The sequence below is a fragment of the Enterococcus sp. DIV1368f genome (assembly GCF_051712245.1).
Lineage (GTDB): Bacteria > Bacillota > Bacilli > Lactobacillales > Enterococcaceae > Enterococcus > Enterococcus faecalis.
In genome coordinates this window covers 428,015-889,387 of sequence record NZ_JBIOON010000001.1, presented here as the reverse complement: position 1 = coordinate 889,387, position 461,373 = coordinate 428,015, and the positions used below count along the sequence as shown (strand labels likewise).

469 protein-coding genes, 6 tRNA genes, 3 pseudogenes, 2 riboswitches and 5 other annotated features (2 of these 485 only partly in view) are annotated in these 461,373 nt (G+C 37.1%); of the genes and pseudogenes, 103 read left to right on the top strand and 375 right to left on the bottom strand.

Annotated features, from left to right (window positions below):
* The 20 genes from IGL07_RS04590 to IGL07_RS04495 all read right to left on the bottom strand — a co-directional run.
* Positions 1-366, bottom strand: partial view of a phage tail spike protein gene (locus tag IGL07_RS04590; protein ID WP_438747263.1) — the beginning only. 2,442 nt of this gene lie to the left of the window's left edge; only the first 366 of its 2,808 coding nucleotides appear in the window; the start codon lies at positions 364-366; its stop codon lies beyond the left edge, outside the window.
* Positions 348-1,082, bottom strand: a complete 735-nt coding sequence (locus IGL07_RS04585) for a tail protein (protein WP_002372015.1) — start codon at positions 1,080-1,082, stop codon at positions 348-350. The genes IGL07_RS04590 and IGL07_RS04585 overlap by 19 nt, the downstream gene beginning before the upstream one ends.
* Positions 1,072-3,969, bottom strand: a complete 2,898-nt coding sequence (locus tag IGL07_RS04580) for a tape measure protein (RefSeq protein ID WP_438747458.1) — start codon at positions 3,967-3,969, stop codon at positions 1,072-1,074. Before IGL07_RS04580 ends, IGL07_RS04585 begins: the two co-directional genes overlap by 11 nt.
* Positions 3,970-4,217: 248 nt before the next feature.
* Positions 4,218-4,571, bottom strand: coding sequence for a phage tail assembly chaperone G (gene gpG / locus IGL07_RS04575; protein WP_002364485.1), 354 nt, complete (start codon positions 4,569-4,571; stop codon positions 4,218-4,220).
* A gap of 52 nt (positions 4,572-4,623) precedes the next feature.
* A complete protein-coding gene (locus IGL07_RS04570; protein WP_202578087.1) occupies positions 4,624-5,466 on the bottom strand; it encodes a major tail protein in 843 nt (280 codons plus the stop codon).
* Positions 5,467-5,820: a phage tail terminator family protein gene (locus IGL07_RS04565; protein ID WP_333558529.1), complete on the bottom strand. Its 354-nt coding sequence runs from the start codon at positions 5,818-5,820 to the stop codon at positions 5,467-5,469. It lies immediately after the preceding gene.
* Between the two features lie 25 nt (positions 5,821-5,845).
* The gene (locus IGL07_RS04560; protein ID WP_002402415.1) at positions 5,846-6,244 is read right to left on the bottom strand and encodes an HK97 gp10 family phage protein; all 399 of its coding nucleotides are present in this window, start codon (positions 6,242-6,244) and stop codon (positions 5,846-5,848) included.
* On the bottom strand, positions 6,237-6,614 hold the full coding sequence (locus IGL07_RS04555; protein WP_202578086.1) for a hypothetical protein: 378 nt from the start codon (positions 6,612-6,614) through the stop codon (positions 6,237-6,239). Before IGL07_RS04555 ends, IGL07_RS04560 begins: the two co-directional genes overlap by 8 nt.
* The gene (locus IGL07_RS04550) at positions 6,611-6,955 is read right to left on the bottom strand and encodes a hypothetical protein (protein ID WP_113825998.1); all 345 of its coding nucleotides are present in this window, start codon (positions 6,953-6,955) and stop codon (positions 6,611-6,613) included. The genes IGL07_RS04555 and IGL07_RS04550 overlap by 4 nt, the downstream gene beginning before the upstream one ends.
* A gap of 8 nt (positions 6,956-6,963) precedes the next feature.
* The gene (locus IGL07_RS04545; RefSeq protein WP_002402418.1) at positions 6,964-7,200 is read right to left on the bottom strand and encodes a hypothetical protein; all 237 of its coding nucleotides are present in this window, start codon (positions 7,198-7,200) and stop codon (positions 6,964-6,966) included.
* A gap of 23 nt (positions 7,201-7,223) precedes the next feature.
* Positions 7,224-8,126, bottom strand: coding sequence for an SU10 major capsid protein (locus IGL07_RS04540; protein WP_217953941.1), 903 nt, complete (start codon positions 8,124-8,126; stop codon positions 7,224-7,226).
* 13 nt (positions 8,127-8,139) lie between these two features.
* Positions 8,140-8,766 (bottom strand): capsid assembly scaffolding protein Gp46 family protein, encoded by a 627-nt coding sequence (locus IGL07_RS04535; protein WP_104681296.1) that lies wholly within the window; start codon positions 8,764-8,766, stop codon positions 8,140-8,142.
* Positions 8,767-8,984: 218 nt separating this feature from the next.
* On the bottom strand, positions 8,985-9,305 hold the full coding sequence (locus IGL07_RS04530) for a hypothetical protein (RefSeq protein ID WP_010823182.1): 321 nt from the start codon (positions 9,303-9,305) through the stop codon (positions 8,985-8,987).
* Positions 9,306-9,362: 57 nt separating this feature from the next.
* A complete protein-coding gene (locus tag IGL07_RS04525) occupies positions 9,363-9,593 on the bottom strand; it encodes a hypothetical protein (RefSeq protein ID WP_002380437.1) in 231 nt (76 codons plus the stop codon).
* The gene (locus tag IGL07_RS04520; protein ID WP_438747262.1) at positions 9,594-11,498 is read right to left on the bottom strand and encodes a head protein; all 1,905 of its coding nucleotides are present in this window, start codon (positions 11,496-11,498) and stop codon (positions 9,594-9,596) included.
* Positions 11,473-12,948 (bottom strand): phage portal protein, encoded by a 1,476-nt coding sequence (locus tag IGL07_RS04515; protein ID WP_105194786.1) that lies wholly within the window; start codon positions 12,946-12,948, stop codon positions 11,473-11,475. Before IGL07_RS04515 ends, IGL07_RS04520 begins: the two co-directional genes overlap by 26 nt.
* A 12-nt stretch (positions 12,949-12,960) precedes the next feature.
* Positions 12,961-14,250, bottom strand: a complete 1,290-nt coding sequence (locus IGL07_RS04510; RefSeq protein WP_438747261.1) for a PBSX family phage terminase large subunit — start codon at positions 14,248-14,250, stop codon at positions 12,961-12,963.
* On the bottom strand, positions 14,222-15,016 hold the full coding sequence (gene terS / locus IGL07_RS04505) for a phage terminase small subunit (RefSeq protein WP_002406140.1): 795 nt from the start codon (positions 15,014-15,016) through the stop codon (positions 14,222-14,224). Before terS (IGL07_RS04505) ends, IGL07_RS04510 begins: the two co-directional genes overlap by 29 nt.
* Before the next feature lie 52 nt (positions 15,017-15,068).
* Positions 15,069-15,293: a hypothetical protein gene (locus IGL07_RS04500; RefSeq protein ID WP_002404955.1), complete on the bottom strand. Its 225-nt coding sequence runs from the start codon at positions 15,291-15,293 to the stop codon at positions 15,069-15,071.
* Between the two features lie 905 nt (positions 15,294-16,198).
* Positions 16,199-16,271: transfer RNA gene (locus IGL07_RS04495), tRNA-Asn, on the bottom strand.
* Between the two features lie 66 nt (positions 16,272-16,337).
* Here IGL07_RS04495 and IGL07_RS04490 point away from each other — a divergent pair.
* Positions 16,338-16,475: a zinc ribbon-containing protein gene (locus IGL07_RS04490; protein ID WP_010773976.1), complete on the top strand. Its 138-nt coding sequence runs from the start codon at positions 16,338-16,340 to the stop codon at positions 16,473-16,475.
* Between the two features lie 35 nt (positions 16,476-16,510).
* On the opposite strand, the gene IGL07_RS04485 is transcribed toward IGL07_RS04490, so the two are convergent.
* From IGL07_RS04485 to IGL07_RS04380, 22 genes are all read right to left on the bottom strand, one after another.
* Positions 16,511-16,774, bottom strand: a complete 264-nt coding sequence (locus IGL07_RS04485) for a hypothetical protein (RefSeq protein WP_174084463.1) — start codon at positions 16,772-16,774, stop codon at positions 16,511-16,513.
* Between the two features lie 352 nt (positions 16,775-17,126).
* Positions 17,127-17,594, bottom strand: coding sequence for an ArpU family phage packaging/lysis transcriptional regulator (locus IGL07_RS04480; RefSeq protein ID WP_002380819.1), 468 nt, complete (start codon positions 17,592-17,594; stop codon positions 17,127-17,129).
* Between the two features lie 184 nt (positions 17,595-17,778).
* Entirely contained in the window at positions 17,779-18,006 is a 228-nt protein-coding gene (locus IGL07_RS04475) for a hypothetical protein (protein ID WP_438747260.1), read from the bottom strand.
* Between the two features lie 3 nt (positions 18,007-18,009).
* Entirely contained in the window at positions 18,010-18,210 is a 201-nt protein-coding gene (locus IGL07_RS04470) for a hypothetical protein (protein ID WP_174081545.1), read from the bottom strand.
* Entirely contained in the window at positions 18,211-18,390 is a 180-nt protein-coding gene (locus IGL07_RS04465; RefSeq protein WP_174081546.1) for a hypothetical protein, read from the bottom strand.
* The gene (locus tag IGL07_RS04460; RefSeq protein ID WP_174081547.1) at positions 18,391-18,954 is read right to left on the bottom strand and encodes a DUF1642 domain-containing protein; all 564 of its coding nucleotides are present in this window, start codon (positions 18,952-18,954) and stop codon (positions 18,391-18,393) included.
* Positions 18,947-19,207 carry a hypothetical protein gene (locus tag IGL07_RS04455; protein ID WP_085443012.1) on the bottom strand — a complete coding sequence of 87 codons (261 nt, stop codon included), beginning with the start codon at positions 19,205-19,207 and terminating at the stop codon, positions 18,947-18,949. The genes IGL07_RS04460 and IGL07_RS04455 overlap by 8 nt, the downstream gene beginning before the upstream one ends.
* A gap of 110 nt (positions 19,208-19,317) precedes the next feature.
* The gene (locus IGL07_RS04450; RefSeq protein ID WP_104844326.1) at positions 19,318-19,524 is read right to left on the bottom strand and encodes a hypothetical protein; all 207 of its coding nucleotides are present in this window, start codon (positions 19,522-19,524) and stop codon (positions 19,318-19,320) included.
* Between the two features lie 11 nt (positions 19,525-19,535).
* Positions 19,536-19,880 (bottom strand): hypothetical protein, encoded by a 345-nt coding sequence (locus IGL07_RS04445; RefSeq protein ID WP_202228969.1) that lies wholly within the window; start codon positions 19,878-19,880, stop codon positions 19,536-19,538.
* A gap of 11 nt (positions 19,881-19,891) precedes the next feature.
* Complete coding sequence (gene ssb, locus IGL07_RS04440; protein WP_375856349.1) at positions 19,892-20,419, bottom strand: single-stranded DNA-binding protein; 528 nt, start codon at positions 20,417-20,419, stop codon at positions 19,892-19,894.
* Entirely contained in the window at positions 20,409-20,717 is a 309-nt protein-coding gene (locus IGL07_RS04435) for a MazG-like family protein (RefSeq protein ID WP_002381633.1), read from the bottom strand. The genes ssb and IGL07_RS04435 overlap by 11 nt, the downstream gene beginning before the upstream one ends.
* On the bottom strand, positions 20,717-21,577 hold the full coding sequence (locus IGL07_RS04430) for a helix-turn-helix domain-containing protein (RefSeq protein ID WP_142954865.1): 861 nt from the start codon (positions 21,575-21,577) through the stop codon (positions 20,717-20,719). Before IGL07_RS04430 ends, IGL07_RS04435 begins: the two co-directional genes overlap by 1 nt.
* 3 nt (positions 21,578-21,580) lie before the next feature.
* On the bottom strand, positions 21,581-22,222 hold the full coding sequence (locus IGL07_RS04425; RefSeq protein ID WP_438747225.1) for a putative HNHc nuclease: 642 nt from the start codon (positions 22,220-22,222) through the stop codon (positions 21,581-21,583).
* A 4-nt stretch (positions 22,223-22,226) separates the two neighbouring features.
* A complete protein-coding gene (locus tag IGL07_RS04420; RefSeq protein WP_128437528.1) occupies positions 22,227-22,913 on the bottom strand; it encodes a DUF1071 domain-containing protein in 687 nt (228 codons plus the stop codon).
* The gene (locus tag IGL07_RS04415) at positions 22,906-23,229 is read right to left on the bottom strand and encodes a hypothetical protein (protein ID WP_033600921.1); all 324 of its coding nucleotides are present in this window, start codon (positions 23,227-23,229) and stop codon (positions 22,906-22,908) included. The genes IGL07_RS04420 and IGL07_RS04415 overlap by 8 nt, the downstream gene beginning before the upstream one ends.
* Positions 23,230-23,428: 199 nt before the next feature.
* Positions 23,429-23,602, bottom strand: a complete 174-nt coding sequence (locus tag IGL07_RS04410; RefSeq protein ID WP_002381626.1) for a hypothetical protein — start codon at positions 23,600-23,602, stop codon at positions 23,429-23,431.
* A gap of 11 nt (positions 23,603-23,613) precedes the next feature.
* Positions 23,614-23,799, bottom strand: a complete 186-nt coding sequence (locus IGL07_RS04405; protein ID WP_002411350.1) for a hypothetical protein — start codon at positions 23,797-23,799, stop codon at positions 23,614-23,616.
* Between the two features lie 10 nt (positions 23,800-23,809).
* Complete coding sequence (locus tag IGL07_RS04400) at positions 23,810-24,520, bottom strand: Rha family transcriptional regulator (RefSeq protein WP_438747259.1); 711 nt, start codon at positions 24,518-24,520, stop codon at positions 23,810-23,812.
* A gap of 399 nt (positions 24,521-24,919) precedes the next feature.
* On the bottom strand, positions 24,920-25,201 hold the full coding sequence (locus IGL07_RS04395) for a hypothetical protein (RefSeq protein WP_438747258.1): 282 nt from the start codon (positions 25,199-25,201) through the stop codon (positions 24,920-24,922).
* A 57-nt stretch (positions 25,202-25,258) separates the two neighbouring features.
* Positions 25,259-25,588: a DUF771 domain-containing protein gene (locus IGL07_RS04390; protein WP_128437533.1), complete on the bottom strand. Its 330-nt coding sequence runs from the start codon at positions 25,586-25,588 to the stop codon at positions 25,259-25,261.
* Positions 25,589-25,603: 15 nt separating this feature from the next.
* Positions 25,604-25,807: a helix-turn-helix domain-containing protein gene (locus IGL07_RS04385; RefSeq protein WP_002296611.1), complete on the bottom strand. Its 204-nt coding sequence runs from the start codon at positions 25,805-25,807 to the stop codon at positions 25,604-25,606.
* A gap of 14 nt (positions 25,808-25,821) precedes the next feature.
* Positions 25,822-26,598: a phage antirepressor KilAC domain-containing protein gene (locus tag IGL07_RS04380; RefSeq protein ID WP_438747257.1), complete on the bottom strand. Its 777-nt coding sequence runs from the start codon at positions 26,596-26,598 to the stop codon at positions 25,822-25,824.
* A gap of 298 nt (positions 26,599-26,896) precedes the next feature.
* Between IGL07_RS04380 and IGL07_RS04375 the strand changes: the two genes are divergently transcribed.
* The 4 genes from IGL07_RS04375 (at position 26,897) to IGL07_RS04360 (ending at position 29,588) form a co-directional block, all read left to right on the top strand.
* Complete coding sequence (locus IGL07_RS04375; protein ID WP_270281997.1) at positions 26,897-27,217, top strand: helix-turn-helix domain-containing protein; 321 nt, start codon at positions 26,897-26,899, stop codon at positions 27,215-27,217.
* Between the two features lie 17 nt (positions 27,218-27,234).
* The gene (locus tag IGL07_RS04370; protein ID WP_270282036.1) at positions 27,235-27,660 is read left to right on the top strand and encodes an ImmA/IrrE family metallo-endopeptidase; all 426 of its coding nucleotides are present in this window, start codon (positions 27,235-27,237) and stop codon (positions 27,658-27,660) included.
* A gap of 81 nt (positions 27,661-27,741) precedes the next feature.
* On the top strand, positions 27,742-28,326 hold the full coding sequence (locus tag IGL07_RS04365; protein ID WP_002401949.1) for a DUF4352 domain-containing protein: 585 nt from the start codon (positions 27,742-27,744) through the stop codon (positions 28,324-28,326).
* Between the two features lie 125 nt (positions 28,327-28,451).
* Positions 28,452-29,588, top strand: a complete 1,137-nt coding sequence (locus IGL07_RS04360; RefSeq protein ID WP_002401948.1) for a site-specific integrase — start codon at positions 28,452-28,454, stop codon at positions 29,586-29,588.
* 70 nt (positions 29,589-29,658) lie between these two features.
* Here IGL07_RS04360 and IGL07_RS04355 read toward each other — a convergent pair.
* The 15 genes from IGL07_RS04355 to sfsA all read right to left on the bottom strand — a co-directional run bounded on the left by IGL07_RS04355 (position 29,659) and on the right by sfsA (position 44,020).
* Positions 29,659-29,732, bottom strand: a tRNA-Arg gene (locus IGL07_RS04355).
* Positions 29,733-30,052: 320 nt separating this feature from the next.
* On the bottom strand, positions 30,053-31,246 hold the full coding sequence (locus tag IGL07_RS04350) for a GNAT family N-acetyltransferase (RefSeq protein WP_010817134.1): 1,194 nt from the start codon (positions 31,244-31,246) through the stop codon (positions 30,053-30,055).
* A 57-nt stretch (positions 31,247-31,303) separates the two neighbouring features.
* On the bottom strand, positions 31,304-32,698 hold the full coding sequence (locus IGL07_RS04345; RefSeq protein ID WP_002376200.1) for a glycoside hydrolase family 1 protein: 1,395 nt from the start codon (positions 32,696-32,698) through the stop codon (positions 31,304-31,306).
* An 83-nt stretch (positions 32,699-32,781) separates the two neighbouring features.
* Positions 32,782-34,059 (bottom strand): PTS sugar transporter subunit IIC, encoded by a 1,278-nt coding sequence (locus IGL07_RS04340; protein ID WP_002355920.1) that lies wholly within the window; start codon positions 34,057-34,059, stop codon positions 32,782-32,784.
* A 65-nt stretch (positions 34,060-34,124) separates the two neighbouring features.
* On the bottom strand, positions 34,125-34,445 hold the full coding sequence (locus IGL07_RS04335) for a PTS lactose/cellobiose transporter subunit IIA (RefSeq protein ID WP_002355919.1): 321 nt from the start codon (positions 34,443-34,445) through the stop codon (positions 34,125-34,127).
* Positions 34,446-34,467: 22 nt separating this feature from the next.
* Complete coding sequence (locus tag IGL07_RS04330; RefSeq protein WP_002355918.1) at positions 34,468-34,794, bottom strand: PTS sugar transporter subunit IIB; 327 nt, start codon at positions 34,792-34,794, stop codon at positions 34,468-34,470.
* A 275-nt stretch (positions 34,795-35,069) separates the two neighbouring features.
* Positions 35,070-35,480, bottom strand: a complete 411-nt coding sequence (locus IGL07_RS04325; protein WP_002355917.1) for a DUF3284 domain-containing protein — start codon at positions 35,478-35,480, stop codon at positions 35,070-35,072.
* Positions 35,480-35,680 carry a DUF3188 domain-containing protein gene (locus IGL07_RS04320; RefSeq protein ID WP_002355916.1) on the bottom strand — a complete coding sequence of 67 codons (201 nt, stop codon included), beginning with the start codon at positions 35,678-35,680 and terminating at the stop codon, positions 35,480-35,482. Before IGL07_RS04320 ends, IGL07_RS04325 begins: the two co-directional genes overlap by 1 nt.
* Before the next feature lie 13 nt (positions 35,681-35,693).
* Positions 35,694-35,912: a hypothetical protein gene (locus IGL07_RS04315; protein WP_002355915.1), complete on the bottom strand. Its 219-nt coding sequence runs from the start codon at positions 35,910-35,912 to the stop codon at positions 35,694-35,696.
* A gap of 43 nt (positions 35,913-35,955) precedes the next feature.
* A complete protein-coding gene (locus IGL07_RS04310; RefSeq protein ID WP_010712192.1) occupies positions 35,956-37,419 on the bottom strand; it encodes a PTS sugar transporter subunit IIC in 1,464 nt (487 codons plus the stop codon).
* A gap of 141 nt (positions 37,420-37,560) precedes the next feature.
* Entirely contained in the window at positions 37,561-37,878 is a 318-nt protein-coding gene (locus IGL07_RS04305) for a PTS sugar transporter subunit IIB (RefSeq protein WP_002355913.1), read from the bottom strand.
* Between the two features lie 228 nt (positions 37,879-38,106).
* Entirely contained in the window at positions 38,107-40,812 is a 2,706-nt protein-coding gene (locus IGL07_RS04300) for a sigma 54-interacting transcriptional regulator (RefSeq protein ID WP_195526195.1), read from the bottom strand.
* A 44-nt stretch (positions 40,813-40,856) separates the two neighbouring features.
* Positions 40,857-42,158, bottom strand: coding sequence for a DEAD/DEAH box helicase (locus IGL07_RS04295; protein ID WP_002366395.1), 1,302 nt, complete (start codon positions 42,156-42,158; stop codon positions 40,857-40,859).
* A 26-nt stretch (positions 42,159-42,184) separates the two neighbouring features.
* Positions 42,185-43,183, bottom strand: a complete 999-nt coding sequence (locus IGL07_RS04290; RefSeq protein WP_010817133.1) for a Gfo/Idh/MocA family protein — start codon at positions 43,181-43,183, stop codon at positions 42,185-42,187.
* Positions 43,184-43,288: 105 nt separating this feature from the next.
* Complete coding sequence (sfsA, locus tag IGL07_RS04285) at positions 43,289-44,020, bottom strand: DNA/RNA nuclease SfsA (RefSeq protein ID WP_010712190.1); 732 nt, start codon at positions 44,018-44,020, stop codon at positions 43,289-43,291.
* A gap of 198 nt (positions 44,021-44,218) precedes the next feature.
* On the opposite strand from sfsA, the gene IGL07_RS04280 reads away from it, so the two are divergent.
* From IGL07_RS04280 to zwf, 3 genes are all read left to right on the top strand, one after another.
* Positions 44,219-44,590 carry a DUF4828 domain-containing protein gene (locus IGL07_RS04280; RefSeq protein WP_438747256.1) on the top strand — a complete coding sequence of 124 codons (372 nt, stop codon included), beginning with the start codon at positions 44,219-44,221 and terminating at the stop codon, positions 44,588-44,590.
* A gap of 171 nt (positions 44,591-44,761) precedes the next feature.
* The gene (locus tag IGL07_RS04275; RefSeq protein WP_002376182.1) at positions 44,762-45,430 is read left to right on the top strand and encodes a metal-dependent transcriptional regulator; all 669 of its coding nucleotides are present in this window, start codon (positions 44,762-44,764) and stop codon (positions 45,428-45,430) included.
* Positions 45,430-46,953 carry a glucose-6-phosphate dehydrogenase gene (zwf, locus tag IGL07_RS04270; protein ID WP_002355906.1) on the top strand — a complete coding sequence of 508 codons (1,524 nt, stop codon included), beginning with the start codon at positions 45,430-45,432 and terminating at the stop codon, positions 46,951-46,953. Before IGL07_RS04275 ends, zwf begins: the two co-directional genes overlap by 1 nt.
* Positions 46,954-47,004: 51 nt before the next feature.
* On the opposite strand, the gene ileS is transcribed toward zwf, so the two are convergent.
* From ileS to IGL07_RS04185, 17 genes are all read right to left on the bottom strand, one after another.
* Entirely contained in the window at positions 47,005-49,785 is a 2,781-nt protein-coding gene (gene ileS / locus IGL07_RS04265) for an isoleucine--tRNA ligase (protein ID WP_010713806.1), read from the bottom strand.
* Positions 49,786-50,095: 310 nt separating this feature from the next.
* A complete protein-coding gene (gene divIVA / locus IGL07_RS04260; RefSeq protein WP_002355904.1) occupies positions 50,096-50,797 on the bottom strand; it encodes a cell division protein DivIVA in 702 nt (233 codons plus the stop codon).
* A gap of 151 nt (positions 50,798-50,948) precedes the next feature.
* Complete coding sequence (locus tag IGL07_RS04255; protein ID WP_002355903.1) at positions 50,949-51,731, bottom strand: RNA-binding protein; 783 nt, start codon at positions 51,729-51,731, stop codon at positions 50,949-50,951.
* Between the two features lie 26 nt (positions 51,732-51,757).
* On the bottom strand, positions 51,758-52,015 hold the full coding sequence (locus IGL07_RS04250) for a YggT family protein (RefSeq protein ID WP_002355902.1): 258 nt from the start codon (positions 52,013-52,015) through the stop codon (positions 51,758-51,760).
* 28 nt (positions 52,016-52,043) lie between these two features.
* A complete protein-coding gene (locus IGL07_RS04245) occupies positions 52,044-52,688 on the bottom strand; it encodes a cell division protein SepF (protein ID WP_002355901.1) in 645 nt (214 codons plus the stop codon).
* Between the two features lie 13 nt (positions 52,689-52,701).
* On the bottom strand, positions 52,702-53,379 hold the full coding sequence (locus tag IGL07_RS04240; RefSeq protein ID WP_002358890.1) for a YggS family pyridoxal phosphate-dependent enzyme: 678 nt from the start codon (positions 53,377-53,379) through the stop codon (positions 52,702-52,704).
* A 16-nt stretch (positions 53,380-53,395) separates the two neighbouring features.
* A complete protein-coding gene (gene ftsZ, locus IGL07_RS04235; protein WP_002355899.1) occupies positions 53,396-54,628 on the bottom strand; it encodes a cell division protein FtsZ in 1,233 nt (410 codons plus the stop codon).
* A 26-nt stretch (positions 54,629-54,654) separates the two neighbouring features.
* A complete protein-coding gene (gene ftsA / locus IGL07_RS04230) occupies positions 54,655-55,977 on the bottom strand; it encodes a cell division protein FtsA (RefSeq protein ID WP_002355898.1) in 1,323 nt (440 codons plus the stop codon).
* A gap of 173 nt (positions 55,978-56,150) precedes the next feature.
* Positions 56,151-57,275: a cell division protein FtsQ/DivIB gene (locus tag IGL07_RS04225; RefSeq protein WP_002368241.1), complete on the bottom strand. Its 1,125-nt coding sequence runs from the start codon at positions 57,273-57,275 to the stop codon at positions 56,151-56,153.
* An 8-nt stretch (positions 57,276-57,283) separates the two neighbouring features.
* The gene (murG, locus tag IGL07_RS04220) at positions 57,284-58,375 is read right to left on the bottom strand and encodes an undecaprenyldiphospho-muramoylpentapeptide beta-N-acetylglucosaminyltransferase (protein WP_010817132.1); all 1,092 of its coding nucleotides are present in this window, start codon (positions 58,373-58,375) and stop codon (positions 57,284-57,286) included.
* Between the two features lie 4 nt (positions 58,376-58,379).
* Entirely contained in the window at positions 58,380-59,750 is a 1,371-nt protein-coding gene (gene murD / locus IGL07_RS04215; RefSeq protein WP_002373622.1) for a UDP-N-acetylmuramoyl-L-alanine--D-glutamate ligase, read from the bottom strand.
* Positions 59,751-59,772: 22 nt separating this feature from the next.
* The gene (gene mraY, locus IGL07_RS04210; RefSeq protein ID WP_002355894.1) at positions 59,773-60,738 is read right to left on the bottom strand and encodes a phospho-N-acetylmuramoyl-pentapeptide-transferase; all 966 of its coding nucleotides are present in this window, start codon (positions 60,736-60,738) and stop codon (positions 59,773-59,775) included.
* A 27-nt stretch (positions 60,739-60,765) separates the two neighbouring features.
* Positions 60,766-62,994, bottom strand: coding sequence for a penicillin-binding protein (locus IGL07_RS04205; RefSeq protein WP_010713809.1), 2,229 nt, complete (start codon positions 62,992-62,994; stop codon positions 60,766-60,768).
* Complete coding sequence (ftsL, locus tag IGL07_RS04200; RefSeq protein WP_002358883.1) at positions 62,994-63,401, bottom strand: cell division protein FtsL; 408 nt, start codon at positions 63,399-63,401, stop codon at positions 62,994-62,996. The genes IGL07_RS04205 and ftsL overlap by 1 nt, the downstream gene beginning before the upstream one ends.
* Before the next feature lie 16 nt (positions 63,402-63,417).
* Positions 63,418-64,374 (bottom strand): 16S rRNA (cytosine(1402)-N(4))-methyltransferase RsmH, encoded by a 957-nt coding sequence (rsmH, locus tag IGL07_RS04195; protein ID WP_002355891.1) that lies wholly within the window; start codon positions 64,372-64,374, stop codon positions 63,418-63,420.
* A 14-nt stretch (positions 64,375-64,388) separates the two neighbouring features.
* Positions 64,389-64,874 carry a division/cell wall cluster transcriptional repressor MraZ gene (gene mraZ / locus IGL07_RS04190; protein ID WP_002383402.1) on the bottom strand — a complete coding sequence of 162 codons (486 nt, stop codon included), beginning with the start codon at positions 64,872-64,874 and terminating at the stop codon, positions 64,389-64,391.
* A gap of 233 nt (positions 64,875-65,107) precedes the next feature.
* The gene (locus IGL07_RS04185; protein ID WP_002383401.1) at positions 65,108-65,500 is read right to left on the bottom strand and encodes a DUF3397 domain-containing protein; all 393 of its coding nucleotides are present in this window, start codon (positions 65,498-65,500) and stop codon (positions 65,108-65,110) included.
* Between the two features lie 244 nt (positions 65,501-65,744).
* Between IGL07_RS04185 and IGL07_RS04180 the strand changes: the two genes are divergently transcribed.
* A complete protein-coding gene (locus IGL07_RS04180) occupies positions 65,745-66,710 on the top strand; it encodes a magnesium transporter CorA family protein (RefSeq protein ID WP_002383400.1) in 966 nt (321 codons plus the stop codon).
* A gap of 67 nt (positions 66,711-66,777) precedes the next feature.
* A complete protein-coding gene (locus IGL07_RS04175; protein WP_002383399.1) occupies positions 66,778-66,888 on the top strand; it encodes a DUF4044 domain-containing protein in 111 nt (36 codons plus the stop codon).
* Positions 66,889-66,978: 90 nt separating this feature from the next.
* On the opposite strand, the gene recN is transcribed toward IGL07_RS04175, so the two are convergent.
* From recN to IGL07_RS04110, 13 genes are all read right to left on the bottom strand, one after another.
* Positions 66,979-68,652, bottom strand: coding sequence for a DNA repair protein RecN (gene recN / locus IGL07_RS04170; protein WP_010817131.1), 1,674 nt, complete (start codon positions 68,650-68,652; stop codon positions 66,979-66,981).
* A 17-nt stretch (positions 68,653-68,669) separates the two neighbouring features.
* On the bottom strand, positions 68,670-69,119 hold the full coding sequence (locus IGL07_RS04165) for an arginine repressor (protein WP_002358881.1): 450 nt from the start codon (positions 69,117-69,119) through the stop codon (positions 68,670-68,672).
* A gap of 131 nt (positions 69,120-69,250) precedes the next feature.
* Positions 69,251-70,111: a hypothetical protein gene (locus tag IGL07_RS04160; RefSeq protein WP_010712183.1), complete on the bottom strand. Its 861-nt coding sequence runs from the start codon at positions 70,109-70,111 to the stop codon at positions 69,251-69,253.
* Between the two features lie 4 nt (positions 70,112-70,115).
* Positions 70,116-70,625 (bottom strand): matrixin family metalloprotease, encoded by a 510-nt coding sequence (locus tag IGL07_RS04155; protein WP_438747255.1) that lies wholly within the window; start codon positions 70,623-70,625, stop codon positions 70,116-70,118.
* 413 nt (positions 70,626-71,038) lie between these two features.
* A complete protein-coding gene (locus IGL07_RS04150; RefSeq protein ID WP_010817129.1) occupies positions 71,039-71,854 on the bottom strand; it encodes a TlyA family RNA methyltransferase in 816 nt (271 codons plus the stop codon).
* A 13-nt stretch (positions 71,855-71,867) separates the two neighbouring features.
* Positions 71,868-72,749, bottom strand: coding sequence for a polyprenyl synthetase family protein (locus IGL07_RS04145; RefSeq protein ID WP_010817128.1), 882 nt, complete (start codon positions 72,747-72,749; stop codon positions 71,868-71,870).
* A complete protein-coding gene (locus tag IGL07_RS04140) occupies positions 72,749-72,979 on the bottom strand; it encodes an exodeoxyribonuclease VII small subunit (RefSeq protein WP_002355878.1) in 231 nt (76 codons plus the stop codon). Before IGL07_RS04140 ends, IGL07_RS04145 begins: the two co-directional genes overlap by 1 nt.
* A 1-nt stretch (position 72,980) precedes the next feature.
* Positions 72,981-74,327 (bottom strand): exodeoxyribonuclease VII large subunit, encoded by a 1,347-nt coding sequence (gene xseA, locus IGL07_RS04135; RefSeq protein ID WP_002355877.1) that lies wholly within the window; start codon positions 74,325-74,327, stop codon positions 72,981-72,983.
* Positions 74,328-74,336: 9 nt separating this feature from the next.
* Positions 74,337-75,182 carry a bifunctional methylenetetrahydrofolate dehydrogenase/methenyltetrahydrofolate cyclohydrolase gene (locus IGL07_RS04130; protein ID WP_002355876.1) on the bottom strand — a complete coding sequence of 282 codons (846 nt, stop codon included), beginning with the start codon at positions 75,180-75,182 and terminating at the stop codon, positions 74,337-74,339.
* A gap of 103 nt (positions 75,183-75,285) precedes the next feature.
* Positions 75,286-75,738: a transcription antitermination factor NusB gene (nusB, locus tag IGL07_RS04125; RefSeq protein WP_002355875.1), complete on the bottom strand. Its 453-nt coding sequence runs from the start codon at positions 75,736-75,738 to the stop codon at positions 75,286-75,288.
* Entirely contained in the window at positions 75,731-76,162 is a 432-nt protein-coding gene (locus IGL07_RS04120) for an Asp23/Gls24 family envelope stress response protein (RefSeq protein WP_002355874.1), read from the bottom strand. Before IGL07_RS04120 ends, nusB begins: the two co-directional genes overlap by 8 nt.
* A 332-nt stretch (positions 76,163-76,494) precedes the next feature.
* On the bottom strand, positions 76,495-76,815 hold the full coding sequence (locus IGL07_RS04115) for a MazG nucleotide pyrophosphohydrolase domain-containing protein (RefSeq protein WP_002355872.1): 321 nt from the start codon (positions 76,813-76,815) through the stop codon (positions 76,495-76,497).
* Between the two features lie 13 nt (positions 76,816-76,828).
* Positions 76,829-77,893: a M24 family metallopeptidase gene (locus tag IGL07_RS04110; protein WP_010817127.1), complete on the bottom strand. Its 1,065-nt coding sequence runs from the start codon at positions 77,891-77,893 to the stop codon at positions 76,829-76,831.
* 171 nt (positions 77,894-78,064) lie between these two features.
* On the opposite strand from IGL07_RS04110, the gene IGL07_RS04105 reads away from it, so the two are divergent.
* Positions 78,065-78,880 (top strand): metallophosphoesterase, encoded by an 816-nt coding sequence (locus IGL07_RS04105; protein ID WP_010817126.1) that lies wholly within the window; start codon positions 78,065-78,067, stop codon positions 78,878-78,880.
* A 70-nt stretch (positions 78,881-78,950) separates the two neighbouring features.
* Here IGL07_RS04105 and psiE read toward each other — a convergent pair whose 3' ends face one another.
* Complete coding sequence (gene psiE, locus IGL07_RS04100) at positions 78,951-79,403, bottom strand: phosphate-starvation-inducible protein PsiE (protein ID WP_002355869.1); 453 nt, start codon at positions 79,401-79,403, stop codon at positions 78,951-78,953.
* A gap of 421 nt (positions 79,404-79,824) precedes the next feature.
* On the opposite strand from psiE, the gene IGL07_RS04095 reads away from it, so the two are divergent.
* Positions 79,825-80,076 carry a hypothetical protein gene (locus tag IGL07_RS04095; RefSeq protein WP_002363390.1) on the top strand — a complete coding sequence of 84 codons (252 nt, stop codon included), beginning with the start codon at positions 79,825-79,827 and terminating at the stop codon, positions 80,074-80,076.
* Positions 80,077-80,096: 20 nt separating this feature from the next.
* On the opposite strand, the gene IGL07_RS04090 is transcribed toward IGL07_RS04095, so the two are convergent.
* The 43 genes from IGL07_RS04090 to IGL07_RS03880 all read right to left on the bottom strand — a co-directional run bounded on the left by IGL07_RS04090 (position 80,097) and on the right by IGL07_RS03880 (position 110,602).
* Positions 80,097-80,348, bottom strand: coding sequence for a hypothetical protein (locus IGL07_RS04090; RefSeq protein ID WP_002403783.1), 252 nt, complete (start codon positions 80,346-80,348; stop codon positions 80,097-80,099).
* A gap of 74 nt (positions 80,349-80,422) precedes the next feature.
* Positions 80,423-80,496 (bottom strand) — tRNA-Ile (locus tag IGL07_RS04085).
* A gap of 430 nt (positions 80,497-80,926) precedes the next feature.
* Complete coding sequence (locus IGL07_RS04080; RefSeq protein ID WP_016617618.1) at positions 80,927-81,760, bottom strand: peptidoglycan recognition protein family protein; 834 nt, start codon at positions 81,758-81,760, stop codon at positions 80,927-80,929.
* Positions 81,744-82,148, bottom strand: a complete 405-nt coding sequence (locus IGL07_RS04075; RefSeq protein ID WP_010710709.1) for a phage holin family protein — start codon at positions 82,146-82,148, stop codon at positions 81,744-81,746. The genes IGL07_RS04080 and IGL07_RS04075 overlap by 17 nt, the downstream gene beginning before the upstream one ends.
* Positions 82,149-82,177: 29 nt before the next feature.
* The gene (locus tag IGL07_RS04070) at positions 82,178-82,315 is read right to left on the bottom strand and encodes an XkdX family protein (RefSeq protein WP_002363386.1); all 138 of its coding nucleotides are present in this window, start codon (positions 82,313-82,315) and stop codon (positions 82,178-82,180) included.
* 1 nt (position 82,316) lies between these two features.
* Positions 82,317-82,712: a hypothetical protein gene (locus IGL07_RS04065; RefSeq protein ID WP_002363385.1), complete on the bottom strand. Its 396-nt coding sequence runs from the start codon at positions 82,710-82,712 to the stop codon at positions 82,317-82,319.
* 18 nt (positions 82,713-82,730) lie between these two features.
* Positions 82,731-83,183, bottom strand: coding sequence for a hypothetical protein (locus tag IGL07_RS04060; RefSeq protein ID WP_002363384.1), 453 nt, complete (start codon positions 83,181-83,183; stop codon positions 82,731-82,733).
* A 16-nt stretch (positions 83,184-83,199) separates the two neighbouring features.
* On the bottom strand, positions 83,200-83,940 hold the full coding sequence (locus IGL07_RS04055; protein WP_002363383.1) for a hypothetical protein: 741 nt from the start codon (positions 83,938-83,940) through the stop codon (positions 83,200-83,202).
* A 5-nt stretch (positions 83,941-83,945) separates the two neighbouring features.
* On the bottom strand, positions 83,946-85,391 hold the full coding sequence (locus IGL07_RS04050; protein WP_002363382.1) for a phage tail spike protein: 1,446 nt from the start codon (positions 85,389-85,391) through the stop codon (positions 83,946-83,948).
* On the bottom strand, positions 85,391-86,113 hold the full coding sequence (locus tag IGL07_RS04045) for a hypothetical protein (RefSeq protein WP_002363380.1): 723 nt from the start codon (positions 86,111-86,113) through the stop codon (positions 85,391-85,393). Before IGL07_RS04045 ends, IGL07_RS04050 begins: the two co-directional genes overlap by 1 nt.
* A complete protein-coding gene (locus IGL07_RS04040) occupies positions 86,110-90,564 on the bottom strand; it encodes a phage tail tape measure protein (protein WP_101710971.1) in 4,455 nt (1,484 codons plus the stop codon). Before IGL07_RS04040 ends, IGL07_RS04045 begins: the two co-directional genes overlap by 4 nt.
* Positions 90,551-90,856 carry a hypothetical protein gene (locus tag IGL07_RS04035; protein WP_002363378.1) on the bottom strand — a complete coding sequence of 102 codons (306 nt, stop codon included), beginning with the start codon at positions 90,854-90,856 and terminating at the stop codon, positions 90,551-90,553. The genes IGL07_RS04040 and IGL07_RS04035 overlap by 14 nt, the downstream gene beginning before the upstream one ends.
* 68 nt (positions 90,857-90,924) lie before the next feature.
* Complete coding sequence (locus IGL07_RS04030; protein ID WP_002363376.1) at positions 90,925-91,323, bottom strand: tail assembly chaperone; 399 nt, start codon at positions 91,321-91,323, stop codon at positions 90,925-90,927.
* A 62-nt stretch (positions 91,324-91,385) separates the two neighbouring features.
* Positions 91,386-91,694 carry a hypothetical protein gene (locus IGL07_RS04025; protein ID WP_002381737.1) on the bottom strand — a complete coding sequence of 103 codons (309 nt, stop codon included), beginning with the start codon at positions 91,692-91,694 and terminating at the stop codon, positions 91,386-91,388.
* Between the two features lie 2 nt (positions 91,695-91,696).
* On the bottom strand, positions 91,697-92,302 hold the full coding sequence (locus tag IGL07_RS04020) for a phage major tail protein, TP901-1 family (RefSeq protein WP_002363374.1): 606 nt from the start codon (positions 92,300-92,302) through the stop codon (positions 91,697-91,699).
* Positions 92,303-92,320: 18 nt separating this feature from the next.
* A complete protein-coding gene (gene gp17, locus IGL07_RS04015) occupies positions 92,321-92,713 on the bottom strand; it encodes a tail completion protein gp17 (RefSeq protein WP_002363373.1) in 393 nt (130 codons plus the stop codon).
* On the bottom strand, positions 92,710-93,048 hold the full coding sequence (locus IGL07_RS04010) for an HK97-gp10 family putative phage morphogenesis protein (RefSeq protein WP_002363372.1): 339 nt from the start codon (positions 93,046-93,048) through the stop codon (positions 92,710-92,712). The genes gp17 and IGL07_RS04010 overlap by 4 nt, the downstream gene beginning before the upstream one ends.
* On the bottom strand, positions 93,045-93,320 hold the full coding sequence (locus IGL07_RS04005) for a hypothetical protein (RefSeq protein WP_002363371.1): 276 nt from the start codon (positions 93,318-93,320) through the stop codon (positions 93,045-93,047). Before IGL07_RS04005 ends, IGL07_RS04010 begins: the two co-directional genes overlap by 4 nt.
* On the bottom strand, positions 93,317-93,649 hold the full coding sequence (locus IGL07_RS04000) for a phage head-tail connector protein (protein WP_002363369.1): 333 nt from the start codon (positions 93,647-93,649) through the stop codon (positions 93,317-93,319). Before IGL07_RS04000 ends, IGL07_RS04005 begins: the two co-directional genes overlap by 4 nt.
* Positions 93,650-93,719: 70 nt before the next feature.
* On the bottom strand, positions 93,720-94,616 hold the full coding sequence (locus IGL07_RS03995; RefSeq protein WP_002363368.1) for a hypothetical protein: 897 nt from the start codon (positions 94,614-94,616) through the stop codon (positions 93,720-93,722).
* A gap of 12 nt (positions 94,617-94,628) precedes the next feature.
* Positions 94,629-95,264 (bottom strand): DUF4355 domain-containing protein, encoded by a 636-nt coding sequence (locus tag IGL07_RS03990; RefSeq protein WP_010784606.1) that lies wholly within the window; start codon positions 95,262-95,264, stop codon positions 94,629-94,631.
* A 122-nt stretch (positions 95,265-95,386) separates the two neighbouring features.
* Positions 95,387-96,313, bottom strand: coding sequence for a minor capsid protein (locus IGL07_RS03985; RefSeq protein WP_002363365.1), 927 nt, complete (start codon positions 96,311-96,313; stop codon positions 95,387-95,389).
* A complete protein-coding gene (locus tag IGL07_RS03980) occupies positions 96,306-97,790 on the bottom strand; it encodes a phage portal protein (RefSeq protein WP_002363364.1) in 1,485 nt (494 codons plus the stop codon). The genes IGL07_RS03985 and IGL07_RS03980 overlap by 8 nt, the downstream gene beginning before the upstream one ends.
* Positions 97,790-99,082, bottom strand: coding sequence for a PBSX family phage terminase large subunit (locus IGL07_RS03975; RefSeq protein ID WP_101710969.1), 1,293 nt, complete (start codon positions 99,080-99,082; stop codon positions 97,790-97,792). The genes IGL07_RS03980 and IGL07_RS03975 overlap by 1 nt, the downstream gene beginning before the upstream one ends.
* Positions 99,060-99,917 (bottom strand): phage terminase small subunit, encoded by an 858-nt coding sequence (terS, locus tag IGL07_RS03970; RefSeq protein ID WP_002363362.1) that lies wholly within the window; start codon positions 99,915-99,917, stop codon positions 99,060-99,062. Before terS (IGL07_RS03970) ends, IGL07_RS03975 begins: the two co-directional genes overlap by 23 nt.
* Positions 99,918-99,974: 57 nt before the next feature.
* Positions 99,975-100,163, bottom strand: coding sequence for a hypothetical protein (locus tag IGL07_RS03965; RefSeq protein WP_010784730.1), 189 nt, complete (start codon positions 100,161-100,163; stop codon positions 99,975-99,977).
* Positions 100,164-100,299: 136 nt separating this feature from the next.
* Positions 100,300-100,491 (bottom strand): hypothetical protein, encoded by a 192-nt coding sequence (locus tag IGL07_RS03960; RefSeq protein WP_002363360.1) that lies wholly within the window; start codon positions 100,489-100,491, stop codon positions 100,300-100,302.
* A gap of 37 nt (positions 100,492-100,528) precedes the next feature.
* On the bottom strand, positions 100,529-101,863 hold the full coding sequence (locus IGL07_RS03955) for a DNA methyltransferase (RefSeq protein WP_002363359.1): 1,335 nt from the start codon (positions 101,861-101,863) through the stop codon (positions 100,529-100,531).
* A 2-nt stretch (positions 101,864-101,865) separates the two neighbouring features.
* A complete protein-coding gene (locus IGL07_RS03950) occupies positions 101,866-102,099 on the bottom strand; it encodes a hypothetical protein (RefSeq protein WP_002363358.1) in 234 nt (77 codons plus the stop codon).
* Positions 102,100-102,465: 366 nt separating this feature from the next.
* Positions 102,466-102,537, bottom strand: a tRNA-Trp gene (locus IGL07_RS03945).
* Positions 102,538-102,913: 376 nt separating this feature from the next.
* Positions 102,914-103,435, bottom strand: a complete 522-nt coding sequence (locus IGL07_RS03940) for an ArpU family phage packaging/lysis transcriptional regulator (protein ID WP_002410117.1) — start codon at positions 103,433-103,435, stop codon at positions 102,914-102,916.
* Positions 103,436-104,051: 616 nt separating this feature from the next.
* Positions 104,052-104,555 (bottom strand): DUF1642 domain-containing protein, encoded by a 504-nt coding sequence (locus tag IGL07_RS03935; protein WP_016617451.1) that lies wholly within the window; start codon positions 104,553-104,555, stop codon positions 104,052-104,054.
* 11 nt (positions 104,556-104,566) lie between these two features.
* The gene (locus IGL07_RS03930) at positions 104,567-105,025 is read right to left on the bottom strand and encodes a hypothetical protein (RefSeq protein ID WP_002366348.1); all 459 of its coding nucleotides are present in this window, start codon (positions 105,023-105,025) and stop codon (positions 104,567-104,569) included.
* A gap of 52 nt (positions 105,026-105,077) precedes the next feature.
* Positions 105,078-105,302, bottom strand: coding sequence for a hypothetical protein (locus IGL07_RS03925; protein WP_002366347.1), 225 nt, complete (start codon positions 105,300-105,302; stop codon positions 105,078-105,080).
* Between the two features lie 12 nt (positions 105,303-105,314).
* Positions 105,315-105,509 carry a hypothetical protein gene (locus tag IGL07_RS03920; RefSeq protein ID WP_002366346.1) on the bottom strand — a complete coding sequence of 65 codons (195 nt, stop codon included), beginning with the start codon at positions 105,507-105,509 and terminating at the stop codon, positions 105,315-105,317.
* A 3-nt stretch (positions 105,510-105,512) separates the two neighbouring features.
* Positions 105,513-105,719: a hypothetical protein gene (locus IGL07_RS03915; protein ID WP_002366345.1), complete on the bottom strand. Its 207-nt coding sequence runs from the start codon at positions 105,717-105,719 to the stop codon at positions 105,513-105,515.
* A gap of 435 nt (positions 105,720-106,154) precedes the next feature.
* A complete protein-coding gene (locus IGL07_RS03910; RefSeq protein WP_002382585.1) occupies positions 106,155-106,298 on the bottom strand; it encodes a hypothetical protein in 144 nt (47 codons plus the stop codon).
* Positions 106,291-107,052, bottom strand: coding sequence for a hypothetical protein (locus IGL07_RS03905; RefSeq protein WP_002366340.1), 762 nt, complete (start codon positions 107,050-107,052; stop codon positions 106,291-106,293). The genes IGL07_RS03910 and IGL07_RS03905 overlap by 8 nt, the downstream gene beginning before the upstream one ends.
* On the bottom strand, positions 107,049-107,483 hold the full coding sequence (locus IGL07_RS03900; protein WP_002366339.1) for a RusA family crossover junction endodeoxyribonuclease: 435 nt from the start codon (positions 107,481-107,483) through the stop codon (positions 107,049-107,051). Before IGL07_RS03900 ends, IGL07_RS03905 begins: the two co-directional genes overlap by 4 nt.
* An 8-nt stretch (positions 107,484-107,491) precedes the next feature.
* Positions 107,492-107,791 (bottom strand): MazG-like family protein, encoded by a 300-nt coding sequence (locus IGL07_RS03895; protein ID WP_002366338.1) that lies wholly within the window; start codon positions 107,789-107,791, stop codon positions 107,492-107,494.
* Between the two features lie 3 nt (positions 107,792-107,794).
* The gene (locus IGL07_RS03890) at positions 107,795-108,754 is read right to left on the bottom strand and encodes a Lin1244/Lin1753 domain-containing protein (RefSeq protein ID WP_002366337.1); all 960 of its coding nucleotides are present in this window, start codon (positions 108,752-108,754) and stop codon (positions 107,795-107,797) included.
* 13 nt (positions 108,755-108,767) lie between these two features.
* A complete protein-coding gene (locus IGL07_RS03885; RefSeq protein ID WP_002366336.1) occupies positions 108,768-109,658 on the bottom strand; it encodes a recombinase RecT in 891 nt (296 codons plus the stop codon).
* 2 nt (positions 109,659-109,660) lie between these two features.
* A complete protein-coding gene (locus tag IGL07_RS03880) occupies positions 109,661-110,602 on the bottom strand; it encodes a YqaJ viral recombinase family protein (protein ID WP_002366335.1) in 942 nt (313 codons plus the stop codon).
* Between the two features lie 72 nt (positions 110,603-110,674).
* On the opposite strand from IGL07_RS03880, the gene IGL07_RS03875 reads away from it, so the two are divergent.
* Positions 110,675-111,052, top strand: a complete 378-nt coding sequence (locus IGL07_RS03875; RefSeq protein WP_002366333.1) for a hypothetical protein — start codon at positions 110,675-110,677, stop codon at positions 111,050-111,052.
* On the opposite strand, the gene IGL07_RS03870 is transcribed toward IGL07_RS03875, so the two are convergent.
* From IGL07_RS03870 to IGL07_RS03835, 8 genes and pseudogenes are all read right to left on the bottom strand, one after another.
* On the bottom strand, positions 111,014-111,289 hold the full coding sequence (locus IGL07_RS03870; protein WP_002366332.1) for a hypothetical protein: 276 nt from the start codon (positions 111,287-111,289) through the stop codon (positions 111,014-111,016). The two genes, IGL07_RS03875 and IGL07_RS03870, sit on opposite strands and share 39 nt — an antisense overlap.
* Positions 111,290-111,383: 94 nt before the next feature.
* Complete coding sequence (locus IGL07_RS03865; protein WP_002405008.1) at positions 111,384-111,611, bottom strand: hypothetical protein; 228 nt, start codon at positions 111,609-111,611, stop codon at positions 111,384-111,386.
* Positions 111,611-111,934 (bottom strand): hypothetical protein, encoded by a 324-nt coding sequence (locus tag IGL07_RS03860; RefSeq protein WP_002366329.1) that lies wholly within the window; start codon positions 111,932-111,934, stop codon positions 111,611-111,613. The genes IGL07_RS03865 and IGL07_RS03860 overlap by 1 nt, the downstream gene beginning before the upstream one ends.
* Positions 111,935-111,990: 56 nt before the next feature.
* Positions 111,991-112,164, bottom strand: a complete 174-nt coding sequence (locus tag IGL07_RS03855) for a hypothetical protein (protein WP_002366328.1) — start codon at positions 112,162-112,164, stop codon at positions 111,991-111,993.
* Between the two features lie 6 nt (positions 112,165-112,170).
* Positions 112,171-112,347: a hypothetical protein gene (locus tag IGL07_RS03850; protein ID WP_002405007.1), complete on the bottom strand. Its 177-nt coding sequence runs from the start codon at positions 112,345-112,347 to the stop codon at positions 112,171-112,173.
* Positions 112,348-112,527: 180 nt separating this feature from the next.
* Positions 112,528-113,249, bottom strand: a pseudogene (locus IGL07_RS03845) (ORF6C domain-containing protein).
* A gap of 14 nt (positions 113,250-113,263) precedes the next feature.
* Entirely contained in the window at positions 113,264-113,548 is a 285-nt protein-coding gene (locus tag IGL07_RS03840; RefSeq protein WP_002363334.1) for a hypothetical protein, read from the bottom strand.
* Positions 113,549-113,560: 12 nt separating this feature from the next.
* Positions 113,561-113,761: a helix-turn-helix domain-containing protein gene (locus IGL07_RS03835; RefSeq protein WP_002363333.1), complete on the bottom strand. Its 201-nt coding sequence runs from the start codon at positions 113,759-113,761 to the stop codon at positions 113,561-113,563.
* A 234-nt stretch (positions 113,762-113,995) separates the two neighbouring features.
* On the opposite strand from IGL07_RS03835, the gene IGL07_RS03830 reads away from it, so the two are divergent.
* The 4 genes from IGL07_RS03830 (at position 113,996) to IGL07_RS03815 (ending at position 116,641) form a co-directional block, all read left to right on the top strand.
* On the top strand, positions 113,996-114,421 hold the full coding sequence (locus tag IGL07_RS03830) for a helix-turn-helix domain-containing protein (RefSeq protein WP_002363332.1): 426 nt from the start codon (positions 113,996-113,998) through the stop codon (positions 114,419-114,421).
* A 35-nt stretch (positions 114,422-114,456) separates the two neighbouring features.
* The gene (locus IGL07_RS03825; protein ID WP_002370669.1) at positions 114,457-114,912 is read left to right on the top strand and encodes an ImmA/IrrE family metallo-endopeptidase; all 456 of its coding nucleotides are present in this window, start codon (positions 114,457-114,459) and stop codon (positions 114,910-114,912) included.
* Positions 114,913-114,953: 41 nt separating this feature from the next.
* Positions 114,954-115,421, top strand: coding sequence for a hypothetical protein (locus IGL07_RS03820; protein WP_002363329.1), 468 nt, complete (start codon positions 114,954-114,956; stop codon positions 115,419-115,421).
* A gap of 65 nt (positions 115,422-115,486) precedes the next feature.
* Positions 115,487-116,641 (top strand): site-specific integrase, encoded by a 1,155-nt coding sequence (locus tag IGL07_RS03815; RefSeq protein WP_002390381.1) that lies wholly within the window; start codon positions 115,487-115,489, stop codon positions 116,639-116,641.
* Between the two features lie 87 nt (positions 116,642-116,728).
* Here IGL07_RS03815 and rpmA read toward each other — a convergent pair whose 3' ends face one another.
* The 3 genes from rpmA to rplU are packed head-to-tail and all read right to left on the bottom strand — an operon-like array spanning position 116,729 to position 117,714.
* Positions 116,729-117,016: a 50S ribosomal protein L27 gene (rpmA, locus tag IGL07_RS03810; RefSeq protein WP_002355868.1), complete on the bottom strand. Its 288-nt coding sequence runs from the start codon at positions 117,014-117,016 to the stop codon at positions 116,729-116,731.
* 12 nt (positions 117,017-117,028) lie between these two features.
* Positions 117,029-117,373, bottom strand: a complete 345-nt coding sequence (locus IGL07_RS03805) for a ribosomal-processing cysteine protease Prp (protein WP_002355867.1) — start codon at positions 117,371-117,373, stop codon at positions 117,029-117,031.
* A 32-nt stretch (positions 117,374-117,405) separates the two neighbouring features.
* The gene (gene rplU / locus IGL07_RS03800) at positions 117,406-117,714 is read right to left on the bottom strand and encodes a 50S ribosomal protein L21 (protein WP_002355866.1); all 309 of its coding nucleotides are present in this window, start codon (positions 117,712-117,714) and stop codon (positions 117,406-117,408) included.
* Positions 117,715-117,733: 19 nt separating this feature from the next.
* Positions 117,734-117,809, bottom strand: a sequence feature (ribosomal protein L21 leader region).
* Positions 117,810-117,981: 172 nt separating this feature from the next.
* Here rplU and IGL07_RS03795 point away from each other — a divergent pair.
* Positions 117,982-118,055: transfer RNA gene (locus tag IGL07_RS03795), tRNA-Arg, on the top strand.
* 87 nt (positions 118,056-118,142) lie between these two features.
* On the opposite strand, the gene IGL07_RS03790 is transcribed toward IGL07_RS03795, so the two are convergent.
* The 6 genes from IGL07_RS03790 to IGL07_RS03765 all read right to left on the bottom strand — a co-directional run bounded on the left by IGL07_RS03790 (position 118,143) and on the right by IGL07_RS03765 (position 122,879).
* The gene (locus IGL07_RS03790) at positions 118,143-120,017 is read right to left on the bottom strand and encodes a TPM domain-containing protein (protein WP_010817125.1); all 1,875 of its coding nucleotides are present in this window, start codon (positions 120,015-120,017) and stop codon (positions 118,143-118,145) included.
* 241 nt (positions 120,018-120,258) lie between these two features.
* Complete coding sequence (locus IGL07_RS03785; RefSeq protein WP_002366322.1) at positions 120,259-120,690, bottom strand: VOC family protein; 432 nt, start codon at positions 120,688-120,690, stop codon at positions 120,259-120,261.
* 144 nt (positions 120,691-120,834) lie between these two features.
* The gene (locus IGL07_RS03780) at positions 120,835-121,035 is read right to left on the bottom strand and encodes a MerR family transcriptional regulator (protein ID WP_229085698.1); all 201 of its coding nucleotides are present in this window, start codon (positions 121,033-121,035) and stop codon (positions 120,835-120,837) included.
* 267 nt (positions 121,036-121,302) lie between these two features.
* Positions 121,303-121,644 carry a nucleotide pyrophosphohydrolase gene (locus IGL07_RS03775; RefSeq protein ID WP_025189498.1) on the bottom strand — a complete coding sequence of 114 codons (342 nt, stop codon included), beginning with the start codon at positions 121,642-121,644 and terminating at the stop codon, positions 121,303-121,305.
* Positions 121,637-121,936: a hypothetical protein gene (locus tag IGL07_RS03770; protein ID WP_010817122.1), complete on the bottom strand. Its 300-nt coding sequence runs from the start codon at positions 121,934-121,936 to the stop codon at positions 121,637-121,639. Before IGL07_RS03770 ends, IGL07_RS03775 begins: the two co-directional genes overlap by 8 nt.
* The gene (locus IGL07_RS03765; RefSeq protein WP_010817121.1) at positions 121,917-122,879 is read right to left on the bottom strand and encodes a helix-turn-helix domain-containing protein; all 963 of its coding nucleotides are present in this window, start codon (positions 122,877-122,879) and stop codon (positions 121,917-121,919) included. Before IGL07_RS03765 ends, IGL07_RS03770 begins: the two co-directional genes overlap by 20 nt.
* 126 nt (positions 122,880-123,005) lie before the next feature.
* Between IGL07_RS03765 and proC the strand changes: the two genes are divergently transcribed.
* Positions 123,006-123,821, top strand: coding sequence for a pyrroline-5-carboxylate reductase (proC, locus tag IGL07_RS03760; protein WP_002363318.1), 816 nt, complete (start codon positions 123,006-123,008; stop codon positions 123,819-123,821).
* A 59-nt stretch (positions 123,822-123,880) separates the two neighbouring features.
* Here the strand turns inward: proC and mapP are convergent, their stop codons facing one another.
* Both mapP and IGL07_RS03750 read right to left on the bottom strand, forming a co-directional pair.
* Positions 123,881-124,705 (bottom strand): maltose 6'-phosphate phosphatase, encoded by an 825-nt coding sequence (gene mapP / locus IGL07_RS03755; protein ID WP_002361388.1) that lies wholly within the window; start codon positions 124,703-124,705, stop codon positions 123,881-123,883.
* Positions 124,706-124,919: 214 nt separating this feature from the next.
* Complete coding sequence (locus IGL07_RS03750) at positions 124,920-127,088, bottom strand: PTS transporter subunit IIBC (protein WP_010817120.1); 2,169 nt, start codon at positions 127,086-127,088, stop codon at positions 124,920-124,922.
* A 280-nt stretch (positions 127,089-127,368) separates the two neighbouring features.
* On the opposite strand from IGL07_RS03750, the gene IGL07_RS03745 reads away from it, so the two are divergent.
* From IGL07_RS03745 to bopD, 4 genes are read left to right on the top strand one after another with little or no spacing between them, the layout of a single operon-like run.
* Positions 127,369-129,663, top strand: a complete 2,295-nt coding sequence (locus IGL07_RS03745; protein ID WP_010817119.1) for a glycoside hydrolase family 65 protein — start codon at positions 127,369-127,371, stop codon at positions 129,661-129,663.
* Positions 129,656-130,324: a beta-phosphoglucomutase gene (gene pgmB / locus IGL07_RS03740; RefSeq protein WP_002388917.1), complete on the top strand. Its 669-nt coding sequence runs from the start codon at positions 129,656-129,658 to the stop codon at positions 130,322-130,324. Before IGL07_RS03745 ends, pgmB begins: the two co-directional genes overlap by 8 nt.
* Positions 130,314-131,321 (top strand): aldose epimerase family protein, encoded by a 1,008-nt coding sequence (locus tag IGL07_RS03735; protein ID WP_010817118.1) that lies wholly within the window; start codon positions 130,314-130,316, stop codon positions 131,319-131,321. Before pgmB ends, IGL07_RS03735 begins: the two co-directional genes overlap by 11 nt.
* A gap of 23 nt (positions 131,322-131,344) precedes the next feature.
* On the top strand, positions 131,345-132,355 hold the full coding sequence (gene bopD, locus IGL07_RS03730; RefSeq protein WP_002358859.1) for a LacI family transcriptional regulator BopD: 1,011 nt from the start codon (positions 131,345-131,347) through the stop codon (positions 132,353-132,355).
* 73 nt (positions 132,356-132,428) lie between these two features.
* On the opposite strand, the gene IGL07_RS03725 is transcribed toward bopD, so the two are convergent.
* The 5 genes from IGL07_RS03725 to IGL07_RS03705 all read right to left on the bottom strand — a co-directional run bounded on the left by IGL07_RS03725 (position 132,429) and on the right by IGL07_RS03705 (position 135,778).
* Positions 132,429-132,638, bottom strand: coding sequence for a hypothetical protein (locus IGL07_RS03725; RefSeq protein ID WP_002355840.1), 210 nt, complete (start codon positions 132,636-132,638; stop codon positions 132,429-132,431).
* 169 nt (positions 132,639-132,807) lie between these two features.
* Positions 132,808-133,329 carry a GNAT family N-acetyltransferase gene (locus IGL07_RS03720; RefSeq protein ID WP_010817117.1) on the bottom strand — a complete coding sequence of 174 codons (522 nt, stop codon included), beginning with the start codon at positions 133,327-133,329 and terminating at the stop codon, positions 132,808-132,810.
* Complete coding sequence (gene tsaE, locus IGL07_RS03715; protein ID WP_010817116.1) at positions 133,322-133,801, bottom strand: tRNA (adenosine(37)-N6)-threonylcarbamoyltransferase complex ATPase subunit type 1 TsaE; 480 nt, start codon at positions 133,799-133,801, stop codon at positions 133,322-133,324. Before tsaE ends, IGL07_RS03720 begins: the two co-directional genes overlap by 8 nt.
* A 157-nt stretch (positions 133,802-133,958) precedes the next feature.
* Entirely contained in the window at positions 133,959-134,942 is a 984-nt protein-coding gene (gene pta, locus IGL07_RS03710; protein WP_002355836.1) for a phosphate acetyltransferase, read from the bottom strand.
* 155 nt (positions 134,943-135,097) lie between these two features.
* Entirely contained in the window at positions 135,098-135,778 is a 681-nt protein-coding gene (locus tag IGL07_RS03705) for a uracil-DNA glycosylase (RefSeq protein WP_010712100.1), read from the bottom strand.
* Between the two features lie 133 nt (positions 135,779-135,911).
* On the opposite strand from IGL07_RS03705, the gene IGL07_RS03700 reads away from it, so the two are divergent.
* Together IGL07_RS03700 and IGL07_RS03695 are read left to right on the top strand one after the other, a co-directional pair.
* Positions 135,912-136,781: a Cof-type HAD-IIB family hydrolase gene (locus tag IGL07_RS03700; RefSeq protein WP_438747250.1), complete on the top strand. Its 870-nt coding sequence runs from the start codon at positions 135,912-135,914 to the stop codon at positions 136,779-136,781.
* A gap of 51 nt (positions 136,782-136,832) precedes the next feature.
* Complete coding sequence (locus IGL07_RS03695) at positions 136,833-137,357, top strand: LURP-one-related/scramblase family protein (RefSeq protein WP_002355833.1); 525 nt, start codon at positions 136,833-136,835, stop codon at positions 137,355-137,357.
* Positions 137,358-137,402: 45 nt separating this feature from the next.
* On the opposite strand, the gene IGL07_RS03690 is transcribed toward IGL07_RS03695, so the two are convergent.
* The 3 genes from IGL07_RS03690 to IGL07_RS03680 all read right to left on the bottom strand — a co-directional run bounded on the left by IGL07_RS03690 (position 137,403) and on the right by IGL07_RS03680 (position 140,299).
* Positions 137,403-137,966 (bottom strand): GNAT family N-acetyltransferase, encoded by a 564-nt coding sequence (locus IGL07_RS03690; RefSeq protein ID WP_002355832.1) that lies wholly within the window; start codon positions 137,964-137,966, stop codon positions 137,403-137,405.
* Positions 137,967-138,062: 96 nt separating this feature from the next.
* The gene (locus IGL07_RS03685) at positions 138,063-139,283 is read right to left on the bottom strand and encodes a 3D domain-containing protein (protein WP_438747249.1); all 1,221 of its coding nucleotides are present in this window, start codon (positions 139,281-139,283) and stop codon (positions 138,063-138,065) included.
* A gap of 248 nt (positions 139,284-139,531) precedes the next feature.
* Entirely contained in the window at positions 139,532-140,299 is a 768-nt protein-coding gene (locus tag IGL07_RS03680) for a putative ABC transporter permease (protein WP_002387023.1), read from the bottom strand.
* A gap of 125 nt (positions 140,300-140,424) precedes the next feature.
* Here IGL07_RS03680 and IGL07_RS03675 point away from each other — a divergent pair, with 125 nt between their 5' ends.
* Positions 140,425-142,149 (top strand): ABC transporter ATP-binding protein, encoded by a 1,725-nt coding sequence (locus tag IGL07_RS03675; protein ID WP_010817113.1) that lies wholly within the window; start codon positions 140,425-140,427, stop codon positions 142,147-142,149.
* Complete coding sequence (locus IGL07_RS03670) at positions 142,139-143,905, top strand: ABC transporter ATP-binding protein (RefSeq protein ID WP_002358850.1); 1,767 nt, start codon at positions 142,139-142,141, stop codon at positions 143,903-143,905. Before IGL07_RS03675 ends, IGL07_RS03670 begins: the two co-directional genes overlap by 11 nt.
* A 51-nt stretch (positions 143,906-143,956) precedes the next feature.
* Here IGL07_RS03670 and IGL07_RS03665 read toward each other — a convergent pair whose 3' ends face one another.
* Together IGL07_RS03665 and mgsA are read right to left on the bottom strand one after the other, a co-directional pair.
* On the bottom strand, positions 143,957-144,505 hold the full coding sequence (locus tag IGL07_RS03665; protein ID WP_002385065.1) for a folate family ECF transporter S component: 549 nt from the start codon (positions 144,503-144,505) through the stop codon (positions 143,957-143,959).
* A 30-nt stretch (positions 144,506-144,535) separates the two neighbouring features.
* Positions 144,536-144,703: riboswitch (THF riboswitch) on the bottom strand.
* A 66-nt stretch (positions 144,704-144,769) separates the two neighbouring features.
* Positions 144,770-145,192: a methylglyoxal synthase gene (gene mgsA, locus IGL07_RS03660; RefSeq protein ID WP_002355823.1), complete on the bottom strand. Its 423-nt coding sequence runs from the start codon at positions 145,190-145,192 to the stop codon at positions 144,770-144,772.
* Between the two features lie 185 nt (positions 145,193-145,377).
* Here mgsA and IGL07_RS03655 point away from each other — a divergent pair, with 185 nt between their 5' ends.
* Positions 145,378-146,481: an ABC transporter ATP-binding protein gene (locus IGL07_RS03655; protein WP_002355822.1), complete on the top strand. Its 1,104-nt coding sequence runs from the start codon at positions 145,378-145,380 to the stop codon at positions 146,479-146,481.
* A gap of 50 nt (positions 146,482-146,531) precedes the next feature.
* On the opposite strand, the gene IGL07_RS03650 is transcribed toward IGL07_RS03655, so the two are convergent.
* The 4 genes from IGL07_RS03650 to IGL07_RS03635 all read right to left on the bottom strand — a co-directional run bounded on the left by IGL07_RS03650 (position 146,532) and on the right by IGL07_RS03635 (position 149,534).
* Complete coding sequence (locus tag IGL07_RS03650; RefSeq protein WP_002355821.1) at positions 146,532-147,149, bottom strand: hypothetical protein; 618 nt, start codon at positions 147,147-147,149, stop codon at positions 146,532-146,534.
* Positions 147,150-147,276: 127 nt separating this feature from the next.
* On the bottom strand, positions 147,277-148,164 hold the full coding sequence (gene rsmA, locus IGL07_RS03645; protein WP_002358849.1) for a 16S rRNA (adenine(1518)-N(6)/adenine(1519)-N(6))-dimethyltransferase RsmA: 888 nt from the start codon (positions 148,162-148,164) through the stop codon (positions 147,277-147,279).
* An 18-nt stretch (positions 148,165-148,182) separates the two neighbouring features.
* Positions 148,183-148,767 (bottom strand): ribonuclease M5, encoded by a 585-nt coding sequence (rnmV, locus tag IGL07_RS03640; RefSeq protein ID WP_010817112.1) that lies wholly within the window; start codon positions 148,765-148,767, stop codon positions 148,183-148,185.
* On the bottom strand, positions 148,764-149,534 hold the full coding sequence (locus IGL07_RS03635) for a TatD family hydrolase (RefSeq protein ID WP_010712094.1): 771 nt from the start codon (positions 149,532-149,534) through the stop codon (positions 148,764-148,766). The genes rnmV and IGL07_RS03635 overlap by 4 nt, the downstream gene beginning before the upstream one ends.
* Positions 149,535-149,668: 134 nt before the next feature.
* Between IGL07_RS03635 and IGL07_RS03630 the strand changes: the two genes are divergently transcribed.
* Positions 149,669-151,891 (top strand): HelD family protein, encoded by a 2,223-nt coding sequence (locus IGL07_RS03630; RefSeq protein WP_025189496.1) that lies wholly within the window; start codon positions 149,669-149,671, stop codon positions 151,889-151,891.
* Positions 151,892-152,011: 120 nt separating this feature from the next.
* Positions 152,012-152,617, top strand: coding sequence for a hypothetical protein (locus tag IGL07_RS03625; RefSeq protein ID WP_002383359.1), 606 nt, complete (start codon positions 152,012-152,014; stop codon positions 152,615-152,617).
* 58 nt (positions 152,618-152,675) lie between these two features.
* Here IGL07_RS03625 and IGL07_RS03620 read toward each other — a convergent pair whose 3' ends face one another.
* From IGL07_RS03620 to IGL07_RS03580, 9 genes are all read right to left on the bottom strand, one after another.
* On the bottom strand, positions 152,676-152,951 hold the full coding sequence (locus IGL07_RS03620; protein WP_002361374.1) for a hypothetical protein: 276 nt from the start codon (positions 152,949-152,951) through the stop codon (positions 152,676-152,678).
* Between the two features lie 99 nt (positions 152,952-153,050).
* Complete coding sequence (gene metG / locus IGL07_RS03615; protein ID WP_002355813.1) at positions 153,051-155,060, bottom strand: methionine--tRNA ligase; 2,010 nt, start codon at positions 155,058-155,060, stop codon at positions 153,051-153,053.
* Positions 155,061-155,247: 187 nt separating this feature from the next.
* Positions 155,248-156,639, bottom strand: coding sequence for an amino acid permease (locus IGL07_RS03610; RefSeq protein ID WP_002361373.1), 1,392 nt, complete (start codon positions 156,637-156,639; stop codon positions 155,248-155,250).
* A 40-nt stretch (positions 156,640-156,679) separates the two neighbouring features.
* A complete protein-coding gene (locus IGL07_RS03605) occupies positions 156,680-157,543 on the bottom strand; it encodes a GRP family sugar transporter (RefSeq protein ID WP_002355811.1) in 864 nt (287 codons plus the stop codon).
* A gap of 147 nt (positions 157,544-157,690) precedes the next feature.
* Complete coding sequence (gene sapS / locus IGL07_RS03600; protein ID WP_002355810.1) at positions 157,691-158,716, bottom strand: two-component system sensor histidine kinase SapS; 1,026 nt, start codon at positions 158,714-158,716, stop codon at positions 157,691-157,693.
* Positions 158,717-158,729: 13 nt separating this feature from the next.
* Positions 158,730-159,404 carry a two-component system response regulator SapR gene (gene sapR / locus IGL07_RS03595; protein WP_002355809.1) on the bottom strand — a complete coding sequence of 225 codons (675 nt, stop codon included), beginning with the start codon at positions 159,402-159,404 and terminating at the stop codon, positions 158,730-158,732.
* A gap of 88 nt (positions 159,405-159,492) precedes the next feature.
* Entirely contained in the window at positions 159,493-159,717 is a 225-nt protein-coding gene (locus IGL07_RS03590; RefSeq protein WP_002355808.1) for a hypothetical protein, read from the bottom strand.
* A 273-nt stretch (positions 159,718-159,990) separates the two neighbouring features.
* Complete coding sequence (locus tag IGL07_RS03585) at positions 159,991-160,863, bottom strand: VOC family protein (RefSeq protein WP_002366300.1); 873 nt, start codon at positions 160,861-160,863, stop codon at positions 159,991-159,993.
* Positions 160,864-160,927: 64 nt separating this feature from the next.
* Positions 160,928-161,758, bottom strand: a complete 831-nt coding sequence (locus IGL07_RS03580; RefSeq protein ID WP_010817110.1) for a LysR family transcriptional regulator — start codon at positions 161,756-161,758, stop codon at positions 160,928-160,930.
* Between the two features lie 112 nt (positions 161,759-161,870).
* Here IGL07_RS03580 and IGL07_RS03575 point away from each other — a divergent pair, with 112 nt between their 5' ends.
* Positions 161,871-162,899, top strand: coding sequence for a YeiH family protein (locus IGL07_RS03575; RefSeq protein ID WP_002355805.1), 1,029 nt, complete (start codon positions 161,871-161,873; stop codon positions 162,897-162,899).
* Between the two features lie 93 nt (positions 162,900-162,992).
* On the top strand, positions 162,993-164,168 hold the full coding sequence (locus tag IGL07_RS03570; RefSeq protein WP_002380126.1) for a SulP family inorganic anion transporter: 1,176 nt from the start codon (positions 162,993-162,995) through the stop codon (positions 164,166-164,168).
* Between the two features lie 15 nt (positions 164,169-164,183).
* Here IGL07_RS03570 and IGL07_RS03565 read toward each other — a convergent pair whose 3' ends face one another.
* The 3 genes from IGL07_RS03565 to IGL07_RS03555 form a co-directional block, all read right to left on the bottom strand.
* A complete protein-coding gene (locus IGL07_RS03565) occupies positions 164,184-164,699 on the bottom strand; it encodes a GrpB family protein (protein WP_002361365.1) in 516 nt (171 codons plus the stop codon).
* 17 nt (positions 164,700-164,716) lie between these two features.
* Complete coding sequence (locus tag IGL07_RS03560; protein WP_002397943.1) at positions 164,717-165,211, bottom strand: GNAT family N-acetyltransferase; 495 nt, start codon at positions 165,209-165,211, stop codon at positions 164,717-164,719.
* A gap of 67 nt (positions 165,212-165,278) precedes the next feature.
* Positions 165,279-165,638, bottom strand: a complete 360-nt coding sequence (locus IGL07_RS03555) for a DUF1304 domain-containing protein (RefSeq protein ID WP_002370721.1) — start codon at positions 165,636-165,638, stop codon at positions 165,279-165,281.
* 67 nt (positions 165,639-165,705) lie between these two features.
* On the opposite strand from IGL07_RS03555, the gene IGL07_RS03550 reads away from it, so the two are divergent.
* Positions 165,706-166,086 carry an MmcQ/YjbR family DNA-binding protein gene (locus IGL07_RS03550; protein WP_025189495.1) on the top strand — a complete coding sequence of 127 codons (381 nt, stop codon included), beginning with the start codon at positions 165,706-165,708 and terminating at the stop codon, positions 166,084-166,086.
* A 197-nt stretch (positions 166,087-166,283) separates the two neighbouring features.
* Here the strand turns inward: IGL07_RS03550 and rplT are convergent, their stop codons facing one another.
* The 8 genes from rplT to opp1B all read right to left on the bottom strand — a co-directional run bounded on the left by rplT (position 166,284) and on the right by opp1B (position 173,069).
* Positions 166,284-166,643 carry a 50S ribosomal protein L20 gene (gene rplT / locus IGL07_RS03545; protein ID WP_002355799.1) on the bottom strand — a complete coding sequence of 120 codons (360 nt, stop codon included), beginning with the start codon at positions 166,641-166,643 and terminating at the stop codon, positions 166,284-166,286.
* A 60-nt stretch (positions 166,644-166,703) separates the two neighbouring features.
* Positions 166,704-166,904, bottom strand: coding sequence for a 50S ribosomal protein L35 (gene rpmI, locus IGL07_RS03540; protein WP_002355798.1), 201 nt, complete (start codon positions 166,902-166,904; stop codon positions 166,704-166,706).
* A 113-nt stretch (positions 166,905-167,017) separates the two neighbouring features.
* A complete protein-coding gene (gene infC / locus IGL07_RS03535) occupies positions 167,018-167,539 on the bottom strand; it encodes a translation initiation factor IF-3 (RefSeq protein WP_002355797.1) in 522 nt (173 codons plus the stop codon).
* Positions 167,540-167,593: 54 nt separating this feature from the next.
* Positions 167,594-167,724, bottom strand: a sequence feature (ribosomal protein L20 leader region).
* 216 nt (positions 167,725-167,940) lie between these two features.
* Entirely contained in the window at positions 167,941-169,011 is a 1,071-nt protein-coding gene (locus IGL07_RS03530) for an RNA-guided endonuclease TnpB family protein (protein WP_002368159.1), read from the bottom strand.
* 40 nt (positions 169,012-169,051) lie between these two features.
* Positions 169,052-170,008: an oligopeptide ABC transporter ATP-binding protein Opp1F gene (opp1F, locus tag IGL07_RS03525; protein ID WP_002355795.1), complete on the bottom strand. Its 957-nt coding sequence runs from the start codon at positions 170,006-170,008 to the stop codon at positions 169,052-169,054.
* Positions 170,008-171,066, bottom strand: a complete 1,059-nt coding sequence (gene opp1D, locus IGL07_RS03520) for an oligopeptide ABC transporter ATP-binding protein Opp1D (protein ID WP_002355794.1) — start codon at positions 171,064-171,066, stop codon at positions 170,008-170,010. The genes opp1F and opp1D overlap by 1 nt, the downstream gene beginning before the upstream one ends.
* 9 nt (positions 171,067-171,075) lie before the next feature.
* Positions 171,076-172,128: an oligopeptide ABC transporter permease Opp1C gene (gene opp1C / locus IGL07_RS03515; protein WP_002355787.1), complete on the bottom strand. Its 1,053-nt coding sequence runs from the start codon at positions 172,126-172,128 to the stop codon at positions 171,076-171,078.
* Positions 172,128-173,069 carry an oligopeptide ABC transporter permease Opp1B gene (gene opp1B / locus IGL07_RS03510; protein WP_002381304.1) on the bottom strand — a complete coding sequence of 314 codons (942 nt, stop codon included), beginning with the start codon at positions 173,067-173,069 and terminating at the stop codon, positions 172,128-172,130. The genes opp1C and opp1B overlap by 1 nt, the downstream gene beginning before the upstream one ends.
* Before the next feature lie 90 nt (positions 173,070-173,159).
* Between opp1B and IGL07_RS03505 the strand changes: the two genes are divergently transcribed.
* Positions 173,160-173,510 carry a DUF3899 domain-containing protein gene (locus tag IGL07_RS03505; RefSeq protein WP_002355784.1) on the top strand — a complete coding sequence of 117 codons (351 nt, stop codon included), beginning with the start codon at positions 173,160-173,162 and terminating at the stop codon, positions 173,508-173,510.
* Between the two features lie 78 nt (positions 173,511-173,588).
* Here the strand turns inward: IGL07_RS03505 and opp1A are convergent, their stop codons facing one another.
* Complete coding sequence (gene opp1A, locus IGL07_RS03500) at positions 173,589-175,259, bottom strand: oligopeptide ABC transporter substrate-binding protein Opp1A (protein ID WP_002390393.1); 1,671 nt, start codon at positions 175,257-175,259, stop codon at positions 173,589-173,591.
* Between the two features lie 243 nt (positions 175,260-175,502).
* Between opp1A and IGL07_RS03495 the strand changes: the two genes are divergently transcribed.
* From IGL07_RS03495 to fni, 6 genes are all read left to right on the top strand, one after another.
* Positions 175,503-176,576 (top strand): FUSC family protein, encoded by a 1,074-nt coding sequence (locus tag IGL07_RS03495; protein WP_002355782.1) that lies wholly within the window; start codon positions 175,503-175,505, stop codon positions 176,574-176,576.
* Positions 176,573-177,208: a pentapeptide repeat-containing protein gene (locus IGL07_RS03490; protein WP_002355781.1), complete on the top strand. Its 636-nt coding sequence runs from the start codon at positions 176,573-176,575 to the stop codon at positions 177,206-177,208. The genes IGL07_RS03495 and IGL07_RS03490 overlap by 4 nt, the downstream gene beginning before the upstream one ends.
* A 269-nt stretch (positions 177,209-177,477) precedes the next feature.
* Complete coding sequence (gene mvk, locus IGL07_RS03485; RefSeq protein WP_002368154.1) at positions 177,478-178,422, top strand: mevalonate kinase; 945 nt, start codon at positions 177,478-177,480, stop codon at positions 178,420-178,422.
* Positions 178,422-179,417 (top strand): diphosphomevalonate decarboxylase, encoded by a 996-nt coding sequence (gene mvaD / locus IGL07_RS03480; RefSeq protein ID WP_002355778.1) that lies wholly within the window; start codon positions 178,422-178,424, stop codon positions 179,415-179,417. The genes mvk and mvaD overlap by 1 nt, the downstream gene beginning before the upstream one ends.
* A 2-nt stretch (positions 179,418-179,419) precedes the next feature.
* A complete protein-coding gene (locus IGL07_RS03475) occupies positions 179,420-180,526 on the top strand; it encodes a phosphomevalonate kinase (RefSeq protein WP_002355777.1) in 1,107 nt (368 codons plus the stop codon).
* The gene (gene fni, locus IGL07_RS03470) at positions 180,510-181,553 is read left to right on the top strand and encodes a type 2 isopentenyl-diphosphate Delta-isomerase (protein WP_002381302.1); all 1,044 of its coding nucleotides are present in this window, start codon (positions 180,510-180,512) and stop codon (positions 181,551-181,553) included. Before IGL07_RS03475 ends, fni begins: the two co-directional genes overlap by 17 nt.
* 44 nt (positions 181,554-181,597) lie before the next feature.
* On the opposite strand, the gene adhE is transcribed toward fni, so the two are convergent.
* The 5 genes from adhE to IGL07_RS03445 form a co-directional block, all read right to left on the bottom strand.
* Entirely contained in the window at positions 181,598-184,195 is a 2,598-nt protein-coding gene (gene adhE / locus IGL07_RS03465) for a bifunctional acetaldehyde-CoA/alcohol dehydrogenase (RefSeq protein ID WP_002388933.1), read from the bottom strand.
* A 157-nt stretch (positions 184,196-184,352) separates the two neighbouring features.
* Positions 184,353-184,658, bottom strand: coding sequence for a post-transcriptional regulator (locus tag IGL07_RS03460; RefSeq protein ID WP_002364719.1), 306 nt, complete (start codon positions 184,656-184,658; stop codon positions 184,353-184,355).
* A gap of 261 nt (positions 184,659-184,919) precedes the next feature.
* Positions 184,920-185,318, bottom strand: a complete 399-nt coding sequence (yajC, locus tag IGL07_RS03455; protein WP_025189494.1) for a preprotein translocase subunit YajC — start codon at positions 185,316-185,318, stop codon at positions 184,920-184,922.
* 60 nt (positions 185,319-185,378) lie between these two features.
* Entirely contained in the window at positions 185,379-186,524 is a 1,146-nt protein-coding gene (gene tgt, locus IGL07_RS03450; protein WP_002355772.1) for a tRNA guanosine(34) transglycosylase Tgt, read from the bottom strand.
* Between the two features lie 158 nt (positions 186,525-186,682).
* Positions 186,683-187,789, bottom strand: a complete 1,107-nt coding sequence (locus tag IGL07_RS03445; protein ID WP_002376081.1) for an iron-containing alcohol dehydrogenase family protein — start codon at positions 187,787-187,789, stop codon at positions 186,683-186,685.
* Between the two features lie 170 nt (positions 187,790-187,959).
* Here IGL07_RS03445 and IGL07_RS03440 point away from each other — a divergent pair, with 170 nt between their 5' ends.
* Genes IGL07_RS03440 through IGL07_RS03430 form a run of 3 tightly spaced genes read left to right on the top strand, consistent with a single transcriptional unit; the run spans position 187,960 to position 191,308 of the window.
* Entirely contained in the window at positions 187,960-189,423 is a 1,464-nt protein-coding gene (locus IGL07_RS03440; RefSeq protein ID WP_002355770.1) for an ABC transporter substrate-binding protein/permease, read from the top strand.
* Complete coding sequence (locus IGL07_RS03435; protein WP_002355769.1) at positions 189,416-190,138, top strand: amino acid ABC transporter ATP-binding protein; 723 nt, start codon at positions 189,416-189,418, stop codon at positions 190,136-190,138. The genes IGL07_RS03440 and IGL07_RS03435 overlap by 8 nt, the downstream gene beginning before the upstream one ends.
* A gap of 15 nt (positions 190,139-190,153) precedes the next feature.
* A complete protein-coding gene (locus IGL07_RS03430) occupies positions 190,154-191,308 on the top strand; it encodes a pyridoxal phosphate-dependent aminotransferase (protein ID WP_010817108.1) in 1,155 nt (384 codons plus the stop codon).
* Between the two features lie 46 nt (positions 191,309-191,354).
* On the opposite strand, the gene IGL07_RS03425 is transcribed toward IGL07_RS03430, so the two are convergent.
* The 16 genes from IGL07_RS03425 to IGL07_RS03350 all read right to left on the bottom strand — a co-directional run bounded on the left by IGL07_RS03425 (position 191,355) and on the right by IGL07_RS03350 (position 212,330).
* Entirely contained in the window at positions 191,355-191,666 is a 312-nt protein-coding gene (locus IGL07_RS03425) for a hypothetical protein (RefSeq protein WP_002366283.1), read from the bottom strand.
* A gap of 15 nt (positions 191,667-191,681) precedes the next feature.
* Positions 191,682-192,542, bottom strand: a complete 861-nt coding sequence (locus IGL07_RS03420; RefSeq protein WP_025187183.1) for a hypothetical protein — start codon at positions 192,540-192,542, stop codon at positions 191,682-191,684.
* The gene (locus IGL07_RS03415) at positions 192,532-194,598 is read right to left on the bottom strand and encodes a cellulose biosynthesis cyclic di-GMP-binding regulatory protein BcsB (RefSeq protein ID WP_010817107.1); all 2,067 of its coding nucleotides are present in this window, start codon (positions 194,596-194,598) and stop codon (positions 192,532-192,534) included. Before IGL07_RS03415 ends, IGL07_RS03420 begins: the two co-directional genes overlap by 11 nt.
* A gap of 14 nt (positions 194,599-194,612) precedes the next feature.
* The gene (locus tag IGL07_RS03410; protein ID WP_002355764.1) at positions 194,613-195,875 is read right to left on the bottom strand and encodes a glycosyltransferase; all 1,263 of its coding nucleotides are present in this window, start codon (positions 195,873-195,875) and stop codon (positions 194,613-194,615) included.
* The gene (locus tag IGL07_RS03405) at positions 195,872-197,455 is read right to left on the bottom strand and encodes a hypothetical protein (RefSeq protein WP_010817106.1); all 1,584 of its coding nucleotides are present in this window, start codon (positions 197,453-197,455) and stop codon (positions 195,872-195,874) included. Before IGL07_RS03405 ends, IGL07_RS03410 begins: the two co-directional genes overlap by 4 nt.
* Positions 197,445-198,965: a glycan biosynthesis hexose transferase WsfD gene (gene wsfD, locus IGL07_RS03400; RefSeq protein WP_010817105.1), complete on the bottom strand. Its 1,521-nt coding sequence runs from the start codon at positions 198,963-198,965 to the stop codon at positions 197,445-197,447. Before wsfD ends, IGL07_RS03405 begins: the two co-directional genes overlap by 11 nt.
* Positions 198,966-198,978: 13 nt before the next feature.
* The gene (locus IGL07_RS03395) at positions 198,979-200,187 is read right to left on the bottom strand and encodes a hypothetical protein (protein WP_025189493.1); all 1,209 of its coding nucleotides are present in this window, start codon (positions 200,185-200,187) and stop codon (positions 198,979-198,981) included.
* A gap of 81 nt (positions 200,188-200,268) precedes the next feature.
* A complete protein-coding gene (gene dnaI / locus IGL07_RS03390) occupies positions 200,269-201,198 on the bottom strand; it encodes a primosomal protein DnaI (protein ID WP_002355760.1) in 930 nt (309 codons plus the stop codon).
* Complete coding sequence (locus tag IGL07_RS03385) at positions 201,198-202,607, bottom strand: replication initiation and membrane attachment family protein (protein WP_002358810.1); 1,410 nt, start codon at positions 202,605-202,607, stop codon at positions 201,198-201,200. The genes dnaI and IGL07_RS03385 overlap by 1 nt, the downstream gene beginning before the upstream one ends.
* A 15-nt stretch (positions 202,608-202,622) precedes the next feature.
* The gene (gene nrdR, locus IGL07_RS03380) at positions 202,623-203,105 is read right to left on the bottom strand and encodes a transcriptional regulator NrdR (RefSeq protein WP_002381296.1); all 483 of its coding nucleotides are present in this window, start codon (positions 203,103-203,105) and stop codon (positions 202,623-202,625) included.
* 178 nt (positions 203,106-203,283) lie between these two features.
* The gene (coaE, locus tag IGL07_RS03375) at positions 203,284-203,883 is read right to left on the bottom strand and encodes a dephospho-CoA kinase (protein ID WP_002358808.1); all 600 of its coding nucleotides are present in this window, start codon (positions 203,881-203,883) and stop codon (positions 203,284-203,286) included.
* Entirely contained in the window at positions 203,880-204,722 is an 843-nt protein-coding gene (gene mutM, locus IGL07_RS03370; protein WP_002388831.1) for a DNA-formamidopyrimidine glycosylase, read from the bottom strand. The genes coaE and mutM overlap by 4 nt, the downstream gene beginning before the upstream one ends.
* Before the next feature lie 99 nt (positions 204,723-204,821).
* Positions 204,822-207,470 (bottom strand): DNA polymerase I, encoded by a 2,649-nt coding sequence (gene polA / locus IGL07_RS03365; protein ID WP_002355755.1) that lies wholly within the window; start codon positions 207,468-207,470, stop codon positions 204,822-204,824.
* Positions 207,471-207,657: 187 nt separating this feature from the next.
* Positions 207,658-208,569: an aldo/keto reductase gene (locus IGL07_RS03360; RefSeq protein WP_002355754.1), complete on the bottom strand. Its 912-nt coding sequence runs from the start codon at positions 208,567-208,569 to the stop codon at positions 207,658-207,660.
* A 68-nt stretch (positions 208,570-208,637) separates the two neighbouring features.
* Positions 208,638-210,062 carry a helix-turn-helix domain-containing protein gene (locus tag IGL07_RS03355; protein ID WP_010817103.1) on the bottom strand — a complete coding sequence of 475 codons (1,425 nt, stop codon included), beginning with the start codon at positions 210,060-210,062 and terminating at the stop codon, positions 208,638-208,640.
* A 123-nt stretch (positions 210,063-210,185) separates the two neighbouring features.
* Complete coding sequence (locus IGL07_RS03350) at positions 210,186-212,330, bottom strand: heavy metal translocating P-type ATPase (protein ID WP_025189492.1); 2,145 nt, start codon at positions 212,328-212,330, stop codon at positions 210,186-210,188.
* A 125-nt stretch (positions 212,331-212,455) separates the two neighbouring features.
* On the opposite strand from IGL07_RS03350, the gene IGL07_RS03345 reads away from it, so the two are divergent.
* A complete protein-coding gene (locus IGL07_RS03345; protein ID WP_002396538.1) occupies positions 212,456-213,154 on the top strand; it encodes a helix-turn-helix domain-containing protein in 699 nt (232 codons plus the stop codon).
* A gap of 69 nt (positions 213,155-213,223) precedes the next feature.
* On the opposite strand, the gene IGL07_RS03340 is transcribed toward IGL07_RS03345, so the two are convergent.
* Together IGL07_RS03340 and IGL07_RS03335 are read right to left on the bottom strand one after the other, a co-directional pair.
* Complete coding sequence (locus IGL07_RS03340) at positions 213,224-215,230, bottom strand: KUP/HAK/KT family potassium transporter (protein ID WP_002381294.1); 2,007 nt, start codon at positions 215,228-215,230, stop codon at positions 213,224-213,226.
* 416 nt (positions 215,231-215,646) lie between these two features.
* The gene (locus IGL07_RS03335) at positions 215,647-218,292 is read right to left on the bottom strand and encodes a calcium-translocating P-type ATPase, PMCA-type (RefSeq protein WP_002358801.1); all 2,646 of its coding nucleotides are present in this window, start codon (positions 218,290-218,292) and stop codon (positions 215,647-215,649) included.
* Between the two features lie 823 nt (positions 218,293-219,115).
* Between IGL07_RS03335 and IGL07_RS03330 the strand changes: the two genes are divergently transcribed.
* Positions 219,116-219,421: a helix-turn-helix transcriptional regulator gene (locus IGL07_RS03330; protein ID WP_002355748.1), complete on the top strand. Its 306-nt coding sequence runs from the start codon at positions 219,116-219,118 to the stop codon at positions 219,419-219,421.
* Positions 219,422-219,764: 343 nt separating this feature from the next.
* Here IGL07_RS03330 and queA read toward each other — a convergent pair whose 3' ends face one another.
* Positions 219,765-220,796 carry a tRNA preQ1(34) S-adenosylmethionine ribosyltransferase-isomerase QueA gene (gene queA / locus IGL07_RS03325; protein WP_010817101.1) on the bottom strand — a complete coding sequence of 344 codons (1,032 nt, stop codon included), beginning with the start codon at positions 220,794-220,796 and terminating at the stop codon, positions 219,765-219,767.
* Between the two features lie 165 nt (positions 220,797-220,961).
* On the opposite strand from queA, the gene IGL07_RS03320 reads away from it, so the two are divergent.
* From IGL07_RS03320 to IGL07_RS03295, 6 genes are all read left to right on the top strand, one after another.
* Positions 220,962-221,852 carry a ring-cleaving dioxygenase gene (locus tag IGL07_RS03320; protein WP_002355746.1) on the top strand — a complete coding sequence of 297 codons (891 nt, stop codon included), beginning with the start codon at positions 220,962-220,964 and terminating at the stop codon, positions 221,850-221,852.
* A 626-nt stretch (positions 221,853-222,478) separates the two neighbouring features.
* On the top strand, positions 222,479-223,672 hold the full coding sequence (locus IGL07_RS03315) for a betaine/proline/choline family ABC transporter ATP-binding protein (RefSeq protein ID WP_002355745.1): 1,194 nt from the start codon (positions 222,479-222,481) through the stop codon (positions 223,670-223,672).
* Positions 223,673-223,675: 3 nt separating this feature from the next.
* Positions 223,676-224,311 (top strand): ABC transporter permease, encoded by a 636-nt coding sequence (locus tag IGL07_RS03310; RefSeq protein ID WP_002355744.1) that lies wholly within the window; start codon positions 223,676-223,678, stop codon positions 224,309-224,311.
* A gap of 2 nt (positions 224,312-224,313) precedes the next feature.
* Entirely contained in the window at positions 224,314-225,234 is a 921-nt protein-coding gene (locus tag IGL07_RS03305) for an osmoprotectant ABC transporter substrate-binding protein (RefSeq protein ID WP_002355743.1), read from the top strand.
* 3 nt (positions 225,235-225,237) lie between these two features.
* Positions 225,238-225,900 carry an ABC transporter permease gene (locus IGL07_RS03300; protein ID WP_002363261.1) on the top strand — a complete coding sequence of 221 codons (663 nt, stop codon included), beginning with the start codon at positions 225,238-225,240 and terminating at the stop codon, positions 225,898-225,900.
* 71 nt (positions 225,901-225,971) lie between these two features.
* Positions 225,972-226,436 carry a GNAT family N-acetyltransferase gene (locus tag IGL07_RS03295; protein WP_010817100.1) on the top strand — a complete coding sequence of 155 codons (465 nt, stop codon included), beginning with the start codon at positions 225,972-225,974 and terminating at the stop codon, positions 226,434-226,436.
* A gap of 36 nt (positions 226,437-226,472) precedes the next feature.
* On the opposite strand, the gene IGL07_RS03290 is transcribed toward IGL07_RS03295, so the two are convergent.
* The 5 genes from IGL07_RS03290 to IGL07_RS03270 all read right to left on the bottom strand — a co-directional run bounded on the left by IGL07_RS03290 (position 226,473) and on the right by IGL07_RS03270 (position 233,871).
* On the bottom strand, positions 226,473-228,296 hold the full coding sequence (locus IGL07_RS03290) for an APC family permease (RefSeq protein ID WP_010817099.1): 1,824 nt from the start codon (positions 228,294-228,296) through the stop codon (positions 226,473-226,475).
* Between the two features lie 297 nt (positions 228,297-228,593).
* Complete coding sequence (locus tag IGL07_RS03285) at positions 228,594-229,763, bottom strand: cation diffusion facilitator family transporter (RefSeq protein WP_002391646.1); 1,170 nt, start codon at positions 229,761-229,763, stop codon at positions 228,594-228,596.
* A 220-nt stretch (positions 229,764-229,983) separates the two neighbouring features.
* Entirely contained in the window at positions 229,984-232,689 is a 2,706-nt protein-coding gene (locus IGL07_RS03280) for a YhgE/Pip domain-containing protein (RefSeq protein ID WP_010817098.1), read from the bottom strand.
* A 120-nt stretch (positions 232,690-232,809) separates the two neighbouring features.
* Entirely contained in the window at positions 232,810-233,040 is a 231-nt protein-coding gene (locus tag IGL07_RS03275; protein WP_002355737.1) for a hypothetical protein, read from the bottom strand.
* Positions 233,041-233,118: 78 nt separating this feature from the next.
* Positions 233,119-233,871 (bottom strand): tyrosine-protein phosphatase, encoded by a 753-nt coding sequence (locus IGL07_RS03270; protein ID WP_002366263.1) that lies wholly within the window; start codon positions 233,869-233,871, stop codon positions 233,119-233,121.
* Between the two features lie 173 nt (positions 233,872-234,044).
* Here IGL07_RS03270 and IGL07_RS03265 point away from each other — a divergent pair, with 173 nt between their 5' ends.
* Positions 234,045-235,523, top strand: a complete 1,479-nt coding sequence (locus IGL07_RS03265) for a helix-turn-helix domain-containing protein (protein ID WP_075575555.1) — start codon at positions 234,045-234,047, stop codon at positions 235,521-235,523.
* A 52-nt stretch (positions 235,524-235,575) separates the two neighbouring features.
* On the opposite strand, the gene lepB is transcribed toward IGL07_RS03265, so the two are convergent.
* The 7 genes from lepB to acpS all read right to left on the bottom strand — a co-directional run bounded on the left by lepB (position 235,576) and on the right by acpS (position 240,919).
* On the bottom strand, positions 235,576-236,325 hold the full coding sequence (lepB, locus tag IGL07_RS03260; protein ID WP_025189490.1) for a signal peptidase I: 750 nt from the start codon (positions 236,323-236,325) through the stop codon (positions 235,576-235,578).
* 58 nt (positions 236,326-236,383) lie between these two features.
* Positions 236,384-236,710, bottom strand: a complete 327-nt coding sequence (locus IGL07_RS03255; RefSeq protein ID WP_025189489.1) for a hypothetical protein — start codon at positions 236,708-236,710, stop codon at positions 236,384-236,386.
* On the bottom strand, positions 236,691-237,986 hold the full coding sequence (locus tag IGL07_RS03250; protein ID WP_010817094.1) for a hypothetical protein: 1,296 nt from the start codon (positions 237,984-237,986) through the stop codon (positions 236,691-236,693). The genes IGL07_RS03255 and IGL07_RS03250 overlap by 20 nt, the downstream gene beginning before the upstream one ends.
* 24 nt (positions 237,987-238,010) lie before the next feature.
* Positions 238,011-238,706, bottom strand: a complete 696-nt coding sequence (locus tag IGL07_RS03245) for a hypothetical protein (RefSeq protein ID WP_104879630.1) — start codon at positions 238,704-238,706, stop codon at positions 238,011-238,013.
* A 321-nt stretch (positions 238,707-239,027) separates the two neighbouring features.
* The gene (locus IGL07_RS03240; protein ID WP_002355729.1) at positions 239,028-239,405 is read right to left on the bottom strand and encodes a type II toxin-antitoxin system PemK/MazF family toxin; all 378 of its coding nucleotides are present in this window, start codon (positions 239,403-239,405) and stop codon (positions 239,028-239,030) included.
* Between the two features lie 15 nt (positions 239,406-239,420).
* The gene (gene alr / locus IGL07_RS03235; RefSeq protein ID WP_010817092.1) at positions 239,421-240,536 is read right to left on the bottom strand and encodes an alanine racemase; all 1,116 of its coding nucleotides are present in this window, start codon (positions 240,534-240,536) and stop codon (positions 239,421-239,423) included.
* Between the two features lie 29 nt (positions 240,537-240,565).
* Positions 240,566-240,919 (bottom strand): holo-ACP synthase, encoded by a 354-nt coding sequence (gene acpS / locus IGL07_RS03230; RefSeq protein ID WP_002355727.1) that lies wholly within the window; start codon positions 240,917-240,919, stop codon positions 240,566-240,568.
* Between the two features lie 304 nt (positions 240,920-241,223).
* On the opposite strand from acpS, the gene IGL07_RS03225 reads away from it, so the two are divergent.
* Positions 241,224-241,490: a hypothetical protein gene (locus IGL07_RS03225; RefSeq protein ID WP_025189488.1), complete on the top strand. Its 267-nt coding sequence runs from the start codon at positions 241,224-241,226 to the stop codon at positions 241,488-241,490.
* Between the two features lie 60 nt (positions 241,491-241,550).
* On the opposite strand, the gene cshA is transcribed toward IGL07_RS03225, so the two are convergent.
* The 21 genes from cshA to udk all read right to left on the bottom strand — a co-directional run bounded on the left by cshA (position 241,551) and on the right by udk (position 261,530).
* A complete protein-coding gene (cshA, locus tag IGL07_RS03220; protein ID WP_002355724.1) occupies positions 241,551-243,098 on the bottom strand; it encodes a degradosome RNA helicase CshA in 1,548 nt (515 codons plus the stop codon).
* A gap of 302 nt (positions 243,099-243,400) precedes the next feature.
* Positions 243,401-244,774 carry a UDP-N-acetylmuramoyl-tripeptide--D-alanyl-D-alanine ligase gene (locus tag IGL07_RS03215; protein ID WP_010817091.1) on the bottom strand — a complete coding sequence of 458 codons (1,374 nt, stop codon included), beginning with the start codon at positions 244,772-244,774 and terminating at the stop codon, positions 243,401-243,403.
* Between the two features lie 78 nt (positions 244,775-244,852).
* A complete protein-coding gene (locus IGL07_RS03210; protein WP_002355721.1) occupies positions 244,853-245,923 on the bottom strand; it encodes a D-alanine--D-alanine ligase in 1,071 nt (356 codons plus the stop codon).
* 140 nt (positions 245,924-246,063) lie between these two features.
* On the bottom strand, positions 246,064-246,510 hold the full coding sequence (locus IGL07_RS03205; protein WP_002376042.1) for a YaiI/YqxD family protein: 447 nt from the start codon (positions 246,508-246,510) through the stop codon (positions 246,064-246,066).
* Entirely contained in the window at positions 246,507-247,535 is a 1,029-nt protein-coding gene (locus IGL07_RS03200) for a hypothetical protein (RefSeq protein ID WP_002363239.1), read from the bottom strand. Before IGL07_RS03200 ends, IGL07_RS03205 begins: the two co-directional genes overlap by 4 nt.
* A 93-nt stretch (positions 247,536-247,628) precedes the next feature.
* Positions 247,629-248,639, bottom strand: a complete 1,011-nt coding sequence (locus IGL07_RS03195; protein WP_002358787.1) for a sugar kinase — start codon at positions 248,637-248,639, stop codon at positions 247,629-247,631.
* A 9-nt stretch (positions 248,640-248,648) separates the two neighbouring features.
* On the bottom strand, positions 248,649-249,392 hold the full coding sequence (gene dagF / locus IGL07_RS03190; protein WP_002378063.1) for a 2-dehydro-3-deoxy-phosphogluconate aldolase: 744 nt from the start codon (positions 249,390-249,392) through the stop codon (positions 248,649-248,651).
* Positions 249,393-249,395: 3 nt separating this feature from the next.
* Entirely contained in the window at positions 249,396-250,502 is a 1,107-nt protein-coding gene (locus IGL07_RS03185) for a DgaE family pyridoxal phosphate-dependent ammonia lyase (protein ID WP_010817090.1), read from the bottom strand.
* Positions 250,492-251,601, bottom strand: a complete 1,110-nt coding sequence (locus IGL07_RS03180; RefSeq protein ID WP_010817089.1) for an amidohydrolase/deacetylase family metallohydrolase — start codon at positions 251,599-251,601, stop codon at positions 250,492-250,494. Before IGL07_RS03180 ends, IGL07_RS03185 begins: the two co-directional genes overlap by 11 nt.
* Before the next feature lie 8 nt (positions 251,602-251,609).
* The gene (locus IGL07_RS03175) at positions 251,610-252,698 is read right to left on the bottom strand and encodes a DUF871 domain-containing protein (RefSeq protein ID WP_010817088.1); all 1,089 of its coding nucleotides are present in this window, start codon (positions 252,696-252,698) and stop codon (positions 251,610-251,612) included.
* A gap of 8 nt (positions 252,699-252,706) precedes the next feature.
* The gene (locus tag IGL07_RS03170) at positions 252,707-253,006 is read right to left on the bottom strand and encodes a hypothetical protein (protein WP_002363233.1); all 300 of its coding nucleotides are present in this window, start codon (positions 253,004-253,006) and stop codon (positions 252,707-252,709) included.
* 25 nt (positions 253,007-253,031) lie between these two features.
* Positions 253,032-254,345 (bottom strand): PTS sugar transporter subunit IIC, encoded by a 1,314-nt coding sequence (locus IGL07_RS03165; RefSeq protein WP_002358780.1) that lies wholly within the window; start codon positions 254,343-254,345, stop codon positions 253,032-253,034.
* 130 nt (positions 254,346-254,475) lie between these two features.
* Positions 254,476-255,171, bottom strand: coding sequence for a DUF4310 family protein (locus IGL07_RS03160; RefSeq protein ID WP_002361314.1), 696 nt, complete (start codon positions 255,169-255,171; stop codon positions 254,476-254,478).
* A gap of 19 nt (positions 255,172-255,190) precedes the next feature.
* Positions 255,191-255,970: a DUF4311 domain-containing protein gene (locus IGL07_RS03155; RefSeq protein ID WP_002355709.1), complete on the bottom strand. Its 780-nt coding sequence runs from the start codon at positions 255,968-255,970 to the stop codon at positions 255,191-255,193.
* A gap of 15 nt (positions 255,971-255,985) precedes the next feature.
* Positions 255,986-256,342 (bottom strand): DUF4312 family protein, encoded by a 357-nt coding sequence (locus IGL07_RS03150; protein WP_002355708.1) that lies wholly within the window; start codon positions 256,340-256,342, stop codon positions 255,986-255,988.
* A gap of 30 nt (positions 256,343-256,372) precedes the next feature.
* Complete coding sequence (locus IGL07_RS03145; protein ID WP_002355707.1) at positions 256,373-256,729, bottom strand: glycine-rich SFCGS family protein; 357 nt, start codon at positions 256,727-256,729, stop codon at positions 256,373-256,375.
* Positions 256,730-256,743: 14 nt separating this feature from the next.
* Complete coding sequence (locus tag IGL07_RS03140; RefSeq protein WP_002386165.1) at positions 256,744-257,067, bottom strand: PRD domain-containing protein; 324 nt, start codon at positions 257,065-257,067, stop codon at positions 256,744-256,746.
* Positions 257,033-258,952, bottom strand: a complete 1,920-nt coding sequence (locus IGL07_RS03135; RefSeq protein ID WP_010817087.1) for a BglG family transcription antiterminator — start codon at positions 258,950-258,952, stop codon at positions 257,033-257,035. The genes IGL07_RS03140 and IGL07_RS03135 overlap by 35 nt, the downstream gene beginning before the upstream one ends.
* Before the next feature lie 369 nt (positions 258,953-259,321).
* Positions 259,322-260,287, bottom strand: coding sequence for a Gfo/Idh/MocA family protein (locus tag IGL07_RS03130; protein ID WP_010817086.1), 966 nt, complete (start codon positions 260,285-260,287; stop codon positions 259,322-259,324).
* Positions 260,288-260,389: 102 nt separating this feature from the next.
* On the bottom strand, positions 260,390-260,731 hold the full coding sequence (locus tag IGL07_RS03125; RefSeq protein WP_002355703.1) for a type II toxin-antitoxin system PemK/MazF family toxin: 342 nt from the start codon (positions 260,729-260,731) through the stop codon (positions 260,390-260,392).
* 169 nt (positions 260,732-260,900) lie between these two features.
* On the bottom strand, positions 260,901-261,530 hold the full coding sequence (gene udk, locus IGL07_RS03120; RefSeq protein WP_002355702.1) for a uridine kinase: 630 nt from the start codon (positions 261,528-261,530) through the stop codon (positions 260,901-260,903).
* 174 nt (positions 261,531-261,704) lie between these two features.
* Between udk and IGL07_RS03115 the strand changes: the two genes are divergently transcribed.
* A complete protein-coding gene (locus IGL07_RS03115) occupies positions 261,705-262,160 on the top strand; it encodes a GNAT family N-acetyltransferase (RefSeq protein WP_010817085.1) in 456 nt (151 codons plus the stop codon).
* A gap of 35 nt (positions 262,161-262,195) precedes the next feature.
* On the opposite strand, the gene IGL07_RS03110 is transcribed toward IGL07_RS03115, so the two are convergent.
* Together IGL07_RS03110 and IGL07_RS03105 are read right to left on the bottom strand one after the other, a co-directional pair.
* Positions 262,196-262,876 (bottom strand): YjjG family noncanonical pyrimidine nucleotidase, encoded by a 681-nt coding sequence (locus IGL07_RS03110; RefSeq protein WP_010817084.1) that lies wholly within the window; start codon positions 262,874-262,876, stop codon positions 262,196-262,198.
* Positions 262,873-263,655 carry a pseudouridine synthase gene (locus IGL07_RS03105; RefSeq protein ID WP_010817083.1) on the bottom strand — a complete coding sequence of 261 codons (783 nt, stop codon included), beginning with the start codon at positions 263,653-263,655 and terminating at the stop codon, positions 262,873-262,875. Before IGL07_RS03105 ends, IGL07_RS03110 begins: the two co-directional genes overlap by 4 nt.
* Before the next feature lie 330 nt (positions 263,656-263,985).
* On the opposite strand from IGL07_RS03105, the gene IGL07_RS03100 reads away from it, so the two are divergent.
* A complete protein-coding gene (locus tag IGL07_RS03100) occupies positions 263,986-264,594 on the top strand; it encodes a 50S ribosomal protein L25/general stress protein Ctc (protein ID WP_002358773.1) in 609 nt (202 codons plus the stop codon).
* A gap of 251 nt (positions 264,595-264,845) precedes the next feature.
* Positions 264,846-265,169 (top strand): DUF960 domain-containing protein, encoded by a 324-nt coding sequence (locus IGL07_RS03095; protein WP_002355697.1) that lies wholly within the window; start codon positions 264,846-264,848, stop codon positions 265,167-265,169.
* A gap of 69 nt (positions 265,170-265,238) precedes the next feature.
* Here the strand turns inward: IGL07_RS03095 and IGL07_RS03090 are convergent, their stop codons facing one another.
* The 4 genes from IGL07_RS03090 to IGL07_RS03075 all read right to left on the bottom strand — a co-directional run bounded on the left by IGL07_RS03090 (position 265,239) and on the right by IGL07_RS03075 (position 270,894).
* On the bottom strand, positions 265,239-268,253 hold the full coding sequence (locus IGL07_RS03090; protein WP_010817082.1) for a polysaccharide lyase 8 family protein: 3,015 nt from the start codon (positions 268,251-268,253) through the stop codon (positions 265,239-265,241).
* Between the two features lie 114 nt (positions 268,254-268,367).
* Positions 268,368-269,168 (bottom strand): PTS system mannose/fructose/sorbose family transporter subunit IID, encoded by an 801-nt coding sequence (locus IGL07_RS03085; protein ID WP_002383066.1) that lies wholly within the window; start codon positions 269,166-269,168, stop codon positions 268,368-268,370.
* The gene (locus IGL07_RS03080) at positions 269,161-269,952 is read right to left on the bottom strand and encodes a PTS mannose/fructose/sorbose/N-acetylgalactosamine transporter subunit IIC (protein WP_002358771.1); all 792 of its coding nucleotides are present in this window, start codon (positions 269,950-269,952) and stop codon (positions 269,161-269,163) included. Before IGL07_RS03080 ends, IGL07_RS03085 begins: the two co-directional genes overlap by 8 nt.
* 48 nt (positions 269,953-270,000) lie before the next feature.
* The gene (locus IGL07_RS03075) at positions 270,001-270,894 is read right to left on the bottom strand and encodes a PTS mannose/fructose/sorbose transporter subunit IIAB (RefSeq protein ID WP_002383065.1); all 894 of its coding nucleotides are present in this window, start codon (positions 270,892-270,894) and stop codon (positions 270,001-270,003) included.
* Positions 270,895-271,154: 260 nt separating this feature from the next.
* On the opposite strand from IGL07_RS03075, the gene IGL07_RS03070 reads away from it, so the two are divergent.
* Complete coding sequence (locus IGL07_RS03070; protein ID WP_002366233.1) at positions 271,155-271,862, top strand: GntR family transcriptional regulator; 708 nt, start codon at positions 271,155-271,157, stop codon at positions 271,860-271,862.
* Positions 271,863-271,886: 24 nt separating this feature from the next.
* On the opposite strand, the gene IGL07_RS03065 is transcribed toward IGL07_RS03070, so the two are convergent.
* The 6 genes from IGL07_RS03065 to IGL07_RS03040 all read right to left on the bottom strand — a co-directional run bounded on the left by IGL07_RS03065 (position 271,887) and on the right by IGL07_RS03040 (position 280,158).
* Positions 271,887-273,665 (bottom strand): glycoside hydrolase family 35 protein, encoded by a 1,779-nt coding sequence (locus IGL07_RS03065; RefSeq protein ID WP_033623995.1) that lies wholly within the window; start codon positions 273,663-273,665, stop codon positions 271,887-271,889.
* A 12-nt stretch (positions 273,666-273,677) separates the two neighbouring features.
* Positions 273,678-274,841 carry a glycoside hydrolase family 88 protein gene (locus tag IGL07_RS03060; RefSeq protein ID WP_010817080.1) on the bottom strand — a complete coding sequence of 388 codons (1,164 nt, stop codon included), beginning with the start codon at positions 274,839-274,841 and terminating at the stop codon, positions 273,678-273,680.
* Positions 274,842-275,223: 382 nt separating this feature from the next.
* Complete coding sequence (locus IGL07_RS03055) at positions 275,224-276,051, bottom strand: hypothetical protein (RefSeq protein WP_010817079.1); 828 nt, start codon at positions 276,049-276,051, stop codon at positions 275,224-275,226.
* Between the two features lie 3 nt (positions 276,052-276,054).
* Positions 276,055-277,794, bottom strand: coding sequence for a DUF2264 domain-containing protein (locus IGL07_RS03050; RefSeq protein WP_025189485.1), 1,740 nt, complete (start codon positions 277,792-277,794; stop codon positions 276,055-276,057).
* 377 nt (positions 277,795-278,171) lie between these two features.
* On the bottom strand, positions 278,172-278,420 hold the full coding sequence (locus IGL07_RS03045) for a GlsB/YeaQ/YmgE family stress response membrane protein (protein ID WP_002355684.1): 249 nt from the start codon (positions 278,418-278,420) through the stop codon (positions 278,172-278,174).
* A gap of 106 nt (positions 278,421-278,526) precedes the next feature.
* Positions 278,527-280,158 (bottom strand): peptide ABC transporter substrate-binding protein, encoded by a 1,632-nt coding sequence (locus tag IGL07_RS03040; protein ID WP_010817077.1) that lies wholly within the window; start codon positions 280,156-280,158, stop codon positions 278,527-278,529.
* Positions 280,159-280,305: 147 nt separating this feature from the next.
* Positions 280,306-280,538: a binding site (T-box leader), on the top strand.
* Between the two features lie 156 nt (positions 280,539-280,694).
* Positions 280,695-280,937 (top strand) — a binding site (T-box leader).
* A gap of 53 nt (positions 280,938-280,990) precedes the next feature.
* Between IGL07_RS03040 and IGL07_RS03035 the strand changes: the two genes are divergently transcribed.
* The 3 genes from IGL07_RS03035 to IGL07_RS03025 are packed head-to-tail and all read left to right on the top strand — an operon-like array spanning position 280,991 to position 283,115.
* Complete coding sequence (locus IGL07_RS03035; protein ID WP_002383057.1) at positions 280,991-281,635, top strand: amino acid ABC transporter permease; 645 nt, start codon at positions 280,991-280,993, stop codon at positions 281,633-281,635.
* Positions 281,636-281,647: 12 nt separating this feature from the next.
* Positions 281,648-282,283 carry an amino acid ABC transporter ATP-binding protein gene (locus IGL07_RS03030; protein WP_002355681.1) on the top strand — a complete coding sequence of 212 codons (636 nt, stop codon included), beginning with the start codon at positions 281,648-281,650 and terminating at the stop codon, positions 282,281-282,283.
* Between the two features lie 10 nt (positions 282,284-282,293).
* Positions 282,294-283,115 (top strand): amino acid ABC transporter substrate-binding protein, encoded by an 822-nt coding sequence (locus tag IGL07_RS03025; RefSeq protein ID WP_002368082.1) that lies wholly within the window; start codon positions 282,294-282,296, stop codon positions 283,113-283,115.
* A gap of 55 nt (positions 283,116-283,170) precedes the next feature.
* On the opposite strand, the gene IGL07_RS03020 is transcribed toward IGL07_RS03025, so the two are convergent.
* Positions 283,171-284,391: a Fic family protein gene (locus IGL07_RS03020; RefSeq protein WP_143103639.1), complete on the bottom strand. Its 1,221-nt coding sequence runs from the start codon at positions 284,389-284,391 to the stop codon at positions 283,171-283,173.
* Between the two features lie 248 nt (positions 284,392-284,639).
* Here IGL07_RS03020 and IGL07_RS03015 point away from each other — a divergent pair, with 248 nt between their 5' ends.
* Positions 284,640-285,083: a hypothetical protein gene (locus tag IGL07_RS03015; protein WP_002355676.1), complete on the top strand. Its 444-nt coding sequence runs from the start codon at positions 284,640-284,642 to the stop codon at positions 285,081-285,083.
* 606 nt (positions 285,084-285,689) lie between these two features.
* Here IGL07_RS03015 and IGL07_RS03010 read toward each other — a convergent pair.
* From IGL07_RS03010 to IGL07_RS02995, 4 genes are all read right to left on the bottom strand, one after another.
* Positions 285,690-286,628 (bottom strand): glycosyltransferase family 2 protein, encoded by a 939-nt coding sequence (locus IGL07_RS03010; RefSeq protein WP_002376017.1) that lies wholly within the window; start codon positions 286,626-286,628, stop codon positions 285,690-285,692.
* The gene (locus IGL07_RS03005; protein ID WP_010817073.1) at positions 286,594-288,174 is read right to left on the bottom strand and encodes a hypothetical protein; all 1,581 of its coding nucleotides are present in this window, start codon (positions 288,172-288,174) and stop codon (positions 286,594-286,596) included. The genes IGL07_RS03010 and IGL07_RS03005 overlap by 35 nt, the downstream gene beginning before the upstream one ends.
* Positions 288,175-288,386: 212 nt before the next feature.
* The gene (leuS, locus tag IGL07_RS03000) at positions 288,387-290,801 is read right to left on the bottom strand and encodes a leucine--tRNA ligase (protein ID WP_002364766.1); all 2,415 of its coding nucleotides are present in this window, start codon (positions 290,799-290,801) and stop codon (positions 288,387-288,389) included.
* Positions 290,802-290,921: 120 nt separating this feature from the next.
* Positions 290,922-291,154, bottom strand: a binding site (T-box leader).
* 50 nt (positions 291,155-291,204) lie between these two features.
* A complete protein-coding gene (locus tag IGL07_RS02995) occupies positions 291,205-293,418 on the bottom strand; it encodes an autolysin (protein ID WP_010817072.1) in 2,214 nt (737 codons plus the stop codon).
* A gap of 317 nt (positions 293,419-293,735) precedes the next feature.
* Between IGL07_RS02995 and IGL07_RS02990 the strand changes: the two genes are divergently transcribed.
* From IGL07_RS02990 to IGL07_RS02970, 5 genes are all read left to right on the top strand, one after another.
* Complete coding sequence (locus tag IGL07_RS02990) at positions 293,736-294,395, top strand: DUF1700 domain-containing protein (protein WP_002381265.1); 660 nt, start codon at positions 293,736-293,738, stop codon at positions 294,393-294,395.
* Positions 294,395-295,420: a DUF4097 family beta strand repeat-containing protein gene (locus IGL07_RS02985; RefSeq protein WP_010817071.1), complete on the top strand. Its 1,026-nt coding sequence runs from the start codon at positions 294,395-294,397 to the stop codon at positions 295,418-295,420. The genes IGL07_RS02990 and IGL07_RS02985 overlap by 1 nt, the downstream gene beginning before the upstream one ends.
* 166 nt (positions 295,421-295,586) lie before the next feature.
* Positions 295,587-296,237 carry a phosphatase PAP2 family protein gene (locus IGL07_RS02980; protein WP_010817070.1) on the top strand — a complete coding sequence of 217 codons (651 nt, stop codon included), beginning with the start codon at positions 295,587-295,589 and terminating at the stop codon, positions 296,235-296,237.
* A 15-nt stretch (positions 296,238-296,252) separates the two neighbouring features.
* Positions 296,253-297,221 carry a TIGR01212 family radical SAM protein gene (locus tag IGL07_RS02975; RefSeq protein ID WP_002355668.1) on the top strand — a complete coding sequence of 323 codons (969 nt, stop codon included), beginning with the start codon at positions 296,253-296,255 and terminating at the stop codon, positions 297,219-297,221.
* Positions 297,221-297,784: a class I SAM-dependent methyltransferase gene (locus IGL07_RS02970; RefSeq protein ID WP_010817069.1), complete on the top strand. Its 564-nt coding sequence runs from the start codon at positions 297,221-297,223 to the stop codon at positions 297,782-297,784. Before IGL07_RS02975 ends, IGL07_RS02970 begins: the two co-directional genes overlap by 1 nt.
* A gap of 57 nt (positions 297,785-297,841) precedes the next feature.
* On the opposite strand, the gene IGL07_RS02965 is transcribed toward IGL07_RS02970, so the two are convergent.
* The 5 genes from IGL07_RS02965 to erfC form a co-directional block, all read right to left on the bottom strand.
* Positions 297,842-298,510, bottom strand: coding sequence for an ABC transporter ATP-binding protein (locus IGL07_RS02965; RefSeq protein WP_002363221.1), 669 nt, complete (start codon positions 298,508-298,510; stop codon positions 297,842-297,844).
* A gap of 4 nt (positions 298,511-298,514) precedes the next feature.
* Positions 298,515-299,594, bottom strand: coding sequence for an ABC transporter permease (locus IGL07_RS02960; protein WP_002373458.1), 1,080 nt, complete (start codon positions 299,592-299,594; stop codon positions 298,515-298,517).
* Between the two features lie 138 nt (positions 299,595-299,732).
* Positions 299,733-300,338 (bottom strand): TetR/AcrR family transcriptional regulator, encoded by a 606-nt coding sequence (locus tag IGL07_RS02955; protein ID WP_002355664.1) that lies wholly within the window; start codon positions 300,336-300,338, stop codon positions 299,733-299,735.
* Positions 300,339-300,746: 408 nt separating this feature from the next.
* Positions 300,747-302,516: a multidrug ABC transporter ATP-binding protein/permease ErfD gene (erfD, locus tag IGL07_RS02950; protein WP_002358756.1), complete on the bottom strand. Its 1,770-nt coding sequence runs from the start codon at positions 302,514-302,516 to the stop codon at positions 300,747-300,749.
* A complete protein-coding gene (erfC, locus tag IGL07_RS02945; protein WP_002355662.1) occupies positions 302,516-304,231 on the bottom strand; it encodes a multidrug ABC transporter ATP-binding protein/permease ErfC in 1,716 nt (571 codons plus the stop codon). The genes erfD and erfC overlap by 1 nt, the downstream gene beginning before the upstream one ends.
* Before the next feature lie 253 nt (positions 304,232-304,484).
* On the opposite strand from erfC, the gene IGL07_RS02940 reads away from it, so the two are divergent.
* Entirely contained in the window at positions 304,485-305,147 is a 663-nt protein-coding gene (locus IGL07_RS02940; RefSeq protein WP_002376007.1) for a TetR/AcrR family transcriptional regulator, read from the top strand.
* An 80-nt stretch (positions 305,148-305,227) separates the two neighbouring features.
* On the opposite strand, the gene IGL07_RS02935 is transcribed toward IGL07_RS02940, so the two are convergent.
* From IGL07_RS02935 to rpoN, 7 genes are all read right to left on the bottom strand, one after another.
* A complete protein-coding gene (locus IGL07_RS02935) occupies positions 305,228-306,019 on the bottom strand; it encodes an alpha/beta hydrolase (protein ID WP_010712037.1) in 792 nt (263 codons plus the stop codon).
* A gap of 38 nt (positions 306,020-306,057) precedes the next feature.
* Positions 306,058-307,524: an MDR family MFS transporter gene (locus IGL07_RS02930; protein ID WP_010817068.1), complete on the bottom strand. Its 1,467-nt coding sequence runs from the start codon at positions 307,522-307,524 to the stop codon at positions 306,058-306,060.
* 167 nt (positions 307,525-307,691) lie between these two features.
* Positions 307,692-308,876: a methionine adenosyltransferase gene (metK, locus tag IGL07_RS02925; protein ID WP_010712036.1), complete on the bottom strand. Its 1,185-nt coding sequence runs from the start codon at positions 308,874-308,876 to the stop codon at positions 307,692-307,694.
* A riboswitch (SMK box riboswitch) is annotated at positions 308,874-308,969 on the bottom strand. Its footprint overlaps the gene before it by 3 nt.
* Positions 308,970-309,044: 75 nt before the next feature.
* Positions 309,045-309,737, bottom strand: coding sequence for a hypothetical protein (locus tag IGL07_RS02920; RefSeq protein ID WP_010817067.1), 693 nt, complete (start codon positions 309,735-309,737; stop codon positions 309,045-309,047).
* Entirely contained in the window at positions 309,730-310,425 is a 696-nt protein-coding gene (locus IGL07_RS02915) for an ABC transporter ATP-binding protein (RefSeq protein ID WP_010817066.1), read from the bottom strand. Before IGL07_RS02915 ends, IGL07_RS02920 begins: the two co-directional genes overlap by 8 nt.
* A 125-nt stretch (positions 310,426-310,550) precedes the next feature.
* Positions 310,551-312,428, bottom strand: a complete 1,878-nt coding sequence (locus IGL07_RS02910) for an acyltransferase family protein (RefSeq protein WP_010817065.1) — start codon at positions 312,426-312,428, stop codon at positions 310,551-310,553.
* A 200-nt stretch (positions 312,429-312,628) separates the two neighbouring features.
* A complete protein-coding gene (gene rpoN / locus IGL07_RS02905) occupies positions 312,629-313,960 on the bottom strand; it encodes an RNA polymerase factor sigma-54 (RefSeq protein WP_002361288.1) in 1,332 nt (443 codons plus the stop codon).
* A gap of 58 nt (positions 313,961-314,018) precedes the next feature.
* Between rpoN and IGL07_RS02900 the strand changes: the two genes are divergently transcribed.
* Positions 314,019-314,090: transfer RNA gene (locus IGL07_RS02900), tRNA-Arg, on the top strand.
* Between the two features lie 655 nt (positions 314,091-314,745).
* Here the strand turns inward: IGL07_RS02900 and IGL07_RS02895 are convergent.
* The 6 genes and pseudogenes from IGL07_RS02895 to IGL07_RS02870 form a co-directional block, all read right to left on the bottom strand.
* Complete coding sequence (locus tag IGL07_RS02895; protein WP_010817064.1) at positions 314,746-314,946, bottom strand: cold-shock protein; 201 nt, start codon at positions 314,944-314,946, stop codon at positions 314,746-314,748.
* Positions 314,947-315,179: 233 nt separating this feature from the next.
* Positions 315,180-315,587 carry an NUDIX hydrolase gene (locus IGL07_RS02890; RefSeq protein ID WP_002363212.1) on the bottom strand — a complete coding sequence of 136 codons (408 nt, stop codon included), beginning with the start codon at positions 315,585-315,587 and terminating at the stop codon, positions 315,180-315,182.
* A 25-nt stretch (positions 315,588-315,612) separates the two neighbouring features.
* Positions 315,613-317,400, bottom strand: a complete 1,788-nt coding sequence (locus tag IGL07_RS02885) for a glycerophosphoryl diester phosphodiesterase membrane domain-containing protein (RefSeq protein WP_010817063.1) — start codon at positions 317,398-317,400, stop codon at positions 315,613-315,615.
* A gap of 29 nt (positions 317,401-317,429) precedes the next feature.
* A pseudogene (locus IGL07_RS02880) lies at positions 317,430-317,944 on the bottom strand (SA1002 family membrane protein).
* Positions 317,945-318,111: 167 nt separating this feature from the next.
* Entirely contained in the window at positions 318,112-318,495 is a 384-nt protein-coding gene (locus tag IGL07_RS02875; protein WP_002358745.1) for a bacteriocin, read from the bottom strand.
* A 24-nt stretch (positions 318,496-318,519) separates the two neighbouring features.
* Positions 318,520-321,420, bottom strand: coding sequence for an isopeptide-forming domain-containing fimbrial protein (locus IGL07_RS02870; protein WP_010817060.1), 2,901 nt, complete (start codon positions 321,418-321,420; stop codon positions 318,520-318,522).
* A gap of 464 nt (positions 321,421-321,884) precedes the next feature.
* Here IGL07_RS02870 and IGL07_RS02865 point away from each other — a divergent pair, with 464 nt between their 5' ends.
* Positions 321,885-322,289, top strand: a complete 405-nt coding sequence (locus IGL07_RS02865) for a DUF1622 domain-containing protein (RefSeq protein ID WP_010817059.1) — start codon at positions 321,885-321,887, stop codon at positions 322,287-322,289.
* 20 nt (positions 322,290-322,309) lie between these two features.
* Here the strand turns inward: IGL07_RS02865 and IGL07_RS02860 are convergent, their stop codons facing one another.
* Positions 322,310-322,828, bottom strand: a complete 519-nt coding sequence (locus IGL07_RS02860) for a hypothetical protein (protein WP_002355635.1) — start codon at positions 322,826-322,828, stop codon at positions 322,310-322,312.
* Between the two features lie 195 nt (positions 322,829-323,023).
* Here IGL07_RS02860 and clpP point away from each other — a divergent pair, with 195 nt between their 5' ends.
* Positions 323,024-323,617, top strand: coding sequence for an ATP-dependent Clp endopeptidase proteolytic subunit ClpP (gene clpP / locus IGL07_RS02855; protein ID WP_002355633.1), 594 nt, complete (start codon positions 323,024-323,026; stop codon positions 323,615-323,617).
* Positions 323,618-323,659: 42 nt separating this feature from the next.
* Here the strand turns inward: clpP and IGL07_RS02850 are convergent, their stop codons facing one another.
* The 8 genes from IGL07_RS02850 to uvrB all read right to left on the bottom strand — a co-directional run bounded on the left by IGL07_RS02850 (position 323,660) and on the right by uvrB (position 334,365).
* Positions 323,660-324,178 carry a DsbA family protein gene (locus IGL07_RS02850; RefSeq protein WP_010712027.1) on the bottom strand — a complete coding sequence of 173 codons (519 nt, stop codon included), beginning with the start codon at positions 324,176-324,178 and terminating at the stop codon, positions 323,660-323,662.
* Positions 324,179-324,290: 112 nt separating this feature from the next.
* Positions 324,291-325,214 carry a DUF7916 family protein gene (locus IGL07_RS02845; RefSeq protein WP_002358737.1) on the bottom strand — a complete coding sequence of 308 codons (924 nt, stop codon included), beginning with the start codon at positions 325,212-325,214 and terminating at the stop codon, positions 324,291-324,293.
* A gap of 233 nt (positions 325,215-325,447) precedes the next feature.
* Positions 325,448-326,383, bottom strand: a complete 936-nt coding sequence (gene whiA, locus IGL07_RS02840) for a DNA-binding protein WhiA (protein WP_002358736.1) — start codon at positions 326,381-326,383, stop codon at positions 325,448-325,450.
* Positions 326,384-326,416: 33 nt separating this feature from the next.
* The gene (locus IGL07_RS02835; protein WP_002355627.1) at positions 326,417-327,412 is read right to left on the bottom strand and encodes a gluconeogenesis factor YvcK family protein; all 996 of its coding nucleotides are present in this window, start codon (positions 327,410-327,412) and stop codon (positions 326,417-326,419) included.
* On the bottom strand, positions 327,412-328,299 hold the full coding sequence (gene rapZ, locus IGL07_RS02830) for an RNase adapter RapZ (RefSeq protein ID WP_002355625.1): 888 nt from the start codon (positions 328,297-328,299) through the stop codon (positions 327,412-327,414). Before rapZ ends, IGL07_RS02835 begins: the two co-directional genes overlap by 1 nt.
* Before the next feature lie 165 nt (positions 328,300-328,464).
* Positions 328,465-329,259 carry a YusW family protein gene (locus IGL07_RS02825; RefSeq protein WP_002366200.1) on the bottom strand — a complete coding sequence of 265 codons (795 nt, stop codon included), beginning with the start codon at positions 329,257-329,259 and terminating at the stop codon, positions 328,465-328,467.
* 171 nt (positions 329,260-329,430) lie between these two features.
* Entirely contained in the window at positions 329,431-332,250 is a 2,820-nt protein-coding gene (gene uvrA / locus IGL07_RS02820) for an excinuclease ABC subunit UvrA (RefSeq protein ID WP_010817058.1), read from the bottom strand.
* Positions 332,251-332,367: 117 nt separating this feature from the next.
* The gene (gene uvrB, locus IGL07_RS02815) at positions 332,368-334,365 is read right to left on the bottom strand and encodes an excinuclease ABC subunit UvrB (RefSeq protein ID WP_002355618.1); all 1,998 of its coding nucleotides are present in this window, start codon (positions 334,363-334,365) and stop codon (positions 332,368-332,370) included.
* 278 nt (positions 334,366-334,643) lie between these two features.
* Here uvrB and IGL07_RS02810 point away from each other — a divergent pair, with 278 nt between their 5' ends.
* Positions 334,644-336,812 (top strand): amino acid ABC transporter substrate-binding protein/permease, encoded by a 2,169-nt coding sequence (locus IGL07_RS02810; protein ID WP_002361277.1) that lies wholly within the window; start codon positions 334,644-334,646, stop codon positions 336,810-336,812.
* A gap of 1 nt (position 336,813) precedes the next feature.
* Entirely contained in the window at positions 336,814-337,551 is a 738-nt protein-coding gene (locus IGL07_RS02805) for an amino acid ABC transporter ATP-binding protein (protein WP_002355616.1), read from the top strand.
* A gap of 47 nt (positions 337,552-337,598) precedes the next feature.
* Here the strand turns inward: IGL07_RS02805 and IGL07_RS02800 are convergent, their stop codons facing one another.
* The 15 genes from IGL07_RS02800 to IGL07_RS02730 form a co-directional block, all read right to left on the bottom strand.
* On the bottom strand, positions 337,599-338,318 hold the full coding sequence (locus IGL07_RS02800) for an MgtC/SapB family protein (protein ID WP_010712025.1): 720 nt from the start codon (positions 338,316-338,318) through the stop codon (positions 337,599-337,601).
* A gap of 35 nt (positions 338,319-338,353) precedes the next feature.
* A complete protein-coding gene (locus tag IGL07_RS02795) occupies positions 338,354-340,258 on the bottom strand; it encodes a heavy metal translocating P-type ATPase (protein ID WP_002391769.1) in 1,905 nt (634 codons plus the stop codon).
* Between the two features lie 109 nt (positions 340,259-340,367).
* The gene (locus IGL07_RS02790) at positions 340,368-341,816 is read right to left on the bottom strand and encodes a helix-turn-helix domain-containing protein (protein WP_002375978.1); all 1,449 of its coding nucleotides are present in this window, start codon (positions 341,814-341,816) and stop codon (positions 340,368-340,370) included.
* A 3-nt stretch (positions 341,817-341,819) separates the two neighbouring features.
* Positions 341,820-342,269: a hypothetical protein gene (locus IGL07_RS02785; protein WP_010817057.1), complete on the bottom strand. Its 450-nt coding sequence runs from the start codon at positions 342,267-342,269 to the stop codon at positions 341,820-341,822.
* 194 nt (positions 342,270-342,463) lie between these two features.
* Positions 342,464-343,564 carry a DUF916 and DUF3324 domain-containing protein gene (locus IGL07_RS02780; RefSeq protein WP_010817056.1) on the bottom strand — a complete coding sequence of 367 codons (1,101 nt, stop codon included), beginning with the start codon at positions 343,562-343,564 and terminating at the stop codon, positions 342,464-342,466.
* A 74-nt stretch (positions 343,565-343,638) separates the two neighbouring features.
* Positions 343,639-344,379: a WxL domain-containing protein gene (locus tag IGL07_RS02775; protein ID WP_010817055.1), complete on the bottom strand. Its 741-nt coding sequence runs from the start codon at positions 344,377-344,379 to the stop codon at positions 343,639-343,641.
* A gap of 22 nt (positions 344,380-344,401) precedes the next feature.
* Complete coding sequence (locus IGL07_RS02770; RefSeq protein WP_010817054.1) at positions 344,402-346,501, bottom strand: lectin-like domain-containing protein; 2,100 nt, start codon at positions 346,499-346,501, stop codon at positions 344,402-344,404.
* Between the two features lie 19 nt (positions 346,502-346,520).
* The gene (locus tag IGL07_RS02765; RefSeq protein WP_002355607.1) at positions 346,521-347,300 is read right to left on the bottom strand and encodes a WxL domain-containing protein; all 780 of its coding nucleotides are present in this window, start codon (positions 347,298-347,300) and stop codon (positions 346,521-346,523) included.
* Positions 347,301-347,316: 16 nt separating this feature from the next.
* A complete protein-coding gene (locus IGL07_RS02760; protein ID WP_002361269.1) occupies positions 347,317-348,048 on the bottom strand; it encodes a WxL domain-containing protein in 732 nt (243 codons plus the stop codon).
* Positions 348,048-348,431: an LPXTG cell wall anchor domain-containing protein gene (locus IGL07_RS02755; RefSeq protein WP_025189309.1), complete on the bottom strand. Its 384-nt coding sequence runs from the start codon at positions 348,429-348,431 to the stop codon at positions 348,048-348,050. The genes IGL07_RS02760 and IGL07_RS02755 overlap by 1 nt, the downstream gene beginning before the upstream one ends.
* Positions 348,432-348,609: 178 nt before the next feature.
* The gene (trhO, locus tag IGL07_RS02750; protein WP_002366190.1) at positions 348,610-349,560 is read right to left on the bottom strand and encodes an oxygen-dependent tRNA uridine(34) hydroxylase TrhO; all 951 of its coding nucleotides are present in this window, start codon (positions 349,558-349,560) and stop codon (positions 348,610-348,612) included.
* A gap of 153 nt (positions 349,561-349,713) precedes the next feature.
* Positions 349,714-350,424, bottom strand: a complete 711-nt coding sequence (locus tag IGL07_RS02745; RefSeq protein ID WP_002386953.1) for a DUF1003 domain-containing protein — start codon at positions 350,422-350,424, stop codon at positions 349,714-349,716.
* Positions 350,425-350,523: 99 nt separating this feature from the next.
* The gene (locus IGL07_RS02740) at positions 350,524-351,690 is read right to left on the bottom strand and encodes a serine hydrolase domain-containing protein (protein WP_010817053.1); all 1,167 of its coding nucleotides are present in this window, start codon (positions 351,688-351,690) and stop codon (positions 350,524-350,526) included.
* A gap of 152 nt (positions 351,691-351,842) precedes the next feature.
* The gene (locus IGL07_RS02735; protein ID WP_002363195.1) at positions 351,843-352,223 is read right to left on the bottom strand and encodes a VOC family protein; all 381 of its coding nucleotides are present in this window, start codon (positions 352,221-352,223) and stop codon (positions 351,843-351,845) included.
* Between the two features lie 132 nt (positions 352,224-352,355).
* Positions 352,356-353,747 (bottom strand): L-cystine transporter, encoded by a 1,392-nt coding sequence (locus IGL07_RS02730; protein WP_002355598.1) that lies wholly within the window; start codon positions 353,745-353,747, stop codon positions 352,356-352,358.
* A 297-nt stretch (positions 353,748-354,044) separates the two neighbouring features.
* Between IGL07_RS02730 and IGL07_RS02725 the strand changes: the two genes are divergently transcribed.
* Positions 354,045-354,380, top strand: a complete 336-nt coding sequence (locus IGL07_RS02725; protein WP_002358719.1) for a hypothetical protein — start codon at positions 354,045-354,047, stop codon at positions 354,378-354,380.
* Positions 354,381-354,426: 46 nt separating this feature from the next.
* On the opposite strand, the gene IGL07_RS02720 is transcribed toward IGL07_RS02725, so the two are convergent.
* The 4 genes from IGL07_RS02720 to pnuC all read right to left on the bottom strand — a co-directional run bounded on the left by IGL07_RS02720 (position 354,427) and on the right by pnuC (position 357,058).
* The gene (locus IGL07_RS02720; RefSeq protein WP_002358717.1) at positions 354,427-354,813 is read right to left on the bottom strand and encodes a DUF1149 family protein; all 387 of its coding nucleotides are present in this window, start codon (positions 354,811-354,813) and stop codon (positions 354,427-354,429) included.
* A 112-nt stretch (positions 354,814-354,925) separates the two neighbouring features.
* Positions 354,926-355,357 carry a hypothetical protein gene (locus IGL07_RS02715; RefSeq protein WP_010817052.1) on the bottom strand — a complete coding sequence of 144 codons (432 nt, stop codon included), beginning with the start codon at positions 355,355-355,357 and terminating at the stop codon, positions 354,926-354,928.
* 349 nt (positions 355,358-355,706) lie between these two features.
* The gene (locus tag IGL07_RS02710) at positions 355,707-356,351 is read right to left on the bottom strand and encodes a deoxynucleoside kinase (RefSeq protein WP_002355594.1); all 645 of its coding nucleotides are present in this window, start codon (positions 356,349-356,351) and stop codon (positions 355,707-355,709) included.
* 8 nt (positions 356,352-356,359) lie between these two features.
* On the bottom strand, positions 356,360-357,058 hold the full coding sequence (gene pnuC, locus IGL07_RS02705) for a nicotinamide riboside transporter PnuC (protein WP_002355593.1): 699 nt from the start codon (positions 357,056-357,058) through the stop codon (positions 356,360-356,362).
* Positions 357,059-357,278: 220 nt separating this feature from the next.
* Here pnuC and IGL07_RS02700 point away from each other — a divergent pair, with 220 nt between their 5' ends.
* Positions 357,279-357,422 carry a hypothetical protein gene (locus IGL07_RS02700; RefSeq protein ID WP_024041607.1) on the top strand — a complete coding sequence of 48 codons (144 nt, stop codon included), beginning with the start codon at positions 357,279-357,281 and terminating at the stop codon, positions 357,420-357,422.
* A 192-nt stretch (positions 357,423-357,614) separates the two neighbouring features.
* Here the strand turns inward: IGL07_RS02700 and IGL07_RS02695 are convergent, their stop codons facing one another.
* From IGL07_RS02695 to ptcA, 5 genes are all read right to left on the bottom strand, one after another.
* Positions 357,615-359,201 carry an amidase family protein gene (locus IGL07_RS02695; RefSeq protein WP_010817051.1) on the bottom strand — a complete coding sequence of 529 codons (1,587 nt, stop codon included), beginning with the start codon at positions 359,199-359,201 and terminating at the stop codon, positions 357,615-357,617.
* A gap of 196 nt (positions 359,202-359,397) precedes the next feature.
* On the bottom strand, positions 359,398-360,327 hold the full coding sequence (arcC, locus tag IGL07_RS02690; protein ID WP_002366182.1) for a carbamate kinase: 930 nt from the start codon (positions 360,325-360,327) through the stop codon (positions 359,398-359,400).
* A gap of 11 nt (positions 360,328-360,338) precedes the next feature.
* Complete coding sequence (gene aguA, locus IGL07_RS02685) at positions 360,339-361,436, bottom strand: agmatine deiminase (protein WP_002364800.1); 1,098 nt, start codon at positions 361,434-361,436, stop codon at positions 360,339-360,341.
* Positions 361,429-362,805 carry an APC family permease gene (locus IGL07_RS02680; RefSeq protein ID WP_010774515.1) on the bottom strand — a complete coding sequence of 459 codons (1,377 nt, stop codon included), beginning with the start codon at positions 362,803-362,805 and terminating at the stop codon, positions 361,429-361,431. Before IGL07_RS02680 ends, aguA begins: the two co-directional genes overlap by 8 nt.
* A 66-nt stretch (positions 362,806-362,871) precedes the next feature.
* The gene (ptcA, locus tag IGL07_RS02675) at positions 362,872-363,891 is read right to left on the bottom strand and encodes a putrescine carbamoyltransferase (RefSeq protein ID WP_002355587.1); all 1,020 of its coding nucleotides are present in this window, start codon (positions 363,889-363,891) and stop codon (positions 362,872-362,874) included.
* A 398-nt stretch (positions 363,892-364,289) separates the two neighbouring features.
* Here ptcA and IGL07_RS02670 point away from each other — a divergent pair, with 398 nt between their 5' ends.
* The gene (locus tag IGL07_RS02670) at positions 364,290-365,135 is read left to right on the top strand and encodes a helix-turn-helix domain-containing protein (protein ID WP_025189483.1); all 846 of its coding nucleotides are present in this window, start codon (positions 364,290-364,292) and stop codon (positions 365,133-365,135) included.
* Positions 365,136-365,175: 40 nt separating this feature from the next.
* On the opposite strand, the gene IGL07_RS02665 is transcribed toward IGL07_RS02670, so the two are convergent.
* From IGL07_RS02665 to IGL07_RS02630, 8 genes are all read right to left on the bottom strand, one after another.
* The gene (locus tag IGL07_RS02665; RefSeq protein WP_002355583.1) at positions 365,176-365,493 is read right to left on the bottom strand and encodes a thioredoxin family protein; all 318 of its coding nucleotides are present in this window, start codon (positions 365,491-365,493) and stop codon (positions 365,176-365,178) included.
* A 139-nt stretch (positions 365,494-365,632) separates the two neighbouring features.
* Positions 365,633-365,761 carry a hypothetical protein gene (locus IGL07_RS02660; RefSeq protein WP_002355577.1) on the bottom strand — a complete coding sequence of 43 codons (129 nt, stop codon included), beginning with the start codon at positions 365,759-365,761 and terminating at the stop codon, positions 365,633-365,635.
* Entirely contained in the window at positions 365,762-367,135 is a 1,374-nt protein-coding gene (gene rlmD / locus IGL07_RS02655; RefSeq protein ID WP_010712012.1) for a 23S rRNA (uracil(1939)-C(5))-methyltransferase RlmD, read from the bottom strand.
* Positions 367,136-367,334: 199 nt separating this feature from the next.
* Complete coding sequence (locus tag IGL07_RS02650) at positions 367,335-368,423, bottom strand: diacylglycerol kinase (RefSeq protein WP_002355572.1); 1,089 nt, start codon at positions 368,421-368,423, stop codon at positions 367,335-367,337.
* 18 nt (positions 368,424-368,441) lie between these two features.
* Positions 368,442-369,872: an Asp-tRNA(Asn)/Glu-tRNA(Gln) amidotransferase subunit GatB gene (gene gatB, locus IGL07_RS02645; RefSeq protein ID WP_002358703.1), complete on the bottom strand. Its 1,431-nt coding sequence runs from the start codon at positions 369,870-369,872 to the stop codon at positions 368,442-368,444.
* On the bottom strand, positions 369,872-371,341 hold the full coding sequence (gene gatA, locus IGL07_RS02640; RefSeq protein ID WP_010817049.1) for an Asp-tRNA(Asn)/Glu-tRNA(Gln) amidotransferase subunit GatA: 1,470 nt from the start codon (positions 371,339-371,341) through the stop codon (positions 369,872-369,874). Before gatA ends, gatB begins: the two co-directional genes overlap by 1 nt.
* Positions 371,341-371,646, bottom strand: coding sequence for an Asp-tRNA(Asn)/Glu-tRNA(Gln) amidotransferase subunit GatC (gene gatC, locus IGL07_RS02635; RefSeq protein WP_002355569.1), 306 nt, complete (start codon positions 371,644-371,646; stop codon positions 371,341-371,343). Before gatC ends, gatA begins: the two co-directional genes overlap by 1 nt.
* A 317-nt stretch (positions 371,647-371,963) precedes the next feature.
* Complete coding sequence (locus IGL07_RS02630) at positions 371,964-372,050, bottom strand: hypothetical protein (RefSeq protein WP_306173767.1); 87 nt, start codon at positions 372,048-372,050, stop codon at positions 371,964-371,966.
* Here IGL07_RS02630 and IGL07_RS02625 point away from each other — a divergent pair.
* Positions 372,016-372,231, top strand: coding sequence for a hypothetical protein (locus tag IGL07_RS02625; RefSeq protein WP_002398121.1), 216 nt, complete (start codon positions 372,016-372,018; stop codon positions 372,229-372,231). The genes IGL07_RS02630 and IGL07_RS02625 overlap by 35 nt on opposite strands.
* Here the strand turns inward: IGL07_RS02625 and ligA are convergent.
* Positions 372,228-374,258: an NAD-dependent DNA ligase LigA gene (gene ligA / locus IGL07_RS02620; protein ID WP_010817048.1), complete on the bottom strand. Its 2,031-nt coding sequence runs from the start codon at positions 374,256-374,258 to the stop codon at positions 372,228-372,230. The genes IGL07_RS02625 and ligA overlap by 4 nt on opposite strands.
* A 125-nt stretch (positions 374,259-374,383) precedes the next feature.
* The gene (pcrA, locus tag IGL07_RS02615; protein ID WP_002363179.1) at positions 374,384-376,642 is read right to left on the bottom strand and encodes a DNA helicase PcrA; all 2,259 of its coding nucleotides are present in this window, start codon (positions 376,640-376,642) and stop codon (positions 374,384-374,386) included.
* 164 nt (positions 376,643-376,806) lie between these two features.
* Here pcrA and IGL07_RS02610 point away from each other — a divergent pair, with 164 nt between their 5' ends.
* The 4 genes from IGL07_RS02610 to IGL07_RS02595 all read left to right on the top strand — a co-directional run bounded on the left by IGL07_RS02610 (position 376,807) and on the right by IGL07_RS02595 (position 382,117).
* Entirely contained in the window at positions 376,807-378,366 is a 1,560-nt protein-coding gene (locus IGL07_RS02610) for a ClC family H(+)/Cl(-) exchange transporter (RefSeq protein ID WP_002368023.1), read from the top strand.
* A gap of 138 nt (positions 378,367-378,504) precedes the next feature.
* The gene (locus tag IGL07_RS02605) at positions 378,505-379,257 is read left to right on the top strand and encodes a DeoR/GlpR family DNA-binding transcription regulator (protein ID WP_002381250.1); all 753 of its coding nucleotides are present in this window, start codon (positions 378,505-378,507) and stop codon (positions 379,255-379,257) included.
* A complete protein-coding gene (gene pfkB / locus IGL07_RS02600) occupies positions 379,254-380,171 on the top strand; it encodes a 1-phosphofructokinase (protein ID WP_002363177.1) in 918 nt (305 codons plus the stop codon). Before IGL07_RS02605 ends, pfkB (IGL07_RS02600) begins: the two co-directional genes overlap by 4 nt.
* Before the next feature lie 23 nt (positions 380,172-380,194).
* Positions 380,195-382,117: a PTS fructose transporter subunit IIABC gene (locus IGL07_RS02595; RefSeq protein ID WP_002382993.1), complete on the top strand. Its 1,923-nt coding sequence runs from the start codon at positions 380,195-380,197 to the stop codon at positions 382,115-382,117.
* Positions 382,118-382,168: 51 nt separating this feature from the next.
* Here the strand turns inward: IGL07_RS02595 and IGL07_RS02590 are convergent, their stop codons facing one another.
* Positions 382,169-382,831 carry a hypothetical protein gene (locus IGL07_RS02590; RefSeq protein WP_002375943.1) on the bottom strand — a complete coding sequence of 221 codons (663 nt, stop codon included), beginning with the start codon at positions 382,829-382,831 and terminating at the stop codon, positions 382,169-382,171.
* A 111-nt stretch (positions 382,832-382,942) separates the two neighbouring features.
* On the bottom strand, positions 382,943-384,226 hold the full coding sequence (tig, locus tag IGL07_RS02585) for a trigger factor (RefSeq protein ID WP_002355556.1): 1,284 nt from the start codon (positions 384,224-384,226) through the stop codon (positions 382,943-382,945).
* A gap of 263 nt (positions 384,227-384,489) precedes the next feature.
* Between tig and IGL07_RS02580 the strand changes: the two genes are divergently transcribed.
* From IGL07_RS02580 to IGL07_RS02570, 3 genes are read left to right on the top strand one after another with little or no spacing between them, the layout of a single operon-like run.
* A complete protein-coding gene (locus tag IGL07_RS02580) occupies positions 384,490-386,865 on the top strand; it encodes a hypothetical protein (protein WP_025189482.1) in 2,376 nt (791 codons plus the stop codon).
* Between the two features lie 54 nt (positions 386,866-386,919).
* Positions 386,920-387,657, top strand: a complete 738-nt coding sequence (locus IGL07_RS02575) for a WxL domain-containing protein (protein WP_010817045.1) — start codon at positions 386,920-386,922, stop codon at positions 387,655-387,657.
* Between the two features lie 35 nt (positions 387,658-387,692).
* Complete coding sequence (locus tag IGL07_RS02570; protein ID WP_002394640.1) at positions 387,693-388,772, top strand: DUF916 and DUF3324 domain-containing protein; 1,080 nt, start codon at positions 387,693-387,695, stop codon at positions 388,770-388,772.
* A 44-nt stretch (positions 388,773-388,816) separates the two neighbouring features.
* Here the strand turns inward: IGL07_RS02570 and ptsP are convergent, their stop codons facing one another.
* The 3 genes from ptsP to IGL07_RS02555 all read right to left on the bottom strand — a co-directional run bounded on the left by ptsP (position 388,817) and on the right by IGL07_RS02555 (position 391,172).
* Positions 388,817-390,544 carry a phosphoenolpyruvate--protein phosphotransferase gene (ptsP, locus tag IGL07_RS02565; RefSeq protein ID WP_010712008.1) on the bottom strand — a complete coding sequence of 576 codons (1,728 nt, stop codon included), beginning with the start codon at positions 390,542-390,544 and terminating at the stop codon, positions 388,817-388,819.
* Positions 390,544-390,810, bottom strand: a complete 267-nt coding sequence (locus IGL07_RS02560; protein WP_002355551.1) for a phosphocarrier protein HPr — start codon at positions 390,808-390,810, stop codon at positions 390,544-390,546. The genes ptsP and IGL07_RS02560 overlap by 1 nt, the downstream gene beginning before the upstream one ends.
* A 170-nt stretch (positions 390,811-390,980) precedes the next feature.
* On the bottom strand, positions 390,981-391,172 hold the full coding sequence (locus IGL07_RS02555) for a hypothetical protein (protein ID WP_002366170.1): 192 nt from the start codon (positions 391,170-391,172) through the stop codon (positions 390,981-390,983).
* 301 nt (positions 391,173-391,473) lie between these two features.
* On the opposite strand from IGL07_RS02555, the gene IGL07_RS02550 reads away from it, so the two are divergent.
* Positions 391,474-393,714, top strand: a complete 2,241-nt coding sequence (locus IGL07_RS02550; protein WP_010817044.1) for an ATP-dependent Clp protease ATP-binding subunit — start codon at positions 391,474-391,476, stop codon at positions 393,712-393,714.
* Positions 393,715-393,908: 194 nt separating this feature from the next.
* Positions 393,909-394,223 (top strand): DUF1827 family protein, encoded by a 315-nt coding sequence (locus tag IGL07_RS02545; protein WP_002355547.1) that lies wholly within the window; start codon positions 393,909-393,911, stop codon positions 394,221-394,223.
* 40 nt (positions 394,224-394,263) lie between these two features.
* Here the strand turns inward: IGL07_RS02545 and IGL07_RS02540 are convergent, their stop codons facing one another.
* The 6 genes from IGL07_RS02540 to IGL07_RS02515 form a co-directional block, all read right to left on the bottom strand.
* A complete protein-coding gene (locus IGL07_RS02540; RefSeq protein ID WP_010817043.1) occupies positions 394,264-395,334 on the bottom strand; it encodes a hypothetical protein in 1,071 nt (356 codons plus the stop codon).
* Between the two features lie 66 nt (positions 395,335-395,400).
* The gene (locus tag IGL07_RS02535; protein WP_002368017.1) at positions 395,401-396,048 is read right to left on the bottom strand and encodes a DUF421 domain-containing protein; all 648 of its coding nucleotides are present in this window, start codon (positions 396,046-396,048) and stop codon (positions 395,401-395,403) included.
* 15 nt (positions 396,049-396,063) lie between these two features.
* A complete protein-coding gene (locus IGL07_RS02530; protein ID WP_002355544.1) occupies positions 396,064-396,507 on the bottom strand; it encodes a DUF3290 domain-containing protein in 444 nt (147 codons plus the stop codon).
* A 174-nt stretch (positions 396,508-396,681) separates the two neighbouring features.
* Positions 396,682-398,256 (bottom strand): peptide chain release factor 3, encoded by a 1,575-nt coding sequence (locus IGL07_RS02525; protein WP_002355543.1) that lies wholly within the window; start codon positions 398,254-398,256, stop codon positions 396,682-396,684.
* Positions 398,257-398,429: 173 nt separating this feature from the next.
* On the bottom strand, positions 398,430-399,809 hold the full coding sequence (locus IGL07_RS02520; protein ID WP_438747239.1) for a hemolysin family protein: 1,380 nt from the start codon (positions 399,807-399,809) through the stop codon (positions 398,430-398,432).
* A gap of 174 nt (positions 399,810-399,983) precedes the next feature.
* Positions 399,984-401,198, bottom strand: a complete 1,215-nt coding sequence (locus tag IGL07_RS02515; protein WP_002384914.1) for an AI-2E family transporter — start codon at positions 401,196-401,198, stop codon at positions 399,984-399,986.
* A 75-nt stretch (positions 401,199-401,273) separates the two neighbouring features.
* Between IGL07_RS02515 and IGL07_RS02510 the strand changes: the two genes are divergently transcribed.
* A complete protein-coding gene (locus IGL07_RS02510; protein WP_002355539.1) occupies positions 401,274-401,705 on the top strand; it encodes a GNAT family N-acetyltransferase in 432 nt (143 codons plus the stop codon).
* An 87-nt stretch (positions 401,706-401,792) separates the two neighbouring features.
* Here the strand turns inward: IGL07_RS02510 and bph are convergent, their stop codons facing one another.
* The 5 genes from bph to pfkB (IGL07_RS02485) form a co-directional block, all read right to left on the bottom strand.
* Complete coding sequence (gene bph, locus IGL07_RS02505; RefSeq protein WP_002355538.1) at positions 401,793-402,326, bottom strand: biofilm phosphatase Bph; 534 nt, start codon at positions 402,324-402,326, stop codon at positions 401,793-401,795.
* 188 nt (positions 402,327-402,514) lie between these two features.
* On the bottom strand, positions 402,515-403,492 hold the full coding sequence (gene lacD / locus IGL07_RS02500; protein ID WP_010774505.1) for a tagatose-bisphosphate aldolase: 978 nt from the start codon (positions 403,490-403,492) through the stop codon (positions 402,515-402,517).
* Positions 403,489-403,950, bottom strand: a complete 462-nt coding sequence (locus tag IGL07_RS02495; protein WP_002358680.1) for a fructose PTS transporter subunit IIA — start codon at positions 403,948-403,950, stop codon at positions 403,489-403,491. The genes lacD and IGL07_RS02495 overlap by 4 nt, the downstream gene beginning before the upstream one ends.
* Before the next feature lie 26 nt (positions 403,951-403,976).
* Positions 403,977-405,395 carry a PTS fructose transporter subunit IIC gene (locus IGL07_RS02490; protein ID WP_010817042.1) on the bottom strand — a complete coding sequence of 473 codons (1,419 nt, stop codon included), beginning with the start codon at positions 405,393-405,395 and terminating at the stop codon, positions 403,977-403,979.
* Between the two features lie 4 nt (positions 405,396-405,399).
* Positions 405,400-406,326: a 1-phosphofructokinase gene (pfkB, locus tag IGL07_RS02485; protein ID WP_002361246.1), complete on the bottom strand. Its 927-nt coding sequence runs from the start codon at positions 406,324-406,326 to the stop codon at positions 405,400-405,402.
* 178 nt (positions 406,327-406,504) lie between these two features.
* Here pfkB (IGL07_RS02485) and IGL07_RS02480 point away from each other — a divergent pair, with 178 nt between their 5' ends.
* A complete protein-coding gene (locus IGL07_RS02480; protein WP_195526182.1) occupies positions 406,505-407,251 on the top strand; it encodes a MurR/RpiR family transcriptional regulator in 747 nt (248 codons plus the stop codon).
* Between the two features lie 59 nt (positions 407,252-407,310).
* Here IGL07_RS02480 and trmB read toward each other — a convergent pair whose 3' ends face one another.
* From trmB to IGL07_RS02460, 4 genes are all read right to left on the bottom strand, one after another.
* Positions 407,311-407,955: a tRNA (guanosine(46)-N7)-methyltransferase TrmB gene (trmB, locus tag IGL07_RS02475; protein WP_002355532.1), complete on the bottom strand. Its 645-nt coding sequence runs from the start codon at positions 407,953-407,955 to the stop codon at positions 407,311-407,313.
* 72 nt (positions 407,956-408,027) lie between these two features.
* Positions 408,028-408,807: a phosphotransferase family protein gene (locus IGL07_RS02470; protein WP_002355531.1), complete on the bottom strand. Its 780-nt coding sequence runs from the start codon at positions 408,805-408,807 to the stop codon at positions 408,028-408,030.
* A 128-nt stretch (positions 408,808-408,935) separates the two neighbouring features.
* Entirely contained in the window at positions 408,936-410,147 is a 1,212-nt protein-coding gene (locus tag IGL07_RS02465; protein WP_010817041.1) for an ABC transporter permease, read from the bottom strand.
* A 1-nt stretch (position 410,148) separates the two neighbouring features.
* Positions 410,149-410,886 carry an ABC transporter ATP-binding protein gene (locus IGL07_RS02460; protein ID WP_002363160.1) on the bottom strand — a complete coding sequence of 246 codons (738 nt, stop codon included), beginning with the start codon at positions 410,884-410,886 and terminating at the stop codon, positions 410,149-410,151.
* Positions 410,887-411,101: 215 nt separating this feature from the next.
* Between IGL07_RS02460 and IGL07_RS02455 the strand changes: the two genes are divergently transcribed.
* The 3 genes from IGL07_RS02455 to IGL07_RS02445 all read left to right on the top strand — a co-directional run bounded on the left by IGL07_RS02455 (position 411,102) and on the right by IGL07_RS02445 (position 413,064).
* A complete protein-coding gene (locus IGL07_RS02455; RefSeq protein ID WP_010712005.1) occupies positions 411,102-411,527 on the top strand; it encodes an HIT family protein in 426 nt (141 codons plus the stop codon).
* On the top strand, positions 411,528-411,872 hold the full coding sequence (locus IGL07_RS02450; RefSeq protein WP_002355526.1) for a YtxH domain-containing protein: 345 nt from the start codon (positions 411,528-411,530) through the stop codon (positions 411,870-411,872).
* 163 nt (positions 411,873-412,035) lie between these two features.
* Positions 412,036-413,064 (top strand): peptidylprolyl isomerase, encoded by a 1,029-nt coding sequence (locus IGL07_RS02445; protein WP_010716801.1) that lies wholly within the window; start codon positions 412,036-412,038, stop codon positions 413,062-413,064.
* 39 nt (positions 413,065-413,103) lie between these two features.
* On the opposite strand, the gene IGL07_RS02440 is transcribed toward IGL07_RS02445, so the two are convergent.
* The 5 genes from IGL07_RS02440 to IGL07_RS02420 form a co-directional block, all read right to left on the bottom strand.
* Entirely contained in the window at positions 413,104-414,048 is a 945-nt protein-coding gene (locus tag IGL07_RS02440) for a 3'-5' exoribonuclease YhaM family protein (protein ID WP_002355522.1), read from the bottom strand.
* A complete protein-coding gene (locus IGL07_RS02435; protein WP_010817040.1) occupies positions 414,045-416,756 on the bottom strand; it encodes an ATP-binding protein in 2,712 nt (903 codons plus the stop codon). The genes IGL07_RS02440 and IGL07_RS02435 overlap by 4 nt, the downstream gene beginning before the upstream one ends.
* On the bottom strand, positions 416,753-417,988 hold the full coding sequence (locus IGL07_RS02430) for a metallophosphoesterase family protein (protein WP_010817039.1): 1,236 nt from the start codon (positions 417,986-417,988) through the stop codon (positions 416,753-416,755). The genes IGL07_RS02435 and IGL07_RS02430 overlap by 4 nt, the downstream gene beginning before the upstream one ends.
* 155 nt (positions 417,989-418,143) lie before the next feature.
* Positions 418,144-418,485, bottom strand: coding sequence for a YlbF family regulator (locus IGL07_RS02425; RefSeq protein WP_002355518.1), 342 nt, complete (start codon positions 418,483-418,485; stop codon positions 418,144-418,146).
* Between the two features lie 62 nt (positions 418,486-418,547).
* Positions 418,548-420,734 carry a PBP1A family penicillin-binding protein gene (locus IGL07_RS02420; RefSeq protein ID WP_010817038.1) on the bottom strand — a complete coding sequence of 729 codons (2,187 nt, stop codon included), beginning with the start codon at positions 420,732-420,734 and terminating at the stop codon, positions 418,548-418,550.
* A 342-nt stretch (positions 420,735-421,076) separates the two neighbouring features.
* Between IGL07_RS02420 and IGL07_RS02415 the strand changes: the two genes are divergently transcribed.
* A complete protein-coding gene (locus IGL07_RS02415) occupies positions 421,077-421,940 on the top strand; it encodes an RluA family pseudouridine synthase (RefSeq protein WP_002381243.1) in 864 nt (287 codons plus the stop codon).
* A 123-nt stretch (positions 421,941-422,063) separates the two neighbouring features.
* Here the strand turns inward: IGL07_RS02415 and IGL07_RS02410 are convergent, their stop codons facing one another.
* The 5 genes from IGL07_RS02410 to IGL07_RS02390 form a co-directional block, all read right to left on the bottom strand.
* Positions 422,064-422,618, bottom strand: a complete 555-nt coding sequence (locus tag IGL07_RS02410) for a GNAT family N-acetyltransferase (RefSeq protein ID WP_002380085.1) — start codon at positions 422,616-422,618, stop codon at positions 422,064-422,066.
* 23 nt (positions 422,619-422,641) lie between these two features.
* A complete protein-coding gene (locus tag IGL07_RS02405) occupies positions 422,642-424,150 on the bottom strand; it encodes a phosphoglucomutase/phosphomannomutase (protein ID WP_010817037.1) in 1,509 nt (502 codons plus the stop codon).
* A gap of 33 nt (positions 424,151-424,183) precedes the next feature.
* Entirely contained in the window at positions 424,184-424,639 is a 456-nt protein-coding gene (gene argR, locus IGL07_RS02400; protein ID WP_002355509.1) for an arginine repressor, read from the bottom strand.
* A gap of 141 nt (positions 424,640-424,780) precedes the next feature.
* Positions 424,781-426,298, bottom strand: a complete 1,518-nt coding sequence (locus tag IGL07_RS02395) for an ABC transporter permease/substrate-binding protein (protein WP_010817036.1) — start codon at positions 426,296-426,298, stop codon at positions 424,781-424,783.
* Positions 426,299-427,252, bottom strand: coding sequence for an ABC transporter ATP-binding protein (locus IGL07_RS02390; RefSeq protein ID WP_010711996.1), 954 nt, complete (start codon positions 427,250-427,252; stop codon positions 426,299-426,301).
* A 236-nt stretch (positions 427,253-427,488) separates the two neighbouring features.
* On the opposite strand from IGL07_RS02390, the gene IGL07_RS02385 reads away from it, so the two are divergent.
* Positions 427,489-428,508, top strand: a complete 1,020-nt coding sequence (locus tag IGL07_RS02385; protein WP_002355505.1) for an acyltransferase family protein — start codon at positions 427,489-427,491, stop codon at positions 428,506-428,508.
* 182 nt (positions 428,509-428,690) lie between these two features.
* On the opposite strand, the gene IGL07_RS02380 is transcribed toward IGL07_RS02385, so the two are convergent.
* From IGL07_RS02380 to IGL07_RS02365, 4 genes are all read right to left on the bottom strand, one after another.
* Positions 428,691-428,924 (bottom strand): hypothetical protein, encoded by a 234-nt coding sequence (locus IGL07_RS02380; protein ID WP_002355504.1) that lies wholly within the window; start codon positions 428,922-428,924, stop codon positions 428,691-428,693.
* A 143-nt stretch (positions 428,925-429,067) separates the two neighbouring features.
* Positions 429,068-430,483: a dipeptidase PepV gene (gene pepV / locus IGL07_RS02375; RefSeq protein ID WP_002358655.1), complete on the bottom strand. Its 1,416-nt coding sequence runs from the start codon at positions 430,481-430,483 to the stop codon at positions 429,068-429,070.
* A 133-nt stretch (positions 430,484-430,616) separates the two neighbouring features.
* Positions 430,617-431,351: a pseudouridine synthase gene (locus tag IGL07_RS02370; protein ID WP_010817035.1), complete on the bottom strand. Its 735-nt coding sequence runs from the start codon at positions 431,349-431,351 to the stop codon at positions 430,617-430,619.
* 108 nt (positions 431,352-431,459) lie between these two features.
* Entirely contained in the window at positions 431,460-433,109 is a 1,650-nt protein-coding gene (locus IGL07_RS02365; protein ID WP_002364837.1) for a putative polysaccharide biosynthesis protein, read from the bottom strand.
* Between the two features lie 203 nt (positions 433,110-433,312).
* Between IGL07_RS02365 and IGL07_RS02360 the strand changes: the two genes are divergently transcribed.
* Positions 433,313-434,839, top strand: a complete 1,527-nt coding sequence (locus IGL07_RS02360) for a UDP-N-acetylmuramoyl-L-alanyl-D-glutamate--L-lysine ligase (protein ID WP_010817034.1) — start codon at positions 433,313-433,315, stop codon at positions 434,837-434,839.
* A 64-nt stretch (positions 434,840-434,903) separates the two neighbouring features.
* Here IGL07_RS02360 and IGL07_RS02355 read toward each other — a convergent pair whose 3' ends face one another.
* A complete protein-coding gene (locus tag IGL07_RS02355) occupies positions 434,904-435,476 on the bottom strand; it encodes an alpha/beta hydrolase (RefSeq protein WP_002358653.1) in 573 nt (190 codons plus the stop codon).
* 30 nt (positions 435,477-435,506) lie between these two features.
* Between IGL07_RS02355 and IGL07_RS02350 the strand changes: the two genes are divergently transcribed.
* Together IGL07_RS02350 and IGL07_RS02345 are read left to right on the top strand one after the other, a co-directional pair.
* Complete coding sequence (locus tag IGL07_RS02350) at positions 435,507-436,481, top strand: ring-cleaving dioxygenase (RefSeq protein ID WP_010817033.1); 975 nt, start codon at positions 435,507-435,509, stop codon at positions 436,479-436,481.
* A 112-nt stretch (positions 436,482-436,593) separates the two neighbouring features.
* Positions 436,594-436,767: a hypothetical protein gene (locus tag IGL07_RS02345; protein ID WP_002355495.1), complete on the top strand. Its 174-nt coding sequence runs from the start codon at positions 436,594-436,596 to the stop codon at positions 436,765-436,767.
* Positions 436,768-436,842: 75 nt separating this feature from the next.
* Here IGL07_RS02345 and IGL07_RS02340 read toward each other — a convergent pair whose 3' ends face one another.
* The 3 genes from IGL07_RS02340 to IGL07_RS02330 form a co-directional block, all read right to left on the bottom strand.
* Positions 436,843-437,313 (bottom strand): C-GCAxxG-C-C family protein, encoded by a 471-nt coding sequence (locus IGL07_RS02340; protein ID WP_025187164.1) that lies wholly within the window; start codon positions 437,311-437,313, stop codon positions 436,843-436,845.
* Positions 437,314-437,365: 52 nt separating this feature from the next.
* The gene (locus tag IGL07_RS02335; protein ID WP_002361233.1) at positions 437,366-438,094 is read right to left on the bottom strand and encodes a YebC/PmpR family DNA-binding transcriptional regulator; all 729 of its coding nucleotides are present in this window, start codon (positions 438,092-438,094) and stop codon (positions 437,366-437,368) included.
* 130 nt (positions 438,095-438,224) lie between these two features.
* Positions 438,225-438,734, bottom strand: a complete 510-nt coding sequence (locus IGL07_RS02330; protein ID WP_002366143.1) for a VanZ family protein — start codon at positions 438,732-438,734, stop codon at positions 438,225-438,227.
* Positions 438,735-438,872: 138 nt separating this feature from the next.
* Between IGL07_RS02330 and IGL07_RS02325 the strand changes: the two genes are divergently transcribed.
* Positions 438,873-440,699: a M3 family oligoendopeptidase gene (locus IGL07_RS02325; RefSeq protein WP_002399760.1), complete on the top strand. Its 1,827-nt coding sequence runs from the start codon at positions 438,873-438,875 to the stop codon at positions 440,697-440,699.
* A gap of 24 nt (positions 440,700-440,723) precedes the next feature.
* Here the strand turns inward: IGL07_RS02325 and IGL07_RS02320 are convergent.
* The 8 genes and pseudogenes from IGL07_RS02320 to IGL07_RS02285 form a co-directional block, all read right to left on the bottom strand.
* Positions 440,724-442,063 (bottom strand): annotated as a pseudogene (locus IGL07_RS02320) (MATE family efflux transporter).
* Between the two features lie 174 nt (positions 442,064-442,237).
* Complete coding sequence (locus IGL07_RS02315; protein ID WP_002355481.1) at positions 442,238-442,888, bottom strand: uracil-DNA glycosylase; 651 nt, start codon at positions 442,886-442,888, stop codon at positions 442,238-442,240.
* Between the two features lie 87 nt (positions 442,889-442,975).
* Positions 442,976-444,376 (bottom strand): M24 family metallopeptidase, encoded by a 1,401-nt coding sequence (locus tag IGL07_RS02310; RefSeq protein ID WP_010817031.1) that lies wholly within the window; start codon positions 444,374-444,376, stop codon positions 442,976-442,978.
* 12 nt (positions 444,377-444,388) lie between these two features.
* A complete protein-coding gene (locus tag IGL07_RS02305) occupies positions 444,389-445,150 on the bottom strand; it encodes a DeoR/GlpR family DNA-binding transcription regulator (protein WP_010817030.1) in 762 nt (253 codons plus the stop codon).
* A 128-nt stretch (positions 445,151-445,278) separates the two neighbouring features.
* Positions 445,279-446,124: a VOC family protein gene (locus tag IGL07_RS02300; RefSeq protein WP_002358647.1), complete on the bottom strand. Its 846-nt coding sequence runs from the start codon at positions 446,122-446,124 to the stop codon at positions 445,279-445,281.
* 42 nt (positions 446,125-446,166) lie between these two features.
* Positions 446,167-446,763 (bottom strand): nitroreductase family protein, encoded by a 597-nt coding sequence (locus tag IGL07_RS02295; protein WP_002355475.1) that lies wholly within the window; start codon positions 446,761-446,763, stop codon positions 446,167-446,169.
* A gap of 170 nt (positions 446,764-446,933) precedes the next feature.
* Complete coding sequence (locus IGL07_RS02290; protein ID WP_010817029.1) at positions 446,934-447,869, bottom strand: LacI family DNA-binding transcriptional regulator; 936 nt, start codon at positions 447,867-447,869, stop codon at positions 446,934-446,936.
* 4 nt (positions 447,870-447,873) lie between these two features.
* A complete protein-coding gene (locus tag IGL07_RS02285; protein ID WP_002366136.1) occupies positions 447,874-448,158 on the bottom strand; it encodes a hypothetical protein in 285 nt (94 codons plus the stop codon).
* 115 nt (positions 448,159-448,273) lie between these two features.
* Between IGL07_RS02285 and IGL07_RS02280 the strand changes: the two genes are divergently transcribed.
* The gene (locus IGL07_RS02280; protein WP_002358645.1) at positions 448,274-448,609 is read left to right on the top strand and encodes a hypothetical protein; all 336 of its coding nucleotides are present in this window, start codon (positions 448,274-448,276) and stop codon (positions 448,607-448,609) included.
* 182 nt (positions 448,610-448,791) lie between these two features.
* On the top strand, positions 448,792-449,646 hold the full coding sequence (locus IGL07_RS02275) for a M48 family metallopeptidase (RefSeq protein WP_002382951.1): 855 nt from the start codon (positions 448,792-448,794) through the stop codon (positions 449,644-449,646).
* A 70-nt stretch (positions 449,647-449,716) separates the two neighbouring features.
* Here IGL07_RS02275 and IGL07_RS02270 read toward each other — a convergent pair whose 3' ends face one another.
* Complete coding sequence (locus IGL07_RS02270) at positions 449,717-450,730, bottom strand: lipoate--protein ligase (protein WP_002375893.1); 1,014 nt, start codon at positions 450,728-450,730, stop codon at positions 449,717-449,719.
* Positions 450,731-450,917: 187 nt separating this feature from the next.
* On the bottom strand, positions 450,918-451,535 hold the full coding sequence (locus IGL07_RS02265; RefSeq protein WP_002355466.1) for a nitroreductase family protein: 618 nt from the start codon (positions 451,533-451,535) through the stop codon (positions 450,918-450,920).
* A gap of 111 nt (positions 451,536-451,646) precedes the next feature.
* Between IGL07_RS02265 and IGL07_RS02260 the strand changes: the two genes are divergently transcribed.
* Positions 451,647-451,994: a winged helix-turn-helix transcriptional regulator gene (locus tag IGL07_RS02260; protein ID WP_002355464.1), complete on the top strand. Its 348-nt coding sequence runs from the start codon at positions 451,647-451,649 to the stop codon at positions 451,992-451,994.
* A gap of 13 nt (positions 451,995-452,007) precedes the next feature.
* Here the strand turns inward: IGL07_RS02260 and IGL07_RS02255 are convergent, their stop codons facing one another.
* Both IGL07_RS02255 and IGL07_RS02250 read right to left on the bottom strand, forming a co-directional pair.
* Positions 452,008-452,967, bottom strand: coding sequence for a GDP-mannose 4,6-dehydratase (locus IGL07_RS02255; protein WP_010817028.1), 960 nt, complete (start codon positions 452,965-452,967; stop codon positions 452,008-452,010).
* 20 nt (positions 452,968-452,987) lie between these two features.
* Positions 452,988-453,956, bottom strand: a complete 969-nt coding sequence (locus IGL07_RS02250) for a TDT family transporter (RefSeq protein WP_002355462.1) — start codon at positions 453,954-453,956, stop codon at positions 452,988-452,990.
* Between the two features lie 141 nt (positions 453,957-454,097).
* Here IGL07_RS02250 and IGL07_RS02245 point away from each other — a divergent pair, with 141 nt between their 5' ends.
* The gene (locus IGL07_RS02245) at positions 454,098-454,925 is read left to right on the top strand and encodes a LysR family transcriptional regulator (protein ID WP_002355461.1); all 828 of its coding nucleotides are present in this window, start codon (positions 454,098-454,100) and stop codon (positions 454,923-454,925) included.
* Between the two features lie 46 nt (positions 454,926-454,971).
* Here IGL07_RS02245 and IGL07_RS02240 read toward each other — a convergent pair whose 3' ends face one another.
* A complete protein-coding gene (locus tag IGL07_RS02240; protein WP_002375889.1) occupies positions 454,972-455,382 on the bottom strand; it encodes a DUF4809 family protein in 411 nt (136 codons plus the stop codon).
* Between the two features lie 15 nt (positions 455,383-455,397).
* Entirely contained in the window at positions 455,398-455,760 is a 363-nt protein-coding gene (locus tag IGL07_RS02235) for a DUF4809 family protein (protein WP_002366133.1), read from the bottom strand.
* A gap of 167 nt (positions 455,761-455,927) precedes the next feature.
* On the opposite strand from IGL07_RS02235, the gene IGL07_RS02230 reads away from it, so the two are divergent.
* From IGL07_RS02230 to IGL07_RS02220, 3 genes are all read left to right on the top strand, one after another.
* Positions 455,928-456,881: an L-lactate dehydrogenase gene (locus tag IGL07_RS02230; protein WP_002358635.1), complete on the top strand. Its 954-nt coding sequence runs from the start codon at positions 455,928-455,930 to the stop codon at positions 456,879-456,881.
* 131 nt (positions 456,882-457,012) lie between these two features.
* Positions 457,013-457,519, top strand: a complete 507-nt coding sequence (locus IGL07_RS02225) for a phosphatidylglycerophosphatase A family protein (RefSeq protein WP_002355457.1) — start codon at positions 457,013-457,015, stop codon at positions 457,517-457,519.
* Between the two features lie 148 nt (positions 457,520-457,667).
* Complete coding sequence (locus IGL07_RS02220; protein WP_002355456.1) at positions 457,668-458,117, top strand: YehR family lipoprotein; 450 nt, start codon at positions 457,668-457,670, stop codon at positions 458,115-458,117.
* A gap of 51 nt (positions 458,118-458,168) precedes the next feature.
* Here IGL07_RS02220 and IGL07_RS02215 read toward each other — a convergent pair whose 3' ends face one another.
* From IGL07_RS02215 to tyrP, 3 genes are all read right to left on the bottom strand, one after another.
* Entirely contained in the window at positions 458,169-459,086 is a 918-nt protein-coding gene (locus tag IGL07_RS02215) for a hypothetical protein (RefSeq protein WP_002366131.1), read from the bottom strand.
* A 355-nt stretch (positions 459,087-459,441) separates the two neighbouring features.
* Positions 459,442-460,848, bottom strand: a complete 1,407-nt coding sequence (gene nhaC, locus IGL07_RS02210) for a Na+/H+ antiporter NhaC (protein ID WP_002363118.1) — start codon at positions 460,846-460,848, stop codon at positions 459,442-459,444.
* 124 nt (positions 460,849-460,972) lie between these two features.
* Positions 460,973-461,373 carry the 3' end of a tyrosine-tyramine antiporter gene (gene tyrP, locus IGL07_RS02205; RefSeq protein ID WP_002355453.1) on the bottom strand. It continues 1,018 nt past the right edge of the window, so the window shows 401 of its 1,419 coding nt (coding positions 1,019-1,419); its start codon lies off the right edge, out of view — the gene reads right to left on this strand; its stop codon occupies positions 460,973-460,975.

The window sequence follows — 461,373 nt, the reverse complement described above, 5'->3', positions numbered from 1 at the left end:
TCTCATAGCTTCTGCACCATTACGATTATCAACTGTTACTAGCCTCACTTGTCTGTTTCCTAGTTTATAAGTACGAGATTGAGCATAAATGACAATACTATTAGTAAACGTATCTTTAAACGTTTGTTTGATCTCGAAAATGTGGTATTCTTCTAAGTCATTCGGCTTTGCTTTAATCTGATAGCCATTTTCAAAATAATCACTAAATCTGCTAATCGCTGGATAGTCCATTTCTAGTTCATATTTTCCGTTTGCTTCTTCAGTGATTTCGCAACGTGTCGCATCAATAAGACGTCCTAAGCCGTTTGTTGTAAAATCTTTTTCTCCAGGTTTAAAAATAACTGGAATCAAACTTTTCGCCTCCAATTAGGCTGAACTTTAAACTCTGTCACTTTTCCAGTCCAGCGAAAATTATTTTCTCCACTTTTTAAAATTGGGTAATCTTTGAAAAGTGTTTTATGATCCAAGATTTCAAACGCTCCACCTGATTTTCGATAAGCTTCTTGTTTTTCTGAATCAATAATGATATCTCCATCTATAGCTTTTAATGCATATTCCTGATTATTGATGAAAAAAGAAATATCCCCAGAACCCAAAATCTGAATAGTAGGTTCTGAAGGATATTTTTCTGTGTTTATTAATTGTTTAGGATTACTTGTCCAATATTGGCCAATACGATTTTTTTTGAAAGGTCGGATACTTACAGTAAACTCAAAAGGAATTAAAATCCCTGTTTTTCTTGTTCCTGTAAACTTTGGCGGACTTGTTACGATGGCTTGATAGATGTAATGTTCATCAAAATAGACGATAAAGTCTGAGTAGTTTCCCATATCGAGCCAGAACGAGATTTCATCTTCTAAGAAAGATACTTCTTGTAAATTTCTTGCTTTCGCATAGCATGTAATGGTGCGATCTACATTTTTATAATACTCAAAATCAACAGCTATTGAGTCATTACCCATTCGTTCTCTCAGCTCTACTACACGTCCCGCAGAAAGTCGTTCAGGTCTTTCTCTCATAAACACATTGAATTCAGAGCTATGTTTTCCATTAAGAAAAAACTGACCTCTTTTAAATTCCACCAAAAGCACCTCCTACTGCATCGCTATCTCTATTTTTGACGACTTGAATGTATTTAACTAATTTTTGAGCCATGCTCATTAATTGCTTATCATCTAATTCACCCATTGCTTGTAAATTAATGTTAAAGGTATCACCACCAAAGGTAGTCGTTGCATTGCTGTTGTTCTTATCCGATTTAGATGCTTGAGATTCCTGTTGACTAATATATCTACCTGTGACAGAAAAATCCGGTAATTCCGTTGGCAAATCAGTCATTTTTTTAACCGATTTATCCAAAGTTCCTTTTTCTTGGTCAATACCAGCAACGACACCCAACACGATATTTTTACCAATCATATCCCGCATCCATCTCGAAGGAGAAAATATTCTTAATTGCTTTTGAGTCCATTTTTTAATATTATCAGCCATATTAAACATTGTTTCTTTTAATTTATTAAACTTGTCTGTTATGCCATTAATAAGCCCTTGAATAATATTCTGACCAATTTCAAATAAATCAACATGTTTTAAATCTTCAAAAGTTTGTTTTACATTCGACACTGTATCACTAACACTTCTTGTGAGATTATTCCATGCATTTTTAGCACCTTGTACCAAGTTATTAAAGGTATTGATTGTTCCTTGCTTCAAATTTTCCCAACCGTTAATAGCACCATCTTTTATTCCTACCACAAGATCGACAATCCACTGTTTGAAATTGGTCCAGGTGTCTTTTGACCATTGAACAGTTGCATTAAATGTATCTACAGTGCCTTGTTTTAAATTATTCCAACCGTCAATCACACCATTTTTTATATTATCAATAGTAGTAAAAAACCAAATTTTCAGTCCTTCCCAGATATTAATTGTCGTTTGTTTAATATTTTCCCAAGTCTGAGCTGAAGTTTGTTTGATATTCTCCCATGTTTGGCTAAAGAAAGCGGTAATGTTAGTCCATATTTCGCCTGCTTTAGCTGATAGATCCGTCCATATGGTAATTATAGAGGTTTTCAATCCAATCCAAATGTTCAATACAGCCATTCTCATATTGAGCAAATAATTACTGATAATTGAAGTAATTGAATTCCATATTTCAGAAGCGGCTTCTGTAATATTGTTCCAAACAGCTATCATGTTTTCTTTTGCTTCTTCCCAACCACCAGTGATCATAGAGGTAACAAAAAGAATAGGAGCTAATATCACATTCTTCAATATAGTAAATAAATTCTCCCCTATATTCACAAGATTTTTCCATAAATTTTTCAAAAAGAAAGACATATGAAGAAAAGCATTTTTTACACCTGTAACTAAAGGACCGATATATTTCCAAACAAAATCAAATGCTGTTGTGAAAACATCTGATATTGATTTTCCAATACCCTTAAACCAATTTTTCGCATTATCAAAGCCATTTTCAAAACTTTTCCCAACGCTTTTAGCACTATCAGCAGCACCCTGCTTGATATTTTCCCATGTGTTTTTTGAGCCTTCTTTTGTTGAATCCCAAAGTCCACTAAAGAATTCTTTAGTACCATTCCATTTATTTTTAACCCAGTCGGCTGCATTTCCAGGTGCTTCTTTCATCCATGTACCAGCATTTGAAAAAGCTTCTTTTGTGCCATCCCACATATTGCTGAAGAATTCCATTGTCGAATCCCAAGCTTTTACAACTACATCAGCAGCGCTTGAAATGACCTCCTGGATGTTTTTCCAAATGTTTTTAACAGCATCTCTAAAACCTTCATTGGTTTTCCAAAGATAAATAAATCCTGTGACTAACCCTACAACCGCAGCTAGAATAGCGACAAAAGGATTTGCTAACATTGTTGAATTAAGTATCGCTTGCGCAATTGATAGTCCTTCCGTTGCTTTTTGCCAAGCTGTAAATGCTGCACTTACTTTTTTAGCAAGCATTAACGTCCCGATGCTACCCGCTAAACCCGCAAGTAGCGGTGCATAAGGCTTTAACGTATCATACAATGTTTTAACTGTTTTTATCATTGGCGGTATCATTTCCGCAAACTTAGATAAAGCAGCTTCCATCTTTGCCCCTTTATCAGCGATGATTTCACTAATACTTCCAAAGCCCGCACTTTTTAAGCCTTCGTCAATTTTAGTAACAACATTGGCAACGCCACGAACGATCGCAGTTTTCATGTTAGCTAAACCAGTTTTAATACCCGCGGTAGAATCTTTAGCGATCTGCTCTAATGATTTAAGGCCTCCACCGCCCTCTTTATTCAATTTTATTAGAGAATCTTGGAATTCTTCAACTGAAATTGAACCATCAGAGAGACCTTCTTTCATCTGACCAGCAGTTAACCCCATTTGTTTTGCTAATGCGTTTAAAGCTGGGCCCAAACCACTGTTGATCATTGAGTTCCACGTTTGCGCATCTACTTTACCATTCGAGAACGATTGGGACAGCTGGATAATAGCATTGTCTACCATCTCTGCAGACCCACCAAAGCCGAGGATACCATTATTTAAAGCTGCGAAAATCTGTTCTGATTTTCCTAAGTCATTTGTAGACGAAGCAATTAATTGAACACCTTTAATAGCGCCATCTAACGGTGTAGGCAACCCTTGGATACTCTTCTTTAAGCTATCCATTGTCTTTGATGTTTCACCAGCTGAAAAACCCATATTTTCAAATACACGGTTTGCATTATTTAACGTATCCACACGATTAATGGCCCCATCGATATTACTAGTGATCAACCCAATACCTTTAGAGATAATTTTAGTTGCTCCGCTGGCTAAAAAGTTACCGACAAATGACGTCCATATGCTCCCAAGAGAGCGGCCGCCTTTTTGTCCTGTTCTGTCAACCTCTCCATCAAAACCTTGCAACTTTTTTACTGCCGAATTTAGACCTTGGGAGAATCCTGATTCATCTAGTATCATTTTTAAGACTAAGTCTTCATTGTTCAATAAGTACCCCCTCCCTTCTTAGAACATTGTGTGTTCATCAAGGAATTTAAGTTCTTCAAATTCTTTAACAGCATCTCTGAACGCATAAAGCTTCATAAGTTCTTTCAAGTCTGTATTCTCAATTTCGTTTAGTGTCCACCCATTTTCAAGCAACGCAATTTTTAATTCTGCTTCTCGGTACTGTGGACTAAATTTAAAATGAGGATGATAAAGGAGATCTGTTACTTTTTTTTCTGGTCAGAATAAACGGCATCATAACCGCTAGAGACAGACCCTAATAGTTGACCCGTAATTTTTAAGATTTCACGTGCATCCATTCCGTCAAGAAATTCTTGGCCCGTAAATTGACCTTCAAAAATAACTTTTGCGATAAAGTCATAACATTTACGCAAAACAGGCCGAATTTCCTCCATGTCGTTTGTTTTTACAATTTCTTCTAGCTCTACTTGTAATTCCGTTGCATCTTCCATAACAGATCCTGGTAACATTTCAGCAGATTTAAATTGTTTAGTGGTGAAATTGCCTTCTTCATCTTTCAAATAAAGTTTAATTGTCGTTTGTAATTTGCTTGCCATTTTTTAATTCCTCCATTTAAATAGGACGACACTTGGCCGTCCTTAAATTTTATTATGCATTAACTGTTACGCTGCATTCAGCTGTATGGTTGCCATCTTCAGTAGTGACAACAATATTTGTGGTTCCTGCTGCTACTGCTGTAACTTTTCCTTGCACAGGTGTTACTGTTGCAATTGAAGTATCATTTGATTTGAATGAATAGTTTTTGTTTGTTGCGTTTTCAGGTGCGATTGTTGGCGTTAGAGTTGCAGTTTCACCAACCGTTAGAACTAATTCCGTTTTATCTAAAGTTACACCACTGACAGGATTTGTAGACTCTTCACGTGGATTAGTAACCTTAGTAAACCAATTTTTGATCATATCTAAGTCAACACCATCATCGTCTTCATCGACTGAATACATGTATCCGACACCAGGCACATCAACAAATGAACCTGTCCATTCTGGATGAGTGTAAGATACTGAACTACCTTCTAGAGTTGATGATTCATCAGAAGTCAATGCAAATTTTCCTTTATAAAAAATTGTGTAGCGATATTTACCATTTGATTTACGACGGCGATAAGCAAATGCTCCATCTGGTGCAATATCATCTGCGGATCGTAAAACACCGCCTTTCAATTTTTCACCACCCGTAATTTCAGCTAAAACTTCATTCTGGTATCCATTTGTTTCCAAAGTAACTTCTGCACCGCCAAATGCAACGTACTGATCTTGAACTACACTATCGCCATAGTCAGGCGTTGTTTCTGTTGTAACATCTGGTTTAATACTTACTGCAGTCCCGATTGTTGTTGGCTCTCCGTAGATTGGGAAAGTACCTGTGTCATCTGTTAGTGGGAACCAGGTTGGTTTCTCCACAGAAATGACACTTACATTTTTTTTAACTGCCATCTATTCTTCACTCCATTCGATTAATTGAGGAAAAGCAACATTAAAATTAACATGTTGAATTCCATCTGTTTTAAATGTCTGATAATCTTCCGAAAACAATTCATTTCCATCTAATTTCAAGACATTAAAAAAAGCCCCGCAGTCTTCTGTTAGGCTTGTTACTAATTGTTTATTTTTCTTGCTATCAACTAACGCGATATCAACGTTATATGCTTTATTCTGAACGTTTTGACCAACGTTATCAGTCATACTTTCCTCTATGCTCAAAACAAAATAAAACGGCTCTGACGACTGCATAACGTCATTTAAATAGATAGGTGCAGTAGAGAACTGTTTTATTGTGCTAGTAAGCATTTTTAAAATTTTGTCGTACATACACCTATCCTTTCTTAGCAATAACAATTGCCATTTGTTTAAATCGTTTTGGGATATACGTTGCATGAGCTAATTTATAAGACTTTTGCAACATGAATCGCCCTTTTACAAATCCACCATTCTTCGTTCTGTGTCCGTCATTAACATATTTGAAATATTTTTCATTGTTAATTAAGGCGCCAACGATTCTACCACTTGATGTTTTTCTAGCTTTAATGATTCTGTATCCACGTCTTAAATCACCTGTTTTAATCGGCGTAATAGGTACAATTAACTGATAAATCTTCGCTAACGAATCATTGACCATCGCAATACCTTCTTTTTCAGCAATTGGTGTCATTTTCTTCAAGTTTGCAATAACTTTGTCAGCATTCGAGGTCATTCTAAAATCACTTTTACTCATCGATTGCACTTCCTGTCAATGTCACTTCGATGTGACTTGGATAGTTAAAGGGTTTCTTTGCAAATAAAATATGCTTTTGACCTGTACTTTGAATGACCGTGATTCTGTCGGCCTTTTTCACATCTACATCAGGCATTAAAAACAATTTTTGATCTTCGTAAGTGATATTAAAGGTCCCTTTGTTTTCAACAACTGGTAAGCTACCAGCGCTACCCAAGTCACTTTGGGAAAGCGCACACTTTAACTTCCCATCATGAATTGGTGAATAACCTTGTTCCGTAATACCTGTTTCAGGATTTTCAATATCGCTCATTCTTTCGATGATACACGAATCAAGATATGTCATCGCTAAAATATCTGCTTCATTCAATAGAAAAACACCCCACTATCACAGCCAATTAAACGTTTTATAGTGTCGCTGTAATTACCTAGCAACGCTGTTATACTCTGCTGCGTAGTTGCATAGCTAATAGATGTATCACCGCGCTTAATGCTAGTAACAGCTTGTTCAGTTTCGCTTTTAAGTGATTGATACAAAATCTCTGTGATTAACGAATTAAATAACGTCCAATCAATTTCAATCTTGCACGTGTTATATGAACTGATTTCTAAAAGAACAAGGTCTAAGACAGACGAAATACGTTCTTTTGCAACGTTTGGCAACATCGTTTGAATCAATTCAATTATTTTTTGTTTTTGTTCATCTGTCATATAATCACCTAAATTTCTGTTAAATCTGCAGCTTCTTCTAAAATTGCAATAGCTTTTTTATCAGAAACACTCACTTCGATTTTTCCGTCAACTGCTGTAATAAATTTGCGTGTTTCAGGATGAACAAAACCAACGAAATTTTTATTTTTTAAAACTTTGAATGTTTTTGTTGCAGGTTTCACTTCTTCAGTTACTTCTTTTGTCTCTTCGATTACTTCTTCTTTGACCTCTGACTTTTTAACCATAATTATTCTCCTTTACTTTTTAATTATTCACCTGGTGCTGCAGTTGCAAGGTTTAAGATTGCCCCTGAATTTGAAGCGTTGTATTCGATAGAATATTCGCCGACTAAACCAATACGTTTTGAATCAGTTGTTTTAGCCAATTCCTCTGCGCGCCATTCTCTCAACGGGCGTAGTTCCACATAGTTTGTGTCTAAAGCAATCATTGTTCCACTTGGTAATGATGGCTCAATTAAAGCTGTACCTGATCCATAATTTGAAACAATTTTTCCTAGTTGCAATCCAAAAGCGACCTGATCCCCAAAGTTAAACACTTTAGTACCTGTTTTATCAACTTCATCGGTCATTAAATCAACCATATCAGTCGAAACTAGACATAGTTTTTCACCTGCATAACCTTTGTCAAACATGACTTTAAACATTTTATCTACATCTTTACGTGTCACCGCATCAGCTGCAGACGTTTTAACTAAGTTATCAGAGTTGATTAAGTTAATTACACCAGCCATTTGTCGTCCTTTAGTACCATTTTCATCAGCTTTTACACCAATTAATAGCTTTTTGTTCAAATCTAACTTCATTTCTAATGCACGTTGAGAGACTTGATTAGCTAATTCACTACCTACCCCATTTACATTGATAGCATCTAATGTACCTGAAACAGAAGTAGATTTACGGAAAATTTCAGTGTAGTTATTGAACCATTTACGCCCTGAATCTGCATCTTTGTATTCTCCGCCTTCTAATTGTGCAGATGAATCTTCTCCATCAAGTTCTGATTCACGCCATTTGATCTCCGTAGAAATTGCTGGGCTAGTTTTACCAGCTCCTAATAACCAACTTAGAAACGGTGTTGACGGACGTTGTAATGCATTTACCTCTTGTGAAATATCTAAGTATTCTAGATTATTTACTGTAGTTTTTTTCATTTATAAATTCCTCCTAATTAAATGCTTGTAATTTTTGACCTAATGCTTCTTTAGGATTTTCAATCGGTTGCGTTGACTGATTACCATTAGTCGCATTAGTTTGTTGCTTATTACCGAATGCTTTTGTCATTTCCATGTTTTTAATTGCTTCAGCATGCTTCTCGTTGATTGTTCCTAAAACGCCTGTGAACGCTTCTACAGCTTTCTGTGTGAATTCTGTATCTGAACTAACTAAAGTGTTCAACATGAACTGGGAAACTGAATCTTTCAACTCTTTATCAAGCTCTAATCCTGCAATTTGTTCAGCTACAAAAGCTTTATTTTCATTCGAACGGCTCTTAGCTTTCTCTGCTTCAAACTCAGCTTTTAATTTCTCAAGTTCTAGCTGTTCTGGTGTTTTGTTCTTTTTAGCTTCTTCATATTGCTTCACAGCTTCCTGTTTTAGCTTATCGAGGTTATTCTGTTTCCAAGCTTCTAACTGTTTATCTGCAGCACTTTGTGATTGAGATTGAATGAATTTCTGTGCATCTTCATTCGATTCGACAAATGCTTTAAAATCATCAATAGTGAACTCTGGTTCATTTCCCCCACCATCAGCAAACATCTGCAAATTCATTGGTAATAATTTTTTTGTTTTCATTTTGTTTCTCCTTTCGCCCCGCGATTCGTTTGTACGCCCCGCATTGCTTTAGATTTATTTATTGCGCCCCACCATTCAATTAAGCCTAGCATTGCGCTAGTTTACCGTCATTTCGGACAAAATAAAAAGCCTAACTTTCGTCAGACGTTAATTGCTCTTCTTCTCTTAGTAAATGCTCTTCATAATCTGCATCTAAGTAATCATAGGGATCCATCTAATCACTCCCAATTCTTGTGAACCAATTCAGCACCTAGCATTTGATAATCAGTGACAGCATCTTTTACATTTTGCAGAGTCCTAGACACAATCGAAATAGTTAATTTACTTTTTTTACCTGGTAATGAATACAAAATATCAACGTGACAATAATTACCACTCCAAACTGATTTAAGCTCATCTTTGACGATATTACCGTTACCGTCTCTCAAAGTGTGTTTGGTTAAGTATCGTTCGTTTTCTTGTTCAAAAGCTTTTTTATAGGCTTTTTCTGTACCATTGGTAACTTCTAGATTTAATACTGCTTCGAATAATCCTTTCACGATCTCACCTCCAATTTTAGGGTATAAAAATAGCACTCAAAGTTATCCTTTAAGTGCTTAGTAAAGTCTGCTATGGTAATCTGACGGGACGTGGACCGATTTATTTTCTTTAATATGCTCATCAATGAATTTCGCTAATTTTTTTGCACCTAGAATAGAAAAATCGAAGTCATCACTCTTTGTTACATCGATATATTCATATATTGGAAACTCATCATGGAAATGTTGTTCATACTTTTTAACTGCATCATCAATAATAGACCATGCGCCATCTTCGCAACTAAACACTTATTTCACCGCCTTTAAAATATCATCTACTAATTTTTCCCATTGCCTTACTGCTGTCGGAAAAATCTCTTTCATTAATTCTCTTGACTTATCGTTAGCAACCACTTCTGTCATATGTGCAAAAAATTCCGTTTCTGTGCTACCTGTTGTTTGCCAATAGCGCTTGCCGTGACCAAAACCTAACGGATAGTCTCCTAAAGAACCTATAGATTCAATCATATCTGAAATAGCGGATACTGAGTTAGGATTTTCCCTAACTATTTTTGATAATCGTTCTCTAGTTTTTTGTAAGTTCTCTGTATTTTTTTTATAAATTTCCGCCCTTAAGTCATCATAAGCCTTTTTCTTATCCGCATTTCTAGGTCTATTACCTAAATCATTATAGGATGGCAAATCTCCGTTTACATATTTCCAAAAATCGCGTTCTAGCGCTTCTTTAATGTTATACTCAGAAAGTGACGATGCGTGTGTTATATGCTCTTCTATAAAAGTGGTTCGTCTTCCTAGCTTTCTTTTTATCAGTTTTCCTGTCGGCATCGTATTTTTTCCTGTTAATACTTCAAGCCCAAGATGATCCAAAGCATGTCCTATCTCATGATAAACTGTTTGATAAGGATTAACACCCCTATCCCCATCAAATGATTTTTGACTAAGTTGAATTGATTTGCCTTGTGCAAATGCTCTTACTTCTTTGATGTCTTTAAACTCCAACTTATGCCCTATCACATTTATTAAGTTTAGCACCCTTTGGTCAGTTATCCCATCTAAATGATCTAAAAAATTAGAATAATTTTCTTTTCCTAAAGCTTCTTGCATGTTTGTTTTGTCTAATACGGATTTTAAATCGAGTTTAGTTGCACTAACTTTTGGATGATTTAATTTAATACCCCACTGCTTACTTGCGAATTCATCCAATAAATCACCAAACATCTCTTCATACAATTTATCTATGTCATCGCTAATTTCAGGAACAATTGGTATTTCAGTACAACGGCAACGTCCATGATACGGTGGATGCCAATCATCTTTAATCTCTTTTCCATGACGTCCACCACAAATAGAACAAACACGCTCATCTTCTGCCGACCAGCTTTGTGTTTGCTTAACACCTACATCCTTTAGCGATTTTCTTACACCTTCTACAGCAAAATGTGAATATTCCGTTCTAACAAGATTTTCAATCGAACGATTAAACTTTCCTTGTTCCAACTTAAACATACCGCTAATAACACCATCGTTTTTCATCGTTCTAAGAGCTTCCACAACCCCTTCACCACTTGCCAATGAATTAATAATGGAATTGCTCAAACGTTGCTCTAAACTTGAAATATTGCCCCACAAGCGAGATGAAAAAGTTTTGCCGCTCCATGGATAATTCAGAATGTTTTCCAGCTCTTTTTTTGATAAACCAGAAGCAGAGCCGCCTAATAATTGCATCAACGCATTAGAATTAGAATTGTAGATTCGTTTTGTAATGTTTTCTAAGTCGTTATTAAATTTACCGTTAACGTCGCTTGCGATTGCTTCATCAGCTAGCGTTGAAAAGATATCTGCTCGTAATTGTAACAAACGATTAACTTTCGCATAGTCATAGGACGGAAAATATTCATCAATGAATTGCTTATAAGCTTCATCTGATTCCATCAACTTTTCATAGTTTTTTTCGATATACTTGCGGTACTTTTCTTGGTCTCGTTTGCTAAAGTCTTCTAGCATTTCACTTTGTGTGATGTCATGTAAATCCGCTTGTGACAATAGCTGTCGTTGAATTTTAACTAAAGCACGTTCAAAAACAGATTCTAGCTCACTAAGAGTTTTCTTCTCTAGTTTCAAACGTGCTTTGTCTTCTAATTCTCGGCGTTTTTCCCAATAACGTTCACTAGCCGTTATTTTCTTCTTCGTCATTATCCGCACCGCCTAGCTTGCCGTATTCCCCGCTTGGATAGTTTTGCCCTTGTTCTAAATTCATCATGTCCGCCTCGTAATCTGGATCTTTAACGAATGGAATTTGATTAATGATAGTACGTTTTGATACATAAGGTGCTAATTTAGGCAACGCCTCAGCAAGATATCCAATATCGGTTGGTAAACTACGACTAAATGTAAACACAATTTTAGAAACATCTACTTCTAATTTATCGTTAAATTTTATAAAAGCTGCCATCGTCTCTGCAACTTCTTTTAATCCTTCTTTGAAGTACTGTTCTTTCGTGTTTGTTTTGGCTTCTAGTGCTATTATTTGCCACTTGCGAGCTTCACCAGAGCTATTGGATTTAAATACTTCATCGTTGAAGTCGATTGACTTAGTGACTGTGTAGTAAAGCTTTTTCAACTGATTAAGATGATACTCGTTGAAATCTTTGTTAATATCTTTCGTTACATAGCCAACCTTAGCTTGTGGATCTGGCAAGTTAATAATACCTAATTGCTCCATCATTCTTCGTGCTTCTTTTTCATCCAATCGCGAGCCACTAATGGCCATGTAAGCAAGTTTAAACTGTTCAACTTCGTTTTGTTGGTCAGACAGGCTTCTATCAAATGCATCAGAAAGTTCCTCTGCTACTTCAAAATCACAATAACGGTTCGTGTTGTTTTTAAATTCTGATAGATAGAACGTTTCTAAAGGGTTATCAGTTTCTGATGTCAATTTAAATGTTTCAGCCGCATTCATTAAATTTGTTTCCACGTATCTGTTATACGTTAAGATTTTTTTCTTAGTAACAACTTTCATTTCTTCGAAAAATTTCTTTTGGTGTGTGTCATATTTTTCTCGAATGAAAATATCTGCATTTTCATATTTTTCGGCTCTCCATGGCTCAACGTTGCTAGCCCACATCTGCCAACCTTTAGCAGTTTCAACGGGTTCTAACAAACGAAAAGCAACCCCACAAGCGCCTTGATATCGTGCCGTGTCTGAATCCAACATTGCGAATCGCATTTCTTTAACTAATTCTGCTAGTCTATCGAATTCTTTAGGTGCTTTTATCTTCGCGCTGACGTTACCTAAAAATAAATCCTTTGTTTTTTGAATTAAGGACTTCCGTTGTTCAGTAATATCATAATCCCATTTAACTGGGATACCTGTGAAATGATCAGCTGCTTGATCAACAATGGTGTTGTATAAGCCAGCGTGAAGTTTATTATTCACTTTTATAATTTTTGTGTTTGGTTTAGGTCTGCTATCAATCTCATTTTCTTCACTTGTATAAGCTTTGTATTTACGCTCTCTGTCATCAAAAAATGGCTTCATCTCTGTTATAAAGTCATTTGGATCAAACAGCTCTTCGTTTATTTGCGTAGAATATTTCGTTCGTAATCTTTTATATCGACTCAACGTTAAATCACTTTGGAACAATCATTCCACCTCCTAAAATTTAATGAAACTTACGTTATTTTTCTCCATGTCTTCGCTAAAAGCGTATCTTGTTGCATCGATTGTGTGGTTATCTTTATCTTCAAGCCTTGGCTTAGGATTGCCATCTTTATCCGTCTGATAATCAATGTTTTCAAACTCTTTGGCTATATTTGGAGTTCTTAGCGGGTCGATACAAATAAAATCCAAATCATCCAACCATTCCTCGCCATACTGCACAGAGTCGGGGCCTTTTTTAACCCCAAATACGTGGCTCATTCCGTGTTCATTGTTCAATTCTGCTATGGATTTAGGTTCTGCTGAATCCGATGCAATACGATCAGACTGATAACCTTTTGCTTTCGCCTTTTGGGCAAACTCACGATTACTGATTTTCACACCGTATATCTCATCAATAGCATAGATACCATTTTTCTTTTTATCATAATGCCATCGAACGAACGCTAACGGATCAGTAGCATAACCGAAGTCAAGACCGTTTCTGATATTATCAAAGTTAGCTACCATCTCATCAGTAATACAACCTTTTATTACTCGTAAATTATCAAACGGAACAACTCCTGAACCAATAGCTTTGCCGTCATACTCCCACTCAGCACGTTTCGGATTCTTAGCTCTCGTGGCATTAACTTCTTCAATAAATGCTTGAGCTATGAATGGATTATCCTTATATGTTGAATGATGAACGAAAGTATTCTTAGGTTGGAAGCTAGATTCATATTTCTTATTAACCCATGATTGTCGTCGCTTAGGAGGATTGTACGAATAAAAAAATTTATAAAAAAGACCATCTGCTAATTCACCACGTAGTAATGAGTTAGTTATGGTTTTTACATCATCTTCTGTTTTAAACTCGGCTAATTCCTCAATCCAAGCTACAGCAAATGGAAATCTTGAATCCTTTAATGATTTAATCCTTTCTGGATTCTGTGCGCCTCGAAAAACAATATAATTACCCCTAGGTTTATAGGTGATTTTCATAGGACTTTTATTTACTTTAAAATACTTAGACACACCTTGCTCCTCAATGGCCCACTTAATCTGTTCAAAAATAGATAACTCAATCGTATTATCAACATATCTAATGGCCACAGCATTTACAGGATATCTCATAATCAATTGAACGATTATGTGTGCTATGCCAGATGATTTACCTGACCCACGGCCACCTTTTTCAACAACATGTAATATATTTGAGTTTAATGCTACCCTCCAAGTAGTATGAAATGCTTTAGGAAGAAATTCAGATAATTTTTTACTCATATTCATCACCTGATATATCATCGATGAAAACTGGCATATCCATGTCTCCACTTGTAGCATCTAAACTAGCTTTAACTTTTTCAGTTTGAACCTTCAATAGTTGTAATTTGGCATCATTTGCTAGCAAGGCATTCTGTTGCTTAATAGCCTTTGTTAACTGATTGCTAATTCTTGTCAACGCATCTTCAATAGCCAGAATGTCATCTAGTTTTCTAAATGTCTTACGAGTTATTTGCACATCTTTTAAAACTTCTCTCTTGACAGTGACAACTTTTCCGCCAATCGAAGATGGTTCTTTGACTTTTCGCAACTGTTGCAGTCGTTCAACCTCTTCATCGTTTAAGCCTTTCTCAGCCTCTTTAATACGTTTCATCATTCTAAACTGGCGAATTTTAAGCAGGCGAATTTCATCATTCAAAATAAAAAAAGGATCATCATTCAGATTAGAATAGATGTCCTTTTCTTCGTCAGATAACATATCGGCAAATATTGTTTCGTATTCGCCAGTTTTAATAGCGTTCTTATTACCTTTAGGAGGAGAACCTCCTTTGTTCCCCTTAGCATTTTTATTACCTGGCGGCGCTCCACTTTTATTGGTAACGTTACTATTCGATTTAGTAACGTTACCTTTTAATTCTTCCGCCCATTTATCAACAGATTTCCATTTCCTGATTTGAGAATCAGAAACATTTAGTTCACTAGCTAATTCTTTAAGAACCTTTTTCCCACCTGAATCTAGCCATATTTTTTTAGCTTCATCACGACGAGGGTCTCTTTTTCTAGCCATCCATTAACACCACCTCACTTTTCGCTTCAATAGTTGAGTTTGTTTTCGTAAATCAAATATACTTCTCTACATTCTCTTGTACATGTTTGTCACTCCAACACCCATGACCGCAATATACCAACTTGCAATAGTCAATTTCTTGTGGTGTAGCTTCTCGTGTCATCTCAATGATGGAATATTCTTTCTTAATCTGCACCGACATTACTACCCGTTTATGTTGGTTTTTCATGGGTTTCGGATAATGGTGGTTCAGGGATATGTACCAATAATTATCCATCCTTCATTCCCTCCAAACAAAAAAAGAAGCCATCAAGGCAATCTCTTTTATTCTTCATTCTTATTTGTTATAATTTTATTAGGTAGCAACTCCTTTTATTTTTAAATCAACACCTTATGTAATTCATGATTCCATGAAAAGACACACAATTAGCTACCTAACCGCTAGTATGTCACCACTAGCGGTTTTTATATGCATCAGACAAGACAATTAATGAATGATTTGCTATAATTTATTTACGGGTAGCGACATACCTTAGAAAATTTCTTGCACATGAAATTCCTCATATCGTACTAGTTACCTAACCACCCATGATTAATTTCACTGGTGGTTTTTTTGTTGTTCAGTAAACATAGTTACTAACTCATCATCTGAAGCTCGATTGCAATTAATGTAAAAAAAACAAACACATAAATGTTTTACAATTTTTTTAATATTTGTTAGAATTTTTACAGGCAGGAATTCCTTCTTGATGAATTTAGATTTTGCGATTTAAAATTCTATCAACAAGTCTTACTATAACTGCCTATCCGCTAATTTTCCGATATTAGCGGTTTTTTACATACTAAAAGAGACATTCTTAATTAATTTTATGTACTAAATATGTCATTTCTTACATAAATTGGATAATGTCTATCACTATTAATTTGCTATAATGCTTTTGGGTAGCAACTCCTTAAATGCTGAAACAGTTATTTACACCTAGAAAACCCATCTTTTTGTAATATAGTCTGCTACCTATCCACTAGATTCCATAGTCTAGTGGTTTTTTTACGTATAAAAAAAGACTGCACGGTGAAAGTGCAGCCTTAGATAGGAAGGAAAATCTTAACCGTCATCTGATCGTAAAGGTAGTTACATTTGACTTATTGACGATTTTTTTATTTAAGTAGCATAGCTACTTACTGGAATAACGAGACTCGAACTCATGACCCTACGATTAACAGTCGTATGCTCTACCAACTGAGCTATATTCCATCAAAATGTCACTTCCTATTGTTAATTATATTCTAAGGTGTATACTTCAAGTAAGGAGGTGATAACATGACTTATTCTACAGGTGAAAAGCCAGGCAAAGGCACCTATACTTGTACTAATTGCGGTCAGCAAGTTGTATTAGATGACAAAACAGATACACTGCCGCCATGTCCTAGATGTGATAATACAAAGTATAGAAAATAATTATTTATAAGCAGTCTTTTAACGGACTGCTTATTTTATATTAATTTACGAAGTGTTTTACCTTCATCATTTAAGAGCCATACTGCAACAATTTTAAAATCTTCGTAATATGGCAGGTTAATTGCAGTTGTTTGCTCCTTGCCAAATGTAATGACAATCGGGTTACTCTTGTTAAAAACTTTAACTGCGTCACTATCACAAGAAGTCCCTGAAACCCCTCCGATATAGTCCACTAAAAGTTTCGCTGCTTCTTTACCTTCTAATTCTTTTTTATTAAACTTATCAATTTGCAATAACATATAAATCTTCCTTTCTGTCTGTCTTTTTTTGCATATGCTAGCAATCGCCAAATATATCCCTTGCAAACTTTTAGAAAAAAGAGGAGGTTATTCACCTCACTTCTTTAGTTTTATAATTTGTGGTTTGCGAGAGAATCTAAATGAGATCACAAGTGACTAAACGAAGAAAGTAGATTTTTTTACTTCCTTGTGATCTCAAATCAAAAAAATAAGTAGGCAATCGTTCCGTTAATGTATTTGTGTAAGTGTGTCGCATTTCTTATTTTTTTGACACTATCATAATAATCCGTTTCAAAGGTATATGAAGTGTAGATAAAGTGTATAAAAGAGGTATAAAAAGTGTAATAAATGGCTACTTAAAAGCAACCAATTCCAGCGCTGAAGCAAATTGAACAATGATCATATTAGATTCTTGTTTCACTGATTCTTCGCTGATACAGTTTCGTTGTGCTGCTAGATAGATTGGATTACCGTTGATGTATCGATCATAGAAAATCCTTTTTCTTCGCTCGGTAACATCTGGTTTGTGCGGATGCTGAATCGCAGAATAACCTCTAACAAAAAGCTTATGAAGATAATCAAACTCTTCTTGTGCTTCTTCTTTCTGGATTAACATTTGCTCTGCTTCGAAAACGTTATTGGCCGTTGATGGTGGAACCAAAGAGAATGAAGCTGTTACTTTTGGTTCCCTCGGCTGGCCAACACGACATCTAGCAGCAAGATAGGCAGACAGGAACACACTGACGTTATGTTTAGTTTGCTCCATATCTACGTCCTTTGCATCTGGTGTTTCATATTTCTTTACGTCAAAAAGTACCATACCTTGATTCCCCCGTTTGTGGTATAATATTCGTGTCGAGAATATTACCAACGGTCGGAGGAATCCGGCTTTTTTTGTTGGCAGCTTTCTTTACTCATGATAAAATATTTTTATTGTGACCAATGTTTGGGGCAAAGTAACCTCACATATCACAAGCTACCACTTTTCTGGTAAAATATTCTTCTTAGTCAACCAGTGGTCGGTTGGCTTTTTTATTGTTTAATTCGACCGTTATCGGTCTGCCATACTTTAAAATTTTCCAAGTGCCAGCATCATGTGACATTGATTGGCCCATTTCATAGTGATGCTTATCAAATTCAGCTTCTTTTTTTGAAAGATATGGTTCTGAATACTCAACATAAACGCCATCGACTTGTCGCCCTAAAATATAAACTTCTGGATAACTTAGCATTGCTTATCCTCCCTTAAGTACATTTCCGAGCTGACGTATTCCTCTATTAGTTTGACGGTAAACTAATATCACTAAGTTTCTATCAACGCATTTCAAGTCAACATATTCAAAAACATCCTCTGGATTTTTCTTGTTTAAATCTTCAAAAAATCCAGTAATGTGAACATCGTAAGGTTGAGTATTGAATTCTTTAAATTTGATCATTTATTCAGCCTCCATTTTCCCATTAATTAAGTTTTCAATTTTTCTCGTATCCGCTGGCTTAAAATACTGCTCATATAATTTTTCGATTTCATTGTCTAATAATCGGCGCTTATCCTCTACGATTGATTTGAACAATTCTTTTTGTTTTGGCGTTGTAAATTTCAATTCTTCTAAAAGCATCTATTCTTCCCCCACTTTCACAGCAAACGGCCAGTAACGTTCATCAATTGCTTTGATTTCTTGTTCAGTGAATTTTACTAATTCTTCAAAACCTTCATTTTCGATGCATTCCCACACTTCGATCCAAATAAAATCTTCACCAGTGGTAGTTTTACAGTCCCCCTTGATTAAAAATCTATCAAAACCAAAACTCACATAATACAATTGCTCTTTCTCGACTTCGTATCCATGAATCCAAGCATCTAAAAACTCTTCTAAATTATTTACAATCCAAGCTAAAGCTTCGCTATCCATGGTGCCTTTATTAACTTTGTTATGCCAGCCTTTAAAATATCTCATTAGATATGCTAAACTGATTTCTTTTCCTTTGTAAATTTCAATCATTTCAGCCACTGATCTAGGCACCACGACTTTTTTCGGTTCGTCTAGTTTTTTCGCTAAGCCAATAGCAATACTATATACTGTGTCTATTCCGTTATAAAAAGCGTTGTAACCATCACTAATACCCCGTTTAATATTTTGCTGTCCTTTTTTTAATTCAGCAATCAATTCTTGTTTATTCATCGCTGTTCCTCCCAAAAAAGTCAACGTTTCCTAGGATTTCTAATTCTCCGTCTGGATACACATCTAACCAATCATGCGCACCAATAAAATTATTAAAGGCATTCAAACCTTTTGTTTTATGATAGTGATTTACTCCAAATCCTACTAATAAAATTTCACCTCGTGATGTTCTAACAACGTCATGATATTTAATTACTTTACCGTTCTTGTCTTTTATCTCTTCAACACAATTTTTGTAATTTTCGTAGCTCATTCTTCTTCCTCCTAAAATTCAAGACTATCGCTTATCATATTGCCTAATTCATCCATGATTTCGTGTGGCAACACCGCTTGTACATTGACGCCAGTTTCATCACATTTTTCTTACAAACTCACTGGCTCTTTTTTATAACCAGCATCAATCAAAATTCCCTCAATCACATAAAGGTCCGTTTTCTGCTTTAAACTAGCCTTAAATTTCTTCGCAATATTTCTAGCTTTGTCTAAAGAAACGACTTCATATGTTTTAGCCAATACATCCGCAATTATTGCGGATGTTGGCGTGTAATATATCTCCAGCAAAATGAACACTCACTTTCATTTCATAAATCTAATTTAAAATTTAAATGTTCAGCTTTATATTCCCAGAATTTGTTTCTAGGCATTCCTAACGCTTCTATGATTGCATTCACTGAATAACCAACCCACTGCAAATACAAATATTCTTGAATGGTGAACTTGTCTTTATCAATTGAGCTGATTGGTTTAGATTTATCCATTGTTTGCTCACCAATATCCCTACCAAGCATTTTAATTTGACGATAGACCATGCTTTTTGGATGTCTATACCAATCTGGGTTTTCATTCATTAACTTAAGCATTTCTTTTCGCTTTTGCTTTTTTTCAGCTTGAATACGTGCTATATCTTCAAAAATTACACTGTTCATTTTTTAACCTCCTAAAAAGGCAGATCATCATCGCTAATGTCGATTGAATTACCTGCGCCTGCGAACGGATCTACATCTCCACCAAACGACATTTGTTGGCTGTTATTTTGCTGATTTAAGCCTTTATTTTGATTTGTAGCATAATTCCCCTCGAAATTGTTTTGAACGCTTGTACCGTCATTCTGTGACGTCTGAATGCTATTTCTATTCTCATTGGCGCTTTTTGGCTCTAATAATTGGAAACTCTCGCAAATAACTTCAGTCACATAGACACGTTGGCCTTGTTGGTTGTCATAATTACGAGTTTGAATTCTGCCAACAACTCCTAATAATGTTCCTTTGCGAGCATAATTAGCCATTGTTTCAGCAGGCTTACGCCAAATTACACAGTTGATAAAATCCGCTTCTCGTTCGCCGTTTTGGTTTGTAAAGTTACGGTTCACAGCAAGAGTAAAGCTTCCAACTGCAGAACCACTTGCGGTGTAGCGTAAATCAAGATCTTTTGTCAATCTTCCGACTAATACCACATTATTTATCATTCAAATCACTCTCCTTAACGAACACACCATTGACATTTTTTCCCTTACGATCTTTAATCTCGTTATACGCTTGGTTCAGACATTCGTATAAATCCATATCATTTTGCATAGCAAGAATAACTAGTGTCACAACAACATCACCGATACCATCCCTTAAATCATTTTTATTATTTCTTGCTAATGCTGCTGCGACTTCTCCGACTTCTTCAACCACTTTTAGCATTTGTTTCTCAGGCTCTGCGATATCTAGATTTTTTTCTCTTGCCCATTTCTCAATTAATTTAACTAATTCATTCATCATTTACCCTCCAAGTATTCTTTTATTTGTCTATCAAGCTCAGCTTGTTCCTCTGACGAAAGTTTCTCTTCTTCTTGCTTCTGATTGTTAGCCCATTCAGGTAACTTTTCTTGTCTCATTGGCACCTTAGAATAGGCTGGCAGTTTATTTGTTTGAGACAGATCATATTCATCGTTGTAACGATCATCACGTATCCAACGAAACAATTCTTGCGGGTGATACCAATCGTTTAATTTAATATATGCAAGATAGTCCTTATATCCTTTTTTAAACGACTCTAAATCTTCTTCCGTCTTGAACTTCTTTAAAAATTGTTCTCTAGCTTTTTTCTTGTTGGTTTTCTTTGGATAAGTTTGCCAAACTTTTTCGAATAATTCAGGCATAGTTGAGCTCGGCTCAACACTATTCTTTTTATTCTTTGTATTATTCTCTGTATTATTAAGTAATGTATTATTCTCTGTGAAGTTTTCTTCACCAGGGGTAGTGAAATTTTCTTCACCACCCTCGTGATGATTTTTTCCATAGGTGATGAAATTTTCTTCACTAGGGGTGTAGAATTCTGTATCGGTTGGAAAAGGCAATATATAGATATGTCTACGATCTACAATTTTGCTATCTGGTTTGTAAAAGACTTGTATCTTTATATATTTTCGTTTTTCTAATTGCTTCATCCATGATATGATCGTCCGTTTGCTAACGTTGTATAGGCTGGCAAAGTATTGATTTGTTGCCCAACAGTAGCCTCTTTCATTTGCTAATGCTGTCAGCTCTCCATATAATAGCTTTGCATTCCCATTTAATTGGTTATCGTAGCGGACAATGGCTGGAATGATAGCATAAAAGCCTCTATGTTCATTCATTGGTTATCCTCCTATATTTAATTTCTTGCGTTCCTCAATATTTAGTTTGACTGGTTTTATTTGATACTTATTCAAAAAGTTCTTAGTACCAATACGATGTTCTTCTTGGTGATGGAAACGGCAACCTGCATAAAAAGTAAAATTTTCATGGCTGATTTTCTTACGTTTGCGACCCATACCAACAACCTCAATGTGACAAACGTCAGCATGTTTACCACAAATACAGCACTTACGATATTTCAGGCAGTAATAAAACCATTTGTTATTTTCAAGCAAGTATTGGTATCTTTTTTCCAGTGGTATATCGTTTTTCAAAATGAACTCAATCAAGAAACCGATCCACTCAGTCGCTTCATTCTTGGTAGCTCTACTATGTTCAAAATAAACACCACTCTTAGCCTCGTAGTAGTATTTCAAGACACTTTCAATCCATTTAGGTTCGTCATAGCTCCAACGTGCCACATCGGCTATTAGAACGTGAGAAAGTGCATTCTGTTTTTGAGACATCTGTCGATTATCTAAGAATTCAACTTTCGCTAAATTATCATCGTTATTAGCCAGAAGTTCGAGAAAATTTGAATTTATTTCATCCTCAAATTCGATGACCAATTTATTTCCTATGTGGTTTATGATTTTTCCAATCACTCAATCACTTCTTTTCTTTTTTTGCCTTTTCTGCTTGGTTCGTAGCTTGAGCGATTAGACGGCCAATCATTCCATAATGTTGTTTGTTCATTTGTTCTAATTTTGTTATTTTATCTAATTGTGGATAGCTCTCTTCAATCCATAAATTTAAACGCTTAATCATTTCTTCTGTTGCATCAAAACCAACGATTTCGCTCAATGCTGATAATGCTGCTTCTGTTTTTTCCAGGTCTTTCACTTCAATTGTTGGAGGCTCTGGTAAATCTTCACCTCTATAGATATATAATCCTAACCCATGTTTTGCTAACGCCTTAACAAATGCACGTTTCAATGCTTTATTTACCTGCGTCATTGTCGGCGATGTTACATCGTTATTTTTAAAATCTAAAATAGGGTATATTTCTGTCTCTTCGACTTCTTTAAAAAGAACAGATACTTCTACATATGAACCACCATTTGTTGTCTGATATGGTAATTCTTTTGATACTAAAAACTCTTTTCGATCTCCCTTAACTACCATCCAATGTTCAAACTCACGAATAGAAATAATGGCATTTGGATCGTGCTTCTTCATAAGTTCGTGAGCATCGGACCACGGTAGATAATTGAACTTTCCTTTTTGTTGTATACGTTTTGATACATCTATTTCAGTCATTTTCTGAAAATCTGTAATAATCTTTTTCTCAGTCATTTAATAGTGCCTCCTTGTATACTTTGCCTAAACCGATGTAATCAATCTTTTCTAAATACCGTTGGTCAAATTCTTCTATTACATCTACAATGCTATTTTGAGTGACAATAGCTGTTAATTCATGACACTTTAGCTGTGCTTTTTTATCATATTTAAAGATTTTAAACCACATCTGAAATACTCCATCTTCATCTGCAATTTCATTTCCGAAAAAGTCAGTACTATCAATTTCATCGTTTTCATATTGTTCCTTGTTTTGCTTTTTAGGCGGCTCTGTTAAAAATCGATCTAATGCATCTGCTTCACTACGATTCATTCACAAGACCTCATTTCTGTGATATAATTTTTCTTGTATAATTTTTGTATGCGACTTATTGCTTGCCGGCTTAAGTCGTTTTTTTGTCGTCATGCGACACCTCTGCGCTCTTTTTGTTGCGCAATGTATATTTTATTTTTTTGTTGCTTGTACCATAAATCAGCAAGTTTTTTTGTTTGCTGTAATTTTTCTTTCCTTGTCATTTATTTACCTCTCTATCTTCAAGTGCCAGATCATAAAACAGTGTCCAAATGATGAATAAGCCGATATATACATTTTGGATAATCGGATTAAAATTTCCGCCTACTATCAACCCCAATCCGAAAACGATTAGCAACACTGCAATTCTTCTTAAGTTATAAATTTTTCTCATTTCATTTCTCCTTAAATATGCATTCTATTTTGAATCTCTAAGTATCTTAAAAATTCAAGTTCTCTTTCAATTTGATAGGCTTTTCCTTCGGTCAGTTGTTCTGATTGTCTAAGCGCTGCTCTATCATCTTGTAGCTGTTTACGCTCTTTTTTGATTTGGTTGAGTATCCAACTTTCTTGTTCAGTTGTATAAGCCATAATATTCTCCCTACGCTATGTCGTTTAAGTCTAAACTCATTTGTCTTACAACTGTTTTTGTTGCTGTCGACGGCTCCCAGTCGTTGATATATTCAATCACGATTGGATAATGTTTTTCTCTTAATTGTGATCGGGTACCCACGCCTGTAATTTGCTTAATACCTGAATTAATATCTTTGTATAACTTTCCACGCTGTTCCTTTGTAATTTTTCCAAATCCTCTTGCCACTTCTGCTACTCGTTGATGAACTCGACGTGATAAGTAGCTATAATCATCTGCACCGATTTTTTGATTGTCTTTTAAGTCGGCTACTTCTTTTTCAATTACATCTACACGCTCATTTGTTTCTTCATTTGCTGATAAAGCAAGCATCGCCAATTCTCTTTGAGAGGTTGGAAGTTTAGGCTGTTGAATTTCTTTTTCCATTTGATTAAAAGCCTCAATATATTTCAGTTTGAACTGCAATGCCTTTTGACCAGTGAACCCCATTGCTAACAAAGTGAAGCCGTCGCGATTCATAATAACTTGGCGATAAGATTGTTTGTTTTGTGGATGAATGTAGGTATCTTCGTAAAATAGGTCGGCATAATTTTGTGCCACCCCCTCTTTTAATTCATCAATGGCTTTTAGAACAACTTTGTGTTCTTTGCCAAAAACTTCAGCAACTTGTAAACTACTTGTTACTGCTTGGTGGTCTTTCATAATTACTAAATTTGTCATTTTGATTATTTCCTTTCTGGTATAATTATTTTGAATGCGAGGTGAATAATAGTGGATACTCATGAAGATATAGATAAAAACACTCTTAAAATATTTAAATATATTTATAGAAAAACAAATTATTTTCGAAAAAAAGGAGCTACTGAAGGTGAATTACGTAAAAAGTTTCCAAACTCAAGCATTTCACTATTTGTGATGGTATATATAAATAGCCAGTTTCTTATTGGTAAAGATGAAAGCGGCAATTATTTTACTGAATGTTCTAGTCCTTTTTATTCGACAGAAAAATACAGATATTACACAACTAACAAGTCCAATAAACTTATAGAAGAACATCAAAATAAAAAATTTTTATTTTGGGTCCCTTATCTACTAACTACTTTTATTGCAGTCACAAATTTATTTATAAGTATCATTACCCATAAGTCTGATATCATCAATTTCTTCAAGGCGTTGTTCAATTAACAACGTCTTCCTTTTTTCTACTAATTTCTCTGCAAGCATAGTTGCATATCGAATCTCATCACACTTATTTCTTTTATAGAAAAAACCTTCAGAAAACATAGGTAGTTCGTCAAATCCTTCTGGTTTAGGAATTCCGATTCTCACATCCCATTTAAAATTTCTAAAATTATTTCTAATATTAATTAATTCTCTTAAACTAATTTCATCATCACTCATGTTCTGCCTCCTTATTTATTTCGTTTGTATTTGTTACATTTACCGTATTTACCAGTTTTAGTTGCTCCCTTTCTTTAAAATATCTGCAAAATTTTCATCTAAAAATTCAAGCATTTTTCTTCTCTGAAAAAGATAAGTATCGCGACCGTCCCCTGGATAATAAACAAAACCATCTTTATTTTTATCTACATCTAATAGTTTTCTATATCTGGGATTTTTCAATACATTACTGGTAAACCATTCATACCCACGATTTACCCTGTCTAATACCTCTTTTAACGTCATCCAGTTTCCTGTCTCATCAGCTTTTTTTAATTCTTCATATTCAACTTTAGAGATAATAACGTAATCTGAAGGTACTGGAATTTTAGCTTCTAGATATTGCATTAGTTGTTCCTCCCTTTACAATTCGTACATAGTGATAATCGAATCTATAATTCTGTTTGCTTCTGCAGAAGTCTTTTTACCGTTTAAAATCAAAGATAAGTAGCTTTTGCTAATTCCAAATCTTTCAGCAAGCATGGTGTAAGTTAAGAACTTTGAACTTTCGACATATTCTTTGATTTTTTCTCTATCTCGTTGAGTGATTTCTGCAATGTCAGTCATACTAAAACTCCTTTCTAACCAATTTCCTCTAAATCCATTTGAGGGTAATATCCTTCTTTTTTTAGTAATTCGTAGATAAATAGACGCCCTTTCTGTGTCCATTTGGTATTCATTACAATTTTAGTGCCACCATCGGCTTTCGGAATCTCACTTGTGTGCGATTTTGTGTATCCTTGGTTCATGTGTTTTTTGCACAATAACCATTGGTTACCGACTTTTTTCTGAATACCTAGTTTATGAAGTAATTTATTCATCTGTTGTGGAGACATCCCATAATCTGCTGCAATCTGACTAATTGTTACTGAATCTGTAGAAGACAATATGCTATCTAAATAGGAGATTTTCGGTTCGTACTCTGCAATCTTTTGTTCTGCGATTAATCTTCCAGTACGTTCTTCTTTCAATTTAGTTGCTAATTGAATGATTGTATCTGGATTAAGCAAAGCTTCTTCTACTTTTTCTGGAGTTAGATAACCTCCATGTTTTCTAATTGCCGGCAACACTTCACTTGTTACCCAACGTTTAAATTTCTTAGCAGAGGGAAGTTTTGATTTTAAGATTAAACTGTAAAGGCCTGACTCGTTGATGATTGTCATATTACGATTTTGACCTGATGCACTAATTCTGTGCATTAGCTTATCCTCTTCATCAACATGATTTCTGACAGCGTTGTCTGCGCGTTCGTATCCAAGAATTTCGGCTACATCTTTTCCTACGAAATACGGTTCATCATTTACTAAAATTGTCCGAACTTCGTTTTGTTCGAAATTAAAAATTTGTGGTGTGTTCATATTTCTCATTCCTTTCTTTTATATTCGTAAACAAATTTAACAACTATTTTCTAAACTTAATTGACAAAATCTGACAGTTTGTCTATAATCAAGACATAGTTAAATAAGACTAAAAAATATTGATTTTCAGCTTTCTTGGCGGTCAGCTCATTTTAAATCAGGCGTATTTTTTGTTGTCTTTTTAGTTTTTAAACTCGTTTACAAAATTTATTATAGCCATTCTGTCAAAATAAGTCAATGAATTTTAGACAGTTTGTCAAAATATTTTTTGTAGGCATTCAGAAAGGTTGATTTATCAATGAATACTTACGAAATAATAAAAGAATTGGCTAAATCAAAAAAAATTTCGATAAGTGAATTAGAAAGAGTATTAGGTGTTTCAAATGGATTCCTTGTAAAATGGAAAACTAGAAAACCTAACCCTATAGTTTTAGAAGAAATTGCTGATTACTTTGGAGTCTCTGTAGACTACCTTCTAGGTAGAGAAGAAAGAGAAACCCCTAAACATGTGGATTTATCAGAAGACGATACTGTATTTTCATTTGATGGAAAAGAAATTTCAAAGGAGACAATGCGTAAAGCAATTGCTATTGCTAAAGCTTTGGAAGAAAACGAGTAATTGGAGTGGTAGTTGGTATGTATTTAAAACTGAAAGAATTGCTAAGTGATTATAATTTAAAATTGGTTTATATGGAAATGGAAGAATCTGGATTCTATTACCCTAAGCCAAGAATCGTATTTTTAAACGAAAAATTACATGAGGACAAAGCAGAAGCCTTTCACTTAGCACATGAGCTCGGTCATTTTATCGCTTCACACTATAAATATACAACGTTATATGATAGTCGCTCTAATACTTTTCATTCAAAATTTGAGGCAGAAGCTAATAAAATAGCAATTATAATTCTATTAAACATTTTTGTAGAAAATGAACTAACGGATGAATCACAATTTAAATTAGATAATTTCATGGAGTTTTATTCTATCAATAGTAATTTAAGAACTGAATGTTTCGATATTTGTCATTCATACTTCAAAAAGAATTATTCTTACGCACAGTAAAAAAGCCCGTGCTGCAACACGGACTCATACCTCATTTCTGAGATCACAAATACATTATAACAAGAAATGAGGAAAATTTAAATGTCAAAAAAAGTTATGGGTCAAGATGGAAAAACGTACAAAGTAAAAAAACCTTTCTACAAAAGAGTTTGGTTTTGGATACTAGCAGTAATTTTAATTGTAATTATTGGTTCTGCTTTAAATGGTGGATCAGATAGTAATAAAGCAAGTGATAATGGTGGCGAAAAAGTAACTAAATCTTCAACCTCTGCTTCATCTTCTAAAGAAGAAAAAAGCGATACCTTCTATAAGATTGGTGACACTGTAAAAGTTGGTGATGCTGAATATACACTAAATAGTGTAGAATTAACTGATGAAAGAAATCAATTTGAAGAAAACCAACCTGCACAAGTAGTAAAAATTACTTATACCGTAAAAAATGATGGTGATTCAGATATCCCTGTAGGTATGGATGTTGAAGTTTACGGCTCAGACAACAAAAAATCTGAAACTTATCCAAATGATAACACAATGGGCTCCGTCGCTCCTGGGAAAGAAATGGATTGTGTTGCTCACTTCGGTTTAAACCAGACAGGCGAAATTGAAATACATTTTAGCCCACTAGTATCTTTTGAAAAAGCTGCTAAATACAAAGTACCTGTTTAATATTAAGTAAACAAAAAAGCGCCATCTCTCCCTGTCCAAAGTTTGAGATGACGCAACTATAAAAACAAACCTAAAATAGGCCTATTTGCTATGCCTATTTTACCAGAAAACAGGAGGAATAGGCAATGGCTAGATTTATAAAGCGGGGAAATTCTTGGCAATACGAAATATCTTATAAAAAACAAGATGGTACGCATAGCAAATTAAGAAAAAGCGGGTTTAAAACTAAACGAGAAGCCAAAGAAGCAGCTGATGAAATTGAATATAATTTAAAAAAAGGGCTTCAAGGTGATAAACAAAATATCTTGTTGTCTGAATACTTTAAAGATTGGATGAATCTATATAAAAAAGATGTCGTTTCTGAAATAACATACAGAAAATACAAGGATACACTCAACAATATAGAAAGATATATGCCAAATATAATTCTTTCACAACTTACCCGACCATTGTACCAACGATATTTAAACAAGTTTGCCGAAGAGCATATGAAGTCAACTGTCATTAAATTTAATAACCATATCAGAGCATCGCTTAAAGATGCGGTTGAGGAAGGACTTATTCTATTTGATCCAACTAGAAAAGCTGTAATTAAAGGTAAAGAATCAGATAAAACCAAAAATGATAAATTTTTAGATTACGGTGATTTTAAGCGGTTAATGGAATTAGCTGAAAAAGGAATTGACCCACACTACGCATCGCCAATTATGGTTGTGGTAGCTGGTGCTACAGGTATGCGTTTTGCAGAGTTACTAGGAACAACTTGGAACGATATAAATTTCGAGGATGAAATAATCGATATTCATAAAACGTGGAATTACAAGATGAATTGCTGGGGGAAAACTAAAAATGAAAGTTCTATACGCAAAATAAAAATTGATTTTCATACTGCTCAACTACTAAAAGAATACAAGAAAGCTCAAAAAGAATTGTTTGATAAACTAGAGATTCAAAATCCTGAAAATTTTATATTTTACAATTCTCAAAATGGGCTTATTTCTAATAACGCGGTAACTAAATATTTGAGAAAAAAATTATCTGAAATAGGTGTAACAAAAAAATTCACCTTACACGGTTTACGTCATACACATGCTTCAGTTCTCTTGTATCAAGGCTGTGATACTATATATGTTTCTAAAAGGCTAGGGCATTCAAGTTTAGATACAACGATAACTACTTACTTACACATTATAAAAGAGCTAGATAACAAGAATGATGAAATGATTGATTCTGTATTCGATAAAATCTATAAAAGTAATTAACCATTTGGCACATTTTTGGCACAAACAAAATAAAACACCTATCAAATAAACATTTGAAAGGTGTTTTTTACGTTCCCGACTGGAATTGAACCAGCGACCTACCGCTTAGGAGGCGGTTGCTCTATCCTACTGAGCTACGAGAACAATCTGTTTTAATTTTAGAAGTCTTCACTACATCTGTCAATAGACAAAAAGAAAGTATCCCGCATAAACAATTATGCGAGATACTTTCTTTCAGTGAAACACGTCGTTCTTTTATCTATTATTTTTTTTGCCGCCGATCAAGAATCATTTTTCCTAAATAATAAAGTCCTGTCGCAATAGCTATATATTGCCCAATTTTATTATTGCGTGCAACTTTTTCTTGTTTCGTTTTCGCCATTGTCCCCATCACCTTTCTAAAATAATTCTTTTTACATTTTTATTATAGTAGGTTCTGTCATTTTTTGCGAATAAACACACTTTTAAAAATAATCTTCTAAAATTGGCATGCCTTTGACTAAACGTTGGCCTAAACGTTGAGCTGTCGTTGCGTCTCCTTGCAAGCGTTCATAAAAAGATAACGTCTCTGCTGAACGATAGCCCAAGAATAGTTGCGTCCACGTTTGGATATCTGCTTTCAAAGCAGCAGCCCCTTCTTTTTCCGCAGCACCTTTAGTCACTGTCGCTTTTCCTTGTTCGTCAATTGTCATTGTCCAAATACCTTCATTCCATGGCCCATAGGAATCTTCAATCTCTAAAGAATACGTTTCTTTTTCTCCTGATTGAAATGGATACTTTTCCAAAAATGTTTGTAACTCAACGATTCTTGCCATCATGTAAGGTAAAATTTTTACAGAAGCTGCTGGCGTTGGCATTAAATCATTTAAATCTTTTCCAGCAAAACCATTAATCCAATGGAACGATTGAACGGAACCACTATGTGAGCCAATAAACCCAGCTAAAGCTTTAAAAGCTGTATTAGTTAAATAGTTCCATTCTACGATTTCAAAGGTGCCAGCAGCTATCCGATAAATCACATAGCCTTCTGCTTTCCCTTCTGACGAATAATAAATCGCTTGATTATTTGGTTTACTTGCACGATTCAGCGTATAATCCAGCCACCAAGTTTCACGGATCACACCACCAGAGTGCGCTCTTTGATTTTCAAGGTATACGTCTTTAATGACCTCTTTACCGTCAGCCCAAGAAACTCGTTTAATGGTACCTGGAACTCGTTTAACACGTGGCCAATCTTCCGTTTTAATTGTATACTCCGCTTGTTCAAATGTTTGTTCATAGCCATATTGACGATAAAATGGATATGAAAACGGTGCTAAGTAAGAAAGGGCAACCTTTTGTTTCGCTAAATCAGCCAACATTTCTTTCATAATAGCAGAGATGCCGCCTTCACCACGATATTCTGGATAAGAAGCCACATAGCCAATTCCAGCCATGGGATAGCGGACACCATGGAAATTCACTTGAAAAGGTGTCGCCATCACTTGACTTGTTAATTGCTCATCAATTAGGAAGCCATAGCTTTGCGTATGTGACAACAATTTTTCAAAACGTTCTTGGCGTTCCGCCGTGGGTTCCTGATTAAAAGCATAGATAACAAGATCAAACATCTCTTTCATTTCTTCTTTGCCCATTTTTTTGACTCTTTTAGTTGTCATTTTCTTTCCTCCTCGCACATTATATCAATTCATTTTATCACAGAAACGATTCTCTTTCTAAAAGCCGTTATTTGCTGTCATTTCTTTGAACCAACGACCGCTTTTCTTAATAGTCCGTTTCGCATCATCATCTAAATCCACAGCGATGAAGCCGTAACGATTTTTATAGGCATTAAGCCAAGACCAGTTATCCATACACGTCCACATATGATATCCTTGAACATTACTACCTTCTTGAATCGCTTGGTGCACCCATTTCAAGTGATCTTGCACGAATTCAATCCGATAATCATCTTCAATGACTCCTTGTTCATTGACAAAGCGTTCTTCTCCTTCTACGCCCATGCCATTTTCTGAAATGTAGCAGCGAATGTTGCCATAATTTTCTTTTAAATTCATTAATGTATCATAAATGCCTTTTTCGTAGATTTCCCAGCCACGGTAAGGATTCATTTTTTTGCCAGGCATATCGTAGACATCATAAAAATCTTCTGGAAGTAAGCCTTCTGGTCGTGTTTCAACAGGTGTTTCTTTTGCTTTGGCACGACGTGGTTGATAGTAGTTTACTCCTAATAAGTCCACAGTATTTTCAGCAATTATTGCTAAATCTTCTGGCGTTGTTTCTGGCAACAAGTCATTTGCTTTCGCCCAAGCAACCATATCTTCTGGAAAATGACCTTTAACAGCCGGGTCTAAAAACGAACGGTTAAAGAAACCATCGACAAATTTAGCCGCATTTACATCGGCTTCGTTGTGCTCATCACGAGGATAAGTCGGCGTTAAGTTTAAAATAATGCCAATTTCACCTGATAAGTTCATAGAATGATAGACGGCAATCGCTTTGGCACTAGCTAAAGCTTCATGATAGAGTACTTGAATCCCTTCTTTTAGATTCACTTTATCAGGATAATGCCAGCCATAGAGATAACCACCTTCAACTGGTACAATTGGTTCATTGTGCGTAAACCATTTTTTCACGCGATCGCCAAACAATTTAAAACAGGTTTTGGCAAAGTCAACATACAAATCAACCACTTCACGGCTTTCCCAACCACCTTTTTCTTGAAGTACCATCGGCATATCAAAATGATACAAGTTCATAAAGGGCTCAATCCCGTGTTCTAATAAATCATCAATCACTTGATTATAAAAATCAACTGCTGTTTGATTGACTTTCCCTGTTGTAGGATCTGGAATTAAACGGCTCCATTGAATGGATGTTCGAAAGGAGTTATGTCCCGTTTCTTTCATTAACTGAATATCTTCTTGGTATTTTTTATAAAATTGTGAGGTCTTATCTGGACCGACTTGTTGAAAGAATTTTTCTGGCGCTTCTTGATACCAAAAATCCCAAATGTTTTGACCTTTACCATCACCTTCAAAAACGCCTTCTGTTTGAGGACCGCTGGCTGCAGAACCCCACCAAAAATTTTCTGGAAATTGATATTTCATGTTATTTGCTCCTTTACGATTTAATCATTAAAAAAAGGATTGAACCCTCCGTAAGAGTCCGGACGATTCAATCCTTCGATTTTTTACTCAGCTGCTTCTGCGGCTGCTTCTTGTTTCAAGTATTGATCTGTTGCTACTTTTACGAAAGGCATGTAGATCAAAATAGAAATCAATAAGTTAACAGCTGCTAAAACTCCGCCGGCGATACTCTTCGTTGCTAAAAATCCGCCAATAATTGGTGGTGTTACCCAAGGTGGCATAAAGGTTGCAGCTGGCACTAAACCAGTTGCTGTCGCCACATACGCAACAGTTACAAGAACCATTGGGACTAAAATGAATGGGATAAACATAATTGGGTTTAAAACAATTGGTAAACCGAACATGACTGGTTCATTAATATTAAATAGTCCTGGTGCTAAACTTAAGTTTGTAATGACTTTGTATGGTTTGTTACGACGACCTACGATAAAGATAGCAATTAACAGACCTAATGTTGCCCCTGTTCCACCTAAGTTTACAAATGAATCAAAGAAAGGTTTGTTTACAATATAAGGAATTGCTTTACCTGCTTCTAAAGCTTTAATGTTTGCATCAATCGCTGGTACGTTAATTGTTTGCATTAATGGGTCAACCATGTTGGCACCATGTAAACCAAAGAACCATAAGAATGGTGTAATGAAAGCTAACAATAATGCTGATGGGTAGCTGTTTGCAAGTCCCATAAATGGTTGTTGAACCGCTTCATAGAATGAAATAACGATATTGTCGATTCCTAAAGCAAATAGAATTGATGTAATTAAACTAAATAAACTGATTGTAATCATTGCTGGTAATAAAGCCGCAAATGATTTTGCTACTGCTGGTGGTACACCATCAGGCATTTTGATAACTAATTTAGGATTGCCAGATAAACGTTGGAATAGTTCTCCTGAAATAAGTGCAATAATCAAAGCAATAAATAATCCAGTTGCGCCCATGCCTTCTAAGCCGCCAACTGCGAAGAATGAAGCTACAGAAACTGTACCGGCTGCAATGCCGTCTTTTCCATAAGATTTAACTAAATTGTGTGCTACTAAAAAGGCTACTAAAACGGCAAAGATTGCGAATGTACCGTTCCAAATGTTGCCACCAAAGCTTTTCCAAATTGGTGCATCGTTATACATCATTGGGAAAATTTTGTTTAAAAAGTCCTCATATCCTGGAATTGGAATATTATTAATTAATACCGCCAAAGCCCCTAAAATCATTAATGGCATCGTTACGACAAACGCGTCACGAATTGCTACCAAGTGCCGTTGCGCTGCGATTACTGACGCTTTCGGCATAAAGTGTTTCTCCATCCATTGAACAAATCCGTCCATTGTTATTCCTCCTAATTAACGCTTTCTCAAGCGCGTTTTTCTTATAAGACGCATTGACAACGAGATTACTCGTTATCAATACGGCGATAAAGATCGATAATTTCTTTTGCTAAATCTGTAAATGCAATCGCAGTCATTAAATGATCTTGACTGTGCACTGTTAACAATGTTACTTGCATGTTATTGCCTTTTGCTTCTTCTGTTAACATTCCTGTTTGCGAATGATGTGCATGTACAAGTGATTCTTCTGCATCTGCAATTTTTTTGTCTGCTAATTCAAAATCCCCCGATTTTGCTGCGGCAATCGCTTCCATTGCATCGCTTTTAGCATTTCCGCCATACATGATTAAACCCATGATTGCTTCTAAGTTCTGTTGTCCGTCCATTACCTCTACCCCATTTTCTGCTCTAGTTTGATGATCCCATTAATGAAATTGCTTGATCTAAAACTTTTTCGCCATTCATCATGCCATAGTCTGCCATGTTAATGACATCTAAAGGAATCCCTTTTGGTTGTAATTTTTGTTCAAATTGTCCTTTCATGAAACGAACTTGTGGGCCTAATAATAAAACATTTACCTCTTTGTTTTCCAAGTTTGTATCTGCTTCAGAAGCCGATACTGCAAAGATGTCTGCTTCCATGCCACGATCTTCTGCTGCTTTTTGCATTTTTGTTACTAATAAACTTGTGCTCATTCCTGCGGAACAAACTAACATAATTGTTTTTTTTGCCATTTTCCTTCATCTCCTAAATTCTCTTTGTTTTGCTTTACACCTTTATATAAGCAAGAAGTGTGCCAAGTTTTAATACATTAAAAACCTTGATATGACAACGTTTTCTGATATAGAAAGCGTGTACACACTAAAAATAAAACGATTACACACAGCTTTTTTGTGTGCGTTTCCAAAATAATAGGGCAACAAAAGAAAGTGAGCGCTAAGTCGAAACGACTCATCACTCACTTTCTAAAGCTGAAGAGAATCAACTGGACAAAAGCCGCTTTTTCCCTTTAAGCAGTTTCCATCATTTTAAGCATTTTATAAAACTGTTTCTTTTTAAAATAACTTAAAAAGATACCTAATACTGCATCATTCAGTTTTTGTAACGCCCCATAAGAAACCATTGTTTCTGTATAACGCAGTTCACAGCTTTTTTCATCAATTGGCTGGAGCTCATACCGCACCGAGAAATCATTTTTAGTTGTGGATGTTCGAAATTGATAGGTCTTATTTTCTACAGCTTCTTCAATAACTATTTTCGCGCGACTATTTTTACTATATTCTTTGATATATTCAAACTTACGTAACTGCTTTCTTGTAAGAGTTTTGCCTGTTTGCTTACGGATATCAAAAATAACAGAATTCATTAATTGCGTGTAAAATTCATCTGCTGAAATAGTTAATGTTTTCGTAATTTCCATTACCGTTTCACCTCATCCTTTGTCGCCTCTTCTTCAGCAACTTTTTTTCCTTTAAAAAACAGGTAACCACCAAGTCCAATGAAAAAAATTCCCGTTGTCAGACTTAATAAATCATAGTTTAAGGAGCTGGGATTCAACGAATACAAAACAATCAAGAAGCCAATACTACATAAAAATAATCCATTTCTAATCATTTTCATCCATCCTATCTTTTTAGACTACCGTTGCTTGGAAGTATAAAACGCCACCCCAAGGTTGTTCCTTAATCAGCTGTTTTGCAACTTGTGCAGCAGTTTCAGGGTCTCCTTCAACTTCAAAAAATAACTTAATACCATTCTTTTCTTTAAAAGTAAATGTTTCATTTTCCCCTTGATATGCCTCTAATAAAGTAATAATTTCCTCTTGCTTCATTGCACTTGCAATCGAAATCATGCCGCTCGCTCCTTTCTAGACAAGTAATTGCTGTTTTTATTGCCTATTGCTCACTTTCGCCTAATGCAGGATCCATTTTGTTAGCAGCGATAACAAACGGTGTCCAAATCAAGAAAGTGACTACCATACATACCAACGCTACGATTGGTGCGCGCCAGTCGGCACCTGTCGCTAAGAAAGATAATAGCAACGGCGGTGTCACCCATGCGACTTGTTGAGAAACTGGGGCGACTAGCCCAAGATACGTTGCAACCCAGCCAATTGTAGTAGCAACTAATGGCGCAATTACAAATGGAATAAACATAATTGGATTCAGAACAACTGGTAAACCAAACATAATCGGTTCATTGATATTAAAGATCCCAGGTCCTAATGATAATTTACCGACTGTTAAATAATCTGCTCGTTTGGAGAATAACAAGATTGCAATAATTAGGACAATTGTACCGCCTGAACCACCAAACCAAGCAAAAGCATCAAACGAACCACGGACCCACATGTAGGCTTTACCGTCGTCAATAGCGGCTAAAACCGCAGCTGTTCCTGTTTTTCCTTCATAACCTTTTTGGAAAATATCAATATTGATTAATTGTGCTTGTCCCCAAATTCCTTCAAGAACTGGTGCCAAAACGTTTGGACCGTGAATACCAAAGAACCAGAAAATTTGAACAAAAACCGTTACAATTAACACAGCTCCTAGTCCTTGTGATAACCCAAGAAACGGTTCCGCGATATATTTTTGAATTAAGTCAATTAATAATTGACCGCCTGAAAGTTTTGACACCGTAAAGTTAATAATTGCTACGACATACAACGCGATTGTTGCTGGTAAAATTGCCGCAAACGCTTTTGAAACTGCTGGCGGAACAGAATCAGGCATTTTTATTGTTAAATCCGCTTGCATTAATTTACAAAAAATAATGGTTGATAAAGCGCCCATAATCATCACTGTAAAGAAAGCGTTACCATTTAAATGATTGAGATTTAACCAACCCCATGGATTGACAGTCAATTGATTATTAGCAATTGATGCACCAATTTCTGCCCCATTAATTGCGTTGGCAATATTTTCTGGCACTTTTACAGCTAATTCAGCTGTGTTATTTGGTGCAAAAGCAACACCTGAAATTAAGGTAGCTAAACTGACAATCCCACCAGCTAGCTCATTCACATTGTATGCTTTCGCTAAGTTATAGCCCCAAGAAAAAGCGAAAATCAAACCAGCGATAGCCAATGTACCATTCCAAACAAAACCATTAATCCCAATGATGACATTCAATACTGCAAAAATACCTTTGTCTGCTTCCAAACTTGCCGCATAAGTTGAGACAAACTCTTGGGGAAGATCTCGAATAATTGCGTTAATCATTACGGCGACTGATCCAGCCATTGTCGCAGGTAATGTACCAATAAAAGCATCCCTTAGTGCCACCAGATGTTTCTGTGCACCAATTTTTGCGGCAGTTGGTAAGATATATTTTTCCATCCATGCCATTAATCCGTTCATTTTTATTCCTCCTGTATCCATTTATATTTATTAAAAAGGCAGTAGCCTCATTAAACGAATGAATCGAGCGTACAAAATAAAACCTTTGGTAACATGCACTATCCTTGTTTGCTATTCACTTTTCTTAAACGTTTTAAGTCCTTATCCCATTAATGAGATTGCTTGATCTAAAACTTTTTCGCCATTCATCATGCCATAATCTGCCATGTTAATTACATCTAAAGGAATCCCTTTTGGTTGTAATTTTTGTTCAAATTGCCCTTTCATGAAACGAACTTGTGGACCTAAAAGTAAAACATTCACCTCTTTATTTTCCAAGTTTGTATCAGCTTCAGAAGCCGATACTGCAAAGATGTCTGCTTCCATGCCACGATCTTCTGCTGCTTTTTGCATTTTTGTTACTAATAAACTCGTGCTCATTCCTGCGGAACAAACTAACATAATTGTTTTTTTTGCCATTTTTTCTTCATCTCCTTAAAAGTTATGACGTTATACACTTTATTTATAGCAATAATTGTGCCAAGTTTTTTCTTCATTAAAATGCTGATATAACAGCTTTCATCATCAAAAAAAGCGTGCACACACTAAAAGAAAACGCTTACACACATGAAATTGTGTGTAATTTACAAAAAGAAAACATCAAGAAAAAAGAGAGCGTTTTCTCATTTCTTGATGTTTTTTTATTTATTATTGTTTACTTTTAATTTCATTTTCTAAAAACATTTGGGTAACATGCGCAACTTCCGCTTCTGGAATCGTCACACGATACGCCCGTTCAATTAACATAAAATTCGTGCGTACGACATCGATTTCTAAACGACGTGTTTTAACATATTCCGCTAAGTTTGGAAAAGTTCTTGCTTCTTCTCCTTTAATTAAAGCATCTACCAGAAAAGCCAAATGAATCATAATTCCGGCATCCACCCCTGGTTCAACAATAATATGCATGTCTGTTTGTATTTGATGAACTGTTTTTTGTAACATGAGAATTAATTTTTGTAAGGAGTCCACAGAAGTAATGACGCCACTTAGTGAATGAACAATTGTATCAATCGCCACTTCATCACTAGCAATCCGTTTCAGTACATTTAATTTTTCATCATCAAAAATATCATAGACGGAAAAGAAAGGAATATTTTGATATTCAACATCCACAGTTCCCGCAATGGCCTTAATTTCATATTCTTCCATCAAGTTGTCGATATGCTTTTTAAATGTTTCTCGTTCAATAAATTGCATTTGAATCAGTTCCACTTTTGTTTCATCAATAACTGGTAAGATTCGTTGATATAGTTTTGCGGCAACCCCTTCTCCTGTAAAGCACGTCACGATTACTGCTTTTTTAACGTTTTGACGTTTTTGCAGACTAGAACGAAATTGTTCTCTCACAACGCTTTCAAAAGAAAGTTGAATATTTTGGTAAATGTCCTCTAAACTTCGTCCCACGCTTGCCATTCGAATAGCTTCTAAGACAATCATTGTGCTCGTCATTGTAATCGCCTTCGTTCGAATACCTGTTTCTTCAAACAACATATTTCCAAACGAATTTAATGAACCCATATCCGTCAGTAATAAAATCCCATTATTTAACGATTCTTTTTGCGTAATTACTTGGTTTCGTAATTGTTCATACATTGTTTGAACTTCCATCGTTAACGGCATATTCATCGCTGTTCCGATTGACGTTCCTAAAAGTTCTTGGGCGGTTTTCAACATACTTGAGGCAGTAGAATCCCCATGCATTAAGACGAACACACCAACATTATTTTCTGGAGTTCTTTCTTCTTTACCGACATTTATAGATAAAAACATACTAATAAAGCCAATTTCATCGAAAGGAATCTCTATGTTGTTCTCTTCTTCAATAATAGAAGATAAATCTAAGGCTACTTGAAATTCTTTTTTCATGTTTTTACGGACATTATTTAAATCAGGATGGACAATCACATGACCTTCTTTGACACGTTCAATCGTACTTTGTAAATGAAGCGCAAAGGCAAAGCGTGCTGTTTCATTGTACGTGTGTTCCAAACGCTCTTCTGCGATATCATAAAGACGATTCGTTAAGTCCCAAATAGCTTCTGGTAGTAACTCCTTATGTAAAGAATGTTGGGTTAATTCTTCGACATAATTTTTAAAATACGCATTCATATCTTTGGAAATCAATTCTTCTAAATCAACATTTTCTAAGTCAGCTTCAGACAAGTCAGCGACTTTTTCTTCGATTTCATTGTAAACTTGCATGTCTCTAGCTGGATCTTGCGACCAAACAATTTTGTTGGTACCTGGTTGGAAAGATAAATAATTACTTTTACTGTCGACAAATTGATCCAAGCGCTCAGGCACTTCTTTAATTTTTAATAATCCTTTTTGGACAGGTAACGACAAATCCCGTTTACGGATAACCAAATGTTCTAAATTGTGCGTCCGATAATAAAGGAATGACTTAGCACAAACTAATTTTAAGTCCCGCTTCACCTGACCAATATTTCCTTCTGCATCGTATAACATAAAAGCCAAAACTGCTTCGCGTTCGATATCAATTTGTTGGCCCAAACGTGTTGCCTCTTGCTGAATAAATAACGAAATGATGGCATAACGCTCATCTAGCGTCCGTGCATCTAAAGATGGCAATGTAATCGACATCGGAATCCGCCGATTAAAAGTGGTTAAAAAGTTTTCTGAGGATTCCGTTGTCGCACCAATAATTTGAACAGAGGCTTCATAGGTTTGGCCACTTTCTCCTAATGGACGGTACACGCCTTTATCAATAAACGTAAAGAGCATTTCTTGACCTTCTGGCGGTAAACGATGAATTTCATCTAAAAAGAGAATCCCGCCATCTGCTTTTGCCATTAAGCCTGGACTATCTTCATTCGCACCAGTATAGGCGCCTTTTTTTACGCCAAAGATATGACCAAATAATAATTGTGGGTTTTGTGCATAATCAGCACAATTAAAAGAGACAAAAGGGGCATCTTCATCTAAGGTTTTTGAATCAATGGCAAAACGGTACATACATTCAGCAAAAAGAGATTTCCCTGTTCCTGTTTTCCCAAAGATAATCGTATGCAAACCTCTTGGTGGATATAAAATAGCCGCCTTGGCCTGCTGAATACTCACTTTTAAAGAATCATTAGCACCTACTAATGTGTCAAAACTAACAGAGGTGGACTCATCTACATGGACTTGTTCTCCTTCATTGATTGTTGGCACTGAATAGATAACAGGACGTCCAGTACTTCTAGTAATTTTCTTTTCTTTGAATAATTCATTTAAATAACGGCTGGCATTACTGCGATCAATCATTAACTGTTCTGCTACCGCTCCTGCCGTTAAGCCAGTTTCATTTTTTTGAAGTAACGCTAAGATTTCTTCCTTCCGAGATTTCATGGAATCCTCCTCGATACAACGTTCTGCTTGAAGCTCGTAAAGCGTTATTTCTTCGCTTTACGAGCTCCTTTGTTTTTCGTGTTTTTCTTTTTGTTTTTCTTCTTTTTGCGTGTTTCTTGTGGTTCTTTGACAACAGAATTTACTGTTTCTGGTTTTCTTTCTTTCGTACTCTTTTTTTCTGAATACGTATCTTTGGCTACATTCTTTTTTTCTAGTTCATCTTTGGCTTTTGGCTGCTCATGAAGTGCACCATCATATAAAAAGATTTCCTGATAAGGAATGGCCAATTGTTTCATCAAACGTTGATAATCTCTTTTGGTGCCGTCGTTGATAAACGTAATCACTGCCCCTTGTGCACCCATCCGGCCAACGCGACCAGAACGATGAATATAGCTCTCTTCGGTTAAAGGAACATCTACGTTTACGACGTAAGGGACCCCTGTGAAATCTAAGCCCCGTGCCGCAATATCCGTGGTTAATAACAACTTCACTCGTTCTGCTTTAAATTGATCGATCGCCAATTTACGCAACTGTTTACTTTGATCTGAAGCCAGACCAATAGCTGGCACATTCTCATAAACTAATTTTTCTTCTGCTGCACCTAAATCAGCAACTTGATTGAAAAAGACCATGCTTCTGAATGCTTCTGTATGGGCCAAACGACGTAAGTAATCAGCTTTTTTTCTTGGTGCTAACCGAATAAAGTAGTGGGCGACTTGACCTGCTGAAGTATCTTCTTCCGTCACATCAATCACCTGTAATTTTTGGCTTAAAGATTGCGCTTGATTCACGACACGATCAGCAGTCGCTGAATAAAAAACAAGTTGGTATTCGGTTGGTGTGTGTGTCAAAATTTGTTTGGTTAAACTTAGCTCTTCCTCTTGGAAAAGTTGATCAACTTCATCCATTACAATTGTTTTTAACAACTGAGCTTTGACTTTTTTATTCTTCATTAACTCTAGAATCCGACCTGGTGTTCCGATTAACACTTCGGGACGTTTTTTTAACTTGTCAATCTGGCGTGAAACATTTGCCCCACCGATTAACGTTTGAACCGTTAATTGAAGTGGCTTAGCCCAAGTCCGAGCAACTTCAGCAATTTGCATAGCTAATTCTTGAGACGGAGCAATAATCAACAATTGATTTCCCTGTCCTTTTTCAACAGTTAAGAGTAAAGGTAGCATGTAAGCAAGTGTTTTTCCAGTTCCTGTCGGCGAAATTCCTAAAACATTTTCTCCTTCGCGAAGGGGCGTAAAACTTTTTTCTTGAATTGTTGATGGTTCGTTAAAGCCAGAAGCTTGCCACTGTTCTTGCCAAGCCTCTGGAAGTTGTTCTAAAAATCTCATATTGTTCCTTTCCTATCGCTTAATTCTTATTTATCAGCATCAAAAATAATGCCGGCACTATGACGTAAATCAGTGACTACTTTATTGACATTTCGAGCAAGCTCAACCCATTCTTCATACTTGGTGCCCCAATACTTATCTGTTGGGTTATTTAAAACTGCTGCAAAATCACGGGCTTCTTCAATCATTGGATTATCGGCTACTTGAATATCTAAGACATCACGTTCTTCATGTGCGCGATCATGGTACTCAGCCGAAGAAATAGCATTGACACTATCTAAAATCAAGGTCCCATTTTCAAAGTAAATTTCGGATGGCGCAAAAGAATCACTAATTTTCCCAGTGTTTAACGTCACGTTAAACTGATCATATCGTAAAATAATTGTTCCTAAGCCATCGACACCTGTCGCAATTTTACTAGCAAAATAATGGCTTTCGTTTGGTACGCCAAACCAGCCCAAGGCTGCATAAACTAAATAAACGCCTAAATCTGCTAAGGCTCCCCCAGAAAAATGAGGAGAAAAAATATTTGGCTCTTTGCCTTCTAATACTTGATCATAGCGAGAAGAATATTTCATATACGTAAAATTCGCACCTAAAATTTGGTTTTTTAATGGCAATAATTCAGCAATTTTTTGGAAACTTTGCTCATGAATATTACGGGCCGCTTCAAAGAAATACACACGATTTTTATTCGCTAATTCAATAATTTCTGCCATCTCATCAGGCGTTGAAAAAGCTGGTTTTTCAACAATTACATTTTTTTTCGCTAAAATTGCTTGTTTCGCTTGTTCAAAATGTAATGAATTTGGTGAGGCAATATAAACCGTATCCATATGTGCAATACCAAAAAACGTCTCTAAATCAATTGCATATTCCACATCCCCATAGCGAGAACCAAATTCTTGTGCCGTTGCTAGTTTCCGAGAATAAACAGCCGTTAAATCATACGCACCCGTTTCTAAAGCTGCTGCAACAAATTGATGACTAATCCAATTGGTACCAATTACGCCTAAATGTATCATAATCAAAAACCTCCATTTTTTGTTTATTTACTCTCTTTATAATAGTAATCTCTCGTACAAAAGTCACGTAATTACCCTGCCTTAAAGCGCTAGGAGTTCTTCAAGTTATTTATTAGGATCATCAAATGCCTGTAATAAATCAAAGGTTACCTGTGACTTAAGTTCAATCGTTGCGGGTGTTACGTGGCAATTGTAAGCAAGGACTTGCACACCTTGATCAATTGCAGCACCCAGATTTTCAGCAAAGGCGGGTTGCATCTCTTGGTGAATCGTTGCTTGCTTAATTTCTTCAAATTGGACCACAAACAAAATGTAACAGCGGTAACCAGCTTTAGTTGCAGCCATTAGTTCAGTGACATGCTTCAAGCCACGAAGTGTTGGCGCGTCAGGAAAAGCACCGATGCCTTTATTTTCTAAAGTCATGCCTTTCACTTCGACAAAAGCTTGTTCGTCTGCATCCGTTTCCACTAGAAAATCAAATTTTGAATGTGCAAATCGTTGCTCACGTTTAACAGTTTGGATCGTACCAACCAAACCAGGAAGCACAATTTGACCATTTTTTAACGCTTCATTGACTAATGTATTCGGTACTTGACTATCAATATTAATCCAAAAAGAACCTTTTTTTACTGCAATCAAATCGTAATCTGTTTTTCTTTTAGGCGATGGTTGATAACTAAGCGCCACAACAGCACCTGGTAAAAAAACTTCTTTCCCTCTGCCAGTATTTTTGACATGTGTGACCACTTCTTCATTCGTTTCCATTAAACGACAGTGTGCAATAAACCGATTGGGTCGTTCGATAAAATAAGCAAGTTGGACATTCGGGTACTTCATACACAGACTTCCTTTCTTACACACTATACCATAAAAAAACAAGGAAAAGTATAGACCAAAACCAACAATTTTACTATCTTGTGTCAATCATTAAATATTTGTCAATTCTCAGCGATTTAGTCGAATATTTTAGACAAGTTCTATATAATAAAGGTAACGAAGACGAATAAATGAAAATGAAGGTTAGGAGGAATTTCTTTGAAAAAACATTGGACTTTCTTGGTTGGTGCATCTTTACTTACTGGATTAGCAGGCTCCTCTATCCTCTGGAAAAAAAATAAACAGCTCCCTTCCCCACAGGAGCTTCAACACAATTATACTGGGCATTGGTGGTTTGTAGACGTGAAGAAAGCCACGCAACACACCTTAGAAATCACCTCATCTTTCAATGTTTTCATTGATGGCAAACAAACGCATGCCTTGCTTGTTGAATTAACCCCTAAACGCTTAGTTATCTTAGACAAGTTAGGTTACCATTTAATCATTCAATGTGAAAATGGTGTCCCTGCGACGCTTTACGATGAAGCCGACGACGAAACCTACACACTAGAACGGGCCATTTACAATTAATAAATCACCCACGACACATAAAATGAAGTATGTGCAGTGGGTGATTTATTTTTTTACATCCCTTGCAAAAGCATTCAGAAAGTTTTCTTACAACTTGAATATTATTAAATAGTCAAATGCGCCTTTTTCTGATAAACTTAGGATGATGTTTTTTTGAAAGGATGAGCCCCTATGACACCAAATCGCGAAGACTATTTAAAATTAATTTTTGAACTAGGTGGCGACGAAGTTAAAGTGAATAATAAACAAATTGTTTCTGGACTCGATGTTTCGGCAGCTTCGGTTAGTGAGATGATTTCAAAGTTAGTAAAAGAAGATTTGGTTGAGCATTCTCCTTATCAAGGGGTACAATTAACTGAAAAAGGCTTAAAAAAAGCGAGTACGTTAATTCGCAAACACCGAATCTGGGAAGTCTTTTTAGTAGAGCACTTAAATTACACTTGGAATGATGTGCACGAAGAGGCAGAAGTTTTAGAACATGTTACTTCACAGACGCTTGTGAACCGTTTAGCGGATTATTTAAATCATCCAGAATTTTGTCCACACGGTGGTGTTATTCCCGAAGATAATCAACCCATTCATGAGGAGAAACGCCAAACGTTAACAGACTACCCTGTTGGCACAAAAGTTCGGATTGCACGTGTCTTAGACGAAAAAGAATTACTGGATTATTTAGTTTCCATTGATTTAAATATTCAAGAAGAATATACGATTAAAGAGATTGCTGCATATGAAGGACCTATCACCATTTGTAATGAAAATAAAGAATTATCCGTCAGCTTTAAAGCAGCAAACACAATTTTTGTTGAGCCGTTGATTAGAGAAAGTGAGGAAAACTAATGAATGAAAAAGTAGCATTATTTACTATTTTCGGGGGGACAGGTGATCTTGCCAAACGCAAATTGTATCCTTCCCTGTTCCGCTTATATAAAAAAGGATTATTAGCTGAGCGTTTTGCGGTGATTGGTACCGCACGTCGGGAATGGACAGACGAATACTATCGTGAAATCGTTCGTGAAACCATTCAAGACTTAAATCCCACGGCCGAAGAGGCAACTGAATTTTCTAGTCATTTCTATTACCAATCACATAATGTGAATGATACGGAACATTATAATACCTTAAAAGAATTATCTGATCGCCTAAATGAACAATACCACTTAGAAGGCAATCACGTTTACTATTTAGCTATGGCCCCTCAATTCTTTGGAACCATTGTTAATCACTTGAAATCACAACATATTATTTCGGAAGAAGGCTTTGATCGTCTAATTATCGAAAAGCCATTTGGTTCTGATTATGAATCTGCCTACGAATTAAATGAAGAAATTCGTGCTGCATTTCCTGAACAAGATATTTTCCGAATTGACCATTACTTAGGCAAAGAAATGATCCAAAATATTTCAGCCATTCGTTTTGCCAATAATATTTTTGAATCACAATGGAACAATCGCTACATTGATAATGTCCAAATCACCTTCGCTGAAAGCTTAGGTGTCGAGGATCGTGGCGGCTATTATGACCACAGTGGCGCACTAAAAGATATGGTTCAAAATCATATTTTACAAGTTGTTGCTTTGCTTTCTATGGAGCCTCCTGTTGCCTTTTCTGAAAAAGAAATTCGGACTGAAAAAGTAAAAGCTTTACGTGCCATCCGCCTTTATTCTGAAGAAGAAGCCCTTCAAAATTTCGTGCGCGGACAATACGGCGAAGGTCAGCTAGCTGATCAAACATTTGCAGCCTATCGTGATGAACCAAATGTGGCAGAAACTTCATCCACTGAAACTTTTGTTGCTGGTAAATTTTTAATTGATAATTTCCGTTGGTCTGGCGTCCCTTTCTATGTTCGCACAGGTAAACGATTAACTGAAAAAGGCACACGCATTAACATCGTCTTTAAACAAGTACCTATTAATGTCTTCAAAGATGATACGTGTGAAGAATGCGATAAAACCGATTTACCACCGAATGTTTTAACTATCTATATCCAACCAACTGAAGGATTTTCATTAACCTTAAATGGAAAAGAAATCGGTCAAGGGTTCAATACAACTCCAGTGAAACTTGATTTCCGTCAAAGTGCTGAAATGACTGAAAATAGTCCAGAAGCATACGAAAAACTTCTATTAGACTGCCTAAATGGCGATAGTACAAACTTCTCTCATTGGGACGAAGTTGCCCAATCTTGGCGCATTGTTGACATTATTCGACATGCTTGGGATAAAACAGACGTTTCTTTCCCTAATTATGCCGCTGGCACAATGGGCCCGCAAGCTGCCTTCGACTTATTAGAAAAAGATGGCTTTACTTGGGAATGGCAACCAGATAACTGGTACCGTGACCGCGGTCAACTTGATCAATAAATAAGCCAAAAAAGATCCGCTAGTTAACAACTAGCGGATCTTTTTCCTTGTTTATTCGAATCCTTCAGCAACCGCTTCTGGATAGTTTTCTTCAACAATGTGTGCACAACGGCCACAAAGTGTTGGTAATTTTTCATCTGAGCCGACATCTTGACGAACGGAACGACAACGGTCACACGTTTCGCCTTCTGCTTTTTCAACTAAAATAGCCATGTCTTCAAATTGAACAGCTTCACTAGGTGCTACTTCTTTTGATACTTCAAAGTCGGAAACAATTAGTAATTGAGCAATATCTGCATCAACAGCTGTCATTAATTGACGAATTTGTTCATTTGGATAAACGGTCACTTTGGCTTCTAACGATTTACCGATTAATTTAGAATGACGAGCTTCTTCCAACGCTTTTAAGACATTGTCACGGAAATCCATAAAGGCTGCCCATGTATCCATCAATTCTTCTTCATTAGTAAACGTTTCGTAACCTGGGAATTCAGCTAATTGCACATACTCTTCTTCTTCTTGTAAGAAACTCCAAATTTCTTCCGCTGTATGTGGAATAATTGGTGTCAATAATTTTGTTAATGAAACCAATGTTTGATAGAAAACAGTCTGCATACAACGACGTTGATAATCGTTTTCAGCTTCAATATAAACGACATCTTTCGCAAAGTCTAAATAGAAAGAAGATAAATCTACAGTTAAGAAGTTCATAACTGTCCGATAAATATGCATGAAATTATATTTTTCATAACCATTTTCACGGATTTCTTGAATGACTTGATTTAAACGAACCGTCATGTATTTATCTACAGAACGTAAATCGGCATAAGCTACAGTATGCTCAGCTGGATTAAAATCACTCGTATTCGCTAACAAGAAACGCATAGTATTACGGATTTTCCGGTACACTTCAGATACTTGGTTTAAGATATCCATTGAGACACGCACATCGGCTTCCGCGTCAACACTACTTACCCACAAGCGTAAGATATCTGCACCCATTTGGTTGATAACTTTTTCAGGTAAGATAGTATTGCCTAACGATTTACTCATCTTACGGCCTTCGCCATCGAGTACCATCCCTTGAGAAATAATTGATTTATAAGGCGCTACTCCATTGATAGCAACACTTGTTGTAATACTTGAGTTAAACCAACCACGATATTGGTCAGAACCTTCTAAATACATATCTGCTGGGAAAGTTAACTCTTCTCTTTCTCGTAAAACTCCTTCATGTGAAGAACCTGAGTCAAACCAAACGTCCATGATATCTGTTTCTTTGGTAAACTCGCCATTTGGTGAACCTGGATGTGTAAAGCCTGCTGGTAGTAACTCTTTTGCTTCACGCATAAACCAGATATTTGATCCATGTTCTGCAAATAAATTCGCTACATGTTCAATTGTTTCTGGCGTAATGATGGCTTCCCCATTTTCAGCATAGAAGATCGGTAATGGCACACCCCACGCTCTTTGGCGAGAGATTACCCAATCACCACGGTCACGAATCATATTATACAAACGTGTTTTTCCCCAAGGAATTAGCCAGTCAACTTTCTCAACTTCATCTAAAATATCTTGACGGAATTTAGAGATTGAAGCAAACCATTGTGGCGTTGCACGGTAAATAACTGGTTTTTTGGTACGCCAGTCATGTGGATAACTATGCGTAAAGAAATCTAATTTTAATAACGCGCCTTTTTCTTCTAATAACTCAGTAATCATTGGATTCGCTTTGTCATAGAAAATTCCTTCAAAACCAGGTGCTTCATCTGTAAAGACCCCACGGCTGTCAACAGGAGAAATAACAGGTAAATCATATTTACGGCTAACAATATAGTCATCTTCCCCATGTCCTGGTGCGGTATGAACTAAGCCAGTCCCGGCATCTAGCGTCACGTGGTCGCCTAGCATAACAAGTGATGTTCGATCATAGAATGGATGTTGAGCTGTCATACGATCTAATTTTTCACCAGAAAATTCTCGCAAGACTTCTACTTCTTCCCAACCAATCGCTTCTTTAACTGTTGCTAATAAATCTTTAGCAATTACAAATTTACGACCGTCTGCCTTCACTTCAACATACGTAAAATCAGGATTAACTGAAATACCTAAGTTGGCTGGTAATGTCCAAGGGGTTGTCGTCCAGATGACGAAGGCTGTCTCGTTATCTAAAAGACCTTTACCATCGACCACATTAAAAGCTACGTAAATAGAAGGTGATTTTACATCTTTGTATTCAATTTCTGCTTCTGCTAAAGAAGATTCACTTGAAGGAGACCAATAAATTGGTTTTAAGCCTTTATAAATATAGCCTTTTTCTGCCATCTTACCAAAAACACGAATTTCTGCTGCTTCATACTCTGGATCTAACGTAATGTATGGATGTTCCCAATCACCTGACACACCTAAACGTTTAAAATCGTTACGTTGTTTGTCGACTTGTGATAAGGCATACTCTTTACATTTTTCGCGATACTCAGCGACAGTCATTTCTTTACGTTTAACCCCTTTATTGGTTAACACTTGCTCAATTGGTAAACCATGGGTATCCCAACCAGGCACATAAGGAGAACGGAAACCAGACATTGATTTTGAACGAATAATAATATCTTTACTGATTTTATTCAAAGAATGTCCTAAATGAATATTTCCGTTTGCATATGGAGGGCCATCATGTAAAACAAAGGTTGGTTTTCCTTCGTTTAATTTTTGACGTTGTTCATATAAGCCTTTTTCTTCCCAGTCTTTTTGCCATTCTGCTTCACGGTTTGGCAAGTTCCCGCGCATTGGAAAAGCTGTTTTTCCTAATTGCAATGTTTCTTTCATTTTCATATGCATTTGCCTCGCTTTCATTTTATCGATTTAATTGTGTTAGTTCATACTAAAGATGAACGATAGCTGATAAAAGTAGATAAAAAAAGAGTACTCCATCCCAAGGGACGAAGTACTCGTGTTACCACCCAAATTCAAAGTAGAGTTGCCCCTACTTTCTCTGAAATTGATAACGGTAATTATCCGGCAGTTCCTACTCAAGTGTTCAGAACTGCATCTAGGATAGAGGATCTGTTTAATGCCAGTGTCTGTCAAACTTTCACTATCATTGACTCGCTGCTAAGAATAAACATTAAACGTTCTGTTCTATCTATTTTGATTCTTCTTCAATTGTTTCTTCAGTGACTTCAATTACAGGCTTTTTTTCTACTACAGCATCTGTGTTCTCTTCAGAGTTTACAACAGTTTCATTTTCGTTGTCAAGGTCTTGTTCATCAAGAATTTCCTTAACTGCTGTATGTTTGTCTCCGACATAACTAGAAAAAGGCTTTAAAATCTCTTCCCACTCTTCACTCTTCACTTGCTCTAATTGAGTTTCAAGCATTAAGCTTAAGCGTTGATGGAAGACACGTGTTTTCTTCTTCAAGTCTTCTGTTTCCCCAGCTAATTGACGAGCACGTTCAATTGCTTCTGCTAAGATTTGTGTTGATTTCGCTTCAGCATCTGCAATCATTGCATTTGATTTACGTTCAGCTTCTACCAAGGTTTCTTTGGCTTGGTTATCTGCCGAAGTGATAATCATTTCTGATTCTTTATTGGCACTTGATTTCACTTTATCAGCGGTATCTTGTGCAACAATAATTGATTGGTTCAATGCATCTTTCAATTCATTGAAGTATTGTAATTTTTCTTCTGCGTGTTTTAATGATTTCTCAAGTTCACGATTTTTTTGTAATGCATCTTCATAATCACGTGTGACTTGATCTAAAAAGTCATCTACATCGTCTTGGTTATAGCCTCTCATTTTTGTTGAGAAGTCTTTGTTTTGAATATCTAATGGAGTTAATGCCATATTCCTTCACCTCTTTGGATTATTTTTGTAAAACCCCTTATGAACACATTCTCATACTAATCCTGAAATAGCAAATATCTTACTTTTTTTATTATACACAACTTCGTCTGAATGAACAGCCAAAATGGTTTTCTTAAACAAAAGTTCGAGATTATTTTCTCAATACCCCTAAGAGGACACGAAATTTTTCTTTCTTTGTTTTTCCTTCTAATTCTTGAATTTGAAGGCGCCCAAATCCTCGTATCGAAACAATATCTAATAAGTCTAAGGCAAAATCTGGTCGTGTCGTTTCTGTCCAATTGACTTTTACTTTACCAGATTCGATCAATTGTTTTGATCGCTGCCTTGAAATATTAAATACGGCGGAAATCACACTATCCAGCCGCAAAGAGCTCATAGTCGTTCGCTCTTCTTGCCAACCATCCTTCGGTATCAAAATTTGTGTATAATCCCGCTCTTCTAAGCGAACAGTAATTTTACCAATTTTGTCGACTTGGTTAACAACGAAGCCAGCTACTTCTTGTGCTATAAAAACCTGCCACTTATCACCATCGGAAATAATATCTCCAAAGGCTTCCCTACGAACCCCAACATTCATCAAGGTGCCTAAAATTTTCCCATGAGATAATGTCGCAAATTTAGATGGATAAATAATTTCAAATAATACAACACCAAAATCTGTCTCTTCTGGTATGTAATACGCTGGATAAATCAAGCAGCGTTTTCGTTCTGCTTGCTCATAACCACCATAAAAAGTAAACGATAAATCACTGTTTTGTCGAATCAACGTTTCCAAAATATACGCCTGTCTAGGATCAAGAAAGTCTGTCAAATAAGGCGCGTATTGCATCTCCACTTGCTCTAGCCAATCCCCGACAGTGTCAATAAAAGGATGTTCATCTTTGCGGAAATGTTGATACACATTTGCGTTCATAGATAAATCATCCTTTCTAAAAGTTATTAATAAACAATAGCTCGTAAAATGACTGCTAAGCCACCCGCTGCTAGGTTAAGGACAATAATCCCTACCATTACGTTAAATCCAACCATTCCAATCCTTAAATTCAAACGGTCAAACAAACTTAAGTATGGTTCACAAATTCTAGAGAGCAAACGCCCGAAAGCAGAATCATATGCTCCTGGAAACCATGAAAGTAGCGCGTAAATCACTAGTAATCCTGAATAGATTTGAACGCCTTTGTATAATAGAGTAATCAGTGTTGCGATAATAACACCTCCCTAAGGCTTAGAAATCAAAGAATTGTTTGTTGGCTAAAGATTGTGCTGTCGCACTATCAATTTCCATATTCGCTGGTGTGCATAAGAAGATTTCATTGCCAACGCGCTGAATATCTCCGTCTAAAGCATACACAGTACCAGTTAAGAAATCAACGATGCGTCGTGCTTGGTCTTCTTCTACTAATGTAAAATTAACTAGCACAGCTTCTTCAGCAAATAAATGTTTCGCAATGCTCATTGCTTCTGAATACACACGTGGTTCAATAATAGTAATTTTATGTGTTTTTGCATTGGCGGTGCTTTCTTGTGCTCGTCTTGTATTCGTAGTCGCTGATTGATTAGAACTACGCATAGAAACCACTTTTTTCTCTGTGTAAGCAGCTTGTTGTGTGTCTCTTTCTTGATGCGCTTCAGCAGAACGATAGCGTGCAGAAGGTTTTTCAACTACAGGCTCACTTTGTTGTGTATAAGCTGGCTGACTGTAACTTTCCTGTTGTTGAACAGGGCGTTGTGGTTTAGGCCGAGCTGCACGACGCGGTGGTTCATTAACTGCTTTGCGCTCTTCATATTCTTCGTAGTTATCATAATAATCATCTTCTTCGCCAGATAAGCCAAAAAAGCTCGATAACGCATCCTTGTTAAAAATTGACATAAATTCCTCTCCTTTACGCATCTCTGAATAACGCTGTTCCGATTCGTATAAAAGTTGCACCTTCTTCAACTGCGATTGGGAAATCGTTACTCATTCCCATGCTAAGTTCTGTACAAGGAGCAAAAGATAAATGTTTCTCATTTACGGTCATTTGCAGCTCTTTTAATTCTCTAAATGTTGCATGTAATACTTCTTCACTTGCCCCAAAAGGTGCCATAGTCATTAGACCGACGATTTGAATTTTGTCCAAATCAGCAAGTTCTTGAATGAAAGGTAAGACGTCTTCTTTACGAAAGCCGTGCTTGCTTTCTTCCCCAGTTATATTCACTTCAACAAAACAACGAATAACTTTCGTTGCTCTTTTTTGAATTTCTTTGGCTAGACTCAGACTATCTAATGCATGAAAATAATCTATCTCATTAATAATTAATTTTACCTTCCTACGTTGTAAATTACCAATTAAATGCCACTGAATATCATTAAATTTTTCCAATCCAGCTTTCTTTTCTAGTAACTTATCTACTCGGTTTTCAGCTAAATTCTGGACACCAAGCTGAACAAGCTCTGCTGCTTCCTCAATTCCTACTGATTTAGTGACGCCAATCATTGTCACATCAGCAACAGAGCGCTGTGAGCTTTTGCATGCTAGCTGAAGTTGATTATTAATATTTGTTAAGTTTTCAGCTATCATTTCTAATCGATGCTCCTTATCGTTTTCTGCGGAAAAATGGTGGCGTACTTAATTCGTCATCATTGTGATTTGGTTCTTCACGGTGGAATGTGTCAAATTCTTTTTTGTCTACTTGTTCTAATGAAGATTCATCAACTTTTGGACGTGTATTTTGTTCTCTGCGAATATCCCAATCGCCAAAAGCACTTGCTTCTTCTTGTGATTTTGGTTGATCCATTTCCACAGATTGAGTTGTTTGTTGCATTGGTTGAACCGCTTGTCTTGTTTGACGGTGCGGTTTTCTATCCTTTTTTGATTCATCAATACCTGTAGCGATTACTGTTACACGAATTTCGTCGCCTAAATCTTCATTGATTGATGTACCTAGGATGATGTTCACATCACCTGAAGCAGCATTTGTAACGATATCTGAAGCATCTTGCGCTTCAAACAAGGTCATGTCTAAGCCACCAGTAATGTTTAATAAGACTTGTTCCGCACCATCGATTGATGTTTCTAACAATGGTGAAGAAATAGCTTTTTTCGTTGCTTCAATTACACGTTCTTCGCCGCTCGCTACACCAATTCCCATTAAAGCTGTTCCTTGGTTTTCCATCACTGTTTTCACGTCAGCAAAGTCCAAGTTTACGTAACCTGGTGCAGTGATTAAATCTGAAATTCCTTGAACACCTTGACGTAATACATTATCAGCTTCTCTAAATGCTTCAAGCATTGGCGTTTTCTTGTCAACGACTTCTAATAAACGGTTGTTTGAGATAATTAATAGTGTATCAACGTTTTCTTTTAATAAGGCAATTCCTTCAGCGGCAAAACGACCACGTTTTGGACCTTCAAAACTAAATGGACGAGTTACTACACCAACTGTTAAAGCGCCTAATTCTTTAGCGATTTTTGCAACTACTGGGGCAGCACCTGTACCAGTTCCGCCACCCATACCAGCAGTAATGAAAATCATATCCGCGCCTTGTAATGATTCTGAAATCACTTGTTCACTTTCTTCTGCAGCTTTTTGGCCAACTTCAGGTTGTGAACCAGCACCTAAACCACGAGTGTATTTAGGTCCTAATTGAATCACTGTTTCTGCTTTTGAATGTTTTAAGGCTTGAACGTCTGTATTGGCTGTGATAAATTCCACGCCTTTAACGTTTTCTTCGATCATACGGTTTACAGCGTTTCCGCCGCCGCCACCTACACCGATAACTTTAATGACTGCACCGTTGTTAATGTTATTGTCTAATGAAAATTCCATGATATCGTATCCTCCTGTTTGTGTGATTAGTCGAAAATGTTCGAGAAGAAGTCTTTGATTTTGCCTGTCACTTTTTCACCAGACTCACGTTCGTTGAATTCTTCGTATTCTTCTTGAGGCTGTTCAGCATATGTGTCATAGCGAACTTCTTGTTGGACAGCGACTGATTGTGCTGGTTTCGATTTTTCACCAGGGATTGCATATTTGGCAATGTGATAAATATCGTTTAGTTGCGCTGAATATTCCACAATGCTAATGACATTAGCAAAGACTGGGTTACGTAAGCCCATGTGATTTGGTACGTATAGTTTTACGTTGGCTTCAAAAATCTCTTGCGCCAAATCGACAATACCTGGCATACTAGCGGCGCCACCAGTTAACACAACGCCTCCAGGTAATTCAAACGCATCAATTTCATCCAGAACTTCTTTTGATTTTCTCAAAATTTGTTCCACACGCGCTTCAATAATTTCTGAAAGGTAACGTTCGTCCACTCTTACAGGCTCTGACTTACCGATAACATCAACAGGAAACTCTTCGTTTGCTGAAGTTCTTTCTGGATAAGCATCCCCATAATTAATTTTTAAGGCTTCGGCGTTGTTAAAAGAAGTATTCAATACGATTGAGATATCTTTCGTGATGAACTCGCCGCCTTCTTGGTTAACATGAGTAAATTTCAATTGTTTGTCGTGGATAACAGATGTCGTTGTTTGACCGCCACCCATATCAATGACAATTGTTCCAAAGTCTTTTTCGCCATCTGTTAAAATTGTTTCTGTTAAAGCAAGCGGTGTAATCACTAATTCGTTAATTCCTAAGCCAGCTTTTTCAACACATTTACGGATGTTATGGATGATTGTTTTTGGTCCAGTATAGACAACGCCAAACATCTCCATGCGAACGCCAAGCATTCCACGTGGGTCTTTGATGCCTTCAAAGCCGTCGACGGTAAAGTCTTGCGGTAAGATTGCAACAATTTGACGTTCAGGAGGAGTTGAACGAACCAAAGCTGCAGATGCGACGTTGCGCACATCCTCATCTGTAATTTCTTTTGATTCACTGCTAACAGCTATCATTCCTTGACAGCTTTCTACTTCTAATAAATTCGCTGGTAATCCAACATTTACGCTTTTAATTTGAATGCCGGCTTTTTCTTCGGCTTGTCGAACGGCCCGTTGGATCGCTTGAACTGTTTGATCAATATCGACGACAATCCCTCGATTCAAACCGTCTGATTTTGCATTTCCAACGCCGATGATGTTCATTTGACCTTCAATATATTCAGCGACAACTACTTTGACAGAAGTTGTACCAATATCGAGGCCTACATACATTCCTGTTTTTGCCATGAACGGAATTCCTCCTCCTATTAATTCCAATATCTAAGCGGACAAAGGCGTCCGTTTAACTATCTCTTTTTTAGTATTATTCACTTCTTCCAATTTTACCATAAAAATGGGGGTTTTAGAAAGCAGATTATACGAATTTGTTCGTTAATTTTTGAAACATTTTTGTAAAAAACTTATTCTGCTTGTTGCACTTCTTGATTTTCTCCATTTGTCGGCGTACCGTTATTCGCTTCATCCGTTGCTACGCCTGCATTTGGGTCCACAACTTCTTGATTTTCAACCGCTGAATCTTCGGAAACTTCACTGCCCGTTTCTTCACTTTCTTTTTCATACGGATAAGAAAAAATGCCGACTTCCATATCAACGATTCCAGGTTTGTCCATTTGCTCGGCTACTTGTGAATAATAAGCCATTTTTTCACTTAAATCAGAAATATTAACAATCACTCGATTGCCATCATTCATATAGACATTAATCAAGTCTTTATTGGTTTTGGATGGTGCATATTTAATTTCTGAAATTCCTTGTTTAATTTCTTGAGGTAATTTGTTGTAAGAGGCCATTAATTCAGGGATTAATTTATCCTCTTTGAAATTCTCAAAAATTGGTTTGCCACTTTCAGCAGCTTTGGTGGTTTCCGCCAAAGTTTTACCATTCTCTAAAATCGGATGATAGCCGCCTTTAGTCGCAGCAAGAGCGACAATTTGATACTCTTGAATATCAATTTTAAATGAATTAATACCATTTAACTTAATGTTCGCCTTTTTTATAATTGGAAACTTTTTCTGAATATTTGCAGAAAAATAATTTCTATTTGAATACTGCTCCCATAAACCACTGCCCGTTTCAAGTTTTGACTGCTGAATAATCGCTTGACTCTCCACACTTTTGTTGCCTGAAACTGTTACTTCACTCAATCGACTAAGAGGCGAAACAAAATACAATGCCACTAAAATGGCTGTCCCTAAACAAGTTAAAATAAAGGCTAAACGCCTATATAAGCGCTTGTTCCGTGTTTTCTTAACGTTCGGTAAACGATCTGCAAAATGCTCCTCTTCTTCCACTGTTTCTTGTGGAAGATGTTGTTGAGGCTCTTCTTGACTTTGTTCTTGTAAAGTGATGGTGACTTCTGCTTGTTCGTTTTCACCTTTTGAAGCAGCTTCTTCCGCTTGCTTCTTCAAATATTCTTGGTTTTGTTTTTGCCAAGGTGTCAGTTCAGGTTGAGACTCTTCCGATTTTTTTGGAGGTAATGGTTTTCTTTTTTTGAATATATCGTTCTCGTTACTAATCTTCCACACCTCCTATCTCAGACTAACGTTTTCACAACTTGATACAAACGATCACTTGCATCTGGGATGCCTTCCCCTTTGGACGCCGTTGCCATCTGTTGTCTTTTTTCATTGTTTAATAAAATATCATCAATTGCCGCAACTAAACGAGCGCCGGTCAATTCTGCATCTGGAATCATTTCAACAGCACCAACTTTTACTAAGCTTTGCGCGTTTTTCGTTTGATGATCATTTGTGACGTAAGGACTCGGAATTAAAATTGCTGGTAATCCTAATGCGGTGAACTCTGCAATTGAGGTTGCTCCTGCACGTCCCACCATTAAATCGGTATTAGCCATCACTTCAACCATTTTATCAATATACGGTTGCACACTTATGTTTGTCAATTTCTTTTCAGAAAGCTTTAGACTTTCTTGAAGTTCCTGATAATATCTTTCTCCTGAAGCGTATAAAACTTGATACTCTCTCTCTTCAAACAAAGGAAAGGCCTGTTCAAACGCTTGATTGATTTTCAAAGCGCCACGACTTCCGCCAAATAAAACCACCGTTTTCTTTTCTGGATCCAAGCCAAACTCTGATAAAATAGCTGACTTTTCCACCGTTACGACTTCTTGTCCCCGCGGGTTCCCTGTTAAAATTGTTTTTTCTTTCGGGAAAAAACTAGCGACATCCGGAAAACAAATCGCAATTTTATCCACATAACGACTTAAAAATTTATTTGTCATTCCGGGGATACTATTTTGTTCATGAATAATTGTCGGTATTTTTAATTGGTGGGCCGCATAAACCACTGCACCAGAAACATAACCGCCTGTACCAATGACCACATCTGGTTGAAATTCACGAATAATTTTTTTTGCTTTATTAATGCTTGTTAAAAATAAATAAATTGTTTTAAAATTTTGAGGACTTAGCGAACGCTTGAATCCTTGAATTTTAATCGTTTTAAATGGAATTTTCGCCTTTGGCACAATTTGACTTTCTAGACCATTTTCTGTTCCCACATACAAGAATTCTGTTGCAGGTGCTTCTTTTTTGACGTGTTCGACGAAGGATAACGCAGGATAGATATGCCCACCTGTGCCACCACCAGTTACTAGTATCTTCATTTTCTCACATTTCACTTTCTTTTAATTGTTGAACAGCTTGCATAAAGGCTTCCCCGCGTACTTCAAAATTCGGGTATTGATCCCAACTTGCGCAAGCAGGTGATAGTAAAATAGTATCATCTTTTTCCGAATAATCAAAGGCAATGGTAACCGCCGTTTGAACATTTTCAGCAAATAAAATTGTTTCAATGTTCGCTTTTTTAGCAGCTTCCGCCAATTTTTCTTTGGTTTCTCCAAATAAAACAATTGCTTTGAGTCCCAGCAAAGCAGGAACCAATTCATCAAATGAGTTACCGCGATCCAAGCCACCCGCAAGTAAAAGTAGCTTTTGGTTGTCAAACCCACTTAACGCCATCTCTGTAGCTAAAATATTGGTTGCTTTTGAATCGTTATAAAAACGTCTTTGCTGAACTTCGCCAACAAATTGCGTTCGATGGGGAACGCCTGAAAAGTTTGTCAAAGTTTGTCTAATCTGAGCATTCGATACATTTTTTAATTTAGCTACACAAATCGCTGCGAGTGCATTTTCAATATTGTGACTACCAGGAATCCCTAGCTCATCGGCGGGCATAATATATTCTTCATTAAAATATAATTTCCCATCTAAAAGATAAGCCCCTTCTACTGCTTCTTTCGTTGAAAAAGGCAATACGTTGGCAGCTGTGGTTTTGGCTAACGTTTGAAGCTCTACTTGATTCCAATTTAAAATCAAGGTGTCATCTGCGGTCATGTTTTTTTGAATGGCCCATTTTGCAGCAACATATTCTTTCCGCGAACCATGATAATCCAAGTGTGCTTCAAAAATATTTGTAATTACTGCAATTTGTGGGTGAAACGTCTCAATTCCCATTAACTGAAAACTAGAAAGTTCCATCACAAGATCATCCTTGGCCGTTGCTTCTTGAGCCACCGTACTCGCTGGAAAACCAATATTTCCCGCCAAACGTGCCTCACCAGCCGTTCTGTCAGCATTTAGCAGTAAACCAATCATCGTGGTCGTGGTTGTTTTGCCATTGGTGCCCGTAATGCCGACAATTGGACATTCGGCAATTTGACCTGCTAATTCCACCTCAGTTATGATAGGAATTTTCCGAGTTAGTGCTTCTGCCACAAGTGGGTTTGTATAAGGAATGCCAGGATTTTTAACGATTAGTTCAAATTCTTCATCCAACAATTCAATTGGATGCCCCCCTGTAACAACACGAATACCCAAGGTTAATAAATCTTGGGCGTCAGGGTTTTGATCAAATTGTTTTGCGTCATTAACGGTAACGAGCGCACCTAACTCATGTAAGAGTTTCGCTGCGCTGACACCACTTTTAGCTAGTCCTAAAACCAACACTTTTTTGTTTTGATAGGTTGTTATTTTTTTCATTGTCAATTTCCCCTTTGATAGATTAGAAAAGAATCCATAATGTGATTCCTGAACAGATTAAACCGACAGACCAAAAGACAAAATCAATTTTCCATTCAGACCAACCACACATTTCAAAATGGTGATGAATTGGTGACATTTTAAAAATCCGTCGACCAAATAATTTAAATGAAGCAACTTGTAAAATAACACTTGCTGTTTCACAAACGTAGACAAGTCCAATTAAAAGTAGCGTCCATTCTTGATGCAAAATAATTGAAATTGCTGCTAACAATCCACCTAATGCTAATGAACCAACATCACCCATGAAAATTTTTGCTGGTTTTCTATTATAAGGGAAAAAGCCAATCAGCCCACCAATCACACTTAGGCAGATAATCACAACATCAAATTGTTGTTGTTTCCAAGCAATAATTGCATAAGTACCAAATGAAATTGTTCCTAAACCAGCAACTAAGCCATCAATCCCATCTGTCAAATTCACGGCATTAGAAAAACCGACTAACCAAAAAATAATAAACACGCCATAAAAAATACCTAACGGAACTTCTGCTACTCCAAACAAATCTAAGGTGTCTGAAAAGCCTTCACTTCGATAAACAAAGTAGAAAACCAACCCACCAAAAATTTGACCAATTAATTTTTGACGAGAATTCAAGCCCATGTTCCGTTTTTTAAAGACTTTAATGAAATCATCTAAATAACCTAGCAAACCGTATAATACTAAAATAAATAGAATAATTAGTAGAGACGGCGTAAATTGGTGGAAAAACAACCCCATTGCTAATGAAGTAATCAAGCTGGCTACAAGGAAAACGACTCCCCCCATTGTAGGGGTACCTGTTTTCACGCTATGCCAAGTCGGGCCATCTTCACGAGTAACCTGCCCTTGTTTTTTCATTTGAAAATAGCCAATGAATAGTGGCATTACGCTCACTGTAATGGCAAAACTCACCACTATGGGAATAAAAATCTGTGTCCACTCCATGTTATCTCTCCTAATTATTCTACGTTATTATTCTGTGCCTTCTAAAGTCACGGTTAATTTTTTCTCCGTAATTTCAGTTTCAGCAGCGATACTTTGTTTCGTCACATAGCCTTCACCTTTAAACTCGACAGTCAAACCTAATAGATCGCCAAACTTGGTAACATCGCTCTTGGACCAGCCGGTTAAATCAGGCATATAGTTTGTTCCATTTGTGATCAAAATCAGTTTTTGATTAGGCATTAATGTTTGACCAGACGGCGTTGATTGTTTCTTGATTTTTTCACCATCGCCGATAATCACAGGATCCACCCCGTTCACTTTGGCATTGGCCAACGCTTCCGCTGGTGTCATATTTTTATAATCAGCAACTGTGACTTTATCAGAAGCTACTTTCGTTGTTTCCGGATCTGTCTCTTTAATGTCTAACGCTAATTTCATTAATGGGTTTGCAATTGCCGCCATTGCTTCTGAAGGTGAACCTGTTTTTGCTTGTCTAAGTGTAATATACAAAACATATTCAGGATTATCCGCTGGGACCATTTCCACTACAGAAGACAAGACTTGACTTGCTCCATCAACGTACCCTTTACCATCTGAAATCTGGGCAGTTCCTGTTTTGGCAGCAACATGATAGCCTGGTACTTTATAAATATCATACGCAATCCCGTAAGTCGGGTCTTCAACAGTATCAATCATGTACGTACGAATCTGTTGAGCTGTTTGCGCTTTGATTGGGGTTCCTACGATTTGTGGTTCCGTAATCGTTTCTTTTCCTGTATTTTTGTCAACAATTTTGCTGATGTAATGAGGTTGCAACATTGAACCGTCATTTGCAATAGCTGAGAAACCTTTCATCATTTGGAAATTAGTAACTGTAATTGCTTGACCAAATGCCGACATTGCTCTATCTACAAAGTTTGTTCCTGGCAATTTACCAGCAGATTCACCACTTAAACCTGAATGCGTGCTCGTACCAAAACCAAATTTTTTCAAATATTCCATCCATTTTTCATCACCCATTTTTTGTTCTAGTTTTACCATACCAATATTACTAGACCAAGAAATGGCTTGACGATAATTCAAATATTCTTTGCCATTCAACCGAGTGTAGTCATGGTCATTCACAGTTACATCCCCAACTTGAATTCCACCAACACGATTGAATAATTCATTAGGATTAAACTGTCCTTGTTCCATAGAAGCAGCTGTTGTAAATAATTTGATTGTTGAGCCTGGTTCATAAGGACTTTCAACTAATAGGTTCTGCCACGTGCCATTATCGTCTAACCCTTGTTTCGTTTCAGGATTAAATGTTGGCCGTTGAGACATGGCAACAATTTCGCCTGTTTTTGCTTCCATTAACATGGCAGTCATAGAAACTGGTTCATATTTTTCATTAACTTGCGTCATTAAATCTTCTAAGGTATTTTGCAAGCGACTATCTAGCGTTGTGTAAATATCTTGACCATCCACTGCTTTTTTCTCTTCCGCCACAGTTCCTGGTAAGGCATTGCCATAAATATCTTTTTCAAAATACACACGGCCATCGGTTCCACTTAAAATATCATTATAGGTCTGTTCTAGTCCCATCGCACCTACTAAGCCTTCTTTATCATCATCTGGATTGGCTGCTTTTGTATAGCCAATAAAGTGAGAAGCAAACTGACCATTGGGATATAATCTGGCTGGATGTTCATTGAAATAAACACCTGAGATTTTTTTCTTTTTCAAATCTGCTTCAATTTTTTGGCGTGTTTCCAAGGTAATATTTTGACCACCTGTACCAAACTCCACTTGATATTGTGTTGACCCATCTTCATGGATCCCATTATTCAAGTATTTCAATGCTGTTTTTTTGTCTAGTTTGGTATATTTCGCTAAAATTTCAGCAATATCATCGAAGTCTTTTTTCTCCGCATATAGCTTTTCATTATTTTGTCCCGTATATTTTTTTGATAATACGACATATAACGAATAGGAAGTAGCATCTTCTGCGATCGGATTACCATATCGATCTAAAATTGATCCTCGCTTAGCTTTTACCACTTGGCTTCCTTCATATAAAGAAGCTGTTTTTTCCTTTAGTGATACACCGGCTACTTTGCCTGTTGCCACAATGTATGTCGTTCTAAAGGCAAATAAAAAGAACAATCCAATACTCGTAGCGAATAAAATGATGCCTACTTTTTTACGATTGTTCATCGGATTTAAGTTTTTCTTTTTCATGAATTGTTTAAATTTATGTCTTTTACTCATTATTTAACAGTCCTAACATTGTCGCCGTTATTTTCTAGCCCTTGTTTTTTAGCGACATCTTTGATTCGATCTGATTTAGAAAGTTCGCTTCTTTCTTGTTCCAATTTCAAAGCGTTATCTTCCTTTTCTTTAATGACTGCTTGTGTTTCTGTAATATCGTTCATGGTTTGGACAATTGTCGTTCTTACTTGAATTGTCGCAATTGCAATACCAATCGTTGCACAAACTAATACAACACCGATTAATTTTTCTAGTAAAGAGACATTTTTTAGTTTCTTTTTGGGTAATAGAGTGGGGACAGGTAGTGTTTCCTCTTGCATTTTTCTGTCTTGCTCTGTTGCCACAGTTGGCTGATCCATTTCTGGTGCTTCATAATGGAAATCATTTACTTTCTTCAATTCAGCCATGTGTCTACCCCTCTCTCTATCTAGATTTTATTTTTTCGGCAATGCGTAACTTCGCACTTCGTGAACGATTATTTTCAGATAACTCACTGTCACTTGGTAAAATTGGTTTTCTGGTAATTACTTTTAATTCTGGTTGAAATTCTTCTGGTACCACTGGAATGCCTGGTGGCAAATCTTGTACCGTACTGTATTCTTTAAACATTGTTTTAACGATACGATCTTCTAACGAATGGAACGTAATCACACTGATTCTGCCATTTTTCGCTAGCAAATCAATTGCTTGTTCTAGCGACTCTTCAACTGCCCCTAATTCATCATTAACGGCAATGCGAATTGCTTGGAAAATTCGTTTTGCAGGATGTCCACCTTTGCGTCTTGCTGGAGCTGGAATCGCCGTCTTAATAATCTCAACGAGTTCACCTGTTGTTTCAATTGGTTGCTTTTCGCGAACACGTTCAATTTCTCGAGCAATCTGTTTCGAAAATTTCTCTTCCCCATAACGAAAGAAAATTTTTACCAACTCACTATAACTATACGTATTCACCACTTCGCGAGCCGTCAAGGGTGCGTCTTGATCCATGCGCATATCTAAGGGCGCGTCTTGATGATAGCTAAAACCACGTTCTGCTTCATCTAATTGTGGTGAAGAAACACCTAGATCGTATAGAATCCCATCAACGTGGAACACCCCGTGTTCTGCCAATTCTTCTTTAATATTTCTAAAATTTGATTTGATGAAGGTCACTTGACCTTTGTCTACATATTTCTGCAAACGAGTCTTAGCATGTGCCAACGCTTTTTGGTCTTGATCAAAGGCATATAAATGACCGTGCTCATTCAATTGTGTCAGTAAGTATTCACTATGTCCGGCACCACCGAGTGTGCAATCTACGTATACGCCATCCGGCTTCACTTGTAATCCATCCACTGTTTCTTTTAAAAGAACGGTGTAATGGCGAAATTCTTCAGTCATCATTTGCCTCATTCCTAAAATCCAAAATCAATCATTGTTTCTGCTAATTCATCAAAGTTTTCTTCAGCTTCATCAGAGAATGCATGCCAACGTTCGTCACTCCAAATTTCAATTCGGTTAGAGACGCCGATAACAACACAGCCTTTTTCTAAACTGGCATGTGTTCGTAAATTCGCTGGAATATTGATACGACCTTGCTTATCAATCTCACATTCTGTTGCAGCGGAATAAAAGAATCGTACAAAGGTACGTGCATCTTTCTTAGCTAAGGGCATTTCTTGAAGTTTTGCTTCAAGTTGTGACCATTCATTTAAAGGATAACCAAATAAACAGCCATCCATCCCTCTCGTTACCACAAATTTTTCACCAAGTTCCTCACGAAACTTTGATGGAACGATTAGGCGGCCTTTGGCATCGATATTATGTTGGTATTCACCCATAAGCATAGCCAATACACCCGCTTTTCCACTTGATAGAACAAGTCTACCACATCCCACCACTTTCTACCACTATAAATCTAAAAACTTCTATTTTTTAACTGTTATTTAAAATTTCTGTAATATTTACAGGGTTTTATGTAACAAGCATCATCCAACAAAAAATGTTATTATAACAAGGTTTTTACTATGTTTTTTATCAAATAACCCCCAAAATAACAAAAAAACCCCACGGAGTGGGGAGTTGTGGGGGACATTTTCCCACAGCGTATTTCCCCTATTGTCTCCACGCTTTATTACAGTAGATAATGACTGATATTTAGCAAGATAAGCAACACATACAACACAAACGTTAGTAAAAACGTCAACCGCCAAAACATCTTGAAATATCGTCTATATAAAATCTCTCCATAATAATAAGCTTGAAACAGGGCAACAGCGACTCCTAATAACAAAATAGAAATCACAAAATACGGCATAATCGATTCATCATAACTATCTTTGGATAACTCATGGATCCCTATGAATAAAAACGGAATGGCCAAATCCGGTGCTTTTATTTTCCAACGTTCCGTTAGGGAAAAAGTGGACACGAGAAAATTGCACGCAAAGAGCACAATTACCGGAAAAATATACCAAAATAACATTATTGCCGAAAACGACACCATTCTCTCAACAAATCCTTTCATTCCACCTGCTATAACTATACTTCATCAACGTTACACAGATGTTTCATTTCGTTTAAATATATGTGCTAAAAGCCCTTTTTGCTTGCTTTTTCATATAAAAAACGGATTACTTATCAAACCATTTTTAAAACGAGGCCTCACCTATCGCGGCCACTTATTTTTGAATGTTTTTTATAAGCTTTTCTTCTCGTATTGTGTCATACTTCTATTATAATGGATTTAGAACAAAAAATGTTGATTCGGGGTGAATCTTTTGATTAATTATTTATTATTGAAAAATGACTATTTTGAACCTTGTTCACCAGACGATGAAGCCCTAAGTTGGATTTCGGTAGAATCTCCTACAGAAGAAGAAATCGAGCGTCTCGTCAATCAATACCACTTACCAACAGATTATCTTACCGGCGTTTTAGATGATGAAGAAAATGCTCGAGTGGAAGGTTTCCGCCACGAAAAATTACAAACGCCTACGTTACTTTTATTTCGTTATCCCAAAGCTAGTATCAGTCCTAGTGGCTATCTGCAAGTAGAAACGGTGCCGATTGCTTTAATCGCAACCGTCGATAACAAACTAATTACTGTTAGCAATGGGCCTAACGACATCGTTCATGGGATTCAAAAAGAGGCGTTCACGCATCAAGATCTTTCTATTGAGAAGGCCTTAATTTTAGCCCTTTCATGGAAGATGGCCCTTTCCTTCAATAAAAACTTACAAGCACTTATCCAACAAACCAACAAACTTGAAGGAGAGCTCCAAGTAGCCACAGAAAATAGTCAATTGTATCAGATTATGGACATTCAAAAAAGTCTAGTTTATTTCGAAGCAGCTTTAACGGATAATTTAAAAGTATTAAAACGTTTATATAGCGCTGAAATTTTTAATCATCCAGAAAAACATTTGCCATTTTTAAGGGATATTCTGATTGAACTAGAACAAGGACTGAATACGACTAAAATACAACTAAAATTAGTTGATAACATTAGTAATACTTTTTCAGCAATCGTTTCAAATAACTTAAATAATGTCATGAAAATTTTAACATCCTTAACAATTGTCCTGACCATTCCGACCATCATCGGAGGAATTTACGGCATGAATGTGAAACTCCCTTTTGCAGAGCATGAATATTCTTTTTGGATTATTTTTGCCATCACTACCTTAATCTGCGTAATTAGTATTCGAATTTTAAAGAAAAAGAATCTCTTATAACTTTAGGTTGCTGTTTTCAGGAAAAGGTTGTACACTATTAGCAGAAATTAAAAAGGACGTGTCATTTATGAACGACAAAGAACAAAGTCGCTTTTCAAAAATCACGAAAGTCGTGGTTTGGCTAATGCTGATCGCAATTGTAGGTTCAACTGTTTTAACAGCAATTCTTAGTCTTTAAACTGGAGAACTTTTTCACACATTAAAAGTAAAAAAACAGCCCTTTCAATTGATAGAAGGGGCTGTTTTTTTACTTGCTCAAATAGAGCGGCTATTTTTTCGCCATCGCCAACAGCTCTTGTGCATGTTCAATGGTTAATTTCGTAATTTCACTTCCTGCGAGCATACGCGCAATTTCGTTTACTCGCTCTTTTTCAGATAAAATTCGGACGCTTGTTTCTGTCCGACCCGCCACAATTTCTTTTTCAATAAAATAATGTTCATCAGCAACGGCTGCCACTTGTGGCAAGTGCGTGATACACAACACCTGCGAATTTTCTGAAATTTGATAAATTTTATCGGCAATCGCCTGTGCTACACGGCCACTGACTCCTGTATCTACTTCATCAAAAACAATACTAGTGATCCCTTGCGTTTGAGAAAAGATTGTTTTCATAGCCAGCATCACTCGCGAAAGTTCTCCGCCAGAAGCCACCCGAACTAACGGTTTTAATGGTTCCCCTGGGTTAGTAGTAATATAAAATTCTACTCCGTCTAAGCCATTTTCTTGTAAATGCTCAAGTTCTGTAAAACGGACTTCAAATTCAGTTCGCTCCAAATATAGTTCTTTTAATTCGGTTAAAATTTGTTGTTCGAGCTCTTTGGCTAGGCGCTTTCGTTCTTTTCGTAAAGCTAATGCTTGTTGATGAGCGGCTTGTTGTTTCTCTGCAAGCAACGCTTCTAAGTCACCTGTACCACCTTCCAAAAAATCAGCCTCTGCTAACTCTTTGGTAATTTCTTCATAGTAAGATAAAATCGTTTCGATCGAATCGCCATATTTACGCTTCATTTGACGGATTAATTCTAAACGATTTTCTACTTCATTCAAGCGACCTTCGTCTAGTTCTAAGCCATCAATCAACCTAGAAAGATCTCCACTAGCTTCTTGTAGTAAGTAGTAGGCATTTTGAACAGTATCTGACAATGATTTATATTCTGGATCAAGGGATTCAATCGAAGCGAGTTCATTCATACTTGTTCCGATTTTATCCAAACTACTATCGTCTTCACCATTTAGCGCGGCATAACTAATCGTCAGTGCATCAGCAATCTTTTGAAAATTGTTCAGTTTATTGCGTTCTTCTAGCAATTGTTCTTCTTCACCAGCCACTAACTGTGCACTAGCAATTTCATCACTTTGAAAATGAAGCATGTCCATTCTTTGGGCAAATTCTTTTTCATTTTTTTGTCGCTTTCTGACTTTGGCTTCGAGTGCGCGATACTCTTGATACGCCTGTGTATATTTTTCTTTGACTGCTAAAAGTTTTTTCCCACCAAATTCATCTAACATATCAATATGGCGTTCACTTTGCATCAATTCTTGATGTTCATTTTGGCCATGAATATCTACTAAATATTCCCCAATTCTTTTTAAATTAGTAATGTTGACAATTCGTCCGTTGACACGGCAAACATTTTTACCAGAAGCGGAAATATCTCGTTGAATCACTAAAGAATCTTCTTCTGTTTCAATACCTAATTGTTCTAATAATTGCTTTAATTCTTGACTTTTCGGCATTGAAAAAAGTCCTTCCAAGGTGCATTTATTTGCTCCTTGACGAATATAGTCACTGGAGCCACGTCCGCCTGTGAGTAATCCCATTGCATCAATAATGATGGATTTCCCCGCACCCGTTTCTCCCGTTAAAACGGTCATACCCATTTGAAACTCTAATTGTAGCGAAGAGATAATCGCAAAATTTTTCACGGAAAGTTCTTGTAACATCTTGTTCACCTCATTCTTTATAGATAGCTTAACAGCTCTTTATGAAGTTTTTCTGCCGCCTCCTCAGTTCGTGCAATCATGAGGACACTATCATCATCGTTGATGACGGCAAAAAGTTTCTCTTGGTAATTCTTTTCGATTAAACTACCACACGCCGCTGCATTGCCAGGAATGGTTCGTAATACGACATATTTTTCCATTTGTTCTGCAGCTACAAAGGCATCTTTTAAAAGCTTTGCAAGTTTAGCACTCGTATTAGCTTGTGTTTCTAATGGAAGGCTATATCGATAACCCCCTTCTGCAGAAGGTACTTTAATCAGTTTCATATCTTTAATGTCGCGAGAAATCGTTGCTTGTGTAACAGCTACGCCCTTTTCTTGTAAATAGTTGACAAAATCTTCTTGCTTTTGAATATTTTTTTCAGTCAATAAACGTGTAATTAAACGGTGTCTATCTTGCTTTCTCATGGCGCCGCTCTCCTTTTCAGTTTACTCTTGCCCTCATCATAGCTTATTTTTATGCATTTTAAAAGACTAAACAAAGAAAAGAATAACAAAAAGCAAGGGAAGCTCCGCTGACTTTTTGTTATTCTCTACTTCTATTCTGCTGGAAGTTCAATTCCTAATTCATCTTTTAAATAGGTAGTTAAATTAGTCGTTTCTTTGGTTGATTCATTGACAACATTCCACGTTTTGCCAATCGCTCGGCGATTCCTTTTGGTTAATTCTTCAGCAGGTTGCTGCTCGTCTTCTAAACGTAAAGAACCGTATTGATAGCCCATTATTAACCCCTTATTCCATTCCGTATCCCAATAAACATAAAACAAATAGGTCTCACCAGCTGCTAAATAAAAATCTCCTTCATACTGTAGTATTTCAACAAGCTGACGACTTTGCTGAATTGGCGGCATTCGTCTTGTTGCACGTCCACGATTCAATTTATCAACATTTTCTTTCGCATCATTTAAAAACATCCGCCCTTCTTCCATAATACCGCCTGGTCGCGCAAATTCAATCGTAGGTGCTAATTCGCCTTGAATATTTTTTAGTACTTGGATTTTTCCAAATGTCCATGGGTAGATTTCTCCATTATAAGGACTACTAGGATCATTAGCAGGCGCGTCTGCTTTATCTAAAGAAAGAACTTTGCCAATAACAATATTTGTTGACAAAGATTGGATATCTTTTGGGATTTCAGGATTATACATTAACAGTCGTTGCGATCCACCGGATTGATTAATAACCTTACTTTGGTCAATTTCATCAAGATATGAATAATATTTTCTTTCTGAAGAATCAATACTATTTTTCAAGGCTTTTTTCTTTAATGAATTGGAAGTTGTTGTTATTTTTTCAGCAGCAACTTGTTTCTTCTCGTTCTCTTTAACGAAATTAATCATTAAGAAAGCGAACGCCAACAAAGAAAGCGCTACCAAAAATACTATGGGATTTTTTTTCATTTTTTCACCACCCATATATTCTTGCTAAGATATCATTATTCGCTTTATCAACAGCAAGATTTGTATTAGTACTTCCAGAACGTATCATAATGCCATTTGAATGTGCAATCCCGAGCGCATGCCCAATTTCATGTCTAGCAATAGTCCCATTCTTCATCGATGAAGCTCGTAAATACATAGTATTATAATTAATTTTAGCATAGTAGTAGTTTATTCGCGTAGCTTCTCGCATCCCAGTTGCAATCATCCTATCTCTGCCATCAAAAAAATCTGTAACCCCACCTATTCCCGGATTTAACTTTGTCGAATAAAAATCAATTGATGTCCCATAGTTATTTCCTTGTTTATAAATATACAAAGGATTCCCCCACGGAGTATACATCCAATTTCTAATCGCTGTATCGGTATTACCAAATGTTGCGGTTGGTCCTAACCAATAACTAATCCCATTAATTCCTCTCGATAATACGCCAGGAAACCTAGAGGCTGCAAATGCATCAACACCAGTACCCAAAACGATTGCTACAAAAAAAACCAGAAATTAATAACTTCATTTTTTTCATTTTTTTACCTCTCTATTCAATTACTTGGTCTTACTAAAATAGTTTGTCTGATCAGAACTATCCTTAGTTTAACATTAAAAAATACACCAGTAAATTAAAATAAGATTAAATAATATTTTCGATGTTTTTTTAATTATTATTTAAAAGATACATATCTTAAAAATGTTATTTCATCACGATAAAAAAGGACTAATAAAGTTCAATTCAACGACTATTTTTATTCAAATCCCTTTCTATCATTATTAAATGTCTCACTAATTCATTTATAAAATAAAAAAAGACCTGAGACAGTTATACTTCTAATGGCTGTCTCAAATCCCTTTTTGTTTAATTGCTTAGTCTACAAACTTTGCTGCCTTTCTCATCATTCCGCTAATTTTTGATGCGCATGCGCGACAACTTCTTCAATGGATTCTGTCGCTTGATAGGATCCTTCTCCCTCAACAGAAACTAAATGTGCCAAAAATTCAATGTTTCCTTCGCCACCAGTGATTGGTGAAAAATCCAAGTTTTTCACATCATAACCATTATTCATGGCAAAGCGTGTAATTTCCTCCACAACCATTTGATGGGTTTCTGGATCACGCACGATTCCTTTTTTCCCAACAAACTCTTTGCCAGCTTCGAATTGTGGCTTAATTAACGCCACCACACTACCGTCTTTTTTCAAAATATCATGAAGAGGTGGCAAAATTAAGCGTAATGAAATAAAGGAAACATCAATCGTTGCAATATCCGGCACCCCTTCGGTGAAATCTTCAGGTTTACTATAGCGAAAATTGGTACGTTCCATTACCACCACGCGTTCATCTTGCCGAATTTTCCATGCTAGTTGGTTGTAGCCAACATCTAAAGCGTAACTCAAACGAGCCCCATTTTGTAAAGCGACATCGGTAAAACCACCTGTGGAGGAACCAATATCTAGCATTGTTTTGCCTTGAACGTTGATTGCAAAAACATTTAGTGCCTTCTCTAGTTTTAAGCCCCCACGAGAAACATAAGGCATTACTTGGCCCTTAGTATGTAAGGGTGTCTCCACAGAAATTTTTTCCCCTGGTTTATCTAAACGTTCATTTTTATCATTGTAAACCAAACCAGCCATCACGCTGCGTTTGGCTTTTTCTCGTGTTTCAAATAGTCCTTGATTAAACGCCAAGACATCGACGCGTTCTTTTTTCATAAGTGCCTTCTTTCTATCTCAATTGTAACTGAGTTAACAAGTTTGTTAAATGTTCTTCTGAAAAGTTAGGAACATTTGCTTTGATTTTTTCTAAAACAGCGCTGCCTTCTGCTAATTGATGTGTTAGCGCATCTTTCGCGCCAGCAATCCCTAGAAGAGCTGGATACGTACTTTTATTCAACGCTTCATCTCGGCCTACTTTTTTACCTAAATCTGCTTCTGTACTTGTGGCATCTAATAAGTCATCACGAATTTGAAAAGCCAAGCCATAGTGATGCGCAAACTGTGTCAGTAAACCAATGACTTCTTCTGTTTGATTGGCTAATACGCCCCCAGCAATTAAGGCGAATTCAATTAGCGCTCCAGTTTTCTTTTCATGAACAGCCGCTAACTCTTCTAAAGTCAAGCTGACTTTTTCTCCTTCAATATCACCCATTTGGCCGGCAACCATGCCTTGATTCCCCGCTGCCTTTGCCAGTTGTTGCATCAGTAAAACTTTTTCACTTAAGCCTAATTGACTCAAAGAAAGTAACTGAAATGCACCTGTTAATAAGCCGTCCCCTGCTAAAATGGCAGTCGCTTCACCAAACACTTTATGATTGGTTGGTTTGCCACGACGTAAATCATCATCATCCATTGCTGGTAAATCATCATGAATTAATGAATACGTATGAATCATCTCTAAAGAGGCAGCCACTTGGTAGTCTTGTGTTTCCATCTCTTTTTGAAAAGCGGCCACTGTTGTTAGCACTAATAGCGGGCGTAATCGTTTACCACCTGCGTGTATTGAGTAGAGCATTGCTTCTTTCAAACGCTCATTTTCAGTATATTCTGCGATAAAATCGACCATGACTTTTTCAACCAACGGTAAATGCTGTTGACTAAAATTCGTCATTACGCTTCCTCGCTCTCTTCAAAAACAATTTCTTCATTGTTTTCTGTCATCATTTTCGTTAAAGTTTTTTCCGCTTTTTCCAATGTATCTTGACATTGTTTACTTAATGCCATGCCCTCTTGAAAGGCAGCTAAGGCTTCTTCCAAAGGAACATCTCCTCGTTCTAAGCGCTGAACGATTTCTTCTAAGGCATTTAATGATTCTTCAAACGTTTTTTCTTTTGCTGGCATGTTAAAACTCCTCTTTTTTCGCTGTAATTGTTTCGACATTTGCTTGAACTGTACCGTCAGCATAATGAATCGTTAATTGATCTGCTGGCTGTAACTCGGTAACAGTTTTAACGACACGGTCCTCTTTTGTAGTATAACTATATCCTCGACCCATAATTTTGAGTGGGCTGAGTAAGTCTAATTGTTGAACAGCAGACGTGAATTGCTTTTGTTTGTTTAGGAACAATTGTGTCATTTGCGTTTGCAAGTTTCGTTGTAAAAATGCCAACTGTTGCTGACTTTCTCTTAATTGTCCCTTTGGTGTCTGTTGTTGCAATTGAGCGATAATTCCTTGGGCTTGACGTTGTTTTTGGTGATGAATCGTTGTCATTGCTTGGAAAAGACGTTGCGTCATTCGATCTAATTTAATCGTTTGACCTTCATAAAGTCGCTCAGGTTGCTTAAACACATAAGAGTTTTGTAGTCGTTGGAAACGTTCTGTTCGTTGTTGCAAGAGATATAAAAAGCTTTGTTCTAAACGACTACGCCGTTCACTAATTCTTAATAGTTCTTCATTTAAAACTGGTACCGCTAGTTCCGCTGCTGCCGTTGGCGTTGCTGCACGAACATCTGCTACCATATCGGCAATTGTCACATCTGTTTCGTGCCCAACCGATGAAATAATCGGTGTGGTGGCAGCATGAATGGCTCGAGCCACTTTTTCTTCATTAAATGGCCATAAATCCTCGATTGAACCACCGCCACGGCCGATGATCATCGTATCAAAATCGCCTTGCGCATCGGCTCGCTGAATGTTCCGCACAATGTCATCCGCCGCCTGCTCGCCTTGGACCAAGGTTGGAAAAAGGACCAGTTGTGCAATCGGATACCGTCTTTTGACTGTCGTAATGATATCCCGAATGACAGCACCACTAGGACTTGTAACCACAGCGATTCGTTTGGGATAACGAGGCAACTGTTGTTTAGGCCCTTCAAAAAGTCCTTCTTTTCCTAGTTTTTCTCTTAATTCTGCCAATGCTTGATAAAGTGCACCTACACCATCTGGTTCCATATGTTCAATATAAATTTGATAGGAGCCGCTGTTTTCATAAAGCGAAATCCGCCCCACCACCATGACTTTCATGCCTTCTTTTGGTTGAAACTTCAATTTTTGAAAGGCTGATTTAAACATAATTGCAGAAATCTTCGCATGGTCATCTTTTAAACTAAAGTACTGATGCGCGTTCGCTCGGAAGCGAAAGTTCGAAATTTCACCTGTTAAATAGACACGTCCTAAGTAAGGGTCTGCATCAAATTTACGTTTTAAATACTTCGTTAAGGCTGTTACTGTTAAATACTGTTGCGTCATTTTTTCACCTTACTTTTGTTTTTTTGCTGCCTCGACTGTTTGATACATTAACATGGTAATCGTCATTGGGCCAACACCTTTGGGAACTGGTGTGATATAGCTTGCAATTTCAGAAACTTCATCGAATGCTACATCACCAATCAATTTTCCTTCTTGATTGCGATTCATACCCACATCAATCACTACCGCACCTGGTTTCACGAACTCTTTGGTGACAAAATGCCCGCGTCCAATTGCTACAACTAAAATATCCGCTTCTTTTGCAACTTCTGCTAAATGTTCAGTTTTAGAATGGGCAATCGTCACGGTCGCATTTTTCATTAACAATAATTGTGCCATTGGCTTGCCAACAATATTGCTTCGACCAATAACCACCGCACGTTTACCTGTTAAATCAATATCATAGGCTTCAAACATCTTCATAATTCCATACGGCGTGCAAGGAATCATTTCAGGTTTGCCGACAAACAAACGGCCTAAATTCATTGGATGGAACCCATCTACATCTTTTTTGGGATCAATCGCTAATAAAATCTTTTCTTCATCAATATGTTTTGGCAAAGGTAGTTGTACAAGAATGCCATGAAAGCGTGAATCTTGATTATATTTATCAATCTCAGCCAATAATTCTTCTTCTGAAATAGTTTCTGGCAGTTTTTCGACCTTTGACAGAATGCCAATTTTGGCTGCTGCACGTTCTTTATTTCTCACATACGTTTGGCTGGCAGGATTTTCCCCAACTAATAAAACAACTAATCCTGGTTGGATGCCTTGTTGTGTCATCTTTTCTACATCTTTTTGAATCTCTGCTTGCATTTGATCTGCTAATTCACGACCGTTAATTACTGTACTCATTCCTTCGCTCCCTCTATTGTTTCTTTACTTCTTTAATAGTATTTATTTTAGCATATAACCCAGTATCTTAACACCAGTTAGATAGTAAAAAAAGATTCAGAGCTTACGCCTCTGAATCAATTTCTTTCATTACATTTGATAACACACCATTAACAAATTTACGTGAACGGTCGTCGCTGTATTTTTTACTTAACTCAACGGCTTCATTTAATGCCACAATGTTTGGCACATCTGAAACGTATAGCATTTCAAAAATAGCTAAGCGTAAAATAACAATATCTATTTTGGCTAAGCGTTGCATAGACCAGTTATTACCTAAATGGTTCGTAATCACTTCGTCTAGTTCTGCTTTGCGGCTACACACACCGCCGACAAGTAAATCTAAATACGTAGGGACTAGGTCTTCGCCATCTTCACTAACGATTTCCCGATTATCATAAGCCAATGCATAATCAATGGCATCTTGTTTGGTTAAATCAGCATTAAAATCTAAAGGAAAAAGGGCTTGGAGCGCTTTTTCACGAATCTCGTGACGGGTTAATTCTGTTTTACTCATTCTCTTCTCCATCTTCATCTTCTGGGAATAATTCATTTAAGTCTGGTTGAGGGATTTTTTCAGGTACTACCGCTACAACATGAATATTCACTTCAACTAAATCAATATCTGTCATAAATAAGACTTGTTGTTTCACACGGTCTTGCATTTCTAACGCAACTTTTGGCACAGAAACACCGTAGTTCAAGTAACAATAGATATCGACTTTTAAGCCTTCTTCTTCTGTTCGTAAATATACACCCTTGCCGTGTGCTGCACGGCCTAATAATTCATTCACATTATTGGCGAACGTGCCACGCATCCCATAAACGCCCTCTACTTTTGAAGCAGCGATTCCGATAATTACTTCAATGACTTCAGGAGCGATCACGATTTCTCCTAAAGAATCGTTTGCATTGATTACAAGATTTTTTTCTTCTGACATTTGGTTGTCCTCCTTATCTATTACGCACAAAATCGTTCAATAAACGATTTATTTGATGAATCACTAAGTCTCTTAAGGATTCTCTTTTAAGCAACGGATGATTCTTAAAAATTAAAACAACACTGGTTTCTTCAGTTAGTTGTGAAAGAACGTCCAAATTTTGCTTATCAATACTCGTTCTTAGTTTATCATTAATTAGCCTATTTCGCTACCAGAAAAGCTAAGTTCTGACTAAAAGAACAGATAATTTCTTGTCATAAATTTCTAATTCAAGCCTTTAGACGTAAAAATAAGAAAGACCAAGTAATTTTGGCTTTCTTATTTTTACGTCTTTATTCTTCAGGATAACGTTCCATTAGTTTCGTCCGATGCTTTTGCATAATCATTTCTAAAGAGATGTCATATTTATCGGCTAAAATAAATAAATTATCCAACACATCGCCTAACTCTTCCGTTAAATTTTCCAGATTCTCTTCATCCGCCAAAACTGTTTCATCCGGTCGATCACGGCCAATTTCAATTGTCCGAATGGCCCGACAAACTTCGCCGACTTCTTCTGTTAAAAAGTTGGAACGAATAAACGGATCATATTGATACCAGTTACGTTTTTTATAAAACGCGCTAATAAACCGCTGATACTCTTGGATATCCATGTTCTCCCAACCTTTATAAAATGATTAATTCTTTTGGCGCATGTGTTAATACACGATTACCTTCAGCAGTAATTAATAAATCGTCCTCAATACGCACGCCACCAATTCCTGGCAAATAAATTCCAGGTTCGTCCGTAATCACATTCCCTGGTACAAACTGTTTATCTGCTCGGAATGAAACATTTGGTCCTTCATGAATTTCTAATCCAATGCCATGACCAGTACTGTGGCCAAACGCATCGCCATAGCCATAGGAAGCAATATGATCCCGTGCAATCGCATCTAATTGAATGCCCGTCAACCCAGGTTCAGCTTCTTCTAACACTTTTAATTGTGCTTCTAAAACAATGTCATAAATTTCTTTTAGTTTTGGCTGAATACTACCAATGGCAAATGTCCGTGTCATATCAGAAACATAGCCTTCATAATAACAACCGAAATCTAAAGTGATTAACTCACCTTTTTCGATGACTTTATGGCTAGCAACGCCATGTGGCATCGCCGAACGTAGACCGCTGGCCACAATTGTCTCAAAAGAAACACCACTGGCTCCTTTTGAACGCATGAAGAAATCTAATTGATTAGCCACTTCAATCTCTGTCATTCCAGGTTTAATCATCTCTAAGACAAAGGCAAATCCTTGATCCGCGATGGCACACGCTTTTTCAATAATCGCTACTTCTTCTTCATCTTTCACTTCTCTTAATTCTTCAATCAAACCCATTACAGGAACTAATTCACATGGTAAAATTTCTTCCAATAAGCTATAATCAGCGAAACTAACTTGCGTTTCTTCAAAAGCTAAATTATCTAATTGCAAACGTTCAGCTAAATCTGCTACTTCGTCAAAAATATGTCCTGTGTTTTTAACGATAGTAAAACCAGTTGCTTGTTCCGCAGCTTGTTCCGTATAACGAAAATCCGTTACAAAAAAAGCTTTATCTAATGTAATCATTGCCAAGCCCGTTGTCCCAGTAAAATTGGTTAAATAACGTAAATTATACGGACTTGTCACTAAAAATCCTTGTAAATTATTTTCTTTCATTAACTCCCGTAGCTTTTCGACTCTTGCCATCATTGGTTCGACCTTCTTTCTTTTTTCTCATTTTTCATTATAGCAAATTTGCTTCAGAAAAGCATGAATCACCAAAAAACTTCATCGAGAAAGTTTACTGAAAATTTTACCTTTCCTTATTTTTTGCTTAACACTTTTGTAGTAAACTAATTTAGCGACTTCAAGGAGGAAATTATGAACGTTTATTTATTTCTGGCACTATTTTTCATTATTATCGGCATTTTAAGCTATAGTTTTTTTATTGAACCTAAATGCTTAGTCATACACAAAAATCAAATTAAAGTAACAGAATCAGGGAAAACCTTACGGATTGTTCAACTCTCTGATATTCATTTAAAAAAGAATTATTCTGTGAAGGCCTTAAAACAGATTGTTGAAAAAACAAATACATTACCACCAGACATAGTCGTTTTTACAGGAGACTTATTTGATGATTATGCCCGTTTCGGTATCGAAATTCAGGATGAAGTGAGTCAACTTTTCCGTAAAATTAACGCCCCTTATGGCAAATTCGCTATTTATGGCAACCACGAGTATAGCGGGTTAGATACCAATTTTTACGAAACAATCTTAGAAGCTGCCGACTTTACCGTACTAAAAAACACGGGCAAATTACTGCCTGTCTCACACCGCATCTCCTTGTACGTCGCTGGTTTAGAAGATTCGTTATATGGACAAACCGACTTAGCTGCAGCTTTAGTCAACCGCCCTACTGGAACGCCCACTCTGCTACTAACCCATGAGCCAGATGTCGCAGACTCAGCAGTCAACAAAAACATTGACCTCATTTTAGCAGGACATAGTCACGGCGGACAGATTCGCTTGCCTTTTTTCACTTACAAAAATCAGCTTGCCAAAAAATATACACATGGGCTTTATCATTTAGAAGATGAAACGCCGCTAATTGTTCACCCAGGAATCGGAACCACTAAAATCAGCGCACGCTTTGGTGTCTTACCAACAATTGAACTGATTGAGTTAACTATTTAACTATGCATTAAAAAGACCGCCCCACGTTAGAGAAAAATTCTCACGTTGGACGGTCTTTGATTATGTTCGATTAATGATGAAAATCTTGCTCGTGATCTTCTTCTACTTTCGCTTTTCCTAGCGTATAAAATTTGCTGCCATTTAACCCGAGAATAAATAGCACAACCACTAGTAAAAGAATTGATAAAGATAACAATAAGGTCTGCAAGCCATCGCCATGTGCAACCATTAATTGACGTAAAATTGCGGTTAAACAAATTAAAATCAAATAACGAATCGGAATATGGTGTCCTTCTTGAATATAGCGAAGAATCATCATAATAAACTCAAATAACATAAAGAATGAAATAATTTCTTGCATGATAACTGAAAAATTATCCGGCGTCATTGGCTTCATGAGATATGTAGCGAGGTCAACTAAATAACTAGCCATAAATACTAATAAGAAAACTCCTAAAATCCCTAATACAATATCCAAAATCAAATTCACGTACTTCTTTACTACACTAAAATTCTTCTGCATAATACCCTTCTTTCTTTTGACTCAATTATTTTATAACATGCTTGTTATTACATTAAATATATCATCAATTAACCTTGTCAGACAAGCAGTTAAACCCAATGTGAGATTTTTTTTATTTTGAGATGTTTCTTTATTTTCCGGCTAACCCTTTATGCAAGACAAAAAAAAGCTGAATCCGCAGATTCAGCTTTTTAATCATATTAGTTAGCTACTGGATAAACTGATACTTTAAGATTTATTTTTTCTAATAATCCCTAACTTTATTCAACGCTTATAAAATAGGCATTTGTATTAAGTGCTATATTCTGATAATTCCTATATTTTCTTAAAAAGTATGGTCAAAGTATGGTCATTTCATACCTAGACGAATAAAAATAATCTTAATATAATATAGTTAACTACTAGCAAGGAGTTGATTTCTATGAAACCAAATTATGTAGGAACAATTCATAAAATTAAGGTATTAACTACTTATCCAGAAATGTTAGTCCGCTTTTCTTTGCAAACTCAAAAAGAGACTATCAACTGCATTATTTCTAAAAAAGAATTGGCGGATGAATTACTCATGTTACCTGATGGCACAGAGCTTGCTGTTTATGGTAGGTATAATCAAAAAAGGCAACTAGTTGTGGTGAAAATGTGTGTGCGGAAAATACAAAAAACTATTCCTTAAAAAAGGAATAGTTTTTATTTTTACATATATTGTTCTACATGTTCAATTTCTTTTTGTAATTCTTTTTCATCGTACTTATCATACTTACCAGCTTCGTGTGCAATCTTTTTAATTTCATGCATGGCTCTTTTCTCAACAAGCCATTTTTTCATACTATGTTTTTTTGCATCTTCATTTAGAGAATCTAATTCTTCTAAATTTGAATCCAGTTTGTTCAAAACATCTGCAATTTTTACTAATGCTTTTGCTTCTTTTTCTTCATAGTTTGACATAATAGATAACACTCCTTAAACATTTGATACTTTAAGTCTACTCCTCTATTATTTTATTTGCAAATAAAAATATATGGACCATACAGGACTCGAACCTGTGACCGAACGGTTATGAGCCGTTTGCTCTAACCAGCTGAGCTAATGGTCCAAGTAAGAACCACCTTATTGGGGATAAAATAGTTCTTACTGGTTATAGCTTGATATATAATAATTTTACTTTACTGATTTTCAATTTTCAACAAAAAAACGACCGTCTTATTGAGAAAAGGCGGTCTGCGTGAAAAAATAAGAGTTTAAATATGTATCAATATTTTACAATATCTGTTTTTTGAGTTCAATAATTTTTATGTAAAAAGTTGCCGCCTCGTTTGGGAAAGGCGGCAATAAGTAGTAATAAAACAAAAAGTTTGGTAAACATATTTTACCGCTTTCTTTTTTAAATTTCAACAAAAAAATGCACCTATCTTAGGACTTGGAAAAAGATAGGTGCACCCTTCTTTTATTCTCATAAAAGAAGGTCAAATATGGAAATATCAAAAGGTAACTATATTTTAAATCAGATGCTTTTAAATTTCAAGCTATTTTACAACTGGACAAACAGTCTCTAAACGTTTGTACCATGGAGCATTTTTAGGCCATTTCTCTTTACCAAAGAACGGTATTTCTTTTCCGTTGTTCTCTCTGTATACTGTTTTTATTACTTCTGCCTCATCGCCATGATATAAACGTCGGCAATTCACTCCATTACAGAAGAATGTAGCCCAGTGATCCCCGTTATCTTCTAATTTTCCTGTTTTACTATTAATTGGTCGTTGATATAAACAAAACATCGTTGCTTCTCTCCCTTTTATTGTATTTTGATTGTTATTACTTGAGTTGCTATTGTTTTCGTTTTGATTTCCCATATATTTTTTTATTTGGCTAATAAAATAGTCTTTTACTGCGTTTGTTTCTTTTCCATGCAATTCCCACGAACGATGAGGACATGCTGTAGGAACAAATTCTTTGTGCAATCTTACAGTATCTCTATTAGGTTGCATTCCCCAAAACTTCATATCTTCGGCTACTTGCTTAAATGTCATTTGCTCATTCGCTAAAAAGTCTGCATCGCTAGCGCCCATCGATTGACAAACCTCATAACCAACATAGTTCAAATTTCCATCTGAATTTGCTGTATGCCAAGCTGCGTTGAATGTATCTTCTACACGTGCAATTGTATTTCGATCAATATAATAATGAGCAAAACCATTCGCTAATTGCGTAGGAGACATTACAGCTAAAGCATTAACATATTGCGCAGCAGTCGCATAAATACTTCCTGCATCGTTATGAATGACAACGCCTTTTGGTGTTGCGTTGGGGCGTCTACCAGCAATTCCTCCACAAACAGATTGATTAATTACCTGTACCATCTTTCGGTTCACCTCCTTTATCATTTTCATCTTTTAATTTGCTTAGATGATTTTTAACCCAAGAAGGTAACGGAACACCTAGCTGCCCTAAGTTTTCTGTAATCGAAAGACCATAAACAGCAATGTAAAATAAAACAAAACCATCAGCAATAGATGAGAATCCCATTATTTTTAAATATGGATAGGTCACTATAACTAAACATACAACAAGTAAATGTTTAATTAATCCAGGTAATCCCTTTGTACTATTTCCTTCTTCCCTGTAGATTCCCTTACAAATACCTGTTGCAATATCTCCTAACACAATCCAAACAAACACTTGGATAAAGCCGTTTGAAATTAAATTTTTAAATTCTGCTATTAACGCTTGATTATCAATAATCACCATGTCTTCCACCTTCCAATAATAAAAACCGCTTAGCCTTTGCTAAACGGTTTTCCTGTCATTTTTGTAAATTCATCTTCTGTTATACAAAGTGGTACAAATTCTGCAACTTGTTCATCTGTAAAACAGCCCCAGTCATACATCATTTTAATGTCATCAAATGTAAACATTTTATTCCACTCCTTCTGCTAATTTTTCGTTAATTTCTTTTACCTGATTGGTTAATTGATTAATCGCAAGCATTGATTTTGCACTAATTTGCGCAAAATTATCTGCTTTTTTCGTTACTTCTGAAAGCTCTTTTTTTAAATTCACGTCATTAACCATGAGTTTTGAATTCAATTGTTTTAATTCCGCATTTTCGGCTTGTAATACCTCAATGTCGGTTGGTGGTGTTGGCTCTGGTTGTGGTGCATTTTCTGGATCATGAATCAATTGTGCGCCATCATAACGCCAATTCATAAAATCAAACGGTTCTTTTTTCACTTCAAGCTCAACATTATCTGGTTGTTCCATTGTAGAATAACCTTCTAAATAGCCAATTCTATTTTCAATCCAAATTTTCATAGCTAACTTTCTCCTTTCTTAAATTGCATACACCCGTGTCAATACAAAAGTTTTTGAAGCAGTATTATTATTTTTATGGCCTAAAATTTGCGTATTGCTTATATAAATATATTTGTTGTATTTTGCTCCATTCAATGTTTCTAAATGATGAACAACCGCACGACCTCCAAATTCCACTATATGCGTTTTTGGAACAAATACATAGTTCAAATCCCAATTGTCTCCTAGGCTTGTACTTGTGTTATATGGTTGATATAAAAATAACCAGCCAGAAAGACATTGATCCAATGGTAAACTCGGATTAATTGATTGATTTTCCCCCATATACCATGCTCCTGACCAAACTTTTTTACCTACATTTAAAATATTTGTTTCAGATAACTTATTTAGTAACTTTTCAAGACTATCAAAATTTTCTTCAATAGCTTCTGCTCCGTTCTCCATCCCTCGATAAATTCTGGTTAATTCCATATTCTCAACATCCTTTCTATATAATTAAATCAAACACTATGGATCGACTATTTTTTTCATCTATAAGTAAATATTTATATTCATTAATTTTTACTGGTAAAAATTCCGTTGTATAATCCAAAGGAATAGATACAATGCACTCTGAAGAATTAACATGTCTTACAGTGCTTTGAATTGATTGAGAAGCACTACCGCCAAATAACCCTGTTGGTTCTGTACCTAAAGGCAGTACACCTATACCATGTGTCCAAGTACGAACATTAACGACTGGTTGAGCTCCTAAATTGTGAACAATAGTTACATCAAAACCAACTGGAATTACAGAAGCAATAATATTTTCAAAATATTCTAGCCGTTCATCCAACGTTTTAAAATTCCCCAAACGTTCACTACTTCGAGCATCGATAACTTCGCTATCTGTTGTAGCATTTGCGATTACATCTTTAAAACGTTCCTCTAAATTGGTTTGACGTTGTTCTACTTTAGATTGGCGTTTTTCTGTATTTTCAGAAATAGCCTTTATTTTATTAAATAAAACACTGGTATACTCCATCATACGAGCTAAAGATTCTCGAACATGTCGTCGATACATCTTTGTTCGAATCCACAAAGCGAACGTTTGAGAAATAGGATCAATCACACCGTTTTTTATTTCATCTTGCACCTCATCGACATCGGTCGGGTCTTGATAATCAACTGTTGTATTTGGTTCATTTGTTGGTCGAGTATCCTTAAATTCTTGTGCCAACCGTCTCACCTCTCTTATTTTTCTAATTTCTCTACGCGCTTAATTAAATCGTCTAACGCCTTTTTCATCTCAGTTTGAGCAGTACCTACAGATTCGACTGTATTTGTTAAATCACTTGCTAATTGTTTAAAGGCTTCCGCCGATTCTGTCACGGTTGTTGATAATTCACTGGTTAAGTCTTCCAAAGAACTAACTTTACTACTTTGAACAGATAAATCATTGTCAAATTCTTCCTGTCTTTTTATCAACTCTGATATGTTTTGAACTCCTGCCGTCGCAAATTTTTTTACGTTTACTAAATTGGATTGAATAGCTTTTATTTCGTTTTGATAATCGGTCAGTTTTTTCTTTTTCGAACCAATAGTCAAAGTAACCTTTTGCGGTTCTAAAATACTAAATTTTTTCTCAATCACTTGTAATCGTTCTACAGCATAAATAAATTGATTATCTACTTTATAACTGTTTCCTAAAGTGATTAATTCATACCTTTTATCCAATAGCCCTAACTCAATGGCTTCAACTGTCCAAGTTACCAGCATCAAGCTTTGGTCTTTTAGCCATTGCAACCCTCGACGTTTTAAAATTGATGGGTCTTTGACATTTGAAAATTCTACAATGCCCGTGTTTAATCCAAATTTTTTGATTAACGCTTCATCATCAAGGTAATTCTTACCGCCATTTACTTTTTCGATGGTGTATTTAGGTCGTGAAAAATCTGTTCCCACTTCAATATCAGTATTTGACGTATCTTCAATATCTTGACCGACGGGCACAATCCTTGTAAACAATTCAGAAATATCAATATCTCGAGTAGCACTTTTTAGATTTTTGGTTAACTGTAAAGGAGTTTCACTGTTCACACCATAATTAGATAGATAATCTAAATAATTTATATTTCCAACGCGTCGAAGTGTTAACGTACCGCCCAGCCTATCCAACAATTTTTCTTTAATGGTATCAGCTGTACTTTGATAGCCTAATCCTCTTAGCAAGTCCCCATTATCTACAACATTCACTTCACCAAGCCGAAACTGCTTATGCGCTTCAACTTGTTTATTGTGTGCATCGAGTATTTTTTGTAAATAAGCAGATACAGTCATCCGTGTTGGTTTCATATAGGTTTGAACAGAATCATATAAAAAAGCTTTCTCATCCTCCGCTAAAAGAGTTTGAGAAAAGCTTCCTGATGCTTCCATTTTATTCGTGATTTTAGCAACTCTACCATAAAAAATTTCTTTATTTCTTGTAACATCCAGAATCTGGATAAAGTGAATAATCGGCTCAATCTTTTGATAGTATTTATTGTTAATATTAAAGGTAAATTCAAAAGTAGAAATTCCTAATCCGTTAAGCGATAAATATACTTCACTATCTTTGATTTTCTCACCATAGCTATATGGCTCATGAACAATCTTTGGATTCTTTCTGTTCGGATTATCAAACAATAATACTCGATACATTAGACCATCACCTCACTAGACATAAAGAAAGAGATATGACCTTCGCCATAAATAGTTAAGTGGTTGGTCCCTCTTTTTAATTTAAAGAAATAATCTTGCGATTCGCCTTTCGGAACTTTTATTGTTGTTCCGTCATCAGTAGTTAATTGCATTGTAGACGTTGCCTTTATTGTTGGACTAGAAGCATTCGCTCCCATATTGATAAGAAAAATTTCTCTTTTTCCGTGAATATAGTAGCCTGTCCAATTGTCGGCGCTATCGTCTGTGAAATAGTCCTCGTCAAAGACATCGGAATAAGAAATATTTTCCCTTAAAGCAAAAGGATACACGTCAAATTCTACGGTTAACGTTAATGAATTACTTGACGAGTCATCTTCTGCTTTCACACTTTTGCATTTTCCATACCAGCGAAGCCCTGAACGTAACCAAGAATCATCAATGTAATCAATTCCATCCATCATCAACTCTTCTTTTACTTTCGCCTCTAATGCCTTTCGTTCTTCGTATGGCGTATTAGGTCGCCAAAAAGTAACAGTGACAATGCGATTACTAAAAATTCGTTCTCCTGTAAGCATGGAAAAATCATACTGACCTTGCATGAAAGGGATCTGTTCAATAATTTCCACTTCTTCCGCTGAAGGAGCATCGTGTTCAATAATGTAGAAACCATGTTCTTTGCTATTAAAACGACCTTTGGCCATATATTCTACAATTTCAATCAACTACGATACCTCCCATCTTGCTTTTGTTGTTCTGCTAAATTAAGATTCATTGGGCTACCTAGCGCTCCTACTACTTGACCAGTATCCATAACAACAGTTAAATGTCGTATTTCTTCTAAGATTTCTACCATTTTTCCCATTGGTGTATTATCTATAGAATGTTTTACCTCAATTGCATTTGAACGTTTCATCAAACGGCTACCCGTAATGGATTGATGGATACTTGAAATCATATCTTTTGCACTTTGTACGGCAACCGACGTATCTTCTCGAATACCTGCAGCTACACCTTGTGCAAGGAAAACACCAACATCATATTTCAATAGGCGTGATGGTGATTTAATTTTTGCTTTTTTCTGTGCTTCTGCATTAACGGCGGCTACTAAATTTTGCATAGCAGCCACTGCTTCGCCCTGACTTGCACGAATACCAGAAGCAACACCTCTAGCCATATTTGAACCTACAGGGCTCATATCTACAGAACCTGCACCCTGACTTACCGCATTTCCTAAAGACCTTCCAGCATTATTTGCAGGGGGTAACTGAGTTAAATATCCTTGAATCGTTGCCGCACCTAGCTGACTTCCAGAATTCTTAGCATTTCCTTTTTCAGAATTTATTCCAGCATTTGTCTGTTGAGCATTGCTTTTACCAGCATTTTTATGTTCATTACTTTTACTTCTTGTTCCAGAAGCAGCTGCACTACTATTATCAGCGGCAGCTTTCTTAGAATTAGATTTTTGCGAAGATTGACCACTATTCATCGAAGACATCAATTCTTTACCAACATTATTAAGTTGTGTTTTCCCAGAGTTTAATCCATCAATTAACTGGTTTTTTCCGTCTTGACCATTTCTAAATAAGTCAGGAGGCAACGCTTGTAAAGTATTCACAATGTCAGCTCTTGACATATTCGCCCACTTCGTTGGATCATTACTTTGTAATCCCTGAACTAGTCCGTTAGAGCCATCAATCCCTCGTTGACGTAGCATTCCTGCCAATAAAGCCATTTGTTGGTCAATGCTAGCACCATTATTTACATAAGATTGATAAATGCCTAAAAGCTGTTGGTCTGTAACGCCTTTAAGTTGTGCTAAATTATCAGCTGTCACTGCAATTTTATTTGCACCATTTTGTGAAATAATCGCTAGAAGTTGAGCTCCTTGCTCTAATTCACTTTGTCGTATTTGAGCATTTTGCGTTTGTAATTGTGTAATTTGATTTTGGAAAGCTGCTTTTTCAGATTCCGTTTTTGCTTGGTTCTTTTGTGTTTCTAGTTGCTGAATTTGGGCGTTATTTTCTTGCACTTGTTGCGCTTGAATTTCCCCAAGCGTTCGCAAGCTTGTCAAAGTTTGTTCTTTTTCTTGCTCGCTTAATGCTTGTTTATTAGCCAACTTATTCATACCAGCCTCAACAAATTGTTGGTTCTGTTGTAATAATTGATCCCGAATAATATTCGTTTGATTTTGCAAAGTAGCTCTTTGCTGTTCTGTCAATTCTTGACCCTCTACTGTTTTATTATTCTTCAATTGGTTAGAATAATCAGTATATACCTTCAATAAATCACTATTATTCGTTTGAACAGCTTTCATATACTGGCTTGAAGCATTGGCAAAAATCTTTTGCTTCTCTGCTTCTGATTTTCCTTCTGCCCCTTCAATTTGCTTGTTATAGGTTTCAACAGCCTTTTTCTGTTGTTCCTTTAAATTCGTAACTAAATCAAGTGTATTCTTGAAATAAGTTTCTACGCCAGCAGTACTACCATTTTGCTGTGAGAAAAGTTCAGTCATTGCCTGTTTAGCTTCATCAAGTTTTGAAGAATAATTTTCAACACTTGAAGAGGCTTCTTCCATATTTAACGAAATTGCTTTCGTAGTGTCTTTGGACTTTTCACCTAATTCTTCGGTGCTTTTAGCAGCCTTTTTTAAGGCAGAATCAGAAAACATTGTATCCCAATCTTTTTCTATATCAGATAAGCTTTTCTTCATATCTTTAAATGCTTTATCAGCACCTTTAGAATCGCCTTTTAATCGTTTCCAAAGTCCTTTTACACCGTTTGAAATTGCCATTATTGCATTTACTACCGTTTTTCCTACAGTAACGATAGCACGTAATCCATCTACAAAACCTGCTATTGCAAAAGTGACACCAACAATTGCTCCAGTACCTAACCATTTAAAGGTATTTCCTAATCCTTTTATTGTTTTAGTAACACTCGAGGAGCTAGGAAGTACACTTTTAAACGATTTTACTATTCCGCTAAAAGCAGTTTTCACGTAGCCTTGAATGTTCATAAAATTGGATTTCCAAGCTTGCACTACACCAACTATCGTAGCGGTTATTGCTACTAAAATTGCTGTTATGGGATTGCTCAACATAGCTCCTGTTAAACTAGCTATAGATCGTATACCCGTTACCGCAAATGTTCTAAAACCTCCACCTGCTTTTGAGGCAGCTACGCCAAGCCCTGATAAAACCGTTCCCGATTTGCCAGCTGCAGAGGATAGGTTTCTTAGCGACCCTACAGGATTAATAACAACAGAGGCAAATTTCGCTAACTTACTGTTAGATAATTGTAAAGAAGCAGAAAAAGAACGAAAAAAGTTAGTAACTTTATTCCCTTCTCCTAGCATATTTAGCTGTCTTTGGCTTGCTCGTAGATTTGCTCTAAATGTATCTAACGTAGGAAAAAGACCTGAAATAGTCTCTCCTAACGTGGTAAATCTTGTTAGTACATTTACATTAACTCCCGCATTTTCAAGCCCAACCAGATTTGCTTTATATTTAGAAACAAACCCTTTTACAGCTTGTAATGCGCTATTAGAACCCCTAATAATAGGATTATTGATAAATTTCTTCCACTTGCTATCGATATTTCCCGCGGTTTCAAACATTGTTGAAATTGTTTTTCCAAAAATGCTTGTCATTTTTCCAAAGACTTTTAACACGGGACCAACTGAAGCTGCTAACGCAATCATTTTCATTATATATTCTTGAGTTTTAGGATTGGCCTCTGAAAAAGCTTTTGCCATCTTTCCTAAAGTTTCAACTAAAGGTTTAGAAGCCTGTAGTGCACTTCTTAATGCATCTACAAAAGGACCACCTAAATCTATTCCCATATTTACAAATTCATTTTTTAACATTCCAAGTTTTGCTTCAGTTGTCTCGTAACGCTTACCAGCTTCATTTGCTAGAGCTGTATTTTCTTTAAAAGCTGAATTACCTCGTTTTACAGCACCTTCAAAGACATCACTTGCATTAGCCGCACGTAATAAACTATCACGTAATCTAACTTCTGTAATTCCCATATCATCTAGCACTTTAATAGCTGATATTCCGTGTTTTTCTGAGTCTTTTAAGCCCTGGATAAATTCAATTAATGCTTGAGATGGATTGCTTTTGAATAATTGTGCAAACTCTTCTCCAGTTCGACCTGTTACATTCGCGAAATCTTCCAGACTACCTGAAGCTTTACTGGCTTCTTTATACATTTTTTTTAATTCTGAGGTAGGCATTCCCATTTGCTTAGAAACTGCCGTCAGTTCTTTTCCACCCCAGTTTACAGCATGCACAAAAGATTCCCAAGACACGCCTTGCTCCGCTACTGCTTGTTTCAGCGGCGCAAAAGCTTCAACACCTGTTTCTGTTGCTAATTGCATTTGAACCATTAACCGAGAGAACGCTGAACCACCCGCTTCGGCCTCTATACCAACAGATGATAACGCCGCTGCAAAACCTACAATATCTCCTTCAGTCATACCAATTTGTTTTCCTGCACCAGCTAAACGTAAGCCCATCTCTGTAATCTCTGATTCGGTAGTCGCTAAATTATTCCCTAAGTCAACAATCGCTGAACCAAGGTTGCTAAATTTATCTTGTGACATCCCTGTAATGTTAGCAAAACGAGCTAAGGAAGTAGCTGCTGAATCGGCTGACATGTTTGTTGATTCGCCCATATCGATCATAGTTTTGGTAAATCCTACAACTTTATCAGTTTGGATACCTAATTGCCCCGCCGCTTCCGCAACGTTTGCAATTTCTGTGTGACTTGCGGGCAATTCTTTTGCTAAATCTCTAAGGCCTTTTTCTAAATCATCATAAGAATAAATGACTTTACCGTTAGAATCGACCATCTCATCGTTGGTCTTTTTAACTCCAGTAAAGGCGCTTTCCCATTTTACCGCTGCGGTTGTTACTGCGCCAACGGCGCCCGCAATTGGAAGTGTGATACCTTTAGTCATAGAATCGCCGACTTTTTCAATGCTTTGACCGATACTTGCGGTTTTATCACCAAAACTTTTCATCGCACCATTCACTGTATTCAAATTACTAGGAATATCAGAAGCGTTTGAGCTAAGTTTTTTTAGCGAAGATACAGCACCGTTCATCGCACTGGTAAAATTGTTATCACGTGCTGTAAGTATGGCTGTTACCGTTTTACTTTGTGTCACGTTTTTTCCTCCTTTCCTCAACAATTTTTCTTGCTTGTTCTAATCGACGAGCGTTTTCTTCTAGCTCACTTAGCTTTTCCACTTCTCGTTGCGAGATTTCCCCTCGCACATCACGTTCAAGCTTTTCAAAGTCATAGACATCTTTCACTTCGTTAAAAATATAGCGTTGCCCTTTTTCATCTGGTGTTGTAAAAATACGTGTAGCTAACGCGTTAACGTATAGTTTCCTTTCTTCGTTAATTGCACGTAAATTTACAGCTTTTATCCGTAAATTAAATTCATAAGGAGTCATACGCTCAATTTCTTTTAAAGTGATATTGGGGAAATGTTGAAAACAAGTGACAACTATTTCGTCATAATCTAGGCTGTCGTTTCTTGTTGATTGGCTTGTATCTGTTCCATGTAAGCCATGATTTTTTTGATTGCTTCTAGTGCTTTTTTCGTCCGAAGAGCCGTTAGCGGTGCTTGCTCCAAGAAAGAGATAAAATTTTCAAACAACGTTAAAGCCTCATCTGACGTTTCTAAGTAGTCGTCAATTTCTTTCGTTGTTAAGTCATCATAAGTAATTAACGCTGCATGCATTAATTTTTGAAAGGCAAAAGCGTCGCCATCTTGTAATCCGCCAACCAATTGAACGAAGCCTTCCACTTCTTCAACGTCAGGTTTTAATGCGTTAATTTCATTTAAAAATTTAAAACCGAAAACCAAAGGATATTTTTTTCCGTTAATTGTTGCGACAGGTTTTACGTTTGTTGACATGTAAAATTCCTCCTAAAAAAGCGACAATGCCTTCACATTGCCGCCTACTTCCTAATTTTTAATTATGGTACTAATGCTAATAAATCTGTTTTCGTTGTTTTTCCTGTAAAATCAATACTGTGAGCAGTTAACCATTCTTTGATTTCAGGAATAGTATTTGCTTCTGTTGGTTTATTTTCCAAAGAGCGCCCCGCCAATACGGTAAAAGCTGGAATAGCTACTTTTTCAGATTCTTTTTCATCTTGCACACGTACAATATGGTACGTTCCTGCTGCTACTTTTGCTCCTGCATCAAGTCCTGTAATAGTTAATGGACTTGCTCCTTCAACTACTTTTTCACTACCTTTGTAAATACGATAAGTAATTGCCATGATTATTCTTCCTCCTTCACTTTTACAACGGCGCCATCTGATGTCGGCGTTATACTTTCAACTTTAGGTACTTCAATTGTTTTTGGTGTGTATTTTTCTACAGGCTCCTCTGGTTCCGCACCAGCTACAGTGTCGTAGAAGAAAGCACGCGCAAGTTCTTCGTTTTCAGTGTCAACTGTTGCCCATCCTTCCACTAAATCACCATTTAAAACTAGAGTTGGCTTAATGCTTGAATTAGAATCAGATTCAGCAGAATCTCCGAATGAATCCAATAAACCTGTGCCAAATTCCGCTTCGTATTTCCCTGTTTTTGGGTCTTTTTTATCAAAATTAATGCGCCATACATCAATTTCTAGCCCGTTACGGTACGCATATTTCAACATGTTGTAAGTTTCTGTGCCTGTCCGTAAAAATTCCATTTCGATGGAAGCTGACGGCATTCCTGATGTAGGAACATTCCCATCTTTTGTTGATTGCGTATCTGTTTTTGTTTCTGACTTATATTCGTGTGAAATTTCTAAAGCTAATAACTTCGCTGCTGTTGTCGCACGTTCACGTGTTAGTCGAAACATTAACTTAATTTTTTTACCTTGAATTGCTTTTTCCATTTCGAGTTTCCTTCTTTCTTATTCAAATTCTAACGTGATGTCAAGTACACCGTGTGCAAGGCTCGTACCAAAATTGGTTGTATTTTCATAAATTACTTCTGTGCTACTTTCTGTCACTAACCAATTAAAGTTCTTAGTCTGATGCAATTCATGAACGATTTTTCGCACATCGGCTAATACTTGATTTAATTCTCGACGTTTGTCGTCATGATCATAAACATGAATCATAATATTTGTTGAACCTAACGTTCTTGTTTTTGTTTGTCTATCCTTAGACCATTGTTCGCCTAAGAAAACAAACGGGTAAGAAGCGTCGTCATCTGGCAAATGCCCATAGGTTTCATAGCCTGTTTGCTCCAAAGTGACAAATAACGCTTCGTAAAGTTCTGAATACGGGTCTTTAAAGGTCATTTTACTAACGCCTCCATATTATCAAGAAATCTTTTAGCTGCTGCTGTATGCCCTTTTTTCATATAGAAACGTCCGTACATATAACGCGTTCCATATTCTACATATGCTGAATAGTCAGCCATCGCTTCAACTTCGCCAGTCATTCCGTCATCTTTAATAGAAGGTGTCTCACTTCGTTTTAAGTATCCACTTCTGACTGGTGTTTCTTCTGCAATTTGATTTGCCATATAAGCAGTATCATTTTTGACGACCTCTTTTACATCGTCTAGCTTTTTCGCTTCTTCAATCGCTTCGATTAAATCATCCAATCCTGAAATATCTACTCGGTAAGTCATCGATATTCGCTTCCATAAACCGAAGTTCCTTTGCTAACACGCAAATTTTTAACAACGGTAAATTTTCGATTTTTTTGTTCTTCTTCGTCGTAGTATTCAAGAAATCCTGAACGAATAGCTAGGCGGTCTCTAAAACGAAAAATGACCATCTGCTCCTTTATGTTAGGGAAAATGGTCATTTGTTTTTCCGTTCCGACTTCGGTTACATTACCTATCAGTTTTTCCGAAATTAGCACGTGTTTTTTGTTGTAGTAATCAATACATGTTCTCATAAAAAGGACACCTTCCTTTTACGAATCAAGCCTTGTTCTTCAAGATAATCGTTAATCTCATCTTGAAATTCCCCGAAGTCATCCAAATTATAAGAGATTGTTTCTTCTGATTGAGAGTGTTGTTCCATGCCTTCAAAACCTAAACGGTTATATCGTTTCACTACAATTGACGGAACAATATAGTCCAATTTTTCTGGTATTTTATCAGCTTTCAATTTTACTCGCAGCTGTTTTTCAGTAATGTCCCAGATTTTGATAATTTTTGCCTTATCTTTTTCGTAGGTATCCTCTGAAATATCCAGTAGTACGCGATAATCTGAAAGAGTCATTTTTTCACCTACTCTGCTTCAACAACTGCCCCATCTGCCGTTGGTGTTACCTTTTTAACGGTCGGGGCGCTTACTTTGAATCGTAAGAAACGTAAATGGCAGGACGAGCTTTTTCAGTTACGATAGCATCATAATAGTTTAATCCTTTGATGGTATCTCTGTAGCCGTCACGATCTTGTGAAGCTGGAATTAGATCAATAGAGTTGTATTTTTCAACTGGCGAACAAACCATCAAAGGCACAAGAATATAATTAATTTTCTTCGTAGAATCTACCTGTAAACGAGATTTTGCAACTTTTTGAATAATAGTATCGGAACCGTCTAACTGCGCAACTTTACGGTTAATACCTGAAATTTGTTGCTCGTTCGTAGTAAATGTTTTTGAAACACCTTTTGCATTTTTTAATGCTGAATAGTAGTCAGTGGATGCAAACATAATAAACGGACCGACAATTTCTGCATCTGTCATATACGCTTCTGCTGCGTCATAAGAAGCTAAAGAGTTTTCTGTAGTAATGGTTTCTTTTACCGTTTTTCCAACGTATTTTCCTTCGCTATCATCATCCGCAGCCTCAGCAAATGCCGCTTCTAATAAGCGTTGTACAGCAGTTCGATCTTTTTCAGGAATCGCAATTAAACGAGTATGCTCTTCCACAAGCGCTTGAACTTCGTAGGAAGCATTTTCTGATTGATCTAATGTGTCTAAGTCATAACCAAACCAACGCTCTTTCTCTAGTTTAAACGTTTCTTTTGCCACATCAATTTTAGAACGTTTATTGTCTTCGTTACGTTTATAATCACTAGCAGTAAAACCTTTCATTTTGTTGATGCGGACTTCTTTTGCGCCTACAAAATCCGCTTCAGTTACTGCAGCAGCTCCACCTTTCAATAAATCCCAAACCTGAGAGCCTGCGGCAAATTCTTTGTCAATTGCTTTTAAATCTTTGCTATCTAAAATAACTGGCATAATTTTCATCTCCTATTTCTTTTCTAAATTTTTAGTCAAATTGCTGCGCCAATCGGTCTCTTTTGTTGCTGTAGCAACGTTTACAGTTTGACCTTTCAGCAATTCTTTTTGGATACCATCTCTAGCTTTTGAAATAATTTGTTTTAATTCATCTACAGCTTTCTTTGTATCCTCGTCCGTATCTTTCACAAGCAATAAATCGGCTTGTGCAGCACTTACGTAGTCGGAAAGACCATTCTCGGATAAATCATTACGAACAGATTCGGCACGCGTTAAACGGTCGAGTCGGGCTTGGGCTTCCATTTCTCGTTTTTCCGCTAGTGCTTCTTTGTCAGCGGCTTCTTGTTCTTTCGCCTTAACACGTTCTTCCGCAGTCATTTGCTCGTAAGATTTTTGCTTTTCCCAATCAGATTTTGCTTGCTCCACTGCTTTCTTAGTTTCTGCTGCAATCATTTTTGATACATCTTCACGGGTAAAAGTCTTTCCAGTTTCTTTTCCGTCTGGATTTTCATTTTTGGGATTTTGAGAATTCTTTGTCGATGAATTCCCAGATTCGTTTGAATTGTCAGAGTTTGGCTCATCAGAATTTGGCTCATCTGCAAAAAATTGTAAATCCATCGGTAATAATAAGTGTTTTTCTTCGTTCATGTTAAAACCTCCAACCATTACGTGGCTAATCGAAATTAATAGGTTACGCCTATCAATCGAAACAGCTTTCTCTTTAACGCCTGTAAGCAGTAAGAAGGCAAATAAAAAAAGCCTAACTTTCGCTAGAACTTTTTGTCTTTATAAGCAGGTGCAGTACTACACCGACACCAGTTGTGAATGGGACTTGCGTTGATTCCTGGACTCATTTCAGAAACCTTATGTGGATTTGCACTTGCTATTCCTACACAAATAGGACAAGCGCTTGGTTCTACAATTAGGTTGTATTCTTCATACCCATATTTTTCGTAGCTTTGCTTTTGTACTTCACTTTGTATTCTTGCGGATTCACTAATCATTAGTCGACGTGCGACATAATCAGCCGTTTCCTTTCCTCGCAAGCTGTCAATCACAACTAATTTGCGTAATTCCCTAGCTAGAATATCTGGATGCTTGCCTGCTACTAACCCAACTGTTAATAAGCGATCGATACTCGCTTTCAAAACATCTTGGTTTGCCCACAAACGTTGAGAAAATGTCGTGTTATGAAACGACCCCTCAATAATCGCTTTAGCAAACAATCGATAAGTTTCTTCGGAAAGAACAGACTCGCCTAATATCCCCGCTTGTCGTACAAACTCCGCTACAGATTCCTCTGTTAACATTGCTGTAAAATAGGTCTGTAGCTGATTAGTGTTGTCTGTTAAATACAAACCTATTTTCGATTTTAAAAGCTCTAAACGATTAACCTTCATCGTTAAATTGTATAACCTTAATTGCTCGTTAGCTTCTTTTGAAAAATCTCTTGTTTGTACATAACGTTTCGCTTTTTCCGCGAAAATTTGTACGTCATGTTTACTTGCACGTCGTTTCGCTTCATCAATGCTAATCTTCTCTTTCCCTGCATAAGCGACGTAAAACTGTTGAATTTCTGCTTCTATCGTTTTCCATAACTGTAAATACCGTCTATGAATTTCTTGTTCGTAATTCACATGTCGTTTCAGCATTTCTTCGATATGTTTTGCTTCTCGTTCCGCCCAATAATTACTCATGTTCTTCGGTCACTTCTTCCGTATTTCGAGTAAATTTACCGAAATCAACTTGTGGATTTAAACGTTCTTCCGTTTCTTCGTCCTTTATACGTTCCATTTCTTGAGTTACGTCAGGAACAATCGATAATACGCCTAATTGCGTTTCTCTTGAAACAATCCCTTCAAGTTTTTGTGCAGTTTCCGCTTCGTCTTTAATATTGCGCGGAATATTAAAGTCAAAAGTGTATTCTAAATTAAACCATTCCTTAGCTTTATTAGCAGGTACATTCGTAGGCAATGAAAAAATCATTTTGTACATTTGCGCATATGCTTTTTTAAACTTCCTAGCTTTCGCTTGTGCTAAATTCCTAGGATTTTGCATTTTAAATTCTAGCGAAATCCCAGAAGCGTTATTGCTAAAACTTTCATCGTTTGCATTATAAGTCATAGACATTTGATAAATTAACCGCTCTAATCGGTCTAATAGATTTTCTTGTGTTGTATCTGAACTAGGTTTATCTAAAAAATTAATATCTACCGATTCGCCTTCATTTAAAGGCTCGGCGCTGTTAATCACTCGGTTATCACGTAAATAGGAAGCGACGTTTTCGTCAGCTAAATCTACCCCTATCATTTTTAAGTAGGCATCCGCAAAATAACTCACGTCGTTCGCTTTTTCTGATAGAGCTTCATTGTAATTATTAATCAGCGACCACACAGACTCAATGCGTCCTTGTCGTTCGTCATTTTCCATAAACTCAATCATAGGCACTTCACCGTACGGATTAGCGATTGCCTCTTTTCCACCTAATAAATAAGACAAGGCTTTCTGAAAAACGGTTGGTCCTCTCTTAGTTTCCAATCGTTTAGAAGTCTTGTCTTGTGTAAAAATAAACGTTTCTGTGCTATTTTGTGGATAAACAGTTGCTGTTAGCTCGTCCTTTGTCATTTTGTTGTAAAGAACCGCAAACATAGGCGCTTTTAATAAGTCATCTGCGTAAACAATGAATCCTTGCGTAGGTTTTAAATAAGTCACGCACGTTTCTGCTTCTTCGTTTTGATATAAAAGCTTATAAGCATGCCCATAAATAGCAGTTAGCTTAGAAAGCTCTGCATCGTTGTCTTCTTCCTCATTTCGTTTACGGAAATTTTGAACAAATTCTTTTACCTCACCATCTGGATGAGTAATCTTTGTTGGTTTACCGTTAAAGAAAGCTGCAGAACTATCTACAACATAACGGGCAAAGTTGACTGCAATTCGATGGTCAGGTTTTCCAATTCCTTTATTTTTTTGATAATAAATATCATGTTGACCGTTGTAGAGCTTTTCTAATTCTTCGTAAAACCCAATTAATTTCCGATGCTTATTGATGTATTTATCCACCAAGCGTTCGTCAATCTTTGCGTTTTTATCACAATAAAAGACACGATTTCCTAAAAGGTCAACGAATTCACGTATTTTACTTTCAGTATTTGGTCTACTTACTTTTTCTATCATTAAATAACCCCCTTCACGCTCTGTAGCTTAATTCCTCGTGATTTATTTAAAATGGTGTAAACAAAGTATCTTAGCGCATCACACGCGTGATCGTGTTGTTTTATAGGCTTGTCTTCGCCTCTATCTGCCGCTTTTTCATCCCAAATATATGATGCAAATTCTGCAAATAAATTTTTACAGTTACTAGAAAAATAAATCTTTCCTTCATTCATTGCTGTTTGAGTTGCACGAATGCCGTCAATAACATTATTTTTGGCTTTTATAACTTTGTATCCATTCTCTCTAAGTAATGCAATAAACGAAGCTGCTGACGGATCCACAATAATTTTAACTTTTTTTCCTTCTACAAAATAATTCAGGTCTTTCAAATATTTATCATCACTTTTTTGTTTTGATTCATCACGACCAGAGTAATAATACTCATCAATGCAATACCAATTTTCTTCGTATTTAGCCCATAACAAAAAGACTGTAGCATTTTGAGTTCCATAGTCTATAGATACGTAATATTGACTAGCTATAGCGTTTTTGGGAGGTTCTTTTACCATCGTTTCCGCATCAAAGTTGTCAAAAATAATTCCTTCAGATAATACCCATAATCCACGAATATACCTGTCATAAAAAACTCCTGAATACATTCGTTTGTAACGATTAATTACTCTTTCACTAAGCGAAGGATTATCTTCCATAGTAAAGTGAATGCGAATAGCATGCTTTTCTGTTAGTTTGTCTAACCATTCAAGTTTGAACCAATGATGAGGTCCAGCAGGATTACAGTTAAACCATGATTTAGCACCATCTACAGATAAACGTGCTGTTGCTTGGTTTACAAATGATTGTGGCATAAGCGCCACTTCATCAAAGAAAAATCCAGCTGCAGTTAGACCTTGCACCAAATCTTGCGAAGCTTCATCTTTACCACCAAATAAAAAGAAATAATTTGTTTTATTATTTTTAGTTATTTCAAGGATATTATCTGTTCGATTGTCTTTAACAGCATAGCCACGACCCCTAAGCATCTTTTTTAATGGCCGTATAACGTTACGCCTTAATGAACCAATTGTTTTACCAGCCATTCCGAATTGCTCTTCATCATAGCTTTCCATTGCCCAAAAGATGTAAGATAGCGACATAATAACTGTTTTACCAGCACGAACAGACCCATCACAAATAATAGCTTCTTTATCTTTATACTTGGGATGTTTCCACCAAGATAAAACTTGCTTCTGCTTTTTAGAAAACGATGTGAATTTGAAAACAACAGATGTTTTACGTTTCGATATTGTCATCATTCCACACCTCATTATCATTAACTATATTATTGATAGCTGCAATAAACCCATCATCTTCAACTTCTGGAATATCGTCACCATTCTGAATTTTGAGTCGCCGAATTTCAGCAGCAAGTTTTTCGTTTTGACGATTAAGCATGACTTTCTTGTCTTGACTCAATGATAATTCGTTCAGTTGCTTAATTGACTTAGTTAATTGATTACTAACACGAGTCAACGAATCTTCAATAGCTAAGATGTCATCTAACTTTCTAAATGTTTTACGAGTTACTTGAACGTCTTGCATAACTTCACGTTTTATTTCTAGCTTTCTACCGTCTTTTTCAACTGGTGTTTTAATTTTCCTTAGCTGTTGTAACCGTTCAACTTCTTCATCATTTAGTCCTTTTTCAGCTTCTTTGATACGTTTCATCATTCTAAACTGCCGTACCTTTAATAAGCGAATCTCATCATTCAAAATAAAAAAAGGATCATCATTCAGATTAGAATAGATGTCCTTTTCTTCATCAGATAACATATCGGCAAATATTGTTTCGTATTCGCCTGTTTTAATAGCGTTCTTATTACCAAGTGGTGGCGAGGCTCGGCTATTACCTTTGTTGCCTACTGCGTTCTGATTACCAAAAGGAGCGCCTCCCCGATTAGTAACGTTACCTTTTGCATTGGTAACATTACCTTTCAATTCAGCACTCCATTTATCAATCGATTTCCATTTTCTAATTTGAGAATCTGAAACATTTAACTCAGAAGCAATTTCCTTTAATTGCTTCTCTCCGTTGGATTCTAGCCAAATCTTTTTAGCTTTGTCACGTCTTGGATCACGTTTCCTTGCCATTCAATACACACCACCTCGCATTCTTTTTAAGTTAAGTTTTGTTTTCGATATTTACAATCATAATTCTTTTAACTGACTTTCAATTTCAATTAAGTCTTTTAGGTCCTTAACTGTATTCAATTTGATCTGACCCGCTTTAAAGTTGCTTATCCATTGAGCCTTTGCAGCCCTGATAATCTTGTTGTTTTCTTCTGCAACCTTTTGCTTTTCTAAAGCTTGTTGAACTTCATAATCAAATGTTTCCATTGTAGAATACCTCGCACTATTATATAATGCTAAAAGACACAGAACTTCCTTTTGAGCATGCATGCCAGCTTCTGTGTCTTCGGGGTATTCGTATCTCGTTGAAGTAGTCGAGTGTTAGCGCACTCGGCTTCTTTTTTTATCGTAAAAAGGAAACGAAAGAGATTGTTTTCGGTTTCTGGTTAAACTTCTTAGCAATCTCAATTGATTTTTTGTTGTACGCTTCAATAAATGGTTCGATACGTTCTTTTGCTTCTTCTCTAGTAATTAGATTACTTCTATATAGGCTTCTAGCGTTTTCCGCTATGCTTTTTAATTCTTTATTTGTCATTACCCTTCACCTCATGCAGAGCATAAACGATTGCTTTTTATTCGTCCAGTCCATTTACGAGATTTTCTAGTTCATCATCTAATGTTTCTAAAACTTCGAAATGTTGATTAATGTTTTTCGGATTTCCTTTATAAAAGACTAATACATTTTGATGCATTCTAGTTACTTTTCTATTGTTCATCAAACGTCTAGCTCTTAGTGAACCCGAGCCAACTGCGTTTAACAAAATCATGTCATTATAGAAATATAAACCTTCCTTGCTAAATGCTCTCTTAGTCAAACCTGTTAAATCTTGATAAAAGCCTTTTTTATCTCTGACATCAGAAATGGTGACTACTGCGAAGCGATTATCTTTTAGCTTTCTAGCAGAACGTTTTAATATTTCACTATATACTTCTGCAAATTCTTCATAGGACATATTACTAATGTCTCGTTCATCGTCTGAATAAACTTCAAGGTCTGCATACGGCGGACATGTAAATAACAAATCTTGACTTTCATCTTCAATATGATGGTCTATATTCAAGCTATCATCACAAATCCAATTAATATCACTCAAACCAATTTCTCGAGCATTAGCATAGTTTGCACTTACTTGTTCTGCTCTCAAATCAATACCTGTGTAATTATGGCCAAGAACTTTTGCTACTATTCCACGCACAGAACCACCAGCGAATGGATCAAAAATATTGCTTTCTGTTTTAGGTGTAAACCAACGATACCCTAATTCGCATAGAACAGGGTCAAAAATAGATGTTCCTTCTAGTCCTGGCGCTTGCATGCTAGGATTGAATACCAAATTATTTTCACGGCCAAGCTCACTCTTAATACCTAGCTCTTTCCATTGGCGTTTACGATCTAACCAACGCTTAGTTTTTGTATCAAGATAAGAAAATGGCGGAAACAAGAAAGAATCAAATAAACTGGTATTTGTTGGATTTGCCTTTACCCTATCGGCTGTAGTTTCAAATTTGTTCATATCAGCTAACAGCTCATCTAATTCTTCTTGATTGAAGCCTGTTAGAGGTAATTCATCTGTGTTAAGCTCTTCCAATAACTCAACTAATTTATCTTCATCCCACTGGCCAGAAATCTTATTTAAAGCTATATTTAAAGCTTTTTCTTTTTCGATAGGTAAATCTACAATGGATACTTCAATTTCGCCAATTCCTAAATCTTTTGCTACCGATACACGCTGATGGCCACCAACTAAATTTCCTGTTCTTTTATTAAAAATTGGTGGATCAACAAAGCCAAATTCCAAAATGGATTGTTTAAGCTTCTCATATTCTTCCATGCCCGACTTTAATTCAACCCTTGGATTGTAGTCAGCAGGACGTAGTTCTGATAACTTCATCTTTTCAATATTCATATCTAATCCCTCATGTTTCGCTTAATGTTGTCTTGAATGTTCTTTTCATCAAAATAGCCATGCCCACAATAAACTAGCTTGCACGCATCAATTTCCTTTGGTGTAGCTTCTCTCGTCATTTCAACAATTGAAGCATTCTTTTTTATCTGCACAGACATTACAACACGCATCGAAATAGTTGAGCGGTTCGACTGTGGATATTTATGTGTTAGCGATACATACCAATAGCTTTTCATATTTTTCTCTCCTAGTTGTTTTATGTACTTGATTCAATAAATCACTTCTTGCTATACTATTTATGGGTAGCAACTCCTTTTTGTAAATAGCAATCAACAAAAATTGTGCACGAATGCTACCTAGCCACTAGATCCCATAGTCTAGTGGCTTTTTTATGTACACAAAAAAGACCACTCATTTTTATTGAGTAGTCTAAAGATTTATATTAGACTGCCTAGCCAATCTAACACTTATTTAACAATACTAGGTTGCTAGCCACTTTATCCTGTTTCCGCAGGCTGGCTAATTCTGAAAGGAGGTGAACCGATCGTTAAAGTAAGAAACATTTATTGACGATTCTTTTATTTAAGTAGCTATGCTACCTACTGGAACAATAGGACTCGAACCTATACCGACGGTTTTGGAGACCGCTGCTCTACCAGTTAAGCTATATCCCATTAACACTCACAAACCTGTAGAAAAAAGAGAGAGGAATTACACCCCATTTCTTTTAGTTTGAGAACATCTGATTTGTGAGTGATCATTGCAAACTACATAGCGCTATCTTGACAAGTGCTTTCGGCGTACGTCTACGTGTAAGCTTCATGCCAAGTTTATTGCAATATTTGCTACCTATGACTAAACGAGACAGAAAGAACTGGACTTTCCACATCCTTATTCTTTATTTTTCATAAGTAGCTATAAAAGATAAGGGAAACGGAGCTAAGATAGGTAATGCATGCCTTACCTCGTCTCCTTATCTTTCGACACTACTATAATACAATATTGCTCGACCATTTTGCGTCGGAAAAAGTCAGAAAAAGACCAAAAATTTTATTTTTCAGAATCAAGAGTTTTCTTCTCATCAATAAGAGGCTTTGTTTCATCGTTATAAATTAATAATTCTGTTTCTTTGCAAAATTGAATCAATGCTAAACGGCTCTCTTCAACAACTGTTGTTTTACTAAGATACTTGCTTTCCGCTATATCTTGTACAGCTATACCATGAACATAGCGAAGCATAAAAATTTGCCTTCTTCGATTAGTACCACCATTTTTTAAAGGATTACAAATTGCTAAATAACCTAATGAAAATAGTTCCTCTAATTCTTTATATTCATCCATATATTCTTCTCGTTCTATCATAAAGCGTTCAGCATCACTTGAATACTCTTTATTTGTTGTGGAAGGAATCAAACTAAATGATTGAGTGATTTTTGGTAATCTATTTTTTCCAACTTTTTCTCGAACAGAACCATAGGCTGTCATAAAGGTTTCAAAATTCTTTCTTGTCGCTTTCATATCGATTTCTTCTGGATTAGGAATTTGATATTTTTTTACATCAAAAAGTACCATGTTATGATTCCTCCGTTTGCGATTTGTGGTATAATAACTATGTCGAAAACATTACTCACAGTCGGAGCAATCCGGCTTTTTTTATTTACTCTTATTGAATTTCCTTATTTCATCATGATATAATATAAACAACTCAATTCATCTTGAGTGATGTCATCTGGAAAACTCGACTAGAAAAAACTAGTTGAGTTTTTCTATTTATGATAAAATATTTTTATTGTGACCAATGTTTGGGGTAAAGTAACCTCACATATCACAAGCTACCACTTTTCTGGTAAAATATTCTTCTTAGTCAACCAGTGGTCGGTTGGCTTTTTTATACTTGATTTTTTATAATGGGTTTGGTATAAAAATACTATAAAAAATAAACTTAATATTATTTCTTACAGAACTACCTAGCGGAAACTAGGTAGTTTTTTATACTATCGATTGTAAAAACTAAAATACATTGGTTTCAAAACTATTTAAACCCACTTATTAAACGACTAAACCAGTGTCCAATTAGTTCTGGATGTGAAATAAAATATCCGATTCCCACAATTGAGACAACCCAGCATATGCCTATAATCACACAAATAATTGTTAGAGGTGAAAATTTCTTATCTTTCATCTATTCTTACTCCACCTTCACAGCAAACGGCCAATAGCGCTCATCAATTGCTTTGATTTGATTTTCTGTTAACGTATCCACCTTTTCCTTACATATCGTAAAATCAATTGTTCCCGCTAAATTTAAAAAAGTATATCCTATGTTGGTCGCCCCTTTGTCTGGTAATAAAACATGATATAATGGTTCCTTCTCGACTTCGTAACCGTTAGCTAATGCATTAACAAATAAATCTCTGTTCGACTTAAACCACAAAGAAAATTCATCATCGGGCATTGCTCTTAAGAAAGAATCTGCGGAACTGATAATATCAACTTTATCAGAACCCATTCCTAAACTTTCTTCAATAAAATCATCAGCAGTTTTAGGTAATATAACTTTTTTCGGTTCGTCTAGTTGTTTTGCTAAGCTAATTGCTCTTTCGTTGGCATAGTCAGCACCTTTCAAATAATCAAGGCTGTTTGTAGGAACTTCTAAACATTCTAACTCTTCAATCAATTCTTGTTTATTCATCGCTGATCCTCCTACAACAAACCGCTATCAATCAGCAATACTTCGCCATTTGTTTCAAGATTTTCTAACTGATTTAAAGCTTCTTCTGCACCCAATTCTCCACCATCTTCAATACGACTTTTAGCAAGCATTTTGAACGCTTCGTATTTATCAATTGTTTTCATATCATCCAAAAACTCTTTTTCGTCCTCTACATCGCAAAAAATATCCTTGTAAAGTTTTAAACATTGTTTTTCATCCTCAGCAACGATTAATGCAAAATAAGGTTCTTTAATTTCGTAAAATTTCATGTGTTTTTCCTCCTCAGTTTTTACTCTAAATAAACGACCTTTACCAGAAAACTCATGCGGATTTCCAAATTCATCTACTATATCAAACGTATTATCAAGATAATCAATTGAATCTATTTCAAACCATCTAGGATAACCAACAGAATTATCGTGCAACCATACTTCTATTTTGGGAATCATTTTTCTTCCTCCTCTACAAAATCAATAATTTCAACACCTACGATATAATCTTTCAACGATAAAATGAATGCACTATTTCTTGACAACCGTTTAAAAACTCTTCTAATTGATTGTATTCAGAATCTGGCCAATCTTCAGTAAAATCATTAATATCTGTATAAGTCGTTCCATAACCAGTATCTCTAGTTTCTACATGATTCGTGACCCCTTCACGTTCTACTTCAAAGGTAATTGTTGAAGAATCAAAATCATGGATAAAATTTTTTATATAGATCATTCACTTTCTCTCCTACTCACAAATAATTAAAATGACTCTCTCATCAATAAATTCGCCTTCTTCGTCAATCATTCCAGCTTGCAAATCAACGTCAATTATTTTCTTAAAAAATTCATTGCCTTCACTATTCGATTTCACCATAACTTCAATGTCACCGTATATTTCCTTTAACTCTTGAATTTTTTGTAATACTTCTAATGCATCCATTTTTTATCCTCCTTGTGATAATACTCTGTCATCATCAATAACAAACGCATTGCCTACACTATTCTCTAACAGTCTTCTCATCTGTTCAGCTTCTTCACTAGTAAATGCTTTTGCATCCTCTTTAGGTCCAAAACTGCAATAATTTCCAACAAATTTTTTTACATAGTTTTTATTTTCTTCTTTTCCAGTTAAAACATAGATTAATTTCATAATTAGCCTCCGCTGGTGCCTTTTTATTACATAAAATCAGTTTAGACGTTTTCTTGCTATTTTTCCCTGCAGCTCTGCTTCTATGGTTTAGCCTTCCAGCCATAAAGAAACGTAAAACAGACAAAAACACGCACTGATTTTGCACTTTGCCTTCTTGGATCCACTTCTAAAATAATGACAGCTGTTCTGGTTCAGTAAATGAACTGCTTGTTTTATTTTCCAGAAGTTCCATTGCTTCTTTTAGTATTTCTAATGTGTTTTGCGTTTCTTTTTCTTTTGGTAACTATTCATCATTTCAGGAGTAAAGAATTCTTTATGGTCGACCAAACCTCCACTCCTTTCGTTTATTTCTTCTTTATTTCAGCTAACTTTTTCGCAACACCTTGCCCACTTTTGTTGCATAACGGACAAGGCATTGCTTTCGCATGACCGAATCTATCTTTTTCCCAGACAATCATCTGTCCCTTGCATTTTATGCACGTCATCGTTTTTACCTCGTTTATTGTATGTGCCGTTTGCGATAGCTTTTTCTTTAAGTCGGCGTTTTTTCTTTTTGATTTTAGATTTAGTTTTACCCATTCACTTTGACCGCCTTTGTCAAATCAAATCCTAAAGCGTTTGGATGTCCTTCCACTTCTTCTGGTTTTACATGGTAAACATCTGTTTCGATGTTAAAGCCTCCAACTTCGGCAGCTTTTCTTAACACGTGACCATTCCAGCTTTTTCGATAGCCTGTTTTTTTATTTGCTTTAGGACTTACACAACTTCTTGCACCTTCTGCAGTTGCTTCACACGGCAAAACAAATAACGCTTTGTTTTGTTCGTCTAAATATAGTTGAACCCATTCTGGTTTGTTCAAGCGTTGTACTACTGGACCACTTAAAGCCAGACCGCTTTTTGAGATCGTTAAACATTCCTCTGCTTTCACTCCAAAATTGTTTGAAATAAGTAACGTTGCTGTATTTAAATTAAATTTCATGCGTTTGTTCTCCTCTACTTTGTTATTTTCTTTTCGCTTAATTATGTTTTCTATGCCATTTGCCTTTCGCCAGTTTTGAAATGTGGTTGTTCCCAGTCCGAGAGCTTTCTTAATATCGTTTACTTGATAACCTAAGTCTAATAAGCGCTGGTATTCTTCTTTCGTTAGCTTATCGGGATCTATTTTTGGTAGTGGTCGCTTATCGTTTATAAGATTAGAATTCAGTTGTTTTGATAATCTCTGGACCTCTTCCACGATTTCTGAATTATTCATCCACGATTCATCATCACCAGTCAAAAAAAGAATTCTATGACGAATGGCTCTTTTTGTTTCTCTGAGTTTGTTTTTCGTCATTCCTTTTCCTCCAAACTCATAATTTCAATTTCTGTTCGCTGTCGCATACTGTACAACTTTTGGCAAACCATCACAGCAATTTGACCATCGTTTTTATATAAAATACCTTCGGCAGCATCTGTCACTGCTTTGAAATAGTTGTCTAAATCAGGCTTTTTGTCGCAATATTTCCGCTCTAATTCCACTTCTAAGCGTTTCTGTTTATTGCTTAGAGCTGATTTAGGCGGATGGATATAAAACGTAATATGCGCAAAAATAGCCCCTTTTTCAATCAATTCTGGTTTTACCTTTCGTAGATACGCTTTTACCTTTTGTTTATAGGCTCTCATCGCTCGATCTTCGTACGTTTGAACATAATTTCCACGCCTTGCGAATCTTGGGCGACTTTGTGGCTTTGGTTCAATCGGTAGAATAATTCGCATATCTTCCACCTCGAACCTTACAAATCGGCTTCTTTGACGAATACTCCATTTACCATTTCCCCTTGGCGATTTTTGATTTCGCTATATGCTTGATTTAAGCATTCGTATAAGTCCATGTTATTTTGCATAGCGAGAATAATTAACGTCACAACCACATCACCGATACCATCTCTTAGGTCGTTTTCGTTGTTTCTTGCCAATGCAGCGCCAACTTCTCCGACTTCCTCAATCACTTTCAACATTTGCTTTTCAGGCTCTGCTGTATCTAAGCGCTTTTCTTTCGCCCATTCTTCCACTAATTTAACTAATTCATCCATGTTTTATCCTCCCAACAATTCTTGCATTTGTCTTTCAAATTCAGCTTGTTCTTCTGGCGAAACTTTTTCTTCTTCACCGTTCTCTTGATTCATCCATTCAGGCACCTTTTCTTGCCGAACAGGTTTATTTTGATATTGCTTATTTTGTGTTTTTTTATCTGCTCGTTCTCTCTCGTTATTTAGATAATCAGCATATGTTTTTACACCATTTGCTCGCCAATTTTTCAAAATGCCAGCAAAATAGCTATATCTTCGTTCATTATTTCTAGCACAGATATTAACAGCCTCTTTCAATAATTCGAGGTCTCCGTCGAAATCAGAAAGATCATATTGTAAATCAGTGATATTAACAGGAGTAGCAGGACTTACATTCTGTGAATAATAGCGGATTAACTCCGTTAGCTTTTCTTCACCTAACGGCTCTTCAAAGAATGCTTTTTCAACCGACGTTTCAGGTGACGACGAATTAATGCTACTTTCTGTTTCTTTTTTGTTTACTTTACTTTTATTTACTTTACTTTCCTTTACTTTACTTTGTGCATTAATGTCAGCATTAACTGTTTCACTTTGAGAGTTATTGTTGACATTAACTATATATTTAGTTGGTTTTGGTGTTTTCCGTCTTTTTGTCGCTTCGAAAAATGTCGCTTGGATATTCTCACTCGTAAGCACCTTGACCGAGTCAAACAGTTCTTTATCAAAAAATCCCCATAAGACTAAGCGGTTCACTATTTGATTGAGCATTTCCTTACTTACTCCAGGCAGGCGTTTTAAAAGAGTTGCTTGCGATAAATCATCCCACAAAATGAAATATCCTTTTTTGTATATCGCACAAAGCAGTTTGATTACCGCAAGTTCTCCTTTAATACCAAATTCCCCAGCAATAGCTTCTATTTTTTCGTCTTCAAAAATTCCAACATCAAGAGGAAAATAATCCAAACCTTCTTTTGCAGGTCTTGCCATTACATCTCCTTCTTTACTCTAATGGTGGATTTTTAGTATCAAATAAATCTGTTTGATTCAATGAATCTGAATTAGCTTCATTAATTACTTCTGCTGTTTTCATCGTAGTATTTTCTTCTACTTCCGTTTCGGAAATAATATTTCCATCTTCTTGCATTTGTTGAACTTTTTCATCTGAAGTTGTCGCTTCTTGCATTTCGATGGACAAAATTCCCCATTTTGATAACATATTTCTTAATACTGTTTTACGAGCCATCGCATTATAATCTGTAGCCCAGACACCGCTCAATTTTGTTTTTTCTTTGTCTTTGCTATTTGCAATTCGATGAGCTTCAATTTCTTGTTTGGTCCAATAAACAGTTTTCTTGAAGCCATTTAATAGTTCAAAATATCCAACATATCCAATTACATCGTCTGATTGTCTACCATTTGGATCAAATTCAAATTCTTCCGTTAACCTGTTCCAACTCAGTAACTCTCCTTCGTAGACTTCAATAACATTTAATGCTTTATATTTACCTGATCGTTGAGCCAATTGAATATACCCTTTATATCCTAAAATAAACTGGGCTTTCCTCTCCCATTTGCCAGTCTGCTTATTTTTAGTATTAAATGGTACGAGATAGGCATAACCTAGATTTTTATCTAATCCTAAATTTAATGTAGCAGCTGTTAAAGCCCCGCTTAAGATAGACATTGGCTCGCTTTCTGCCAAGTAGCTATCATTAGAAACTAAAGTCATGACATTTGACATAAAAGCATTAGCATTTTCATGAAGAACTTCCTCAAATTTCCGCTTCATAGTAGGAGTATTCATTAATCCTTTTAAACCTAATTGATTCGCAGGAACTTGTTTTTGATTTTGTTGTGATAATTGATTTTTTAATGTTTCGTTTGTTGCCATTATTACTTAATCTCCTTTTCTATTAATCTTCGTGGCGTAGTAACCATATATATTTCTTCATCTTCTGCAATTTGAGGATATTTTTCAGCAAACTTTTTACTGTTCAATCTTTTAGTAGGTATTTCCTTCCACTCAACAATATGTTTTTTGGTAATACCAATGCTTGCATTTCTTTTTCCCAATTCGCTTTTTATTTCATTTTCAATTTTTCTAATAGCTACATCCAACTCTTTTTTGGTTTTCTTCATTTCATTTTTTTGATCTATCAATTCATCGAATGAAGCAGGTAAAGTGGTTTGCGTTTCTTCTATGTCGCTATACTTATCCTTTAAAAAGTCAGCTGTTGCCTTACTTCCGTCAATAATAGGTTCAATGCTTTTGATTACGTTGTTTTCCCAAAAATTAACTAATTGCTCGGTCAGTACATCGATTAATTCTTGATCACGTTCTACTCGTTTCCAAATAAATTTCTGACCACCAATTAAAACTGCAATATAACAATAGTCTTTATTCAAAACATTCATATAATGCTGAACTTGGCAAAGATAACTCAGCGGCACTTCGTTTCCTTCCCATTCCTTCGCTAAAAATTGATTTGCAGTTTTGCATTCTAGAATGGCATTTTCTCTAACCACTTCTCTATCAATATTTGCTCTTAAAAAAGGATGGAGCGAATGTTCGAAGACTTGATTTCTACGACGAACTTTTTTTCCTGTTCTTTCTTGGAACTCTTTCGCAACAACTTCTTCTAAAACATTTCCCCAATAGGCTGGCTCGCTTTCTGTATCTTTCAACTCAACTTGACCTGTTTTCTCTAGCCATAATTGATAAACTGATTTATATTGATTCAAACCTAAGATTGTTGCAACGTCTGATCCACCTATACCCTTTAAACGATCTAATAACCACTCATCGTGAGTCATTTCAAGCGTTGATTTGCTCATCGTACTTACCTCCTTGTTCTCTTTTTGTTCGTATTATAAATTTGATACACTTTCCTTAAAGGAGTGATTTTAATGTATGATTATTTGATGGAGCCAAAACTACAAAAAACTATTGATGGCGAATTCATCGAAGTAAAAACTTATCTTTGTGGAGAAAATGTCATTTTTATCAAACTTAAATCAGATGTTGTACTGATGATTGACGAAACGAGACATTCTATTAATTTTCTTTTGCCAAATAAAAATAGCTGTTACGACATTGTTACTGGTATATTTCCTACCAAACCGATTCTCGGACACCTAGAACTAGAAATGGATACATCCTGTTTATCAATGATTGAAAAAGTATACAAAAACAATCGCTTTGACACAGATTTTATTGGTTTTGAATTAGATAGCATTAAGTTGTTTCTATCCGATTCTTCGATTGCTAAAGATACTCATTCTTAATTTAGAAAGTTCATCATTAGCTATATTCGATGACTTTTCAGCTTGTTCCGCTCGACTCTTCAAAAGTATGTTTTCTTCGGATAGTTCTTCAATTCTTTTTAAAAGATCATCCTTTGAATTATCCGAAGAATAAACTACTGATTTACGATTTCGTTCTATTCTATTAGCGATAATTTCTAACAAACTATTTGTAATTTCTTGTTCTTTCTTGATACTGTGTAATATTTCTTCGGTCATTGTTCTTCCTCCTCATCGTATTCCCACGTTAGCTCTAATGCTTCTTTTTCTTCTGGCGGCTCTTGTCTTGCCCCTAACGAATCAAATTCAGGCATTACAACCCCTCCCAAAATAGTTTTATTTTTTCATCTTCCAATTCGATATAATCGACACCTTGCATTTGTAATTGATCTAAAAATGGTTTTGTAGCTCCTTTACTGCTTACCACACAACTTGTATTGCCATAAGATGCAGATGTCCGAACAGATTGGACAATGTTATTCTGTGCGTTTGCTAGCATTAATTCGTAAATGTCGTTACCTAAGCCTCTTACTTCAATCATTACAACTCACCTCGTAAAAAATCTTTTAACAATGTATCTAGTTTTTCCTCATTGTTTTGTTTAGTTGAAGATGATTCTGCACCAATAAATGATTCTTTTATTTGTTTACATTGCGGACAATCACAATCATGAGCAAGTGCTTCTTCTTTAAATTTTTCAAATAATTCACTAAATGCAATTGCTTGTTCAGGCAAAGAACCTGCAAGTAAAACACTGGATGGTTCCATTCTTTCTGGATCAACAGTTGCTAAAACGAGAGCAACTTCTCCTTTTCGACATTCTTTAACAAGTTCCATTAATAAATTTTGAATTTTATCGTTCATTTTGATATACTCTCCTTAGTTAATAAATTTTGAATTTTTTTGTTCAATATTTGCCCTTAATCGTCTGCAAACGATTGGGGCTCTTTTTGTACTATGCTTAGCCTTTCTGGATAAACACCTTCATCAAATGAAATATATGGATATTCTTCAAGCAATTTTCTAAAGACTTCTGCTTGGGTTTCTCCAGTCACGTATGTTTCTCTACTAGCTTCACCTACAGCTACATACATTTTTTATCACCTCCTTTTAGAGTATTGATACTTGGCTTCGTCCCAGTTAAAAAACCAATGGATAAAGAAAGGTGCACTTAGTGTTGCTAGTATTGGCATTGAAAAGTGACTTTTCAGCAATACACCTAGCGCAATCATCAATAAAAATGCGCCTATCAATCGTGCTTCACGTATTGCTTTCATGTTGTTAACCTCCTATACTTTTTTTAATATAATTTAGTTGAAAATGAGGTGATTAATTATCAAGCTTAATCGCCAAATAGATAGCTATAATTACTAAAATCCCTAAAACTATAAATCCTTTCCAAAACTCTGGATTGATTAAAAAATTAAACATTAGCTTCCATCCTTTTATTTACTGATCTAGCTCACTTCTTTAAACATATCTCCGTTTCCATTAGCCATATCAATTCTTGCTTGTAATTCCAAGTCAGGCTTCCATTTAGGAATTAGAGCTAATGCTTCTTCATATCGAACTTTTGGAATATCTACATAAGAGGCTACATCGAATAATGCTTTCAATTGTTTATAGCAATTACTAAATGCTGATTGCTTAATACTTGAATCCTTATAAGCCGATGTTTTTTTGCCACCTAATACTTTGATAACAGTTGATGAAACTAGTCCTTGTATCTTTCGTTGTTGGCTTCTATTAATTGTTGTTTCTGTTTCTAGCTTATCTAAACGTTGATTTACAAGAGTCAATCCACGTTCATGTTTTAACGCAGCTTCTAATAACAATTCTGTGTTATTAATCGGTAAGTTTGATTGAGTTTTGAGCAGTTCCTCCATTTGGTTAAAAGCTTCAATATATTTCAATTTAAATTGCAAAGCTTTTTGACCAGTGAACCCCATTGCTAACAAAGTGAAGCCGTCGCGATTCATAATAACTTGGCGATAAGATTGTTTGTTTTGTGGATGAATGTAGGTATCTTCGTAAAATAGGTCTGCGTAATTTTCCGCAACCCCCTCTTTTAATCATCAATCGCTGCTAAAACATCACGATGATTTTTATTAAACGTTGCTGCAACTTGTAAACTAGTTGTTACTGCTTGTTGGTTTTTCGTAATTACTAGATTTTCCATCTTCTTTTCCTCCTTTAAATTTCAAAAGTTTCTTTTAGAAATCTTTGTAATTCAGATCGTTCAATCCGAATATCCTGATTACTCCATTGTTGAATTTTTAAACCTTTTGAAATCCAATTATTCAATTTTTCATCGCCAATCTCTAAAATCTTTCTTACTTGCGATTTGTTAGGATATGGTGGTAATTCAATGGTTTTAGACAATAAATTCAAACGATTTTCAATTTCTTTTAATACTATGAAAGTAATGTTATTTGCTAATTCGTTTTGAACCATTTCATCAGGAATGTTTAACTGCATAAATTACACCTCCTATTTTTCATCTTCTAGTAGATATTCCATCGATACTTTGAAATATTTTGCTACTTTTTTTAGACTCTCAGATGATGGAGTCTGATTAGCAGTTTTTCCCCACTTACTTATTGCCCCATTAGACAAACCTGCATCTCTTTCAACCCTATAGATTGAAACACCTTTAGCAATTGCCAACTTTTTAATTTTTTCGTATACCATAATTTATCTCCTTCCTATAGATTTTCAACTAAAACCGTTGACAAATAATAGATAGTTAGCTATTATAAGTGCATAGCAAATAAACTAAATACTAAATAAATATTTTAGCCTATTTGACACCTATAACTGCTATCTTTTTGTACCCTCTCATAAGTACACATTCAGTATAATAGCCGTTTATCTATTTGTCAATAGCTAAATATCTATTTTTGTATTTTTTTGGAGGAATCTAAAATGAATACCAAAGATAGAATAAAGCAATTAGCAGCACAAAGAAAAATCACTATTGCTGAATTAGAACGTAAACTTCATATTGCAAATGGAACAATAGGAAAATGGGATAAACAAAATCCTTCTATAGAGCCATTAAAAAAATTAGCCGATTATTTCGGTGTAACTACTGATTACTTACTAGGTCGCACTGATACACTTGAATTCAATAAAAAAGATGAAAAAGATGTACAACTGATATTAGAAGATTTAATAAATGGACTTAGCAATGAAAATTCTTTAGCATTTCTGAAAAACGGTGGAGTTGAAATCGATGAAGAAGATGCTGAATTATTACGTGATTCTTTAGAAAGAACCGTACGTCGCTCCAAAATTCTCGCCAAAGAGAAGTTCACTCCTAAAAAATACCGTAGCAACAAAGCCGAGTGAGGTGTGACATTGTGTTTAGAAATGATATTAGAAAAATGGTAAATAAATATGTGAAAAAATTCGATACAAAAAATCCTTATGAGTTAGCAAACTACTTAGGAATTCATATAGATTATGATGATCTTGGTAAGGAATTTATGGGGTATCGTTCACATATTTTACGAATTCCTATTATTATTTTAAATTGCAATAACACAGACCAAGAAAATTTTGAAACTTGTTGCCATGAACTAGGACATCATTGTTGTGGGCATGACACTAATACACAAACCTTAACTAGACAAGGAAGAAATTTCACTATCTATGGTGTCGAATATGAGGCAAACGTTTTTATGGTTGAGTTGTTGCTGCATGGGATTAATCTAGCAGAATACCCTACACGAGAATGTTTATTAAAAAGTTGTGGTGTTCCTGAATGGGCTGAACGCTATGTTGATTGGGATTATTTGAAAGAAACAGCAGACTATAATAGCTACTATAGTTATTACTAGTACATGAATAATTTTATTATTAAATAAGGAGTTTTAGTTTTATGAAAAAAAGAAATATTATTTTCTCAATGCTACTATCTTGTTTAGTATTAGCGGCATGTGATTCCTCAAACGAATATGAGACTGACAGACAAAGCTCGTCAATTGAGAATAATCAAGAAACCTCGTCATCAGTTATTTTTGAAGAAACATATCAGACTAACTCAATGTATGATAACCAAGAAAAAGAAGTATCTTCTATTACTGAAAAACAGGAGCAAACTCTCATATCTTATACCCAACTTGATTGTGAAGATAGAGGATACACTCTAAAATATCGAGGAAAAGATACATGGAATGTCGCTTTAAATTATATTAATAATAAAAATAGATGGATAGTAACCTGTAATGATGTCAATTACGGCAGAATAAAAGCTATTTACGAATGGGATGGTGAGGAAAATTCTGGAGCAACTCTTATTTATTTATTAGTTTCAGGAAATGAATTAGTAAATAATTTAAATAATTAATCAAGATTAGCCTTCTGGCTTTTCTTTTAAAATACAAAAGAACGTATGTTCGAAAGGAGAATTTTATGGCAATGATAAAACAATATAAAAAAAAGAATGGTGAAAAAGCATGGTACTTCAAAACATATCTTGGTACCGATCCGCTAACTGGAAAAAAGAAGTATACAACTAAGAGAGGATTTCGCACTCAAAAAGAGGCTAAAATTGCATTAGCAAGGTTAGAAATGGAAATTCAAAAAAATGGCATTCCCTCTTCCACTAATATAACATTCCAAGAAGTAGCATTTATGTGGCTAGAAAATTATAAAAATACCGTAAAAGAAAGTAGCTACTCTCGAACAGAAATAATCTTCAGAAAACACATACTACCTTCATTTGGAAAAATTGAAATATCAAAAATTTCAACTGCTTATTGTCAGAAAATCGTGAATACATGGCATTCAAAAGGTAGTTCAAAACAATATCCCCTTTTTATAAATTATATGAATCAAGTCTTTAAATTCGCTATTAACATAGGGGTTACCAATCAAAACCCAGTGATTAATGTAATAGTTCCTAAAAATCAAGATATTATTACATCAGAAAAGAAAATTAAATTTTATACAAAAGATCAACTTCAAATATTTTTAAAAAGTATTGAACAAAGCGAAAGTACCTACATTACAATAAGAGATTATACATTATTCAGATTATTAGCTTTTAGTGGATGTAGGATAGGGGAGTTGTTAGCTCTTACTTGGGACGATTTAAACATTAAAACTGGTGAACTACAAATCAACAAAACAATTGCTAAATCTGACCATTATTATGTATCAAATACTCCAAAAACAAAAAAATCAAACAGAACACTAATATTAGATGCAAAAACAATAACTATCTTAAAAAAATGGAAATTAGAGCAAAAAAAATATCTTCTTAAACTTGGTTATACACAACCCTCACGTATTTTCACCAATGAAGAAAATGAATTTACAATAAATCAAGCTATTACAGATAGATATAATATTTATCGTAAAAAGGCTAACTTACCAAACATTGGGCTTCACGGATTTAGACACACGCATGCATCTTTATTATACTATGCTGGTGCAGATCATAAAGAAGTTCAGGAACGATTAGGACATGCAAACATAAAAACAACTTTAGATACTTATACACATCTAACAAATGATGGAAAAGAAAAAACTACCGAAAAACTATCAAAATACATCGGCTTTTAACTAGTATGGTCAAAAGTATGGTCAAATATTTTTCAAACCAACAAAAAAAGCCCAAACCTTTGATAAACAAAGGCTTGAGCTATTACACTAGTTAGCTACTGGATAAACTGATACTTGTTTTTTGTCGCGGCCTTTACGTTCGAAACGTACCACACCATCAACTTTTGCAAATAACGTATCGTCGCCACCGATTCCAACGTTCACACCTGGATAAATTTTAGTTCCGCGTTGACGGTATAAAATTGAACCACCTGTAACTGTTTGGCCATCAGCACTTTTAGCGCCTAATCGTTTAGATTCAGAGTCACGGCCGTTTGATGTAGAACCGCCACCTTTTTTATGGGCAAATAATTGTAAATTCATAGTCAATAACATAGTCTGCACCTCCTATTTCTCAGTGATTGTTTTTATTTGAATAAATTCAGTATTTTCGTTCTCTATTGATTGTAAACCTAATAAAAGATTTTCTAATAGAATTTGGGCAATATTTTTTTGTTCCTGATTGACAGTTGTTAACATCTCGACATAAAGGTAGCCACCTTCTACATCATCAACTTCCACAATCGGTTCAAAACCTGCTAAGGCATCAATCCCATTGACTGTGCTAATTGCTAAGGCAGAAACTGCCGCGCAAACCACATCACTGCCATAAGGACCTGCTTCAGCATGCCCGGTTAATTCGAATGAAACGATTCGGCCGGAGCCTGTTCGTTTAAAAGAACCTTTAATCATTGATAGGCCTTCTTTCCTGTCAACAAGAGAGATTAAGCGTTGATTGCTTCGATCATAACTTTTGTATACGGTTGACGGTGACCTTGTTTACGGTGAGAGTGTTTTTTAGGTTTGTATTGGAAAGTCACGACTTTCTTTTGTTTGCCGTGTTTTTCAACAGTTCCTTCAACAGTTGCGCCTGCAACAGTTGGCGCACCAACTTTTGTAGATTCGCCACCTACTAAGATAACTTCGTCAAAAACAACTTTCTCGCCAGCCTCAACGTTTAATTTTTCAACGTAGATTGCTTGACCTACTTCAACTTTCACTTGTTTACCACCAGTTTTGATAATTGCGTACATGCTATACAGCACCTCCTTCTTCTAGACTTAGACTCGCCATCCCAAGTGATGATTACTCATGCTTAAAAACTTGTTCTGTGCGGTTGTAGCTGTGGAGACCACAATTACAACACTAACTATAATAACAGAACCAGAAAACCTCGTCAATATAAACTCTCTATTTTCTTCACTTTCTCTCTCCAAAAAAACTTCTTCTGTTATTTAAATTTCCGATTGACTTTCTAACACTACTTCCATTATAATTAGCTTTGTTGTGTTACAACTATTGTCATAGTAGCTCAGCAGGATAGAGCATCCGCCTTCTAAGCGGACGGTCGGGGGTTCGAATCCCTCCTGTGACGTAACGATAACAAAAGCGTCTCTTAGAAACCAGGGTTTCTAAGAGACGCTTTTGTTATCCCAAGTTCATCCTAACCTAGTTTAACTTTCTACCAACTTGAAGTACCTCCACCTCCGAAACTGTCACCGGAGCCATCATCAGAAGAACCCTCGTTGCTTGTAACCCACCAATCATGACGATTCGCATACATACTGGTCTTTTTTAGTTGCCTGTCAGAACGTGAACTTGCTAGAAATTTAGCAATAGACACATTTCCATAAGAAAAACGCATATCATAGTATTCAGGATACGTAGTCTTAATAAATCTTATCGGATAGAAGGATTTTGAAGCTTTTTTGTTGGTAATCTTTTTTTCTCTAATTTTTTTCCGCAATAATTTTTTTTCAATTTTATATTGCTGGTTGTCTAAATCGTTTGCTAATTGTTTTAATGATTTTGATTTTTCTGAACTTACTTGCTGGATATCTTTTAAAAACTTACGGATCATAGAATCCAGGTGCAATCTATTTTGTAAGCCAACACCTATTGATTTTATATAACCAAATAAGAAAAAGACCGGAATCAAAAAATAGACCAGACTAACCATGGGTACTAAAGGGTCTTCGTCTTCTAAAAATGTCAGAATCTCTGTGATTAGTGTGAAAACTGTCGAAGGAAACGACTGCTCTGATAAACTAACTTGAACATAAATAATCAGAGTCGCCGATACCAAAAAAGGATGTTTTAATAAAATCGAAAGAGGAAACAAAATAATTTTTAGGTAAGCAGGTATTAAGTTATCATTAATTCCACTAATCCGACACGCAGGCAGTTTCGTTTCTGGAACTTTTTCCCAATACACTTCACCTATCCAAAAACGCGGTAAATAGATCCATGGTTGATTCACCTTCCAAAAACAAGCACACATAGAAGAGCTTCTTAAATCTTTCCACTGTGCAACATAATTATAAATAAATTTCTTTGGTGTCACCTCGCCAAAGGCAAAATCCATATCATAGTATGCGGGAATTATTATCTCTTTTTTCGAATTTTCAGGATATAAAATATTTTTCTCCAAACGCGCCTTAGCAGCTTTAAATTCAACTGATTGTTCTCCTAAAACAATTGACTCAGAGGCAATACCGCCATTATAAAACATAGCTACATCTTCCTTATAGCGATTTGCCATGTCAACTAGAGCCAAGCGGGCACTAAGTTCTTTCCCCGCATTACGTAATTCCCATAAAAAATACAACATAACAATAATAAAAACTATAATTAGCCAAGGCTTTAACGACCTTCCTATTCCTAATAAATATAACCAAATTTTCTGCAAAAAACTAACCTTAGGTAGCGAGGTCGTTTTGGACATAGTATCAGTAGTAAGTAGTTCATTAATCCGAGTGGTGACAATATGTATTCCTGCATTAAAATCCTTTAATTTATAAAAATCTTTCACGGTACTATCTGTTATTTCATCGGTTAAACTATCTGGGATTATCTCTTCAAGCCCATAGCCTACTTCAAGTCTTGCTTGCCTGTCTTTGACAGCTACTAAGTAAATCACTCCATTATTATAAAGTTTATTTCCGATACCTAATTTATTACCTATTTGATTGGTAAAGCTTTCAATCGTTTCGTTTTCAGGAACTTGCTCAACTGTGATAACCATTAGTTGTGGTTTCGTTTCCGTCTTACTAAGTTCTTGATTAATTTTTTGTACATTATTAATGACTTCTTCGTTCAAAATTTGTGCATTATCTGAAACAAAAAGATGATTTTGATTAATTTTTACTACGACATCGTCTGTTGGAGCTGAATAAGTCCTTTCAAATCGTTTTAAGAAACTCATTCCCAAATAGATCCCTATTAAAAGAACAGCTAGATAAACTAAATTCTTCATTACCATACTTTTTACTTTTGTTTTTCGATACTCCCCCACGCTCATTTGTAATTTTATCCCTACTTTATTTTTCCCATACACTGATTTTTTCTCCCTTCCACTCCTACCGAATATTCTAGCTCTGATTTTCCACAGAGCTAAATAAATTTTTTGTATTAAAAATTTATTTTCTTAATAGTTAGTATACCGAATATAGACGTTCAAATCTTTATCTTTTTAACTAAACTTCTGTTAACACGCAAAAAAAAGAACGTAACGCTTAGTTGATAAGCGTTACGTTCTTTTCAGATAACTAGTTAAACAAACACAAGAATAGTGATTTTTACAGCTCGTTTTCCAAAATCTCAATCCGCTCATCAAAACTCAACTCTTGATAGATTTGATGGAGCATCCACATGTACCCATACGGATCAATAAACAATGAATTTTTGAGCGCTCCTTCCATCATTTCAGTAATAGGCTGTACTTCTTGACAACCGTTTTCCATTGCCAGTTGATGCGTCTCTTCAATATTTTCTACCGTTATATTAAACCAGATAGTATTGGGATGTTCTTGGGTTGGTGCTTTTAACCCATATTCTTCATTGGCATCTAACATGTGAAACCTCGTGCCATAAAGTTGAAAAACCGCTTCATTCATTCCGATAGGGTATTCGGTTGCTTCCACTACCTCTATTTCAAACACCTTTTTATATAAGGCAAGCGCCTTAAGGCTATCACTAACAATAAAATCGATTTCTGTCCCTTTAATCATTTGTTTTTCCTCCTTCAAAGCTACTAACTGTTGATTAATTTTTTTAATCTTTTGCTCCTCCATTTGAATTAAATGTCGCGATTGATCTCGTTTTCTTAACAAAATAGTTTCCAAAAAAGAAGCATCCTTAAGTTTTCTCAAAGTTTATTCCATCTCTTCAACTTTAAACCCTGAATCTCTTAACAGTAAAATTTGTTTCAATAAAGGAATTTGATGTGCGCTATAATAGCGATATCCTGTTTTTTTATCAATTTCATTTGGAACAAAAATTCCTGCTTTTTCATAATGACGCAGCATCCGTGGGGAAATATCCATTAACTTGGCAAATTGCCCAATTTGATACATAGAGTCTCCTTTTCATTCAATTGATATTCTTATCATAAACCTTGACACCATGTGAAAGTCAATGAAAAAGTTTCTATATAAATACAAATTAGTTCACTTGGCAATTGCTATAACTAGATAAAATTCGAAATGCCTTAACTTACTAGCTCTAAGGATCAAGATAGACAGCGAGACTAGTTCAATTCAAAAGCTCGACTAGTATTAATTAACATAAGTCCCAATTCTTGAAACTAAACACTGTTTCCGTTCCAAAAAATCGGTCACAGCTTATTTTTTTGAAGTCCTGTCTGTATCTCGTTGCGGCACTGGATATTTCACCGCATTTTTCTTCAACTTTTCTTCGATAATTTCTTCCAAATCAAACCCTAAATTATCAGCCATCATGTAGGAGTAAATGAGAACATCAGCCAATTCTTCTTTGATTCGTTCTTCTTGTTTGATGCCTTCTTCTGCTGTTTTCCATTGAAAAAGTTCTAACAATTCTGCTGCTTCTAAACAAATTGAGAGCGCCAAATCTTTTTCATTATGGTGGGGGCGCCAATTTCTTTCATCACGAAATTGATTAATTTTTGCCATTGTATCCATCTGTTCCCCTGCTTTCTTATTCATTTGATGGCAACTGAAACCCATCGAACGTTTCACCATCATAGTATTTTAATAACTGTTCTGTAGACAATAACGAGGAAGTTATTTCTTCCTCTTCAACAACTGCTTGATTCTCTTCTCTATACAACAAATAAGCCTGTAAAAGCTGTTGGTAGAGTTTTTTTCGTGAAGAGGCTTCCACTGAAAGAAACGTTAATTCTTTTAAGTGTCCGCGATAGACAGGCAAATCATCAACGAATTCGATTGGTAATTCTACTACAGTTAACTGAAATTCTTCAAAGATTTCTTCGTACATCTGCCATTCCTTCTTTCTGTCGATATTGTTTTGGGGTCATGCCCATTTCTTCTTTAAAACGTTTATAAAAAAAGGCTTTGTCTTGATAGCCGATTCGTTCAACAATCGTTTGAATCGATAAATCTGTTTGCTTCAAGTAGTTTTTCGCCAATTGGATTCGGTAGGCTAAGACAATTTCCGTAAACGTTTTGTTTGTTTTTTCTTTTAAAAAATTCGATAAGTAATTCGGATGAAAATGAAATTTAGCGGCGACTTCTGCTAAAGTGACATGTGCAATCTGTTGCTCAATATACGCTAAAATCACCTCAACACGTTGATGATTCGACAAATAATTATCTTGCATCTTTAAAGCTTCTCTAGGCAGTTGACCTAGTTCCACCATCAGCAAAACAAAGGCCGCTTTGGTCACTTTATTATTAAAATAGGCCATTTTCACAATTTGTTTCAGTAATAATAGCGAATAGACGTGGACATCCGAATTTGGCTGGCTGGCAAAAACGAAATATCGAGGAATGTTTTCAAATTCACTGCTAGCAATTTCTGTAAAAAAACGATACATGACTGGTTCTTCCGCCAGCTGATTTAAGAGCGTATCAAGAAAATAGTGCTTTTTAAAATAAAATATAATCATAGACATTCCTTGCCCCTGATAGCTAACCGAGGTGGCCTCATTGACAATCATGACTTGGCCAGCCGAAAACGAACACCTTTGTTGATCCAAATAAGCATTGCCATCTTGCTCTAAACAATAGAGCATCCGAATAAATCCTTTCGGAACGTCAATTGTTTCCGAAGATGCCAGCATAAAGCCCGCAATTTCTCGATGTGGATTTTCCTTAAATTGCGCTACTTCATTCTCAAGAGCATTGGTAGTGGTTAAATAACAATCTAAGGTCTCTAAAAACTGATAAAATGCTGCATATTGCTCTTCTTTGCTTGCCAATTAATCACCTCATAATCCAACACTTTTTACTTTACTCCCTCTATTTTTTTCTTTGGCGTTTCCTTCTATACTAGATACATGGTAACACGAAAAAAGAGATTCAACAGTTTTTAGGAGGAATTTTTTATGAAAATTAGTTTTATCGGTGCTGGAAATATGGCATCCGCTATTGCCAAAGGTGCGCTAAAAAAGCAATTTATTGCCGCAGAAAACCTTTATTTTTATGATATTCAAGTCGAAAAAACCGCCGCTTTTGCACAAGAAATTGGTGCACACGCGGTTGCTTCGCCTCAAGAAGCTATTACAGTAGCTGACTTAGTTATTTTAGCGGTGAAACCGCAATTCGTTCAAGCGGCTTTACTTGAAGCAAAAGAAGCAATTTTAGACAAGCAACCGTTAATTGTTTCCATTGCAGCAGGTACGACTATTGCAGAATTGTATCAACTGTTTGAGACTACCCAACCGCTTCGTCTTGTTCGTGTGATGCCCAATATGAATGCGTTGATTGGCGCGGGTGCAGCAGCTGTCTGTGGTAACGCTTTTGCATCCCCTGAAGACATCCAGACTGTTTTATCGTTGTTTCGAGCAGTTGGCCAAGCTTGGGAATTAGAGGAACAGTATTTTTCGATTTTTACTGCTATTGCAGGTAGCACTCCTGCGTATGCTTTCTTATTTATTGATTCGATTGCCCGAGCAGCCGTTAAAAATGGTATGAACAAAGAGTTGGCCTTAGAAATTGCCACACAAGCTGTACTAGGCAGCGCTCAAACTTTGGCAAATAGCACAGAGAATCCTTGGACTTTAATCGACCAGGTCAGTTCTCCTGGTGGAACCACGGTTGCTGGGATTGTCGAATTAGAAAACAATGCGTTTATTTCAACAGTCATCAAAGGGATTGAGGCCACCATCCTTCGGGATCAAGAATTAGCCAAACAAGACTGAGAAGAATAGTTACATGAGCGAATAAATAAGAAAAAGCGCTGAAAATTCAGCGCTTTTTCTTATTTTAGTTGAATGAGTAAGCCAAAATGATCACTGACTATCGGTGTTTTCCTACCATCAAAAATTACTTCATATTTTCGTACGTGCCACTGTTTTGGAACAAATGCGTAGTCAATCCGCAAGGCTGCTTCATTTTCTTCCCAGCCATCTATTTTTTTCTCTACTGTCGCTTCACCGCTTGTCTCTTCCGCTACAACAAATGCATCTTGAATCGGCAAGTAACTATTTTCCACTAATTGATAGCCAGTTGTACCAGCTGGGTTGTTTAAATCGCCTAAAATGACTAACGGTTGTTGCCCCATCGCTAAGTATTTCTCTAATTGTAGCCATTCATAGGCAAAACCTGTACAGGGTGTTTCCCACCAAGAAAAGTGACCAGAGACAACAGTAAGCGTACCTTTTGAACTCTCTGTCTCCGCTACTAAGATTTTTCTTGTTCGATAATTCGTTGGTTCTTGGCTTTCTGAAATAAGGAGAGCTTCACTAGTCAACGGACATTTCGAAAGTAGTGCGTTCCCTTCTTCATAAATAGCGTAACCAATGTGACTCATTTCCCAACTCCAATAATAGTTTTGGCCTTTTTCAGCTAGATATTGAACGATTAGATATGCAAAATTATCTTCATGGATCGGCGTTTGGGTCGCTATGGGACAAAAAGTAGTTAACTGTTCTAACGGCACTTTCTTGGAAGCGACTTTCTGATTCACTTCTTGTAAGGCAATTATTTCACTTTCAGAAGATAAAATCACCTTGGCAATCTCCTCTAATTTTTTTAATGGTTCTTCTTCTAACCAGCTATGAGTATTGATTGTTAAAAGATTCATCTTTTCCCCTTCTCTTACATGTTATTAGGTTTGTGAGTGGGACAAAAATCACTTTGGATTTTTGCTTCACGTGCAAAACCTGATAAACGGCGGGAACAGAACCAACTCCTTCGGAAATAAGCCGAAATTATCCAAAAATTAAAAAGCAATTTCCGGAAATTCCTTCTTATTTCTCGGAGTTAAACGGTTCTGTCCCGACCTCATACCTAATCATTTAAATTTCAATCTGTCCGATCACAGTTCCCGCAGTGGTGGTTCCTAGTTGATTAATAACTACTTGTTCCACTTTGTCGCTGTTTGTAAAGGCGACAATAATCGTTGTTTCTTTGCCAGCTTGTTCAATCACATCCAAGTTCATTTTAGCTAGTTTCGTCCCAGCTTTCAATGATTGTCCTTCTTTAACAAAAGATTCAAAAGCAGGTGTTGCCATTTCAACTGTATCAATTCCCATATGGACAAGTACTTCAATACCTTCTTCTGTTTGTAGCCCAATCGCATGTTTGCTTGGGAAAACACTTAGAACTTTCCCCGAAATTGGTGCCACCACCTCTCCTTCTAGAGGCTTAACTGCAAATCCATCCCCCATCATTTTTTGTGAAAAGACAGGATCATTGACTTGCGCCATTGGAATAACTTCCCCTGTCGCCACAGCCACGAAATCTTTTTTCTTGCCTAAGAAATTCGTTGTTGGCACTCCTACTGTACTTTCTGCTATAACTGGTTCTGGAATGTCAACGCCGGAAGCTAATAAATCTTCAATATCGGATTTTAAAACATCAGCTTTTGGTCCATAAACGGCTTGAACGCCATTATCTTTCACAATCAAGCCCATTGCACCTGCCCGTTTCCACGCCTCTTCCGAACCGACTTTTTCTCGATCCTTTACACTGACACGTAAGCGTGTCATACACGCATCAACTTCTTTGATATTTTGTTTACCACCAAGTAAGTAGACAATTTGCGCGATTTGCTGATCGACGACGCCTGAACCAGCGGCGCCAGATGCGATTTCTTCGCCGTTATCATTGTCATAGTTTCCATTTCTTCCAGGTGTTGCGTAATTAAATTTTTTAATTAAGAAATTCGCTAAGAAATAAGTGACAACACCAAAAATGATGACCATTAAAACAAAATTGATTAAATCGCCACCTAAACCAGCTTTTATTGCTAGCGGTGTTCTTGTTAACAATTCAATATTTCCAAACGAATGCACACGCAATGGTAAAATATCAGCCATTGCAAAAGCAGCACCTTGGATCACCGCATAAATCACATAAAGCGGCACTGCAGCAAACATAAACATGAATTCTAGCGGCTCTGTCACACCCGTTAAGAAAACAGCTAAAGCAGCAGAAAAATACATTGATTTATATTTAGCTTTTTTATCTGCATCGACATTACGATACATCGCCAAAGCCATCCCCATTAAAATTCCTGAAGAACCAATCATTTGGCCTACTTTGAATCGAGCTGGTGTCCAATTTTCTAAGACAAACTGATACTTGCTCATATCACCGGCACCTTTAAGATTCACTAAGTCTGTTGCCCAAGCCAACCATAAAGGGTCTTGACCAAAGACTTGGGTTCCAGCTTGTGCGCCAGATAAAATTTCATACGTTCCACCTAATTGTGTATAGTTGATTGGAATCGTCAACATATGATGTAACCCAAAAGGTAATAACAAACGTTCCAACGTTCCATATAAGAATGGCGCTAAAATAGGTGCACTATCTTGAGATTGCGCAATCCATAACCCAAAATTATTAATTCCCGCTTGAATATTTGGCCAAATAAGTGCTAATGCAATTGAGACAATTGTTGACCACAAAATAACGACAAATGGGACAAACCGTTTACCATTAAAAAATGATAGCGCATCTGGTAATTTCCGATAATTGTAATACTTGTTGTAAGCCATCGCACCGACAAAACCAGCAATAATCCCTACAAAAACACCCATATTTAATGCCGGAGCTTCTAAGACACTTGTAAAGAATCCCTTCACCATAATCTTGGTGCCAAATAAGGTATGCGTGAAAGCTTGTTCATCTGCCAACATTTCATTTGTTACACCAAAAATGGCTCCAGTAATACGGTTGATTAAAACAAAAGAAATCCCCGCTGCAAATGCTCCACCTGCACGATCTTTGGCCCAACTGCCACCTATTGCTAACGCAAATAGTAAATGTAAGTTGCCAATAATTGCCCAACCGATACTCTCCAGAACTCCGCCTGTTGTTACTAACAAGCCTAAATTAGGATCGATTAAAGGAAGCGATTTCCCAATACTAATCATTAAACCCGCTGCGGGCATTACTGCCACAACGACCATTAAAGCTTTCCCGAATTTTTGCCAAAACTCAAAACTAAACATTTTTTTCATTCCTGCCACTCCTTACGCAATCGGTTTCGTTATGTTGCCATTATATACTCCTGTTTCCTTTTTGTAAATGCTTTAATTTCAAAAATATTGTGGAAAACAACTCCCTACTACTTAATCCTTTTTTATTTTGTCTTTTAATAAAGCAAATAAAGTTCCTTCTATCCTACCTTTGTTTCAGCTTTTATTCATAAGATTACACTTTTTAAGCATTGACTATTGACTAATGCAATCGGTTGCGTTTATGATAGACCTATCAATAAAATCACTGAGGGGGATTCTCATGAAACAAATCAAACGTTTATTCCAAATTGATCCTTGGAAAATCCGTACTACACACTTAGATAAAGAAAATTTACGTTTACAAGAATCATTAACAAGCATTGGCAACGGCTATATGGGGATGCGGGGAAATTTTGAAGAACACTATTCTGGCGACTATCATCAAGGAACCTATTTAGCAGGTGTTTGGTATCCAGACAAAACACGTGTTGGTTGGTGGAAAAATGGTTATCCTGAATATTTTGGCAAAGTGATTAACGCAATTAATTTCATCGCAATGGACTTACAAATTGATGGACAAACAATTGATTTAGCCACTACACCTTACGAAGATTTTTCTTTAGAATTAGACATGCAAAATGGGGTCCTTTCTCGGCAATTCACCATCCAAACACCGAAGAACAAAGTGCGCTTCTCTTTTGAACGTTTTTTAAGCTTAGAAAAAAAAGAAGCAGCTTACATCCACTTAACAATTGAAATGCTGGAAGGTACAGGCACAATCACTCTTCACTCAAAATTGGATGGCGATGTTCAAAATGAAGACAGCAATTATGAAGAACATTTTTGGGAAGAAATGGCTATTGAAACACAAGAAACACTTGGCTTTGTTACGACTAAGACCATTCCTAACAACTTTGAAATAGAGCGTTTTACAGTGACTGCAGGCATGCGCCATTTCATCGATGGAGCCGCTGTTGTGCCTACATATACACAACAGCCCTTGGCTTTAACCGCAGAATTGACGGTGTCTTTAAACGAAGGCGAAACGACCGCCATCACAAAAGAAGTGCTTGTCGTTACCAGTCGTGATGTGCCAGAAACGCAACAAATCACACGAGTAAACGAATTATTTGCAGAAATGACTACCTTGTACCCTGAAGCAAAAGCTGGGCAAGCTGCCGCTTGGGCAAAACGTTGGCAATTAGCTGATGTTGTTATTGAAGGAGATGACGAAGCCCAACAAGGCATTCGTTTTAATCTTTTCCAACTTTTCTCAACCTACTATGGTGAAGACGATCGTTTAAATATCGGACCAAAAGGCTTTACTGGCGAAAAATATGGTGGTGCCACATATTGGGATACTGAAGCATATGCTGTCCCACTTTACTTGGCGTTGGCTAAGCCCGAAGTTACTAAAAATCTACTGAAATATCGCCACAATCAATTGCCTCAAGCCATTCATAATGCCCAACAACAAGGGTTAAAGGGTGCGCTTTACCCAATGGTTACTTTTACTGGTGTCGAATGTCATAATGAGTGGGAAATCACTTTTGAAGAGATTCACAGAAATGGTGCGATTGCTTATGCGATTTATAATTATGTCAACTATACAGGAGACGAAGACTATCTCAAAGATGCTGGTCTTGAAGTACTTGTAGCAATCGCTCGTTTTTGGGCAGATCGGGTCCACTTCTCCCAACGTCATAAACAATATATGATTCATGGCGTAACGGGGCCAAATGAATATGAAAATAATATCAACAATAACTGGTATACCAATACAATTGCTGCGTGGGTTCTACGTTACACCCGTGAGTCTTATTTAAAATTCCAAGAAGAAACAACGCTCAAAATTGCAGACGACGAATTAGCTAAATGGGCAGACATTGTAGAAAATATGTACTTCCCAGTGGATAACGAATTAGGCATTTTTGTACAACATGACACTTTCTTAGATAAAGATTTAATGCCTGTTTCTGATTTACCACTTAGTGAGCTGCCTTTAAATCAACATTGGTCATGGGATAAAATTTTGCGGTCTTGTTTCATTAAACAAGCCGATGTTCTTCAAGGAATTTATTTCTTCAATGACGCCTTTTCTTTAGAAGAAAAACGCCGGAACTTTAATTTTTACGAACCAATGACTGTCCATGAATCTTCCCTTTCACCAAGCATTCATGCTGTGTTAGCTGCTGAATTAGGCATGGAAGAAAAAGCAGTGGAAATGTATCAACGAACAGCGCGCCTTGACTTAGATAATTACAATAATGATACAGAAGATGGCTTACACATTACCTCAATGACTGGTAGTTGGCTAGCGATTGTTCAAGGTTTTGCCCAAATGAAAACGGACCATCAGCAACTAAAATTTGCACCCTTTTTACCAGCGACATGGACAGCCTACTCGTTCCACATTAATTACCGGAATCGTTTACTATTTGTTGAAGTTGCAGCAGACCAAGTGGCCTTCACTTTACTCGACGGCCCTACAATTTCATTAACTGTTTACGATCAAAAATACACATTAAAAGATCGATTAGTTTTACCGATTAGAAAGGAAGAAGTTCATGTTTAAAGGCGTTTTGTTTGATTTAGATGGCGTTATTACTGATACAGCAGAATTTCATTACCACGCTTGGAAAAAATTAGGAAACGAAATTGGAATTTCCATTGACCGTGTTTTCAACGAACAATTGAAAGGTGTAAGCCGTGAAGATTCTCTGCAGTTACTGTTAAAATACGGAAAAAAAGAAGGCACGTTTTCTTCTGAAGAATTTGCCCAGTTAGCGCAACGGAAAAACGATTATTACTTGGAAATGATCCAAGCGATTACGCCTGAAGATGTCTACCCAGGAATTCTTTCTTTATTAACGGAATTACGTGCGGCCAATATTAAAATCGCCTTGGCTTCTGCAAGTAAAAATGGGCCTTTTCTTTTAGAAAAAATGCAATTGACGCCCCTTTTTGATGCCATTGCTAATCCAGCAGACGTCCAGGCAGGTAAACCCGCTCCAGATATTTTCATTTTAGCTGCGAAAGAAATTGATTTGACACCAGCAGAATGTCTTGGCATTGAAGATGCCAAAGCTGGGATTCAAGCGATTCTTGCTAGCGGAGCGCAACCTGTTGGCGTTGGCCGCAAAGAAGAGTTAGGCGAAGGGTTGCCCATCGTGCCAGAGACGAGCGCTTTAACGTTTGATTACTTAAAAAAAGTGTGGCTTGATCATGAAGGATAATCGTATCACCGTAACCGATATTACAAACACAAACTTAAAAAAAATTACTTTGAAGAACGACTTTTTAGAAGTCGTTCTTCTCAATTATGGCGCGCGCCTCCATCAACTTTTGATGCCAAACAAAAATAATCATTGGGAAAATATCCTTTTATCGTATGATTCGTATCAAGATGTATTAAAGGATCAAAGCTTTTTTGGCGCCACTGTTGGACCAGTTGCTGGACGCATTCGTAATGGCCATTGGCAAAATGGAATATTAGAACAAAACAGCGACAGTCATCATATCCATGGTGGCTCAAAGGGGTGGTCTTTTCAATATTGGACAGTCGAGCCCTTTGAAAAAAAGGATATCATTGGCGTTGCCTTTCATTTAACCGACACCCTTTCTGGCTATCCCGGACCAATTGAGGCCACCATCACTTATCAGCTAGAGGATAATCAATTACGAATGATCAGTACTGGACGAAGTAAACAGGAAACACTTTTTAATCCTACGAACCACGCCTACTTTAATTTATCTGGCGATGGAAAGTTAGACATTCTGTCACATTTGCTATCTTTGAACTGTCAAGGTATGTTAGAATTAGACGATAATAAGCTGCCTACTGGACGGATTTTACCAGCTTCTGAACTATCCATACGTTTTAATGAACTGACACCTATCGAAACAATCCTCCAACGCTATCCAACTGGGTTAGATGATGTTTTCCCCTTAGTTGGCTCTGACTTAAGACAGCCACAATTATGCTTACAAGAACCTACTTCTGGAAGAAAAATGACGATAGCAACAACGAACCAAAGTATGGTATTATTTTCTACGACTGGTTTTGAGGCTCCTTTTTCTATTAATGGACAAGCGATGCATTCAAACTATGGCTTAGCAATTGAACCACAAGAGTATCCAGACATTGTTCATCATCCTCAGTGGGGCTCTATTTTATTACCAGCTAATAAAAAGCAAACCTACCAAACGGTTTATCAATTTAACCTTCTATAATCACTAAGAAAGGCGTGGCAAAAATGGCAATTACAGTAAAAGATGTCGCTAAGAAAGCGGGGGTTGCAACCTCAACCGTTTCGCGTGTCATTAACGATCATCCAAGTATTTCTGAATCGACAAAAAAGAAAGTGCGAAAAGTCATGGATGACTTAGGCTATGTGCCAAATATGACGGCACGGAATTTGGGTAAACGAATTTCAAGTGCCATTGGCGTAATTTTACCTCCTTTAGATTCGAAAGAACGGTTAGGGAATCCATTTTATTTAGAAATTATGGAAGCCATCAACGAGGAAGCCCGTCTTTATGATATGACTACTGCTATTGCAACTGCCAAAAGTTTTGATGTACTATTGGAAAACGTTAAAAGAATGCATCTTCAAAAACAAGTGGACGGTTTTATTCTTGTGTATTCAGATAGTAAGGACCCCGTCATTGATTACTTATATGAAAACAACATTCCCTTTACTTTAATTGGTCAACCTTACCAACATGAAACGGAAATAGTTTACGTGGATAATGATAATCAATTATTAGGGAAACAAGCGACGGAATTTTTAATTGAAAACGGCCATAAAAATATTTTATTTGTGACCAATACAACGCATGAAAGTTTGTACTTTGAACGTTACTTTGGTTATCAAAAAGCAATGATGATGCAAGGATTAACTGTTTTACCAAGCGTTGCGTTAGAAAAACCTGAAGATTACATGGCTTTCGATGACATTCTTCATCAAAATAATGCCACGGCGTTGGTGGTGATTGATGATATCTTTGCTTTGCGGACGATGCAACTTGCGCAAATCTATGGTTATCAAGTTCCTGAAACATTATCCATTATCAGTTTCAACAACTCTATCTTTTCAACATTGACACATCCTTATCTAACAAGCATTGACATCGACACGTCAGAATTAGGGCGAATGGCGATGAAAAAATTATATGAATTAATCCATGAAGAATTGACGAATGGTGTCCGTCTCGTTATTCCTCACAAATTAATTAAGCGTGAAACAGTTATTCCTATTCATTAAAAAAGAAGCGTAAGCAGTTTAACACTGCTTACGCTTCTTTCTATGTGTACGCTCTTATTCGTATGTATTACTTTTATAAAATAACTTTTTGCGAAATTTTTTTCCAAAACGTTTCTTCTTTTGCATCAAATTGAGCTGGTTCCCCGTCAGACAATTTTTCATTTAATAATGATAATTTTTCTTGATGTTTTGCATACTCATCTTTTTTTATTAGCTCTAAACGATACGCACGATCCAAGATCGACTCTCGATAGTTAACATTCATTTTCGTTGCCTTCGCCATTTCTTACATTCCTTCCCAAAATAAATTTTCATTTTTTCGTTAAATTCTTCTATAATTATAACAAAAATATCAGAAAAATAAATATGAAACAAACGATAATTGCGAAAATTTTGTTTTTTCATGCGATTATCGTTCGATTATTTAAGAAATTAAAATTATTAACCAATAATTAATCAATCAGCAAACGCATTAAATGAACATCTAAAAATTCACCTTGGTCTGTTTTGGCGCCCCGAGGCATGATTGCTTCTGTTTCAAACCCTATTTTTTTATAGACGTGAATCGCTCGTTGATTGCGATCCTGTACCGTTAATTCCAAGCGACGAATAATACGACTTTCATGCGCCCAGCGAATAATTTCTTCCATTAGGATACTGCCCAGTCCATAGCCCCAGTATTCTTTTAAAATACTAATGCCAATTTCACCAATATGCTCCATCCGCTTTTTAGAAGAAGCAGACACAGAAGCGGTGCCAATGATCGCTTCTCCCGCTAATGCCACCAATAAAACATTATTTGGCGATTCATAGAGTGTTGCTAGATTTTCAGCCAATTCTGTTGTCGACATGGCCATTCCTCGCTCATCCATTACCAAATAGGGCGTTTCACTCCCAATTTTTGACATCACAGATAGTAATTGATCCGCATCAGTAGGCACTGCTTCTCGAATAGAAAATGTTTGTTCAGTCATATTCGCGAGCCTCCCACGCTTGTAAAATCTCTGCTATTCTTTCTTCTGCCAATGGACCAGTTCCACGGAATTCAAGAACTCTCTTGTCAGCTTTTTGAGAATCTTTATTTAAAATAATTTCTAAATAATCTTCAGGCAATTCTTCTTCAATCAAGCTGCCCCATTCTACAACGGATAGCCCATCTCCTTCAAAATACTCATCTAACCCTAATTCATCCGCACCCTCTTCAACACGGTAAACATCCATATGGTATAACGGAAGTCGTCCTTGTGGATATTCGCGGATAATCGTATAGGTGGGACTTTTAATCATTTGGGAAATGCCTAATCCTAAAGCAATCCCTTTCGTCATTGTCGTCTTACCGGCCCCTAAATCACCAGTCAGGACAATTACATCACCAGCTTGTGCCTTTTGTCCAATGATTTTAGCAATTGCTTCTGTTTCCAATGGATTGTTCAGGACAATGTTCATTTTTTTTGCCTCCCATCTGCAAGAATCTATGTATGAAAGTATACCGAAAATTCAATAAGTTGACTAGTGGCAGCTTCAAAAAAATAAAGTTGAGGCCCAAGTGTCCTGGGAACCTCAACTTCTACTTTGCTTATTTATCATGCTTCGACATAGTTAATTAGTCGTTCATTAATGTTTGAGCAGCTGTAATGATTGATAATTTATAAACATCTTCTTCGTTTGCACCACGTGATAAATCAGAAACTGGTTTGTTCAATCCTTGTAAGATTGGGCCAATTGCTTCAAAGTTACCTAAACGTTGAGCAATTTTGTAGCCAATATTTCCTGATTGTAAATCTGGGAATACAAAGACTGTTGCTTCTCCAGCAACTTTTGAGTTGGGCGCTTTTAATTGTGCGACAGAAGATACATAAGAAGCATCAAATTGTAATTCACCATCAATCGCATATTCAGGTGCTAATTCTTGCGCAATTTTTGTAGCTTCAGCAACTTTTGTTACTTCTGGTGCTTTTGCAGAACCTTTTGTTGAAAAACTTAACAATGAAACTTTTGGTTCAATGTCAAATAATTCAGCTGTTTTGGCACTATCAACAGCAATTTCAGCTAATTCTTGTGCAGTTGGGTTCACGTTAATCGCGCAGTCTGAGAATAAATATCTTTCTTGGTCACGACCACGAATCATTAAGAAGGCACCACTTGTACGGCTCACGCCTGGTTTTGTTTTAATGATTTGTAACGCAGGACGAACTGTATCACCTGTTGAGTGGATAGCACCACTAACCATACCATCAGCAATACCCATGTAAGTTAACATAGTACCGAAATAGTTGACATCTTTTAAGATTTTTTCAGCATCTTCTTTAGTAGCTTTTCCATTACGGCGTTCAACAAATGCTTCGACCATTTCATCCCATTTTTCATAATCATTTGGGTTGATAATAATAAAGTTTGATGTGTTGATTCCACGAGCCATAGCAGCATTTGCGATATCTGTTGGATCACCAATTAAGATTGGTTCTACTAATTCATCAGATTTTAAGCGGGCAGCAGCACCTAAGATTCTAGGATCTGTTGCTTCAGGGAAAACAATTTTGATATTACGGCGTACGACTTTAAATTTTAAGCTATCGAATAATTCCACGATAAACCCTCCAGTTTTATATTTACAAAATCCATCATACACTATTCTCAAAGAAAATAACAGTTTTTTCTAGCTGTATTAGTCAAAAAAACCAATAATCCGATAAACTTTTCACAAACTAACTCTTCTACACTATAACAGTTTGCACTGTTACATTACACTGTTTCAGGAAGTTGCCAATCAATCGGCGTTTCCCCTAAACGTTCTAGAGCGGCATTCGCTTGAGAAAACGGACGTGAGCCAAAAAAACCACGATGCGCTGACAATGGACTTGGATGTGGCGATTTGATAATCACATGCCGAGTCGTATCAATCATTTTAATTTTTTCTTGAGCTGGACGTCCCCATAAAATGAAAACAACGGGTTTTTCACGCTCATTCAACTTTTCGATAATGACATCTGTCAGTTGCTCCCACCCTTTACCTCGATGAGAATAGGCTTGACCTGCCCGAACGGTCAACACAGTATTTAATAATAACACGCCTTGTTTGGCCCAGCTTTCTAAAAAGCCATGGTTGACGGGTTGGTACCCTAAATCAGCTTGTAATTCTTTGTAAATATTCGCAAGAGATGGCGGCACTTTCACACCTGGCTGGACAGAGAAACTTAGTCCGTGTGCTTGATTGGGTCCATGATATGGGTCTTGTCCCAAAATTACTACTTTTACTTCTTCAAAAGGGGTTAGTTCTAACGCTGAAAATAAATGATACATATCTGGATAAATCGTTTGTGTCTGATATTCTTTTTTCAAAAATTCCCGCAATTCTTGATAATACGTTTTTTCAAATTCAGCAGATAAAACGGTTTGCCAACTATTGTGAATAATTTCTTTCATAATGCTCACTCCTTCGCTCTCTAAGCATAACGAATTTCTCCAAACCTGACAAGAAATTTCTGGGTACTTTCTCTTGGAAAAACGTGGTAAACTATAGGTAAGCTTTAAATAGATAATGAGGTGTAGAGAATCGATGATTAAATTAATTGCTTCAGATATGGATGGAACACTTTTAGATGCAAAAATGAGCATCACAAATGATAACGCTTCAGCAATTCGCGAAGCGGAACGTTTAGGAATCGAACTTATGGTTGCTACTGGCCGCGCATATACCGAAGCGAAACCCGCGTTAGAAGAAGCTGGAATTGACTGCGCCATGATTACTTTAAACGGCGCCCAAGTGTTTGACAAAGATGGACACTCACTTTTCACGGCTGGGATCGAAAAAGAAACAGTAACAGAAGTACTAACTATTTTGAGTCAACACAATGTTTACTATGAAATCTCTACAAATAAAGGTATTTTTTCTGAACATCAAGAAAAAAGAATTGAAAACTTTGCCGCTCATATTGCAGAATCCATGCCCCATTTAACTTATAAAGTAGCGATTGCCATGGCTTCAGCACACCTATCTTTATTGCATATTACCTATGTTGATCGTTTAGACGACATTTTAAAAGATGATTCGATTGAAGTCCTTAAAATTATTGGCTTCAGTATGGATGGGCCGAAAGTATTAGGTCCTGCTGGGATGGAAGTAGAAGAACTAGATGATTTGGTTGTTACCTCTTCTGCGCTTAATAATATTGAAATTAACCACCGCCTAGCACAAAAAGGGATTGCGGTTGCGCGCGTCGCTAAAGAACGTGGGATTCCCGCTGAACAAGTCATGACTATTGGTGATAATTTAAATGACGTCAGCATGATTCAATGGGCCGGAGTAAGTTTTGCAATGGGCAATGCCGAACTGGAATTAAAAGAATATGCTAAATATGAAACAGCCACTAATTTAGAAAATGGTGTTGGCGAAGCCATCCTGCGTGCAATAAGAGAAGATTTGTAATAAGCACTACCAGTTACAGCACTCATTTATATATAGAAAGGAGATCGTGTCGTGTCTGAATTTTTTATTCAAGAACAACAGTTAGGAAAAGTTACGCGAACCATCGTGAAAGACCAAGCAGGCCGTTCACTTTTTCTATTGGTGGGGCGCTGGGGCACACGAGGAGATGCGCTTTCTTTATATGCAATGAACGGAGAAATTTTAGCCAGTATTAAACAAGTTTCTTGGACTTTTGGTACACGATTTGAGTTATATCAGCGTTTTGAAAAAGTGGGTACTCTACGAAAACTGTTCAATTTGAATGCTGATTTCTATTATGTTCAAGGCCTTCATTGGGCAGTTGTTGGTGATATCAAAGCGCACCAATATTCAATTTATCAAGTCCATAAAAAAATCATGTCAATGGATAAAACCATGCTTTGTACAGGCGACTATTTTGTTTTAACTGTTGCCAATGATGAGGACGCACCGTTGTGCATCTGCATAGCAGCTGTCCTTGACTACTGGTTATATAATAAGAAAAAACAAAAAACTTCCGATGATTTTGGATTAGATTTTGATCCTTTAACGGATTAATGAAAAATAACGAAGCTAAAGTGATTGACTTTAGCTTCGTTATTTTTACACTTCTTTTTGCATATGATTGTATAAGTGACCACTAATAGTCATTGTTGTGACATCTTTAAAGCCTTTGCTTGCGTATAACTTTCTCGCCCCGGGATTGTCAAAATCAACATTTAGACCCAAGGCTTGTTTCCCGCTAGCTTTGGCTACTTCAGGTAAAGCATCTAATAACTTAGAACCAATGCCCATTCCACGGAAACGTTCATCCACTGAAATCGTGTCTAAATACCATTCATTAGGCAAGGTTTCTTCTTCAATAAATAGCCGAACATCTTCTGCTAAGCCATGTTTTTTAAAGACTTCTCTTAAAGGTTCATCAATAATCTTTTCATCTTCTGCAGGATAGCCGACAGCAATCCCTGCAACTTCACCTGCATGTTCATAAACTAAAATTCGTTGATAGCCATAGCGATAGGTTGGATACGCCGTTGCCTCTGCTAACAGGTCAATCATTTGTTCTTCTGAGACTTCTTCTAAAATTGGTAACTCCATATCTTTTAAAATAACTAGGACCAGCCGAGCAATCGCTTGACCGTCTTCTTTTGTTGCCGAGCGAATCATTGTAATTCTCCTTTACATTTAACTAAAAAAGAACTGGCTACTATCATTACTGACTTAGCCAATTCCTTTTATCTTGTCTTTAGTATAACAAATTTATTATTGAATTTCTACTGTAACCTGACGTCGTCCCCAAACATGACATTGGTCTATTGAATCAAAATGAACATCAATAATATTTCCTTGAATAGCGCCACCCGTGTCCCCAGCAATAGCAAAGCCATAACCAGAGACTTTCACTAATGAACGCAAAGGAATTACACTTGGATCAACCGCAACTACATTGCTTTGTTTACTTAAGTCAATGCCAATAGCACTTAGATTACTTGCACCAGCTTCGCGCCAAGAATAAGCAGTTGATTCCATCTGAAGCACTCGACCAGAGCCAGTTCCTGGTGTTGATGATTCGCCTGTCGATGATTCTGTCGTTGATGACGATTCGGATGAACTAGCAGAACTTGAAGATTCAGTGCTGCTGCTTTCCGTACTTGTAGAAGAGCTTGATGCTTGACTGCTTGACTCTTCAGCAGCTTCGGCTTCTAGTTTAGCCGCCGCATCTGCTTGCGCTTGTTTGTCGGCAGCTGCTTGTTTCTTCGCTGCTTCTGCTTTAGCGGTTTCTGCCGCACGTTTTTTCTGTGCCTCAGCTGCTGCTTTTTCGCTGACTAAGCGTTGTTGCTCTTTCTGTTTGTCTGTCGAAATTTGAGCCAATAATTCTTCATTATTCGCCATTTTTTCTTTTAACTCAGAGACTTTATTATTCATTGAAGAAGCTTCAACTTGTAATTTCTCTTCATTTTGTTTTAAAGTTGTTTGCGTATTTTCAACTTTTTCTTGTAATGCAGCTAACTTTTCTTTTTCGCTAGTTAAGCTTTCAATCTTTTCCCGTTCAAAGTTTTGTAAAACGGTCATGGCGTAGGCCCGATTAAAGAAATCTGATAAATTTTCTGCATCTAATAAGGCTTGCCAAGTACGTTGGTCGCCATTTAATTGAATATCCTTCATACGATCGCCAACAGCTTCTTTACGACGAGAAATATTTTTTTCTGTTTTTTCTATTTCCTCTTTCGAAGTTTTCAACGTATCTTCCGCTTTCGAAATTTGCGTTTTTAAACGTTCGATTTCCGCATATTTAGCATTTACATCGTCTAAGGCTGAATTGATTTCTTTACTAATTAACTCCCCAGATTGTTTCGCTTGCGCTTCTTTTTCTTGCAACGAATCAAGTGATTCTGCTGCCGCAGCGACTAGAAGTCCAAAATTGATAAGCATCATTGTTGTTAAAAATGGTATCAACTTTTTAACCTTCACTAAATCCAACACCTTTCCTAACTTATCTAAAACACCTACTCATTATACTAGTCAGGAGGGCTTGTTTTATTTCAATAATGTTACAATTTGTTACAATTTAAATGCAACTCTTTTTTTATCCTGCGTTTATTCATTAGTCCATTTCTATCTCAATTCTTTAAGAATTTCTTAAGACGCCTTAAAAACTAGCTTTTGACGATTTTTCTTTTTTTCATCCCATTAGACCATTGATTGAAATATTTTGTAATATTTTTTGTTAATTATTGGCCCTTTTTCTTCAAATCTTCTAAGAGATGCCGAACTTCTTTGGAATTTTTAATGTTTTTTAAAGTTAGTTTTGGGTAATTGTTAATAAAACGACGTTGTTGGAAATTTAACCGATTTTGGAAATGCTCTTTTTTGGTTCGTTCTTTTAACTTCTGCCAATCAGCTGTAGCGATTTCCATTTTTGTGTTCAACCGTTGCTTAAATTCTTGTTGGTTCGTTTCCAACGTTTGGCCCATCTCGGTAATAAGTTTTTTGAAACCTTGCATGTTCAGCAACGTATAAATTAAGTCAAGCCCCATTACAATCACTATGCAAAGTGCTAAGTAGTTGCCAAAGGTTGCTTGTAAAAAACTGACAACTTTGGCGATTTCTGGTTGAATAACTTTGACAATCAAGACACAACCCAATCCCCAAAAAAGAGAAACCGGTAAAGCCACACGACCGTTTAAATTAAAAGGTACATCATGATAATCCCACCAAGAGGCATGAAACAATTTTTCCAAGCCATAACTAGTGACATATTCTAAAATCGTCACTAAAACAGCCGATCCGACATACAATACCAAGAGATTGTTCTCAAAGGGTTCCACAAAATAGAGAACGCTTAAGACCCCAAATCCATAAATAGGACAATAAGGCCCTACCAAAAATCCTCGATAAACAAATTTTTTGGCTTTTAATGAACAATACACCGTTTCCCATAACCAGCCGATAAAGGAATAAATAAAAAATAACAAAATAACCTGACTCATTTTTTCCACGTTTCTGTCACACTCCACTTCCTTGCTCTTTTCTTCTATTTTACCAGAAGTTGAGAAAATGTAGCGAACAACTTTCTTTCATTGAAAGATTAGGCTACAATGAGAGCAGCAAAGGGAGGAATCTTATGTTTGGTTTATTGAAATACGCAAAAAATTATCGAAAACAAATTATCCTCGGTCCAGTCTTCAAATTTTTAGAAGCTTGTTTCGAGTTAGTCTTGCCCTTATTCATGGCTCACTTAGTCGATGTCGGTATTCGTCAAAACGACCGACAGACTGTCATAGAAATGGCCCTCTGGATGCTTGTTATGTCGTTAGTTGGTTTATTTTTTGTCATGATTTGTCAATATTATGCTTCAGTCGCTTCGCAAGGTTTTGGGACGGAGCTAAGAAATCAATTAATGAAGAAAATTAATCAGCTTTCACACAAAGAATTGAATAGTTTTGGTACAGATACCCTCATCACCCGGATCACAAACGATATCAACCAGCTTCAATTGGCTTTAGCGATGTTTATTCGGTTGGTCATTCGGACACCTTTTTTAAGTATCGGTTCTGTGGTCATGGCTTTTTACATTGACGTGCAGATGGGCTTTCTTTTCCTATTACTTTTACCAATTTTTAGCCTTATTCTCTTTATTATCATTAAGGTGACTGTGCCTTTATATCAAAAAGTCCAAGAATATTTGGATCGGTTAAACCGTCAAATCAGCCAAAACTTAAGCGGTGTCCGTGTGATCCGTGCGTTTGCTAGAAAGGAAACAGAGCAACGACATGTTGATAAAGCTTCTGATGATTTAGGCGATATTTACATTCGCGTATCGAATGTCTCTGCTTTATTAACACCTTTAACCACTTTGATTATGAATGTTGGAATTTTATTTTTACTTTATTTTAGTGGCTTAAAAGTTTCTTTTGGTTCCTTGCAACAAGGGGAAGTTTTAGCATTGATCAATTATATGAATCAAATGATGCTCGCTTTAATTGTTGCTTCTAATCTCGTGGTAATTTTTACGCGAGCCGCCGCTTCCGCAAACCGTGTCAATGAGGTTTTAACTGTAGAAAGCCAGTTAACAGATACACCAGAATCAGCAAAAACATCTCCACAATTTGGTGATATTACCTTTGACCATGTAGATTTTCGCTATGAACCAGAGGCCGGTTTGGCTTTGGAAAATATCAATTTTACGATTCCTAAAGGCTCAATTCTCGGCATCACAGGACCTACCGGCAGCGGGAAAAGTACCTTAACCCAGCTCATTCCCAGATTTTATGATGTGAGTGCAGGAAACCTTTTTATTAATGGTGTAAATGTGCGCGATTGGCCGCTCTTTACTTTACGCCAACAAGTGGCAAGTGTCCCACAAACTGCCGTCTTATTTACAGGGACTATTCGAGAAAACTTACAATGGGGCAAACCAAATGCAACTGATGAAGACTGTTGGGAAGCATTAGCTATCGCCCAATGTAAAGAATTTGTTGAACAATTAGACCAAGGGTTAGACACGCCTGTTAACGAAGGCGGAAAAAACTTTTCTGGTGGACAAAGACAACGGTTGACCATTGCCCGTGCCTTGATTAGGAAACCGCATTTACTTATTTTAGATGATTCCTTGAGTGCCCTCGACTATCAAACAGATTTGAATCTGCGCCGTGCTTTACAAAAAGAACGAGCAGAGACAACCGTTATTTTAATTTCACAACGCGTGAGTTCGATTGCTACGGCGAATCAAATTTTAGTCCTAGATAGTGGAAAAGTCGCTGGCCTTGGCACCCACGAAGAATTACTTACTTCTTCTAAAGAGTATCAAGAAATCGTTGCGTCACAGGAGGATACCCATGCAAACTAAAAAAATTCATTTTGGTGCCTTCTCACGTTTTAAGCCGTATTTACTACGCTATCCAAAAGAAATTATCGGCGCCTTAATCCTAGGAATTCTCAGTGGTTTTTCGACTGTCCTCATGACTTATTATATAGGTAAATCCGTTGATACAATGGTTGGTAAAGGACAAGTCAATGCTGCGCAACTCATCAAAATTTTAGGTTTATTAGCAGGGATTTTACTCGTAACCGTTCTAAGTCAATGGCTGATTCAACGTCTCGGTAATCGCGTGTCTTATTTATCGACCACACAGCTGAGAAAAGACGCCTTTGCCCATTTAAATCAATTACCGTTAAGTTATTATGACCAAACGTCACACGGAAATATCGTCAGTCGCTTTACCAACGATATTGACAATATTTCAATGGCTTGCTCGGCTGTCTTCAACCAATTATTTTCTGGCATAGCCACCGTCGTTGTTGCTTTGCTCTTTATGATTCGGCTAAGTCCCCTGCTCACATTAGTGGTTCTTATCAGTACACCGATTATTTTTATTGTAAACTGGCTTGTTGCAAAAGCTTCACAAAAAAACTTTGCTGCACAACAAACGATTGTTGGTGAAATTTCCGGCTTCGTTTCAGAAATGGTTGGCAACCAAAAAATTGTTAAAGCCTTTCAACAAGAACAAGCTACGCAAGAAACATTTGAAGCATTGAATCAAACGTTGTATGAAAAAGGACAGAAGGCTCAGTTTTCTTCCTCCTTAACCAACCCACTTTCTCGATTTATCGACCATTTATCTTATTTATCGATTGGATTAGTCGGTGGCTTGTTAGTTTTAAGTGGCAATCCTTTAGTCACAGTTGGTGTTATTTCCAGTTTCACCATTTACTCTAGTCAATTTTCTAAACCTTTTATTGAACTCTCAGGAATCACCAACCAAATCCAAGCAGCCTTAGCTGGATTGGAACGTACCTTTGATATGATGGATCAACCAGTTGAACGTCCTGATGCCCCGAACGCAATTGTTTTGAAAGAAGCGCGAGGCCGTGTTGAATTTAAAGACGTTGATTTTTCTTACACGCCGACGCGACCTTTAATCGAAAACTTTAATTTAATTGCTGAACCAGGAGAAACAATTGCCATTGTTGGGCGAACTGGTGCGGGTAAATCAACATTAGTGAATTTGTTAATGCGCTTTTACGAGGTCGACCATGGTCAAATTACGGTTGATACTCACGATATTACTCAAATTACTCGGGACAGCTTACGAAAAAGTTTTGGTATGGTTCTCCAAGATACTTGGCTATTCGATAGTTCCATTCGGGAAAATTTAACGTACGGGAATCCTGAAGCCTCTGACGAAGAAATTATAGAAGCCATGAAAAAAGCCCATATTTTTGATTTCGTCATGCGTTTACCTCAAGGACTAGATACCGAGATTGGTTCCCAAGGCGTTAAAATTTCTGAAGGACAACGACAATTAATGACTATTGCACGCACGATGATTAGTAATCCGCCGATGCTTATTTTAGATGAAGCGACCAGTTCAGTTGATACATTGACCGAGCAAAAAATTCAGGATGCTTTTTTACAAATGATGACTGGCCGGACCAGTTTTGTTATTGCCCATCGCTTAGCAACAATCAAAAGTGCTGAAAAAATTCTAGTTATGGACAATGGTCAAGTAGTTGAAATTGGCACCCATGACGAATTATTGCAAAAAGAACAGGGTTATTATCGTGACCTTTACGAAGCACAGTTTAATCAAAAAGCACAATAAAAAAGAGTCACTTTTCTGGGATGATGAAAAGTGACTCTTTTAATTTTAAATTTATTGATCTAATTCAGATAATGGTTTCCCAAATAAACGTTTAAAGGGAATTTTATTGCCTAAATAATAAGTGGCAATTACTTGTATAGGAAAGAAAATAACTGTTTTAATTAAGCGTGGCACCCACCAAGCAAAATTTGCTAGATTGACGCCATACATTAAACTTAACCACAAAGGCGTTAAAATGATATTAATTAAAACGGTGACCAACAATGTCGCCAAAATCACTCGTTGCCATGTCATTTCTTTCTTATAATAGAAATAACCATAAATAGCACCAGCCAAAAAGGCATTTAAAGTAAACCCAGGAAAATAGCCTGCCTTTGGAAAAAGCAGCATTCCTACCACATCAGCCACCGCCGTGCCGATTCCAGCCCAAAAAGGTCCGAAAATCATCCCAATCAATGATTCTGGGATAAACGTGAAACTGATTTTTAAAAACGTTGTTTCATACGCAAAAAAGCGTGAAAAAACAACGACCACCGCAATGAGTACGCCCATTAACGCAATGGATTTTGTGCCAAATTTTTTCTTTGTCATTTTTAGCATCTCCTCTAAGAGCTGCTACATGACGAACCATGCAGCGAATGCGAAAACAAAACCGCGAACATTAAAAAGCTGAACGTGTTGTTCTGATGATAAGCAAAGTAAGAACCTTTACTTTCTAGCAACACACTGTTTATGTTCTTCGTCCAAAAGGCAACATCCCATCCTTTTAGCACTTAACGCTTTGTCTCCTACTCTGTTATTTTATTTGGACAAAAGTCCTCATAAAATATACCACAAAATAGTCAAAATAACCATTAAGGTTCTCTAAAAAGCTAACGGTCGACGATCGCCTTCATGGATAACTTCACGGAAGTCCGCAAACCCCGCCTCGACACCTCTCAAAAGAATTTCAGCACTGCCGATATTGGTTGCTAAAGGAATTTCATAGACATCACTTAGACGAATCAAAGCTGTCACATCTGGTTCATGCGGTTGCGCGGAAAGAGGATCTCTTAAAAAAATAACTAAATCAATGTTGTCTTCTGATATCATTGCGCCAATCTGTTGATCCCCACCTAATGGCCCCGATTTAAAGCAATGCACGGGTAAGCCAGTTGCTTCCATCACTTTCATGCCTGTCGTTCCTGTTGCATACAATTCATGTTTTTCTAAAATATGTTTATAAGCGGTTGCTAGTTTGATCATTAATGTTTTTTTACGATCATGAGCGATTAAAGCGATTTTCATGTTATCCAACTCCTGTCTTTGTTATATTATAACAAAAGTTTATCGATAAATCCGCTGAGAGTGTTTGTCCTTTGTCACCTTGACGAAAAAGTCTTCTTTTTCTTGTGCAACTCTCCCTTGCTGAAAGATAGCGTTTTCATTTAAACTATGAGTAACAAATCAAAAAGAAAAGAGTGACGTATCAAATGGTGGAAATGGCGCTTAGAAATGTGTATAAAAAATATGACAATGCAGAACATTATTCTGTTACAGATTTTAACTTAGAAATTACAGACCGTGAATTTATCGTCTTTGTCGGACCTTCTGGTTGCGGTAAATCAACAACATTGCGAATGATTGCTGGCTTAGAAGATATTACTGAAGGTGAATTATCAATTGGGGACAAAGTCATGAATGACGTTGCACCGAAAGATCGTGATATTGCCATGGTTTTCCAAAACTATGCGCTTTACCCGCATATGACTGTTTTTGATAACATGGCTTTTGGTTTAAAACTAAGAAAATATGATAAAGCTGAAATTAAAAAACGGGTGGAAAATGCTGCGGATATTCTGGGCTTAACAGAGTACTTACAGCGTAAACCTGCGGCGCTTTCTGGTGGACAACGCCAACGTGTTGCACTTGGCCGGGCAATTGTCCGTGATGCCAAAGTCTTTTTAATGGATGAACCTTTATCAAACTTGGATGCAAAATTACGTGTAGCCATGCGTGCTGAAATCGCTAAACTACACCAACGTTTAGAAACTACGACAATTTATGTGACACATGACCAAACCGAAGCGATGACCATGGCTGATCGAATCGTAATTATGAAAGATGGCTTTATTCAACAAATTGGTTCACCAAAAGAAGTTTACAATACACCAAAAAATATGTTCGTAGCTGGGTTCATCGGCTCACCTGCCATGAATTTCTTCAAAGTTACCTTAAACAATGGGGTTATTTCTAACCAACATGGCTTAAAGCTAGCAATTCCTGAAGGAAGAAACAAAGAGCTTGTTGAACATGGTTATGAAGGCAAAGAATTAATTTTCGGTATTCGTCCAGAAGATATTCATAGCGAACAAGTGGCTTTAACAGCAATGAAAGATGCGGTGATTAAATCTGAAGTCGTTGTTTCTGAATTATTAGGAGCTGAATCCATGCTTTATACAAAAATTGGTGATACAGAGTTTATCTCAAAAGTAGATGCTCGTGACTTCCACCATCCTGGTGAAATGATTGACTTAGCTTTTGATATTAACAAAGGACATTTCTTCGACCCTCAAACAGAAGAAGTCATTAAATAAAAAAATCTCGAGGCATCCGTCACAATGACGGATGCCTCGATTGTTTCTCTTTATGCTAATTTAACCTTCTTCTTTATCACTTTGGGTTGTTTCGCTTCTGTAAAAGTTGGAATATCTACATGTTTACTTAAGGTACTTGCTAAAAAGTAGGCAATACTGAAATCCACCAAACTATGAATTAATCCACCAACGCCCATCAAAAGAAAAATAGAATACATGAAGCCGGCTGTATAATAAGTTCCTGGCAAGTTGCCCATTGTGTAAAATACAGAAACAACCACTAGCTCGGCAGCGGAATGAATCACTCCAATCCCCACGTTAAACAACTGTAATTTCCCATTTAATAAAGTGAATTTCCCCTCTTTATTGATTAAAATTTCTGGATGCTTTTGTAAAATCACTGCGCCAATGACTGCAAAAATCAAATGAGATAAGGCCCGCAAAGCAATAATCGGTGTTGCGGATAAGAAAAAACCAAAACCTGTTCCTAGACTAACCGCAATTGCCACCACTGGAGAAATAAACATGGCAATAAAAACTGGGACGTGACTTGCTAACGTAAAACTGGCTGGACCAATGGTAATTCTTGGCATAACCATTGGAATGATAATCCCCATTGCAATTAAAAGTGCTGAAATTGTTAAACGTTTTACTGAGTTTGTTTTCATTAAAACTGCCTCCTAAAGGTGTCATGACACCTTTTTGTTTTTCTCAAGTGTAGCTGAACATCCGCAATGTGTCAAGACACATAAAAGAACTTTCTGTTATTTCTCATAAATAACAGAAAGTTCTTTTTTATACTGGTTTATTTTTTTCTAAAGCATTACTTAAACGAGCGAATTCTTCTAAAGACAATGTTTCACCACGTCTAGAAGGATCAATTTCTGCTTCAGCTAGGCTCTCTTTTAGCCAAGCCACTGTTTGTTCATCTTTCCCATAAAAATGCGTTAAGTTATTCCACAATGTTTTACGTCTTAATTGGAAACTGGCTTTGGTTAATTTGAAAAATTCTTTTTCATTGGTCACTGTCACCGCTGGTGTGGCACGACGTGTCAATTTAATAATCGCCGAGTCAACATTGGGCTGCGGCACAAAAACTGTTTTTGGCACAATAAAGGCGACACTGGCTTCCATAAAATATTGGACAGCAATTGATAATGAGCCATAAGCTTTCGTTCCTGGTTTAGCAGCAATTCGATCAGCGACCTCTTTTTGCATCATCACAACCATTTCGGCTACATCTAAAGAAGATTCTAAAAAATGCATCATAATTGGCGTAGTAATATAGTAAGGTAGGTTAGCCACCACTTTAATCGGATACTTCTCTTGAAAAACTTGGTTGGTTGTCTCAACCAAATCAGCTTTTAAAACATCTTGATGAACCACTGTTACATTATCATAGCGACTTAAGGTATCTGCTAAGACAGGAATCAAGCGATCATCAATCTCAAAAGCCACAACTTGTGCCGCGTTCATCGCTAATTGCTCTGTTAATGCACCAATTCCAGGCCCGACTTCGACAACATTTGTCTGCTGATTAATTCCCGCTGTTTCTACAATTTTTCTTAAAATATTAGGCTCTGTCAAAAAATTTTGACCTAAACTCTTTTTAAATGAAAATCCATGCTTTTTTAGTATTTCTTTGGTTCTGGATGGTGTGGCAATTTCTTTATAGTCCGTCACGCTTGTTCCTCCATGTAGTTATTCTTCGTTTTCAAGTTCTTTTAAAATACGTGTCATGCTTTCTTTCAATTCTGCTTCTATAATCCGAAACATGCTTAACCGTTTGACTAACTGTTTGCTATTTGTATAGCCAATTCTTAGGTCATCTCCTAATAATTCACGGTATTTTTTTGCATTTGCTCCCGCTATTAAACCATATTCAACTAGTGTTTGTCTAGGAATTTCTTGATAGTCTTCATCAGCTTGAACAGGTGTTACAACTTTTTTTAAGGCTTCAATAATTGCTTCATCACTAGCATGTTCAACCCCTAGGCTACCGCCATTTTTTTTAGGAACTGCAACTTTTCTTGATAAAAAAGCATGCTTTGCATCAGGGACAACTTCCATTATTGTTTTACGAATTTTTTCGCCCGAATAGTCTGGATCTGTAAAAATAATCACGCCTCTCGTTTCTTGTGCGTGTTCAATTTGTGTCAAAATTTCATCATTGATAGCAGAACCAATCGTTTCAATCGTATCCGCTGCAACTACCTCTTGAATGCGGCGTGTGTCGTCTTTTCCTTCAACGACAATGATTTCTGCAACTTTCATTTTTTCCTTCATTTATCTATCCGAAACAAGCGATGAGCGTTGACTCTCGTTTGTTCTGCCACTTCTTCAAAGGTTAGTTGTCGTAATTCAGCAATTTTTTCCACTACGTATCGTGTATAGCCGGGTTCATTCCGTTTACCACGATAAGGAACAGGGGCTAAATAGGGTGCATCTGTTTCCACCAACATTCTTTCTAGTGGTACCGCCATCGCCGCTTCTTGAACATCCAACGCCTTTTTAAACGTTACGACGCCGCTAAAAGAAATATGCAGACCTAAATCTAAAAATTTCTTCATCCACTCAGCATCGCCACTGAAACTATGCATGATTCCACCAATATCTGAAACTTTTTCATCTTTTAAAATTCGATAGGTATCTTCTAATGCCTCTCTCGTATGCACACTAAACGGTAAATTCATTTCCCGAGCAATCGCAATTTGACGGCGAAAGACTTTTTCTTGCACCTCTTTAGGATCCTCCATCCAGTAATAATCAAGACCGATTTCACCTAATGCGACAATTTTTGGTAATGTTAATTGTTCTTGTAATCGTCGTTCAACCTCTGGCGTATAGCTACCCGCTTCTGTTGGATGCCAACCAATGATACTATAAATATTGGCATATTCCTGACTAAGTAAAAGAGATTTTTCAATCGTTGGTTCATCAAAACCGACCACGGCCATCTCTGTAACACCCAATTCTTGGGCATGTGCAATCGTTTCTGGAATATCATCATTAAATTGTTCTGCATTCAAATGTGTATGTGTATCAAAAATCATTATGATTGCCTCCTTTATCTCCTCTCTACTTTATCATATTTCTTGAAAAATCTGAATGACTAGGCGACAAGATTCGCCATTTCCTCATAAACAGCGCTTGCATTTATGCTAAAAGTAACGTATACTATTCAGTCATGTTATTAAAAGGAGGAATCTCCATGACCGATGAAAAAATTTATGAACAACAGCATTTAACGACGGTTTATCATGAGCTGCAAGCGGCTAAAAAAGTTTACGAAGAGCAATTGGCGAACACAATGAAAGATGGCAAACATATGCTAGAAGAATTTGGTCGCGATTCTAAGCTGAATTTTGATAGTTATGCCGATAATTTAGAAACGTTTGCCATGTTGGAAATGAAGAACCGTGAAATTGATCAGTGGAACTTAAAAAATGAAGCAACGGCTAAAAATTTAGACAAAGTGAAACGCCTATTACAAGTTCCTTATTTTGGCAAAATTGGCGTGACTTTTGAAGACAGCCCTGAAGAGCCAGAAAACTTTTATATTGGCGTAAACGATTTTACTTCTTTAGAAGAAGAAACGCGCATTCACGATTGGCGCTCACCGATTGCTTCGTTATTTTATGACAATGTTTTAGGGAAAACAGCCTACACGGCACATCAACAAACCATTCCTGTACAACTTGATTTGAAAAGACAGTTAATTATTGAAAAAGATCAATTAATCAACTATTTTGACACAACCATTGCGATTCAAGATGATGTGTTATTGCATTCTTTAGAAGAAGATGCTTCTCCTTATATGAAGGACATTACGACAACCATTCAACAAGAACAAAATCAAATAATTCGTGACGAAACGCAGCCACTCCTACTAGTCAACGGGATTGCTGGTAGTGGGAAAACGTCTGCGATTATGCAACGGATTGCTTATTTACTTTATCAACATCGAGCAGAAATTACGGCGGATAATATTTTATTACTTTCACCAAATTCAACATTTATTGATTATATTTCTCAAGTTTTACCGAATTTAGGCGAACGAAATCCCTTGAATTTGACTCTTTTACAATTTTTGCGCTTCACTACCAAAGAATCATGGCCAATGGAAGAAGAAACGGACTATTTCGAACGCATTACTCGCTCTGAGTCAACGGAGCAAGAGCACGTTATTCGTTCAAAAGAATTTGCAACGTTTCTTTTAAGCAATCCTGAAAAAGCGGTTGTGCAGCCACATTTTTTCCGTCCTTTAACTTTTAAAAAGCAGACCTTATTTACTTCAGAAACAATTTTTAAACTTTATCAAGAAACACCAGCTGACTTGAGTATTCGCCAACGAATTTCAGCTACAAAAGAAAAATTAACCAGTCTTTGGACACGGTACTTATTAAAACAAGCCCATTCTAAAAAAATGTTGGATCAATTCCAAGATTTAACAGAAGCTGAACAAGTTCGTTATTTTGGCACAGTGATTACCGAAGATAATGAAAAACATCTGGCTGATTTTGCTTTAAAACGTTTGAAGAAAAAATATCGCTCTATCACTGCCGCTATTAAAAATGATGCTTGGCTAGATCAATGGGCCTTTTTTGAAACGTTTTATTCTTTATTCACTGAAAAATCGTATCAAAAAGAGACAGCTGTTTTCACAGCCGATGAAATTGTGGCCCTTATTTTGGTGAAACATGCATTTATTGAAAACCTCGCCAACCAGCAAATGGCTTTTATCCTAGTCGATGAAGTCCAAGATTATACAGAAGCCCAATTATTATTACTGCTGACACTTTTCCCTAAAGCTAGTTTTACTTTAGCTGGTGATGAAAATCAAGCCATTTTTAATACAGCCATTGAATTTTCTGAAGCCCATGATCTATTGGTTAACGAAACCAGCCGTTCTGTTGGAACCTATCAATTATTAAACAGTTACCGTTCAAGTAAAGAAATTACACGACTCTTCCAAACATTAGGCACTCAACCAGAGCAATTAACCATTGTGCCCATCCGGCATGATGGAGAAAAGCCGACATTTATTCCTTGTGACTCTGCGTCTGACTATCTTAAAGCAATCGTCACTTCCATTGCAACTTTTGATCCGAAAGAAAGCACCGCCATTATTACTAAAACATTTGCAGAAAAAGAACAATTAACAAAAGAACTCAGTGCTTCTCTTTCATTGGAAGAGCATCCGTCACTGCAAGTTTTATCAATTGATATGGCAAAAGGTCTAGAATTTGATAATGTAATTCTTCATAACCCAAATGTTAATCGTTATTCCGACAATAAACGAGATAAAAAAATCCTGTATACTGCTATTTCTCGTGGAATGAAACGGGTCGTTTTACCTTATACCGGCACACTTTCTGAATGGTTTACACCTTACTTGGCAGCCCAGTAACTGAGACTTAAGGCGGATTTTATTTTTAGAAAAACCACTTATAATAGACGAGTAGGTACTGCTTTTTAATTAGCAGACCTACTCGTTTGTTGTCTCTTAAGTTGAGAGGAGCGTGATAAGGTGAAACAATCACCTGATTTAGAAAATTTTTTAAAAACCTCTATCCAAAAAAATGTAACTATTGAGCGAAAACAACAAAACCAAACCATTTGGCACTGGCTACTGCTTATTTTATTTGGCTTGCTAACCTTTGGCTCACTGACACAGCAGTTACTCCTAATTGGCTTGTTTACACTTATTGCCGCTATTGTTAAAGGTCCCTTAATGCTCGTCTGGGGAACCATCTATTCGGCGTTAGTGGCTTTGTTTCCACCTTTTGCTTTAGTCCTATCTTTACTTTTTTTTATAATTAATTTAGGCACCGTTATGAAAAGTTGGCGGATTACTTTAACAAGTGCTTACTTTTATCTAATTCCTTTAGGTTTTAGTCTCTTGAAAACGACCGACTGGGTATCAACGCCTTATTTCCTGACAGGCTTGGCTTTGTTAAGTATTTTAGGACTGCATTTTATATTAGAGTGGCTCTATAAAAATAATAGCTTAGGCCGTTTACTCACGTGGCAAATTATTAGTGTCCCTTTTTCACTCTTACTGATCATTTTACCAAGTCGCCTAACGAAAGGCCGTTTTGGTAAAAAACGAATACCTAAAAAAGTGAAACTCTAAAATAGAAAAGCCTAGGAAAAATCGCAAATGATTTTTTCTAGGCTTTTCTTCGATTCTTTTAATTTAAAAATTCGTTGATTTTCGATTTTAGGACGTCGATAAAACTGGAGAAAGAGAGTTCATTTGTTTGTGAATATGTCCAATGAGCCAATAACAGAAAAACTAAAATAACCAGTATCGCAACCACTAAAAAGGTTCTAATTCTTGCCCTTCTTTTTCTACGTTGAACTGTTAGCCGTGCTTGTTCCCTTACTCTCATAGCTTCTAAATAATACGGACGCCATTTAGGATCATTTTTTCGTTGCTCATAAAATTTAAATTTATGATAAGCCATCAAACTTCCCCCACATCAAATCACTTTTCTTCTAGTATACAAAAAAAGTAGTAAAGATAAAAGGTTACAATTCACCTTTTATCTTTACCACTTATGCTTTTATGCGATTCCTGCACCATTTGGCATTTCTTTTGGTGCTTCAACAATTTGAAGTTTACCTTCTGGTGATTCAGCTGAAAGAATCATTCCTTGGCTAATTTGACCACGCATTTTTCTTGGTTTTAAGTTAGCCACAATGACTACTTTTTTGCCAATTAGCGCAGCTGGATCTGGATAAAATTCAGCAATACCTGAAAGAATTTGACGATGGTTTTCATCTCCAGCATCTAAACGGAATTGCAATAATTTATCTGCTCCTTTGACTTTTTTACAGTCAATAACTTCGGCAACTTTTAATTCCACTTTATCGAAATCATCGTACTTAATTTGTTTTTCTTTCGTTGAAACCAACGTTGTTTCTTCTGGATTCCATTTAATATCCTCTTCTGTAGCACTTTCGCTTTGGGACATTTTCTTTTGAATATACGTTACTTCTGTTTCAATTTCTAAACGTGGGAAAATAGGTGTTCCTTTACTTGTTACTGTTACGTCTGTTGGGAACTCACCAAAATGAATATTTTCCATGTTCATTGTTTCTGGATCTAAGCCTAATTGTTCGAAAATTTTCCCTGGTGTTTCTGTCATGACTGGTTGCAATAAGATTGCCACAATTCGTAAGCTTTCCGCTAAATGGATCATGACACTTTCTAATTCGTTGCGTTTCTCTTCTTCTTTAGCCAATACCCAAGGCGCTGTTTCATCAATATATTTATTGGCACGAGAAACTAGCGTCCAGATTTCTGCAATGGCCGTATTAAATTCCATTTTTTCCATTGCTTCATGATATTTTCCAATAACATTCGCCGCAGTTGTCGATAGTTCACTATCAAATGGGGTAACTTTTGAAGCATAGGCTGGTACTTTGCCATCACAATATTTATTAATCATCGCAATTGTTCGATTCAACAAGTTTCCTAAGTCATTAGCTAAATCATAATTTAAGCGAGAAACGAAATCTTCTGGTGTAAACACGCCATCACTACCAAATGGAATTGCTCGTAATAAATAGTAACGTAACGCATCTAGACCGTAGCGTTCTACTAACATTTCAGGGTAAACAACATTTCCTTTAGATTTAGACATTTTTCCGTCTTTCATCAATAACCAACCATGTCCAAAGACTTTTTTCGGTAATGGTAAATCCAAGGCCATTAACATAATTGGCCAATAAATCGTATGGAAACGCACGATTTCTTTCCCAACCATTTGCACGTTCGCAGGCCAATATTTTTGGAATAATGAATCATCTTCTGAGCCATAACCTAGTGCTGTAATATAGTTTGATAACGCATCAATCCATACGTAAACCACATGTTTTGGATCATTTTTTAATGGAATTCCCCAAGAGAAAGTCGTTCTTGAAACGGCTAAATCTTCCAATCCTGGTTTGATGAAGTTATTTAGCATCTCATTTTTACGAGATTCTGGTTGAATAAATTCTGGATGTTCTTCGTAATATTGTACCAAACGATCCGCATATTTACTCATGCGGAAGAAATAGGATTCTTCTTTAACTAATTCAACTTCATGACCACTTGGTGCTTTCCCACCAATGACATTGCCTTCATCGTCACGATATACTTCAGCTAATTGTGTTTCAGTGAAAAATTCTTCATCAGAAACTGAATACCAACCTTCATATTCTCCAAGGTAGATATCTCCTTGTTCTACTAAACGATCAAAAATTTGTTGCACGGCTGCCATGTGATAATCATCCGTTGTCCGAATAAATTTATCATAGCTGATATCTAATGTTTTCCATAATTTTTGAACATCTGCTGCCATTTTATCAACGTACTCTTTTGGTGTCACATTCAACTCAGCAGCTTTTTTTTCAATTTTTTGGCCATGTTCATCCACACCTGTTAAATAAAATACATCGAAACCCATTAAACGCTTGTAACGGGCCATTGCATCGCAGGCGATTGTTGTATATGAATTCCCAATATGTAACTTCCCACTTGGGTAATAAATTGGGGTGGTAATATAAAATGTTTCTTTCTGTGACATACAGAAAAAACCTCCTTTAGTCATTTTCCTAAACCCTCAGGATTTACTCCTAAACAGTATACCATAATTAGACATTATTAAACTATATTTCTTGTCGGTTTTCTCTTGAAAATGAAGAAAATGCCAGAAAGAAAAGAGAGAAAGACCTGTCTAATTGACAAGTATTCCTCTCTTTTTTTGTTCATTTTTATTCTTTTGTCTCGAAACGAACGATACTATGGTGTCGGCCATAAAAGAAATAAATAGCCAAACCAATCACTACGGCTACGCCAAATACTTGCCAAGTAGCTAAAGACAATTGGAACATCAAAGCCGCGCAAACCACGATTGAAATTAATGGTAGAACCGGCACAAGCGGCACTTTAAATTCACCTGCTTGCGGTTCTCCTTTCATTGTCCGTAATTTGATAATTCCTAAAGCGAGAAACATCAGATAAAAGAGTGTCACGATATTTGTAAGTTCAGCCAACATCTCCATTGGAACAACACCAGCAAAAACCATTGCTAAAAATCCAGCTACATAGGTTGCATTCTTAGGTGTGTGCCGCTTCTCATCAATTTTGCTCATAAACTGCGGCAATAATCCATCTTTACTAATCGCATAAATCACACGGGCTAAACTGTACATCATCGCAATCGTTACTGTTAATAAGGTTAAAATAGCGCCAACTGAAATGATTGTCGCGATTGCGCCATGATTAATGAAACGCATCGCAAAAGCCACCGGATCCTTGACCCCTAAATCCGTAAATGGAACAATCCCAGTTAAAACTAATGTAACAACAATATATAACAATGTTGAAATAATAATGGAACCAATAATCCCTTTTGGAATATCTTTTTTCGGATTCTTCACTTCCTCCGCAGCCATGCTGACCGCATCAAACCCTAGAAAGGCAAAGAAAACTAAAGCAGCACCACTGAAAACGCCTGAAAAACCATAAGGAATAAATGGTTGCCAGTTCGTTGGTTTCACATAAAAGATTCCCACGAGAACAAATAATAAAATAATCCCAAACTTCACGAAAACCATTAAGTTATTTAAACGTAACGCTGTTTTCGCTTCTAAAGATACCCAAAAAGTTACGGCTACAACGACCAACATGGCAATCAAATCAATATATGTACCATTTGTTGGATTATAAGCGCCACTTAACGCTTGCGGTAAAGAAAAACCTAAGCTATCCAAAAAGCCATGAACATAGCCTGACCAACCTGAAGCAACGGATGAAACCGCCAAGAAAAACTCACAAATAATCATCCAACCAGTCATCCAAGCCACAATTTCTCCAAAGACCACATACATGTAGGCATACGGCCCGCCAATGACCGGAATACGTGATGCAAATTCTGCATAGCATAAACCAGATAAAATAATCGCGGCTGCTGCTACCAGAAATGATAAGACGAGCCCTGGACCTGCATAGCGTTCCGCTGCGACACCTGTCACAACAAAAATCCCTGTTCCTACTACAGCCCCAATTCCTAGAAAAATTAAGTCCATCGTCTTAAGATTTTTTTTCATCCCACCACTGTCATTGACAGGCACAGTGATTTCTTTTTTTCTGAAAATAGACATGTGTTTACCCCCGTAAAAAAAATAAGCGTAAATAAACTATTTACGCTTTCATATACCCTAAAAGAATACCACCTAGAATAACAAAAATGCAACCAAAAATAACATAAAACATTTCTTTTTTTGATTTTCTTTCCCCTAAAAGGAAGATGCCTCCAAGAGTCGAAATAATAATCCCCATTTGTGATAAAGAGAAGCTAATAGCTAAGCCAATTTCACGCATGGTTAATAACATACAAATATTTCCTAAGCCCCAAAGCAGACCCGTCGTCATATTCATCCAAACAAAACGATCAACTTTGACTTTTTTGAAGGCAAAGAAACTAGCCCCCACTAACATACCAATACTTTGTGGCAAAATAATTCCCCACGGATCTAAACCAGTGGCATTAATAATGATGGTATAGACGCCATACCCAACTGTTGAGAAAATCAACGCCCGAATCCCTTTATTAAAATCTAACATACTGTTTGAGGTTTTCGGTTGACTGTCATCATCTTGTCGAGCTGTTAAATACACCCCAAAAACTAAAAAGGCCAAAGCGATAAAGCCCACAACAAAGTCTTTTGTTTTTGTCCATTCATGGAAAAAAACAGCCCCTGCAACGGTATTAACAACTAACTGCATCCCAGTTGAAATTGGTAAGCCAACTGAAACGCCCATATATTTCATGCTATGAAATTGTTGATTCTGTCCCAAACTCCAGAATAAACCAGATATAAATCCAACAATTAATGTGGCTGTCGTCAACGTAGGCTGGATAACAAAAAAGACAACAATTGAAAATAGTAATGCGCCGATTGTCATACCTAACGTTTGTTGATTGGCGCTTCCACCAATTTTACCGCTGACTAAACCAATACTGCCCCACGCAATCATGGGCACTAAAGCGATAAGTAAACTCATAATATTCTCCTAACAAATTTATTTCATTTCATTCTAACAATAAAAACGTTTTCTAAACAACTAAGAAGAGTAAGAGAAGTTAGCAAGAAAGTTTTAATAAATAAAAAAAGGCCTATCACCTCTTTAATTTGCTGATAGACCTACTTTTTATTTCACTTCATTATAATAACTGAGGGAAGGAAAAAACAATGTCATCGTCGTACCTTGCCCCTCTGTCGACTCAACTGTTAAATCATGACCTAACTTTTTCGCTAAGCTATGGGCCAAATACAGGCCTAGACCAGTCGAATGCTGTTCACTTTTTCGCCCGTTTTCACCAGTAAATCCTTTATCAAAAATGCGTCGTTGATCTTGCGTCGGAATGCCAATTCCAGAATCTTTTAAAGATAAATAAACACCTTGTTTATTTTTGGAAATTAGGACCGTAATCGTGCCACCTTCTGGCGTATACTTGACTGCATTACTTAATAATTGGCGGAAAATAAAAATGACCCATTTTCGGTCGGTTAAAACCGCTTCATCTTCCCCTTCAATTGAGAACTGCAATCTTTTTTGGATAAAATAATTTGCTTGCGTACGAACAACAGATTGCACAATTTCTTTTAAAGAATATTCTTGGAGTAAATAATCTCGAGAAAAGCTATCCAGTCTAGCATAATATAGGACTTGCTCGACGTATTCATCAATTTTCCCTAACTCATTTTCCAATAGATAATATTTTTTCTCTGGAATATCATCTTCGACAGATTGTACCAATAACGTGATAGCCGCTAGGGGGACTTTGATTTCATGAACCCAAGAGTCAATGTAATCTTTTTGGTCCTGTTGGTTGTTGATTGCTTGCTGCATGGTTTGTTGGTGCTCTTGTAATAAACCGTTAATATACGTTTGGACAAGTAGTTCTTCTTCTTTTTCTGCTGTATTCAAATATTCTTGTAAAGAAGGCGGCTCTTTTTCCGTTGCCAACGAAAGCCACCACTTACGTTTTAAATAATAATCAATTGTTAAAAATAGCGATAAAAAAACACTTTGCAGTAAAAAGATATAGCCAACCACTGTCCAATCTAAGCGGACATTAGGAGCCAACCATAAAATAAAACAAGTTAAGAACAGAAAAAATAACCAACCAATTAGTAATAACCAGCGATCTTTTAAATACTTTAGAATGGTCATTGTCTACTCCTATCTAGGGCACCATATAACCGACGCCCACTTTGGTTTCAATATAGCCAGCAATCCCTGCTTGCTCAATTTTTTTTCGTAAACGATTGATATTTACCGTCAACGTATTGTCATCCACAAAACGTTCATCGTCCCATAAAGCGCGCAATAGTTTTTCACGTGTTAAAATTTTTCCGTGTTTTTTCATTAAAAGATACAGTAATCGGTATTCATTTTTACTTAAATCGATCATTTCGCCTTTGATTTCCATCCGTCCATTGTCCACATTTAAAGTAATGCCATTATGTGAAAGCACTTCACTATCCGTATCGGAATAGTTATAAGAGCGGCGCAACAAAGCATTGATTTTAGCAATTAAAACATCTATCTGGAACGGTTTTGTAACAAAATCATCCGCGCCCATGTTCATCGCCATAATCATATCCATATTGGTACTACGACTCGAAATAAAAATAATTGGTACTTTAGAAACTTCACGAATTTTTTGACACCAATAGTACCCATCGTACACAGGTAAATTAATATCCATCAAGACTAATTGGGGATTCTCCTCTTGAAAATCATCCAATACATCATTAAAATCGGTTGTTCCAATCGTTTCAAATTGCCATTTTTGTAATTCCTCGCTAATTAATTCTCGAATGGTTGTTTCATCTTCGACAATCATGATTTTAGCCATGCAATCCCACCTCTTTTATTTCTAAATTTTCATCTTTCTTATCCTAACAAACTTCATTCTTTTTGGATATAGGACTTTATGATGATTTTTACACTATTTCAAAAATAGGCGCTAATAATTCCCATTCTGATAACATAATGAATTTGCCAACAAAAGCAAAAATACCATCTAATAATAACACAGACATATTAATTCCTAATACAATAGAAGCTTTTTCGACAATTGGCATGGACTTTTTATTTTTCAAAATAAGATATAAAACAAAGTTCGTTCCATAAGTAAAAACTGTTAACAACACAATTAACTCAATCATTTTACCACTTCCTATTTTGGACTTTTCATTTTTCCTTCAATAATTTACTACTCTTAATTATAGCATAATCTTATAAAAAAATCGGCAGAGTCCTAACCATTAAGTAAACAACAAAATAGAAGTAGCCTCTTTGGAACTCGCAAGAATCGAGCCTTTTTTAAGAGTTGAAGGTCTCAATCATTAAAAGACAAGTCCTTCAACTCTAGTATGTTCCATGCATAGGAATTGATACCAACGTACCAAAGTGTAGTGGATCAGACAACCTCAGTTTTTCTAATGATTATATTTGTCATACACTTCTTTTAACTGGTTTAAATCTATTTTTTTCATTTGGTACAATTTTTTGGTCACTTCATTTGCTCTAGCTGGATTTGAGTCAGATAGATAACGTTTCAGTTCAGGATTGCCTGTTTGCCAACTGACTCCAAATTGATCTTCCATCCAGCCACACGGCCATTCTTTCCCTTTAGCAGTCACTTGTTGCCATAGCCGATCTATTTCCTCCTGATTTTCACAATCAATATAAATGGAGAAGGCCATGGTAAAATCAAAATCATGTTTATCTCGTGCATCCATTACTCGAAACGGTTGCTCCTGTAATGTGAAAAGTGCTTGCGCAACGTTCCCATCTTCATATTCAACTTTTTCAATTATTTCGCCTGGACCGAAAATCGCCAACCATTCTGATAGAGCTTTGGCTGCTTCGCCATATTTTTCATTAGCAAACATAAAGGTTGGTACAATTGTTTGTTCTTTTCCTGAAAAAGACACTTGCCAAGAGACACCAAATTTGTCCACTACCCAACCATATAAAGGACTAAAAGGATATTCCCCAAAAGGCATCAATATCTGTCCATCTGCTGTTAAATTTTTCCACAACGTTTCTGTTTGTGATAATGTTTTACATTCAACAAAAAATGAACTAGCTGGCGTAAAGGAAAATTCTGGTCCGCCATTTAAACCAATGATTGTTTGGTTCGCCAAGGTAAATTCAATGGTCATTAATGATGTTCCTTGAGGTTGATGCTCCTCATTAACGTAGTTCGTTTTACTTAGAATCGCACCTTTTTCAAAAATTGTTGTATAGAAGTTAGCAGCTTCTTCCGCTTGTGTGTCAAACCATAAACAAGGTGAAAATTTAGGCATTGTGGTTCCCTCCTTCGTTTTCTTTAGTGTAGTCAAAGATTGATAAATAAACAAAGAGAACGTTTTAGTATTTATTCATTTCCTTCTGATAGAATCGATAAATTGCTTGTTTTACTTCTTGAAGCAAGGAGGATTTTAAATGTCCCCGTGTCAAAAAATAAAAGGAACGCCAATACTTTTCACCTAACGTTTGGAAAGGAATTTTTTCAGTAATCGCTTTTCTTGAAAGCAACGATTGCCCCATACCCAATTCCAACATTTTAACAATCATTTCATTATTTTTAACCGTCATGAGTGTTGGGCTTTGATTACTTTCTTCTAAATACTGTTGGGTATAATGAAAGACCCCAGAATCCTTTTCACGTACCAACCAATTCTGATTGGCAGGGTCCCCAGCTAAAACCAATTGATCCTGAATAATTTCTTCACGAGAGGCGCCTTTCGTAATTAATGGTTTTTCGATAAAGCCAAAATCAACTTGATGTTTTTCAACTTTTTCCACTACTTCTTCTGAATTGTTCATTTCTAAAACAAAATTGATTGTTGCATACTGTGTCTGCAAATGCTGCATCAGTTGCGGCAAATAATAAACTGCAAAAGTATTAGACGCAGCAATTCGGCAAGTTTCTTTAGGTAATCTCGCCTGATGAAGAGCTGTTAATGTTTCTTGCCAATCATCAGCTAAATTTAGCAAACGATTATACAAGACTTCTGCTTGCCTAGTAGGGACTACATCTTGTCGACCATTTCTTAAAAACAATGAACAGCCTAATTCTTCTTCTAATTGTTTGATTTGATTAGAAACGGCTGGTTGTGAGATATATAGGCAGGTAGCTGCTTTGGAAAAGTTCATTTGCTCATACACAATTTGAAAAGTCTTTAATAATTTAAACATAGGTATCCTTTCGATAACTTTCTATTATAAATATTATTTTAACTATTTATTTCTCAAATGTAAAAAATTTCGTTATACTGGAAGTAATGAACAAGAAAGAGAGATTTTTTCAATGAAAAATTCAGAAAATGATTATATCCAATCTTTATTCCAAATTCTTCCCGGCTTGCTAACAGCTTTCCTTGTCGCCTGCCTTAGCAAGTTTCTTGCCATCTGGTTACCTAGCTTAGGCGCCGCAACGATCGCTATTTTACTAGGAATCTTTTTGGGAAATACCTTTGTTCGCGGTGCCAATTTAAATCGCGGAACCAAAGTAGCCGAAAGTAAATTACTAGAATTTTCTGTTGTTTTATTGGGAACCACCGTGACCTTTCAAACGATTGCCCAAATTGGCTTACAAGGTGTCGCATTTATTCTCATTCAAATGTCGCTGACCATTATTTTTGCCTATTTGATCGGTAAAAAACTGGCTTTTTCTGATAATATGTCTTTATTGATGGCTGGTGGTAATGCCGTTTGTGGATCCTCTGCCATTGCTTCGATTGCTCCAGCAATTCAAGCAGACGAGGAAGAAAAAGGCCAAATCATTACTTTAGTAAACTTATTAGGAACCGTTTTAATGTTGACCTTACCCATTTTAAGTGGGATTCTCTATGGTACCAATTTGTTGGCTCGTAGTGCACTAATCGGAGGGACTTTACAATCAGTTGGTCAGGTTGTCGCCAGTGCCAATATGGTCAATGAGAACGCAGTTCAACTTGCGATGCTCTTTAAAATTATGCGGATTGTCCTACTCGTAGCAGTTGTCTATTTATTTGGACGTTTCAAGCAAAGTAAGACGGCAGAATCAGAGGCTGAGTTGGTAGAAGTCACCAAAAAAAGTAGCGCCCTACCTTGGTATGTAGTTGGCTTTTTCATTGCCTGTGTCTTTAATAGTTTGATTCATTTCCCCGTCGTGATCAGTGAGACTGCTCATTTCTTTAGTTCTTGGTTTGAAATTACTGCCTTGGCAGCAATCGGGTTACGACTCGATTTTAAAAAGTTTTTCCAAGAAGGCAAACGTTTCTTAATCTATGGTTTATCAGTAGGAACTGTTCAAGTCGTCCTAGCCATTTTGTTGTTGGCACTGCTACAGTTCTAATAAAAAAGTTTGACGTTAACACGTCAAACTTTTTTATTTCAGCTTATTCATGCTATTATGAATAAGGTTTTATTAACTTAAAGGAGTTTTTCGATGTTATTTAGTATTAAAAAAAGCGAATGGTTAGGCAATGAACGAAATGATCTATTTGCGGGTCTCGTTTCTTCTGTCGCCATTTTACCAGAAGTAATCGGGTTTGCGATTATTGCTGGTGTTCACCCGCTTTCTGCAGTGTTTGCTTCAGCAGTTACTTTACTTGTAATTACTTTTACGGGCGGCCGTCCGGCAATGGTTTCGGCGTCTGCTGGTTCAATGGCCTTAGTCCTTGCAGGCTTAATTCAAGCACATGGTTTGTCATACATGCTTGCTGCGACTATTTTAACAGGCTTTCTGCAATTTATTTTAGGTTATTTAGGTATCCATAAATTGATGCGCTTTATTCCCAAGACAGTGATGTACGGATTCGTCAATGCGTTAGCTATTTTAATTTTCATGGCGCAAGTACAACAATTGCCTCATCAAACACTGTGGTCCTACGGCATGATTATCTGTAGTATCTTACTTATTTATCTATTACCTAAGTTTATTACAATTGTGCCTCCTGCGTTAATTGTTATTTTATTCATGACTATCCTGTCCTATTTTTTAAAAGGTCATTTACAAACGGTAGGTGATCTTGGTGAAATGAGTCAGTTTCATCCAGCGATCCGTTGGCCTAATGTACCCGTCAACTTAGAAACGTTGTGGATTATTTTACCTAGTTCTGTTGCCTTAGCAATGGTCGGGTTAATTGAATCTTTATTGACGATCCCCATTGTGGACAAAATGACAGCGAGCCAAAGTGATAGCCAACGAGAAGTTAAGGCGCAAGGATTCGCTAATATAATTACCGGCTTTTTTGGTGGCCAAGCTGGCTGTGCGATGATCGGGCAAGCGGTCATTAATGTTAAATCAGGGGGACGAAAACGGCTTTCTACTTTGATTTCAGGTATTACCCTCCTTCTATTCATTTTTGTTTTTAAATCCGTGATGGTAGCCATTCCTACAGCTGCATTGATTGGGATCATGATGACGGTGGCAGTCGACACCTTTGATTGGGAAAGTTTGCAGCTTTTCCGAACTTTTGAAATTACTGAAATTGTTATTTTACTCGTGACAGTGGGTGTGATCGTCTATACGCATAATTTAGCGATTGGAATTATTCTAGGTGTTCTTTTAAGTGGTCTTCTTTATCATTTTTTCAAAAAAGAACCAAAAAAAAGTTGCTAGCTTTAGCAACTTTTTTTATTTTTCCCAATATTTCTTCAACGCTTCTTTTTCTATTTTCTTAATGAACGCATCTTTGCCATCCATATATTTATCAATGCTATCGGGGTGTGCTTGGGCCAATTGCTTTTTTAATGTACCATAGGTTGTAGCAATTGCCGGATTTTCTCGTAAATAATTTCGAAAAGCAAGATGGCGCAAAATTTCTTGCGTATTGTCAAACTGATAAATATGCACATGGTGTGTTCTTTTTATCGGGCCTTTTCGTAAATAACGACGTCCTGATAGTCCAAATTCCCCCATATATTCATAACCGATTCTTTCAAATTCCCCTTGTAACAGGTCTACTTTTTCAATTTCTTCAACAATAACCAAAAAATCAATAATTGGTTTGGCTGCTAAATTAGGCACAGATGTGCTACCGATATGTTCAACTTTAAGACAATTTTCCTTTAGAATCTGTTTCAACGCTTGGGCTTCTTCTTCAAACTGTTCCACCCAGGCTGGTTGGTATTCTGTAACGATTACTCGCATGGCTTCTCCCTTCTTTTCTATATCCGTTTCATATGTAAAATAGGAAATGGATTTCCTTGAGGATCTTCCTTTGATTCACCAATTACTTGAAATCCTTGAGATTGATAGAACTTCACTGCCCCTTCATTTTGTTTATTAGCATCAACAAAGACAATTGATTCTTGCTCTATTAACTTTTGGATAATTTCTCCACCATAGCCTTTACGAAAATAGACTGGGTCAATAAATAACATTTCCAAAGTTTGTTGATTTGTTCCACTAAAACCCACACATTTCTGTTCTTCATTTAACCACATACTTAATTGAACTTGTTGAAAATAATCAGGTAAAACCACTTCGATTTTATCAATATCTGCCTGACTCAAAAACAAATGAGTAGCTTCTACTGAAGAGCGCCATAGAGAAATTAATTGAGGATAATCGGTTTTTTTTACTTCTTTTTGGTTCAGCATTTTTAATTCCTCCCTATCTAATAAAAAAAGTATACCACATTTTGTCTCTCTCAATTCCATAAAAAATAGTTAAATCAACCGTGTTTTTTCTGTCGATTTGACTGTCTCTCTCTATTAACTCTGATGGCTAAACGAGTAAACTAAGCAAAGCCACGATAGCTAAACCGCCTTGTGTTAAAATGATTTTTTTATCACTAGTTAAGCTACCGTACGCCGCCACTAAAATAATATAAATCAATAAAAATTTTGTCATCTCCATCGTTGCTTGCGCAAAATAGACACTATAAATAAGTCCTGCACCGATTAGTCCATTATAGATTCCTTGATTTTTAAACAATGTAGTCACTGATTTTCTTTGTAACTCTTGCTTATCCATTTTAAAAACACGGCTTGTTGTCTCAGATGTTGGTACAATCGTTTCTAAATACATAATGTAGAAAAATTCTACAGCCACCAAGGTTACTAAAATTGTTGAAATTAATGTCATCTACTCCCTCCTCCCATTCCTTTGAACGAAGTAATTTTATGTAATTTTTGCTATGATGTAAATAGATATGCCTAGCATTAACGAAAGGAAGAAACCTATGACTTTTCAAGAAACTATTAGCGCCTATATCCAAGAACGTTATCAGATAACGCCCGATTTTCCTTTTAAAAAACATCCAGACTATCTCGTCTTTCGTCATCCTAGAAATGCGAAATGGTTTGCTTTAATTATGCCACTGGATGCACAACTGCTCGGCGCTACCGAGAATAAGAAGCTCACTATTTTAACCGTTAAACTTGCGCCTGAATTGATTGCCTTATTAAAGAACCAACCTGGCTATTTTCCTGCCTATCATATGAATAAAGAGCATTGGTTAAGTCTTTCTGAAGAAATTCCGCTCTCACAAGTTTTTTCATTTATAGATGAAAGTTACCAACGGAGTTATTAAAAAAAAAACGAGCCTGGAACAAAAATCACTTTGGATTTTTGTTCCAGGCTTAAAAATTAATAAACGGCGGGAACAGAAGCAACTCCTTCGGAAATAAGCCGAAATTCTCCAAAAATTAAAGAACAATTTTCGGAAATTCCTTCTTATTTCTCGGAGTTAAGCACTTCTGTCCCGACCTCGTGAAAGATTATTTAAGCTTATTTGCTTAAAGCGTCTTTTGCTTGTTCAGCTAACGCTGTAAATGCTGCTGCATCGTTAACGGCTAAGTCAGCTAACATTTTGCGGTTGATATCAATCTCTGCCAATTTCAAACCGTGCATTAATTTAGAATAGCTTAAGCCATTCATGCGAGCTGCCGCGTTGATACGTGCAATCCATAATTTACGGAAGTCACGTTTCTTTTGACGACGGTCTCTAAATGCATAGTAATAAGAGTTCATTACTTGTTCTTTTGCTGATTTAAATAAAGTATGTTTTGATCCGTAGTAGCCTTTCGCTAACTTAAGGACTTTTTTACGACGTTTACGGGTTACTGTTCCACCTTTAACACGTGCCATGTTGAATTCCTCCTAATATCTTGTTTCTCTTGACGGTAATCTAAAAGTCACCGAGTTGTTTTATTTCATTCTTGCTAATTGTTGGCGGATACGTTTGTAATCGCCTTTTGCAACCATGCTTGCTTTACGCAATTGACGGCGTTGTTTTTTAGTTTTACCGTGGAAACGGTGAGATGTAAAGGCACGGCCACGTTTTAAGCCGCCTCCACCAGTACGTTTTACACGTTTTGCTAATCCGCGGTGTGTTTTTTGTTTTGGCATGACTAATTTTCCTCCTCAAAATCTTTGCTTCAAGTGAAAGACTCTAACAGTCACAACTGTCGAATATCCTTCTTGTAGAAATTACCAAAAGTCCGAATGCTCGGTCTCTTCGTTTACTTGTCGTTTTTCGGTGCCAGCGTTAGAAACATGCTGCGTCCGTCCATTTTCGCTTTTTGTTCCACTGTGGCGATGTCCGCAGTTTCTTCAGCTAAGCGATCAAGAACTTTCTGACCAATCTCTTTATGGGTAATGGCACGGCCTTTGAAACGGATAGAAGCTTTCACTTTGTCTCCTTTTTCTAAGAACTTACGCGCATTACGAAGTTTTGTATTGAAGTCATTTACGTCAATTGTTGGACTTAAACGAACTTCTTTGACGTTGATCACTTTTTGTTTCTTGCGAGCTTCACGCTCTTTCTTTTGTTGTTCGAAACGGAATTTTCCATAATCCATAATTCGCGCAACTGGTGGTTTCGCTCCTGGCGCTACAAGTACTAAATCCAAGTTTGCAGATTCAGCGATTTGTAATGCTTCTGCTTTGGTTTTTACACCTAATTGTTCACCATCTTGTCCGATCAAACGTAACTCGCGTGCACGAATGCCGTCGTTAACCATCATATCCTTTGCTATGGTCATTCACCTCCAAAATTTTTAAGAGAAAATCCTAACGGAAGTCTGCTTTGTTTGCTAAATGCAATAAAAAAACAGGTTCCTATCCAGAACCCGCCAACAGTCTGCCTTACTTAAAAAATAAGGAATACTTTATCTAGCCCAGCGATATACTCAACTAAGGCGAGAAGCGGGTGCTTCTGCTTTCATTTCTCAACTTCACTAGTTTACCTTAGTTTATCCTAGTTGTCAATATATTTCCTCAAAAAAAAAAAACGAATCTAGCACTAGATTCGTTTGAACTCGTATTTTGATCATTAATAATTAGTGGACTGTCCCAATGTGACTTCCTAGAAACAAATGGTTCAACACATGGTGTGCATTTTCTATCCCCTAGGCGATCCCTGTAGTCCCTACAGTTCTTCTATTTATAAGGTTTCTCGTTTAGACAAGCCACGTTCTAAGATTTTTTGACTTCTAAGATACTCTGAATTTTCTGTACTTTCAGAAAAAGACAACTCTGTTTCTATCTCCTCTGACTCAATACAAATGAGTTCTTTGCCATACCATTGTGCTTTATATAACAGTTTAGCTAAAAATAAAGACCAAGCCAGTTCAGAACGATCATATTTTGGCGGCCGCTCATTACTGTGATGGGCTTTTTCAATACAAATAACATCGTAACTTGAAACCAATTCCGTTGTAATTTTGTTTAAAATATCCGTTCGTTGGTTGGCTATTTTTTCGCGAATTTTTGCGACTTTTATTTTTTGTTTTTGATAATTTTTTGCTTGCGAAAGATCGACACCTTTTTCCAAAGCAATCATTTTACGCTTGTTTAATTTTCGTTCTTCTTGACGTAGTTTTTGCTTTAAATGCTTTGAACAATAGCTTTTTTCGAAGCTTTCACCATTCGAAAGCAGCGCAAATTTTTCCCTACTGCTACAAATTCCCACCATTTTTTGTTGCTTTGTTTTCGTTTCAATCGGCGCTTCACATAAAATGGAAACATAATAATTGTGACTCGCACTCATAGAAATAGTTACAGATTTTATCTCCCCCAGCGGTTGGCGGTGTACCTTCATTTTAATTAAAGATTTCAATTTAGGTACTTTCAAATAACGATTATCCAAAATTTTGACCGTGCCATGTTGATTGTTCGTAGTGTAGGAATGCACCGTTTCTTTCTTTTTCTTTTTTGGAAAGCCCATCCCTTTTTCCCGATAAAAATTTTTAAAGGCTCGATCCAAATAAACTTGTGCATTTGCCAAGGCTAAACTATCAACTTCTCTGAGGACAGGGTATTGTTTCTTATATTTAGCTGGCGTTGGCATTTTAAACGTTTGTTGAGGATTTTTTCGCATCTCTTTGTAGATATCAATCCGGTCTTGTAACATTAAATTATACACCAAGCGAACACAAGAAAATGTTTTTTGAATAAACTCTTCTTGTTTTGAGGTTGGATAAAGTCTGTATTTATAAGCTTTCAGAGCCTTCATCTCATAACCACCCTACCAAGATAGTTAGAAAAGAAGCTGGTTATAAACCAGCTTTTCTTTTCTTCTCTTCAATTTTTTCACGGTACATTGCAACTTCGTCTTCAGCACAATAAACATAGTGTCCATTGAGAATTTCACGGAGCTCACGATCTTTCCCATCTGCCGCTGCAGGCTGGTAAACGATCCGTTTACGTGTGCGTTCATAGTCTGGATCTGGTAATGGAATCGCAGAAAGTAAACTTTCTGTATAAGGATGAACGCCGAAATTATAAACATCATCACTTGTGCCCATTTCCAATAATTTCCCACTGTGCATTACGCCAATTCGGTCACTGATATGTTTTACCATCGATAAGTCATGTGCGATAAACAAGTAAGTTAAGCCTTGTTCTTTTTGTAAATCTTGTAATAAGTTTACTACTTGGGCTTGAATTGACACATCCAAAGCCGAAATTGGCTCATCACAGATAATAAAACGTGGATTAACCGCTAAAGCACGAGCAATTCCAATCCGTTGACGTTGCCCACCAGAAAACTCATGAGGATAACGCGTACTGTGACTTGGATTTAATCCCACCGTTTTTAAAAGTTCATTGACTTTTTCTTCCCGCTCTTTTGGTGTTTTAGCTAATCCATTGACATCGATTCCTTCAGCAATAATATCATTGACTTTCATTCTTGGATTCAATGAAGCATATGGATCTTGGAAGATCATTTGAACATCGCGGCGGAATGCTTGCATGTCCGCTTTTGATTTAATTTTGCTAATGTCTTTTCCATCGAAAAGAATTTCACCAGCAGTTGGATCATATAAACGAATGACACTGCGACCAGTTGTTGATTTTCCACTTCCTGATTCGCCAACTAATCCAAAGGTTTCGCCTTCATAAATATGAAAACTAATGTCATCAATGGCTTTTACTTCGTCTTTACGACCAACATTGAAATACTGTTTCAAACCAGTGACTTCTAATAGGACTTTTTTCTCTTCTGCCATTAATTACTACCTCCTGGATTTTTTTGACGCTCTGCATAAATTGCCCAACGACGAACAATCTCTGCTGGAGGCGTAACTTTTGGTGCTTGTGGTGCTAATAACCACGTTGCTGCTTTGTGTGTCGGTGATACTTCAAAATAAGGTGGTTCTTTTTCTGTATCAATTTTTAAAGCAAACTCATTCCGTGGATAGAAGGCATCTCCAGTTGGTGGATCTAATAAATCTGGAGGTGAACCTGGAATCGCATAAAGTTTGTCTTCTGTTCCTTCCATCGTTGGCATTGACCCTAAAAGTCCCCAAGTATATGGATGTTGTGGATTATAGAAAATTTCTTCTGCTGTTCCCACTTCAACCAGACGTCCACCGTACATGACAGCGACACGGTCAGCCACGTTCGCTACTACCCCTAAATCATGGGTAATGAAAATAATCGAAGTGCTAATTTTTTCTTGTAAATCTTTTAATAACTCTAAAATTTGTGCTTGGATGGTTACATCCAACGCTGTAGTTGGTTCATCTGCAATTAGAACTTCTGGATAACAAATTAAAGCAATTGCAATGACAATCCGTTGACGTTGTCCACCAGAAAATTGGTGTGGATAGTTTTTCAAACGTTTTTCAGCATTAGGAATGCCGACTAATTTTAGTAATTCTAATGCTTGCGCTAAGCCTTCTTTTTTTGAGACTTTATTATGTTTGATTAATGATTCCGCCACTTGTTTGCCAATTGGCATCGTTGGGTCTAATGAAGTCATCGGATCTTGGAAAATCATTGCGATTTCTTTACCACGAATGGCTTGCATTTGTTTTTCTGTTTTATGAACAATATCTTGCCCTTTAAACAAAATTTCCCCGTTATCAATATTGGCATTACTGCTCAACAAACGCATAATACTGCGGGTTGTAACAGATTTACCACTCCCTGATTCACCTACGATGGCTAACGTTTCACCTTTATAAAGATCAAAACTCACACCACGAATGGCGTTGACTTTACCTGCAAATGTATCAAAGGAGATTCTTAAGTCTTTAACTTCTAATACTTTTTCCATAGTCATTCACCACTCTTACTCTTTCATCTTAGGATCAAATGCGTCACGTAAACCATCAGCTAACAAGTTGAAACAAATCATGATAACTGAAAGTGTTGCCGCTGGAATCCACATTAAATATGGAAGGAAACGGAAAGTTTTGTATCCTTCGTTTAACAAGGTTCCCAAAGATGCGGTTGGTGGGCGTAAGCCTAACCCAATAAAACTTAGGAACGCTTCAAAGAAAATTGCCGATGGGATACTGAACATCATTTGGACAATAATGACACTTGAGATATTCGGTAAAATATGTTTAATAGCAATTTTCCAACGAGATTCGCCCAATGTTTCTGCTGCCATGACAAACTCTTGGTCTTTTAGTTTCATGGTCTGGGCTCGCACAATCCTGGCCATTGATATCCAGTTTGTAATAACCATGGCTAAAACAATCGAAACAATCCCTGGATCAAAGACTGTTAGCATCAAGATCATAACAACTAAGTTAGGAATACCAGAAAGAACTTCTAAAATACGTTGCATTACTGTATCGACACGACCACCGACTAACCCGGAAATCAGTCCATACGTTACCCCAATCGTAATATCTAGAATTGCCGCGATAAACGCAATTAATAAGGAAATACGTGTTCCCATAAATAAACGACTTAGGACATCACGACCTAAACCATCTGTTCCTAGATAAAAGTTTACGTTATCCGGAACGTTTGCTTGTGCATATTTATCAACTAATTGACCAGCAACTGTTGTTTTACCATTTAAACCATTCACGCTTTCCAAGCCAGGAATTCGTGGTGGTAAGTTAATGTAAGAAACATTTTGTTTCGTTGGGTTATGTGGTGAAACCCAAATGGTAATAATAGAGATAAAGATAATAACTGCTAAGAAACTCATTGAGATAACTGCAGCTTTATTCTTTTTCAAACGACGCCATGAGTCTTGTAAGAAACTTAAAGACGGTGTGGCAATACGTTCTCTTTCTTTTAGAGTTGAAGTGTTTAGAGGCTGAAACTCATCTGCCGGAATATCTTTAATCGCTTGTGGTAGATTATTTTTATTGACTGTTTCCATTAGCCTTTTGCACCTCCTGATACGCGAATTCTTGGATCAATTAAACCATAAAGTAAGTCAACAATCAGAATTACAACAACTAACATTGTTGAATACAAAATAGTTACTGCCATAATTGTTGGATAGTCGTTTGTCATAATTGATTTTACAAACTGTTCCCCAATCCCAGGGATGGCAAAAATATTTTCTACTACTAAAGAACCTGTCATTAAACCAACGGCTAAAGGTCCTAATAAGGTAATCAATGGAATTAAACTGTTTCTTAACCCGTGGCGGAATGCAACTTGCCAACGACTCAAGCCTTTTGCTTTAGCTAATTCGACATAATCACTATGCAAGACCTCTACCATCTCGGTTCGAATAAACCTAGCCGAATCGGCCATTGGACTCATTGCCAAGGCAATAGTAGGTAAGATTGTGTAGGCAAAACCATTCCACATAGCAATTGGTAAGATTCTTAATTTCATTGCAAAAATGTATTGTAATAATACCGCGAAAACAAAGTTTGGAATAGAACGACCTAAAATGGCTAACAATGTTGCCAACGTATCTACCCAAGTATTTTGACGCATCGCTGCGATAATCCCCAATAAAATACCGACTAACGTACCAAAGATAATCGCTTGTCCTCCCAGTTGAAGGGATGGCCCAATTCGACCAGCTAATAACTTAGCAACAGGTTGGTTTTTAAATTGGAATGAAATACCAAAGTCTCCCGTTACCAGGTTCTTTAAGTAAATTCCGTATTGAACAATCACTGGTTTATCTAAGCCAGATTGTTTATTCAACATAGCGATTGTTTCTGGACTAAGTTTTTCTTGGTTGGTATAAGGCGTACCTGGTAATAATTGCATTAAGAAAAACGTAATCGTTGCGATTAACCACAAAGTGATAATCATGAAAAAGATCCGTTTAAGAAAATATTTTCCAAAACTATTCAATAATGACACCTCCGAGATTTTTTTGACTTCCTCAGTTATTTTCGTTAAAGTAATGACTAGATAGACCACAATAATAGATAGGGTGAACACATGAAAACTTTTAAATGGCCAATTATTACAGCCGTTATTTCCAGTATCGGCATTTTTCTTTACTTATTAATAAGTAAAGAACCTATCACTACCTCCTCATTATCAGATACCTTCTTTATCGTTTCGCTTTTCTTTTTAATTATCGGCATTGCTTTATGGATTATGTCCTCTGGCTTTTTCGATAACTTTCAGCGCTCAATGAAAAACGCATTTCGTTTTAAAAAGAAAAATGAACCGAAAGAGTTTATCCCGCTTTCAGTCATTGGCGATGCACATCGCTCTTTCTGGCTAAAAACTGGGGGCATCTTACTGATTCTGTCTTTAGGCTTTCTACTATTTTACTTGGTCTAAGACAAGATAGCAAGAGGACCGTTGCCTTTTATTCCATGGCAAAGGTCCTTTTTTGTTTGCTATCGATCTTTTGTCAGGTTATTCTGAAATGTATGCCCATTTGTAGTCATACGTTGCGCCAGCAGGATGAACTGCGACATCTTTGACTTTTTCAGCACGTAAATGCGCTTCTGATTTTTGGAATAATGGTACCACACCCATGTCTCCCATAATCGTTTTCTCTGCATTTAACATATCATCCCAACGTTTTTCAGGATCTGTCGCATCTGCACTACTTGCTGCTTTCACGAACTTGTCAAACTCTGAATTGTTATAACGTCCACGGTTATATGAGTTATCTGAAGCAAATAAGTCTAAGAAACTACTTGGATCAGCATAGTCAGCACTCCAACCACCGATTACTGCATCAAAGTCGCCTTTGTTTGAACGATCTAAACGAACAGAGAATGGAACCGGACTAACCGTTACCTTCACACCATCTAAAGCATCTTGAATTGACCCTTGAACAAATTCAACTGTTTTCTTAGAAGAATCTGCATCTGAAGAAAGAATATCCATTGTTAAGGTTGAAATCCCCAATTCTTTTTTCGCTTTTTCCCAGTATTCTTTAGCTTTTTTCGTATCATATTCAATTTGACTACCTGCTTCTTTAGCAAAGTCTTTGCCGCCACTTGGGTCTTTTGCCATATCTGCTGGTACTAAACCGTTTGGCTCGATAGAACCATCCCCTAAGATTGATTCAACTAACGCTTTACGGTCGATTGAGTAAGAAATTGCTTTACGTAAGTTCGCATTTCTAAATGGTGATTTTTCATCACGTTGATTTAGTTCCATATATTGTGTTGATGCTTCTTTTTGACTAACAAAAGCTGGGTCATTGGCCATTTGTTGGGCTAATTCACCAGAAAGAACGACATCGTCTGTTTGTCCATCTTGGAACAAGTTCAACGCGGTTGGTGATTCTTTCACGACATTCACATCTACTGAGTCCAGTTTCACAGTATCTTTATCCCAATATTGATCGTTTTTCTTGAATGACCATTTTGTATCTGTACCAGGACCATCAAAGCCGTCTAAGACGAATGGACCATTGTAGACAGCACTTTCGCTGTTTGATGCATAATTTTTACCATATTTTTCCACAATATCTTGACGTTGCGGGAAGAATGATGGGAAAGCTAATAAGTAATCAAAGTATGGTGTTGCTTTTTCTAAAGTGATTTCTAATTCTGTATCACTGACTGCTTTAATTCCTAATTCTGATTTATCTTTTTCCCCTTTAGCAATGGCATCACCATTTTTTACAGAGGCATACAGATAAGCATATTCAGAAGCTGTCGCTGGATCAACTGTTCGTTGCCATCCGTAAACATAGTCATTAGCAGTCACTGGTTTACCGTCTGACCATTTTGCATCTTTGTTTAATTTAATTTTGTATGTTAGTCCATCTTCAGAAACTTCTGCTTTTTCCGCTGCACCTGCAGGTTGGACTTTGTTATCTTTGTCTAAACGATAAATTCCTTCATATACATTATTTAATGCAATAAAACTAATTCTGTCTGTTGCTAGTGATAAATCAGCTGTTGGCATTTCTTGTTGTTCTGTGACACGTAAAACTTGTTCGCCACTAGCCTTACCGCCACCAGATGCGCTTGAGCTATCTGACGTTCCGCCGCCTCCACAAGCCGCTAAAGTTGTTACGCTAAATAATGTAATCACACCGAATGTTAATGACTTTTTCAATTTCATAGTGTTGCCTCCTAAAATAATACAATCTGTATTTTCTGAAAAATCAGAATTTAATAATTATTTATTGCTATGGAATATATCTTACATTTTTCATATTAAAATTGCAAGTCAAAATGTTAACTTTTTTTAATTTTTCTTCTCTTCCTATCAGAAACCACTCTTTTTCTTCCTGTCTTTTATTGCAATTCTTTTGTCAGTTTTCTAAACATTATGGTAAATTAGGAAGTGAAGGAGTGACAAAATATGAAAAATTCTACGTTTTTAAAGGATTTGTTTGCTATTGATAAAGCAAATGACGAATTATTTCGGTTAGTTGGTGTCGCAATTTGTATGGCAATTCCATTATTAATTGGTTATTTTTCCAATAATTTACTCATTGGGACCTTTGGCTCGATGGGCATTTATACGTTTATTTATTATCAGCCGCTTCCTTTGCCCCAATTATTGCGCAGACTGAATATTGTTGGCTTTTTTATTGTTCTGGGCAACAGCTTAGGAATGCTAAGTCACCATGTACCTTGGTTGATTCCCATTACAATTGCCATCGTCGCTTTTCTTGCACGCTTACTTTTTAGATTGTATGGCATTGAGAAGCCTGGTGCTTTGTTAGTTATCATGTCAACCGCAATGGGAACAAGCAACAATTTTCCTTTACATAAGATTCCCATCATGGCCAGTTTTGTTCTTTTAGGAGTAGTGACCGGCATTATCATGGGCATTGTGCTTCATTTCATCGACAAGCGCCCCTACGTTTTTCAAAAACGGATGTCTCTTCAAGAACGACTTTATATCGATCCCGCTTCTTTATTAGATGCTTTGCATTATGCGGCCATTTTATTTTTAGCAGCTTATTTAAGCCAATCGCTTCATTTAGTCAACGCCTATTGGATGACGTTTACTTGCGCAGCCATTTTGCAAGGGGAAAATTTACATTCTGTGATGCAGCGAAATGTTCAACGGATTTTAGGTACGAGTCTTGGTTTGTTGCTTTCTGCAATTTTATTAATGATTCCCTTTACACCTTTACAAACAATCGGTATCATTAGTATTCTATATGCAGCTTTTGAAGGATTCATTAACAGAAACTATGCGATTGCCAGCTTTTTTATTACCCCGATGTCCTTATTATTATCAAATCTTGCACGACAGCAAGTCATTAGTAATCTTTTAAACTATCGATTAGTCGGGATTGTGTTAGGTAGTTTACTTGGTTTTGCTGGCGCTTATGTTTTCACAACTGCGCTACGTTTCTATAATCGGGCCTACTCAATTGATGAAACCTTTGAAAATCAACAAGAAGAAAGAGGCGTTTTATGAAAATAACTTATCCCTTGCCACCAAATCTACCAGAACAACTTCCTCTATTAACGAACTGTCAATTAGAAGATGAGGCAATCTTAGAAAATCATTTGTATCAGCAGATTGATTTACCGAATCAAGAAGTTCGTAACTTAGTCTTTCGGGATGCTGTTTTCGATCATCTTTCATTAGCAAATGGCCAGTTTGCTTCTTTTGATTGTAGTAATGTGCGTTTTGAAGCTTGCGATTTTTCTAACGTCGAATGGCTGTCTGGCAGTTTTCATCGAGTGACTTTCCTTCGTTGCAATTTGACAGGAACGAATTTTGCAGATAGCTATTTAAAAGATTGTCTATTTGAGGATTGCAAAGCCGATTATGCTTCTTTTCGTTTTGCAAATTTTAATCTTGTTCACTTTAATCAGACTCGTTTAGTCGAAAGTGAATTTTTCGAGGTCACTTGGAAGAAACTCCTTCTAGAAGCTTGCGATTTAACCGAAAGTAATTGGTTAAATACTTCTTTAAAAGGATTGGATTTTTCCCAAAACACCTTTGAACGCTTGACTTTCTCACCAAACTATTTATCAGGTCTTAAAGTCACCCCTGAACAAGCCATTTATTTGGCAAGTGCCCTTGGTTTGGTGATTACCTAAGAAAATTTTAAAAAAATAGCCGAATAACTGGTTCTGTCGGTTCTTTCTTATTAAATTGTTATTAATTTTTTGGAAAAACCAACGGAACCATTTTACTTGTGCCTTATTTTTAGGTAAACTATCTTAGGTTAAGCAATCTCTTTTTTTGGAACAAGAGAAACTTTTGGAATCATTTCCTATAAATCATGAAGAGATTATGACAAACGTTCTTCTAATCCAAGAACGTCTTTTGTCCTATACTCGATTCTACTCAAAAGGAATGTCAGTGAATGAATATAAAAAAACAAGGCCTCGGTCAAGCGACGGGAAAAATCATTTTAATGGGGGAACACGCCGTTGTTTACGGCGAACCAGCAATCGCCTTTCCTTTTCAAGCGACAGAAATCACAGCCGTCTTTACCCCAGCAAAAACTATGCAGATTGATTGTGCATATTTTACAGGATTGCTTGAAGACGTGCCCCAAGAGCTAGCAAATATCAAGGAAGTTGTTCAGCAAACCTTACATTTTTTAAAGGAAGATACGTTTAAAGGCACTTTGACCTTAACAAGTACGATTCCCGCTGAACGAGGAATGGGCTCAAGCGCAGCAACCGCTGTGGCCATCGTTCGAAGCCTTTTTGATTATTTTGATTACGCTTATACATATCAAGAATTGTTTGAGCTTGTTTCCTTAAGTGAGAAAATTGCTCATGGCAATCCTAGTGGTATCGATGCCGCAGCAACAAGCGGCGCTGATCCCTTATTTTTTACTAGAGGATTTCCGCCCACACATTTCTCGATGAATTTATCTAATGCCTACTTAGTAGTAGCTGATACGGGAATTAAAGGTCAAACACGTGAAGCAGTGAAAGACATTGCGCAGCTAGCTCAAAATAATCCCACAGCAATCGCTGAAACAATGAAACAATTAGGTTCTTTTACTAAAGAAGCGAAGCAGGCAATTTTACAAGATGATAAACAAAAATTAGGTCAGCTAATGACGTTAGCGCAAGAGCAACTCCAGCAATTAACCGTCAGCAACGATATGCTGGATCGACTAGTGGCTCTCTCTCAAGAACATGGCGCTCTAGGAGCAAAATTAACCGGCGGCGGTCGCGGTGGCTGTATGATTGCCTTAACAGATAATAAAAAGACCGCACAAACCATTGCACAGACTTTAGAAGAAAATGGAGCTGTTGCTACATGGATTCAATCATTAGAGGTGAAAAAGTAATGCTTTCAGGAAAAGCACGAGCGCATACAAATATTGCTCTGATTAAATATTGGGGAAAAGCCAATGAAGAATACATTTTACCAATGAATAGTAGTTTATCATTAACATTAGATGCCTTTTACACAGAAACAACTGTGACATTTGATGCCCATTATTCAGAAGATGTATTTATTTTAGATGGTATCTTGCAAAACGAAAAACAAACAAAAAAAGTCAAAGAATTTTTGAACCTTGTTCGTCAACAAGCCGATTGTACTTGGTTTGCAAAAGTAGAAAGTCAAAATTTTGTGCCTACTGCAGCTGGTTTGGCTTCTTCAGCGAGTGGTCTAGCTGCTTTAGCAGGGGCCTGTAACGTAGCCTTAGGATTAAATCTTTCAGCAAAAGACTTATCACGTTTAGCGCGACGTGGTTCAGGTTCTGCTTGTCGTAGTATTTTTGGTGGTTTTGCTCAATGGAACAAAGGCCACTCTGATGAAACGTCGTTTGCTGAAAATATTCCAGCCAATAATTGGGAAAACGAATTGGCCATGCTCTTTATCTTAATTAATGATGGCGAAAAAGATGTTTCCAGCCGTGATGGAATGAAACGAACAGTAGAAACTTCTAGCTTTTATCAAGGTTGGTTGGACAATGTGGAAAAAGATTTATCCCAAGTTCATGAAGCAATTAAAACAAAAGACTTCCCTCGTTTAGGAGAAATCATTGAAGCCAATGGGTTAAGGATGCATGGAACAACCTTAGGCGCTGTCCCTCCATTTACTTACTGGTCCCCAGGCAGCTTACAAGCGATGGCTTTAGTTCGCCAAGCACGGGCCAAAGGAATTCCTTGCTACTTTACAATGGATGCAGGTCCGAATGTCAAGGTCTTAGTCGAAAAGAAAAACTTAGAAGCATTAAAAACATTTTTAAGTGAACATTTTTCAAAAGAGCAGTTAGTCCCAGCTTTTGCTGGTCCCGGAATTGAATTGTTTGAAACGAAAGGAATGGATAAATAAGCATGATTGAAGTTACTACGCCAGGAAAGTTATTTATTGCAGGAGAATATGCCGTTGTTGAACCTGGCCACCCTGCCATTATCGTTGCTGTGGATCAATTCGTAACTGTGACTGTCGAAGAAACAACAGATGAAGGCAGTATTCAATCTGCACAATACAGCTCTTTACCTATTCGCTGGACACGCCGAAATGGTGAGCTTGTATTAGATATTCGCGAAAATCCTTTTCATTATGTTTTAGCGGCGATTCATCTAACTGAAAAATATGCGCAAGAGCAAAACAAAGAATTGTCATTTTATCATTTAAAAGTGACGAGTGAATTAGATAGTTCAAATGGACGAAAATATGGTCTTGGTTCAAGCGGTGCAGTAACCGTTGGAACTGTCAAAGCCTTGAATATTTTTTATGACTTAGGTTTAGAAAATGAGGAAATTTTCAAATTATCAGCATTAGCTCACTTAGCCGTTCAAGGAAATGGTTCTTGCGGAGATATCGCCGCCAGCTGTTACGGGGGCTGGATTGCCTTTTCAACCTTCGATCATGATTGGGTCAATCAAAAAGTAGCCACTGAAACATTAACTGATTTGTTAGCAATGGACTGGCCTGAATTAATGATTTTTCCGTTAAAAGTACCGAAACAACTACGTTTACTAATTGGTTGGACAGGTAGCCCTGCGTCCACTTCAGACTTAGTTGATCGAGTCCATCAATCAAAAGAAGAAAAACAAGCGGCTTATGAGCAGTTCTTAATGAAAAGTCGGCTTTGTGTCGAAACAATGATTAATGGCTTTAACACAGGAAAAATTTCTGTTATTCAAAAACAAATTACTAAAAATCGCCAATTACTCGCCGAATTATCTTCACTGACTGGTGTGGTAATCGAAACAGAAGCCTTGAAAAATCTTTGTGATTTGGCTGAATCTTATACAGGAGCTGCGAAATCTTCTGGCGCTGGCGGGGGCGATTGTGGGATTGTAATTTTCCGCCAAAAATCTGGGATTTTACCATTAATGACAGCTTGGGAAAAAGACGGAATTACCCCACTGCCACTTCACGTCTATACCTATGGTCAAAAGGAGTGTAAGGAGAAGCATGAATCGAAAAGATGAACATCTATCATTAGCTAAAGCGTTCCACAAAGAAAAAAGTAATGACTTTGATCGTGTGCGTTTTGTTCACCAATCGTTTGCTGAATCCGCTGTTAACGAAGTGGATATTTCCACTTCGTTTCTTTCTTTTCAGCTTCCCCAACCTTTTTATGTCAATGCAATGACAGGTGGTAGTCAGCGTGCAAAAGAAATTAATCAGCAATTAGGCATTATTGCCAAAGAAACTGGCCTTTTAGTTGCGACAGGATCTGTCTCGGCAGCGTTAAAAGATGCTAGTTTAGCGGATACGTATCAAATTATGCGAAAAGAAAACCCAGATGGACTCATTTTTGCCAATATTGGTGCAGGTTTGGGTGTGGAAGAAGCAAAGCGAGCGCTTGATTTATTTCAAGCGAATGCCTTACAAATCCATGTAAATGTGCCCCAAGAATTGGTCATGCCTGAAGGAGATCGTGATTTCACTAATTGGCTAACCAAGATTGAAGCTATCGTACAGGCCGTAGAAGTGCCTGTCATTGTCAAAGAGGTTGGCTTTGGCATGAGCCAAGAAACCTTAGAAAAACTCACCTCTATCGGCGTTCAAGCAGCGGATGTGAGCGGCCAAGGCGGAACGAGTTTTACACAAATTGAAAATGCCCGGCGGAAGAAACGAGAACTTTCTTTCTTAGATGATTGGGGGCAATCAACGGTCATCTCTCTTCTGGAATCACAAAATTGGCAAAAGAAACTAACTATTCTCGGCTCTGGCGGTGTGCGTAACTCTCTTGATATTGTCAAAGGACTCGCTTTAGGTGCCAAAAGCATGGGAGTTGCTGGGACTATCTTAGCTTCCCTTATGAGTAAAAATGGTTTAGAAAATACCTTAGCCCTTGTACAGCAATGGCAAGAAGAAGTGAAAATGCTTTATACTCTTTTAGGAAAAAAGACGACAGAAGAATTAACGAGTACCGCACTTATCCTCGATCCAGTTTTAGTTAATTGGTGTCATAACCGTGGTATCGACAGCACTGTTTTCGCAAAACGTTAAAGAGACCAGAACATTAATGTTCTGGTCTCTTTATTTGAGTTCTTTTATCCTACATAAGCATCTAAGATAATTTGTTTTAGTTCACTAATTAATGGTTCTTTCGGATTTGCAGTTGTACATTGGTCTTCATATGCAAGTTCTGCCATACGATCAACCGTTGTGTCTAATGTTTCTTGTGAGACACCTTGGGCTTTCAAGTTCATGTCAATTCCGACTGATTTACCTAAGTCTGCTACTGCTGTTGCTAAAGCTTCTACTAATTCTGCGGTAGTATTTCCTTTTAAGCCTAAGAATTTTGCAATGTCTGCATAATCAGTATCGGCGCGGAAGTAATCATATTTAGGGAACATTGCGTGTTTTGATGGATCTTTCGCATTGTAACGAATAATATGTGGTAATAAAATCGCATTTGTACGACCATGTGGAATGCCATATTCCCCACCAATTTTATGAGCAATAGAGTGACAAATACCTAAGAATGCATTAGCAAATGCCATCCCTGCCATGGTTGATGCATTATGCATTTTTTCGCGAGATTCCATATCTGGACGTTTCACTGAATTTTCTAAATGATCGAAAACTAACTTGATTGCTTGTAAACTTAAACCACGTGTGTAATCTGAAGCCATCACGGAAACATAAGATTCAATAGCATGTGTTAAAACATCCATACCTGTATCTGCAGTGACTGAAGCTGGCACAGACATTACGAACTGTGGATCAACAATCGCTACATCTGGTGTTAACGCATAGTCTGCTAACGGGTATTTCACGTGTGTTTCACTATCAGTGATAACGGCAAATGGTGTAACTTCTGAACCAGTTCCTGAAGTAGTTGGAATACAAACAAATTGTGTTTTTTCTGGTTTGGCAATTTTATATGTCCGTTTGCGGATATCTAAGAATTTTTGTTTTGCACCAAAGAACTCCGTATCTGGGTGTTCATAGAACATCCACATGCCTTTCGCCGCGTCCATTGCAGAACCGCCACCCAAGGCAATCACTGTATCTGGTTGGAAATCAACCATCATTTTGGTACCTGCATAAACAGTATTTGTTGATGGGTTTGGTTCAACATCAGAAAACACTTCGATTTTCACATCATTTTTACGTTTTTGTAGCTCTTTACGTACGATATCTGCATAGCCAAATTGAACCATACCTGGATCACAAACTAACATGACACGTTCAACATTTTCCATTTTTTGTAGATATTGTAAAGAATTTTTTTCAAAGAAAATTTTTGGAGGTAATTTAAACCATTGCATATTATTTCTCCGTTTCGCTACCGTTTTAATATTAATTAAGTTAATGGCTGATACGTTTTTAGAAACAGAGTTTTTCCCGTATGAACCACAACCAAGTGTCAAGGATGGAATCATTTCGTTATAAATGTTACCGATACCGCCTTCTGCTGATGGAGTATTCACCAAAATACGACAAGCTTTCATACGTAAACCAAAAGCAACTTGTAACTCTTCATCTTCTGTATGAATTACTGCTGTATGTCCTAAACCACCTAAGTTTAACATCGCTTCACATAGTTCAAAAGCATGCTCTGCATTGTTTGATTTCATCATTGCTAAAACTGGCGATAATTTTTCTCTTGATAATGGATATTCTGGACCTGCACCTTCTAATTCAGCGACTAAAATTTTTGTGCCTTTTGGTACGCTAATTCCTGCTAATTCAGCAATTTTTTCTGCAGAGTTACCGACAATCGCTGGATTTACTGCGTATTTGCCTTCATTCATCACTGCATCTTCTAGTTTTTGTAATTCATTCGGTTTCACGAAGTAAACGTTGTGTGCTTCAAACTCAGCTTTGACAGAAGCATAAATTTCTTTATCCACAATGACCGCTTGCTCAGAAGCACAAATCATTCCATTATCAAATGATTTTGAAACAATTAAATCATTAACCGCACGTTTTACTTTAGCCGTTTTTTCAATATAAGCTGGTACGTTCCCAGGACCAACGCCTAGTGCTGGTTTACCTGTTGAGTACGCAGATTTTACCATGCCTGCGCCACCAGTTGCTAAAACAATGGCAATCCCTGGATGATTCATCAAAGCAGATGTTGCATCAATCGATGGTTGTTCAATCCATTGAATACAATTTTCTGGTGCACCTGCTGCAATCGCCGCATCCCGTACAATACGTGCCGCTTCTGCCGAACATTTTTGTGCGCTAGGATGGAAAGCAAAAACAATTGGATTTCTTGTTTTTAAGGCAATTAGTGATTTAAAAATAGTTGTTGACGTTGGGTTTGTTGTTGGTGTGACCCCACATACCACGCCAACTGGCTCAGCAATTTCCATTAAACCGGTTTGTTCGTCTTTGTTAATTACACCCACTGTTTTATCATGTTTAATATTATTCCAAATGTATTCAGATGCATACATATTTTTGATTGCTTTATCTTCATAGATTCCACGGCCAGTTTCTTCGACAGCCATTTTTGCTAAAGGCATATGTTGGTCTAACGCCGCCATCGCCATTTGATGGACAATGTGATCTACTTGTTCTTGTGTAAAATCTTCCATTGCTTTTAAAGCGACATTCGCTTTTGTTGCTAATTCATCAATCATTGATGAAACATCAACTGTTTCTGTCTTTTCTTTTTTTACTGTTTTAACCATGTTCATCCTCCTAAGAGTTTCATTTTAAAAAACTTTGTTAACTATTTCACATTCACATCATACAACATAAAATGAATCTTGTAAATAGTTTTTTGTGATATTTTTCACAACTATTTATAATTTTTTTTTATCTCAAAAAAAAGACCTATTCTTTTTTCTAGAATAAGTCTTCAATATCATGCCAGTCCCTTAAAGGATTTTTTGATGTCTGTGCCAATAATTGTTGATAGTCAAAAAATTCATTCGGCTTAACCTTCTGAATGTCTTTGCGACAGTCTTTGACAGATAAACGGGCTTGCTTTTTCCAACGATAGGTGAGTAAATAAGTCAATAAATCTTCTTCGTTGATGGAAGAATAACCTAGTTCACGAAAATTTTGGCACTTCTTTTTAATACTTTTATTGAGCATTTTTTGTTGTAACCAACTTAATTTTTCCTTTGTCATGGGCTCTTCTCCTTCCAACCAAGCGAAAGATTGCTCACTTTTTAACTATCTTCCAACACTATAAAAAGGAACCTTTTTTGTAAACTTAATAGTTAAAAAGGACTTAGGACGTAAGTCCAAATGACCTACCTTCCTAGTCCTACATTTTAAGATAAACGACACGAGCGGAATAGGAATTATCTCTTCTTATTGGCTTTCTCGTGTGACTACTGGTCACAGTTTCGCCTTTGAAAAGCCTGTTCCGCTCTCTTTAACCATTAAATGAATCAGTTGAATCGTTTAGTCTTTCTTTTCTTTTGAAGGATCTGATGTTTCAGGAACTTCAGTTACTTCTTCTGTGACTGTCTCTTCAACTTCTGTGACTGGTACACTAGTTACTGCTGAATCATTTGTAACAGCAGTTCCAGGTGTTACAGTTCGAATTGCTGCACGGTCAAATTCTAAGACAATACCTTCGCAATCGATTAAAACTGTTTTTTCGTTGATTTCACTTAAAACACCATGTAAACCACCAATTGTGACAACACTATCGCCAATTTTCATTGCGTTTAGTTGTTTTTGACGTTCTTGCTGTTGTTTCTTTTGAGAACGTGTCATGAAAAACATCATTCCTCCTAAAAGGACTAATGTAAAAATCATTGTAAATCCGCCACCCATTTGTTTCACCTCACTCTGCATTATTCACACTACTAACTGTATCAAAAAAATGCTTGAAGAACTAGTTTTTTCCTCTAATTTTTAGAAACTTTTTGCATTCGCTTTATTAAAGCCATATTCTTCAAAAAACGCTTGTCGGAATTCTAATAAATTGTCGTCCATAATTGCTTGACGGACATTTTTCATTAAGTCTAACAAGAAGTATAAATTATGATACGATGTTAAACGGATTCCGAATGTTTCATCACATTTAATCAAATGACGAATATAGGCCCGCGTATAATTACGACAAACATAACAATCACATTTTTCATCAAGCGGACGAAAATCTCTTGCATATTGGGCATTTTTAACAACCAAGCGACCTTGTGAAGTCATACAAGTACCATTGCGCGCAATACGTGTTGGTAACACACAATCAAACATGTCAATCCCACGAATCACTCCATCAATTAATGAATCAGGGGCACCCACACCCATTAAGTAACGTGGTTTATTTTCAGGAATTAACGGTGTCGTAAAGTCTAAGACTCGGTTCATTTCTTCCTTAGACTCACCAACAGATAAGCCACCAATCGAATAGCCAGGAAAATCCATACTCACTAAATCTTTGGCACTTTGACGACGTAAATCTTCAAATCCTGCACCTTGAACAATACCGAACAATCCCTGTCTATCAGGATTCGCATGGGCTTTTAAGCCACGCTCAGCCCAACGAGAAGTTCGTTCAATCGAGCGTTTGACATACTCATAGCTTTCATCAAATGGTGGACATTCATCAAAGCTCATCATAATATCTGATCCTAATTTATTTTGAATATTGATTGCTTTTTCTGGAGAAAGGAACATTTTTGAACCATTTAAATGATTTCTAAAATGCACACCTTCTTCTTCGATTTTCCGCATATCACTTAATGAGAAGACTTGGAAGCCACCTGAATCAGTTAAAATAGGTTGATCCCAGTTCATAAATTTGTGTAAACCGCCTGCTTCTTCAACTAAATCTTCACCTGGGCGTAACCATAAATGGTAAGTATTACTTAAAATAACACCGGCACCCATTTCTTTTAATTCTTCTGGTGACATTGTTTTAACTGTCGCAAGTGTACCTACCGGCATAAACATTGGTGTTGGAAATGTGCCGTGAGGAGTAATTAATTCACCTAAACGCGCACCTGTGTGTTTATCTTTTTTGATTAAACGATAACGAATGGCTGGTTCCGTCATTCATTTCCCTACTTTCTACTATAATTTGTCCTCCCATCATCATACTTTTTTTTTATTGAATTTGCAAGGATTTCTCAAGGTTTCTTTTTTCAAAAAAGGATCCTTAAAAAACAGCAACTAGTTCAAATAATTCAAATGAGCTAGTTGCTGTTTGGCACTTATTTTGTCGCTGTATATTTTTCTAAATCTTGCATCGCTGTTTTCACAATTTCAGGGGTAATTTTTTGTTTCATATAATGAATCGTTTCGCCTTCTATACAAGCACGTTCTGCTACTTCTTGATACTCGGCTTCAGTTAAGTCCATGTCCATTTCTTTTAAAGAAATAGGCAAACCTAGTTGGTGATAGAAAGGAATCAATTCAGCGATTTCTTGCCATTTCTCTTCAATGGCTAATTGAACAAACACACCATACGCCACTTTGTTTCCATGCAATTGTTGATGGCTAGCTGGCAGCAAAGTTAGTGCATCATGAATGGAATGGGCACCCGCTGTCCGACCATAATCATCGCCAAAGCCACCCACCATTCCACCAATAATTAAATTTGTTTCGATGACATCAATAAACGATTGATTTAATTGTTGCTCTTCCATCGCTTTTAAAGCATTGATACTTTCATTTAACAAAATATCGCGACATTTTTCCGCGGCAAAATGAGAAACTTGAATAGGTAACACTTGGACGTCTAACTGCGAAATAATCGCATCTGCTTCGTACCATTTAGCTAATGTATCCCCAATACCTGCCACCATTAAGGACCGAGGCGAATGCAATAACACTCTTGGTTCTACCAACACCAAAGCGTTTGCTTGCGGAAAAACGTCATACCGTTCCATTGCTCCATCTTCTCGATACATTACACTCAATGGCGTGCACGGCGCACAAGTAGCTGCTAAAGTGGGTAAAATAATTACCGGTAACGCCATTTTGTGTGCTAAGGCTTTGCCCAAGTCGGCCACTTTTCCTCCACCAACAGCAACGATGGCCTCTAAATGATTGTCCAGCACTTGCGCTTCTAACTCTTGCACACGTTGATCTGTACAAACACCTCCATAGTTTTCAAAAACAGCTGTTACTTTTTGAAACGTCGGAAAATACGGTTTTGCCGCTTGCCATGACTCAGTTCCGTGTAAAATGAATACACGATGAATATTTCTGCATAATAGTTGTCCTTCTAATAATTCCCACGAACCAATTTCGCAAAGATACTCTTGTGGTGTCCCTCTCACAATTAATGATTGTTCCATCTTGAAAATCCCCTTCATTTTTGACTTTTGAAAATTTTTTTGAAAAAGTTGTATTTTTTCAACTCTACTACTTTTCCTTTTACATATTCTATGATATGATAAACCACATCATAACACAATAAATTTTTATACATTTATTCGCTTTTTTTGAATATTTATAAAAATAATACAAAAAGGAGTTTACGCAAATGACCAAATGTAAAAAATGGCTACAGACGATTTTACCAATTTTATTCTTGTTGCTCTCATTATTACCTATTAAAGAAACTTTTGCAGCCGAAAACGATCCAGTCTATGACAAAATCATCCAAAAGGGAGAACTAGTTGTCGGCTTATCCGCAGACTATGCCCCTTATGAATTTCATGCAAAAGTAGATGGTGAAGATAAAATTGTCGGTTTTGATATTTCTATTGCTCAAAAAATTGCCGACGATTTAGGCGTTAAATTAAAAATCGAAGAACTAGGCTTCGATGCTCTGTTAGGGGCCTTAAAAACTGGCAAGATTGACATGGTCATTTCAGGCATGTCGCCAACGCCTGAACGATTAAAAGAAGTAGCTTTTTCTCAACCATATATGAATGTTCAACAAAGAGTCATTGTTCGGAAAGAAGACAAAGATAAATTTCATTCCACTAAAGATTTCGAAGGCGTTCGTGCAGGTGCCCAAAAGCAAACGACACAAGAAGAATTAATTAAAACCGAATTAACCGGTGCTGTCCCTACTTCTCTTCAAAAAATTCCAGATTTAATTATGAATCTAAAAAATAATAAATTAGATGCAGTCGTTATGGAAGAACCGGTTGGCGAAGCCTATGTTTCTCAAAATGAGGATTTAGCTTTTGCTGATGTTACCTTTGAAAAAGGCTCAAAAGATACTGCCGTTGCTTTTCCTAAAGATGCGCCCGTTTTGACGGAGAAAGTAAATGCCTCTATTAAACAAATTAATGATCAAAAATTAATGGACGGTTATAAAAAAGAAGCCAATCAATTAATGTTCCAAAAAGATCAAAGCTTTTTACAAAAGTATGGAAAGTTCTACCTTAACGGTGCAGGCTATACCATTTTCCTAGCTTTCATTGGTGTTTTGTTTGGTGCCATTTTAGGGGCATTACTTGCCTTAATGAAGTTAGCCAATTCCAAAATTTTACGTGGCATTGCCATTGCTTATATTGAATATGTTCGTGGCACTCCTTTGCTTGTTCAAATTTTTATTGTCTATTTCGGGACAGGCGTTCTTGGTTTGGACTTATCAAAAGTAGCAGCTGGTTGTATTGCTCTTTCTTTAAACAGTGGTGCATATGTAGCAGAAATTATTCGTGCTGGTATTCAGGCAGTTAATAAAGGACAATTGGAAGCTGCTCGTTCTTTGGGAATGAATCAAAACCAAGCAATGCGATACATCATTTTCCCACAAGCTATTAAAAATATTTTACCAGCGTTAGGCAATGAATTTGTTACAGTAATTAAAGAATCTTCCGTTGTTTCAGTCATTGGTGTTTCGGAACTAATTTTCCAAGCTGGCAACGTTCAAGGAGCAAGTTTTAAACCCTTCTTACCTTACTTAATTGTATCGTTGATTTATTTCGTCCTAACCTTTACTATCTCACGTCTATTAGGTGTTGCTGAAAGGAGAATGAGTACTAGTGATTAACATTAAAAACTTACAGAAAACATTCGGAAAAAATGAAGTACTTAAAGGAATTGACTTAGAAATTGAAGCTGGTGAAGTTGTCGTAATTATTGGCCCTTCTGGTAGTGGTAAAAGTACTTTTTTACGTTGCTTGAACTTATTAGAAACACCAACTGGTGGCAGCGTTGAATTTGAAGGAAAAAATTTATTAGATAAAAATACCAACATTGATCAACTTCGTCAAAAAATGGGAATGGTATTCCAAAATTTCAATCTTTTCCCGCATAAAAATGTCTTGGAAAACTTAACGATTAGTCCTGTTAAAGTAAAAAAAGAAGCCGCTGCCGAAGCCACAGAACATGCTCTTTCCTTACTGGAACAAGTTGGTTTATCAGATAAAAAAGAAAATTATCCCGCTCAACTTTCTGGTGGGCAACAACAACGGGTAGCGATTGCTCGTGCTTTAGCCATGCGCCCTGACGTAATGCTGTTCGATGAACCAACTTCTGCCTTAGACCCTGAAATGGTGGGCGAAGTGCTATCCGTTATGAAAAATTTAGCTATTGAAGGGATGACAATGGTAGTGGTTACCCACGAAATGGGCTTCGCAAAAGAAGTCGCGGACCGTGTCATTTTTATGGATGCAGGAATCATTCAAGAAGAAGGCACACCTGAAGAAATTTTTGATGCGCCACAAAACCCAAGAACACAAGATTTTCTAAGAAAAGTTTTATAAAAAGGAGCACCTGGTATGGATCGCAAGAATATCGCAACACGTTACCAACAACCTACTGAAAATTTACTCATGGATATTGCAACATTGGCGAAAAAGACCCCAAATTTAATCGATTTATCGATTGGTGACCCTGACTTAATTACTGATGAGCGGATTATCGAACAAGCAGCTAACGATGCCAAAAATGGGCATACAAAATATACCGCTTCTGATGGTAGCGAGGCATTCATTGAGGCGGTCATTCAGTTTTATCAGTCACATTATCAATTATCTTTTCAACCGAATCAAGTCCGGGCCACAGTTGGCGCTCTGCACGGAATGTACCTTGCCTTACAAGTGATTCTAAATCCTGGAGATGAAGTGATTATTCATGAACCTTATTTCTCTCCTTATAAAGACCAAGTCCTTTTAGCAGATGGCGTTCCGGTCTTTTTACCAACCTATGAAGAAGATGGTTTCCAAATTGATGTAGCTCTTTTGAAAGAAAAAATCACGCCTAAAACCAAAGCGATTATTCTAAATTCACCGAATAACCCGACAGGCGCTGTTTTCTCTGAAGAAACTTTCAGAGAAATTGCACAGGTAGCGATTGAACACAATCTATACATTCTTTCAGATGAAGTTTATGAAGCCTTTTGTTTCCAAGAAACGTTTACTCCCATGGCTACGTTTGCTCCAGAAAATACTATCACTTTTGGTAGCTTTTCAAAAGCCTTTGCAATGACTGGTTGGCGTATTGGTTATATGATTGCCCCAGACTATATTAACGAAGTAGCCAAATTAATTAATGAAGGCGTTACGTATTCTGCGCCTACGTTGTCACAGCAAGCAGGAATCTATGCGTTACAACATTTTGACGAATTTGTAGACCCAATCGTTGAAGTGTTCCAAGCACGTTTAGAGTATGTGGCACAACGAGTAGCAAAGATTCCTTTCCTTTCGCTTCATCCAGTCAAAGGAAGTATTTACGCCTTCATTAACATTCAAAAAACCGGACTAACTTCCGTTCCTTTTGTGGAAAAGCTTTTAAAAGAGACACAGGTATTAGTGATTCCTGGAAAAGCATTTGGTGAAACAACGGGCGATGAGTACATTCGTTTAGCCGCAACACAAAATTTAGATTTATTAAAGGAAGCGTTCGATCGAATTGAAAGAATGACCTTTGAATAAAAAAGCTTCTGCATTAGCTAATAATCATAGCTAATGCAGAAGCTTTTTAGATTTCTTCTATCAATTCAATCGCTTGCCCACCAACATGCGGTGGAATCGACATAGTCATCGGCGGCAAGCCTACGACTGTGAAACGGACTTTGGTCCCTTTTTTCAAGTGAGACAGTGGGATACTTTCCTCTAACTGTTCAACAAGTATGTTTAAAATTACCCCATGAGAAAATAAGGGCACAATAGATTCTGGATCACTTTCTGCTTGGATATTTTCTAAATGTAATCGCATTGACAATGGCTGCGTCTCATTTAACACACCAGCCTCTGCTAACTTCCCTGTAAAAACAGCAATTTTTTCAGTCATTTGTTTGCCTCCTTTTTAAACATCATATTGAAGAGAATTAATTCCATCCCCTAAAAATTCTGAAGCGTTGTTAAATTCGGCAGGATCATATTTGGTATAGGAAACTTGTAATGTCAAAGTAATATTCCTTAAGGTTTCAGAATGGGCAAATTTCTCTTGAGCTTGTTGTTTGAATTCTTTTCTAGTAGTGTATCCGTCATCCCCATCGCGGAAAATTAATAACGCCCAAGTCGGCGGTGTGCCGTCGATAAAGTATGGTAAGAAGCGATCATCCGTTGTCTCTTTAATCGCCGCTGTCACGATTTGTAGCAATTCATTCTTTTGTTCAGGACTTAATAAATTACGAATACTTTCCCAATAGGCCACTCGGATCACGACTAAATATAACGGCGCTTCATAACGTGTAGAAATGTCAGAAAATAAATCGAATCCTTCCTCGTACATTTTTGCTGTTCTTAAATTAGTTACTGCATCTAACGCATTTAACTGAGAAGTTTCTTTACGTAAACGAATATTTTCTTCTTGAATCATACGAATTTGATAAGTCACTGCATAGATTGTTAAACAGTAGAGTGGCGGCATGATTAGCCAAAATAATGAGCCATAGCTAAACAAATCATGATAGACATACTGATATACAACATAAGTCAATTGTAGAAAAATAAATATAAGCGAAAATGTTAACCCCGCTGTAATTCCTACAAAATAGGTGACAATAATTAAGATAACTGAAATTAATAGACAGCTTAAGTCAACAAAGAAATCGTTCGTTCCTAAGGCCATAAAGATGGTTGTGCCGACAACCAAAACAATTCCTACCAACAAAGTTACATCCAAAAGTAAGGTCACTCGTTTTTGATTCACTCTATTCCCCACCTTTCAAATTCTTCTTCACGATGAAGAACGCACTTAATCCAATAATGGTCATACCAATTAAGAAGACAAATAGATAAATCATTAATTTATGATTATTGACAATTCGTTTACCTAATGATTCGTTGCTAACGTTGCTTACACGTTTTTTGAAACGATAATCATAGCGACGATAGTTCGGATCGACCACAATGGCATCTCCTTTGTACATAGAAGTATTCTTCTCTGTATTCACTTGTGTAGAGGCTAAAAAGACACCTTGTGATTTAGCTCCTGTTAAGATTAACGCCGCGGCTTTCGCATTATATGGAGAAAACATTAACTGCGCCGTACCGATTTGTTTACCATAATCTTTTTCAATGCTCAGTTTCTCGTTTGAAACAAAACGTGTGAAGTCCTTATCATAATGGAAATATAACTGATCGTTTAACTTACGAATCATCGGATTATCCTTAGGCGTACCAAAAATAATCAAGTTATGATTTTCTAATGCCGCATTTTTAGGCGCTTTTTTATAATACGTAATCTCACCGACATTACTTTCGGCATAATTACCAATTAAGTTAAATAAATTGGTCAACACTTTAAAATAGTTGTCGTCCATTTTTTCTGGTAATAAAATCGCTAAATCAGCAAAAGAACGGCTTCTGATAAAAATGTTCGGATAGTTGTTAAATAATATGTCATTCAGTTCTTCTGTTTGAATAAACGCATTCGAATTATTTTCAATAAAGGCCCATGGAGTCTGACCATTTCGTAAAACTTCTGGTGATTTAACATTCAAATCAAAAGCAACTTTTAAAACAAAACTATCAGCAATTTCTAAGTTCTTTGGAAATTCGAGATTTAATTCATCACCGTTCGCACGAGCAGCGGTTAATTTCTTGCTGCCAATTGGTTTATCATTGGCATAGACCGTCACTAAAGAAGAATCAAAATCTAAGTTTTCAGCGTATTTAAAATGTAAATGCACGCGACTTCCATTGGCATTGTTTCGATCCACTGGTAAATTGACAAAGTACGTTTGTTCTTGGTGATAGGCCCCTTCTAGTTTGTCCCCCGTTGAGGTTAATGGATAATTTCCATCAAATTCTAAAGTTGAACTAAACGTATCGGTATTCTCATCAACTGTTGTCTCTTCTTTATCTGTTTGGGTCATTAATTCATAGTTTGCTAAATAACGTCCCGCACGAACAAGTAAGTCCTCATCTTTAGAAGTAGCTACTAAAACATGCTTATCTGGTTGATTGAAAAATTTTAAGACAGCCTGGTCCGCCACACGTTTGCTATCAATTTGACTTTTATACTGATCTGGTAATTTATCATAGCTGGCAATAATCAACTGATAGGGTGCTGACTGTTCTTTGTTCAAAGAAGCCATTGGCAACAATTCTTCTGAGGTAGTAATCAAACGAGCAGCACCAGCTAACGCATGGGTCGCTGCAGCTAATTCTTTTTCCGATGCATTTTCTGGTGTCAAAATAACACTGTGTTTATTCGCAATCGTGTCTGCTCCCACAAAATGATTATAAAAAGAATGAATTGTATTCTCTGGTAATTGTAAATCGTATTGGAAGTTTACGTTAGATCCTTCATACATCGTTAACCAATTTGCCGGTGTTTCAATTAAATTATACATGTCGTTTCCTGCCTGATTAATAATTTGACCCTCAACAGTCAATGTATTTGTCTCTTTAATCAGTTCCAAAGGGATTTCAATCGTCTTTTGTTGAATACCAGTCGTATTTTCAGGACGCCAAGAATAAAACTTCACACCATTCACTGCCACAGTTAAATCTGAGGTCTGATTATTTTTTAATTGTGTGATTTGGTAGGTCATATTGAATGATGCTTTTTTTACGTCCCAATAATCAATTTTTGTAAAATACATGGTGCTACGGACAGAAGTACCTGTTAAAGAGATTGTTTTATTTTGAAAAGGTTGTGTAAAGGTATGGTTGTCTTGTTCTTTATTTTCGGCGTATACGGTCGGACTTGCGACACCAATCAGAATTGCCAGAAAGAACACTCCTATTAAAGTGACTGTTTTTTGTTTCATTGCACGTTTCCTCCTTATTTAAATCGTTCAGTTTTGTACCATTTTGTTTGTGTTTGTTTATGAAAAACATTTTCTTTAATATACATCACCATGCCATAAGCGGCGACTACTAGCCACATCTGACTGTATGTAATATACATCAAGGCAATAATTAAGATATTCTCTAAAGTCATTTCGCCTTTTTCGGTCGTAATACTGACAAAAGTACTGAAAATAAATAACAAAATCGCTAACAACCACAAGGAATTGCTAAATCCTTGCAGGGTCGTTGTTAAGTAACCAGACATTGATAAAACTAACATGATGTCTGACAAAACGAGCGATGTCATTAAGAGAAAATAAATGGACAAGAAATATAAAATATCAAAACGGATCCGACTCGCTTTAGGATTAAACAATAATTTAGCATTTTTAACAATGACATAAATATTGCCTTTGACCCATCGCGTCCGTTGTCGGAACCAAACTGACAAAGTTTGTGGCTCTTGCTCCCACGTCACTGCTTTTGGTTGAAACTTAATTTTATAGCCCATCATATAGATGCGGAAACTGATTTCTGTATCTTCGGCTAACGCTTTGTCATCCCAGCCGCCAATGGCTTCAATAATACTGCGACGAACAATGAAATTTGTGCCAGGAATCGTGCATAACTTAAATAATTGAAAACGACCGGCTTGTGCCATCCATTGAAAGGCCAGTGTTTCGATATTAATAAAGCGTGTCAACAAGCTTGCATTGCGATTTCTCGTTCTAAATTTACCAATAACCGCGCCGTATTCCTCACTAGCGATTAACTCCCCGACTAAATAACGAAGTGCATTCGGTTCAGGCGTATTGTCCGCATCATAAATGGCAATCACGTCCCCCTTGGCTTGCTTGAAACCAATGTTTAAGGCATTAGACTTACCTTTCCCACCTGTTATATTGTCTGTATTAATAATCTGCAAATTTCGATTAACCGCCTTTTTTTGGACGTTCGCTAAAAGCTCAGCACTATTATCACTTGAGTTGTCATTAATCACAATAATTTCATAGCGATCTTGCGGATAATTAAAATTCAATAACGCTTCAACTGTCCGCACAATGACAATTCCTTCATTATGGGCCGGCACCATAATTGAAACAAACGGCGCGTCTTCGTCCTCTACAGGTGGCGGTGCGACAGGATCTGTTTTTAAATAATAAACATAGCCAAAAATAACTAAGAGAATATTTACAATTAGTAGACTCCAAATAATGATAGTTGCTGTTAACATTACAATGTCAGCAATGGTCATTTGTCTTCCTCCTTATTAATATATTTCGACCGATAATTCTTTCGTCCAATCATAAACAAAATAATCAGGATGATTAAAGTCAGTGTAACAACGCCAACTAAAATATTATTTGTGATGCTGAAAAAGAATGAAAATAACCCTGTAAATCGTTGTTTTTCAACTGTTGAGGCCCCTGTATCAGCCAAACCATTGACAATTTGATTGTTTAAGAAGAACCGATTATTCCGAAATTCGATTTTCTGCGTTTGTGTTTGAACAGTGAAATGTTGATCCGCTTCTGAAACACTAAACACTATTGGTGCTTCCTTGACTTCTTGAATTAGGTGATCCACTTCTTTTTTAGAATTTGGAAATGAAAAACTAATGGTGGTCGGCATTGGAAATCGATAGTCATTTGGATTATCTTTATCCGTCCATTCAATCCCCGATAAATAATCATACGGTAGATCAAACAAAGCATTCTTATAAGTGATTGATTCTCCCGTTTGGTTCCGATAAAAAACGCGTTCAATCGGCGGATTTTCTCTTAGAATCACTGTATCACTAATTGCTAGACCATCCTCTTGGTATTGAAGGTCTTGATTCCAGTATCCTGGAGCAGAAATGCCTACTGGATAGACATGTCTGTCGACCAATAAACTAATCTGCTGCTCCATCAATTGTTTCAAGGCACGTTGGTCATTTAAATCAACATTGTTAACGACCGGTGTTTCTAAGAAAATAACCCCCGTCGAAGCAAACGCACGTAACGCATTCGTAAATAGTTTATAAGGTAAAATCGTATTGTTTTGAGAAACGCTCGTACTGGATAAAATATAAGGATATGTGGTTTTAACTAATTCTTCTTGCAAATAGGTTGCCACAGACATATCTCTTAACGGGTTAAAATCAGAAATCGTCAAAAACGGCCGTGACATTTTTTCACTTTCCAGCCATTGACTAATTACGTCCAAGCTTTCTAAAAAAACAGCGCCTTTGCGTTCAAACATTGGTAGAAAAGCATGCCCATTCTCAATTACACCAAATGGATATTCTTCTGGTGCTAATTCTTGTGTTTTTAATCGACCAACTGTCTGACCTTGCGTATTTTCCAGCACAACTGATTGATCTTGAAAAGGCAATACTTGAGAAAAGCGGTTTTTTTCATCTACTAACCGATATTGACGATGACTTAATTCTTTCCATGTACCGCTAAAATATTGTTTTTCATCGTCACGCATGTTTCGACCAATGTGTAATTGTTTACCTTTAAAATGAACTCGATCTGCTAGAAAATCAGAGGCAATAACGCCGGCTTGTTCAGGCCAATTCACCATAGAAATCAAACTGTCATAGCCATCATTTAGCAATTCGCCAGGCACATAATCTGACACCGCCACACTCTGAACTTCTACTCCAAAACTCGTCAACACTCGTTGTAAAGCATCCACATCATTTTCTTTTTTCCCAGCAATATTCAAGCTGTCATAGACAAGTAAGACATGTTTACTTGGTGCAGCCAGCGCCGGTTTGGCAAAGCCACAAAAAACGAAAAAGAGTAAGAAACACACCCAGCCAATAAGATATTGTTTATTTTTCAATTCCCTCTACCTCCCCAATGACTTGTGGTGTTGTATCTTGCCACATTCGTTTACCAATAACATCAGAAACAATTTGTAACAAGAGAAAATCTAAAAATACTGAGACTAAAAACAAATGACGTACTAAGTCACTATCCCCATCAATAATAATTGTTGAAATGAAAACAACTAATAAATTTAGATAAATCCCTGTCATTAAAAAGAAGCGAAAAACTAATCTGGGTTCGTTTCTCTTGATTCCTCTGTATAAACCAACGCCATATAAACCAAACAGAATCACGCCTAATAATAGATAGAAAGCAAAGTTTTTAGGAAAAAAACTGGCTTTAATACGGTTATACACCATAAAAAATTTAGATTGTTCCAGCGGTGCACGCCCCGTCGTTTTCTCAAAATTCCCCACATTATTAGGCTTTACTAAGTAAACATTTGGGACCGCTGAATTCAGTCCTTGCCATAATTCAGATGGATAATTTAAATAATTCAATAACACCCATCCAAAACTCGTTTTATCAAAAAAATCTTTTTTCATTTGTTCAGAAGTTGGTGACACAGGACTGTATTCTTCAAAGTAGGAACGTCCCTTTTGCAACCCATATTGCGGGTTGATTCCGCCCTCTGACATCCGTTTATCTGGAACCTTACTATCCTTCATTACACCGCGCGTCATACTGTGGTAGACATCACGTTCATAGATATCGTTAGGAACGATAAAAGCCGCTAACGTTGTAAAACCAATCAACGCAATTAAAAAGGCCGTCATTGACAATCGTTGGTAACGTTGTGACAAGTAGACAAAAAATCCTAATCCAGCAATAATTACGCCAATAATCAGCAAATATTCTTGGCGTGTTGTTCCTATTAAAAGTACTACTGCTTGTGCCAAGATAACTAAAACTATTCTTCTGAGCCAAGTTCGTGGTTTCGTCACCCGATAAAAATAGACTGAAAATGCTAAGACACTCACAGAAAGTAAAAAACTCGTCGCTTCTGTATAAAAGGAATTAAAATAAATCGTATAGGAGGTATCCCCCAAGATGAAAATAACCAACAAGGAGATAAGATAACTTTTTTTCAAAGATACGCCTTCGGTTAAGCCTCGTACCAGAATATAAATTGACACTAAAAAACAACTAAGATAAACGAAACCTAAGAAACGAATATCGAAAAGTGTTTGACTATAAAAAAGTTTATTAAGCCAAATGGCAATGGTGATGAAAAATTGTTGAGTGGAAACAAAGTGCGTCGTTGTTTCATTAAAATAACGCATAATTGAAAAGTCCTTAACAAAATAGGCCACATTGTCGTAGCTATCACCATTGACACGATAAAGACTATTTGAATTTAACACACGAAAATACTCGCCATTATCTCCCAAGCCATTAATCGGATAAACAAATAACAAAATGCTTGTCACTAACCCAATCCCTAAAACGGCCAAAAGACTTGGAGAAATATAACGACTCAACCATTCAAAAGCCGAGTTCACGTGTTTTTTGATCTTTTCCATGCTTTCACCTCATCTAGAAATCATAGGCCAAAAGAGCCATTAAGTTATTATAGGAATAGACTTGTTTCGTAACTTTATCACCAAATCCTCCATAAATCGGACTGCTTGAATCCATAATTTGAAAATTATTAAGTACTGTAATTGCCGCACGATACAACTCTTTGTCATTTTCGGCAACACCAATTAAAGCCGCTATCGCATAACTGGCTGCAGATTGATTTTTATCCACGGGCGATCCATTTAAATCATACGAGTTAAAAAGCGTTCCTTGCTGAACTTGTTTTCGTACAAAATCAATACTAGTCTGTTTCGCCATACCCACTTCACTTAAATGAACAATCGTTAATAAAGATTCAATAATATTAAGTGTTCCGTTGTTTTCGTATTTATTTGTTTGATGATTAAACTTCGTTTGATAAAGAGGTAAATCATCAGAAATATAGCCATCGTCTATTAATTGGTAATGATACTGCAAGTAGTCTGCTGAAATCCCAAATTCTTTGTATAAATAACCCAGCGTAATTAAGTCAATATAAAACAAAGAAGTTTCTGAAGACTGTTGTTTTGATTTACTATCGTAAAAATCAATTAGAATATTATCTTTCATAGAGGTTTTCATAAAACTCTTGCCTAATTTTTTAATTTCTTGATCGTACTGATCTGTTTTAAAATGCCCCCCTGCTTCAATTAATGAACGAATGATCCGTAAATCATCAATCGAGGCATTGACATTGTACTTATTGCCTTGCTCGTCAATTCGGTAACTAAATTGGACGCCGTCGTAAAAGGTGTCTTTCGTCTGCTTGTAAAAATTATCAAAACGTCCCTGCGTATCAAAAGCTAAATTACGCAAATATAGACCCGAAGACTCACTTAGCAACTCATGTCCTGTGGCGACATCTTTGCGTTCAGCATCTGGTAAATAATTGGTTAAAAAACCGCCGTTTGTTTTGAGCCGGGTTTCAATAAAAAACTTCAACAAATCTTTGCGTTCAGCGGTTTCTTTTGTGTGAAATTCATGTTTTGTTAAAAAATGTTGTTTGTCTGTCGACATTAAGCGTTGAATTTTTGGATTCACTTTTTCCACCTCTACTTTATAGGATTTTTCTCTAAACAAAAGAAAATATCCTCCCAGAAGCACCACGAATACCCCAATAAAAATCCAAAGTTTTCTCTTCATTGTTACGCCTCTTTTCCTCACTTCTTTATTGTCAGTGTACACAAAAGTACTTGTTTTTGCGAAACTTACGCTACATCTTCAAGCGCAAGAAAAAAAGCAATCCATAAAAATAAAAGGATTGCTTTAACCGTTTCGTCGATCATTTCCTGTCATCGTAATCTCTTTTGACAGATAACGCACACGTTCCATAATTCGTCTGGCTTTTAGCGGCTCTTGTTCTCCTCGTTGCGTCACGGTTAAATGCTCTTCTAAAGCTTTTAAATCTAGATTGGAAGAGAAAAAAGTAACTAATTGTTCTTGCATTCGGTATTGCAAGATTACGCTTAAAACGTCGTCACGAATCCAACTAGTCATGGATTCCGCACCAATGTCATCAATCATTAATATAGGGGATTTTTTTACTGCATCGAGCTTTTCACCAACTTGATCGCGACCAATGGCTTGCTTCATTTCTACTGTAAATGTTGGAAAATGAACAATTGTCGTAGTAAATCCACGTTCTGCTAAAGCATTAGCCATCGCACCTAATAAGAAAGATTTTCCTACACCGAAGGGGCCTTGTAAATAGAGCCCTTTATGAAATTCTTTTGGTGTCGCAGGATATTCTCTTAAAAATTGCATTGCTTCTGCTAACGCTTTGGCTCGACCTTGAGAAGATGGATCGAAATCTCGTAAATTTGCTTCTCGGACATCTTTTGGCATGTCCATTGCCCTTACTCGATTACGAATTTCTTCTTCCTTCTGACGGGCGATTAAATCAGCCGTTGGGACATACGTTACATCAATGTAATGAAAATTCAACATTAATCTTGGCTCATAGCCTGGGGCAATCATTGCCGGATCGTTTAATTGAAATTTCTTTTTTTCTTGAACAAATTCATACAGCTTAGCATAACTTTTACGAATATCTTCATCGGTTAAACGCTCTCGGTTTGCTTGTATAAAGGCTTGAACATCTTGATCTTTCAATACTTCGTTAACCAGCTCTTCATATCGTTCATTGATGTCACGCTTCTGGATAATTTTTGACATTTCTTTTCCTACGTCTTCCATCATTGGTCACCTCCTTGGTTTAAAAATTCTTGAATTTGTCGATCTAACTCGGCTTGTTCTTCTGGGGAAAGTTTTGTTTCATCGTTTGGCTGATCGGCCCATTCTGGCAATCGCTCTTGTCGAACAGTTTGGCGTTTCCCTGAATAATTTTGTTGTCGCTGTTTTTGTTTGGTTTGGCTTTGTTTTGCCAATTCTCTGACATGTTCAATTGCTTTTTCTGGTGAATGAATGCCACTTTGTCCCCATTCATTCGCAATTCGATTCACATACTCCGCTTTTAAAGTCGGTTGTTGTTGAATGTTGTAAACATAGTTAATCAAAATATTAATCACACTAGTCGGTAAGCCTGATTTAGCAACCAAATATTTCACTAATGAACGTTCTTGTGGTGTCGTATAGCCGCCTCGACTATTTTTTAAAGCTTCTAAATATTGAATAGGCGGATTCTTTTCACTATCCATAATCATTTGAATATCCAGTTCAGAAAAACCATTCATTTTTAATGTGTTATATCGATACGTTTGTTGCTCTTCCACCGTCAATTGTGCTTGCTTGTTTGTCACTACGTTTGTTGGTTGTGGTTTTTTATCAGGATCAAACGCTTGATGAATCGTTCGCACTAATTCCTTAGGCAAAATTCGACTTGTATAATAGTCAAATGATTTCGATGCAAAGTCTACCATATCTAACTCGTTGATGCCATATAATTGATGAAAAACATAGACTTCTTCTTGAAAACTAGCCTCATCTTCAGGCAATTGTAAACCTAAGCGGTGCAAACCTTCCACAAAATAGTGCCAATCAAAAGAATCCGTTGATACAGAAATTTTCTTCGATTTTTCTTTTTGAGAAAAAGTTTCTTGAATCGTTGTCAATCGGTTCGCTTCGGAAACAATTTGTTCTTCTTTAAAGGCATAAACCTCTTGAAAGCTAGCGGAAACATTTTGATAGCCCTCTGTTTTGGTAGGATGCGGTTGGAACTTTTGCACTAATTGATCAAATTTCCGTTGTCCAACCCGGTTAAATAACACTAAAGCTAACACTTCATCTTTAAAAAAACGAGCGGCTGTTTCAGGTGCTTTTAAATAATATAAATAACAATCTCCTAATTCCCGATCTGTTTTTTTATACGTTTCTAGCAACCCAATGCCTTCTAATTTGTAGCAAGCTTCTTCTAATTGTTGGCAACTCAAGTCCAGCAAACTAATTAAATCTGCATGAAACAGCGAGCCATTCTCCTCTGAGTCTGTTGTTTCAGATAACAAAAGCCAATATAAACTAAACGCATTGGCGCCGACAATTGGTTGATATAAAAAGGTTAAAACCTCTTTCTCTTGATCAGAAAGCGGTGAATCAATAACCGCTTGAAAAATATTTTTTGGTTGGATTCTTTGCCGATTTCCTTTCAAAGAAAGACCTCCTTTTTAATTTTCTGAGTCAGGAGAAGAAGATTTTGCTTTGTCGACAATGTCCTGTAACTCTTTCAAAAACACGCTCATATCTTTGAATTGTCGATAAACACTCGCAAAGCGGATGTAGGCAATTTCATCTAGATTGACTAAATCTTCCATCACATATTCACCGATAAGCGTTGTAGAGACTTCATTTTCCCCTAAACTACGCACTCGATTTTCAACATTATCGACAATTTGAACCATTTGTTCCATAGCAACGGGTCTTTTTTCCGCAGAGCGAATGAGCCCCCGCAAAATTTTATCACGATTAAATTCTTCACGATCCCCATTTTTCTTGATCACAAGTAATGGCGCCGCTTCAATTCTTTCAAATGTAGTGAACCGATAACTGCAATTTTCACATTCACGACGACGGCGAATTGCACGTCCATCATCTGCTTGACGGCTATCAATAACACGGGAATTATTATGATGACATCTTGGACAACGCATAACGTTCACCTCTTCTATTCTGTATAATTTTTGTTGCCTATATTATAACATGAAATTGCGCTATTACTAGGTCTTTAGAACTGGTTCTTCGTTGAATCTTTGCCATTTTTTAATAAAAACAAAGACTTTCACTGTTTTTTCTGAAATTTTCAAAATATTTTACGCCATAAAAAAATATTCACTTCTTTCCAGTTTGTTCCTCTAGCCACTTCTTCACTTGTTGTTCCGTTTCTTCTCTAGTTCCTTGATTATCAAACACGATATCTGCTCGTTCTTTTTTCATTTCAATCGGCCATTGGCTAGCAATTCGTTGTTGCGCTTCTTCTTCTGTTAATTGGTTTCGGGCCATCAGACGCTCTTTTTGAATCTTTTCTGGTACATATACCACAGCAACTTGATCCATTATCGCCTCATAATGAGCTTCATAAAGCAGAGGAATATCAACAATAACCAGGGAGGCTTTCTTTTTAGCTTCTTCAATTTGACGTAAAATTTCTTTTCTTAAAAAAGGTTTCAGCGTTTCATTTAACAGCTCTCTTTTTTGAGGACTAGCGAAAATTAATTGTCCTAATTTTTTCCGATCCAATTCACCAGTTGTTAATACTATTTCTGGTCCGAAAGTTTCAACGATTGCGGCTAAGGCTGGTTGCCCTTTTGCAACAATTTCGCGGGCGATAATGTCGCCGTCAACAATTGGATAACCTGCTTTTTTAAAAAGAGCAACAACCGTACTTTTACCTGTCGCAATCCCTCCTGTAATGCCTAAAACTTTTGTCATTTCAATCGACGACCTTTCAATTGTTGGCATTGTGGACAATAATGCGTACCACGTTGTGCCACTTTTGTTTTAACAATTGGCGTACCACAACGATTGCAAGGTAAGCCTGTTTGCCCGTAGACATTCAACGCTACTTGAAAAGTCCCTGCTTCTCCTAACGCGTTTAGATAGGTGCGGATGGTGGTTCCACCTGCTTCAACAGCGCGTGCCAAGACGTCAATGATTGCTTGATACAACGTAGCAACTTCCGCAGGTTTTAAGGAATCTGCTGGTTGTTCTGGATGGATTTGCGCTTGCCAAAGTGCTTCATCTACATAAATATTCCCCAAACCCGTCACTAGCTTTTGATCTAACAGCAATGGCTTAATTGCTTTATGATGCTTTTTCAAGCCTTGTTGAAAAGTAGCTAATTGGAAAACGTCTGGTGTTGGCTCTGGGCCCAAAGCTAAAATCCCTTTATATTGATGACCTTGATTCTTAGGAACCAATGTCATACGGCCAAATTTCCGTACATCTAAATAACGTAATTGCGTGCCATCTGTAAAAGTAAACATTACATGGGTATGTTTGGCAATTTCATCATCAGCCTGATGAAACTCATATTTTCCTTCCATCCGTAAGTGAGAAATCATATCATTATCAGACAATTTAAAAATCAGAAATTTTCCTCTTCGCTCAATCCCTTCAATCGTTTGACTAGCTAATTGACCTTGAAATACATCAACTTCTGGTGATTCAATAATTCTTGGCCAAAAAACAATGACTTCTTGAATGGTTTTTCCTACAACAAGTTTTTCAAGTCCTTTTCGCACTGTTTCTACTTCTGGTAATTCTGGCATTATTTTTGCTCCTTTATATAAAGAGGTCTGAACGCTTAGATATCAACGTCCAGATCCTACTTATCCTTATTTTATTCATCGTTCTTAATAGGTAAGCTATTATTTTGCTTCATACCATGTTTTTCCCCAACTGCTATCGGTGATAAGTGGCACATGTAAGGAAACTGCGTGCTCCATCACTTCTTTGACGAGTTGATTTAATTGTTCTAATTCTGATTCTGGTACTTCAAAAACTAATTCGTCGTGCACTTGTAATAACATTGTCGCTTGTAATTTTTCTTCTTTTAAACGACGCGCCATTTCAATCATCGCAATTTTTAAAATATCTGCGGCACTTCCCTGAATCGGTGTATTAATCGCTGTACGTTCAGCGAACGAACGTAGATTAAAGTTTCTTGAATTAATATCACTTAAATAACGACGGCGATGATACAATGTTTCCACATAGCCTTTGTCTTTGGCATCGCGGACAATCTCTTCCATGTACTGTTTCACGCCTGGATATTTTTCAAAATAGGTGTCAATATATTGTTGCGCTTGCTTTCTAGTAATGCCTAAGTTTTGGGACAAGCCGTAATCACTGATACCATAGACAATTCCAAAATTCACCGCTTTAGCTTGACGACGCATGTTAGGTGTGACATCTTCTGCTTTTTCAACACCGAAAACTCGCATTGCAGTGCTGGCATGGATATCTTGTCCTTCCACAAACGCTTCTTTTAAATGCTCATCATTAGAAATATGCGCGAGCACACGTAACTCAATTTGAGAGTAATCAGAAGAGAAAATCAACCAATTATCCTCTCTTGGTACGAACGCTTCTCTAATTTTTCGGCCTTCTTCTAAACGGATAGGAATGTTTTGTAAATTAGGATCTACTGAGCTTAATCGTCCTGTTTGTGTTAGTGTTTGTACATACCGAGTATGAATTTTATTATCTGGCTGAATTACTTTTAAAAGTCCTTCAACATAGGTCGATTGAATTTTGGCAATTTGACGATAAGTTAAAATATCGGCCACAATTGGTGCTTGTTCTTTTAGTTGTTCTAAAACATCTACCGCTGTTGAATAGCCAGTTTTCGTCTTTTTGATCACAGGTAAGCCCATTTTTTCAAATAAAATAACGCCTAATTGTTTAGGTGAATTCAAATTAAATTCTTCGCCAGCTTCTGCATAGATTTTTTCTTCGATTTCTTTCAAGCGTTCTGAAAATTCTACTTGCATTTCTTTTAAGCGCGTGGCATCAACACGGATACCAGTTATTTCCATATCGCCTAAAATACGAGAAAGTGGTAATTCCATTTTATAGAATAAATCAGCTTGATTTTTTTCTGTTAATTCGCTATCTAATTTGCTTGTTAAAAATTGAATTGCTTTAATCTTACGTGCTAAATGACCAAAGAAAACTTCTTCGTCCTCTGGCAAGCCTTTTTTGGCCCCTTTTCCATAAATGGCTTCATCAGATTGAATCGCATCATATCCGTAATGTTGTGCTACGCCTTCAATATCCGCGTTATTGTCATTGGTATCAAGTAAATAAGCAGCCAATAAAACATCAAAGGCAATCCCTGTCATTTTTCCTACATAGCGATTTAACGCAACATATGTCCGTTTTGCATCGTAGACATTTTTTTTACGTGTCTCATCCATCAACCAGTCGATAAATGGCTGACTTTCAAAAACAGCTAAATTATTCGTGGTATAAATCTTCTTGTTATTGCCCCAAGCAAGGCCGACAATCGGTGACGTATGATAGTTATCTTCCATCATCTCAACATAAAGAGCCATATCGTCTGTAAACATTTCATTGGTTAACTGATCTTCGACTACTTCAAATAAAATATCTTCCATTTCAACAGGTTCTTCTGTAATGTCCAACTTAGCTAAAAATTGTTTAAAGTCCATTTCTTTATAAAAAGGAACCAATTTTTCTAAGTTTTTTCCTTCATATGCCAAGTCTTCCACATTGACTTCGACTGGTGCATTGACTTCAATTGTCGCTAAACGTTTAGAAAGAAAGGCTTGCTCTTTATCATTAATCAAGTTTTCTTTCATTTTGCTTTTTTTCATTTCATCAATATTCTCATAAACCCCTTCAACTGAGCCATATTGTTTTAACAGCTTAATCGCGGTTTTCTCACCGATTTTCGTTACACCTGGAATATTATCCGACGTGTCGCCAGCCAACCCTTTCATATCAATAATTTGCTTAGGCGTTAACCCATCATATTTTTCAGCAATATGCTCAGGCGTATATGATTCAATATCGCTAACTCCTTTAACAGTGATATCTACTTTGACAGTGTCCGTCGCTAATTGTGTCAAATCTCGGTCCCCTGATAACACGACAACATCAAATTCATCTTTATCAACTTTGTTGGCTAATGTACCAATAATATCATCTGCTTCATAGTTAGGTAGTTCATAATATTTTACGCCTAAACCTTCTAAAAGTTCACGAATATACGGCATTTGTTCTTTAAATTCCCCCGGTGTTTTTGAACGTCCGGCTTTATATTCTGAATAAAATTCTGTTCTGAATGTGGTTTTCCCTGCATCAAAAGCGACTAAAACATGAGTAGGCATTTCTTTTTGCATTACATTTTCAAACATATTGTTAAATGCATAAATAGCATTTGTATGCAAGCCGTTCTTATTTTTGAATCGTTCTAATGAGTTATGTAGCGCAAAAAATGCACGAAAGGCTACACTGTTTCCATCAACGAGTAATAATTTTTTTTTGGTCATTTTTTTCCCCTCATCTTTAGCAAACTAGTTTCCTTTCTATTTTAACAAAAAACTACAGAATTTGCAGTAGACGGCGATTGCAGAATGAAAGAAAAAGGTATTTGACATAGTTCCTTAGTGACAACTATATCAAATACCAAAATCAATCAGCAATACACGCTGGATCTTCACAAGTATGAGAATCTTTTTACGGCAAAACATTTCCCGCTGCACGATAAATATCGTACCAATCTTCGCGACTAATCACAATGTCTGCTGCTTTAGCAATTTCTTCAATTCTACCAAGATTCATACTTCCTGCGATGACTTGCATATTAGCAGGGTGGCGCAGAATCCAGCTGCTGGCTAAGCCAGTTGGCGTTGTTTGATATTTTTCAGCCAATTCGCTTAATTTTTGATTTAACTCAGGGAATTTTTCATTTCCAATAAAGACACCTTCAAAATAACCATATTGGTACGGTGACCATGCTTGAATAGTCATTTGTTTCAACCGTGAATAATCTAAAATACCATGATCATAATCAATGCTTCCTGATATTTCCATATTTGTTTGTAAGCCTTGATCCACCATGCCAGTATGCTTGATGCCAAATTGTAATTGATTAGCTAATAATGGTTGTTTAACAGCTGTTTTTAAAAGTTCAATTTGTCCTGGCGTTTGGTTACTTACACCAAAATAGCGAACTTTCCCTTGTTTTTCTAATAAATGAAAAGCTTCAGCTACTTCTTCTGGTTCCACTAAAGTATCTGGACGATGCAACAATAATGCATCGACTGAATCTACACCTAAACGCTGTAAACTCCCTTCGACCGCTTCTAAAATATGTGCTTTCGAAAAGTCAAAAAAGCCTTGACGAATTCCACATTTTGTTTGTATAAAAATATCTTCACGACGAATGGTACTTTCTTTTAAGGCCTTACCAAAAATGGTTTCGCAGTCGCCGCCACCATAAATGTCGGCGTGATCAAAAAATGTAATGCCATGATCATAAGCAGTTTCAATTACCTGTTGAGGATTTTCAGCACCATTTAAGCGCATACATCCTAAGATAACCGAAGAAACTGTTTCATCACTTGTACCAAATTGCAGTTGTTTCATTTTAATATCCTCCTCATCCATTCCTCTTACTTCTTCATTTTAACACTATTTAGACAAAATTGGACTTCTTACGGTAGATTCGCTTCGACTTTTTCAAAAAAAGCAGGAGATAATTCCTCTGGCAAATAAACCACTGTCATAGAAGAAAGCGCTACGTTCATCTGAAACAAATGATTGACAATTAAGAGGTGTGCTTGGTGAAGTTGATACGTTGGTTTTCCATGAATAATTGTAATATTCTTTTTTTCACTGAAATAGCTTTTTATAGATTGCCCCAACGCTTGTTCCTTTTCTGGAGGAAAGTCCGTCAATAGGCAAATAATATATTTTTTTTCATATAAAATCGGGTCAAATAAATCTAGGATGTGATAAAAATAGCAACTCGTCAATTCCCTTTCTTTTACTGAAGTAAAGACTGGATACAGGCGTTTTAAAAGCCTAATTAGTTTCTGTAATCTGTGCCAAGTTTGCTGATAACGTACAGCGAGTGTTTGTTCCTGTTTATGAGCTGGCAACCATGCTTGTCCGTCTAATAAACTATTCATATGCGTACTTAAAAATCGACATAAATGAATTTCTTGATAGTTAAAATGATGTTGTGTAAAATTTCTCCTAATTTCTTTCATAATAAAAATAGCTGTTTTTAAGCATAAACTTTCTATTTTCATTTGCTCATGAATAAAATACTTTCGCGCTCTCTTGCCAAAACAACCACCAAAATGTGCTTCAAGAATCACAAATAACGCTTTTTGTTCTTTAAGAGATATAAAAGAAGTGCTCAACACTTCCACACGAAATAAATAAAAAAAAGCACTTGTTTGTTGAAATAAATTAGCATTTGGCACTGAAATTTCACGCCCACCTCTATATCGTTTCTCCCAAATATAAATTAGCCAACTAAGATGATTCTGTTGTGCTACATTTAAATCCAACTCAAAAAAGGTAATGATTTTCCGAGTCATTTCTCTGTTTTCTTCCAGACAGCTTTCTTGAAAAAACAAATAAAAACAAAGGATTAACTGTCGAATTTGCCATTCATTGCCAGTTAAATCGTAATGTTTTTGACGTACAATAATATCAAAATTAACTAGCCAACGTCGAATATTAGAAAGTTTCTTCCGAAGAGTTGATTCCTGTAATCCCAATACCTGGGTCAATTGCGCATAATTGATTCGCTCTTCAATTAGACAACGTAAAATATAAAACTCGGGAATAAAATAACAAAATTTTTGTCTAAACCGAGCCAAGCCACAAACGCATAATTCACGATATTTTACAATTCCTTTGGTCGTTGTATAAATCTTACAAAGCCCTTCTATCTTAAACGTTTCCTGCTTTTTTTCAAAACGTTGAATGTAACAATGGATGGTTTTGTCGCTCACCTTTAGTTTTTCTGCAGCCATCAAAACAGAAAATGTCTGCTCTTGTTGCAGTAAATCCAACAATTCCAACATATTTTTATGTTCAAAAGACAATAATTCCTTGAAATCCATATATCGTCCCCTTTCACTCCCTTGTTATAAGAATACGTCAAATAAGGCAAAAATTTTTTTAAGAAGAAAAAAATAGAGAACAAAAAGTATTGATTACTTTCCGCTCTCTACAATTATATCGAATTATTTTTTTGAAATATGCAGTGTCATAGCATTTGCTGCTACAATAATTGTACTTAATGACATCAAGACAGCACCTACAGCTGGATTTAAAACAATCCCAATTGGTGCAAGAACCCCAGCCGCTAAAGGAATGGCGACAATATTGTACCCAGCTCCCCACCAAAGATTTTGGATCATTTTACTTCGTGTTTGTTTGGCTAAATCTAAGAACCTTAAAATATCTTTAGGATCACTATCCGTCAGTACAACATCTGCCGAATCAATCGCTACATCTGTACCAGCGCCTATCGCAATACCGATTGAAGCACGGGCTAAACTTGGTGCATCATTAATACCGTCTCCTACCATCATGACCTGATGTCCCTCAGTAAGATATTGTTGTACAATTTTTTCTTTATCTTCTGGTAAGAGCTCTGCGTAGTATTCCTTCATTCCTAAATAATTAGCAACTGCACTGGCAGCTGTTTGATTATCCCCTGTTAACATGACTGGCGTAATTCCTTGCGCTTGTAACTCTGCAATAAATGTTTTAGCTTCTGGTTTGACTTTATCTCCTAAAGCAAGCAGTGCGACTAATTGACCAGCGATGATTAAATAGCTCAAGGTATTTCCTTGCTCTTGATAGTTTGTTTTAATTGTTTCATCGAAGGTTAACTGTAACCGTGCAACTTCTTTTTCATTGACTATTTTGACTTCTTGGTTTTGAACAGTAGCAACCAGTCCTACGCCTGATAAAGCTTGCAGATTATGGGCTTCATAAGGTTGAACGGCTTGTTTATTTAAATAGTTCATGATCCCAATTGCCAACGGATGGTTTGCATTTTTTTCTAATGCTCCAATATATTTAAGTGCTTCTTCTCTAGTGAATTGCTTACTCATTAATTCTAAGCCAGTAACTGTAAATTGTCCTTCTGTTAAAGTACCAGTTTTATCCAGCAACACATATTCAACCTTATTGGCTTGTTCTAATGCATTCCGATTTTTTAAAAGTAAGCCATTTTTAGCAGCAATGGAGGTACTTCTAGCAATCACTAAAGGAATTGCTAAGCCTAACGCATGGGGACAGGCAATAATAAAAACTGTAACCATTCGTTCAAATGCTAGCGACAAATCTTTCGTTACGAGTAACCAACCGATAAATGCTAACACACCTACGAATAAGGCAATATAGAATAGCCACTTGGCTACACGGTCTGAAATGGATTCTAGTTTTGATTTTTCCGATTGCGCTTGTTTAACCATCTCCATAACTTTTGACAGGTAACTATTTTCACCCGTGCCAGTTACCGAAATTTCAATCATTCCGTTGCCATTGACAGCTCCACCAATCACGGAGTCGCCAATGTTTTTTTCTACTGTTTTTGATTCCCCTGTAACCATCGATTCGTCGACTGTTGTGCTTCCTTTCAAAATTTTACCGTCTGTCGGAATTTTATCTCCCGAACGAACAATCAAGCGATCGCCTTCTTGAACATCTTGCAAAGGAATTTCTTCTTCCCCATGTTCAGTCATTCGTTTGACTGTGTCAGGTAACAGTTCAGCCATTTTTTTCAAGGCATCACCAGCATTAGAAATAGCATTCATTTCAATCCAATGGCCTAAAAGCATAATAACAATCAGAGTGGCTAATTCCCAGAAAAAGTCCATCACGTGGGCCTGATTCGTAAAATGATTCATGTAAAACGCATATAGGCTGTAAAAATATGATACCGAAATCCCCATCGCAATTAACGTCATCATTGCTGGACTCTTTTGCTGTAATTCCATTTTAGCGCCACTTAAAAATGGTTGCCCACCATAAAAAAATAGCACAGTTGCTAAAATTAAGACCAACCAATCAGAACCTGGAAAAGTAAATTGAAAAGGTAATTGAAAACCCATCATTGGTGAAAGAACAATAATCGGAATAGCTAAAATCAATGACAGCCAGAATTTTTGTTTAAAATTCCCCATATGCATTGAATGATCCATTCCCTTCATTCCTTCATGTTGGTGTGACATAGCCATTTGTTCATGCGCCATATCATGATTCATGTGATTCATTTTATCGTGGGACATTGTTGGCTGTTTTTCCTGGTGTTGTTCATGATTATGTTTTGCTGACATATGATCCCTTCTCTTCTTAAGTATTTTCATCTTAAGCATAGCACAAGATGAAAATTGTTAGAAATAATTACTTTTTTTAGTTTAGAAAAAAAAAGAGCCGAATTTTGCGTATGTATATTTTAAGAACACCTTATCCTCATATTTATTACAAAAGGAGTGTTTCAATGAAAATTACTACAAAGCAAGTCGGGGCACGCATGCGTGAAGCTCGAAAAAAGAAGAAGTACACTTTACGTTATTTAGCCAATAAAATTGGTTTATCTAGTGGAAGTACAATTAGTAACTGGGAACTAGGTTTGAATTTACCCAATAAACGATACTTAAAAAAAATCGCTAAAGCCTGCGATACAACAGTAGATTGGCTACTTTATGGTGATTTCGATCGATTTGTGCGCCAGCTATTAAAAGAAAATTTTCAAAATAAACAACTGCTAAAACCACCTTTTTTTACTCAGTTGATGGTACGTTTATCTGAAGAACAGCTATCCTATCACGATTCCTTAAAAATTATGATTCAAGCGCAAAAGTTACAGCAGTCCTTTTATGCTTTTCCTTTAACAGTAGAAGCCCCCTCTCATTCCCAAGAGAGTATTTCTATTTATGAACCAACAACTGCAGAAGAACAGTCTGACCAATCTTATTATCATCCGTTTATTTTGTCAGAACTCCATGAATTATTTACACATTCTCAAAATCCAGAATTGGATTATTCTCTGATTATCGCTTTTCTTCCTTTGTTAAAAGTAGATCAATTAACTGAACCACAAAAAGAAGTCTTACTGGCCATCTTTAAGCGGATGAATTCCTTTAAAGACCAAACGCTTTTAAATGAATTCTTTGTGGAATTACAGTATTTACTCTGATTCTACAAAAAAGATTGAGCCATGTATCTCAAGGACCTAGGCTCAATCTTTTAGTTAAATTTCTTCTATTTATGAACGATTCTTTCGTTCGACTAAGTGCGTTTTCCGTTGTGGGCCAATGATTAAAGGAACGGATTCATATTTGACTTCACTGTATTCCAAGCCAAACCAACTTTCAGGAGAGGTAGTTAAGTTTTTGATAGCTAATTTTGCCTGCATAATTTGTCGATCCCATTTTTTCAGTTCAGAAACGTTAGATAATTCTTCTTGAATTAATACAAATTGGAAATCGCCAACTTCTCTCCCTGGCGTTAATGAATAACGTTGTGGCTGTTTTGGCAAGCGGCCTGTTTTCATCAAGTCATGAACAATTTGTCTTAAATATACATTCACTTCTTGAGAAATATGGAAGCCTAAATATAGCTGAACTTGCACAATAAAATCAGTTCCTAACATATCAACAGAATACTCTTGAGTAAAGGGTTCATCTGTTACCTGAACATTAACAAACCAATAAACATTCGCTCGTTTTGGTTGTTTGTCCAAAATCGAATAAATAATATTACGATTAATTTCGCCGTCCACTCGATCGGAGGTTAAAAAGACCACGTTGGTTTGATACATAGGTACAGATGTATCTTCTTTCAAAGCTTTAAGTTGTGGTACATATTTTTCCAACGACACTTGTTCCGCCGTTGCTTCCTTAATCTCGTTGCCGCGTTCCCAAATAATCATGATGCATAACAAGAAGACTGCCATTCCCACAGCAACATATCCACCATGGAAAAACTTCGCAGCACTTGAAAAGAAAAAGACAACTTCAATGGCAGCAAAGAACAAGGAAATTAGATACGCAGACCAAGCTGGAATTTTATCCAAAAGATAAAACAACAATAAAATGGTTGTCATTAACATCGTAATCGTAATCGATAGACCATACGCAGCTTCCATGTGTGTCGATGTTCTAAAAGCCAGCACGATTGCTGAACAAGCTAACCACAAAATTAAATTTACCGCTGGAATATACATTTGACCGATATTGCTCCCAGGATAAATAATTTTAAGTCTTGGTAATAACTTCAATTTAATCGCTTCAGAAACTAAAGTATACGAACCTGATATTAACGCTTGCGAAGCAATCACTGCGGCGATTGTTGCAAAAACAACGCCAAATACGAGAATACCCCGTGGAATCATTTGGAAAAATGGGTTAATTTCAGCTAATGCCTGCATTTCAGGGTTTTCTTTGACCGTTAACAACCACGCAGCTTGACCTAAATAATTAAGAATCAAACAAATCTTAATATACGGCCAGCTAATGCGGATATTCATTTTTCCTACATGCCCTAAATCAGAATATAAAGCTTCAGCACCAGTTGTAGCCAAGAAAATATTCCCTAAAATAAATAGACCTAATTTATTTTCTGGACTGACTAGTAATTGCAAAGCATAATATGGATTTAATGCACGAATAACCGTCCAATCTTGGCTAAAATTCATTAAACCAATGATGCCTAAAAAAGTAAACCACAAGAACATAATCGGCCCAAAAGCTTTCCCGACCAATTCTGTTCCAAATCGTTGAACAGAAAAAAGAATTAAAATAATCGTCAACGTAATAACCACTATAATCGTTTGGTCATTGCCAAAACGTTCAAAAAATGCCGGAATCCCCCGTAAGCCTTCAATCGCTGTCGTCACTGTCACAGCTGGGGTCAAAACGCCATCAGCCAGTAAAGCGGCGCCGCCAATCATTGCGGGAATAATCAAATACTTACTTTTTTTACGAACCAATGTATAAAGAGAGAAAATCCCACCTTCTCCATGGTTATCAGCATTTAAAGCAATAACAACATATTTAATCGTGGTTAAGATAGTCAATGTCCAAAAAATTAATGAGACCGAACCTAAAATAAACGATTCAGAGACCCGTGCCAAGCCACCATTATCTCCTACAATGGCTTTCATTACATATAAAGGGCTCGTTCCAATATCTCCATAGACAACGCCCATGGCAACTAAGATCCCTGCCATCGTAAATTTCCGACGATCAAACCCCTCTGCTTTGTGTAACACAATACTTTCCTCCTACAAAAGAAATGACTTCGTTTAGTTTAACCAACAGCTCCATAAAAACTTTTAAAACTCTTTATTATATAACGTTTTATATATCTTTTTCATTAGTCAAAAAGCGCTTTTTGACTAACGATGCTACTCACTATAATACGTTTTAAATCGTTTAGCAAGTCTTTTTATTAGAGAATGTTCATCTTAGATAAGAAACCCACCTATTTTGAAAAAAGGAAAATCAAAAATAAGAGCGTGGGACAAAAATCACTTTGGATTTTTGCTCCACGCTCAAAAACTGATAAACGGCGGGAACAGAAGCAACTCCTTCTTATTTCTCGGAGTTAAACGCTTCTGTCCCGACCTCTTGCTAACTATTAAGATAATTCCCTGAACAAAAGTAGCTTCTTTTATTCCTGTTAAATTTAAATCACTTCTTCTTCCTCTTCAACTTCAGAGAAATGGAACTTAATCATTTCATTGACGAAAATTGGCACAAAGGATAGGAAAATTGCTAACATCCAATGATTTAAACTAATATGCACTAATCCAAATAGTTCTTGTGTGAATGGTAATAAAGCAATGGTTGTGGTAATTAATAATGCTAAAACGACCATTTCAAAGAGCGACTTGTTGCTTGATAATTTTACACGGAAAACAGAGTTCGCACTACGAACATTAAAGACATGTAAGATAGAGGAATAAGCTAAGATTAAAAATGCCACTGTTTGTCCAACTTCATAGCTGTTTGAAACATAGGCTGAAACACCTGGTACAAAGGCACCTAGGTAAAAACCAAACAAAGTAATGACTGTGAACACTGCTGCATTAATCCCAATCTTTTGCCATAAGCCTCGTGCAAAAATCCCTTCGTTTTTAGGGATTGGTGCCTCATCCATAATTCCTTTTTCCGCTGGTTCTTTTCCTAATGCAAAACCAGGTAACCCATCTGCGACCACGTTAACAAACAACAGTTGAACTGCAGTAAATGGCGCACCCCAACCAAGTAACATGGCAATTAAAACAATAAAAATCTCAGAAATATTACAGCTTAACAAGAAGTTAATGGCTTTACGAATATTTCGGTACACGGCACGTCCTTGCGCAACCGCATCAACAATAGTTGCAAAGTTATCGTCCGTCAAAATCATATCTGAAGCGCCTTGGGCCACATCTGTTCCAGTAATCCCCATTGCGCAACCGACATCACTAGCTTTCAAGGCTGGCGCATCATTCACGCCATCTCCGGTCATTGCTACAACAGCGCCAGAACGTTGCCATGATTGAACAATTCGAATTTTATCTTCAGGGGTTACACGTGCATAAACGGATAAATCTTTAACCCGTTTATCTAATTCTTCATCACTCATTTTTTTCAGTTCTGAACCAGATAAGGCTTCACTTTTATCTTTTAAAATTCCTAATTCTTTAGCAATTGCACTGGCTGTTACCACGTGATCACCAGTAATCATCACTGTTTTAATTCCAGCTTTTTTCGCACGAGCAATGGCGCCCTTACTTTCTGGACGTGGTGGATCAATCATGCCAATTAAGCCTAACAAGCGAAGATTTTTTTCCAAAGCCTCCGATGTAATTTCCTTGGGTGGTTCATCATATACGGCATAACCGACAGCAATAACTCGTAACGCTCGTTTTCCGAAACGATCATTAACAATAGCCGCTTGATCGACATCTCCGAAACCAAAACGAGGTAGTAACACATCAAAGGCTCCTTTAGTAATTGAGATGTACTTTTTCCCCCATTGATGGACCGTAGTCATCATTTTTCGTTCTGAATCAAAGGGAATTTCACCAATACGAGGATATTTTTCTTCAAGTTCTTCTTTCGTATGATAATTCTCTTCGACAGCACGAACAATTGCCGCTTCTGTCGGATTCCCTGTAACAGTTAGTTCATCGCCTTCTTTTTCCACAATGACATCTGTACATAAAGCAGCCATTTTCAGTACTTCCATGGCTTCATCGGTCATGGCATCTTCCGTATCCGTTACTTCATCACCACGATGCCATACTCGGCGGACGCGCATTTTATTTTGTGTCAGTGTTCCTGTCTTATCAGAACAGATAACATTCGCAGTTCCTAGCGTTTCTACTGCTGGCAATCGACGAATAATCGCATGTTTCTTAGCCATTTTTTGAACACCATATGCTAAGGTTAACGTTACAATCACGGTTAGTGTTTCTGGCACAGCTGCCACCGCTAAGGAAACGGCTGTCATAAACATTTCAAGAAGCGGTTCTCCTTGCAGTTCACCAATAATGAAAACAATTGCTGCAGCCCCTAAGGCTAACAAACTAATACGTTTGCCTAATTGATTCAAGCGTTTTTGTAATGGTGTTTTTTGCTGATCGCTGTTATTCAGTAACCCAGCAATTTTACCCATTTCTGTATTCATTCCTGTTGCAGTTACTACTGCTCGTCCGCGGCCATTCACAACGGTACAGCCTTTGAAAATCATATTTATTTGATCTCCTAAGCCATCATCGTCATGCCCCACGTATGTAGGATCTTTTTCAACAGGTTCACTTTCACCTGTTAGTGCTGACTCTTCTACGCGCATTTGAGAAGCTTGAATAAGTCGTGCATCGGCTGTAATCATTGAACCAGCTTCAAGAACTAGAACATCTCCTACTACTAGTTCTTCAGCATCGACTTCGATTACCTTGCCATCTCGTAAGACTGCACTACTTTGCTTGTTCATGTCTTGTAAAGCCGCCAGAGATTTTTCAGCATTTCCTTCTTGAACAATGGCTAAAACAGCATTGATAATCACAATTGCAATAATTAAGATTCCTTCAAAATATTCGCCATGTTCTGTTACGATTGCTGTATAAAACGAAATTGCCGCAGCAACTAATAAAATAATCGTTGTAAAATCAGATAAACTGTGAATAAATTTCTTTAACACAGAATCCTTCTTAGCCTCTTCAAATTGATTGCGGCCATTTTCTTTCAGCCGTTGTTGGGCCTCTTGTTGTGTTAAACCAGTTTCAGTATTGACTGAAACTTCTTTTGTGACAGTATCGACAGTTTGCTTGTAAGCTTCCATCCTATTCCCCCTCTAATTTTTTCTTCCTATATAATAGTGTCTCTATTAAATATAACATGATTTTTTTTGAACACGCAACTTTTTTCATCTTTGGCTTAGCGTTCTCTCATATCTCCAGAAAAAACTGGTATTTTCGTTGTTGCTACAGCAATGTTTCTATTTGATTATGGGAATTTTATGAAAAAGGAAACGAATTCAGCCAAAAAGCAATGGACATTTTTTTCATTTTGTCTGATAAAAAAATAGTTTATTTCTATATATTCAACACAAAAACAACAAAAAAATACAATGTTATTTGGTTCACACGATTATTTATTTTACATGTTATAAAATAACCAGAAAAATATTATATTTAATCTTATTAATAAGTGTTATAACTTGCAAACGCTTCCAAAAGGTGCTATTCTTTAAGTGTAAGGAGGACATGCAAATCAATTGGTTGAAGATTTTCTCAGTAGATAAAAATCGGTAAACTCAAAGTTGTTAGAATTGCAAGATTCACCTGTAAACAATACGTGTAGAGTAATTGTTAGTGATAACTCGTATCGGAAAATAGGGAAAGGTTATAGAAGGATGGAGTTTCTATAAAGCATTTACCCTATCTGTTATCACCTAACGCAAGTTATCCACCATCCAAGCGTCGAAACTGTATGAAAACAAGGTTTTAGTTTCACCACATCACGTTCACCTTTTGCTTTACATGTATCGCGAAATGTAAACACTTATTCAACCAATTGATGTCCTCCCGTTAACAAGGCCGAGCTTAAATTTAAGCTCGGTTTTTTCTTTTAGGCAATAAAATATATTTGTATCAAATAATCATATGTGTTATATTCAAGGTGCACATTCTATTTTATCTTCTTTTAAAGGAGGGAATGCTATGCGAAAAAAGAAAAAATCTTCGTTTGAAAGTTCAATTCATGTTTATCGTGCTATGGCTCGTATGACTCAGCAAGATTTGGCCAATCGAGTCGGTGTCTCTCGACAAACAATTATTCAACTGGAACGAAACAAGTACAATCCTTCATTACTTCTTGCGCATGACATCGCGAACGTCTTTGGCGTAACCATTGATGATGTGTTCACCTTCAAAGAAACACTGAATGACGATGTAGAACAAGAAGCCTAAACAGTATAAGCTGTACTTAACAAGACAATTTTTCTGATTGTACTTGGAGTTGCCGAGGTACAACTTAGTACCGGCAATACGAAGAAAGCACTTCTTCGTATTGTTGTTTCAATAATTAATCTTTGCTTACATAAAAAAGAACGGCGCAACCGTGGTTGCGCCGTTCTTTTTATTCTAAGATTGTCTACTAAGCACTTTTGTCCTAGTAGCGTTTTGGTTTCTAACTTTATTATTTACAGGGGAAGAAAAAATAAAGCACACCTTTACTGTGATTCCAAAAATCACGTGTTTATCATAATATATTTTTGTTTCAATCCCAAGTATTCTGCTCACAAAGTGTCGCTTATTTAATAAACATTGCATCGCCAAAACTAAAGAAACGATATTTTTCCTCAATTGCATGTTGGTAAGCAGCCAATGTTAAGTCTTTTCCTGCAAAGGCACTCACAAGCATCACTAACGTAGATTTTGGTAAATGGAAGTTCGTTGAAAAAGCCTCTACGACTTTAAATTGATACCCTGGTGTGATAAAAATATCGGTCCAGCCACTGTCAGCCTGGATTTCACCATTAAATTTTGTGCCAATTGTTTCCAACGTACGAATAGAAGTTGTTCCAACGGCAACAATCCGACCGCCTGCTTGGCGTACTTCATTTAGTTGCTTAGCCGCTTCTTCAGTTAAACGATAGAATTCGCTATGCATATGATGTTCTTCTATATTATCAACGCTCACGGGACGGAATGTTCCTAAACCGACATGTAAAGTTAAATAAACGAGATGAACACCTTTTGCTTTGATCTCTTCTAATAGTTCTTTTGTAAAATGCAAACCCGCTGTTGGTGCTGCAGCTGAACCATTTTCTTCAGCATAAACCGTTTGATAACGATCTGGGTCATCTAGACGTTCTTTGATATATGGCGGCAATGGCATTTCTCCTAACGATTCTAAAATTTCTAAGAAAATACCATCATATTTAAATTCAATGATTCGACCACCATGTTCCAACTCTTCTTTAACCACCGCTTTTAGGCGACCATCGCCAAATTGAATTTCCGTGCCGACTTTTGCACGTTTCGCGGGTTTAATCAAGGTTTCCCATGTATCGCCTTCTGTATTTGTTAAAAGTAAAACTTCCAAATGACCGCCTGTTTCAGGTTTTTCTCCATATAAACGGGCCGGCAGTACCCGTGTGTTATTCATGACTAATGCATCCCCAGGCTGTAATTCATCAAGAATATCATGGAAATGTCTATCCTCCATGTCCCCTGTTTCTTTATTTACAACTAATAATCGTGAACTAGCGCGATCTTTTAGTGGGGTTTGAGCAATTAATTCTTCTGGTAAATCAAAATCAAAATCTTCTGTACTTAGCATTTCCGTCACTCTTTCTACTAGTTTTTATCTTGGTTATTCTAACACTTTTTCTTGTTTCTGGCTATGTCAGCCTTCTGAATCAAACTAAATAGTTGTCAAAAAATGTCAGAAGCACTATACTTACTTTAAGTAAGTATACATAGTTATTTAGAGGAGGAACTCAAAATGCATGCTCAATTTCATCATGTTTCACTATTAGCGCGTCATGGTCAAGAAAACCAATCATTCTATACAAAATTGTTAGGCTTACGCTTTGTCAAAAATACCGTAAATCAAGACAACAATCGCATGCCTCATTATTTTTATGGCGATTATCAAGGCACACCGGGAAGCTTAGTAACTTTTTTTATCGTGCCCTTATTAGGCAACCGCTATGAAGAAAAAAATTATTTAGCCACGATTGGCTTAAAAATTCCCCAAAACAGCCTTTCCTTTTGGGAACAACGTTTAACAGAAAACAAAATTCCATTTAACAAAAAAGAAAAGAGCCTACATTTCAGTGATCCAGATGATACGCATATTATCCTGACAGAAGTTCCTGAAAATCCATTAAAAGAAACACTCGTTGTTTCTAACGACATTCCAGCAGCGGTTCAAATTATCGGTTTGGCCTCTACTGAATTTCATGTGCCAGATTCTGAAAAAACCTTGGCCTTTTTTGAAACATTTCTTGGTTGGCAAGCAGTTGGCAATACGATTATTTTAAGTGAGACGGAAAGCTTTTCTGTTCATCAAACAACGTCGGATAAAACAAGCCGAATGGGGCGTGGCAGTATGGATCATATTGCTTTTTCTGTGGCTGATGATGAAGCATTACAAGAACTACACACGCGCGCTTTAGCACAAGGCTGGGAGATTGAAATGTATGTAAGTCGTGGATATTTTAAAAGTTTATACATTCGTGAACCAGGCGGGAATCGGGTTGAATTTGCTACTTTAACTCCTGGTTTTACATTGGATGAGCCTCTGGAACATTTAGGGGAAACATTGGCTTTACCGCCTTTTTTAGAACCAAAACGGACTGCAATTGAAGCCAACCTCTACAAAGACATGTAACCAACGCTTTAGAAAACAACGGAAGACGGACGTAATAATCGGTGACAAAATTACGTCCGTCTCTCTTCCCCTATGTTTGAATGTTTGAACAAGAGAATAAAAAATGACCTTCAGATTTTTCTGAACGTCATTGCACATTCCATAAAAAGCATCCTTCGTTCTTCCACTTCTTACTTCTTAAAAAAACTGGTAATTTTTTCAAAAATTCAGTAAAATAAAAGTGATCAATGGTTTCCATTGATTGAACGGGCAACTTGATGGTCCACTTGCACAGGTGACTATTCAAGGCTTCGTGATTTAGTTGCCGCTAAATCATGAAGCGCCTTTTTTTATTTTATTCCCTTGTTCTCTTTCCATTCTAATGAAAAACTCAGCTCCCGTCAACTTGCTATAAAGGACACTTTTCTTTGTTATAGCGGCTTTTCCCCCTTCTCAGAATACTCTTTTTAACATCTTGTTTCGTTCAGACAACTTTTACTAAACAATAGTTATCTTTTCTTTTTTTTAGAACGAATTAAAAAAATTTTACCGCCTTCTTTTTCCCATTAAAAATAGATTACATTTGTCGAAATCGCATTTTTATAGCATACTAGTAATAAGATACATTTTCAAAATATTTAGTTGAGGTGAGTAAGTTGATAGAATTTCAGCATGTATCAAAATTTTATAAAGGCGGAAAAGTCGCCGTTGATGACATTAATTTGTCTTTCGATAAAGGTGAATTTATCTGCTTCATCGGAACAAGTGGTAGTGGAAAAACAACATCAATGCGGATGCTTAACCGCATGACCGACCCTTCAAAAGGAAAAATTTTAATTGATGGCCAAGATATTCAAAAAATCAATCCTGTAGAGCTACGTCGCCAAATTGGCTATGTCATTCAAAATATCGGCTTGATGCCTCACATGACCATTCGTGAAAATATCGTTTTAGTGCCTAAATTATTAAAAGTACCTGTGGAAGAACGCAATAAGATAGCCGAAAAAATGATTGATTTGGTTGAGTTACCACGAGAAATGTTGGACCGCTATCCCAATGAACTTTCTGGCGGACAACAACAAAGAATCGGCGTTGTGCGGGCTTTAGCTGCCAATCAAGATATTATTCTAATGGATGAACCTTTTGGTGCTTTAGATCCTATCACCCGTGATTCATTACAAGATTTAGTGAAAGATTTGCAAGAACGTTTAGGAAAAACTATTGTCTTTGTTACCCATGATATGGATGAAGCGTTGAAATTAGCAAATAAAATTGCCATTATGAGCGAAGGCAAAGTAATTCAATTTGACACACCAGATAATATTTTACGTCATCCAGCCAATGAATTTGTAGAAGAACTCATCGGAGAAGATCGCTTATTACAAGCCAAACCTGATTTCACCACAGTGGATGAAGTCATGTTAAATTCAGCAATTACTATCACGCCGGAAAAATCTTTACAAGAAGCGATTAAATTGATGCGTGAAAAACGGGTTGATACCTTATTAGTTGTTGATAATTCCCATGTGCTTAAAGGCTTTATCGATGTTGAAACATTAGATCAGCAACGTGGCAAAGCTTCTAGTGTTGGTGATATCTTGAATAAAGATGTCTTCTTTGTTCAAAAAACCGCTCTTTTACGTGATGCTTTACAAAGAATCTTAAAACGTGGCTTAAAATATGTGCCAGTCGTTGATGAACAAAAACGAGTGGTGGGCATCTTAACACGTGCTTCCCTTGTTGACATTGTTTATGATGTTATCTGGGGCGATGAAACAACGATTAGTGAAGCTGTAGAAGCAAAACAAAGCGAGTCCGAAACTGATAAAGAGGAGGCGTAAGCAATGAGTAGCTTCTTTCAAGAATATGGATCAGAAATGATTTCAAAAAGTATTGAACATATTTATATTTCATTCTTTGCACTTTTATTAGGGGTCGCTATCGCTGTGCCCGTTGGCGTTTGGTTAACACGTTTGCCCAAAGTAGCCAATATTGTCATTGGTTTAACAAGTGCCTTACAAACGGTTCCTTCGTTGGCTTTATTAGCTTTGATGATTCCAATTTTTGGTGTCGGCAAAACACCCGCTATTATCGCGCTATTCATCTATTCCCTTCTACCTATTTTAAGAAACACGTATATCGGAATGAAAAATGTCGATGAAAATTACCGAGATGTTGCTAAAGGCATGGGCATGACCAATTTACAGTCTATTTTTAGTGTTGAATTACCCATTGCCATGCCAACAATTATGGCCGGCATTCGTTTAGCTGCTGTCTATGTCATTGCTTGGGCTACACTGGCTTCTTATATTGGTGCAGGTGGTCTTGGTGATATGATTTTCAGTGGATTAAATAACTATCAGCCAGAATTAATCTTTGGCGGGACTATTCCAGTAACTATTTTAGCACTTTTAGCAGATGTTCTTCTTGGATTATTAGAAAATCGTTTAACGCCAAAAGCTTTAAGGGAGGGCGAATAATGATGAAAAAGAAACTCAAGTTAAGCTTACTCTTCTTAAGCAGTTTACTTTTATTGGCAGGTTGTTCTTTACCTGGTCTCGCTTCAACTTCTGATGATAACACTGTTGCCATTACAGGTGGGATTACTTCAGAAGCGCAAATTTTAGGGAGCATTGTAGCGGATATGGTTGAGCATTACACAGATAAAAAAACAAATGTGATTAACAACTTAGCCACTACTACCATCAATCACCAAGCAATGTTAAACGGAGATGCCTCAATTTCTGCAGCTCGTTATACTGGTACTGACGTGACCACTACGCTTGGCTTACCAGCGGAAAAAGACCCTAAAAAAGCGTTCAATCTAGTTCAATCAGAATTTGAAAAACGTTATCAACAAACTTGGTTCCCTTCATATGGGTTTGAAAATACTTATGTATTCTTAGTTACAAAAGAAACGGCTGAGAAATACAATTTAAAAACAGTCAGTGATTTAGGGAAAGTCGCAGACAAATTAGTTGCTGGTGTCGATACTGCGTGGATCACACGTGAAGGCGACGGTTATGAAGGCTTTAAAAAGGAATACAACTTCCAATTTAAATCTATTTTACCAATGCAAATTGGCTTGGTGTACGATGCAGTCAACGCTGGAAAAATGGACGTCATCTTAGGTTACTCAACAGATGGCCGGATTGGTAGTTACGATTTAGTCATGTTAAAAGATGACAAGCGCTTCTTCCCGCCTTATGATGCCGCTCCTGTGGTTAGTGACAAATTATTAAAAGAAACGCCGGAAATTAAAGATGTATTAAATCGCTTAGATGGTAAAATTTCTACCAAAAAAATGCAAGAATTGAACTATCAAGCAGATAATGATTTAATTGAACCTGCGGTCGTAGCCGAACGTTTCTTAAAAGAAAATAACTATTTTGAGGGGGAGTAACAGATGAATAATATGAATTTATTCCAACAATTTATCTACTATTTCCAACAAAATGGCGGCTACGTCTTTCAACAATTTTTACGTCACTTTTTAATTTCGATTTATGGCGTAATCTTTGCTGCAATTGTCGGGATTCCTATCGGGATTATGATTTCACGTAAACGTAGCTTAGCCAACTGGATTATCCGTTTAGCGAACATTATCCAAACAGTACCAGCTTTGGCAATGCTTTCGATTTTAATGTTGGGAATGGGCTTAGGCGTCAACACGGTGGTTGTAACGGTCTTCCTTTATTCTCTCCTACCAATTATCAAGAATACGTACACTGGCATGATTCAAGTGGATCGCAATATTTTAGATGTTGGTAAAGGAATGGGTATGACAAAAGTACAACTTCTTTATATGGTCGAGTTACCTTTATCTGTTTCAGTAATCATGGCAGGTATTCGAAATGCGTTAGTCGTCGCAATCGGGATTACTGCGATTGGTGCTTTCGTTGGTGCTGGTGGTTTAGGGGATATTATTATTCGTGGAACCAATGCCACAGATGGTGCTTCTATCATTTTAGTCGGTGCCTTACCAACGGCCTTTATGGCGATTATCACAGATTGGGTTCTAGGGATTATTGAACGGCGTTTAGACCCAGCTAGCAAACATTCCAATTAATAAAAAATGCAGAGCAGATCCAACATTGTTTCTTTTCAATGGGATCTGTTCTTTTATCTAGGAGATTAATAATGTCTAACTATACTATTATCGATTTAAACCAACAACCACACTTAATTCCGTCAGCTGCTCAATGGTTTAGCCAAAAGTGGCAAATCCCCGCTGAAGCGTATCAAGCAAGTATGCAGGAAATGCTAACTAGCGAAAACCACGTACCACATTGGTGGGTCTGCTTGAATAAACAGCAGAACATCGTTGCAGGCGTGGGCGTAATTGATAATGACTTCCACAATCGTGCAGACCTTACGCCAAACCTTTGTGCATTGTATGTCGAACCAACATTTCGTCACCAAGGCTTAGCAGGAATTCTTTTAACAACAGTTGGTGATTTTCTTGCTAATTCTGGATTTAAAAAGCTTTATCTGCTTACAGACCATACTACTTTTTATGAAAGATATGACTGGGAATTTTTGACAATGGTAACCATCGAAGAGCAGTCTTGCGCTAGAATTTATCAAAAACAATTACGTCAATAAAAAAATCTGCCATCAAAAGATGGCAGATTTTTTTATTTATTTTTTCAAGTGATAACTATAGGTAGCCACAATAATATTTTCCCGCCACGCTAAACGAATCCGCAAGCGTAAACTTGTTTGGTTATGCAAAATATTTTGCCAACGTTTATTTGGTACAAATTGTGGTACTAAAACTGTTGTACTGTAGTTATGCTTCGTGGCATTTTTACTAACTAAATCAACATAACGTAAGATAGGGTTTTGCAGTGAACGATACGAAGAGTGGACAATTGATAGACGAACGTCTGGGAAGTGTTTTTTAAACTCTTCCTGAATTTCTTTTTCCTTCTCAACATTTTCATCCATTGAGACATGCATGGCAACGACATAATCGCCAATGGAACGCGCATAATTCAAGGCGCCGACATTTGCCTTGGTTACGTTCCCTACTAGAACAATAACTGTATTCCCATCAAACTCTTGCAACTGTGCCCCATCTTCTAAACGTAGCTGTTCCGCCACATTCTTATAGTGAGTATTGACCCGATAAAATGCATAAATCAACACTGGCATAATAATAAAGAACGGCCAGATGTCCCCTAATCGATAAATAAACAAAATGGCGATAATCGCGAAAGAGATAAAGGCGCCGACAATATTAGCAATTGATTTTGGCAACCAATTTTTAGTTTCTTTTCGCCATTTTACAACCATCCCCGATTGAGACAAAGCAAACGGAATAAACACACCAATTGAATACAATGGGATTAAACGTTCTGTGGAACCTTGGAAAATCAATAATAAAACAATGGAACCAGCAGCTAAAGTTAAAATACCATTTGAATAGCCTAAACGGTCGCCACGATCCATATACATATGCGGCATAAACTTATCTTTAGCTAAGTTATAAGCCAAAACTGGAAAGGCTGAGAATCCTGTGTTAGCGGCAACCGCTAAAATTAAGGCTGTCGCAAACTGTAATAAATAATATAAAATATTTTGACCAAAGACCGCTTTCCCAATTTGTGAAAGAACTGTCACTTCTTCTTTTGGCACAATCCCATACCAATAGTTAATAAATGTAATCCCCACGAAGAAGAACCCTAAAATCGTTGCCATTAACGCTAACGTCCCAGCAGCATTTTTTGCTCGTGGTTTCTTAAAGAATGGCACTGCATTACTGATTGCTTCAACCCCTGTTAAGGAAGAAGAACCAGATGAAAAAGCTCGTAAAACTAAGGCAATAGAAATTCCTGGAACCACGGCTCCTGGTAAAGCTGTCGCATTCAATGGCTGTGCACCAGTCACAATTTTAAATAGCCCAACAACAATCAGTAATGTAATAATTGCGATAAAACTATACACTGGCAACATTAAGAACGAAGCAGATTCTCGCAGGCCTCTCAAGTTCATTAAGGTAATCAATATCACAATCCCAATAGAAATTGCTACTTGATGACCATATAACGCTGGAATCGCCGATATAATCGCCTCTGCGCCCGCTGAAACTGAAACGGCTACTGTTAGCATATAATCGACTAACAACGAACCACCAGCCAATAAACCTGCATTTCTGCCGAGGTTTTCACTACTAACAACGTATGCACCGCCGCCATGCGGATACGCATGAATAATTTGTCGGTACGACAATGTTAAAGAAATAAGTAAAATAATAACAAATGCAGCAATTGGCAATGAATACCAAATCGCAGCCGCCGACAAAGTAACCAGAACCACCACTATTTGTTCTGTACCATACGCAATGGATGAAAGTGCATCAGAAGATAACAACGCAAGCGCTGCAAATCTGCTTAATTTATGTTCATCATTTTCGGCTGATTTCAATGGTTTCCCAATGAACAGTCGTTTTAAATCCGCCATTTTTTTCTACTCCTTTTCTCTAGAGTGACCCGCTCACTTTTTTCATTATTTTTTATCAAACAAATCCATATGCTACGCTTCTCACAATGAAAAGTCAATTGATTTTTGTTACTGAAAAAGATAAAAAAATCACCATCTTTTTTTAATCAGACACTCATTTACAGTCCCCCGCTTCCTTTATCTTATCAAGAGAATCCAGATAACAAAAGGATTTGCATTCTCTAAACAAAAAAGCGAGAGCTAAAAGTCTATTTGACCTTTTGGCTCTCACTTAAAAACTTAGTTAATTATTCCTTTTTATTGTAACAAGTACGTATGATCGAAGGTAATTTCCACTTTATAACGACCAATTTTTTCATAAACTTGCCGTTGAATTTCCACACCCAATTCAAATTCAGATAATTTTGATTCTGTAGGCAAAACCAAGTCGAACAAAATCTTCGGCTCTTCACCATGGGTAACTAAGCGGATATCATGGACTTTTAAAGACGCATCAAAAGAACGAATAATCTTTTTGATTGTTTGATGAACAAATTGTTGTGTTGGGTCATATAAATTCACTGGATCAATATGACAAACAAGATTAACATCCAACTCTTCTTTAAACTTCGCTTCAATCGCATCGATTGTCTGATGGGCCTTGTTTAAATCCCAGCGATCATCAATTTCAATGTGAACAGACGCAAACGTTTGGCTAGGACCATAATTATGAATCAGTAAATCGTGATACCCTACAATTGTTTCCATTTTTGATAAGACATTTTTCATTTCATCAATTTCTGTTTGGCTCGGACGCATGCCCATCAACTCATTAATAAATTCGCGAATTAACTGCAACCCACTATAAATAATATATGCGGCAATTAAAAAACCAATATATCCATCAATTCGCAAACCAGTAACGCCTTCAATAAATGCAGAAACCAAAACAGCTAATGTAGTATAAACATCATTGAAGCTGTCCTTAGCAGAAGCAACTAATGCTTGAGAATCAATTTTTGCTGATACTTTTTTGTAAAACAGCCCTTGCCAAATTTTAATCCCAATTGATAAAGCTAAAACAGCAAATAAAATGGGTGTCACCTTGATTGATTCTGGATGCAGGATGCGATCCACGGAGGTCGTTAGAAACTCAAACCCAATAAACGTAATCACTAATGATACAAGCATTCCACTAATATATTCAAAACGTTCATGGCCATAGGGATGTTCTTTGTCCGCTGGCTTACCGGCAATATAAAAACCGACTAATGTTAAAACTGAAGAAATAGTATCGGACAAGCTATTAATGGCATCTGCCATGATTGAAACACTACCTGAAAGCAAGCCAATCATAAATTTACTAACGAATAAAAATAAATTAGAAACAAGCCCAATCCGCCCGGCAAAAGCACCGAATGCTGTTCGTTTTTCCAATTTACGACGTTCAATTTTTTTCTCATATCGTTGAAGCAATGCTTGAATCATTTTACAACCCCTACCCACTTTTTATTTCTTAAAAAAATACTATAAAACCTTTTTATACATTTGTACACAAAAAACCTCACTTTCTGAGGGAGATTTTATTATTTAGCATTGCCAAAAAGTCAAAAGCAAGAGCCCCCAAAACTTCTTTGTTAGGGTTACCTTGAAAATAAAGAAAAACAAAAAGCCGAAAACGCTAGAGACGTTTTCAGCTTTTTGTTTTTTAATGGAATAAATGGCTCTTTTGTGCTAAAGCCGCAAATTTTTTCGATCTGTGTTCCAGATGTGGATAAAGAATTGCGCCGCCAATACTAAAGACGACTGAAATCCCCACCATAATCCAAATTGCAAACCAAGCATTTGGCCAGTAAATGCCTCCTGCTGATTCCCTTAGCAAGTTCACGGCATGCGTAAACGGCAAGAACGGATTAATCATTTGGAAGAATTTACCTGAGACTTGAATTGGGTAGTTCCCACCCCCACCAGAGATGGATAGTACCAAGATTATTATCGCAATTCCTTTCCCTACATTGCCAAAGAGAGCAACGAGCACATAAACCATTATCATAAACGTAATGGCAATCAATACCGCAAACCAGACACTATACGCTGGATTACGAACATCTACGCCTAACGCAAAGTAATTACCTAAGGTTACAATCAGTGCTTGACCAATCCCCATGACAATGAAGGTAAACATCCGTGCTGAAAATTGTTCCCGTTTAGAGAAGCGTTTTTTATCTTTCCCTTCAAGATAAACATCTGTTGTCGCAACACTTGAGAATAACACAGCGCCAACCCATAAACACAAAGCTGTATAGAATGGCGTACTTGCCGAACCATTATTAGCAATCGGATAAACAGCATGTTCTTTGACTTCAACTGGTTGTGTAAAGAAGTCACTTTCTTTATTGGCATCTAATTTTAGTAATTTAAGAATTTCGCCTAAGTCAACTTCTTTTTCACCTTTACGGATTGCATTCGCTGCTTTGTGTAATCCTGTTTTGATATTTGGCCAATCATTAATAATTAGCTCGTTGGCTTTGTCCAAGGCCGCTTCAACATCTGGCATTTTCTCATTGACTGTTTTCAAGGTATTCGTTAAATCTTTTCGGATACCTGGATAGTCATTTTGCATAAAGGCTGCCGCTTTGCTGACTTTGTCTTGAATGACTGGTAAATCGTTTTTATACAAATCAGCACCACGATTAATGCCATTGACAATGGTTTCCATATTGCCATTCAACATCGTATTCGCATCATGAATTTCTTGTTTAATTGCCGGCATTTCGGCTTGATATTTTTCTAATAAAGAAATCGCATTAGTGACCGTTTGACTTGTTGAGCTCAATAATCCTTCAAAGTCAATTTGTTGTGCTTTGTTTAGTTGACCTTGAGCATTTTGGATGGTAGCAATTAATTTACTTGTGACTGTATTAACAGTGTTACTAATTTCATCTGCTTTAATTGCTCCAGCTATCCCAGCAATATTTTGCGCTGCTGCATCAATTTCGTCTAGCAATTTCTTTGCACTTTGTAAATCATTATTCTGTACATAGTTATTTAGTTCATTTAATCGATTACTAAAATCTCCTAATAGAGTACTTAAATTAGTAAGTTGACGAATAGTCTCATCTAAGTCATGATTACCGGCATTTTCTTGAATCTTTTGCATAAATTCTATAAGATTACTAATTGCTTGCTGTTGCCGTTGGATATTAGTTGTGAAATCTTGTACTACTTCATTAATATGTTGTTTTTCTTCTGGCGTTAACTGTCCATCATCTAACGCTTGACGAATAGTCGCGACTACAGAAGTTGTTGTTGTAGCAACTTGCTGGATAGATTTCAAAGTCACTTCAACGCTATTCGTAATGCTTGGTAACGCCTCTTGCAATTTATTGGCGCCATCTAATGTAACATTCCCTAAATCATTGGCTTGATCACCTAGTTTACGAATATCTGGTAACGCCGTTTGGACTTGTTGAATGATTTCTAATCCTTGTTTTGCTTCTTGGATTCCTTCGCTCATTGTTTGTTCCACAGAGGCAAAGTCTTCATCAATCATAGCAATTTGTCGGCCAGCGTTTTGAATTTCTGGAATTTTTTCTTGTAACGTCAAAATAACACTAGCTTGTTCTTTGATGCTTGGCATTTTGCCATTTAGCTCAACAATCTTCTCTCCTAAAGCATCAACTTCAGGTAAATATTTCATCGCATCGTTGGCTTTCGCTAATTTTTCTTTTAGCTCAGGCATCTTACCATGTAAGTCTGTGACTTGTTTCGCGTACGTGTCAATGGTTCCAATGTTGGCATCTGTATCTAAAATCATGCTCTTAACTTTTTGAATGCTGACCATGTTTTTATCAATATCATAGCCAATATCATTGAATGTTTTGATTAACGTACTACTTGCCGTTTTAATGAATTCTTCCGAAATTTGTGACTGAATGGAAGAAGCGCCTTTTGACGTAATTTTCGGTGCAATTGCATTAATTTTTTCGTTAATTGAGTATTCAATTTTAGGTTTATTGATATCACCAGAAGTAAAACTTAGCAAATCTTTGGAAAAATCTTTAGGTAAATAAATCCCGGCAAAATATTTTCCTGATTGGACTCCTTTGTCTAATTCCTTTTTCGAATCAACAAAACGCCAACCTAATTGCTTGTTTTTCTTCAAGTTTTTCAAGACTTCATCACCAATATTGACCGATTTATCTTGAAAAGTTGCTGTTTGGTCATCACTATAGACCGCTATTGGTAACTCTCCTGTATTTGAATACGGATCCCATAGTGCTTTAATGTTAAACCATGCATATAATGAAGGAATAATCATTAAGGCAACAATCAAAAATGTTGCTACTGGGTTTTTAAAAATTCTTTTCCAATCTAAAATAAATAGTTCCCATGTATTTTTTATATGTTTCATAAAATCACCTGCTTTTTTTTGTGCCTGAATAACTTTAGCATAAAATACAAGAGAATAACAAACAAAAGCTTGAATGTTACGACACATTTTTAAAATGTCGTAAGTTCAAGCTAAGATTGTTTATTTCATATTTTTAGAAAATTCCGAAACGACTTGTTTAACTTCATCAATGGCTTCTGGTTTTAAATAAGCCAAAAGTTTTGGTGCTTTTGTCATCAAGTACATTTTATCTAATTTGCCTGTTTGTTGGCGTTCAAACATTTCTGCAAGTAGCGCTTGCATTTTTTCTTTTTTATCTTCTTTTGTTCGATCTAGTATGAACGTTAAGAATTGTTCTTGTCCTTCTTTCATTCCCTATCCCTCCTTACAAACAGATTCTTTTCTATTATAAAACTTCTTTTTTAGAAAGGATAGTCCTTTTTTTAGGATCTATGATTTTGTATACAGACTTAGCATATCTTTTTTGGCGGATAAAGGTAAGCCGAGTCCCTCTTTTAAATAGCCCTCTACCGAACCAAATTCTTTTTCAATCGCCTGTAAAGCGGTCGCTAAGTACTCTTTTTTCACATAAAGCAGTGTTTCTAATTGTTGAATTTCTGCTGGAGGTGTTCCATTTGCTTGGTATTGTGCAATAATTTGCTCGTTAGCAGCTTTTCTTTGCTCGTTCGTCTTTAAATAATCTTCTAAAATATAAGAATGTTCCACACCTAAAGCACTTAATATCAAGGCTGCGCCGATTCCTGTTCGATCTTTTCCTGCGAAACAATGAAATAAAATAGCTTCCTGTGGATAACTTAAAAAGTTTTCAAAAAATGTTTGGTAACCTTTGCGCCCCGAATTGGAAAGAACCATTTCTTTATAAGCCATGTCCATTGCTGCATCGGGTGAACCAACCGTTTTAAGCATTCCTTCTAATGAAGCGGTCTGCGCCTGAATATCGGCCAAAATGTCTATATGTAAATAGTTGGTTCCTTGAATTGAATCATCTGGTCGTTCTTGCGTTTCTGCTGCACTTCTAAAATCATAGATTCGTTTAATTTGATAGTCCTCTACCAGTTTCTGTTGATCCGCTTGTGCAATATTGACGAGTTCACCACTCCGAAAAAAATGCCCTGTCTTGACGGATGTACCTTGTTGCGTTGGAAATCCTCCAATATCTCTAAAATTTACTACGCTGTTCATGTTCTGTCACTCCTTCATTTTAATTATTTTGTTGTCATTTAAATACTTTGTTTTTTCTTTTTATTTCTTTTTCTAAATGATAATAAAAAACACTTCAAAAAACAATCTTTTTATCAGTTGTTTATTGCCATTTTATCATAGATACAGTATTCTTAAAAGAGAGGTGAGCAACGATGTTAAAACGAGATTTTTTAGAAAAACCGTATGATTATATGAATGATATTCTATTGTTCCTATATAATAATAAAGGCCAAGCGACACGAAATGAATTAGTAGATTTTTTCAATATTAGTTTACCAACATTGAATGAGTATCTTTCTTTTTTAGAACAATTTTTGAAAGAAGAGCAACTTCAAGAAAGCCTCACCGTGACTGTACTAGGTGATACCCTTTATCTAAATAAAGCGCCAACCTTTTCCATGAAAGCAATGATCATGTTGTTCTTGAATAAATCTATTAAGTTTCACATGGTTCAGCAACTCTTTCATAAAAATAAAATAAATGGCGGGTATTTTCAACAGAATTATGCCATCAGCTCTGCTACCTATTATCGAAAAATCGTTGAATTAAATGACTTACTCAATGAGTTTAATTTATGTATCAAACGAGGAAAACTTATCGGCGAAGAAAAACAAATTCGCTTTTTCTTTTTTAATTTTTTCTGGTTTATCTTTGAAGAAAAAACAGATTTAGAAAAAGAACTGGCCAATCAATACCTAGGATTAATCGAGATATTACAAGAAATCCCCAGAATTACCTTTGACCATACAGAAATTCTTCAAATTAAGCTTTGGATGAAAATTTCTTTTCGTCGTATGGTTTTAGAACCTCTGCCAACGATTAGTCCGCATGATGTCCAACTCGATCGACCTTTATTTGAAGAAATTAATTTATCTATACATACATATATGAAAAGAATCGACCGTCCATATACAATCAATGAAGCCTATATGTTTTATGACTTTTTTTGTTCCATGCATAATTATTCTGCGAATGCTGCTTTCGCCTTTCGTTTAGCAAAACAACAACGAATTGAAAAAACGTATCTTAACGAAATGAACCGGGTTATTTTAACATACCTTAAAGCACGTGGTTATTTAGCCCATTACGCGCTACCTATTCGGCTACTTTATATTGAAAATTTACTTTTCCAATTACATGCGCAACTCTACTATTTTTCAGGATTTATTTTACCCTTTGATTATTGGACGATTCAGTCACTTTTGAAAGTCTTACGTCATCCTTTTAGTGAAAGTGAAGTTTACGAATTAGTGGAAATTGCTACAACGAACTTTGCCACAGAAGCCACTACTTCTAAGTACCAAAATCAATTTACTGAAATTAATTATACGCTTATTTTGAATCACATTGCTGAATTAAATGAAAAAAAAATAACCATTGGCGTTTATCACTCACTGAGCAGTGCTTATAGCGAGTTGGTAGCACAAAAAATACAACAGAGTATCGCTGGAAAATATCCGCTGAAAATTGAGCCTTACAACGCAGAAAACCATTATGATTTGCTTTTAATGAATACCAATAATGAACCGCTCGTTGCCCAGTATGACCATTACTATATTTTTTCGGATATTAGTAATCGTTATGACCTGCAATCAATTGAAAAAATCATTCAATTGTTATTGGGCAAATAATTTCCAAAAAAAAGCTTAAGTACCCTACTCTTAGATGGCTGACTTAAGCTTTTTATTTTACTTTCCCTATTTCCTTAAACGGCGCCATTTTAAATACCACGATTCCTTCAATCGCTTGTATCTCGACAAAGCCGAACGTACGACTATCACTTGAATGCGTACGATTGTCCCCTAAGACAAAGTAATGACCGGCTGGAATCTTCTGAAACAGGCGAAGTTGGGCAGCCGCTTCTTCTGATAAGTCAAAACGACTGGCATTCTCAGGCAGTGCCTCATTATCGCTTGCTATAGGTTCTTCTGAAAGATAAACTTTCCCCTCGTTTACCCAAATTCGATCACCAGGAACCCCGATAATTCGCTTGACGTACGTACCTTTGTTAGCTAGCGGTGCTTTAAATGCAATCACATCGTATCTTGTTACTTGCTTCGTCCGTTGTACTAAGACTCGTTCCCCAGCGTTAAGCGTCGGCTTCATGGATTGCCCAGCAATTGGGTAGCTAGATGTCTTTAACACAAAAAAGAACACAAAAATGGCGAAAAGAATAGCTGGCATAAAAAATTTAACGACTTGGATGCGTTGTTTCTTTTGGTAGGCTTGCCGCTTTTTTTTAATCTCTTCAGCAGTCATTTTTCTTTGTGGTCCTCTTATTGATTGATGGTTATCTGTTTGCTCAAGCAAATATTCCATTGCTGTGTTAGTCTTTTGCTTTTTTAGCTGATATGTCGCAGGCAACTTTTGCATCAAGAAGGCGCGCTTAATGTGGCGAATTGTTCGCATAACTGACTTTATCCATTCTTCCATCGTTTTCTTAAAAGGAAAAGCTCCTTAAATAAACTTTTCCTTTCTTTACTCCTTTTTTCTATTTGACTAATTGCGTTCCTTTTTTAATATAGCTACTACGTAACTGGTTTTCCTTCATAAACTGATTCAGTGGTTTCTGAGCATCTTGTGCCAGCTCCCAGATACTTTGATTTGCTTGTACAAGATATTCGCTCTTCTCTGTTACTATGTTTTTTCTGACAAGCGGTTGATTTAGAGACTGCTCTTCCTTTGAGACAGCAGCAGCCTGTAATCGTTCTTCAGAGCCACTTAGTGTAACAGCTAAAAAAAGGACCCCAAGACAATGTAGTTTCCTTGCTCCCATTAACTTTTTACTGACCATTTTATTAATAGTTATCTTGTTCAAGACGTGTCAGTTTAGTTAAGCGTTCCTCTAATTCGCGATAAATCTCAAGTACTTCTACTTTTGATGCTTCGACTTCATTCGAAATACTTTTCGCTCGGTTACCAATATTTAACATTTCTAATTCTGCGGAATTGATTAGGTGTTTTGCTTCTACTTTCGCTTCATTAACAATCCGATTAGCTTCTTTTTTGGCAGAAACCATCACTTCGCCAATTTCTTGTTGCGATTTTAAAGCCTCTTCTTGTAATTGCTGATTTTTCATTAATAAATCGTTAATTTGCTGTTTTGCGCGTAGCAGTTCTGTTAACTGCTCACTACTCGGTTCAATATTTTTTGAAACGGCTTGTAGTGTCTTCAATTCTTTTTGAACTTGTTCTAAATTGTCTTCTTTGGCCTCTACTTCTTTTCTTAGAGCAGCTAATTCCCCTTCGTAAACTTGCTTTTCAGCAAGATGTTTGTCATTGACACCTTGTAGTCGACCTAGTTTTACTTCTGCTTCATTTTTTTGTTGTAAACTATTTTGAAGCTCATTCTTTAACTCCTCCATGCGTTGTTGCACAATCACTTCTTGTTGGGCAGCCTCTTGTAAGGTTTGTTTTTCGGCTTCTACTTTTTGTAATTGTACAGTTAGTTTTTCAATTTGTTCCTGCAATGCTTGTTGAGTCATTGTGCTTTCTTCTAATTCTGTCGTTAATGTTTCTACTTGCTTTTCCATTCCTGTAATATCTCCTTTTTTCTCCAACTTTCCTTTTTCTTCTGCTAACTGGTTGCGTAATGTTTGGATATGTTGTTGTTGTTCAGCCGATTCTTTTTCTAATTCTGCCACTTGCTGCGTTAATTCACTTTCTAAACGTTCCATTTGATTATGTACAGTGGTTAATTGTTTTTCTGCATTTTGCAGATTTGTTTGAAGAGTGGTAGCCTCTGTCGTGGTTTCACTGTTCGTTTCCAGTTGCTCTTCCAATTCAAAAATTTCATGTTCCTTTTGATTTAGTGTTTCAAGTAATGCCTGATTTTTTTCTTCTAATGCTTGTTTTTCCGTTTCTTGTTGGTTCTTTAATTGCTCATTTTCTTCTTGAAGTTTTTTAAAGGCTGTTTCTTTTTTCTGATAGTAGGCGAGCCTTTCTCTTAACGTCGCCATTTCTTTTTCCTGTTGTTCCGGTTTGATTCCGCTAATTATTTTTTCTGGTTCGAATCCTGGCTGAAAAAAGACTTCTTTTTCAAGCGTATCATCCGAAATATCTTTAATTTTTTTAATTAAACGTCTTTTTGTCATATCTATGTCCTTTCTCTCATCCTTTTAACTAATCACGACAGGCTCCAAATTTGTTTCCAACGTCTCACGAGCATACGTATCAATGGATTTGACAAGGGTTTGCTCTTGATCTCGATAAGTAAAATTAAAATCAATCATGGTGATTTCTTTGACTGAATTCAACGCTGCAATAAGTGCTACAATATTGTCTTGGCCTGTTTGAAATTCATGGTAACTTAAGCCGACTGAAAAAACAGACAGTGTCAAGGTTTGTGTTTTTTCACTTCTAATTATTGTGATACTCGTCTCTCCGAGGTAAGGACGCCATTCACGCGCTAATTGTAATTCATAATTAGTCAAGACAGCGGTCGATTCTGCCGAAACAGCTTGCTTCCAGGGAAACTGGTTTAAGGCTGTTTTTTTAATTTCTTGTTTTTTTATTTTGTCACCTTGAGTAGCTTGGCCCTGTGCCAAACGCTCGATCCGCTGTTCCATGCGGATATTTCGTTGATTTAATTGATAATATGTATAAACAATTCCTAACAATAATACGCTAAGTAGACAAACACTAAACAATAAATAAATCATTAAACGACTATTTTTCTGATACTTATAGAAATTTATTTTCCTCTTTAATGTCCTGTCCTCTGAATCCAGTTTTTCGACAAGTAATCGCAAATACAATTGATAGCTTACAAATAAAAATAAGCAACTACTCATTAAAAGTACAACAATCATCATACAAATATAATCTCCTTTATGTCATCACTCGACAATCAAAACTTGTAAAATCACCTGTTACGCTCTTTAAAAACTCTATATAGTATTGATTGTAACATTCCGTTTGAGCCTTGCCAACAACTTTATTTAAAATAAGATGATAAAAATTTGAATTTTATATTTATATTTTAATTTTTTAAATACAAAACAAAAAAACAAGAGAGATGCCACTTGGCTATCCCTCTCGCTTTTACTCAAACTATGTTTAGCAAACCAAATTCAATCAGTCGCTTTTTCAAAAATTCAATTCGGCTTTGTTGATTTCATAGTAGCTATCGTTCTTTATGTAGCTGAATTTGCTTTTGCTGGGGCTGAATCGCTACTAAGTCCAACACTGATGCCTAAGGCACGATCAACTTCTTCCATAATATCAAGTCTCAAATGACAAACTTTTTCTTTCAAGCGGCCCTTATCGATTGTTCGAATCTGCTCTAAAAGAATCACTGAATCTTTTTCAATGCCTGTTTCATCAGAATTAATCCCGATATGTGTTGGCAATTTTGGCTTTGCCATTTTGGCTGTGATCGCCGCAACGATAATCGTTGGGCTAAAATGATTACCTAAGTTATTTTGGACAACAAGGACAGGTCTGACGCCACCTTGTTCCGAGCCCACTACTGGGGAAAGGTCTGCAAAATAAATATCTCCGCGTTTGACCATAGTGGAACCTCCTATCTAGTTATATTCTCTGGGGATTCTTTGTGAGAAAGTACATGCAACTTCATAATGAATGGTTTCTAATTTTTCGGCTACCATTTGTAACGTATTTTCTTCATTGCCATCTTTTCCAACTAATGTAACGACTGAGCCGACAGGAACTTCTTCTGCTAAACGAATCATACATTGATCCATACAAACCCGTCCGACGATTTCGCAACGCTTGCCATTCACGAGCACTGTAAATCCTTGGAGATGACGCAACCAGCCATCTGCATAGCCGATTGGCACTGTCCCAATCCATTCTTCAGCTTCAGTTACGTAGGTTTCGCCATAGCCAATCCCTTCACCAGCCGCTAAGTGTTTTACATGGATGAGTTCACTGGTCAACCGCAAGGCCGGCTTTAACGCATAGCTTGGAGCCAGCTTATTACCTGAAGGGTTCAATCCATACATGGCTACCCCATAGCGAATCATGTTTCCTGGCACATCAGGATGCCATAACGCTGTCGCACTATTGCTAACATGGACATACCGAGGTAACTCTTTTAAAACTGCTAGAACAGCCTTAAAACGCCCTGCTTGTTTTTCAAAATAGCTTGTATCGATTTCATCAGCTGTTGAAAAATGAGTAAAAATACCTTCCCATAAAAATTCTTTGTGGGATTGAACAAACCTCACTGCTTGCTTAGTCTCTTCCGGGGTTAAAAAGCCAATCCGTCCCATGCCAGTATCGACTTTTAAGTGAACACGTAATGGCGTGTTACTCTCAGGCGTTAGTTGTTGAAGAGCAGCTTCTAACCATTCTTGTGTAGCTACCGTTACAGACAAATCATATTGAATCAACAAAGGCACATAAGCTAAGTCTACCACACTCAAAATTAAAATGGGGTCCTGAACACCTGCTTCTCTCAATTCAATTGCTTCATCCAATAAGGCGACACAAAAACCTGTCGCGCCACCTTTTTTCGCCGCTTTGGCGGTTTCTACGGCGCCATGCCCATAGCCGTTCGCTTTTACAACCGCAAATAAAGCAGTTCCTTCTGGCAAACGTTGACATTCCTTTTGGACATTTTCAGTAATTGCTTGCGTATCGATATGTAACCGTGTAGGACGATGCCATCCAACGACCATTGTACATCCTTCTTTCTTCGTTGCTTCTATTATTCGCTTTCTAAAACAATTTGTGCAATCGCCATAGTATCTGTGTGCGTAATCGAGACAAACACTTTACCATTATGGGGCGAGTTTGCTACGTACGGTGCACCTGTTTTTTCAGTCAATACCTCAATATCTTGTAAACCAACCTTGCCAATCCCTGTGCCCCATGCTTTAGAGAACGCTTCTTTACAAGCAAAACGACCAGCTAAAAATTCTATTTGACGTTTTGTAGATAACTTTTCAAAAAGGGTCAATTCGTTAGGTGTTAAAACCCGTTGAATAAACGATCCTTGTTTTTCAACAATCGGTTTTATCCGACTTAATTCTACTGCGTCAATACCAATTCCCTTTATCATTTTCCGCCTTACTTCCTATTTAATATAGTTACTCCGAATTACCTTTCATTTTAACAAAATTTCAAAATTTTTCCACTGATTCGCTAAAAAAATAAAGAATGTTTTACACGATCCTCACACAAATTGAAGTACCATACGTTTTCTTCCTATTTACATTTTTATAAAATTTTTCTGAATTTTTATAAAAGTAAGACAACAACTAAGAAGCATCGGAAAAAAATCAGGAAACTAAGCGGATGTTCTAATATTTTATAGCAAATTTTGGCTACTTATGGGAGAATAAAAAGAAAAAGGAGAAAAATGTATGACTTTAACTTCTCGGCAAAAAAAGTTGCTTCGTTGCGCCCTGTTTATTTTTACTTTGTTGCTCTACATATTTCCAATCTTCTTTAAAAATCCCAGCCTATTTTTTCTCTTGCAACTGGTTTGGATCGTAACCATTCATTTGCTACAACAAAAACTGAAACTCTTCAATCTAACTTCCCCGTTGAAAACTTGGATAATTTTGGCGTTTTTCTTTTTTTATATCATTTTGATGCCTTTTTTACTTTTTTTGAGTTTTTCTATTTAACGATTATCTACCAAAAAAGAGCGAGTATTCCGTTCATAGACGGAACACTCGCTCTTTTGATTATTTAGCGTTTTCGCGAATGACGAAACCACGTTTTTTATCGTTATGACGTTTACCGCCACGTTGATCTTTATTTTTGCGGTCGCTATTTTTGTAATTACGGTCGCCATCTTTATGGTTTTTGTTGCCACGATAGCTGCCACCTTTACCATTGCCACCACGGTTGCGATTACGGTTGTTCCCACCGCCACCACCACGGCCATTTTTGTTAAAGCCTTTTTTATTTGAAGGCAATGGACGTTCTGGGGTAATTTTTACAGGAACCGCATCTGCTGGATCTTTCGCTACTGTTTTTAATAATAACGCAGCTAAGTCTGTCGCTGAATATTTTTCTAATAACGCTTCAGCAGATTCTAGATATTTGTCTAAACCATTTTCTTCTAGATCACTTTCGATGGTTTCAACAGCTGCACTTAATTGTCCTTTAAATGCTTCTTTTTCGGTTGGTGGACGTAATGGTGTCATCCGTTTTTTCGTTAGGTTTTCGATGACATGTAAGTAACCCATTTCGTTTGGTGTTACAAACGTCACAGACATACCGCCTTTACCAGCACGACCTGTCCGACCAATACGGTGAACATAACTTTCTGGATCTTGTGGAATATCGTAGTTATAGACATGGGTGACACCTGAAATATCTAACCCACGTGCTGCTACATCTGTTGCCACTAAGATATCTAAGTTACCATTTTTGAATGAACGTAAAACGCTCATCCGTTTTTGTTGTGATAGGTCGCCATGGATGCCTTCTGCTTTGTAACCACGCGCTTCTAACCCGCGGGCAAGTTCATCAACACGGCGTTTTGTCCGACCAAAGACAATGGTCAATTCTGGGGTTTGCACGTCTAGTAAACGTGTCATAATGTCAAATTTTTCAAAGTCTTTTGAACGTACATAATATTGATCAATTAAATCAGCCGTCATTTCTTTGGCTTTAATCTTCACATGTTCTGGTTGTTTCATGAATTTCACGCCAATATTCTTGATTGCTGGCGGCATAGTTGCTGAAAATAGAAGTGTTTGACGTTGTTCTGGCACTTGTGAGATGATTTTTTCAATGTCTTCCAAGAAGCCCATGTTTAACATTTCATCTGCTTCGTCTAAAACTAATGTTTCAACAGTTTCTAATTTCAAGGTACGACGGTTAATATGGTCTAGTAAACGTCCTGGTGTACCTACAACGATATGTGGACGATCTTTTAGTCCACGGATTTGGCGACCGATATCAGCCCCACCGTAAACGGCTTGGACGCGAATCTTTTTATCGCGGCCTAAACGGAATAACTCTTCTTGTGTTTGGATAGCCAACTCACGGGTTGGTGCAATGACTAATCCTTGAATAACGCGGTTGTCTGCGTCAATTTTGTTAAGCATTGGTAAGCCAAAAGCAGCGGTTTTCCCTGTTCCTGTTTGTGCTTGTCCGATTACGTCTTTTCCTGCTAACGCTAACGGAATTGTTTCTGATTGAATAGGGGTTGCTTCCTCGAAGCCTGCGCGTTCTACCGCTGATAATAATTCTGGCGCTAAACCAAGTTCTTTAAATTTCAAATGATATCCTCCTAGATTTTGTTTCGGAAAGAACGATTTCTTCCTAGTTTCAGGTGTCTTCACTTTCAGTTGTTAAAAAGAAATCCATTATAGTGTGCCAACTATTTCTTCTTTCCTGATTTCACCGAAAAATTCACCTTATGGCATTAGAAAAGCCAAACGTGGTCGTTCAGCTTCACATTTATTATTAAACATAGAAATAGATCTATTTTATTTACTACGATTCAATTTTTCTCGTCATCTTCCGGCAATAGGTCATTCTATCATAGAATCCTATTTTCAGCAAGTTTTATGAAACTTATTTACTTTTCTAAAAGTGCATCGATGACTTCACGAAGTCCCATCCCGTTACTTCCCTTTAAAACCACCATATCTTCTGGTTGTAAGACTTTTTTGACAGCTTCAATCAACTCATTTTTTTCTTCTTTTTTAAAAGAATGAATGTTAGCTGGTGCATAGGTTTCTTGCAATTTATCAGCTAAATAAGCCATTTCAGAACCATATAAAAAGACTTCTTCAATCGCATCTGGGGCTAAATGCTGCGCCATTGCTTGATGCATGGCAGCAGAATCAGGACCTAATTCCAGCATGTCTCCTAAAACAGCAATTCGTTTTCCTACTTTGGACATTTTGCTAAAACTGTCCAGAACAAGACCCATAGCTGTCGGATTGGCATTGTACACATCACTTAAAATTTCGGCACCATTCGCTGCTTTCAACCATTCTGTCCGATTCTTTGTTAGTTCCGCTGTAGCCAACCCTTTTTGAATCTCACTATCCGTTAATTGGAAATACCGACCAATCCCGATTGCGATTAATGCATTGGTGACATTATAGGTTCCTGGCACTGGAATCGTAAACGTCATTTGTGTATCACTGATTTTGAATGAGGTTTGCTCTTTGGCTTCATTTGTGACGATTCCTTGAAGTTGACTTTCCTGGCTAAAACCAAAAGTAATCACTTGTTGCGTGACTTTTTCCACCAATGGTTCTAGCAAAGGTTCATCGCTTGGCACAAATAAACTACCGTCTTTGGCTAAACCATCTACGATTTCCATTTTTGCTTGTGCAATGCCTGCTCGTGAGCCTAAATTTTCCACATGGGCTTCGCCAATCATTGTGATGGCGGCAACTTCTGGCTGAGCCAGATTGGAAAGAAAAGAAATTTCCTGAGCGTGATCCATGCCCATTTCTAAAATCAGTTTTTCTGTTTCATCAGGCATGTGTAAAATAGTATAGGGTAAGCCAATTTGATTATTGTAATTGCCTTGCGTTTTGTAAGTCACAAACTTTTCAGATAACACAGCAGCAATTAAATCTTTAGTGGTGGTTTTTCCATTACTACCAGTCACAGCGATGACATTCGGTTGCATTTTATTTAAATAATAGGTAGCTAATTTTTGCATAGCAACCAGTGGATCAGTAACATGCAAAACAGGCCATTGTTGCGGTGCATCGACTAAATCCTGTCCCCAAAAAGCGGCCTGACAGCCATTAGCCATGGCACTCTCAATAAAACGATGACCATCATTTTCACCTTGTAAAGGAACAAAGAGGTTTCCTTTCACAATTTTACGACTATCAAATTCAATGCCTGTTAAAGGAAAATCAGGCCATTGTTGCCAATCATTACTGGCTTCAACCGCTTGCGCTACTTCCCAGAAGGTTAATTTCATTATGTTTTGCTCCTCTGACACAGGGACTGGGACATGCCAAAGTCTTGTCATGTCCCAGTCTTGTGTGATTTTTTCTTCTTAGTTATTATAAAATTCTTGGCGTTGTTTAAAACGATTCAAAGCTAACTGAATCAGTTCCTCAATTAAATCACTGTATTTCAAGCCCATATTTTCCCATAGTAAAGGGTACATACTAAAGTCAGTAAAACCAGGCATGGTGTTCAATTCATTCAGGAATAATTCGTTTTTGCTTGTTAAGAAGAAATCACAGCGACTTAAGCCACTTCCATCTAACATAATATACGCTTTTTTAGCGTATTCTTGCGCTTGATGGGCTACTTCTTCTGGAACATGCGCTGGGATTTGCATTTCAATCGTGTTATTGATGTATTTTGCATCATAATCATAGAAAGCGACATCTTTCACCACTTCACCAGGTAAAGTCGTACGGACATCTTCATTTCCTAAAATGGCTACTTCAATTTCACGTGCTTCAATCCCTTGTTCAACAATTGCTCGGGCATCATAACGGAAAGCTTCTTCCAATGCTTCTTGCAATTCTTCACGATTTTCCGCTTTGCTAATTCCGACACTAGAACCCATATTGGCAGGTTTAACAAAGACCGGATAGATTAAAGAACCTTCACATTTTTCAAAGACTTCTTTTGGATTTCCTTTCCAGTCACTTCTTAAAACTGGCACGAATGGTACTTGTGGAATGCCAACAGTTTGTAAAAGATATTTCGTCATGATTTTGTCCATTGCGTTAGCACTAGCTAAGACACCTGCGCCCACATAAGGCATATTAATGGTTTCCATGAATCCTTGAATTGTTCCATCTTCGCCATTTGGCCCATGTAAAACAGGGAAAACAATCGCTTCTTCTTCATAAATTTCCGAAGGACTGATTCGTTTTCCTGAAAATTCGCCTGTTTCTTCAGGTGTTTGTGCCCAAGTTAAATGTAAAACTTCTTTATTTTGTGGTCGTTCAGATAAGAGAGGGCCTTTTACCCATTGACCGTCTTTACTAATAAAGACTAACTGTACTTGATAATATTTATAATAGATTGCATTTAAAACGGAATATGCAGACAAAACAGATACATCGTGCTCTTCACTTCTGCCGCCATACAACAAAATAATCTTCAAATGCTTGTCCTCCTAGTTTCTTTCCTGTCTTTTAGAAAAAATTATTTTTCAAATTATCCTTACTTATTTTAGCATAAAACCCAGTTTCATAATAGAAGCAAATTTAGTGAAGGAAAAATTCTTTGCTTGCCTTTTCCTTACTAAAGACTCCGTTCCACCAGCTCAATAAGGGCTTGTTTAAACGTTGTTCTATCTTTGTCTGTAAAAGGTTTAGGTCCTTTCGTTCGGCCACCTTTTCGCCGAATTTGGCCACTAAAATAGCGTTGTTCTAACAATCCATCAATATTTTCTTTCGTATATTGATAACCCAGTTGATGTAAAACCAACACTCCTTTTGGCAAAACCAAGGAAGCTAAGCCATAATCTTGTGTAATTAAAAGATCCCCCTTTTTTATTAACTGCACAATTTTAAAATCAGCAGCATCCGCTCCTTTATCAACATACACAAAAGAGACATTTTCTGGATAATCTTTTAAGGAATAATGATCTACACTAGTAACAATCACCACATCCAAAGCTTTCTCTACAGCGACTTCAATAACCGTCTCTTTCACAGGTGAACCATCGCCATCGACAAAAATTTTCATTCATTTCCCTCGATTCTTCCTTGCTCTAACCATTTGGGATGACGTTGAAAGTAGTGTTGTAATTCGTCAAAAACGACTTCTTTAACCACTTCATATAACTCTGTATTTCTTAAAATGGTTTTCGTTGCATCAGTGTAGCGGGGCTTTGGTATCGTAATGGCTAAAACAAAATCAAATTCTGCTAAAAAACTATCTGCTGTCACAGATAATGAGTAATGTTGCTCCTCTAAAAATTGATTAAAGGCGGCCACTACGCCATCAAGAAAGCCCTCATAGTGGGTTCCGCCAAGACTGGGATAATGCCCATTAACAAATGTTTTTTGCACTTGCGGCGCATGATTTTTACTCAAAATAAATTGAACAAGGGCCAATTCTGTTTGCTTGGCTTGAATAATCGGTGCAGCTTTTCTAGTTAATGGGTTATCTTTTTCAAATAAATAATTACTTAAACCTTTAGGGTAATAACAAAGATTTTTTTGTTCCTCTTCTTGTGTTAAGAGAATCTTTAAGCCTGGATTCAACATGGCAATCTGTTGACATTGCTGTAAAACACGCATATAAGAAAGTGATTCTGTACCAAAAATTTGCGTATCTGGCCAAAATAAGACTTCAATTCGTTCCTGGGTTTCTTCAATAGGTAACAATAATCGTTTTTTCAATTGCCCTTGATGGTAAATAAAAATAGTTCGTTGTTTTTCTTGATCGATACTGATCCCTACTTGTTTTGAGAAGGCTTGTAAAACAGATAAATACAGAAAAGGTGGTTCTAAATCGACTTGCTTTTGTTCAAAAACAAGCGGTCGTGTGGAAGATACCTGAAAAGAGATTTGTTGACGCGATAACTGTATAGCAATTTTCCCTTGATTCTTTTCAATGAAAAACTCTAATAAACCGTTAATTGTCTGAACAAGTAAATTCTCTAAGCCGACTAAGCCAGTCGTTCCAATGAACGCTTCTGGTCGTTTTTGAATCCGTTCAATAAATTCATCATTTTCTAAAACTGTTAAAAGATGTGCAACACTCATCCTGCTGCCTCCTTTGCAATCTGTTTCTTTTAATTATAATGAAAAAAAGACCAGAAGAAAAGCCACACACGACTTTTCTTCTGGTTTTCTTCTTTAACGAATTAAATCAAGATTCGGATGCTCAAGAACGTGATTCACTTGTTTGACCGTTGTCAAAGGAATATCTCCTTGAATCGTATGTGCAAGGACCCCATTGACTGTGGCAAAGGTAACTGCCTTTTCTAACGACCAATTTTGGCTATAGCCATATAAAATCCCCGCCGCATAAGCATCACCAGCACCAATTCGATCAAGATTAAGAAGCGGTCTTTTTTCACTCTGTTGGTACTCATTTTGGGTATATAAATACCCACTTAAGTAGTTTTGATTTTGGGAATGACTTCTCGTTGTCCCAGCAAACCATTCCAAATTGTATTGAGACATGAAGCGCTGAATCAGTTCAGTTTCTTGTGCCTCACCTTCTAAATCTTCTCGCGGAATGAACCCTAATAGCTCGACCAAATCACGACGACTGCCAAAAACAATATCACAATAAGGTAAAATGCGTTCGTACTGTTGACGCATAAAAAGTGCGCTATTTGCTGTATTCAAACTAGGTCGATAATTAAAGTCAAAACAAACTTTCTTTTGACAGGCATGCGCCTTTTGAGCAAGTATCAAAGCAGCATCACGAGTTTTTTCAGTTAAACTTAACGAAATACCACAAATATGCACCATATCTACTTCCGCTAAAAAGGCCTCAAAATCGTAGTCCTTCGCCTCGCTGATGCCAAAAGCACTCTGATGGCGATTTTGATAAGTTACTTGTGTGGGGCGGATTCCATAACCCATTTCTGCAAAAAAACTACCAATATGATCGCCCTTTTCTCCTACCCATTGATCTGAAATTCCTAACTTCCTTAGCGCTGCTTTGCCAGCTTCACCAAGACGATTGGCAGGTAATTTCGTAATCAATGCTGTTTCTAGTTGAAAATGAGCCAAATTTGCTAAGAGATTTACGCCAGTCCCTACAAAGTTCATCCTTAACTGCTCTGTTTGTTCTAACATTAGATACTCTGGCGGAGTGAAACGAAGCATGACTTCACCAAACGCAGCAATTTTCATCTTTGCCACCTACTTATTCAATGTCTTTTTCATCATGGTTAGTAACGTTTTCACGTCTTCTGTTCTAGTGTCCCCTGTTTCTTGATCGATAATTGAGCTGTAGACATGAGGAATGATTTTTTTAACGCCGGCATCCACCGCAATTTGAACAATTTCTTCAAAGTTTTCTAAATCAATGCCCCCTGTTGGCTCTAAATAAAAGTCATACTTGGCACAAGCTGCTGCTACTGCTTGGTATTCTTCTTTGTGAGCCAAGCCTTTCATCGGGAAATATTTAATGGAACTGCCTCCCATGTCTTTCAACAATTTGATGGCGGTTTCGATAGGTACTTCCGCCGCTGGCGCACCCGAGCTTAACGGACCTGTCGCAATGTTGACATAGCCAACTTTGCCTGTGGGTGAAACCAAGCCATTAATTACTGTTTCGTCTTGACGAAGTAAGGCCCGCGAAGCGCCGACACCTGTGAAGACTTGGTTCACGTGTTGCGGTTGTAGAACTTCTGATAAGCGAGCCACCATTTGACTTTGATTAGGATCGCCAGCCCCTAAGCCGACAGATAAAGCGTTGTTGGTTGCTGCTTGGTATTTTTTCATATCGTCAATGGCTGCTTCATCGGTTTCATAGTTTTTTGAAAGGACGCCTAACACAACATGCCCTTCTGCTGCTTCATAACAGGCTTGGGCATTTTCTACTGAATTGGCTAAGACGTTTAAACAAATGCGTTCTTCTAAATAATTAGGTTTTAATGACATGGCTTATTTCTCCTTTGTGTCCATAATTTCTTGTAATCGTTGCACGATTTTGTTCATTTCTTCTTGATTGACAGAACGAATGTCAAATTCAATGATGCCATTGTTGGCTTGATATTCTCGCGTATAAATGGCTGGACTTTCTGCTTTTAACGCTTGGATGACTTCCTTGGCAGTTTTTCTGCCGTCCACTTTAACACTGGCGCGATAAATGTCTCGGCCAGCGCCATCTTGGACGATTTTGGCGGTTAAATCTGACAAGTTGTTGATGGCTTCAACAAACGGTTTTAAGCGTTCTTGCATCGAAGCCCCTGATTCACTGCCATGTGCCAAGTATTCTTCCACTGCTTGCGTAAAGCCCAGGATATTGTCTTTGCCAATTTTCATTGCTCGACCAATGCCTTTGCCTTGCAGGCGCACCCAGTCAATGTATTCTTTTTTCCCGACCACTAAACCAGCACTTGGTCCTTCAATGGCTTTGGCGCCGCTGTAAATCACCAAATCAGCGCCTGCTTCAGTGTATTTGAAAAGATCTTCTTCTGCTGCCGCGTCAACAATTAGCGGCACCTTGTGGCGTTGCGCCACTTTGGCCGCTTCGGCCACCGTCAGCATACTTTTTTGCACGGTATGATGGCTTTTGATGTATAGAATGGCCGCTGTTTTTTCGGAAATCATCATTTCCACGTGTTCTGGACTGCACATGTTGGCGTAGCCAGCTTCCACCACTTGGCCGCCGCCTTGCGCTACCATGACTTCTACAGGTGTGCCGTAGTCCACGTTGTGCCCTTTAGGTAAAACAATCTCCCGTTGTTCGATCTTTTCTGTATAGGGATGATACGCGTGGTACAAGCTGCCTTTTCCAATCAAGGCAGCCACCGATTGGGCAATCCCCGCCGAAGCCGAGGAAACGATTTGGGCATCTTCTACCTTCAATAAGTTGGCTAAAAAGGCCCCTGTTTGCAGACTAAGTTCACTCATTTCAAAGAAATGTTCACCACCGAATCGTTGAGCCGCGAGGACTGCCTCCGAAACTTTGGAGACACCTAGAATGGTCATTTTCCCAGAAGCATTAATGACTTCTTTTAAGTGGAATTTTTCGTAACTAATTGTCATAGATTTGTCCTCCAATAATTGTTTTGATTGGGCGAATTTGCTCTTTGGCTACTCGTGTCAATCCATTAGAATCAGTCAATGTTTTTTCTTCTGCTTGAATCGTGAAAATCGTTAAATCAGCATCTTTACCTATTTCCAACGTGCCTTTTTGAGCTAAATGGAAATTCTCAGCAGGAGCCTTGGTTACCTTTTCAATAATTTCTGGCCAATCATAGCCGACCACACGGAGTTTTTCCATCGTTGTGGCTAAATCATAAACAGGACCATTTTCTCGGTTACGGATGTAGATATCTGTGCTAATTGATGCAGCTTTCATTCCCTCGCGCAACGCTGTTTCAGCTACGTGAAAATTGAAACTATCCGTACCATGCCCGATATCAAATACGACCCCTTTGTTGTACGCTTGCCAAGCGAAATCTTTTATTTTATCCGTTGCTTGGTCTAAGATGCCATTTTCTTTCCCATTAAAACAATGGGTTAGGACATCCCCTTTTTCCATCAAGGCTAAAATTTCATCTAAATGAGGCGGTGCTGATCCAATGTGAACCATTAAGGGAATTTCTTGGTTCTCTTGCTGAATCTGTTTGGCCAATTCTAAAGGCGTAATGCCGTTATCGCCAATAACGGTCCTACTCATACGGGCTTTAATCCCTACAACAAAATCTGGTAATTCTTGAATCGCTTTTTTGACTAAACTCGCTTGTACTTTACTTAAATCTGCGAGTTCGTCCTGAGCAACGATGCCCCATTTAGAAATATTGACTAATCCAAAAACATTTGTTTTTGCTTGCTGCGCTAAGTCATAAAATTCATGAATGTTTTCAGCACCTGTTGTCCCAGCATCAATCACTGTCGTAACACCCTTTTTGACCCCAATTTCATCTGGATAATCATAATAAAGATCCATTTTTTCAAAACAATGAACGTGATCATCTATCCAGCCTGCGGATACATAAGTACCTGGTTCTAAGTGGATAGTTTCTTTTGCAGAACCTAAAATAGTTGCTGCAACAGCAGCTATTTTTTCCTCTTTAATTGCAATTTCAACAGGCATACCATCTACTGTCTGTCCATTTTTTATAAGTAAATCGTAGTCCATATTCTTCCCTACTTTTCTATAAATCTAAATTTTGTCCAAGGCTTAATGAATTCTAATAATACAAGTTCTTCTTCTATAATACGCCCTACTCGGTTTTTGCGTGAGTCTTGATGTGGTTCTAAAACGACTTGTAATTCATTTTTGTATTTTCCAAATGCATCATTTCCCACAACAACATCTCCAGGTTGTAGCATTGCTTGATTATCATGCGGGGGATTAGCTTCATTTTTATATTTTTTACGCACTTCTGTGGAACGAATCATCTGCTGAGTGATATCTCCACGGCGAAAATGTTGATTTTTTGTTACGATTTCTTTTTCAATTTCAGAAGTCGCTTCTTCAAAAACAATGGTCAATTCTGTTTGATAACGATTCAACTGACCCAATGCTTCTAATTCTTCGTTGGAAGCATAAGCATTTCCAATAACAACATCATCAATTAAATTTGTTGCAAATAAATGTTTAGCTTGAATAGTGACTGGCAACTGTCTATGCATTTCTAAAGTAGGTAGCCCATCATTCACATCCCAAGGACCAATTTCACCTACCTGAGATGAAATAAAAGCAGCTGTCCGAATACCTTCCTTTTTAAAACGGATGCTACATTTTTCAAAGAAATCATACGGCAATGCAGTTCCCGCTTGTGGATAAAAGTTATGACAACCATATAAGAAAGGTCGATTCGCTTCATACGTCAAAATGTTATCAAGATAAGCAACATCATTACTCATATTCAGCTCAATAGCCACGCCGAATGGATTAAACGTCAACATGGCTTCTTTATTTCCATCAAAACCTGTATCCAACCGAATCCCGTCAGCTCCTAATTCGCTGAAAAAAGTCAAATCATCATATGAAATTTCCAATTCATCAAAGATACTTGGAACGACATCTAAAATTGTTTCAAATCCTAAATTTTTCCCATAACTAATTAATTCTTTAAATTTTTTCTGAACCGCTTCTTTGCCATCGGTCACTTCTAACATACTCATAAAAATTCGAGTAAACCCACATTCGCTGGCTTTTTTTAAATACGCTTTATCTTGATTGATATCACTATGATCTGGATAAACTGATACACCTAATGCTCTTTTCATCTTCGTTCTCACACTCCGCTATTTTCAAATTTATTTCGAAATTTCCAAGCAATCACCGAGCTGCACAGGATTGTTGTAGAGCCAACGAGCAATACTGGTTGATTTAGAAATCCGCCAATTATCATGGAAAGAGTAATACAAACTGCCGTAAAAACCAACGTCTTTACCAAACCAAATTGATAAACAACAGTAGGCAACTGCCCTTTTTCTATAATAATTTGACTAACGATAAAAAAGAAAATGAACCAAATAATCATCTTATACGCTCCTGACTTTCTTCTCTGACTTAGAAGGGGCAGGATATTCATATCAGAACACCCGCCCTAACATTTTTTAATTTTTCGCTGCTTGTTCAGCTGCTAATTCTTCTGCTTCTTTATCCAATTGTTGTTTTTCATAAACTTTGAAAAATGGATAGTAGATAGCCATTGTAATTAAGAAGTTAACAATCACTAATACTGCGGCCGAAAAACTCCAATTGGTACTCATCCAAGCAGCAATTGGTGCTGGAATTGCAAACGCTAAGCGTGCAGCCATCATCGGAATTATATTAGCAACTGTTAAGAAATAAGATAGCGTTGTTGTAATTAACGGTGCCACGATAAACGGAATACCTAAAATAGGATTCATTACAATAGGCGTTCCGAAAATAACTGGTTCATTAATATTAAACAAGCCTGGTAAGAACGATAAACGGCCAAGACTTTTCAGATACGTCGATTTAGAAAACATCATTAAAACAACTAAAGAAAGCGTAGTTCCAGCGCCACCAATCCAGATAAACCATTGTAAAAACTGTTCTGTAAAAATATTAGGTAACTGATGAACGTTTGCGCCATTGGTAAAAGCTTCAAGGTTTTCTGCAATCGACATATCCCAGAAAGGACGAATAACTGGGCCCATAATCGCTGGACCATGAATCCCTAAAACCCAGAAGAAACAGATTAAGAAGACTGTTAGTAAGCCGCCAAATAAACTGTTACCAGCAAGGATACCTTTAAGTGGCATTAATAACGTACTCAAGAAACCATTCAAATCAAAACCAATTACGTGGCGAATAACCCAGAATAATAAAAGAATAACTGCTCCTGGAATTAACGCAATAAATGAATTTGACACTTCAGGCGGTACGCCATCTGGCATCTTAATCATAATATCTTTTTCAATAAAGAAGCGATAAATTTCAACAGATAACAGCGCTGTTACAATCGCACCAAATAAAGAAGCTGAACCTAAATTTGCTAAATTAATATAGCGCCCTGCTGTAATGACGTTGTCAACATCTTCAAAGACACGTGTTGGTGGTGCCGCTGTTACTAAAAAGGCCATTAATGCTAAAATTCCGCACGTCAAAGAGTCAAGCTTATAACTTTTGGCCAATGATGAAGCAATCCCAAATGTTGCATAAAGTGCAAGTAACCCCATCGTATAGCGGGAAGGAATATCTAAAATTGCTTGATAAGGTTCAATCAATTTTGTGTATGCCTCAATTGGAATATTTTGAAAAATTGTAAAGAATGAGCCCACAATTGTTAAAGGCATCGTTGCAATTAATCCTTTTCTAATCGCTGTCATATGGCGTTGCGAACCAAATTTATTCGCAATCGGCATTAACTTAACTTCCATCCACTGTACAAAACCATTCATTTGTTAATTCCTCCGTTCAACTAATAAAAATAATAATTATTTCGCATTTATAATAACATAGTAACATTATAATGTAAACGCTTATTCTTATTTATGACAGAGAAAGTGCAAAACAAAAGGCTTTTTCTGATTATAAAGAAACCGGGAATATTGCACCAAAAATCATTGCGCCTAAAATTGCGCCCCCAGCGATTGGTTTTTTCCAAATGTAAAAACCTAAAGCTCCTAATGTAGCACCAATCCCAATAGGAATCGAAGCACCCGCCGCACTCAAAATAATTAACGGGCCTAAGAAACGTCCTGAGGCATTACCAGCCCCCATCATCACATCCGCACCAAAAGTGGAATTTCCTTGATTGATAGTAAATTTCCGAATCAACACAATTACGCCGCCAACTGCTAACCCTAATAGCGCACCTGTTAAAAGTGCTAAGCCAAAGTTTTCTACAGGTGCTTTAATACCCATGCTGAGGAAAATTGCAGGTACGCCAATCCCGATCCCCGTTAAAATTGAGCCACCTAAATCTAAAATCCCGACTAAAGAACCTTCTAAAATTCGTGCAAACAGGAAACTTGCACCAAATGCTGCGGCAGCGCCATAAGAACCACCATCTAAACCAGCTTTTAGCATCGCAACAATTGAAACTTCATTAAAGGCGCCCACACCATAAACTACATACATATGTGTTCCTGCAAAAATTGCCGCTGACATAATCCCGACTAAAATGGGAAAGCCCCAATCAGCATACCAAAAACTTTTGCCTTTTAAACCTTCTTGAATTTCTTGTTCTTGTTGTGCCCATTCATTTTTTTCTTGCTGTTCCATCTATGAGACCTCCTTTTTTCTATTTAACGGTGAAGACATTGTGTAAATTATTTAACCATTGAGGAATAGACAAGCGGAAACTTTCGATCATTTCTAAGTCGAACCCTCGGAAGAAGCCACTTAAAATAAATAATAAGATAATGGCACCAAGCATGCCGCGTGTCATTCGGGTCCACCCTAAATCATCGACACCTTTACCGATTAAGATCCCTAATACAACTCCTGGGACAGCATTGCCCATGACTAATTGAGATAATCCGCCAAATAACGTTCCCCAGAAACCCGTCCGTTTTCCTGCATCTAAAGCCGCTAGCCAGAATAAAACGGGCATCACAGTATTGATTAAAATCGTTGCTGCAGGTACCAACACCGCAACTGCTGTTACTTGTAGCGATTCTGGAATTGCTGCAGCTGTACTATTTAAGAAAGCCACAGTCGCCATTCCTACAAAGGCCCCGACAATCCCCATTTTTTTGGGATTATGCATCGTTTTAGTGACATCTTTATCCTTTACCAATAAAATTGCTGCAGCCCAGTTAGGCACAATCCGGTGGGTCACATCTTGTGTAAAGGCACCTGCTCCGACGGCCGAAGCCCAAGCATTAAAGAAAAAACCTAAACCAAAAGAAAAGTGTGATGCTGGATCTCCTTGTGCCGCGTTCATTTCTCCTAATGTTCTAAATGCCCCTAACCCTTGCGTTTGTGGTGCATGAAACATCCGAGCAGCGCCTGCGCCAGCTGCAAAACCTAGTAGACCACCAATAAGCAATGACTTCAGCAAAATGATTACAAATTCCATTCCTTCTTCCTCCCTTTATACGCCTCTTTTTGAAAGAAACGGAACTACTACTGCGTTCGGTTCTTTAATTGTTTCCGTTAAAAAATCAACTTCTTCGACTGCAATGGCTTGGATCTCCACTTCTACAGCTAGTTCGACATGATAAATCACTCTCTTTCTAGGAAAGAAGAAGAACAGAAATTTTTCTGTATAAACTTGTTCTTTTGCCTGACGAATAGTTACTTCTTTCGGTTCAATCCGGATGAGGACCTCTGTTGTTTCTTTTAATACTTTTTTTGAAACATCATTCAACGCACTTGCAAAAGCTTCATTCTTCTTATTACCTTTTCCAGAAACAATCACGGTTTGTGTTGACCGTTTTGTGGCATCCATAATTACCGCTCCTTTCTAAGTTACTACTTTCTATGCTCCGTGTTTCTTAATAAATGCTTCAGTTACTCGTTTACCAAGTTCTTCCTGATCCATAAAACCAAATCCAAGAACAGTTTTCCCATCGTTAATTGCTGTTACCCCTTCTTCGATTGATCGCATGCCATGTCTTTCGGGATACCCGTATTTAGTAGCAGCCGTTAACGCTCCTGCACCACCACTGCCACAGAAAGAAATGCCTAAATCTGCCTTTTCTTGTTGCATCACATCTCCTAAACGCATATCAGCGCCCATTCCTGGAACAACAACCGCGCGACCACCGGCTTGCTCCACTCCTTTTGCAACATTTTGTCCTTTTCCTAAACGATCTGCGATAACTACTGTAATCATAACTTTTCCTCCTATTAATTGTTTTGTTTAGCAACTTCAAAATGAACAGCTAAAACATACCACTCATCTTCTGATAACTGACCAATTGCTTCTGTTGTTTCTTGTGCAATTTTCAACGTTTCTGGTGTTAGTTCCGTAAACAACGTCCGATCAACACCAGCTAATGTCGTTCCTTCTCTTGAACGATTCAGCATCTCATTGAGATGGTTAATCAAAATCGTCCACTGTAATTCCGTTGGTTCAATTTGTGCTTCTGCTAATCGCGCACTGGTTTGTTTGATAATCGATTGTAGCTTTTCTGGTTCAGCACTTTGTCGAATGATTTCCTGTGCTTCCATTGCTAGTTCCATCCTCTTCCTCCTTTGGTTGTTCTAAATAATTAAGTAATGCTGAAATTTCAGCATGATTGACAGGTAACTCATTTTTAGCAAATAAACATTCAATTTGCCGAATTTCTTCTTGCCTTTCATGAGATACTTCTCTATTACAAGGAATCTCTTCGTATTGTTTATTAAACGTAATCCGATGTGTCATTAATAAAACGTGCAGTAAAAAGGCTTCTTGATATTCGCTCAGTAACTTTGTTTGAAACATTCGTTTTAACTCTTCATAAATAATATACGCTTTTACTAACAAATCTTGGCTTTGTATCCGTTCATTTTTTTCAATTACATCAGATTTCGTGGAGCGAGCGGTACCCTTCCCTTGACGTTTCCCTAATAAAATTTTATCGACCTCTTCCCGAATCAAACTTAAATCTGTGTCCGTCAACAATGGACTAACTTTAATAAATGGGTATGTCATTTCTTCAATTGGGAAAATACTCAATACCAAATCAGGCTTTTCTGCTTGAATCACTTCAGTTGCATTTAAAACAGAAGCAAATCCTGCGAGTTCAACGTTTGGTACTTCCTCTAAAATTTTTTGTTCAATTAAACTGGTCACACCTAAGCCCGTCGAGCAAACATACACAATCCTAACAACTTTAGCTTCCTGCTGTTGTCGTTCCTGAGCTGCCAAAAAATGCAACGCAATATATGCGCAGAAAGAATCGTTGACTAACAAAACAGAACGTTGAATTAATTGTTTACAGGCACTTTGAATAGCTAAAAATAACGCTGGGTGTTTTCCTTTGATTTCTTCAGAAAACGGATTGTATTCATTAATAAATAAATGTTTCTTTGTAAAACGTAAGGACAGGTGTGCAAACAAGTTCGTAAATAATTGGCGATCATTTACAAAAGGATAATTCAGCTCTTTTGAAACGCTTTCAATCACTTGTTTTGTTAATTGAACCATATCTTGCCGTTGATGGGTTCCGAATAAATCACTATAAATATAAAAATATTCATCCGCTAATAAAGGCAAGTCATACCGTTCAAACACCTCTTGTAAAAGTAAAAGTGGTACTTCGTTCCGTTGTTCAAAGCGTGTTTTTTGCGATAACACTCGGTAAGTCCCAATTGTATGTGCCATCTGCATACGTGCTGCGGCAATTGCCACTCTCAACGTAATAGATAATATTTCGGCATAATCAAATTGATTTTGATCGAGTGGATTAATTAAATTTCGCATTTTTTTCAATGCACTACGATAACAACCTTGAAACAATGTCCCTGACCCAAATTTAATTTTAGGGATTTTTTCAGCCCCTTTTGTCTTTGTCACATAGTTCATAATTTGGTAAATATCGTATTCTGTAAGTTCTTTTTGAGTGATAAATTCCATCAGTAAGCGTACATTGCTTTCTTCACCACTAATTGTAAACCCTTGCCGTGCTTGGCGAATTAAGGTTAAATCATATGCTTGCAGCAACCGTTCGACCTGTTCCAAATCACTGACAATTGTGTTTCGACTCACTAATAATTCATCTGCTAGCTGCTGTGCCGTTAAGTACCCTTTGACTGACAATAACTGAAAAATCAATACATTGACTCGTCTTTTTTGATCAGGATAGGTTTCAAATCGATCGACATCGATAATTTCATTTTTTAACAGTAAGCGTTTAGAGTCAGGTAACTCTAGCCAGATTCCCTTATTTCGTTTTGAATAAAGTGTCTCATCATGCTGTTCAAACCAAGCACGAATATCTTCTAAATCATACTTAATTGTTCGAACGCTGACAGTAAAGTTCTCAGCTAATTCTTGCGTGGTAATACTCCCTTCCAAATCCAAAAGCATCAATAAAATATTTATCGCTCTTTTGGACAACAACACGGTCATGCCTTGTCACCTCTTTTCTTTTCCCTTTACACTTAAAACTATAGCGTTATTTTATCTGTTCCACAACACAAAAAAGTTGCACTTATAAAAGTGCAACACTTCTCTTTTCATACAAAAAAATCCCTTAACAGTTACTACTGTTAAGGGATACCACACTATTTATTTGCATAAATAGACAGAAACCTTCTCCACAAAAGTATTCTGTCCGACACGTTACAAATCCGGTAACTGATAGCCGTACTATCTGGTGTCGTTGTGTTTGACAATCACTAGCCGTCAAAACGGAATAGCCGAAGCTATCTGATTGAGTCAACTCGTCGCATAAAACACACTTTAACACAGAATAGTTTGGATAGCAAGTGGTGGTAATTATTCGTTATCAAACCATTCTTGATAAAAACCTTCAACAATTTTAACGGTTGCTATCGTTAATTCTTTCGTCATTACGGGACTAGTTAGCTTTTTGTCTTGTAAACATTGATTCACATGATTGATTTCATACGTAAATTCACTAGTAAATTGTTCAGACCATTTAACAGTGTTGCCTTGAGCATCTGTATAATAAGCACAATCTGTTTTCCAAAAATTAGGAATAACGATTTGCCCTTTCGTCCCACAAATGGTCATTTCACTAGGTATCTTTAAACCAACATTAATAAAAATATTGCCCAGCGTCCCTTCAGCAAATTTCAAAGCTAAATTACATTGACTATCCGTCGCTCCTTGCTGATACGTTGCGGTTCCCGTAACCGCTTGAATCTCTTTCCCTAATACGTATTGTAAGTATTGTAATGGATAACTTCCTGAGCCATGAAGCGCTCCACCACCCGCTTCTCTCGAGTAAAACCAGGGAATATGGTCCACATTGGGATAGGCAGTAACTGACTGAACCCATAAAATCTCTCCCAATCTCCCTTCTTGAATTGTCGCCTTTACTTTTTGGGTAATTGGTAAAAAGACAGACTTCTGAGCTTCCATTAGAAAAACCCCTTGCTCCTGTGCGATTGTGAAGAGTTCTTCTGCTTCAGCAGCATTTAATGTAAATGGTTTTTCCAGTAGGACGGGTTTTCCTTGTGATAACGCAAGCTTAGCTGCTGAGTAATGTCCTTGATTGTAGGTGGGAATATAAATAATATCAATTGTTTCATCCTTACATAACTCTTCATAACTGCCATAAGCCACCGGAATCGCTAATTCTTTAGCCATTTTTTGAGCATTCTCTAAACGCCTTGATGCAATCCCGCGCACTTCAGCTTGCGCGCTTTCTCGAAGCCCTGCTACAAATCTTGGGACAATTTGGGCAGTACTCATAATTCCATAACGAATTTTATCCATATGATCGCCTCCTCTTTCACTATACGAGAAAAACGAATATTTGGAAACCATTTCAACAAAAAAAAGAAACCGTTTCCCCAAAACGATTTCTTTATATGTAAATTAACGGATACCAACGCTAACTTTTAAAGCTTGATTGACCTGTTCCATCTCTTCACGAGAAAGTTGACAAACCTTGTGTAGCATTCGTTCTTTATCCAATGTTCGAATTTGTTCTAACAAAATAAGTGATGGTGTCCTGCACTCGTTATGGGGAATTTCGATGAGGACTTGCGTTGGTTGCAGCCGCTTGCTTACGTTACGGGTAATCGGTGCAACAATCAACGTTGGACTAAATAAGTTACCTTTGTTATTTTGAATAATCAGGACAGGTCGAATCCCACCTTGTTCGGAACCAACAACTGGTGAGAGATTCGCATAAAAAACCTCACCTCTTTTTATCATTCAGATTCCCTTCCCTCCTTTTCCTTTAAAAAATTATAGCATATTGTTTCTTGCAATATTTTCAACTTTTTAGCTATCCCTTAAAATATTTGATAAAACCACCCTTTAAAAGTCAAAAAAAAGCTTAAACAGTCGACTCTGATATAGAGACGACTATTTAAGCTGACTATTACATTTTTGTTAAAATACTATCCACTTTTGTATTAATTAAATCAATAGCGACGTGGTTTTCGCCACCTTCTGGCACAATAATATCTGCATAACGTTTCGTAGGTTCAATAAATTGGTGATACATGGGCTTCACGACTGTCAAATATTGTTCAATCACAGAATCCAACGTACGGCCACGTTCTTCCATATCACGCTTGATTCGACGAATAATACGGATGTCATCATCTGTATCCACATACACTTTAATATCCATTAAATCCCTTAAGCGGCGATCTTCTAAAATTAAAATCCCTTCAAGAATAATTACTTCTTTCGGTTCTTGTATCACCGTTTCTGTACTTCTTGTATGCGCAACGTAGTCATAAACTGGCTTTTCAATGGCTTGATAGTTTAACAGTTGTTCAACATGTTGAATCAATAAATCTGTATCAAACGCAAAAGGATGATCATAATTGGTATTTAAACGTTCTTCAAAACTCAAATGGCTCTGATCTTTATAATAAGAATCCTGTTCTAACATCATAATTGAATGATCGGGAAAATTATTAAAAATCGCACGGCTAACACTGGTTTTTCCGCTTCCTGATCCGCCAGTAACACCAATGATAATTGGCTGACTATCTTTCATGTATAAACCTCTTTCTTTTCAAAAACTTCATTGTCTTTTACTATTATAATGAAAACTCTGAAGAATGCCAGACCTTTTCCAAGACTTTTCATGTGATTTTTATCTTCTTATGAAAAATCTGCCCACACTTCTTTCAATTACAGTATACTTATCAATAAAAGGAGAATCCTACCTATGATTAAAAAAGTCAAAAAAGAAACACTTACAACGGCGCATTACGCTCTTCTTTATGAGGCAGATCCAGCAAAAAAAATGGTGGCAGATTACATTACCCGCGGCATTTGCTTTGACTATCAGACTGAAGAACTTCAAGGAATTTTAGTCTTGTTGCCGACTCACCCACGGACATTGGAAATCGTAAACATCGCTGTCTCAGAAGAAAGCCGAGGGCGGGGCATCGGGCAAGAATTATTACATTTTGCCATTGATTTTGCCAAAAAAGAAAAGTATGATTACTTGGAGATTGGGACTGGGAGCACAGGCTTTCAACAGCTATATCTCTACCAAAAAGTCGGTTTTCGAATGACACATATTGAATCAGATTTTTTTATCCATCATTATGATGAGCCCATTATAGAAAACGGCTTGCCTTTAAAGGATATGGTTCGCTTACGGTTACATTTAAGTTAAAAAAACAACATTTCCTGTACAGGAAATGTTGTTTTTTAATGCCCAAGAATTGATAACAACTCATCTAGCTGTTGAATCGTATAATTGGGTTGAATGGTTGGTGTTGCTGGAGCGGAGGTCGGATTGAGCCAAACAGTTTGAATTTTCGCTTGTTGGCCTCCTTGAATATCTGAATGCAAAGAATCACCAATAATCATTGTTTTTTCTCGACTAAAATTAGGAATCCGTTCAAAAACAAAATCAAAATACTCTTTCATCGGTTTTTGATAACCCACTTCTTCTGAAACAAAAATATCTTTAAAATAAGGCATTAATTTCGAATCTTCCAACCGACGATACTGTGTTTTTGCCACTCCGTTTGTCACAATATATAAATCATAATGGGGTGCTAATTTTTCCAAGATACGTTGACTATTGCCAAGCAAGTCATGTCCTTGACTTAAATATTCTCGGTAGTTTTCTCCCATTCTAACGCTATCAACTTCTCGATTAAACGCGTCAAATAATAAACCAAACCGTGTATCAAGGAGAACATCTTTTGTTATTTTTCCTTCTTCAAATGAACGCCATAATCCTTGATTAATTCGGTGGTATGTTGACTCGACTTCAGATGTAAATGGTACATTTTCTTCTTCAAATAAGGCATGGAGCGCCTTCTTTTCAGCCAATTTAAAATCTAACAATGTATCATCAACATCAAAAAGCAATGTTTTCATTTCCGTTCCTCTTCTCTTTTCAAATTACTCGGTAACGCTTTGCTTGTTTGTTGTTTTTCAATAAAAAAATAAGGCAATAGCAATTGTAACTCTTCTCTTGTTAATGAACGATAAGCACCTAAAGGTAATTGCGGATCTAGCCGCAACGGCCCCATAGTTTGGCGTTTTAAAGCAGTCACTTTTTTCCCCACAGATAAAAACATTTTTTTCACTTGGTGAAATTTTCCTTCTTGAATAGTCAGGAAAACATGACTCTCCGTTTCAGTCGCTGCAAGAACAGTTATTTTTGCTGGCTTACATTGAATGCCTCCTTGCAAAACAATCCCATCTTTAAATTTAGCACAATCTTCTGCAGAGACCAAACCATTGACTTTCACTTCATAACATTTCGCTACTTCTTTATTTGGCCGAATTAATTGATACCCTAATTGTCCATTATCTGTTAATAGAAGTAACCCTTCCGTATCGCCATCGAGTCTGCCCACTGGATAAAGACCAGGGCGTCTGTCTTGCGGCGCAATCAAATCAATGACTGTTTTTTTAGATGCATCTGAGACAGCGCTAACCACACCTTTTGGCTTATTCAACATGTAGTACACATGTGTCTTATGCGAAATTAATTGTCCTTTTACTTTAATCATTTGTAATTGCGCATCGACATTTTGACTTTCATTTAAAGTCACGACGCCATCCACAGTGACCTGCTTGCCTTTGATTAATCGTTTCACCGTTTTGCGTGATCCAAACTGAAGTTCTTCTAGTAATTTATCTAATCGCATTGTTCCGCTCCATTCTGGTATTAGTATAGTGGAATCCGTTAAAGATGAAAAGTGGAAAAAGGTAATTCCTTGACGTATAAAAATATAAGTGTTACGGTTAATAAGTAAAGTAAATAAAGGTTTCTCAAAAACAGCGTAATGACCTGGGAGAGAACAACGATAACAATGAACCATTCCCATGAGTGTTGCCTGGCAATATTTGTGGGGATTTTTTGATTATTGTTAGCATTTTTCTAGACAAGAACAACTGAAAAAAGAGTTTCTTTTTTCCATTATGTTTTGTTTCTGAGTTTAACCAAATCACTCATTATTTCAAGGAGGAATTAGGTTATGTCAGTACAATTAGAAGTTAAAGAAAGAGCTATCCGTCCACGTTCACTAAGAAATCAGCTACGTCACGAAGGGAAAGTACCTGCCATTGTTTACGGTTACCAAATTGAAAGTACACCAATCTATTTTGAAGAAAAAGACTTATCAAAAATTTTACGCGAACATGGTGCTAACACCGTTATTAAAATGACAGTTGATGGCAAAAACATCAACACATTAATGTCGAAAGCACAATTAGATACCTTTACTGGTCAAATGCTTCATGTTGAATTCTTATCTGTAAATATGAAAGAAACAACAGAAGTCGAAGCAGAAGTTCAATTAATTGGTGAATCTGCAGGTGTGAAAGCTGGGGGTACCTTAGCTCAAAACTTGTACACTGTTTTAGTGGCAGCCACACCAGATAAATTGCCAGAATCAATTGAAGTAGATATTACAAACTTAGAAATTGGTGATGCTCTTACAATCGCTGATTTACCTGAACACAAAGACTATGAAATTTTAACTGATCCAGAAGAACAACTAGTTGCTATTGTTGAAGCACAAACTGCTCCTGAAGAAGAAGAAGGAACAGCTGCTGAAACGACTGAACCAGAATTAGCCGAATAAAGAGTACACTTTTGTTCAGCTGATTCTCTTAAATTTTAGAAATGGGATGTACGTTGAAACAACGTACGTCCCATTTTCTTTTTACTGCATGTCTTGATTTCTTCACATAAATGATGACACCTGCAAAGCTAGGTAGCTACAGAGGAATATTAAATTTTTGCTAATCTACGCAATATTTTCAAACGAAACAATTTCTTTTTTTAAAATTTGCAGTATACTAAAAGTAAGTAAACAAAAAGGAGGTCATCCATATGTTTGAACGTTTTGATAGTGACCGTAGCCGCTATGCTTCATTAGGTGTTGTTTCTAGCTTACCTAGTGGCTTAATTGATAGTATTTGGTTGATTATTGACTTAAATCTAAAAGGGGTTATCCCTTTAAACGACTTACTTCACTTTGATTTGTTGAACAATAATGGCAAAGTGACTGTCCATTTTTCTCAAGAAAATAGTTCAGTAGAAATGGCCATCGACTTACCATTTAGTTATTCTACGGCATATCCGTCGCGAATTTTTGCTTTTGATGATGGCCATCGTGAAACGATTTTATTACCCGCAGAAATGTTAGAATCTTAAATAATTTCAACAAAGTAGCCTCAAATTCCAGTTTAAACTGGAATTTGAGGCTACTTTAATTTCTTTTAGTTATTCTACAATAATTTGTTTACTACTTCCTGCAGCATTTTCAAAATTAATAGTAAAGGTTTCTGTTGCATCATCATAAGTGATTCCGTCACTTTGACTAATTACTGTGCTGTAATCTTTTGGTATTTTTAAAGTCAGTGTCTTAGTTGTTTGTGTGGGATCAGAGAAAGTATACGTTTTTTGGTGTTGTTGTGTCTTTCTCATTAAAGAAATAGCTTTATTTGAGGTAATCCCTGCTATTGTACCGCCAGTTTCTGACCAAATGTTAACCCCAAGATAGCCTTCTTCTTCTTGCTTAATTGCTTGAATTTCTTCTGTATTTGAGAGAACTTCTACTGTTTTTTTGGCAGCATATGTTTTTAAATCAGTTTCATCGATTCCTGGTAAAACTACATAAGCATAATGCTCGTTCGTTGGGTGTTGACCATGTTGAATCGTAAATGTTCGATAATCACCTACATATTCTTTATCACTTGGAAATGCTTCATTAATTGCTTTATAGGTTCCTTTTCTAGTTTCACTTTTAACATTTACCGTTGTTTCTTCTGGAAAATAATAACCCATATTAGCATTGGAATGATCCGACTTTAGTAATAACCATTGTTTTTTACTCGTTTCATTTTTCTCATGAATCTCCCCAATATTTGATAGCACTTGATACTGATACGCATCATTTAACAAACGATTATCAACAACTGTCTCAATCGAAGCCTCTGTATCCCCTTTAATTCCTGCGCCTAATGCGATAATTTGCCCATTTAATACAAACCAAGATTTTTTAGCTTGTAGGTTCATAGGTAAAAGTTTCCCATTATTTTTGGTCCCGTCTTTATTAAGAGTCATCCCTACTACTGCCTGATTTTCTGACGTTACTCCACCAACCCATTGCTCTTTCGATGTGATTGTTGTAAATGCTGAAACTTCATCTGCCAAAGAAATGGTATCTACCGTTGTTCCTGGTAGTCGATAGGGATCTACAGTTGGCCAATAGCTGGAATTAAATTGAACCTCGTCATCATTATATACGTACATCATTCCGTCACCAGTGTGCCAGCCACGTTTATTTTCTTTATTCCCTGCTTCAAAAGATGCAGTGCGCTTTGAATACAAGCCTAGCCCAAACATATAACTAGGTGTGCGTTGGACAAATCGATCCATCGAAGCATAAAGTTTCGTGCCTGTAAAAGGAAGTTGCCCTCCCGTAATTTCTGGATTAGTTAAAAGTTGCATAGTCATCTGTAAATCATTAAAATCACGAGCATTCGTCAAATAATAATCTGGGTTCTCCTTCATCCAATATTTAACGGCTTCTTGAAATTTCTTTTGATAATTATTAGGGGCAAATTTAGCCACAATTAATAAATTATACATGGTAGTTGAGCCATAGCCTGTTTTTCCAACTGCTGGGGCTCTTGAGATGGAACGGCCATTCACAGTTGGTAGCATTTCACCTTTATAAATCAAAGGAAGAAAGGCACGATCAACATTTTCAACAAATTCTGTCACAAGAGTTGCATCCATTTGAAAAGATGAATCTGCTGTAATGGCCAAAATTTGTCCAACCCCTTTCACCAAAACATTGCCATACGAACCTGTATAAGGAATGTTATTGTGCTGGATAAAAGAACCATCTTGGTAAAAACCATCACCTTTTGTGACTAATTTAAATATATCGACGATACTACTGGATGCTTGGTTAATTTTCCCGCTATCCTTTTGTAAAATTCCTAACCCCAAAACAGTTAAAGCTAAGTCCGTTCGGTTCGCTCCTGATGTCACAAAATTTGGGATAAAAGCTAAATCCACAAACGTTCCTTGTGGTTTTGTATACAACTGTTTAAATGGATCTGGGACATAACTGCTCAACGCATTTGTATAGATTTGTTGCTTTTCCGGAGAAACTTTATCCTCTAAAATCATTAGAATATTAAGAAACTTCTGTGGCACACCAATTTGCCAGTCCCACCAATTTCCGTGGTACTTTTTCCCATCATATCCTTTTTGCGTTACCATAAAATCTAAGCCATCAATAATGGTTGCTGCCAATTTGTCATCTTGGTAAAGCGTACTCCCCTTCGTTCCATAGGCTAACGCTAATTTTTGCAATTTGGTAAATTGAGTCGTTAAATCAGCCGATGGCGTATTGCCAGGCTCTAGTGGCCATAAATAGTTGCGGTTCGGCTCTTTATTCATCGTTTGATCGAGTTCTGTTGCTTCATTGGAGATTTTTTGGACGTAGTCTACAAGCGCTTGGTTAGTTGAATCATATTCTTTTGAAACAAGCTGATTTCGCCATTTTTCTTTTAATTCTCGGTACTCTGCAGATGAATCGATAACAGGAATGCTACCAACGGAGCCACTTTTCATAGAAATGATATTCAGCTTTGAAAGATTACCAAATAGTCTAATTCCTACAGCACCCGTCCAGTCATCATTAATGGACGTACCATCAGGATAATGAACCTCTTCATTTTCATAAAATAATTGATCATTCAGGAATGTCTGAATTTTTTTCCCATCATAGCGAACCAGCAGTTTATATTGTTGGCCACTTAGTAATGTTGGTCCCGGAATATTAGTTAGCCATTTACCGCCTGGTTGTCCTAATTGCCAGCGGCCGTCACGATTATAAGCAAAAGATTGCCATTGACTCGTCTTTTGTTTATCTCCGCGAAAAACCAATCCGAAGTTACTTTGCCCTTCATATAAAAAGGTTAGTTCAAGATCTCCTGAAGATTGTTCGCGTGCATCAAGATTGATAGAGACAGATTCGAGGTTTGCCCCTTGCTTCGTGTTTGCGATCCATAAACCAGCAGAATCATTCTTTTTTTCTGCTGTTCCCACCAAATCTTGCCAATTTCCAACTTGATTGGGGAAATCTGAAATGTAAGAGGGTTGCTCAATCGTTTGGCTCGCTTCGTTTTCTTCTGCAAAAGTAAGAGTGGTTCCCATAAATCCGCTCGTCAAAGCAGTAAACAGTCCGACCAGCATTACCCATATTTTCCTGTTTTTCATTCTTTCTCCTCCTAAAAAATTATCATAAAACGCTTACATCCAAATTAGAGAAAAAGAGTGAAGAAAAATACTTTCTACACTCTCCGACTCTCTGAAAATCACTTAATATACTTTTTACGCCAAAATACCAAAGGCACTCAAAACAATCGATAAAATTAAAATAATCCAAATCACTCGTGTGGAATTTAGTTTCTTTTGACCTAACATCCAATAAGTCAAAAGAACAAGTAAGATTGGAACTAAGGAAGGCAAAATCGCATCTAACGTATCTTGAATAACTAATTCGACCCCGTTCTTTTTATAAACAAAAGGAACTGTCGCCTTGATAACTGAAGGAATTAAGGCACCAATCACAGTCACACCAAGAACAGTTGCTGCATTCGTAAAGGCAGATAACTTGTCTTTTAAGGTCGTCACTAGTTTGACCCCTTGCTTATAACCAAGTGGTAAGAGCGCGGCCCGACCAAACAATAGTGCAATATTTGCAATAATCCAAATAACACAGCCCACCACCGAACCATTTTGAGCCAGTGTCCCTGCAACAGAGCCAAAAATCGTCCCCCAAATAACGTGGAATAAAGAGTCACCCACGCCTGCCAAAGAACCCATCAGAGCTGTTTTTAGCGCAATAATTGTTTCTTTCGCTTTATAGCCATCTTGCTCTTCAATCGCAACATCAATCCCCATAATTAAATTCCCAAAAATAGCATTGGTGTTAAAAAATTGATTGTGTGTGCGCATCATATCTTGAAATTGTGCTTCATCATGACCATAGAATTTTTTTAAAACAGGTAAGATGCCGTATAAATATCCTGAACTCATCATACGTTCATAGTTCCAGTTTAATTGGCTTCCTAAAATATAACGCCAGCTAATTGCATTTAATTCTTTTTTTGTCAGTTTATGCTTACTCATCGCCGTCATATCCTCCTTCAAAATCACCATTTCCTGTTGTTGCTTGCGTCGTGCTTTTTGCCCCATCACGTTTAAATACAAGCATCGCTGCTACCATCCCAACTATCGAAACACCTAACATTGGAACTTTTAAATACGCCGCTAAGAAAAAGCCTAATAGTAAATAGGGGATATATTGCTTCGTTGGCAAGTAACGTAATAAAATTCCTACACCGACAACAGGTAATACCCCTCCAGCTGTTTTTAAGCCCGTCATTAGCCATTCTGGCATGTTATCGGTAATCGTTGTTACTACAGCATCCCCCGCTAATAACATTAATAAAATCGGAATAGCACGAGACAGTCCCCATAGAACAGAACCAGATAAAACTAAGCGTGGAATCCGTTTTACTTGCATCTTATCAATCGCTTTATCGACACTATGAAGTAAAAAGACATTACAAAAACGGGCCACTACATCTAGTTGCAACATCAACAGAGAAACAGGAACAGCTAAGCCAATACCATACTCCGCTCCTTTTCCAGAGATTACAGCGAAAGCGGTTCCTAAAACAGCCCCTGTGAAATAATCAGGTACCGATGCTCCACCAAAAGCAGCAATTCCTAAACGCATTAATTGAAGAGTGCCGCCAACCATTAAACCAGTTTTTAAATCTCCCATAATCATTCCAGAAATCATTCCAGCAATAGCTGGTTGCGTCAACGTATTTGAAATAAGTGAGTCATTAATAGCAATAAACGCATAAATAGTAATTAAAATAATTTGATACGCTGCTAAATGCATTGAAATTTCCTCCTAAATTTAAAAATATTCTTTCTTAGTCTGACAGTTTTAGCCGCGTAATTTTTTCATAAAATCAACGACTGGATCGTTTGGAACTAATTGGGCTGTCACAGTGACGCCTTTTGAAGCGATTGTTTCAAAAATTTGTTCTTCTTCTGGTAAAACTTGAATACTTTTTGTTACTTCGCGTGCTCCTTCTTTGTAACTCATATTCCCAACATTTACAGTTTTGATAGGTCCTTGCGCTTCGATAAAGCGGAGCACATCTTTCGGATTTTTAAATAATAAAAATAAACGCTGTTTACCATATTTTCCTGATTGAATATTTTTAGCGGCAGCTTCTACTCCAAGAACAGATAAACGCATCGAAGAAGGCGCTGCCATTCTCAAAGATGATTTTTGTAAAGGATCTGTAGCCGCCTCATCATTGGCTACAATTATTCGCTGTGTACTAAGACTTGTCGACCAAATTCCCGCTACTTGTCCATGAATTAACCGTTCATCAATCCGTGTGTTTACAATATTTTCTTTTCCAGCATATTGACTATAGTTACTTAACTCTTTTTCTTTACTGGCTTCTGAAATCTCTTGTTCTGCTTGATTCATTCCAGCCTTTACATCAACAATATTTTCTTGTGCTAAACAAACTAATTCTTTAATCGAAGCCTGTTGATTAACCACTGCTTCAATCACAACAGAGAGCGTCATCCCTGCAATAATTTCCACTCCGTCAACGTTCAAATAATTCTTAGTTGCCACGTTACATGGCGTTCCTCCTAGTAAATCAGCAATAATCAGTGTCGTACCGTTAAGGGCTTTCATTTTTTCATTTAGCTCTTTCTCAAATTGAAGATTGTCACTATCTGGTCGTAATGAGACTGTATGCACGTGTTCTTGCCGACCAACGATCATTTCTAAGCTAACTTTGACGCCTTCAGCCATGCTACCATGACTAATTAGTACAATGTTTTCCACGAATTTCCCTCCCTAGATGTAGGTGACCCTACTTAACATGTTATGTTCTCTACGAACTTACTATAACACATACTAAGTTATCCGTAAACCTAATATCTTAATATATTGAATTTATTTTTTTGAATTCTTTAAATAAAAATTGTCTTTCCTCTTTTTCAAAGTGTTTGCTAAAGGCTAGTTAACATGTTATGCTTAATTCATTCGATTACTAGAATGGAGGCAATCGCATGTTACCTAAATATGAACAAATTAAACAAGACCTTTTACGTGAAATAAAAAATCATACCTTTATTCCTGGTGATAAATTTTATTCTGAAGCCGATATTAAACGAAAATATGCTGTTAGCTCTATCACAGCTGTCAAAGCACTGAATGAGTTGACCAGTGCAGGTTACTTGTATCGTATCCAAGGAAAAGGGACCTTTGTTTCGAAATCAAAAGTTTCTCAAAATGTAAAATTTTCTGATATCGAGTTGCATTCTTTAGACTCTGAAAAAGTTAAAGTCCTTTCAATTGAAGAAGAAAATCAAGCCGAAATTTTAAAGGAATTAGGCTTACCAGCTAACGCTTCTTATTATAGAATCAAGCGTGTACGCTATTCTGAAGATACACCCTTTCTCGTACATATCACACATCTTCCCAAAAAGCTTGTTAAAGAGCCGCTCTCAAAGGACCTCACAGCTTATGCAAGTGTGTATGAACGAGTCCGTAAAGATTTTTCAGTAGACCTCTTCTCGTTGGCTTCTGTAGAAACAAATGAAATTGTCTTTCCCGAAGATGCTGAGTTATTGAACTTACTTCAATTAAGTTTTCGTGAACCCGCTGTTAAACAAGTTAAACATTCCTATCTCGCAGATGGTAGTGTTGCTGAATATATTATTAGTTATAAACATTGGAAATATTTCAAAACCAAAATAGAAGTAGAAGCCGAATAAATTTCAGCTTCTACTTCTATTTTTTTAATCTATGATTACTTGATTCGTAAATTTCAAGTACTCAATGTTAATTCCTTCTGTTTCAAAAATTACTACTTCATTTTGTCCTTGCTGTAAAAATTCTTTGGGACAATACAGCGAATGAATGGGTCCTATTTCCCAATAACGACCTAGATGATGGCCATTGACCACAACGAATCCTTTGCCGTAGCCTCGACAGTCAATATACGTGTCTGCTAGCTGTTCTAATTCAAATGTTACTTGATAAAATGAAGGCTGCAATGGATTTTTTCCAGCTGTGTAATCAATCTTGGCTAATTGCTCTTGTGAAAAAGTTAAGGGATAGTGTTGATAGCCTTGATGAAAATGAATGTCTTGCATCACTCCACCTCGAATTCCTTTACTTTGTGTCGGATTATTTAATTTAAAGCCATAATTAACGCGACCTAAATTTTCCACTAAGATATCTAACACAAGTGTGTCTTTTTCAGTTTGCCCTGAAATCAGTAGCTCTTCTCCCACTGTCTCTTGATATTGGGTAGCAGCTAAATCTCCATCTACATAAATGTGTAAACGATCACTGGCCTCAACCACTTTTAGTTTATTTTCATGATGATAATTTTTTAAATCAAACGAATAAAGCAAGTAGCCATAGCCTGAGCCAGCTTCTTCCATACTTAATGGATACGCGGTGGTCTTCGGTGTCATCATTTGATCTTTTACTGCGAATAAGGATACGCTAGCAGTTACTGGAAAGCTTCCTAAATTCCCCAGTTTTTTCGTGCGTGGTTGTGCTTGCCAAACTTCTGGACATACTTCTTTAATTGCTTTTTGAACGGCATAATATTTTTCTGTTGGTTCTCCTGCTTCTGTTAATAAAGCATCATAATCATAGCTAGTGACTTGAGGTAAATCTTTTGCACCTCGCGCCGAACACCCGTTATAAAAGCCGAAATTTGTTCCTCCATGAAACATATAGAGATTTAAAGAACCCACTGCCAGCATATCTTTTACTTCTTTCGCCAAGTCGGTACCTTCTCGCTGAATCACTGGTTCGCCCCAACGATTGAACCACCCATCCCAGTATTCCATGCACATCAACGGCCATTTTTTACCATGACGAGTCATAAATTTTCTCAAAACGACAGCATTTTCTTTCGAATGACTACCAAAATTTCCTGTCACAAAAACATCCTCTTCAATTAACGTCCCCGCATCCAAAACCTCTTCCCAAGCGCCATCAGATGTAAAAAGAGGAACCTCAATCCCCAGTTCTTCCATTATCTGCTTGGTTTGTTGTAAGTACGCTTTCTCCATGCCATAGGACCCATATTCATTTTCAACCTGCATCATGATCACTGGTCCACCTTGTGTTATCTGCAGCGGTGCTAGTTTAGGCAGTAATACTTGAAAATAGTTACGAACTTTAGTCATAAAAATAGGATCTGTCGAACGTAATCGCACACCTTTTTCTTTCAAAAGCCATGCTGGTAAGCCACCAAACTCCCATTCTGCACAAATATAAGCCGAAGGACGCAGAATAACTAGTAAATTCAGTTTTTCTGCCAAGCGGACAAATGCTTCAATGTTTTTCATTCCTTCAAAATCGTATACGCCTTCTTCTGGTTCATGAATATTCCAAGGAATGTAGGTTTCTACTGTATTAGCCCCTAAAGCTTTCAGATTATAGAGGCTATCTTCCCATTGTCTAGGTGTCATTCGAAAGTAATGAATCGCCCCGCTAATAATTTTTATTGGTTGTCCATTTAATAAAAAGTCTTCTTTAATCTCAAACGTTTGCATCATTTTTCCCCTTTACCAGTATCTTTGCCATGATGGTTTTGCTAAACGCATTAAGGCTTCCATGTAAAAATAATCGCCCCATAAGTTGGGTTCATCAATCCCTTTTCCTTCTGCATGTGCGTAAACACCATGGAGTAGCAGTCCTTCATTTTCGGAATCATTTTGCGTACGATAATATTCTCCTAATTGATAAATCATTCCTTTGGCAAGCTCTTTCGCTTGAGGAAAAGCCTGTAGTTTGTCTGCTTCCAATAAACCACATGCCGCAATTGCCAGTGCCGAGCTATCTTTGTCAGATGGCATTTGGTCATTAAAATCAAAATCCCAATAGGGAATTAAATCTGCTGGCAAATGAGCTAGAAAAACCTCCACTATTTGTGGATAAATTTCCGGAAATCGTTGGGAATGGAGAAATGTTTCGTTTAGGGGAATCCCTAAAATTGCCCAACTTTGGCCTCGTGCCCAAATGGAAGTATCACTATGTCCTTGATGCGTAGCTCCATGTTTTGGTTTGCCTGTTTCTGGATCAAAATAATAGGTATGATAAGTTGTCGCATCGGATTTAATCACCGTTTTCATTAACGTATGATAGTGACGTGAGGCAATTTCCTCATAAACCCTATTTCCAGATAATTTAGTTGCTTCAAATAAAAGCGGTAAATTCATTAATGAGTCGATAATTAATCGATATTCTTTGGGATCACCATAATGGCCCCACGCTTGAATGAAGGAGCCATTTTCTTGGAATCGTGCTGACAATACTTCAGCGGCAGCTAGCACTTCTTGTTTACAGCGCTCATCACCGGTAATTTTATACCCAGCACCCGCCGATAGACTATATAAAAAACCAATGTCATGGTGGTCCAAAACAAAATGCTCCTCTAATCGTTGTTGAAAGCTGTCAATATTTTCCATTGCCAGTAAACGAAATTTTTCTTGGTGAGACCACTCATATGCCAGCCAAAGCATGCCTGTCCAAAAGCCATTGGTCCAATCATCGTTAGCTTTGAGACGATATCGACCATTCGTAGCACAAGCTGAAGGAAACTGTGTTCCGAAACGCTGCATATTTTTAGCAATTTTTGAAACGCATTCATTTAATTGCGTTTGAATCCATTCATCTGTGACATTTTCTCCTAGAGAGATCAGTCTTTGTTTATTTTCTTGACTACACATCTCCACCACTCCTTAACTTGTTAACATATTAACTTATTGTATTATAACGTAAAAGAAAATAAAAAGCGACCTTTCTTGATTATTTCTCTTAAAAACAAGAGCGTGGGACAAAAATCACTTTGGATTTTTGCTCCACGCTCAAAAACTGATAAACGGCGGGAACAGAACCAACACTACGCGTTGCTCCGATCTCAACAACTTCTAAGAGCTAAAGCTCTAAGAGTTGAAGGTCCTTCGGAAATAAGCCGAAATTGTTGAGAATCACGAAGAACGTAGTGATTCGATGATGAACAATACCTACTTGGTCTCCAAAAATCAAAGAGAAATTTTCGGAAATTTCTTCTTATTTCTCAGAGCTAAACGGTTCTGTCCCGACCTCTTGTTATTTATTCCGACCGAATACTTCAATTTGGGTCAACGCTGGAAACGGAGAAGAGTCCAGCGCTTTTCGTAAGCATGTTAATGTCAAAGTTTGTGTTGTTTTCATTGGGAACTTTATTTCTTGAAAACAGGCGGTATTCGTTGTGGCAACTACTCGTTCCTCACCATCTGAAAAAGCTAAAGTGACTTCCTCCCAATAGCTATCATGTGGGTAATCCGCCCGAAATAGCAAGCGGATCCAGTCCGTTTCTACAGGCCTGCCAAAGTCAATCGTTAACTGTGCCTCCTTTTGCTGGTTAATTCCCCAAGAAGCAAATGGATACGAGCCATGAGAAAGGTTACCAAACTTAGAATCAATCGCATTTTTCGCAAAGAAAACAGCATCGTCTCTCGTTTCAACGTTTGCATATGCATGAGGATAGGCTCCTGAATATTCTTTTTGGTCATGTGTATTCATAGAAAGATTTTGATAATTGTCTTTTTCAAACGTGTGCGCTTGTCGAACCATTATTTGGTGCCTTGCTGAATGAAAGGCCGTATCAACAAAAGCTTTTCGAGCAGATTCTTCTAATGGAATTTGATATTCCCAAACTTTTTCTTTTAGATAAATCAATGAAGGAGCCAAAGTTTCATCTAATTGAACCATCAAATAAGGGGTAGCCCCTGTATAAGTCACTACAATTTTATCGCCAACTTGATAAAGGTACTGTTTAATTGCTAATACCGCTAACGTGTCTCCCTCCGCCATGAATGGCGCTTCTGGCTTTTCGTGATCGATTCGGCCAGTAATAATCTGATTGTCTTTATTTTTCAATTCGATTTTTATCATTTTTTATTCCTCCCTTGTCACACCACCTACCAAACAAATCAGGCGATGCGTTCCTATTGGTAGCTCTTTTTGCAAATAAGGTAAACTTGTTCTTTGGAAAAACAACGATGTATTGGGTTCAGGTTGAAGAATACCTGCGTGGTCATACCCTTCAATTGCAACTATTTGCGAACCCAATTCTCCTGAATCGACTCTAGCCCACTCTTTACCAAGTTCTTTTTCTGAAAATTTTCCAAGTAACGGTAGACTAAATCCTCCTTCGCGCACTTTTAATGGAACCGATGTCACTATTTCATGTACTCTAACATGCCATTCTCCAAAAGGATAAATGGTTGTTTCAATTTCTACTTCTTGAAAAGGTAGCCATTTATAATAAACTTGCTCCTCTGTTAAATAAAAATCATGAACTTTCCCTTTAACACGAAAATATTCACCATCACGAGAAACAGCCAATACGTTATCAAAAGCCCCCTCCTCATAACACGCGCCAGCTTTGGGAACGCTAAAACCAAAGCGGCTAGAATAGACAAATTTACTATATTTAGCCGCGGCATGCGCTTGATTTTCAAGCCATAGTCCTGCAGGATAGCCGAGGACATGCGTTTTCATTTTAGGATGGATTAATAACATGTTTCCCTTTTCTATCAAACGCTTTTCTTCTCGTTTTATCGCCAGCGGTTCAGCACGCCAAAACGGATGGTCTTGATCCACAGCGAGCAACAAAAATGTTTTAAAGGCCCAATACGGAGAGCCTGGTGCGTTATAACCTTCTGCCATTACTAAATTTTCGTAATGATAGCCAATGGACAACCGACCATCATAAGTGAAAATAGTCTGTTGCATCCAACAGTGTAAATGTTTTGCTAACAGCGTTTTTATTTGTCCCCAAGGTAACGCCTCTACTTCTGCAAATATCAAAGCTGCGAAAAATGCACCTTGAGCAAACCGATACGTTTGACTACGTCCGTAAGGTAAAGCTTCGCCCTCCTCATCAAAATAGTACAGATAGTCCTGCGCGAACATAACGGCTCGTTCTGTAAAACGTTTCGCACGAACAGGATCTCTTTCTCGCATAAATTTGACATAAATCAAACTATAATAATGAAAAGCAAACGAAATATAATAATCTCTTTGCGTAGTTTTACCATCCATATACCAACCATCACCTAAATACATGCGTTCAATCAACGCCAATTCTTCCTCTAGTTCCGCTTGGTTAATCACTTGTCCACATTCCTCGAGTGCCAAACGAATGAGCACTTTGAAAAACGTCCAATTATTTTTAGGAATTTTACAACCAAGTGCTTTATTTAGCCAAACCATGATATTTTCTTGCTGTTTCTCAGAAAAACAGGCCCAAAAATATGTCTTATGAAGCAATAAAGTTAAAGATAATGCTGCTGCTTCCACAATATATTGATCATAATCAACAATATCGCCCCAATAGTCTGGGGATGACGGATCGGTACCTGCGATTAATTTTTCCACATAAGCATCTCTTAAAACATCATCTTTACAAGCAACCCAATACGGTCCAATTCCCCATAATGGTCGAATGAGCGCTTCCATTTCAGCATGTTGCTGATCATAGACAGCACCACTGGACCCAAAATTCACGCCAGGTTTTTCTGATGTTAAAATAGCCGTTTTTAAAGGTGTCATGATTGTTTCAAAAGCTTCCAAATATGCTTCTCTGGTCAAAAAAAGATTACTTTTTAACGATTCCATGCTTTTCGCCCCCATTAGTTTAATTCAAAGAATAACAAGAGCACTTATTTTTTTCAACTATCGTTTAATGAATAAAACGACGTATTATGAGAGCAGAATTTCACTTCCCTTGAACTTAACATATTAATTTTTTCTTTATTTTTGTTGAGCCTTGAGCTATTCACTTTATCCAACAAAACTTCCTTTATCAAAAATGAATAATAAATGAAAAATAAGCAGTCTAACGCAGGAAATTCTCATAATAAATATTTAAAAAAAAAGAGTCTATGACAAAAATCCAAAGGGATTTTTGTCATAGACTTAAAATATGAGAGAAAAGACATCAAAAGTAATGGTCTGATTAACCTTCACAAGTTTTATGATGCTTTTCAAGATATCATTTTAATACAATTTTACGCCTTGCGGTTTACAATAAAAGAGTAAATTGCGATACAGATAATCGCTCCTAGCAACGCTGAGATAATTGGAAAGCCGCCGATGACTGGTCCTAAAGAAGGCAACAAGAGTGATGCTACCCAACTTCCTAAAAAGCCCACGATAATATTTCCAATAATGCCACCTGGCACGTCTTTTCCTAAAATTGCGCCAGCAATTGCGCCAATAATTCCTCCGACAATTAATGCCCATAGAAAGCTAAACATTTGAAAAACCTACCTTTCATAGTTGATTTTTTTAGTTAATTTTCCTACTTTAAGGATAAAACAGAAAGCAGACTTTTTCAAAAGATAGGACTTTTCAGAAGTCAATTTATTCTTCTACATAAGCTAAACGATAGGATACTGTGCGACCAAAAGAAAATACTTGCAAACCTTGTAAGCGATCTGATTTCAAGTAACCAATGGCTCCTTGGAATAGTGGTAAAACACCAGCATCTTTTTCAATTAATGTTTTTTCTAAACTTAGTAATTCATTCCAGCGTTTTTCAGGTTCATTGGCGTAATCTTTTCTAACTTTTTGGAGACCCGCATCATACGCTGAATCGTTATAACCAGAAGTATTTAAGCCACTTTTTGAGTCATAAAATTCTAAAAAATTAATGGGATCAGCATAGTCAGGTGTCCATGTTCCAAAGGCTAAATCGTAATTACCTGCTGTTTGTAAATCCAAACGATTTTGCAAAGGCAGTGATTTTAATTTGATTGTTAAACCTGGTAAATTTTGTTGCAATTGCCCTTGAACAAATTCAATGGTTTTCTTGGCAATCGCTGAGTCCGCTGAGATTAGTTCCAATTCAATTTTATCTTTGCCCAACTCTTCTTTCGCTTTGGTCCAGTTAGCTTGGGCTTCTTTAATATTATATGGCAATAAATCACCATTTTCTTTACGGAAATCTTCACCTGTATCTGGATTTTTTGCAAAATTAGCTGGTACAAAACCATTTAAAGCTGTCGAGCCATCTCCTAAAATTTCTTTTGCAAAAGTTTCTTTGTCAATCGCTTGTAAAAAAGCTTTTCGAACATGTTCGTTGCCGGTAATTTCACGGCGATGATTTGGGCTTAAATAACCCACCATGGCTTTAGGCACAAAATGCGCTTGTTTTGACTCTTTATACTGAAGTGCATAAGTATCTGCTAAAACAGTGTAATCTAAATCGCCATTATCAAAAAGATTGGCTCCTGTGCCAATTTCTTTCACTACTTGAACATCAATTTCATTCAATTTTACGTGTTCTTTATCCCAATAATGATCATTCTTCTTCAATTTCCAAGTTTCGGAATTGCCATCCCAGCCTGAAATTACAAACGGCCCATTGCCAACAAAATTATCTGCAGAAGTCCCATAGGCAGTACCTTTTTCTTTGGCAAAGGCTTCATTTTTAGGCATAAAAGGTGTTCCAACTAAGACTTGGGCTAAATAAGGAATTGGATTTTCCAATGTTAGTTCTAGTGTCTGGTCATCGATTGCTTTGACACCAAATTCTTCCATCGTGGCTTGTCCTTCCCGCACCGCACGCCCATTTTTAAAAATATCCATTTGATTACTGCTACTTGAACCATACGTTGGATCGACCACGTTTCTAAACGCAACTACAAAATCCCCTGCTTTAACAGGATCCCCGTTTGTCCATTTTGCCTCTCGTAACTTGAATGTATAGACTAACCCGTCTTCACTAACTTGTGGCTCTGCTTTCGCCATAGCTAGCTCAGGATCTCCGTTTTTATCTTGTCGATACAAGCCTTCAACTACTTGACCAATCATATCGGAACTATAGACATCTGTATAATGAGCGCTGTCTAATGTCGAGAGTTCACCACCAGATGCGACGTTAATTTTCTGTGTAGCTGCTTCATTCGAGGTCGTTTTCGAACCGCCACTTCCACATGCTGCTAAAACCAAGCCCAGTGCAACAAGTCCGATTAACCACTTTTTCTGTTTCATACCAAAACTCCTCCTTCTGTTCAAACAACTTACCTACATTTTACATGATTTTCCATACATTTGTCCTTTTTCAGCACTTACTTTTTGAAAGAAAAATATTTTTTTAAGAATAAGAGTTGACAGATATTTTTTCTGGTGGTACAGTATTGAAAAACAGAGAACAGAAGAGTAACTGTTTCCTTTAGTGAAGAGAGTCTTTGGTTGGTGGAAAAAGACGTAAAGAAACAGCGAACCACATCTGGGAGTTGACTTTTTGAACCCTTAGTAGGAAAGTCCGGGACCACTCGTTAACAGGCGAAGTTATGAACTTCATAAGGTTCGTGTTGCGAAACACGAATAAACTAAGGTGGAACCACGATAATTGATTATTCGTCCTTTGGCTAGTCAGCCAAAGGACTTTTTTGTTTTTTTAGATGCACTTTTCAATCTGAGAGAGTGCCTCAACTGCTCAAGTCTGTTGTCCTCTTTTCCATATGCTTAATGGGATAATCTAGAAAAGCAACAGGTTTTCTGTTCCGTTCGAACAATTTCATACTTACAAATCAAGGCTTAGGACATAGTAATTTAGCTCTTCCTTTACAGAGACTTTTTCATTGGCTGAAAGAAAAAGATGGATTCTTCTTTACTCACACCTAAAAGATGTTTTTCTGAATCCTTTAGTAAGAAAAAACGGTGACTCTATCGTTAACAGAGAGTAGTTGTCAACGCAACTACATAAGGCTTATCTTGTGAAAGATAAGTAAATTGAGGTGGCACCACGAATGCGATTCGTCCTCTTGGCTCACAGCCAAGAGGCTTTTTTGTTTTTTAATAAAAATTGTTGGAGGAAAAAATGATGGATTATATTTTAGAAATTTTACCTGCTTTAGTTAGCGGAGCTGGCATGACACTGAAAGTCTTTTTCTTTACACTCCTTGGCTCGATTCCACTGGGGATCATCATTGCCTTTATTTTACAAAGTTCGTTTAAACCTTTACGTTACTTAATTAACCTCTACATTTGGTTAATGCGCGGCACTCCGCTATTGTTACAATTAATTTTTGTTTTTTACGGCTTACCATTAATTGGTATTGTCTTTGAACGTTACGATGCAGCCTTATTCGCATTTATTTTAAATTATGCTGCGTACTTTGCTGAAATTTTTCGCGGGGGGATTCAAGCAATTCCCCAAGGTCAATATGAAGCTGCTAAGGTTTTACGTTTAACACGTTTTCAAACAGTCACGCGAATTATTTTGCCACAAGTTGTTAAAATCGTGCTGCCTTCCGTAGGAAATGAAATTATCAATTTGGTCAAGGATACTTCTCTTATTTATGTACTTGGCTTAGGCGATCTTTTACGTGCTGGTAAAATTGCGATGAGCCGCGATGTTACATTAGTGCCATTAGCTTTAGTGGGAGTGATTTATTTACTCTTTACGGCAATTTTGACTGTTGCTTCTAAGAAAATTGAAAAATTCTATCAATATTATAAATAGGAGGACTCTACCATGTTAACTATTAAAAATTTAACCAAACATTTTGATAACCGGACCATTATTGATCACTTAAATTTAGAAATTCCAGAGGGTAAAATTTTAACGATTGTTGGTCCTTCAGGCGGCGGAAAAACCACTTTACTTCGTTGTTTAGCTGGTTTAGAAACCATTGATTCTGGTGAGCTTTTGTTGGATGGTGTTCCTTTCAATCCTGCTGAAATGGACAATGCCGATCAAGTGGTTGGGGTCGTTTTCCAGGACTTCCAACTTTTCCCTCACTTATCAGTTTTAGAAAACATTACCTTAGCACCTACATTAGTACTAAAAGAAGAAAAAGCAAAAAGTCAGCAAGAAGCTTTAGAATTACTGGAAAAATTGGGCTTAGCTGGTAAAGAAAAACTCTATCCGTACCAACTTTCCGGTGGACAAAAACAACGAGTTGCACTTGCTCGTGCCTTAGCAATGAAGCCAAAAGTTCTTGGGTACGATGAACCAACGAGCGCGCTAGATCCAGCTTTACGCCAACAAGTGGAAGAAGTTATTTTAGATTTACGGAAACAAGGCATGACACAGATTGTCGTGACCCACGATATGGCTTTCGCTGAAAAAATTGCAGACAATCTTTTGACGGTTGCCCCCGTCCAATAGAAAGGAGTTTATGATGAAAAAGAAATATTCTTTAGCCTTGCTGGTTATCTGTTGTAGTTTACTCCTATTTGCAGGTTGTGGTAAAAGAAAAAGCAACGAAGATCAATGGACACGGATTAACGAAGAAAAACGGATTATTATTGGCTTAGATGACTCCTTTGTGCCCATGGGTTTTCAAGATAAATCAGGCAAAATTGTCGGCTTTGATGTCGACTTAGCCAAAGCGGTTTTTAAACTTTATGGCATTTCCGTTGACTTCCAACCGATTGATTGGTCTATGAAAGAAACAGAATTACAAAATCAAACCATTGATCTTATTTGGAACGGCTACACTAAAACGAGCGAACGGGCCGAAAAAGTTCAATTCACACAACCTTACATGACGAACGACCAAGTACTTGTTTCTTTAAAAGAAAAAAACATTGCAACAGCGAGCGACATGCAAGGCAAAATTTTAGGGGTTCAAAATGGCTCTTCTGGCTATGATGGCTTCGAAAGTCAGCCGGACGTTTTGAAAAAATTTGTTAAAGACCAAACGCCTATTTTATATGACGGCTTTAATGAAGCTTTCTTAGATTTAAAATCTGGCCGAATTGATGGGCTCCTAATTGATCGCGTCTACGCCAACTACTATCTTTCCCACGAAGATAATTTAAAAAACTATACTATTTCTCATGTCGGCTATGACAATGAAGATTTTGCTGTGGGCGTCCGCAAATCAGACAATCAATTAGTCCAAAAAATCAATACTGCCTTTGAAACGTTACGAAAAGATGGCACCCTTAGTAAAATTTCTCAAAAATGGTTTGGAGAGGACGTTACAAATCATTAAAAGTTGACCAATAAAAAATCCTGAAGCTCTCAAAATCGAGAGTTTCAGGATTTTTTTATCCAATTGTTTCTTCAAATTGTTGAGTGATTCGATACGTTTTCGGTTTCTTTCCTTGAACTTGAATATACGCTTGTTTTTCTAATGTTTCCGTTATTCGCTTAACTTTTCCGTAGGACCAGTTTTGATTTTCTTGAATCTCTTTAATCGACACACTTTCGGTGCCATTTCTAAACATATGTGCTTGAATTAATAAAAATAGAACACTACATTCATCTTCAGGTAACTCTGAATGTTTTAACCATTGCGTGGCTCTTTTCAACTGATTAGTCCATGTTCTCAGCTCTTCTAAAATTTCCGTTTGTCCTAATAAGATAAATTCATACATCGTCTGAACAAAAAGAGTTACTTCTCCTCTATTTCTTGGATTTGTGACTTCGGAAAAAGCTTTTTCATATTTTCTCTTATTATGGGTTACGGCATTGGAAACAGTCAATCCTGTCAGTGGATCCAATTTTCTAGAGAGATAGTTAGACATCAAAAAACGGCCCATTCGTCCATTCCCATCATAGAAGGGATGAATATACTCAAAATAGTAATGACTGATACAACATTTAAGTAAGCTTGGTAGTGCTGATTGATTCATAAAAAGGATAAGTTTTTCTAGATCAGCTATAATACTTTCTTCGTTGGAACTACCTTGATGAACAACTTTGTCTTTATCACTGATATACACAACAGATTTCCTAAATAATAAACCATCTGGATAGTCTTCTTCTTGGATATCAGCTTTAAAGAGTTCATCATAGATTTCTCTAAATTGACCTAATGTTTCTATTTTTAGCATTTTATCAGTCACAATACCTTTATACATGTTTACAATGCCCTGAAATCTTTCAGTTGAATTAGCATTTAATTTGTGTAAAACTTTGCTAATATCTTTTCTTGAACTTTTAACCCCTTCAATTTCATTCGTACTTTGTATCTCTTCAATCAATTGATAAAAAAAGATATTTTTTTGTACAATTTTTGGTAATTTATGTATATATCTCATTATTTCTTGAGAATTTTTCATAATTTTTTCTTGTAATACGCTGTGTTGAAGTAAAGGAACGTAGAATAACTCATAGGTTTCTTTTGTTTTCCGTTCTTCTTTGTCAAAGGGGTGGATAAATAACTTAGTTTGTAAAGTAGAATCAAAATTTAAACGTTCTTGATATTTCTTTTCAAAAGAATCTCTATTTTTATAAAAATCTACTTTTAGTAATTTATATGTCATTATACCCCTCTTTTCTTATTCTAAATTACAAAAAAACGTTTTTTTGTAATTTAGAATACCTTTCACTTAAATTTAACATTCAAAATTACAAAATTCAACTATTTTATAATTTTAAATTTACATAGAAAATTTAGCAAATTCTAACTTATGAAGAACTTTTATTTTTGCTACACTAGTAAAAGTCGAGAGAATTTGTCCTTTTTCTACCTAGAACAATCATTACTCTCAATAAATGAAAGGAGAAAAAAATGCCTACTAATAAAAAAGAAGGAATGCTTTTTACTACGTTAATGTGCTTTCTGATGGTTTTCGGAATGAGCACCTATAATTTATTATTGCATGGAGAATTTTCATTGTACGCCTTATCAAAAGGTTTGCTTCCTGGATTTATCGTTGCTTTTATTTTAGACGTTTTCATCGTTGGTGTCTTAGCTAAGAAAATCGCTTTTTCTTTACCCTTTAATAAAGAAAAACGGCTATTACTTATTCTGACCATTTCGAGTCTCATGATTATCGGCATGGTGACTTGTATGTCTTTATTTGGCTTATTAATGGAAGGCCAGACGTTGTCACTAAGTGCGTATTTCCAAGCTTGGGGCCTGAACTTTATTGTTGCCCTTCCTTATCAATTGCTGATTGTCGGTCCCTTTTCACGTATGATTTTAACCAATTACCAACAACGACAAACTTAGAAAATAGATTTTCATTATTTATTGACTTTTACTATACAAAAAAGAAATGAAAAAATGTATTACGCCTCCAAAATTAGAACAAAAATCTAACTTTGGAGGCGTATTTAAACTAGCAAAATATGATTATACATTCAAGAACAAATTAGTAAAATCTTATCAAAATGGAGAAAAGATGCTACCGAACACTGGGCAAAGCAATTTAATATCTCTTCATATTCCACAGTACAAAAATGAGTCAAAATAGTAGAAAACTTGATTTTAAAGTCCTTCATCAAAAAACTGCCAACGGATAATCCTGAATTTAAGTATTCTCAACATGATCAGAGCAGAACATCCTAATTAAAAATGATGCTCTAGCTGAATCCTTTTCTTGATTTGTTTAATGATGAAGTTTTATCCTTTCCATATTGCTAAACACTCGAATATAAAAGTGATTCTTGACAAAAGAAATTAATAAATAGGCTTATTCTTCTAATTATCAGCGAAGCAAAACGAAACTTTGGTTCAGTACTGTGAACGGTTCATTTCATAAAAATACCGACTAGATTTCTCCAGCCGGTATTCGAGCTCAATTTTGTATTTTACTAAAAAATCCCATTTTTTAATTTAGACTTCTTCTTCAATGATAAAACGTGGTCGCCCCTTAACTTCGGAATAAATTTTACCAATATATTCACCCACAATAGACAGACTGATTAATTGAATTCCCCCTAAAAACCAGATACTGATGATAAGAGAAGACCAACCAGCTTCAACATTTCCTGTAAAATGTTGTATCAAACTATAAATCATATAAAAGATACCAATTAATAAAGTAATAAACCCTATGTTTCTAACCATTTTAATTGGTACAATTGAAAAGGAAGTAATGCCTTCCATAGCAAAATTAAGCATTTTTTTTAGCGGATATTTTGACTCACCAGCTACTCGAATATTTCTTGAATAATAAACTTTTGTACTAGGAAATCCAACTAATGGAACCATCCCTCTTAAAAATAAGTTTTCTTCTTTAAAAGTTAGTAATACCTTAGTCGCCCGATTGCTCATCAAACGAAAATCTGCATGGTTTGGTACGGTATTCACACCTAGTTTATTCATAAATGAATAAAACATTTCTGCAGTTTTTCTTTTGAACGCGGTATCTGTATCACGATTGCTACGAACGCCATAAACAACATCGTTTCCATCATGATAAGCATCAATCATTCCCTCAATTGCCTCGACATCATCTTGTAAATCTGCATCAATCGTAACAATCATATCTGCAAATTGAACTGCTGTCGTCATACCAGCTAAAAGTGCATTTTGGTGACCAAAGTTACGACTAAATTTAAGACCTTTAAAATGTTCTTCTTGTTCAGATAGTCTTTTAATAATAGCCCATGTTTTATCTTTACTACCATCATCCACAAACAAAATGGAACTTTCTGTGCTTACTTTATTCTTAGCAATCATTCGTTTTAAAAAATCCAACAATACCTTGCTAGAAATAGGTAGTACTTCCTCTTCATTATAACATGGTACTACTATAAAAAGTTTTGACATTTTCTTTTTTCCTCCTATTAGTTGCTGTTAACACACTTTCCCATCCAATTGCTGAAAGTAAATAGAAAAATGGTAAAAATTGAATTAAATAGCGTGAGCGACCACCTTCAAATAATAGTAGAAACATCATAGCTCCAATAATAGTAAGCTTTATGATAATTTCTCTATATGAAATTTGTTTTTTATCAAAGGAGACCGTTGTTAAGTACATACCAAATAACGTAAATATCCATAAAATTTGCATATAAAAACGGAGTGTCCGTGTTCTTTTTCCTTGCTGATAGTAAAAATCTCTGAAAAAACTCTGAAATTTAGATTTAGATTTATTTTCTGGTTTTTGAGGAGTTCCATCTCTTCCCCAACCAAAATCACCACGATCAGTATTATTAAAATGCTTTTTGATAATAAATTTCAGATAACCACCTACTCCATAATCTTGAAGTCTTTTTTTTATTGTCTTCCCTGCATACTCTTTCCTTTCCTTAGTTGTTTTGAGCTTACTCATGGTTGATACATCTTGTGAGTTATAACCGCCACTTCCAGTTAAACCCATCATCATCCAATGTGTCATAGGGAATTGTTTTTCTTTATCATATTGAATAACCGTCTGTTGATTTTTATAAATAGTAAATGTAGTTACTGAACTTACCATTCCTATAACAAATAAACAAACACTGAGTATGTTAACATATTTCCTGTTTTTTTTGTAATTTGCAACAAAAATTACTATAAATACTATTGTCCAAGCAATTAAAAATATAATTGCAGAAGGTTTAATCAAAAAGGTAATTCCACATAATATCCCTAAAAAAAGAATACATATAAAATGATGTTTATTCTTTTTTCCAAGAAAAGAATAAACCAATAGTACTAAAGAAACAAACATAAAGGAAAGACTATCAGTATAAAGAACTAATAACCATGGTGATAATGCTAGACTAAACATAGATAGATATAAAACTAGATAACTAACCCTTTTCGAAAAAAGTCTATTAGCTGCTACTGTTAATACACCTATACCCGTATCTAAAACAACGATATTCAATAACTGCCAAAAAAGCCATGTATTACCAATATTAGGAGAAAAGTGATTTACTAAATTAATAATTCCCAACATTAAAAAAAAGAAAAAAGAATTATTAGGATACATTGATAAATAATTGCTAATGGATTCATTGGTTACATCTAAGTTTTTTAGCCCATTAAAAATACTACCAACATCCCAACCAATTGGGGCGGTAGTTACTACTACAATAATTATTTGGAAAACAACTGTAATGGCAATCAATATAAATGTTATTTTTTTCAGATGTTTTTTCAAAAAAAATATCATATTCTCAAAAAAAATAAGGAATCTTTTTCTATAATGGCTAGAAACTATCAACATTGTCATAGCAACTATTATAAATAGAATACAAATCAGGTGAGACGCTTTTAATTCTGACAAGTTTAAATTATCGGATTGAACAGCTCCAAAAATAGTCAATAAAATGACTAATGAACTGACTATATTTATCAATTTAAAAATTGAATTTTCTATTTTCATTATCTTTATCCTTTCTCATAAACCTCCAAATAGAATACACTAACAATTAAAAAAATTTCTTATTTTTATAAAAAATAAATAATGCAAGGAAATTGTAACATGAAATATCCTATTCATTCTTATATAAATTTCCGATAGTCTCTAGCTAGAAACTATCGGAAATTTCATATGAGTATAAATGAATATTACTAGTTAGTATTAAAACATATAACTTAATTTGCAACAATATTTACTAATTTATCTGGAACAGCAATCACTTTGCGCACTGTTTTTCCTTCAATAAATTCTTTAACAGCTTCATGGTTCATTGCAATTTGTTCTAATTCTTCTTTGCTTAACCCACGAGCGACATTTTGTTTGCCACGTAATTTTCCGTTCACTTGGAAAACTACTTCCACTTCATCTTCTACTAAGGCCGCTTCATCATAGGTTGGCCAAGGGACATAAGTTAAACTTTCCTCGTTACCTAAAATTTGCCATAGTTCTTCACCAATATGTGGCGCGATTGGCGCAAGTAATTGGACAAAACCTTCCACATATTCATAAGGTAAAGCATCCACTTTATTGGCTTCATTCACAAAAACCATTAATTGAGAAATCGCTGTATTAAAGTGCAAGTTTGCCATATCTTCTGTCACTTTTTTAACCGTTTGATGATAAACTTTCGTTAAACGGCCATCATTAATTGTGGTAATTCGGTCACGCATTTTGCCTTCTTCATCAACAATCAGACGCCAAACGCGATCTAAGAATTTACGACTTCCTTCTAATCCATTTTCATTCCAAGCAATGGAAGCATCTAATGGGCCCATGAACATTTCATAAAGACGTAATGTATCCGCACCATATTTAGCCACCACATCATCGGGATTTACAACATTGCCACGTGATTTAGACATTTTTTCGTTGTTTTCTCCTAAAATCATACCTTGGTTGTATAATTTTTGGAAAGGTTCTTTGGTAGGAACCACACCAATATCATATAAGAATTTATGCCAAAAACGAGCATAAAGTAAATGCAACACCGCATGTTCGGCACCACCAATATAGATATCAACTGGTAACCAACGTTTTAATTTTTCAAAATCAGCAATTTCATTTTTATTATGAGGATCAATGAATCGTAAGTAATACCAAGAGCTTCCAGCCCATTGTGGCATAGTATTCGTTTCACGTTTTCCCTTCATGCCAGTTTCAGGGTCGACGACATTGACCCATTCATCAATGTTTGCTAATGGCGATTCCCCAGTTCCACTTGGGCGAATATCCGATGTTACTGGTAAACGTAAAGGTAACTCAGATTCAGGAACCGTTGTGGTTGTTCCATCTTCCCAATGGATCACAGGAATTGGTTCACCCCAGTAGCGTTGACGAGAGAATAACCAGTCACGTAAACGATAAGATACTTCTTTTTTCCCTACGTGATTTTCTTCTAGCCACTCATTCATTTTAGCGATGGCTTCTGCTTTGTTTAATCCATTTAAGAAATCAGAATTGATATGCGGTCCATCACCTGTATAGGCTTCTGTTGTAATGTCACCACCTGCGATTACTGGTAGGATATCAATGCCAAATGTTTTCGCAAATTCGTAATCCCGTTCATCATGCGCTGGGACCGCCATGATTGCGCCTGTGCCATAGCTTGCTAAAACATAATCGCCAATCCAAATTGGAATTTCTTGGCCATTGACTGGATTTATAGCATACGCACCTGTGAAAACACCTGTTTTTTCTTTTGCTAAATCCGTTCTATTTAAATCAGATTTTTTTGAGGTTTCTTCAATATATGCTTCTACAGCTGCTGTTTGTTCAGGTGTCGTAATTTTTTTCACTAGTTCTAGTTCAGGAGCTAGAACAGTATAGGTTGCACCGAACAAGGTATCAGGACGGGTTGTAAACACCGTGAAACTTTCTTCTGTGCCAGCGACTTTAAAGGTCACATTGGCTCCTTCAGAACGTCCAATCCAATTTCGTTGCATATCTTTAATACTTTCTGGCCAATCAACAAGCTCTAGATCTTCTAATAAGCGATCTGCATAAGCAGTAATTTTCAGCATCCATTGACGCATTGGTCGGCGAACCACATCATAACCGCCACGTTCACTTTTTCCATCAATGACTTCTTCATTTGAAATAACAGTTCCTAGTTCAGGTACCCAGTTAACCGCAACTTCTGCTTCATAAGCTAACCCTTTTTCATATAATTTTGTAAATATCCATTGTGTCCATTTGTAATATTCAGGATCAGTGGTATTAATTTCGCGATTCCAATCATAGCTGAATCCTAGTGAATTAATTTGGCGACGGAATGTTTCGATATTTTTCTTAGTAAATTCAGCTGGGTCATTTCCTGTGTCTAACGCATATTGTTCTGCTGGCAAACCAAACGCATCCCAGCCCATTGGATGCAACACATTATAGCCTTGCGCACGTTTCATACGTGAAAGAATATCGGTTGCTGTATAACCTTCCGGGTGTCCTACGTGTAAGCCTTGTCCAGATGGATAGGGAAACATATCTAATGCATAAAATTTTTCTTTATTTGGGTCGTCCAATGTATTGAAACAATTGTTCTTAGCCCAATATTTTTGCCATTTCTTCTCAATCTCTTTGTGATTGTAGCTCATGTTATTCCTCCTAGTAATATAAAATTTTTCATTCTTAAAATTTGCCACCTGCAGCCATTGTCACTATTCTGACTTAAACTAGCCACTTAGTGATAAAAAAAAGTCCTATAGGAAAAATTCCTATAGGACGTGAACATACAAATGCAACGTGGTACCACCTAAATTCGTCAAAGAAACGGTCAGTCACCGTCACCTTAACCTCAAACGTCTTAACGATCGTCACCGACTTTTCCTACTTGGTTTGTTCAAAAAAGTAACTTAAAGGCGAGTTCAAAAGCTTCTGTACGTATTTCCACCAGCCATACGCTCTCTATCACATGGTTCTTTCTACTATTCCTTCTCATTGTTTTTTTCTATTATAAGACTCATGTTACCAAAGATAGCTATTTTTTTCAATCTTAAATTAACCAACTTTTAAAGTTTGACCAATATAAATTGTATCCCCGCTTAAGCCATTTAATTGTTTGATTTTTTGGATGCTGATTCCGTATTGCATTGATAAGCCCCAAAGTGAATCACCGCTTTTAACTGTATGGCGTTTGCCTGATGCACTATTTGTTGAAGAAGCATTGCCACCTGCAGAAGCGCCTTTTTTCACGATAATTGTTTGACCAGCAAAAATTAAATCGCCTTTGATCCCGTTCCATGAACGTAGATTAGCAACACTCACGCCAAACTGTGCAGAAATTTTATTCAACGTATCGCCTGATTTAATCGTGTAGGATGTTGTCGCACCGCCACCATTATTCGTAGGCTTGTTCGTATTCGTTGAACCTGAGTTGGCGCCTTTTTTCACGATAATCTTTTGACCAGCAAAAATCAAACTACCGCTGATGTTATTCCAGGCTTGTAAGTTAGCCACACTAACACCGAATTGTGCAGAAATTTTGTTCAAGGTATCGCCTGATTTAATCGTGTAGTACGTATTCGTTCCTGATTGATTATTGTTAGAGCCACCGTTGCCTGAGCCGCCGGTGTTACCTGAAGTACCTTTTTTCACAATAATTTTTTGACCAGCGAAGATTAAATCGCCAGAAATGCCATTCCATGAGCGTAAATTAGCAACACTCACGCCATATTGGGCGGCAATTTTGTTCAAGGTATCGCCTGATTTAATTGTGTAGTACGTATTCGTTCCTGATTGATTATTGTTAGAGCCACCGTTGTTTGAGCCACCAGTGTTACCTGAAGCACCTTTTTTCACGATGAGCTTTTGACCAACGAAAATTAAATCGCCAGAGATGCCATTCCATGAGCGTAAATTAGCAACGCTCACGCCATATTGCGCGGCAATCTTATTCAAGGTATCCCCTGATTTTACAGTATAGTACGTGTTCGTTCCTGATTGATTATTGTTAGAACCACCGCTGCCTGAGCCACCAGTGTTACCTGAAGCACCTTTTTTCACGATAAGTTTTTGACCAACGAAAATTAAATCGCCAGAGATGCCATTCCATGAGCGTAAATTAGCAACACTCACACCATATTGCGCGGCAATTTTATTCAAGGTATCCCCTGATTTTACAGTATAGTACGTGTTCGTTCCTGATTGATTGTTAGAGCCGCCTGTTCCTGGGTTAACTGTTCCGCCCCCAGTATTTCCACCAGAAGATGGTGTATCATATTGAGTTAAGTTATATGCGGTAATTACATTATTTAATTTAGCATTGTAGCTAGGATCTGTCGCATAACGACCTGTTAACCAAGCAGTTGCATCGCGATACGAGCTTGTATTGCTTTTCCAAGCCCCAGCATAATAGTAAACGCCCGCTTGGAAAGAAGTTGTTTTTAGCACGTGCGCATTATCTTGGAATGATTCCATGTAAGAAGGATATTTACGGAAAGGTTCTTTTTTCACTAACCATTTGCCGTTTAAATATTCCCATGTATCCATATAGACAGATTGTCCATTGTAGCTGCCTTTAATCCCAAATAAGTTATAGTTTGGTGCCTTAGATAGCGTACTTGCTCCCCAACCACTTTCAACGATTGCTTGAGCCATCATCACTGATGCATATAAATCATTGGCTTGCGCAATAGGTTGTGCACAACGAGCTAACTCGGCAATAAATTCTGAAGGACTTTGCGTCGGTGATAACGCTGAAAAAGTTTGCGCAGAAGCTACTCTAGCTTCTGGTACTTTTACTTCATCATCGGGTGTAACCGCAGGCGCTGCTTCAGACTCGGTTGCTGAAGGAGCTACTGGCGTGATTTCTGCTACTGAAGAATCAGTCGTTCCTGATTCCACAGGTGTAGTTGAATCAACTGTTGGTTGCTCGGTACTTGGTGTTGTTGGTGTTTCTGTTGATGATTCAGTTGTCGATTCAGTCGTTGTTGACGAATCCGTTGTCGGTTGTTCCGCAGTTCCTGGCGTAGTTTCTGTTGTTGGTGTCTCTACTAAGCCAGTTTCCGTAGTAGGTGCTTGGGCAACTTCCGCATTTGTTGGCTGCTCTTCTGTTGCCTCAGCAGTCACTGGTAGTAACGCAACGGGCGTTCCTACAGATGAAACAATTAACGCCGAGCTGAATAAAGTAGTGCTCTTCTTCCATTGTACTGGCGTTTTCTTTCTTTGTTGTGCTTTCCTTCTTTCGATACGTGACATTGATTCTTTCTTCATTGATACGTCCCCAACTTTCCTTTTTTAACTTTTATATGTAAATGTAATTTTTTAGTTTTGTTATTATAACAAGTATACCTTTTTTTCTGGCTAATTAAAAACACTTCAACAAAATTTCATATTACTGTAACTAGATTGTAAAGAAGTAATGTTTTTTAACATGGATTTACTCTCTTGTTACTACTCGGAAAAAACTGCGACTTTAGTTGTAGATGCTTCTTTACCTTAGTCTGATTTTTTTAATTTCTCTTGTTATTCGCTCAAAAAGAAATTATAGTTTAAGATGAGAAATGAATCGTGTAGAAAGAGGGAGCGGAATGAATAAAGAACATTTTATTATTGAGCTGAAAATTTATTTAAAAGCGTTAAATCCAAAAGATCAAGCTATTATTCTTGCGAAATACAAGGCGTTATTTGATGCTCGTGTTGCGGAAGGCGAAACAGAAGAACAAGTGGCAAAATCATTGGGGAAACCACGGGTTATCGCAGAAGAAATTTTAAAAGAACAAGGCATTGAATTGACGGAACGAAAAATTGAAAATAATGGCTGGCAAGAAATTCCAGCGGCTACACCTGCTTATGATCATCCCTATGAAGAAGAATCTGAATTTTACTATGATAATGATTCTCCATACTATCAACGACCACAGCATCGGCCGCTAACCCGATTTTTCCAAGTGCTTGGTATTTTCTGTTTAAATTTTTTCTTCATGTTTTGGGTTATTTTAGGGATTGCCTTAATGTACGTCGGTTGTGGCATTGCCGGAGCTGCAACTTTATTTTCACCAATTTATGGTATTTATAGTGTTATTACCCAAGCAAATGCCGCTTCCTTTTTCCAATTATCTATGAGTCTCTTTTTATTTGGTGCATCAATCATTGGTTGGTTACTGTTTCTACCAATTTTAAAATTTTCAGCACATGTCTTTAAGCGTTATTTCCAATGGAACATTGCTGTTTTACGAGGTGATATCTAATGAAAAAAACAACAGGGATTCTCTTATCCATTGCTGTCTTAGCGATGCTAATTGGTGGATCTGGCGCCGTCTATTATTACAAGCAAGCGGAAAAATCAGTCACGCCGCTAAAAGAAAGTTATACACTAAAAAATAAACAAGCAGGCGAAGAACTTCACTTATCCTTAAAAGGCAAAGGCCCTTATACCATTTATAAAACTGATAGTAACAACATGGGATTACGATCACCGAATAATGCCTTTTATTCAAAAGCTGAAGGCACCTTAGATGTCAAAGAAGAAAAAAATAAAATAACAGCAACCATCAATACCACTCGTACACAAAACCAACCCGAGTTGTCATTTTTTAATATTGGCATTTTTAATGACCTCACACCGAACGTGAGTGTCCAGATTCCTAATAATGTGAAAAAGTTAGTGATTGATGGCTCAACCCATTCACAAGTTTCATTGAATGCTTTTAACGTAGACGAATTAACAACTAATCTACCAAATTCTTATGTTAGTCTATCGGGTGTTAAAGCCAAAAAAATGACGCTTAACTCTTCAGATGGCATCTACCTTTCAGCGGATACTTCCGCTAAAACAGCAACAGTTGAAACCACTGACGGCGATATAACGTTGGATTCAGCCTATTTCGATGAAATCAAAAATACGACTACTTCTGGTGATATTCGAGTGCAAAATGCTCGCGGAAACATCCAAGCAACAACGACAGATGGCGATATTAGCGTCTATGATTTCAAAGGAGAAGCTAACTTTTCAAGTGAAAATGGTGATTTTTCTTTAGACATGCCTGCTGTGCCTAAAAAATTAACTGTCGCTCTTGTCCATGGAGATATTTATGTAAATTCTGGAGAAATTTTGCGTAACATTTCAATCAAAGGTGAATCAAAATTAGGCGATGTTCAACTTTTAAACAAAGAGCGAACATCTTATAAGAATGGTCGTGCGAATACAGAGTTTAACCTTTCTAGCGAATTCGGCGATATTACCGTTGATACTCCTGACGACGATAATCAATAAACATGGCCATTAAAAAAAGTTCTGGCAGCACAATCTCTCATTGTGGTGCCAGAACTTTTTTAATATCTGTATCCCCTCCAATCAGGCAATGAAATTATCTTTTAATTTTTTACCCTTTTGATGGTATAATACGGATTGTTGCGATTAAATTTTGAAAGGATTTTTTATGAAAAACAAACTTTATTATCAATTTGCAGGTAGTTGTTTTCTTTTAGTATTTATGTTTTTAGGCTATGTTGTTCGTTTTTATCCAACCTGGCTTAAAGGCTTTGATCAAACGATTACTTCTTTTGTTCGTCGTCCTTTTCCACAGCTAAATAACTTTTTTATTTGGTACACCAAATTTGCCAATTCATTGACGATTATCATCTTAGCGATCGTTGTCATTGCTCTATTTATTGTTTGGAAATATTATGCTGAAGCATTATGGCTCTTTATTAATACTGCTTTAATTGCTGGCGTAGGTAATTCTTTATTAAAATTATTCTTTATGCGCCAACGTCCTACTTTGGAGCATTTAGTAACTGAACATACGTATAGTTTTCCTAGCGGACATGCTGTCGGAAGTACCTTGTTCTACGGCACTATTTTATTGATTCTGCCAATTTTCATTAAAAATAAAAAGGTCCGCCTTTGTGTGCAAATTTTACTAGGTATTGGGATTTTCATGATTGGGGTTAGTCGAATCTATTTAGGTGTCCATTTCCCTAGCGATATCTTAGGTGGTTTTTGTCTTGGTTTAGCTTGGTTGTTATTAAGTTACCCTATTTATTTAGAAAAACGCTTTGTTTGGCGATTTCAAAGCAAACAACGCTAGAAAGAAGTCTTGATTATGCAAATTTTTCCTTATTCAGATGATCCAAATAAACGCTATCACACTTGGAACTATGCACTTCGTCAACAGTTTGGTGAAAAGATTTTTAAAGTGCCAATTGATGGTGGCTTTGATTGCCCCAATCGTGATGGGACGGTTGCCAAAGGTGGTTGTACGTTCTGTAGTGTTTCTGGCTCAGGCGACATGATTGTTGCACCTAGCGATCCCCTGCCGCTTCAATTTCAAAAAGAAATCCAATTGATGCATCAAAAATGGCCAACTGTCGATCAATACATTGTTTACTTCCAAAATTTCACCAATACACATGCGCCCGTTGACGTTATTCGTCATCGGTTTGAACAAGTAGTCAATGAAAAAGGCGTCGTTGGTTTATCCATTGGTACCCGTCCTGATTGTTTGCCTGATGAGGTGGTGAACTATTTAGCCGAATTAAATGAACGCTTTTATTTATGGGTAGAGTTGGGTTTGCAAACCACGTTTGAGGAAACTAGCGCTGCCATTAATCGCGCTCATGATTATCAAACATATCTAGATGGTGTGGCTAAATTACGGAAACACGGGATTCGGGTCTGTACACATTTAATTAACGGGCTACCTGGTGAAACACCTGCCATGATGCGCGAAAATGTGCGGCGAACTATTCAGGATTCAGATATCCAAGGGATTAAACTGCACTTACTTCATTTAATGACAAATACCAAAATGATGCGGGATTATAATGAAGGTCGCTTACAATTGATGAGCAAAGAAGCCTATGTTTCAGTGATTTGTGATCAGTTAGAAATGATTCCACCCGAAATTGTTATTCATCGCTTGACAGGCGATGCTCCCTTTGAAACAATTATCGGACCGATGTGGAGCTTGAAAAAATGGGAAGTCCTCAATGCGATTGATGCGGAAATGAAACGCCGCAACAGTTATCAAGGAAAATATACTGTCATTTCAGGAAAGGAAGTTTTCAATTAATGCTACAAACATCCCTACATTTTAGTCACCAACTTTTAAAAGAAGTGGTGGAACCTGGCGACTTCGTCATTGATGCAACAATGGGAAATGGTCATGATACAGCATTCTTAGCAGAGCTGGTTGGCCCTTCTGGTGAAGTTTTCGCCTTTGATATCCAAAAAGAAGCGTTGATCAATACAGAACAAAAGTTAACAGAACTTAATTTACTCCCACAAACTACGTTATTTCCATTAGGACATGAACATCTTCATGCTGTCCTAGATGAAGAAACAGAAATCACTGCCGCTATTTTTAACTTAGGCTATTTACCTAAAAGTAATAAGGAAATTATTACAAAACCCACTACGACTAAACAGGCGTTAGATGGGTTACTGCCTCATTTGGTAAAAGGAAGTCGCATTATTTTAGTCGTTTATTATGGCCACGAAGGTGGTTCAGAGGAACTTGATTTGGTCACGAATTACACGCAAGCCTTACCACAAGATATTTACAGTGTCTTACGTTATGAGTTTATCAATCAAAAAAATCAGCCACCTGTTCTTTTCTGTATTGAAAAGAAATAAGAGAACATAGTCGGATTGTTTCCAGCAATCCGATCATGTTCTCTTTTATTTGTTTTGTTACTCTGTCAATTCACCATCACGAATACGAACCACTCGATCACAGTATTTCAACAAACGCTCATCATGTGTCACCATGATAATCCCTTTATCTTTCTCTTTGGCCTCTTTCGCTAGTAATTGGACAACATCAAACGCCTTTTCTGTATCTAAACTAGCCGTTGGTTCATCTGCCAAAATTACGTCTGGCTCATGATACAATGCACACGCAATGGCTACCCGTTGTCTTTCCCCACCAGAGAGATCACGAGGATAACTATTTCGTAATTCTTTTAAACCCAACGTCTCTAACAATTGCTCTTTTAATTCACTATTTTTACGTGACTTATCAACTTTTTCAATTAAGTGAAATTGATCTTCCACTGTTAAAAATGGAACCAAATTAGAGCTTTGTAAAATAAAGCCGATTTTTTGAAAACGTTGCGCCAAACGTTGCTTCTTCGTTAACTTATTTAGTGATTGCCCGCCAACAATTACTTCGCCACTTGTCGGTGCCTGTAAACCAGCTGCAATCGTTAAAAAGGTACTTTTACCAGAACCAGAAGGACCAATTACTGCGACAAATTCACCTGGCTGAACCGCAAAAGATAATTCTTTTAACGCGATCACTTCTGTATGTTTTTCACCATATTTTTTATAAATATTTTTCATTTCTAAAACATTTGCCATGTCTTTAACCTCCAATCGCGATTAACGGATCAATTTTAGCAATCGTTCGAATTGAAAATGCCCCGCCAATTAATGCAGATAAAATCAATAGTACACTAAACAAAATCATGCGTGGTCCATTAGTTGCATAAGGCATCGCTTCTGGTAAAAAGAGCACGGTAATTCCCGTTAAAGCAAGACCAATCGCCACTCCTAGAACAGCCAATAAAGCGGTTTGTAGCATGACTGCCTTTGCTAAGAAACTAGTCGGCACCCCTTGAACTTTTAAGACACCGAACATTGCTGTTTTCTGTAAAGTCATCACAAAGATAAAAATACCGATAATGAACGCTGCAATCACAATCAAGAAATAAATCATGCCATCCAAGGTCAAGTTTTGAGCGCTGTATCCTGGCAGTTTTTCAATAAAATCTGAAATTGAAAGAACTTGGCTGTCTTTATTAGTCGTTTTAACTTCCGTGTTGTCCTTGCTGCGAACAATGAAACCATTAACCATTTTGGCCATTGCTGGATTGTCACCATATTTAATTGACCGCCAAGTATCCAGAGAAGTGTAAATAACTGGCACAATGTTATAGCTACTTTTAGAAATAAAGCCGACAATTTCTAATTGCTCATCATATTTCCCTGCAGTTAATTTGTCGCCAATTTTAAATCCTTGATTTTTCAATGTTTCTGAAGCAATCACTTGATTTTTATCAGTAAATGCGTTTCCTTCAATCACTTTTGGCATTAAAAAACTTTCTTTTTCAATCCCAAATAAGCTAACATTCGTTAATTCAGCCTTTTTATCATCTGCTGGGCGGATGGCTAAAGATTGTTGACCAATCGGTGCAATTTTGCCTCCTGAAATCGTTTCTTTCACGTTTTCATCTAACACTGATACATTTAAATTACTATTGGCCTCTTTTGATAAAACCACTTGATTCGCTTGCCATTGATCTACGGCTAAACGATTTCCTTGAGCTAAACCGTTCGCTAAACCTGACAAAATAAAAATTAACCAAGCAATCAAGACCATTACTAAGACTACAAGGACGTACCGTCCTTTTGAATACTTCATTTCATTAAATCCTAAAAACATGAATGGTTCACCTCTTTCTTCTTTTCGAAATAAACTATATCACTTATCAATCGATAAATCAATAATTATTTATCGATTGATAAGTGAATTTCACAAAAAAATAGAGAAGTCTGTTTTTCAACAGGGCTTCTCTATTTTTTATTTGTGACTTTTCAAAACGCCATGTAGCATAAATTGAATAAATTTTTTGACATCGTCATCCACTGTTTTTCGCTGGTACGTTTTTTCAATACTTAATAATGCACTAACGTTATATAAAATAAACCGAGTTGCATCATCTACACTGATGCCCTCTTGTAAGCAATTGGTTTCAGGTTCACTTTCAAAAATAGCCGCAATATTATTGATATAGGTTTTTTTGAAAATTTGATACAGCGTACGATTGTAATCAGGGCCCATTTCTTGAAACATATCGTTCAACATTAAGAAAAGATTGGTCGGATGTTCATCTAACAAAACTTTGATTAATTGATAAAGTTTTTCTTCTACTGATGCATTTCCAGAAACAATTGGGACTAATTCTTCCTGAACACGGGACGTTAATTCTTCAATCACAGCTAAATACAGTTCTTTTTTATTTTTAAAATGGTGATAGAGATTCGGTTGGGTAATGTTCGCTTTTAAAGCAATTTCACGAGTGGAGGTATTTTTGAACCCCTTTGTCATGAATAATTCAGAAGCGACAGACAAAATAATTTGCCGTGTACGTTCTAAATCAGCTTTGCGTTTATTTGGCTTTTCCATGGTTTTCTCGCCCCCTGCTGCTTTTTATTTTAGCATATTCTCCGGCAAGAAACGAGAGACCTTTATACAAAAAACGAAAAATATACAATCAATGTGTCTACTATTTGGAGAAGAATCGCGCAATAATACCACCACTGCAGATGTATCAGCCAGCCTTTTTCGCCCCCAAAATAAATCAACCACTGCAGTCCAGATAAAAAACTATTAGCCAACAACCAAAAAAGCAGCGCCGATTTCATCCATCGATTCTCTCTGAATATACTCAGTACAAGCAAAGGATTTAGCACCAAAAACGTGCGCCGTAATTGCCGTACATTCCTCATTTTTCCATTGACATTTCTCCTTTTTCTATTTAGCATAGCAAAAAAAGAAGCAAATGAGAATGACTCATTTTGCTTCTTTTTCGACTTATTCAAAAACAAATTGATTTTTATAAAGTTCCGCATAGAATCCATCTTGTTCAACTAGTTCATGGTGGTTGCCTTCTTCAATGACTTCACCGTCTCGTAAAACAATAATCCGATCCGCATTTAGAATCGTTTTCAAACGATGGGCAATCACAAAACTGGTGCGCCCTTTAATTGCTTCGTCCATCGCTTTTTGGATTTTGGCTTCTGTTACTGTATCAACATTACTTGTTGCTTCATCCAAAATTAATAATTCTGGATTGGTAATAATCGTTCGTGCAATACTTACTAATTGCTTTTGCCCCGTACTGAAAAGGTTATTCTCTTCCGTAATCTCAGTATCGTAGCCTTGCTCAAGATTTACAATAAATTCATGGATATTCGCTTGTTTCGCTGCTTGAACAATTTCTTCATCCGTGGCCTCTGGCTTACCAAACGCAATATTCTCACGAATTGTTCCTGAAAATAGAACGGACTCTTGCAAAACAATGCCTACATGTGAACGCAAGCTATCTAAATCCATTTCACGAATGTCCACACCATCAAACGTCACGGCGCCTTCATTCACATCATAAAAGCGATTCATTAAATTCATAATCGTTGTTTTTCCTGAGCCTGTCGGTCCGACTAAAGCGACCATTTCACCTTTATCCACATGAATAGAAACATCTTTCAACACAGGCGTTTCTGGATTATAGCCAAAAACAACATGATTTAAAGCCACAGCTTTGTTAATCTCTTCTAATTTTTCGCCATTTTCGGGACGAATTTCATCTGGTTCATCAAACATCTCATTTAAACGACGAGCGCCTGTAACAGCTAATTGAATCATGCTATAACCTGAAGAAATTTGCATTAATGGTTGATAATATTGTTGAGAATATTGAACAAACATAACGACTAAACCTAACGCAGCGGCACGATCAACAGAGCCATTGATTGCTAACCAACCACCAAAGAAAATAACAATCGCCGTATTGACTAATGACATTCCTTGCATCATTGGGAAAAGTAATCCTGAATACACTTGACCTTTATACGTAGCTGCACGGACTTTTTCATTTTGCTCTAAAAAGCCGTCAATGGTTTCTTCTTGTAAACCATTGGTGATAATCACACGTTGCCCACTAATTTTTTCATCCATATAGCCATTTAATTTACCCACTTCATCTTGCTGTAAATCGACATATTTGCGCGCCTTGCTAATCACAAAGACCGCAATTAAAATCGCAATCGGCGTAGAAGCAATTGTGGCCCATGCCAGTTCCACATTTTGACGGAACATCATGATTAAGACACCAACCAATAAGGCAATATTGGTTAATACTTGTAGCAACGCTTGGTTTAAGCTGTTTTGGATGTTGTCTAAATCACTAGTAAAACGACTTAAAATTTCACCATCTTGATGAGAATCAAAGAAACGAATCGTCAATTTTTCTAGTTTGTTAAACAAACCAATCCGCATGCGGTTCGTCGATTTCCCCACGACTTGTGTAAAGAGAATACTATAAATGAAACTAGCGGCACTAGTTAAGACATAAAAAATGAGTAGTTTCCAAATGACAGAAACGAACGCACTTTTATCGTCTTTTCCTTGCATCACATTAACCGCATATTTCGCTAATTCCTGAATAGCTTCCCCAACGAATTGCGGCGCTTTGACTTGTAAATAAGTCGCTGCGAAAATTGCTAAGAAAATAAAGAGGAAAGAAACTTTGTAACGCTTTAAATAATGATAGAAAAATTTACTAGCTTTTATTAAATCAGTCATTAAGCTTCCTCCTTCCCTTTTTGAGTTTCGTAAATTTCTTGATACACTGGGTTCGTAGCTGCTAATTCTTCATGCGTGCCTTCCCCGACTAAACGTCCATTATCCAATACTAAAATACGATCTGCATGGACAACAGAAGAAATTTTTTGGGCAATAACGATCGTGGTAGTCTCTTTTAACTCTTTATCCAACGCTTCTCGGACTAACCGCTCCGAACGAGCATCCAACGCGCTGGTGCTATCATCTAAAATCAAAATTTTAGGCTCACCAATCACACCTCTTGTAATTGATAACCGTTGTTTTTGTCCACCAGAAAAGTTATTACTCCGTTCTTCGACGGGTGCATCATAACCTTCTGCTAATTTTTCAATAAATTCCTTGGCTTGGGCGATGCCTGAAGCCCGTTCCATGTCCGCTTCAGAAGCGTCACGTTTACCATGGCGTAGATTTTGCGCAATCGTTCCAGAGAACAGGATTGCTTTTTGCAACACAAAGGAAACTGTTTTTCGTAAACTGTGTTCGTTCACTTCTCGTAAATCGACACCACCAACTTCAATCTTTCCTTCTGTCGGATCAAACAAACGTGGAATTAATTGTGCCAATGTAGATTTACCAGCGCCAGTTGCGCCCACAATCCCAATCATTTCACCTGGCTGAATAGAGAAAGAGATGTCTTTCAAGGTATCTTCTTCATCCCCAGGATAACGGAAAGATACGTGATCAAACTCAACACTACCAATTAACTCTTGTTCTGGGACTTTTTTGTAGGTAACATCTGGTTCTGTTTCCATCACTTCTTTAATCCGCTTAATGGAAACAGCGGCACGAGAAGTCATCATCATCATCATTCCGCCGATAATAATCGCCATCATGATTTGCATTAAATAGTTCATAAAGGAAGCGACACCACCGATTAAAGTTGGATCATCCTTGACTAAGTTACTCACAAAGAAAATCGAGCCTACAACAGCTAAGTTCGCCACCAACATAAACGCTGGAATCATCACAGCAAATAAGCTACCTACGATTAAGTTATGGGTGGTTAATTCTTCACTCACTTTTGTAAAACGTGACAATTGATTTTTTTCTTGAACAAATGATTTGACGACACGAATGCCTAACAAATTTTCTTTTGCGATACCATTAATCTTATCAATCAAGTTTTGAATAATCATGAAATGCTTGCCCATTTGCGAAAAGGACAGCATAGAAATCAAAATAACTGCGATGACAAGTGCAACAATCACCCACCATAGTTGTGGCAAGGTTAGCATCGCTAAAATAAAACTCCCGATAAATAAAAAAGGAATTCTAAAAAGTGTCTGCAACGCAATCATAATGACATTTTGAATTTGAGTAACGTCATTTGTTAAACGAACAACTAAGTTACCTGCTGAAAATTTTTCGATATTGCCAAATGAAAAGGTTTGGATTTTGCGGAAAGTTGCTTCACGAATGTCAGCACTGACACCTTGGGCAACTTTGGCAGAAAAAATTGTATTAATAACCCCTGCAACGAGCCCTAATCCTGCAATGGCAATTAATTGAATCCCTAAGTTTTTCATTTTGTCGCTATCGTCATTCATAATTGCTTCCAACACTTGTTGTAACAATTTTGGTTGCCAAAGTGCTGAGACAACCATTACGATCACCGCCAACAAGGCAATAACTACCGAGCCTTTGTATTTTTTGGCGTGTTGAATAATAAGGTCCATCTTATCCCTACTTTCTTAAAATAGTTCCCTGCTTCTTCAGTGTTGGTCTGCGAATTCTTCCCCATTACAAAAAAATCAATTTGCTCATTGACTTCACCAATTTAACACTGTAAAATAAGGCCGATTCATAATTTACCATTTTTAGTGGTAAAATACAAGCGAACAAGTTAATTTTTCACAAGTTTTTCCTATCATAAAGTGTACCTTCTTTTTGATAAACTTACGAAGATAACGTTTAATAGGAGCTAAAATCATGGAACCGAAATTATCAAAAGACACGATTATTGCAGCCGCATTTTCTTTGTTAGAAAAAAGTCCCACTTTAGAACAACTTTCTATGCGTAAAGTCGCCAAACAGCTTGGTGTACAGGCACCCGCAATTTATTGGTATTTTAAAAATAAGCAAGCCTTACTTCAAAGTATGGCTGAAGCGATTGAAGAGCACTTTCAAGAACCTGTATTATGTGGTGAATGGTATTCTGACTTACTGGCCTTCATGGAAAACTATTATGATCTCTATCAACAATTTCCCTGTGCCGTAGCTATCGAAATCCAAACCGTCCCTGCCTATCCCCAACGATTACGTCATTTGAATCAAATGATGGGCATTTTAAGAGAAGCAGGTTTTTCACCAGAAATGACTCATTTAGCAGTAACGTCTTTACAACATCTTTTATTTGGGATGATTATGGACGCAACGGAGGAAAAACAGCTCGTTTCGCAAGTGTTGAACGGAGATGACTATTTAAAAGAACAAGTGCTGCACATGAAACAATATGTCTCCGACAATGAGTTAACATACATGGAGGAAAGCATTCAATTTCGACACTCCATCCACCAAAAATCCGCCTTTATTCAAGCCGTTAAAACCTACTTAGATGGGTTGCAAGCAGACAACACATCTTCATCTAAATAAAAAAAGCCCTTGGTCCGTCAGTCATTTCGACTGACGGACCAAGGGTTAACTTTTAAAATAAATCTTGAAAACTACTTTCTCTATTTTGGTATTGGTAGCCAAGCCAAGGCTTTTTGAATCCATTCATCCCAGAACACCCAGTCATGTTCTCCTGGTCCAGTTTCAAAAGTGTAACTTGCCTGTGCCTGTTCCAACGCTTGAGCCATCTGTTGATTAGCAGAAAGTAACATATCTTGCTCCCCACAACAAAGGTAAAATTGGGGCATTTCTGTTTGGCTTTCTACTAATTGTTGTAGTAAATACAGCGGATCGTGAATAGAACCTTCAATTTGATCTAACGGGCCAAAAATACCTTCCCAATAGCTTCGATTACGGACTTTTAATAATTCCCCAAAACTAGTGGATGATAAACTGACTGCCCCAGACAAAGAAGCAACGGCTGCAAAAGATTCTGGTTTCGCTAATCCTAATTTCAAGGCGCCATAACCACCCATTGACAAACCAGCGGCAAAGGTTTTTTCTCGTTTTGTACTTAACTGTGGAAAGAGTTGATGACAAATTTTCGGTAATTCTTCTGAGATAAACGTCCAATAGTTCATATCGTATTGCGTGTCCGTATACCAAGCTAAATCCGTGGACGGCATAATGACAGCAATCCCCAAATCAGCGACATACCGCTCAATAGAGGTTCTGCGAGCCCAGACGCTGTGATTTCCTCCCATCCCATGTAATAAATACAACACGGGAATATCTGTTAATGCTGCTTGGGTACTTGTGCCCACTTTTTTTACCGTTTCTTGTGGTAAAATTACGTTCACATTCACTTCCATTTCCAATACATTTGAATAAATATTTGCTTGTAAAAAGGCCATCTACTTTTCCCTCCAATACTCTTTCTATTAGTGTACCACTAAACCTTCGCTCGTTGCGCTTTTGCAAAAATATTTAACAAAAGAGCGACAACAACTAAGCCCGCACCGACTAAGTAAACATTATGCAGACCTGCATAGAGGATACCGCGTAATGGTTTTAACAACGTAGCTGGAATTAAATTTGCAGTATGTGGATTCACTAATTGATTCATGACATCTGCATCGACGTTTAACGCGCTCGCTTCCAATTTCGCAAACATTCCTGCATTTAAAATCACACCAAAAATTGACACCATCACAGTCTGCCCAATTGTACGCACCAACGTATTAAACGATGTTGCAACCCCCATTTTTTCAGGCTCCACTGTACTTTGTGCGGTCACCGTAGTCGTTGTGATAGTAATCCCAAAACCAACTCCTAAGACAGAAGACACTACAAAGAAAAGCCAAAACGGAACGGCCATTGGCATTACCACTAAAAAGATGGCCCCGACTAATAGAATCGATAACCCAATCGTTAAAACTTTTTTCATAGCATATTTTTCCATAAAGCTACTTGCTATAAATGATCCAGCCATCCAAAGTAACGACATAGGCGCTAAAACTAAGCCACCAATTCCTGCACTTTTTCCTAAGACACCTTGCATCCACATCGGAATGTAGACATCAATCCCCATTAAGAAACCGCTAATAAGCGCCGCAATAAGATTTACTAAAACAAACGTTGGTTGATTAAATAAATGCAAATCAATCACTGGGTCTTGCGCGCGTTTTTCTATCATCACAAACGCTACAAAAAAGAGCACACTCAAACTCAAACAACCAAATGTTACTAATGTAAAACCATTATCGCTAATCATTTGAAAACCTAGCAATAACGTTAGCAACACTGCCATCAAAGTAACGCTGCCCAAAATATCCATTGGCATCTTGGTCCGTTCCCGCTTTTGTTCAACTAAGAAAATACTAATCAAGCCCAATAAAACAAGTCCAATAGGAACATTAATGAAGAAAATCCAATGCCAACCGACTGTATCTACAATAAAACCACCTGCTAACGGACCAAAAATACTGGCAATTCCCCAGGCGGCGCTGTTTAAACCTAAAATTTTCGCTCGCTTGTCCAATGTATACATATCGGCAATAATCGTTAACGCAACTGGTAAAATTGCGCCTGCCCCCACACCTTGAATTGCGCGGGCAATAATTAAAGTCAACATATCTTGAGCAAAGCCACACAACGAGGAGCCCAAAATAAAAATGATAATGCCAATCATGAAGACAGGTTTACGACCAATTTTATCCGCAAGTTTCCCATAAATCGGTGTTAACATCGCATTCGTTAATAAATAAATTGAAAATACCCAGTTCATAATTTCCATGCCATGTAACGAGCCGACAATCGTTGGCATCGCAGTAGACACAATGGTCCCTTCAATGGCTGTCATAAATGTTGCCACAAAAACACTCACCGTGACTAACTTCACATTTGTTTCTTTTGCCATTTGTTCACATCCTTTTCTATTCAATTGTCAATTTTCTAAATTGCTCCATAGCTATTCTATACAAAAAAGAACAAAATGTCTTAAAAAAATGCTTTTTCATAAAAAAATTATTCCCAAAAAACAAGAAGTCAGCCAAGTATTGGCTGACTTCTTATTTTTTTATTTAATTATTCAGCTAAACTAGCTTTTAACGCTTCAACTTTATCTGTTTGTTCCCAAGGTAAATCAATATCTGTTCGACCAAAATGACCATAAGCCGCAGTTTGTTTATAAATTGGGCGACGTAAATCTAGCATTTCAATAATACCTGCTGGACGTAAATCAAAGTTTTTACGAACTGCTTCGATTAATTTACTTTCTGGAAGATCACTCGTACCAAACGTATTAATAGAAATAGACACTGGTTGCGCCACACCAATTGCATAAGCTAATTGGACTTCTACTTTTTTCGCCAAACCAGCAGCAACAATGTTTTTCGCGATATAACGCGCAGCATAACTAGCAGAGCGGTCAACTTTGGTTGCATCTTTTCCAGAAAAAGCGCCGCCGCCATGACGAGCATAACCGCCATAAGTATCAACGATAATTTTACGACCAGTTAAGCCGGCATCTCCTTGAGGGCCACCGATTACAAAGCGACCAGTTGGGTTGATAAAGTATTTTGTTTCATCATCTAAAAGTTCATGAGGAATCACCTCATTGATTACTTGTTCTTTAATATCTTTTTCAATTTGTTCTAAGGTTGTTTCATCATCATGTTGTGTACTGATGACAATCGTATCCACACGTTGTGGTTGACCTTGCTCATCATATTCCACTGTTACTTGAGATTTTGCATCAGGACGTAAGTAAGGTAAGACTTTTTCCTTCCGCAATTCTGCTAAACGGCGAACCAAACGATGACTTAACGCGATCGGTAATGGCATTAATTCTGGTGTTTCGTCAACGGCAAAACCAAACATTAAGCCTTGGTCACCAGCGCCAATATCGTCTTTTTCATCTTGATCACGCACTTCTAAGGCTGCGTCAACCCCTTGAGCGATATCAGGTGATTGCTCATCGATTGCTACAAGAACTGCGACAGTCTCTCCATCAAATCCATATTTTGCTCGTGTATAACCAATATCTTTCACAGTTTGACGAACAATTTTTTGGATATCTACATAAGCTGTTGTAGAAATTTCTCCAAATACTAGGACTAAACCAGTTGTTACGGATGTTTCACATGCCACGCGGGCCATCGGATCTTTCTCCAAAATCGCATCTAAAATTGCATCACTGACTTGGTCAGCTACCTTATCTGGATGTCCTTCTGAAACGGATTCTGATGTAAATAAATGTCTTTCTGTCATAATGTTATTCCCCCTAAATAGTTTCGGTTACAAGGCATCTTTAGTAAGTAACGACAATTACTTGCTAAATCCTTTCGGGAACTTGTAACAAAAACAGTATACCAGATATCTAAAAAAAAAGCTTAGGTTTTCAAGAAAATCATTAACCTATTATAAATTTCTATCACACTATTCAATAAAGAATAGCGAATTTTTAACTATCTTACTTGTTGCCATAGTCAGCAAAATACTACAACTTATTAAAAAAAGAAAATAAAGTAAAATCTTTACTAAAGAAAACTGTACATTGAATAAAATATAGGCACTTGCGAGAATGCCACCTAAAGTCAGCGAACAAAAAACAGAAAGATACTCTGCCACCTTTTTATCTTTGATAATTACCGAAAGCAATAGAACTAAACTTCCTAACAGGTAAGTAATAAAAGGTAAAGTAACTACGTTCTGTGGTGCCAAGAGATAAAGATATGGACTCTTTTGGTTATTTAAAATAACAAGACTAATAAGTAGTTGAAACACTTGAAAAGGTACACTAATCATTACAGCAACCACTATTTTCCCAACAACTACCCTAGTTATATTGACAGAAGACAGAAGTAATAGAGGTAAGGTCATTTGCTTTTTTTCTTGAAGCATTGTACTCATGATAAACATAGCAGCAAAACTACCGGCCAAAATAAAGCTGGAAAATAAGTTAGCTTCATTTGGCAAAACAATTCCTTCTGAACCGCCGCTTTTACTAATGAAAACTGTAAAAAAAATCAAATAAAGCATTAAACCGAAATATTTCCAAAGATGACTTTTTAATTCCAGAAACTCACGTTTAATCACTACTTGGATTTCATAAAAAAATTCTTTATTCATGGTGTCCACCTACTTTTTCCAAATAGATTTCTTCTAAATTGACTCCTATATTTGGCTCATTGAAGCAGACTTTTCCATTATTTAATATTAAAAAATTAGTACATATTTCTTCAACGAAAGCTAAATCATGACTATTAATTAAAATGATTTTTCCTGCTTCTTTTAAATGAATAATTAATTGTCGTAACTTCTTTTTCATTTCTGGATCTAAAGCATTCGTAGGTTCGTCAAAATAATAAGCTTCACTCTCTCTTAAAAAAAGCATTGCTAAAGCAACTCTTTTTTTTAATCCCTGTGACAATTTATCTACACGTTTAAACTGATAGTCTATTAATCCAAATTCTTTTAACACTTGTTTCAATTTTTTTGACTTTTGTTTTTCCCCCGACAGCTCCAATTTAAAAAGTATATTTTCTCTGACTGTCAGTCGTTCATAGAAACCACCCATTTCCGGAAGATATTCTACTTTTTTTATATAATTATGTACTACACCTTTGCTCGGCTTCAGCAAACCTAAAACTAAATAACTTAGTGTCGTTTTCCCCGCACCGTTGTTACCAAGAATCCCCCAACATTGTCCGTTTTCGATTTTCCAATTAATATCTTCCAAAACAAAATAATTTTTTTTGTAGAAAAAACTAATATCTTCAGCATAAATTCCACTGTTCTCACTCCGAATTTCTCTCATTACCTACCTCCTATAAAAACGATGATTATTTATTTATCGTAACGTAAACACTATATTTTGTAAACGATTTCTTTATCTATAACAAAAAACTTCCAGCCCCTTTCATCTGAGCTGGAAGTTTCTTGCTACTGTAAAATTTTCTCCGCGATAAAGTGTGTATATTGCTCGCCACCTGCCACATTTGGATGAACTCGGTCATCATAAAACCAATCTTCATGGGCGTTACTATAATTAAACCAGTCAATGACCGTTAAGTTATCGTATTTTTTGTCCATTTGACTAAGTAAACTATTCACTTGATTTTGCCATCTTCTAGTTGGAACGCGAACATTAATCCAATAAACTTTTCGATTACCTAACGCTTTCATAAATTCATCAAATTGTGCCTCTGTAAAAGGACCATTCGTACCTAAACTCACTAAAACAGTATCTTTGAGCATTTTCTTTTTGTCTAGTTCACCAATTAGTGAAATGCTACTATACAATTGACGGCCCACTTCCCCATCGATAATCATTTTAGGGAAAATATCTTGTAACCCGCTAGCACCATCTAGAATAACAGAATCACCAATAGTTGTGATTTCTAAATTCTGCGCTTTTTTTACTTGCTCTGGTGTGAGTTGTGTGGGTAGAACGTCTTGGCTTTCACTCGGTTTTGTACTACTTTCTGTGGACGTGCTACTATTTTTCGTGCCACTTTCTTGGACTTCTTTTTTACGTTCTTCAATTTTTTGCTGATTTTTCGCAATATTTTTTTCTAGTTGCTCTTGTTGCGCACTTTTAGCGTTTGCTGGGGCCACAATTAAACCGAATACTGCAATCACGCTAATCACTGTCATAAAGGCCATTGTCCCTTTTTCACGAAGGTCCCACGGTTTCCGTAAGAACTCAGTGAATTGAGTCCAGACATCCTTATAAGACAATCGTGTCAGTGGATGTTCGATAAAGCGATATGATAATTCGCTCACTACTAAAATTAATGCTATTTCAACCAATGAATGTAGAAAAACATGGTCCGATAAGGTCTTAATTTTGGCCTCATAAAAAATCATGATGGGGAATTGATACAAGTAAATGCCATAACTCCGTTTACCTATCCACGTAAAGACTGGATTTGTTAACCAACGATTCATATCTGCCCCTGGATGTGCAGTGACGGCCACTAAGACAGTGGCTGCCAAACTAATTAAAAACATGCCGCCATAATAAACAAAATTTGTATGATCTGATAATGTTAAAAAGGCTAATACTAAAAGAACTAAGGCACTTAATCCAGCGCCATTTAAGATTTTTTTAGAGGCTTCTGGAATTTCTTCTTTCAAACGTGTGCTTGGCCAAACATACGCCAATGCACTACCTAGTAAAATAGAAAAAACACGTGTGTCTGTTCCATAATAGACACGTGTAGGATCTGCGCCAGGAACATATAAAACGGCCATCAGCGTCACCGAAATTAAGGCGCCGATTAAAACTAAACTGAAAATTCGACCGCGCTTACGAACAAAGCGTTCCAGAAGAATAAAAAGTAATGGCCAAATTAAATAATTTTGCGCTTCAACTGCCAATGACCAAATATGTACAAATGGCGATTGTGTCGCAAATCCATCAAAATAAGAAAACCCTTTAAAAATTTGCCACCAGTTGTTGTAATAAAAAACACTACTAGCGACAACGCTGCGAATATTGTTTAATAAATCCTGCTGAAAGAGTGTAATATAACTAACTGCACTTAAAAGCATCACAATTAATGCTGGATACAGCCGTTTCATCCTTCGCACATAAAATCCTTTTAAATCAATGGTCTGATTTTCTGCCCATTCTTGCCGCAACAAGTCGTTAATAAGATAACCTGAAACAACAAAGAAAATCGGAACACCTAAGTAGCCACCTCGCATGACTTGGGGAAAAAGGTGATACAAAATCACGCCAATTACAGCGATCGTCCGAATGCCATCAAAACCTGTAATATAGCGTTTTTTCTTGCTATTTGCTGTCTGATTCATTTGTGCTTTCCAACTTTTCTATAAAATTATTCTTTTCCTTTATTTAAAGAAGCAAGTAACTTTAATATACGTTTTTTCCTAGGAAATGGCAAGCAAACTTTGCCTCCTTTAGGCTTTTTTTACAATTCAAAAAACCAACATTTTTTAAATCACAAAAAAACAACCAAAGCTTATGAAAATTACTCATAAGCTTTGGTTGTTTACTCATATCGTTTTCGTTTAGATGAAGATGGAATCCCTAGGGCTTCACGATATTTTGCCACCGTTCGCCGGGATATTTCCATGCCTGAATCTTTTAATCGCTCGACTAATTTTTGATCAGATAACGGTTTACTTTTTACTTCTTGATCAATTAATTTTTGTAGTTGCTTTTTAACCATCGTTGTTGAGACATCCTCGCCATCTTCTTCTGATGAAAGAATACTTGTGGAGAAGAATGAGCGCAATTCAAAGACACCAAACGTGGTTTCTAGATATTTTCCATTGACCGCACGACTAACTGTCGATTCATGAATAGACAAAGCATCCGCAATTTCTTTTAAAGTCATTGGTTTTAATGGCCGATCTGCTTCTAAAAAGAAGGCTTCTTGACGGCGCACAATTTCTTGCCCTACACGTAAAATTGTATCCCCCCGCTGATTCACTGCGCGCTCTAACCATTCAAATTCGTTTTTCTTATCCTTAATATATTCTTGGACTTCTTTGTCGTCAGTCTCTTGCATTCGTTTGAAATAATTTTCTTGAAAATTTAATGTCGGTCGACCAGCTTTGTTGGAAATCACCACTATTCGATCTTCCTTGATTCGGACAGTTAAATCTGGTCGAATATACAATTCCTCGGTCGCATCAAAAATATTCCCTGGCGCTGGCGATAACGTTTGTATATAATCAAAGATCAATTGAATTTCTGCTAATTCAATCCCGAATTTTTTAGCTAACGGGCCCCATTTACGACTCACTAAGGCATCAAACTCTTCCTCCAATAAAATATACGCTAAATTAGGCGCGGTATCGTCTCGTTCTGTTTGTAGCATCAAACATTCTTGTAAATTGCGTGCCCCCACACCTGCTGGATCTAGCTGTTGTAACAAAGTTAATGCATCTAGCATTTGAATGGCGCTTGCTTCGGTTTTCTCTGCCGCTTCTTCTAACGAAATCGTTAAATAACCATTCACGTCTATATATTCTACTAAAAACAAAACCAATGTTCGCAAGTATGTATCGCGGTAATTCAAATGAATTTGATCAATTAAAGACTCAAATAATGATAAATGATAGTCTGGAATTTGATTCATATAATTATTTTCTTCGTCTTGGTTGGTATAAGAACGACTAGTTATCGGAAAATCTGTGGTGTACTGCGTGTCTACTTGTAAATCAATTAATGGATTCTCTAGTGCTTTCGCTTCAACAAAGGCAGCGAGTTCTTCCGTATTAAATTGTAAAATTTGAATAGATTGTTGAAGCTGTTGAGTCATGGCCAACTTCTGGACTTGTTTTTGTTGTTGGGACATTCGTTGCTCAAATTTCATTATTTTCGTCCTCCCTCTTGTAATTTTTGTCAATATCAGCTAAACTAGTATTCGTGCCGCGCCCTTAGTGTAGTGGATATCACGTAAGATTCCGGTTCTTGAGACGGGGGTTCGATTCCCTCAGGGCGCGTTATTTAAATATGTTGATTTATCAACGTTTCTGGACACTCTTTATTCATCTAAAGAGTGTTTTTTCATGTTTAGGAATGATTTTTCTATCTGTAGTTTTTTCAAATGTTACTTATGGCAAGCTCAATCGCACTTAACGAGACAACATTTGTTCTGCTTCAGCTACAAATCCAATAAGGTTAAAATTCCTCCGTTCCTATTGTAACGCATAACGTTTCCTTTTTCTATCTGCTAAACAAAGTATTACGACAAGCAAACACCTGCTTCTCTCTTAAAGATCCCTTTCTGATTATATAGTAAATTGCTTTTAATTTGTTAATTATTTTACCTAAAACTTGATACCCTAATTAAATAAAGAACCTGGGGCAAAAATCACTTTGGATTTTTGTCCCAGGCTTAAAACCTGATAATTGGCGGGAACAGAACCGTTCAGCTCCGACCTCTAAAATACTTAATTAGAAATATGCTACCCGCAATCACACCAATTATGATTACTAGCCAAAATAATCCACTTACAAGTAACAGCTCAGTTAAGGTCATCTTCAGATTCTCCTCCTTTAAATGGCATCTGCTTTGTCTTGCTATGTAATTAATGGCGAGATCAGACAACAGCTATCAAAAAAACGGACCAACACGTGGTCCGTTTTCATTCATTATTAAGCTTTTACGATGTTCGTTGCTTGTAAGCCGCGTGGACCTTCTTCAGTATCAAAAGTTACTGCTTGGCCTTCGTCTAAAGTTTTAAATCCATCTGATTGAATAGCTGAAAAATGTGCAAATACATCATTGCCATCTTCACCTGTAATAAATCCAAAACCTTTGTCTGCGTTAAACCATTTTACTGTACCGCTGTTCATATATATTTCCTCCTAGTGCATAAAAATATGCAAGTTATTGCAAAAAATGTTGAGTGGCAAAAGGAGAAGTATAGTTTTTAAATATATAACTCAAATTACTTATCAAAATTGATTACTTAATTACTATAACATATTTATTAGGAATAAACAATGCCCACGACTTTTCCTTGGACTTTCTAAAATAATCAAAGATGCGCTTGACAAAGCCCTAGCAAAAGACACTCCTATTCTCTCTATTTCCAGTTAGTTTTATTTAACTTTAAATAATCACTACGCGCCAAATAATCAAATAGTGGAGCTAATCCTGGTGAAAAATTTACTTCCTCAAACCGCTTAATAAATTGTACGCCTTTAATTTTATTTGGTTCGTTCAGGGTAACTTTTCCTTGGGCTTGTTTGGCAAAATAAAAATGTCCTTGCCAAACGATTGAATCAAAAACAAGTGGTCCAGTAAAAATTTCTTCAAGTTCAGTAATTTCCACTGCTAACTCTTCTTTAATTTCACGAATCGCACATTCCAGCGCTGATTCACCAAGTTCTTGTTTTCCGCCAGGGAAATTCCAAGTGTCTGGCCGATCTTTTAAGATAAGAATTTCATCAGATTGATTTTTAAGAAGTACTCGCGAAAATTCTTTTTTCATTTCTTTTAACCCTCTTCTTCATTTTTTATTGAGAAGCCACACTTGGCAGCATAAAAATATAATGCAAAATACGATCCGCATACGACGGATTTTTTTCAAAGTCATTGACTTCTTCATTGACTAACTCCAAATCATCGGTAATCACTCCAGCAACATCCATAAAGAGCATTTTACTCAATACCTCTGAGTCATTAACTGTCCAAGCATAAACTGCTTTTTTCTGTTGGTCAGCTTTTAAAATGAAGGTATCATTCAACGTGGTAGCTTCCATTGTATACAAATCAGCTTGTGTTTCTGGAAAAGTGAAATTATAGGGCAAAATAAAACTTACTTTTACTTTTGATTTGGCTTTTTTAAACGCTTTGATCACATTGTAGTCGAGAGATTGAACCTGATGGTTATTCTTTATCAAAGGACGTTCATATTTTTCAATAAAGTTAGAAAGCGCACCTTGACTATCTTGTTTAGACGTTTTAATTTCTACTAGTAATTTTTGTTTGGCTTGGTTTGCTTTCGCTAAATAATCATCAAAACTGGCAATTGGTGCTTCTTGGCCATTTTCTTTAACGGTCATTTTTGTTAATTCAGCTAACGTAAATTCTTGTGGCGTGCCATCAACGCCGGCGAGTTCTTTAAGGTTTGCATCATGCATCACAACAAATTGATGGTCTTTGGTTTCTTGAACATCAATTTCAATATAATCTGGTTTAAATTTAATGGTTCTTTCCATAGCAGGAATAGTATTTTGTACCCCATTACTATTGGTGACCCCTCGATGCGAAATAATCAAAGGTTTTGATTCTAATAGCCCTGTTAAGTAAACAGCGTTGAAAATTACATAGCCGCCAAAAATGGTGAATAGTCCTAGGCCCATTCCGATAGTCACTAATTTATTACGTTTGGTTTCTTTGTCAAAGGCAACTTTTGTCGTCGTTTCTGCTTGAACATTTAATTGTGTATATAAGAAATTAATCAGTAATACTGAAAGCCAAGCATTAGAGACAAACTGTAAAAATTGGACAACGGTTAAATTTAAAATACCACCTAGCAAGCTAATGGTATCGCTCAAGGTATCTAACTTCAACTGTAGAAGATAAAGTAACACATAAATAACATACGTTGAAACAAATACCGCGATCGTCACAAATGCAATATTACGAATAATGAACCATAATCGTTTGTTTGTCATTGACCAACTAGCCTTAACTGCCTCGCCCGCTTTTTTTTTCTCCAAAATCATTAATGGAAGCGTGTAAATGAAACGAATAGCTAAATACCAGACTAATAACCCAAAAGCCAGTAGCCCCACCAAGTAAGGAATTCGTTGGGACAAAAATTCAACAATAAAATCTGGAATCACAAATTTCGTCAATAGATTACTTTGGAAAATCAGGTTACCAAAAGGGACAATGACAACAAAATAACCGAAAAAGAATAACCACGAACGGGCACCTTGCTTTTTAAGAACCTTAAAAGATGCCTTGGTAACTCCTTTAAAATGAAAGCGATGGTCTTGCCGTATTTGAAAAATCCCTAATAATAAAAAGGTAAACTGATAAAAAACTGCACCTAAAAAAAGGAACAACAAGAGAATTAATAACACCAGAGCAAGCGGCTTTTCTAACAATAAATTCAGGTTATTAAACGAAAGATAAGGAATACCTTGAGTTTTTAGTGCGTTGGAAGTCGCCCAACTAAAAGCCCCACCCACCAATAATAATAAGACATTTAAAGTAAAAAATAACCATAAGTACTGCAAGATGTCTTTAAAAAATTGCCTTGTTCCATTTTTAAATGTTTGCCAAGCAGACATACAAACTCCTCCATTCTAAAAGTATCTGATTAAAGTTCTTCCATACGAATCCTAAATTAAAACAACGGCAATCCAAATTGAAATAAATGATGGCAAAATAACAATAATGATTGCGACTGGCTCATCAATAGTTCCTTGTAACGTATTTTTTACTTCTGAAGAAACAATAAACTGATCAAAAATCACTTGATAAATAGTAACATAAATCAATACCCATTGAATATAATATTCAATTATTTTCATTAAAGCGATGGGTAAAACAATTTTTTTCGTCGTTAAATTCATAAAAAATATAACAAAAGACTCGTACCGATGATAACGACTATCCCTAAAAGAAATAACGACTCTAACCGCTGGCCTATTACGTTTGAAACGCCTAGCCTATTGTTAATAATAAATACATAGCTACCGAAATTAAGATGCTCACACTTAGCATAACAGAAAACAAAAGTAATGCCTTAAGAAAAAGCCACTTATCAACTCTTTTATTTCCAATCAATAAACCTAAAAGAATCACCGACAAAAGTAAAATCAATTCAATCATTCGTTCCTCCTTCCAAAACAAATGAAAACAAATTCATATGTTCATGTTTATTTTATCAAACCAAAATGAATTTGTAAAACGTTTCACATGTTATTTAATAAACGACTATCACTATAAAAAAGACAAGTTTCCTAATAAAGGAAACTTGTCTTGTCTTTTTATTCTTTTTACTTCGTTATTTTTTGATAGTTTGCGAATAATTGATTCGCATCTCCTTCTCCATCAATTTTCTTGAGATGGCCGTTATCTATTTTAAACATAGATGGCACATGTAAAACTTTATTTTCTCGGATAAATGTTGACCATTCCTTCATGGTCTCTTTGTTGGTTAATTCTACATAGTAAACCTGTTTAGGTGCTTGTAATAGTTTCTCGAAATCCTGACAATCTGAACAGTTTTTCTTTTTTAAAACAACATAAAATGTTTCGCCAGAGTGTTTTTTTTCTTGATACTCATTGAAACTTAATTCCTTTTTATGCGGAATAAATGTAAAACCTACCAACAAACTAAGTAACAAAATTAACAGACTGAACGAAATTTTTTTATTCATGTTTTTTCTTCCTTTTTAGTTTGTCTAATTTTTTCTTTTTTTATTTTTTGTTATGCCAAAGCTAATAGCCACTATAAGGACAATTAAACCTGCGATCATGTAAAGTGGATTTACTGTTGTATTAGTCATTGGTAAATGAATTCCTTTACTTGCTGATTTTCCAAAATTGACTGGGTTCGTTGGCGCTTGATGATTTGTAGGCGTCAACGGTTTCTTCGGTTTTAGCGGTTGTTTAGGTTCAGGTTTTTTTGGATCTTCTGGTGTTGGCGCAGGTGGTGTTACGGTTGGCTTGTTGGAATGCAACACGTCACCTTCGTTGCCAAAGTTTAAGTCAGCTTGGTTGGGAATCCCGTCTTGTTCAATATAAGGGGCTAATTCTTCGTCCGTTGCGTCAGCTTTAATTTTGGTTGTAATGGTCATGGTATAGGTATGTCCAGCTAAGTATGAGTAGCTGTCATCTTTTTTGTTCATAGTAAAGGTTACTTTGTTATTTTCTTGCGCTACTTTGCCGTTAGTTGTAACATCTTTACCATTTTCATCAGTGACTTTCACGTCTGTAATGTCTAACACTTTATTAATGTCATCTACCATGCTAGCTTGGGTCCATGTGCTTGTTTCGTTACCGAAAGCTGCTTTGACGTTCCATTTGAATGCTTGGTCGCGGTTGGTTAAATCTAAATGTTCTTGACCTTCGACGTCTTTAGTAATATTTGGATCTACTGGCGGCGGTGTTACGGTTGGTTTGTTGGAATGTAACACGTCCCCTTCGTTGCCAAAGTTTAAGTCGGCTTGGTTGGGAATCCCACCTTGTTGGATATAAGGGGCTAATTCTTCGTCCGTTGCGTCAGCTTTAATTTTGGTTGTAATGGTCATGGTATAGGTATGTCCAGCTAAGTATGAGTAGCTGTCATCTTTTTTGTTCATAGTAAAGGTTACTTTGTTATTTTCTTGTGTTACTTTGCCATTTGCTGTAACATCTTTGCCATTTTCATCTGTGACTTTCACGTCTGTAATGTCCAATAATTGGTTAATATCATCCACCATGCTGGCTTGGGTCCATGTGCTTGTTTCGTTGCCGAAAGCTGTTTTGACATTCCATTTAAATTCTTGGTCACGATTAGTTAAGTCTAAATGTTCTTGACCTTCGACGTCTTTAGTAATATTTGGATCTACTGGCGGCGGTGTTACGGTTGGTTTGTTGGAGTGTAATACGTCCCCTTCGTTGCCAAAGTTCAAGTCGGCTTGGTTGGGAACCCCACCTTGTTCAATATAAGGGGCTAATTCTTCGTCCGTTGTGCCGGCTTTAATTTTAGTTGTAATGGTCATTGTGTATGTGTGACCAGCTAGGTAGGCATAACTGTCGTCTTGCTTATTTATTTTAAAAACAATGTTATTGTTATCAGTAGTTAATGTTCCTTCAGCTGTTACATCTGTTCCATTTTCATCGGTGACAACGACTTTTTGAATATCTAACAATGAATTAATGTCATCTGTAATACTTGCTTGGGTCCAATCGTTTGTTTGATTACCAAAATCAGCTTTTACATGCCAATCAAAGGAATCATCCCGATTCGTTAAATCTAAATGTTCTTGATTTTCAATATCCTTAGTAATTTCTGGATCTTCTGGCGTCACATCACAGTCATGGGCATGGTCATTTTTAGGAATGGTTGCTTCAGGAAAGTCTTTAGCTACCTCACCTTGAGTCATTGATCCTGAGCTAACTACTGTATCGGCATCAATTGCTGTATTTTCTTTAACAGTATAATGAATGGTAATATTCCCCACATAGCCTGCTACACTGACAGCTGAAATGGTTTGTCCGTTAATTTGAACAGGCACATCATTTCCGGCATCATCCGTAGCCGTTGCTGATTGAATGTCAAATTGATCAGCAACTGTTAGCGAGGCATTAGCTGGCGCTGATTGTCCCACGCGATCTTGGACAATTTGTTTTAATTGTGCTGTAAAATCATCAATAGATTGGCTAGTAATAAAATCTTCTGGTGTGCTGGCACCTTTTTGTAGCTCTTGTTTTACAAAAGGACCAACTTCTGATTGGTATTTATCATAATAAGAATTAACTGAACTTAAAGAATCGACACTTTCCCAAAAGGCATTAATCATTTCATACCCTTCATTTGTAACTTCTTGATTCAACGCTAAAACTTCTTCTGCTGCACCTTGATAGTCATTACTATATTCCACAGATATATAATTGCTAGCTCCCCAAGTACCTAATTGATGATTTGGATCTGGATATTCATTAATTTTATCATTTGTATTGGTTTTGTGTAAGTAACCATCTAATCGAGTATTAGCAACTCCATCCGTTACTAACAAAAAATAAGTTTTTCGATTCGTTAAGTCACCATGTGTCGCATTATATTCATCTAAGGCTAATTTCATGCCTTGTGCAGTCGGTGTTCCACCATAAGTTCGAACATCTCCAAAATTTGACACAAATTGACTTTTATCAAATGTTAATGGTGTATTTACGCGAACATTTAACTCTTTGTCTCCGTCATTGATTTTTGTCGTTCCATCAGGAAACATAAATTGGCGTCCACCACGATAAGAAGTAAGCATGACACGATCTTTGTCTGTTAAGCCTTGAACCACTTCATCAATCGCTGAGCGAACCATTGGAAAATTGTCTGAAAAGCTTCCGCTAGCATCTTCAACGACGACTAAATCGACTGGTTCCGTTTCCCCTGCAACGACTGGAAATGCAGCTTCCCCTTCTAATATTCGTTTACAATCGGCTAAGCTTTCATCTTGAACTTTCACCGTATTGGTCATTCCTTCTGTATCTCCTGCTTTAACCGCTCCTTCAGCTAAAGCCAATGTGGGACTGAAATTTCCCACAACTGTTCCAGCGACAATCACCATTGTCGATAATAATTTCGTTGCTTTCTTAAACATTTTAATCCTCCCTATTTTCTTTCGCTAGTGTTTGGGACACTTGCTTCTCTTTACTTCAACTACAGCTCCTTAAATCTTTCATCAAGTCGATGTGTCTCCTTGTTTTTGTGACACATCTCTTACTCAATTTCTGATTCTATCACCTTTAAAGGCTAAAACTTGGCAGTATTCGGCTCTTGAAAACGTAAAATTTGTCTTTTAAAAATTAATGAAAAGACTATCCACTGACAAAGTTGGTTTTCACTTACTTTTTGACACCTGATTCCTTTTAAAAGTCTTTTTTTACACAAAAAAAGTAAAAGAACCTTTACAATCCTTTTACTTAATTGTTAGATGCTATTCATAATTTTCTTAGTTTTTTTCTATAAGCTGAATAGTTTAGCCCGTTTATTTCAACAATATTTGACGTTAGTCAGCCGTTTCGTTATAGTTAAAGAAAAGGCTTTTTGGTAGGAGTGAATACGATGAATGAGTGGCCCCATCAGTTAATGACGCTTTTAACCCCACTTTTTGAGCTATGTATTTTAGGTCTGAATGTTTTTTCGATTATTGTTTTAGTTTGGGGTGTTTGTTTAGCAGGAAAAGATTTCATTAAAAGTGAACGACAAAATCAAAGCCGCTTTACCTTAACCAAAATGAATACGTTCATCAAAAACTTCCTTGGTAGCTACATTCTGTTAAGTTTAGAAATTTTAATTGCTGCTGATATTATTGAATCTATTGTCAAACCAACTTTTCAAGATATTTTGAAATTGGCAACCTTGGTGATCATCCGTACAGTTATTTCTTATTTCTTACATAAAGAAATTGAAGACACTATGACCGATATGGAACAACAAGAAAAAGAACCAGCTACCCCAAAAAATTAGCGGGTACGCTGGTTCTTTTTTTATTTAATCGCTTTAAAATAATGAAGTGGTTCGTTAGACAAACGCTGCATTTTACGTTTTTTATCTTCAATAATTGCTAAAATCTCGTCTGAAAAATTTTCTAAAATAACACGGCCACCTTTATAGGTGTGTCCACCCATTTCAGCAACTTCGCTGGCCGTCAAAATGACTTTACGATGCGCAATTTTTTTGAAAAATTCTTCAATTAAGTACGTCGGTAAGTAAAAATTATTTTGAGCAGAAAATGATTCCAAATAAATAAAATCATCGATGCTGATGAAACAATCATCCATCGATAAGTATTCAATTGATCTGTCTATATATAATTCACGCTTTTGTAAAATTTCTTTGACTTTTTTATTTAATAAATTCAATGATTCAATTTCTTTAACCAAATGTTCTAGTTCACGATAACGTACTTCTTTTCGCTCTTTGTAAGATGAATGTAAGGCGGCACTTGCTGTGACTATTAGCGCACCGACGATTACACCGACCATTCCGGCGATAAAAACAAACATATTTTTCCCCTCGCTCTTTTCTAATTTTCCATTTTAGTATAACATAATCCAAAAGTTTCGGATAAAAAATGACACAAAATTTTTCAAGCGACTTCGTTGACCTTTATTGACCAAAGAGGTATACTTTTCATAGGCATTCAAAGTGCTTTGTGATAGAATGACTTTAAAAGTTTCTTTATATAGGAGGATTTACTTATGAATTTAATTCCAACAGTTATTGAACAATCATCTCGCGGTGAACGTGCTTATGACATTTACTCTCGTTTATTAAAAGACCGCATCATTATGCTAAGCGGCCCTATCGATGATAACGTGGCAAACTCAGTGATTGCACAGTTATTATTCTTAGATGCCCAAGATTCAGAAAAAGACATTTACTTGTACATTAACTCTCCTGGTGGCAGCGTTTCTGCAGGTTTAGCGATTTTCGATACCATGAATTTCGTTAAAGCGGATGTCCAAACGATCGTATTAGGAATGGCGGCTTCAATGGGTAGCTTCTTATTAACAGCTGGTCAAAAAGGCAAACGTTTCGCTTTACCAAATGCGGAAATCATGATTCACCAACCACTTGGTGGCGCTCAAGGGCAAGCAACAGAAATTGAAATTGCTGCTCGTCACATTTTAGATACTCGTCAACGTTTAAATTCAATTTTAGCTGAACGAACTGGCCAACCTATTGAAGTGATTGAACGTGATACCGATCGTGATAACTATATGACTGCCGAACAAGCAAAAGAATATGGTTTAATCGATGAAGTAATGGAAAATAGTAGCGCCTTAAATTAAAAATAAAAAATGGAAACAGCGACTGTCGCTGTTTCCATTTTTTTATTTTTCAATGTATCCTCGTAATTCTTCTTCAGTAACACTTTCGTCAAAGATATGCTCACCAATGACGATCGTTGGCACAAATTGAATGTGCGCCGCATTGGCTTCAGCAATCACTGCGGAAACAAGCGTTGCATCTGTTTGTTCTTTTAAACCAAGATTTTTTTCAGCATACGTCGCTACTTCTTCTAAGGTTAAGTTTCCCCATTCATCTTGCGTAGCAAACATTTTATGCAATGCTGACAGTGCTTGTTCAGGCGCTGAATAGTCAATGTAGTGATGCATCACATTGCCGCGTTGTAAACTTTCTTTTTCTTTATCAAACAACTTAATGATACGTTCAACTTTACCACTTTTGACAGATTGTGCTAACAGTTCCTCAGACTCTTCAAACCATTTTCTGCAATAAGGACAGCGAACATTGATAAATTCTATCATTTTGACAGGGGCATTGCGCTCACCAATGTGAAGCCCTGTTTCTGTGTTAACTTTTGTTGCATCAATTACTGAAATATCCATAAAAAACCTCATCCTTTCAAACCTTTATTTCTCTTTTAGTATACCGTTTTTCAATAAAAAAATCATAAGACACGAATTCAAATTTTCTGAATTCGTGCCTCTGTTCACTTTTTTAACGATTAATCGAACGAGCCATTCTAGCAACAGTATGTCTTTTCCCGCGTATCGCATCAGAAAGCTCTTTAATATTTTCAATACCAACTAAGCCCATATTGGCATCGCCAATATGTTGAATATCTACGCCTAAAATTTTATTTCTAATGCCGATTGCTTGGATAACTTCAGGTTGAGCACTTTCTTGTGAAGTTCCAATGGCACTCATAACTAATTTTCCTTTTGAATGTGCAAAATCCACAACTTCTTTGACTTGTTGATCATCGATGCCCCAAACCGTGCCGACTGCTGGGACTAAGACAATATCAGCGCCCGCTTCAATAAATTGTTCAGCTGATTTTAAACTGACCACTGGTTCATCTACGCCTGAACTGTGCATTTTTCCGGCAATAATGATGCCGTCAAAATGTTTTTTGGCTAAGGCCACGTTCTTAGCAATCAAGTCGTTGGTCACGCCAGTTCCTGGATTACCTGTCAATAAGATAAAATCCAAACCCAGTTCATTGGCTTTTTTGAAAGTAGCTGCTGATGCTTTTCTACCTGGTTCAATCGAAACTCTCGTTGAAGCTAAGTCTAAATTTTCATCAACAGGTTCGACATTCATGCCAATCGGTAAACCGACTAGTTCTTTCAAACGATGAACAACCTCATCATTAGGGACACATGTTTCCGCAGTATATTGCCCTTCATAAGCGGCTACTACAATGGGTTGATTAACATCGAAAACATTCAATAAAATCATGTCTGCGCCATATGCTTTTGACATTTCCGCACAAGTGATATCACCTGCTACGGATGGATGAACTACCACATTTTCCGATAAAATTACGCGCCCTTCGCTCGCTTTAATACTCTGAAACAGCTCTTCTTTTGACATCCGTTTGATTTCTGATGCATTTGCACTAATTAATCGTTGAACCATTTTGACCCCTCCAATAGTTTTTAATGTTTTAGTTAAAAACAGCAATAAGTAATCGCTCGCATTTTATTACATGCAACATTCGTGCCAACGTCGTTTCTTTAAACCACAGGTCAACACTACATTTCAGTGCTACACACTTTTTGCACACTTTATTTTTTTTTACACGCTTAAAGAAAAAGTGAAGGATAGCACTTCAAACGGAAATGTTATTCTTCACTTCTGGAGCAGAAAAGTTACGCACTTTTTTCTCGTAATTTTTCTGCAAATTCATTAATTTTTCGAATACGATGATTAATACCTGACTTAGAAATAGCTCCTGAAGGAATCATTTCCCCTAGTTCTTTGAGACTAACTTCCGGATACTCTAACCGTAATTCTGCGATTTCCTGAAGTTTCTCCGGTAATGACGTCAACCCTACTGTACTTTCAATAAATTGAATATTTTCAATTTGTTTTGAAGCCGCATCAATGGTTTTATTTAAATTCGCTGTTTCGCAATTCACTAAACGATTTACTGAATTCCGCATATCACGGACAATCCGGACATCTTCAAATTTCAACATAGAGTTCGTGGCACCAATTAACGTTAAAAAGTCGGCAATTTTTTCAGCACCTTTTAAATAACAAATATACCCATTTCGGCGTCCCAATGTTCGAGCGTTTAAGTCATAGTAATTCAACATCTTACAAATATCATTATTGTGTTCTTCATAAATTGAAAAAATTTCTAAATGATAGCGACTTGTTTCCGGATTATTAACTGAGCCAGAAGCCATGAAGGCCCCACGTAAATAGGAACGCATTTTTTGCGCGTTACCCATGATTTCATTTGACACATTGCCATTAAAAACGACCCCATCCATAATATCCAAATCAGCTAGAATTTTTTGTGTATCTTGTTTTAGACGCACAATGTAAACATTATTTTTCTTTAGTTTCATTTTTTTACGAACTAATAATTCTGCTTGTGCATGGTAATGATCTTTCAGCAATGAATACATTCGACGAGCAATTGCAGCATTTTCCGTTTGTACATTCAAGACAAACTGTTGATTAACTAAGCTAAGTGAGCCATTCATCCGAATTAATGCTGCTAATTCTGCTTTCGCGTGTTCTCGATGGACTTCTAAACCAGTTAACTCTTTTTTGACATCCGAGGCAAAAGACATCTAAGCTCCTCCTCTCTTGATTCTTTTGATTAATTAATATTTCGTTCCAAATACGATACGGAAAAGTTCTTCAACAACTTTTTCCCCATCATGAAAAACTCCGCCATCTCTTAATTCTAAAAAGTCTGTCGAAATGACTCGGCATCCTTCTTCACGTAATCCTTGAAAATCATGCTTTACTTGAACTAAATATTCATCATAAATTTCAGGATCCATGTAATTTTCTGGTACTTTTTCTGTGTTAACCAGCACTGTATCAACAAACTGCGCTTGTAGATGCTCGTTTAAGACACGAACATGATCGGCATCCGTAAAATGTTCCGTTTCCCCTTTTTGGGTCATGATGTTACAAATATAGACTACTTCCGCAGCTGTTTGTTTGATGGCTTCACCAATTTCTGTAATAACTAAATTAGGCAAAATACTTGTAAAAAGGCTCCCTGGTCCTAACACGACCATGTCTGCTTCTTCAATTGCTTTGACGACTTTGCGCGCAGCTCTTGGCTGTTCTTCTCCGTGTGTATTTGTCACAAACACATGGTCAATCGTCTTGCGATCCAGTGCAATTTTTGATTCTCCCACCGCCACTGAGCCATCTTTAAATACGGCATGTAACGTTAATGGCCGTTCTGATGATGGATAAATCCGTCCATCAACATGCATCATTTTTGAAAGCAATTGAATCGCTTCATACGTACTTCCTCTCATTTCTGAGACAGCAGCAATGATTAAATTACCGATTGCATGATTGGCAAAATGACTATCTGATTTATCAAAACGATATTGAAAAATATCTTCATATAATTGTGGCATATCTGACAATGCCACTAAAACATTTCTTAAATCTCCCGGAGGTGTCATGTTATTAATAGAGGAACGAAGCTCGCCACTACTACCGCCATCATCAGCGACCGTTACGACGGCAGTAATATCAACACTTTGGTTTCTTAAACTTTTCAAAATTACTGGCAAGCCTGTTCCACCACCAACAACCACGATCTTCGGTTTACGAATTCGATAGGTTTTCATTAAGAGCGATTAACCGTTTCTTTTCTTTTTAAGCGGTCGCGGTGGGTAATATTTACATGGTAATCTTCCTCTTTTAATTCAGCGCCAACACGTTCTGTCAATGCAACAGAGCGATGTTGTCCACCAGTACAGCCAATTGCAATGGTGACGCTACTTTTACCTTCTTTTTTATATCCAGGTAAGACTGTTCGCAGTAAATCGATAAATTTTGTATAAAATTCATCTGTTTCTGGGAAGCCCATCACATAATCATAAACAGGTTGATCCATTCCAGTTAACGGTCGTAGTTCATCAATATAATGGGGGTTAGGTAAAAAGCGAACATCCATAACGATATCTGCATCAATCGGCAAGCCATATTTAAAGCCGAAGGACACCATTTCCACTCGAAATTCGTGTGTCTCTCTCGTTGCTAGTTCTTTATTCAAACGTTCCCGCAATTGACGAGGGGACAAGTCCGTAGTGTCAATGACCAACTGAGCATCCGCCTTGATTTCTTCCAGCATTGCACGTTCTTTACGAATACCTTCTGTCACTAAACCATCCATCGCCATTGGATGCGCACGCCGTGTCTCTTTATAACGAGAAACTAACTCTTCATCGGTGGCATCTAAAAATAAAATCGTTGTATCAATAAAATTAGTATTTTCAAGTTCGACTAACATATCCTGAATTTCTCTAAAGAAGGTCCGTGAACGTAAATCGATCACTAACGCAATCTTGGTAACTTTTCCAGATTCTTTAATTAATTCCCAAAATTTTGGGATTAAGCTTGGTGGTAAATTGTCGATACAGAAATAGCCCATGTCTTCAAAGCTTTGAACAGCGACTGTTTTTCCAGCGCCACTCATTCCTGTAATAATAACCAGTTGTAAATTTTCTGGCATATTCAACACTCCCTTCACTTGCATCACTATATTATAACACCCCGGGCGTATCAAAGAAAGCTTTTCAATCATTCTTATAAAGATTTCTATTCTTTCATAGAAAAACAGCATTGACATTTTTGTCAATGCTGTTTTAATTGCTGAATTATACTATATAACTCTGTGTTATTTTAATACAAACTCAATTTCTGTTTTATCAGTAAAATTAGCTTCAAACTCAAATTGTTTTACTTGTTCATTCACGGCTAACTTTTTCGTAATGTGTTCTTTAATTTGTTCATTTGTAGCTGTTTTGATTGACAATCCATCTAAAAGAGTCATGATTTTGTCTTGTGCTGCCTTACCTTCTAATTCTAAATCAGCAGATTCATCTTCATACGTTGCTTCAATTGTTCCGTTCGATTTTATTTCATAGGTGAACTCAATTTCATTTTCGTCGTATTCGATTTCTACGTCAATCTCTTGAAGACTGGCAACAGTCGGTGTTGGTGTGGTTAGTTCATTGTCTGCTGTTTCATGGTCCCCACCAACTTCAGGAGTTACGGTTTCCCACTTAAAGGTACCAATTTTAGCTGTTGCTAGATAGGGATTATTAATGGTAATGACTTTCAATTGAAGGTCTGAATGGTTGGCGATATCTGTTAAAATCCCCAGAGCCTGATATGTATTTTGTGTAAAACGTGTCGCAATATTTTGCGCATCAATTGTGGAATAGCCTAATGTTTCCCAGGTGATTTGTTGCTTTAATTCCTGATGAACGGCTTGTACTGTCGCCGGCTCCAATTGAATGCCCGTTGCTTCTTTTAAATCTTTCTTGGTAAAACTCATTACTTTTTCATGGTCTGATTGTGAAATTAAAGTAGCTGCTTCCATTGTGTTACTATGTACAAAAGGTGTGATTCCGATAGCTAAGACCATTCCTGCTGTTAATAAACTTGTTGTTATTTTTTTGTTTTTCATTTAAGACTTCCCTTCGTGTTCATTGTTATTTTGTTAACAAACATAGTATATCTTTTAATTACACATTAAGTCAACATTTATTTTTAATTTTTATTAAAAAATATTTGTTATTTTATAATAAAAGAACCTTGTTTCCCATAAAAACAAGGTTCTTTATCTAATCATTAATGTTTATTTCAGAACACGTTTTAAATAATATCCTGTGTAACTGTCTTTGACTTTAGCAACTTCTTCTGGTGTTCCGGTCGCCACGATCGTCCCACCACCGTCGCCACCTTCTGGCCCTAGATCAATCACATGATCCGCAGATTTGATGACATCCAAGTTATGTTCAATCACTAAAACGGTATTGCCCGCTTCCACTAAACGCTCTAATACTAGAAGCAACCGCGCAATATCATCGGTATGCAAGCCTGTTGTTGGTTCATCCAGAATATAAAAGTTTTTCCCATTAGAATTTTTATGAAGTTCACTCGCTAGCTTCATCCGCTGTGCTTCCCCACCAGATAAAGTAGTTGCTGGCTGCCCCAATGTCACATAGCCTAAGCCTACATCCACAATTGTTTGCAATTTACGATGAATTTTAGGGATATGTTTGAAAAATTCTACGGCATCTTCCACCGTCATATCTAAAATATCAGAAATGTTTTTGCCTTTATAATGAACTTCTAACGTCTCAGAATTATAACGTTTGCCATGACAAACTTCGCAAGGCACATAGACATCAGGTAAAAAGTGCATTTCAATTTTGATGATACCATCCCCGCGACAAGCTTCACAACGGCCACCTTTGACGTTAAAACTAAAGCGGCCTTTTTTATAACCACGAACCTTAGCTTCATTTGTTTGGGCAAACAAATCGCGAATGTCATCAAAAACACTAGTATAAGTTGCTGGATTACTTCTTGGCGTTCGACCAATTGGACTTTGATCAATGTCAACAATCTTTTCAATGGCTTCATAACCAGTGATACTTTTGTGTTTCCCAGGTTTATTGGAATTACGATTTAATTTTTGGGCCAGTGCTTTTTTCAAAATTTGATTGACTAAAGTGCTTTTCCCTGAACCTGAAACACCTGTGACAGCAACAAATTCACCTAGCGGAAATTCAACACTGACATTTTTTAAATTATTTTCACTGGCACCAGTGACTTTGATCGCTTTGCCATTACCTTTGCGACGTTCTTTTGGTACAGGAATCACTTTTTTCCCAGAAAGATATTGTCCAGTCAATGAATGCGGATTTTTAGCAACCTCTTCCGGCGTACCAGCGGCTACAACTTCACCGCCCAGATGTCCAGCGCCAGGCCCCACATCAATCAAGTAATCCGAAGCCATCATTGTATCTTCATCATGTTCCACCACAATTAATGTATTGCCTAAGTCCCGCATTTTTTTCAATGAGTCAATCAAGCGGTCGTTATCTCGTTGATGCAAACCAATTGATGGTTCATCTAAAATGTAAAGGACGCCTGATAAGTTTGATCCAATTTGTGTTGCTAAGCGAATTCTTTGTGCTTCTCCGCCAGAAAGTGTGCCGGCAGCTCGACTTAAGGTTAAGTAATCTAACCCGACATTTTTTAAGAAGGTTAACCGATCTTCGACTTCTTTTAAAATTGGCCGAGCAATCGTTGTTTCTTGTTCAGATAAAGACACACCTTCAAAAAATTGGACCGCATTTTTTATTGCTAATTCACTGACTTCACCAATGTGCGTGCCATTGATTTTTACAGCTAAAGCTTGCGGATTCAAACGATACCCTTGACAGCTTCGACAAGTCAATTCTGTCATGTATAACCGCATTTGATCTCGTGTAAAATCGCTATTTGTTTCATGATAACGTCGTTTAATATTTTTTAAAATCCCTTCAAATGGCACTTCCACATCACGAACACCACCAAAGTCATTTTCATAATGAAAATGAAAGTTTTTCTCGCCAGAACCATTTAAAATAATTTCTTGTTGATCTGCAGGTAATTCTTCAAACGGCGTATCCATATCAATCCCAAAACTGGTGGCTGCTTGTTCCAACATTTGTGGATAATATTGGGAACTAATAGGGTTCCACGGAACAATGGCTCCTTCTCTCAAGGTTTTAGTGGGATCTGGAATCACTAAGTCTTTGTCCACTTCTAATTTAACACCTAAACCATCACAATCGGGACAAGCGCCAAATGGTGCATTAAATGAAAACAAGCGCGGTTCCAATTCACCGACTGTGAACCCACAATAAGGACAAGCATAATGTTCACTAAACAACATCTCTTCTTGACCAATCACATCAACAATTGCGTAACCTTCAGCTAAACGCAAAGCCGCTTCAAACGAATCGAACAAGCGAGAGCGAATGCCTTCTTTCACAACGATACGGTCAATCACAATCGCAATATCATGTTTTTTATTTTTTTCAAGTTCTGGTGCCTCACTAACATCATAGGTTTCACCATCCACCCGCATTCTGACATACCCTTCACGTTGGATCATTTCAAACACTTTTTTATGTTGGCCTTTTTTCTTGACCACAACAGGCGCCAAAATTTGAATTTTTGTTCGCTCTGGTAGCTCTAAGACTTTATCAACCATCTGTTCAACAGACTGACTGGTAATTTCAATATGATCGTTAGGACAAATTGGATGACCTACCCGAGCAAATAACAATCGTAAATAATCATTGATTTCTGTTACCGTCCCCACCGTTGAGCGCGGGTTTTTACTTGTCGTCTTTTGATCAATTGAAATAGCTGGACTTAAACCATCGATGCTGTCAACATCTGGTTTATCCATCTGTCCCAAAAATTGTCGCGCATAAGCAGAGAGACTCTCTACATAACGTCGTTGCCCTTCTGCGTAAAGCGTATCAAATGCTAATGAACTTTTGCCAGAACCAGATAGTCCAGTTACAACAACCATTTTGTCACGAGGAATCGTGACATCAATATTTTTTAAGTTATGGGCGCGTGCACCATGAATCACAATTTTATCATTTGCCATATATGTTCTCCTTTTACTAAATCTCTTACGTCAAATCATTTCAAGTCATTCTATAGAGAAAAGATTAGTAAAAGATACGATGGTTCATCGTATCTTTTACTTAATCCGTTGGTTGACTTATTTGGCAGCTTTCAATTCAAGAATGGTATCTCGTAATGTGGCTGCAGTTTCGAAGTCTAATGCTTTGGCCGCATCTTTCATTTCTCTTTCAAGTTTCATTAATAAATCAGCTTTTTCTTGTCTTGATAAATCTTCATATGATTTATCCAATTGAACCACTGTTTCATCTTTATCAGCTGTTTTGGAAATAGAAATCAAATCACGAATTTCTTTAATAATTGTTTTTGGTTCAATACCATGTTCTTCATTATATGCTTCTTGGATTGCCCGACGTCGTGCCGTTTCATCCATAGCTCGTTGCATCGAATCGGTGATTTTATCTGCATACATAATGACTTTTCCTTCAGCGTTCCGGGCAGCCCGTCCCATCGTTTGCACTAACGAGCGTTCACTACGTAAGAAGCCTTCTTTATCTGCATCTAGAATCGCAATTAAGGAAACTTCTGGCACATCGATTCCTTCACGTAATAAGTTAATACCTATTAGAATATCAAATTCGCCTAATCGTAAATCGCGAATAATCTCCGTTCTTTCCAGTGTTTTTATATCACTATGCAAATATTTAACTTTTAAGCCTAATTCTTTGAAATAGTCGGTTAAATCTTCGGCCATTTTCTTCGTTAAGGTTGTGACAAACACTCGCTGATCTTTTTCGATCCGTTCATGAATTTCGCCCACCAAGTCATCAATTTGACCCATAATTGGGCGGATTTCTACTTCTGGATCTAGTAAACCTGTTGGCCGAATGATTTGTTGAACAACAGTCTCTGTTTGTTCCATTTCATAAGGGCCTGGTGTTGCCGATACATAAACAATTTGGTTTACATGTTGTTCAAATTCTTCTAAACGAAGCGGTCGGTTATCAAGTGCACTTGGTAGACGGAAACCATAGTCCACTAACATTTGTTTCCGTGCTCGGTCGCCATTATACATCCCTCTAATTTGCGGCATTGTTACATGAGACTCATCGATTACAAGTAAGAAGTCATCTGGGAAAAAGTCCAACAGCGTATATGGCGGCTCTCCTTCTTGGCGACCATCCATATGTCGAGAGTAATTTTCAATCCCTGACGTGTAGCCCATCTCTCTCATCATCTCAATATCATAGTTGGTTCGCTGTTCCAAACGTTGGGCTTCCAATAATTTGTTTTCACTGCGAAGCACTTTCAAACGTGCTTCTAATTCTTCTTGGATCTGCGAAATGGCGTGTTCCATATGTTCTTCGTTCGTCACGAAGTGTGTTGCTGGAAAAATAGCGACATGCTCTGTTTCGCCGACAATTTCACCAGTTAACGCATCTACTTCACGAATTCGATCAATTTCGTCTCCGAAAAATTCAACACGTAGTGCATGCTCATCCCGTGAAGCTGGGAATATCTCAACCACATCACCGCGGACACGAAAACGCCCCCGTTGAAAATCAATATCATTTCGTTCGAATTGAATATCGACTAAGCTTTTTAGTAACTCATTACGATCCATTTCCATTCCCACACGTAATGAAACAACTTGTTGACTGTATTCCCGCGGATCCCCTAAACCAAAAATACAAGAAACTGATGCTACCACGATGACATCGTTTCGTTCCAATAAAGAACTTGTCGCTGAATGGCGTAGTTTATCAATTTCATCATTAATACTGGAATCTTTTTCAATATATGTATCACTTGAGGGTACATATGCTTCTGGTTGATAATAATCATAGTAACTGACAAAATACTCGACCGCATTATCTGGGAAAAATTCTTTAAATTCCCCGTATAATTGTCCAGCTAATGTTTTATTATGTGCAATCACTAATGTTGGTTTGTTCACTTCTTGAATCACATTAGAGATTGTAAATGTTTTACCTGTTCCGGTCGCTCCAAGTAAAATTTGAGCTTTTTCTCCACCTTTGACACCGTCAACTAGTTCAGCAATAGCGGCTGGCTGATCTCCGGCAGGCTCATATTTAGAAGCCAAATGAAAGGTATTGGAAGTTTCTCTTTCGATCATTTATAACTCCCCCTCAAAGTGTCTAATTTCTCTTAAATTATCGGCCCATTCTGGCAGAATGTCCACTTATTAGTTTAACATACCGAACATATTTTCGCCACTTTTGCTGTTTCGGACTTCAACTGATCTTAATCTTTTGTTCTTGATTTCTATGTCATATTTTATAACATGAAATGTAAGGAAATTAGAGTTTTTTTTTCTTTTTAGCGTTCAAATACTTGTCAGCTTCCTATTTCTTACTATATAATTGTTCAATATGCAAAACTAGGAGGTATTTTATGAAAAGGAAACACTTTTTACTTTCTTTCTTTGTGATGATGGTAACTCTGCTAACATTCATTAGTGGCACTTCAGCACATGCAGAAGGAAAGAAATATACAATTGGAACGGATTTAACATTCGCCCCTTTTGAATTCCAAGACTCAAAAGGAAAATACATTGGTATTGACGTTGATTTATTAGATGCGATTGCCAAAGATCAAGATTTTGAAGTGGATTTAAAACCATTAGGCTTCGATAGTGCAGTCCAAGCGATTCAATCTAAACAAATTGATGGCATGATTGCTGGAATGAGTATTACGGATGAGCGAAAAAAATCCTTTGATTTTTCAGATCCATACTTCGATAGCGGTTTACAATTAGCGGTTAAAAAAGGAAACGACAAAATTAAATCATATGATGATTTAAAAGGCAAAACGGTTGCGGCTAAAGTTGGAACTGAAAGTGCCAATTTCCTTGAAAAAAATAAAGAGAAATATGACTACACCATTAAAAATTTTGACGACGCAACTGGCCTTTATAAAGCCTTAGAAAACGGTGAAGCGGATGCAATCGTTGATGATTATCCTGTATTGGGCTACGCAGTTAAAAATGGCCAAAAATTACAATTAGTTGGCGATAAAGAAACAGGCAGTTCTTATGGTTTCGCAGTGAAAAAAGGCCAAAACCCTGAATTAATCAAAAAGTTCAACGCTGGTTTGAAAAATCTTAAAGACAATGGTACTTATGATAAAATTTTAAACAACTACTTAGCGACAGGTGATGAAACAAACACACAAGACGCTGGCGAACAGATGAAAAAAATCACTCCTAAAAAAGAGAAATATGTGATTGCTAGTGATTCTACGTTTGCTCCGTTTGAGTTTCAAAATGCCCAAGGCGATTATGTCGGAATTGATGTAGATTTAGTCAAACGTGCAGCTGAATTGCAAGGTTTTACTGTTGAATTTAAATTTATTGGTTTTAGTTCTGCTGTCCAAGCTGTTGAATCTGGTCAAGCAGATGGGATGGTTGCAGGCATGACGATTACGGATGATCGTAAAAAAGCCTTCGACTTCTCTGTTCCTTACTTTGATAGCGGTATTCAAATTGCGGTCAAAAAAGGCAATGACAAAATTAAATCGTATGATGATTTAAAAGGCAAAAAAGTCGGCGTAAAAATTGGTACTGAAAGTGCTGATTTCTTAGAAAAAAATAAAAAGAAATATGATTACTCAATTAAGTATTTAGACACAACTGATGCATTATACAGTGCATTAGAAATTGGCGAAGTTGATGCCATGATGGATGATTATCCTGTCATTGGCTATGGGGTTGCGCAAAATCAACCACTAGCGACACCAATTCCTCGTGAAAAAGGTGGTTCTTACGGTTTTGCTGTCAAAAAAGGGCAAAATCCTGAACTACTTGAAATGTTTAACGAAGGCTTAAAAGAAATGAAACGTACAGGTGAATACGATAAAATTATCGGCACTTACGTGAAAGATGGCAACGAAGCCAAAGAAGAAACAGCTGACGAATCTACATTTGTTGGCTTTATGCAAAACAACTGGAAACAATTGTTACACGGTTTATGGATGACGATTCTATTAACGTTGATTTCCTTCGTACTTGCTTTAATTGTCGGCGTTATTTTTGGGCTATTCAGCGTTTCACCAATCAAAGCATTACGTGTACTTTCAACCATTTATGTTGATTTAATTCGTGGAATTCCTTTGATGGTCTTAGCGTTCTTCATCTATTTCGGATTACCTGGTGTGCTTGGCTTTAATATCCCGGTCTTCATTGCTGGGATTATCACATTAACTTTAAATGCCAGTGCCTATATTTCTGAAATTGTGCGCGGCGGAATCAAAGCTGTTCCAGTTGGCCAAATGGAAGCTTCAAGAAGTTTAGGTCTTTCCTATAATCGGACAATGCAAAAAATTATTTTACCACAAGCGATTCGCATTATGATTCCTTCATTCATTAACCAATTTGTTATTTCATTGAAAGATACAACTATCCTTTCAGCAATTGGCTTAATCGAACTACTACAAACAGGAAAAATTATTGTTGCTCGGACATTACAAAGTACAATGGTTTACTTCGTTATTGCGTTAATCTACTTAATTTTAATTACTAGTTTAACTAAATTAGCGAAAAACCTTGAAAAGAAGGTGAACTAATATGACTGAAAAAATCTTAGTTGAACATTTAGTAAAAAAATATGGTGACAACACGGTCTTAAACGACATTAATGTTTCTATTAACGAAGGCGACGTAGTCTGCGTCATCGGTCCTTCTGGTTCTGGTAAAAGTACTTTTTTACGTTGCTTGAATCAATTAGAAGAAGCTTCTAGCGGAGACATTATTATTGATGGTGCGAACTTGACAGATAAAAATACGGACATCAACCAAGTCCGTCAACATATCGGCATGGTTTTCCAACATTTCAATTTGTTTCCACATTTATCTATTTTAGAAAACATTGTTTTAGCACCAACCGATTTAGGTCGCTTGTCAAAAGACGAAGCGGAGAAAAAAGCGTTAGAACTTTTAGAACGTGTTGGGTTGGCAGATAAAAAAGATGCCTATCCAGATTCTTTATCTGGTGGTCAAAAACAACGTGTCGCAATTGCACGTGCGTTAGCGATGAATCCTGATATTATGCTTTTCGATGAGCCAACATCAGCTCTTGATCCAGAAATGGTTGGCGATGTTCTTGGTGTAATGAAAGATTTAGCAAAACAAGGAATGACAATGGTCATCGTTACTCACGAAATGGGCTTTGCAAAAGAAGTGGCTAACCGAGTAATGTTCATTGATGGCGGTAACTTCCTAGAAGATGGTTCGCCAGAGCAAGTCTTTGAAAATCCTCAAAACCCTCGAACAAAAGATTTCTTAGATAAAGTATTAAATATTTAAACAAAAGCACTTGGCGCGCGCTAGCGCCCAAGTGCTTTATTTTATGGTTAAATTGTTTCTGTGACAGAGACAGATTGAACGTGCCCTTTTTCTTTTAAGAGATGGTGCAAGTTGGAATGCCAGAAATCTTCTTTGCCTACATAAGAAATCTTTGCTGTTACTGCCTCTTGTTCGGATTCCAAAGTCAATTCTACTAAGCGCTCCCCTTTTTCTAAAGAAGCTTGAAGTTGTTCATGCAGTCGGCTTTCTTTAATCATGGGTTCCTTAATTTTTACAATAAGCTGCAATCGTTTTAGAGGAGTTTTTCGTTTAAAATGGGCCAGAGCTAATACTAGCAAAGTCGCCACGAGATTGATAAACGCAATGGTTAAAAAACCCATCCCAATGACTAAACCAATAATAGTAACATTCCACATCATTACTGCTGTCGTTAACCCAGAGACTTTCCTTTCTCTAAAAACGATAATCCCCGCACCGAGAAAGCCTACACCACTAATCACTTGGGCGCCATATCGTGTAATATCCATAGAAATAATGGACGCCAAGGCGCTATTTTGTTTCACCACATCGACTAAAATATCCACCGATTGAATCTGTAAAATGGAAATCGTACAGGAGGCCAAACATAAAATGGCATTACTACTGATACCGAAGCCTTTTCTTTTAATACTTCTTTCTAACCCAATCAAAGCTCCAAAAACCACGGCTAGAGCCATCCGAATGACAACGTCGGTGAGAGAAAGTTCAATCATTTTTAAAGAATTCATCGCTTTCTCTCCTTTCTTGCAAATGACTATTTGACTTATTTTGTATTAACTAATAAACGCAAGCCATTAAAAATGACCACTAAGGTACTTCCTTCATGAATAAGTACGCTAAATGCGATATTCGCAATACCTAAAAAGTTCAAGATAATTAACGTTGCTACCACTAACATTGAAAAAATAATATTTTGCTGCACAATTTTATTCAAGCGTTTTGAGACACGGTGAGCATAGCCTAATTTAGAAAGATCATTTTTCATCACTACCACGTCTGCAACATCGATAGCAATGTCTGTACCATCCCCCATCGCCACTCCGATGTCAGCATTCACTAAAGCGGGCGCATCGTTAATGCCATCACCAACCATCCCTGTCATTCCTACTTCGCGTTTTAATTGATCAACAATCGCTGATTTTTCCTCAGGCAAAACATTAGCATAAACTTGGTCCACGCCTACTAAGCGGCCAACTGCTTCACCCGTAAGTTTTGCATCTCCTGTAATCATTGTTGTTTCAATATTCTGTGACTTGAAATAGTGAATGGCGTTCATTGCTTCTTCATTAGGAACATCCATCAATGCCACTAAACCAATCACTTGTTCATTTTCGGCAAAGTACACTACCGTTTTGCCTTCACTCGCTAATTTCGTTGTTTGTTTCTCAATGATTGTTGGCACTTGTTCGAAACTAGATGGTTTACCAATTCTAAAAGTTGTGTCTGCAATGGTCGTTACTAAACCCACCCCGACAATATTTTCTACTTCTAAATTTAAAGCCGTTGTTTCTGCTTCAAAGCGATTAACAATCGCCGTCGCCAATGGATGATTGGATTTTTTCTCCATATTTGTTAAAACAGCCACTAATTCGTCTTGACGATCTTCTAAGCCATCAACAAAAAGATAATCTGTGACCTCTGGTTTGCCTTTTGTTAGTGTGCCTGTTTTATCAAAAGCGAGTGCTTTCACTTCAGCTAAATTTGATAAGAATGAGCCACCTTTAAACAAAACACCTTGTTTCGCTAAATTGGAAATTCCTGATAAAGTTGCCGGAACGGCACTCGCTGCTAATGCACAAGGGGAGGCAGCAATTAAGAAGACCAAGCCTCTGTAAAAACTTTCAGCCCAAGTCAATTGGAAAAGTAATGCGCCACCTAAAACAATTAGAGGAAAAACTGCTAAAACTAGTGTGACATATTTCGGTTCAAATCGTTTAATTTTGCTTGCAATTTCTGATTGATTTTCTTGTGATTGGTTCACGAGCTGTACGATTTTTGCAAAAACTGTTTCTGAACTATCTTTCGTTACTTCAACAACAATTGTGCCTGAACCGTTCATGGTACTACCAAAAACTGGGTCCCCACTATTTTTTTCTTTGGGAATACTTTCCCCATTAATAGATGATTCATCCACAGCGGTACTTCCTTCAATCACGACGCCATCTGTCGGGATTTGCGCACCATTGAGGACTTGCACGCGGTCACCAATCTTCAATTGTTCAACTGACACAGTTTGAATTGAGCCGTCATCTGTTATCAGGCGAGCTTCTGTTGGATTTAAATTTAATAGTTTTGTAATTTCACGTTGGCTTTTGCCTTGGGCATAATCTTCAAGGAAATGCGCCGCCGCAAAAATCAAAATCAACAATGCTGATTCTTCAAAACTTCCCATTAATGCTGAACCAACTGCAGCTAAGGTCATTAACAAATGAATATTAGGCGAAAACTTTCGATTGTTTTTCGTATCCCGATACGTATCTCCAAAGCCTTCCCCAATAATATGATAACCAGCTAAAATAGCAGCTAATGAGAAAAGAATATTTTTCACTAAGAGCATGTTCCCTAAAAATAAACCGATAAAGAAAAGAGCCAATCCTGTAAAAAAGAGAATAACTGGAACGTTTTTACCTTTTTCTTCATGTGTGTGTGCACCTGTTTGTTTTGACATTGTTATACGCCTCCTTATTAATGTTTTTCTATTCATATGAATGTATATTCATATTATAAAACACTTGGGTGGTTTTGTAAAGACTTAAACACAAAGACAAGCGATGATTCTATTCGATAGGATCACCGCTTGTCTTTGTCGATTCTTTTTGTTGTTGATATTTTTCTTCTTGAATAGTCAATAATGATTGCGTTAAATTGACCCAATCAATCGAACGAGGTGGATCCAGCCAAACCATAACTTTACTCTGTTCTTCTTGATACAAGTTATTTAAATTGGTAATCACCACATCTGGTAAGGTATCTGATAACGGGTCAATAATTTCTACATTTAAATTCACATAGACGGATAAATTTTTTTTGATGAATTGGTTATACTCTTTTCCATAAGAAAAATCAATTAGGACCTTGGCTGGCTCTGCAATTAAATGAACCGGAACATGATTAATTAGCAACAATAGATAGTTAAAAAACAAACAGTGATTGGCTTTCGCAATTTTTTTATGTTTTGCTGTTAACCAACGAATATATTCAATTAAATAAAAATAAAATTCCGGATATGTTTGCTTAAAAAACTGTAAATCCATTTCAAAATCGTCAAACATATTAAGCGGAAAGTAAATAACATTGAAATGAATAATTGCTAACCCTTCTTCTAGAGTATTCCTTGTTGACTCCTCTAAACAATTAAATGCTTTTTCAAAACTTCCAATGAAAACACGAGTTAGGCTTTCAATCGTAGGATCTTCGTGAATGACATATTTTTTCTCTAGTTTGCCATGCAAATACAAGAAAAAAACAATCGTATACGTTAATGATTTTGAGGCCAATGCCCATTCCACTTGCGATTTTTTTATTAGTTCCTCTGAAAATGTATTCAGTGCGCGCGTATCAATCCCTTCCACCGCACGTCCTTCGTTGTTAATCATAATAGCTAAATAATGAAAAAAATTGCGTCGCTCATAGGTGGTGAAAGTATAGTTTAACTCAACAGACTGTAATACACGTTTCGCTTCATTATAGACTTTTACCGAATATAGTTCGGAAATTGGTTGATTGGAAAGCGTGAACAATTTATACAAAAAAAATGAAATTGCTTTTTGATTGCCGACAATTTCCCGCTTACTAAAATAGATCTGATACTCCTTTAAGGCTTTTTTTAGCCTCTGTAAGGTACTATACGCCACAGAGGTGCTGACATGATTACATTCAGCAAACTTTGTCAAACTATAATTTCCTCTAAAGTAAGACAACACTAATTTAAAAGAGAGCGATTCTGTTAAGTATTTCGTGAGCAAAAGTTTACTTGAATAGTTTCCATCAATTTCAAGTGTAACATCTACATCAGAAACGACTAAAGTTAAGCTGTCGCTTAACTTTAGATTGTCAATATCTGCTTTTAATTTTTCTAATGTTTTTTTGACTAAAAAATTCGACATTGATAGTTCTTCGCGAAGTGCAATAAAAGTACCTGATAGCGTGGGACTTTCTTCTAAATGCCTTAGCAAGGAATAACTTCGTTGATCTTCTTTATTTAAAAAAATTTCATAATTCATCATTTATCAATTCTTTCTCCCATAAATAGCCGTTCCTACTAATTCCCGTATGAAATTCAAGTAAAAAGTGTTTTGCCCCTCCGTTCCAGCACCGCCTGTGCTATTTGGTACAATGGTGATATGGCTAGCATCAAATAATTCATCCGTGAAAAATACTTGATGCTGACTTTTCTTGGAAGAAGGCCTTTCTTCATTTGTTTTTGGATTATTGGTTTTCACTTCTTTTTTACTAACGTCTTCGCTACTTTCTTCCGTTTGCGTTTCGCTAGTAATAGTACTTTCATTTGTTTCTTCCATTTTTTCTGGTGTGCCAGTATTCTCAATCGGATAAATTTCTTCTGTTGGATTGGTCGGATTATAAATCGGATTCCGTTCTTCTACTGCTTGCACAGTGGTTACTTGAAAAAACGAGAGTAACAATGTACTCCATAATAGTAAATGTTTGTATTTATCCATTTTTCTCACATATATTGCCAAATACTTTAGCTACATAACAAAACAAAAAATATAACTAGTAAAGTGGTATCAGACGATATTTAACAATACTCCTTCTTATTATTTCTTTTTTTGAGTTAGGTTTGTTGAATAAACTGCATGTTTGATAAGTAAAAACAAACAAAAACGTTGCCGATGATCAAATCAAAAATTAACTACTCTTTATATTTCTCTTTCGTTTTTTCCTGTTTCTTTTTTCGCCAAATCAACCAGGCAATGATTAAAATCACTATCAATAATAGTAGTAAGCCAATCATCAAATATAAATTTGAATGATTTTCTTTTAAGGTCACATCTTTTTCATTTAATTCTTTGGCAACTTCGCCATTAATTGTAAAGTCTTTTTCAAATTGCCATTGATTTCTAAAAGATATCGATTCATTGTTTATTGATTTTTTAAATGAGCCTGCAGCATCTTTATTCCCAACAACGGTCATAGACAAATGATAATCTCCTGGCTTAAGCGGTTGCCCTTTTAGCGCAATGGGAACAGAAAAATTGGTATTTGGTGCAATTTGCATGTTTGCTTTTTCCTCTTTATATAAAACTTCTTCATGCCCCTTTTTGGTAATCTCTGCCGAAAAGGCAACTTGGTTAATATATGTTTTTTGATCATTTTGTAGATTGACTAAAATCACATTTCTAGCATTAATCTGTCCTGGTGAGACTTTTTTCAAAAGTAAATTCGGCTCAACCATTTTTTTGTTTTGTTGCATCAATAATGCAACGACATACGAATATTCATTTTTAATGGATAACCCCTGACTCTTATCGTCTTGACGTTTGCCTTCATCTGACGTTTCTTCTTTAAAAGTGATACCACTAGCTAACACTCCATCAAAGGGGGTATTAGGCATTTTGACGTTAATAGAAACCGTTTGTTCACTTTTCGGTTTTAAACGAACTGAGCTAGGGTATTGAACGTAGTCTTTTATATCAAACGCTAAACTTTGATCTTTTTTCCCCTTATTTTCACCATACTCCACGATTACATTTGAATTGGTAATGGCACTATTGATGGAAATACCTACCTTTACTTCTTTATCTGTATCATTGCGCAAGTTCACTTTCAACTCAGTTTCTTCATTTGGTGCTAGTAATAAATCAAAGTAAGTTTTTTCTTTATCTACTTGTTTTTCTGATGGAATAGGCGTAACCGCAAAATTAAATTCACTGGCAAAACCATTGCTAGGTACTAACGCTAAAAGAATTAGTAGTATCGGAAAAAAAAGAAATCGTTGTTTTTTTCTGTTCAAATTATTTACTCCTTTTCTATATGTAGTGAATAGCAGGTAACCATGTTCCCCGCTATTCTTCTTTTAAAACTCGTTTAATTTCCTGGAGCGTCTGTCAACGTCCATGTTAATTTTGTGGCGTATTTTTCAGCGTATTTGGTTGTAGAACCTGGAACAGTTAACTCAATACTTTTAGCAGCTGTAGTTGCATCTGTTCCCCAATCAAATAAATAAGTTCCTGCACCGTTTCCTTTCGCTGCACTCATTACATCTGATTGACTACCATCTGAATTTAGCGTGATTGTGGCTGGGCCTGTTGGTTTACCCGAATCTGAAGCAGTCACTACATTTCCGTTTTTAAACGTGATAGCTGCCCCAGTCAATTCTTTACCAGAAGTTGATTTAAATTGTCCTTCTTGTTTCACTTTTAATGACCAGCCAGCTTCGGTTCCACGGTTATCTGTTACTTGGACATAGTTAGGCCCTTCTTTGACTTCATCGGTTGCGCCTACCGTCTTGTATTTTTGGGTAGCAGCAAAATAAGTCTGATCCTTCGACGTGATTTTTTGAATACCGAAGTCTAGACTTGACGCATAATCAATTGACAACGGACCGTTTGTTCCTGGATTAGGACCTTCAGGATCTGTTGGGTCAATAGGATCAACTGGATTAGTTGGATCCGTTGGGTCAACCGGATTAGTTGGCTCTTCACTTGGTGTAAATTCTACGATACCATTAGATGTATAACTACCGCCATCTTCTGCAAAGGCTTGAGAAGTCATGCCTAAGCTCCCTAAAATAAATGTGGATAAACATACTGTTGTTACTTTTTTCATTTTCTTTTCTCCATTCTTTTCTTTAATTTCCTGGCACATCTTCTAACGCCCAAGATAAACGAGCTTTAAATGTTCCAACTCTTTGATAAGCTACAGGAACATTGATTTGAATTCCTTGTTGTTTTGATTCATCAAGTAATGCTGTTAAATCTGTTTCACCTTTCTGATTACTTTCTAAAAGCGTAATTGCCTCATTTGTAATCTGAGAGCTTCCAGCAGTTGAAACGAAAGAAAAAACATCTGGCATTACAATTGAATCATTTGTTAACGGTTGCGTTTGCTTTAGTTGCAGGCGCCAATTATTTGCGTTACGTTCATCCACGACTTTGAGTCCTTCGGTGGGATGCCCAAGTTTAATTAGTGGTTGATTACGTATCTTTTCCGTACCAAAAGTAATCTGTTTTGGTGCCTCTTTAAAATATAGTTCCCCTAAACGATAGTAAAAATAAATATCTTTTGTTTCCTCTGTCATTGTTCCTTCCGCATTGCCCGAGTCTTTTGTAAAAACATAGCCAGAAATATCTAGGGGTTTTTCTTGATAGGGTGCACCAATTTTCCCTGTTACACTTTTAGGTGGAGCAATATCTTTACCTTCCGCGTCTTTATAAAAAACGGTTACTGTTTTTTCTGTTGGTTTAGGAATAGTAATCGTTACATTATTTGACTTTTGCAGTAAGGTTCCTTCTTCATAATAGTCAAAGTTCATAGTTAAAACTTTTTCGGGCGTATTATCTTGAAGGGTTGTTTTTAATTCAATCATCATGTCCTTCTTTAAAACTAGGTAGTCATTTAAAGCAATTGTTAAGTGATTCCCTGTTTGTGTCAGATCTTTGGCTGCTACCTTTTTACCATCAATCGTTAATGAATTTTCTTCATATGCTAATTCATCAGGTAAGTCAATGCTTACTTGCGGTTGACGATCTTCGATAAAGTCATTGTCAATATTCAACGTATTCCGTAGTATCACCTGATCATTTTTCACTGCTTCAACAGCTGAACTAAACTCCTGACCATTCACGCTAAGGGCTGCTTGTGACGTAACGTTGGTAGGAATTTGTGTCATTGCTAAAGCATTCTCTTGGTATTTGCCACCTGTAGAGGATGTAAAGCCCCAATAAACTGTTGTTGCGCCAAATTGTGCATTTAAATCTGAAACTACATACGTATTCGTGCCCACACCTTCTAAATCATATGTTAATGCTTTGGCTGCGGCATTCCAATGAACAGTCAACATGCGCCAGGTTCCATTAGATAGATAGGTTGGCGCAACAGTGACACCTGAATGCTCCCCTGTATAGTTGTTGTTATTAGCTTTCGGAGTGACAAAAGCTAAATGTCCATTTCCCTTATCTTGTGAAATTTCTCGGTCCATTCGGTTGGAACTACCAGTATTTTTATAGGTATCAAACTCAATCGATAAGGCATTTCTAACATAAGGTTGACCAGCTTTCGTGGAGTATGCACCGATTCCCATCCCAGGTGAACCAATGACTTCTTGAGGCGTTGTGGACATTCTAGGATCATTCGTTAAGGTAAAGGTCATACCATCACCAGCATTTGCATACTCGTTTCCTAAATACAAATAACTTTTAAAGGTAAAATCCGACAATAAACTGATTGGTTTTTTTGACCAAATAGCTCCTTTTTGTGATTTAACAGCTGGGTTTAGTTGTAATAACTTCCCACCTTCTAAAATACTTGTTGCATTTCCAATTGGCTCTTGAAATACCTTGTCGATTGGAATGATATTAGGATCATCGGGCAATGAAGTAGCGTATGGCGCAGCCAACATGCGCGGCTGTGGTTCAACTATCGCCGATTCCGTTGCACTGTTATCGTCATCCTTTTGTTGTTCGCTAGGTTCTAAAGTAGCCGTTGATTGGTCTGTTTCTGCTGGATGATTATCGGTTGTTGTTGTCGTTTCTAGGGAAGGTTCTTGCTCTAATGTTTCCGAGTGAGAAGGAGCGCTAGTTGCCTGATCATTGGCCGATTCCTCCACTATTTCCCGATTGACTTCGTTGATATTTGTCGAAGGATTACTAATCGCTTCGCTAGTAATAGGCGCAAGGATTAGTAAGAATAAACTACTTGCCAAAAAGACTAGGCTTTGTTTGTTTCGCATCTCTCTTCACCTCTACTTTTTAAATTCCTGGTACATCCGTCAACGTCCACAATAATTTTGTTTGATATTTCACGGCATCTTTAGGGGTTGACCCTGGTACTGATAGCGCAACATCTTTTGTAACATTAACATTGTGTACCGTATTGGTTTCATCGCGTTCTGCAACCACTTCTACTTTACCCCAATAAGTAGCCCAGGTTCCTGCACCGGTTCCTTGCTTCGCAGCTGCCACTAGCGATGCGGTTCCTGGAACAAGGGCAATCTTATTTGTTGCCTCTGGTTTCACAACATTTTGCGCATTACTATTAACGGTCGGGTTAGCTAAAGAAATTTGCGCACCTGTCAACTGACTATTTAAAGTCGCCTTTGTTGCTTTAAATTGCTCCTTTTGCGTAACCGTTAAAGACCAACCGCTATTGGTTCCTCTATTATCAGAAATTTGCACAAAATTTGGTGTTTCTTTTTGATTTTCTTGATATTGCTGTGCTCTTGCAAAATATACTTGGTCTTTATTCGAAATACGATTTTTCCCAAAGTCAAAACTTGAAGCATAATCAATAGACAGCGGTCCTTGGGTACCTGGATTAGGACCTTCTGGGTCTGTCGGATCAATTGGTTTGACTGGCTTTTCTGGATCGGGATTTTCTGGATCAACCGGCTCTGTCGGATCTACGTTCGGAATAAATTCTACTAAACCATTCGAACGATACTCTTTTGGCTCCTCTGCCTTCGCTTGTAAGGACCAACCAGCAACTGCAAATGTACTGCATAGAACGATTCCTGTGAATTGTTTTTTCATTGCTTTTCTCCTTTATTTAATTATTAGCGGGAGTATCTTCTAATGCCCAAACTAACTTCGTTGAATATTGTTGTGCAAGCTTTACAGATTTTCCGGGAACGAATAGTTGGACAGCTTCTTTATTTGTTGCTTCATTTGAACCAAAGCGATAAACCCAAGTCCCAACACCTGTTTCTTTTTTAGCGTTCATCGCTAGATTATTATTTACACCAGGTGTTAAGGAAATAGTACTACTGACTTCAGTAGGTTTATATTTTTCATCCACCATTGAAGCAGCTTCTGCCTTTGTAAACGTTAATTGAGCGCCGACTAGTTCCTCTCCAGTAGCTGTTTTAAATTGTTCAGGTTGGGAAAGCGTTAGTTTCCATCCTGCTAACGTTCCTCTTTTATCAGTTACTTGTACATAGGTTGGTTTTTTTGAACCATCTTTCATTTCATCTGGCGCAGCATAATACGTTTGATCTGCCGTAGAAATCTTTTGTGTGCCAAATTTAAATTTTGACCCATAATCAATTGATAATGCACCACCCGTTCCTGGCCCTGGAGGATCAATTGGGTCTACTGGATCAGTAGGATCGGGATTTTCTGGATCAACAGGCGGTGTGATTTCGTTATCGCCTGCTTCAAAAGTAATTGTGCCTTCCGTATTGTATTCTTTCGGAAAAGTTTCTGCTGCTGATGCGTTTATTGCTTGAAACCCTACGCCTAAAAGTATGGTTGCCGATGTAAGTAAAACAGTTTTTTTCATTAAATAAACTCCTTCTCTCGTTTCATTTTATTAATTAAATAAATGACTACTCCCAACAAACTAACTCCTATCAAGGAATACAGCGGATTTTCAGACTCGCCTGTTTTAGGTAAAACTGCTTGTCCAGAAGCAGCTAAATTGTTTCTTCCCTGTTCTTCTGATTGTTGGGTATCCGCTACGTCATTTGACTCTTTTTCATTCTCATAAACGTAGGTACCATAGAAGCTCGCTTGACCATTTGATTCATAATTATTTTCTTCAGCCATAACGCTTTTTGTTTGCAACCCAATGATCAATAGCCCTAAACATACCAAACTAAACCTTTTTATGATTTTCATCTGAATTCCTCCTTCCCCATTTTCAACATTGACTGGCCCAGCCAATAAACATTATATAAAAGAAATATTTATTAGATTTTTTTATTTTTTTCAGACGCTTTTAAAAAATAAAATGGTTTAAGCTAAGAAAGCTTTAAAATCAACACTTTTAAAGACAAAAAAATAAACAAAAAAACTTCGAAAAATAATTTTCGAAGTTTTTTTGTTTATTTTTTTATTATTTTTATACTTCAACCGCTTCTAACAAAGCCAAACGTTCAGCAACTTCTGCTTCTGTTAAATTATGTTTTTTTACATAACGGTTGGCAGGATGCTGGCTACATTCTAATGAGCAGCCACCTAAATGTTTATGTTCATTTTCTTCTGAAGTTAAGATTTGACGATTACATTCTGGGTTTGCACAGTTAATGTAGCGTTCGCAAGGTGTTCCATCAAACCAGTCTTTCCCAATAACTTTTTTATCAACGTGATTAATTTCGACACTGATTCGGTCATCAAAGACATACATTTTGCCGTCCCAAAGTTCGCCACGTGTTTCTGGATTTTTCCCATAATTGGCGATACCACCATGCAATTGAGCAACATCTTCAAATCCTTCTTTTAATAACCAGCCAGAAAATTTTTCACAGCGAATCCCGCCAGTACAATAGGTAACAATTTTTTTATCCATAAATTGTTCTTTGTTCTCGCGAATCCATTGTGGTAACTCACGGAAGCTACGGATATCTGGGCGCACGGCACCACGGAAATGACCTAAATCATATTCATAATCGTTACGAGCATCGATTACAACAGTGTCTTCGTCTAATAAGGCTTCTTTAAATTCTGCAGGTTCCAAATATTTCCCCGTCGTTTCCAATGGATCAACGTCTTCTTCTAAGTTCAACGCCACTAATTCAGAACGTGGGCGAACAAACATTTTGCGGAACGCCATTTCTTCTGCTGGATCAATTTTAAAGAATGTATCCTTAAAGCGCTCATCTGCTTGCATTGCTTCCATGTACTTTTCTGTTTCTTCGACAGTCCCAGATAACGTTCCGTTAATCCCTTCTGTCGCTACTAAAATACGGCCTTTTAAATTTAATGATTTGCAAAAAGCTAGATGCTCTTTCGCAAAAACTTCTGGATCTTCAATTGTTGTATATTTGTAATAAAGTAATACTTGGTATTTCATCTTGTTTTCCCCTTTTGTATAAAGTCATTCTATCCCATTATACGGTGAATGAAAAAGGGAAAGCGATTATTTTGCTTGTGTATTTACACACAATAAAAAATTAGCTTGTTGTTGCGTAATAATTATTACGCAACAACGAGCTACTTCTATATACTACTCCTTTTCAGAAGTCGCGGCGAGTTGTTCTTGCAATTCACCTAAAAGTTCAATTTGAATATTTTGGATTTTTACCAAATTTTCTAGTTGATTATTGATAATATAATCCATTTTCTCATGTAATAAATTAATTTCTACTTCTGCTTTTAAGTTAATTTTATAATCATTATTCGCTTGTTCTCTGTCACGGGCTTCTTGTCTGTTTTGACTCATCATAATAATCGGTGCTTGGATAGCTGCTAAACAAGATAAGGCAAGATTCAACAAAATATAAGGATATTTGTCAAATGGCTGTCCCAATAAAGTGGTAGAGTTAATCACAATCCAAGCAATCAACACGAAGCAAAAGAAGCCAATAAACACCCAGCTACCGCCAAATTTAGCAATGGTATCCGCTGCTCGTTGGCCAAAGGTTAATTTCTTTTCCATCTTTTCATTCATATTATTGGAAATCAGCTTATCTTCTTTGATATGTTGAACCACTAATTCATTCAGTTGTTGGATTTTTTCAGAATCATTTGCGACCAATTGTTTCATGTAATCCAAACGATAATTAAGTAACTCCGCCAATGTAATCATCGATTCAGCTGTCAATTGTGGATTGTTTTGGAGAATAAAAGCTTGCGTTTCCTGTTCTATATCTTGAAGATAAATGTTTTTTTTCGTTGGTTCACCAATAACAACTTGTTTATTTTTTGATTGTTTCATCTTCGTCACTCCCTTTGATCGTTCTTCCCTTTATTTTAATATAAAGTCTCTCAGAAGAAACCTAAAAAGGCTTTGGGAGTGATCGTTGTTGCTTCTGCTTTAAAATTTAACAGTTAAATTGGTTACATCATGGAACAACGAACCAATTAATTCTTTGTATTTCGCTGGATTCACACAATTAGTTAGCAATATGATCCCAGTTTTCATATCTTTTGAAAATAAAGCTAGGGCTTGTTGACCCGCTTCAACGCCGTGTAAACGTAAATAATTATCATGAACATAGATGCCGCCATGATAAGAGCTTTGCTGAGAAGACGTCCATAATTTTTGCAAAAGTGCGGTGGAAACTAAATGTCCACTCGTTAATTGATGTAAGTACCAATACAAATTACCTGTCGTCATATCCACATTACCAGTCCCAAATTCATGGGCAAAACTAGCTGCAGGAATTGAGAGCACTTGGTTATATGAATTATCTTCTGTCCATTTATAACTTGTTGAATTATTGGGCTGTTCCAATAAGGTTTCATAGAAGCCAAAATTCTTTAAACCAGCCGTTTTGTGATAAAAATTATTAAATAATTCTTGATAGGTACGTTGATACATTTTCTCTAACATTCCTGCTAAAAGGACAAAATTTACTGGGGAATAATTGTATTTTCCTTTATTGACTTGAATGGTATTTTGTTTAACAAATTGAATAATTTCTTCATCGGTAACGATATTATTAGGCATTGCTGATAACTTTAAACCGCTTGTCATATTCAACATATCGCTAATCGTAATGTCCTCAGCACCTTGTACTTGCGGATAAAACGTAGCGAGTTTTGTATCTAATGTAAGTTTACCTTCTTCAATCGCTTTTAAGATCAAGGTTGTGGTAAAAGATTTTTGAATTGAACCAATCTGAAACCTTGTGTTTGGCGTGTTGGCTTGTTGCTTTTCAAAATTGGCAAAGCCATATCCTTTATTTACCAAAACCTGATCATCTTTAATGATCAAAGCCGAACCAATATAATTTGTTTCTTGAATTTTTTGATCAAGTTCGCCACTATCTGGTGCAACTATTTCTTTCGTTAAATTCGCATAATTATCACTTCGGCGATCTTCTTCCAAGACCACTTTCGATTCTTGACTAACTTGTGAATCTCTAGTGAAAAAGAACGTTTTTATTAAATAACCACTACCACCAATCACCACCAACAAACATACTATAAAAAGCCAATTCACTCCTCCATGTCTTTTCTTTGCATGTCGTTTACGCATACCGCTTACCTCCGCCTATTCTATTAACAGCATTATCATACGCTATATTTTCATGAAAATTACAGATTTTAGTAAAATTTATAAAACTTTCAACTTTTATAAAAAACAGCTTGGCACCAGAATCAATCTAGATTCCAGTGCCAAGCTGTTTTTTATTTACTTTCTTGCCCCATCACAGCAAAGTAATTATCATCATTATCTGCAAAATTAAAAACTAAGCCTGTTGGCAATTGAACCATTTCACCGACAGTAACGCCAGCCTCTTGCATTTTTTTATAGAGACCAATGATATCATCGCTAGCAAACATTAGAGAAGGGGTATTCCCCGCCACTTCTGGTGAATGTTTTTGAATAAAGGCCAAATCATATAAAACAATAATCGTCTCTGCTGATTCACTTGGCGCAATTTCTACCACCAATGTGCCGTCAACTTCCTCTCTTTCCTTTTCAACAAAGCCAAACGTTTGCCAAAATTGACTAGATTCCTCAACATTATTCACATATAACATAATCTTTACTTGGTTTGAAAACATTCCTTCACGTCCTTTTGAATTTAGTTAACAACTTATTATATACGTTCTTTTAAATAATTACTGCACTTTCGCTTAAAATCCAAAAAAAGTGTTTGAGCAAGACATTGCTCAAACACTTTTCGTTTTATTGATTTAGATATTTGCATCTAAGACAACGTCGCGATCATTTAAGACATCACGATCTAACTCATGAATACGAGCACTTGTTAACACACCTGCAACCATACTATCGTTAACGTTAACAGCTGTCCGCGCCATGTCAATAAGTGGTTCAACCGAAATTACCAAACCAACAATTGCAACTGGCAAGTTCATTGCGCCTAAAACGATTAGAGAAGCAAAAGTTGCTCCGCCGCCGACACCGGCTACGCCAAATGAACTGATTGTGACAACTGCTACTAACATTAAAATAAATTGTAAACTAAAGACATCAATTCCAACAGTTGGTGCAACGATGGTTGCTAACATAGCTGGATAAACGCCGGCACAACCATTTTGTCCAATAGATAAACCGAAACTACCAGCAAAGTTTGCTGTGGCATCATCAACACCTAGTGCTTTGGTTTGTGTTTCAATATTTAATGGTAAAGCTCCTGCACTTGAACGAGAAGTAAAAGCAAAGCTCAAGACTGGAAAAACTTTTTTTAGATACGTAACTGGGTTGACTTTTAAAGTAATTAAAATCAACATGTGAATGGCAAAAACAATGATTAAGGCCACATACGATGCCAACACAAATTTACCTAAGTTAATAATCGCAACAAAATCACTTGTTGCTACAACATTAATCATTAACGCTAACACGCCATAAGGGGTCAAGCGTAAAACTAAGGTAACAATTCGCATGGTAATTTTATATAAACTATCAATTAAATTTGCAAAAAATTCAGCTTCTTTTGGCGCTTTACGACGAACGCCTAAATAAGCGACACCAACAAACGCAGCAAAGATTACCACCCCAATGGTACTCATTGGTCGTGTTCCCGCAAAGTCAGCAAAGACATTTTTAGGAATAAATGAAACGATTTGTTGGGGAATTGTCAAATCTTGAATCGCATCTTGACGCGTCGCTAACTCGGCAATTCTTGACGTTTCTGCAGCACCTTGCGTGAATTTTGCCCCTTGAAGACCAAACGCTAAGGTTGTTCCAATCCCCACCAAGGCAGCTACTGCTGTTGTTCCTAGTAAGGTAGCTAACACATTAAAGCTAATTTTTCCTAATTTATTGGATTCTTTCATTTTTGTAAATGCACCTACAATAGATACAAATACTAACGGAATTACGAGCATTTGTAGAAACGCTACATAACCATTACCTACAATCCCGATCCATTCCATTGATTGCGTAGTAATTTTACTGTCTGTACCAAAAGCAAATTGAATAATTGCACCTAAAACAATCCCCACGCCCAATGCTGAAAAGACACGTGTTGAGAATTTTAAATGTTTCTTTTGCATTTGGTAGAAACCGAATAACACAGCAATAAATGCAAGGATCACTAATACAGTGATGAATGTTGTCATTTTAGTTCCTCCCTATGTTTTTAATGACAAGTACATCAAAGGAAGTAAAGGTTCCCGGTACTCACTCTCCAGTAAATACCCTGAAAACAGCAAACTGTTTCCAGTGATAGTTCTATTGTACCTTATTTTATAGCAAATAGTGGGATAATTTGCTTACTTTTTGATAGAAAATAACCGTTGCGATAGTTTAAAACTATCACCAAGCGTTGTTTTACTAGTCACTGTAAAAATAATTTGTTTTTTGTCCTCTTTCTTTTAAGCTGACGTGGTATACTTAGTTCTAGGAGGTGTAAGCGTATGCAAAAAATTTGTTGGATCCTTTCTGTCAACCGTGATGGAGCGACGTTATTCGTGGGAAGCCCTGCAAATGGAGGTCCTTGGCTCTTTTCAAATAAAGAGCAGCAAAACATCAAAGCCTTTTTTCAACCAACCTATGAAATTGACTTTATCAGTTATGATGTTCTTTCAGAGGAAGTACCAGAAGCTGCGTTCATTTTGTACAATGAAATGCTCGCTCCCTATCTTCCCGAAAAAATCACCAAAGTTGGTCAGCCGATTGCTTATGTGGATATCGCTACAAAAAATTATGAACAGTTTAAAAAAGCTTTGGTTGCTAAATCTTCACAAGAATAAAAACAGCGTTTGTAACGGAATCCGTTATAAACGCTGTTTTTAAAGTTTAAGCTTCTTCTGATTGTTGAAAATTCAATTGAACACCTGGACGATCCAGAGCAATTTCAGTTACTTCATAAGATAAACGTTCGACGATGCTAAATAAAGGACGCACAAGTTCATCGACTTCTTCTTGCGAAATATCTTCTTGTTTTTCAATTTTACGATCAATAATGTGATTAATTTGACTAATCGCCCCTGATAAAACAAATTCGTCAAAGACAATTCGAAATTCTAAGCGAGCAACAAGTGCTGAGCTATTTTCTGGATAATTTTCTTCTTCTACTTCAATTGGTGAAAAACTGACACGTAAATCTGTCTCTACTTCTGAATCAGGTACTCGCATATCATAGTGATACGCTTCAACAATTTCTTGTTGGCGTTTAATTTCCATTGTTTTTTCTCTCCTTTTTTAACAAGATATTCCCCTTTTAGAATATCCAATGGTTTCTTTTCTCAAGTATACCACAAGTCCGAAAGTTGCCTAGACCAAAAAACACAGAAGGTCAGACTTTTTTGATAAATTGATTTCGGCAGTTTGAACAAGTGACTTTGATTGTTCCTCGTCCTTTCGGCGCACGTAATGACTGCTGACATTTTGGACATTTAAAATAACGATATCCTTTCTGAGTCAGGTGTCGCTTGCGAAAAGCATGAACCTTTTGCATTAGGCGTTGTTTTCGAAGAATAAACCGTTGATTTTCATTCAATCGCGGGTGAATATGTTTTGAAAAAAAGCGATAATACACGTAGGCGACTGTGATTAAAATCAATAATCGAACCCAAAGATAGCCAGTAAAAATATTGATGAGCGCCAGCACGACACTTGTTAGCAACAGCGTTCGATTCAATTCATCGAACCGGGCATAACGTCCTTGTAAAAATCGTTGCGCTTTTTTGCGCCAACGTAGAATGCGTTCAAACCAAATTTGGCCCATTTATCTTCCTTCTTTCGAGCATTATTTTTTGAATAAATGATTGATTTACAGAAACTTTCAATCAAAATTTACACTTACTAAGTCCAAATTTTGAACAACTGTCGGTTATTTTCGATGGTATACTTCTAGAGAAGTCAGGTCAACCGATGAATGACTTCGTTGATAATAGCTACCGCTATTTTATACAAACTTAAACTGTCGATGGATAGATTATCCGATTTTAACTTAGGGGAAGGTTAAAATCCGATTCTATAATTTAGCACTACACTCCTTTATTTAGTAGCAACTTTAGCCTATCTATCCACATTTTAAGTCAAAAAGAAGCAAGTCCGGACTTGCTTCTTTTTATTTATCTTTCTAATTCTTCAATTTTCTTCTCAATTAACGCCAAGACATATTGACACGCTTCAGGATCTTCGACAAAATCATATTTATCGCCATCAATTTGAATTTTAGGACTTTCGTCATAGTCTTCGTACCATTGATCATAACGCTCGTTCAACATTTGATAGTAATCATACAACGTTGGATCTGTCTCAATTTGTTCATAAGGACGGCCACGTTTTTTGATGCGTTCCAACATTTTGGGAAATGAAATACGAATGTGAACTAACAAATCAGGTCTTTTTTTATGCGCAGCATAAGGCAATTCTTGGAGCATATTTTGTAATAAGTCATCGTACACTTTGACCTCTGTTTCGTTGGCACGACCTAAATCTGCATTTAAATGAAAAAGTAATGAATCTTCATAAATCGAGCGATCCAATACATTATTTTCATGCGTTAATGCTTGTTTAATACTATCAAAACGTTTATTTAAAAAATAAATTTGTAATAAAAATGCGTACTTTTCCGGTTCCGCATAAAATAAAGGTAATACCTCATTATCATCAACTGATTCGTAAAAGGCTTCTGAACCTAAACGGTTTGCAATTAAAGCTGTTAAACTAGATTTACCAGCGCCAATCGTACCTGCTAAAACAATCACTGCCATCGAACTCCCTACCTATTTTTTTCCATTTTATTTTTTATCTTCAACCAATTAAACATACCAAAAATTGAGTTAAAAGTATACATACAATACATAACAAATATCGCATAATCACCACCAGCGTGCGTCCCTGCTCGGAACCATAACAAAATTGAAAAAATATTTCCTAGTAGCCAAAACACGAATTGCGATTGATAACGTTTAATCATCAATAACATCCCTGTCGCTGAAACACTGAACGTGATTGCATCTAATGTTTGTTGCGCATCATTTACAAAACCTAACAAAATATATGCAGCTACGCCAATGAGCAGCCACGTGAAAAAGGCATACAACCACTGAATACCTTTTAAAACTTTTACTTCGGTCACTTGACCCGAGCCATCCTCGCTAGCCCGAAGCCAAGCATAAAGCCCTGTAATGTCCATAATAATATAGAAGCTTTGTAAAAGAACTTCCGCATATACCCGTGTCACTAACCCAAAATAGCCAATAATCACTGCACTGATTAACCCAAAAATGTAATTGCTGACTTTTCCTTGGGCAATTAAATTCACACAAATGATGCCGGCTAAACCACCTACTAACGTAATCCAATTCGATGGATTGATAGCAAATGCAATCAACTGTACCCCCACCATCAAAGCTAAAAACAAGTAACTTCTCGTTTCCCAACCTTTAAAATCATTCACCAAAAAATTCTTATTCACAACAAATTTCCGACCTTCCTAAAACCAAACTTTTATCTGTTGACGTCTCAATAAGAGTACTCCGTTTTAAAAAACAAGTCAATCAGATTTCGGAATAAAAAGAAGATTTTAATACTATATATTGATTAGTAAAATAATAAAATACTACATATAGTTATTTCGCAAGCTTTCTGATATCCTTTATTGCCACAATATTTTCTTCATCTTGCTTTAATCTTCTATGTATTCATGGATTTGTTTCCATCTAATGATTCCTGCGGCAGAACCCTTTACGACGGTAGCGCTCCAAATTAATGTTGCGAAAGCGGAAGCAACCACACATATTCATGCTTCAAACACAGCCATCGTTCACTCTTTTTATTGAAATGCTTAAAAATTGATGGCCTTATTTCTCGAATCTGGCCACTTATTAACTTATTACATGAAAACATTCGCCTAAAAAAGCAAAAAAAAAACGACTAACCTAAATAATCGACCTACAAACAATTCCTTTCATTTGTAGGTCGATTATCTTTATTAGGTTTGATACGGATGTTTCGCCATTCCTAGTTTCCCTTTACTGCTCATCACTACTTATTTTTTTACTGTTTGCCAATAGCTCGTTGTCTGAAAGCACTATCCGTCCTTTGGTACTTTGTTCAAAGCTGTAAGCTTGCTCAAATAACGTTTGCTCTTTATTGGCAGTTTGTGTAAAAGTCAGCCCATAAGGTTGTCCTTCACTGTTTTTCGCCAAAGGAACAGTCAATTCAGGATATCCTGCCACAGCACTTAAACCCGTACCTTCAGAATCAATAAAGGCATATCCGTCTAATTGTTGTTTTTTTAGCAACGCATCAAACGTTTGCTGTGCTTTTTTAATGGTTGCTTGAATGACTTCTTTATCTGGTTGTTTCTTTTTAACATCTGCTTCTAATAAATCTTGCCCATACTTGGCACGAACCTTTTTATCTTGTTGATTATACGCAATTAGTTCCTCCAGTGTTTTAAATGGTAAGTCATAACGTTTCGCAAATTTTTCCAATGCAAACTTAAATTCATTGGAAATAACTTTCCCGCCATCAATCCCTTCCATGTCTGGCGTTACCGGAATCACTTCTGCTCCTGCTTTTTGGAGGGCCTTTTTAGCAGCCGTAAATTCTTCTTCAGCACTTGGCATTTCTAGCAACCCAATGCGTTGACCTTGTAAGTTATTTTTAGTAAATTTCGTTGAATCAATGCTCGGAACCGTGTCTTTCTTAAACGCATTATAGCCTTGCGCAGCATCAACGACACTTCGGGCAATCGGGCCAACTGTATCTAATGATGGTGCCAATGGTAAAACACCTTCGCCACTTACTGAACTGTGGGACGGTTTAAAACCAACCACTGATTGATGAGAAGCGGGGGAAACAATCGATCCCATCGTCTCAGTGCCTAAAGAGAAGGCGCCGATATTCATCGTCACACTAGCCCCACTCCCAGAACTTGAACCTGAAGGTGTTATTTTGAGCGGCCCATAAGGATTAAGTGTTTGTCCTTGTTTGGAACTATAGCCACTTGGTGCTTTCATTGACATATAATTCGCTAGTTCAGATAAGTTTACTTTTCCTAAAATCAAAGCTTGCGCCTCTGTTAACTTCTTAACTACTTCCGCATCTTCCTTAGGCTTGAACGTGCGTAAGGCATACGCTCCTGCACTCGAAATCATGTTGGTCGTATTTATATTTTCTTTCAAAGTCACAGGAATACCATACAAAGGCTTCTTCGGTGTTTGAGAGGCTTGCTGGTCAAATGCCTTTGCTTCCTTAATTGCTTGCGGATTGATTTCAGAGATGCTGTTCATGCCATTATCTATTTGATCGAACTGTAAAATACGGTCCAAATAAAACGCCGTAAGTTCTTCATAGGTCAATGCTCCGTCGGCAATCGCTTGCTGTAATTCAGTGATATTTTTTTCAATAATCAACGGTGCTTTGGTCCGAGCTTTTTGTACATCCGTTTCTTTTAATTGGTCTTCAATCGTTTTAACGATTCTCTCTTGATTGTACATTGCTGGGGTTTCTGCCTCAGGAGTGAACTTTTTGAGTATAAACCAATACGCTGCAGCGCCTATTATGACTAACAAAACAGCAATTATTCCGATTACTTTTAAAAATTTAGACATTTTTATCCTCCTATACCATTTAAAGATTATCTTACTATGTTTATTTTTGCATGACAACTAACAGTTTTGTTCGTTAAAAAGACAAAATAGAGAGTAGGACATCCGTCAAAACGACCGATGTCCTACTCTCTAACGATTAAGATAGTCCGCTAAATGCGTTTGTTTTAGTCTTTTGTGAAAGTTAAATACTGAGAATTTATTGTGTAATTCGTGTACCACTTTCTCCTTTGATTGCTTCCGAAGCTAATTCTAAAAGTCCGATAATCGCCTGGCGGTTTGGTTTACTTTCTGCAAAACTGATGGCCGCTTCCACCTTAGGTAACATACTACCTGGCGCAAATTGATCTTCTTCTATATATTGTTGCATTGCCGTAACCGTAACATCGGTCAAAGCTTGTTGATTTGCTTGACCAAAGTTAACAAAAACATGTTCTACTGCAGTTAATACCACAAAAACATCTGCTTCAATGAGTTCAGCCATTTTAGCTGCCGCAAAGTCTTTATCAATGACTGCATCTACACCATGATAGACTGGACCATCATAGGCAATAGGAACCCCGCCACCACCACAAGCAATTACGATCTGTCCTGCATCAACAAGTGTTCGCAAGCTAACTTTTTCGTAAATATCAACTGGTTTTGGCGAAGGAACTACCCGTCGCCAGCCTCGACCCGCATCTTCTTGATAGACGTTCCCAGTTTCCGCCATCAACTGTTTGGCTGTTTCTTCGTCATAATAACCACCAATTGGTTTTGTTGGTTTTGTAAACGCTGGGTCTTTTGGATCCACCACGACTTGTGTAATTAACGTAACAACTGGTTGTTCCCCTAAATTTCTGGCTACTAGTTCTTCATCAATTGCTTGTTGTAAATGATAGCCAATATAGCCTTGGCTCATTGCTGTGCATTCAGGAAACGGCACGACATCTTCTGGAGATTGACTCGTTTCCTCAAAAGCTAAGCGAATTTTGCCAACTTGTGGCCCGTTGCCATGAGCAATCACCACTTGATGGCCTTGTTCAATTAAATCAACAATGGATTTTGCAGCGGTTTGTGCTTTTGCCAATTGTTCTTTCGAAGAATTTCCTAACGCATTTCCACCTAATGCAATCACTATTTTTGACATCTGTTTCCCTCCTAGCGCTTTGGTTCTTGTTGTGTGATACAGTGTATATTGCCGCCCCCATAAACAACTTCTACCGTATTAACGCCGACAATTTTTTTATCTGGGAACATCGTTTGAACTTGCTCTAAAGCCAAACGATCATTTTCATCACCATACTGTGGCACAATCACGCCATCATTTGTAATTAAAAAGTTCATATAGGATGCGATACAAATATCGCCGTCTTCTCGTGGCATGGTTCCTTCCACGAAATCAATTTTGAAGGAGCCTTTAATGGTTACATTTTTGACAGGACAGCATAATTTGTGGACTTTTAATTGGCGTCCTTTAGCATCAGTCATTTTAAGCAAACGTTGATACGCATCTTGTGCCGCTTCATAAAATGGACTATTTTGATCTTCGGTGTAAATACAAGCCACTTCACCAGGTGCAATAAAACAAGCTACATCATCCACGTGACCATTGGTTTCTTCTGGGTCAATTCCATCACCTAGCCAAAGAACTTTTTCAACATTTAAATAGTCGCATAATTTTTGTTCGATTGCTTCTTTTGAAAGTTGTGGATTTCGACCTTCACTTAATAAGCACATTTCTGTAGTCAAGACTGTTCCTTGTCCATCTACGTGGAATGAACCGCCTTCTAAAACAAAATCATCTGTACGATAAGAATCTACATGCTCAATTTCACAAATTTTTTGTGCAACCAAATCGTCTTGGTCCCAAGGGAAATATAAACCATCTACTAATCCCCCCCAAGCATTGAATGTCCAATCCACACCACGGATTTCTCCATGGTCGTTAATGACAAATGATGGTCCACAATCACGGACCCAGGCATCATTGTTTGACATTTCGTAAACCGTAATTTCTGGTGGCAATTGGCGACGGCAATTTTGAAATTGTTGTTGAGAAACCACCACATTCATCGGTGTAAATTGACTAATTGCTTTGGCCACATTAGTAAAAGCTTCTTGGACAGGTTTACCACCATCGCGCCAATTATCCGGTCTTTCTGGCCAAATCATCCAAACTTTCTCTTGTGGTTCAAATTCTCCTGGCATTCTAAAGCCATCTTGTTTAGGGGTACTTCCTACAATTCGTTTAGCCATTTTCTTTCGTTCCCTTCTTAATTTTTTTCACGTAAATAATTACTTCACCAAACAGAATAAAAATGATTGCCCCAATTGTAATTGGTAATTTTTCATTTAATGCTGCGGGACTAAAATCTAAAGGTACTGCTGTGAAAATCAGTGAAATAATAATCATAATCATTGGCAAAACCACTAAAACTTTTAAAAATCCTGGTTTTCCGTTAACTTTAAACGGACGTGGTGTATCGGGATCAATTTTTCTAAGCTTATAAAAAGCTGGGAAAACTGGGATATACGATAACAAGAATAGGACGACATTCAAGGAGAAAAAGGCCCAGAATAAATCTTGATTAGGTAAAATTGGTGCTACTACAATGACCACCGATGCCACAATGCCATTCATCAAAGCAGCCCCAATTGGCATGTCATTTTTCTTACTACGTTTTTCAAAAAATTTAGGCATGTCACCATTTTCAGCAGCATAACAAGCTGTATTATTGACTCCTAATGACCAAGAAATCATGTTGCCGAACAGCGTAAGAAGGAATAGGAAAGCCATCAACATAATGAACCAACCTTCTGTCGAACCTGTCAACAGTTTAAAGCTATCCATCATACCACTGCCGGTACTAATTTGATCGGTGGGAATCGCTACCCCAATTCCAAAGGCTGAAAAAATATAAATGGCCGCAATGACTAACCCCGCTGCTACAATAGCTTGTGGAATTTGCTTCTTAGGATTTTCCATATCATCTGCAAACGTACAGATGACTTCAAACCCTAACAAATTAAAAATGATTACAGAAATAAAAGATAAACTCCTTAAGTCAAACGTTGGTAGCATTGATTTCAAGGTAAATTCGTTGGCAACACCTTTCGTCAAGGCTACATACAACCCTAGCCCACCAATTAAGACTGCTAAAACCATCTTGATTACGGCAGCTCCATTTAGAATCCAGATACTGTCGCTGACTGGATAAAAACTAATCCAAACCACAATCCAAGTAAAAATTAATTCAACAATAATCATCATCGGTGTTGAAAACTTAATACCTGTAATTGTCGTTAATAGTTCTGGCGTCATAACGGCTAATGAAGCTAGCCACAATGGATAATTAATCCAATAATACCAAGAAACTCTGGCACCCCAACGATGACCATATGCTTTGGTCACCCAATCATAGATGCCCCCTTCACCAATATAAGTTGTTCCTAATTCTGATGAAATTAACCCATATGGCAATAGGAATGCAATTAATAAGAAAATCCACCAAAAAAACTGAGAATTACCAATTGCAGCAACAGGCGCCGCTGCTTCGGCAACGAAAACCACACAGATGACTGATAAAATGGCACTCGTTAAACTAAATTTCTTTTTCCCCTCCATGAAGACTCTTCCTCTCTTTATAAACTGTCCACTGATTCAATTTTTCAATCAGTGGACAGTTGGCCGTTAAATGCTTTGAGTGTCTAAGAAAACTTCTAGTTCTTTTTTCGCTTCTGCTTGCTTGATTAAATCATAAGGATTTTTTGCTTCATAATCATTCATAAGATATACTAATAAGCCACGAATAGATGTTAAACGATTTTCTGCTTCATCGAAACAAATAGAATTTTTACCGTCAATTACTTCATCAGTTACTTCTTCCCCACGTGTTGCTGGTAAACAGTGCATGAATTTACAATTGGCACCTGCCCGATCCATCATTTCTTGATTCACTTGATATTTTGGATAGAAAACCTTCATACGTTCTTCTTCAGATAATTCCGCTTCGTACAAGCCATACCAAACATCCGTGTACAAGAAATCAGCGCCTTCAACAGAACTTGCATCATCTGTGACCAAAAAGCTACCGCCTGAAACTTCACAATTTTTTGCTAATTTCGCTTGATGCTCTTCATTTAATTGGAAGCCTTCTGGACCGAAGTGAACAAAATTCATGCCCATTTTTGTTGTGATTAATCCTAAAGAAAAACAAACTTGTGTTGCATCTCCGACAAAGACAACTTTACAATCTTCTAATTTTTTGCCTTCTGGTAAATGCTCAACCATGGTACACAAATCACCTAATTCTTGGGTTGGATGATTGTAATCAGACATACCGTTAATGACTGGGATGGTAGCACAATTAGCTAAATCAACAATACTATGGTGACGTTCCACACGAGCCATCAAAATATCTACTAAACGTGACAATACGCGGCTGGTATCTTCAATCGTTTCATGTCCCCCTAATTGAATTTGACCAGGTGCTAAATATTCGCCATGTCCACCTAATTGTTCCATTGCAGTTTCAAAAGATACTCGTGTTCGAGTTGAAGATTGTTGGAAAATCATTCCTAAAGATTTGTTTTTTAACAGTTGCGGATAATACCCATTTTTAATCGCTTCTTTAATTTTTAATGATAAATCGACTAAATAGTGCATTTCCTCTTTCGTATATGTTTCTGTTGTAACGTAATCTCTTTTCATGATGTGTTCCTCCTAAAAGTTGTTTTTGTTTACACATCGACTTTACCAAGTTTAGCGAAGAGTTTACTATCCACCAAAAGTTAGAAAACGCTTTCTTTTTCGGCGTGATTTTTCATTAAAAAAAGTTTATTTATGGTTATAAACCGTTGGTACACCAGGGGTTTATAAAAGTTTAGGCGGATTTCTCTCTAATTTCTGACCAATCATAGATTTGAAAATGGTATAATTATTTTGAAAAATCATTCACTTAAAATAAAAGATGAAAGGGGTTTCCAATCGTGACATTTGTTTTTATTTATAACATCTTGTTGATTATTTTATATTCGTTTACTTCAACCTTTACCTTAAATCTTTACTTGAAAAATAAACAACCTATTTTTTTATTGCTTCTCTTTTTAATGGTTATTTTTATTTGTGACAATGTGATTGTTTATATGACTGAGTTCATTAATTCGTTTGCAACCGAATATAATCAGACTTTTATGACCGCACCTTTTTTAAAGACCATCATTTTTATTTGTTGTAATTTTGCCTATCTGGCTATTATCAATACTATTAGTGGTCGTCCTTTTAAAAATTATCAATTTGTCTGGTTATTTTTAATTGGTTTATGGATGCTAGCTATTCCATTTTCACAAAATTCCGCCTTAAAAGTTTGGTTGTACTATTTACCCAATCAGCTATTTTTAATTTACCTTGGATGCTATGCGCTCTATCAATTACGAATAGATCCTTTATCAGCCCTTGCGAAAAAATATCTTCGTTTTATTGGTTGGCTAAGCATTGGTTTCGGTGTGGCGATTCTTTTGGAAGATACCTTCGTTATTTTTAACATTGACCAATATTCTGATATTGTCTTTAAAATTAACAACCGAAACGTTTCTGAAGATATTTATACAATCATTCTCTCCATCGCCATTATCTACTTCTGTAATCGTGATTTTCCTCTGTCGGTTCTTGAAAAAGACGCTGCTAAATTGGAAGAAAATCAATCAGATGAATCCGTACTTTTGGCGCCTTTTTGTGATGCCTATCAATTAACGCAGCGAGAACGAGAAGTGCTTTCGTTACTTTTAGAGTGCAAAACAAATCAAGATATAGCCAACGAACTATTCCTATCAATCGGGACAGTAAAAACACATATCCACAATATTTTCGTTAAATTAGAAGTAAACAAAAGAGCAGAAGTTTTTGTCAGTTATCAACTTTTTTCTCAACAACAAACTGAACATTTAGCGGGATAATTAAAAAGGAAGTCTCCGTGATCGGTGGCTTCCTTTTTGATTAACTATTTTCTTGTACTTGTCGAACTCGCTTTTCAATTTCTTGAAAGTTAATAATTTTAGCTTGGCGATGAATTTCTTTTCCTTCATAGTATAAGATAATGGTCGGTGCAGAAAAAGCATTTAATTGTCCAATTATTTCTGGACTTTTATCAGCTTCTGCAATGTATGTAGGAAATTCATATTTTGTTGCAATTTTTTCGACAATCGGTTTATCAACTGTACAAACACTACAATTTTTTGCTGTCAAAAAGACGGCTTGTAGACGATTGTCTGTAATTTTTTCTTCTAATTCTTCTAATGTTGTTACATATTCCACTAAATAGCCCTCCTTGTCTTTTGTCTAAAATAACAGATTTACTAGCAAAATAACAACTTATTTGTTTGGCTAGGAATGCTTTAACAAAAAAGTTGCCCCCCATTTCATTAATGGGAGACAACTTTTTACTGATAACCGCTTATTTATTAAAAATTTTAGGCCCTTTGCGCATGTTTTTACGATCATTTTTGGGAGTTTCCATTTTTTTAGAACGGCCACCACCTTGTTTCTTTTTAATTAATTCTAACATTTTTTCTTTTTCATTCATTTAATCCACCGCCTTTGTTAATAACGTGACAGATTCAATGTGGGTCGTTTGTGGGAAATTATCCACTGGTTGAATTTCTTTTGCTTCATAGCCACCTTCTGTTAATAATGCAATGTCGCGAGCGAGTGTGGCTGGATTACAGCTGACATAAACAATTCGTTCAGGTTGCGTTTCAATTAATGTGTTTACTAATTGACCGTCTAACCCTTTCCGTGGTGGATCCACCACCACAACATCTGGTTGCAAGCCATTTTCAACTAATTTTGGCAATAATTCTTCCGCTAAACCAGCCGTGAAAGTGGCATTCTCAATGTTGTTTAATTTAGCATTATTTTCTGCATCTTTGACCGCTTCTTCAATTACTTCAATACCGTAAACTTGCTTTGCATCTTGGGCTAAAGTTAAGCCAATCGTCCCAATCCCACAATAGGCATCCACCACAATTTCATTGCCTGTTAAAGCCGCATACTCTTTGACTTTTTGATACATCACTTCTGTTTGTTGTGGATTTACTTGATAAAATGAACGCGCGGAAATTTCAAATTTCAAATCAAAAATAGTATCTGTAATTTTTTCAGACCCATGTAATAAGATGGTTTCGTCGCCAAAAATGACATTGGTTCGTTTTGGATTTACATTTTGTACAATGCTGACTACTTCCGGAATAGCTTCCAAAATATCTGGCACAATTTTACTAATTGGGAATAATTTCGGTGTTCTCGTAATTAGAACAACCATCATCTCCCCAGTATGGTAGCCACGACGAACGACAATATGGCGTAAGTTCCCTGTATTATCAGATTCGTTATAAGGTTTTACGCTATATTTACGCATAATGTCACGGATTTTAACAATTGCTGTATCAATTTCTGGGTCTTGAATATAGAAATGTTCCATCGGAATTAAATCATGGCTATTTTTCCGGAAAAAACCTGTTTGTAGTTGGTTGTCAATTTTACGCACGGGAATTTGTGCTTTGTTCCGGTAATGCCACGGATCGTTCATCCCAATTGTTGGTAAAACAGGGACTTCTGGTAATTTAGCAACACGTTGCATAACATTTTCGACTTGTTGCGTTTTAAATGATAGTTGGGCGCCGTACGCTAAATGTTGCAACGGACTAATCCCTACTTTTGTAAAGTTTTCATCTTTCACGGGAACACGCTGTTCACTGCTTTTTAGGACAGTCAATACTTTCCCATAACCAAAACTTTTGCCTGTTTTTAAGACTTTGATTTCAAGTTTTTCACCTGGTAAGGCATTTTCAATAAACAATGGATAATGGTCCACTTTTGCCACGCCTAAACCTTCATGCGTCAAGTCAATGATTTCTACTTCAATGACGTCATTTTTCTTTACTGGATAATTTTTCATAAGTCGCTCCTTCTTTTTATACACTTCACTCATTCTAATGAAAATACCTAAGAAAAGCAACAACGAATTTTCATGGCGATTTAGCAATTTCGTTTGAGCTTTTTAGGTAAATAAAAGAATGAGATCCTTTCCCTTAGTCAAAAAATAGCCAATGAAAGATCTTATCAACTAAATCTTTCATTAGCTATTCACGGACTACCTAGTGCTTTTCTTTTTCGGCAATCTTTCCATCGCCATCAATATCTTCGTCTGTTAGTCGTTCAACTTCTTTGACAAATTCTTTGCTGGCTTCGTTATATGCTTCTTCCTCTTCGTCTTCTGATTCTACGACAATCTCATCGCTACCAGTTAAGACAGAACCCATAATTGCATTGGACGGCAGTGCATCACCATTTGCAAAAATTTCAATGTGTTGATGCATATTTTTAAAGGTCATTGGAGCATCGCCTCCATATTCACCATCTAAATTAATCATCATTTTATTGTTCTTTTCTAACGTTTCTGCATGTAAATAGCTGGTCTTTGTATAGATTAGTCGATGATCTTCAACATGCTTTCCACCATTTAACATTAACGCAACTAAATGAAGAATCTCAAAAATATTGGCTGTTTTTACAATGATTAATGAAAACTTACCATCATCTAATTTAGCGTCTGGTACGATTTGCTCGAAGCCACCCACCGAGTTAGTCAGCCCTAGGAAAAACATTGATGCGTTGCCTTCGTAGACACCTTCATCATACGTCATGCGCATTTTAATCGGCTTCACTCGCGGCAACATTTCGGCTCCTTTGGCTAAGTACGCTAAATAACCAAAAATACTTTTCAACTCTGACGGAACCTCATAAGTCAGTTCCGTTAAATGACCACCCGCCGCAATATTGATAAAGTAATTTTTACCGGCTTGGCCAATATCCATTTTGACAGTTTGATTTTTTTTAATCACTTCTGCTGCCTTAACGATATTATCACGAGGAATCTTCAAGGCCCGTGCATAGTCATTCGTCGTTCCAGCAGGAATAATGGCCATTTTAGGGCGCCGCTTCAACGGAGCAATCCCATTCACGACTTCATTAATGGTCCCATCTCCACCTGCTGCTACTAGTAAATCAAATCCTGCACGCGCAGCACGATGTGCTTCATTGCGTGCTGAATTTTCTTCTGGTGTGGTCGCAAATGCACTGGCTTCATAACCACATTCTTCTAAAATAGATAAAATATCGGCTAAGTTCTTTTTGATTAACTCTTTTCCTGACGTTGGATTATAAATCACTCTAGCTTTTTTCATGGTTTGCCTGCTACTTTCTTATCGTTTTGAAAGCTCTTCTTGCAATAACTTGTTAACCACACCTGGGTTTGCTTGTCCACGAGTTGCTTTCATAATTTGTCCAACAAGGAAACCAACTGCACGGTCTTTTCCGTTTTTAAAGTCATCAATTGATTGTTGGTTGTTGTCTAAAACTTCGTTAATCATTGGTAATAATTGCGCTGGATCAGATAATTGAACAAGGCCTTTTGCTTCGACAACTTCTTTAGCATCTCCACCGTTTTCAATTAACTCTTTGAACACTTTCTTCGCAATTTTCGAGCTGATTGTGCCATCGTTAATCAAAGTAATCATACCCGCTAGATTTTCTGGTGTTAGTTTAGTATCGGCTAATTCAACTTTTTCACTGTTTAAGTAAGCAGAAACTTCGCCCATTAACCAGTTTGATGCTTGTTTCGCATCTGCACCGTTTGCTAAGGTTGCTTCAAAGAAATCTGACATTTCTTTCGTTAAAGTCAAGACCATTGCGTCGTATTCAGGTAAACCTAATTCACTGATATAACGGGCACGACGTGAGGCTGGCATTTCTGGCAAACTAGCGCGAACTTTTTCAATCCATTCATCATCAATTGAAAAACGAGGAACATCTGGCTCTGGGAAGTAACGGTAGTCACTTGAGCCTTCTTTAACACGCATAAGCAACGTTGTACTAGTTGCTTCATCAAAGCGGCGTGTTTCTTGTTGAATTTCGCCACCAGATAATAGGACTTTGGCCTGGCGTTTTTCTTCATAAGCTAAACCTTTTTTTACAAAGTTCATAGAGTTCAAGTTCTTTAATTCCGCTTTAGTACCAAATTCTTCTTGACCATACGGACGTAAAGAAATATTGGCATCACAACGCATAGAACCTTCTTCCATTTTCACATCAGAAACTTCTGTAAATTGGATAATTGAACGCAACGCTTCTAAATAAGCATACGCTTCTTCTGGTGAGCGCATGTCTGCTTCAGAAACGATTTCAATTAAAGGCGTACCTTGACGGTTCAAGTCCACATAAGAGTACCCATCTGTGCCATGAATGTTTTTCCCAGCATCTTCTTCTAAATGCACACGTTCAATGCGAATTTTTTTCTTTTTGCCTTCGACTTCAATTTCAATCCAACCATCATGTCCGATTGGTTGATCAAATTGAGAAATTTGGTATGCTTTCGGGTTATCTGGGTAAAAATAGTTTTTACGGTCAAAATGTGTTTCTTTTGAAATTTCACAGTTCAAGGCAAGCGCTGCTTTCATGCCAAACTCTAAGGCACCTTTATTCATGACAGGCAAAACACCTGGGTAACTCCAGTCAACCACATTTGTGTTGCTGTTTGGTTCTGCTCCGAAATGCGCTGGCGCAGAGGAGAAAATTTTAGAGTTGGTTTTCAATTCTACGTGGACTTCTAATCCAATGACAGTTTCAAAGTTCATTAATCGTTCCCCCCTAAAATGACTGGTTTTTTCGTATGGAAATCTGTCGCTTGTTCAAAAGCATAGGCTGCTTTATACATTGTATGTTCGTCAAAATGTTTTCCAATAATTTGTAAACCAACTGGCAAGCCTTCTGAGAAGCCTGCTGGAATTGACATGCCTGGTAACCCAGCTAAGTTAACAGGAACAGTTAAAATATCATACATATACATTGTGATTGGATCATTGATATTTTCACCCAAACCAAAAGCAACAGTTGGCGTTGAAGGACCAATAATTAAGTCATAATCCGCAAAGACGTTATCAAAATCTTGTTTGATAAGCGTACGAACTTGGCCAGCCTTTTTAAAGTGTGCATCATAATAACCGGCACTTAAAGAGAAGGTTCCTAACATAATCCGACGTTTGACTTCAGTACCAAAGCCTTCGGAACGCGAATTAACATAGACGTCTTCTAGATTTTGGACATTTTCGGAACGGTAACCATAACGAATGCCATCAAAGCGTTGTAAGTTTGAACTTGCTTCTGAAGAGGCAATAATATAGTAAGCGGCAATCCCATATTTAGAATGTGGTAAGCTAACTTCTTCCACTGTTGCGCCTAAAGCTTTGAACGTTTCTGCAGCTTTTAATACCGCTTCGCGAACATCTGGGTGTACCCCTTCACCTAAGTATTCTTTTGGTAAGGCAATTTTCATCCCTTTAATCTCGCCTGTCAAGCCTTCTGTGAAATCAGGAACAGAAACGCCTGCAGAAGTGCCGTCTTTTTCGTCATAACCACTAATTGCATTTAAAGCTAAGGCATTGTCTTTAACATTTCGTGTCAATGGACCAATTTGGTCTAAACTTGAAGCAAAAGCAATCAAACCAAAACGAGACACACGTCCATAAGTTGGTTTTAGGCCCACAATACCGTTGAATGCGGCTGGTTGGCGGATACTACCACCTGTATCACTCCCTAAAGAAACTGGGACTTGTCCGGCTGCGACAGCAGAAGCTGAACCACCAGAAGAACCGCCAGGGACTTTCGTTTGATCCCAAGCATTTTTTGTTTTCTTAAAGTAAGACGTTTCCGTACTTCCGCCCATGGCAAATTCATCCATGTTCAATTTTCCGACTGGAATCATATCTGCTTGATAGACTTTATCCATCACGGTCGCATCATAAATTGGGTCAAAATTGTGTAACATTTTTGAGCCAGCTGTTGTTAAAATATCTTTTGTGACAATGTTGTCTTTAATCCCAATAGGAATCCCAGCTAATGGATTACTTTCAGTGATGCCTTTTAAGTCAATCGCTTTGGCTAATGCCATTGCTTTTTCTTCACTAACTGTAATAAAAGAACCTAGTTGTTCTTCTGTATCTTGAATACGATTTAATGTTTCTTCGGTTAAATCAACTGCAGTGATTTCTTTTGAAACCAATAAATCATGTAACTCTGTTAACGATTTGTCGTATAATTTTTCCATTAGGCTCCTGCCTCCCCGTTATCCATAATTGCAGGCACTTTAATGTAACCATTCTCTGATTCCGGAACATTCCGCATTAATTCTTTACGGTCCATTCCTGGTGTCGCTACGTCTTCACGCATAACATTGATTGATTCATTCACATTTGAAGTAAAAGGAACCCCTGTTGTATCTACTTCTTCTAGTAATTCCACCATATCAATAATTTTATCTAGTTGATTGGTAAAGTCCGCTAATTCTTCTTCGGAGAAAGATAATTTTGATAATTTAGCGACATGTTTGACTTGTTCTTCTGTAATTGCCATAGATACCCTTCTTTCTATCATTTACTGAAATTTTCATTTTCAGATTAATCAATTGGATTGTATTTCTTTAAACAGCTTAGCACAGCTGTTCACTCTGTTCCCATTCTACCATAAAATGGTCGGATATTTTAGATGAAACCTTGAATTTCATTGATAATTTGTCGCTCGCAAAAATGACGGAAATATGTTATTATGAAAATGAAAAGAGAGATATGCAGGAACATACCTCTCTAATAGCCACTACCAGTTATAAGAACTGGTGGCTTACTGAGTTATTGGTTTTATTTCAAACGCTTAACCGTTCAGCTCCTCAAAGCTTATGAACGGTTATTTTTGTTGTCTAAGACAAGCGCTAAGATACCGAAGATAATGGTCACAACAAGTGTTGCAAAACCAATCATCAGTCCTAGCGCTGCTTCAACGGACAAAAATATTGCTCCTTTCGTTAAAGTAAGAAGAATTGCGCATAAGCATCAACCTCCTTTCTCAACTCAGAAAGTCCTCGTTCATATAACTTTTATGACTAAAATAAGTATACCATCAAATTACTACATAAAATCTGACAACGTTAATTTGTCTTCTTAAAAACGACTTGCATCTAACGCATCGACCATTTCTTGTTCATTCCAAACGGTCACGCCTAAGCTTTCAGCTTTGGTTAATTTACTGCCAGCATCTTCGCCAGCAACCACAATATCAGTTTTTTTCGAAACACTCCCTGTAACTTTTCCACCAAGATTTTCAATTTTTTCTTTGGCTTCTTCGCGAGTGTACTGCATTAATTTTCCTGTTAAAACAACTGTTTTGTCTTTGAAAGGTGACTCCACTTCTGCTAATTGCTCTGTCCGGAGACCTTTATATGTCAAGTTCACTTGGGCTTTTTCCAGTTCAGCCATTAATTCATGAACTTCCTCATTTTCAAAATACGTCACAACGCTGTCGGCGATTGTTTCACCAATTGAATCCAAAGCCACAATTTCTTCCGCAGTTGCTCGACTTAAGGTTGATAAATCACCAAAATGCTCCGCTAAAATTTTCGCCGCTTTCGCACCCACATGGCGAATCCCTAAGCCAAAAATCAAACGTTCGACAGAGTTTTCTTTACTCCCTTGAATGGCAGTATAAATGTTGTTTGCTGATTTTTCTTTGATTTTATCCAAAGTCATTAATTGTTCTTCTGTTAAGAAATACAGATCCGCTACGTCTTTCACTAATCCTTTGTCATACATTTGTGCTAACACTCGTGGCCCCAAGCCATCAATGTTCATTGCGTTTCGTGAGACAAAGTGATTCAGCCCTTCTTTAATTTGCGCAGGGCATTTTGGATTAATACAACGTAACGCCACTTCCTCATCTAAATGCACTAACTCACTATGACAAATCGGACAATGTGTCGGCATTTCATAAGGCTGACTATCGGCTGCACGTTTTTCAACTAGGACTTGCGCTACTTCTGGGATAATATCGCCGGCTTTGTAAATAATAACATGATCATTTAAACGGATATCTTTCATTTGAATAAAATCTGCATTATGCAAACTTGCCCGACTAACCGTGGTTCCCGCGACTCGTACAGGAGCCATGACCGCAGTAGGAGTGACCACCCCCGTGCGCCCAATTGTCCATTCAATATCTTCCACTACTGTTTCTGCTTCTTCTGGTGGAAATTTGTAGGCAATCGCCCAGCGAGGTGCTTTGACAGTGAAACCTAATTCATCTTGCAACGCAAATTCGTTCACTTTAATCACAATTCCATCGATTTCGTATGGCAAAGTGCTCCGCTTTTCATGGTATTCTTCAATGTAGGCCCAAACTTCATCGATTGACTGACATAATTGACGTTCAGGATTGGTTCTAAAACCAATTGCAGAAAGCTCTTCTAATGCCTCAAACTGCGTCTTCGCTTTCATTGGTCCAAAGTCAGCAACAGTGTATAAAAACGTATTTAAGTTCCGTTTTGCCACAATTTTTGTATCTAATTGGCGCAAGCTTCCCGCCGCTGCATTCCGAGGATTGGCAAAAATATCTTGGCCATTTTCTTCACGTTCTTCATTCAATGCGACAAAGGATTGTTTAGGCATGTAGCACTCGCCACGAACTTCCACTGAAATGGGCTCCGTTAAACGCATCGGTACAGAGCGAACCGTTCGTAAGTTCTCTGTAATGTTTTCACCAACCGTTCCATCGCCTCGTGTTGCTCCGCGTACAAACACCCCGTTTTCATAACGTAATGAAATTGCTAACCCATCAATTTTTAACTCACAACAGTAAGCAACGGGTTTACCAATCGCCTTACGAACACGTTCATCAAAAGCAAAAATGTCTTCCTTGCTAAACCCATCATTTAAACTATACATTGGAATGTCATGCGGAGCTTTTTCAAAACCAGATAAAACTTTGCCACCTACACGTTGTGTCGGCGAATCTGGCGTGATTAAATCAGGAAACTCCGTTTCAATATCGACTAACTCTTTATACAAACGATCGTAAACATAATCTTCTACGGATGGTTGATCTTTGACATAATATTCATGGGAATATTGATTGAGTTGTTTTCTTAATTCTTGCGCACGAGTTGTCGCCGCCGTTAATGTTAATGGTTGTTGTTCCATCGTAGAACTCCTCCTCATAAGTGTAATGCTCTTATCGTCTTTTTAACACATTTACACTAAGATAGAAAATAAAAAGAATTTAACTAATGATGATTTCTCATTAAATAGCTGACCTATTTTGCATGTTAAATTTTTTCAATTGGTGCAAATGCCGCTAACAACCGTTTTATGCCTTTTTCTGGGAAAGCAATGTCCAACTCTAAGTCTTTGGCCGAACCGCCTACACGAACGACTGTACCAACGCCCCATGCTTTATGTTGGACCTTATCACCTGCTTGCCAAGAAACTTTTTCGCCACCACTTGCCACTTTGTTGCTAACTGATTTTGTAGCTGGCTGTGTATAAGCTGGTTTACTTGCGCTGGGCTTAAATACTTTAGGATCAAAGGTGCGCGCTGGAGCTTTCTGTAAATTGGCCGCCGCCCCTTGTTTCATTAAACGCTCCGCCTCAATTTCTTCTAAAAAGCGACTTGGTCGATTATATTGCGTGCGACCATATAATGTTCTCGAATAAGCATTCGTTAAGAACAGGGCTTCTTCCGCTCGTGTGATACCAACATAAGCCAAGCGCCGTTCTTCTTCCAGTTCACTTTCTTCTAGCATGGCACGTGATAATGGGAAAACCCCTTCTTCTAAGCCCATTAAAAAGACCACTGGAAATTCCAGCCCTTTGGCCGCATGCAACGTCATTAAGGTTACTTGTGAAGAGCTCTCTTCTAAATTATCTAAATCAGAAACCAAGGCTAAATCTGTTAAGAAATCCGCCAATTTTGTTTCTTCGCCATTTGGATCGTCGTTATTTTGCGCTTCAAAACGTTTATCAAATTCTTGTGTCACAGATAAAAATTCGTCCAAGTTTTCTAAGCGAGCTTGAGACTCTAAATTATTTTGCGCCATCAAAGCTTCCCGATAACCACTACGTTGTAAAGTTTCTTTCACCAATTCTGTAATCGTTAAATAGGGCACTGTTTTCGTTAAGTCTTGAATCATCATGCCAAAATTGCCAAGCTCTTTACCCGCTTTTCCTGAAATATTTGCCAAATCAACATTTTGGGCAGCTTCCAGCAAAGCCCAACCATGCGTATCCGCAAATAGCCGTAATTTTTCAATTGAACTTTTACCGATTCCTCGTTTTGGTTCATTGACAATTCGTTCAAAACTAATCGAATCATCTGGATTGGCAATCAAACTTAAATAAGCCAAAATATCTTTAATTTCTTTACGGTCGTAGAATTTATGTCCGCCCACCATGGTATACGGAATATTAGATTTCAAGAGCATTTCTTCCACTACACGGGATTGAGCATTGGTCCGATATAATACCGCAAAATCACCATAAATTCGGTCATTTTCCCGCATTTCTTTTTGGATTTGGCTCACAATAAATTGTGTTTCATCTCGTTCTGTGTCCCCACGATAATAGACAATTTTTTCACCGTCTATATTTTCTGTCCACAGTTCTTTCTCGCGGCGGTTACGGTTATTTTTGATGACATCATTCGCAGCCGCCAAAATGTTTTTGGTGGATCGATAATTTTGTTCTAGCAAAATTACACTGGCATCTGGATAATCTTTTTCAAAATCCAAGATATTTTGCATATCCGCCCCGCGCCAACCATAGATACTTTGGTCGGCATCACCTACGACACACAGATTTTTGAAACGTGCAGCCAATAAATTAACTAAGGTATATTGTGCATGATTGGTATCTTGGTATTCATCCACATGAATATAGTGAAATTTATTTTGGTAGAAAGCCAACGTATCTGGTTGTTCATTGAATAAACGAATCGTATTCATAATCAAATCATCAAAATCCATACATTGGTTTTTGCGTAATTCTTTTTGATAGGCTTCATAGCATTTTGCGACAATTTCTTCATATAAGGAACCTTGCATTTCAGCAACTTTTTCAGGCGTTTGTAATTCATTTTTGGCATTGCTAATCGTACCTAAAATTGAGCGAGGATCATATTTTTTTGAATCAATATTTAAGTCGTTTAAGATGCGTTTCATTAATGTTTTTTGTTCCGATGGGTCAATAATTGTAAAATTACGGTTGTAACCAATCTGATCCACATCACGACGTAAAATTCTTACACACATGGAGTGAAAAGTGGAGACCCATACATCTTCGCCACCCGTTTCCAGTAATTTATTTACACGCTCTTTCATTTCTTTAGCAGCTTTATTGGTAAACGTAATCGCCAAAATATTCCATGGATTTACTTCTTTTTCCTCAATTAGATAGGCAATTCGGTGTGTTAAAACCCGCGTTTTTCCACTACCAGCACCAGCCATGACTAACAGTGGTCCTTCTGTATGCAAAACGGCTTCTTCTTGTCGAGGATTCATTCCCTGAACCAAGGCATGTTTTTGTGTCATATTAAACGTCCTCTCTCTTTTTTCAATCTTATACAGTATACCAAAAATCCCTTTGAAGTTCTTTAGAAAAGAACAAAAAATCTTTTTCTTTTTATATGAAATTTTCTTGTAAATCAAGTCAAACCGCAGTACATTAGTAAGTAGTGATGGAGGCTAAAAATGAAATGAATAATGATGTACATGAAATTAAACAATTAGATGGTACCCGAATCGGCTTTATCCTTAAAGGCATCGTCGTCGGAATTCTGGTCGGCTTTGTTGTCAGCTTATTTCGCTTAGGCATTGAAAAAATTGGCGAACAAGTCGTTCATCTGTATCAAACGTTTCACGAAAAACCCTTTTGGATGATTCCTTGGTTCTTATTTTCTCTCGTGCTTGCTTATTTATTAGGACGACTGATCAAAAGCGAACCAGCAATTAAAGGAAGTGGCATTCCCCAAGTGGAAGGACAACTTCAAGGTCAATTAGAAATTCACTGGTTTCCAGTGCTTTGGAAAAAATTTATCGGTGGGATCTTAGCGATTAGTCCTGGGCTATTTTTGGGACGTGAAGGTCCTTCAATTCAACTAGGTGCAGTGGTTGGACAAGGCTATAGTCAATGGCGGCAAAGCACCAAGTCTGAAGAAAAAATTTTAATCAGTAGTGGTGCCAGTGCTGGTTTAGCCGCCGCTTTTAACGCACCAATCGCAGGACTTTTATTTGTTCTAGAAGAGGTTCACCATTCCTTTTCACCTTTAGTTTGGTTAACCTCTTTTTCTGCGGCCATTTCCGCTAACTTTGTTTCTTTGCATTTCTTCGGATTGCAGCCAGTTCTTTATATTGGTCCGGTTAAATCTTTGCCTTTAGAGTACTATTGGACATTAGTCCTGCTGGGCGTTTTGCTAGGATTATTAGGTTGGATATATCAAAAAACATTGTTGTCCTTACCAAAAGTATATGGAAAAATCAAAGGCCTTTCTTCTAATTATTATGGTTTTATTCCTTTTATTTTGATTTTACCGATTGGTTATTTCTTTCCACATTTACTTGGCGGTGGGAATCAAATTGTTTTAGCTTTAGGCAATCAACCGGCCACGATTTGGGCTTTAGTCGGCTTATTGGTTTTACGTTTTGTTTTTTCAATGGTTTCTTACGGTTCGAATCTCCCTGGTGGTATTTTCTTGCCTATTCTAACTTTAGGTGCCATTATCGGAACATTGTATGGCAGTCTACTTGTCCAATACGTAGGGATGGATCCAATTTTTGTGAAAAACTTTTTAATTTTTGCCATGGCTGGTTATTTTACTGCGATCGGCAAAGCACCGTTAACAGCGATTATTTTAGTAACAGAAATGGTCGGCAATTTTTCTCATTTAATGTCTTTAGGGGTTGTCGCTTTAGTTAGTTATATTACCATCGATAGTCTTGGCGGCAAGCCAATTTATGAAAGCTTATTAGAACGTTTGGTTCCTTCTAAAGTAAGTAATATTCGTGGCCACAAAACGATTATTGAATTACCTATCACTGCAGAAAGTTCCTTAGATGATACGATGGTACGTGATTTTGTCTGGCCTAAACAAATGTTGCTCACTTCCATTCGCCGTGGTGAATCGGAAATTTTAACACATGGTGATACTGTTATGCATGTTGGCGATGTGCTCATTATTTTGACCGATGAAAAACTCGCTTACCAAGTCAAAAAAGAGATTTATCAAAAAACTTTACCGAATGATTTAGTGAATTAAAGAAAGCTGCTGAACTCAGGTTCAGCAGCTTTCTTTTTTTCTTATGACTGTTTTTTAATTTTTTTGAATGTTTTTGACCGTTTTAGATTGATTAGCGTTTTCATTTGTGCTATTATATCCATGAAATGAGGGATGAAAATGCTTACGGAAGAACGACATCAAAAAATTTTACAATTGTTAGATCAAAAATCAGTCGTCAAATCACAAGAACTTGCTAGCTTATTCAATGCTTCAGAATCCACAATCCGCCGCGATTTACAAGAATTAGAAGACGCCAATTTGTTAGAACGCATTCACGGCGGCGCTAAGCGTATTCTTAATTTAGGCTTTGAACAAAACATGACGGAAAAATCAATCAAAAACACGCACGAAAAGCAAAAGATTGCTTCTTTAGCCGCTAGTTGTGTACAAGATGGCGATATGATCTATTTAGATGCTGGTTCAACCACGTTAGAAATGATCCCTTTTTTAGTTGGGAAACAAATCCATGTAGTGACGAATTCCGTACATCATGCTGCAAAACTTAGCGACATGGAAATTCCCACTATTATGCTTGGTGGTACTTTGAAGCTCTCCACTAAAGCAATCATTGGTGCCACTAGTATGGAACAGCTACAACATTTTCGTTTTAACAAAGCTTTTTTAGGAACTAACGGCGCACATTTAGAGTTTGGTTTAACGACGCCTGATCCCGAAGAAGCAGCGCTAAAAGCCTTGGCTATTCATCAAGCAGAAACAGCCTATGTTTTACTGGATCATACAAAATTTAATGAAGTAACGTTTACCAAAGTGGAAGAATTAGAGTCAGTTACTTTACTAACTGACTACTGCCCTGCTGAATCGCTTCAAGGATTCCAGCAAAAAACTATTTTAATGGAGGCAAACAAATGATTTACACAGTGACTTTAAACCCTTCTATCGACTTTATCGTTCATGTCGATCATCTACAAATTGGTGATTTAAATCGGATGACGAATGATTTTAAATTACCTGGTGGCAAAGGAATCAACGTTTCACGTATTTTAAAACGTATGGAGACAGAATCCACTGCCTTAGGTTTTTTAGGTGGCTTTACAGGCTCATTCATTGCCGATTGGTTGAAAAAAGAAGAAATCCAAACGAATTTCACTCCCGTGTCTGCTGATACACGAATCAACATTAAATTGAAATCAGATACTGAAACAGAAATTAACGGCTTAGGACCTGCTCTAACAAACGAAGAAATTCAAGAACTAAAACAAGCAGTTAGTCGTGTTCAGGCTGGTGATATTGTTGTTCTTTCAGGAAGTACACCTGCTTCTCTACGCAAAGGATTTTACGAAGAATTAATCCAAATTGTGAAGGAAAAAGGCGCAGAATTTGTTATTGATACGACAGGTGAAGATTTAATGAACGCTTTGTCACAAAAGCCTTTATTGGTCAAGCCAAATAATCATGAGTTGGCAGAATTATATCATACAACCTTTACAAGTGTTGAAGACATTTTACCTTATGGACATCGGTTACTAGAAGAAGGAGCGCAACACGTAATTATCTCAATGGCTGGTGATGGTGCATTACTTTTCACAACAGAAGGTGTTTATCGTTCCAACGTTTTAAAACGTCCACTGAAAAATTCTGTCGGCGCTGGCGACTCAATGATTGCTGGTTTTATTGGCAACTTTTCAAAAACACAAGATCCTTTAGAGGCTTTCAAATGGGGTGTCGCTTGCGGTAGCGCGACCGCATTTTCTGATGATTTAGCCTCAGAAGATTTTATCCAAGAACTTATTCACGAAGTAACAATTGAAAAAATTTCAGAATAAATCCACTAAGGGAGGAAAATAGAGTGAACATTAATGATTTATTAATAAAAGATGTCATGATTATGGATTTACAAGCTACTGATAAAAAAGGCGCGATTGATGAAATGGTCCAAAAATTATACGATGGTGGCCGCATCTCTGACATTGACACTTACAAAGAAGGAATTTTAAAACGCGAAGCACAAACATCGACTGGTTTAGGCGACGGCATCGCTATGCCTCACGCAAAAAATAGTGCCGTAAAAGAACCGACAGTTCTTTTCGCTAAAAGTAAAAAAGGTGTTGATTATGAAGCACTAGATGGACAACCTACTTATCTATTCTTCATGATTGCTGCTCCAGAAGGCGCTAATGATACACATCTCCAAGCGCTTGCGGCCCTTTCTCGATTACTTATCGATCCAGACTTTGTTGGCAAATTGAAAGAAGCGGAAACTCCAGAAGCAGTACAAGCTCTTTTCCAAGCAGCAGAAGATCAAAAAGAAGCGGAAGAAAAAGCAGAACAAGAACAAACAACGCCAGCACCAGAAAGCAATCGTAAATATATTATTGCTGTGACTGCTTGTCCTACAGGAATTGCCCATACTTACATGGCCGAAGATGCGCTGAAGAAAAAAGCAAAAGAAATGGGCGTAGACATTAAAGTAGAAACAAACGGTTCAGAAGGAATTAAAAATCGTTTAACTGCTGAAGATATTGCTCGTGCTGATGGCGTGATTGTCGCAGCCGATAAAAAAGTAGAAATGAATCGTTTTGATGGTAAAAAATTAGTCAATCGTCCCGTCAGTGATGGAATTCGTAAAACCGAAGAACTAATTAACTTAGCCATTAGTGGTGAAGCTCCTACTTTCCATGGCAGTGACTCGGCTGCAAGCGACCAAGAGGATTCAGCGGAAGGTTCAATCGGTTCTCGTATCTATAAAGATTTAATGAATGGTGTTTCTCATATGTTACCTTTCGTTATTGGTGGCGGAATTGCCATTGCTCTTTCCTTTATGATTGATCAATTTATCGGAGTTCCTCAAGATCAATTAGCCAACTTAGGTAATTACAATGACGTAGCTAGCTGGTTTAACCAAATTGGTGGCGCAGCATTTGGCTTTATGTTACCTGTCTTAGCTGGTTTTATTGCTTCTAGTATTGGGGATCGTCCAGGCTTAGTTGCTGGTTTCGCGGCTGGTGCATTAGCAAATGCTGGCGGAGCTGGATTCCTTGGGGCCCTAATCGGTGGTTTCTTAGCTGGTTATGTAGTGGTTCTTTTACGTAAAGTCTTCAAAGGCTTGCCAAAATCATTAGATGGAATTAAAACCATTTTATTCTATCCAGTTTTTGGTTTGATTATTACGGGCTTATTAATGTTAGTCATTAACATCCCGATGAAAGCAATTAATGATGCGTTAAATCATTTCCTACTTGGCTTAGATGGCACAAATGCAGCTTTACTTGGTGCCTTATTAGCTGGTATGATGGCCATCGACTTAGGTGGACCAGTTAACAAAGCTGCTTATGTTTTCGGTACAGCTACGCTAGCAAGTACTGTTGCAGAAGGTGGCAGCGTGGTCATGGCTTCTGTAATGGCTGGCGGAATGGTTCCTCCATTAGCAATTTTCGTAGCAACTCGTTTATTTAAAAATAAATTTACAAAAGATCAACAAGACGCTGGCTTAACCAATATTGTAATGGGCCTTTCTTTTGTCACTGAAGGGGCAATTCCTTTTGCAGCAGCTGACCCATTACGTGTGATTCCAAGTTTCGTGGTAGGTTCTGCCTTTACTGGTGCGTTGGTTGGTGCGTTTGGTATCAAATTATTGGCACCACATGGAGGAATCTTCGTTGTCTTCCTATTAAGTAATCCATTACTATATCTATTGTTCATCTTAATTGGTGCGATTATTTCAGGAATTGTCTACGGACTTTTGAAAAAACCTGTCGAAGTACCTGCTTAAAAAAAAACAGCAAAAAAGCGATTCAACCATGGTTGAATCGCTTTTTTATTATTATTTTCTCTTTATCGCATAATTTTCTAAATACTCAGGGTTTCCTTTGCTTCTGATATACGTGTACACGCCCATCACAAAGGCCCCAAGGGTATTGGTAAATAAATCCCCCATCGTATCCATTAAAGCAGCACGCCCAATAAATGGTTGGCCGTTGGACATATTATAGCGTTGTAAGTTCATGTTTCCTAATGAATCGCAGATAAATTCCCAGAATTCCCAGAAGACGCCACAAAGCCCTGCAAATGCAAACCCAAATAATAAAAATAACCACGGGGAAACATCGGCGTACTTCGTTTTCTTCAATAGGAAACCAGCAATACCATAACCAACAGCAGTTAACAGCATCGGACTAACAAAGTGTAGAATTTTATCCCAGAACGAAATGATTGAAATCATATGCAACGAGGTTCCTAGGAATACTGAAATAAATAAGAAAAACCAGTAAAAATAAACGATGGTCGGTGGCATAATAATTTTTAAAAATTTATTGACAAGATCTGGTAAAAAGATCAGCCCAATTCCAAGTAAACATTCGATAACAAACGTCACACCTTGTTTTGCTGAATACTTGGCCGTAAAAAATTCCCAGAGATTGTACGTCAAGCATAAGATGCCAAATACCACTAATCCATATTTAATTTTCGAATAATTTTTATCCATTTTGACACACCCTTTCAAAAGTTATTTTATATGAAAAAAACTGTAGATGAAAGACACCTTCCATCTACAGTTTTAGAAAACTCTATCGAATGAAGAGCTTATTAAAAATGTTTATTTTTCAACAGCTGTTTCAGTAATTGTTTCAACAGCACGTTTCATACGAATATCATGTTCTAACATGTCGTTGTTTAATACTTTACGTACTTGCGCTTCAGGCATGTTGTATTGTTCTGCTAAATCTTTCACTTCAGCATCGATGTCTTCTTGTGTTACTTCGATGTTTTCAGCTTTGGCAACTGCTTCAATCACTAAGTTTGTTTTTGTGCGTGTTTCTGCTTCGCCTTCAAATTGTTTGTGTAAATCTTCTTCTGTAGAACCAGTTAATTGGTAGTACATTTCAGGAGAAATTCCTTGGCGTTGCATGTTGTTTAAGAATTCATCCATTGAACGGTGAACTTCGTCATGAACCATTACGTGTGGTAATTCAACGATTTCAGCATTTTCAACAGCTAAACGAATCGCTTCTTCGTCTTTTGCTTCTTCAGCTGCTGCTTCTTTTGCTTCTGTCAATTCTTTACGGAATTTTTCTTTTAATTCGTCTAATGATTCTACTGAATCGTCAACGTCTTTTGCAAATTCATCATCCAATTCTGGTAATTCTTTTGCTTTTACTTCATGAACAGTTACTTTGAAGACTGCTTCTTTACCAGCTAAATCTTCTGCTTGGTAATCTTCAGGGAAAGTAACGTTTACTTCTACTTCTTCGCCAGCTTTTTTGCCAACTAATTGGTCTTCAAAGCCTGGAATAAATGAATTAGAACCTAGTTCTAATGAGTAATTTTCGCCTTTGCCGCCTTCAAATGCTTCGTCGCCTAAGAAGCCTTCAAAGTCGATAACTACAGTGTCGCCATTTTCAGCAGCGGCATCTTCTTTGATTACTAATTCAGCTTGAGATTCTTGTTCGCGTTTCAAACGTGCTTCCACGTCTTCATCTGTTACTTCACGGTCTTGTTTAGACACTGTTAAGTTTTTGTATTCGCCTAATTTTACTTCAGGTTTTACAGTTACTTCAGCAGTGATAACCCAGTCTTCCCCTTTATTCATGCTTTCAACATCAATTTTTGGTTGTGCTACTGGTTCAATTCCTGCTTCTAATACAGCCGCTTCATATGCTTCTGGTAAAACAGCGTTTAACGCATCTTCGTATAACGCTTCTTCTCCATACATACGGTTAAAAACAGTACGTGATACTTTTCCTTTACGGAAACCAGGTACGTTTAAGTTTTTTTTCACTTTATTGAACGCTTGCGTTAATCCTTTTTCGATTACTGCTTGTTCGATTGAAAAAGTTAATACACCATCATTAGTGCCTTTTTTTTCCCATTTCGCAGACATTTGTTTCCCTCCGAATAACATTTAATTTTATACATCAAACTTTATTTATGCATACCTTTAAATAGTACACTATCCCTAGGAAAATGTAAATATTTTAAGTGCTAAGAAGTGAAAGAAAGACTCGATTTTTAGCAAACTATCAGTTTTTTAATTTTTTCGGATTAAAAAAGCATAGAATTTCGAGAAATTTCCTTCTTAAAACACTAAAAGATTGTGATTAAAATATCTTGTTCACCATCGGATGTAATCGCTTTACTTTATGAATGGCTCATTATAGAATGTATGTACTCAATATTTACGCATTATATATTTTCGTCATTATACATATAATATCAAAAAAGGAGAGGATGGTTTTGAATAAGTTCGTCTGGGGAATCTTTTCTTGCATCATATCATGGCTTTTTTTATCGCTGACTCAACCTTTGATAGCTCATTCTGAAACACTGAACCCTACAACTCACGCCTCTACTTTTAGTGAAACATTTACCTCAGTTTCAACAGAACAACAAACAACTCAAGCAACCGATATCGTGGAACAAGAAACCGAGCAAACCCATGCTTCCTCTGAAAACGATGAACCTATGGCACCTACGCCAGCTAGTGTTTCTGTTGGTAATAGCACCTTAAAAAGTACCTTAAGCACGGGAACGTATAACCAAGATATTATCACACTTTCGTATGAATACAGTGTGACACTTATCGGCTTAGCAATTAATGATCGACCGATTATTGCTATTCAACTTCCTACAGAAATTTCAAGTCAGTTAGATAACGACACTCTAAAGCAACAAGATTTTCTGACTCTTTTAACAGGGACCGTCAGTTATCCAGGAACAGCCACTCAAGATATTCACAGTTCAACTAACGGCGTCAGCCTCTCTTATAGTAGCACTTATCATTCTGTTTATCTGACTTTTCCAAGTAGCACCTTGGTGTTACTTCCCGGAACCAAATGGTCTGCCGCCATTTCGTTTGATGTCGGCGCACTTTATAAACGAGGAATTTCAATCCCTCCTGCTCTTAACGGCAAAGACTATCCGATTCGAGGAACCTTTACAGATGTCGGCACTGGATTAGGTGCAATTAATATTATTATTGGAAACAATACAAAAACAGGCGTAATTAGCAAAGCTCAACTTAGTTTAGGGAATTATCCCGTTCCTCAAGTCACACCAGCCAAACTAACTCAACCAAATCATCTGGACACTACTGTAACAGGGACTATTCAACAAGTGCAAGACCCAAACTATAGCTACTCTGTTCAATTAACCTTGAACCACCATGATGGAACCACTACCCCCATAGTGGTGAAGGGAATTTCTGTTGATGCAGCTGGAAATTTCTCGACCTCTTTAGCTTCACCATTAGAATATGGCGACACGCTCTCTACAATTGTCTTTGCTCGTTCAAAAACGTCAACCGACTATATTCAAAGCAGCCACTCAGCTGACCAAAGTGTCAATTGGTCAATCCAACCAGTCACAAACGTAGTCGCTAATGCCGGCTCAACTCAACTTTCAGGTAAAGCTTCTCAAGCATCTAACGGAACCTATCAAGTTAAAGTACAAATAAATGGTGGTTCTATTTACACAACGTCCTTAGATTCCAATGGCCATTTTCAATTTGCTAATTTACCCACTTTCCAAGGAGGAGAAACGGTCAGCTTGTGGGTCCAAGGGGTCAGCAATCGCACTGGCCTGCCTTTGTTAACCAGTTCTACTGTTTCTCAAACAGTTGCTTATCCTGTGCCTCAACTAACGGTCACGCAAATCATTGAGCGGAAAAATGCACAAGGGCTCTGGGAAGCTGCAAACTCTGTCGTAAGTGGTCAAATCATTCGTTTTACGTTAACCACACGTTTAACCAATCAACCAGCAACGTGGATGAATCAGCAATTACGAGCAACGGTGCCTAAAGGACTGTCCCAACTTTCAGCTGCTACATTAACAAAACAATCAGCAGCAGGTTTAAGTACGCCAATAGCTGGGCTTCAACTTTTAACTGATAGTTCCACTGGTTTGCCGTATTGGAGTTATCATAATTCGCTGCCAGCAGATAATTTTACGGAAGCCAATACACAATTTACCTTACAATATACAGCAACGGTTACAGAAGAATGGATAAACCAATTTCTTTTATTTTCTAGCACGGTTACTGGCAATGATGGTGGCGGAACGCCAATTACGCCAATCACTAAAGAACAGTCTTTACCTATCAAAAACGGTACCCTCCGTTTTGTGCAGATGCCAACTACAGTTTCCTTTAAAAATTTACCTTTCCCCAGCAAACGAACCATATACTCACCATCGACCATCAGCGCTCCTTTCCTCATTGCCGATGGTCGTGTTGCAAAAACACCATGGCATTTGTTGGTAAGAGAGAGTCAGCCCATGCATTCAACTTCTACAAATAAAACGATCCAGCAAGCTTTCATTTATCGAAAAAATGGCAGTGATTTCCCTATCTCCTCTTTAGCAACCGAAGTTTATCAATACACCGCAACGGATGATAACAATGTAGAAATTCCTTGGAACCAACAAAATGGACTTTTTTTAAGCGTTGCTCCTGACCTTAATTTAACGGTCAAAGAATCTTACACTGCCGAATTACAATGGATTCTTTCTGATACACCCCTCTAATTAGGATTTAGCTTTTTTAAAAGTTAAAAATAAACAAGAAAGAAGGAATAAAAAATGAAAAAGATCGTGCGCATTACAAGCATTTTGTTCGTTGCTACGCCTCTTATGCTTTTAAATAGTCCAAAAGTTGAAGCAGCTCAAGTCGCTTCTATTCAATCCAACGCTGATATTACGTTTGCTCTTGATAATACTGTCACGCCACCTGTCAACCCGACGAACCCTTCTCAGCCTGTGACACCTAATCCTGCTGATCCTCATCAACCTGGTACAGCCGGACCCCTTAGTATTGACTATGTTTCAAATATCCATTTTGGATCAAAACAAATTCAAGCCGGTACAGCAATCTATTCGGCACAACTAGACCAAGTGCAAAATAGTACTGGCGATTTAATTAGCGTGCCAAACTATGTTCAAGTAACTGACAAACGTGGTCTAAATCTTGGCTGGAAATTATCAGTTAAACAGAGTGCGCAATTTGCTACAAGTGATTCAACACCCGCTGTTTTGGATAATGCATCCTTGACCTTTTTAGCAGCAACACCCAATTCAACACAGTTACTTTCTTTGGCGCCATTAACGGTCCCAGTAACCTTGGATCCAACTGGTGCCGCCACTTCTCCTGTGGCGACTGCCGCTCTTTCAACAGGAATGGGCACTTGGACATTAGCTTTTGGTAGCGGAGCGACCGCTGCTCAAGGCATTCAATTAACTGTTCCTGCGACAACGAAAAAAGTTGCAGCTAAACAATATAAAACAACGCTTACTTGGATTTTGGATGATACACCACTTTAAAAGAAAACAAACAAGGTATTGCATGAAACAACTTCATGCAATACCTTGTTATAAAAAATTGTCAAAAAGGAGTGCACACTATGAATCAGCAGCTTTTTAAATGGCTCCATGCTATTAGCGTCATCATTTTTTTATTTTTTATTGGCTCTTATTCTGTAGAAGCAAGCGAAATGACTTTTTCTGTAAAAGCTATTTTACCCGACAATCAACGAACCAAAGAGACAAGTTATTTTGATTTACGTGTCGCTCCAAACCAAACACAAAAGCTACAAATCGAACTAACGAATCAAACAGCCAACGACATTACCGTGCTAGCTTCAGCCAATGCAGCGATTACTAATGATAATGGCTTGGCAGATTATTCTCATGCTGAAACAAAAAAAGATCCATCTGCACCTTTTACTTTTAATGAGATTGCGCAATTACCAAAAGAAATCCACCTACCTAAACACTCAACCAAGACTGTTGAATGTCAGCTTACTTTACCGGAAAAACCATTTAATGGGTACGTTTTAGGAGGACTCTACTTTGAACAAAAGTCAGATGAACAACCTGCTCACTCAGAAAACGGCGTGGCCATCAATAATCGTTTTTCTTATGTAGTCGGCGTCTTACTTAGTGAAACAGATGAACCTGTTCAGCCAGAATTATCTTTAAATGAAGTAAAAACCGATCAAGCTAACGGTCGTAACCGCGTATTAATGAATCTCCAAAACAAACAAGCGGCTATGATTAAAAAATTACAAGTCGATGCCTCTTTATATTATGAAAAAGAAGCTAAACCTCGCTACGAAAATCACCAAGAGTCGTTAACAATGGCCCCTAATACAAATTTTAATTATCGGATTGACTTAAAGGAACAACCTTTTGTTCCTGGAAATTATACTGTAAAAATCAAAGTAAACGATGGCTATCAAGACTATTCGTGGGAAAAACACTTAGTCATCCAAGAAAAAGAAGCTAAAAAATACAATGCTACCGCCGTCAACCTCCCACCTGAAAAACACACCAATTTCCCTTGGAAACTGGTGAGTAGCATCACGCTAGTTTTTCTATTCATTTTGGGAAGCACGATTTATTATTTCAAGAAAAAAATACGTGAAGCGCAACAATAAAAAAGCACATCGACAATTGTCGATGTGCTTTCATAATCACTTAATTATTTTGTATATTCTTCAACTAATGCAACGACTTCTTCCATCGTGTCGCATTCTTTTAATGCGCGGTCAGCAAGTTCAGCCATTTTAGTTGTGTCTAGACGTTTCATCAAGCTACGTGTTTTAAGGATAGATGTAGCACTCATTGAGAACTCATCTAAGCCCATACCCAATAGTAATGGAACAGCTGTTTGATCGCCCGCCATTTCACCGCACATACCAGCCCATTTACCTTCAGCGTGTGCTGCATCAATTACATTTTTAATTAAACGTAAGATTGATGGGTTGTATGGTTGGTATAAGTAAGAAACGCGTTCGTTCATACGGTCTGCCGCCATTGTGTATTGGATTAAGTCGTTGGTTCCAACACTAAAGAAGTCTACTTCTTTGGCAAATTTATCAGCTAATACGGCAGCTGCTGGAATTTCAATCATAATACCTACTTGGATATCTTTTGAAACTTCAACACCTTCGTTGACTAATTTTTGTTTTTCGTCTTCAAAGATTGCTTTCGCTGCTCTAAATTCTTTCAAAGTAGCAACCATTGGGAACATGATACGTAAGTTACCATGAACAGACGCACGTAATAATGCACGCATTTGTGTACGGAACATGCCGTCACCTAGTTCTGATAAGCTAATACGTAATGCACGGTAACCTAAGAATGGGTTCATTTCGTGTGGTAATGTTAGGTAAGGAAGCTCTTTGTCCCCACCAATATCCATTGTACGAACCACAACTGGTTTTCCTTCCATTCCTTCAAGAACTGCTTTATACGCTTGGTATTGGTCCTCTTCAGTTGGAAAGTCAGATGAATCCATGTATAAGAATTCTGTACGATATAAACCAACAGCTTCGCCGCCGTTTTTGTGTACGCCTTCTAAATCTTTTGGTGTACCAATGTTTGCAGCTAACTCAACATGTTTGCCGTCAGCTGTCACTGTTTCTGCATTTTTTAGTTTATCCCATTCTGCTTTTTGATCTGCATAAGCTTTTGCTTCTGCTTCAAATTCAGATTTTTCAGCATCTGTTGGGTCAATAATAACATCCCCAATGATTCCGTTCACTGCTAAAATATCGCCTGCTTTTACTTTGTCAGTAATTTCTTTTGTACCAACGATTGCAGGGATTTCTAACGAACGAGCCATGATTGCTGAGTGAGAAGTACGTCCGCCGATGTCTGTAACAAAGGCTTTAACATACGTACGGTCTAATTGTGCAGTATCACTAGGTGTTAAGTCATGGGCAACCACGATTACTTCTTCGTTAATCATTGAAGGATTCGGAAGAGTCACACCTAATAAATGTGCTAAGATACGTTTGGCAACGTCACGAATATCTGCTGCACGCTCTTGCATGTAAGCATTGTCGTCCATTGCTTCAAACATACCAATATACATATCCGTAACTTCTTTCAAGGCAGCTTCTGCATTGACTTTGTTGTCTTGGATATTTTGTTTGATTTGACCAACCATTTCTGGGTCAGATAAAACCATTAAATGAGCATCGAAAACTTGCGCTTCTGCTTCACCAAGGCTTTGAGCTGCTTTGTCGCGAATTGCTTGCAACTCTTCAGTAGATTTTGCTAAAGCATCGTCTAAGCGAGTTGCTTCTGCATCAGTATCTTCTACGGAAGTTTTGTTGAAAGACAAGTCAGGTTGAACTAGCAGGTAAGCTTTAGCAACAGCAACGCCATCACTTGCGGCAATCCCTTTTAGCATCTCAGACATTATTCAGCCAATCCTTCTTTTTGTAATGTTTCAACGATTGCTGCCATTCCTTCAGCTTCGTCAGCACCATCAACAGTGATTGTTACGTCAGAACCTTGACCAACGCCTAAAGACATAACGCCCATGATTGATTTTAAGTTAACAGATTTACCTTTGTATTCTAAGTTAATATCTGAGTTAAATTTGCTTGCAGTTTGTACTAATAAAGTAGCTGGACGTGCGTGAATTCCTGTTTCTGCTACAATGTGAAATTCTTTCTTTTCCATATAAATCGGTCTCCTTCGTAAATAAAAAATTTTTATGTTAGGGTTTTCCTTTCTTGATACGCTAAAATCAAACGTCTACTCGAAAAAAGACCCTTTCAGTTTCTAAGATTACCATTTTTTTCTATCTTACACAACACTTTTTGCTTAAATTTCGTGATGTTTTGCACTGACTATTCTTCCTCTTTTTGGTAACGATAAATGATTCGTCCATTTAACCCCGCTTCTCCAACAATTTCCGCGCGGTCAGGCAAAGAAATCCAAGCATCACGAAATTGGAAAAATTCATTTTGCTCCACGATTAATTCAGAGATTTCTCCAGCTTTTAATGAAGCAATTTTTTCTACAAAAGGATTTTCAGCCATTGATTTCACCACTCTTTCTCTTAAATATCAACTCTTATAGTTTACTTGAAAATGGCGCAATTGTCTGTAAAAAAATCGAATCTTTGCCTTTTTTTAAACAAGGTCTTTTACTTGATTCTCTTACAAAAAATGCTATAATAACCTCAAAGGTCAAAAATGGTCAAGTGGTTTTATAGACAGAATTTATTCCTGCTATCTAGTACTTGGCTGGTTTGAGGAAAAATGGTCTGTTTACTAGAAATAATAGAGCAAACAACTATTTTTCTGGCCTCAGTTATTTTGAAAGGATGTGTTTCATTCAATGATTTGTCAAAATTGTCAACAAAATGAAGCAACAATTCATTTATATGCAAATGTGAATGGTCAAAGAAAACAACTAGACTATTGCCAAAGCTGCTATCAAAAATTAAAAAATCAAGCAAATAATTCCCCTCAAAATATGGGACAAGACCCTTTTGGCTTTGGGAGTTTAGACGATTTATATCGTTCTCTTTCTCGCCAAATGCAACAAGGGAATCCTTATGAACAACAAACACCACCCACTCAATTTGGTGATGGTGGTAATGGCGGTCAACCCCCTCGCGGAGGCGCTGGCGCTGGTCAAGGTTTGCTAGGCGAGTATGGGATTAACATCACCGAAGCGGCACGCCAAGGAGATATCGATCCTGTGGTAGGACGTGACCAAGAAATTAAGCGTGTCATTGAAATCTTAAATCGCCGTACAAAAAACAACCCCGTTTTAATCGGTGAACCAGGTGTTGGTAAAACAGCCGTTGTCGAAGGTTTAGCCCAAAAAATTGTCGATGGCGATGTGCCACAAAAATTATTGGACAAAGAAGTCATTCGTTTAGATGTGGTTTCACTTGTTCAAGGAACTGGTATTCGCGGACAATTTGAAGAACGGATGCAAAAATTGATTGAAGAAATCACTGAAGCTGAAAATGTCATTTTATTTATTGATGAAGTCCATGAAATTGTGGGTGCTGGTGCTGCTGGTGATGGCAATATGGATGCTGGCAATATTTTAAAACCAGCCTTAGCACGTGGTGAATTACAATTAGTCGGTGCCACAACTTTAAATGAGTACCGTATTATTGAAAAAGACGCTGCCTTAGAACGTCGGATGCAACCAGTCCAAGTAGATGAGCCAACCGTTGCCGAAACCATAACGATTTTACATGGTTTGCAAAAACGTTATGAAGATTATCATCATGTTAAATATACAGATGAAGCGATTAACGCAGCAGCAAACTTATCCAACCGTTACATTCAAGATCGCTTTTTACCAGATAAAGCGATTGACTTGTTAGATGAATCTGGTTCAAAAATGAATCTAACTATCCAACTCGTCGATCCAAAAACAATTGATAAAAAATTAGCAGAAGCGGAACAACAAAAACAACAAGCTTCCGCAGAAGAAGATTTTGAAAAAGCGGCTTACTATCGTGATCAAATCAATAAATTACAAGCAATGAAAGAAAAACAAATCAGCGATGAAGAAACACCCGTCATCACTGAAAAAGATATTGAATCCATTGTGGAACAAAAAACTGGCATTCCTGTCGGTGACTTAAAAGAAAAAGAACAAACCCAATTGAAAAATTTAGCTGTTGACTTAAAAGCTCATGTTGTCGGACAAGATGATGCCGTCGATAAAGTAGCTAAAGCGATTCGTCGCAATCGTGTAGGCCTAGGCAAACAAAACCGCCCAATTGGTTCCTTCTTATTTGTAGGGCCAACAGGCGTTGGTAAAACAGAATTAGCAAAACAATTAGCCTTTGAGCTATTCGGTTCAGAAGATTCGATGGTTCGTTTTGATATGAGTGAGTACATGGAAAAACACAGTGTCTCTAAACTGATTGGTTCTCCTCCAGGCTATGTTGGGTATGACGAAGCTGGACAACTCACAGAAAAAGTCCGTCGTAATCCTTATAGTTTAATTTTATTGGATGAAATTGAAAAAGCGCATCCTGATGTTTTACACATGTTTTTACAAATTCTCGACGATGGTCGTTTAACAGATGCACAAGGTCGTACAGTCAGCTTTAAAGACACCATCATTATCATGACAAGTAATGCTGGAACAGGAGCTGTGGAAGCCAACGTTGGCTTTGGCGCTGCCCGTGAAGGTGTGACTAAATCTGTTTTAGGTCAATTGAACAACTTCTTCACCCCCGAATTCCTTAACCGTTTCGATGGTATTATCGAATTCAAAGCATTAAGCAAAGAAAACCTGATGAACATTGTCAGCTTGATGTTAGAAGAAGTAAATGGCTTATTAGCTAAACAAAAATTACACATTGAGGTTCCAACAGAAGTCAAAGAGAAACTCGTTGATTTAGGTTATGATCCTGCAATGGGCGCTCGTCCTTTACGTCGAACAATTCAAGAACAAATTGAAGACGGTATTGCTGAATACTATCTAGATCATCCTGAAAATCATCAATTAGTCGCAACGTTAGATAACGAAGGTAAAATTATCGTAACTGGCGCACAAGAAGTGACTAAAACAGAAACTTCAACATCTGACCAAGCAGAATAATCAAAAATCCACACGCATTAATAACAATGCGTGCGGATTTTTTTATGCTTTTCACTTTTTATTTTCATCAAAAAAAACTATAATAGAAGAAAGATATTCGTATACTTGTTCCTCATAGAAAAAATTCAATCTGGAACTCCTGTACATAATTGGAAACGCTCTTTTGCAGCACACAACTATAATGAGGTGATAAAATGAAATTAGTGAATGTGACCAATAGCTACAAACAATTAGTAAATAAACAATTGGAAAACACGGATGCTTACTTTGTAAAAGTCTACTCAGCAGGAAACACGACCGCTGTCTATTCAGAAGCAGCTCACCATGTGGAAGTTCTGATTATGAATAAAAATCGTCGCATTCGTCCGACAGAAGTAAAAGAAATTTTAGCAAAACTGTTAAAACGATTACCTAAAGAGGCTTATGACCCAGATGAAATTTCTATCATTGAGTTAAACCATGTGACCGAAGTGTCTGTTCCATTAAAAGTTTCCCTCATGGAAAACTAAAAAAACTGCCGAAGTTTCCCCACTTCGGCAGTTTTTTAATTTATTGTGACGTTATTTTTTTTACAAGCCTTTGATAATTTTCCGACCAGGCTTCCTCATTTGTCGGACTGACTAATTTGTTTTCCTCGATTGCTTTTTTTCTTAAGTCATCCACTTCTTTTTTGAAATTTTCTCCCGATTTTTGAGCATAATCTTTAGAAAAATATTTTGATTGACGAGAATAAGCCTTCAGTTTTGCGTCTTTAATCTCTTCTTCTGTATCTGCAAAATATTCATCATAACGAAGATCGGTTATTTTCCCTGAATCTTTTAACGTAATAACAGTTAAACGTCCAGAAAGCCCCTCCCCAAAATCTTCTGTTAGACTTGTATAATGTTCTTTTGAAGGTTCTTTGATTTCCTTGGCTAAAGCCCTAGCAGCAGGAAGATAACCATTATTAGCGCTATTGGATTGACCTTTGGCTGTCTGGAATGCGCCATCTAGACGATTTTCAGCAACCATTTGATTTTCTAAAAAAGTCATCGTATTAACAACGGTCACTAACGATTGATCGGTTCGGGCGTTGTTCGCTTGAAAATTTGCATAGCCGGATAAACGTTTTGTCACTCCTGCCCATTCTTCAGAATAATAGTTTTTAGGTCCACGTTCTTCAAATTCCACTAACTGAATTTGTTGATCCTTAACAACGACATCAATTAAAGCCGTATAGCCGCCATCAAACACGACTTCATGATGATAATAATCCCCTTGAACTTCCCCGATTTCTGGACGACCTGACCAATACATCTTCTGGGCTTTTTCTTCTGGACTAATTCCTGATTGTCCATTATTAGATTCTACTGTAGCGCCAGAAACAGCATCAACTTCAAAGGTATGTCCATTACGCTCATAACTCACTTTGGCAGCACTCTCTTTTGGTTGATTATTCGTGTTTGCCTGCTCCTCCTGCTTTACAGAAGTGGCATTAGTGGCTTCCGAGACACCACTCGTTACTTGGCCTGCTTCTGCTTCAGTACTTTCTTTCATTTTTTCAGTTCGTTGATCTGGTTGGCACCCCATTAAAACAATCATTGAACAAAATAACCCGACAACTATCTTTTTAGTTTTCATTTTTCCTCCTTTTAAAACTCATTGAATTACCATTCAATTCTAATATAAGTAGGATAAAAAGTATAGCTAAGCAATCGTTTTTTCTTCATATGGCGATAAACTTAACTGCCCAGATAAATACTCACCTAGATAAATTTCCTGTAATCTTTGGAAGCCTTGTTCTTGGATTTGCGTTAATAGCCAGTGCTCATCCTTTTTGATTAACTCTAGGACATCCATATTGGCTTGACCGTCCACAATAATCGGGTAACGAATACTTTCATCGCCATATTCGACGATTGTTAATTGACCATTTTGTTCTAAAACCGCCCGTTTAACAAGCTGGACTTCATAAATACCATTTGCTCGTAATTTAAACATTAGATCATTTGCAGAAATACCATTTTTCAAACATTCCTTCACCACAACCTGTCCATCCTTGATTAAAGTAATGGGTTTACCATCCACAATTTGCTTCACATAGCGATTGTGTTCTTTTGCAAATTTTAAAATTAAGACTAATAATGTCCACAAAATTAACACTAATACAAATTGGAGCACCGTAATTGAATCATTATAAATAACACCACCAATAATGCCCCCCAATACATAGTTTTGCACTTGGTCCATGGCCGATGTGGGCGCCAAATTGCCTTTTCCCATCAAATTAATTTGGACAATTAAACAAATAATACCTAAAGCAAATTTAATAATAATTGGACTATAAAACTGCATTAATTTTCCCTCACTTTACTTTATGATTTCAATCGTTGGTGTTAATAAATAGGTTTCTTGTAACGTATAAGACTGCTGATCCGTACTTAAGCTCATTTTGTAAAAGACTTCGTCAATTTTAACAATGGTTCCGTCAGCCAATTGTGTACCATTGACATAAACTTTTTCTGGAGAAACCTTTTTTTCCTGTGCCACTTGTTCGACAAAATGTACCATTTGTGAAGATTGTGAATGCTGATTTTGGTTCAGTTGATAATTGGAATATTGAACCCCTAAAACAAACAATAAAGATAAAAAAATAATAATACTTAATTCACGATATTTCGTTTGAATTTGATGTCGCACATAAAAACTAAACACAATGACTAGCCCGATTAACAAAGCAAAAATAAAAAAATACTTTAAGTAATCATTTAAATTAGATTGGCTTTTTAAATACTCGATGCCATAAAAATTCATGTTCTTGTCCACTCCTTGATAGGTTCGTTATAATAAGTATTCTATCTCAAAAAAATAATCACGCCTGCTTTAATGCCTTATAAGAAGAAAAAGCTCAGCGCAATCATCTTGAGAATGATTGCGCCGAGCTTCAATCTTCTAAAGATTCAGCTACTGATTGATTACAAATTAATTTTACATCAAACTTTTCAGTTCAACATCTGGATATTTATCCGCAAACCAGCGTTCCGCAAATTGGTTTTCAAATAAGAACAATGGTTGGTCGAAACGGTCCCGTGCCAAAATGTTTCGGCTAGAGCTCATGCGTTCATCTAAATCTTCTGGATTAATCCAGCGGGCAATTTTAGAACCCATTGGCGTCATTACTACTTCAGCATTGTATTCATTGGACATTCGGTATTGGAAAACTTCAAACTGCAATTGACCTACGGCGCCAATGATATATTCTTCCGTTAAATATGTTTTGTATAATTGAATGGCTCCTTCTTGAACCAGTTGGTAAATTCCTTTATGGAAAGATTTTTGTTTCATTACGTTTTTGGCAGTCACTTTCATGAATAATTCAGGGGTAAATGACGGCAACTCTTCATATTGAACATTCATTTTCCCTTCATACAAAGTATCGCCAATTTGGTAATTTCCTGTGTCATACACACCGATAATATCGCCTGCAACAGCTTCTGTGACGTTTTCGCGGGCATCCGCCATAAATTGTGTCACGTTACTTAATTTGACTTTTTTGCCTGTTCTACCTAAAGTCACGTCCATGCCTCTTTCAAAAACACCTGAACAAATTCGAACAAAGGCAATTCGATCACGATGGGCTGGGTTCATATTCGCTTGAATTTTAAAGACAAAGCCTGAAAATTCTTTTTCATAAGGACTTACTTCGCCACCCTCTTCTGTTTTATGCGCATGTGGCGCAGGCGCAAATTGTAAGAAGGTTTCTAAAAATGTTTGAACCCCAAAGTTTGTCAAAGCAGAACCGAAGAAGACTGGCGTTTGATCACCACGAGCGATTTTTTCCTCGCTAAATTCATCACCTGCTTCTACCAATAACTCAACATCTTCCAACACTTGTTGATAAACGCTGTTATTGTGCAATGGTAAATCGCTTGGGATATCGCCATCTTTTAAAGGAATAAAACGCTCCCCGCCATTATTTTCTGGACGATATAATTCCACACGTTCATTATAAATATCGTATAGACCTTCTAGGCCTTTTCCCATACCAATTGGCCAGTTCATTGGATAAGATTCAATATCCAATAGTTCTTCCAATTCTTCTAAAAGTTCCAATGGTTCCCGTCCGTCACGATCCAATTTGTTAATAAAGGTAAAAATTGGAATACCACGTTTTTTAACAACTTGGAAAAGTTTTTTCGTTTGTGCTTCAATCCCTTTGGCACTGTCAATAACCATCACAGCACTATCCACGGCCATTAAGGTCCGATACGTATCCTCTGAGAAATCCTCATGCCCTGGGGTGTCCAAGATATTAATCCGTTTGTCTTGATAGTCAAATTGCATCACAGAACTCGTTACCGAAATTCCCCGTTGTTTTTCAATTTCCATCCAGTCAGATTTGGCAAAGTTCCCTGTTTTTTTCCCTTTGACGGTTCCAGCTTGGCGGATGGCGCCCCCAAATAATAATAATTGTTCAGTAATCGTTGTTTTCCCAGCATCCGGATGGGAAATAATCGCAAACGTACGGCGACTATCGACTGCTTCTTTTTGATTGATCGTCATAAAAATCTCCTTATCACTTGTGATGTTTATTTATTTATTTTCTTCAGCATAATTTTTGATTAACCTTTGCTAGTATATCATGTCAAGCCTTGAGAATAAAGAGCTGCTGTTGGCTGTTTTTTAAAAGGAAAACCTGCGACATTAGTCAAAACGACTGATGTCACAGGTTATTTTTAACGTCTTGGTTCGTCATCTTCCATTTCTTTACGGAAAAAACGACGATTTTCTTCTGGTTCTTCATCGACAGTTTCTTCATCGTAGAAATGAACGCGTAAGACTAGCAAACGTGTGCCTTCCATTTCTTCAGCAGTTAACTTAATATTGCCCACTTCAAAAGAAGGTTTTTCCCCTTCATCAGGAATGGTTCCTAATGCTGTAATTAAGTAACCTGCCATTGTATCAACATCGCTCATGTGTAAATCTGTTTCAAATACTTCATTAAATTCGTCAATTAACATGCGTCCTTGAACCAAATATTCATTGTCAGCCACTTGTGTATATAAATTTTCTACTTCATCTGTTTCATCGTCAATTTCACCAACGATTTCTTCTAGTAAATCTTCTAGTGTTGCTAAACCGACAACACCGCCATATTCATCTAGTAAAATCGCCATTTGGTTTTGTGTTCGTTTTAACTCATAAAGTAAATCATCAATAAAAATGGTTTCTGGGACAAATAATGGTTCTTGGATGATCGCGCCTAATTCAATGTTTTCAAAGCCTAAATTACGTGCAGCTTTTAGTAACGTTTTGGTATGTAAAATACCAACAATTTTATCTTTGTCTTCACTATAAACAGGAATCCGAGAATAATTTTCTCCTAAAATTAAATTGATGTTTTCTTGGACATCATCTTGGATGTCAACCATGAATGCGTCTGTCCGAGGAACCATTACTTCTCGTGCCACTTTTGTATCTAATGAAAAGACACCTTGTAGCATTTCTAGTTCTTCGTTTTCCAAAACACCTTCTGTTTCAAGCATGTAGCGCATTTCATCTCGTGTCATCTTCGAATCGGCATCATCGAAAGTCATTGGTGTGATTTTGGATAATAAATCGGTCGAAGCCGATAGCAACCAAACGAAGGGACGCGCGATAACTCCTAAAAAGCGGACTGCACCAGAAGTCAATTGAGCGACTTCTTCTGATTTATTCATAGCAATTCGTTTAGGGTATAATTCACCAAATACAATAGAAACGTACGTTAACAATGCTAAGATAATGATACCGGCAAGACTCTTAGCTGCGGCGCCGCCACCTAATACAGGGGCCAAACGACTAGATAAAGTCTCTGCTAATGAAGCACCAGATAGGATATTAACCAAAGTAATCCCTACTTGGATTGTGGATAAAAAGTTATTGGGGTCTTGCAATACCTTAAGCAATTTTTGAGCTTTTGCGTCGCCGTCTTCCGCTTTTTGTTCCACACGATTCTTGTTAACAGATACGACTGCAATTTCCGCCGCTGCCAAAAAGGCATTGATAAACGTCAACACGACTAATAATAGAAGTTGCGCAATTAGCGACTGACTCTCAGGGTCAGCATTATTCATAATGTTCTCTCTCTCCTTAATTGTTGATAATTCCGAGGCTGTACTTTCGTACTCTTTTAACGTTCTTCCTCTTTTTATGGTTAGGCTTAGAAACAGACACAATCAGTATTATGACAGGTTATTTTCTATCCTAATCCATAAAATCATAGCACGAAAGATTAGCGGATTCAATCATTAACCGTTATTTTCTTTCGTATTTGTTTCATTCCCTAAAAGAACGGCATTGGTAACTTTTTCACTACGACCCGCTTTGACCATATCAATAACATAGTAGATAATGGTCCGGCAGATTGCGTAAAATGGGACACCGAGGAAAATACCTAGCAAACCTGCTAAATTTCCTGCTACCAATAAAATTAAAATAATCGTTAATGGATGGATTTTTAGAGATTTTCCGATAACGTTTGGATAAATAATATTTCCGTCCAATTGTTGAACCACTAGCACCACTAAACAACATAAGGCTGCTTTGACGGGTTCATTAAAGATGGTCACTAAGACAGCAGGCGCTAATCCTAGATAAGGTCCTAGATAGGGAATCAAATTCGTAAAGCCGGCAATGACACCAAATAAAAAGGCATAACGAACACCAAGCAATGAATACCCAATAATCGTAAATGTACCGACAAATAAACATTCAATCGCTTGTCCACTAATATAACTGGATAAGGTTTGGTTCAATTGTCCTAAAAGATCCACGATATCATCTTTTCTTTTTTCAGGTAAAAAACGTTGAATCGCTGGTACTAGCTTGTCTCCATCTTTTAACATATAAAATAAAATAAATGGCGCAGTGACCAAAACAATGGTGGTTGACGCCACCGTTGATACGATTGAACCTAAGCTACTTGATAAACTACTTAAAAATTGTTGGATAATATTTGCATAAGAAATATCCATTTTTTCAATATAGCTTGTTAAATCAATTTGTTTAAAAATAGGTAACTCCGCAATCTCATAAATCCAGGTCTCCACTTGTTTAAAGAAATCCGGCATACTTGATGCTAAACTAGCTAGCTGATCTGCTAACTTAGGGATAATTGTTAATAAGATCAGAACTAATGCGATGATTAGTAATAAAAATACCAGTAAGACGGCATAAATTCGTTTCATTTTCGTCTTCATTAGTAGATTGACCACAGGATTTAGTAAATAATACAAAAAGCCTGCTACTAAGACTGGGGCAAACAACGTTGAAAAGAATGTCCCAATCGGTGCAAATAAGAAATTAATTTTCGAAGCAATAAATAATAGCATGGCCACGACAAGTAATTCAACTGACCAGAAAAATAATTTCGATTCTTTAAATCGATTAATCACAGCGGCTCCTCCTTTATTTTTATTCAATTGTTGCTGTTTTATTTTATCACACCTTCCCCCCTCAGTCATTGAGAATACTTCATTGCTAGAACTTTTTCGTGGTATAATAAAATAGAAACAGATTCTGAACTTGGGGGTTTTTCTATGCATGTAGCTCAAACAAAAGATACCATGAGTGATCTTTATTTAGATGCTGTCCGGCTTCGTCAACGCGTATTTGTAGCGGAACAAGGGGTACCAGAAGAGATGGAAATCGATGAATATGAAGCACATTGTATTCACTTTGTTTTGTACACGAACCATGTAGCTGTCGCAACTTGTCGCTTGCTTCCGCTAGAAAATGGCGTTATGAAATTACAACGAATGGCCGTTGAAAAAGCTTACCGTGGCGCCGACTATGGACGAGTGATTATGGAAGCGGCGGAAAATTTTGCCAAAGAACAAGGCTACCACAAGATTACTCTAGGAGCACAAGTCACCGCTGTAGGCTTCTATGAACGTTTAGGTTATCAAAAAACAGGAGCACCTTTTATGGATGCTGGCATTGAACACTACGAAATGAATAAAGAACTATAACACCAATTAAATCGGAAAATTTAGAGCTTGGAGCATTAGCCATTTTGGCTAATGCTCCAAGCTCCTTTTGTGGGCTGTTTACATCGGCTATTTTTTTGATAGCTGTTGATAACGTTGATACCAGATATCTACATATTCGGGCGAGAAGGGGCCTTTTTCGTTATTAATCCAATCCACTAAAGTCTTGACATTTTCTTTTAAAATGAAGTCAATATCTTCTGGATAATCCATTAGTTTGCTATGAAATTCATATTCATCAACGTCTAGTAAACGTTTTTCACCATCTGGAAAAACCTTGATATCTAAATCATAATCAATATACTTCAACGCTTCGTCATCTAAAACATATGGCGAAGCCAGATTGCAGTAATACGAAACCCCCTTTTCTCTAATCATTGCTATTATATTGAACCAATATTTCTTGTGAAAATAAACAATGGCTGGTTCACGAGTCACCCACCGACGTCCGTCGGATTCCGTTACTAACGTGTGATCGTTCACACCAATTAAAGAATACTCGCTCGTTTTTAGTACCATCGTATCACGCCACGTTCGATGTAAATGTCCGTCATGTTTATAACTCTGAATGGTTACAAACTCGCCTTCTTTAGGAATTCCCATAATACCCCAACTTTCCCCAAATAAAGTAAAGCAATGTTACTTTTTGGGTGTTCATACATCGATATCGAAATAATTATATCATATCTTTTGAGTTTGCGTACATTGAGTTCACTTAAAGAAGACGATTTCTGAAAAAATTTAATTCAGATGACCAAATAGTTTAAATTCAGTATATATTTTCAGCTTAATTACTGTATTTTTTCAAAGACTGATACTGCGCTCTCTCTTAAAACCTGATTCAATTCTTCAACATTTGTTTTACCAGTTGTTTCAAGCCACGCAACGGCTGCTTCAGAACCTTGTTGAACAAATGGAAGCACGCCGTCTGCCCAAGTTGCGCGACCACATAAGACTCCATTAAACGAGGAACCTGCTTTTTTTGCAAATTTCAATGTTTCCTGAAACATCGTAGCACTAACCCCTGCACTCAAGAAAATAAATGGAAGTTGTGTTGCTTCACTTTGCATTTTGAAAAAGGCCTGCGCTTCATCTTGGCTATAAAGACTTTCAGTGCCAAAACCTTCTACAAAATTCATGTTCACAGGGACTTCTACTTTTAAAACATCAACATTATAGCGATCCTTTGAAAATTCTTTCATCGCTTCAATTACTTTGTGCGGTTTTACTTTAGCGTATTCTTTTGAAGCACTATCCGAATTGTTTGCATCATAAGAGACAATTTCTAAAAAGAATGGAATTTCTTCGGCTAAACATTCTGAACCAATCCGTTCTATATAAGCTTTCTTTCGTTCATTGATTGCTTCACTTTCGTCAACATCGTAGTAAAGTAAAAATTTACACGCGTCTGCGCCCGCTTCTTTTAAACGCTTAACCGACCAAACATCAAGACTATCGGGTAACCGTCCTGGTGTCGAAGCATCGTAGCCCGTTTTTTCATACGCAAGTAACAAACCTGAAGTCTGTGCTCGATTTTCAGCAGCAGCTAGGCCATATTCTGGATCCAGCAAAATTGCTGAAGTCTCTGGTGTTAAGCAACGAGATACTAATACTTTAAAGTCACTGATTTCTTGAGCAGTCACCTCTTTGTATTTTCCCATCATGCGTTTTAAGGCCCCACGTTGATCAATGGCTAGTGCTCCAATAATCCCTTGATCATCTACCAGATTTTCTAAATGTTTACGTTTTTGTTCACTAATTTTTTTCATTCTGTTCCCTCTCCTAATTGATTATTTAGTAACGTAGCAATTTCAGCTGGCGAACTTGCTTGTTTCAGTCCAGAAGTAACTTCTTCTCTTAATAGGAGGCGCGCAACGGAAGAGAGTAATTTCAAATGTGTCGTGCCAGCTTCGGCATCTGGAATAAACAGCGCAATCACAAACTCCGTTAATTGGTTGTCAAGGCTCTGCCACTCAACACCTTGGTCCAAGGTAACGATGATAATGGCCGCTTGTTGAATCGTTGCTGCTTTTGCATGAGGTATCGCAAATCCATTCATCATCCCCGTTGTTCCTTCTTGTTCTCGCTCGTTCAGTTTATCGAAAACTTCCTGTGCGTCCTGAGCAACTTCCAATTCTGTTGATTTTTTTGCTAAAAAGTGAAAAACATCCTCTTGCGTTTGTAACTGTTGATTTAAAAAAATATGATTTTCTTTAATAAAAGCCATTCCATCCACTCCTAATTCCTGTTATTTCATTTTTTTGATAACGATTGCTCTTGTTTGGCGATTCTACTTTTTTGTACAAAACCTAGCAATAAGCCACCTACCAATGAACCAGCTAAAATTGCCAAAACCCATTGAACAGCGTGAGTAACAACCGGTAAAACAAGAAATCCTCCATGAGGTGCTGGCACTTGTACCCCAAACATATACGTTAGGACTGCCGCAATTGAAGATCCGAGCATCATAATTGGTAAAACCTTCAAGGGGTCTTTTGCCGCAAACGGAATAGCGCCTTCTGTAATATGTGTGGAGCCTAAAATAAAGTTCACTAACCCCGCATTGCGTTCATTTGTGTCAAAGTATTTTCCAAAGAATAATGTAGCAAAGCCTGTAATTAAAGGTGGCGCTATGCAGGCAGCAGAAACTCCTGCCATAAAAGAAGTATTTCCTTGAGCTAAGAGTGCCGTCCCAGTAACATAGGCCGCTTTATTAACTGGACCTCCCATATCAAAGGCACACATACAACCCACAATAATTCCTAAAACCAACGGACTGGAGTTTTGGAAACTAGCTAAAAAGCTCATCATTCCTTCGTTAACAGCTTTCATCGGATCTGCTAATAAAGACATAGTGATACCAATCACTGCAACGCCAATGACTGGATAAAGGAAAATTGCTTTTAAACCATCTAATGATTTAGGCAAACCTTTAAATACTCTCTGTAATAAAAGAATGAAATACCCAGCAAGGAAACCAGATAATATCCCTCCTAAAAAGCCAGTACCACCAGTGTTAGCAATCAAACCACCGACAAAGCCCACAACCAAACCAGGTCGTTTGGCAATCCCCTCTGCGATATACGCAGATAAGATTGGCACCATCATGCCCATTGAGGCATCACCAATACTTTTTAACATAGCAGCGGTAGCATTATACTGACTACTTTCTGGATCAAATGAATAAATGCCCCAAATAGCAAAAGAAAGAGCAATTAAAACGCCGCCTGCTACTACAAACGGCAACATGTGAGAGACGCCATTCATTAAGTTTTTATAAATACTATGTCCAACATTTCCTGAAGAAATTTGTGTCTCCTGTTCAAGTTCGTCCACTGCTTGGTTTTCGGCCGTAATCGATCCTTTGCCTGCGAGTGCTTCTTCAATTAAGCGATCTGCTTCTTTAATCCCCACACTGACAGGGACATCAATAATTCGTTTCCCAGCAAAACGTTCTGCTTGAACGTCTTTGTCGGCGGCAATAATGACTGCCTCCGCTCCTTGGATTTCTGCAGGTGTTAACTCGTTTTCTACACCAATCTGACCATGTGTTTCAACCTTAATCGTAATACCTTTACGTTTCGCCGCTTGTTCCAATGCCTCCTGTGCCATATACGTGTGCGCTATTCCCGTCGGACAACCTGTAGCAGCTATTAATTGATACGTAGCCATCTGTTTATTCCTCCTCTTGAATCTTTATTTGTTGCTCTAACTCCTGAACATCTGAAAAATCTGTCAATCCTTTGCGAAATGCTGTTGAACTACCTGCTGCAATACTTCTTTTTAAATTTTTTTCCAATGAAAGTCCTTGATGCCAGCCAGCTAAAAAGGTACCTAACATTGCATCCCCTGAACAAGCTGTATTCACAACCATTCCAGTTGGTGAATTACCTGAAAGAACCTTTTCATTGTTCATAAATAAAGCCCCTTCACTACCTAAAGAAAGTAAAATATTTTTGGCTCCCCGCTTCAGTAATTCTTGTCCGTAAAAAATGTAATCGTCCTTAGTCTGCACTTCTGTATGAAACCATTCTTGAAGTTCTTCTTCATTTGGTTTCAATAAAAATGGTTGATAAGACAAACAATCTAAAATTTCTTCATAACTACTGTCTAAAATTAAGAACACCTGCTTTTCAAAACAAATTCGGCTAATTTCAATCAAAATACTTGGTGAAACCCCTTGTGGTAAACTTCCTGATACGCACAAATAATCCCCTTTACGTAACTCTGAAATTTTTTTCAAAAAACGTTGTACATGTTCTTCAGATAATTTGGGTCCCTTATTGACTAATTTGTATTCCTTTTGATCTTGGATAACTTTTGTAAACACATTAATTCTCGTTGTGCCAGCGACTTCGATAAAATCAGTGGTTATCTCTTTTTCTTTTAAATAATCCTCGACATAGTTCCCAGTGAAACCAGCTTTGACTCCCAAAGCGGTATTATCAATCCCTAACATCTTTAAAATTAGGGAAACATTGACTCCTTTCCCGTTTGCTTGAATATCATCTTCCTTCGTGCGATTCACGACAAAAGGAACTAGCTCTTCTGTTTCGATAAATAAATCAATGGCTAAATTTAATGTACATGTATAAATAGTCACTGTAGTTCCTCCTTTCTCCTCTTTATTATGTCTCAAAATACCATGTAAAGGTTTTCATTCTTTCGCAAAAATATAGAAAACATTTACAATTTCATAATTTCTCTAGCTTTTTTATTTTTTTTCATTAAAAATAGGCTTATAAATGTTTTTTTAGTGAAAGAAAGAAGGGCTGGTCATTATGGAACAAAAATTGAGTGAGTCAGAGCAATATCTCTGGCATTTTATCGAAACACATATTTTAGAAATCCCTGATTATTCCATTGTAAAATTAAGCGAACGAGCCAACGTATCAACTGCGACGATTGTAAGAACCATGAAAAAGAAAGGCTATGAAGGTTTCACATCCTTCAAGCATCACTTGAAAGATAAAGAAAACCAAAATATAAATTTTTCAGCATTAGAAAAAGTAGACCGAGGAATTCGGACGGCCATTTTAAAGAATGAAGAAGAAGTAACTCGCACGATTAACATGATTGAAATTGGTAATATCGAAGATGCGATCCAAAAAATCAAAGCTTCTCGACGGATTATTATCTTTGCTAGAGGTTTTTCAGAATTAATTGCTCAGGAAATGATGGTTAAGTTTCAATTGGCTGGCAAATACTGTGAACTGCATACGGACCCAGAAATTATTAAAAATATTAGTAAAAAGTTATCAAAAAAAGATGTGGCTCTTTTTGTTTCTTTAAACGGAGAAACCCAAGAATTAGTTGTCGCTGGTAAAAACTGTTACGACTCAGAAATTGGGACTATCCTTTTAACTGCAAGCAAACACTCTAGTTTAATGAAATACATTGAAATTCCGTTCGTAGGCTTCAAATCAGAAGGCTCCTTTTTCCCCGATTATGAAGTGCGTTCACGGTTACCATTATCCATTCTGGCAAGAATTTTATTGGACGCCTATACTTTAAGAACGACAACTTAGGCTTTCTTAAATAATAAAAAACAAGCATTCCTTCACTTAAAATAAAGGAATGCTTGTTTTTATTTTGCAACAAAACGTGCTTCTACTCGATAAATTCGTTGACCACGACTAGAAAATTTTTCTTCGTATTCTGTCATAATGTTGCCTTCAAACTCGCTATTATGCAAATCTAGCCATACACGTTCAATAATCATGCCATATTTAGAAAAGCTACTTAATGAGTATTCGAAGAGCCCTTGATTATCCGTTTTAAAATGAATTTCTCCATTTGGTTTTAAGATAATTTCATCTGTCGCTAAAAAGTTTTTATACGTTAAACGACGTTTTTCATGTTTTTTCTTTGGCCAAGGATCTGAAAAATTTAAATAGATTAAATCTACTTCATTTTCAGCAAAATATTCTGTTAATGCTTCGCCGTCTACTCGCAATAACTGTAGATTAGGTAACGGCTCGGCCACTAGCTTATCTAATGCAATCGATAAAATACTTAATTGCATATCGATACCAATATAATTAATTTCAGGATGTGCTTTAGCCATTTCATAAATAAAACGACCTTTACCTGAACCAATTTCAATGTGGATGGGATGATTATTGCCAAAACGTTCTTGCCATTTCCCTTGCCATTTTTCAGGACCTTCTACCACATATTGTGGATATTTTGCCATATATTCTGCTGCTCCGGGTCTATTTCTTACACGCATATTTAAAATTCCTTTCTTTTAAAAACAGACTGGTGAAATTCGCCAGCCTGTGTGGATGTTAAATGAATTAGTTTAACTACTAAACATTCGTTTTAATTGTAAAATTTCTGCAGTCATTGCTCTTCTTTCGCCCTCTTGGTGATGACGAACAATCTCTTGTAAAAAGCTAAATAAACCATACCAATAAATTCGTTGAACCGTACTTTCATTCGGGATTAAACCATAAGATAGTAACCATTGATTCCAACCGGAACGAGGGACATAATGACTCAAAATCATTCCTAAATCTACCGCTGGATCCGCGACCATCACAGAATCCCAATCTACTAAATAGAGATAATTATTCGAGACTAACCAATTCCGATGATTCACATCGCCGTGGACAGCTACATAACTAGTTTCTGGATATTCTGGTAAATGATTATATAAATAAGTGATTACTTCTTTTAAATAACTGTTTCGTTTTAATTCTTTAGGTAGTTGACGCTTATACTCTTTCAACATTGTTAGCGGGGTACAAACTTCGCCACCAATTTTTTTCAACATGTCTTTCAGCAAATTGGAATGATGCAATTGGTATAACACGTCAATCACGTCATTGCGTTTGCCAATTTCGTCCGCATGTAATAAACGTCCTTCCAGCCATTCTTGGGCTGTTAGTACGTCGCCATTCGCTGTCCGCTTTGTCCAAATCATCTTCGGGGCTAACCCTTCTTTAGACAATGCTGCAAGAAGTGGAGAAGTGTTTCGTTTAATGAACACTTTCTCTGTTTCTTTTATTCCCATGTATGTTTGACCAGTTGCGCCCTTTATCGGCTGCAGACGCCAGTCTTTATCCAACTGAAATTCCATGGAAATTATCTCCTATCTCAACACAATTTTATTGCAATTTTTACAGCAATTACCATTTTAGTCGCCAAACCTTGCTTCGTCAAGCTTCTATGTGGTTCTTTTGTAAATTTTGCTGGGTTTTCTCATCTTTATAACTTATTCAAGCGCATTGGAACATACATTTTAGTGAAAATCACAACTTCTACAATTAAGGCACCCAGAATGAGCAAGCTATTTTGCAAGCTGCCTAAACGAAGGCAGACAATCCCACCAAAAATAATGGCCGCAACAGATAATGCGCCGCTAATTAACCGGCGAATCGCTGCTTGTTTTTTTTCTATTGAAATTGGATATAGCTGTGTCATCACCATATAATCAAATTGCGTGTACATGGGAATCAACTGGAACCCGATTAAATAGACAAACAATAAAGCAACTACCAACGCAATCCAGAATTCTTGTAAAAAGAAGAGTAGCACGCCACCAACCAAAATCAAACGAAACAATAAGCCGCTATATTCGCTACCTCGTAAAAAGCTCCGAATGAATAAGTAAGCATACGTGTTCTCAGATGTTTTTTTGACTACTCCGAGGAGAGGATCTAAGTATTTACGACGTTTTACTGTACTACTCACTTCAGGAATATCTGTAAACAGCTGAATGAATTTATAAATTCTATGCATTCTGTTTTGTTCTTTTTGGATCATTTTTTCCCAATCCAAGAAACTCTGTTTCATCTTATTTTGCCAAATACTCGATAAACCAACGGCCAGAATGATGCCACCAACCACACCAACCCAAGGCGTCCAGTAAATGGCTCCCGTCATAATCAAGAGACTACTGATCAACCAAACGAACCACCAACTACGGTAAGTGGTTGACGAAAGATGATAGAGCCCATAGCTTTGTAAACTAAGATGTGTATAAATCATACAAACTAGCATAACCAAAAATAAAAAGAAGGTTTGAAACGACCAACCCGTTGTGACTACAATCAACGGCATCAATAGGCCACTTCCTAGAAAGCTGACCACAATCGGTAAAAGTAAAGAGTAGCGCAGCGCTCGTTTCAGATAAGCAGCGAATTGTTTTTCTTTTGGTAATAAAAAAACCTTGTCGGGCTCTTCTGTCAAAGTAGCCAACTTACCAACTTGAATGAGTAGCAGCCAACCCAACAGAATTAACGGTCTGCCCCAAACAAAATCACGAGGTAATTCTTTTAACAACTGGGAATAGTACAGACCTAATCCGCCTAATAAAAACATACAGACTAAAACAAAATGATCATTTAAAATATAGCGCAAGTACTTGGACATTTTTTTGAAATGCCGTGACAAACGTTGACTAAAAAATTCGCCCATGTTACCCCACCTTTTCTTCCTTCGTCAAGGCAAGATAAATATCATCTAAAGAAGACTCTGGTAAATTAAATTCTGCACGTAATTCAGCCATTGTACCGTTTGCCCGTAATTTCCCTTCGTGTAGCACCACAAAACGATCACAATATTTTTCAGCTGTTGCTAAAATATGCGTGGACATTAAAATCGCTGCCCCTTGCTTACGCATCGTATCCATTAATTCTAATAAAGCATGAATTGCTAAAGGATCTAAGCCTAGAAACGGTTCATCAATAATATATAAACTCGGTTCAATTAAGAATGCACAAAGTACCATGACTTTTTGTTTCATGCCTTTTGAAAAATTAGCAGGAAACCATTCCAATTTATTGTCTAAACGGAACGTTTTTAGTAATGGTTCTGCTCGTTTGAACGCTTCTTCTAATGGAATATCATAAGCCAAGGCCGTTACTTCGATATGCTCTTTCAATGTTAATTCTTCATATAAAGAAGGTGTTTCCGGAATATACCCGATTTTTTTACGATATTCTTCAGGGGCTTGTTGCAATGTTTCCCCGTCAATCATAATTTTGCCTTTTTGCGGCGTAAGTAACCCAATAATATTTTTGATGGTGGTACTTTTCCCCGCACCATTCAAGCCGATTAAACCAACCATTTCACCAGACTTGACATCAAAATTAATATCTTTTAAGACAGGAATATGGCCGTAACCTCCTGTTAAATGTTCAATTGTTAAGCTCATTTCTTTTGCCTCCAACCTTTTCTCTCTACCATTATTAAACCCTAAGCGAACCAAGAATTCAAAAATTACTCCCTTAATTAAATGGATTTTTTTCTTTCTCTTATTATACACGAAATGAAACGAACTTTTTAGCGAACTCACGTACTTTTTCATCCACAGAGAAATCAACTTGTGGTAAAGTAAAGGAAAGAACCTAGAGAAAAGAGGAATTTTTCATGAATGATTGTATTTTTTGTAAAATTATCAACGGCGAAATCCCAAGTTATAAAGTCTATGAAGACGAGAAAGTCTACGCGTTTTTAGACATTACACAAGTGACCAAAGGGCATACCTTAATGATTCCAAAACAACACGTTGCTGATATTTTTGAATATAATGACGTTTTAGCAAGCGACGTCTTTGCTCGTATTCCTAAAGTAGCACGAGCATTAGAAAAAGCTTTTCCAGAAATGGAAGGATTAAACATTTTAAATAACAATAAGGAAGTGGCTTATCAATCCGTTTTCCATTCCCACGTTCATTTGATTCCCCGTTATTCAAAAGAAGATGATTTCTCTATTCATTTTGGCAATCATCAAAAGGACTATTCCGCCGAAGCGATGCAAGAAATTGCTGAGACCATTGCAAAGCAGGTGAACTAAATGAAAAAATTTATTAAAGGCCTCTTTTTTGGCGCAGCTGCCGGTACCATTGGCGGTTTGTTGGCTGCTCCAAGAAGCGGGAAAGAAACACGCCAACATTTAATCAATGAGCTAGAAGATTATCGTTCACTGAAAAATCAAGTCACGAATGACTGGGACCAGGTACAACGAAACTTGGCAGTTGTCGAAGAAAACGTTCCACTGGCAACTGAATTTTCAAAAGACCTGCAACAAGAAATCACTGATTTCAAATTCCAAGCGGAACCTCGGATTGCTCAAATTAAAGAACAAATTGCCAAAATTACGGCTGAATTACCTGACACACAAACCAACAAGCAAAAGTAAAGTCTTTGATGTTAATTATTTCTTTTGTTATTAAAAAAATAAAAAGTGTGACGTAAATACGAATTTTGTTTGAAACTATGCCTGAGACTCTTTCTTTTTCAAAATAAGGTATGGTATAGTTATAACAGAAATAAAACTAAAAAAAACAGGAGTGCATAAGAGAATGAAGAAAAAACTAATCTTAGCTGCAGCGGGCGCAATGGCCGTTTTTAGTTTAGCAGCGTGTTCAAGCGGTTCAAAAGATATCGCAACAATGAAAGGTTCAACAATTACTGTTGATGATTTTTATAACCAAATTAAAGAACAAAGTACGAGCCAACAAGCGTTTAGCCAAATGGTTATTTATAAAGTCTTTGAAGAAAAATATGGCGACAAAGTAACTGACAAAGCCATTCAAAAGAAATTTGATGACGCTAAAAAACAAGTGGAAGCGCAAGGCGGAAAATTCTCTGATGCACTAACACAAGCTGGTTTAACTGAAAAATCATTCAAGAAACAATTAAAACAAGCCGAAGCAATGCAAGTAGGTTTGAAAGATCACTTGAAAATTACAGATGAAGACTTAAAAACAGCTTGGGCAAGCTTCCATCCAGAAGTAGAAGCACAAATTATCCAAGTTGCTTCAGAAGATGATGCAAAAGCTGTCAAGAAAGAAATCACTGACGGCGGCGATTTTGCAAAAATTGCCAAAGACAAATCAACAGATGCTGCAACGAAAAAAGACGGCGGTAAAATTAAATTTGATTCACAATCAACAACTGTTCCTGCCGAAGTTAAAGAAGCTGCCTTCAAACTAAAAGACGGCGAAGTATCAGAACCAATTGCTGCAACAAACGCACAAACGTACCAAACAACTTACTATGTAGTGAAAATGACGAAAAACAAAGCAAAAGGCAATGACATGAAACCTTATGAAAAAGAGATCAAGAAAATTGCTGAAGATACAAAATTAGCCGATCAAACATTCCAAGCAAAAGTTATTAGTGACGAATTAAAAGCGGCCAATGTGAAAATTAAAGATGATGCCTTCAAGAATGCTTTAGCAGGCTACATGCAAACTGAATCTTCAAGCGCTTCTTCAGAGAAAAAAGAATCAAAATCAAGTGATTCTAAAACAAGCGATACCAAAACAAGCGACTCTGAAAAAGCAACAGATTCTTCAAGCAAAACAACAGAATCTTCTTCTAAATAAGCATAAAAAAGAGAGTGGTCGATTGACCACTCCCTTTTTTTATTTATCTTTTGGAACATAGAAACTGCGGTTATCTAAACCAAAGATTCGTTCCGTATACTCCCCAGGCTGTGTTTGACGAATTGCCCCTAGCATCATTTGAATGGACGCATCCATGGTATCAATTTGATGTAAGATTTCCGCTTCCATAATTCTTGGTCGCACAGGTGAGCCATATTCCAACAATCCATGGTGGGCTAAGACCATGTGCCGAAGAACGACAACGTCTTCTTCTCGATCATCAATTTTCAAAGCCAAACACGCCTTGGTAATTTCCTCATCCACCAAAACTAAATGACCAATTAAGTTCCCTGCCACCGTATATTCTGTCGTAATAGCACCAGATAATTCTAAAACTTTTCCTAAGTCATGTAAAATAATCCCCGCGTATAATAGTGACGTGTTAATTTCAGGATATTCCTTAGCAATTGCTTTGCCTAGGCGCAACATTGAGACAGTGTGGTAAGCTAAGCCATTCGCAAAAGCATGATGGTTCCGTTTAGCTGCAGGAAATTCATAAAATTCTTGTTGGTATTTCGTCATGAGATAGCGCACAATACGATTCCAATGAGCATTGGTAATTTCAAAAATCACTTGATTGATTTCCTCAACCATCTCTTCTTTTTTCAAAGGCGCTCGTTCCATATATAAACTTGGCTGGCTTGGTTCCTCTGCTGTCGCTAAACGCATGTGTAAAATTTTTACTTGGGGTTTATTTTGATAAACTTCTCGTTTCCCATTCAGTAAAACAACGTTTCCCGCAGTAAATCGTGTAATTTCATCCTCAGAGGCGTCCCAATATTTTCCGTCAATCGTGCCAGATGTGTCTTGAAAGGTAAAGGCAATAAACTTTTTCCCATTTTTAGCTACACGTACATCGGCATTTTTAATTAGAACAAATGATTCAAAAAGTTCTTCTACTGTTAATTCACGTAATTTTTTCACTTGACGCTTCCTCCTTCTAACGCAATTACTCTTTGTTGTAAGTCTTGATAATAGCTTACCATTTCTTGGTCAGAAGAAAAACAAATGACTTGCTGTTTTTGACCAAACTTAGTAAATAATTCAGCTAATTGGGCTTTTCTTTGATGATCATAGTGTAACCAGCCATCATCAATGATAATTGGACAAATCAGTTGCTCGCCTTGGACTGCTAAAAAGGCAAAACGAACAGCCATCATCAATTGATCTTTAGTGCCAGTTGATAATTCATGTAAATAAAACATTTCTTGTTCTTTCGTCACCGCAACTAGTTGACCTTCGGCTACTTTGATTGATTGATAACGCTGGCTTGTTAAAAGTGCAAAGTAGCTTGATGCATACTGTAATAAGCTGGGCAATTGTTGTTCCGAAAGCTCTGTTAATAGGTCCATTAACAGTTGCCCCGCCAGTTGATACCCAGACCAACGTTGAGCTAATTCTTTGATTTCCGCTTTTAAAATTGCTTGGCGTTGATACAACTCATCTAAGGTACCATCCGTCATTAATTGTTGTTTTTTATAAATCAGCGCTTGATACTGTTCTTGTATTTTATCTAACTGGCTTTCTTCCAGTGCTTGTTGCTGCGCCAGTTGTAAAGAACGGTCTTTTAACGCTGCTTCTGTTACCGCTTCTGGAAACAGATTACCTAATTGCGTCGCTAATTCTTGTCCACGACCAACTTGGGCTTGCTGAGTGGTCAGCTGTTGAATCCTACTTGGAACATCAGCGATTGATAGAATCCGATAACGAATTAGTAAAGGCTGAATTCGTGTTAACGCTTCTTGCTGTTTAGTTTTCAACTCTCGTAACTGCTGTTTGAGATAGCCATCTGCTTGATACTCTTGAGCAAAGCGAACTTTCTCCATTTCTTCAGCAAATCCTTCTAAAAAGTGTAACTTTTCGGAAAGGCTCTTTCCTTGCAAGGGTAAATGCGTCATCAATGGGAAGATTTGTTCTTCAAATACTTGGCGTTTTTGTTGATTTTCCTTCAATTGACTCATGAGTTCTTCATTTGTTTGAACAAGCAATAAATAGCGCGTAATCAATTCCCGCTGATTCATTAAAGTATCAATTTGATTCATTTTTCCTAATTGATGGAGTTGGGCTTGCTCCGCTACTGCTTGTTCAAGTTGTTCCACTTGCAGTTGTGCCTCACGTTCTTGATTCAGCGCTTGTTGGAACTGTTCATTTAAATAATCTAGTTGCGAAAGTTTCGTCTGCCATTCTTCTTTCACTTCATCAGAGGAAGCTTCTTTTCTAGTGGCGTAGCCAATCACTTCTTTTGCGATAAGACTAACTCCCACGAGAACTAGGCCCCATTTTAAAGGGCTTGGCAAAAAGAAACCGAGTAATGCAAGGATACTTCCTAGCAATAACCAAAGTGGTTGACTTGTTTTCTGCGCTTTTTGGGCACGCGTCGCTTCACCAAAAAATGCGGCATGCGCTTTTTCAAAATCCGTTAACTGGTCTTCCAGATTTTCAATTTGAGAAGCCAAGAATGCTTTCTGTTCTTGGCCTTTTTGAAGAGCTTGCGTATACGCAACTTGTTGTTGGCGCCACTTTTGAACGGTTTCGTTGTCATAGAAAAGCTGTGGTGGTCGTTCAGGCGACCATGACCATTCGTTCTCTAAAAGGACCATTTCTTGACGATTTTGCTCAAAGGTTTGGGTCATCCATTCCGATTCCGTCATCAATTGTTGCATATCATAGCGTTGATTCAACAATTGTTGAATCAATGCTTCTTGTTCTAGGTAAAAAGCATAGCCTTCTGGAACATCGAGCGCTTCTGACTGAAGAGATAACTCTTTGGTCAAACGTTGTCGTTCTTTATCTAGGTACATATATTCTTGAAAGGTTTCTTCTAATTGAACTTGGTCTTCTTTTACTAAAACAACGTTCTCTGTTTCTTCAGGTAGCGACTGCCATTCTTCGTACAAGGGAAAGTGACGTTGCTGTTCCGCAACCTGTAACAAGTCCTGTTGCGTTTCTTTTAATTGCTGTTGCAGTGTCACTCGCTGTTGTTCTGTTTCGCGAATCGTTTCTTCTAATTGTTGAAAAGTTTGTTGCTGCGCTTCTTTCTCTTGAATTTGCTCTTTTAGTTCTTGATAAGCCGCCAACTTCTGATTGAGTAATGGCTGCTGTCCTTTACCTTTAAAGATTTTTTGTGCTTCTTTAAAGTACGCATTTCGGTAAGTCAAAAGTTGTTGACTACCAGAAACACCAATGGCTAACAAGGATGTTTGCAGTTCCTCTTCTGTCAACTTGTCACTCGTAATTAATTGTTCTTGTTGGAAAGTAAAAACCTCTTGAAATAACTTTTTCGTTAGCGGATGTAACATTTGCTGTAAGGTTTTTTCATCCCCCATTTGTTGTTGATAATAAATGATTGCTTGCCCTTTATTTTTTTCTTTAAAACGCTCGACTTGAACTTCTCCAAACACAGGATGTGCCAACCACAAACGACCACCATACGAACCACCATTTTTAGGTGCGTAATCGCGTTTTCTTTTGCCCTTTGTGGGAAAACCAAACAGCATTGCTTGAATGAATTGATACAATGTGGACTTGCCAACTTCATTTGCGCCGTACAGCAATTGATTACCAGATTCAAATGTAATTTTCTGTTGTTGCCATTTTCCAAAGCCCACAATCTCTACTGCAAGTAATTTCATAGTGGGTCCTCCTGAATAGTAAAGTCTTCATTAATTTGCTCATGTGCTAGGCGCAAGCTCTCTAATCGCCACTGCTCATCCATTGAAAAAATTCCAGCAAATTCTGGATAACGTAACAATTCCTTGGTGGTATCTTCAAAAATAACTGGATCTAAGTATGTTTTTTCTAATGCCGTTAATAAGTTGGGACTAGCGGCTAAATAAATCGGTTCTTTCGTTGGTTCCTCTGCTTGCAATAGTAGGCGATAAACAAAAAAATCACCTTGCGTTTTTTGTAAAAGCTGCTGCTGTAAGTAGCTTAATAGTTCACCATTGACAATGGCTTGCACCACAGTCACATCCAAATGTTGCGTTTCTTTCAGTGTCAACGCCATCAATTGCTGTTGCTGATGCGCATGCCACTTCGTCAGCAAACTGGTTTCAAGATAAGACAAAACGCTTTGGGTGTCACGGCATTGCGCAAGAGATACTTCTTCATTCGTCCAATCTATTTCTGCGACTTTTTCAAATTGAACAGTCTCTTGATTTTGGGAAAGTGTGACCACTGCAACCCCTTGTAAAGACTGTTCTTTTTTCGTATGACCTTGAGGTGTTCCAGGATAAACAATTAGCGGTTGTTCACTAACAATTTGCGGCTGATGAATATGGCCCAATGCCCAATAATTATAACCAGTGGCTTTTAAATCCTTCCATGTAAACGGAGCATAATTTTGTTGCGCTTTCCGACTGGTGTCTCCATGATAAATCCCAATATGAATGTCAGATTCTGCTTGTTTGATAGGAAATTCTAGTGCTTTATTTTCATCAATCCAGGGATGCTCATAACTAAACCCTGAAACAGCCACTTGTTCGCCCGCTTTCGTTTCAAAATACAGTGTCTCAACCATTTCTTTTTCAAATAAAAAGACATTGTCTGGAAAAGAAAACCAATAGCGGTCTTTTTTATAGTAATCATGATTCCCAAATGTTAGAATCACAGGGATTTCTGCTTGTTTCAACTGTTCTAATGCGGCCATCAATTGGGCTTGCATTGAAATAGAGGTCTGACTTTGATGAAACGTATCTCCTGCAAAAATAACCAAGTCCACCGCTTCTCGAATGGCAACTGTTACGATGTTCATTAACAATTGTTGATTAGCTTCTCTTAAGCGCTTCGCTAAGGCTGTCGGGATCCCAGTTAACCCTTCAAAAGACCGATCCATGTGTAAATCAGCTGTATGCAATAGTTTCATCGTTTCCCCTCCTTTTCTCCTTCCTTTATCATATCATTTTCTGCCAGCTTGGTCAGTAAAAACATACGAAAATTTGTTCGTTTTTTTATTTTCAGTAAAAGAAAAACTCTGACAAATTGTCTTATAGACAACTTGTCAGAGTTCAATTACATAAATTAATCGTTATACATATCACGCACAGGAGTCATGATAATTCGGTTTAAATCATTGACAACTAAGCTAAACGCTTGTTCTTTTTGCATTAATTCGTTGATAACTGCTGTTTCTTGCACTTTCGTTGCAATGCTTTGTGCTTTTTCAGCATCTTCATCCGTGAATTCTTCACCGCGCATTTGTTTTTCTTGAAGTCCTTGTTGGAATCCTTGGAATTCTTTAAACAATGTGTAAGCTGCTTCGTCTGCTTTTACTTCTTCATACGCTGCTTGTAATGCTTTAAATTCGTCTAACTCACGTAGTTCACGTTCAATCTGATTGGCTGTATCATAAATGTTACTCAATGGAATCCCTCTTTTCTCAATAGTTTCATCTTTATTGTACCATTTCTCTTAGGTTTTCCCAACTAATTTCCTAATAAGCCTCCGAAAATTCCTTCAATCTTGTCTTTGACTTTTTTCGCGCCGTCTTTAATTTGTCCCCCAACTTCATTCAATGTATCTCCGAAATTGCTAGCGCCATCTTGAACAGAGTTTCCAAAGTCTTTTAAGTTATCCCGCCAATTAGAATTGGCACCACCGGTTAAACTATCGTTGCTATCAACAACTTTCCCACCTGTGGCATAAGCATCCGCGACAGGAAATTGTGCTTGTTTGACTTGTGGCAAGATGCCACTGGCTTGACTGTTGAACACCTGAGAGGCATATGTGGCGCTACTACCTTCCAGATAATGGGTTTTACTGGTTTCTTGGAAGCCTAACCAAGTAGCAATGACAACTTCTGGTGTATAGCCAATCACCCACTGATCGTTCGTTTTACTACTATCGAAGTTGGTTTCTGTCGTACCTGTTTTACCAGCCATTACGTAGCCTGCTGGTTGTGCGTTGACCCCGCTCCCAGAACTAAAGACCCCTAGTAGCATACTTGTAATCCCATCTGCAACATCTTTGGTAATGACTTGCTCTTTCTTGACTTTCGTATTATCAACTACAATTGCGCCAGTTGAGTCGACGATTTTTGTAATTAAATGCGTTTCAGTTTTATAGCCTTCATTGGCAAAGGCACTATAAGCTCCCGCCATGGTTAGTGGCGAAACACCCGTTTGTAATCCCCCAAGTGCTAAACCATAATATCGATCTTTTTCTGATAATGGAATGCCAAATTTCTCTGTTTTTTCATAGCCTTTATCTAAACCAATTTGATGTAATAACCATACCGCTGGTAAATTTAAGCTTTCTCCTAAGGCTTGGTACATAGGAACTTCTCCACTGTACGTGCGGCTATAGTTTTGCGCTGGATAATAATCTTGTGGTTTATCTTCTAAAACAGAGTCTGGTTTATAGCCAGCCTCTAAAGCTGGTGTATAGACAGAAATTGGTTTTAAGGACGAGCCTGGTGAACGTTTTGTTTGCGTTGCAAAGTTAAAGCCTCGATAAACGTGTTCTCCTCGACCGCCCACCAGTGCTTGCACGCCGCCGGTTTTCGGATCAATGGCTACAGAGCCACTTTGAACCATGGCACCATCTTCTGCATTGGGTGGAAATAGTGCATCATTTTTATAAGTTGCGTCCATCGCATCTTGATACTCCTGATTTAAAGAAGTGTAAATCTTGTAGCCCTTATTTAAAATATCTTCTTCTTTAAATTTATAACGATTGACTGCTTCATCAATTACCGCATCAAAATAATATGGATATTTGTAACTATTTTCGTCGCCAACATAGGTGTCATTTAATAGACTCGCTAAGTTAACACTCGCTTCTTGATTGGCTTCTTCTTGAGATAGTTTTTTATTGTCGACCATTAGTTGTAAAACGGTATTCCGTCGCGCTGTGGCATTGTCAATGTAATCAATTGGGTTATAAATTCCTGGCCCTTTTAACATGCCCGCTAGCGTTGCGGCTTCCCCCACTGTAACTTGAGACGCATCCACGCCAAAATATTTACGAGCTGCATCTTGCACGCCCCAGACACCATTACCAAAATAAGAATTATTTAAATACATTGCCAAGATATCTTTTTTCGAATATTTCTTTTCGATTTCAATCGCTAAGAATAATTCTCTGGCTTTCCTATCTAACGTTTGTTCTTGCGTTAAGTAAGCATTTTTGGCTAATTGCTGCGTAATTGTACTTCCGCCACCACCGCCACCGATTTTCCCGAAGGTCAATTTTCCAACAACCGCACGGGCAATCCCTTTGATGGAATACCCTTTATGTTGATAAAACCCGCGATCTTCAGTTGAAATAACCGCATCTTGAATATAAGGAGAAATATTATCCAGTTCCACAAAAGTCCCTTTTTGTCCGAATAATTTTCCGACTTCTTTTCCTGATTCATCATAAACGCGTGTTGATTCACTTAGCCCCGATTTTAGGGTCTCAACGTTTGCGGACTTGGCTAAGTAAAATAAATAAATACTGGCACCTAAAGCGACTACCAAACCAATTAACAAGAAAATTTTATTGATTTGATACTTTTTCCAAATCCGCTTTCTGGCTTGATGGAATTGTATTAAATAAGGCTTTATCCACGTCCAAAAATGACGTAATCCGACACCGACTTTACTAAAAAATTGTTTAAGATTGTCCATAGTACTCCCTCTGTTTACGTTTCTTGGCTAAGTCTACCATATTCTTGTGGGTACGACCTAGGTCTAAAGCATGAAAAATTCTTGAAAAACAATTTCAATGGTCTTTTCGCTGTAGCAAAGGAAATGTGGCCTTCACTAGAGGTAAATAATTGCTTACGCTTAGAAACGAGTCTTTATTTAGCCTCTATTCTATCATGCTTTTCTTCGTTTTTTATGTAAATTTGTTTAAGAATCTCTCAAGGAACTGCCTTTCTAACAAATTTCAGCTTTTTTTCCGTTCTGACTTGACCTTTTTAGTAGCTTTGTTACACTAAATAGCGAATCAGTGAAAGGTGGGATTTGGTGGAATATTCAATGAGATTACCTGAAAATTTTTCAACAATGACTGTAAAAGAACTATTAGAAAATGAGTGGCTAGTCCCTCGAAAAGTGCGCCATTTTTTACGCACGCGAAAAAATGTCAAAATCAACGGAGAAACAGCTGCTTTTCATTTTCCAGTCCAAGCTGGCGATTGTGTCACCTTAACGTTTGAAGAAACCGATTATGTACGTCCCACTATTCATTTGGGGGAAGCAACGCATGTGAAAGTTCTATATGAAGATGAACATTTAATGATTGTAAATAAACCTTATGGCATTAAAACCCATCCAAATCAGCCACAGGAAACAGACACCTTGTTAAATCATGTTGCTGCCTATTTAGCCGAAAAAAATCAGGTCCCTTATGTCGTTCATCGATTAGATAAAGAAACCAGTGGTGCGATTGTCTTTGCTAAAAATCCTTTTGTCTTACCTATTTTAGGGCGTTTATTAGAAACAAAACAAATTTACCGCCAATATCAAGCGATTGTAGCTGGTCACTTTAACCAAAAAGAGCAGACAATCAATCAGCCGATCGGTCGTGATCGACATGATCGCCGGAAACGACGGATTGATCCTCAAAAAGGGGATTCAGCGATTACACATGTCCAAGTGGTCCAAACTCTTTCTAACAATCAAACCGCAGTTACCTGTGTTTTAGAAACAGGTCGGACGCACCAAATTCGGGTCCATTTAGCTAGCGAAGGGCATCCAATTATTGGTGATCCGTTATACAACCCAAAATCGCAGGCAGCTCGTTTAATGCTCCATGCTTCACAACTTCATTTACTCCATCCGTTTACAAAAAAACAAATCGTTGTGACTGCAGCGCCTGGCCTATGGTAAAAAAACAGAAGAAATTGGACGGTAACCGCCGATTTCTTCTGCTTTTTTATTTTACCGCACATTCACTGCTGAGAACGGCATATCTGCGTTTGCTCAGTGTCTTGGTGTTAAACAGTTCCTGAGCTAACTCTCAGCCTTAATCATTTGTAGCCACTCTTTTTGTAAAATTCCGTAATTGTAGATATCCAGCCATTGGCCATCTTGAAATAACGCTTCTCTATCAATTCCTTCTTTTTTGAAGCCTACTTTTTCATAAACATGAATCGCGTTTTGATTGTTACTATTGACAGCTAATCTGATTTTGTGCAAGCCCAATTCATAAAAAGCAAATTTACAAATTAAAGACACCGCCTCAAAGCCATATCCTTGACCACGTTGCTCTTTTTGTAAAATAGCAATCCCTAAATTGGCCCCTCTATTTTTCAACTGTACATCAGACAACGAAACCCAACCAATAAATTCCTCTGTCGTATTTTCTAAAATAGCAAATAGAAATCGATCATCTTCTCCTTTATTAATTGTGAAATCTTTCCATTCTTCAAGCCCCCACGGATGTAAAGCATCCCAGCTCAAATGCCGAAGCAATTCATTATCCCATTGCTGCTTTGCAATATGTTCGATATATTCTTCTCTAAAATGAGAAAAGCCAACGTGTTTTCCTTTTAAAACATTTTCCATAAGAACACCTTTAATTTCCTAGATTATTTTTCTATTTGCTGACTATCTATTTCCTCGTATTTTTGTAAAAAAGTGGCAATTTTTTCGATGACACACGCATTTTTATCGCTTTGGTCATTCTCTACCTGAAGAACAAGCAACGGTTCATGCAGACTTAAGCGTAGTAAAAACCACCCACTGCCATATTGACCAGACACGTTTCCTCGAACACCTTCTTGGTTTTCACGGTCCACAGCAAAGTCTGCTTGATTTTCTACAAACAATTCAAAGTCTCGCAAGACTTGTTGCCCATAACAAGTAACATTCTCCGCAGTAATTTTGAAGCGAAATTCGTTGGTTTCTGCTGGTTGCTTCAATGTAGCAATTAGATCACCTAACGTTTGATTATTTCGTTTCAATTCTGGTAACAACATTAAAATTTTCGCCACGACATATGCACCATCATCCAGATTGTAGTTTTCTTGAAACGCTGCATGACCACTGGTTTCAATGGCTAACGGTGTCTGAAAGCCCCCATGATTCAATTCAATCATTTTATTAATGACATTTCGGTAACCAGAAATATAACGAATCTGTTGGCCGCCTTTTTCTTCAATAAATGTTTTTAAATGACTTGAGGTTGGCGAATTTGTCACAATATAACTACCAGGCGCTTCTTTTAAAACAATTGCCGCTAAAACAGCAATTAAATTATTTCGGTTTAGTACCTCACCTGATTGGTCCACCACGGCCGAACGATCTACATCTGTATCAAAAATAATGCCCAAATCTGCTTGATTAGCTAAAACAGCCGTTTGAATACTTTTCATTGCTTCAGAATTATCTGGATTAGGTACATGATTAGGAAAATGCCCATCTGGTTCTAAAAACTGTGATCCCGTCGTATCAGCGCCCAAAACTTGAAGAACCTGCTCCGCAAAGAAGCCCCCAGCCCCATTACCCGCATCAACGATAATTCGAAAGCCCTGTAAAGGTTTCTCTTCGGGCGAATGAATTCCTTGGCGGATTTTTGCCACCAAATGCTCCGCATAAATTGGCAGTAACTCTTGCTTCATCAGTGTGCCATTTTCATTGGCTGTCAGCGGATCAGTATGAGATAAAATATACCGAATATCTTCTTTCTCTGCTCCACCTTCTGCTGTGAAGAACTTCAAGCCATTAAAATAGTAAGGCAAATGGCTAGCTGTAATCATAATCGCTGCATCACATTGAAGCGTTGGAAATTGAGTAGCCATAAACATAGCAGGCGTCGTAGCTAAACCAACGTCAATCACCTGAATACCTAATGAAAGAAACGTATCTACTAATGCTTGCTTAATCGGCTCCGCCGTTAGACGACTATCATGTCCGATTGCAATTGTCAGGCGCTGTTGTGCCTTTCGTGGCAGCTGTTTTTTATCCTGTAACCAACGAACCACGCCCACCGCAATTTCGGCTACTGCTGTTGCGGTTAATGTTGCAGTTTGCTCTTCCGTATCCAAAGCAATTCCCCGAATATCCGAACCATTTTGTAGCGCTTTCAATTCTACCAAGAAAAAAACTCCCTTCTATTGATGCTTTCAATTTTAAAAAATCATATTTTCGATGCGTTCGATAAAGTGTTCCGCATCCTCTTCTGAACGTGTAATCACAATAATCGTATCCGCACCAGCCACTGTGCCCGCCACTTCTGGATAAGCTACTTCATCTAAAAAGTTACTCACCACATCGGCATTTCCCATCTCTGTATGCAAGATGACAATAAATTGTACTCGCTCCATTCGAACAACTGAATCTTTTACTGATTCTCTTAATTTCTCTTCACTGCTTGTGCCTTGTGCTTGAGAAAAAATTGCATATTTGACACGACCATCTGCACCATGTGTTTTAACAATACTCATTTCACGGATATCTCTTGAAACAGTCGCTTGAGTGGCTCGGACGCCAAGTTCTTCCAAACGAGTGATTAATTCATCTTGTGTTTCAATTTCTTGTTGCATAATTAATTGTTTAATCAAACGTTGGCGTTCTGCTTTTTTCATATAGACCACTCCTCTCCATTCATTTCTTTTATTATATCCAAAAATGAGTAAAAATACAGGTACTTTTCACATTAAACTCTTTATTTATCTGAAAAAGACTGGATAAATGTTTATATACCAGTCTTTTTCAGTAAAAAATACTTATTTAAGAAGATTCTTTTCTTTTAAATAGTCTTTCGCCACTATGCTAGGATCTTGCCCTTCCACATTGACTTGATAATTCATTTCACTCATTTCTTCTTCGCTAATTTTTCCTGCCAATTTATTCAATATTTCTGCTAATTCTGGATGTTTTTCCAACGTTGCTGTTTTAATAAGTGGTGCTCCTTGATAAGGCGGAAATAACGCTTGATCATCTTCTAACGTTACTAAATCGTATTGTCTCAATTCACTATCCGTTGAATAGGCATCAATCACATTTACCTCACCATTATTAATCGCTTGATAGCGTAACGCCGGTTCCATCGATTGGACATTCAGATTTAAATGATATTTTTCTTGTAATCCCTTATAACCATCTTGCCGATCAATAAATTCTAACGTAAAACCTGCTTTCAACTGATTGCTAATTTTCTGTAAATCACTAATCGTTTTTAATTGATGCGCTTTTGCAAATGAGCGCTTAACTGCGACGGCATACGTATTTTCATAGCGCATCGGTTTCAACAAAGTAAGGTTTTCTTGTTTTTTCAAGCCAGCGCGTGCCGCTTCATAGACTACTTGAGGTTGATTGTCTAGCTGAGGAGGATTTTTTAAAAAGGTCTCGATCACTGTTCCTGTAAATTCCGGATAAAGATCGATTTCATCTGATTTCAAGGCATTATATAAAAAAGTAGTCTTGCCAAAGTTTGGCTTTAACGTCACCTGAATATCGCTATTTTCTTCAATTAAGGCTTTATACATATTAATAATAATATCTGGTTCCGCTCCTAATTTGCCAGCAATTGTTAGCTGTTTTTCCTTTGAAGAAGTTTGTTGATTCCAGAAAAATGAACCACCTAACAAAAGGCCTAAAATAGTACCGCCAATGATTAGTCGCCGCCCATTCGCTTTTTCCAACCAATGAATTCCATAATTAAATAAGACTGCTAGTGCAGCCGATGAAATGGCTCCAATAAAAATCAACGATAAATTATTTCGATCAATTCCTAATAAAATGAAGGTCCCTAAACCACCTGCTCCAATTAACGCTGCCAACGTGGCCGTACCAATAATTAAAACGGTAGCCGTTCGAATCCCAGAAATAATAAATGGTAATGCCATTTGTAACTCAAACTTGAACAGTTTTTCTTTTTTACTCATCCCAAATGCTTCTGCGGCTTCTTCTAACGAAGGATCAATTTCCGTCAAACCAGTATAGGTGTTTTGTAAAATTGGGAATAAGGCATAAATCACTAGCGCAACAATTGCCGGTGGTCGACCAATACCAATTAACGGAATCAGTAAGCCTAGCAAAGCTAAAGAAGGGATTGTTTGGAAAATCCCAGTCACTTGTAACAGACTTTCCGCTAACTTACGATGACTCGTTAAATAAATGGCTAAAGGAATTGCAATCAACGCAGCGAATAATAACGAAATAAAGGACAATTGCATATGCTCGATTAACGCTTGCAGATATTCTTCTTTTCGAGCGAAAAAAGTTTCAATCAGTGCTTGCATCTACTGTCCCTCGCTTTCCAACAGCTGTTCCATAAAACGAGTAATCGTTTTTGAGGTGATACACCCTAAAACTTGTTGTTTTTCTACTAAATTTGCTTTCTCTTGCGCATTAATGAGTTGGACAATCTCTTTTAAATTAGTTTCCATGAAAACAGTCGGCACTGACTCAATCGTCTCATCTGCGGCTTCTAAAAATGCAGTCAAGTCAGCGCCACAATAGTTCGCTAGTTCTGGCGAAGATTGTTTGAAAAATTGACCGACAAAATTATTTTTCGGATGTTTTTGAATGGCTTCTGGCGTATCAACTTGAATAATTTTGCCAGCGTCCATAATACAGATGCGCTCTCCTAACAGTAAAGCTTCATTCATATCATGGGTCACAAAAACAATGGTACTCGCTAACTCCTGATGAAGTTCTTTCACCAAACGTTGAAGATGATGTCTTGAAATCGGATCTAGCGCGCTAAAAGGTTCATCCATTAAAATCACTTCTGGTTCGGCTGCAATGGCGCGTAAAATCCCGATACGTTGTTGTTCGCCTCCTGAAAGCGCTGCTGGCTTACGATGCAGATATTCCTCAGGATTCAGCTGAACTTTTTTCAATAGTTCAATGGTTCGCTCTCTGCGTTGCTCTTTGGGCCATTTTTTCATTTCAGGAATCAACTCAATATTTTCCGCCACGGTTAAGTTAGGAAATAAGGCAATTTGCTGAAGAACATAGCCAATTTTTAGTCGTAATTCACGTAAAGGGTAGTTGGTTACCGCTTGTTCATTGAGAGCCACTTCACCTGTCGTTGGCTCAATGAGCCGATTAATCATTTTCAAAGTCGTCGTTTTTCCACTACCACTCGGCCCTACTAATACAAAAAATTCGCCTTGTTGAATTGTTAAATTCACATCGGACAAAACGGCATTTTCTTGATATACTTTTGAAACATTTTGAAATTTTATCATTTATTTTCACCGCATCTTTCACTTCTTAATAAACAAAATCTTTGGAGGATCGTCACTCTTTCAGTATAATTTAAGACTAACATCCTGCCTAATTTTTTGTTTTAAGCGCAAGTATGTGGGGGCTCATTTAACGGCTGCCGGTTCGTATCTACAATTATCTACTCAATGAATGGAAAAATTGTCCTCTTCTGCCTTAAACAAAAGTGAACTGTTTTCTACTAAAAGGAGTGATCGTTATGGAAAACGACAAGCGAATTTATAAATGGGACAACGTGAAACTTTTTTTAATTTTCTTAGTGATTTTTGGGCATATTTTAGATCGTGAAGCTTCTCCTTCACGACTCATGGAAACGATCAACTTTTGGATCTATTCATTCCATATGCCAGCCTTTATTTTTGTCTCTGGACTCTTTAGTAAACATGCCATTAAACAACGAAAATATCTCCGTTTACTTTCCTTTGTTTGGCTTTATCTCTTAGCGAAGTTGTTGATTACGCTTGCTAATTTCGCCTTTGCAAATAAAATGAATTTTGATTTACTGAACGAAACGGGCGTTCCTTGGTACTTACTTTCCTTAGCAAGTTTCTACTTAATTACCATCTTTCTTCAGCGCGTTCAGCCGAAAATCATGTTGCCCATCATCATTGTTATCGGCTGCGCCTCAGGCTATTTGCCTGTGGAAGGTTTCTTGTCTTTAGGACGGACTCTGGGCTTCTTTCCTTTCTTTTATTGTGGCTACTTAATGGATATTCAAAAGCTACAAACCTTTTTAGATCATCGCAAAGTCAAATGGGCAGCGATAGGCGTAATTTTAAGCTCCTTTTTATTTGTAAATAGTCAATGGTCATTGGCAACGAAATTTTGGGGCTTCTTAACTGGTTGGGCTTCCTACGCTGAAATTAGTCCGGCCTTTGAATACAGTAGTTTCATTCAGCTGTTCTTTTACGTTGCTGCAGCATTGGTGTCTCTTTCTTGGTTTGCATTATTGCCTAAACGAAAGTTACCTTTAAGCGCCCTCGGAAAAGATACCCTCTACCCTTATCTCTTGCATATGCCCTTAATTATTCTGTTGGAAAGTGGTTTGCAATTAGACACACTCTTTAAAGAATGGTTTACTTTCCGAATCCTGGCACTTTTCTTCTTAGCCCTCTTCATTTTAGCTATTACGAATATGCCTGTGGTGAAACGGGGAGCGGATTATCTTTTTAATCCAATTGCATATGTGTTGCCAAAACAATGGTTAAAAGTTAAATAAAAAAAGAAGAGCGTGGGACAAAAATCACTTTGGATTTTTGCTCCACGCTCAAAAACTGTTAAACGGCGAGAGTTGCAATGTTTCACTGTGAAGCATGAACAGATGAAATCATCGTACCTTCTTGGTTCTTGGAGCTAAACAATTTTGTCTCAGCCTCCACTTTTATCTCAGATTTTTTCCAACTATTGAAACAATCCTTTAATTTTATCAAACAAACCATCGGTCGTTGTATCAGCTAACATCGCTGTAATTTTATGATAGTGTTCGCCTAATTCATCTTTATGTTCTTCAATGAATTGTTGCGCATGTTCCACGTTGCCTTCTCCAATTAAATCTTTTGCTTTTTGAACTAGTTCTTCTACGTTCATCTTCACACGTCCTTTGATTAAATAGTTAACAATAAGTGTTTCACTCATTGCGTTTTCTCCTATTTATCGTATCGTGGGATCCCTTGATTTGCAAGAAATTTTCAGTAAATTGACGGTTCTGATTTTGGGTTTTTAAAAGGCAAAAATTGCAAAAAAAGCTGTTTTCGAAAATCGAAAACAGCTTTTTTACTTTACTTCGCTAAACGATAAATCGCATCTGCATAAATAGCAGCTGCTCGGAATAAGTCATCTAATTCCATAAATTCGTTGGCTTGGTGCATTGTGTCTGTGTAGCCAGGGAACATTGCGCCATAGGCAACGCCACGTTTTAATAAGCGGCCATAAGTACCGCCACCAATGATTTGTTCTTGGCCTTTTTCGCCTGTATGGTCTTCGTAAACTTGTAGTAACGTTGCCACCAATGGATCATCAACTGGCACATAATGCGGTTCTTGGTTGCGATCTCCTTGTGTTGCAGTGACCGTTTCACCGACTGTTGCTTGAACTTTTGCTTGTAATTCTTCTGCTGAAGTTCCTTTTGGATAGCGGAAGTTTAATGTTACTAAGCTATTTTCAGGATTTTCTGGATCAAAGTTAACAATCCCAGCGTTCATTGTCAATTTACCCATTTTTTCGTCTTCAAAAGCCACACCTAATTTTTCGCCATAAAAATCTTCATGGATAAATTCAGCAATGGTATTAATAAAGCTATATGCGCCTTCTGCAAAGCTGTAATCATTTAAGAAAGTTGCCAAGAAAGTCGCTGCGTTAATTCCAGATTGTGGGCTAGCCCCGTGAGCACCTTTACCAACTACATGGAAAGTCACTGTTTTATCTGAAAGTTCTGCGTTACCTGAAATTTTTGCTTCTTGTTTGATGAATGTTTCAAAGCTAGCAGCTAGTGAAGCCGCTTCGTCTGCTGAAGCAGCCGTTACAACAGCATCTGCTGTTCCCGGAACCATGTTTTCACGTAAGCCAGATTTGAAGCTTTCTAATTTATAATCAGCGCCGTTACCGCCTCGGAAAGTTAAACGAATAGTCACATTTCCTTTTTCCCCATTAATAATTGGGAACTCAGCATCTGGTGAGAAACCAAAGTCTGGTGCTTCTTCATGTTGGAAATAGTAATCCATGTCGCCCCAGCCGCTTTCTTCGTCACTTCCTACTACGAAGCGAATTTTTTTAGACACGGGTAAGCCTAATTCTTTGATAATTTTCATTGCGTAATAAGCAGCCATACTTGGACCTTTATCATCGCTTGCACCACGTGCATAAATTTTGCCATCTTTAATGACTGGTTCATAAGGATCTGTTTCCCAACCATCACCAGCAGGAACAACGTCCATATGACCAAAAATCCCTAACGTTTCGTCGCCTTCACCATATTCAATGTGTCCAGCGTAATTGTCGACATTTTTCACCGTAAAGCCATCACGTTCACCATACGCTAACATGTGTTTTAAGCCAGCAACTGGCCCAGGTCCAAAGGGCGCTTCAGGTGTTGCTTGCGCATCATCACGTTCACTGTTGATCCGTAATAAGTTTTGTAAATCTTCTAATAAGTCGTCTTTACGTGCTTCGACTTCTTTTGTCCAATCAATTGTCATTTGTTGTCACTCCTATTCATAAAGTTCTACATAGTCAATCATACCATTTTATGCAGAAAAAGAAAGAAACCCGACACTATTTTTCGAGAAATTTTTTATCTTTTCCGCAGAAAGGGCTGTGTTTTTGTTTATTTTAATTGAGGTATGATTTTTTAGGTTGTAGTTGTTGCAATTCGGCTTCTGTTAAGGGCCGATATTCCCCTAGTTCTAACGTTTCATCCAACCATAGTTCGCCCATTCGTAATCGTTTTAAATACGTCACAGGTTTGCCTACAGTGGCTAACATCCGTTTGACTTGATGAAATTTCCCCTCTTGAATCACTAAACGGACTACGGAAGTCCCTTCTTCCTCATTGATCGTCTCAATGACTAAACGACTTGGTTTAACCATTTCTCCATCTTTCAAGGCAAATCCTTGCGCAAACAGTTGACAATCTTCCGCTGTCACAAGTCCCTCAACTTCAGCTAAATATTCTTTATCCACATGCTTTTTGGGTGATAATAATTGATGCGCTAACTGGCCATCATTTGTTAACAGAAGCAAGCCTTCGGTATCTTTATCCAAGCGACCAACTGGGAACAAGTCGGCACGGTAATCCTGATCAGTTAACAAGTCAATTACCGTTTCATCTCGCTGATCTTCCGTCGCAGAAATGACACCTTGTGGTTTATGCAACATGTAATAAAAGAATTTCTGATACGTAAGAATTTCTCCCATCAAGGCAATTTGATCTGTTTCTTCATTTACTTGTGTTTTGGCTTCTTTTACGACGTCACCATTCACCGTAACGACTTTTTTCTTTAACAATTGTTTGATTTCTTTACGACTACCGATACCAACATCGGCTAAAAATTTATCTAAACGCATCGTCATTCCTCTTTCCTTTAAAAAAATAGCTTGGGACATAAATCGAATCGATCGATGTCTCAAGCCTTGTCTCTTAAGAGAATCTGCTGAAAGGAGTTCAATCAGCTATTATTTAATATTGAATTTTGCACGTAATTTTGCGGCATTTTTCCCTAATAAACGATCAGCTAAGCGAATCTTCAAGACCGAATAGCCATAAAAAGCGCCTCCTGCAGCAGCCACAATTACAACGATAATGAAGGCTTGGAAACGTCTAGTTGGATCTAAAAATAGATACAAGAACTGACGGAAAATCAAAGCGATAATCATCATGATGACTGTAATACAGAACATTAACAATGTTCGCCGTAAGGTTAATTTGTAATTAAAACGTGTCACTTGACGAATTCTTCTTAGAATCAATACGCAAGAAACCGTAAAGCCAATCATCGTTGCTAATAACGGACCGTAAACTTCAAATAAACGGATTGCGGGGAATTGCACGATTAATTTCACTGCTAAACCAATTCCTAAATAACGCATTGCGTCACGATTTTCATACATCCCCATTAACATATTTGACACTAACATATACAAGCCCAAGAATAAACTAGCATAACAAGCTTGCACTAATAAAGAAGTGCCTAAAGCATCTGGCATGTAAAAAACAGTGTATAGTGGTTGCGCTAAAACAATCATACCAAACGTTGCTGGCAACATTACAAACACAAAAAGTTGTAAATTATTACTAATCAAACGCGCTAACTCACGGTGATTTTTTAAGGTGACCGCTTCTGTAATCAACGGTAATCCAGTAGCCGAAATCGAAGTTGCTAAAGCCACGACAATCATGGTTAATTTGTCCGGATTGGCATTAAAAATACCGAAAAGCTCTCGTAATTGGGTATCTGAATAATCCGTAAACAAACGCATAAAGTTTGAGAAAGTAAACTGATCGACAAGTTTAAAGACAGTTACCCCTGAGCCAACTACGATAAAAGGAATCGCCTCTTTAAAAGTTTCAATCAATAACTCTTTTGGAGCAATTTCATGTTCATTGGCGCTGTGTTCTTCTAAATAATCAAATAATGGTTTTTGTTTGTACATGTAATAACCTAAAACCGCAAAACTTGCGAGCATCCCAATAAATGCCGCAAAAGTGGCTTGGGTCACCGCTGTAACGTAATTACCTTCAAAGACTTTCATGATAATAAAAGCAGTTAATAACATGTAAAAAACTCGTGCTACTTGTTCAACAATTTGTGATAAAGCAAAGGGCATCATTTCTTGATTTCCTTGGAAATAACCGCGAATGACACTCATGCTTGGGAAAACTAAAACGGCTAAACTTAATGAACGCATTGTTGGAACTAATTCAGGTCCTCCGCCAGACAAAGCTGCTAATGCCGGAGATGCCAAATACATCACAATAGCAAAAACCACACCTAAGCCACCCATTAGTTGTAAGGCACGATAAAAGAGCTGTCGACTAATTTTATATTCGTTCAATGAATTATAATGCGAGGTCTGCTTGGCAATCGCACCTGGAATTCCGGCGGTAGAGATCATTAGGAATAAGGCATAAATCGTATACCCCATTGAAAACAAACTGTTCGCTTCGTTTCCGTGCTCGCCCATCCAAGCGTACCAGGGGATGATGTAAATCGCCCCTAACATGCGGGAGATAATATTACTAGCTGTCATCCAAGCTGAGCCTTTGACCATTTTTTCTTGGTTCGTCAGGATTGGTTGATCAACTGAATTTGGTTGATTGATCATTTTGTCCTCCAATATTCTTTGAGTATGCTTTCTTTATTTTAATTGTTCATCTTGGGATATGCAACGACTTTCTCGAAGAATTATCCTATTTTAACATTTCTCATGGATTTTCTCACGCTAACGAGATGGTTTTTTTAAAAGAAAAATAATGCTATAATGACATCAGTTTTGAAATTTCGTTGAAACGTTTGGAGGCAAAAAAAGTGACGATTTCATTATTCGCAATTCGCGATTGCTTAGAAAAAGAAGATTTATTAAAAGAATTTATTTCACCAGAAGGCTGGCACTTGACTCTTTCCGACACGTTAGGTCAACGAGAAGTAACGGCTCTTTCTTACGATTCGAGAGACGTAACAGCAGAAACACTCTTTTTTTGTAAAGGATTAAACTTTAAAGAAATCTATTTAGAAAATGCTGTAAAAGACGGCCTAGAAATCTATGTTTCTGAGGTGCCTTATGAGGTTCCGGCGCAACTAGGAATTATCGTGACTGACATTAAAAAAGCAATGGCTGTGTTAAGCATGGCTTTTTATGATTATCCACAAAATAAATTAAAACTGATTGGCTTTACTGGAACCAAGGGTAAAACAACAGCGGCTTATTTCACCAAATATATTTTAGATGTTGCTACACAACAAAAAACAGCCTTGCTTTCTACCATGAATTCGACATTAGATGGCAAAACATTCTTTAAATCTGCATTGACTACACCCGAATCTTTGGACTTGTATCGAATGATGGCAACCGCTGTTGCTAACGGGATGACTCATTTTATTATGGAAGTTTCTTCCCAAGCCTACAAAACTAATCGTGTCTACAAGTTATTTTTTGATGTCGGCATTTTTTTAAACATTACACCCGACCATATCAGTCCAATTGAACATCCAACCTTTGACGATTACTTTTATTGCAAACGTCAATTGATTACACATTCTAAAGTCATTGTGTTGAATCACGAAGCTGATTATTTTCCATTACTTAAAGAAACCGCACAACAGCAAAAAGTCCCTGCCATTGTCTATGGCAGTCAGCCAGCTTCAGAAGTTGACTATTCATTCGCTGTTTCTTCAGAGGATTCCTTACGTTTTATCGTTGAAAGTCCTGCAGATGCGTTAGGATTGGCCGGCTCTTATCACCTTCGTTTAGGTGGTGATTTTAACAAAGGTAATGCGTTAAGTGCGGCGATTGCTAGTGTCCTTGTGGGAGCTTCAAAAGAAGAGTGTCAACAAGGGATCGCAGCAACCACCGTCCCTGGCCGGATGGAATCTTTAACGAATACCAATGGTGCAACCGTCTATGTTGATTACGCTCATAACTATGACAGTTTGAAGAATCTTTTAACCTTTGTCCGTGAAGAACATCCTGACGGCTGCTTAATTGTTCTTGTCGGTAGCACGGGAGACAAAGCGATTTCTCGCCGCAAAGACTTTGGTAGGGTTCTTTCTGAATTGGCTGATGTTGCAGTCCTAACAACCGATGACCCAGCCAGTGAAGATCCAGCAAAAATTTGCCAAGAAATTCAAACCCATATTACCAAAGAAATGCCTGTTTACACCGTTTTAGATCGTGGCGAAGCAATTGCTCACGCATTATCTTTAAGCACAACGGCTGATGATGCGATTGTCTTAGCTGGTAAAGGCGCCGACCTTTATCAAAAAGTAAACGGCGTAGATGAACCTTACGCAGGAGACTTTGCCCTTGCGGAAGCTTTCATTAATAAAAAGAACTAAATCATTTAAACACACATGAAAAAACAAGCTGCAACCACTTATCAACAAAGGTTGCAGCTTGTTTTTAAAGAACTTCTTTTATTTTCGTTACTTCTTCTTCCGATAACCCATGACCGCCATCAACGAGCAAAAAGTCGACTGGAAAATGTTTCTTTAATTGATTAGCTAAAGAAAGAACTTGTCCCGGAATACTCAACTCATCCTGAGCCCCTGTTGTGACAATCACTTTTGTCGCAAACTCACCAGATACATATTGATAGCCTAAATTGCTTGGATGCAGTAAAATAACAGTGTTAGCAATAGTCGGGTTCTTTTCTAATAGGCCTAAAATAAAATTGGCACCGTTAGAGTACCCTATAAAAATAACTTCATCGTATAACTTTTGCGGTTGCCAAACTTCTTCTAGAAACGCCGTCACTCGCTCATCAAAGTTAGCACGAGGTAATGCTCCATTGACTAATGGCGCAAAAAAGCGTCGCTGTTCGCCTACACCTTCTGTCCCTAAGTAACTTAGAACACTCGCTTCTGGATAAAGGGTTGCGATGGTGGTTAATAATTGATATTCATTGCCACCAGTACCATGAAAAGCGACAACTAATTGATTAGGTTTCGACCCTTTTTGAAAAAATTGTTTCATTTAATAAACCTCCAAGAAAGGAATTTTACTATGTATGCACAAATTCATCACATCTCTATTTTAAATCGATTGATAAAGCCTACATTTGACTTCTATCATAATACACTGGGATTAAAATTACTAATGAAAACGATCAACCAAGATGACCACACCATGTATCACTTGTTTTTCTCAGATAATGAGCAACGAACAGGTACCGAATTAACTTTTTTTGAATTGAATGATGGCCAAGATCAATCCTTTGGGACAAATACAATTGAACGAACTATTTTAAAAGTACCAACGCGCGCCTCTTTGGATTTTTGGGCAGAACGTCTTGAGCAAGCGGGTATCTGCCACTATGGTGTGGAAACATTTAACCAACACCCAATTTTGCGTTTTGAAGCGCCCGATAATACGCAAATGGCGCTTGTTCCGTTACGTGAATTTGAAAATGCGGAAAATTATTTTCCAGCTGAGCATGCTGAAATTCCAGTAGAACATGCAATTTTAGGCATTGATGCAATTCAATTACGCGTCCAATATGCCGCAGCTACCAAACAACCTTTAGTGGATTATTTACATTGGCATGAAAAAGAAACAGTACCTTTTTTTGAAACTGCGCATGAAGTAACCGTTCTGGAAAATCATCATCCACAGTTTTATCAAGAGGTTCATATCATTGATGACCGAACCAATCCGCTTGCCATTGAAGGAATTGGTGGCGTTCATCACGTCGCCTTTGGGGTGGAAGATACGCAAGAATTAACGCAAGTTGATAGCCTGTTGGATGAAAAGAATTTTACAAACTCAGGAATTAAAGACCGCGAATTTTTCAAATCATTGTATTTTAGAGAACCGAACCACTTATTATTTGAAGTAGCCACACAAAAAGGCCTGCTAGATGCCGAAGCCTATGAAAATCAAAGTCCAAACTTTGATGAAATCCCCCTTTATTTGCCTCACTTTTTGGCAGATCAAAGAGAACGAATCGAAGCGATTTTAGCACAACAACGCCATGAGTAAACAAAAATAGCGGTTCTAACCGCTATTTTTGTTTTTTAATATCCTATTATTGCCCTTTTTTGAAAAAAAGGAGTACACTAATAGTAGATGAACTGCGCAAGGAGGTGAGTACATGTTATCTAAGGAAGAAGTTCTACACTTATTGAACGAAGCAAAAAAAGAAGTCGATCGTTTAGAAACAAACCGCCAAGAAGATTTAGGTAATTCAATCAACTATATTGAAAATGAATTACAGCTCCAACGTGTCTTATCTCAAGTGGAAGCTTATGAAAAAGTACTTGGTTAATTGATTATGCATTAAATGAGAGAGGAGCAACCAGATTCATTCACCTGAATCTGGTTGCTCCTCTCTCATTTTTTACTAGACTAATTCGTAAGCAAGTTCTCGTGCAATAATTTTTGCGGTTGTTTCAGCGATTTCTCCAGTAAAGCCAATGCATTGTTCCATATGCTCAGGTGAACCCATCGTCATTTTACTTGTCAAAATACTGCAGCAAACCACTCGATGATTTTGTCGAAAACTTTGATGCAATTCGTTGGCTAAAGTCATCGTTTTATTTACTTGTTCTCCTTTGGCTTCTGTCCGACCAAAAAAGTAGCCCAGACACATAACCCCGCCTGAAAGAGCACCACAAATACACTTCGCTCCTCCAACACCTACAGGAAACCCAGAAGCCATGGCCACAGCTTCAATGGGAATCTCCGCATCGAAGTGTTGCCGAATGGTCGCCACAATCGCTTCCGAGCAATAAAAATCACCGTTACGATAATAGGCTTCCGCTTCTTCCCTGATTGCTTGTAAACAAATTCTCTTTTTCAAAATGCCCTCCATTCTGTATCCGCTTTCATTTTATGAATAAAAGGACGCCAAGCATCCCTTTATTTTATAGATTTTCTGCAGAGGTAAATACTTCTGACACATCATCATCGTCTTCTAACTTGTCAACCAAGCGCTCTAATTGCGCTTTTTGTTCATCGTTCAAGGTTAGTAAGGTTTGTGGAACCATTGTTAATTCAGCTTGTGCTAATGAATAACCTGCTTGTTCTAAAGCATCGCGAACCGCTGTAAAATCTTCTGGTGCTGTGTAAATTTCAAATACTTCTGGTGATGTTTCTAAATCCTCGCCGCCTGCTTCCAAAACGACTTCTAGCATGTCGTCTTCCTCAATTGCATGATCTTCTCGCTTAATGACAATATAGCCTTTACGATCAAACATATAATTCACCGAACCCGTTTCACCTAAAGAGCCACCATTTCGAGTAAACGCGACGCGAACATTGGTGGCCGTTCGGTTGCGGTTATCTGTTAGTGCATGAACTAAAACTGCCACGCCACCTGGCCCGTATCCTTCATAAGTTACCTCGTCATAATGTTCCCCTTCACCAGCACTACTGGCTTTTTTTATGGCGCGAGCAATATTATCATTGGGCATATTGGCTGACTTAGCTTTATCGACTGCTAAACGTAAAGCAGGATTCATTGCGGGGTCAGGGCCACCTGCTTTTGCCGCCATATAGATTTCCCTTGAAACTTTTTGGAAAATTTTCCCACGTTTGGCATCTTGCGCATTTTTACGCCCTTGAATGTTGCTCCATTTGCTGTGTCCTGACATCCTTGATTCCTCCTGACTTTTCGTTACTATTCTCCTTTATTCTACTCTTCTTTTCAGTTAGGAACAAGCGCTACCAAAAAAAGACCCTCGCTTATCCATCTTTCTGACGAATAAACGAAGCTCTTCTAAATTAGCGTCTTCTTTTTTTATTTTTCTTCAAACCATGAACCACCAAACAAATAACGATGGCTGTCAAAGCACCCATGGCATCCAACATAACATCTTGAAAAAGAGGGGTCCTTCCGCCTGTGATCATTTGATGAAATTCATCTAAACCTGCATAGCCAGTAGCAGCTAGCCAGGAAACAACAGCTGTTAAAAACAGACCTTTGATTCTTGGCACTAATCCAATAAACCAACTACCACCTAATAGAAAATACGTACCAAAATGGGCTCCCTTACGAATAAAAAATTCAACAAATTTACTATAACCACTAGCTTGAATGCTCACTTCACTGCCAGCATATTGAAAAGAAATGTTTTTTAATTGTTCTTCAAAAGGATGACTGCTCAGAAGTTTATCTAAAAGACCAACTTGTGATTGCTGTTCATACGTCTGTGATGAACTGAAAAATAAAATGGCCATAATAACAAACGCAATGACTAAATATAAATTACTATCTTTCAAATAATTTTTCATATAATCCTCTTTTCTTGGTTTCAAGTTGCCCCGTAGTTGCCCCGTGCCTGCCACGGAAAATTCTTTTTTATTATAGTCGGTTTCGAGGGAAAAAGAAACAACTTCTCTTAGGTCTTATGATATACTGAAAAGAAAAAAATGAAAGAAGGATTGGATATGACCTATTCTATTACATGGGATTTAGACAGTATTTTCCCCAATGGGAGCGAGTCCAAAGAACTTAGCCAACGAATGACTCAATTAACCGAACAGACAAAAGAGTACCATCAATTAATCACAGAATGGACACCAGAAAGTGCCCAAGGCAAAGAACAATTTGCTGAAATCTTAACGTTACAAGGGAAAATCTCAAATGGCTTTTCACAATGTAATAGTTTTTTAACTGCTTTAATTTCTGCTAATACTAATGATACCAAGGCCAAAATTTTATCAGGCGATTTATACAATCTGTTGCCAGCGATTCAATTAGCTGAAACCATTTTTACTAAAAAAATCACCGAGATTTCAGCAGAACATTGGCAAGCCCTGTTAGCCGAAGAACCGTTCAAAACAATGGCTTTTCGCTTAAATGAATTACGCCGTGATGGAAAAAAACTGCTTTCCGAACAAGAAGAAAATATCATCAATACGCTTTCTCTAGATGGGTTAAATGCTTGGAGTACACATTACGATACGATTGTTGCTTCCATCGTGATTCCTTTTGAAGAAAAAGATGGCTCTGTGACAGAACTATCTGCAGGCCAAGCCTTTAACCGCATGATGGGAGATCCTGACAAAGAGGTTCGTCAACGTTTGTTTACAGCCTGGGAGAAAGCTTGGAGTGGCAAAGCTTCAATTTTAGCAGACACCCTAAATCACTTAGATGGGTTCCGTTTATCTGATTACAAATTGCATGGCACTACAGATTATTTAGAAAATCCCTTAAACTATAATCGAATGAGTCAAGAAACATTAACGGTTATGTGGGAAACCATCCAAAAAAATAAACAACCATTCGTCGACTTTCTAACGCGCAAAGCGCAATTATTCGGCAAAGAAAAAATGGATTGGCAAGACCAAGATGCGCCAATTATTTTAGGTGATTTAGAAGAAAAAACGTATTCCTTTGATCAAGCCGCTGCCTTTATTTTAGAAAATTTCCGTAAATTCAGTCCGAAAATGGCCGATTTTGCCCAAATGGCTTTTGAAAAAAGTTGGATTGAAGCTGAAGATCGTCCAGGCAAACGTCCTGGGGGTTATTGTACAGAATTACCTGAAACACAAGAGTCGCGGATTTTCATGACCTTTGGCAATTCAATCAACGAAGTAGCTACTTTAGCCCATGAATTAGGTCACGCTTTCCATAGTAGCGTGATGTGGGATTTACCTTCATTGAATCGAGAGTATGCCATGAACGTAGCAGAAACGGCTAGTACCTTTGCAGAATTGATTGTTGCTGACGCCACCTTAAAAGAGGCCAAATCAGACGTTGAAAAGATTAACCTTTTAGACACAAAAATGCAAAATGCCATTGCCATGTTTATGAACATTCATGCGCGTTTTATCTTTGAAAATAATTTTTATCAAGCGCGCCAAAAAGGTTTAGTAGCGGAAGAAGATATTACTGAATTAATGTTAGCGGCGCAAAAAGAAAGCTACAAAGATAGTCTTGGCAGTTATCATCCTCATTTCTGGGCGAGCAAATTGCACTTCTTTATTGATGATGTGCCTTTCTATAATTTCCCATATACTTTTGGCTATCTATTCAGCATGGGTATCTATGCGTATGCCAATCAACAAGGCAGCTCTTTTGAAGACCAATACATTGCGTTATTAAGAGACACTGCTTCGATGACAAGCGAAGAATTAGCGAAAAAACATTTAAATGTTGACTTAACAAAACCTGATTTCTGGCAAGCCGGCATTGATCAAGTCCTAAAAGATGTGGAACAATTCATGACTTTAACTGAAAACTATGTAAACTAAGCAAAAAAGAAGCAGTAACCAACATCAGGTTACTGCTTCTCTTTTTTTCAAATAGTTTCGATACGCAGGTAGCCCACAAGCATTAGTCCAAACGTAACAAATTCAACTACTGGCATGGCTAACCAAACACCGGTTAATCCTAATAATTTCACCAAAATAAATAAAACTGGCACAATTAAAAAGAACCCACGCAAAGAGGAAATCATTAGCGCCATTTTCGGTTTACGAACTGCCGCAAAGTAATAAATCCCCATAAAATTCAATCCTGTAAACAAGAAGGAAATCGCATATAAGCGGATGGCTGTCCTAGCAATTTGCGCCAACTGGTCGTTCCCTTCGCTATTAAAGACCTCAATAATTTGTCCCGTAAACACTTGACTGATTAAAAAAAACAGGAAGCCGGCAACCAAGTACGTAATAAAGCTAAGTTTAACAAATTTACGCAACACCTTCGTTTCCCCTAAACCATAGTATCGGCTGAGTAATGGTTGCGCCCCTTGCCCAATCCCTGTAAAAATGGCAATCACAATAATATTGAGGTTGGCAACAATCGCATAAGCTGAAATCGCCACATGACCAACTAAGTTTAACAAAACAATATTAAATAAAAACATGACAAAGGCCGAAGAAAATTCATTTAAAAAGGAAGAAAAACCAATCGACATAATTTCTCGAACATCCTGAAATTTCACTTTAAACTTTTCAAAACGTAAAACTCGTTGCGGCGACCACTTATGCAACGTAATCAGGATTAAGCTTGTTAACGGTGACATCACCGTTGCAATTGCCGCACCTGCCATGCCCCACCCAAATTGATAAATAAAGACATAGTCCAAAATAATATTAACAATTCCCCCACTGACAAAAGCAATCGTTGCCAAACGAGGATTATGGTCATTTCTTAAAAAAGTAATCAGGCAATTGTTTAAAATAAATAATAATGAACAGCTAAGGTAAATCATATAATATTCCTTTGCCAAACCAAACAAGACACCGGTCCCCTGAAGTCCCCGAATAATTTGATCGGAAAAAATCAAGCTCGCTAAAGTAAAGAGACTCCCTATAACGAAAACTAACCCAATCGTTAAACTAAAATACTGATTAGCTTTTTTGATTTCTTTTTGCGCAACCGTGGTCGAAAACAACGTAGCGCCGCCAACCCCAAACATCCAACCTAATCCATTAATAATATTAACAAGTGGTAAGACAATGTTAAGCCCCGCCAACGCCTCGGTGCCGATCCCATTTGCAATGAAAAATGTGTCCGCCAAAATAAAAATTGATTGCGCCGCCATACTTAAAATTCCTAACAGAACATTTTTATAAAACAACGCAGTAAAATGGTTTTGCTGTGTTTGCTCCATACCCAAATCTCCTTCTAACAAAAAAAGGACTCATTCTTTTTGCTTCAAGGCTTACGCAAAAATCAGAATCCTTCAATTATTCAACCCAGCGATTAAATAATCTGTCTATTTATTGATACTTCTAGGGTAGCATTCTCTCTTCGAAAAAACAACCATCCTTTTATTTTTCTCATTTTAAACTTTCTTAAGCAGTTGCAGTTGTTTTTGAACTACTTGCCAATCTTCTTTCACGACTTCTTTTAAACGATAATTATAAAAGACAGCCGCTGGATGGAAGAGTGGAATGATTTGATAGGTTTTCTGCGTCCAATGATAGTTTTGGGATTGCTCATCAAATGTTTGAATGGGCGACTGAATGACCGTTCCGTGCACTGCAGTGATTGTTGGCTTTGGTCCTAAAAGTCGTTGCAACCCAATATTCCCCAGTGTCAAAATTAGTTCAGGTTGGCAAACAGCGATTTCCCAATCAAGCAAAGGCGCAAAAATTTTGATTTCTTCTTTGGTTGGCGTTCGATTAGGAAATTTGGTTACTCTTTCTCCCGTTTTTGCAATCTGCTTCGTTTTTACAGAAAAAGGCCGACTCCTAACCGCACTGGTGATATACACCGTTTCACGACTTAAGCCAACTTGTTGTAATTGTTCCATCAACAATTGACCTGAACGCCCTATAAATGGTACGTTTTCTTTAATTTCTTCTTTTCCAGGGGCTTCCCCAATCAGCATCACTTTTGGCTGTTGCGGTCCTTGGCCTTCCACAAAACCTTCTAATGGTAAGTCTTTCGCTTTAGCTAAAACTGCTTTTTTCAGATGTTCAGGATAGTGCATTTACCATCACGCCTCTCTTCCGGTGTTCTTCCTTCGCTATATTGATTATAAATAAGGCCCAAAAGAAACTCAAAAAAAGGAGCCTATTCATTTAAGCGCTGGTTTTTCTACACACAAAGCTTTGTCTTTAGCTAGATAAAAAGGCCGTAAGTAACCAACTAAATTAGACATTGGTAAAACCTCCGATGGTAAATCAATCTTTAATGTCTCCTTTAAATAGGCTTTGCGTGTCGTAATCCGTTGCCACATGTCTGGATAAGTTTGCTGAATCTCTTTTTGCAATGTTTCATCAGCCAAAGCCACACACTCTTCTGCACTCACCCCTGTATAACCAGGTACAGAAGGAATAATATCCACTTGAAAGAGCATGCCACTTTCCAAGCGAATGGCTGAATCTGGATAAATAGGCGACGACATCCATTCATCATCCGAAACTAAATGTCCAGGATTCAAATGCCAGTGATAGATTTCTTTTGGTAACTGTTCTTCAATTGCTTGGTACATTTCTCGTCCTAACAGTCCGATTCGAATGGTTTCAAGCCAGTGAACGACAGCTTTAAAATAGGGTTTTGCTACGCGCTCTAAATAATCACGTTGCGCTTCTGGCAATTGCTGCTCGTTTTCAATAACAAAACCTGTTCGGCTAGACAAGCCGCCTTTGTAGCCTGTAGTTAATGATAAGGCATCACCTAACTGAATTTCTTTGGCAGTCGGATACATGTTTGCATATTCAAAACGTTGACCAGTTGCCGCAATGGTTACTACCGTCGGCGTTTGACCTTCATCATTTAACAAAGCCCCAATGTCCGTTTCACGCTGTCCTATTTCAATTGCATTTAAGGCCTTTAACATACCGCGAGAAGCCAAATTCGCCCCATATTCATAGTGCGCCAATTCGTTGGCATTATTTGTTGTGCGGGCCCCCTTTGCTCCAATCAATAAGTGGGTCCCATTTAGTAAACGAGCTTCTTTCGGCAGCGCTTTTTTCAGTGCTTCGACAATAAAATGTGGCACATCAAACATAGTAGCAGGTTCTTGCTGTTGTGTTGTAAACATTTTCCACCCAACGATACCTATTTTTTGAGCAGTTTCATCGAGAAGCGTTTCAAAAATCTGCGACAACTTTTGTTCCCCAGCCATTGGTTGATTAGGTAGTGAAAAAGCTGGATAATGAATTAAATCAGCTGAGATGCGGGCATGTTGGCACAGTTTTAAATTTTCATTGCCTAAAATAAGTGTCGCCGCACCATCCTTATTTAACACAAGGAGTCCTTCTTCAAACCTCGGAATAAAGCCAGTTAAGTATTCAAAATTACTGCCATGCTCTTTGTCTGCATAGAAGACCAATTGATCGAATTTTTCTGTTTCCATTCGTTGTAATACTTTCTGCTTGCGCGCCATCATCGTTTCATTCGTCAAATACGTTGGAAAAACATTCTCAAAAACAGTAGGTTCAGCAATATGTGTATAATTAATTTTTCGCTTCATTATTATCCTCCATTATTCATCTGCGACAATCAACGTTACGCCTGCTTGCGCTAACTGTTCACAGAATTTTTCATCAGGTCGTGTATCTGTCACTAAACAATCAATTTCTGTTAATTCGCAAATTTTAAATAAACCCGTTTTGTTTAATTTCGTTTGGTCTGCTAAGGCAATGACTTGTTTGCCTTGTTGAATCATTCGCCGTTTGACTTGACCTTCTTCTTCTGTGTGAATAAATAATCCTTGTTCAGATAACGCAAACACACCCAATAATGTATAGTCGGGGGCAAATTCCCCAACCTTAGCGACTGTTTCTGCCCCAAACAAAAAGAGTTGTTGTTTATGCAGTTGCCCAGGTAATACTGTAATTTTTGTTTGATCCATTTGCGCTAGAAGTAGCGCATGACTGAGAGAGTTCGTGATCGCGTGAACCGGACTATTTTCCATCGCTCGAATAGCTGCTTCCACCGTGGTTGATGAATCAAAAAAAATGGACGCTTGTTTGGGAATATTTGCCCAAACTTTTTGGGCAATGGCTTGTTTTTTCTCTGGATGCTTCATTATTCGTTGAGCATAATCATAAATAGTTGCTTCAGACTGCACTGAGATAGCGCCACCATGCGTTCTCTTTAAATGTCCTTCCTTTTCTAAACGAATTAAATCTCGTCGAATAGTATCTTTTGAAACGGAGACTTGCTCCGCTAACGCTTCCATGGAAATACTTTTTTGTTCATTCACTATTTTTTGAATCTTGGCTAAACGTTCTTCAATCAACATGCTTCCTCACCTCTTCTAAGTAAAGATAGCATCTTTTGCATTATTTTGCAAACAAATGCAAAATAATGCAAACAAGACAAAAAAACTAGTCCTTCATTTTCTAACGAAGGGCTAGTTTAAGAGTGGTTTTAATAGGTAAATTGAATAATCATGCCGCTAGGATCTTCTAACGCAAGTAAATGATCTTTGGCAATAAAATGTAACTTTGCTTCTTCCGCATTGGCTTGGACGATCTCTAAATCTGCCGCAGTTGGTAAACGGAAGGTATAATTTTCTAAGCCAAATTGATTTTCTTGAATCGTTGGCAGCTGTTTTCCGCTCCATGTATTTGTCCCAATATGATGATGGTACTGACCCGCTGCAAAAAACTTCGCTTGTTGACCAAAGTTAGACTTTAAGCCAAACCCTAAGTTTTTATAGAACGTTTCAGTGGCATCTAAATCGGCCACTTTCAAATGAATGTGCCCAATTTTAGAACCTTCGGAAATTCCTAGCCAGTGACCGTCAGCTTCTGCAGCTAAACTATCACCGTCTAATTCTTCTGTCACACCGATAATTTCACCATTTGGACGAATATCCCAGACTTCTTCTGGTTTATCCCAATAAATTTCGATGCCATTATTTTCTGGATCACTTAAGTAAAGGGCTTCACTATAGCCATGATCTGCTGCGCCAATTTGCACATTTTCCTGCAAAAGCCACAGCAACATATTGCCTAAATCTTTGCGGGTTGGTAGCAGGAAAGCAATATGGTACAAGCCAGTGGTACCCTGATTTTCTTCCCCAGCTGTTAGTTCTTTTAAGACAAGAATTGCATCGTTGGTGCCTTGTGGCGCTAGCCAAGCACGTCCCTCTCCTTGTTTTAAAAGTTTTAAGCCAATTGTTTTCGTATAAAAGTTTACCATTTTATCTAAATCAGCCACTTTCAAAGTGACTTGTTGAATCCCAATATTACTTGGTAATGCTTGAACCATTTGCTTTCACTCCTTTCCTCTTCGTTTTACTAAAGCAATGATTTAGTTGAATTCTTTAAAACGAGCACTATCTTCCATATATTCTTTTTCGCCAGCTGGCGCTTCAATGGAACCAATAACCATTTGTGCACGTAAATTCCAGTTTGCAGGAATTGACCATTCTGCAGCAACCGCTTCGTCAATGACTGGGTTGTAGTGTTGTAAGTTTGCGCCGATATTTTCTTGCGCTAAGGCAGTCCAAACGTTTGCTTGTGTTAAACCAGTTGCTTGTTCAGACCAAACAGGGAAGTTATCCGCATATAATGGGAAGCTATCTTGTAAGTTTTTCACGATATCTGTATCTTCAAAGAATAAAATTGTGCCCGCACCAGCTGCAAAACCTTGTAATTTAGCTTGTGTGTTTGGAAATGCTTCTGCTGGAGTTAATGGTTTTAAGGCATCTTCAGTCATTGCCCATAATTTTTTGTGAGCATCGCCGAATAAGAACACAACGCGTTGTGTTTGAGAGTTAAAAGCTGTTGGACTTTCTCTAACAACTTCTTTTACTAAAGCAGTTACTTCTTCTTTTGAAATTGGTAAGTTTTCTCCTAAAGCATAGATTGAACGACGGTTTTTCATCATTTCAGTAAATTTTGACATAATATGTTCATCCTTTCGAATTTCCTCAGTAAATTCATTTAATTTTGTTTACATGCTTACTATACTACCTTACAAAAAGTAAGTAAAGCTTTTTGTCTTACTTTTTGTAAGTTTTTTTATTTTTTAGCGAAAAACCTTATTCTACCAAAGAAAAAACAACCAGCTTTTTTCTAAGAAAAAGAAAAATCTGGTTGTCGATTAATAAATGTAGAAGTCAATTGAATCGTTTTTGGCCGTTTTTCTTGAAATAAGTGTGTGGCTTTTTCCCCTAATTCCATTAATGGATGACAGATTGTTGAAAAATTTAAAATTTCACTTAATAAGGTTTGTTCCTGCCCCACTAAAAAGAGTGGTCTTTCAATAACGGCTTGAATCCCTGCGGCAATTTCATCACCGTTGGTCACAACCGCTTGGAGCGTTGGATCTTGCCCACAGTGACGTCCTACTTCACACCCATCTTCATAGGTTAAACAGTCCTTAAATAACCGATTTTCAGGAATCACTCCATAAATTTCCTGATATGCGTCAACTAAATAGCGTGCGCTTGTACTTTTTTCTGGTGCACGGTTAATCGTAATTGCCACTTCACTACATCCTTGTTGTTTCAACGCTTGGAAGACCCGCCGATAAACGGTTAAACGATCGATATAGATACTAGCATAACTAGGGTCTTCTATTTTTTCACAAAAAACAACTTGCTCTTTATACGGAGCAAACACACTTAAAGGATTTGCCTTTGACAAAACAATCATGCCATCAAACGCACCCGTGCCCATTTTTTCCAAGTAACTTTTTTCAACTTCTTTATCATAATCCGTTGGTAATAAACTGACCATCATCCCTTGCTGAAATGCTTGGTGGATAATCCCACTTAAAATAGCATCAAAATAAGGTTGATTCGTATAAGGAACCATGACACCTAATGTGTTACTTTTCCCAAAGCTAAGATTTCTCGCTAATATATTGGGCTTATAGCCCAACTCATCGATAATTGCTTGGATTTTCAGTCGTTTTTCCTCAGAAACATACGGATGATGATTAATCACACGCGAAACAGTCGTAACTGAAGATCCTGAAAGGCGCGCAATTTCTCGAATTGTTGTCATACTTTCACCTCATTACTTTACAAAATTGAGTTAAATAAGGCACAATCCCTGTCCCGTAATCAACAAAACGATAAAAGGTCTCCTGCCAAGCAAAAGAAATTTCCTGAATATCCTCCTGCTGTGTCAAGTGCCACTCCGTTATCTGATGGTACGGAATTTCTTGATGCCAAATCTTATAGTATTTTTTGGGACTATTTAACTGCAGACTTTTGGCCGTCGTAGTCACCGAGACAAAATAGTAATCCATACCAAGTCTATCGCTTATCTCCACTATAACATTCATTTTCATGCCCTCCAATATTTTGATACACCTAGCTTACCTTATGAAACGCGTACCAGAGCAAGAGGAAAAATAAAAAAAAGTGAGACCATGTTATACTAGATGTATCATATAAAAGCAAAGGATGAGTGCAATGGAAACTGTTACAGTAGCAACAAAAAGCGACTTACTAACGAATTTGAACAAGCAAACGGATGAAATCATTATCTCGGGGGCACTTGCACAAGAAATTTACCACTTAAAAAAACAACAATTAACCGAAACGGAAGAAATGGGCTTTTTAGTGGGCAGCCAAGGTGCTGGCTCATTTTTAACCTATTTAATCGAGAAGTTATCCTATATAAATTCGGCGCTATCGCCAGAAGAACAAAAAATTGAACATGCGATTTTGCGTTTGTATGTTATAAAAAAATTAACTCCAGAAACTACTTTATTACGTCTAAAACAGTTAGATTATTAAAATTTTATTTAATCAAGATAGACCAATTCCCCGCGTACAACGAGTCCATTTCATTAATCACTTGATATAATTACCTTTATTCAAGTTCCCACCATTGTCATTATCGATTAACCAATGGTATATTAGAAGTAACAGATAAGTCATTTTATTTGAAAAAGTGTTTGGGAAATGTTTGGGGAGGAATGTTTATGTGTCAACCGCAGGAAAAAAAGAAAGAAATTTCTGTTGCTAAGTTACGTTATCGTTTTGAAGTACCAATGATTATCATTGGTTTTGTTTTATTGTTTTTCGCATTGGGGTTAGTTGCCTTATTGATATTGAGTGATTTGCCGATTCCTGACTGGTTATTAATTGTCTTAATTGCACCAATTGCGCCAGTCATTGCTTTTTTTACCATTCGTTATATGTACATGGACACTGCTTCTAACGGAGTGGAAATTACAGAAAATCAGTTACCAGAAATTTATTCCTTGTATATTGATTTGGCAAAAGAAATGGGCTTTGGCACTAAAAAATTAAGGATGCCACGTCTTTATTTAATCAACGGGAATGGTGTCTTAAACGCTTTTGCGGCAAAATGCTCTTTACACAGACGCTATGTTGTCATTCACAGTGATTTGTTGGACATCGCGTACAATACAGGCGATTTTTCGCTGATTCGCTTTATTTTGGCACACGAGCTAGGACACCATAAATGTGGACACACTAATTTATGGCGGCTAATGTTATCCATTATTTTGAAACCAGTTGCGTTAGATAAAAGTTTTACAAGAACGCAAGAATATACCGCTGATCGCGCAGGTTTATACTACGCAGAAGAAGGTGCTTTAAGCATGATTTATTTATTTTCAGGAAAATACATGGGCAGTCGTGTGGATTTAGAAGAATACTTTCACAGTATTGATTTACATGATGATACCATCTGGCTTAAATTGAGTAACTTCTTATCCGATCATCCTGTTGGCTTCCGTCGAATGCAAACATTGAAAAAAGCCAAAGATACTGGCAATTGGGACGTTCATGGGAAATTTTTCTAGCAAGAGCCAACCATCATTAAATAAACGTGCTGGGACAAAAGATTCTTTAACTTTTGTCCCAGCACGTTTATTAATCCACCAATAAATGAACAAATTCTTCTTTGGTGATATTTACAAAGTAGTCTTCAAAGTTAAACGCTGCTAATGCTTGCCAAATTGATGAATACTGATAGTCCACACCTAATAAAGCCGCAACGATTTCCGCTGTTTCTTTTTTGGCAAAGTAATCACCATAAATCGTTAACTCAATTATTTTACCTTTTTCAACAGTCAAACGTGCATCCACAATGCCGCCTTTAAACTTTTCTTCTTTTTTGATCGTAAATTTAGGCGCTTCACCAAAAATCCAAGCTTCATTGCCATACACTTCAGCGACCAATTTCCTAATTTCCTGCTGATCTGCTTTGGTTAGGACATATTCTTTCTCCGCAATTTCAGTTAGAGATTCGACATCAAAGAGCTCCATCAGTAAACGATTGCGAAATTCCTCAATGGTTAATTTTTGATATTTTTCGTCTAAGTACGGCCGTAAATTGGTTACGCGTCCCCGAACAGATTTTGTCCCTTTTGATTCAATTTTTTTCTTAGAAACAGTTAAGACACGTTGAACTTCTGCCAAATCAACATCATACATCAAGGTACCATGAGTATACATCTTCCCCTTTTTTGTATACATGGCATTGCCAGAAAATTTTTTCCCATCAATTAATAAATCATTGCGACCGCTAATCTCGGCCCCCGTTGCGCCCATTTTATGTAATGCTTCAATAATTGGTTTAGTGAACGCTTTAAAATCCCCAAAAGCTTGATGTCCTTCCTGAACAACAAAACTAAAGCTGACATTCCCGAGATCATCATAAACAGCACCACCGCCCGATAAACGGCGAGTAATAACGATTCCTTTCTCTCTAGCATAAGCTAAGTCAATTTCTTCATAAGCATTTTGATTTCGGCCTAAAATAACACAGGGTTCCTGAATATAGAACAACACTAAGGGCTCTTCAAAAGAGAGAGTGTTTAATAGATAATCTTCCGTTGCTAAATTTTCACGAATATCTCGTGACTGCATTATGACATAACGCATAAGGTCGCCCCACTTCTTTTTCTTCTAGTGTATCACTTTCTTTCAAAATTGGTTCACTAAACGTCTTCTCTGGCCATTCTCAAAAGCGGATGATCAACAAAAAAACGAACGTGGGACAACAATCACTTTGGATGTTTGTTCCACGCTCAAAATCTAATAAACAGCAATTGCAGAACTGTTTAGCTTTTTAATCTAACCAAGTTACTACTTCTGAAACATCTCGTCGGACTGTTTCAAAGCCGGGTGTTTGAGCTTTGCCAATCGGAATAATCAGTCCGTTCACTAAATGATCCTCAATATTAAATAACTTGCGAACCGCTTCTGTTTCAAAACCAGACATCGCCACAGTATCATAGCCTCGATCTTTTGCAGAAAGCATCAGCTGCATTGCAACTAAGCCTTGGTCTAACATTAGCCACTCTCTTTTTTGTTCTTCGCTAACATCATAGTACCAAGAAACATTTTCATTAATTCCTTGACGAATTTCTTCCGTCATCGTTCCTTGTGCGACAGCTTTAGCACTGATTTCATCTGCATTGGCCACTGTATAAGCAGTCAAATCGCCTAATAAAATAATCACCGCCGCTGCCCCTTTAACTGCTGGTTGTTGCATCGAAACTTCGTAAAGGGCCTCTTTTTGTTCTTTTTCTGTGACAATTAAAAAACGCCATGAATTTAAATTGGTACTATTTGGCGCGAACATCGCTTCCTCAATTATAGCCATTAATTCCTCTTTAGGAATCTCAACATCTGGCATAAAATCCCGAACTGAGCGGCGGCTGCGAACAACATCTTGATACATCATATTTCTTCTTCCTTCCTCTTGCCTTACTTGACATAGTTATTATTACTCACTATGATGGAGAAAAAAAGTACGCACTTTTTATTCACCTAGGAAGATAAAAGTAACCATTACGTGTCACAAGGAGAAACTATGACAACTGATAAACAAACCAGTATCAACTTAGCCCTTTCCACCATTAACGGCAAATGGAAATTATCATTAATGGATGAATTATTCCAAGGAACCAAGCGCAACGGTGAATTGATGCGTGCGCTCGACGGAATCACTCAGCGCGTCCTGACAGATCGCTTGAGAGAAATGGAAAAAGATGGCCTAGTCCATCGAGAATCCTTTAACGAACTGCCCCCGCGTGTGGAATATACGCTCACTCCGGAGGGATATGCTCTTTACGATGCCCTCTCTTCACTTTGCCATTGGGGCGAAACATTTGCACAAAAAAAGGCGAGACTTAACAAATAAGTCTCGTCTTTTTTTATCTATTTTGGGTATTATGGGTAAACTTAAGATATTTTTGAAGTCCTTCTTGAATTGAATAAACGGGTGAAAAACCTAAGCCTTTCAAAGCAGAACTATCTGAAAGAGAATATTTTATATCGCCATCTCGTTCCTTTTGATAAGAAACTGGCAAAGAAAGTCCCACTAATTGGTTCATTTCTTCAATTAATTGATTAAGAGAAATGGCAACTTCGGTACCCACATTATAAACATGTCCCAACGCTTCACTTTTGGTTGCTACTAAATTTAATGCAGTTAGGACATCATCAATGTAGATAAAGTCACGTGTTTGCTGACCATCTCCAAATATTTGAAATTGGCTCGCTTGCTCTTGTTCTAACTGGATATAACGATCCATCAAAATGGACAGGACACCAGAATAGGGTGAAGCAGGATTTTGATTGGGACCATAGACGTTAAAGAAGCGAACTGCGCTCGTGGGTACCCCGTGTAAATGGTATTCATTGAGAACATAACGTTCAGCAGCAAACTTATCAATAGCATAGGGACTCAAAGGGCAAATCACCGAAGTTTCTCTTTTAGGCAACGTTGGCTCTGCACCGTAAACGGCTGCCGACGAAGCAAAAACAAAACGTTTGAGCTTTTTTTGATATTTTTTTATTGATTCCAGTATTTTCAATACACTTAAAAAATTGACCTCGTGGGTCTCTAGAGGCTGTGCCACAGAACTTGCCACGCTTGCCACGGCCGCAAGATGAAAGATATACTCAAACGAATGCTTTGAAAGTACTTCGTCCAATAATTGCTGATCCGTCACACTTCCTTTAATAAAAACCAACTGCTCAGTTTGTTGCAAATTTGACACTCGCCCCATGGACAAATCATCAATCACAAAAACTTGATACTGTTGACTATAAAAATTAGCCAAATTAGAACCAATAAAGCCAGCTCCTCCAGTAATTAATAGTTTCTTCACCTCTTTGCTTCCTCTCTTTTTTAATTTAATTCCACTTTTTTCGTGTTATTTTCTCTTTGGAATAAAAAAATGCAATATCGAATGAACACATAACTTACAATAGCCACAGCTAATAAAAGTTCAAAAGTAGACAAAATATTTAACAGACTCGTTAGGCCTACCTTTTCTGCAAATAAAGGTTTAACTTTGACTAATGCTGTCGCAGAAATCACTAATGGGAATGTAAAGGCAGCATAACTTGGATAGAATGTCACTTGCATAATTTTATATAGATTCACTACTACAATCCCATAAATACATTGAGATAAAATTAGCAAGAAAACAACTAATGGCATATACAAATGACCACCCATTGAAATATAGCCAGCTAAACATAACGAACCTGGCGCTGTCATAATCGTCAATAAAGGAATGGTCGATTCAGGCATTTCTTTCGACTTCGTAATTCTCTTGATTAAAATTGGTAACAAGAGTAAATAAAAGAACAACGCTACCCAAAAAACAATTTTTCCCAACTCATTGATAAACAATTGAGAAGTATTAGGAATAACGCCAATGCCGACAAACGTAATAAACCAGCTTGGATAAATATGTTCCAGTTCGATTTTTGTTGGAAAAATATGCACCGCTACAAAATAAATCATTAAAATAAAATGTAAAATCACTGCGCCAATCCACAACACGTTAATCCAAGCAGCATTGGTAAATATCCGATCTAAGAAAACACAGATAACCATTAAAGCCATTGTAAATGTTGGTGATACCGAAGCAATAATTGGATCATCTAAGGTGCTTAATGCATGTTTCATTGTAAAAATAATTTTTAAAATAACTAAAATCATTAAGAGACTGCCAAGTACACAATAAATGGTCCCAATTGTTGCATATCCCAAGGAATAAAGTAAATTCCCCAAAGAAACCATCCCTAAAATTAGTCCGCAAATGGGAATCGGGACTTTCCGCAAGAATTTTTTCGCACTTTCTACCATTATGTAGTCACACTCCGTCTTTATTTATTATTATTGATATTAATCAAAAGTATGTTATTATACTAAATGAAATATTTATATTTGTAAAATAAATATTTGCAATACCAACTATTAAGATAGTAAATAGAAAGAGGCGATTTTATGTTCGAATGGATCAAAACATTTATTGCTGTGTATGAAACCAAAAATTTTAGTGCGGCGGCCAAACAATTGTATATTTCTCAGCCAACTGTTTCTTTGCAAATCAAGAAATTAGAGCAACACTTTTCGATCAAGCTGTTCTATCGTAATGGAAAACAATCGGTTATTCCTACCAAAGAAGCTGATTTTTTATATCCAAAAATGCTCTCGATTATTGAAAGCTTAACTACTTCTTTTGCGCAAGCTGCAGAAAAAGAGAATTTTAAAGAAGACTGCATTATAGCCTCTTCAAATACAGTTGCTATTTATTTATTGCCAGATATTATGGAGAGTTTGGTTACCGCTTTTCCACTCATCAACTTTTCAATTCAACTGATGAATTCAAACGAAGTCGTGGATATGGTTCAAAATAATCATGCCCACATTGGACTAATTGAAAAACCCATTGAAACCAAAAATCTACACAAAGAAATTGTTTATGAAGACCAACTAGTTCTAGCAGGAGATGCCGCTTCAAAATTTTGGCTCTTAAGAGAAAAGAACTCTGGCTTACGTTTTTTCAATGAGCTTTATCTCAACGAACACAGCATCAACTTACCAATTATCGAATTAAACAACAACGAAGTCCTGTTACAATTACTAAAAAATAACATTGGGCAATCAATTGTTTCTCGATTATCTATTTCCGATGAGATCCCTTGGCAACCAATTGATCAGTCCTTTGCTTCTCGAAAAATTTTCATTGTCCAGACCGATCACCATGCCAACACTTCCTTCTCTGAAGTTTATAACCGAATCGTTGAAAAAATTCGTGAACGACAAGCCTAAAAAACAGGAGAACGACTTAGCTTTCGCTAAATCGTTTTCCTGTTTTTTATTTATCAGTTTCCTCTACCAATTCAAATTCAAAAGGTTCTAACTCAAATAGTTGGTGTAAAATTTGCTGGGTTTCTTGGAACACTTGTTGTGGCTCTTTACACAAAAGAGTGCTTTGAATGGTCTGTTTTTTTGATTGAAAAAGAATTCTCGTTTCCTCTTCCTTGAATACAACTTGATGAGTTTCCCTTTCAAACACCGTATATTCTTCGAACATTTCCATAACTAATTTTTGACGAAACCCTTCTTTGAGTGCTAATAAGGTTACTAAATCTGCAACAGTTAGCGTTTCTAACGCAATTGTTTCATCTTCTACATGAACAAGATAATTCGTACACTTCACATTCGGACAGGCATTGCAGCCGCCATTAATCAAGTCTGAGGTAGTTGTTATTTTCACCTGTTTCATCTTAATCCTTCTTCCCTACTTTTCGAGAAAAACACAAGGGGTCTCCTCAAAAATATTCAATAAAATATGATTGACTTCTTGAAAGACTTCTTCGTGATTTCGGCATTGTTTTTCCATTACTAAACGCAGATCATTCACAACAAAAGTCAACGTCGTCGCTTGTTGGGAAACATGTATACAACGGTTGCCTTTAACAAAACATTCTATTTGTTCTTCAATGAATGGTTCTTTTTGATAGCCATATGCTAAAGCGATACATTCCAGAATTTCGTAGATTTCTATTTTGGGAAGTTCATAGCTACAGCTACCGATAACTAGTTGAAAACGGTTCGGCTGTTTTTCATTATTGCTTGCATAATACACTGTTGTCGTTGTCATTTTGCCTCCTTATCTTCTCTATTTTCCTACTCTTATCATAACAAAAAAAACACGCTTCCCTTATTTAAATTGTTAATAAAGACTATTACAGATTGGTATAACCACACCTAAAAAGTTCGTGATATAATTCACTAAGAAAGAAATATTACAGAAAGAAGAGATGAACGATGAAAGTATTTAACAAAAAAGTCGCAATTATTGGTACTGGTTTTGTTGGCACAAGTATTGCCTATTCCATGATCAACCAAGGGATTGCGAATGAATTAATCTTAGTTGATATTGACAAAGCCAAATCTGAAGGCGAAGCAATTGACTTATTAGATGGTGTGTCTTGGGGTCAAGAAAATGTAAACGTCTGGGCTGGCGACTATCAAGACTGCCAAGATGCCGATATCGTCGTGATTACAGCTGGCGCTAATCAAAAACCTGGGCAAAGTCGTCTAGATTTGGTTTCAATCAATGCAGAAATTATGAAAACAATTGTTAACAATATCATGAAATCTGGTTTTGATGGAATTTTAGTGATTGCCTCAAATCCTGTCGATGTACTGACTTATGTGGCTTGGCAAGCTTCTGGTTTACCTGTTTCAAGAGTAATTGGAACTGGTACAACTTTGGACACAACTCGTTTCCGCAAAGAACTGTCTCAACGTTTAGCGATTGATCCACGCAATGTTCACGGCTATATTATTGGCGAACACGGGGATTCTGAAGTGGCTGTCTGGTCTCATACCATGATTGGAACAAAACCTATTTTAGAAATTGTGGATACGACAGAGCGCTTAACTAGTGACGATTTACCAATCATTTCTGATAAAGTGAAAAATACAGCTTATGAAATTATCGATCGCAAACAAGCGACCTATTATGGGATTGGTATGAGTACTGCACGCATTGTTAAAGCCATTTTAAATAATGAACAAGCTATTTTACCTGTCTCAGCTTACTTAGATGGGCAATATGGGCAACAAGATGTATTTACAGGGATTCCTGCAGTCGTTGGCAATCAAGGTGTGACTGACATTATTGAATTGAATCTGAATGCTGCTGAAAAAGAACTCTTCCAAAAATCAGTGACACAATTAAAACAAGTGATGGCATCGTTACAACCGAACGCTTAGTAATTTTTAACTAAAAATAACACTTCAACTAAATTATTCTCTACCAAAATAGATTCTAATTCCCCTTTATCGTTCTTTTTGGTACCATGAAAGAAGAACTTCAACTAAAGCAGAAATTAGGAGGACAAAAAATGGTAATCCAAGGAGATACGTTAGAAAATAGCGCACGTCGTTTATTGCAAGAACGTGGCGTAACAATGAATGATTTAGCTGAACTTGTGTTATTTTTACAAAAAGATTATATTGATAATTTAACATTAGATACTTGTTTAGAAAGTGTTGATGCCGTGTTAACAAAGCGTGAAGTACACAACGCGATTATTACAGGTGTCCAACTGGATATTCTGGCGGAAGAAAACAAGCTACTTTCACCGTTACAAGAAATTTTAACGGAAGATGAAGGGCTTTATGGCATTGATGAAATTATGGCGCTCTCCATTGTAAATGTTTATGGATCTATCGGTTTTACGAACTATGGGTATATCGACAAGGTAAAACCAGGCATTTTAAAAGAGTTAAATGCGCATGATGGCGAACATGTCCACACATTCTTGGATGATATCGTGGGCGCAATTGCGGCTGCGGCTGCCAGTCGGTTGGCTCACTCACAACCAGATTTAAGTGATATTACTAAATAAAAAACTTGCCTCTTCTCATAAAAATGAAGAGGCAAGTTTTTTATTTAGTTTTATTTGCTGGACTTCTCACAAGCTTTCTACTTAACAGTAATTATTTGCCGTGTTATGTTACAGTCAAGAATAAACAGCTAAAGGAGGTTATCTAGAAATGAAAAAGTTTTTACGCGTATTTTTAATTTTTATTGGGGTATTTTTTCTTGCAAGTTGCGGTTCAAAAATAGAGACAAAAACCTTTGTAGGTTCGCCACAAGATGGGATTGATTCCACCTTAACCTATACGTACCAAGGAGATAAAGTCTTAACGCAAACGGCTAAAAACATTGTTTCTTATGACAAGTTGGGGATTACAAAAGAAGAGGCAAAAACAGCGTTGGAACCCGTTTCTAAACAATATGAGGACATCAAAGGGCTTGATTACAAACTGACCTATGAGGACAAACAAGCCATCGAAAAATTGACGATTAATTATGAAAAACTTGATTATGATAAAGCCAAAAAAGTGGATGGTATCCAGATTGATGGCGATTCTTCTAAGGGAATCAGCATGAAGAAAAGCCAAGAATTGGTGGAGTCACAAGGTTATACAGAACAAAAATAATAAAAGAAAGCGTGCGACAATGGGCATTGTCGCACGCTTTCTTTTTATTAATTACATTGATGTTGCCATCTTCACTGCTTGAATTGGGTCAAAATGATGAACAGAGTAAACGACTGTACCGGCTTGCCAAACTACTGAGTTGCGATTATAGTCAGTGGTTCCTGCCACGTTCAGTGTGATTTGACCAACGGTATTCGGTGCTGGTAATGTTTCTTGTTCCAAAATATTGACAACATTTTTCGCTAAATCATCAGGCGATTCACCATTGATATTTGAGGCCCGTACGACTAAACTCCAATTGCCTTCTTGCCAAGATAAGTAACTAGAACCTGCCGCCCCTTGTTTATAACCAGTGATATTGTAACCTAAATCTACTGGTTGACCGCCATTGTCAATGATTTGGTTCACTGCATTTTTTGCTTCGGCATCAGAGCCATATGTTTTTTTCTCAAAAGAACTAATTGGCGTTAACTGATTAACACGTGCATCATTCACTGGAATCGCTTCTTTTTCTGCATAATATAAAACACGGAAATTGTTTTGATCTGCTTGTGATGTTGTCGCTGCAGTTAAAAAGTTATTCGTTTGACTCGTTAAAATTGCCTGCGGTAAGCCTTGACCAGGAAACATGTTTGCTAGCTGGTTAAGCACTTGGTTGGCTTGGTCATCTGGATTCGCATTTTTCGCTGGTGATTGCTTCTCTGCTGAGCCATTATTTGCCGCTTCCTTCGTAGAAGAAGCTGTTGCTTTCGAATCAGCTGTTGTTGTTCCTGACGGTTTCGCATCACTAGATTTTGTTGCTGCTTTGCTACTTGATTCTTTTGTAGCAGATGCTTTTGTACTCTCGACTGTGGTACTTTCCGCAGCACTGGAACGACTATCCGTATTTTCTGTACTTTTTCCGCCGCCACATGCTGCTAAAGCAAGGGTTAAAAGAAAAGCACTAGAAATAAGCCCTATCTTTTTCATAAGAATTCCTCCTTGTTTTCCCTACCCTTATTGTACCTTAATCATGTGTATCCGTCACTTGTTTGTGTTTCGTTCTAGTTGGTTTAAATAACAGAAAGTGGACGGTAGGATTCGAACCTACACCTCAACATTGAGCAAGAATAAACTACTGTTAGTCTCTATGAGTTTAACACCACGTTCATCCACCTATTTGATTGATCCTTTGTATCATAACTTAGAATAATTAAATTGCCTTTAAGGAGCTTCAAAGATTATATGAAGAATTGTAAAAAATCTGTGACGAAAAAACGATTGAACCAATCAGTAGATACACTGAGGTTCAATCGTAACCAATTGTTTAATTATCTGAAAAAACTCACAATTCAACGTTAGTCCCTGGTGCTTTTTTGTTTTCCCCTTGTTGTTTTTTTAAGAATATCCCCAAAATGACGGTGATAATGGGACAAAGCAATGGGAAAAAGGCATATGGTAAGTATTCTAGTGCACCAACTTTTAACGTTCCCATAATGAAGGTACCACTAACTCCCCAAGGAATTAACGAGTTGACTGCCGCCCCAGCATCTGCCAAAGTACGAGTTAAATATTTTTTATCAATACCTAAACGAGTAAATGAGGATTTAAATGTTTCCCCTGGTAAAATAATTGACAAATATTGTTCGCCAACTAGTAAGTTAATTCCCACAGAACTTAAGGCAGTTAAAGCGATTAATTTGGCTGGATTATTCACATAACCTTTAATTTTATCAATTAAAGTAGCCACGATGTTAAACTTAATCAACAAACCGCCTAAACCTAATGCCAAAATAATCAACGCAGCAGAACCTAACATGCTTTCAATCCCACCACGAGATAAAAGTGTATCAATACTTTGATCCCCTGTATCTGCCACATAACCACTCATTAAGATGGTAGAAACTTTCGCTAAACTTAGGTGATGATCATTTATAAAAGCTAAGATGACCGCCACTGTAGAGCCGACTAGTAACGTTGGAATAGCCGGTACCTTTTTCCAAGCGAATAAGAATAAAACCGCTACTGGCAACAATGTTATCGGTGAAATCCAGAATCCTTGATGTAACGTTTGGACCATTGCATCAACCGATTGTAAATCCGCCGAACCAGATTGATGCCCCAAGAAGATATAGCCGACAATCGAAATAATAAACGCCGGAATAACAGTGTACATCATGTTTAGTATATGTTCAAAAAGGTTCACGCCACCAATTCCAGCAGCTAAGTTTGTTGTATCAGATAACGGTGAAATGTTGTTCCCCAAAAAGGCACCTGAAACAACTGCACCAGCTGTCATCGCATTGTCGAATCCAAGAATATGTCCAATACCTAGAAAGGCAATCCCCATAGTTGAAACAGTCGTAAAGGAGCTCCCTACCGTCACACCAACTAGTGCACAGACCACAAAAACGGTTGGTAAGAAGAACTTCACTGAGATAATTTTAAAACCATAGACCATAATTGTTGGAATCGTCCCAGATAAAATCCAAGTAGCAACTAAGACACCTATCAGCAAGAAAATAATAATCGGAATGATCCCTGGTTTAATCCCTTCCACAATGCCCTCGTGGATCTCATCCCAAGAAAATCCTTTCCATTTGCCATAAAGCAACAACAACATGAATACAAAAAGAATCGGTATGTGAGGGGTTAATTTTTGACCAATAATTAAGTACCCGAGAATCGCTAACAAGGCAATCAAAATGCCTAAACTTTCAGCGAACGAAACAGTGGGTTTCGTTGATTTCATATGAAAACCTCCTTTTATGGAAAGCGAAAACTGAAGCAATAATCGAACTTGCTTCAGTTTCCAAACGACAATTTACTATAGTCATCAGGTGAAGAGGCACTCAGCAAAATAATTGCTAGCCTTTTTATTCACCTAAATCTTCTTTTACTTCCGTTGCCCAACTTGCTTTTTTAAAGCGATTAATGATTAACGGAATCACAAACATGACAATAGTGATTAATGCAACTAAGACTGCATCAGTCACGGTTGTTGTACCTAATGTGGCGAAAATAACAATGATAACACTAAAAATTAACATTGCTGCCACTAAATAAGCTAAGCCATTACCTTTTTTACCAATTCGGTAAGGACGTAGTGTATCTGGTTGAGATTTACGTAATTTAATTAGGGAAATCGCAATCAATACATACACAATACTATAAATAATTGTTGTTGCATTTGTTAAAGTTAAGAATACAGCGTTGACATCATCCATTACCCCATAAAGTAAAGCGAATAATGAGATAACCACAGATTGTGTTAACA

What these genes read in the sequence shown, in the direction of transcription:
- IGL07_RS04580 (WP_438747458.1), bottom strand. Translation starts at nt 3,969, where the DNA reads ATGATACTAGATGAATCAGGATTCTCCCAAGGTCTAAATTCGGCAGTA.
- gpG (WP_002364485.1), bottom strand. Translation starts at nt 4,571, where the DNA reads ATGGCAAGCAAATTACAAACGACAATTAAACTTTATTTGAAAGATGAA.
- IGL07_RS04570 (WP_202578087.1), bottom strand. Translation starts at nt 5,466, where the DNA reads ATGGCAGTTAAAAAAAATGTAAGTGTCATTTCTGTGGAGAAACCAACC.
- IGL07_RS04565 (WP_333558529.1), bottom strand. Translation starts at nt 5,820, where the DNA reads ATGCTTACTAGCACAATAAAACAGTTCTCTACTGCACCTATCTATTTA.
- IGL07_RS04560 (WP_002402415.1), bottom strand. Translation starts at nt 6,244, where the DNA reads ATGAGTAAAAGTGATTTTAGAATGACCTCGAATGCTGACAAAGTTATT.
- IGL07_RS04550 (WP_113825998.1), bottom strand. Translation starts at nt 6,955, where the DNA reads ATGACAGATGAACAAAAACAAAAAATAATTGAATTGATTCAAACGATG.
- IGL07_RS04545 (WP_002402418.1), bottom strand. Translation starts at nt 7,200, where the DNA reads ATGGTTAAAAAGTCAGAGGTCAAAGAAGAAGTAATCGAAGAGACAAAA.
- IGL07_RS04540 (WP_217953941.1), bottom strand. Translation starts at nt 8,126, where the DNA reads ATGAAAAAAACTACAGTAAATAATCTAGAATACTTAGATATTTCACAA.
- IGL07_RS04535 (WP_104681296.1), bottom strand. Translation starts at nt 8,766, where the DNA reads ATGAAAACAAAAAAATTATTACCAATGAATTTGCAGATGTTTGCTGAT.
- IGL07_RS04520 (WP_438747262.1), bottom strand. Translation starts at nt 11,498, where the DNA reads ATGACGAAGAAGAAAATAACGGCTAGTGAACGTTATTGGGAAAAACGC.
- IGL07_RS04510 (WP_438747261.1), bottom strand. Translation starts at nt 14,250, where the DNA reads ATGATATATCAGGTGATGAATATGAGTAAAAAATTATCTGAATTTCTT.
- terS (WP_002406140.1), bottom strand. Translation starts at nt 15,016, where the DNA reads ATGGCTAGAAAAAGAGACCCTCGTCGTGATGAAGCTAAAAAAATATGG.
- IGL07_RS04500 (WP_002404955.1), bottom strand. Translation starts at nt 15,293, where the DNA reads ATGGATAATTATTGGTACATATCCCTGAACCACCATTATCCGAAACCC.
- IGL07_RS04490 (WP_010773976.1), top strand. Translation starts at nt 16,338, where the DNA reads ATGACTTATTCTACAGGTGAAAAGCCAGGCAAAGGCACCTATACTTGT.
- IGL07_RS04485 (WP_174084463.1), bottom strand. Translation starts at nt 16,774, where the DNA reads ATGTTATTGCAAATTGATAAGTTTAATAAAAAAGAATTAGAAGGTAAA.
- IGL07_RS04480 (WP_002380819.1), bottom strand. Translation starts at nt 17,594, where the DNA reads ATGGTACTTTTTGACGTAAAGAAATATGAAACACCAGATGCAAAGGAC.
- IGL07_RS04475 (WP_438747260.1), bottom strand. Translation starts at nt 18,006, where the DNA reads ATGCTAAGTTATCCAGAAGTTTATATTTTAGGGCGACAAGTCGATGGC.
- IGL07_RS04470 (WP_174081545.1), bottom strand. Translation starts at nt 18,210, where the DNA reads ATGATCAAATTTAAAGAATTCAATACTCAACCTTACGATGTTCACATT.
- IGL07_RS04465 (WP_174081546.1), bottom strand. Translation starts at nt 18,390, where the DNA reads ATGCTTTTAGAAGAATTGAAATTTACAACGCCAAAACAAAAAGAATTG.
- IGL07_RS04460 (WP_174081547.1), bottom strand. Translation starts at nt 18,954, where the DNA reads ATGAATAAACAAGAATTGATTGCTGAATTAAAAAAAGGACAGCAAAAT.
- IGL07_RS04455 (WP_085443012.1), bottom strand. Translation starts at nt 19,207, where the DNA reads ATGAGCTACGAAAATTACAAAAATTGTGTTGAAGAGATAAAAGACAAG.
- IGL07_RS04445 (WP_202228969.1), bottom strand. Translation starts at nt 19,880, where the DNA reads ATGAACAGTGTAATTTTTGAAGATATAGCACGTATTCAAGCTGAAAAA.
- ssb (WP_375856349.1), bottom strand. Translation starts at nt 20,419, where the DNA reads ATGATAAATAATGTGGTATTAGTCGGAAGATTGACAAAAGATCTTGAT.
- IGL07_RS04435 (WP_002381633.1), bottom strand. Translation starts at nt 20,717, where the DNA reads ATGAATGAATTAGTTAAATTAATTGAGAAATGGGCAAGAGAAAAAAAT.
- IGL07_RS04430 (WP_142954865.1), bottom strand. Translation starts at nt 21,577, where the DNA reads ATGAATGAACATAGAGGCTTTTATGCTATCATTCCAGCCATTGTCCGC.
- IGL07_RS04420 (WP_128437528.1), bottom strand. Translation starts at nt 22,913, where the DNA reads ATGACTGAGAAAAAGATTATTACAGATTTTCAGAAAATGACTGAAATA.
- IGL07_RS04415 (WP_033600921.1), bottom strand. Translation starts at nt 23,229, where the DNA reads ATGAATCGTAGTGAAGCAGATGCATTAGATCGATTTTTAACAGAGCCG.
- IGL07_RS04410 (WP_002381626.1), bottom strand. Translation starts at nt 23,602, where the DNA reads ATGAGAAAAATTTATAACTTAAGAAGAATTGCAGTGTTGCTAATCGTT.
- IGL07_RS04405 (WP_002411350.1), bottom strand. Translation starts at nt 23,799, where the DNA reads ATGGCTTATACAACTGAACAAGAAAGTTGGATACTCAACCAAATCAAA.
- IGL07_RS04400 (WP_438747259.1), bottom strand. Translation starts at nt 24,520, where the DNA reads ATGACAAATTTAGTAATTATGAAAGACCACCAAGCAGTAACAAGTAGT.
- IGL07_RS04395 (WP_438747258.1), bottom strand. Translation starts at nt 25,201, where the DNA reads ATGAGTGATGATGAAATTAGTTTAAGAGAATTAATTAATATTAGAAAT.
- IGL07_RS04390 (WP_128437533.1), bottom strand. Translation starts at nt 25,588, where the DNA reads ATGCAATATCTAGAAGCTAAAATTCCAGTACCTTCAGATTACGTTATT.
- IGL07_RS04385 (WP_002296611.1), bottom strand. Translation starts at nt 25,807, where the DNA reads ATGACTGACATTGCAGAAATCACTCAACGAGATAGAGAAAAAATCAAA.
- IGL07_RS04380 (WP_438747257.1), bottom strand. Translation starts at nt 26,598, where the DNA reads ATGAACACACCACAAATTTTTAATTTCGAACAAAACGAAGTTCGGACA.
- IGL07_RS04375 (WP_270281997.1), top strand. Translation starts at nt 26,897, where the DNA reads ATGAATACTTACGAAATAATAAAAGAATTGGCTAAATCAAAAAAAATT.
- IGL07_RS04370 (WP_270282036.1), top strand. Translation starts at nt 27,235, where the DNA reads ATGTATTTAAAACTGAAAGAATTGCTAAGTGATTATAATTTAAAATTG.
- IGL07_RS04365 (WP_002401949.1), top strand. Translation starts at nt 27,742, where the DNA reads ATGTCAAAAAAAGTTATGGGTCAAGATGGAAAAACGTACAAAGTAAAA.
- IGL07_RS04360 (WP_002401948.1), top strand. Translation starts at nt 28,452, where the DNA reads ATGGCTAGATTTATAAAGCGGGGAAATTCTTGGCAATACGAAATATCT.
- IGL07_RS04350 (WP_010817134.1), bottom strand. Translation starts at nt 31,246, where the DNA reads ATGACAACTAAAAGAGTCAAAAAAATGGGCAAAGAAGAAATGAAAGAG.
- IGL07_RS04345 (WP_002376200.1), bottom strand. Translation starts at nt 32,698, where the DNA reads ATGAAATATCAATTTCCAGAAAATTTTTGGTGGGGTTCTGCAGCCAGC.
- IGL07_RS04340 (WP_002355920.1), bottom strand. Translation starts at nt 34,059, where the DNA reads ATGGACGGATTTGTTCAATGGATGGAGAAACACTTTATGCCGAAAGCG.
- IGL07_RS04335 (WP_002355919.1), bottom strand. Translation starts at nt 34,445, where the DNA reads ATGGACGGACAACAGAACTTAGAAGCAATCATGGGTTTAATCATGTAT.
- IGL07_RS04330 (WP_002355918.1), bottom strand. Translation starts at nt 34,794, where the DNA reads ATGGCAAAAAAAACAATTATGTTAGTTTGTTCCGCAGGAATGAGCACA.
- IGL07_RS04325 (WP_002355917.1), bottom strand. Translation starts at nt 35,480, where the DNA reads ATGGAAATTACGAAAACATTAACTATTTCAGCAGATGAATTTTACACG.
- IGL07_RS04320 (WP_002355916.1), bottom strand. Translation starts at nt 35,680, where the DNA reads ATGAAAATGATTAGAAATGGATTATTTTTATGTAGTATTGGCTTCTTG.
- IGL07_RS04315 (WP_002355915.1), bottom strand. Translation starts at nt 35,912, where the DNA reads ATGATTTCGATTGCAAGTGCAATGAAGCAAGAGGAAATTATTACTTTA.
- IGL07_RS04310 (WP_010712192.1), bottom strand. Translation starts at nt 37,419, where the DNA reads ATGAACGGATTAATGGCATGGATGGAAAAATATATCTTACCAACTGCC.
- IGL07_RS04305 (WP_002355913.1), bottom strand. Translation starts at nt 37,878, where the DNA reads ATGGCAAAAAAAACAATTATGTTAGTTTGTTCCGCAGGAATGAGCACG.
- IGL07_RS04300 (WP_195526195.1), bottom strand. Translation starts at nt 40,812, where the DNA reads ATGAAATCTCGGAAGGAAGAAATCTTAGCGTTACTTCAAAAAAATGAA.
- IGL07_RS04295 (WP_002366395.1), bottom strand. Translation starts at nt 42,158, where the DNA reads ATGAGATTTTTAGAACAACTTCCAGAGGCTTGGCAAGAACAGTGGCAA.
- IGL07_RS04290 (WP_010817133.1), bottom strand. Translation starts at nt 43,183, where the DNA reads ATGATACATTTAGGCGTAATTGGTACCAATTGGATTAGTCATCAATTT.
- sfsA (WP_010712190.1), bottom strand. Translation starts at nt 44,020, where the DNA reads ATGAAGTACCCGAATGTCCAACTTGCTTATTTTATCGAACGACCCAAT.
- IGL07_RS04275 (WP_002376182.1), top strand. Translation starts at nt 44,762, where the DNA reads ATGACACCAAATCGCGAAGACTATTTAAAATTAATTTTTGAACTAGGT.
- zwf (WP_002355906.1), top strand. Translation starts at nt 45,430, where the DNA reads ATGAATGAAAAAGTAGCATTATTTACTATTTTCGGGGGGACAGGTGAT.
- ileS (WP_010713806.1), bottom strand. Translation starts at nt 49,785, where the DNA reads ATGAAAATGAAAGAAACATTGCAATTAGGAAAAACAGCTTTTCCAATG.
- divIVA (WP_002355904.1), bottom strand. Translation starts at nt 50,797, where the DNA reads ATGGCATTAACTCCATTAGATATTCAAAACAAAGACTTCTCAACAAAA.
- IGL07_RS04255 (WP_002355903.1), bottom strand. Translation starts at nt 51,731, where the DNA reads ATGAACGCAAATGTGTATCAACATTTCCGCAAAGATGAACATCCTTTT.
- IGL07_RS04245 (WP_002355901.1), bottom strand. Translation starts at nt 52,688, where the DNA reads ATGTCAATTTTTAACAAGGATGCGTTATCGAGCTTTTTTGGCTTATCT.
- IGL07_RS04240 (WP_002358890.1), bottom strand. Translation starts at nt 53,379, where the DNA reads ATGATAGCTGAAAACTTAACAAATATTAATAATCAACTTCAGCTAGCA.
- ftsZ (WP_002355899.1), bottom strand. Translation starts at nt 54,628, where the DNA reads ATGGAATTTTCATTAGACAATAACATTAACAACGGTGCAGTCATTAAA.
- ftsA (WP_002355898.1), bottom strand. Translation starts at nt 55,977, where the DNA reads ATGGCAAAAACAGGAATGTATGTAGGCCTCGATATTGGTACAACTTCT.
- murG (WP_010817132.1), bottom strand. Translation starts at nt 58,375, where the DNA reads ATGAAGATACTAGTAACTGGTGGTGGCACAGGTGGGCATATCTATCCT.
- murD (WP_002373622.1), bottom strand. Translation starts at nt 59,750, where the DNA reads ATGAAAAAAATAACAACCTATCAAAACAAAAAAGTGTTGGTTTTAGGA.
- mraY (WP_002355894.1), bottom strand. Translation starts at nt 60,738, where the DNA reads ATGGAGTGGACACAGATTTTTATTCCCATAGTGGTGAGTTTTGCCATT.
- IGL07_RS04205 (WP_010713809.1), bottom strand. Translation starts at nt 62,994, where the DNA reads ATGAGTAAAAGACATAAATTTAAACAATTCATGAAAAAGAAAAACTTA.
- ftsL (WP_002358883.1), bottom strand. Translation starts at nt 63,401, where the DNA reads ATGGCTGAATTGAAGAAAGTAAATGATTTCCATTATGAAGCACCAGAA.
- rsmH (WP_002355891.1), bottom strand. Translation starts at nt 64,374, where the DNA reads ATGACTGAAGAATTTCGCCATTACACCGTTCTTTTAAAAGAAACAGTG.
- IGL07_RS04185 (WP_002383401.1), bottom strand. Translation starts at nt 65,500, where the DNA reads ATGAAAGGATTTGTTGAGAGAATGGTGTCGTTTTCGGCAATAATGTTA.
- IGL07_RS04175 (WP_002383399.1), top strand. Translation starts at nt 66,778, where the DNA reads ATGAACGACAAAGAACAAAGTCGCTTTTCAAAAATCACGAAAGTCGTG.
- recN (WP_010817131.1), bottom strand. Translation starts at nt 68,652, where the DNA reads ATGTTACAAGAACTTTCCGTGAAAAATTTTGCGATTATCTCTTCGCTA.
- IGL07_RS04165 (WP_002358881.1), bottom strand. Translation starts at nt 69,119, where the DNA reads ATGAGAAAGCAAGATAGACACCGTTTAATTACACGTTTATTGACTGAA.
- IGL07_RS04160 (WP_010712183.1), bottom strand. Translation starts at nt 70,111, where the DNA reads ATGAAAAAAAATCCCATAGTATTTTTGGTAGCGCTTTCTTTGTTGGCG.
- IGL07_RS04150 (WP_010817129.1), bottom strand. Translation starts at nt 71,854, where the DNA reads ATGAAAAAAGAACGCGTCGATGTCTTGGCGTTTAATCAAGGACTATTT.
- IGL07_RS04145 (WP_010817128.1), bottom strand. Translation starts at nt 72,749, where the DNA reads ATGACGAATTTTAGTCAACAGCATTTACCGTTGGTTGAAAAAGTCATG.
- IGL07_RS04140 (WP_002355878.1), bottom strand. Translation starts at nt 72,979, where the DNA reads ATGCCAGCAAAAGAAAAAACGTTTGAAGAATCATTAAATGCCTTAGAA.
- xseA (WP_002355877.1), bottom strand. Translation starts at nt 74,327, where the DNA reads ATGACGCAACAGTATTTAACAGTAACAGCCTTAACGAAGTATTTAAAA.
- IGL07_RS04130 (WP_002355876.1), bottom strand. Translation starts at nt 75,182, where the DNA reads ATGAGTACAGTAATTAACGGTCGTGAATTAGCAGATCAAATGCAAGCA.
- nusB (WP_002355875.1), bottom strand. Translation starts at nt 75,738, where the DNA reads ATGAGTAAAACAGAATTAACCCGTCACGAGATTCGTGAAAAAGCGCTC.
- IGL07_RS04120 (WP_002355874.1), bottom strand. Translation starts at nt 76,162, where the DNA reads ATGTCAGAAGAAAAAAATCTTGTAATCAATGCAAACGATTCTTTAGGA.
- IGL07_RS04115 (WP_002355872.1), bottom strand. Translation starts at nt 76,815, where the DNA reads ATGGATATCCAAGAGTATCAGCGGTTTATTAGCGCGTTTTATAAAAAA.
- IGL07_RS04110 (WP_010817127.1), bottom strand. Translation starts at nt 77,893, where the DNA reads ATGATGGCAAGAGTCGAAAAGCTACGGGAGTTAATGAAAGAAAATAAT.
- IGL07_RS04105 (WP_010817126.1), top strand. Translation starts at nt 78,065, where the DNA reads ATGAACGTTTATTTATTTCTGGCACTATTTTTCATTATTATCGGCATT.
- psiE (WP_002355869.1), bottom strand. Translation starts at nt 79,403, where the DNA reads ATGCAGAAGAATTTTAGTGTAGTAAAGAAGTACGTGAATTTGATTTTG.
- IGL07_RS04095 (WP_002363390.1), top strand. Translation starts at nt 79,825, where the DNA reads ATGAAACCAAATTATGTAGGAACAATTCATAAAATTAAGGTATTAACT.
- IGL07_RS04090 (WP_002403783.1), bottom strand. Translation starts at nt 80,348, where the DNA reads ATGTCAAACTATGAAGAAAAAGAAGCAAAAGCATTAGTAAAAATTGCA.
- IGL07_RS04080 (WP_016617618.1), bottom strand. Translation starts at nt 81,760, where the DNA reads ATGGTACAGGTAATTAATCAATCTGTTTGTGGAGGAATTGCTGGTAGA.
- IGL07_RS04075 (WP_010710709.1), bottom strand. Translation starts at nt 82,148, where the DNA reads ATGGTGATTATTGATAATCAAGCGTTAATAGCAGAATTTAAAAATTTA.
- IGL07_RS04070 (WP_002363386.1), bottom strand. Translation starts at nt 82,315, where the DNA reads ATGTTTACATTTGATGACATTAAAATGATGTATGACTGGGGCTGTTTT.
- IGL07_RS04065 (WP_002363385.1), bottom strand. Translation starts at nt 82,712, where the DNA reads ATGAAAATTTGGATTGAAAATAGAATTGGCTATTTAGAAGGTTATTCT.
- IGL07_RS04060 (WP_002363384.1), bottom strand. Translation starts at nt 83,183, where the DNA reads ATGGAATTAACCAGAATTTATCGAGGGATGGAGAACGGAGCAGAAGCT.
- IGL07_RS04050 (WP_002363382.1), bottom strand. Translation starts at nt 85,391, where the DNA reads ATGTATCGAGTATTATTGTTTGATAATCCGAACAGAAAGAATCCAAAG.
- IGL07_RS04035 (WP_002363378.1), bottom strand. Translation starts at nt 90,856, where the DNA reads ATGACTCCTTATGAATTTAATTTACGGATAAAAGCTGTAAATTTACGT.
- IGL07_RS04030 (WP_002363376.1), bottom strand. Translation starts at nt 91,323, where the DNA reads ATGTCAACAAACGTAAAACCTGTCGCAACAATTAACGGAAAAAAATAT.
- IGL07_RS04025 (WP_002381737.1), bottom strand. Translation starts at nt 91,694, where the DNA reads ATGGCAATTACTTATCGTATTTACAAAGGTAGTGAAAAAGTAGTTGAA.
- IGL07_RS04020 (WP_002363374.1), bottom strand. Translation starts at nt 92,302, where the DNA reads ATGGAAAAAGCAATTCAAGGTAAAAAAATTAAGTTAATGTTTCGACTA.
- gp17 (WP_002363373.1), bottom strand. Translation starts at nt 92,713, where the DNA reads ATGACCTTTAAAGACCCGTATTCAGAACTTTACGAAGCGTTATTTGTC.
- IGL07_RS04010 (WP_002363372.1), bottom strand. Translation starts at nt 93,048, where the DNA reads ATGACTTACCGAGTAGATATTTCAGGATTGGATGATTTAATCGAAGCG.
- IGL07_RS04005 (WP_002363371.1), bottom strand. Translation starts at nt 93,320, where the DNA reads ATGAGAACATGTATTGATTACTACAACAAAAAACACGTGCTAATTTCG.
- IGL07_RS04000 (WP_002363369.1), bottom strand. Translation starts at nt 93,649, where the DNA reads ATGACTCTTTCAGATTATCGCGTACTACTGGATATTTCAGAGGATACC.
- IGL07_RS03995 (WP_002363368.1), bottom strand. Translation starts at nt 94,616, where the DNA reads ATGCCAGTTATTTTAGATAGCAAAGATTTAAAAGCAATTGACAAAGAA.
- IGL07_RS03990 (WP_010784606.1), bottom strand. Translation starts at nt 95,264, where the DNA reads ATGAACGAAGAAAAACACTTATTATTACCGATGGATTTACAATTTTTT.
- IGL07_RS03985 (WP_002363365.1), bottom strand. Translation starts at nt 96,313, where the DNA reads ATGAGTAATTATTGGGCGGAACGAGAAGCAAAACATATCGAAGAAATG.
- IGL07_RS03980 (WP_002363364.1), bottom strand. Translation starts at nt 97,790, where the DNA reads ATGATAGAAAAAGTAAGTAGACCAAATACTGAAAGTAAAATACGTGAA.
- IGL07_RS03975 (WP_101710969.1), bottom strand. Translation starts at nt 99,082, where the DNA reads ATGATGACAATATCGAAACGTAAAACATCTGTTGTTTTCAAATTCACA.
- terS (WP_002363362.1), bottom strand. Translation starts at nt 99,917, where the DNA reads ATGGCAAGGAAACGTGATCCAAGACGTGACAAAGCTAAAAAGATTTGG.
- IGL07_RS03965 (WP_010784730.1), bottom strand. Translation starts at nt 100,163, where the DNA reads ATGGAAACATTTGATTATGAAGTTCAACAAGCTTTAGAAAAGCAAAAG.
- IGL07_RS03960 (WP_002363360.1), bottom strand. Translation starts at nt 100,491, where the DNA reads ATGACAAATAAAGAATTAAAAAGCATAGCGGAAAACGCTAGAAGCCTA.
- IGL07_RS03955 (WP_002363359.1), bottom strand. Translation starts at nt 101,863, where the DNA reads ATGAATATTGAAAAGATGAAGTTATCAGAACTACGTCCTGCTGACTAC.
- IGL07_RS03950 (WP_002363358.1), bottom strand. Translation starts at nt 102,099, where the DNA reads ATGAAAAGCTATTGGTATGTATCGCTAACACATAAATATCCACAGTCG.
- IGL07_RS03940 (WP_002410117.1), bottom strand. Translation starts at nt 103,435, where the DNA reads ATGGTACTTTTTGATGTAAAAAAATATCAAATTCCTAATCCAGAAGAA.
- IGL07_RS03935 (WP_016617451.1), bottom strand. Translation starts at nt 104,555, where the DNA reads ATGAATAAACAAGAATTGATTGAAGAGTTAGAATGTTTAGAAGTTCCT.
- IGL07_RS03930 (WP_002366348.1), bottom strand. Translation starts at nt 105,025, where the DNA reads ATGATTCCCAAAATAGAAGTATGGTTGCACGATAATTCTGTTGGTTAT.
- IGL07_RS03925 (WP_002366347.1), bottom strand. Translation starts at nt 105,302, where the DNA reads ATGATCTATATAAAAAATTTTATCCATGATTTTGATTCTTCAACAATT.
- IGL07_RS03920 (WP_002366346.1), bottom strand. Translation starts at nt 105,509, where the DNA reads ATGGATGCATTAGAAGTATTACAAAAAATTCAAGAGTTAAAGGAAATA.
- IGL07_RS03915 (WP_002366345.1), bottom strand. Translation starts at nt 105,719, where the DNA reads ATGAAATTAATCTATGTTTTAACTGGAAAAGAAGAAAATAAAAACTAT.
- IGL07_RS03910 (WP_002382585.1), bottom strand. Translation starts at nt 106,298, where the DNA reads ATGGGTAAAACTAAATCTAAAATCAAAAAGAAAAAACGCCGACTTAAA.
- IGL07_RS03905 (WP_002366340.1), bottom strand. Translation starts at nt 107,052, where the DNA reads ATGACGAAAAACAAACTCAGAGAAACAAAAAGAGCCATTCGTCATAGA.
- IGL07_RS03895 (WP_002366338.1), bottom strand. Translation starts at nt 107,791, where the DNA reads ATGGATGAATTAGTTAAATTAGTGGAAGAATGGGCGAAAGAAAAGCGC.
- IGL07_RS03890 (WP_002366337.1), bottom strand. Translation starts at nt 108,754, where the DNA reads ATGGCAAGACCTGCAAAAGAAGGTTTGGATTATTTTCCTCTTGATGTT.
- IGL07_RS03885 (WP_002366336.1), bottom strand. Translation starts at nt 109,658, where the DNA reads ATGGCAACAAACGAAACATTAAAAAATCAATTATCACAACAAAATCAA.
- IGL07_RS03880 (WP_002366335.1), bottom strand. Translation starts at nt 110,602, where the DNA reads ATGAGCAAATCAACGCTTGAAATGACTCACGATGAGTGGTTATTAGAT.
- IGL07_RS03875 (WP_002366333.1), top strand. Translation starts at nt 110,675, where the DNA reads ATGTATGATTATTTGATGGAGCCAAAACTACAAAAAACTATTGATGGC.
- IGL07_RS03870 (WP_002366332.1), bottom strand. Translation starts at nt 111,289, where the DNA reads ATGACCGAAGAAATATTACACAGTATCAAGAAAGAACAAGAAATTACA.
- IGL07_RS03865 (WP_002405008.1), bottom strand. Translation starts at nt 111,611, where the DNA reads ATGATTGAAGTAAGAGGCTTAGGTAACGACATTTACGAATTAATGCTA.
- IGL07_RS03860 (WP_002366329.1), bottom strand. Translation starts at nt 111,934, where the DNA reads ATGAACGATAAAATTCAAAATTTATTAATGGAACTTGTTAAAGAATGT.
- IGL07_RS03855 (WP_002366328.1), bottom strand. Translation starts at nt 112,164, where the DNA reads ATGTATGTAGCTGTAGGTGAAGCTAGTAGAGAAACATACGTGACTGGA.
- IGL07_RS03850 (WP_002405007.1), bottom strand. Translation starts at nt 112,347, where the DNA reads ATGAAAGCAATACGTGAAGCACGATTGATAGGCGCATTTTTATTGATG.
- IGL07_RS03840 (WP_002363334.1), bottom strand. Translation starts at nt 113,548, where the DNA reads ATGCAGTTAAACATTCCTGATGAAATGGTTCAAAACGAATTAGCAAAT.
- IGL07_RS03835 (WP_002363333.1), bottom strand. Translation starts at nt 113,761, where the DNA reads ATGGTATACGAAAAAATTAAAAAGTTGGCAATTGCTAAAGGTGTTTCA.
- IGL07_RS03830 (WP_002363332.1), top strand. Translation starts at nt 113,996, where the DNA reads ATGAATACCAAAGATAGAATAAAGCAATTAGCAGCACAAAGAAAAATC.
- IGL07_RS03825 (WP_002370669.1), top strand. Translation starts at nt 114,457, where the DNA reads ATGGTAAATAAATATGTGAAAAAATTCGATACAAAAAATCCTTATGAG.
- IGL07_RS03820 (WP_002363329.1), top strand. Translation starts at nt 114,954, where the DNA reads ATGAAAAAAAGAAATATTATTTTCTCAATGCTACTATCTTGTTTAGTA.
- IGL07_RS03815 (WP_002390381.1), top strand. Translation starts at nt 115,487, where the DNA reads ATGGCAATGATAAAACAATATAAAAAAAAGAATGGTGAAAAAGCATGG.
- rpmA (WP_002355868.1), bottom strand. Translation starts at nt 117,016, where the DNA reads ATGTTATTGACTATGAATTTACAATTATTTGCCCATAAAAAAGGTGGC.
- IGL07_RS03805 (WP_002355867.1), bottom strand. Translation starts at nt 117,373, where the DNA reads ATGATTAAAGGTTCTTTTAAACGAACAGGCTCCGGCCGAATCGTTTCA.
- rplU (WP_002355866.1), bottom strand. Translation starts at nt 117,714, where the DNA reads ATGTACGCAATTATCAAAACTGGTGGTAAACAAGTGAAAGTTGAAGTA.
- IGL07_RS03785 (WP_002366322.1), bottom strand. Translation starts at nt 120,690, where the DNA reads ATGATTAAAGGGACAGAAATCGATTTTATTGTTAGTGATAGCCTTAAG.
- IGL07_RS03780 (WP_229085698.1), bottom strand. Translation starts at nt 121,035, where the DNA reads ATGTATCAAATTGGGCAATTTGCCAAGTTAATGGATATTTCCCCACGG.
- IGL07_RS03775 (WP_025189498.1), bottom strand. Translation starts at nt 121,644, where the DNA reads ATGAATAAGAAAGCAGGGGAACAGATGGATACAATGGCAAAAATTAAT.
- IGL07_RS03770 (WP_010817122.1), bottom strand. Translation starts at nt 121,936, where the DNA reads ATGTACGAAGAAATCTTTGAAGAATTTCAGTTAACTGTAGTAGAATTA.
- proC (WP_002363318.1), top strand. Translation starts at nt 123,006, where the DNA reads ATGAAAATTAGTTTTATCGGTGCTGGAAATATGGCATCCGCTATTGCC.
- mapP (WP_002361388.1), bottom strand. Translation starts at nt 124,705, where the DNA reads ATGAATCTTTTAACAATCAATACTCATAGCTGGTTAGAAGAAGAACCA.
- IGL07_RS03750 (WP_010817120.1), bottom strand. Translation starts at nt 127,088, where the DNA reads ATGAAAAAAATGTTTAGTTTTGAGTTTTGGCAAAAATTCGGGAAAGCT.
- IGL07_RS03745 (WP_010817119.1), top strand. Translation starts at nt 127,369, where the DNA reads ATGAAACAAATCAAACGTTTATTCCAAATTGATCCTTGGAAAATCCGT.
- pgmB (WP_002388917.1), top strand. Translation starts at nt 129,656, where the DNA reads ATGTTTAAAGGCGTTTTGTTTGATTTAGATGGCGTTATTACTGATACA.
- IGL07_RS03735 (WP_010817118.1), top strand. Translation starts at nt 130,314, where the DNA reads ATGAAGGATAATCGTATCACCGTAACCGATATTACAAACACAAACTTA.
- bopD (WP_002358859.1), top strand. Translation starts at nt 131,345, where the DNA reads ATGGCAATTACAGTAAAAGATGTCGCTAAGAAAGCGGGGGTTGCAACC.
- IGL07_RS03725 (WP_002355840.1), bottom strand. Translation starts at nt 132,638, where the DNA reads ATGGCGAAGGCAACGAAAATGAATGTTAACTATCGAGAGTCGATCTTG.
- IGL07_RS03720 (WP_010817117.1), bottom strand. Translation starts at nt 133,329, where the DNA reads ATGACTGAACAAACATTTTCTATTCGAGAAGCAGTGCCTACTGATGCG.
- tsaE (WP_010817116.1), bottom strand. Translation starts at nt 133,801, where the DNA reads ATGAACATTGTCCTGAACAATCCATTGGAAACAGAAGCAATTGCTAAA.
- IGL07_RS03705 (WP_010712100.1), bottom strand. Translation starts at nt 135,778, where the DNA reads ATGAAAGAAATTATTCACAATAGTTGGCAAACCGTTTTATCTGCTGAA.
- IGL07_RS03700 (WP_438747250.1), top strand. Translation starts at nt 135,912, where the DNA reads ATGATTAAATTAATTGCTTCAGATATGGATGGAACACTTTTAGATGCA.
- IGL07_RS03690 (WP_002355832.1), bottom strand. Translation starts at nt 137,966, where the DNA reads ATGATTCGCTCGGCAACAAAAGAAGACGGTCAAGCGATTGCTCGGCTG.
- IGL07_RS03675 (WP_010817113.1), top strand. Translation starts at nt 140,425, where the DNA reads ATGTTTGGTTTATTGAAATACGCAAAAAATTATCGAAAACAAATTATC.
- IGL07_RS03670 (WP_002358850.1), top strand. Translation starts at nt 142,139, where the DNA reads ATGCAAACTAAAAAAATTCATTTTGGTGCCTTCTCACGTTTTAAGCCG.
- IGL07_RS03665 (WP_002385065.1), bottom strand. Translation starts at nt 144,505, where the DNA reads ATGCTAAAAATGACAAAGAAAAAATTTGGCACAAAATCCATTGCGTTA.
- mgsA (WP_002355823.1), bottom strand. Translation starts at nt 145,192, where the DNA reads ATGAAAATCGCTTTAATCGCTCATGATCGTAAAAAAACATTAATGATC.
- IGL07_RS03655 (WP_002355822.1), top strand. Translation starts at nt 145,378, where the DNA reads ATGGTGGAAATGGCGCTTAGAAATGTGTATAAAAAATATGACAATGCA.
- IGL07_RS03650 (WP_002355821.1), bottom strand. Translation starts at nt 147,149, where the DNA reads ATGAAAACAAACTCAGTAAAACGTTTAACAATTTCAGCACTTTTAATT.
- rnmV (WP_010817112.1), bottom strand. Translation starts at nt 148,767, where the DNA reads ATGAAGGAAAAAATGAAAGTTGCAGAAATCATTGTCGTTGAAGGAAAA.
- IGL07_RS03635 (WP_010712094.1), bottom strand. Translation starts at nt 149,534, where the DNA reads ATGATTTTTGATACACATACACATTTGAATGCAGAACAATTTAATGAT.
- IGL07_RS03630 (WP_025189496.1), top strand. Translation starts at nt 149,669, where the DNA reads ATGTTATTAAAAGGAGGAATCTCCATGACCGATGAAAAAATTTATGAA.
- IGL07_RS03620 (WP_002361374.1), bottom strand. Translation starts at nt 152,951, where the DNA reads ATGGCTTATCATAAATTTAAATTTTATGAGCAACGAAAAAATGATCCT.
- metG (WP_002355813.1), bottom strand. Translation starts at nt 155,060, where the DNA reads ATGTCACAGAAAGAAACATTTTATATTACCACCCCAATTTATTACCCA.
- IGL07_RS03610 (WP_002361373.1), bottom strand. Translation starts at nt 156,639, where the DNA reads ATGTCTATTTTCAGAAAAAAAGAAATCACTGTGCCTGTCAATGACAGT.
- IGL07_RS03605 (WP_002355811.1), bottom strand. Translation starts at nt 157,543, where the DNA reads ATGAGTTTACTTATCGCTTTAGTGCCCATGATTGCGTGGGGCAGTATT.
- sapS (WP_002355810.1), bottom strand. Translation starts at nt 158,716, where the DNA reads ATGACCATTCTAAAGTATTTAAAAGATCGCTGGTTATTACTAATTGGT.
- sapR (WP_002355809.1), bottom strand. Translation starts at nt 159,404, where the DNA reads ATGGCTAAAATCATGATTGTCGAAGATGAAACAACCATTCGAGAATTA.
- IGL07_RS03590 (WP_002355808.1), bottom strand. Translation starts at nt 159,717, where the DNA reads ATGATTGAGTTAATTGTGTTGTTAACAGTTTTTACTTATGGAACGAAC.
- IGL07_RS03585 (WP_002366300.1), bottom strand. Translation starts at nt 160,863, where the DNA reads ATGCCTAAATTTTCACCTTGTTTATGGTTTGACACACAAGCGGAAGAA.
- IGL07_RS03580 (WP_010817110.1), bottom strand. Translation starts at nt 161,758, where the DNA reads ATGTTTAAATTATTAAAGACTTTTCAAATTGTGTATGAGCAAATGAAC.
- IGL07_RS03575 (WP_002355805.1), top strand. Translation starts at nt 161,871, where the DNA reads ATGAAAAATTCAGAAAATGATTATATCCAATCTTTATTCCAAATTCTT.
- IGL07_RS03570 (WP_002380126.1), top strand. Translation starts at nt 162,993, where the DNA reads ATGTTATTTAGTATTAAAAAAAGCGAATGGTTAGGCAATGAACGAAAT.
- IGL07_RS03565 (WP_002361365.1), bottom strand. Translation starts at nt 164,699, where the DNA reads ATGCGAGTAATCGTTACAGAATACCAACCAGCCTGGGTGGAACAGTTT.
- IGL07_RS03560 (WP_002397943.1), bottom strand. Translation starts at nt 165,211, where the DNA reads ATGGAATTGAGAGAGACAAAATGTGGTATACTTTTTTTATTAGATAGG.
- IGL07_RS03555 (WP_002370721.1), bottom strand. Translation starts at nt 165,638, where the DNA reads ATGACATTAATTTCAACAATTTTAGTAACCTTGGTGGCTGTAGAATTT.
- IGL07_RS03550 (WP_025189495.1), top strand. Translation starts at nt 165,706, where the DNA reads ATGCCTAGCATTAACGAAAGGAAGAAACCTATGACTTTTCAAGAAACT.
- rplT (WP_002355799.1), bottom strand. Translation starts at nt 166,643, where the DNA reads ATGGCACGTGTTAAAGGTGGAACAGTAACCCGTAAACGTCGTAAAAAA.
- rpmI (WP_002355798.1), bottom strand. Translation starts at nt 166,904, where the DNA reads ATGCCAAAACAAAAAACACACCGCGGATTAGCAAAACGTGTAAAACGT.
- infC (WP_002355797.1), bottom strand. Translation starts at nt 167,539, where the DNA reads ATGACCATAGCAAAGGATATGATGGTTAACGACGGCATTCGTGCACGC.
- IGL07_RS03530 (WP_002368159.1), bottom strand. Translation starts at nt 169,011, where the DNA reads ATGAAGGCTCTGAAAGCTTATAAATACAGACTTTATCCAACCTCAAAA.
- opp1F (WP_002355795.1), bottom strand. Translation starts at nt 170,008, where the DNA reads ATGGCAGAAGAGAAAAAAGTCCTATTAGAAGTCACTGGTTTGAAACAG.
- opp1D (WP_002355794.1), bottom strand. Translation starts at nt 171,066, where the DNA reads ATGACTATGGAAAAAGTATTAGAAGTTAAAGACTTAAGAATCTCCTTT.
- opp1C (WP_002355787.1), bottom strand. Translation starts at nt 172,128, where the DNA reads ATGGAAACAGTCAATAAAAATAATCTACCACAAGCGATTAAAGATATT.
- IGL07_RS03505 (WP_002355784.1), top strand. Translation starts at nt 173,160, where the DNA reads ATGAAAACTTTTAAATGGCCAATTATTACAGCCGTTATTTCCAGTATC.
- opp1A (WP_002390393.1), bottom strand. Translation starts at nt 175,259, where the DNA reads ATGAAATTGAAAAAGTCATTAACATTCGGTGTGATTACATTATTTAGC.
- IGL07_RS03495 (WP_002355782.1), top strand. Translation starts at nt 175,503, where the DNA reads ATGAAAAATTCTACGTTTTTAAAGGATTTGTTTGCTATTGATAAAGCA.
- IGL07_RS03490 (WP_002355781.1), top strand. Translation starts at nt 176,573, where the DNA reads ATGAAAATAACTTATCCCTTGCCACCAAATCTACCAGAACAACTTCCT.
- mvk (WP_002368154.1), top strand. Translation starts at nt 177,478, where the DNA reads ATGAATATAAAAAAACAAGGCCTCGGTCAAGCGACGGGAAAAATCATT.
- mvaD (WP_002355778.1), top strand. Translation starts at nt 178,422, where the DNA reads ATGCTTTCAGGAAAAGCACGAGCGCATACAAATATTGCTCTGATTAAA.
- IGL07_RS03475 (WP_002355777.1), top strand. Translation starts at nt 179,420, where the DNA reads ATGATTGAAGTTACTACGCCAGGAAAGTTATTTATTGCAGGAGAATAT.
- fni (WP_002381302.1), top strand. Translation starts at nt 180,510, where the DNA reads ATGAATCGAAAAGATGAACATCTATCATTAGCTAAAGCGTTCCACAAA.
- adhE (WP_002388933.1), bottom strand. Translation starts at nt 184,195, where the DNA reads ATGGTTAAAACAGTAAAAAAAGAAAAGACAGAAACAGTTGATGTTTCA.
- yajC (WP_025189494.1), bottom strand. Translation starts at nt 185,318, where the DNA reads ATGCAGAGTGAGGTGAAACAAATGGGTGGCGGATTTACAATGATTTTT.
- tgt (WP_002355772.1), bottom strand. Translation starts at nt 186,524, where the DNA reads ATGACGGAACCAGCCATTCGTTATCGTTTAATCAAAAAAGATAAACAC.
- IGL07_RS03445 (WP_002376081.1), bottom strand. Translation starts at nt 187,789, where the DNA reads ATGAAGGGGATTTTCAAGATGGAACAATCATTAATTGTGAGAGGGACA.
- IGL07_RS03440 (WP_002355770.1), top strand. Translation starts at nt 187,960, where the DNA reads ATGACCAAATGTAAAAAATGGCTACAGACGATTTTACCAATTTTATTC.
- IGL07_RS03430 (WP_010817108.1), top strand. Translation starts at nt 190,154, where the DNA reads ATGGATCGCAAGAATATCGCAACACGTTACCAACAACCTACTGAAAAT.
- IGL07_RS03425 (WP_002366283.1), bottom strand. Translation starts at nt 191,666, where the DNA reads ATGACTGAAAAAATTGCTGTTTTTACAGGGAAGTTAGCAGAGGCTGGT.
- IGL07_RS03415 (WP_010817107.1), bottom strand. Translation starts at nt 194,598, where the DNA reads ATGAAACAAAAAACAGTCACTTTAATAGGAGTGTTCTTTCTGGCAATT.
- IGL07_RS03410 (WP_002355764.1), bottom strand. Translation starts at nt 195,875, where the DNA reads ATGACCATTGCTGACATTGTAATGTTAACAGCAACTATCATTATTTGG.
- wsfD (WP_010817105.1), bottom strand. Translation starts at nt 198,965, where the DNA reads ATGGAAAAGATCAAAAAACACGTGAACTCGGCTTTTGAATGGTTGAGT.
- dnaI (WP_002355760.1), bottom strand. Translation starts at nt 201,198, where the DNA reads ATGGAAGACGTAGGAAAAGAAATGTCAAAAATTATCCAGAAGCGTGAC.
- nrdR (WP_002381296.1), bottom strand. Translation starts at nt 203,105, where the DNA reads ATGCGTTGTCCAAGATGTCATCATAATAATTCCCGTGTTATTGATAGC.
- coaE (WP_002358808.1), bottom strand. Translation starts at nt 203,883, where the DNA reads ATGACAAAAGTTTTAGGCATTACAGGAGGGATTGCGACAGGTAAAAGT.
- mutM (WP_002388831.1), bottom strand. Translation starts at nt 204,722, where the DNA reads ATGCCAGAATTACCAGAAGTAGAAACAGTGCGAAAAGGACTTGAAAAA.
- polA (WP_002355755.1), bottom strand. Translation starts at nt 207,470, where the DNA reads ATGACCAAAAAAAAATTATTACTCGTTGATGGAAACAGTGTAGCCTTT.
- IGL07_RS03360 (WP_002355754.1), bottom strand. Translation starts at nt 208,569, where the DNA reads ATGAAACAACTGCAATTTGGTACAAGTGATGAAACAGTTTCTTCGGTT.
- IGL07_RS03355 (WP_010817103.1), bottom strand. Translation starts at nt 210,062, where the DNA reads ATGGATTTCAAGGAATTATTGTCTTTTGAACATAAAAATATGTTGGAA.
- IGL07_RS03350 (WP_025189492.1), bottom strand. Translation starts at nt 212,330, where the DNA reads ATGCTTAAGATGAAAATACTTAAGAAGAGAAGGGATCATATGTCAGCA.
- IGL07_RS03345 (WP_002396538.1), top strand. Translation starts at nt 212,456, where the DNA reads ATGAAAATTACTACAAAGCAAGTCGGGGCACGCATGCGTGAAGCTCGA.
- IGL07_RS03335 (WP_002358801.1), bottom strand. Translation starts at nt 218,292, where the DNA reads ATGGAAGCTTACAAGCAAACTGTCGATACTGTCACAAAAGAAGTTTCA.
- IGL07_RS03330 (WP_002355748.1), top strand. Translation starts at nt 219,116, where the DNA reads ATGTGTTATATTCAAGGTGCACATTCTATTTTATCTTCTTTTAAAGGA.
- queA (WP_010817101.1), bottom strand. Translation starts at nt 220,796, where the DNA reads ATGCTAAGTACAGAAGATTTTGATTTTGATTTACCAGAAGAATTAATT.
- IGL07_RS03320 (WP_002355746.1), top strand. Translation starts at nt 220,962, where the DNA reads ATGCATGCTCAATTTCATCATGTTTCACTATTAGCGCGTCATGGTCAA.
- IGL07_RS03310 (WP_002355744.1), top strand. Translation starts at nt 223,676, where the DNA reads ATGAGTAGCTTCTTTCAAGAATATGGATCAGAAATGATTTCAAAAAGT.
- IGL07_RS03305 (WP_002355743.1), top strand. Translation starts at nt 224,314, where the DNA reads ATGAAAAAGAAACTCAAGTTAAGCTTACTCTTCTTAAGCAGTTTACTT.
- IGL07_RS03300 (WP_002363261.1), top strand. Translation starts at nt 225,238, where the DNA reads ATGAATAATATGAATTTATTCCAACAATTTATCTACTATTTCCAACAA.
- IGL07_RS03295 (WP_010817100.1), top strand. Translation starts at nt 225,972, where the DNA reads ATGTCTAACTATACTATTATCGATTTAAACCAACAACCACACTTAATT.
- IGL07_RS03290 (WP_010817099.1), bottom strand. Translation starts at nt 228,296, where the DNA reads ATGGCGGATTTAAAACGACTGTTCATTGGGAAACCATTGAAATCAGCC.
- IGL07_RS03285 (WP_002391646.1), bottom strand. Translation starts at nt 229,763, where the DNA reads ATGATTCAAGCATTGCTTCAACGATATGAGAAAAAAATTGAACGTCGT.
- IGL07_RS03280 (WP_010817098.1), bottom strand. Translation starts at nt 232,689, where the DNA reads ATGAAACATATAAAAAATACATGGGAACTATTTATTTTAGATTGGAAA.
- IGL07_RS03275 (WP_002355737.1), bottom strand. Translation starts at nt 233,040, where the DNA reads ATGAAAGAAGGACAAGAACAATTCTTAACGTTCATACTAGATCGAACA.
- IGL07_RS03270 (WP_002366263.1), bottom strand. Translation starts at nt 233,871, where the DNA reads ATGAACAGCGTAGTAAATTTTAGAGATATTGGAGGATTTCCAACGCAA.
- IGL07_RS03265 (WP_075575555.1), top strand. Translation starts at nt 234,045, where the DNA reads ATGTTAAAACGAGATTTTTTAGAAAAACCGTATGATTATATGAATGAT.
- lepB (WP_025189490.1), bottom strand. Translation starts at nt 236,325, where the DNA reads ATGGAAGAATGGATAAAGTCAGTTATGCGAACAATTCGCCACATTAAG.
- IGL07_RS03250 (WP_010817094.1), bottom strand. Translation starts at nt 237,986, where the DNA reads ATGACAAAAAGACGTTTAATTAAAAAAATTAAAGATATTTCGGATGAT.
- IGL07_RS03245 (WP_104879630.1), bottom strand. Translation starts at nt 238,706, where the DNA reads ATGATGATTGTTGTACTTTTAATGAGTAGTTGCTTATTTTTATTTGTA.
- IGL07_RS03240 (WP_002355729.1), bottom strand. Translation starts at nt 239,405, where the DNA reads ATGGTCAAACGCGGAGATATTTATTTTGCAGACCTTTCCCCAGTAGTG.
- alr (WP_010817092.1), bottom strand. Translation starts at nt 240,536, where the DNA reads ATGGTCGTTGGATGGCATCGTCCTACACGGTTACATATCGATACGCAA.
- acpS (WP_002355727.1), bottom strand. Translation starts at nt 240,919, where the DNA reads ATGATAAAGGGAATTGGTATTGACGCAGTAGAATTAAGTCGGATAAAA.
- IGL07_RS03225 (WP_025189488.1), top strand. Translation starts at nt 241,224, where the DNA reads ATGACTTTAACTTCTCGGCAAAAAAAGTTGCTTCGTTGCGCCCTGTTT.
- IGL07_RS03215 (WP_010817091.1), bottom strand. Translation starts at nt 244,774, where the DNA reads ATGAAATTAACCTTCTGGGAAGTAGCGCAAGCGGTTGAAGCCAGTAAT.
- IGL07_RS03205 (WP_002376042.1), bottom strand. Translation starts at nt 246,510, where the DNA reads ATGAAAATTTTTGTCGATGGCGATGGTTCACCTGTGAAAGAGACGGTT.
- IGL07_RS03200 (WP_002363239.1), bottom strand. Translation starts at nt 247,535, where the DNA reads ATGAGTGTTGCACATCTTTTAACAGTTTTAGAAAATGATGAATTTATT.
- IGL07_RS03195 (WP_002358787.1), bottom strand. Translation starts at nt 248,639, where the DNA reads ATGAAAATTGCTGCGTTTGGTGAAGTCATGCTTCGTTTCACTCCGCCA.
- dagF (WP_002378063.1), bottom strand. Translation starts at nt 249,392, where the DNA reads ATGTCATTAAAACCTAATTATTTAGAAGAACGCATTTGTTTAAACGTC.
- IGL07_RS03185 (WP_010817090.1), bottom strand. Translation starts at nt 250,502, where the DNA reads ATGACAATTAGTTACGAAAAATTCCACTTAAAAGAAGTCATTAATGCT.
- IGL07_RS03180 (WP_010817089.1), bottom strand. Translation starts at nt 251,601, where the DNA reads ATGGACTACGATTTACTTATAAAAAATGGACAGACAGTAGATGGTATG.
- IGL07_RS03175 (WP_010817088.1), bottom strand. Translation starts at nt 252,698, where the DNA reads ATGAAAAGAGCATTAGGTGTATCAGTTTATCCAGATCATAGTGATATC.
- IGL07_RS03170 (WP_002363233.1), bottom strand. Translation starts at nt 253,006, where the DNA reads ATGAATATCCTGCCCCTTCTAAGTCAGAGAAGAAAGTCAGGAGCGTAT.
- IGL07_RS03165 (WP_002358780.1), bottom strand. Translation starts at nt 254,345, where the DNA reads ATGAATGGTTTTGTACAGTGGATGGAAGTTAAGTTAATGCCGATTGCG.
- IGL07_RS03160 (WP_002361314.1), bottom strand. Translation starts at nt 255,171, where the DNA reads ATGGAACAGCAAGAAAAAAATGAATGGGCACAACAAGAACAAGAAATT.
- IGL07_RS03155 (WP_002355709.1), bottom strand. Translation starts at nt 255,970, where the DNA reads ATGGAATTTGTAATCATTTTGCTGAAGTCATTGCTTATTGGTGGTCTA.
- IGL07_RS03150 (WP_002355708.1), bottom strand. Translation starts at nt 256,342, where the DNA reads ATGGATGCCACAAAACGGTCAACACAAACCGTGATTGTTTCTGGAAAA.
- IGL07_RS03145 (WP_002355707.1), bottom strand. Translation starts at nt 256,729, where the DNA reads ATGATTACAGTAGTTATCGCAGATCGTTTAGGAAAAGGACAAAATGTT.
- IGL07_RS03140 (WP_002386165.1), bottom strand. Translation starts at nt 257,067, where the DNA reads ATGGAAGCACAGGAAATCATTCGACAAAGTGCTGAACCAGAAAAGCTA.
- IGL07_RS03135 (WP_010817087.1), bottom strand. Translation starts at nt 258,952, where the DNA reads ATGACCGTGTTGTTGTCCAAAAGAGCGATAAATATTTTATTGATGCTT.
- IGL07_RS03130 (WP_010817086.1), bottom strand. Translation starts at nt 260,287, where the DNA reads ATGGATAAAATTCGTTATGGAATTATGAGTACTGCCCAAATTGTCCCA.
- IGL07_RS03125 (WP_002355703.1), bottom strand. Translation starts at nt 260,731, where the DNA reads ATGATAAAAAGAGGTGAGGTTTTTTATGCGAATCTCTCACCAGTTGTT.
- udk (WP_002355702.1), bottom strand. Translation starts at nt 261,530, where the DNA reads ATGAAAGATAGTCAGCCAATTATCATTGGTGTTACTGGCGGATCAGGA.
- IGL07_RS03115 (WP_010817085.1), top strand. Translation starts at nt 261,705, where the DNA reads ATGATTAAAAAAGTCAAAAAAGAAACACTTACAACGGCGCATTACGCT.
- IGL07_RS03110 (WP_010817084.1), bottom strand. Translation starts at nt 262,876, where the DNA reads ATGAAAACATTGCTTTTTGATGTTGATGATACATTGTTAGATTTTAAA.
- IGL07_RS03105 (WP_010817083.1), bottom strand. Translation starts at nt 263,655, where the DNA reads ATGCGATTAGATAAATTACTAGAAGAACTTCAGTTTGGATCACGCAAA.
- IGL07_RS03100 (WP_002358773.1), top strand. Translation starts at nt 263,986, where the DNA reads ATGTCAGTACAATTAGAAGTTAAAGAAAGAGCTATCCGTCCACGTTCA.
- IGL07_RS03095 (WP_002355697.1), top strand. Translation starts at nt 264,846, where the DNA reads ATGTTTGAACGTTTTGATAGTGACCGTAGCCGCTATGCTTCATTAGGT.
- IGL07_RS03090 (WP_010817082.1), bottom strand. Translation starts at nt 268,253, where the DNA reads ATGAAAAACAGGAAAATATGGGTAATGCTGGTCGGACTGTTTACTGCT.
- IGL07_RS03085 (WP_002383066.1), bottom strand. Translation starts at nt 269,168, where the DNA reads ATGAGTAAGCATAAACTGACAAAAAAAGAATTAAATGCAATTAGCTGG.
- IGL07_RS03080 (WP_002358771.1), bottom strand. Translation starts at nt 269,952, where the DNA reads ATGCATTTAGCAGCGTATCAAATTATTTTAATTACTATTTATGCGTTT.
- IGL07_RS03075 (WP_002383065.1), bottom strand. Translation starts at nt 270,894, where the DNA reads ATGGCTGAAGGCGTCAAAGTTAGCTTAGAAATGATCGTTGGTCGGCAA.
- IGL07_RS03070 (WP_002366233.1), top strand. Translation starts at nt 271,155, where the DNA reads ATGTTACCTAAATATGAACAAATTAAACAAGACCTTTTACGTGAAATA.
- IGL07_RS03065 (WP_033623995.1), bottom strand. Translation starts at nt 273,665, where the DNA reads ATGCAAACGTTTGAGATTAAAGAAGACTTTTTATTAAATGGACAACCA.
- IGL07_RS03060 (WP_010817080.1), bottom strand. Translation starts at nt 274,841, where the DNA reads ATGTGTAGTCAAGAAAATAAACAAAGACTGATCTCTCTAGGAGAAAAT.
- IGL07_RS03055 (WP_010817079.1), bottom strand. Translation starts at nt 276,051, where the DNA reads ATGATAAAAATCGAATTGAAAAATAAAGACAATCAGATTATTACTGGC.
- IGL07_RS03050 (WP_025189485.1), bottom strand. Translation starts at nt 277,794, where the DNA reads ATGGGGGCGAAAAGCATGGAATCGTTAAAAAGTAATCTTTTTTTGACC.
- IGL07_RS03045 (WP_002355684.1), bottom strand. Translation starts at nt 278,420, where the DNA reads ATGTTTAGCTTTCTATGGGCATTAATTGTCGGAGGAATTATTGGCGCA.
- IGL07_RS03040 (WP_010817077.1), bottom strand. Translation starts at nt 280,158, where the DNA reads ATGAAACAGAAAAAGTGGTTAATCGGACTTGTTGCACTGGGCTTGGTT.
- IGL07_RS03035 (WP_002383057.1), top strand. Translation starts at nt 280,991, where the DNA reads ATGATGGATTATATTTTAGAAATTTTACCTGCTTTAGTTAGCGGAGCT.
- IGL07_RS03030 (WP_002355681.1), top strand. Translation starts at nt 281,648, where the DNA reads ATGTTAACTATTAAAAATTTAACCAAACATTTTGATAACCGGACCATT.
- IGL07_RS03025 (WP_002368082.1), top strand. Translation starts at nt 282,294, where the DNA reads ATGATGAAAAAGAAATATTCTTTAGCCTTGCTGGTTATCTGTTGTAGT.
- IGL07_RS03020 (WP_143103639.1), bottom strand. Translation starts at nt 284,391, where the DNA reads ATGACATATAAATTACTAAAAGTAGATTTTTATAAAAATAGAGATTCT.
- IGL07_RS03015 (WP_002355676.1), top strand. Translation starts at nt 284,640, where the DNA reads ATGCCTACTAATAAAAAAGAAGGAATGCTTTTTACTACGTTAATGTGC.
- IGL07_RS03010 (WP_002376017.1), bottom strand. Translation starts at nt 286,628, where the DNA reads ATGTCAAAACTTTTTATAGTAGTACCATGTTATAATGAAGAGGAAGTA.
- IGL07_RS03005 (WP_010817073.1), bottom strand. Translation starts at nt 288,174, where the DNA reads ATGAAAATAGAAAATTCAATTTTTAAATTGATAAATATAGTCAGTTCA.
- leuS (WP_002364766.1), bottom strand. Translation starts at nt 290,801, where the DNA reads ATGAGCTACAATCACAAAGAGATTGAGAAGAAATGGCAAAAATATTGG.
- IGL07_RS02995 (WP_010817072.1), bottom strand. Translation starts at nt 293,418, where the DNA reads ATGAAGAAAGAATCAATGTCACGTATCGAAAGAAGGAAAGCACAACAA.
- IGL07_RS02990 (WP_002381265.1), top strand. Translation starts at nt 293,736, where the DNA reads ATGAATAAAGAACATTTTATTATTGAGCTGAAAATTTATTTAAAAGCG.
- IGL07_RS02985 (WP_010817071.1), top strand. Translation starts at nt 294,395, where the DNA reads ATGAAAAAAACAACAGGGATTCTCTTATCCATTGCTGTCTTAGCGATG.
- IGL07_RS02980 (WP_010817070.1), top strand. Translation starts at nt 295,587, where the DNA reads ATGAAAAACAAACTTTATTATCAATTTGCAGGTAGTTGTTTTCTTTTA.
- IGL07_RS02975 (WP_002355668.1), top strand. Translation starts at nt 296,253, where the DNA reads ATGCAAATTTTTCCTTATTCAGATGATCCAAATAAACGCTATCACACT.
- IGL07_RS02970 (WP_010817069.1), top strand. Translation starts at nt 297,221, where the DNA reads ATGCTACAAACATCCCTACATTTTAGTCACCAACTTTTAAAAGAAGTG.
- IGL07_RS02965 (WP_002363221.1), bottom strand. Translation starts at nt 298,510, where the DNA reads ATGGCAAATGTTTTAGAAATGAAAAATATTTATAAAAAATATGGTGAA.
- IGL07_RS02960 (WP_002373458.1), bottom strand. Translation starts at nt 299,594, where the DNA reads ATGTTTTTAGGATTTAATGAAATGAAGTATTCAAAAGGACGGTACGTC.
- IGL07_RS02955 (WP_002355664.1), bottom strand. Translation starts at nt 300,338, where the DNA reads ATGGAAAAGCCAAATAAACGCAAAGCTGATTTAGAACGTACACGGCAA.
- erfD (WP_002358756.1), bottom strand. Translation starts at nt 302,516, where the DNA reads ATGACTGATTTAATAAAAGCTAGTAAATTTTTCTATCATTATTTAAAG.
- erfC (WP_002355662.1), bottom strand. Translation starts at nt 304,231, where the DNA reads ATGGACCTTATTATTCAACACGCCAAAAAATACAAAGGCTCGGTAGTT.
- IGL07_RS02940 (WP_002376007.1), top strand. Translation starts at nt 304,485, where the DNA reads ATGGAACCGAAATTATCAAAAGACACGATTATTGCAGCCGCATTTTCT.
- IGL07_RS02935 (WP_010712037.1), bottom strand. Translation starts at nt 306,019, where the DNA reads ATGGCCTTTTTACAAGCAAATATTTATTCAAATGTATTGGAAATGGAA.
- IGL07_RS02930 (WP_010817068.1), bottom strand. Translation starts at nt 307,524, where the DNA reads ATGGCAAAAGAAACAAATGTGAAGTTAGTCACGGTGAGTGTTTTTGTG.
- metK (WP_010712036.1), bottom strand. Translation starts at nt 308,876, where the DNA reads ATGACAGAAAGACATTTATTTACATCAGAATCCGTTTCAGAAGGACAT.
- IGL07_RS02920 (WP_010817067.1), bottom strand. Translation starts at nt 309,737, where the DNA reads ATGAATAAAGAATTTTTTTATGAAATCCAAGTAGTGATTAAACGTGAG.
- IGL07_RS02915 (WP_010817066.1), bottom strand. Translation starts at nt 310,425, where the DNA reads ATGAGAGAAATTCGGAGTGAGAACAGTGGAATTTATGCTGAAGATATT.
- IGL07_RS02910 (WP_010817065.1), bottom strand. Translation starts at nt 312,428, where the DNA reads ATGAATCAGACAGCAAATAGCAAGAAAAAACGCTATATTACAGGTTTT.
- rpoN (WP_002361288.1), bottom strand. Translation starts at nt 313,960, where the DNA reads ATGAAATTTGAGCAACGAATGTCCCAACAACAAAAACAAGTCCAGAAG.
- IGL07_RS02895 (WP_010817064.1), bottom strand. Translation starts at nt 314,946, where the DNA reads ATGAACAGCGGTACAGTAAAATGGTTTAACGCAGACAAAGGTTTTGGA.
- IGL07_RS02890 (WP_002363212.1), bottom strand. Translation starts at nt 315,587, where the DNA reads ATGAAAAAAGAATTTTCGCGAGTACTTCTTAAAAATCAATCTGATGAA.
- IGL07_RS02885 (WP_010817063.1), bottom strand. Translation starts at nt 317,400, where the DNA reads ATGTCTGCTTGGCAAACATTTAAAAATGGAACAAGGCAATTTTTTAAA.
- IGL07_RS02875 (WP_002358745.1), bottom strand. Translation starts at nt 318,495, where the DNA reads ATGAATAAAAAAATTTCGTTCAGTCTGTTAATTTTGTTACTTAGTTTG.
- IGL07_RS02870 (WP_010817060.1), bottom strand. Translation starts at nt 321,420, where the DNA reads ATGTTTAAGAAAGCAACGAAATTATTATCGACAATGGTGATTGTCGCT.
- IGL07_RS02865 (WP_010817059.1), top strand. Translation starts at nt 321,885, where the DNA reads ATGAATGAGTGGCCCCATCAGTTAATGACGCTTTTAACCCCACTTTTT.
- IGL07_RS02860 (WP_002355635.1), bottom strand. Translation starts at nt 322,828, where the DNA reads ATGTTTGTTTTTATCGCCGGAATGGTCGGTGTAATCGTCGGTGCGCTA.
- clpP (WP_002355633.1), top strand. Translation starts at nt 323,024, where the DNA reads ATGAATTTAATTCCAACAGTTATTGAACAATCATCTCGCGGTGAACGT.
- IGL07_RS02850 (WP_010712027.1), bottom strand. Translation starts at nt 324,178, where the DNA reads ATGGATATTTCAGTAATTGATGCAACAAAAGTTAACACAGAAACAGGG.
- IGL07_RS02845 (WP_002358737.1), bottom strand. Translation starts at nt 325,214, where the DNA reads ATGGTTCAACGATTAATTAGTGCAAATGCATCAGAAATCAAACGGATG.
- whiA (WP_002358736.1), bottom strand. Translation starts at nt 326,383, where the DNA reads ATGTCTTTTGCCTCGGATGTCAAAAAAGAGTTAACTGGTTTAGAAGTC.
- IGL07_RS02835 (WP_002355627.1), bottom strand. Translation starts at nt 327,412, where the DNA reads ATGAAAACCTATCGAATTCGTAAACCGAAGATCGTGGTTGTTGGTGGT.
- rapZ (WP_002355625.1), bottom strand. Translation starts at nt 328,299, where the DNA reads ATGCCAGAAAATTTACAACTGGTTATTATTACAGGAATGAGTGGCGCT.
- IGL07_RS02825 (WP_002366200.1), bottom strand. Translation starts at nt 329,259, where the DNA reads ATGAAAAACAAAAAAATAACAACAAGTTTATTAACAGCAGGAATGGTC.
- uvrA (WP_010817058.1), bottom strand. Translation starts at nt 332,250, where the DNA reads ATGGCAAATGATAAAATTGTGATTCATGGTGCACGCGCCCATAACTTA.
- uvrB (WP_002355618.1), bottom strand. Translation starts at nt 334,365, where the DNA reads ATGATCGAAAGAGAAACTTCCAATACCTTTCATTTGGCTTCTAAATAT.
- IGL07_RS02810 (WP_002361277.1), top strand. Translation starts at nt 334,644, where the DNA reads ATGAAAAGGAAACACTTTTTACTTTCTTTCTTTGTGATGATGGTAACT.
- IGL07_RS02805 (WP_002355616.1), top strand. Translation starts at nt 336,814, where the DNA reads ATGACTGAAAAAATCTTAGTTGAACATTTAGTAAAAAAATATGGTGAC.
- IGL07_RS02800 (WP_010712025.1), bottom strand. Translation starts at nt 338,318, where the DNA reads ATGAATTCTTTAAAAATGATTGAACTTTCTCTCACCGACGTTGTCATT.
- IGL07_RS02795 (WP_002391769.1), bottom strand. Translation starts at nt 340,258, where the DNA reads ATGTCAAAACAAACAGGTGCACACACACATGAAGAAAAAGGTAAAAAC.
- IGL07_RS02790 (WP_002375978.1), bottom strand. Translation starts at nt 341,816, where the DNA reads ATGATGAATTATGAAATTTTTTTAAATAAAGAAGATCAACGAAGTTAT.
- IGL07_RS02785 (WP_010817057.1), bottom strand. Translation starts at nt 342,269, where the DNA reads ATGGATAAATACAAACATTTACTATTATGGAGTACATTGTTACTCTCG.
- IGL07_RS02775 (WP_010817055.1), bottom strand. Translation starts at nt 344,379, where the DNA reads ATGAAAAAAGTAACAACAGTATGTTTATCCACATTTATTTTAGGGAGC.
- IGL07_RS02770 (WP_010817054.1), bottom strand. Translation starts at nt 346,501, where the DNA reads ATGCGAAACAAACAAAGCCTAGTCTTTTTGGCAAGTAGTTTATTCTTA.
- IGL07_RS02765 (WP_002355607.1), bottom strand. Translation starts at nt 347,300, where the DNA reads ATGAAAAAACAATTCACAGGAATCGTTCTATGCAGTACATTTGCAGTT.
- IGL07_RS02760 (WP_002361269.1), bottom strand. Translation starts at nt 348,048, where the DNA reads ATGAAAAAAACTGTTTTACTTACATCGGCAACCATACTTTTAGGCGTA.
- trhO (WP_002366190.1), bottom strand. Translation starts at nt 349,560, where the DNA reads ATGAAATACCAAGTATTACTTTATTACAAATATACAACAATTGAAGAT.
- IGL07_RS02745 (WP_002386953.1), bottom strand. Translation starts at nt 350,424, where the DNA reads ATGAAACAATCAAAAAATAAACAAGTTGTTATTGGTGAACCAACGAAA.
- IGL07_RS02740 (WP_010817053.1), bottom strand. Translation starts at nt 351,690, where the DNA reads ATGCGTAAACGACATGCAAAGAAAAGACATGGAGGAGTGAATTGGCTT.
- IGL07_RS02735 (WP_002363195.1), bottom strand. Translation starts at nt 352,223, where the DNA reads ATGTTTTCAAACCAAGTAAAGATTATGTTATATGTGAATAATGTTGAG.
- IGL07_RS02730 (WP_002355598.1), bottom strand. Translation starts at nt 353,747, where the DNA reads ATGACAACATTCATCACTGTATTAGTGATCCTTGCATTTATTGCTGTG.
- IGL07_RS02725 (WP_002358719.1), top strand. Translation starts at nt 354,045, where the DNA reads ATGCAAAAAATTTGTTGGATCCTTTCTGTCAACCGTGATGGAGCGACG.
- IGL07_RS02720 (WP_002358717.1), bottom strand. Translation starts at nt 354,813, where the DNA reads ATGGAAATTAAACGCCAACAAGAAATTGTTGAAGCGTATCACTATGAT.
- IGL07_RS02715 (WP_010817052.1), bottom strand. Translation starts at nt 355,357, where the DNA reads ATGGGCCAAATTTGGTTTGAACGCATTCTACGTTGGCGCAAAAAAGCG.
- IGL07_RS02710 (WP_002355594.1), bottom strand. Translation starts at nt 356,351, where the DNA reads ATGGCAGTGATTGTTTTAGCAGGTACGATTGGCGCTGGTAAATCTAGT.
- IGL07_RS02700 (WP_024041607.1), top strand. Translation starts at nt 357,279, where the DNA reads ATGTATTCATGGATTTGTTTCCATCTAATGATTCCTGCGGCAGAACCC.
- IGL07_RS02695 (WP_010817051.1), bottom strand. Translation starts at nt 359,201, where the DNA reads ATGTCTAAATTTTTAAAAGTAATCGGAATAATTGCTGTTTTGTTAGTC.
- arcC (WP_002366182.1), bottom strand. Translation starts at nt 360,327, where the DNA reads ATGTCAAAAATAGTGATTGCATTAGGTGGAAATGCGTTAGGAAATTCT.
- aguA (WP_002364800.1), bottom strand. Translation starts at nt 361,436, where the DNA reads ATGGCTAAACGAATTGTAGGAAGTACCCCTAAACAAGATGGCTTTAGA.
- IGL07_RS02680 (WP_010774515.1), bottom strand. Translation starts at nt 362,805, where the DNA reads ATGGAGGGGAAAAAGAAATTTAGTTTAACGAGTGCCATTTTATCAGTC.
- ptcA (WP_002355587.1), bottom strand. Translation starts at nt 363,891, where the DNA reads ATGAAAAGAGATTACGTTACAACAGAAACATATACGAAAGAGGAAATG.
- IGL07_RS02670 (WP_025189483.1), top strand. Translation starts at nt 364,290, where the DNA reads ATGGTTATTTTTATTTGTGACAATGTGATTGTTTATATGACTGAGTTC.
- IGL07_RS02660 (WP_002355577.1), bottom strand. Translation starts at nt 365,761, where the DNA reads ATGAATGAAAAAGAAAAAATGTTAGAATTAATTAAAAAGAAACAAGGT.
- rlmD (WP_010712012.1), bottom strand. Translation starts at nt 367,135, where the DNA reads ATGAAAAATTATCCAGTAAAGAAAAATGACGTCATTGAAGTAGAAATC.
- IGL07_RS02650 (WP_002355572.1), bottom strand. Translation starts at nt 368,423, where the DNA reads ATGAAAAAAGCTAGAGTGATTTATAATCCAACGTCAGGAAAAGAGTTA.
- gatB (WP_002358703.1), bottom strand. Translation starts at nt 369,872, where the DNA reads ATGAACTTTGAAACTGTCATTGGATTAGAAGTCCACGTAGAATTGAAA.
- gatA (WP_010817049.1), bottom strand. Translation starts at nt 371,341, where the DNA reads ATGGAAAAATTATACGACAAATCGTTAACAGAGTTACATGATTTATTG.
- gatC (WP_002355569.1), bottom strand. Translation starts at nt 371,646, where the DNA reads ATGGCAATTACAGAAGAACAAGTCAAACATGTCGCTAAATTATCAAAA.
- IGL07_RS02625 (WP_002398121.1), top strand. Translation starts at nt 372,016, where the DNA reads ATGGTCACAACAAGTGTTGCAAAACCAATCATCAGTCCTAGCGCTGCT.
- ligA (WP_010817048.1), bottom strand. Translation starts at nt 374,258, where the DNA reads ATGGAACAACAACCATTAACATTAACGGCGGCGACAACTCGTGCGCAA.
- pcrA (WP_002363179.1), bottom strand. Translation starts at nt 376,642, where the DNA reads ATGACACAAAAACATGCCTTGGTTCAGGGAATGAATCCTCGACAAGAA.
- IGL07_RS02610 (WP_002368023.1), top strand. Translation starts at nt 376,807, where the DNA reads ATGAATAATGATGTACATGAAATTAAACAATTAGATGGTACCCGAATC.
- IGL07_RS02605 (WP_002381250.1), top strand. Translation starts at nt 378,505, where the DNA reads ATGCTTACGGAAGAACGACATCAAAAAATTTTACAATTGTTAGATCAA.
- pfkB (WP_002363177.1), top strand. Translation starts at nt 379,254, where the DNA reads ATGATTTACACAGTGACTTTAAACCCTTCTATCGACTTTATCGTTCAT.
- IGL07_RS02590 (WP_002375943.1), bottom strand. Translation starts at nt 382,831, where the DNA reads ATGGATAAAAATTATTCGAAAATTAAATATGGATTAGTGGTATTTGGC.
- tig (WP_002355556.1), bottom strand. Translation starts at nt 384,226, where the DNA reads ATGTCTGCGAAATGGGAAAAAAAAGGCACTAATGATGGTGTATTAACT.
- IGL07_RS02580 (WP_025189482.1), top strand. Translation starts at nt 384,490, where the DNA reads ATGGCTCATTATAGAATGTATGTACTCAATATTTACGCATTATATATT.
- IGL07_RS02575 (WP_010817045.1), top strand. Translation starts at nt 386,920, where the DNA reads ATGAAAAAGATCGTGCGCATTACAAGCATTTTGTTCGTTGCTACGCCT.
- IGL07_RS02570 (WP_002394640.1), top strand. Translation starts at nt 387,693, where the DNA reads ATGCAATACCTTGTTATAAAAAATTGTCAAAAAGGAGTGCACACTATG.
- ptsP (WP_010712008.1), bottom strand. Translation starts at nt 390,544, where the DNA reads ATGTCTGAGATGCTAAAAGGGATTGCCGCAAGTGATGGCGTTGCTGTT.
- IGL07_RS02560 (WP_002355551.1), bottom strand. Translation starts at nt 390,810, where the DNA reads ATGGAAAAGAAAGAATTTCACATTGTAGCAGAAACAGGAATTCACGCA.
- IGL07_RS02555 (WP_002366170.1), bottom strand. Translation starts at nt 391,172, where the DNA reads ATGGCTGAAAATCCTTTTGTAGAAAAAATTGCTTCATTAAAAGCTGGA.
- IGL07_RS02550 (WP_010817044.1), top strand. Translation starts at nt 391,474, where the DNA reads ATGATTTGTCAAAATTGTCAACAAAATGAAGCAACAATTCATTTATAT.
- IGL07_RS02545 (WP_002355547.1), top strand. Translation starts at nt 393,909, where the DNA reads ATGAAATTAGTGAATGTGACCAATAGCTACAAACAATTAGTAAATAAA.
- IGL07_RS02540 (WP_010817043.1), bottom strand. Translation starts at nt 395,334, where the DNA reads ATGAAAACTAAAAAGATAGTTGTCGGGTTATTTTGTTCAATGATTGTT.
- IGL07_RS02535 (WP_002368017.1), bottom strand. Translation starts at nt 396,048, where the DNA reads ATGCAGTTTTATAGTCCAATTATTATTAAATTTGCTTTAGGTATTATT.
- IGL07_RS02530 (WP_002355544.1), bottom strand. Translation starts at nt 396,507, where the DNA reads ATGAATTTTTATGGCATCGAGTATTTAAAAAGCCAATCTAATTTAAAT.
- IGL07_RS02525 (WP_002355543.1), bottom strand. Translation starts at nt 398,256, where the DNA reads ATGACGATCAATCAAAAAGAAGCAGTCGATAGTCGCCGTACGTTTGCG.
- IGL07_RS02520 (WP_438747239.1), bottom strand. Translation starts at nt 399,809, where the DNA reads ATGAATAATGCTGACCCTGAGAGTCAGTCGCTAATTGCGCAACTTCTA.
- IGL07_RS02515 (WP_002384914.1), bottom strand. Translation starts at nt 401,198, where the DNA reads ATGACTGAGGGGGGAAGGTGTGATAAAATAAAACAGCAACAATTGAAT.
- IGL07_RS02510 (WP_002355539.1), top strand. Translation starts at nt 401,274, where the DNA reads ATGCATGTAGCTCAAACAAAAGATACCATGAGTGATCTTTATTTAGAT.
- bph (WP_002355538.1), bottom strand. Translation starts at nt 402,326, where the DNA reads ATGGGAATTCCTAAAGAAGGCGAGTTTGTAACCATTCAGAGTTATAAA.
- lacD (WP_010774505.1), bottom strand. Translation starts at nt 403,492, where the DNA reads ATGAAAAAAATTAGTGAACAAAAACGTAAACATTTAGAAAATCTGGTA.
- IGL07_RS02495 (WP_002358680.1), bottom strand. Translation starts at nt 403,950, where the DNA reads ATGGCTTTTATTAAAGAAAATCATATTTTTTTAAATCAACAGTTACAA.
- IGL07_RS02490 (WP_010817042.1), bottom strand. Translation starts at nt 405,395, where the DNA reads ATGGCTACGTATCAATTAATAGCTGCTACAGGTTGTCCGACGGGAATA.
- IGL07_RS02480 (WP_195526182.1), top strand. Translation starts at nt 406,505, where the DNA reads ATGGAACAAAAATTGAGTGAGTCAGAGCAATATCTCTGGCATTTTATC.
- trmB (WP_002355532.1), bottom strand. Translation starts at nt 407,955, where the DNA reads ATGCGTGTAAGAAATAGACCCGGAGCAGCAGAATATATGGCAAAATAT.
- IGL07_RS02470 (WP_002355531.1), bottom strand. Translation starts at nt 408,807, where the DNA reads ATGGAATTTCAGTTGGATAAAGACTGGCGTCTGCAGCCGATAAAGGGC.
- IGL07_RS02465 (WP_010817041.1), bottom strand. Translation starts at nt 410,147, where the DNA reads ATGGGCGAATTTTTTAGTCAACGTTTGTCACGGCATTTCAAAAAAATG.
- IGL07_RS02460 (WP_002363160.1), bottom strand. Translation starts at nt 410,886, where the DNA reads ATGAGCTTAACAATTGAACATTTAACAGGAGGTTACGGCCATATTCCT.
- IGL07_RS02455 (WP_010712005.1), top strand. Translation starts at nt 411,102, where the DNA reads ATGAATGATTGTATTTTTTGTAAAATTATCAACGGCGAAATCCCAAGT.
- IGL07_RS02450 (WP_002355526.1), top strand. Translation starts at nt 411,528, where the DNA reads ATGAAAAAATTTATTAAAGGCCTCTTTTTTGGCGCAGCTGCCGGTACC.
- IGL07_RS02445 (WP_010716801.1), top strand. Translation starts at nt 412,036, where the DNA reads ATGAAGAAAAAACTAATCTTAGCTGCAGCGGGCGCAATGGCCGTTTTT.
- IGL07_RS02435 (WP_010817040.1), bottom strand. Translation starts at nt 416,756, where the DNA reads ATGAAATTACTTGCAGTAGAGATTGTGGGCTTTGGAAAATGGCAACAA.
- IGL07_RS02430 (WP_010817039.1), bottom strand. Translation starts at nt 417,988, where the DNA reads ATGAAACTATTGCATACAGCTGATTTACACATGGATCGGTCTTTTGAA.
- IGL07_RS02420 (WP_010817038.1), bottom strand. Translation starts at nt 420,734, where the DNA reads ATGGACAATCTTAAACAATTTTTTAGTAAAGTCGGTGTCGGATTACGT.
- IGL07_RS02410 (WP_002380085.1), bottom strand. Translation starts at nt 422,618, where the DNA reads ATGGAAAATGTTTTAAAAGGAAAACACGTTGGCTTTTCTCATTTTAGA.
- argR (WP_002355509.1), bottom strand. Translation starts at nt 424,639, where the DNA reads ATGAAAAAAGCAGAACGCCAACGTTTGATTAAACAATTAATTATGCAA.
- IGL07_RS02395 (WP_010817036.1), bottom strand. Translation starts at nt 426,298, where the DNA reads ATGCAAGCACTGATTGAAACTTTTTTCGCTCGAAAAGAAGAATATCTG.
- IGL07_RS02390 (WP_010711996.1), bottom strand. Translation starts at nt 427,252, where the DNA reads ATGATAAAATTTCAAAATGTTTCAAAAGTATATCAAGAAAATGCCGTT.
- IGL07_RS02385 (WP_002355505.1), top strand. Translation starts at nt 427,489, where the DNA reads ATGGAAAACGACAAGCGAATTTATAAATGGGACAACGTGAAACTTTTT.
- IGL07_RS02380 (WP_002355504.1), bottom strand. Translation starts at nt 428,924, where the DNA reads ATGAGTGAAACACTTATTGTTAACTATTTAATCAAAGGACGTGTGAAG.
- pepV (WP_002358655.1), bottom strand. Translation starts at nt 430,483, where the DNA reads ATGACAATTGATTGGACAAAAGAAGTCGAAGCACGTAAAGACGACTTA.
- IGL07_RS02370 (WP_010817035.1), bottom strand. Translation starts at nt 431,351, where the DNA reads ATGCGTTTAGATAAATTTTTAGCCGATGTTGGTATCGGTAGTCGTAAA.
- IGL07_RS02365 (WP_002364837.1), bottom strand. Translation starts at nt 433,109, where the DNA reads ATGATCAATCAACCAAATTCAGTTGATCAACCAATCCTGACGAACCAA.
- IGL07_RS02355 (WP_002358653.1), bottom strand. Translation starts at nt 435,476, where the DNA reads ATGAAACAATTTTTTCAAAAAGGGTCGAAACCTAATCAATTAGTTGTC.
- IGL07_RS02350 (WP_010817033.1), top strand. Translation starts at nt 435,507, where the DNA reads ATGTATGCACAAATTCATCACATCTCTATTTTAAATCGATTGATAAAG.
- IGL07_RS02345 (WP_002355495.1), top strand. Translation starts at nt 436,594, where the DNA reads ATGTTATCTAAGGAAGAAGTTCTACACTTATTGAACGAAGCAAAAAAA.
- IGL07_RS02340 (WP_025187164.1), bottom strand. Translation starts at nt 437,313, where the DNA reads ATGGAGGGCATTTTGAAAAAGAGAATTTGTTTACAAGCAATCAGGGAA.
- IGL07_RS02335 (WP_002361233.1), bottom strand. Translation starts at nt 438,094, where the DNA reads ATGTCAGGACACAGCAAATGGAGCAACATTCAAGGGCGTAAAAATGCG.
- IGL07_RS02330 (WP_002366143.1), bottom strand. Translation starts at nt 438,734, where the DNA reads ATGAAAAATTATTTGAAAGATAGTAATTTATATTTAGTCATTGCGTTT.
- IGL07_RS02325 (WP_002399760.1), top strand. Translation starts at nt 438,873, where the DNA reads ATGAAAGAAGGATTGGATATGACCTATTCTATTACATGGGATTTAGAC.
- IGL07_RS02315 (WP_002355481.1), bottom strand. Translation starts at nt 442,888, where the DNA reads ATGCACTATCCTGAACATCTGAAAAAAGCAGTTTTAGCTAAAGCGAAA.
- IGL07_RS02310 (WP_010817031.1), bottom strand. Translation starts at nt 444,376, where the DNA reads ATGAAGCGAAAAATTAATTATACACATATTGCTGAACCTACTGTTTTT.
- IGL07_RS02305 (WP_010817030.1), bottom strand. Translation starts at nt 445,150, where the DNA reads ATGTTGATTGAAGAACGTTTAGCCAAGATTCAAAAAATAGTGAATGAA.
- IGL07_RS02300 (WP_002358647.1), bottom strand. Translation starts at nt 446,124, where the DNA reads ATGGTTCAAGCATTACCAAGTAATATTGGGATTCAACAAGTCACTTTG.
- IGL07_RS02295 (WP_002355475.1), bottom strand. Translation starts at nt 446,763, where the DNA reads ATGTCAAAATTTACTGAAATGATGAAAAACCGTCGTTCAATCTATGCT.
- IGL07_RS02290 (WP_010817029.1), bottom strand. Translation starts at nt 447,869, where the DNA reads ATGACAACAATTCGAGAAATTGCGCGCCTTTCAGGATCTTCAGTTACG.
- IGL07_RS02285 (WP_002366136.1), bottom strand. Translation starts at nt 448,158, where the DNA reads ATGAAAATGAATGTTATAGTGGAGATAAGCGATAGACTTGGTATGGAT.
- IGL07_RS02280 (WP_002358645.1), top strand. Translation starts at nt 448,274, where the DNA reads ATGAGTGCAATGGAAACTGTTACAGTAGCAACAAAAAGCGACTTACTA.
- IGL07_RS02275 (WP_002382951.1), top strand. Translation starts at nt 448,792, where the DNA reads ATGTTTATGTGTCAACCGCAGGAAAAAAAGAAAGAAATTTCTGTTGCT.
- IGL07_RS02270 (WP_002375893.1), bottom strand. Translation starts at nt 450,730, where the DNA reads ATGCGTTATGTCATAATGCAGTCACGAGATATTCGTGAAAATTTAGCA.
- IGL07_RS02265 (WP_002355466.1), bottom strand. Translation starts at nt 451,535, where the DNA reads ATGATGTATCAAGATGTTGTTCGCAGCCGCCGCTCAGTTCGGGATTTT.
- IGL07_RS02250 (WP_002355462.1), bottom strand. Translation starts at nt 453,956, where the DNA reads ATGGTAGAAAGTGCGAAAAAATTCTTGCGGAAAGTCCCGATTCCCATT.
- IGL07_RS02245 (WP_002355461.1), top strand. Translation starts at nt 454,098, where the DNA reads ATGTTCGAATGGATCAAAACATTTATTGCTGTGTATGAAACCAAAAAT.
- IGL07_RS02240 (WP_002375889.1), bottom strand. Translation starts at nt 455,382, where the DNA reads ATGAAACAGGTGAAAATAACAACTACCTCAGACTTGATTAATGGCGGC.
- IGL07_RS02235 (WP_002366133.1), bottom strand. Translation starts at nt 455,760, where the DNA reads ATGACAACGACAACAGTGTATTATGCAAGCAATAATGAAAAACAGCCG.
- IGL07_RS02230 (WP_002358635.1), top strand. Translation starts at nt 455,928, where the DNA reads ATGAAAGTATTTAACAAAAAAGTCGCAATTATTGGTACTGGTTTTGTT.
- IGL07_RS02225 (WP_002355457.1), top strand. Translation starts at nt 457,013, where the DNA reads ATGGTAATCCAAGGAGATACGTTAGAAAATAGCGCACGTCGTTTATTG.
- IGL07_RS02220 (WP_002355456.1), top strand. Translation starts at nt 457,668, where the DNA reads ATGAAAAAGTTTTTACGCGTATTTTTAATTTTTATTGGGGTATTTTTT.
- IGL07_RS02215 (WP_002366131.1), bottom strand. Translation starts at nt 459,086, where the DNA reads ATGAAAAAGATAGGGCTTATTTCTAGTGCTTTTCTTTTAACCCTTGCT.
- nhaC (WP_002363118.1), bottom strand. Translation starts at nt 460,848, where the DNA reads ATGAAATCAACGAAACCCACTGTTTCGTTCGCTGAAAGTTTAGGCATT.